The sequence below is a fragment of the Parvibaculum sp. genome (assembly GCF_019635935.1).
Classification (GTDB): Bacteria; Pseudomonadota; Alphaproteobacteria; order Parvibaculales; family Parvibaculaceae; genus Parvibaculum.
Genome location: NZ_JAHBYN010000001.1, coordinates 3231720 through 3588306, shown reverse-complemented (window position 1 = coordinate 3588306; position 356587 = coordinate 3231720). Strand labels below are relative to the sequence as shown.

Annotated in this window: 307 protein-coding genes, 5 tRNA genes and 1 pseudogene (1 of these 313 running past the window's edge); 92 read left to right on the top strand and 221 right to left on the bottom strand. The window is 63.4% G+C overall.

What is annotated here, in order from left to right:
* Positions 1 to 45: 45 nt before the first annotated feature.
* From lpxD to KF719_RS17405, 19 genes are all read right to left on the bottom strand, one after another.
* A complete protein-coding gene (lpxD, locus tag KF719_RS17495) occupies positions 46 to 1107 on the bottom strand; it encodes a UDP-3-O-(3-hydroxymyristoyl)glucosamine N-acyltransferase (protein WP_293510524.1) in 1062 nt (353 codons plus the stop codon).
* Between the two features lie 47 nt (positions 1108 to 1154).
* Positions 1155 to 1736 carry an OmpH family outer membrane protein gene (locus tag KF719_RS17490; protein WP_293510522.1) on the bottom strand — a complete coding sequence of 194 codons (582 nt, stop codon included), beginning with the start codon at positions 1734 to 1736 and terminating at the stop codon, positions 1155 to 1157.
* A gap of 75 nt (positions 1737 to 1811) precedes the next feature.
* Positions 1812 to 4133: an outer membrane protein assembly factor BamA gene (bamA, locus tag KF719_RS17485; RefSeq protein WP_293510520.1), complete on the bottom strand. Its 2322-nt coding sequence runs from the start codon at positions 4131 to 4133 to the stop codon at positions 1812 to 1814.
* An 89-nt stretch (positions 4134 to 4222) separates the two neighbouring features.
* A complete protein-coding gene (gene rseP, locus KF719_RS17480) occupies positions 4223 to 5389 on the bottom strand; it encodes an RIP metalloprotease RseP (RefSeq protein ID WP_293510684.1) in 1167 nt (388 codons plus the stop codon).
* Between the two features lie 136 nt (positions 5390 to 5525).
* Positions 5526 to 6746 (bottom strand): 1-deoxy-D-xylulose-5-phosphate reductoisomerase, encoded by a 1221-nt coding sequence (locus KF719_RS17475; RefSeq protein ID WP_293510518.1) that lies wholly within the window; start codon positions 6744 to 6746, stop codon positions 5526 to 5528.
* Positions 6737 to 7588: a phosphatidate cytidylyltransferase gene (locus KF719_RS17470; RefSeq protein ID WP_293510516.1), complete on the bottom strand. Its 852-nt coding sequence runs from the start codon at positions 7586 to 7588 to the stop codon at positions 6737 to 6739. Before KF719_RS17470 ends, KF719_RS17475 begins: the two co-directional genes overlap by 10 nt.
* Positions 7589 to 7594: 6 nt before the next feature.
* A complete protein-coding gene (locus KF719_RS17465) occupies positions 7595 to 8362 on the bottom strand; it encodes an isoprenyl transferase (protein WP_293510682.1) in 768 nt (255 codons plus the stop codon).
* A gap of 81 nt (positions 8363 to 8443) precedes the next feature.
* Positions 8444 to 9007 (bottom strand): ribosome recycling factor, encoded by a 564-nt coding sequence (gene frr, locus KF719_RS17460; protein ID WP_293510514.1) that lies wholly within the window; start codon positions 9005 to 9007, stop codon positions 8444 to 8446.
* Positions 9008 to 9048: 41 nt separating this feature from the next.
* A complete protein-coding gene (gene pyrH, locus KF719_RS17455) occupies positions 9049 to 9774 on the bottom strand; it encodes a UMP kinase (protein ID WP_293510513.1) in 726 nt (241 codons plus the stop codon).
* Between the two features lie 133 nt (positions 9775 to 9907).
* A complete protein-coding gene (gene tsf / locus KF719_RS17450) occupies positions 9908 to 10834 on the bottom strand; it encodes a translation elongation factor Ts (RefSeq protein WP_293510512.1) in 927 nt (308 codons plus the stop codon).
* A gap of 42 nt (positions 10835 to 10876) precedes the next feature.
* Positions 10877 to 11635, bottom strand: a complete 759-nt coding sequence (rpsB, locus tag KF719_RS17445; protein ID WP_293510511.1) for a 30S ribosomal protein S2 — start codon at positions 11633 to 11635, stop codon at positions 10877 to 10879.
* 245 nt (positions 11636 to 11880) lie between these two features.
* Positions 11881 to 15294, bottom strand: coding sequence for a DNA polymerase III subunit alpha (gene dnaE / locus KF719_RS17440; RefSeq protein WP_293510510.1), 3414 nt, complete (start codon positions 15292 to 15294; stop codon positions 11881 to 11883).
* 89 nt (positions 15295 to 15383) lie between these two features.
* On the bottom strand, positions 15384 to 15521 hold the full coding sequence (locus KF719_RS17435) for a hypothetical protein (RefSeq protein ID WP_293510508.1): 138 nt from the start codon (positions 15519 to 15521) through the stop codon (positions 15384 to 15386).
* A 209-nt stretch (positions 15522 to 15730) separates the two neighbouring features.
* The gene (locus KF719_RS17430) at positions 15731 to 15913 is read right to left on the bottom strand and encodes a hypothetical protein (RefSeq protein ID WP_293510506.1); all 183 of its coding nucleotides are present in this window, start codon (positions 15911 to 15913) and stop codon (positions 15731 to 15733) included.
* 78 nt (positions 15914 to 15991) lie between these two features.
* Positions 15992 to 16702, bottom strand: a complete 711-nt coding sequence (locus KF719_RS17425) for an ABC transporter ATP-binding protein (RefSeq protein WP_293510504.1) — start codon at positions 16700 to 16702, stop codon at positions 15992 to 15994.
* Positions 16695 to 17981, bottom strand: coding sequence for a lipoprotein-releasing ABC transporter permease subunit (locus tag KF719_RS17420; protein WP_293510502.1), 1287 nt, complete (start codon positions 17979 to 17981; stop codon positions 16695 to 16697). Before KF719_RS17420 ends, KF719_RS17425 begins: the two co-directional genes overlap by 8 nt.
* Before the next feature lie 145 nt (positions 17982 to 18126).
* Positions 18127 to 19446 (bottom strand): proline--tRNA ligase, encoded by a 1320-nt coding sequence (gene proS, locus KF719_RS17415; protein ID WP_293510500.1) that lies wholly within the window; start codon positions 19444 to 19446, stop codon positions 18127 to 18129.
* Positions 19447 to 19511: 65 nt separating this feature from the next.
* The gene (locus KF719_RS17410; RefSeq protein ID WP_293510498.1) at positions 19512 to 21212 is read right to left on the bottom strand and encodes a hypothetical protein; all 1701 of its coding nucleotides are present in this window, start codon (positions 21210 to 21212) and stop codon (positions 19512 to 19514) included.
* Between the two features lie 79 nt (positions 21213 to 21291).
* Positions 21292 to 21714: a hypothetical protein gene (locus KF719_RS17405; RefSeq protein ID WP_293510496.1), complete on the bottom strand. Its 423-nt coding sequence runs from the start codon at positions 21712 to 21714 to the stop codon at positions 21292 to 21294.
* 184 nt (positions 21715 to 21898) lie between these two features.
* Here KF719_RS17405 and KF719_RS17400 point away from each other — a divergent pair, with 184 nt between their 5' ends.
* On the top strand, positions 21899 to 23191 hold the full coding sequence (locus tag KF719_RS17400; protein WP_293510494.1) for an NCS2 family permease: 1293 nt from the start codon (positions 21899 to 21901) through the stop codon (positions 23189 to 23191).
* Positions 23192 to 23655: 464 nt separating this feature from the next.
* Here the strand turns inward: KF719_RS17400 and KF719_RS17395 are convergent, their stop codons facing one another.
* From KF719_RS17395 to KF719_RS17300, 20 genes are all read right to left on the bottom strand, one after another.
* Positions 23656 to 23931, bottom strand: a complete 276-nt coding sequence (locus KF719_RS17395) for a DUF1467 family protein (RefSeq protein ID WP_293510492.1) — start codon at positions 23929 to 23931, stop codon at positions 23656 to 23658.
* A gap of 28 nt (positions 23932 to 23959) precedes the next feature.
* Positions 23960 to 24364 (bottom strand): methylmalonyl-CoA epimerase, encoded by a 405-nt coding sequence (mce, locus tag KF719_RS17390; protein ID WP_293510490.1) that lies wholly within the window; start codon positions 24362 to 24364, stop codon positions 23960 to 23962.
* A 70-nt stretch (positions 24365 to 24434) separates the two neighbouring features.
* Positions 24435 to 26123: a ribonuclease J gene (locus KF719_RS17385; RefSeq protein ID WP_293510488.1), complete on the bottom strand. Its 1689-nt coding sequence runs from the start codon at positions 26121 to 26123 to the stop codon at positions 24435 to 24437.
* A 9-nt stretch (positions 26124 to 26132) separates the two neighbouring features.
* Positions 26133 to 26900 carry a biotin--[acetyl-CoA-carboxylase] ligase gene (locus KF719_RS17380; RefSeq protein WP_293510486.1) on the bottom strand — a complete coding sequence of 256 codons (768 nt, stop codon included), beginning with the start codon at positions 26898 to 26900 and terminating at the stop codon, positions 26133 to 26135.
* 6 nt (positions 26901 to 26906) lie between these two features.
* Positions 26907 to 28355, bottom strand: a complete 1449-nt coding sequence (gene nuoN, locus KF719_RS17375) for an NADH-quinone oxidoreductase subunit NuoN (protein ID WP_293510484.1) — start codon at positions 28353 to 28355, stop codon at positions 26907 to 26909.
* 12 nt (positions 28356 to 28367) lie between these two features.
* Entirely contained in the window at positions 28368 to 29912 is a 1545-nt protein-coding gene (locus KF719_RS17370; RefSeq protein WP_293510482.1) for an NADH-quinone oxidoreductase subunit M, read from the bottom strand.
* Entirely contained in the window at positions 29912 to 31843 is a 1932-nt protein-coding gene (gene nuoL / locus KF719_RS17365) for an NADH-quinone oxidoreductase subunit L (RefSeq protein WP_293510480.1), read from the bottom strand. Before nuoL ends, KF719_RS17370 begins: the two co-directional genes overlap by 1 nt.
* A 6-nt stretch (positions 31844 to 31849) precedes the next feature.
* Complete coding sequence (gene nuoK, locus KF719_RS17360) at positions 31850 to 32158, bottom strand: NADH-quinone oxidoreductase subunit NuoK (protein ID WP_293510479.1); 309 nt, start codon at positions 32156 to 32158, stop codon at positions 31850 to 31852.
* 68 nt (positions 32159 to 32226) lie between these two features.
* Complete coding sequence (locus KF719_RS17355) at positions 32227 to 32841, bottom strand: NADH-quinone oxidoreductase subunit J (protein WP_293510476.1); 615 nt, start codon at positions 32839 to 32841, stop codon at positions 32227 to 32229.
* Positions 32842 to 32872: 31 nt separating this feature from the next.
* Positions 32873 to 33364, bottom strand: a complete 492-nt coding sequence (nuoI, locus tag KF719_RS17350; protein ID WP_293510474.1) for an NADH-quinone oxidoreductase subunit NuoI — start codon at positions 33362 to 33364, stop codon at positions 32873 to 32875.
* Positions 33365 to 33402: 38 nt separating this feature from the next.
* Complete coding sequence (gene nuoH, locus KF719_RS17345) at positions 33403 to 34416, bottom strand: NADH-quinone oxidoreductase subunit NuoH (RefSeq protein WP_293510472.1); 1014 nt, start codon at positions 34414 to 34416, stop codon at positions 33403 to 33405.
* Positions 34417 to 34423: 7 nt separating this feature from the next.
* Complete coding sequence (nuoG, locus tag KF719_RS17340; protein WP_293510470.1) at positions 34424 to 36466, bottom strand: NADH-quinone oxidoreductase subunit NuoG; 2043 nt, start codon at positions 36464 to 36466, stop codon at positions 34424 to 34426.
* 4 nt (positions 36467 to 36470) lie between these two features.
* A complete protein-coding gene (gene nuoF, locus KF719_RS17335; protein WP_293510469.1) occupies positions 36471 to 37760 on the bottom strand; it encodes an NADH-quinone oxidoreductase subunit NuoF in 1290 nt (429 codons plus the stop codon).
* Positions 37760 to 38380, bottom strand: coding sequence for an NADH-quinone oxidoreductase subunit NuoE (gene nuoE / locus KF719_RS17330; protein WP_293510467.1), 621 nt, complete (start codon positions 38378 to 38380; stop codon positions 37760 to 37762). The genes nuoF and nuoE overlap by 1 nt, the downstream gene beginning before the upstream one ends.
* Entirely contained in the window at positions 38377 to 39555 is a 1179-nt protein-coding gene (locus KF719_RS17325) for an NADH-quinone oxidoreductase subunit D (RefSeq protein WP_293510465.1), read from the bottom strand. The genes nuoE and KF719_RS17325 overlap by 4 nt, the downstream gene beginning before the upstream one ends.
* A gap of 3 nt (positions 39556 to 39558) precedes the next feature.
* On the bottom strand, positions 39559 to 40161 hold the full coding sequence (locus KF719_RS17320; protein ID WP_293510680.1) for an NADH-quinone oxidoreductase subunit C: 603 nt from the start codon (positions 40159 to 40161) through the stop codon (positions 39559 to 39561).
* 73 nt (positions 40162 to 40234) lie between these two features.
* Positions 40235 to 40786, bottom strand: coding sequence for an NADH-quinone oxidoreductase subunit B (locus KF719_RS17315; protein WP_293510463.1), 552 nt, complete (start codon positions 40784 to 40786; stop codon positions 40235 to 40237).
* Positions 40786 to 41151, bottom strand: a complete 366-nt coding sequence (locus KF719_RS17310; RefSeq protein WP_293510462.1) for an NADH-quinone oxidoreductase subunit A — start codon at positions 41149 to 41151, stop codon at positions 40786 to 40788. Before KF719_RS17310 ends, KF719_RS17315 begins: the two co-directional genes overlap by 1 nt.
* 474 nt (positions 41152 to 41625) lie before the next feature.
* Positions 41626 to 41702, bottom strand: a tRNA-Asp gene (locus tag KF719_RS17305).
* 95 nt (positions 41703 to 41797) lie between these two features.
* A tRNA-Val gene (locus tag KF719_RS17300) sits at positions 41798 to 41873 on the bottom strand.
* Between the two features lie 148 nt (positions 41874 to 42021).
* Between KF719_RS17300 and KF719_RS17295 the strand changes: the two genes are divergently transcribed.
* Positions 42022 to 43314 carry an MFS transporter gene (locus KF719_RS17295; protein ID WP_293510460.1) on the top strand — a complete coding sequence of 431 codons (1293 nt, stop codon included), beginning with the start codon at positions 42022 to 42024 and terminating at the stop codon, positions 43312 to 43314.
* A gap of 57 nt (positions 43315 to 43371) precedes the next feature.
* Here KF719_RS17295 and KF719_RS17290 read toward each other — a convergent pair whose 3' ends face one another.
* From KF719_RS17290 to KF719_RS17245, 10 genes are all read right to left on the bottom strand, one after another.
* Complete coding sequence (locus tag KF719_RS17290; protein ID WP_293510458.1) at positions 43372 to 43647, bottom strand: HU family DNA-binding protein; 276 nt, start codon at positions 43645 to 43647, stop codon at positions 43372 to 43374.
* 193 nt (positions 43648 to 43840) lie between these two features.
* Positions 43841 to 46294, bottom strand: a complete 2454-nt coding sequence (gene lon, locus KF719_RS17285) for an endopeptidase La (RefSeq protein WP_293510456.1) — start codon at positions 46292 to 46294, stop codon at positions 43841 to 43843.
* Positions 46295 to 46548: 254 nt separating this feature from the next.
* Positions 46549 to 47814 (bottom strand): ATP-dependent Clp protease ATP-binding subunit ClpX, encoded by a 1266-nt coding sequence (gene clpX, locus KF719_RS17280; protein ID WP_293510454.1) that lies wholly within the window; start codon positions 47812 to 47814, stop codon positions 46549 to 46551.
* 328 nt (positions 47815 to 48142) lie between these two features.
* Positions 48143 to 48775, bottom strand: coding sequence for an ATP-dependent Clp protease proteolytic subunit (locus tag KF719_RS17275; RefSeq protein ID WP_293510452.1), 633 nt, complete (start codon positions 48773 to 48775; stop codon positions 48143 to 48145).
* Positions 48776 to 48989: 214 nt separating this feature from the next.
* Positions 48990 to 50288 carry a type III PLP-dependent enzyme gene (locus KF719_RS17270; RefSeq protein WP_293510678.1) on the bottom strand — a complete coding sequence of 433 codons (1299 nt, stop codon included), beginning with the start codon at positions 50286 to 50288 and terminating at the stop codon, positions 48990 to 48992.
* A gap of 288 nt (positions 50289 to 50576) precedes the next feature.
* Complete coding sequence (gene tig / locus KF719_RS17265; protein ID WP_293510450.1) at positions 50577 to 52046, bottom strand: trigger factor; 1470 nt, start codon at positions 52044 to 52046, stop codon at positions 50577 to 50579.
* Positions 52047 to 52080: 34 nt separating this feature from the next.
* Positions 52081 to 52165 (bottom strand) — tRNA-Leu (locus KF719_RS17260).
* 109 nt (positions 52166 to 52274) lie between these two features.
* Positions 52275 to 53774, bottom strand: coding sequence for an NAD(P)H-hydrate dehydratase (locus KF719_RS17255; RefSeq protein ID WP_293510448.1), 1500 nt, complete (start codon positions 53772 to 53774; stop codon positions 52275 to 52277).
* Between the two features lie 58 nt (positions 53775 to 53832).
* A complete protein-coding gene (locus KF719_RS17250) occupies positions 53833 to 54186 on the bottom strand; it encodes an antibiotic biosynthesis monooxygenase (protein WP_293510446.1) in 354 nt (117 codons plus the stop codon).
* Between the two features lie 32 nt (positions 54187 to 54218).
* Positions 54219 to 55079, bottom strand: a complete 861-nt coding sequence (locus KF719_RS17245) for an isocitrate lyase/phosphoenolpyruvate mutase family protein (protein WP_293510444.1) — start codon at positions 55077 to 55079, stop codon at positions 54219 to 54221.
* A 107-nt stretch (positions 55080 to 55186) separates the two neighbouring features.
* Between KF719_RS17245 and KF719_RS17240 the strand changes: the two genes are divergently transcribed.
* Positions 55187 to 56086 carry a LysR family transcriptional regulator gene (locus KF719_RS17240; RefSeq protein ID WP_293510442.1) on the top strand — a complete coding sequence of 300 codons (900 nt, stop codon included), beginning with the start codon at positions 55187 to 55189 and terminating at the stop codon, positions 56084 to 56086.
* 3 nt (positions 56087 to 56089) lie between these two features.
* Here the strand turns inward: KF719_RS17240 and KF719_RS17235 are convergent, their stop codons facing one another.
* Complete coding sequence (locus KF719_RS17235) at positions 56090 to 56671, bottom strand: histidine phosphatase family protein (RefSeq protein WP_293510441.1); 582 nt, start codon at positions 56669 to 56671, stop codon at positions 56090 to 56092.
* Positions 56672 to 56807: 136 nt separating this feature from the next.
* Between KF719_RS17235 and KF719_RS17230 the strand changes: the two genes are divergently transcribed.
* Positions 56808 to 57167, top strand: coding sequence for a hypothetical protein (locus tag KF719_RS17230; protein WP_293510439.1), 360 nt, complete (start codon positions 56808 to 56810; stop codon positions 57165 to 57167).
* Between the two features lie 9 nt (positions 57168 to 57176).
* Here KF719_RS17230 and KF719_RS17225 read toward each other — a convergent pair whose 3' ends face one another.
* Together KF719_RS17225 and KF719_RS17220 are read right to left on the bottom strand one after the other, a co-directional pair.
* The gene (locus tag KF719_RS17225; RefSeq protein ID WP_293510438.1) at positions 57177 to 58730 is read right to left on the bottom strand and encodes an acetyl-CoA acetyltransferase; all 1554 of its coding nucleotides are present in this window, start codon (positions 58728 to 58730) and stop codon (positions 57177 to 57179) included.
* A 111-nt stretch (positions 58731 to 58841) separates the two neighbouring features.
* Positions 58842 to 60017: an aminotransferase gene (locus KF719_RS17220; protein ID WP_293510436.1), complete on the bottom strand. Its 1176-nt coding sequence runs from the start codon at positions 60015 to 60017 to the stop codon at positions 58842 to 58844.
* A 325-nt stretch (positions 60018 to 60342) separates the two neighbouring features.
* On the opposite strand from KF719_RS17220, the gene KF719_RS17215 reads away from it, so the two are divergent.
* From KF719_RS17215 to KF719_RS17205, 3 genes are all read left to right on the top strand, one after another.
* Positions 60343 to 60681, top strand: coding sequence for a P-II family nitrogen regulator (locus tag KF719_RS17215; RefSeq protein ID WP_293510435.1), 339 nt, complete (start codon positions 60343 to 60345; stop codon positions 60679 to 60681).
* Positions 60682 to 60813: 132 nt separating this feature from the next.
* Positions 60814 to 62220: a type I glutamate--ammonia ligase gene (gene glnA / locus KF719_RS17210; RefSeq protein ID WP_293510434.1), complete on the top strand. Its 1407-nt coding sequence runs from the start codon at positions 60814 to 60816 to the stop codon at positions 62218 to 62220.
* 600 nt (positions 62221 to 62820) lie between these two features.
* Positions 62821 to 63420, top strand: coding sequence for an AAA family ATPase (locus KF719_RS17205; RefSeq protein WP_293510433.1), 600 nt, complete (start codon positions 62821 to 62823; stop codon positions 63418 to 63420).
* Here KF719_RS17205 and KF719_RS17200 read toward each other — a convergent pair.
* On the bottom strand, positions 63396 to 64163 hold the full coding sequence (locus tag KF719_RS17200) for an MBL fold metallo-hydrolase (protein ID WP_293510432.1): 768 nt from the start codon (positions 64161 to 64163) through the stop codon (positions 63396 to 63398). The two genes, KF719_RS17205 and KF719_RS17200, sit on opposite strands and share 25 nt — an antisense overlap.
* A gap of 17 nt (positions 64164 to 64180) precedes the next feature.
* Positions 64181 to 65482 (bottom strand): NADH:flavin oxidoreductase/NADH oxidase family protein, encoded by a 1302-nt coding sequence (locus KF719_RS17195; protein ID WP_293510431.1) that lies wholly within the window; start codon positions 65480 to 65482, stop codon positions 64181 to 64183.
* Between the two features lie 152 nt (positions 65483 to 65634).
* Here KF719_RS17195 and parE point away from each other — a divergent pair, with 152 nt between their 5' ends.
* Entirely contained in the window at positions 65635 to 67680 is a 2046-nt protein-coding gene (parE, locus tag KF719_RS17190) for a DNA topoisomerase IV subunit B (protein WP_363318021.1), read from the top strand.
* Between the two features lie 6 nt (positions 67681 to 67686).
* On the opposite strand, the gene KF719_RS17185 is transcribed toward parE, so the two are convergent.
* On the bottom strand, positions 67687 to 68805 hold the full coding sequence (locus KF719_RS17185) for a HAMP domain-containing sensor histidine kinase (RefSeq protein WP_293510430.1): 1119 nt from the start codon (positions 68803 to 68805) through the stop codon (positions 67687 to 67689).
* Positions 68806 to 69160: 355 nt separating this feature from the next.
* On the opposite strand from KF719_RS17185, the gene KF719_RS17180 reads away from it, so the two are divergent.
* Entirely contained in the window at positions 69161 to 70753 is a 1593-nt protein-coding gene (locus KF719_RS17180; RefSeq protein WP_293510429.1) for a DEAD/DEAH box helicase, read from the top strand.
* 103 nt (positions 70754 to 70856) lie between these two features.
* On the opposite strand, the gene KF719_RS17175 is transcribed toward KF719_RS17180, so the two are convergent.
* Positions 70857 to 72320, bottom strand: a complete 1464-nt coding sequence (locus KF719_RS17175) for a coniferyl aldehyde dehydrogenase (RefSeq protein ID WP_293510428.1) — start codon at positions 72318 to 72320, stop codon at positions 70857 to 70859.
* A 309-nt stretch (positions 72321 to 72629) separates the two neighbouring features.
* Here KF719_RS17175 and KF719_RS17170 point away from each other — a divergent pair, with 309 nt between their 5' ends.
* The 3 genes from KF719_RS17170 (at position 72630) to KF719_RS17160 (ending at position 75477) form a co-directional block, all read left to right on the top strand.
* Positions 72630 to 73685: a GGDEF domain-containing protein gene (locus tag KF719_RS17170; protein WP_293510427.1), complete on the top strand. Its 1056-nt coding sequence runs from the start codon at positions 72630 to 72632 to the stop codon at positions 73683 to 73685.
* A 164-nt stretch (positions 73686 to 73849) separates the two neighbouring features.
* Positions 73850 to 74641: an enoyl-CoA hydratase-related protein gene (locus KF719_RS17165; RefSeq protein ID WP_293510426.1), complete on the top strand. Its 792-nt coding sequence runs from the start codon at positions 73850 to 73852 to the stop codon at positions 74639 to 74641.
* Between the two features lie 44 nt (positions 74642 to 74685).
* Positions 74686 to 75477, top strand: a complete 792-nt coding sequence (locus tag KF719_RS17160) for an enoyl-CoA hydratase/isomerase (protein ID WP_293510425.1) — start codon at positions 74686 to 74688, stop codon at positions 75475 to 75477.
* A 67-nt stretch (positions 75478 to 75544) separates the two neighbouring features.
* On the opposite strand, the gene KF719_RS17155 is transcribed toward KF719_RS17160, so the two are convergent.
* From KF719_RS17155 to KF719_RS17115, 9 genes are read right to left on the bottom strand one after another with little or no spacing between them, the layout of a single operon-like run.
* Positions 75545 to 75961 carry a TfoX/Sxy family protein gene (locus tag KF719_RS17155; protein ID WP_293510424.1) on the bottom strand — a complete coding sequence of 139 codons (417 nt, stop codon included), beginning with the start codon at positions 75959 to 75961 and terminating at the stop codon, positions 75545 to 75547.
* A 5-nt stretch (positions 75962 to 75966) separates the two neighbouring features.
* The gene (locus KF719_RS17150) at positions 75967 to 76326 is read right to left on the bottom strand and encodes an iron-sulfur cluster assembly accessory protein (RefSeq protein WP_293510422.1); all 360 of its coding nucleotides are present in this window, start codon (positions 76324 to 76326) and stop codon (positions 75967 to 75969) included.
* A gap of 11 nt (positions 76327 to 76337) precedes the next feature.
* Positions 76338 to 76718 carry an SUF system Fe-S cluster assembly protein gene (locus KF719_RS17145; RefSeq protein WP_293510676.1) on the bottom strand — a complete coding sequence of 127 codons (381 nt, stop codon included), beginning with the start codon at positions 76716 to 76718 and terminating at the stop codon, positions 76338 to 76340.
* A gap of 24 nt (positions 76719 to 76742) precedes the next feature.
* The gene (locus KF719_RS17140) at positions 76743 to 77987 is read right to left on the bottom strand and encodes a cysteine desulfurase (protein ID WP_293510420.1); all 1245 of its coding nucleotides are present in this window, start codon (positions 77985 to 77987) and stop codon (positions 76743 to 76745) included.
* Positions 77984 to 79300 (bottom strand): Fe-S cluster assembly protein SufD, encoded by a 1317-nt coding sequence (gene sufD / locus KF719_RS17135; protein WP_293510418.1) that lies wholly within the window; start codon positions 79298 to 79300, stop codon positions 77984 to 77986. The genes KF719_RS17140 and sufD overlap by 4 nt, the downstream gene beginning before the upstream one ends.
* A 7-nt stretch (positions 79301 to 79307) precedes the next feature.
* Entirely contained in the window at positions 79308 to 80057 is a 750-nt protein-coding gene (gene sufC / locus KF719_RS17130) for a Fe-S cluster assembly ATPase SufC (RefSeq protein ID WP_293510416.1), read from the bottom strand.
* Between the two features lie 23 nt (positions 80058 to 80080).
* On the bottom strand, positions 80081 to 81529 hold the full coding sequence (gene sufB / locus KF719_RS17125) for a Fe-S cluster assembly protein SufB (protein ID WP_293510415.1): 1449 nt from the start codon (positions 81527 to 81529) through the stop codon (positions 80081 to 80083).
* Between the two features lies 1 nt (position 81530).
* The gene (locus tag KF719_RS17120) at positions 81531 to 82724 is read right to left on the bottom strand and encodes a cysteine desulfurase family protein (protein ID WP_293510413.1); all 1194 of its coding nucleotides are present in this window, start codon (positions 82722 to 82724) and stop codon (positions 81531 to 81533) included.
* Positions 82725 to 82761: 37 nt separating this feature from the next.
* The gene (locus KF719_RS17115; protein ID WP_293510412.1) at positions 82762 to 83241 is read right to left on the bottom strand and encodes an Rrf2 family transcriptional regulator; all 480 of its coding nucleotides are present in this window, start codon (positions 83239 to 83241) and stop codon (positions 82762 to 82764) included.
* 280 nt (positions 83242 to 83521) lie between these two features.
* Here KF719_RS17115 and KF719_RS17110 point away from each other — a divergent pair, with 280 nt between their 5' ends.
* Positions 83522 to 84178, top strand: coding sequence for an alpha/beta hydrolase (locus tag KF719_RS17110; RefSeq protein WP_293510411.1), 657 nt, complete (start codon positions 83522 to 83524; stop codon positions 84176 to 84178).
* Between the two features lie 2 nt (positions 84179 to 84180).
* Here KF719_RS17110 and KF719_RS17105 read toward each other — a convergent pair whose 3' ends face one another.
* A complete protein-coding gene (locus KF719_RS17105) occupies positions 84181 to 85296 on the bottom strand; it encodes an anhydro-N-acetylmuramic acid kinase (protein WP_293510410.1) in 1116 nt (371 codons plus the stop codon).
* Positions 85297 to 85377: 81 nt separating this feature from the next.
* Between KF719_RS17105 and tyrS the strand changes: the two genes are divergently transcribed.
* Positions 85378 to 86634: a tyrosine--tRNA ligase gene (tyrS, locus tag KF719_RS17100; protein ID WP_293510409.1), complete on the top strand. Its 1257-nt coding sequence runs from the start codon at positions 85378 to 85380 to the stop codon at positions 86632 to 86634.
* A 110-nt stretch (positions 86635 to 86744) separates the two neighbouring features.
* On the opposite strand, the gene KF719_RS17095 is transcribed toward tyrS, so the two are convergent.
* Together KF719_RS17095 and KF719_RS17090 are read right to left on the bottom strand one after the other, a co-directional pair.
* Entirely contained in the window at positions 86745 to 87881 is a 1137-nt protein-coding gene (locus KF719_RS17095) for a ferritin-like domain-containing protein (RefSeq protein ID WP_293510408.1), read from the bottom strand.
* An 89-nt stretch (positions 87882 to 87970) separates the two neighbouring features.
* Positions 87971 to 91480, bottom strand: a complete 3510-nt coding sequence (locus KF719_RS17090) for an AsmA-like C-terminal domain-containing protein (RefSeq protein WP_293510407.1) — start codon at positions 91478 to 91480, stop codon at positions 87971 to 87973.
* Between the two features lie 244 nt (positions 91481 to 91724).
* Here KF719_RS17090 and bcp point away from each other — a divergent pair, with 244 nt between their 5' ends.
* The 5 genes from bcp to KF719_RS17065 all read left to right on the top strand — a co-directional run bounded on the left by bcp (position 91725) and on the right by KF719_RS17065 (position 96562).
* Positions 91725 to 92270, top strand: a complete 546-nt coding sequence (gene bcp / locus KF719_RS17085) for a thioredoxin-dependent thiol peroxidase (RefSeq protein WP_293510406.1) — start codon at positions 91725 to 91727, stop codon at positions 92268 to 92270.
* Between the two features lie 4 nt (positions 92271 to 92274).
* Positions 92275 to 93111 carry a ferritin-like domain-containing protein gene (locus KF719_RS17080; protein WP_293510405.1) on the top strand — a complete coding sequence of 279 codons (837 nt, stop codon included), beginning with the start codon at positions 92275 to 92277 and terminating at the stop codon, positions 93109 to 93111.
* 119 nt (positions 93112 to 93230) lie between these two features.
* Positions 93231 to 94634: a M23 family metallopeptidase gene (locus KF719_RS17075; protein ID WP_293510404.1), complete on the top strand. Its 1404-nt coding sequence runs from the start codon at positions 93231 to 93233 to the stop codon at positions 94632 to 94634.
* 25 nt (positions 94635 to 94659) lie between these two features.
* Positions 94660 to 95196, top strand: coding sequence for a polymer-forming cytoskeletal protein (locus tag KF719_RS17070; protein WP_293510403.1), 537 nt, complete (start codon positions 94660 to 94662; stop codon positions 95194 to 95196).
* Positions 95197 to 95722: 526 nt separating this feature from the next.
* Positions 95723 to 96562: a DUF3883 domain-containing protein gene (locus KF719_RS17065; RefSeq protein WP_293510401.1), complete on the top strand. Its 840-nt coding sequence runs from the start codon at positions 95723 to 95725 to the stop codon at positions 96560 to 96562.
* A 507-nt stretch (positions 96563 to 97069) separates the two neighbouring features.
* Here the strand turns inward: KF719_RS17065 and KF719_RS17060 are convergent.
* The 4 genes from KF719_RS17060 to KF719_RS17045 all read right to left on the bottom strand — a co-directional run bounded on the left by KF719_RS17060 (position 97070) and on the right by KF719_RS17045 (position 103755).
* Positions 97070 to 98257 carry an NAD(P)/FAD-dependent oxidoreductase gene (locus tag KF719_RS17060; RefSeq protein ID WP_293510399.1) on the bottom strand — a complete coding sequence of 396 codons (1188 nt, stop codon included), beginning with the start codon at positions 98255 to 98257 and terminating at the stop codon, positions 97070 to 97072.
* A 5-nt stretch (positions 98258 to 98262) separates the two neighbouring features.
* A protein-coding gene (gene prfB, locus KF719_RS17055) for a peptide chain release factor 2 (protein WP_293510398.1) occupies positions 98263 to 99391 on the bottom strand; the annotation gives its coding sequence in 2 pieces (ribosomal slippage) (positions 98263 to 99321 and positions 99323 to 99391; 1128 coding nt in all).
* 102 nt (positions 99392 to 99493) lie between these two features.
* Positions 99494 to 102232: a penicillin-binding protein 1A gene (locus tag KF719_RS17050; RefSeq protein WP_293510397.1), complete on the bottom strand. Its 2739-nt coding sequence runs from the start codon at positions 102230 to 102232 to the stop codon at positions 99494 to 99496.
* A 107-nt stretch (positions 102233 to 102339) separates the two neighbouring features.
* Positions 102340 to 103755, bottom strand: coding sequence for an N-acetylmuramoyl-L-alanine amidase (locus KF719_RS17045; protein WP_293510396.1), 1416 nt, complete (start codon positions 103753 to 103755; stop codon positions 102340 to 102342).
* Positions 103756 to 104611: 856 nt separating this feature from the next.
* Here KF719_RS17045 and KF719_RS17040 point away from each other — a divergent pair.
* Positions 104612 to 107212 (top strand): ribonuclease E/G, encoded by a 2601-nt coding sequence (locus KF719_RS17040; RefSeq protein WP_293510394.1) that lies wholly within the window; start codon positions 104612 to 104614, stop codon positions 107210 to 107212.
* 72 nt (positions 107213 to 107284) lie between these two features.
* Here KF719_RS17040 and KF719_RS17035 read toward each other — a convergent pair whose 3' ends face one another.
* Complete coding sequence (locus KF719_RS17035) at positions 107285 to 108724, bottom strand: gamma-glutamyltransferase (RefSeq protein ID WP_293510393.1); 1440 nt, start codon at positions 108722 to 108724, stop codon at positions 107285 to 107287.
* Positions 108725 to 108890: 166 nt separating this feature from the next.
* Here KF719_RS17035 and KF719_RS17030 point away from each other — a divergent pair, with 166 nt between their 5' ends.
* A complete protein-coding gene (locus tag KF719_RS17030; RefSeq protein ID WP_293510392.1) occupies positions 108891 to 110234 on the top strand; it encodes a M48 family metalloprotease in 1344 nt (447 codons plus the stop codon).
* Between the two features lie 48 nt (positions 110235 to 110282).
* On the top strand, positions 110283 to 111032 hold the full coding sequence (locus KF719_RS17025; RefSeq protein ID WP_293510391.1) for a DsbA family protein: 750 nt from the start codon (positions 110283 to 110285) through the stop codon (positions 111030 to 111032).
* On the opposite strand, the gene KF719_RS17020 is transcribed toward KF719_RS17025, so the two are convergent.
* Positions 111029 to 111817, bottom strand: a complete 789-nt coding sequence (locus KF719_RS17020) for a thiazole synthase (RefSeq protein WP_363318029.1) — start codon at positions 111815 to 111817, stop codon at positions 111029 to 111031. The genes KF719_RS17025 and KF719_RS17020 overlap by 4 nt on opposite strands.
* 36 nt (positions 111818 to 111853) lie before the next feature.
* On the bottom strand, positions 111854 to 112114 hold the full coding sequence (gene thiS / locus KF719_RS17015; protein ID WP_293510388.1) for a sulfur carrier protein ThiS: 261 nt from the start codon (positions 112112 to 112114) through the stop codon (positions 111854 to 111856).
* 211 nt (positions 112115 to 112325) lie between these two features.
* Between thiS and aroQ the strand changes: the two genes are divergently transcribed.
* From aroQ to aat, 4 genes are read left to right on the top strand one after another with little or no spacing between them, the layout of a single operon-like run.
* Positions 112326 to 112784 (top strand): type II 3-dehydroquinate dehydratase, encoded by a 459-nt coding sequence (gene aroQ / locus KF719_RS17010; RefSeq protein ID WP_293510387.1) that lies wholly within the window; start codon positions 112326 to 112328, stop codon positions 112782 to 112784.
* A gap of 60 nt (positions 112785 to 112844) precedes the next feature.
* Positions 112845 to 113294 (top strand): acetyl-CoA carboxylase biotin carboxyl carrier protein, encoded by a 450-nt coding sequence (gene accB, locus KF719_RS17005; protein ID WP_293510386.1) that lies wholly within the window; start codon positions 112845 to 112847, stop codon positions 113292 to 113294.
* 18 nt (positions 113295 to 113312) lie between these two features.
* Positions 113313 to 114656 carry an acetyl-CoA carboxylase biotin carboxylase subunit gene (gene accC, locus KF719_RS17000; RefSeq protein ID WP_293510384.1) on the top strand — a complete coding sequence of 448 codons (1344 nt, stop codon included), beginning with the start codon at positions 113313 to 113315 and terminating at the stop codon, positions 114654 to 114656.
* A gap of 48 nt (positions 114657 to 114704) precedes the next feature.
* The gene (gene aat / locus KF719_RS16995) at positions 114705 to 115355 is read left to right on the top strand and encodes a leucyl/phenylalanyl-tRNA--protein transferase (protein ID WP_293510383.1); all 651 of its coding nucleotides are present in this window, start codon (positions 114705 to 114707) and stop codon (positions 115353 to 115355) included.
* On the opposite strand, the gene KF719_RS16990 is transcribed toward aat, so the two are convergent.
* The 4 genes from KF719_RS16990 to KF719_RS16975 form a co-directional block, all read right to left on the bottom strand.
* On the bottom strand, positions 115292 to 115705 hold the full coding sequence (locus tag KF719_RS16990) for a DUF2155 domain-containing protein (protein WP_293510382.1): 414 nt from the start codon (positions 115703 to 115705) through the stop codon (positions 115292 to 115294). The genes aat and KF719_RS16990 overlap by 64 nt on opposite strands.
* Before the next feature lie 29 nt (positions 115706 to 115734).
* The gene (mlaD, locus tag KF719_RS16985; protein ID WP_293510381.1) at positions 115735 to 116181 is read right to left on the bottom strand and encodes an outer membrane lipid asymmetry maintenance protein MlaD; all 447 of its coding nucleotides are present in this window, start codon (positions 116179 to 116181) and stop codon (positions 115735 to 115737) included.
* A gap of 36 nt (positions 116182 to 116217) precedes the next feature.
* The gene (locus tag KF719_RS16980) at positions 116218 to 116628 is read right to left on the bottom strand and encodes an NADH:ubiquinone oxidoreductase subunit NDUFA12 (RefSeq protein WP_293510380.1); all 411 of its coding nucleotides are present in this window, start codon (positions 116626 to 116628) and stop codon (positions 116218 to 116220) included.
* Between the two features lie 137 nt (positions 116629 to 116765).
* Positions 116766 to 117290 carry a response regulator gene (locus tag KF719_RS16975; RefSeq protein WP_293510379.1) on the bottom strand — a complete coding sequence of 175 codons (525 nt, stop codon included), beginning with the start codon at positions 117288 to 117290 and terminating at the stop codon, positions 116766 to 116768.
* A 353-nt stretch (positions 117291 to 117643) separates the two neighbouring features.
* Between KF719_RS16975 and KF719_RS16970 the strand changes: the two genes are divergently transcribed.
* Positions 117644 to 121378 carry a vitamin B12-dependent ribonucleotide reductase gene (locus tag KF719_RS16970; RefSeq protein WP_293510378.1) on the top strand — a complete coding sequence of 1245 codons (3735 nt, stop codon included), beginning with the start codon at positions 117644 to 117646 and terminating at the stop codon, positions 121376 to 121378.
* 17 nt (positions 121379 to 121395) lie between these two features.
* A complete protein-coding gene (locus tag KF719_RS16965; protein WP_293510377.1) occupies positions 121396 to 122115 on the top strand; it encodes a hypothetical protein in 720 nt (239 codons plus the stop codon).
* A gap of 529 nt (positions 122116 to 122644) precedes the next feature.
* Here the strand turns inward: KF719_RS16965 and KF719_RS16960 are convergent.
* Positions 122645 to 123631: a hypothetical protein gene (locus tag KF719_RS16960; RefSeq protein WP_293510376.1), complete on the bottom strand. Its 987-nt coding sequence runs from the start codon at positions 123629 to 123631 to the stop codon at positions 122645 to 122647.
* Between the two features lie 145 nt (positions 123632 to 123776).
* Here KF719_RS16960 and KF719_RS16955 point away from each other — a divergent pair, with 145 nt between their 5' ends.
* Positions 123777 to 124295, top strand: a complete 519-nt coding sequence (locus tag KF719_RS16955; RefSeq protein WP_293510374.1) for a fasciclin domain-containing protein — start codon at positions 123777 to 123779, stop codon at positions 124293 to 124295.
* Between the two features lie 9 nt (positions 124296 to 124304).
* On the opposite strand, the gene KF719_RS16950 is transcribed toward KF719_RS16955, so the two are convergent.
* Positions 124305 to 124751 carry a host attachment protein gene (locus tag KF719_RS16950; protein ID WP_293510372.1) on the bottom strand — a complete coding sequence of 149 codons (447 nt, stop codon included), beginning with the start codon at positions 124749 to 124751 and terminating at the stop codon, positions 124305 to 124307.
* Positions 124752 to 124822: 71 nt separating this feature from the next.
* Positions 124823 to 126643, bottom strand: a complete 1821-nt coding sequence (aspS, locus tag KF719_RS16945; protein WP_293510370.1) for an aspartate--tRNA ligase — start codon at positions 126641 to 126643, stop codon at positions 124823 to 124825.
* A gap of 159 nt (positions 126644 to 126802) precedes the next feature.
* On the opposite strand from aspS, the gene rnd reads away from it, so the two are divergent.
* Entirely contained in the window at positions 126803 to 127960 is a 1158-nt protein-coding gene (gene rnd, locus KF719_RS16940) for a ribonuclease D (RefSeq protein WP_293510368.1), read from the top strand.
* 4 nt (positions 127961 to 127964) lie between these two features.
* Here the strand turns inward: rnd and ppx are convergent, their stop codons facing one another.
* The 3 genes from ppx to KF719_RS16925 form a co-directional block, all read right to left on the bottom strand.
* Complete coding sequence (gene ppx / locus KF719_RS16935; RefSeq protein WP_293510367.1) at positions 127965 to 129461, bottom strand: exopolyphosphatase; 1497 nt, start codon at positions 129459 to 129461, stop codon at positions 127965 to 127967.
* 30 nt (positions 129462 to 129491) lie between these two features.
* Entirely contained in the window at positions 129492 to 131651 is a 2160-nt protein-coding gene (locus KF719_RS16930) for an RNA degradosome polyphosphate kinase (RefSeq protein ID WP_293510674.1), read from the bottom strand.
* Positions 131652 to 131774: 123 nt separating this feature from the next.
* Complete coding sequence (locus KF719_RS16925) at positions 131775 to 132365, bottom strand: TetR/AcrR family transcriptional regulator (protein ID WP_293510365.1); 591 nt, start codon at positions 132363 to 132365, stop codon at positions 131775 to 131777.
* Positions 132366 to 132461: 96 nt separating this feature from the next.
* On the opposite strand from KF719_RS16925, the gene KF719_RS16920 reads away from it, so the two are divergent.
* The 3 genes from KF719_RS16920 to KF719_RS16910 are packed head-to-tail and all read left to right on the top strand — an operon-like array spanning position 132462 to position 134851.
* On the top strand, positions 132462 to 132884 hold the full coding sequence (locus tag KF719_RS16920; protein ID WP_293510364.1) for a hypothetical protein: 423 nt from the start codon (positions 132462 to 132464) through the stop codon (positions 132882 to 132884).
* 49 nt (positions 132885 to 132933) lie between these two features.
* Positions 132934 to 134034 carry an LLM class flavin-dependent oxidoreductase gene (locus tag KF719_RS16915; protein WP_293510363.1) on the top strand — a complete coding sequence of 367 codons (1101 nt, stop codon included), beginning with the start codon at positions 132934 to 132936 and terminating at the stop codon, positions 134032 to 134034.
* Between the two features lie 16 nt (positions 134035 to 134050).
* Positions 134051 to 134851 (top strand): glucose 1-dehydrogenase, encoded by an 801-nt coding sequence (locus KF719_RS16910; RefSeq protein WP_293510672.1) that lies wholly within the window; start codon positions 134051 to 134053, stop codon positions 134849 to 134851.
* Here KF719_RS16910 and KF719_RS16905 read toward each other — a convergent pair whose 3' ends face one another.
* Genes KF719_RS16905 through KF719_RS16895 form a run of 3 tightly spaced genes read right to left on the bottom strand, consistent with a single transcriptional unit; the run spans position 134852 to position 137745 of the window.
* On the bottom strand, positions 134852 to 135532 hold the full coding sequence (locus KF719_RS16905) for a DnaA/Hda family protein (protein WP_293510361.1): 681 nt from the start codon (positions 135530 to 135532) through the stop codon (positions 134852 to 134854).
* Positions 135533 to 136606, bottom strand: a complete 1074-nt coding sequence (locus tag KF719_RS16900) for an AI-2E family transporter (protein ID WP_293510359.1) — start codon at positions 136604 to 136606, stop codon at positions 135533 to 135535.
* A 14-nt stretch (positions 136607 to 136620) separates the two neighbouring features.
* A complete protein-coding gene (locus KF719_RS16895) occupies positions 136621 to 137745 on the bottom strand; it encodes a DUF2066 domain-containing protein (protein ID WP_293510357.1) in 1125 nt (374 codons plus the stop codon).
* A 183-nt stretch (positions 137746 to 137928) separates the two neighbouring features.
* Between KF719_RS16895 and purM the strand changes: the two genes are divergently transcribed.
* Both purM and purN read left to right on the top strand, forming a co-directional pair.
* On the top strand, positions 137929 to 139020 hold the full coding sequence (gene purM / locus KF719_RS16890) for a phosphoribosylformylglycinamidine cyclo-ligase (RefSeq protein WP_293510356.1): 1092 nt from the start codon (positions 137929 to 137931) through the stop codon (positions 139018 to 139020).
* Positions 139017 to 139661, top strand: a complete 645-nt coding sequence (gene purN, locus KF719_RS16885; protein WP_293510354.1) for a phosphoribosylglycinamide formyltransferase — start codon at positions 139017 to 139019, stop codon at positions 139659 to 139661. The genes purM and purN overlap by 4 nt, the downstream gene beginning before the upstream one ends.
* Before the next feature lie 60 nt (positions 139662 to 139721).
* Here the strand turns inward: purN and ndk are convergent, their stop codons facing one another.
* Entirely contained in the window at positions 139722 to 140144 is a 423-nt protein-coding gene (gene ndk, locus KF719_RS16880) for a nucleoside-diphosphate kinase (protein WP_293510353.1), read from the bottom strand.
* 116 nt (positions 140145 to 140260) lie between these two features.
* On the opposite strand from ndk, the gene KF719_RS16875 reads away from it, so the two are divergent.
* Positions 140261 to 142180 carry an ABC-F family ATP-binding cassette domain-containing protein gene (locus KF719_RS16875; protein WP_293510351.1) on the top strand — a complete coding sequence of 640 codons (1920 nt, stop codon included), beginning with the start codon at positions 140261 to 140263 and terminating at the stop codon, positions 142178 to 142180.
* Here the strand turns inward: KF719_RS16875 and KF719_RS16870 are convergent.
* From KF719_RS16870 to KF719_RS16855, 4 genes are all read right to left on the bottom strand, one after another.
* A complete protein-coding gene (locus tag KF719_RS16870; RefSeq protein WP_293510350.1) occupies positions 142177 to 143439 on the bottom strand; it encodes an ectonucleotide pyrophosphatase/phosphodiesterase in 1263 nt (420 codons plus the stop codon). The two genes, KF719_RS16875 and KF719_RS16870, sit on opposite strands and share 4 nt — an antisense overlap.
* Before the next feature lie 26 nt (positions 143440 to 143465).
* Positions 143466 to 144389: an MBL fold metallo-hydrolase gene (locus tag KF719_RS16865; protein WP_293510349.1), complete on the bottom strand. Its 924-nt coding sequence runs from the start codon at positions 144387 to 144389 to the stop codon at positions 143466 to 143468.
* A 92-nt stretch (positions 144390 to 144481) separates the two neighbouring features.
* Complete coding sequence (locus KF719_RS16860; protein ID WP_293510347.1) at positions 144482 to 144931, bottom strand: DNA polymerase III subunit chi; 450 nt, start codon at positions 144929 to 144931, stop codon at positions 144482 to 144484.
* 18 nt (positions 144932 to 144949) lie between these two features.
* Complete coding sequence (locus tag KF719_RS16855) at positions 144950 to 146443, bottom strand: leucyl aminopeptidase (RefSeq protein ID WP_293510345.1); 1494 nt, start codon at positions 146441 to 146443, stop codon at positions 144950 to 144952.
* A 266-nt stretch (positions 146444 to 146709) separates the two neighbouring features.
* On the opposite strand from KF719_RS16855, the gene lptF reads away from it, so the two are divergent.
* From lptF to KF719_RS16810, 9 genes are all read left to right on the top strand, one after another.
* A complete protein-coding gene (lptF, locus tag KF719_RS16850; protein WP_293510343.1) occupies positions 146710 to 147867 on the top strand; it encodes an LPS export ABC transporter permease LptF in 1158 nt (385 codons plus the stop codon).
* Positions 147864 to 148958, top strand: coding sequence for an LPS export ABC transporter permease LptG (gene lptG, locus KF719_RS16845; RefSeq protein WP_293510341.1), 1095 nt, complete (start codon positions 147864 to 147866; stop codon positions 148956 to 148958). The genes lptF and lptG overlap by 4 nt, the downstream gene beginning before the upstream one ends.
* A 52-nt stretch (positions 148959 to 149010) precedes the next feature.
* The gene (locus tag KF719_RS16840) at positions 149011 to 151257 is read left to right on the top strand and encodes an LPS-assembly protein LptD (protein WP_293510339.1); all 2247 of its coding nucleotides are present in this window, start codon (positions 149011 to 149013) and stop codon (positions 151255 to 151257) included.
* A gap of 179 nt (positions 151258 to 151436) precedes the next feature.
* Entirely contained in the window at positions 151437 to 152771 is a 1335-nt protein-coding gene (locus KF719_RS16835) for a peptidylprolyl isomerase (protein ID WP_293510338.1), read from the top strand.
* A 34-nt stretch (positions 152772 to 152805) separates the two neighbouring features.
* A complete protein-coding gene (gene pdxA / locus KF719_RS16830) occupies positions 152806 to 153816 on the top strand; it encodes a 4-hydroxythreonine-4-phosphate dehydrogenase PdxA (RefSeq protein WP_293510337.1) in 1011 nt (336 codons plus the stop codon).
* Positions 153813 to 154652 (top strand): 16S rRNA (adenine(1518)-N(6)/adenine(1519)-N(6))-dimethyltransferase RsmA, encoded by an 840-nt coding sequence (rsmA, locus tag KF719_RS16825; protein ID WP_293510336.1) that lies wholly within the window; start codon positions 153813 to 153815, stop codon positions 154650 to 154652. The genes pdxA and rsmA overlap by 4 nt, the downstream gene beginning before the upstream one ends.
* A 100-nt stretch (positions 154653 to 154752) precedes the next feature.
* Positions 154753 to 155802: an alcohol dehydrogenase gene (locus KF719_RS16820; protein ID WP_293510334.1), complete on the top strand. Its 1050-nt coding sequence runs from the start codon at positions 154753 to 154755 to the stop codon at positions 155800 to 155802.
* A 169-nt stretch (positions 155803 to 155971) separates the two neighbouring features.
* Positions 155972 to 157108: a DegT/DnrJ/EryC1/StrS family aminotransferase gene (locus tag KF719_RS16815; RefSeq protein ID WP_293510332.1), complete on the top strand. Its 1137-nt coding sequence runs from the start codon at positions 155972 to 155974 to the stop codon at positions 157106 to 157108.
* Positions 157109 to 157123: 15 nt separating this feature from the next.
* A complete protein-coding gene (locus tag KF719_RS16810; protein ID WP_293510331.1) occupies positions 157124 to 157993 on the top strand; it encodes a glycosyltransferase family 2 protein in 870 nt (289 codons plus the stop codon).
* Here the strand turns inward: KF719_RS16810 and KF719_RS16805 are convergent.
* From KF719_RS16805 to fabD, 16 genes are all read right to left on the bottom strand, one after another.
* A complete protein-coding gene (locus KF719_RS16805) occupies positions 157986 to 159146 on the bottom strand; it encodes a class I SAM-dependent methyltransferase (protein WP_293510329.1) in 1161 nt (386 codons plus the stop codon). The two genes, KF719_RS16810 and KF719_RS16805, sit on opposite strands and share 8 nt — an antisense overlap.
* Positions 159143 to 159988, bottom strand: a complete 846-nt coding sequence (locus tag KF719_RS16800; protein ID WP_293510327.1) for a phytanoyl-CoA dioxygenase family protein — start codon at positions 159986 to 159988, stop codon at positions 159143 to 159145. Before KF719_RS16800 ends, KF719_RS16805 begins: the two co-directional genes overlap by 4 nt.
* The gene (locus tag KF719_RS16795) at positions 159985 to 160698 is read right to left on the bottom strand and encodes a WbqC family protein (protein ID WP_293510325.1); all 714 of its coding nucleotides are present in this window, start codon (positions 160696 to 160698) and stop codon (positions 159985 to 159987) included. Before KF719_RS16795 ends, KF719_RS16800 begins: the two co-directional genes overlap by 4 nt.
* Complete coding sequence (locus KF719_RS16790; protein ID WP_293510324.1) at positions 160695 to 161222, bottom strand: GNAT family protein; 528 nt, start codon at positions 161220 to 161222, stop codon at positions 160695 to 160697. The genes KF719_RS16795 and KF719_RS16790 overlap by 4 nt, the downstream gene beginning before the upstream one ends.
* The gene (locus KF719_RS16785; RefSeq protein ID WP_293510322.1) at positions 161222 to 161971 is read right to left on the bottom strand and encodes a CmcI family methyltransferase; all 750 of its coding nucleotides are present in this window, start codon (positions 161969 to 161971) and stop codon (positions 161222 to 161224) included. Before KF719_RS16785 ends, KF719_RS16790 begins: the two co-directional genes overlap by 1 nt.
* A 65-nt stretch (positions 161972 to 162036) precedes the next feature.
* Positions 162037 to 163263, bottom strand: a complete 1227-nt coding sequence (locus KF719_RS16780) for a class I SAM-dependent methyltransferase (RefSeq protein ID WP_293510320.1) — start codon at positions 163261 to 163263, stop codon at positions 162037 to 162039.
* The gene (gene rfbC / locus KF719_RS16775) at positions 163260 to 163823 is read right to left on the bottom strand and encodes a dTDP-4-dehydrorhamnose 3,5-epimerase (protein WP_293510318.1); all 564 of its coding nucleotides are present in this window, start codon (positions 163821 to 163823) and stop codon (positions 163260 to 163262) included. The genes KF719_RS16780 and rfbC overlap by 4 nt, the downstream gene beginning before the upstream one ends.
* Complete coding sequence (rfbG, locus tag KF719_RS16770) at positions 163820 to 164908, bottom strand: CDP-glucose 4,6-dehydratase (RefSeq protein WP_293510316.1); 1089 nt, start codon at positions 164906 to 164908, stop codon at positions 163820 to 163822. Before rfbG ends, rfbC begins: the two co-directional genes overlap by 4 nt.
* A gap of 2 nt (positions 164909 to 164910) precedes the next feature.
* Positions 164911 to 165690 carry a glucose-1-phosphate cytidylyltransferase gene (gene rfbF, locus KF719_RS16765; protein ID WP_293510314.1) on the bottom strand — a complete coding sequence of 260 codons (780 nt, stop codon included), beginning with the start codon at positions 165688 to 165690 and terminating at the stop codon, positions 164911 to 164913.
* 19 nt (positions 165691 to 165709) lie between these two features.
* Entirely contained in the window at positions 165710 to 166348 is a 639-nt protein-coding gene (gene gmk / locus KF719_RS16760) for a guanylate kinase (RefSeq protein WP_293510312.1), read from the bottom strand.
* Between the two features lie 10 nt (positions 166349 to 166358).
* Complete coding sequence (locus KF719_RS16755; RefSeq protein ID WP_293510310.1) at positions 166359 to 167249, bottom strand: YicC/YloC family endoribonuclease; 891 nt, start codon at positions 167247 to 167249, stop codon at positions 166359 to 166361.
* Between the two features lie 82 nt (positions 167250 to 167331).
* Positions 167332 to 168414, bottom strand: coding sequence for an endolytic transglycosylase MltG (gene mltG, locus KF719_RS16750; protein WP_293510308.1), 1083 nt, complete (start codon positions 168412 to 168414; stop codon positions 167332 to 167334).
* Complete coding sequence (gene fabF, locus KF719_RS16745) at positions 168411 to 169667, bottom strand: beta-ketoacyl-ACP synthase II (protein WP_293510306.1); 1257 nt, start codon at positions 169665 to 169667, stop codon at positions 168411 to 168413. The genes mltG and fabF overlap by 4 nt, the downstream gene beginning before the upstream one ends.
* A gap of 104 nt (positions 169668 to 169771) precedes the next feature.
* Entirely contained in the window at positions 169772 to 170011 is a 240-nt protein-coding gene (locus KF719_RS16740) for an acyl carrier protein (protein WP_293510305.1), read from the bottom strand.
* A 257-nt stretch (positions 170012 to 170268) separates the two neighbouring features.
* A complete protein-coding gene (gene fabG / locus KF719_RS16735) occupies positions 170269 to 171006 on the bottom strand; it encodes a 3-oxoacyl-[acyl-carrier-protein] reductase (RefSeq protein ID WP_293510304.1) in 738 nt (245 codons plus the stop codon).
* A gap of 10 nt (positions 171007 to 171016) precedes the next feature.
* Entirely contained in the window at positions 171017 to 171958 is a 942-nt protein-coding gene (gene fabD / locus KF719_RS16730) for an ACP S-malonyltransferase (RefSeq protein ID WP_293510303.1), read from the bottom strand.
* A gap of 344 nt (positions 171959 to 172302) precedes the next feature.
* On the opposite strand from fabD, the gene rpsF reads away from it, so the two are divergent.
* The 4 genes from rpsF to KF719_RS16710 all read left to right on the top strand — a co-directional run bounded on the left by rpsF (position 172303) and on the right by KF719_RS16710 (position 175087).
* Positions 172303 to 172782: a 30S ribosomal protein S6 gene (gene rpsF, locus KF719_RS16725; protein WP_293510301.1), complete on the top strand. Its 480-nt coding sequence runs from the start codon at positions 172303 to 172305 to the stop codon at positions 172780 to 172782.
* Entirely contained in the window at positions 172779 to 173027 is a 249-nt protein-coding gene (rpsR, locus tag KF719_RS16720) for a 30S ribosomal protein S18 (RefSeq protein ID WP_293510671.1), read from the top strand. Before rpsF ends, rpsR begins: the two co-directional genes overlap by 4 nt.
* 24 nt (positions 173028 to 173051) lie before the next feature.
* The gene (rplI, locus tag KF719_RS16715) at positions 173052 to 173660 is read left to right on the top strand and encodes a 50S ribosomal protein L9 (RefSeq protein WP_293510300.1); all 609 of its coding nucleotides are present in this window, start codon (positions 173052 to 173054) and stop codon (positions 173658 to 173660) included.
* A 176-nt stretch (positions 173661 to 173836) separates the two neighbouring features.
* Positions 173837 to 175087 (top strand): cyclopropane-fatty-acyl-phospholipid synthase family protein, encoded by a 1251-nt coding sequence (locus tag KF719_RS16710; RefSeq protein WP_293510298.1) that lies wholly within the window; start codon positions 173837 to 173839, stop codon positions 175085 to 175087.
* Between the two features lie 4 nt (positions 175088 to 175091).
* Here the strand turns inward: KF719_RS16710 and KF719_RS16705 are convergent, their stop codons facing one another.
* Positions 175092 to 175472 (bottom strand): DoxX family protein, encoded by a 381-nt coding sequence (locus KF719_RS16705; RefSeq protein WP_293510296.1) that lies wholly within the window; start codon positions 175470 to 175472, stop codon positions 175092 to 175094.
* Between the two features lie 337 nt (positions 175473 to 175809).
* Here KF719_RS16705 and KF719_RS16700 point away from each other — a divergent pair, with 337 nt between their 5' ends.
* The 3 genes from KF719_RS16700 to KF719_RS16690 all read left to right on the top strand — a co-directional run bounded on the left by KF719_RS16700 (position 175810) and on the right by KF719_RS16690 (position 179105).
* Positions 175810 to 177303, top strand: a complete 1494-nt coding sequence (locus KF719_RS16700) for a replicative DNA helicase (protein WP_293510294.1) — start codon at positions 175810 to 175812, stop codon at positions 177301 to 177303.
* 96 nt (positions 177304 to 177399) lie between these two features.
* Positions 177400 to 178671, top strand: coding sequence for a hypothetical protein (locus tag KF719_RS16695; RefSeq protein ID WP_293510292.1), 1272 nt, complete (start codon positions 177400 to 177402; stop codon positions 178669 to 178671).
* 143 nt (positions 178672 to 178814) lie between these two features.
* Complete coding sequence (locus tag KF719_RS16690) at positions 178815 to 179105, top strand: transcriptional regulator (RefSeq protein ID WP_293510290.1); 291 nt, start codon at positions 178815 to 178817, stop codon at positions 179103 to 179105.
* A gap of 168 nt (positions 179106 to 179273) precedes the next feature.
* Here KF719_RS16690 and KF719_RS16685 read toward each other — a convergent pair whose 3' ends face one another.
* The 3 genes from KF719_RS16685 to KF719_RS16675 form a co-directional block, all read right to left on the bottom strand.
* A complete protein-coding gene (locus KF719_RS16685) occupies positions 179274 to 180329 on the bottom strand; it encodes a hypothetical protein (RefSeq protein WP_293510288.1) in 1056 nt (351 codons plus the stop codon).
* Between the two features lie 445 nt (positions 180330 to 180774).
* Entirely contained in the window at positions 180775 to 182802 is a 2028-nt protein-coding gene (locus KF719_RS16680; protein WP_293510286.1) for a sensor histidine kinase, read from the bottom strand.
* A gap of 205 nt (positions 182803 to 183007) precedes the next feature.
* Positions 183008 to 185362: a PAS domain S-box protein gene (locus KF719_RS16675; protein ID WP_293510285.1), complete on the bottom strand. Its 2355-nt coding sequence runs from the start codon at positions 185360 to 185362 to the stop codon at positions 183008 to 183010.
* 199 nt (positions 185363 to 185561) lie between these two features.
* Between KF719_RS16675 and alr the strand changes: the two genes are divergently transcribed.
* The 8 genes from alr to KF719_RS16635 all read left to right on the top strand — a co-directional run bounded on the left by alr (position 185562) and on the right by KF719_RS16635 (position 193177).
* On the top strand, positions 185562 to 186761 hold the full coding sequence (gene alr, locus KF719_RS16670) for an alanine racemase (protein WP_293510283.1): 1200 nt from the start codon (positions 185562 to 185564) through the stop codon (positions 186759 to 186761).
* Positions 186758 to 187531 carry an ABC transporter permease gene (locus KF719_RS16665; protein ID WP_293510281.1) on the top strand — a complete coding sequence of 258 codons (774 nt, stop codon included), beginning with the start codon at positions 186758 to 186760 and terminating at the stop codon, positions 187529 to 187531. The genes alr and KF719_RS16665 overlap by 4 nt, the downstream gene beginning before the upstream one ends.
* A 10-nt stretch (positions 187532 to 187541) precedes the next feature.
* Positions 187542 to 188315, top strand: a complete 774-nt coding sequence (locus KF719_RS16660; RefSeq protein WP_293510279.1) for an ABC transporter ATP-binding protein — start codon at positions 187542 to 187544, stop codon at positions 188313 to 188315.
* Between the two features lie 91 nt (positions 188316 to 188406).
* Entirely contained in the window at positions 188407 to 189804 is a 1398-nt protein-coding gene (radA, locus tag KF719_RS16655; RefSeq protein ID WP_293510278.1) for a DNA repair protein RadA, read from the top strand.
* 149 nt (positions 189805 to 189953) lie between these two features.
* Complete coding sequence (locus KF719_RS16650) at positions 189954 to 190595, top strand: CvpA family protein (RefSeq protein WP_293510277.1); 642 nt, start codon at positions 189954 to 189956, stop codon at positions 190593 to 190595.
* Positions 190596 to 190622: 27 nt separating this feature from the next.
* Complete coding sequence (gene purF / locus KF719_RS16645) at positions 190623 to 192146, top strand: amidophosphoribosyltransferase (protein WP_293510276.1); 1524 nt, start codon at positions 190623 to 190625, stop codon at positions 192144 to 192146.
* Positions 192147 to 192157: 11 nt separating this feature from the next.
* Positions 192158 to 192877 carry an SDR family NAD(P)-dependent oxidoreductase gene (locus tag KF719_RS16640; RefSeq protein WP_293510274.1) on the top strand — a complete coding sequence of 240 codons (720 nt, stop codon included), beginning with the start codon at positions 192158 to 192160 and terminating at the stop codon, positions 192875 to 192877.
* A gap of 54 nt (positions 192878 to 192931) precedes the next feature.
* Complete coding sequence (locus KF719_RS16635; protein ID WP_363318020.1) at positions 192932 to 193177, top strand: hypothetical protein; 246 nt, start codon at positions 192932 to 192934, stop codon at positions 193175 to 193177.
* Positions 193178 to 193193: 16 nt separating this feature from the next.
* Here the strand turns inward: KF719_RS16635 and der are convergent, their stop codons facing one another.
* The 8 genes from der to KF719_RS16595 all read right to left on the bottom strand — a co-directional run bounded on the left by der (position 193194) and on the right by KF719_RS16595 (position 200977).
* The gene (gene der / locus KF719_RS16630; RefSeq protein WP_293510271.1) at positions 193194 to 194600 is read right to left on the bottom strand and encodes a ribosome biogenesis GTPase Der; all 1407 of its coding nucleotides are present in this window, start codon (positions 194598 to 194600) and stop codon (positions 193194 to 193196) included.
* A gap of 48 nt (positions 194601 to 194648) precedes the next feature.
* Positions 194649 to 196037 (bottom strand): PQQ-like beta-propeller repeat protein, encoded by a 1389-nt coding sequence (locus KF719_RS16625; RefSeq protein ID WP_293510269.1) that lies wholly within the window; start codon positions 196035 to 196037, stop codon positions 194649 to 194651.
* A 6-nt stretch (positions 196038 to 196043) separates the two neighbouring features.
* Positions 196044 to 196790, bottom strand: a complete 747-nt coding sequence (locus tag KF719_RS16620; RefSeq protein WP_293510267.1) for a tetratricopeptide repeat protein — start codon at positions 196788 to 196790, stop codon at positions 196044 to 196046.
* 145 nt (positions 196791 to 196935) lie between these two features.
* Positions 196936 to 197760 carry a 3-methyl-2-oxobutanoate hydroxymethyltransferase gene (panB, locus tag KF719_RS16615; RefSeq protein WP_293510265.1) on the bottom strand — a complete coding sequence of 275 codons (825 nt, stop codon included), beginning with the start codon at positions 197758 to 197760 and terminating at the stop codon, positions 196936 to 196938.
* 195 nt (positions 197761 to 197955) lie between these two features.
* Entirely contained in the window at positions 197956 to 198723 is a 768-nt protein-coding gene (locus tag KF719_RS16610) for a hypothetical protein (RefSeq protein ID WP_293510263.1), read from the bottom strand.
* Positions 198720 to 199253, bottom strand: a complete 534-nt coding sequence (locus KF719_RS16605) for a tetratricopeptide repeat protein (RefSeq protein ID WP_293510262.1) — start codon at positions 199251 to 199253, stop codon at positions 198720 to 198722. Before KF719_RS16605 ends, KF719_RS16610 begins: the two co-directional genes overlap by 4 nt.
* A gap of 48 nt (positions 199254 to 199301) precedes the next feature.
* Positions 199302 to 199706, bottom strand: coding sequence for a nuclear transport factor 2 family protein (locus KF719_RS16600; protein WP_293510260.1), 405 nt, complete (start codon positions 199704 to 199706; stop codon positions 199302 to 199304).
* Complete coding sequence (locus tag KF719_RS16595) at positions 199703 to 200977, bottom strand: cytochrome P450 (RefSeq protein ID WP_293510258.1); 1275 nt, start codon at positions 200975 to 200977, stop codon at positions 199703 to 199705. Before KF719_RS16595 ends, KF719_RS16600 begins: the two co-directional genes overlap by 4 nt.
* Before the next feature lie 174 nt (positions 200978 to 201151).
* On the opposite strand from KF719_RS16595, the gene KF719_RS16590 reads away from it, so the two are divergent.
* Positions 201152 to 201667 (top strand): winged helix DNA-binding protein, encoded by a 516-nt coding sequence (locus KF719_RS16590; protein ID WP_293510256.1) that lies wholly within the window; start codon positions 201152 to 201154, stop codon positions 201665 to 201667.
* 91 nt (positions 201668 to 201758) lie between these two features.
* Positions 201759 to 202775: an aspartate-semialdehyde dehydrogenase gene (locus KF719_RS16585; RefSeq protein ID WP_293510254.1), complete on the top strand. Its 1017-nt coding sequence runs from the start codon at positions 201759 to 201761 to the stop codon at positions 202773 to 202775.
* 6 nt (positions 202776 to 202781) lie between these two features.
* On the opposite strand, the gene guaA is transcribed toward KF719_RS16585, so the two are convergent.
* From guaA to KF719_RS16555, 6 genes are all read right to left on the bottom strand, one after another.
* On the bottom strand, positions 202782 to 204332 hold the full coding sequence (guaA, locus tag KF719_RS16580) for a glutamine-hydrolyzing GMP synthase (RefSeq protein WP_293510253.1): 1551 nt from the start codon (positions 204330 to 204332) through the stop codon (positions 202782 to 202784).
* A 9-nt stretch (positions 204333 to 204341) separates the two neighbouring features.
* Positions 204342 to 204791, bottom strand: a complete 450-nt coding sequence (locus KF719_RS16575) for a tetratricopeptide repeat protein (protein ID WP_293510252.1) — start codon at positions 204789 to 204791, stop codon at positions 204342 to 204344.
* 119 nt (positions 204792 to 204910) lie between these two features.
* Entirely contained in the window at positions 204911 to 206209 is a 1299-nt protein-coding gene (locus tag KF719_RS16570) for an RsmB/NOP family class I SAM-dependent RNA methyltransferase (protein ID WP_293510250.1), read from the bottom strand.
* Between the two features lie 28 nt (positions 206210 to 206237).
* The gene (gene guaB, locus KF719_RS16565) at positions 206238 to 207698 is read right to left on the bottom strand and encodes an IMP dehydrogenase (protein WP_293510248.1); all 1461 of its coding nucleotides are present in this window, start codon (positions 207696 to 207698) and stop codon (positions 206238 to 206240) included.
* Between the two features lie 104 nt (positions 207699 to 207802).
* Positions 207803 to 208555, bottom strand: coding sequence for an RlmE family RNA methyltransferase (locus tag KF719_RS16560; protein WP_293510246.1), 753 nt, complete (start codon positions 208553 to 208555; stop codon positions 207803 to 207805).
* Position 208556: 1 nt separating this feature from the next.
* Positions 208557 to 209903 carry a Ppx/GppA phosphatase family protein gene (locus tag KF719_RS16555; protein ID WP_293510244.1) on the bottom strand — a complete coding sequence of 449 codons (1347 nt, stop codon included), beginning with the start codon at positions 209901 to 209903 and terminating at the stop codon, positions 208557 to 208559.
* A 254-nt stretch (positions 209904 to 210157) separates the two neighbouring features.
* Between KF719_RS16555 and KF719_RS16550 the strand changes: the two genes are divergently transcribed.
* From KF719_RS16550 to KF719_RS16545, 3 genes and pseudogenes are all read left to right on the top strand, one after another.
* A tRNA-Gln gene (locus KF719_RS16550) sits at positions 210158 to 210231 on the top strand.
* A gap of 107 nt (positions 210232 to 210338) precedes the next feature.
* Positions 210339 to 210503: pseudogene (locus tag KF719_RS18160) on the top strand (DUF6538 domain-containing protein); the annotation flags it as partial.
* A gap of 27 nt (positions 210504 to 210530) precedes the next feature.
* On the top strand, positions 210531 to 212240 hold the full coding sequence (locus KF719_RS16545; protein WP_293510242.1) for a site-specific integrase: 1710 nt from the start codon (positions 210531 to 210533) through the stop codon (positions 212238 to 212240).
* 10 nt (positions 212241 to 212250) lie between these two features.
* Here KF719_RS16545 and KF719_RS16540 read toward each other — a convergent pair whose 3' ends face one another.
* From KF719_RS16540 to KF719_RS16525, 4 genes are all read right to left on the bottom strand, one after another.
* On the bottom strand, positions 212251 to 213372 hold the full coding sequence (locus KF719_RS16540) for a plasmid recombination protein (protein ID WP_293510240.1): 1122 nt from the start codon (positions 213370 to 213372) through the stop codon (positions 212251 to 212253).
* Between the two features lie 209 nt (positions 213373 to 213581).
* Entirely contained in the window at positions 213582 to 214733 is a 1152-nt protein-coding gene (locus KF719_RS16535) for an AAA family ATPase (protein ID WP_293510238.1), read from the bottom strand.
* A 358-nt stretch (positions 214734 to 215091) separates the two neighbouring features.
* Positions 215092 to 217974: a class I SAM-dependent DNA methyltransferase gene (locus tag KF719_RS16530; RefSeq protein WP_293510236.1), complete on the bottom strand. Its 2883-nt coding sequence runs from the start codon at positions 217972 to 217974 to the stop codon at positions 215092 to 215094.
* A gap of 92 nt (positions 217975 to 218066) precedes the next feature.
* Entirely contained in the window at positions 218067 to 218450 is a 384-nt protein-coding gene (locus KF719_RS16525) for a hypothetical protein (protein ID WP_293510234.1), read from the bottom strand.
* Positions 218451 to 218584: 134 nt separating this feature from the next.
* Between KF719_RS16525 and KF719_RS16520 the strand changes: the two genes are divergently transcribed.
* On the top strand, positions 218585 to 219634 hold the full coding sequence (locus tag KF719_RS16520) for an IS1595 family transposase (protein ID WP_293510232.1): 1050 nt from the start codon (positions 218585 to 218587) through the stop codon (positions 219632 to 219634).
* 47 nt (positions 219635 to 219681) lie between these two features.
* Here the strand turns inward: KF719_RS16520 and KF719_RS16515 are convergent, their stop codons facing one another.
* Both KF719_RS16515 and KF719_RS16510 read right to left on the bottom strand, forming a co-directional pair.
* Positions 219682 to 220038 (bottom strand): hypothetical protein, encoded by a 357-nt coding sequence (locus KF719_RS16515; protein ID WP_293510230.1) that lies wholly within the window; start codon positions 220036 to 220038, stop codon positions 219682 to 219684.
* A gap of 257 nt (positions 220039 to 220295) precedes the next feature.
* Positions 220296 to 221300 carry an SDR family NAD(P)-dependent oxidoreductase gene (locus KF719_RS16510; RefSeq protein ID WP_293510228.1) on the bottom strand — a complete coding sequence of 335 codons (1005 nt, stop codon included), beginning with the start codon at positions 221298 to 221300 and terminating at the stop codon, positions 220296 to 220298.
* 206 nt (positions 221301 to 221506) lie between these two features.
* Between KF719_RS16510 and KF719_RS16505 the strand changes: the two genes are divergently transcribed.
* The gene (locus KF719_RS16505; RefSeq protein WP_293510226.1) at positions 221507 to 222499 is read left to right on the top strand and encodes an aldo/keto reductase; all 993 of its coding nucleotides are present in this window, start codon (positions 221507 to 221509) and stop codon (positions 222497 to 222499) included.
* A gap of 4 nt (positions 222500 to 222503) precedes the next feature.
* On the opposite strand, the gene KF719_RS16500 is transcribed toward KF719_RS16505, so the two are convergent.
* From KF719_RS16500 to KF719_RS16485, 4 genes are all read right to left on the bottom strand, one after another.
* Positions 222504 to 224306: an NAD(P)/FAD-dependent oxidoreductase gene (locus KF719_RS16500; RefSeq protein WP_293510224.1), complete on the bottom strand. Its 1803-nt coding sequence runs from the start codon at positions 224304 to 224306 to the stop codon at positions 222504 to 222506.
* A gap of 165 nt (positions 224307 to 224471) precedes the next feature.
* Positions 224472 to 225536, bottom strand: coding sequence for a TRAP transporter substrate-binding protein (locus tag KF719_RS16495; RefSeq protein ID WP_293510222.1), 1065 nt, complete (start codon positions 225534 to 225536; stop codon positions 224472 to 224474).
* Between the two features lie 156 nt (positions 225537 to 225692).
* Positions 225693 to 227015, bottom strand: coding sequence for a TRAP transporter large permease subunit (locus KF719_RS16490; RefSeq protein WP_293510220.1), 1323 nt, complete (start codon positions 227013 to 227015; stop codon positions 225693 to 225695).
* Positions 227012 to 227524, bottom strand: coding sequence for a TRAP transporter small permease subunit (locus tag KF719_RS16485; protein ID WP_293510218.1), 513 nt, complete (start codon positions 227522 to 227524; stop codon positions 227012 to 227014). Before KF719_RS16485 ends, KF719_RS16490 begins: the two co-directional genes overlap by 4 nt.
* 293 nt (positions 227525 to 227817) lie before the next feature.
* On the opposite strand from KF719_RS16485, the gene KF719_RS16480 reads away from it, so the two are divergent.
* Positions 227818 to 228468 (top strand): response regulator transcription factor, encoded by a 651-nt coding sequence (locus KF719_RS16480; RefSeq protein WP_293510216.1) that lies wholly within the window; start codon positions 227818 to 227820, stop codon positions 228466 to 228468.
* A gap of 6 nt (positions 228469 to 228474) precedes the next feature.
* Here the strand turns inward: KF719_RS16480 and KF719_RS16475 are convergent, their stop codons facing one another.
* The gene (locus KF719_RS16475) at positions 228475 to 228921 is read right to left on the bottom strand and encodes a hypothetical protein (protein ID WP_293510214.1); all 447 of its coding nucleotides are present in this window, start codon (positions 228919 to 228921) and stop codon (positions 228475 to 228477) included.
* Positions 228922 to 228991: 70 nt separating this feature from the next.
* Here KF719_RS16475 and KF719_RS16470 point away from each other — a divergent pair, with 70 nt between their 5' ends.
* The gene (locus tag KF719_RS16470) at positions 228992 to 230122 is read left to right on the top strand and encodes a PQQ-dependent sugar dehydrogenase (RefSeq protein WP_293510212.1); all 1131 of its coding nucleotides are present in this window, start codon (positions 228992 to 228994) and stop codon (positions 230120 to 230122) included.
* Between the two features lie 6 nt (positions 230123 to 230128).
* Here KF719_RS16470 and KF719_RS16465 read toward each other — a convergent pair whose 3' ends face one another.
* From KF719_RS16465 to KF719_RS16445, 5 genes are all read right to left on the bottom strand, one after another.
* Positions 230129 to 231505, bottom strand: a complete 1377-nt coding sequence (locus KF719_RS16465) for a DUF1329 domain-containing protein (protein WP_293510210.1) — start codon at positions 231503 to 231505, stop codon at positions 230129 to 230131.
* Between the two features lie 142 nt (positions 231506 to 231647).
* On the bottom strand, positions 231648 to 233408 hold the full coding sequence (locus tag KF719_RS16460) for a DUF1302 family protein (RefSeq protein ID WP_293510208.1): 1761 nt from the start codon (positions 233406 to 233408) through the stop codon (positions 231648 to 231650).
* A gap of 64 nt (positions 233409 to 233472) precedes the next feature.
* On the bottom strand, positions 233473 to 234423 hold the full coding sequence (locus KF719_RS16455) for a hypothetical protein (RefSeq protein ID WP_293510206.1): 951 nt from the start codon (positions 234421 to 234423) through the stop codon (positions 233473 to 233475).
* A gap of 52 nt (positions 234424 to 234475) precedes the next feature.
* Positions 234476 to 235855, bottom strand: a complete 1380-nt coding sequence (locus KF719_RS16450) for a DUF1329 domain-containing protein (protein WP_293510204.1) — start codon at positions 235853 to 235855, stop codon at positions 234476 to 234478.
* Between the two features lie 41 nt (positions 235856 to 235896).
* Positions 235897 to 238395: an MMPL family transporter gene (locus tag KF719_RS16445; RefSeq protein ID WP_293510202.1), complete on the bottom strand. Its 2499-nt coding sequence runs from the start codon at positions 238393 to 238395 to the stop codon at positions 235897 to 235899.
* A gap of 442 nt (positions 238396 to 238837) precedes the next feature.
* Here KF719_RS16445 and KF719_RS16440 point away from each other — a divergent pair, with 442 nt between their 5' ends.
* A complete protein-coding gene (locus KF719_RS16440) occupies positions 238838 to 240811 on the top strand; it encodes an acetoacetate--CoA ligase (protein WP_293510670.1) in 1974 nt (657 codons plus the stop codon).
* Between the two features lie 413 nt (positions 240812 to 241224).
* Here KF719_RS16440 and KF719_RS16435 read toward each other — a convergent pair whose 3' ends face one another.
* From KF719_RS16435 to ptcA, 11 genes are all read right to left on the bottom strand, one after another.
* Entirely contained in the window at positions 241225 to 241974 is a 750-nt protein-coding gene (locus KF719_RS16435; protein ID WP_293510200.1) for a hypothetical protein, read from the bottom strand.
* A complete protein-coding gene (locus tag KF719_RS16430; RefSeq protein ID WP_293510198.1) occupies positions 241974 to 244226 on the bottom strand; it encodes a hydantoinase B/oxoprolinase family protein in 2253 nt (750 codons plus the stop codon). Before KF719_RS16430 ends, KF719_RS16435 begins: the two co-directional genes overlap by 1 nt.
* A 179-nt stretch (positions 244227 to 244405) precedes the next feature.
* A complete protein-coding gene (locus tag KF719_RS16425) occupies positions 244406 to 246541 on the bottom strand; it encodes a hydantoinase/oxoprolinase family protein (protein ID WP_293510196.1) in 2136 nt (711 codons plus the stop codon).
* Positions 246542 to 246557: 16 nt separating this feature from the next.
* Positions 246558 to 246953 (bottom strand): acetone carboxylase subunit gamma, encoded by a 396-nt coding sequence (locus KF719_RS16420; RefSeq protein WP_293510194.1) that lies wholly within the window; start codon positions 246951 to 246953, stop codon positions 246558 to 246560.
* A gap of 116 nt (positions 246954 to 247069) precedes the next feature.
* Positions 247070 to 248971 carry a hydantoinase/oxoprolinase family protein gene (locus tag KF719_RS16415; RefSeq protein ID WP_293510192.1) on the bottom strand — a complete coding sequence of 634 codons (1902 nt, stop codon included), beginning with the start codon at positions 248969 to 248971 and terminating at the stop codon, positions 247070 to 247072.
* 125 nt (positions 248972 to 249096) lie between these two features.
* Positions 249097 to 251853, bottom strand: coding sequence for a LuxR C-terminal-related transcriptional regulator (locus tag KF719_RS16410; protein WP_293510191.1), 2757 nt, complete (start codon positions 251851 to 251853; stop codon positions 249097 to 249099).
* A gap of 91 nt (positions 251854 to 251944) precedes the next feature.
* A complete protein-coding gene (locus KF719_RS16405; protein WP_293510189.1) occupies positions 251945 to 252964 on the bottom strand; it encodes an NADP-dependent oxidoreductase in 1020 nt (339 codons plus the stop codon).
* Between the two features lie 166 nt (positions 252965 to 253130).
* The gene (locus KF719_RS16400; protein WP_293510187.1) at positions 253131 to 253925 is read right to left on the bottom strand and encodes an energy transducer TonB; all 795 of its coding nucleotides are present in this window, start codon (positions 253923 to 253925) and stop codon (positions 253131 to 253133) included.
* A 163-nt stretch (positions 253926 to 254088) separates the two neighbouring features.
* On the bottom strand, positions 254089 to 255000 hold the full coding sequence (locus tag KF719_RS16395) for a carbamate kinase (RefSeq protein WP_293510185.1): 912 nt from the start codon (positions 254998 to 255000) through the stop codon (positions 254089 to 254091).
* Between the two features lie 7 nt (positions 255001 to 255007).
* The gene (locus KF719_RS16390) at positions 255008 to 256405 is read right to left on the bottom strand and encodes an APC family permease (RefSeq protein ID WP_293510183.1); all 1398 of its coding nucleotides are present in this window, start codon (positions 256403 to 256405) and stop codon (positions 255008 to 255010) included.
* Between the two features lie 66 nt (positions 256406 to 256471).
* Positions 256472 to 257482: a putrescine carbamoyltransferase gene (ptcA, locus tag KF719_RS16385; RefSeq protein ID WP_293510181.1), complete on the bottom strand. Its 1011-nt coding sequence runs from the start codon at positions 257480 to 257482 to the stop codon at positions 256472 to 256474.
* Positions 257483 to 257713: 231 nt separating this feature from the next.
* Between ptcA and aguB the strand changes: the two genes are divergently transcribed.
* The gene (gene aguB, locus KF719_RS16380; protein ID WP_293510179.1) at positions 257714 to 258583 is read left to right on the top strand and encodes an N-carbamoylputrescine amidase; all 870 of its coding nucleotides are present in this window, start codon (positions 257714 to 257716) and stop codon (positions 258581 to 258583) included.
* 5 nt (positions 258584 to 258588) lie between these two features.
* Here aguB and KF719_RS16375 read toward each other — a convergent pair whose 3' ends face one another.
* The 4 genes from KF719_RS16375 to KF719_RS16360 form a co-directional block, all read right to left on the bottom strand.
* The gene (locus tag KF719_RS16375) at positions 258589 to 259350 is read right to left on the bottom strand and encodes a glucose 1-dehydrogenase (protein ID WP_293510177.1); all 762 of its coding nucleotides are present in this window, start codon (positions 259348 to 259350) and stop codon (positions 258589 to 258591) included.
* Positions 259350 to 260843, bottom strand: coding sequence for an amidohydrolase family protein (locus KF719_RS16370; protein WP_293510175.1), 1494 nt, complete (start codon positions 260841 to 260843; stop codon positions 259350 to 259352). The genes KF719_RS16375 and KF719_RS16370 overlap by 1 nt, the downstream gene beginning before the upstream one ends.
* A 122-nt stretch (positions 260844 to 260965) precedes the next feature.
* On the bottom strand, positions 260966 to 261607 hold the full coding sequence (locus tag KF719_RS16365) for a response regulator transcription factor (RefSeq protein ID WP_293510173.1): 642 nt from the start codon (positions 261605 to 261607) through the stop codon (positions 260966 to 260968).
* Positions 261604 to 262866 (bottom strand): ATP-binding protein, encoded by a 1263-nt coding sequence (locus tag KF719_RS16360; protein ID WP_293510171.1) that lies wholly within the window; start codon positions 262864 to 262866, stop codon positions 261604 to 261606. Before KF719_RS16360 ends, KF719_RS16365 begins: the two co-directional genes overlap by 4 nt.
* 148 nt (positions 262867 to 263014) lie before the next feature.
* Between KF719_RS16360 and KF719_RS16355 the strand changes: the two genes are divergently transcribed.
* A complete protein-coding gene (locus tag KF719_RS16355; RefSeq protein WP_293510169.1) occupies positions 263015 to 264370 on the top strand; it encodes a DUF1329 domain-containing protein in 1356 nt (451 codons plus the stop codon).
* Positions 264371 to 264376: 6 nt separating this feature from the next.
* Here the strand turns inward: KF719_RS16355 and KF719_RS16350 are convergent, their stop codons facing one another.
* The 5 genes from KF719_RS16350 to KF719_RS16330 all read right to left on the bottom strand — a co-directional run bounded on the left by KF719_RS16350 (position 264377) and on the right by KF719_RS16330 (position 271653).
* Positions 264377 to 266197: a hybrid sensor histidine kinase/response regulator gene (locus KF719_RS16350; RefSeq protein ID WP_293510167.1), complete on the bottom strand. Its 1821-nt coding sequence runs from the start codon at positions 266195 to 266197 to the stop codon at positions 264377 to 264379.
* Between the two features lie 73 nt (positions 266198 to 266270).
* Positions 266271 to 267242, bottom strand: coding sequence for an SUMF1/EgtB/PvdO family nonheme iron enzyme (locus tag KF719_RS16345; protein ID WP_293510165.1), 972 nt, complete (start codon positions 267240 to 267242; stop codon positions 266271 to 266273).
* The gene (locus KF719_RS16340; protein WP_293510163.1) at positions 267217 to 268872 is read right to left on the bottom strand and encodes a sulfatase-like hydrolase/transferase; all 1656 of its coding nucleotides are present in this window, start codon (positions 268870 to 268872) and stop codon (positions 267217 to 267219) included. Before KF719_RS16340 ends, KF719_RS16345 begins: the two co-directional genes overlap by 26 nt.
* 128 nt (positions 268873 to 269000) lie before the next feature.
* On the bottom strand, positions 269001 to 269897 hold the full coding sequence (phaZ, locus tag KF719_RS16335) for a poly(3-hydroxyalkanoate) depolymerase (RefSeq protein WP_293510162.1): 897 nt from the start codon (positions 269895 to 269897) through the stop codon (positions 269001 to 269003).
* A 64-nt stretch (positions 269898 to 269961) separates the two neighbouring features.
* Positions 269962 to 271653, bottom strand: a complete 1692-nt coding sequence (locus tag KF719_RS16330; RefSeq protein WP_293510161.1) for an alpha/beta fold hydrolase — start codon at positions 271651 to 271653, stop codon at positions 269962 to 269964.
* Between the two features lie 255 nt (positions 271654 to 271908).
* Between KF719_RS16330 and KF719_RS16325 the strand changes: the two genes are divergently transcribed.
* The 3 genes from KF719_RS16325 (at position 271909) to KF719_RS16315 (ending at position 275332) form a co-directional block, all read left to right on the top strand.
* Complete coding sequence (locus KF719_RS16325) at positions 271909 to 273012, top strand: hypothetical protein (RefSeq protein ID WP_293510159.1); 1104 nt, start codon at positions 271909 to 271911, stop codon at positions 273010 to 273012.
* Positions 273013 to 273179: 167 nt separating this feature from the next.
* A complete protein-coding gene (locus KF719_RS16320) occupies positions 273180 to 274274 on the top strand; it encodes a DUF2855 family protein (protein WP_293510157.1) in 1095 nt (364 codons plus the stop codon).
* 29 nt (positions 274275 to 274303) lie between these two features.
* Positions 274304 to 275332, top strand: coding sequence for a glutathione S-transferase family protein (locus KF719_RS16315; RefSeq protein WP_293510155.1), 1029 nt, complete (start codon positions 274304 to 274306; stop codon positions 275330 to 275332).
* Here the strand turns inward: KF719_RS16315 and KF719_RS16310 are convergent.
* Positions 275321 to 275905 (bottom strand): TetR/AcrR family transcriptional regulator, encoded by a 585-nt coding sequence (locus tag KF719_RS16310; RefSeq protein WP_293510154.1) that lies wholly within the window; start codon positions 275903 to 275905, stop codon positions 275321 to 275323. The two genes, KF719_RS16315 and KF719_RS16310, sit on opposite strands and share 12 nt — an antisense overlap.
* 329 nt (positions 275906 to 276234) lie before the next feature.
* Here KF719_RS16310 and KF719_RS16305 point away from each other — a divergent pair, with 329 nt between their 5' ends.
* Positions 276235 to 277845, top strand: coding sequence for a DUF6600 domain-containing protein (locus KF719_RS16305; protein WP_293510152.1), 1611 nt, complete (start codon positions 276235 to 276237; stop codon positions 277843 to 277845).
* Here KF719_RS16305 and KF719_RS16300 read toward each other — a convergent pair whose 3' ends face one another.
* From KF719_RS16300 to KF719_RS16275, 6 genes are all read right to left on the bottom strand, one after another.
* Positions 277846 to 279447: an MBL fold metallo-hydrolase gene (locus KF719_RS16300; RefSeq protein ID WP_293510150.1), complete on the bottom strand. Its 1602-nt coding sequence runs from the start codon at positions 279445 to 279447 to the stop codon at positions 277846 to 277848.
* Positions 279447 to 280352: a ribose-phosphate diphosphokinase gene (locus KF719_RS16295; RefSeq protein WP_293510148.1), complete on the bottom strand. Its 906-nt coding sequence runs from the start codon at positions 280350 to 280352 to the stop codon at positions 279447 to 279449. Before KF719_RS16295 ends, KF719_RS16300 begins: the two co-directional genes overlap by 1 nt.
* Entirely contained in the window at positions 280349 to 281860 is a 1512-nt protein-coding gene (locus tag KF719_RS16290; RefSeq protein WP_293510146.1) for a thymidine phosphorylase family protein, read from the bottom strand. The genes KF719_RS16295 and KF719_RS16290 overlap by 4 nt, the downstream gene beginning before the upstream one ends.
* Before the next feature lie 27 nt (positions 281861 to 281887).
* Complete coding sequence (locus KF719_RS16285) at positions 281888 to 283771, bottom strand: amidohydrolase (RefSeq protein ID WP_293510144.1); 1884 nt, start codon at positions 283769 to 283771, stop codon at positions 281888 to 281890.
* A 22-nt stretch (positions 283772 to 283793) separates the two neighbouring features.
* Entirely contained in the window at positions 283794 to 284600 is an 807-nt protein-coding gene (locus KF719_RS16280; RefSeq protein ID WP_293510142.1) for an enoyl-CoA hydratase/isomerase family protein, read from the bottom strand.
* 185 nt (positions 284601 to 284785) lie between these two features.
* A complete protein-coding gene (locus KF719_RS16275) occupies positions 284786 to 285598 on the bottom strand; it encodes an RT0821/Lpp0805 family surface protein (RefSeq protein ID WP_293510141.1) in 813 nt (270 codons plus the stop codon).
* A 199-nt stretch (positions 285599 to 285797) separates the two neighbouring features.
* Here KF719_RS16275 and KF719_RS16270 point away from each other — a divergent pair, with 199 nt between their 5' ends.
* A complete protein-coding gene (locus KF719_RS16270; RefSeq protein WP_293510139.1) occupies positions 285798 to 287036 on the top strand; it encodes a Glu/Leu/Phe/Val dehydrogenase dimerization domain-containing protein in 1239 nt (412 codons plus the stop codon).
* 91 nt (positions 287037 to 287127) lie between these two features.
* Entirely contained in the window at positions 287128 to 287937 is an 810-nt protein-coding gene (locus tag KF719_RS16265; RefSeq protein ID WP_293510137.1) for an undecaprenyl-diphosphate phosphatase, read from the top strand.
* 11 nt (positions 287938 to 287948) lie between these two features.
* On the opposite strand, the gene KF719_RS16260 is transcribed toward KF719_RS16265, so the two are convergent.
* A complete protein-coding gene (locus KF719_RS16260) occupies positions 287949 to 289220 on the bottom strand; it encodes a fatty acid desaturase (protein WP_293510135.1) in 1272 nt (423 codons plus the stop codon).
* A gap of 231 nt (positions 289221 to 289451) precedes the next feature.
* Here KF719_RS16260 and KF719_RS16255 point away from each other — a divergent pair, with 231 nt between their 5' ends.
* Positions 289452 to 290906: a HAMP domain-containing sensor histidine kinase gene (locus tag KF719_RS16255; protein ID WP_293510133.1), complete on the top strand. Its 1455-nt coding sequence runs from the start codon at positions 289452 to 289454 to the stop codon at positions 290904 to 290906.
* Positions 290907 to 290925: 19 nt separating this feature from the next.
* On the opposite strand, the gene KF719_RS16250 is transcribed toward KF719_RS16255, so the two are convergent.
* Positions 290926 to 292377 carry a class I SAM-dependent methyltransferase gene (locus KF719_RS16250; RefSeq protein ID WP_293510132.1) on the bottom strand — a complete coding sequence of 484 codons (1452 nt, stop codon included), beginning with the start codon at positions 292375 to 292377 and terminating at the stop codon, positions 290926 to 290928.
* A gap of 160 nt (positions 292378 to 292537) precedes the next feature.
* Positions 292538 to 294835 carry an MMPL family transporter gene (locus tag KF719_RS16245; protein ID WP_293510130.1) on the bottom strand — a complete coding sequence of 766 codons (2298 nt, stop codon included), beginning with the start codon at positions 294833 to 294835 and terminating at the stop codon, positions 292538 to 292540.
* A 233-nt stretch (positions 294836 to 295068) separates the two neighbouring features.
* Here KF719_RS16245 and KF719_RS16240 point away from each other — a divergent pair, with 233 nt between their 5' ends.
* Positions 295069 to 296382: a methyltransferase domain-containing protein gene (locus tag KF719_RS16240; protein ID WP_293510128.1), complete on the top strand. Its 1314-nt coding sequence runs from the start codon at positions 295069 to 295071 to the stop codon at positions 296380 to 296382.
* A 228-nt stretch (positions 296383 to 296610) separates the two neighbouring features.
* Here the strand turns inward: KF719_RS16240 and pssA are convergent, their stop codons facing one another.
* The 4 genes from pssA to KF719_RS16220 form a co-directional block, all read right to left on the bottom strand.
* Positions 296611 to 297480: a CDP-diacylglycerol--serine O-phosphatidyltransferase gene (gene pssA / locus KF719_RS16235; RefSeq protein ID WP_293510126.1), complete on the bottom strand. Its 870-nt coding sequence runs from the start codon at positions 297478 to 297480 to the stop codon at positions 296611 to 296613.
* A gap of 27 nt (positions 297481 to 297507) precedes the next feature.
* Entirely contained in the window at positions 297508 to 298188 is a 681-nt protein-coding gene (locus KF719_RS16230) for a phosphatidylserine decarboxylase (RefSeq protein WP_293510124.1), read from the bottom strand.
* Between the two features lie 72 nt (positions 298189 to 298260).
* On the bottom strand, positions 298261 to 300150 hold the full coding sequence (locus KF719_RS16225; protein ID WP_293510123.1) for an ABC transporter ATP-binding protein/permease: 1890 nt from the start codon (positions 300148 to 300150) through the stop codon (positions 298261 to 298263).
* 155 nt (positions 300151 to 300305) lie between these two features.
* A complete protein-coding gene (locus KF719_RS16220; protein ID WP_293510121.1) occupies positions 300306 to 301274 on the bottom strand; it encodes an Ig-like domain-containing protein in 969 nt (322 codons plus the stop codon).
* Between the two features lie 141 nt (positions 301275 to 301415).
* Between KF719_RS16220 and KF719_RS16215 the strand changes: the two genes are divergently transcribed.
* The gene (locus KF719_RS16215; RefSeq protein ID WP_293510120.1) at positions 301416 to 301964 is read left to right on the top strand and encodes a TIGR00730 family Rossman fold protein; all 549 of its coding nucleotides are present in this window, start codon (positions 301416 to 301418) and stop codon (positions 301962 to 301964) included.
* Positions 301965 to 302156: 192 nt separating this feature from the next.
* Here the strand turns inward: KF719_RS16215 and rarD are convergent, their stop codons facing one another.
* Positions 302157 to 303092 (bottom strand): EamA family transporter RarD, encoded by a 936-nt coding sequence (gene rarD / locus KF719_RS16210; RefSeq protein ID WP_293510119.1) that lies wholly within the window; start codon positions 303090 to 303092, stop codon positions 302157 to 302159.
* A gap of 296 nt (positions 303093 to 303388) precedes the next feature.
* On the opposite strand from rarD, the gene KF719_RS16205 reads away from it, so the two are divergent.
* On the top strand, positions 303389 to 305089 hold the full coding sequence (locus KF719_RS16205) for an AIPR family protein (protein WP_293510118.1): 1701 nt from the start codon (positions 303389 to 303391) through the stop codon (positions 305087 to 305089).
* Between the two features lie 200 nt (positions 305090 to 305289).
* On the opposite strand, the gene KF719_RS16200 is transcribed toward KF719_RS16205, so the two are convergent.
* The 10 genes from KF719_RS16200 to KF719_RS16155 form a co-directional block, all read right to left on the bottom strand.
* A complete protein-coding gene (locus KF719_RS16200) occupies positions 305290 to 305973 on the bottom strand; it encodes a flavodoxin family protein (RefSeq protein ID WP_293510117.1) in 684 nt (227 codons plus the stop codon).
* A 96-nt stretch (positions 305974 to 306069) separates the two neighbouring features.
* Positions 306070 to 306669, bottom strand: a complete 600-nt coding sequence (locus tag KF719_RS16195) for a TetR/AcrR family transcriptional regulator (RefSeq protein ID WP_293510116.1) — start codon at positions 306667 to 306669, stop codon at positions 306070 to 306072.
* Between the two features lie 120 nt (positions 306670 to 306789).
* Entirely contained in the window at positions 306790 to 307896 is a 1107-nt protein-coding gene (locus tag KF719_RS16190) for a TIGR03032 family protein (RefSeq protein ID WP_293510115.1), read from the bottom strand.
* Between the two features lie 65 nt (positions 307897 to 307961).
* Positions 307962 to 311528 carry an autotransporter outer membrane beta-barrel domain-containing protein gene (locus KF719_RS16185; RefSeq protein ID WP_293510114.1) on the bottom strand — a complete coding sequence of 1189 codons (3567 nt, stop codon included), beginning with the start codon at positions 311526 to 311528 and terminating at the stop codon, positions 307962 to 307964.
* Positions 311529 to 311702: 174 nt separating this feature from the next.
* Positions 311703 to 312056: a helix-turn-helix transcriptional regulator gene (locus KF719_RS16180; protein ID WP_293510112.1), complete on the bottom strand. Its 354-nt coding sequence runs from the start codon at positions 312054 to 312056 to the stop codon at positions 311703 to 311705.
* Positions 312057 to 312090: 34 nt separating this feature from the next.
* Positions 312091 to 312963, bottom strand: a complete 873-nt coding sequence (locus KF719_RS16175; protein WP_293510110.1) for a phytanoyl-CoA dioxygenase family protein — start codon at positions 312961 to 312963, stop codon at positions 312091 to 312093.
* A gap of 2 nt (positions 312964 to 312965) precedes the next feature.
* The gene (locus tag KF719_RS16170) at positions 312966 to 313745 is read right to left on the bottom strand and encodes a TylF/MycF/NovP-related O-methyltransferase (protein ID WP_293510108.1); all 780 of its coding nucleotides are present in this window, start codon (positions 313743 to 313745) and stop codon (positions 312966 to 312968) included.
* Between the two features lie 299 nt (positions 313746 to 314044).
* Entirely contained in the window at positions 314045 to 315676 is a 1632-nt protein-coding gene (gene cimA, locus KF719_RS16165) for a citramalate synthase (RefSeq protein ID WP_293510106.1), read from the bottom strand.
* 207 nt (positions 315677 to 315883) lie between these two features.
* A complete protein-coding gene (gene gltX, locus KF719_RS16160; RefSeq protein ID WP_293510105.1) occupies positions 315884 to 317239 on the bottom strand; it encodes a glutamate--tRNA ligase in 1356 nt (451 codons plus the stop codon).
* Positions 317240 to 317462: 223 nt separating this feature from the next.
* The gene (locus tag KF719_RS16155; protein ID WP_293510104.1) at positions 317463 to 319127 is read right to left on the bottom strand and encodes an NAD+ synthase; all 1665 of its coding nucleotides are present in this window, start codon (positions 319125 to 319127) and stop codon (positions 317463 to 317465) included.
* Positions 319128 to 319301: 174 nt separating this feature from the next.
* On the opposite strand from KF719_RS16155, the gene KF719_RS16150 reads away from it, so the two are divergent.
* The 6 genes from KF719_RS16150 to KF719_RS16125 all read left to right on the top strand — a co-directional run bounded on the left by KF719_RS16150 (position 319302) and on the right by KF719_RS16125 (position 327093).
* On the top strand, positions 319302 to 320300 hold the full coding sequence (locus KF719_RS16150; RefSeq protein WP_293510102.1) for an NADP-dependent oxidoreductase: 999 nt from the start codon (positions 319302 to 319304) through the stop codon (positions 320298 to 320300).
* An 80-nt stretch (positions 320301 to 320380) separates the two neighbouring features.
* Positions 320381 to 321613: an efflux RND transporter periplasmic adaptor subunit gene (locus tag KF719_RS16145; protein WP_293510100.1), complete on the top strand. Its 1233-nt coding sequence runs from the start codon at positions 320381 to 320383 to the stop codon at positions 321611 to 321613.
* Positions 321610 to 323553, top strand: coding sequence for a MacB family efflux pump subunit (locus KF719_RS16140; protein ID WP_293510098.1), 1944 nt, complete (start codon positions 321610 to 321612; stop codon positions 323551 to 323553). Before KF719_RS16145 ends, KF719_RS16140 begins: the two co-directional genes overlap by 4 nt.
* A gap of 9 nt (positions 323554 to 323562) precedes the next feature.
* Entirely contained in the window at positions 323563 to 324909 is a 1347-nt protein-coding gene (locus tag KF719_RS16135; protein WP_293510097.1) for an efflux transporter outer membrane subunit, read from the top strand.
* Positions 324910 to 325034: 125 nt separating this feature from the next.
* Entirely contained in the window at positions 325035 to 326060 is a 1026-nt protein-coding gene (locus tag KF719_RS16130) for an NADP-dependent oxidoreductase (RefSeq protein WP_293510095.1), read from the top strand.
* A 19-nt stretch (positions 326061 to 326079) separates the two neighbouring features.
* Positions 326080 to 327093 (top strand): NADP-dependent oxidoreductase, encoded by a 1014-nt coding sequence (locus tag KF719_RS16125; protein ID WP_293510093.1) that lies wholly within the window; start codon positions 326080 to 326082, stop codon positions 327091 to 327093.
* Here KF719_RS16125 and KF719_RS16120 read toward each other — a convergent pair.
* The 5 genes from KF719_RS16120 to KF719_RS16100 all read right to left on the bottom strand — a co-directional run bounded on the left by KF719_RS16120 (position 327090) and on the right by KF719_RS16100 (position 333008).
* Positions 327090 to 327719, bottom strand: a complete 630-nt coding sequence (locus KF719_RS16120; protein ID WP_293510091.1) for a hypothetical protein — start codon at positions 327717 to 327719, stop codon at positions 327090 to 327092. The two genes, KF719_RS16125 and KF719_RS16120, sit on opposite strands and share 4 nt — an antisense overlap.
* Before the next feature lie 169 nt (positions 327720 to 327888).
* Positions 327889 to 329283, bottom strand: a complete 1395-nt coding sequence (locus KF719_RS16115) for a class II 3-deoxy-7-phosphoheptulonate synthase (RefSeq protein WP_293510089.1) — start codon at positions 329281 to 329283, stop codon at positions 327889 to 327891.
* 154 nt (positions 329284 to 329437) lie between these two features.
* Positions 329438 to 330820, bottom strand: coding sequence for a glutathione-disulfide reductase (gor, locus tag KF719_RS16110; RefSeq protein ID WP_293510087.1), 1383 nt, complete (start codon positions 330818 to 330820; stop codon positions 329438 to 329440).
* Between the two features lie 25 nt (positions 330821 to 330845).
* Positions 330846 to 331544, bottom strand: a complete 699-nt coding sequence (gene rpiA / locus KF719_RS16105; RefSeq protein ID WP_293510086.1) for a ribose-5-phosphate isomerase RpiA — start codon at positions 331542 to 331544, stop codon at positions 330846 to 330848.
* Between the two features lie 3 nt (positions 331545 to 331547).
* A complete protein-coding gene (locus KF719_RS16100; protein WP_293510084.1) occupies positions 331548 to 333008 on the bottom strand; it encodes an NAD-dependent succinate-semialdehyde dehydrogenase in 1461 nt (486 codons plus the stop codon).
* Between the two features lie 97 nt (positions 333009 to 333105).
* On the opposite strand from KF719_RS16100, the gene KF719_RS16095 reads away from it, so the two are divergent.
* Complete coding sequence (locus KF719_RS16095) at positions 333106 to 334248, top strand: M14 family metallopeptidase (protein ID WP_293510082.1); 1143 nt, start codon at positions 333106 to 333108, stop codon at positions 334246 to 334248.
* A gap of 3 nt (positions 334249 to 334251) precedes the next feature.
* Here the strand turns inward: KF719_RS16095 and KF719_RS16090 are convergent, their stop codons facing one another.
* On the bottom strand, positions 334252 to 334743 hold the full coding sequence (locus KF719_RS16090) for a GNAT family N-acetyltransferase (RefSeq protein ID WP_293510080.1): 492 nt from the start codon (positions 334741 to 334743) through the stop codon (positions 334252 to 334254).
* Positions 334744 to 334875: 132 nt separating this feature from the next.
* Here KF719_RS16090 and KF719_RS16085 point away from each other — a divergent pair, with 132 nt between their 5' ends.
* From KF719_RS16085 to KF719_RS16075, 3 genes are all read left to right on the top strand, one after another.
* Positions 334876 to 335562 (top strand): HAD family hydrolase, encoded by a 687-nt coding sequence (locus KF719_RS16085; protein ID WP_293510078.1) that lies wholly within the window; start codon positions 334876 to 334878, stop codon positions 335560 to 335562.
* A 36-nt stretch (positions 335563 to 335598) separates the two neighbouring features.
* Positions 335599 to 335674 (top strand) — tRNA-Val (locus KF719_RS16080).
* A gap of 85 nt (positions 335675 to 335759) precedes the next feature.
* Positions 335760 to 336041, top strand: coding sequence for a hypothetical protein (locus tag KF719_RS16075; protein ID WP_293510076.1), 282 nt, complete (start codon positions 335760 to 335762; stop codon positions 336039 to 336041).
* 476 nt (positions 336042 to 336517) lie between these two features.
* Here the strand turns inward: KF719_RS16075 and KF719_RS16070 are convergent, their stop codons facing one another.
* The 27 genes from KF719_RS16070 to KF719_RS15940 all read right to left on the bottom strand — a co-directional run.
* Positions 336518 to 336889, bottom strand: a complete 372-nt coding sequence (locus KF719_RS16070; RefSeq protein ID WP_293510075.1) for a hypothetical protein — start codon at positions 336887 to 336889, stop codon at positions 336518 to 336520.
* A gap of 1 nt (position 336890) precedes the next feature.
* Positions 336891 to 337424, bottom strand: coding sequence for a DUF5675 family protein (locus tag KF719_RS16065; RefSeq protein WP_293510074.1), 534 nt, complete (start codon positions 337422 to 337424; stop codon positions 336891 to 336893).
* Complete coding sequence (locus KF719_RS16060; RefSeq protein WP_293510072.1) at positions 337421 to 337717, bottom strand: phage holin family protein; 297 nt, start codon at positions 337715 to 337717, stop codon at positions 337421 to 337423. The genes KF719_RS16065 and KF719_RS16060 overlap by 4 nt, the downstream gene beginning before the upstream one ends.
* 32 nt (positions 337718 to 337749) lie before the next feature.
* On the bottom strand, positions 337750 to 337881 hold the full coding sequence (locus KF719_RS16055) for a hypothetical protein (protein WP_293510070.1): 132 nt from the start codon (positions 337879 to 337881) through the stop codon (positions 337750 to 337752).
* A gap of 54 nt (positions 337882 to 337935) precedes the next feature.
* Positions 337936 to 338106: a hypothetical protein gene (locus KF719_RS16050; RefSeq protein WP_293510069.1), complete on the bottom strand. Its 171-nt coding sequence runs from the start codon at positions 338104 to 338106 to the stop codon at positions 337936 to 337938.
* Positions 338103 to 339248 carry a hypothetical protein gene (locus KF719_RS16045; RefSeq protein WP_293510067.1) on the bottom strand — a complete coding sequence of 382 codons (1146 nt, stop codon included), beginning with the start codon at positions 339246 to 339248 and terminating at the stop codon, positions 338103 to 338105. The genes KF719_RS16050 and KF719_RS16045 overlap by 4 nt, the downstream gene beginning before the upstream one ends.
* Positions 339248 to 340024: a hypothetical protein gene (locus KF719_RS16040; RefSeq protein WP_293510066.1), complete on the bottom strand. Its 777-nt coding sequence runs from the start codon at positions 340022 to 340024 to the stop codon at positions 339248 to 339250. Before KF719_RS16040 ends, KF719_RS16045 begins: the two co-directional genes overlap by 1 nt.
* Positions 340024 to 342147, bottom strand: coding sequence for a hypothetical protein (locus KF719_RS16035; protein ID WP_293510065.1), 2124 nt, complete (start codon positions 342145 to 342147; stop codon positions 340024 to 340026). The genes KF719_RS16040 and KF719_RS16035 overlap by 1 nt, the downstream gene beginning before the upstream one ends.
* Positions 342148 to 342150: 3 nt before the next feature.
* Positions 342151 to 342588, bottom strand: a complete 438-nt coding sequence (locus tag KF719_RS16030) for a hypothetical protein (RefSeq protein ID WP_293510063.1) — start codon at positions 342586 to 342588, stop codon at positions 342151 to 342153.
* Between the two features lie 12 nt (positions 342589 to 342600).
* Positions 342601 to 346668 carry a tape measure protein gene (locus tag KF719_RS16025; protein ID WP_293510061.1) on the bottom strand — a complete coding sequence of 1356 codons (4068 nt, stop codon included), beginning with the start codon at positions 346666 to 346668 and terminating at the stop codon, positions 342601 to 342603.
* Between the two features lie 27 nt (positions 346669 to 346695).
* Positions 346696 to 346899, bottom strand: a complete 204-nt coding sequence (locus KF719_RS16020; protein ID WP_293510060.1) for a hypothetical protein — start codon at positions 346897 to 346899, stop codon at positions 346696 to 346698.
* Positions 346900 to 347051: 152 nt separating this feature from the next.
* On the bottom strand, positions 347052 to 347552 hold the full coding sequence (locus KF719_RS16015; protein WP_293510058.1) for a hypothetical protein: 501 nt from the start codon (positions 347550 to 347552) through the stop codon (positions 347052 to 347054).
* A gap of 107 nt (positions 347553 to 347659) precedes the next feature.
* A complete protein-coding gene (locus tag KF719_RS16010; RefSeq protein ID WP_293510056.1) occupies positions 347660 to 347980 on the bottom strand; it encodes a hypothetical protein in 321 nt (106 codons plus the stop codon).
* Positions 347981 to 348021: 41 nt separating this feature from the next.
* Positions 348022 to 349209: a phage tail tube protein gene (locus KF719_RS16005; RefSeq protein WP_293510055.1), complete on the bottom strand. Its 1188-nt coding sequence runs from the start codon at positions 349207 to 349209 to the stop codon at positions 348022 to 348024.
* A gap of 96 nt (positions 349210 to 349305) precedes the next feature.
* Positions 349306 to 349728 (bottom strand): phage tail terminator-like protein, encoded by a 423-nt coding sequence (locus KF719_RS16000; protein WP_293510053.1) that lies wholly within the window; start codon positions 349726 to 349728, stop codon positions 349306 to 349308.
* Positions 349725 to 350132 (bottom strand): HK97 gp10 family phage protein, encoded by a 408-nt coding sequence (locus KF719_RS15995; protein ID WP_293510052.1) that lies wholly within the window; start codon positions 350130 to 350132, stop codon positions 349725 to 349727. The genes KF719_RS16000 and KF719_RS15995 overlap by 4 nt, the downstream gene beginning before the upstream one ends.
* A 2-nt stretch (positions 350133 to 350134) precedes the next feature.
* Complete coding sequence (locus KF719_RS15990; protein ID WP_293510051.1) at positions 350135 to 350512, bottom strand: hypothetical protein; 378 nt, start codon at positions 350510 to 350512, stop codon at positions 350135 to 350137.
* Positions 350513 to 350514: 2 nt separating this feature from the next.
* The gene (locus tag KF719_RS15985; protein WP_293510049.1) at positions 350515 to 351006 is read right to left on the bottom strand and encodes a DnaT-like ssDNA-binding protein; all 492 of its coding nucleotides are present in this window, start codon (positions 351004 to 351006) and stop codon (positions 350515 to 350517) included.
* A 7-nt stretch (positions 351007 to 351013) separates the two neighbouring features.
* Positions 351014 to 351484: a hypothetical protein gene (locus KF719_RS15980; protein ID WP_293510047.1), complete on the bottom strand. Its 471-nt coding sequence runs from the start codon at positions 351482 to 351484 to the stop codon at positions 351014 to 351016.
* A 40-nt stretch (positions 351485 to 351524) separates the two neighbouring features.
* Complete coding sequence (locus tag KF719_RS15975) at positions 351525 to 351818, bottom strand: hypothetical protein (protein WP_293510045.1); 294 nt, start codon at positions 351816 to 351818, stop codon at positions 351525 to 351527.
* A gap of 12 nt (positions 351819 to 351830) precedes the next feature.
* Complete coding sequence (locus KF719_RS15970) at positions 351831 to 352685, bottom strand: hypothetical protein (protein WP_293510043.1); 855 nt, start codon at positions 352683 to 352685, stop codon at positions 351831 to 351833.
* A complete protein-coding gene (locus tag KF719_RS15965; RefSeq protein ID WP_293510041.1) occupies positions 352682 to 352969 on the bottom strand; it encodes a hypothetical protein in 288 nt (95 codons plus the stop codon). Before KF719_RS15965 ends, KF719_RS15970 begins: the two co-directional genes overlap by 4 nt.
* Positions 352970 to 353039: 70 nt before the next feature.
* Complete coding sequence (locus KF719_RS15960; RefSeq protein ID WP_293510039.1) at positions 353040 to 354212, bottom strand: P22 phage major capsid protein family protein; 1173 nt, start codon at positions 354210 to 354212, stop codon at positions 353040 to 353042.
* 92 nt (positions 354213 to 354304) lie between these two features.
* Positions 354305 to 355111 carry a hypothetical protein gene (locus tag KF719_RS15955; RefSeq protein WP_293510037.1) on the bottom strand — a complete coding sequence of 269 codons (807 nt, stop codon included), beginning with the start codon at positions 355109 to 355111 and terminating at the stop codon, positions 354305 to 354307.
* A gap of 91 nt (positions 355112 to 355202) precedes the next feature.
* Positions 355203 to 355475 (bottom strand): hypothetical protein, encoded by a 273-nt coding sequence (locus tag KF719_RS15950; protein ID WP_293510035.1) that lies wholly within the window; start codon positions 355473 to 355475, stop codon positions 355203 to 355205.
* 8 nt (positions 355476 to 355483) lie between these two features.
* A complete protein-coding gene (locus KF719_RS15945) occupies positions 355484 to 356554 on the bottom strand; it encodes a phage minor head protein (protein ID WP_293510034.1) in 1071 nt (356 codons plus the stop codon).
* A gap of 2 nt (positions 356555 to 356556) precedes the next feature.
* Positions 356557 to 356587, bottom strand: the 3' end of a protein-coding gene (locus KF719_RS15940) for a DUF4055 domain-containing protein (RefSeq protein WP_293510032.1). Its footprint extends 1370 nt past the window's final position; only the last 31 of its 1401 coding nucleotides appear in the window; its start codon lies beyond the right edge, outside the window; its stop codon occupies positions 356557 to 356559.

Below are 356587 nucleotides of genomic sequence, written 5' to 3'. Positions count from 1 at the left end.
CCTTCCAATTTCCGTCTCGAATTTTCGCTTCAAATCATCGTCAAGTCACGTCGCACCATCGCCGGACGGTTTGGGTCGCCTTCCGAGTTTCCGCAACTCCACAATTTCGCGACGCCACTCGGAAATGGGACGCGCGGGCGCGCCGCCATATTGTTGACCGGCCGGAACATCGTGCACGACGCCGCCGCGCGCGGCGACCTGCGCGCCGGAGTTGATCGTCAGATGACCGGCGACACCTACTTGTGCCGCCAGCACTACGAAATCTCCCAGCTTCGCACTGCCCGCGATTCCAGTCTGAGCAACAATGATGCAGTGACGCCCGATTTCCACGTTGTGACCGATCTGCACAAGGTTGTCGATCTTGGTTCCCTCTCCGATCACCGTGTCGGGGCCGGCGCCGCGATCCACCGTCGAATTGGCTCCGATTTCCACATCGTCCTGGATGATGACACGGCCGAGCTGAGGCACTTTCTCGTGTCTCGGCAAACCCATTGCGAAGCCGAACCCATCCTGCCCGATGCCGACGCCCGGATGCAGCATGACGCGGTCGCCAATATGAGCATGGCTGATCGTGACGTTAGAACCTATCGAGCAATCCTTGCCGATCGTGCAGGCCTTTCCGATGCTGGCATTTGCACCGATGATCGTCCTGTCGCCGATTTCGGCATGAGCACCGATCGACACACCGGGCTCGACCGTCACGCCCGCACCGAGTTTTGCCGTTGGGTGTACAGCCGCCCTCGGATCGATCCGTGCGGCCTCACCGAACGTGTCCGTTCCCTTCGTTGCATCGGGATAGAACATCTGCGCCGCCAGCGCATACGCCCGATATGGCTGCTCCGACAGGAGCAGTGCAATACGCGCAGGCGCGCGGTCCGCAAAGCGCGGATGAACGATGCACGCACCCGCTTCGGTCGTTTCGAACTGACTTACATACTTGGGATTGTCGAGAAAACTCAGATCGTCGGAGCCAGCCACTTCCAGCGAGGCGACACTCAGCAATTTACGCGCACCATCCACACCCGGCGCAAGCGTCGCGCCAATACGCACGGCGATATCGCCGAGCGTGCACGGGCCGCTATTCGCGAAGAAGCGTTTATCCGCCATGGCCGTCGCATATCGGCGGCCGCATCCCGGCGCGCCTCTCCGTCAGATCAATTGCCGCTCTTCTGTTGCGCCTGAAGCTCGGCGAGCGAAACCGGCTTCACTTCGATTGTCGTCAGCTTCTCGTTGAGGCGTTTCAGAACTTCGGCCGAAATATCGAGATCGGAACCGCCCGCGACAATCACCGACTGGTCGAAGAGAACCGTTCCACCCTTTTCCTTCATGACCTCGGCGAATATCGGACGGAGCGCCGCCTCGACCTTGGCATTCGCCTGCTGGACACCGAGCTGAAGAGCCTGCCCCTTTTCCTGCATCGACTGCTGAAATTCCATTTCGCGTTGCTGCAACGCCTGGAATTTCTTTTGAAGGTCTTCCTGCGAAAGAAGCGCACGCTCATCGCTCAGCTTCTTTGCATCGGCTTGGAGCTTCTCTTCCGCCTTGGCGCTTTCGGCCTGCAGCTTTTTCGCCTGGTCCTGGAACTGAGTGCGGATGCTCTGGCCGACTTTCGACTGTGCAAACACAGACTCGGTGTTGACGATCAGAATAACTGCCGGGCCAGCCGCAAAGGCCGAACCCGCCGTCAACGGCGCCACGGCAAGCGACAGGAGCGCGACAGCCCCAAGGGTACGCATAATTACCGACTTCAACTTCATCTCAAAGCATCCTTGTTGCATCAGTTTCAAACGTGCCGGCCGGTCCGGCATGCCTTAGAACGACGTTCCCGCGCTGAAACGGAACGACTCCCTCTCGTCATACGGTTCGTCCAGAAGCACGTTAGCGAAATCGAGGCGGATCGGACCAAACGGCGATTGCCAGTAGAGACTGAGACCGACCGAAGCGCGCGGCGCGAAGTCATCGACGACACCCGGATAGATCGTCCGGTCGAAATCCGAATAGCCGATGTAGCCGGCGTCGGCGAAAACCGATGTCCGGATACCCAGCGCCTCTGGCAGACCGTTGGGGAAAGACAATTCCGACGTCCCGAAAATGAATGCCTTGGCGCCCACGGCGTCCCTGTTCGGAGAGCCAAGGTCGCGCGGACCGACGCCGGCGCGGGCGAAACCCCGAATTGTGTTGCCGCCTTTGAAGAAATGGTCGTTGAGCTCAACGTCTTGGCCAATCCCATGGACATAACCGCCGTTAATGCGCCAACTCGTGAGGAATCCTTCGGTGAGCTGGTGGTAGTATCGCGCCAGCACTTCCGTCGACACATAGCGAACCGTCCCCCCCAGGCCGGCGAAGTTCTGTGTAAACAGGAAGTCCCAGCCGCCGGTCGGGTCAACGGGATCATTGCGGTTGTCGTAATAGTAGTCATAGCCGACGATCGACCGGTAGTCGCTGCCTTCCGCTGCCTTGACTGCATTCGACGCAAACGGATGAACGTTGAAAATCTCGTCGAAACGGAATTGGTAGCGGGCCAGAAAGCGGCTCTTCTCGGACAACGGGAAGCCAAACCTCAATCCGAAACCCTGCGAACGGGAGTCGAACGACGATTCATTCTGGAAGTTGGTCTCGCTGCCGAAGAGGTCAAAACCGCCGACGAGATCGCGATCCAGGAAATAGGGATCGGTGTAATGAAACTCGATCAACTGGCGGCGCTTCGATATCGACAAGGCGGTGCTCAACTGGAGACCGCGGCCGAGAAAGTTTCGTTCCGACAGCTGGATGCCTGCAACGGCATTGTCGAGCGTTGAAAAGCCGGCGCTCAACGTCAGCGATCCGGTCGACTGTTCCTGAACGTCGACATTCAGGATCGTCTTGTCGGGCGCGGTCCCCGGATCCTGCGTCACAGTTACTCTCGAAAAATACTGCAGGCCGCGGATATTTTTCTCCGAATTGTCGAGCAGCACCTTGTTGAATGCGTCACCCTCCGACATCCGCATCTGGCGGCGCACGACCTTGTCGAGCGTGCGTGAGTTGCCGGTGATGTTGATGCGCTCAACGTAAACGCGTGGACCCTCCGTAATCTGGAATGTCAGATCGATGACGCGCTCGTCCTTGCGGCGGCTGACGCGCGGCCGGACTTCGGCGAAAGCGTAGCCGCTCGTACCGGCGGCGAAGGTCAAGGCGTCGATTGTCTTGTCGATCAGTCCGGCATTGTAGGTGTCGCCGGTTTTGGCCAGCACCAGCGATTCAAGTTCCGCCTGATCGAGCGTGTCGATGGTCGTGGTTACCTTGATGTCGCCGAACTCATAGACCTCGCCTTCATCGACCGTAAAGGTAATGTAGAAGGCCGCATCGTCGCGGCTCAGATCGGCAACCGCCGAAACCACGCGGAAGTCGGCATAGCCGCGCTGCAAATAGTGCCGGCGCAGCAATTCGCGGTCGTAGGTCAGGCGGTCGGGATCGTAGGTGTCCGACGAAGACAGGAACTTCCACCACGCGGATTCGCCGGTCGAGATCACTTCGCGCAGCTTTCCGTCGCTGAACTGCGTGTTGCCGATGAAATTGATCGAGGCAATCTTCGTCTTCGGACCCTCGGTGATTTCAAAGACAAGATCGACGCGGTTCTGCGGAAGCTGAATTACCTTTGGCTCGACGGAAGCGGAAAACCGGCCGCTGCGCCGATAGAGTTCGATCATACGCGAGACGTCGCCCTGCACTTTTGCCCGCGTATAGACGACGCGCGGCTGAAGCTGAACTTCCTTTTGGAGGTCCTCTTCCTTGAGCGCGCTGTTGCCCTCGAAGGCGACCCGATTGACGATCGGGTTTTCGACGACCGACACAACGAGTCGGTTTCCGTCCTGACGCATCGTTATGTCGGCAAACAGACCGGTCTCGAACAATCTCTTGAGTGAGGCGTCGGCGAGCGCCGGGTCATAGGGCATGCCCTCTCGGATGATCATGTAGGACCGCACCGTGTCGGATTCGATGCGCTGGTTTCCCTGCACGGAAATCTGGGTAATTATCGGTCCACCGGGCGCTTCCTGGGCAACCGCAGCACCCGATAGCGTCCAGACCATGACAAGCGCGCCGACGAATATGCCGACATTCGCAATTCCGGCCAAAAATCCGGCTAGTCGCCCCATCCTGTCCCCTGCCTGTCTTGATGCACCGGTCATAAGCCGGCGACACAACCAATTCCACGCTCGTCGTCAGCCGACGAATAGCGAAGCATTCAACTAAAAAGCCCTGTCAGAAACGAAAAGACCTGGAGATGAACCAGATCGTTCCATGTCGCGAAGACCATCAACATCATCACCAGCGCCAGGCCGATGCGAAAGCCGTATTCCTGCGCCTGTTCGCCGAGGGGCCGTCCGCGGACGGCCTCAACCGCATAGTACAGAAGATGCCCGCCATCAAGCAGCGGCACCGGAAAGAGATTGAGCAGTCCGATACTGACCGACAACACGGCAACCATGCTCAAAAGCGCCATAAAGCCGATGGTCGCTACCTGACCCGACACCTGCGCGATCCCCAGAACGCCGCGCAATTGATCGGCGGGCTCGCGACCCGTCACGATGCCGCCGAGATAGCTCAGCGTCCGTTCCGCGACAAACCATGTCTCCTTGGCGCCCAGCCAGAGCGCGCTCACAGGATCGCTGCGGACGATTTCGATATTGCCGGCGCCGCCGTGACGCTGGATGCCGAGCCGCGCTATCCGATGGACATTGCCAAAATTGTCGACGACTTCCTGAACTTCCGGCTTCGCGCGGATCGGAACCTCGATACCACCTCGATCGACACGGAAATCGAGTTCCGACGAGCTCGTCGAAACGATGCGTTGCATCGCTTCAAAACTCGAAACCGGCGTGCCGTCGATAGAGACGATCCGGTCGCCGACGACAAACCCCGCCGCGGCCGCCGGGCTGTCCGGCACGATATCGTCCACGATGGGCGTTGCCACCGTTCGTCCGACAAAGGTGAAAATGCACGCAAAGACAACCGTCGCCAGAATGAAGTTGGCGATCGGCCCGGCCGCCACAATTGCCGCGCGCTGCCGCAGCGGCTTGAAGTGGAAAAGATGCTCCTGATCGGCGGCGGATACCTGCGCAAGGCGTTCGCGATCGGGAACGCTCGCTGCATTTTCGTCGCCGGCGAACTTCACGTAACCGCCAAGTGGAATCCAGCTCACCTTCCAGCGTGTGCCGTGCTTGTCGTTCCAGCCGAGTATCTCGCGACCGAAGCCGATCGAGAAAGTGTCGACCTTCACGCCGCACCACCGCGCCACAAGAAAATGTCCCAGTTCGTGAAAAAAGACGACAACCGTCAACACGAACAAGAAAGGGATGACGTAGCTTCCGAGCGATCCTCCGAAACCACCGATACCTGACAAAAAGTCCATCGCGTTCAAGCTATTGTCCCACTCATACCGATCTCGACCGGCCGTTTTTCCGGCCGCCGGACCGCTCCCCCGACACGCATCGACCGCGGCCTGCCATTGCCGGCGACCTGTGCCCATCCAAGGGGCACAGCCTACGTCAGCGGCCGCTTTTTTGCACCATTTCCTCTGCCCGAATCCGGGTCATTCGGTCAAGTTCGTAAACTTCGGCAAGTCCGGCCGGGGGTGCGCCCAACCCGCTTGATTGCGCCAGTATAGCGTCCGTCAGTGCCACCATATCCGGGAAGGCTATACGGCCGGCCAGGAAAGCGGCGACGGCAACTTCATTGGCGGCGTTGAGCACCGTCGGCGCACTGCCGCCTATCCGAAGCGCTTCCCGCGCCAGAGACAAAGCCGGAAACCGTTTTAAATCAGGCGCTTCGAAGGTTAATTGGCCAATCTGCGCGAGGTCGAGGCGTGCCGCGGGCGCCGCCATTCGTCGCGGCCATGCCAGCGCATAGGCGATCGGCGTACGCATGTCCGGCATGCCGAGCTGCGCCAATACAGACCCATCGATATAGGCCACCATGCTGTGAACGATGGATTCCGGGTGAATGATGACATCGAGCCGGTCCTGACCGACCGGGAACAGGTAGTGAGCCTCGATCAGTTCCAGCCCCTTGTTCATCAGGGTTGCGGAATCGACGGAGATCTTGGCGCCCATGTCCCAACGCGGGTGGGCGACGGCCTGGGCCGGCGTCGCCTTGGCCATCTCCTGCAGGCTCCACGTTCTGAATGGGCCGCCCGATGCTGTCAGCACGATGCTTTCGACGGTGTCCAGCCGGCCAGCGTCGAGCACCTGGAAGATTGCATTGTGTTCGCTGTCCACCGGCAGCAGCGTCGCGCCCGACCGGCGCACTTCATCGAGGAAAAGCGGCCCCGCCGAAACGAGGCATTCCTTGTTGGCAAGGGCCACACAGGCGCCGCGCTTTACCGCCGCGAGAGTTGGGGCGAGGCCGGCTGCGCCAACGATGCCGGCCATCACCCAGTCGGCGGGCCGCGCCGCGGCGTCCACGACCGCTTCGGGGCCCGCAGCAACTTCGATCCCTGTGCCTTTCAATCCTTCCTTCAATTCCGCGAAACATGCCGGGTCGGCCACCACCGCGAGATGCGGCCGATATTCCTTTGCCTGCGCGATCAACGTTGCAACATTGCGATGCGCCGTCAGCGCCACAAGGTTGAAGCGCGACCGGTCGCGCCCGATCAGATCGAGAGTCGAGCAGCCGACAGAACCGGTCGACCCCAGGATGGTGACGCTTTTCACCGCGCCGGCGTCGGCATCGGCAAGACGGTCGTTTGCAGCCTCGGCGATCAGGGCCAAATCAAAACTCCCGCGCCCGGATGGGCGGCATTGTGCAGCAGGGCGAGAAGTGCCGCGCCGGCAGCGACCGCGACGAGGCCGTCCACGCGGTCGAGGATACCGCCGTGCCCCGGGATCAGCGTACCGGAATCCTTGACGCCAGCCCGCCTCTTGAGCGCGGATTCAAAGAAATCGCCTGCCTGTTCAAGTACCGTCATGCCGACGCCGATCAATGCCAGCAGCAGCGGCGATCCGGCGCCGATCCATAGCGACGTAACGACGCCGACCGCTGCGGCTCCGGTCATGCCGCCGATGAGGCCGGCCCAGGTTTTTTTCGGAGAGATGCTCGGCGCAAGCTTTGGCCCGCCAATGAAGCGGCCGGCGAAATACGCGCATATGTCGATGGCCCAGACCGTCGCCAGCAGCCAGATGGTGACGGCGAGCCCCAGTTCGGGGTCGTTGCGCAGCCAGACCAGCGCAACCAGCGGTATGACGAGATAGCAGTAGGCAATTAGGGCCGGCATCATCGCCCGACTGCTCCAGCTTCGGGAGGCCAGGGCAAAGGTCAGCACCGCGCCGGCGGCGGCAAGCGCCGCTCCCGGCAAACCGGCTGTCGCCAGAACGATTGCGGAAAGACCTGCAACCGCCAGCCCGGCTGCATCGCGGGGTCCGACTGCGGCGCCATAGAGGAGCCGCGCCAGTTCCTGCGCCATGACCAGCGCTGCGGCAGCCAGCAGAGCCGCGAAGAACCAACCGCCCATCCACGTGGCGCCCAGCGCAACGGGGGCCAGCACAGCAGCCGACATGACCCTCGTCTTCAGATCGGAAGCGGCTCCCGATGGATGGCCGGCGTTGTCCACCATCGTCGCTTACCCCTCACCGCATGTCGCGTCGTCCGGTCCGGTCGCGCCGAAGCGGCGATTGCGGCGGCGATATTCGTCGACCGCCGCGCGTAGTCCTTCCGGCGTGAAATCCGGCCAAAGCGCGTCGGCGAACACAAGCTCCGAATAGGCGCTCTGCCAAAGCAGAAAGTTCGAGAGCCTCATTTCGCCGCTCGTCCGGATAATGAGATCTGGGTCTGGAATGCCGGCCGTGTCGAGATGCGCGGATACCGTTGCCGGTGTGATGGTGTCGGGATCGAGATGACCCGCCTGCACCTCGCGGGCGATGCGGCGCATCGCCGAGGTAATCTCCGACTGACCGCCATAGTTGAAGGCAATAATCAGCTTCAGACGCGTATTGTTGCGGGTCAGCGCCTCGGCCTCGCCGATCAGCGCGACAATGTCGGCATCCAGATGGTCGCGGTCGCCGATGACCCGGACCTGGACGCCGTTCTGATGCAGTTCGGCCAGATCGCGGCGAATGAAAAGCCGCAGCAGACCCATCAGGTCGCTGACTTCCTCGGCCGGGCGGTTCCAGTTTTCGGAACTGAAGCCGTAGAGCGTCAGGTATTCAATGCCGAGCTCGCCGGCCGCCCGGACGATGACGCGGACGGTTTCGACGCCCTGCCGGTGACCGGCAACACGGGGCATATGCCGTTTCGCCGCCCAGCGTCCGTTGCCATCCATGATAATCGCTACATGCCGCGGCATCGCGCCGGGCGCCGTCTCGCTTACCGTATGGCCGGACTTCAACATCATTCTCTCGGCACTTTTTCCTTGAACGACATATGGTTAACGTACGTTCTTCACCGCATGCAACAAGTGTATCCCAACAGGTTACACCTGCATGATTTCCGCTTCCTTGTGCGCGAGCGCGCCATCGATCTCGGCGATGATCTTGTCGGTCAACTTCTGGACCTTGTCGGACCAAGCCTTGTGGTCGTCTTGTCCCATGTGTGCGTCTTTTTCGAGGCGCTTCAACTCGTCCATCGCATCGCGGCGGACGTTGCGGACCGCGACGCGGGCCTGCTCGGTGTATTTAGCGGCGATCTTGGACAATTCGGCGCGGCGCTCCTGATTGAGCTCCGGGATCGGCAGGCGGATCAGGGTGCCGTCGATATTGGGGTTGAGGCCGAGGCCGGAATTGCGGATCGCCTTCTCGACGGCCAAAACCATTCCCTTGTCCCACACCTGCACCGTCAGCATGCGGGATTCGGGAACGCCGATCGTGCCGACCTGATTGATGGGCATGCTCTGGCCATACGCCTCGACGACGATGGGCTCGAGCAGGCTTGCCGAGGCGCGGCCGGTGCGCAAGCCGCCAAACTCCTGCTTGAGCGCCTGCAATGCGCCGCGCATGCGGCGTTCGACATCATCGAGATCAAAGTCGGTATCAGCCATTTCCTGTCCTTCCGGTCTTTCCTGTCTTCGGTCGGGCGAGTTCAGGCCGCGTCCGAAATGATAGTGCAGCGGCCGGCGCCCGTCAGAACGTTGACGAAGCCGCCCGCGTCGTCGATCGAATAGACGATGATCGGGATGCCGTTTTCGCGGGCGAGCGAGATCGCCGAGGCGTCCATTACTTTCAGGTCGCGCGACAACACGTCCATATAGGTCAGGCGATCATATCTTTCGGCATTGGCGACCTTGTGGGGGTCGGCCGAATAGACGCCGTCGACCTGCGTGCCTTTCAGCAAGGCGTCGCAGCCCATTTCCACTGCGCGAAGGGCCGCCGCCGTGTCGGTCGTGAAGAAAGGATTGCCGGTGCCGGCAGCGAAAATCACGACCCGGCCTTTTTCCATGTGCCGCACGGCGCGGCGGCGAATATAGGGTTCGCATACGGTCATCATCGGAATTGCCGACTGAACGCGCGTCGGTACGCCGATGCTTTCGAGCGATTGCTGCATGGCGAGTGCGTTCATCACGGTCGCCAGCATGCCCATGTAGTCGGCGCTGGCGCGCTCCATGCCCTTGGCCGCACCCGACAGACCGCGAAAGATGTTGCCGCCGCCGATGACCAGGCAAACCTGGATGCCTGCATCCGTCGCCTGCTTGATTTCACCCGCGATGCGGCCGACCGTATCGACATCGATACCGTATTGCCCCTCGCCCATCAGGGCTTCGCCGGAGACCTTGAGCAGGACGCGCGAATAGAGCGGTTGCGGGGACATGGGCTCACTTCCATCAGGTCATGGCAGGGCACCCGAACGGCGCGGTGCCTGTGCCGAATCCGCCGGGATGTCCAACAATAACGCCCCCAACGCACAATGGCGAAGGGGGCGTCAATTCTATCGGCACATCGGCTCAGCCGCGCGCCGCAGCCGCCACTTCGGCCGCAAAGTCCGATTCTTCCTTTTCGATGCCCTCGCCCAGCGCGAAACGGACGAAACCGATGACGCTGACCGGCGCACCGATGCCGGCTTCCGCCGCCTTGACCGCTTTTTCAACGGTGTTGTCGGGGTCGATCACGAAAGCCTGCGAAAGCAGGACGACTTCTTCGTAGAATTTGCGGATGCGGCCCTCGACCATCTTTTCGATGATGTTGTCGGGGCGGCCGCTTTCCTTCGCTTCGGCGATCAGCACATTGCGCTCGCGCTCGACGACGGCCGGGTCGAGTTCGTCGGTCCGGGTCGCAAGCGGATTGGTCGCCGCGATATGCATGGCGATCTGCCGGCCGAGTTCGGCGAGCTTCGCCTTGTCGCCGGTCGACTCGAGGCCCACCAACACGCCGATCTTGCCGAGACCCGGCACGACGGAGCTGTGGACATAGGCCGATACCACGCCATCCGACACGGAGATCGAACCGGCGCGGCGCACGTTCATGTTCTCGCCGATGGTGCCGACCATTTCCGTGACGTAGTCTTTCACGGACTTCGACGCACCCGGATAGTTCGTCGCGGCAAGCTTGTCGACATCGCCACCTGCCGTCAGCGCGACCGACGCAATATCGCTCACCATCTTCTGGAACTGTTCGTTGCGCGCGACGAAGTCGGTTTCGGAATTAACTTCGACGACGGCGCCCTTTGTGCCTTCCGCGACAACGCCGATCAGGCCTTCGGCCGCAACGCGGCCGGCCTTTTTCGCCGCCTTGGCGAGGCCCTTGGTGCGCAGCCAGTCGACGGCCGCTTCCATGTCGCCGCCCGTTTCGTTGAGCGCCGACTTGCAGTCCATCATGCCTGCGCCGGTTTTTTCGCGCAGTTCCTTCACCATGCTCGCGGTGATTTCAGCCATTGTATTTCCTCGGTAATCGTATGAAGCGGGACGGCGAAAGCCTTAGTCGGCGGTCGCCGGCACCTCGACGACAGGTTCGGCTTCGGCTCCGACATCGGCGCCCGACGCGGCATGGCTCTGCGAGATGCCGTCGATGACCGAGCGGGCGACGAGATCGCAATAGAGCGAAATCGCGCGGGCCGCGTCGTCATTGCCCGGAACCGGATAGGCGATGCCATCGGGATTGGAATTGGAGTCGAGGATCGCGACGACCGGAATGCCGAGTTTGCGGGCTTCCTGAATCGCGATCTCTTCCTTGTTGGTGTCGATCACGAAAATCAAGTCAGGGAGGCCGCCCATGTCCTTGATGCCGCCGATGGCGCGTTCGAGCTTGTCGCGCTCGCGGGTCAGGTTCAGCACTTCCTTTTTGGTCAGGCCGCGCGCTTCGCCGGAGAGCATCTCGTCGAGCTGACGCAGGCGCCGGATCGAATTCGAGATGGTTTTCCAATTGGTTAGCATGCCACCGAGCCAGCGGTGGTTGATGTAGTACTGGGCGCACTGACGGGCCGCCGCGGCGACCGGATCGGAAGCCTGACGCTTGGTGCCGACGAAAAGCACGCGGCCACCGCCGGCCACCGCGTCGCGGACCGCGACAAGGGCCTGGTGGAGCAGCGGGACGGTCTGCGCCAAGTCTATGATATGTATGTTGTTTCGGTCGCCGAAGAGGAAGGGTTCCATCTTCGGATTCCAGCGGTGGGTCTGGTGGCCGAAGTGAACGCCGGCTTCCAGCAATTGACGCATAGAGAAATCGGGAAGTGCCATGGCACTTGTGCTCCTTTTCCGGTTGAACCTCCGCGGGGAGTGAACGACAGATGTCGCACCGGACCGACTAACCCTATGTTTTCCTTTACTAAAAGGAAGTGGGAGAGCCGAACCCCGCGTGTGGAATGGCGCCTTGATAGGCGTAAAACGGCTAAAAAGCAAGCGCGGACAGGCCTTTGGCGGGTTATCCACGAATGCCGGATCAGCGGCTGTTACCGATCTGTCAAAAAACTGTCACGCCTCTGTCAAATCTCCTGCACCTCGACCACGCCCGGGATCGATTTGACCGCGCCGCGGATTTGCGGCGTGACGCGGTAGCGTCCCTTGAGACGCAGCTCGACCTCCCTGCCGCCCTCGCTCATCAGGACCAGCGAGACGAGACCCTTGCCGCGCTCGCCGAGACGCGCCTTCAGGGGTTCGAGGGAGGCCGGATCCTCAATGAAGACCTTCAGGCCCTCGCCGGCGTCCTTGACCACCTCGTCGACGGACCGGACTGACTGGGCGCGGAGCTTCACCTCCTCGCCGGCGCGGTCGATCTCGACGCCGATGACGACGGAGCTACCCGGCTCCATCAGGTCGCGCGAACGGGCGAGGACTTCGGAGAAGACGACGACCTCGAACTGGCCGGTGGCGTCCGACAGGCTCAGGAAGGCGAAGGGGTTGCCCTTTTTCGATTTGCGCTCCTGCTTGGCGGTGACGGTGCCGGCGACGAAACCGGCCTGCATGTTTTTGGCGAGGAGGTCGGCGAGGGTCGAGACGCCTGATCGCTTCAATGAGGTGCGGTAGTCGTCGAGAGGGTGGCCGGAGAGGTAGAAGCCGACGGCGTTGAATTCCTCGGTGAGGCGCTGCATCGCCTGCCAGGGCTCAACGGCAGGCAAGGCGGGCGCGGAGGCGGCGGCGCTCTCTTCGCCGAAGAGGCTGACCTGCTGGCTCTCGCGGTCCTGCGCGGAGGCGTTGGCGGTGCCGAGCACCAGATCGACGGCGGCCAGCACCTGCGCGCGGTCGGGATTGAGACAATCGAAGGCGCCGGCGCGGGCCAGATTTTCGAAGGCGCGCTTGTTGACGATGCGCGGATTGATGCGGCGGGCGAAATCGAAGAGGTCGCGGAAGGGGCCGCCCTCGCGGCGGACCTCGACCAGATGCTCCATCGCCTGACGGCCGACATTCTTGATCGCAGCAAGCGCATAGAGGATTTCGCCTTCGGCGACGCCGAACATCGCTTCCGAACGGTTGACGCAGGGCGGACGCACCTTGATGCCGAGACGCTCGGCCTCCTGCTTGAAGGTGCCGAGCTTGTCGGTGTTGCCGAGATCGAGGCTCATCGAGGCGGCGAGGAATTCAACCGGGTGATTGGCTTTCAGCCATGCGGTCTGATAGGCGACGACCGCGTAGCAGGCCGAATGCGATTTGTTGAAGCCGTAGCCGGCGAACTTGTCGACGAGGTCGAAAACGAATTCGGCCTGTTTCGGCGCGACGCCGCGCTCAACCGCGCCGGAAACGAAACGGGCGCGCTGCGCTTCCATCTCGGCCTTGATCTTCTTGCCCATCGCGCGGCGCAGCAGATCGGCTTCGCCCAGCGAATAGCCGGCGAAGACCTGCGCAATCTGCATCACCTGTTCCTGATAGATGATGACGCCGTAAGTGTCCTCCACCACAGGCACGATAGTGTCGTGCAGGAATTCGGGCTTCTCGCGGCCGTGCTTGCAAGCGAGATATTTCGGGATGTTCTCCATCGGTCCCGGCCGGTAGAGCGCGACAAGGGCGATGATGTCCTCGATGTTGGTGGGGCGCGCCTGACGCACCAGATCGCGCATGCCCGAACTTTCAAGCTGGAACACGCCGACCGTTTCGCCGCGCGTCAGCATCTCGAATGTCTTTTCGTCTTCCAACGGAAGATTCAGCAGATCGACGGCGATGTCGCGGCGGGCGAGAAGCTTGACCGCCTGATCGAGCACGGTGAGGGTTTTCAATCCCAGAAAGTCGAACTTCACAAGACCGGCGGGCTCGACCCATTTCATGTTGAACTGCGTGACCGGCATGTCGGACCGCGGATCGCGGTAGAGCGGCACCAGCTCGTCGAGCGGGCGGTCGGCGATGACGACACCGGCGGCGTGGGTCGAGGCATGGCGATAGAGCCCTTCGAGGCGCAGGCCGATTTCGAGCATGCGCGCGACGCCCTCGTCCGACGCCTGCTCCTCGCGCAAGCGCGGCTCGCCGGCGATCGCCTCGGCGAGCGTGACGGGCGCGGCCGGATTGTTGGGCACCAGCTTGCAGAGACGGTCGACCTGACCGTAAGGCAGTTGCAGCACGCGGCCGACGTCGCGCAGCACGGCGCGCGCCTGAAGCTTTCCGAAGGTGATGATCTGGGCGACGCGATCTTCGCCGTAGCGATCCTGCACATAGCGGATCACCTCGTCGCGGCGGTCCTGACAGAAGTCGATGTCGAAGTCCGGCATCGAAACGCGTTCGGGATTGAGGAAGCGCTCGAACAGCAGACCGAAGCGCAAGGGATCGAGGTCGGTGATGGTGAGCGCCCAGGCGACGACCGAACCCGCGCCCGAACCGCGGCCGGGGCCGACCGGGATGCCCTGCCCCTTCGCCCATTTGATGAAGTCGGCAACGATCAGGAAGTAGCCGGGGAAGTCCATCTTGATGAGGACGTCGAGTTCGAAATTCAGACGGGCGTAGTAATCCTCTTTCGGCGCGACGGTTTCGAGCGTCGCGAGACGTTGCGCCAGACCCTCTTCCGCCTGACGGCGCAATTCGTCGGCCTCGCTGACGCCGGCCGAGAATTTCGGCAGGATCGGATCGCGGGTCAACGGACGGACCGCGCAGCGGTGCGCGATTTCGACGGTGTTCTCGATCGCCTCGGGAATGTCGGCGAAGAGCGCGACCATTTCGGCTTGCGTCTTGAAGCGATGCTCGGGCGTCAGGCGGCGGCGGTCGGCCTGCACGACATAGGCGCCCTCGGCAATGCAGATCAGCGCGTCATGCGCCTCGTAATCGGCCTCGGCGACGAAGCAGGCTTCGTTGGTGGCGACCAGCGGCAGGCCATGGGCATAGGCAAGTTCGATCAGCGCCGGTTCCACCTGACGCTCGCGGGGCTGGCCGTGGCGCTGCAGCTCGACATAGAGGCGGTCGCCGAAGGTTTGCTTGAGGCCGAGCAGCAGCCCTTCCGCCGCCGGACGCTGGCCGGCTTCGAGCAGGCGATTGACGACGCCGTCCGGCCCGCCGGTGAGGCAGATCACGCCCGCCTGATGCTCGGCCAGCAGGGCGAGCGGCACATAGGGCGGCTCGCCGGGCTCGGGGCCCAGAAAGGCGCGGCTCGAGAGCTTCATCAGGTTTTGGTAGCCCTGCTCGTCCTTGGCGATGAGGGCGAGCGTGCCGGAGGGCTCGCGGCGCAGGGGGCCGCGGCCCGGCTCGTCGCCTTCGTCCAGCAGGACCGGGAGCGTGCAGCCGATGATCGGCTGGATGCCGGCTTCGGAGAGCGTTTCGGAGAATTCCAGCGCGCCGAAGAGATTGGCCGTGTCGGTGATGGCGACGGCGGGCATGCCGTCTGCCTTGCAGAGCTTCGGCACTTCCTTGACGCGGATCGCGCCCTCCAGCAGCGAATAGGCCGTGTGGAGGCGCAGATGGATGAACCGGGGTGAGTCGGGCATGCCCCATTGTCGGGGCGCCGGGCACGCGAGTCACGCCCCGGGACGGCGGCGGGCCGGGAAAGCTGTGGACAAGCCCGATGAGCACGTCTTCAGCCCGCCAAGGCCTCGGCGATGCCGATCCAGGCGCCGGCGGCCCAGATGAAGGCGGCGACCGAGACGAGCGCCGCCACGTCCTGAAGCCAATCGCCGGCTTCGCTATCCCTCGTCCGGTTCCACAATCCGCGCATCGGCAGCCCTCCATGAGTTCATGTAATGTTCTCGTTTGGAGAGTTGCTGTTTTGTTCTTGTGTGTCAAGGGGTGTGAGGACTTTTCGATGTAACGGGATTGGTTGCGGCGCTCAGCCCCCCACCCGGGAAATCCGCGCGGCGCGCGCATTTCCCGACCTCCCCGCAAGGGGGAGGTGAAAGGTGCTGTCAATCCTCGCGAACCGGCCGTTCAGTCGCGGCGGCGGGGCTGGCGGTAGTAGAACGCCATGCCGGCCAGCAGCAGGGCGGCGGCCGCCCAGCTCCAGGTCGCGATTTCAGGACTGGATGCGAAATATGGCGCCACGCGTTCGAGCAGCGACACGAATGCCGACTGCAAGTCGCTGCTGACGAGTTGTTGCGTTTCCCCCCTCAAGGAATCGCCCTCCCTCTGTGTCTCCCCATCCGAATGGTAGGACCAAAGCCCGAGTAAATGGAAGGGCTTTTTTGGGGTTCAGAGGCTCTGGAAGGCGGTGGCGAGGTTGGCGCCTTCGTGGAGGCGGCCTTCGTGGAGGAGGACGACGCGGTCCATCTGGGCGGCGAGGTCGAGATTGTGGGTGGCGACGAGGGCGGCGACACCCTGGGTGCGGCAGATGTTGAGCAATTCGCCGAAGACCATTTTGGCTGTCTTCGGGTCGAGATTGCCGGTCGGCTCGTCGGCCAGGAGGATGCGCGGGCGGTTGGCAAGCGCGCGGGCGATGGCGACGCGCTGCTGCTCGCCGCCGGAAAGCTCGGCCGGGCGGTGGACGGCGCGGGCGGCGAGGCCCATGCGGGTCAGCAATTCGAGCGCGAAGGCCTCGGCGCGGCGGCGGGGAACGCCGGCGATCATCTGCGGCAGGACGACATTTTCGAGCGCCGAAAACTCGGGCAGCAGATTGTGGAACTGGTAGACGAAGCCGATGTCGCCGCGACGGATCGCGGTACGCTTTGCGTCGGACAGCGCGACCGCCTCGCGACCGGCGACCCAGACCTCGCCCTCGTCCGGCGCTTCGAGCAGCCCGGCGATGTGGAGCAGCGAGGATTTGCCCGAACCCGAGGGGCCGACCAGCGCGACGATCTCGCCGGCGAAAACATCGAGGTCGGCGCCAGCGAAAATGCGCAAGGTCTCCTCGCCCTGCTTGTAGGTGCGGGTGATCGAACGGAGGCTCAGAACGGCGTCACTCATAGCGCAGCGCCTCCACCGGATCGAGCGAGGCGGCGCGCCAGGCGGGATAAAGCGTCGCGGCGAAGGAGAGGAAGAGCGCCATCAGCACGACCGCGCCGACTTCGCTCGGGTCGATCTCGGCCGGCATGCGGCTCAGGAAATAAACTTCCGGCGAGAAAAGCTCGGTGCCGGAAAGTTTCGACAACCATTGGCGCAATGTTTCGATGTTGAGGCAGAAGACCGTGCCGAGCGCGAAGCCCGCCAGCGTGCCGGCGACGCCGATGGAGGCGCCCGAAATGAAGAAGGCGCGCATGACGGCGCCCTTGGTCGCGCCCATGGTGCGCAACACCGCGATGTCGCGGCCCTTGTCCTTCACCAGCATGATGAGGCCGGAGACGATGTTGAGCGCGGCGACGATCAGGATCAGCGTCAAGATCAGGAACATCACATTGCGTTCGACCTGAAGCGCGGAGAAGAAGCTCTGGTTGGTCTGCTGCCATGTCAGCACGTCGCAACAATCGCCGGCAGCGGCGCGCACGGCGGGCGCAACCGCTTGCACACGGTCGGGATTGTCGATGCGGATTTCAAGCGCGCTGACGCCTTCGAAGGTGCGGAAATAATTGCGCGCCTCGTCGAGCGGCATGAAGAGGAAGCTGGCGTCGTATTCCGACATGCCAAGTTCGAAGATCGCGACGATGGGATAGGAGCCGACGCGGGGCGCGGTGCCGAAGGGGGTGATGGCGCCGCGCGGCGACAAGAGCGTGATGTTGTCGCCGACGGTCAGCGCCAGCGACTGCGCGAGGCGCGAGCCGACGACGACGCCGCCTTCGTCGAAACCGTCGAGCGAACCGACAATGACGCTGTCGGCGACGGTTCGCAGGTTCTTGAGGTCGCGTTCGCGCATGCCGCGGACGATGGCGCCGCCGGCATTCTGCGCGCTCGAGACCATGACCTGACCTTCGACCAGCGGCATGACGCCGGTGACGCCCGGGAGCTCGGCGATGTTGGCGGCCATTTCGTCGTAGTTCATCACATGCATGCCGATGCCGCGGACGAACATGTGGCCGTTGAGGCCGAGGATTTTCGACAGCAGTTCGGTGCGGAAGCCGTTCATCACCGACATCACGATGATGAGGGTGGCGACGCCGAGCATGATGCCGGCGAAGGAGAAGCCGGCGATGACCGAGATGAAGCCCTCGCGGCGGCGAGCGCGCAGGTAGCGCATCGCCAGCAGCCATTCGAAGGCGCCGAAGGGGCGGCTTTTACCGGCTTCACGGGCGGGCTGTGCGATGTCGGTCATACCTTGTCCTGTTTCGCCCTTTATTGTTTGGCCTCAAGCGCCGGCGCCGCCATCCGGCGGCTTGGCTTACGCGCCATAAGGCGCGGCGGCCAGTCGGCCTTGCCGTTTTTCGAAAACGAAAAACGGTTGTCTTCATACAGCGCTCTCAGCCCGCGACTTTCGCGAGCGCGGCTTCGGGCGAGAGTTCTTCCTTTTCGCCGGTGGCGCGATATTTCAGCTCGACTGTGCCGGATTTAAGGCCGCGTGGGCCGACGACCAGCTGCCAGGGCAGGCCGATCAGGTCCATGTTGGAGAACTTGGCCCCTGCCCGCTCGTCGGTGTCGTCGTAGAGGACGGAGATGCCGGCCGCCTGAAGCTTGTCGTAGAGCGTCGCGCAGGCAGCGTCGGTTTCGGCGTCGCCGGATTTCAGGTTGACGAGGCCGACGCGGAAGGGGGCGACGGCTTCCGGCCAGACGATGCCGTTGTCGTCGTGGCTCGCCTCGATGATGGCGCCGACAAGGCGTGAGACGCCAATGCCATAGGAGCCCATTTGAAGCGGCGTTTCCTTGCCGTCCGGTCCCTGAACGACGCAGCCCATGGCCTGCGAGTATTTGGTGCCGAAGAAGAAGATGTGGCCGACCTCGATGCCGCGGGCGGAGAGCTGCTTGTCGGCCGGGACTTCGGCGTCGAAGCGGGCGGCGTCGTGTTTTTCGTCGGTGGCGGCGTAGAGCGTGGTGCGGGCGTCGATGACGGGCGTCAGATCGCCCTCGTAATCGAGGTCGTCGCCGGGGACGGGCATGTCCACCAGATCGCGGTGGCAGAAGACGGCGCTCTCGCCGGTTTCGGCAAGGATGATGAATTCGTGACTCATGTCGCCGCCGATGGGGCCGGTGTCGGCGGCCATCGGGATCGCCTTCAGGCCGAGGCGCTCGAAGGTGCGCAGGTAGGCGACGAACATCTTGCGGTAGGCGCGGCGCGCGCCCTCGACGTCGAGATCGAAGGAGTAGCCGTCCTTCATCAGGAATTCGCGGCCGCGCATGACGCCGAAGCGGGGGCGGATCTCGTCGCGGAATTTCCACTGGATGTGGAAGAGGTTGCGCGGCAGGTCGCGATAGGATTTCACGGCGCCCTTGAAGATGTCGGTGATGACTTCCTCGTTGGTGGGACCGTAGAGAATGTCGCGTTCGTGGCGATCCTTGATGCGGAGCATTTCCGGGCCGTAGGCGTCGTAGCGGCCGGACTGACGCCAGAGGTCGGCGGATTGCAGCGTCGGCATCAGGAGTTCGAGCGCGCCGGCGCGGGCCTGCTCGTCGCGGACAATGGCCTCGATGCGGCGCAGGACCGCGAGGCCCAAGGGCAGCCAGGCATAGATGCCGGCGGCGGTCTGGCGAACCATGCCGGCGCGCAGCATCAGCCGGTGCGAGGGGATCTGCGCCTCGGCCGGGTTTTCCTTCAGGGTGGGCAGAAAATAGTTCGAAAGGCGCATGATGACCTGACCGCGGGGCGCAAGCCTTGCGGGAGCCGCCGAGGCTTCGGATTGGGGGTCAAGTTTTAGGGGGTTGCGACCGGATTCGCAATGTCGGGCGCGGCGGCCTGCTGGCGGGCGACGAGGCCCTTGAGATACCCCCTCACATCGACCTCGGGACCGGCCTCGACGCCGCGGCCGGTGCGCGGACCCCAGGGGCCGCGTTCGAGCTCCTCGATCGAATAACCCATTTCGACATCGTAGGTGCGGTCGATCTGGTTGCGCAGGTAGCGCTGGGCCTCGTACCAGCGGGTTTTCAGCGCGCCGTCGTTGCAGGTCGCGAGTTCCTCGCCGGCGGCGCCCCAGCGGCGTTCGATGCACTGGTAGGGATCGAAGGAGAGGTCATAGAGGCGGTTGACGATGTCGTCGATGGTGAGCGTCACCGTGCGGCCGGCGGAGTTTTTGTACTCGATGCGGCAGAGTTCATTTTGTTCGCGGTAGGCGGCGAGGAGATCGCCCGCGAGATCGTCGCCGTCATAGACGAGGCGCGGGGCATCGACCATGTCCATCTTGATGAAGTCGACTGTCTGATCGTACATCTCCTTGAAGGCGGTCTTCAGACGGGCATCGCGTGAGGGCGTCGAGTAAAGCTCCCAGACGCCATGCGTGCCGTAGATGTTGCTGGGCAGGCGATGCGGCGGTTCCGTGTTCTGGATGCCGCGGCCGATCGAGATTTCGACAGCGTGCCTGCGGGCGCGCAGGTCGAAGCAGATCGATTGCATCATGCCGCGCATTTCGGCGACCGGATGATATTCGAGGTCGCCGAGCGACATGCGGGCGCGGAGGTAGGTGTAGAAGTCCATGCTCTCGCCGTTCCAGACCCATTGCGCGGTGCCCCAGGCGTAGGGATTGACGGGCGGGTTGCCGGCATATTGTTCGAGCGAGAAATCCTCAAGATCGGCGTTCATCACCGGCACGATGCGGCCGCCGACCAGCGCGCCATTGGCGGCGCGGGTCGCGCCGGCGACCTCGATGGGGCGGAACTTCTGGAAGATCGAACCGAGCTGCGGGCCGGTGCGCAGGAATTCGCGGCCGAGAAAGGTGCGGCTCAACGAATGGTCCGGGTGGGACGAAAAGATCAGGATGCGGCCGCTCGTCTCGACGCGCCAGACAAGCGAGGCATGACCGTTGACGTCGTAGGCGATGGTGCCGGGGCGGATCGCGGCGCGGTCGAGGCGCGGCGAATAGGTGTCGGTGAACATGACAGGGTCGTCGATCGTCGCGTCGCGGCGGAACATGGCGGTCGAGACATAGTTTACGATGCCGTGAAGGATCGGCACGGCGGCGACGCCGCGGGCGGTGCGCGGCACGGAATCGCGAGCGACGATGTCGTTGCCTTCGAGCGAGTAACGAATATCCGTACCCGGACCGTCATGGGCGCGCATCGCCGACTGCCAGGCGAATGGCAGGCCGTTCTTCCATGCGAAATAGGCGCGCAGCACATAGGGCATGTCGGCGCAGTCGGCGTAAAACCTCGTGCGGGGGTCGGTGTGGCGGTAGGGATTGGCGGGGCTTTTCAGGCACTCGTCGAGCGTCCAGCAATCGGCGGCGCCGAGGCCGGCGATGAAATCCTCCCACGCCTTTTCGTGCGCGTCGCTCCAGCGTTCCTCGGTGATGCGCCACAGGCCGTCATTTGCCGAAGCGGCAGGCGCAAACGCCATCGAGCCGAGCGTCACGAAAACGACACTTAAAGACAGAATGACAGCTTTGCAGCCCTGACCCAGCATTTCGACGCCCTACCCTTTGCCGCTTTTCAGCCTGTGGGCGGGCGCTTCGCCTGTCAACAACAGCCGGAAGGTGCGCCGGTCATTTCACCGGTTTGTGATGCAATCTTGCACAGGCTTCGGCCAAGGCATGGTTAGCGCCGGACACATCATGGCCGTCGATGGTGGTGCGGCCGGTCGTCATGTCGATTGCCATGCGGGCGACGGTCATTTTCGTCGCCGAGTTGAAGGCCGGGTTGCGGCCGATCAGCGGGTCGAGCGTCACATCGAATTCGTAAACGGGGCGCAGACCGTAGGAATAGCCGCCGCCGAGATCGGCCGGTGCGACACGGCTACCATCGGCGGCGACGCCGGGCACATAGTCGGCGCCGCCGGGGAAGTGGACGGCGATGGCGTCGCAATCGGATTGCTCGATATAGGCGATGTCGGTGCCCGCCAGTTCCTCGGCCGTGGCCGGGAGGGCCAGCAGCAGAACCGCGCCCGCGATGATGCTTTGCCTTGTCATGCTTCCATCCTGCCCGGCTTCGCCTTAAAGGAGTGTTGCGGGATTTTGCTGCCGACACAAATGGCGTCCGGGGGCCATACCAAAAGCTGACTTGAAGAGGGGCGCACCGCCGCGACCCCGCCCCGAAATTTGCGGCGCAAATTTCGACCCTCCCCCAAGGGGAGGGTGGGAAAGGAACGAAAGCATGTATTTCGAGCGGCTGTTCGAACTCAAGGCGAACGGAACGAATGTCCGTACAGAGATACTGGCCGGGGGTACGACCTACCTGACCATGGCCTATATCGTCTTCGTCAATCCGGCGATCCTGGCGGCGGCGGGGATGGATTTCGGGGCGGTGTTCGTTGCGACCTGTCTCGCGGCGGCGGCCGGTTCGCTCATCATGGGACTCTATGCCAACTACCCGGTGGCGCTGGCCCCCGGCATGGGGCTCAACGCCTATTTTGCATTCTCCGTGGTGCCGGCCTTTGGCGGCGACTGGCGCCTTGCGCTGGGCGGGGTTTTTCTCTCGGGCGTGCTCTTCTTCCTGCTTTCGATTTCGCCGCTCAGGGAGCGGATGGTCAATGCGATCCCGCGCTCGCTGAAATACGGCATCGGCGCCGGCATCGGGTTGTTCCTGGCGCTGATCGGGCTGAAGAATGCCGGGATCGTGGTTGCCGATCCCGTGACGCTGGTGACGCTGGGCGACATGGCCGCGCCGGGGGCGCTGCTGGCGGCAGGCGGCTTCATGGTTCTGGTGGCGATGCAGGTGCGGCGCGTGCCGGGCGCGATCATGCTGACGGTGCTGGCCGTGACGGCGATTGCCGTTGCGCTCGGGCTGCAACCGCTCAAGGGCGTTGCGTCGTTGCCGCCATCGCTCGCGCCGACATTTCTGCAGATGGATGTTGCCGGCGCCATGCAGGTGGGGTTCGTCACCATCGTTTTCGTTTTCCTGCTGGTCGATCTCCTCGACACGACGGGGACGCTGGTGAGCGTCGGACAGCGCGCCGGGATGCTCGACGCGGATGGCAAGCTGCCGCGCCTGCGCAAGGCGATGCTCGCCGATTCTTCGGCGACGATGATCGGCGCGGCACTCGGCACTTCGACGACCACCAGCTATATCGAGAGCGCGGCCGGCGTCGATGCGGGCGGGCGGACCGGGCTTGTGGCGGTGACGGTGGCGGTGCTCTTCGTCGCCAGCCTCTTCCTCGCGCCGCTTGCCGAGGCCGTGCCGCCCTATGCCACGGCGCCGGCGTTGGTCTTCGTCGCCTGCCTGATGGCGCGCAGCCTTGCCGACATCGAATGGGACGAGATCAGCGAGACCGTGCCGGCCGTCGTGACGGCCATTGCCATTCCGCTGACCTTCTCGATCGCCGACGGGATCGGCCTCGGGCTCGTCACCTATGCGGCGGTGAAGCTTCTGGCGGGACGCATTCGCGACATCAATCCGGCGGTGGCCGTCCTCGCGGCGGCCTTCGCGGTCAAGCTCGCTTTGCAATGAAACGGAAGCTCGAGGGCGTCCGCCGACCGGAAATTTCCCGACTGCATGACTCGGGTTTGCAAAAATTGCTTCCGGCGCAAATAGGCGCGTGACACGTCGCCGCAGGCTGGCTATAGTCCCCGCACAAAAAGGGGAATAAGCGTTCAAGCGCGGCCCAGGTTTAGGGAGGATACGCAGACTTCATCCGCCGGAAACGGGCGGTGGAGGCGCGACAAGAGGGAAAGACTATCGAAGCAAGGCCACGAGAGTGGACCTTGCTTTTTTTTGTTCTGTTCGCTGCGCGAACGGGGGCCACGAGAGTGGACCTTGCTTTTTTTGCCTTGTTCGCTGCGTGGATCGCTTCGTTTTCCGTTCGCTGCGCGAACGGGGGAGAGCGGAAAGATATCCCCAATTGTCAGCGGGGCGCTCGGACCCCACCTATCCATTATCTCCAGAATTGGGCGTGCGGCAGCGATCGGGCCGTTTCAGTACTCGCCTCCGAAATCCGGCATGAAGGGAATGCTGTCATAGGATATCGGCTGGTAGACGATCAGCCAGGCGACGAACAGCCAGACGAGCGTGGAAACCAGGGTCGTAATTCCCGCCTTGCGCAGAACACGCGGCGCGACCGGGGCGCCCGGATCGGTGCCGGGCGCGACGTCGCCATTGCCGGACGGCGCGCGGACGCCCCAGGGCAGGACCGCGAAAAACGTCAGCCACCAGAGGACTAGATAGATCGCCAGACCGGCTGTCCAGGTCATTCGCCCCCCTACCCGTTTTTACGGCCGCTCAAGCCTGTTCCAGCTCGACCAGCGTTCCGTTGAGATCCTTCGGATGCAGGAAGACGACCGGCTTGCCATGGGCGCCGATGCGCGGCTTGCCGGTGCCGGTGATGGTGACGCCTTCGGCGTTCATCTTGTCGCAAGCCGCGTCGATGTCGTCGACCTCGATGCAGATGTGATGGATGCCGCCTTTCGGGTTCTTCGCGAGGAAGCCGGCGATGGGCGAATTTTCACCCAGAGGTTCCAGCAGTTCGATCTTGGTGTTGCCGAGATCGACGAAAACCGTGGTGACGCCGTGGTCGGGCTGCGGCACCGCATCCGACACCTTGGCGTTGAACTTCTTGCGGTAAAGCTCGCCCGCCGCCTTGACGTCGGGGACGGCTATGGCGACGTGATTGAGGGGACCAAGCATCGGATTTTCCTTACCGTTGAATTCGAATAGCCCATGTTTAGGCCGGTTTTCGGACGCGGGCAAGGCGGGGTCAGATGCGCGTGACGACCACGGCGACCTGCGGTTTCTTGCCCCATTCGCGGCGCAGCGCGCCGCGCACGGCGCGGCGGAGAAATTCGGCCACCGTGTCGTCGTCGCCGCGGCGCTTGGCGGGCAGGCGGTCGAGCGCGGTGTCGATGGCGTCGAGCGCGATGTCTTCGAAATCGGTGCCGTTGCCATCTTCCTCGGGCAAGCCCATCAGGCGGACCTGCGGGTCGCCGCGAAGCTGGCCTTTGCCGTCGAGCACCACGCTGACGAAGACCGAGCCGGCAAAAGCCAGGCGGCGGCGCTCCTGCACCGCGCCTTCGTCGGATTCGATCAGCACTTCGCCGTCGAGATAGATGCGGCCGGAGGGCGCTTCGTCGACGATCTCGGCCGGACCGGGCGCGAGGCGGACCATCAGGCCGTTGCGGATGACGACCTGTTGCGGCACCTGAAGCTCGCGGGCCAGCGCCGCGTGCTCGGCGAGGTGGCGGGCCTCGCCGTGAACCGGCACCGAAATTTCGGGCCTGATCCACTGATACATGCGGGCAAGCTCGTCGCGGCAGGGATGGCCCGAGACATGGACGAAGTGATCCTTCTCGGTGATCACACGGATGCCGCGCAGCGCCAGCGTGTTCTGCAGGTCGAAGATCGAGGTTTCGTTGCCGGGGATCACGCGGGATGAAAAGACCACGCAGTCGCCCTTGCCCAGCACGATGTTGGGATGGCCGTCCTCGGCGATGCGGGCAAGCGCGGCGCGCGGCTCGCCCTGACTGCCGGTGCAGATGAAAAGCACTTTTTCGCGCGGCAGATAGCCGGCGTCGTTTTCGCTGACGAAGGGCGGCAGGTCGTTGAGATAGCCGGCGTCGCGCGCGGCGGCGACGACGCGATGCATGGACCGGCCGACCAGCACCGCATGACGGTCGCATGCGGCGGCGGCGCGGGCGATGCTGTCGAGACGGGCGACATTGGAGGCGAAGGTGGTGACGGCCACCCTGCCCTCCATCGGGCGGATCAGTTCGATCAGGCTCGCGGCGACATCGGCCTCCGAGCCCGCGGTGCCGGGCGTGAAGACATTGGTGGAATCGCAGACGATGGCGCGCACGCCCTCGTCGCCGATTTCGGTGAGGCGGACGATGTCGATGTCGTCGCCAAGCACGGGGTCGGGGTCGATCTTCCAGTCGCCGGTGTGCATGACGAGGCCGAGCGGGGTGCGGATGGCGAGCGCATTCGGTTCGAGGATCGAGTGGGTGAGCGTGACCAGCTCGATGTCAAAGGGGCCGAGATCGAAGCGGTGACCGAGGGGGATGATGTGCATGGGCACTTCGCCCTCGAGACCGGCCTCGATCAGCTTGCCGCGCACCATCGCCGCGGTGAAGGGCGTCGCATAGACCGGGCAGCGCAGGCGCGGCCAGAGATGCGCGACGGCGCCGATGTGATCTTCATGCGCATGCGTCAGCACGATGCCGAGCAATTCTTCGCGGCGGTCCTCGATGAAGGCGGGGTCCGGCATGATGAGATCGACGCCGGGCGTGCGCTCGTCTCCGAAGGTGACGCCGAGATCGACGACGATCCATTGGCGGGCGTCTTCCGGTCCGTAGCCGTAGAGATTGAGGTTCATGCCGATTTCGCCCGAACCGCCCAGCGGCAGGAACAGGAGTTCGTCGTCGGATTTCGGCGATGCGGGGGATTTGGTCATGGGTACAAACTAATGCGTCGCGGCCGGAAAGAACACATCGCCGGCGGAGACAAGGCGCAGCGTGCCGTCGGCAAGGCGGAGTTGCAAGGCGCCGTCGGGGGCGAGGCCTTCGAAGGTGCCGGTGAATGTTTCCTGCGCGAGGCGGACGGTGAGGTGCTCGCCAAGGCCGGCGGCGCGTGTGAGCCAGGCTTCGCGGATGGCGGCGAAACCCTGGACACCGCGCCAAACGGCGAGCCAGCGCTCGAAGGCGGCGGCGAGCGCCGACAGCGCCTCATCGGGCGCGACCGGCGGCGCGCCGATGGCCGGAAGCGAGGTTGCCGGGAATTCGACATTGTCGGGGTGGCCCGCGAGGTTGATGCCGATGCCGATGGCGAGCCATGCGACCTCGGCGCCGGCGACGCCGGAGGATTCGAGCAGGATGCCGGCGAGCTTGCGTTTGTCATGCAAGAGGTCGTTCGGCCATTTGAGACGGAGGGCGGCGCGCGCGGGCGGCGGCAGCAGTGCCTCGACCGCATCGAAGACGGCGACGGCGGCGACGAAGGAGAGCTCGCCGGCCTGACGCGGGCCGCAGCGGGGCGTCAGATAGAGCGTGCCCATGAAATTGCCGGGCGGCGAGACCCAGCTTCGGCCGCGCCGGCCGCGACCGGCGGTCTGGCGTTCGGCGACGATCCAGAGCGGGCCCTGCGTGCCCGCCTCGCCGAGGCGGCGGGCTTCCTCGTTGGTGCTGTCGATTTCGGCGAAGCGGCGAAGCGCGACACCTGGCGGAAGCTCGGCCATTGCCGGTCAGGGTATCAGCGCGCCGACCGCAACCTGCGATGCGACGATGAGCGGCGCCGGATAGAGGACGAAGAAAAGCGTGAAGACGCTCGATATGCCGAGCACCGCCGTCAGCTCGCCGGGCATCGGCTGTTCGAACGCCTCGGCCGGTTCGTCGAAATACATGATCTTGACGATGCGCAGGTAGTAGAAGGCGCCGACGACGCTGGCGAGTACGCCGATGACGGCCAGCGGATAGAGCCCCGCCTGGATCGCCGGGGCGAAGACATAGAACTTGCCGAAGAATCCGGCGAGCGGCGGGATGCCGGTCAGCGAGAACATCAGCATGGCGAGCATGGCCGCGACCATCGGCTGGTTGCGCGACAGGCCGGCGAGATCGCCGATGGTTTCGACATAGCCTTCCTTGCGACGCATGGCGAGGATGCAGCAGAAGACACCGGCGTTCATCACGACATAGATGACCATGTAGATCAGGACGCCGCGCACGCCTTCGGGCGTTCCGGCGGCGAGGCCGACCAGCGCGAAACCCATGTGGGATATCGACGAGTAGGCCATCAGGCGCTTGATGTTGGTCTGGCCGATGGCGGCGAAGGCGCCGAGCACCATCGAGGCGATGGAGATGAAGACGACGATCTGCTGCCATTCGGACATCATCGAGGGGAAGGCACCGAAGAGGATGCGCAGCAGCAGCGCCATGGCCGCGACTTTCGGCGCGCCGGCAAAGAAGGCGGTGACGGGCGTCGGCGCGCCTTCATAGACGTCGGGCGTCCACATGTGGAAGGGGACCGCCGAAATCTTGAAGGCGAGGCCAGCCAGCACGAAAACGATGCCGAAGACGACGCCGATGTTGGCGCCGTCGCTCGCGAGCACGGCGGCGATCGCGTCGAACTCGACGCTGCCGGTGAAGCCGTAGATCAGCGAGGCACCGTAGAGCAGCATGCCGGAGGCGAGCGCGCCGAGGACGAAATATTTGAGGCCGGCTTCGGAACCGCGGCCGCTGTCGCGATTGAAGGCGGCGATCACGTAGAGCGCGAGGCTTTGCAGCTCGAGGCCCATGTAGAGCGCGATCAATCCGTTGGCCGACACCATCATGAACATGCCGAGCGTCGCCAGCACGATCAGCACCGGGAACTCGAAGCGGTCCATGCCTTCGTGGCGGACATAGGATAGCGACATCACCATGGCGGCGGCGGCGGCCAGCAGGATCAGCAGCTTCATGAATTTGCCGAAACCGTCGACGATGAACATGCCGCCGAAGGTGTGGATCGTGACGCCGGGTTCGACGACCAGAAAGGCCGCGACCAGCAGGAAGAGGCCCAGCGCGCCATAGCTCGCTTCGCGGGCCGTGCAGTCCTTGCGGAAGACGCCGTACATCAGCAGCGCCATGGCGCCGACGGCCAGCAGGATTTCGGGGAACGCCGGCAAGAGCGGGGGGACGGTCATTGCATTTTCCATTTGCCGCTCTCCCTATCGGCCCGTGAAGAGGGCGGCGATGTGGGACATCGCCCCTGCCCCTTCGGCCAACCGATGCGCTTCTACGGCGGCGTTGTAGTTCGTTACCAGATTTTCGACCGACACCGCCGTCACATCCATGATCGGCGCCGGATAGATGCCGAAGAAGAGCGTGGCGGCAAAGAGCGGGCCGAGCGTCGCGACTTCGCGGCGGTTGAGATCAGCGATCGCTTTCAGCGTGTCCTTCTCGAGCACGCCGAAGACGACGCGCCGATAGAGATAAAGTGCGTAGCCGGCGGCGAGAATGACGCCGGTGGCGGCAATGGCGCCGACCCAGGTGTTGACCTTGAAGGCGCCGACGATGGTGAGGAATTCGCCGACGAAGCCGCTTGTGCCGGGCAGGCCGACATTGGCCATCGTGAAGACCATGAAGGCCACCGCATAAAGCGGCATGCGGTTGACGAGGCCGCCATAGGCCGAAATCTCGCGCGTGTGCATGCGGTCGTAGATGACGCCGACGCAGAGGAAGAGCGCGCCCGAGACCCAGCCGTGGCTCAGCATCTGGAAGATGCCGCCCTGCACGCCCTGCTGGTTGGCGGCGAAGATGCCCATGGTCACAAAGCCCATGTGGGCGACCGAGGAATAGGCGATCAGCTTTTTCATGTCCTCCTGCACCAGCGCGACCAGCGAGGTGTAGACGATGGCGACGAGGCTGAGGCCGAAGACCAGCCAGGCGAGATCGGCGGAGGCGACCGGGAACATCGGCAGCGAGAAACGCAGGAAGCCGTAGCCGCCCATTTTAAGGAGGATGCCGGCCAGGATGACCGAACCCGCCGTCGGCGCCTCGACGTGCGCGTCGGGCAACCATGTGTGGACCGGCCACATCGGCATCTTGACCGCGAAGGAGGCGAAGAAGGCGAGCCACAGCCAGAATTGCATGTCGGCCGGGAAGTCGTGGGCGAGCAGCGCCGGAATGCTGGTGGTGCCGGCCTCCCAGTACATCGCCATGATGGCGAGCAGCATCAGCACCGAGCCTGCCAGCGTGTAGAGGAAGAACTTGAAGCTGGCATAGATGCGCCGCTTGCCGCCCCAGACGCCGATGATCAGGAACATCGGGATCAGCCCGCCTTCGAAGAAGAGATAGAAGAGCACGAGGTCGAGCGCGCAGAAGACGCCGATCATCAGCGTTTCGAGCACGAGGAAGGCGATCATGTATTCCTTGACGCGGGTGTCGATCGACGTCCAGCTCGCCAGGATGCAGGCGGGCATCAGGAATGCCGTCAGGACGACGAAGAGCACCGAAATGCCATCGACGCCCATGTGATAGTCGATCGCACCGCCGAGCCATGCGGCGCGCTGCACGAACTGAAAATCGGCCGTTGTCGGGTCGAACTGCGCCCAGATGTAGAGCGAGAGAACGAAGGTGACGCCGGTGGTCCAGAGCGCCACATAGCGCGCGTTGCGCGCGACCGCGGCCTCGTCGCCGCGCACCGTCAGGATGATCAGGGCGCCGACAAGCGGGAGAAAGGTGACCAGAGAAAGAATGTAGCCGTCGGCCATCACTGCGCTCCCCCGAGCATGAACCAGGTCACCAGGCCGGCGACGCCGAGCAGCATGGCAAAGGCATAGTGGTAGAGATAGCCGCTCTGCAAGCGGACGACGCCACGCGTGATGTCGAGGACACGCGCCGAAATGCCGTCAGGCCCCCAGCCGTCGATGATGCGGCCGTCGCCCTGCTTCCAGAACAGGCGGCCGAGCCAGAACGCCGGGCGGACGAACAGGAAGTCGTAGATTTCGTCGAAGTACCACTTGTTGAGCAGGAAGTTGTAGAGCGGCTCCTGCGTGCGTGCGAGCTGCTTTGGAATGTCGGGCCGCGCGATATAGAAGAGCCAGGCGGTGGCAAAGCCGACAATCATCATCAGCGTCGGCACGAAGGGCACCCAGTCCGGCACGTTGTGGAATTCGTGCATGATGTGGTTTTCCGCGCCGCGATAGATCGCCTCGAGCCAGAACGCCTCGTGGGCATGGCCGATGAAGAGCGGCGCGAAGAGGAAACCGGCGCCGAGCGCGCCGACCGCCAGAATGAACAGCGGCACCAGCATGACCAGCGGCGACTCGTGCACATGGGCGATGGTTTCGTTCGAGGCGCGGGATTCGCCGTGGAAGGTCATGAAGATCAGGCGCCACGAGTAGAAGGACGTCAGCAGCGCCGCCGCGACGGTGAGCGCGAAGGCATACATGTGCGCCGGGTTGTGGGCCGCAAACGCCGCTTCGATGACCGCGTCCTTGGAATAGTAACCGGCGGTGAAGGGGAAACCGGTCAGCGCCAATGTGCCGATGACCATCATCAGCCAGGTGATGGGGATCATCTTGTAGAGACCACCCATCTTGCGCATGTCCTGCTCGTCGCTCATCGCGTGGATGACGGAGCCCGAACCGAGGAACAGGAGCGCCTTGAAGAAGGCGTGGGTGAAGAGGTGGAACATCGCCACTTCGTAGGCGCCGACGCCGATCGCCACGAACATGTAGCCGAGCTGCGAACAGGTCGAATAGGCGATGACGCGCTTGATGTCGTTCTGCACGAGGCCGACGGTGGCGGCGAAGAAGGCGGTGGTCGCGCCGATGACCGTGACGACGGTGAGCGCATAGGGCGAGAATTCGAAGACGGGCGAGAGACGCGCCAGCAGGAAGACGCCCGCCGTGACCATCGTCGCCGCATGGATCAGCGCCGACACAGGCGTCGGGCCTTCCATCGCGTCCGGCAGCCATGTGTGCAGGAAGAACTGCGCCGACTTGCCCATGGCGCCCATGAAGAGCAGCAGGCAGGCCGTGGTGACGACCGGCACATCGTAGCCGAGGAAGGAGAAGGTTTCGTCGGCAAGCTCAGGGATCGCCTTGAAGACCGTGTCGAAATCGACTGAGCCGACAGTGAGGAAAAGTGTCGCGATGCCGAGGATCAGGCCGAAGTCGCCGACGCGGTTGACGACGAAGGCCTTGATGGCGGCGGCGTTGGCGCTCGGTTTCTGGTACCAGAAGCCGATCAGCAGGTAGGAGGCAAGACCGACGCCTTCCCAACCGAAGAAGAGCTGCACGAAATTGTCGGCCGTCACCAGCATCAGCATGGCGAAGGTGAAGAGCGACAGATAGGCAAAGAAGCGCGGCTGGTGCGGATCATGGCTCATGTAGCCGATCGAATAGATGTGCACCAGCGCCGAGACGACGTTGACGACGACGAGCATCACCGCCGTCAGCGTGTCGATGCGCAGGCGCCAGTCCGCCTCGAAACTTCCGGAATCGATGAAGGTCAGCACCTGCACAGTGGTCGTCTCGCCGCCGAGACCGACAGAGACCAAAGCGACGACCGACAACAGCGCCGAGACGACGAGGAGGCTCGAGGTGACGATCTGCGCGCCGCGGACACCGAGCCAGCGGCCGAAGATGCCGGCGATCAGAAAACCGAGAAGCGGCAGAAAGACAATGGCCGAATACATTCTGCCTTACCCCTTCATCACGTTGATGTCTTCGACCGCGATGGAACCGCGGTTGCGGAAATAGACGACCAGAATGGCAAGGCCGATGGCGGCCTCGGCGGCCGCGACCGTCAGGACGAAGAGCGCGAAGACCTGGCCCACCAGATCGCCGAGATGGGCGGAGAAGGCGACCAGATTGATGTTGACCGCGAGCAGCATCAATTCGATCGACATCAGGATGACGATGACGTTCTTCCGGTTGAGGAAGATGCCGAAAATGCCGAGCGTGAACAGGATCGCCGCCACTGTCAGATAATGTCCGAGGCCGATTGCCATTCTCTATCTCTCCTGTCCCGTCGCGCCAGATGCGCGGGGACCAGTCCCCTCTTCTTTCGTTGCGCCCGTCAGAGACCCTGACCGGGCTCGACCTTCTTCATTTCGACGGCCTGATCGCGCGTCCGCCCGACCTGATCCGCGATGACCTGACGTTTCGCATTCGGTTTGTGGCGCAGCGTCAGCACGATGGCGCCGATCATCGCGACCAGCAGGATCAGGCCTGCCGCCTGGAACAGATAGGCATATTGCGTGTAGATGAGTTGGCCGAGCGCCCGCGTGTTGTGGGTGTCGGCAATCGCCGGCGCGGGGGCCGCGGCGACGCCGGCGGCCTCCGGCGAAACGATCCACGCGCCGAGAACGAGCAGCAGCTCAACGAGCAGGATCAGACCGACCAATGCGCCGACGGGCAGATATTGCAGGGAGCCCTGACGCAGATCGCGGAAGTCGACGTCGAGCATCATCACGACGAACAGAAAGAGCACCGCAACCGCGCCGACATAGACGATGACGAGGATCAGGGCCAGGAACTCGGCGCCGAGCAGCACGAACAGCGCGGCCGAGTTGAAGAAGGCGAGGATCAGGAACAACACCGAGTGAACGGGGTTGCGCGCCGCAATCACCATGAAGCCCGCGGCGACGGTTATGCCCGCGAAAAGATAAAACGCGATGGCGGTGGCAATCATTTGGACCCCTCGTCCCCTCGACGATCTTCGTTCAGCGGTAAGGCGCGTCGAGCGCGATGCTCGTCGCGATCTCGCGTTCCCAACGGTCGCCATTGGCCAGCAACCGATCCTTGTCGTACATCAGCTCTTCGCGTGTTTCGGTCGCGAATTCGAAATTCGGTCCTTCGACGATCGCATCGACAGGGCATGCCTCCTGGCAGAGACCGCAATAGATGCATTTCGTCATGTCGATGTCGTAGCGCGTGGTGCGCCGCGTACCGTCGTTGCGGCGCGGGCCCGCCTCGATGGTGATGGCGAGCGCCGGGCAGATTGCCTCGCAGAGCTTGCAGGCGATGCAGCGTTCCTCGCCGTTCGGATAGCGGCGCAGCGCATGTTCGCCGCGAAAGCGGGGCGAGAGCGGGCCTTTTTCGAACGGATAGTTGACGGTCACTTTCGGTTTGAAAAAGTAACGCATCGCGAGCACGAAGCTCGAAACGAACTCCGCGAGAAAGAGCGACCGCGCCGACTGTTCCAGCCAGGCCATTGTTCAGTCCTTTCCCGTATGTGTCATCGTGCCCATCCTCAATGCTGCGGCACGATGTCGAAGCCGACCAGCACGCCGGCCGTCAGCACAACCCAGAACAGCGAGAACGGCAGGAATACTTTCCAGCCGAGACGCATGAGCTGGTCGTAGCGGTAGCGCGGCACGAAGGCCTTGACCATGGCGAACATGAAGAAGACGAACATCACCTTCAGCAGGAACCAGACGATGCCGGGCACCCAGTTGAACGGTGCGATGTCGAAGGGAGGCAGCCAGCCGCCGAGAAACAGGATCGTCGTCATGGCGCACATCAGCAGGATCGACACATATTCGCCGAGCATGAACATCATGTAGGAGGTCGAGGAGTACTCGACCATGAAGCCGGCGACGAGTTCGGATTCCGCTTCCACCAGATCGAAGGGCGGGCGGTTGGTTTCGGCCAGCGCCGAGATGAAGAAGATCGCGAACATCGGCAGATGCGGGATGAAATACCAGACGGTCTTCTGCGCCTCGACGATTTCGGTGAGGTTCAGCGTTCCGGCGGTCAACAAAACCGTGACGATGACGAAGCCGATGGAAACTTCGTAGGAAACCATCTGTGCGGCCGCGCGAAGCGCCGAGAGGAAAGGGTATTTCGAGTTCGACGCCCAACCCGCCATGATGACGCCGTAAACGCCGAGCGAGGAAATGGCGAAGATATAAAGGACGCCGACATTGATGTTGGAGATGACGACGCCGGCGTCGAAAGGAATGACAACCCAGGCGGAGAGCGCCAGCGTGACCGTGACCAGCGGCGCCAGCAGGAAGACGCCCTTGTTGGCGCCTGCCGGGATGATGACTTCCTTGAAGACGAATTTCAGCAAGTCGGCGAAAGATTGCAGCAGGCCAAAGGCGCCGACGACATTGGGGCCGCGGCGAAGCTGCACCGCCGCCCAGATCTTGCGGTCGGCCAGCAGCACATAGGCCGTGACGATCAGAACGGCGACAATCAGCGCCAGCGATTGGCCGACGATGATGGCGAGCGGGATGCCGTATGCGATCAGAAATTCGGTCATGCCGCCCTCACTCCGCCGCCTGGATGCGCGACGGCGCAAGTTCCGCCGAGCAACGCGCCATGACCGCGCTCGCACGCGCAATGGGGTTTGTCAGATAGAAATCCTTCACCGGCGTTTCGAACGGCGCGGCGTCGAGATCGCCCTGCGGCAGGTCGGGCAGCGCGCCTGCCGGCACAACCATGTCGATCTCGGCGAAATGCGGCGCGGCCTCGGCCATCGCGGCGCGCAGGGCCGTCAGATTGTCGTATGGCAAGGTGTGGCCGACGGTGGCCGACAGGGCGCGCAGGATCGTCCAATCCTCGCGGGCGGAGCCGGGCGGGAAGACGGCGCGATTGCCGAGTTGCGCGCGGCCCTCGGTGTTGACCCAGGTTGCGTTTTTCTCGGTGTAGGCGGCGCCCGGCAAAATGACGTCGGCGCGGTGGGCGCCGGCATCGCCATGCGTGCCCTGATAGACGACGAAGGCCGAGCCGAGGCGCGACATGTCGATCTCGTCGGCGGCAAGCAGATGCACGAATTCGATTTCGCGTTTCGAGGCGCCATCGAGGATGCCTTCGACATCGCGGCCGCCCGCGCCCGGCACCAGGCCAAGATCGAGGCCGCCGACGCGCGCCGCCGCCATGTGCAGGACGTTGAAGCCGTTCCAGCCGTCGCGAACCGCGCCGACCGATTTCGCCAGCGCGATGGCGGCCGCGAGCACGGCAGCGCCGTCTTTGCGCGCCAATGCGCCCTGCCCGACCACGATCATCGGGTTCGCGGCGTTTTTCAGAACATCGCCAAAGGCGCCGAGGTCTTTCAGCGATTGCGGGCCGGCGCCGAGATAATCGTAAGCGTAGGAGAGATCGGCGCGGGGACCGACGACGCCGACCTTGAGGCCGCCGCGGCGGGCGCGCTTCAGGATGCGGGCGTTGAGGATCGGCGCTTCCTTGCGCGGATCGGTGCCGATCAGGAGGATTGCATCCGCATCTTCGATGCCGGCGATGGTGGTGTTGAAGATGTAGGAAGCGCGGTTCGCGGCGTCGAGCTTCGCGCCGTCCTGACGGCAATCGATGTTGGGCGAGCCGAGCGCCACATAAAGGTCTTTCAGCGCCTTCATCGATTCGGCGCAGGCGAGATCGCCAGCAATGGCGGCGATGCGATCGCCCTTGACGCCCTTGAGGCACGCGGCAATGGCGGCAAAGGCTTCGTCCCAGCTTGCGGCGCGCAGGCTTCCGCCCTCGCGCACATAAGGCGTGTCGAGGCGCTGCGTCCGCAATCCGTCCCAGACGAAGCGCGTCTTGTCGGAAATCCACTCCTCGTTCACGTCTTCGTTGAGGCGCGGCAGAATGCGCATCACGGCGGGGCCGCGCGCGTCGACGCGGATGTTGGAGCCGACCGCGTCCATCGCATCGATGGATTCCGTCTTGCGCAGTTCCCATGGACGCGCCGTGTAGGCATAGGGGTGGAACGTCAGCGCGCCGACCGGGCAGAGATCGACGACGTTTGCCGACAGTTCCGAAGTGAGCGCGTGTTCGAGATAGGTCGTGATCTCCATGTCCTCGCCGCGGCCGATGGCGCCGAGCTCCGGTACGCCGGCGACTTCCTGCGAGAAGCGGATGCAGCGCGTGCAATGGATGCAGCGGGTCATGATGGTCTTGACCAGCGGGCCCATATATTTGTCTTCGACGGCGCGTTTGTTTTCGGCGAAGCGCGAACCGTCGACGCCATAGGCCATTGCCTGATCCTGCAGGTCGCATTCGCCGCCCTGATCGCAGATCGGGCAATCGAGCGGGTGGTTGATCAGCAGGAATTCCATCACGCCTTCGCGGGCGCGCTTCACCTGTTCGGTGCGTGTGTGGACAACCATGCCCTCGCCCGCCGGCATGGCGCAGGAGGCCACGGGCTTCGGCGATTTTTCGACTTCGACAAGGCACATGCGGCAATTGCCGGCGATCGACAGGCGCTCGTGGTAGCAGAAACGCGGAATCTCGGCGCCCGCTTCCTCACAGGCCTGCAACAGCGTGGCGCCGTTTTCGACCTCGACCTCGATGCCGTCGACGATAAGTTTTGGCATGCCCCTACTCCGCCGCCGCCTGAGCGATACCGCGTTTTGCCGCGATGCGCTCTTCGATGGTGCCCCGGAAATGACGGATCAGGCCCTGAACCGGCCAGGCCGCCGCGTCGCCAAGCGCACAAATGGTGTGACCTTCGACGCGCTTCGACACGTCGAGCAGCATGTCGATCTCCTCGACCGCCGCCTCGCCCGAGACCAGACGCTCCATCACGCGCCACATCCAGCCCGTGCCTTCGCGGCAGGGCGTACACTGGCCGCAGCTCTCATGCTTGTAGAAGGCCGAGAGGCGCGCGATTGCCTTGATGACGTCGGTCGACTTGTCCATGACGATGACGGCCGCGGTGCCGAGGCCGGTCTGCACGGCTTTCAGCGAGTCGAAATCCATCAGGATGTCGTCGCACACCGATTTCGGAATGAGCGGCACCGACGAGCCGCCGGGAATGACCGCCAGCAGATTGTCCCAGCCGCCGCGCACGCCGCCCGCATGTTTCTCCAGCAGTTCCCTTAGCGGGATGCCCATTTCCTCTTCGACATTGCAGGGGTTGTTCACGTGACCCGAGATGCAGAAGAGTTTGGTGCCGGTGTTGTTGGGGCGGCCGAGGCCTGCGAACCAGGTGGCGCCGCGGCGCAGGATGGTCGGCGCGACGGCAATGGACTCGACATTGTTGACGGTGGTCGGCGCGCCATAGAGACCGACATTGGCCGGGAATGGCGGCTTAAGGCGCGGCATGCCTTTCTTGCCTTCGAGGCTTTCGAGCAGCGCGGTTTCCTCGCCGCAGATATAGGCGCCGGCGCCGTGATGGACATAGATGTCGAAATCCCAGCCGGAACCCGCCGCGTTCTTGCCGACAAGACCTGCTTCATAGGCTTCGTCGATGGCGGCCTGCAGCTGCTCGCGCTCGCGGATGAATTCGCCGCGCACATAGATGTAGCAGGCATGGGCGCCCATCGCGAAGCTGGCGATCAGGCAACCCTCGACCAGCTTGTGCGGGTCGTGACGCAGGATGTCGCGATCCTTGCAGGTGCCGGGTTCGGATTCGTCGGCATTCACCACGAGGTAGTGCGGGCGGCCGTCGGACTCCTTCGGCATGAAGGACCATTTGAGGCCGGTCGGGAAGCCGGCGCCGCCGCGGCCGCGCAGACCCGACTTTTTCATCTCGTCGAGAATCCAGTCGCGGCCCTTGGCGATGATTTCGGACGTGCCGTCCCAATCGCCGCGCGCGCGGGCGCCGGCAAGCCGCCAGTCGTGATGGCCGTAGAGATTGGTGAAAATTCGATCCTTGTCCTCGAGCATCACTCGCCCCCGCTCGTTTGCGCGACCGCGGCGGTCAGGCTTGTGAGGCCGCCATGCGGTTCCGACGAATGCCGGGCACTTTGCGGACCGGGCTTCACGTCCTTGCCGGCGCGCAGGTCGGACAGAATGCGTTCGAGCGCCGCCGCATCGAGGTCTTCATAGAAGTCGGCATTGATCTGGACCATCGGCGCGTTGACGCAGGCGCCGAGACATTCGACTTCGAGCCAGGAGAGTTTGCCGTCGGCGCTGACCTTGCCCTCGGGGCCGATATGCTTGCGGCAAACTTCTTTCAGCTCGTCGGCGCCGCGCAACCAGCAGGGCGTCGTGCCGCAGAGCTGCACGTAGTGTTCGCCGACGGGCGAGAGATTGAACATTGTGTAGAAGGTCGCGACTTCGAGCGCGCGGATGTAGTCCATGCCGAGCATTTCGGCGACGTGACGGATTGCCGGTTCCGGCAGCCAGCCGCCATGCTGCTCTTGCGCGCGCCAGAACAACGGGATGATCGCCGAGGCCTGCTTGCCTTCCGGAAATTTCGCGATCTGCGCCTTCGCCCATTCGACATTTTCGGGCGTGAAGGCGAAGCTTGCCGGCTGGTTGGGGTCTAGTCTGCGAACGCTCACCGGTCCACCTCTCCGAACACGATATCGATGGAGCCGAGGATGGCGGCGACGTCCGCCAGCATGTGGCCCTTGCACAGATGATCCATCGCTTGCAGATGGGCATAGCCCGGCGCGCGGATCTTGCATTTGTAAGGTTTGTTGCCGCCGTCGGAGACGAGATAGACGCCGAATTCGCCCTTCGGCGCCTCGACAGCCGCATAGACCTCGCCCTCGGGGACGCGGTAGCCCTCGGTATAAAGCTTGAAGTGATGGATCAGCGCTTCCATCGAGCGCTTCATTTCGGCGCGCGACGGCGGCACGACCTTGCCGTCTTCGGCATGCACCGGACCGCCGGGCATTTTTTCGATGCACTGCTTCATGATGCGCAGCGACTGGCGCATTTCGTCCATGCGGATCAGGTAGCGGTCGTAACAGTCGCCGTTCTTGCCGACCGGGATGTCGAAGTCGAGCTCGGAATAGACTTCGTAGGGCTGCGAACGGCGCAGGTCCCAGGCCATGCCAGAGCCGCGCACCATGACGCCGGAGAAGCCCCAGGCAAGCGCGTCTTCCTGCGACACGACGCCGATGTCGACGTTGCGCTGCATGAAAATCCGGTTGCCGGTCAGCAGGGCTTCAAGATCGTCCAGCGCCTGTTCGCAGGGGTCGCAGAAATTGTAGATGTCCTCGATGAGCTTGGGCGGCAGATCGCGATGCACGCCGCCGACGCGGAAATAATTCGCGTGGAGGCGCGCGCCGGATGCGCGCTCGTAGAAGATCATCATCTTTTCGCGCTGCTCGAAGCCCCAGAGCGGCGGCGTCAGCGCGCCGACATCGAGCGCCTGCGTCGTCACGTTGAGCAGATGGGCGAGGATGCGGCCCATTTCGGAATAGAGGACACGAATGAACTGGCCGCGGCGCGGCACTTCGAGGCCGAGCAGCTTTTCGGCCGCCAGCACGAAGGCATGTTCCTGGTTCATCGGCGCGACATAATCGAGCCGGTCGAAATAGGGCGTCGCCTGCAGATAGGTCTTGTACTCGATCAGCTTTTCGGTGCCGCGATGCAGGAGGCCGATATGCGGGTCGACGCGCTCGACCACTTCGCCGTCGAGCTCCAGCACGAGGCGCAGCACGCCATGCGCGGCGGGATGCTGCGGTCCGAAATTAAGGTGGTAGTTGCGGAGTTCCTGTTCGGCCATCGGTCAGTTCTCCGCCTTCTCGTCGCCCGGCAGCAGATATTCGACGCCTTCCCACGGGCTTGCGAAATCGAAACTGCGGAATTCCTGGACGAGCTTCACCGGCTCGTAGACGACACGCTTCACGTCGTCGTCGTAGCGGACTTCAACATAGCCCGTCAGCGGGAAGTCCTTGCGCAGCGGATAGCCGTTGAAACCGTAATCGGTGAGGATGCGGCGCAGGTCCGGGTGATCGCTGAAGAGAACGCCGTACATGTCGAAGGTTTCGCGCTCGTACCAGTTGGCCGACGGGTAAATGCCGACGACGCTCGGCACCGGCGTTTCCTCGTCGGTCTCGACGATGACGCGGATGCGCTGGTTCTGGTGCATCGACAACAGGTGATAGACGACATCGAAACGGCGCGCGCGCTGCGGGTAGTCGACGGCGGTGATGTCGAGCAGCGTCGCGAAGTGGCAGGCCGGATCGTCGCGCAGAAACTTCAACACGCGCGCAATCGAACCCGCCTGGGCGCGGACCGTCAATTCGCCGTAGGCGACGTTGAATCCGAGCATCGAATCCTCGACGCCGCCGAGAATATGCTCGCCCAGTTCTGTGAGACTTTCGTCCATCGATGCGGTCTCGAAACTCATGGGCAGGTTTTCGCTTCCCGCGCGGAAGGTACTGGCTGCCAGTCGGTGAAAATCAGCGGTCGAGCGTGCCCGTCCGGCGAATTTTCTTTTGAAGGGCGAGGATGCCGTAGAGCAGGGCCTCGGCGGTGGGCGGGCATCCGGGCACATAGATGTCGACCGGCACGATCCGGTCGCAGCCACGCACCACGGAGTAGGAATAGTGATAGTAGCCGCCGCCGTTCGCGCAGGATCCCATCGAGATCACATAGCGGGGCTCCGGCATCTGGTCGTAAACCTTGCGCAGTGCGGGCGCCATCTTGTTGGTCAGCGTGCCGGCGACGATCATCACGTCGGACTGGCGGGGGCTTGCGCGCGGCGCGACACCGAAACGTTCCACATCGTAGCGCGGCATCGAGGTATGCATCATTTCGACGGCGCAGCAGGCAAGGCCGAAGGTCATCCACATCAGCGAGCCGGTGCGCGACCAGTTGACGAGATCGTCGACCGTCGTCAGCACGAAACCCTTGTCGGCGAGCGCGTCGGCGGCCTGCCGGAAGAAGGCGTCGTCCTGCCCGTCACCAGGGATCGCCGTTTGAGCCGGCGCGGCCGCATTGCCGGTTTGCATCACTCCCATTCCAGCGCGCCCTTCTTCCACTCATAAGTGAAGCCGATCGTCAGGACGCCCAGGAACACGATCATCGACCAGAAGCCGAACAGCCCGATATCGCCGAGCGCCACCGCCCAAGGAAACAGGAAGGCCACTTCGAGGTCGAAGATGATGAAGAGGATGGCGACGAGATAGTATTTCACGTCGAACTTCATGCGCGCGTCGTCGAATGCTTCGAAGCCGCATTCATAGGCGGCAAGCTTTTCGGGATCCGGTTTGCTCGGCGCGATGAGGAACGGCGCGACGAGCAACGCAAGACCGATCACGAGCGACAGCCCCATAAAGATCAATATGGGCAGGTACTCGAGAAGCAGGTCTTCCATCGAATTGTCCCCAACAAGAAACCGGCACCTCTCGGTGTCCGGCCGGGCGTCTCATCTGCGCCGCGCAGGCGCGCGGCAGGACGAGCGAATCGTCCACAATCAACTGCCCAATTCGGCGCGCAGTATAGCTCCCGCATAAGCGAAATCAAAGGCTGGCTGACGTTTTGCCGGGGCAAAAGTCTTTGATTTTCCTGCCCTTGCGTCAGGTCGCGCGCAAGCGCCGCCGTGCCCGCCGACAGGCGTTCGCGGCTATCGCGAAAGCGCGATGCGATACGACGCGAACCGGCGTTCGAGGTCCGTCATCGACCCGACATGGACGTCGCCTTTGTCGATCTCGTGGAAGTAGATGCGCCACACGCGCGGCACCCGTCCCCCTGTGCTCCAGAGGAGCTTCGGGCGACACTCCCGCGCCCCAGATCGCCTTCGTGCGTCAGTCCACTTCGCGGCCTGCCACCCGAAGCCGAAGGCGCAGGGTGGCGGGAGTGACGGGGCTCGAACCCGCGACCTCCGGCGTGACAGGCCGGCGCTCTAACCAACTGAGCTACACCCCCAACAGGGCGAAGAAACCGCCTGAAAGGTGGGCGTCTCGTAAGCCAAGCCCCCCGCCCTGTCAAGGCGGCCCCTCAAGCGCGCAGTGCGCAACGCGTGGTGGGCGGTGACGGGCTCGAACCGCCGACCCTCTCGGTGTAAACGAGATGCTCTACCAACTGAGCTAACCGCCCGCGCCCGTGCGCCGAAACGCCCGCTCGGACGTTCCCGCAACTCCTACCGAATGGCCGCCGGCAATGCAATCGGAGCCATTGCAATGCGCGTCCAAACGCCCGATCTTGGGCATTCGCCCTTCGGCTCACCGACAGACCGGGTGTCCTGTTGACTCGTACCCTCGCCCCCGTCTTTTCGCTGCTGATGGCGACCGCCATCCTGCTGGTCGGCAACGGGCTTCTCGGCACGCTGATCCCGATTCGGGCCGGTTATGAGGGCTTCGCGACCATATCCGTCGGCATTATCGGCAGCTTTTATTTTGCCGGTTTTCTGGCCGGCTGTTTCGCGACGCCGCATATCGTGCGCCGCGCCGGGCATATCCGCAGCTTCGCGACCTTTTGCGGATTGGCGGCGGCAGCGCCGCTCATCCACGCGATGTCTTCCGATCCGGCCATGTGGGCGCTGATGCGGGTGCTGACCGGTCTATGCTTCGCCGGTCTCTATATGGTGATCGAAAGCTGGCTCAACGAGCAGTCGACCAACGACACGCGGGGCCGCATCTTTGCAGTCTACCTAGCGGTCAACCTGACGGCCCTTGCCGGGGGCCAGTTGATGCTGAATGCGGCGGACTCGAGCGGCTTCGTGCTCTTTGCGATCTGTTCGATCCTGACTTCGCTGGCGCTGGTGCCGGTGGCGATGACGACATCGGTGCAGCCGATGCCGATCCAGAGCACGACGATCAACATCCGCAATCTCTATGCGCTCTCGCCGGTGGGCCTGATCGGATCGTTCGTGGTCGGCCTCACCAATGCGCCGTTCTGGACGCTTGCGCCGCTTTTCGCGATCGAACGCGGGCTTGGCGAGGGCGGCGTCGCGGCGTTCATGCTGGCGGCAATTGCCGGCGGCGCGGCGGCGCAATGGCCGATCGGGCGCATTTCGGACCGCATGGACCGGCGGCGCGTTATCGTCGTGGTCTGCCTCGGTTCGGCGGCCGGCGAAGTGGCCCTGGTCGCGGCCGGCATCAGCGGCAGCGTCACGGCGATCATGCTTGCGGGCGTGCTGTTCGGCGTTTTTGCGCTGACGCTTTATTCGGTGTGCGTGGCGCATATGAACGATCACGGGCAGAGCGAGAGTTTTGTGTCGATCTCGGGCGGGCTGCTGGTCGTCTATTCGGTGGGCGCGATTGTCGGCCCGACCGCCGCGTCGCTGGGCGTCGGGGCCTTCGGCATCTCGTCGATATTCGTGTTCCCGGCGGTCGTGCACCTGCTCTTTGCCGCCTATACGGCCTACCGGATCGTCTCGGCGCCCGCCCTGACCGAAGAGCAGCGGTCCGACTTCGTGGCCGTGCCGTTCCCGCAGGTTACGCCGCTGCCGACGGAACTCGATCCGCGGGCCGCCGACGAAGAGCCGTCAGCCGAAGAACCGGGGGACGCGGCGGCCGGCGAGCGCGCCTCGCCATGAAAAAGGCCGGCACGCTTCCCTACGCGGCCGGCCCTCAAACTCGCGATTTTTCTCGGGTCAGCTGTTCACAGCGTCCTTGAGACCCTTGCCGGCCTTGAACTTCGGCTGCTTCGAGGCCGGGATCTGAATCGTCTCGCCGGTACGCGGGTTGCGGCCCTCGGTGGCTGCGCGGTTCGACACGTTGAAAGTGCCGAAGCCGACCAGCCGGACCTCTTCGCCCTTTTTCAGCGAGTCCGTGATGATGTCGAACACATAGTCGACGGACTTGGTCGCATCGGCCTTGGATAGACCGGTCCGGTCCGCCACTTCTGCAATGAGATCGTTCTTGTTCACGTCGGGCCCCTTCTGATGCGATGGCGGGGAATCGGGATTCCCTCAAGCGTTAAGAGTCTACTCGTCTGCCAAGAAGGGGGTCAAAGTAAAAACAAAGGAATTCTGCGGAAAATTCGAGGTGCCAAACGCAGAAACGGGAGCCCTGAGGCTCCCGTTTTGCGTTGCACGACCGCCCGATGGGCTGTCGTCGCCTCTAATGTGCCATAACCGGCTCATTGGCATCGGGCCGGCCGCGGCCAGCGGCGGCCTGTTCGGCTGCCCAAGCATCCTCGTCCCATTCGATCGGCTCCGGCATGCGGGTCAGCGCATGCTTCAGCGCTTCGTCGATGGTGTTGACCGGCACGATCTCGAGGGCGTTCTTCACGTTGTCCGGAATCTCGGCGAGATCCTTGGCGTTGTCCTGCGGGATCAGCACCTTCTTGATGCCGCCGCGAAGCGCCGCAAGGAGCTTCTCCTTGAGGCCGCCGATGGGCAGCACCCGTCCGCGGAGCGTCATCTCGCCGGTCATCGCCACGTCCTTGTGGACCGGAATGCCGGTCATCACCGAGACGATGGCTGTGGTCATTGCGACACCGGCCGACGGACCGTCCTTGGGCGTCGCTCCTTCCGGCACGTGGACGTGGATGTCGCGGCGATCGAACAATGGCGGCTCGATGCCGAAACGGGTCGCACGGGAGCGGACGAAGGAGCTCGACGCGGAGATCGACTCCTTCATGACGTCGCGCAGGTTGCCTGTCACCGTCATGCGGCCCTTGCCGGGCATCATCACGCCTTCGATGGTCAGCAGCTCGCCGCCGACTTCCGTCCATGCCAGACCGGTGACGATGCCGACCTGGTCCTCGCCTTCGGCTTCGCCGAAACGGTATTTCGGCACGCCGGCATCGTCGGCGATATTTTCCATCGTCAACTTGACCGACTTCGTTTCCGGATCGGTCAGGATGCGCTTGACGGCCTTGCGCGCCAGGTTGTTCAGCTCGCGCTCAAGATTGCGGACGCCGGCCTCGCGCGTGTAGACGCGGATCAGGTGGCGCAACGCCTCGTCGTCGATCGACCACTCGCCCTTGCGCAGGCCATGACCGTCGATCGCCTTCTGGATCAGGTGGCGGCGGGCGATCTCGACCTTTTCATCCTCGGTGTAGCCGGCGATGCGGATGATCTCCATCCGGTCCATCAGCGGCTCGGGGATGTTGAGCGTGTTCGCCGTCGTCACGAACATGACGTCGGAGAGATCGTAGTCGACCTCCAGATAGTGGTCGGCAAAGGCGTTATTCTGCTCGGGATCGAGAACCTCGAGCAGCGCCGATGACGGATCGCCACGGAAATCCGAACCCATCTTGTCGATCTCGTCGAGCAGGAAGAGCGGATTGGTGTGCTTCACCTTCTTCATCGACTGGATGACCTTGCCGGGCATCGAACCGATATAGGTGCGGCGGTGTCCACGGATTTCCGCCTCGTCGCGCACACCGCCGAGCGACATGCGCACGAAGTCGCGGCCCGTCGAACGGGCGATCGACTTGCCGAGCGAGGTTTTGCCGACGCCGGGCGGGCCGACGAGGCAGAGGATCGGCCCCTTCAGCTTGTTGGCGCGGTTCTGCACCGCCAGGTATTCGACGATGCGTTCCTTGACCTTGTCGAGACCGTAGTGATCGGCGTCGAGAATTTCCTGCGCGTTCGCCAGGTCCTTCTTGACGCGGCTCTTCTGCTTCCACGGCACCGAGAGCAGCCAGTCGAGATAGTTGCGCACGACGGTGGCCTCGGCCGACATCGGGCTCATCTGCTTCAGCTTCTTCAGCTCGGCGACCGCCTTCTCGCGCGCCTCCTTGGAGAGCTTGACCTTCTGGATGCGTTCTTCGAGTTCGCGGATCTCCTCGCGGCCATCGTCGCCATCGCCGAGTTCCTTCTGAATGGCCTTCATCTGCTCGTTCAGATAGTACTCGCGCTGCGTCTTCTCCATCTGGCGCTTGACGCGGCTGCGGATGCGCTTTTCGACCTGCAGCACGCCGATCTCGCCTTCCATCAGCGAATAGACGCGCTCCAGCCGGCCGGCGACCGACGGCATTTCGAGAAGTTCCTGCTTCTCGGGAATCTTGATGTTGATGTGGCTCGCGACCGTGTCGGCCAGCTTGGCCGGGTCCTCGATCTGTCCGATCGAGCCCAGCACCTCCGGCGGCACTTTCTTGTTGAGCTTCACATAGCCTTCGAACTGCGAGACGACGGAGCGCGCCAGACCTTCGATCTGGTCGCCGTCGGTTTCGGTTTCGTCGATCGCCTCGACTTCGGCCTCGAAAAATTCGGGGTTGTCGACGTAGCGCTTGACGCGCGCACGGCGCACGCCCTCGACCAGCACCTTGACGGTGTTGTCGGGCAGCTTGAGGAGTTGCAACACGGTGCCGATGGCGCCGATTTCGTAGATGTCGTCCGTGTTCGGATTATCGTCCGCGGCGTTCTTCTGGGCGACCAGCAAAATCTGCTTGTCGTCCTGCATGACATTTTCGAGCGCCCGCACCGACTTTTCGCGACCGACAAAGAGCGGCACGATCATGTGGGGGAAAACGACAATGTCGCGCAACGGCAGCACCGGCAACACAAGGGCATCGCCGCCGGCGCCTGCCTTCGTATCCTGATTGCGCTTTTCTTTCTCGGTCATGTTACTTCCTGCCTTTACCTGACTCGACTGCCGCCCGCAGCGAAACTCCAGCCTAGCATCCGATTCTGAATGAATGCTGATGGCCGTATGAGGGCCAGAATAGCGGGATTCGCGGGCGCCGCCCGGAATTCGGGCGTTTCCGGTCCCCGGCCTGGATCAGCGCCGGGGGCCTTCGGTTAAAAGGAAAATGGCCCTGAAAGACCGCGCTTTCAAGGCCACTTGCCGATGCATGAAAAATGCAGGTTTTCAGCCCGTCAGGCGCTGGTGCCGACGTCGCCCTGCCGTTCCGCATAGATGTAGAGCGGGCGCGCCTTGCCTTCGACCACCTCGCCACTGATGACGACCTCCTCGACGCCCTCGAGCGTCGGCAGTTCGAACATCGTATCGAGCAGGATCGCTTCGAGGATTGAGCGCAATCCACGCGCGCCGGTCTTGCGGTCGATCGCCTTGCGGGCGATGGAGCGAAGCGCCTCCTCGGAGAAGGTCAGACGCACATTCTCCATCTCGAACAGGCGCTCATACTGCTTCACCAACGCGTTTTTCGGCTGGGTCAGAATGGTGACGAGCGCTTCCTCGTCGAGATCCTCCAGCGTCGCCAGAACCGGCATACGGCCGACGAATTCGGGGATCAGGCCGAACTTCAGCAGATCCTCGGGCTCCAGATCCTTCAGGATCTCGCCGGTGCGACGGTCCTCGACCGACTGAACCTTGGCGCTGAAGCCGATGCCGGCGCCCTTGCCGCGTTGACCGATGATCTTTTCGAGACCCGCGAACGCGCCGCCGCAGATGAAGAGGATGTTGGTCGTGTCGACCTGCAGGAATTCCTGCTGCGGATGCTTGCGCCCGCCCTGCGGCGGCACGGAGGCAACCGTGCCTTCCATGATCTTCAGCAATGCCTGCTGCACGCCTTCGCCCGACACGTCGCGCGTGATCGACGGGTTGTCGGATTTGCGGCTGATCTTGTCGACCTCGTCGATATAGACGATGCCGCGCTGGGCGCGTTCGACATTGTAGTCGGCCGACTGCAGCAGCTTCAGGATGATGTTCTCGACGTCCTCGCCGACATAGCCGGCTTCCGTCAGCGTCGTCGCATCGGCCATCGTGAACGGCACATCGAGGATGCGGGCGAGCGTCTGCGCGAGCAGCGTCTTGCCGCAACCGGTCGGACCGATCAGCAGGATGTTCGACTTCGCAAGCTCGACGTCGTTGTTCTTGGCGGCGTGATTGAGACGCTTGTAGTGGTTGTGGACGGCCACCGACAAGACGCGCTTGGCATGCTGCTGGCCGATCACATAATCGTCCAGCACACCGCAGATTTCCTGCGGCGAGGGAACACCGTCACGCGACTTCACCAGCGAGCTCTTGTTTTCCTCGCGGATGATGTCCATGCAGAGTTCGACGCATTCGTCGCAGATAAAGACGGTCGGTCCCGCAATCAGCTTCCTGACCTCATGCTGGCTCTTGCCGCAGAAGGAACAGTAGAGCGTGTTCTTGGAGTCGCCGCCGCTCACCTTGCTCATAAAAACTCCTTAGTAACCCGCAAGCCGGTTCGGGTCTCGCTCACTACCCCTGCACCAACCGTGCCTGCCTTCCGATACCCGATCAAGTTGCCCGTAATCCTTGTACGCCTTGGCGCGAAATTCGGATGCCTTGCCGGTCATCTTGCGGACATACGAGCATGTTATTCCTTGAGGGATCAACATTTCATTACCCTCCATAACGGCCGGACGCTGCGTTTCCGTCGCGGCAGCACGGCTTTCAAAGGGCCCGATTCTCGTGCATTTGTCGCCGAAATCGGCAGGGCCGCATTGGCGGCCCGAGCGGCCGCCCGCTCGAAAAGCGTTTGATTCAAGCCTTTTTGGCGTCGTCCTGCGGCCCGCGCACCACACCGACATGGTCGATAATGCCGAATTCGAGGGCGCGCTCCGGGCTCATGAAATTGTCGCGTTCCAGCGCATCCTCGACCGCCTTCAGGCTCTGGCCGGTGTGCTTCACATAGATGTTGTTCAGACGTTCGCGAATCGCGATCGTCTCGCGGGCATGAATTTCGATGTCGGTCGCCTGACCCTGGAAACCGCCCGACGGCTGGTGAACCATGATGCGCGCGTTGGGCAGCGCAAAGCGCGAACCCTTTTCGCCCGCCGCCAACAGGAGCGAGCCCATCGACGCCGCCTGCCCCATACACACGGTCGAAATCGGCGGGCGCACATGCTGCATCGTGTCGTAGATCGCCAGACCCGACGTGACGATGCCACCCGGCGAATTGATGTACATCGAGATTTCTTTTTTCGGGTTCTCGGCTTCAAGGAAGAGAAGCTGCGCGGTCACCAGCATCGCCATGCCGTCTTCGACCGGACCGGCGACGAAAATGATGTGCTCCTTCAGCAAGCGCGAGAAAATGTCGTAGGCGCGCTCGCCGCGATTGGTCTGTTCGACCACCATCGGCACGAGGTTCATGTAGGTTTCGATGGGGTCTTTCATTCTCTCTCCTGAGCGTCGGCCCGTTTCCGGCACTGAGATGGTTCGAGGCGCAATGCGGCTCGCCTCCCGCCTCATGCCGGGATAACCCGATTCGGTAAATGGACGGTTCAGAACTCTACCGCAAGAGGAATATAAGATCAGTTACGGCCTATTTCGCCCCCTGCGACATAGGGGGCTTTTGCCGCTACGTCAGGCAGCCATGGCCGCCCATTCCTCAGATGCAGACGCTGGCGAGCGGCGGGAAGCCGTTGAAACCGACCGCCGAATAGGTGGTCGTGTAGGCGCCCGTGGCCAGAATCCAGACCTTGTCGCCGGCGGCCAGCGCCGTCGGCAGCCGGTAATCGGTCTTTTCGTAGAGAATGTCGGCGCTGTCGCAGGTCGGTCCGGCAAGGACGACGGGCGAGGTTTCGCCGCCATTTTCGGCCGCCGCGTCGCGCGAGGTCAACAGGCGATACTTGATCGCCTCGTCCATGGTTTCGGCAAGGCCGTGGAACTTACCGGCATCGAGATAGACCCATCGTCGGGCATCGTCGCCGCCCTTTTCCGAAACGAGGACGACTTCGGCCTGGATGACGCCGGCATCGCCAACGACGCCGCGGCCGGGCTCCACGATCACTTCGGGCTGGTTGTCGCCGAAGTGGCGGTCCAGCGCCTCGCGGATCGCCGCACCATAGGCCGGGATCGAGGGCACGTCGGTACGGTAGCGCGACGGGAAGCCGCCGCCCATGTTGACCATGCGCAGTGTCACGCCACGCGCCTCGAGCGCGCGGAACAGCGAGACCGAGAGTTCGAGCGCCTTGTCATATTGCGTGAGGTCGGTCTGTTGCGAGCCGACATGGAAGGAAATGCCATAGGCGTCGAGGCCAAGCGCCTTGGCGCGCGCCAGCAGATCGACCGCCATCGCCGGCTCGCAGCCGAACTTGCGCGACAGCGGCCACTCGGCGCCTTCGCATTCCATCAGCACACGGCAATAGACTTTCGATCCCGGTGCGACGCGGGCGATCTTTTCGAGCTCGGGCTCGCTGTCGAAAGCGAACATGCGCACGCCTTTTCCATAAGCCTCGGCGATGTCGCGTTCCTTCTTGATCGTGTTGCCGAAGGAGAGACGGTCCGGCGAGACGCCATGCGACAGGCAGAGGTCGATCTCGCCCATGCTGGCGGTGTCGAAGGCCGAGCCGAGACGGGCCAGCCGCGCGACGATCTCGTCGGCCGGGTTGGCCTTCACCGCATAGAAGATGCGCGCCTCGGGGAGCGAGCGCGCCAGCTCCTCGAAGTTGTGGGCGACGATATCGACATCGACGATCAGGCAGGGCGACGGCAATTCGGCTGTCGCGATGTAGCGCGCGATCTTGGGCGGCAGGCCGCCGCGATCCGACGGCAGCTCGGCCGCCTGCGGCACGAGGCGCAGGCGCGGCTTGCGGCCCTTCGCCGTCTTCGTGGACGGAACGGACTTCGCGATTGTCTTTGCGGAGATGCGAGAACGGGCACGGCGGCCCTGCTCGGAGGCGAACATCGTCAACACCCTTTTTCAGACCCGGTACTCAGACCGGCGTGATCCAAAAAGGACGCTTCCGTCGTTGCATAAACCTGCCAGGGGCCAGCGGCACGTGCGTGTGCGTCTTGTGATGCGCGGAGATATAGGTATCGCTGAGTCCGCGCAACAGGTAATTGGGCCGCCGGCAAAGTTTTTTGCTAACAAATTCTTAATGCGCCGGCTGCCAATTGTGGCCGAATTGTGAGAGCGAAATGCGAAAGGCCCGGAGGGTTGCTCCGGGCCTTTGCCGTCAGCGCTTCGAGCGCGTCAGTCTTCCTTCTTTTTCTTCGCCGCCGGCTTCTTGGCGGCGGGCTTTTTGGCGGCGGCCTTCTTTGCCGGCTTCGCATCGCCATGATCGTGGTCGTGATCATGGTCGCAATTCTCGTCGTGGACGTGCTCTTCCGCTTCGGGATCGGCAAAAAGCGTCTCGCGGTCGACGGCCTTGTCCTTCACATCGGCCAGTTCGGCGATGAAGTCGACGACCTTGTCCTCGAAGATCGGGGCGCGCAGTTCCTGCACGGCTTGCGGGTTCTGCTGGTAGAATTGATAAAGCTGGCGCTCCTGGCCGGGGAACTGGCGAGCACGCTCGGCGAGCGCCTGGTTCAGCTCCTGCTCGGTGACGGAGATGTTGTTCTTTTCGCCGACTTCGGCCAGCAGCAGGCCGAGGCGGACGCGGCGCTCGGCGATCTTGCGGTATTCGGCCTTCACCTCTTCCTCGGGTTCGTCGAGATCGGCGGCCGTCTTGCTCTGGTGGCTGAGCTCGTGCTCGAACTGCTTCCAGATCTGCTCGAATTCCTGCTCGACCATCGAGGGCGGCAATTCGAAATCGTGTAGCTCGTCGAGCTTGTCGAGCATGGCGCGCTTCAGGTGCATGCGCGACATGCGCGTGTAGTCGTTCTTGATCTGGTCGGCGAGCGCCTCGCGCAGCTTGGCGAGTTCGTCGAAGCCGAAGCGCTTGGCGAGCTCGTCGTCGATCGACACCTCGGCAGGCGCCTTCACTTCCTTCACCTTCACCTCGAAGACGGCGTCCTTGCCGGCAAGGTGTTCGGCACCGTAATCGGCCGGGAAGGCAACCTTGACGGTCCTGTCCTCGCCAGCCTTGGCGCCGACAAGTTGTTCCTCGAAACCGGGGATGAAGCGGCCGGAGCCAAGTTCGAGACTGGCGTCTTCGGCAGAGCCGCCCTCGAAGGCGACATCGTCGATCTTGCCGACGAAATCGACGGTCAGCAGATCGCCGTTTTCCGCCTTGGCGCCTTCTTCGCGCGCTTCGAAATTCTTCTGGTTTTCGGCGAGCCGCTTCAGCGCCTCGTCGATGTCTGCGTCCTTCACCTCGGCAACGAGGCGTTCGATGGAAACCTTTGAAAAGTCTGCCAGTTCGAAGGCCGGCACGACTTCGAAGCTCATCTTGAAGGTGAGGTCGGCCTTGCCGTCCATCACCTGCTCGATTTCGCCCTCGAGATCGATCGACGGCTGGAAGGCCGGCCGAAGCGCTTCATCGGCCAGCGCCTTCTGGCTCGACTCGCCGACGGTCTCCTGGATGATCTCGCCCATGACCTGCTTGCCGAAGGTCTTGCGCAGATGGCTGACCGGCACCTTGCCGGGGCGGAAGCCCTTGAGGCGAACCTGGTTTTTCATTTCCTCGAGCTTGGCGCCGAGGCGGGCTTCGAGATCCTGCGCGGGAACCTGAATCTTCAATTCGCGCTTCAGACCGTCCGTGTTGGTGACCGTGACCTGCATCTTCCAATCCATTGTATTTAAAGGGGTTTCGGTCTGGTGCGGGCGGAGGGACTCGAACCCCCACGCCTTGCGGCACTGGAACCTAAATCCAGCGCGTCTACCAATTCCGCCACGCCCGCCATGGGCCGACGACGAGGCCCGACAAGAGCCAGCCGCTCCCCAATTTGGCGCTCTCTATATCAAGGGGTTTGGGCGATTGCTAGCAAAAGAGCATAGGCCCTTTCGGCTTCAACCGAATTGCGAGGGCAGGTCACGCAGGACGGCCGGGAGCATTTCAGGGAGGTCTTCGGCGATCAGGCCCGGACCGAAGGCGGCGCCGGCCTCGCCATGAAGCCAGGCCGCCGCCGCCGCGGCTTCAAAGGGCGGCATGCCCTGTGCCAGAAGTCCAAGGACGATGCCGCCGAGCACATCACCCGAACCGGCGGTGGCAAGCTCCGGCCCGGCGTTGATGACGATGGCGGCGCGGCCGTCCGGCGCGGCGATGACGGTGTCCGGTCCCTTGAGCAGCATCACGGCTCCGGCTTCGGCGGCGGCACGGCGGGCGCGGACGAGTTTGCTTTCGCCGGAAGCTGCCAGCGCCGGGAAGAGGCGCGCGAATTCGCCTTCATGCGGCGTGAGCACGACGGGACCGGCGAAGTAGCCCTTGATGGCGACGAAGAGGTCGCGCGGGATTTCGGCAAAGGAGGTCAGCGCGTCGGCGTCGAGCACGATGGCGGCGCCGGACAGCAGCGCCGCCAGCACGTTTTCGCGCGTTTCCGCGCCGACCCCCGCGCCGGGGCCGATCAGAAGCGCGTTCTTGCGCTTGTCCTCGAGAATTTTCGTCAACCCGTCAGCGCCGTCGAAGGGCGCCAGCATGATGGCGGTCAGGTGTGCGGCATTGACGAGCAGCGCCGAGGGCGGCGTCGCGACCGTCACGAGGCCCGCCCCTGCCCGCAAGGCGCCGCGCGCCGCAAGACGCGCCGCGCCGGTATGCGCCGCGCCGCCAGAGACGACGACGGCATGGCCGCGCGTGTATTTGTGACCGTCGATCGCCGGCCGCGGGAAGCTTGCCGCCCAGAGCGGCGGATGGTCGATGAAGGTTTGCGGCGCGATCTCTTCGAGGACGTCGGAAGGAATGCCGATGTCGGCGACTTTCAGCTCGCCGCAGAGAAGTCGGCCCGGAAGCAGCAGGTGGCCGGGTTTCAGGCGGAAGAAGGTGACGGTGAGCGCCGCCTTGAACGCCGCGCCTCGGGGCGCGCCGCTGTCGCCGTCGAGACCGGATGGAACGTCGACCGAGACGACGGGGACGCCCGACTGCGCGACGCGGGCGATCAGTTCGGCGACTACGCCCTCGACGTCGCGGGCGAGGCCGGCACCGAAAATTGCGTCAACGACCAGAGACGCCTTGTCCGCCGCATCGGCGGTGAGCGAAAGGACGGGGCCGGGCCAGCGGGCAGCGGCCTGGGCAGCGTCGCCTTTCAGGTTTTCGCGCGCGCCGAGAAGAAAGAGCGTTACCGGCCAGCCGAGTTCTGCCAGCAACCGCGCCGCGACAAAGCCATCGCCGCCATTGTTGCCGGGACCGCAAAGCACCGCGACCGGGCCTTGCGGAAAACGCGCGGCGACGGCTTCGGCGACCGCACGGCCGGCGTTTTCCATAAGGACCGATCCGGGCCGGCCGCGCGCTATGGTCAGCGCATCGGCGCGTGCCATCTCGGCGGTGGTGAGAAGGACCGAAGACGAATCGTGCATGGCGTCACTATAGCCATGCGATTGCGTCGGGAAAGCGGACGATTACGGCGTCCCCGCCCTACTCCAGATTGAAGCCGTAATCCCGCTCGACGCGGGCGATGCGGGTAATGGTGGGGCCGAACCAGAGGGTCTTTGCCTTGTGCTTCGCGGCCATGTGGTGGGGGTCGTCGCGCCAGCGCTGGATCGCCTCGAGGCTCTCCCAATAAGTGATCGCGACCGAGGCACCGTCCTGGAAGAAGGCTTCGAGGCCGAGAAAGCCGCCGATCTCGCCGGCACGGCCGTAAAGCTCGGTGGCAAGTTTGAAGTAGGCGGCTTCGTCGAAGCCGGGGCCGAGTTCGGTGGTGGTCGTGACGGCATAGTATGGCGGCTTTGGAGTGCGCGCCACGCGGGCGACGCCGGTCGATCGGGTCATGAAACGGCTCTTTCGTGCGAGGGTGAAGGACTTCAGCGTTTACGCGCGGCGGCGAAGAGTGCGTTGAGCTCGGGCTGCGGCATTTGCCCGGCGGCGAAATCGAAGGTGCCGTGTTCGTGCAGTTCGCGCGCGCATTGACGAATGAAGCCCAGGGTCGAGCGCGCGATGGAGCCGCCGAGGCTGATGCGGCGGATGCCGGCTTCGATCATGTCGAAGGCGTTGCCTTCGTTGCTTGTGAGGCCGGCGACAATGTTGATGGGACCGGCGATTTCGCGAACCAGAATTTTCATCGTGGCGATGTCGGCGACGCCCGGCAGAAAGACGCAATCGGCACCCGCCTCGATGAAGCGATTGGCGCGCGCGACCGCAAGATCGAGCGCATCGGGCGTGCCGCGCTGGAAAATGTCGGTGCGCGCCGTCAGTACGAAGGCGCTGTTGCGTCTTGCAATCGCTGTGCGGGCGGCGGCGATGCGCTCGACCGCCAGCGTTTCGTCGTAGAGGACAGGTTCCAGCGGCTTCTTGTCCTCGATATTGCCACCCGCGAGCCCTGCCTCGATCGCCATCGTGATGGTTTCGGCGACTGCTTCCGGGCTGTCGCCGAAACCCGCTTCGAGGTCGCCATTGACCGGCAGAGGCGAGGCTTCGGCAATTTCACGCATGCGGGCAAACATTTCGTCGCGTGCGACGCCGAATGCCGCGTCCGAAACCTGATAGTCCTGCTTGCCGAGCGAAAAGGCGATGCCTGCGCTGGTGGTGCCGATGGCCTTGAAGCCCGCTGCGGCCAGAATGAGCGCGCTCCCGGAGTCCCATGCATTGGGCATGATGAAGCCGGGGCCCTGCCGATGCATTGCCAGAAATGTCTTTGCCTTCGTCTCGCCGCCGCTCGCCGCCATGCCGATCTTCCTCCGGTCCGGGTGGGTGGAAATTGGGGTTTGCTCGCCCATCCGTCCAATTTATAGTTTTGATAAACGACATCTGTTTTTTGCATGGAGACGGCCCGATGGACTCGGACGCGCTGCAGACCTTCGTGACCATTCACCGGGCGGGCGGCTTTTCGCCTGCGGCGGAAGCGTTGCATCGCTCACAACCGGCGATCAGCCGCCGCATCGCGCTGCTGGAAGAGGAACTGGGGGTACCGCTGTTCGAGCGGGTGACAGGCGGGGTGACGTTGAGCCAGGCCGGCCGCGCGCTGCTGCCCTATGCCGAACGCGTGCTTGCGGCGCTGCAAGATGCAGGTGACGCCGTGGCGGACCTGCGCTCCGGCGCGGGCGGACCCATCGCGTTGGCGACCGTCGGCACGCTGGCCAGCACCGGCCTGACACGGGTGTTGAAACGTTTCGCGTCGAAGGCGCCCGGCGTCAGGCTCACGGTCCGGACCGCGACCAGTGCCGAAGTGAGCGAGTTGGTGCGCAGCGGCGCGGCGACGATCGGGCTTCGCTATTTCGACGATCCGGCGCCGCACCTTGACTGTTTCGCGTTGCGGCCCGAGCCGCTCGTCATCGCCTGCGCGCCGTCGCATCCGCGCGCTGGCAAGCGGGTGCGCGCACTCACCGAGCTTCGCGGCGAGCGCTGGCTCGCCCTTCCGCAGACGCGGGGCTTCGGCGAGCCTTCGGCGCAGACGATCTTCGCCGAATTCCGCATTCGCGGCGTCGCGGCGATCGACTGGACCGCCATCGACAGCCTGACAGCGCAGAAACGTCTTGCGGAAGCAGGCTTCGGCATCGCACTTTTGCCCGAAAGCAGCATCGCCGAGGAACGCGCCGCGGGCTCGCTCGCGGTCATTCGCGCAGACGACCTCAAGGTGGCGAACCCGGTGACGGCGATCACACGCAAGGGCGGCTATCTCAGCGCCGCATCGCGAAAGCTGCTGGAAATTCTGAAAGCGGACTTTCGCGGCTGACGTTCAATTGACTTTGGTGTCGCCTTCCCTTCCCTGCTCGATCAGCTTCATCGCGGTGCCGGAGGTTTCGAAGATCGTGACCGAGCAGTTGTCGGGGCGGAAGGCGACGAGGCGGTTGTCGCCGGTGGCCCATCCAGCGGCAACATTGATGGCAATGAAGTGAGAGAAAATCACCGTGTCTTCGGTGCGCTCCGTCAGCGCATCGACAACCGCGCGGCGCCACGCCAGAAGATCGAGTTTGCCGTTGGCGGTGTTTTCCGGCAGCGCGGCGGCCTCCCACGTGCCGGCCATCAGGCGACGCAGCCAGGGGCCGCGATCGGCGACATCTTCAATCGGCGACGGAATTTCGGCGACGCGGGGCTCGATGGCGGGCGCGGCAGCCCAGCTTGCGGCCAGCGGTTCGCTCGTTTCACGGCAGCGGCGCAGCGGCGAGGAGAGGATCGGCAGCCTGCGGCCAACGCGTGTCTCGATTTCGCGGGCGACCGCTTCGGATTGCGCGCGGCCCTTGTCGCTCAGGCCCGGATCGGCGTCGGCATCCCAGCCGGCGGCAGCTTCGCCGTGGCGGATCATGTAGATCAGGGGCATGGGCGGCATCCTTCTGTCCAATATCGATGCAGTGGGAGTACCGCTCCGTGGCGGCGCCGGCAAGGGAAAGCCAATGGTCAGGGGGCGGATGAGGGGGTAGCCTTTTCGTGACGCGACTCACCAGAGGAGGCATCCCATGAGCGAAGCGCCCACGCCGGCCGTGAGGCCCGGCGACGAGTTCGGCACGGCCAAGCTCGTCTATATTCTTTACTTCATCGGTTTCGTCATCGGCATCACCGCGATCGCGGGCGTCGTCGTCGCTTATCTCAAACGGGGCGAGGCGACGGCTGCAGCGGCATCCCATCTCACCTATCTGATCCGCACCTTCTGGATCGGCATTCTGTTCGCTGTCATCGGCGGGATTACGACATTCATCCTTATCGGCGTGCTGATCCTGCTGGCGACGCTGGTGTGGCTGTTGATCCGGTTGATCAAGGGCTTCATGCTGGCGATGGACGGCAAGCCCGTGCCCGATCCCGAGACGTGGTTGTGGTGAGGCTTCGGCTCACTCCGGCGTGAAGATGTTAACGCTGCCGTCGGCGGGGGACACAACCGTGCCGGAGCGGCCGAGCTGGTCGCGGGTCAGCATGTCCTGAAGCGTCGCCGGGTCGTTCGGCGTGTGGGCGACGAAGCGCGCGTCGCTGTCGGCCATGCGGCCGAAGAGGATCGCAAATTCGGCGCCGCCACGGCCATGGACCACGGTGTAGGTCTCGATCTTCGCCTTGCCGTTCGGCTTTTCCTCGACCTTCGGGTGTTTCTCGGCGTCGATCTCCGCCTGATAGGTCGCGGGCTTTTCGCGCTCCCACTTGCCTTCGCGCGGCGTTGTCGAATAGAGGCCGAGGCCGTGCTTCGTCACGTACCAGCCGTTTGAGGTGCAGAGGCCCTTCGTGCCGGGCTGTGCGCGCAGCTTGTCCATCATCGTCGCGATCGAGTGCATGACGTAGTTGTTGCCGGCGCCGCCGAAGTAAGGCAGGCCGCCGGTGACGGTGAGCGGGCGCGGATCGTCTTCGGCGATCCCCAATTCGTCGCGGCCGATCTGCACGGCGGACGGGAAGCATGAGTAGAGATCGAAATAGTCAATCTCGCCGATCTGCCAGCCCGACATCGCGAAGGCCTTCCTGCCCATCATGCGGATCGCGGGCGAGGAATGAAAATTGACGCGCTCGGTCGGATACCAGAGGTCGTTGGCGTCGGCGCAGCCATGCAGGAAGACCCATTTCGACTGCGGGATGCCGAGTTCGCGCGCCTTTTCGACCGACATCATCACAACGGCGGCAGCCTGATCGACCTGCATGATGGCGTTCATATACTTCGTGTAGGGAAAGCCGACATAGCGGTTGTCGTCGGTCGGCGTCGCGATTTCCTCCGCCGTGCGGGCGACGGGGAACCAGGCTTGCGGATGTTTCGCCGCGACTTCGGTGAAGGGCGCCATCAGGCGGCCGACGGCGAGCTGGTGATCCTTCACGCTGCGGCCCTTCGCGCCGCGGATCGCGTTTTCGAACATCGGATAGATGTTGACCGGGAATTGCAGCTTGTGGCGCTTTTCGGTTTCGGTGACGCCGGCTTTTTCGTTGCCGATGTCGATGCGGATGCCGCCGGGATTTTCGTCGTGCCAGGGAAGCTGCTTGCCCTGCCCCAGCGCGCGCATCAGCGTGCCGAAGCATTCCGAACCCGCAACCAGCGCCACATCGGTATCGCCCTGCGCGATCAGCTCGGCGGTGTGGTTGACCAGCATTTGCGGCGTGTTGCCGCCGGTCGGGCCATAACAGGTCTTCGCCGGGTTGGCGCCCAGCATGTTCGCGAGCGTCTTCGCGGCATTGGGATAGCGGCCGAACGGCAGCCTGCCCGAATCCGGGCTGTCGGTGATGAAGCGCACCGTCGTGACGTTGTCGACCGCCGCCCAGAGCTTGTCGCCCAATCCAGTGTCGGTAGCGGCGGCGCGGGCGGCGTCCGCCATCAGATGCATCGGCGAGAGTGCCTTCTCGACATCCTTTTCCTTCTGGACCAGCTGGCCGCAGCCGACCAGCACGGGCATGCGGGGGTCGAGTTTGTCGGACATGCGGAGGGCTCCCTTTAAATTCTTTTAGTTCGTGCCACTAACGATTGGCGGCAGAATAGCTGCTGGCGGCGGCGTGTCCAGCCGCGCCGCGCGCGGCACGGCGACGCTGCGTCAGGCGCCCTGCCCCTTGGTATAAGCCTTCAGCCGCGCGCTGGCCTCGGTCAGGATCGCGTCCTGCTTGCAGAAGCAGAAGCGGGCGAGATGTTGCGGGGCTTTGGCCGGGTCGGCGTAGAAGGCGGAAAGAGGAATCGCCCCGACCTTCGCCTTCATGGTGATGTCGCGGCAAAATTCGTCGTCGGTTCCGTTGAATCCGAGGGATCTGAAATCGGCGGAGATGAAATAAGTTCCGTCCGTGGGCAGAACATCGAGGCCGGCTTCGGCCAGCCCCTTCGCCAGCCGGTCGCGTTTGGCTTCCAGCGAAGCAGCGAGGCCGGCGAAGTAGGCGTCGTCCTTCGCAAGACCGAAGGCGACCGCCGATTGCAGCGCCGGCGGCGTCGTGAAGGTGACGAACTGGTGGGTCTTCGCGACCGTCTGAAGCAGGTGGGCAGGGCCGGTGACGTAGCCGACCTTCCAGCCGGTCAGCGAGAAGGTCTTGCCGGCCGAGCCGATGCGCAAGCAACGCTCGCGCATGCCGGGCAGCGTCATCAGCGGAATGTGACGGTGGCCCGAAAAGACCAGGTGCTCATAGACCTCGTCGCAGACGGCATAGGCGTCGTGGCGGATCAGCAGGGCGGCGATGGCGTCGAGTTCGGCGCGGGTGAAGACCTTGCCGGTCGGGTTCATCGGCGTGTTGAGGACGATCAGCTTGGTCTTCGCGGAGAAGGCCGCCGCGAGGCTCTCCAGCGGCAGCGACCAGTGCGGCGGCTCGAGCGAGACCGGAACGGCCTTCGCACCCGCCGCCTCGATGACGGGCTTGTAGCTGTCATAGGCGGGCTCCAGCACGATGGCCTCGTCGCCGGGATTGAGGAGGCCGATCAGACAGTCAGCCAGCGCCTCGGTGGCGCCGGACGTGACCATGACTTCGGACTGCCAGTCGATGTCGAGGCCGTAGAAGCGTTTGTTTGCGGCGGCAACGGCCTGGCGCAGCGCCGGCAAGCCCATCATCGGCGGATACTGGTTGGGGCCCTCAAGGATCGCCTTCGCCGCGGCCGCGCGCACGTCGTCGGGGCCTTCGTCGTCGGGGAAGCCCTGGCCGAGATTGATGGCGCCGTGCTCCGCCGCCAGCGCCGACATGGTGGCGAAGATCGTCGTGCCCAGGCTCGAAAAAACGCTGTTTGCCGCCTTCATCCGCCCTGCCCCGACCGGTCGTCGCTGAAATGTCGCGGGTGTTTGTCGCGAGACGCGAGCAGACTGTCAATCGCAGCAGAAAACGGCGGGCGGTAGCGAATTTCCCTGCGCGGCAAGCTTTGGTTAAGCTAATGCCTGTTTTTCGTCCATATTGCCTATTTTAAGTGCAATCAAGATGCTCAAAAGCCGGGCAGCGCTGCGTCGTCAAACGCATAACATGTTGCTAGATATATGTTTTTCGACTTTCGCCGGGTTGGCATGAGCCGTGCTATCCCTGAAGGACAAGACGGAGGGCGGCAAGCCCAGGAAGCAAGGAAGTGAGCGAATGAAAAAGATCGAGGCGATCATCAAGCCGTTCAAGCTCGACGAGGTGAAGGAAGCGCTGCAAGAGGTGGGACTGCAGGGCATCACCGTGACCGAGGCCAAAGGCTTCGGCCGGCAGAAGGGGCATACCGAACTTTACCGGGGCGCCGAATATGTCGTCGATTTCCTGCCCAAGGTGAAGATCGAGGTTGTGCTCAACGACGATCTGGTGGCAAAGGCCGTCGAGGCGATCCAGCAGGCGGCGCGTACGGGCCGCATCGGCGACGGCAAGATTTTCATTTCATCCGTCGAGGAAGCCATCCGCATCCGCACCGGCGAAACCGGCGTGGAGGCTATCTAAGGGGACGAATTGACCGACACCTAGCAGACGACCAAGACGCGCCGCGGACCGCAAGGCTCGCGCGCGATTTTCGCAAGAGGGCGCGCGCCCGACGCACGAACCCCTAAAGGACAACAGGGAAAAGAGGATCAAATGGCCGGCAAACCTATTCAGCAGATCATCAAGGAAAAGGACGTCAAGTACATCGACCTGCGCTTCACCGACCCGCGCGGCAAGATGCAGCACGTCACATTCGACATCGGCTTCTGCGACGACGACTTCTGGGCCGAAGGCACGATGTTCGACGGTTCGTCCATTGCCGGCTGGAAGGCGATCAACGAGTCCGACATGGTGCTGCTGCCCGATACGGCAACGGCGACAATCGACCCGTTCTATGCTCAGACGACGCTGGCCGTGTTCTGCGACATCATGGAACCGTCCACCGGCGAGGCCTACAGCCGCGACCCGCGCGGCACGGCGAAGCTGGCCGAGGCCTATCTCAAGTCGACCGGCATCGGCGATACGATCGTGTTCGGACCGGAAGCCGAATTCTTCATCTTCGACGACGTCAAGTTTTCGACTTCGCCCTACAAGACCGGCTTCGAAGTCGATTCGGTCGAGCTGCCGACCAATACCGACACCCACTACGAGACCGGCAATCTCGGCCACCGTCCGCGCACCAAAGGCGGCTATTTCCCGGCTAATCCGATCGACTCGTGCCAGGATCTTCGCGGCGAAATGCTGACGGTCATGGAAGAGATGGGCGTCAAGATCGAAAAGCATCACCATGAAGTCGCCGCCGCGCAGCACGAGCTCGGCACCAAGTTCCAGACGCTCACCACCGCCGCCGACCACATGCAGATCTACAAGTATGTGATCCACAATGTGGCGCAGGCCTTCGGCAAGACGGCGACGTTCATGCCGAAGCCGGTGTTTGGCGACAACGGCTCGGGCATGCATTGCCACCAGTCGATCTGGAAGGATGGCAAGCCGCTCTTCGCCGGCAACAAATATGCCGACCTCAGCCAGGAATGCCTCTGGTATATCGGTGGCATCCTGAAGCATGCCAAGGCGCTCAACGCCTTCACCAACCCGTCGACCAACAGCTACAAGCGGCTGGTACCGGGCTATGAGGCGCCGGTGCTGCTCGCCTATTCGGCGCGCAACCGTTCGGCCTCCTGCCGCATCCCGCACGGCACGTCGCCGAAGTCGAAGCGTATCGAAATCCGTTTCCCCGATCCGACGGCCAACCCGTATCTCGCCTTCGCGGCGATGCTGATGGCCGGTCTCGACGGCATCGAAAACAAGATCGATCCGGGCGGGCCGATGGACAAGAACCTCTACGACCTGCCGCCGGCGGAACTGAAGAACATTCCGACCGTTTCCGGCTCGCTCCGCGAGGCGCTGACGGCGGTCGATTCCGACCGCAAGTTCCTGACCAAGGGCAATGTGTTCTCCGACGAACAGATCGACGCCTATCTGGAACTGAAGTGGGAAGAGTGCATGCGTTACGAAATGACCCCGCATCCGGTCGAGTACGACATGTACTACTCGGTCTGACCCATCGGGTTCGAGCGAACGAAAGGCCGGAGCGAAAGCTCCGGCCTTTTTCGTTTGTAGCGTCGCAGAGTAATCCGTCTACCGATTTTTAGATTCGACAAATCGGTCAGCTTTCCTGACTCAATGAATCGCGCCAGAGACCCTTATTTCCCTTGACCTTTTTGCGGATTGGGGCGTAGCATTTTTATGTCTCACGAAGGAGGTTTTGAAGATGGCTCCACCGACGCAGGCAGAATCCCTGTAAAGAATGGACGACCACGATCCTCTGCCAAGACCCGACGCTGTTCTCATGCGTGACCGGTCGGTAAACCGTTTAGGCCAAGGGAAAAGCGCGGATAAACACTGACGCCAGCGTGACGCTAATTGAGCGCGCGGGCAGAAGGCACGGAGATAAGCCCGGCTTTATAGTGCGGGCGAGTGCGAGTAGCACATCCAAAAGCAACCCCGCGAGGGAACGCCCGACAGGAAAATCCGGGGCTTCCGCTGGAGCGGGGTTGCGCCGTATGGCATCTCCCATCCTCTTCGACCGAATTCACCGCTTCACAATCAACATGCCGTCGTCAATGTCGTGTGCAGCCTGCAAGGTTGCGCCGTTGCGACTTGCCGTTTCGTCACGCAGGGGGACTAAAGCTGAAAATTGAACAACCAAATTTTCACATCGTTACGGGCGGTCCCGGTGCGGGAAAGACGAAGCTGATCGAAGCACTGGCGGGTCGCGGCTTTCGTTGCGTCGAAGAGGCGGGCCGCAGGATCATTCGCGAGCAGACGCAGACCGGCGGCAACGCGACTCATGCAGGCGACCGCCTTGCCTTTCGCGCACTGATGCTTGCGCATGCGATCGACACTTACGAGGCGGAGATGGGCACAGCGCAACCTGTCTTTTTCGACCGCGGTCTGCCCGATCTCATCGGCTACAGCCGGCTGATCGACGCCGAAATACCGCCTCATATCGAGGAAGCGGTGGCGCGCTACCGCTACAACGGAACGGTTTTCATCGCGCCGCCCTGGGCCGAGATTTACGAAAATGACGCCGAGCGCAAACAGGATTTCGCAGAGGCGGTGGCGACACATGACGCTATTCGGATTACCTATCGCGAGGCCGGGTACGTGCTTGTGGAGTTGCCGAGGGACTGTGTCGAGGCGCGTGTGAGCTTTGTGCTGGCGCGGATCGACGTTCAGTCGCCGCGCCGCGCCAGATAGTCGTCGCAGAGTTCGACGAGGCGGGCGCCGTCGAAGCTCGGATCGTGGCCGCCATGAACGATGCGGGGGCTCATGTCGCGCAGGCGGCGGATTGTTTTCACATAGGCGGCGATGTCGGATCCCGGCAATTCATCGAGCAGCGGACCGTCATAGATCGCATCGCCCGAAAAGAGCGTTTGCGTTTTTTCTTCCCACAAGCCAACCGAGCCCGGCGAGTGACCGGGCAAATGCATGACCGAAAAGCGACGGTCGCCGAGATCGACGGCGTCGCCCTCCCCGATCAGTCCGGTGGCGCGCGTCGGCACGATGCCGTAGGAAGCGATGTCGTAGCCTTCATGCGGCAGCGCGTCGATCAGCACTTCGTCGCGACCGAGGCCATAACCGGCAAGCGCCTCGCGGATGTCTTCAGGGAAGGCGGCGGCGGATAGCGCTGCGAATTCGGCGTCGTGCTCCATCAACGGCGCTTCGGCAGGATGCATCAAGCGGTTCTCGAATTCGTGCAGCGAACCGACATGGTCGTAGTGGATATGGGTCGCGACGGCGACCAGCGGCTTGCCGGTGAGGCCGGCGATTTCGGCGGCCAAGGAGCAGACGCCGGTGCCGGTGTCGATCACCAGGTCGCGGTCGCGGCCGCGCACGAACCAGATGTTGCAGCGGATGAAGGGATTGACATGCGGCTCGAAGAGCAGCGTGACGCCATCGTCCATCTGCTGCCGTTCGAACCATCGATCCGCTATTTTCACGCTCGCTCCTTCGCCGCTCAGGGGCGCTGCAAGGCCGCCGCCGTCCGTGCCTCGTTCTTTGCGTAGTTGCGGAAGGCCGAGAAGACACCCATGCGCGGATCGGGCTCCTGACCGGCGCCCATGCGCAGGAGTTGAAGGCAGAACCAGCCCTGCTGGCCCCAGCCGTTCAATGCCTTGACCAGATTGAAGCGGCTGTGGGGACCGAGAATGCCGGGTCCGATGCGCAGCGTTTTTTCGTAGGCCGGCGTTTCCGCTGCCGCGCCCGACAGGAGCTTTGCGGGGATGGCCGTATCGACGCAGAGCGGGCGCGCGATGCCGACCACGTCCATGGTGCCGCTCGCCAGCGCCGCGTTCATGCCGGCGGCGGTGCGAAAGCCGCCCGTCACCATCAACGGCATTTTCACCGCGGCGCGGATGTCCTTGGCGTATTCGAGGAAATAGGCTTCGCGGGCAATGGTGCTTTCGCGGCGCGGCTCGGACTTCTCGGGATGCAACGTCAGGTCGTCGAGGCCGACAAGACGCGGCTGCTCATAAGTGCCGCCGGAGATTTCAAGGAGATCGAGGCCTTCGGCGTCGAGCCAGGCGGCAACCCGGATCGCATCTTCGTGGGAGAAGCCGCCGCGCTGGAAATCGGCGGAATTCAGCTTCACCGAGACCGGAAAGTCAGGGCCGACCGCCTTGCGCACCGCGCGGACGATTTCAAGCAGAAGCCGCGCGCGATTTTCGAGACTGCCGCCCCATTCGTCGGTGCGGCTGTTGACGTCGGGCGAGAGAAACTCCGAAATCAGATAGCCATGCGCGCCATGGATCTGGACGCCGGTGAAGCCGGTGTCGCGGGCGACGGCGGCAACATGAGCGAAGCGGCGGATCGCATCCTCGATTTCGGCGCCGGTCATGGCGCGCGGATCGCCAAACTGCGCGCCCGGCATTTCAAGCGGCTTTGCCGACGGTGCGACCGGCTCCTTGTTGACCGAGGCCGGGGTCTGGCGACCGGCATGGGAAATCTGCATCCAAAGATGCGTGTCGTTTTCCGTGCCCGCCTTCGCGTAGTTGCGCAGCGCCGCGATCGCTTCGTTCGATTGGGGCCCGTCGATCGCCACATTGCCGGGGCGCTCCATGTAGCGGCGGTCGACCTGAACGTTGCCGGTCAAAAGCATCCCTGCCCCGCCCGCGGCCCAACGGCGATAGAGACGGACATGAGCCTCCGTCGCGCGGTTCTGCGCATCGCCCAGCCCCTCGGTCATGGCGCCCTTGGCGATGCGGTTTTTCAATGTGGCGCCGCAAGGCAGCGTCAATGGCGAAGATATGGTGGCGGACATCGTTTTCTCCCGAATTACGCGATGCCCGACTGTCGCATATTCAGGCACACGGGCAAGCTGCTTCGAGGAGCGATAAGGAAGCCGACGGCATGGCGCGCATCGACGCCCCGCCCTACAATCCCGATTGATTCTCTCACATAAAGTTCGAGTGCATGGCCGCCCCCAAGACGCGCAAACCAGCCGATACCGATGATCTCTTTTCCATCGCCGCGAGCCCCAATGCCGCCGCGAAGGCCGGAAAGCCCGCGTCCACGAAGGCGACGAAGGGCGACGGGACCTATTCGGCCAAGGACATCGAGGTGCTGGAGGGGCTCGAGCCCGTGCGCCGGCGGCCGGGCATGTATATCGGCGGCACCGACGAGAAAGCGCTGCATCACCTCTTTGCCGAAGTGCTCGACAACTCGATGGACGAGGCGGTCGCGGGGCACGCCAACTGGATCGAGGTGACGTTCGACGAGGATGGCAGCCTGACGGTGGCCGACAACGGGCGCGGCATCCCCGTCGATCCGCACCCGAAATTCAAGAACAAGTCGGCGCTGGAAGTGATCCTGACGACACTGCATTCGGGCGGCAAGTTCGGCGGCAAGGCCTATGAGACATCGGGCGGATTGCACGGCGTCGGCGTGTCGGTGGTCAATGCGCTGTCGGACCGGTTCGAGGTCGAGGTGGCGCGCGATCAGACGCTTTACACCCAGTCCTATGTGCGCGGCGCGCCGACGGGCAAGCTCGCCGACAAGGGCCGCGTGCACAACCGGCGCGGCACGCGCATCACCTTCCACCCCGATCCCGAGATATTCGGCAAGGGCGCGCGGTTCATTCCCAAGCGTCTCTACAAGATGGCGCGCTCGAAGGCCTATCTCTTCGGTGGGGTCGAGATCCGCTGGACCTGTGCGGCGTCGCTGATCGGCGACGACACGCCGCAAAGCGAGGTTCTGCATTTCCCGGGCGGCCTGGTCGACTACCTCAGGGCATCGCTCAACGGCTACGACACGGTGACGGCCGACGCCTTTACCGGCAAGGTTTCGAAAGCCGGCAGCCATGGTTCGGTCGAATGGGCAATTTCGTGGTTTGGCGGCGGCGACGGATTTCTGCATTCCTATTGCAATACCGTGCCGACGACCGAGGGCGGCACCCATGAGGCGGGCTTGCGCGCGGCGCTGGTCAAAGGCCTCAAGGCCTATGGCGACATGGTGGGCAATCGAAAGGCCGGGCAGATTCAAGCCGACGACGTGCTCGGCACGGCGGGCGCCATGCTTTCGGTTTTCATCCGCGAGCCGGAATTTCAGGGGCAGACCAAGGAAAAGCTGTCGAGCCCCGAAGCGCAGCGGCTGGTCGAGAAAGCCATCGGCGACCATTTCGATCACTGGCTGACCGCAGCGCCGCTGCAAGCCAACAAGCTGCTCGACTGGGTGATCGACCGCGCCGACGAAAGACTGCGGCGACGGCAGGAGAAAGACGTGGCACGCAAGAGTGCGACACGGAAGCTACGGCTGCCGGGCAAGCTCGCCGATTGCAGCCAGTCGGCGGCGGACGGTTCGGAAATTTTCATCGTCGAGGGCGACAGCGCCGGCGGATCGGCCAAGCAGGCGCGCGACCGCGCTTCACAGGCAATTTTGCCGCTCCGGGGCAAAATCCTCAACGTCGCCAGCGCCAGCGGCGCGAAGCTGGCCCAGAATCAGCAGATTTCCGATCTCATTCAAGCGCTCGGCGTGCGCACCGGTTCGCATTACCGCGAGGCCGATCTGCGCTATGACAAGGTCATCATCATGACCGACGCCGATGTCGACGGGGCGCATATTGCTTCGCTGCTGATTACGTTCTTTTATCGCGAACTTCCCGATCTCATCCGGCAGGGCCATCTCTACATGGCCGCGCCGCCGCTCTACAAGCTGACGCAGGGCGGCAAGACGCTTTATGCGCGCGACGACGTACACAAGGACGAACTTCTGGAAAAGGAATTTTCCGGCAAGGGCAAGGTCGAGGTCAGCCGTTTCAAGGGGCTCGGTGAAATGATGCCCGCGCAACTGAAGGAAACGACGATGGCGCGCGGCAAACGCACGCTGTTGCGCGTCGTTGTACCCGCCGACGAAGCGAAGGAAACCGGCATCGCCATCGAACGGCTGATGGGCGGCAAGCCGGAGCTGCGTTTCCAGTTCATTCAGGAGCACGCCGCCTTCGCACGCGATCTCGATATCTAACGAGGGTCAGCTGGCGCGGGCCGTGCGGACCGGCGACGGCGCGTCGATGACGCAGGCATTCGGGAAAACCAGGACGACCGCTGTGCCGGAGCCCTTCTCGCTGCGCACCATCAGCCTGCCACCATGCAGCTCCATCATTGCCTTGGCGAGCGGCAGTCCGAGGCCGGTGCCGACATGCTGGCGCGTCAGGGTGTTGTCGGCCTGTCCGAAGGGTGTCAGTGCCACCTTGACTTCGTCGGGCGACATGCCGATGCCGGTGTCGGCAATTGAAATCACGAAATTTCCATGCGGGCGGTATTCGGCCGAGAGAGTTACCAACCCATCGGCTTCGGTGAATTTGACCGCGTTCGAGAGCACGTTGATGAGCACCTGACGGACCATGCGTTCGACCGCATGAATACGCAGATCGCAATTGTTCGCGTCGACCACCAGGCGCACGCCGCGCGCCTCTGCCATCGGCCGCACCATGCGTTCGGCGCTCCCGATGACCGTGCCGACCTCGAATTCGGTCTCGGACTCCATCGTTGCGTGGCCGGCCTCGATTTTCGCGAGGTCCAGAATTTCGTTTATGATGCCGAGCAGGTGAATGCCGCTCTCATTGACGTCGCGGGCATAGTCACGATAGCGGTCGTTATTCAGCGGCCCGAAGCGCTCGTTGCGCATGATGTCGGAGAAACCGATGATCGCATTCAGGGGCGTGCGAAGCTCGTGGCTCATGTTCGCCAGGAAATGCGATTTCGCTTCGTTGGCGCGCTCGGCATTGTGGAAAGCCCATGCAAGACGCTCTGTCATCTTGCGCAGCATGCGGCGCGACGACTTCATCTCGCGGATAATGAACTGCGAATAGATGATGATCGGCGCGCCGGTGAGAATGGTGACAACGGTGGCCGCTGTGAAGATGCGCCAGGTGAACTCGAGCAGACCGATCTGGCCGAGCACCCAGTTGAGCGAGACGGCGATGATGACAGCGATGCCCGTCAGCAGCGCCGTCGTGACGAAGATCGACATGCGGCCGAGAAGACGGTCGACAACGGACAGCGGACCGCGCCGGGCGCTGCGCGTCGCGGTGCCCCCAACATCCAGATCGCTCAGTGGCGCCGGCTCGGATGTGCGTAGTTCGGTCATACCTGCAAGCGGCCTTTCCGCCATTCCGATGCCCGAGAATGAGGCAAAAGCATTAACTTTCGGGAAATCGCCCCGCCGCATGCGGCCCGGGGTGCGCCGTTTTCGTCACAATGATTCACAATCTGATGCCTAAGCGGCCTCCGGCGCATTGGCCGCACCCCGGCAAACCGCCGTTCTGTTGACAATTGGACGACAGCGCCTATGGTCCGCCCCAGATTCGAAGCGGATCGGCGCGGCCGCTGAATAACGCGCAATTTGCTGCTCACCCTCCCCGATCCGTTCGCGGAGGTCCGTCCACGGGCCCTGAAAGTGGGCCACCACGGGCAGCGCAACATTGGTGTATAGGGCATCCTGAATGACATTTGACGAACTTGGCCTCACGCCTGAGGTCCTGAAAGCCGTAGCCGAAACCGGCTACACCACGCCGACGCCGATCCAGGCCGAGGCCATTCCCCATGTTCTCGCCGGACGCGATGTGCTCGGCCTCGCCCAGACCGGCACAGGCAAGACCGCCTCGTTCACGCTGCCGATGATCGACAAGCTGTCGCGCGGGCGGGCCCGGGCGCGGATGCCGCGCTCGCTCATTCTCGAGCCGACGCGCGAACTGGCCGCGCAGGTCGCCGAGAATTTCGAAAAATACGGCAAGTATCACAAACTTTCGATGGCGCTGCTGATCGGCGGCGTCTCGTTCGGCGACCAGGAAAAGAAGCTTGATCGCGGCGTCGATGTGCTGATCGCGACGCCCGGCCGCCTGCTCGACCATTGCGGCCGTGGCAAGGTGCTGCTGACCGGAGTGCAGATTCTCGTGATCGACGAGGCCGACCGGATGCTCGACATGGGTTTCATCCCCGACATCGAGGAAATCTGCAAGAAGATCCCGTTCACGCGGCAGACGCTCTTCTTTTCGGCGACGATGCCGCCTGAAATCCACCGGCTGACCGAGACGTTCCTGCACAATCCGGCGCGCGTGGAAGTGTCGCGCACCTCCTCGACCAGCGCGACGATCAAGCAGGTTCTGGTCAAGACGACGCGCGACGGCAAGCGTGACCTTCTGCAGAAGATCATCGAGGACGAGAACGTCAAGAACGCCATCATCTTTTGCAACCGCAAGCGCGATGTTTCGACGCTGGAGCGCGCGCTGTCCAAGAGCGGGCTTTCGGCCGGCGCGATCCACGGCGATCTCGATCAGGCGACGCGGACGCGGACGCTGGAAGGTTTCCGCAACGGGACGATCCGCCTGCTGGTCGCAAGCGATGTGGCGGCACGCGGGCTCGATATTCCCGATGTCAGCCATGTATTCAACTACGACGTACCGAGCCACGCCGAAGACTATGTTCACCGCATCGGACGCACGGGTCGCGCGGGCAAGACCGGTACGGCCTACACACTGGCAACGCGCGAAGACGGAAAGTATCTCTCCGCGATTGAGGGCCTGATCGGCAACCCGATCCCCGGTCCCGACAGCGCGGTGCCGCAGCCGGCGCCGGAAGTGCCGGGCGAGACAGCTGCGGCTGAGCAGCCCGCCGAACCGGACAGCGACACCGCCACGGCCGAACCGGCAGGCGAAAAGCGCAGCCGTGGGCGACGCGGCGGACGCGGCCGCAAGGACAAGGACGCGGCGGCGAAAGCCGAGACCGCGACGGCTGATGCGGACGCCATTGCGGAACCGGTCAAATCCGAAGAAGCGCCGGCGCCCGAAGTTCGTGCACAGGAACGCGAGACGCAGGCGCAGGAACACAACCGTCGCGAGCCGAACCGGCACAGCGACGAAAAGCCCGCGCGACGCGAACGCGGCGGGCGCGGCCGCGGACGTGACGACGATGACGGACCGCGCGTCGTCGGGCTCGGCGACCACGTGCCGGCATTTATGTTGCGCGCCGTCAAGCTGCCGAAGAAAAGCAGCAAGGACAGCGACGACGAGATGGAGAGCGAGACCGAGGAAGCCTGACGCGGCACACTTTCTTCTCCAACTTCTCCGACTTCTCCGACAAAAAAGGGCGGCTCCGACGAGCCGCCCTTTCTGTTTCTCGCCTGTCCGCAGCGCGGCCGGGCTATTTCTTGATCTGCGAAGCCAGCATCTTGCGGGTCTTTTCGCCGTATGGCGGCCTGAACATCTCAGCGACCATCTTTGCCTTCGACTGCGTGTAGACGGCCTTGGCATGGCTGAACGTGCGGAAGCCGTCGAGACCGTGATAGGACCCCATGCCGGACGGTCCGACGCCGCCGAACGGCAGGTCTTCCATCGAGACATGCATGATGACGTCGTTGACGGTCACGCCGCCCGATGTCGTGCGGTCGAGCACCGTGCGCTCTTCCGCGGCGTCGTCGCCGAAGTAGTAGAGGCCCAGAGGACGGTCATGGGCATTGACGTAGCCCAGCACCTCGTCGAGATGCTTGTAGGTCTTGACCGGCAACACAGGGCCGAAAATCTCGTCCTGCATCACCTTCATATCGTCGGTCGGATTGAGCACCAGCGTCGGCGGAATTTTGTGGGCCTGCTGCTGACTGAAATCCTCGTTGGCCGGATTAATCTCGACAAGCTTTGCGCCCTTGTTTTTCGCATCGTCGACATAGGAATTGATGCGGTCGTAGTGACGCCGGTTGATGATCGAGGTGTAGTCCGGATTGTCCTTCATGGTCGGGAACATCTTCGTGACCGACTTCGTCGCCGCGGTGACAAATTCGTCGACGCGGTTCTCGGGTACGAAAACGTAGTCAGGCGCGAGACATATCTGGCCGGCATTCAGCGTCTTTCCGGTCATGATCTTCGCGGCGGTCTCGTCCATTTTTGCGGTCTTCGAGACGATGACCGGCGACTTGCCGCCGAGTTCCAGCGTCAACGGCACCAGGTTTTCGGCCGCCGCGCGCATCACGTGGTAGGCGATCGAGGTGGCGCCGGTGAACAGCAGGTGATCGAAGGGCTGGCGGCTGAACGCCTCGCCGACGGCCGGGCCGCCGGTGACGACGGCAACTTCGGTTTCGTCATAGGCCGACCGCAGCATGCGCGCCATCAACTCGGAGGTCGCCGGTGTGAACTCCGACGGCTTGATCATCGCACGGTTGCCGGCCGCGAATACGCCGGCAAGCGGCGTCCAGGTGAGGTTCACCGGAAAGTTCCACGGGCTGATGATGCCGACGGTGCCAAGGGGCTGGTACTCGACCCGGGCTTTCGCGCCGAGCAGACCAAGTGGAAACTGCACCTTGCGCTTTTCGGGCTTCATCCACTGGCGCAGATGTTTCTTGGCGTGTTTCAGGGGGCCGATAGACCCCATCACGTCGGTCAGCAGGGTCTGCTCATGGCTGCGGTGGCCGAAATCGGAGGCAAGAGCCTCGGCGATCTCCTTCTGGTTGTCGACGATCAGGGCGATGGCGCGGTCGATCCAGTCGATGCGGCGCTCGGCACTGGGCGGCCCGTCCTTGATATGCGCCGCTTTCTGACGGTCGAGAATCGCCCGGATCGAGGCGCCGATGGTGGCCGAATCCGCTTCGTGGGTGGTTTGCTCCGCCAAGCTCATTTGAATTCCTCCTGATGCGTCGACCCATTTTGGGCCTTTCCGGGGCCGATCCGGGGGGCGCGGCCCTGTTTGTCGGCATTTAAACCGGGTTCGCCTGAGCACGAGCCCGAAATTTTCCTCAATATACATAAGGAAAGGCTCTTTGAGAGCCCCCCCCGCGCCGTCCGTGCCCCATCGCGCTGCCTCAGTAAAAATCGCGGAAAAATGGCAGTTTTCCGACCCGATTTACGGTGGGGTAACTGAATTCGCCTAGGGTTTCCGGCAGACAGGTGCAGCAGCACAGACGGCAAGCGGGGGACGGTGTTCGCGATGGACGGAGAACAAATCGAATTTGCAGCCGAATGGAGCGCGCAGGCTCTTCGGCACATGGCGGAAAACGGCATTCCGCCCTGCCCCGAAAATTACGCCGTCTGGTTCCGCTATGCGTCCGGCCGCACACCCGAGCTCAACAAGGAAATCGACGCGCGGATCGCCCGGCAGGAGCCGGTGAACATGGATGCCACGGCGGAGCTGCGCGAGCGCTTCATGGACGACGGCAAGCTGACCGACGTGACGTTGAACACCGGCGCAAGGCTCAACACCGAAGTCGACCGCATCCTGAAGATCATCGAGGAGACGGCCGGAAACTCCAGCACCTTTGGACAGTCGGTTCGCAATGCCAGCGAAGCGCTGACCAACCAGTCGACGCCGAACGACGTGGCGCATGCCGTGGAGGCGATCATCGCCGCTTCCCGAAAGATGGAAGAGCGCAGCGCCGAACTGGAAGAAACGCTGCAGGCGACCAAGAGCGAACTCAACGAAATGCAGCAGAGCCTCGAAAAAGCGCATAGCGAGGCGCGTACCGACGGACTGACCGGCGTCAACAACCGGAAGGCCTTCGACGAAGCGCTGGTGCGCGAGATGGCCGCTGCCGGCGCGAATGGAAATCCGCTCTGCCTGGTTATCGGCGATATCGACCATTTCAAGAAATTCAACGACACGTTCGGCCACCGAACCGGCGATCAGGTACTGAAGCTTGTCGCCAACTGCCTCAAAACAGGCGCATTGTCGCAACACTTCGTGGCGCGATACGGCGGAGAAGAATTCGCGGTCATCATGCCGGCGACCGAGATCGAATTGGCGGAGAGTGTCGCCAACAAGATTCGCGAGACCGTGCAGGCGCGCGAGCTGGTGAAACGTTCGACCGGCGAGTCGCTCGGACGGGTCACGATGTCGATGGGCATTTCGCTCTACCGGCCCGGCGAGACCGGCGCCGGCCTGATCGAGCGCGCCGATGGCTGCCTCTACGCGGCCAAGCATGCCGGCCGCAACTGCGTCATCACCGAGATGCACGAGACGACGGTTCCACAAGCCAAGGCGAGCTGACGGCCGCCACCTCCCCGTACCGCTCCGGCCGCCGAGAATCATTGACGCAACGGAACGTTGGTCCGTCCGGAAGACATTCCGCGCGGCCTTCCGTCATGCCCGGCGCATGACTATGCTGCGTCGAAACGGCGAAAATCGCCCAGCAATCCGGGAAGGCGCGTCACATGGAAACCATCACTCTCGAAATCGAAAACGGCATCGCCCTGCTGACGCTGAACCGGCCCGAGGTGCTGAACAGCATCAATACCAAGCTTATTGCGGAGGTTCGGTCGGCCGTGGCGGAAGTCGCGACGAATGACGATGCGCGGGTGCTGGTCATTACCGGTGCCGGGCGCGGCTTTTGCGCAGGCGCCGATCTCGCCGCACAAGGCCAGCGTGAGGAGGGCATGACCATCGGCCAGGGTGTCGCGCATGGCATGACGATCGGTTTCAACCCGATGATGCGCGAAATCTATAACCTGCCGAAGCCGATCGTCGCGGCCGTCAATGGCGTTGCGGCCGGCGGCGGGGCGGGTATTGCGCTCGCCGCCGACATTGTGATCGCTTCACATTCGGCGTCTTTCGTGCAGGTGTTCGGACCGCGGCTTGGGCTCATTCCCGATCTTGGCTGCACCTGGCATCTGCCGCGTCTTGTCGGTCGGGCGCGAGCGCTTGGCCTTGCATTGACCGGCGACAAGCTGCCCGCCGAAACGGCCGCCGAATGGGGCCTGATCTGGAAATGCGTCAAGGACACGGCGTTGATGGAAGAAACCATGTCGCTTGCCGCCAAGCTCGCCAAGGGACCGACCAGTGCCTTTGCCGAAATCCGCAAGGCCATCGATGCCGGGGCGCGCAACGGCTATGCCGAGCAGCTCGACTATGAACGCGATGTACAGGGCATGCTGGGCGACCATCCGAATTTCGCCGAAGGCGTCAAGGCGTTCCTGACCAAGAAGGAACCGGCGTTTAAGGCCTGATCTCATCGCCACAACAGAACGATACTCAAAACAGGGAGACGGATATGGAATTCGAGCGGGTCAAACTCGATGTCGACGGCAATGTGGGCGTGCTGACGCTCAATCACCCCGAGGTGATGAACGCCGTTTCGCCGGAGATGCTGGGCGGACTGATGCGGGCGATGGACGCGGTGGAAGACCCGAAGAACGGGTTGCGGTGTCTGGTGATGACCGGTGAGGGCCGCGGCTTCTGCACGGGCGCCAACCTGCAAGGTCGCGGCGACAATTCGGGTGCGCGGCCCGACGCCGGCTCGGCGCTCGAAACCATGTATCACCCGTTTCTGAGGCGGCTGCGCAACCTGCCGATGCCTTTCGTCACCGCCGTCAATGGCCCGGCGGCCGGCGTCGGCATGAGCTTCGCGCTGATGGGCGATCTCGTTCTTTGCGCGAAGTCTTCGTATTTTCTGCAGGCTTTCCGCCGCATCGGTCTGGTGCCGGATGGCGGATCGACATGGATATTGCCGCGCCTTGTCGGCAAGGCGCGGGCGATGGAGTTGTCGCTGCTCGGCGAGAAGCTGCCGGCCGAAACGGCGCTGCAATGGGGCCTCGTCAACCGGGTGTTCGACGACGAGACGCTGATGGCGGAGGCACGCAAGCTCGCCGCCGATCTCGCCAATGGACCGACCAAAGCGCTCGGCATGATCCGCCAGCTCTATTGGGAGAGCACCGACAATACCTATGAAGAACAGCTCAACCTTGAGCGGCAGCTTCAGCGGACAGCCGGAAATGGCGACGACTTCAAGGAGGGCGTGCGCGCCTTCCTCGAGAAGCGTCCGGCGCAGTTCAAGGGCAACTAGCCGATGATGCAGCTCGCCAGCAGGGCGAGAAACATCACGGCAATGAAGAAGATCATGTGAGGCATTTTTATCTTTCGGGCCGCGCGTCCTGTTTTCCGGGGCGCGCGGCCTTTTTGCTCGGGCTCCGGCTTTTCCCGGGGACGGGCTTTGCCGCCTTGGCCGCCAGTGCGGCGTCGAGGGCCTTGCGCGCCCAGCCGATCAACTCGTCGGGCTCGTCGTAGAGCCGTTCCGGCAACTCGTAATACGACATGGCGATCGCCTTGCCCGAAGGCGGCTCGTAGACGAAGGGGCCGCTGTCTTCCGCTACGTAGTCGGCGCGGTTGCGATCGTCGACTTTGAAGAAGAGGGTCTCGTTGGCAATCAGGCCGAACATCAAATCGTCCAGATAGACGCCGGCGCCGCCGAACATGTTGCGAATGCGGACCGGGCCCAGAGGCTCAAGCTGCTCGGCGACGAACGCCTTGTATTCGGCGCTGACGGCCATGACGGTCAGGCGGTCGCCGGAACGATGGTCACGCTTTCGCCGCAACCACAGGCGTCGGTCTGGTTCGGATTGTTGAAACGGAAGCCGGAGGCGAACTTGTCCTCCTCATAATCCATCTCGGTGCCGAGCAGAAACAGGATCGCCTTGGGGTCGATCAGAATCCGGACGTCGCGATCCTCAACCACCTCGTCGAGCGGGTTGGCGGCTTCGGCATATTCCATCGTGTATTCCATGCCGGCACAGCCGCCATTCTTCACGCCGATGCGGACACCGATATACTTGCCATCCGACGCAGCCATGATCTCCTTCATGCGCGCGGCGGCGGCTTCGGTCAATGAGATCGCTTTGGGCATCTGTCTGGCCATTGTCGGCTCCATCAGAACATGTTCAGCGCGACGCGCGCTTCGTCGGACATGCGGCTTGGATCCCAGGGCGGGTCGAAAGTCATGTTGACCCGCACATCGGCTATTCCTTCGACGGTTCGCACCGCGTCCTCGACCATGATCGGCATGGTCCCGGCCACCGGGCAGCCCGGCGCCGTCAGCGTCATGTCGATGACGACGTCGCGGTCGTCGGAAATATCGACCTTGTAGATCAGGCCGAGTTCGTAGACGTCGACCGGGATTTCAGGATCGTAGACCGTTTTGAGCGCAGCAATGATGTCGTCGGTGATCTGGTCGATCTCCTCCTGCGGGATCGTCGAGGCGCGCGGCGCCTCGTCGGCGCCGGCCGGCACCACATCCGCGTTTTCCATCATGTTCGCGTCTTCGGCCATGATCCGTTATCCAAAGAACTTCTTGCTGTCGATCAATGCGTCGACCAGCCGGTCGACTTCGTCGCGTGTATTGTACATCGCGAAGGAGGCCCGCGTCGTCGCGCCGACGCCGAAGCGTTCCATCGCCGGCTGTGCGCAATGATGACCCGCCCGGACCGCGACGCCTGCCCTGTCGATGACGGTGGCAATGTCATGCGGGTGGGCGTTATCCATCACAAACGAGACGATGCTGCCCTTCGCCTTCGTCGTGCCGACAATGCGCAGACTGTTGATTTCCGAAAGGCGTCGGGTCGCGTAGTCCCTCAAATCCGCCTCGTGGGCCGCAATCCGCTCACGGCCGACACTTTCGATATAGGAAAGCGCCGCGCCAAGACCAATAGCCTGAACGATGGGCGGCGTGCCGGCCTCGAAGCGGTGCGGCGGTGCGGCGTAGGTGACGCCGTCCATGCCGACCTCGCGGATCATCTCGCCGCCGCCGCGATAAGGCCGCATCGTCTTCAGATGCGCCGATTTTCCGTAAAGCAGGCCGATGCCTGTCGGCCCATAAAGCTTGTGGCCGGTGCCGACCAGAAAATCGCAATCGAGATCGCGCAGGTCGGTCGGCAGGTGAACGATGCCCTGGCAGCCATCCACCAACACGGGCACGCCGCGCTCATGTGCCATGCGGATCATCGTCTTCATCGGCGTAATCGTGCCGAGTGCGTTCGACATCTGCGTCACGGCGACGAATTTGGTGCGCGGCGTGAAAAGCCCTTCATAGGCATCGATATCGAGATCGCCCTCGTCCGTCGCCGGTATCCATTTCAATACGGCGCCGTTTCGTTCGCGCAGGAAATGCCAGGGCACGATGTTTGAGTGGTGCTCAAGCACCGACAGGATGATTTCGTCGCCCGGCTCGATGCGCGGCGCCAGATATGACGACGCAACCAGGTTGATCGCGTCGGTGCCGCCCGAGGTGAAAACAATCTCATCGGTCGAGGCAGCATTCAAAAACGCCCGGACCGTTTCGCGCGCCTCCTCGAACTTCTCGGTTGCGGCATTGGCGAGGTAGTGCATGCCGCGATGAACATTCGAATATTCGCTGGCATAGACATGCGCAATCGCGTCGATCACAGACTGCGGCTTCTGTGCCGAAGCGGCGTTGTCGAGATAGACCAGCGGCTTGCCATAGACCTCGCGCGACAGGATCGGGAAGTCGGCGCGGATGCGGGCGACATCGTAAGTCTCGGATTTCAGAACCGGACTGTTCATGCCCTGCCCTCCCCGTCCGCAAACCATCCGGCGGCGAGCACTTTCAACGCCTCACGCGCCGCTTCGTGCGGCACAAGGTCCAGCGCCTCGTCGAGAAACGCCGACACAAGGAGCTGGCGCGCTTCCGCTTCCGGAATACCACGCGAGCGCAGGAAGAAAATCGCGTCGCGCGATAGTTCGCCGACCGTCGATCCATGCGCGCATTGCACATCGTCGGCGTAGATCTCAAGTTCGGGCTTGGCATTCATCGCCGCATCGCGCGACAGCAGCAGCGCATGCGTCATCTGGCGGCCATCGGTCTTTTGAGCGTGGGGCCGCACAATGACTTTGCCTTGGAAAACGCCCTCGGACGCGCCATCCAGCACACCCTTGAACAGCGTATGACTGGTGCAGCCCGGCACGGCATGGTCGATGACGCAGAACTGATCTGCATGCTGTGCCGCCTTCAACGCATAGGCGCCGTTGACATGCGCCTCGGCGCCCTCGCCGGCGAAGAGGACTAAATTCTGCATGCGCGAGACACCGCAGCCAAGTGTCAGCGTGAAGCTCGACAGGTGGGACTTCGCGGCGAGGCGGCTGCGCAGGGTCGCCAGATGAACGGTGCCCGCGGCCTCGTCCTGAATCTTCACATGCGCGAGTCGCGCGTCATCGCCCAGCGCTACGTCGGTGACGATATCGGCGAAGGCGTCGCCCGCACCGATATGACTTTCGAAGACCGTCGCCTCCGCACCTTCTTCCAGCTGGATCAGGTTGCGGGTGTGCGACGCACCGCCATCCGCCGCGAGAAAAAGCAGGTGCAGCGGCTTGTCGAGGCGGACGCCTTTTCGAATGCGCAGGGCCAGGCCGTCGCGCATCAGCGCCGTATTGAGATCGACGATGTCTTCGGACTGGCGCGCATCGTCGAAGCGGCGTTCAACAAGTTCTTTCGCCCATTGCTCATGCAACACGTCGGCCAGCGAATGCAACTCAACACCCTTCGGCAGGCGGACGGCCTGCGAAAGATCGGCCCGATAGCGGCCGTTGACGTAGACGACAACATGGCGATCAATCGCGGCGAAGGCGGACGCCGCGACTGTATCGGGAAGAACGACCGCTCCTTCATGTGCCGGCGCAGGCGCGAATGCCGCCTTCTCCAGCGCCTGCCTCAGATCGGTATATTTCCACTCTTCGAGCCGGCGGTGCGGCAGGCCGGCCTCGACGAAGGATTTCAATGCTGCATCACGTCGGCGCGCCAGCCAGCCGTCGGCGCCGGGCAGCACCGCGCGCTCCCGGTCATATGCTTCTGCGAAACTATGTACGGCCTTGTCGTTCATTCTTTCCTCACGCCGCGTCGGCGTCATAGGCGGCATAGCCCGACTTTTCGAGTTCATGCGCCAGCTCCTTGCCGCCGCTCCGGACGATGCGCCCGCCGGAAAGCACGTGGACCGCATCGGGCACGATGTAGTCGAGCAGGCGCTGATAATGCGTGATAACCAGCATCGCACGCTCCGGACTTCGAAGTGCGTTGACGCCTTCCGCAACCGTCTTCAGCGCGTCGATGTCGAGGCCGGAATCCGTCTCGTCGAGTACGGCGAGTGCGGGTTCCAGCAGCGCCATTTGCAGGATCTCGGCGCGCTTCTTCTCGCCGCCCGAAAAACCGACATTCAGGGCGCGCTTCAACATCTCGTCGGGCACATTGAGCGGCTTTGCCTTTTCGCGCACCAGCTTCAGGAAGCGCACCGCGTCGAGTTCTTCCTCTCCGCGCGCCTTGCGCTGTGCGTTCAGCGCCGCTTTCAGGAAGGTCATGGTCGTGACACCGGGAATTTCGATCGGATACTGGAAGGCGAGAAAGATGCCGGCCGCGGCGCGTTCGTCGACATTCAATTCCGTGAGGTCGCGTCCCTTGAAGCGGATCGAGCCCTCGGTCACTTCATAACCATCGCGGCCGGAAAGCACATAGGACAGCGTCGACTTGCCGGAGCCGTTCGGACCCATGATGGCATGCACCTCACCCGCACGGATATCGAGGTCGATCCCTTTCAGGATTTCCTTGCCGTCGACCGACACATGCAGGTTCTTGATCTCAAGCATATTCACTCTTCCACAATTCAGCGTCAGCCGACGCTGCCTTCCAAACTGATGCCGACAAGCTTCTGGGCCTCGACAGCGAACTCCATCGGCAGTTGCTGCAACACGTCGCGGCAAAATCCGTTGACGATCAGCGCAACCGCCTCTTCCTCGCCAATGCCGCGCTGGCGGCAATAGAACATCTGGTCCTCGCTGATTTTCGAGGTCGTCGCCTCGTGCTCCAGCACCGCACTCGGGTTCTTCGTTTCGATATAGGGAACCGTATGCGCCGAGCAACGGTCGCCGATCAGCAGGCTGTCGCATTGCGTGAAATTGCGCACGTTCTCGGCCTTGCGATGCACGCTGACGAGACCGCGATAGGTGTTGGACGAGCGGCCGGCCGAAATACCCTTCGAAACGATACGGCTCGACGTATTGCGGCCGAGATGGATCATCTTGGTGCCGCTGTCGACCTGCTGGCGTCCGTTCGAAATCGCGATCGAATAGAATTCGCCGCGCGAATTGTCGCCGCGCAGGATGCAGCTCGGATATTTCCAGGTGATGGCGGAGCCCGTCTCGACCTGGGTCCATGATATTTTCGAATTCGCGCCGCGGCAGTCGCCGCGTTTGGTCACGAAATTGTAGATGCCGCCCTTGCCGTCCGCATCGCCCGGATACCAGTTTTGAACGGTCGAGTATTTGATTTCTGCGTCGTCCAACGCGACAAGCTCGACGACCGCCGCATGAAGCTGGTTTTCGTCGCGCTGCGGTGCCGTGCAGCCTTCGAGGTAGCTCACATAGGAGCCCTTGTCGGCGATGATCAACGTGCGCTCGAACTGGCCCGTCTGCTTTTCGTTGATGCGGAAATAGGTCGAAAGCTCCATCGGGCAGCGCACGCCTTCCGGGATATAGACGAAGGAGCCTTCGGAGAAGACCGCCGAATTCAGCGTCGCATAGAAATTGTCCGACGTCGGGACGACCGACCCGAGATATTTCTGCACAAGTTCCGGGTGATCGCGCACGGCCTCCGACATCGGGCAGAAGATCACGCCGACTTCGCGCAGCTTTTCCTTGAAGGTGGTGACGACGGATACGCTGTCGAACACCGCATCGACCGCGACGCCGGCCAGCATTTTCTGTTCGGTCAACGGAATACCGAGCTTCTGGTAGGTTTCGAGAAGCTTCGGGTCGACCTCGTCTAGACTGTTCAGCTTCGCCGATTGCTTGGGCGCCGCGTAATAGTAGGCGTCCTGGAAGTCGATCGGCGGATAGCTGACCTTTGCCCATTTCGGCTCGTCCATCGTCAGCCAGCGGCGAAAGGCGGCAAGGCGCCATTCGAGCAGCCAATCAGGCTCGTTCTTCTTCGCCGAAATGAAACGCACCGTCTCTTCCGTCAGGCCGAGCGGGGCCTTGTCGGATTCGATGTCGGTGGTGAAGCCGTATTTGTACTTCTCGACTTCGCCAACCGTTTCGACGGTTTCTCTCACGGCAGCCATATCAACTCTCCACAGCCGCAAGCCGGGGCGATGGCGCCCCGCTCGCGTAAACATCGGCAACAATCTTCGAGCGATTGCGCTCATAAGTCCGCAACCAGCTCTCGACAAAGCGGTCGATGTCGCCGGCAGCACTCGACCAGCCAAGGCTGACGCGGACGGCGCCCTTTGCCAGCGCCAGATCGACGCCCATCGCGTCCAGCACGCGGGGACGGCCGACCTTGCCCGATGAACATGCGGCACCGGCGCTGACCGCCACACCGTCGAGATCGAGTGCCATCAGCAGCGTCTCGGCGTCGAGACCGGGCGCCGCGACATAGCTCGTGTTGGGCAGGCGCTGTGTGCCCCGTCCGAAGAACACCGCATCGGGCGCGGCGGCCGCAAGGCGCACTTCCATTTCGTCACGCAAGTCTGCCAACGCCGCAAATTCCACGAGCGCGCCGCGCGCCGCGCGCGCAGCCGCGCCGAAACCGGCAATGCCCGAAACATTTTCGCTACCCGCGCGGCGGCGCATTTCCTGCCCGCCGCCCACGGCGTCCGCGGCGAAAGGCAAACCTTCGCGGACAATGAGTGCACCGACGCCCAAAGGCGCACCGAGCTTGTGGCCGCCAAGCGTCATCATGTCGGCACCCAGCGCGGCGAAGTCGAGCGGAACCTTGCCAGCCACCTGAACCGCGTCGCAAAGCAGCAATCCACCGGCTTCATGCGCCAGCGCCGCGGCCTCGGCGACCGGCTGCAGGACGCCGGTTTCGTTGTTGGCGAGCATCAGGGCGACCAGAACCTTCCCGTCCGACGCCGAAAGGAGCGACGCCAGCACGTGCAGGTCGATCCGGCCATCGCCGTCCACCGGCGCGATCTCGACTGGAAGGCCCGAAGCCTCGGCAGATGCCAGCACCGCGTCGTGTTCGACCGCCGACACGATCAGACGCTCGACGCCCTGCGCGACCTTCGCGGCGTGGAACGCGAGGCGCGCCGCCTCGGTGCCGCCGCTCGTGAAAATCACCTCCGCAGGCTTCGCGCCGGTCAATGCCGCCACGTCGCGACGGGCCGCCTCGACAAGCGCGCGCGCCGCCCGGCCCTCGGCATGAACCGAGGACGGGTTGCCCGTGACCTCCAACGCGCGCAAAACCGCCGCGCGCGCTTCGGGGCGCAGCGGCGTCGTCGCGTTGTGATCGAGATAGGCGCGCTTCATCGTCATCGCGTGGCGAGACTCCCGTTCATCGTCGAGGTTGCGATCAGTCGGCGGCGTTGGCGATGCCGGCCGGTTTGCGGCGCGTATCGGTAACAACGACCTGCCGCTCCGCGACCCGTCCGTCGATGACATCGCCGAGCGACACCGAGCTCAGAAAATGCTGAATCTGATGGCTCAGACCTTCCCACAAATCATGGGTGATGCAGCGGCCGGCCGACGGCATGCAGCCCTTCGGCGACCCCAACTCGCAGCGCGTGGCCTTGATCGGCTCGTCGACCGCGAGGATGACGTCGGAGATCCGGATATCACCGGCATCGCGCGACAGCAGATAGCCACCGCCCGGCCCGCGAACGCTTTTCACCAGTTCACCCCGGCGCAACTTGGCGAAAAGCTGCTCCAGATAGGACAAGGAGATCTCCTGACGATCGGCGATTTCGGCCAGCGCCACGGGGCTGCCGTCCGAATGCCGCGCCAGGTCAGCCATGGCCATCACGGCATAGCGACCCTTGGTGGTGAGCTTCACGGCCAACTCCTTCGTTTGGCAGGCAAAGGGCGGTCAAAAGCTTGCACAACCGGCCTTTGCCTGTGTTAAGAACATGCGCCTCGCAGGACCGGCTACCGGCCCGGCGGGGCATTCAGCGCAAGGCTCTATGATTTCCGAGCGCTACAGTCAACTATTTAGCATCTCGCGACGGAATTTCCAGAGGAATCGGAGAATTACGGCGAATATATCTCCCTGAAAACCAGTCGGAGATTGCCCGTTCCGCGCCTCGCCGGCCGCATAGCCCGAGACAGACCCAGACATGCCTGAAGTGATATTCAATGGCCCGGCCGGCCGGATCGAGGGCCGCTACCACCACAGCAAGAAGGCCAATTCGCCGGTCGCGCTGGTGCTGCACCCCCATCCGCAGTTCGGCGGGACGATGAACAACCCCGTGACCTACGCTCTTTATCAGGCGTTCGTGAACCGGGGTTTCTCGGTGCTGCGGTTCAATTTTCGCGGCGTCGGGCGCAGCCAGGGCGCCTTCGATTCCGGTATCGGCGAGTTGTCGGACGCGGCATCGGCGCTTGACTGGCTGCAATCGCAAAACCCCGATGCCGCGCAATGCTGGATCGGCGGGTTTTCCTTCGGCGCATGGATCGCGATGCAGGTTCTGATGCGGCGGCCCGAGATCGAGGGTTTCATCTCGGTCGCGCCGCTGGCCAACATGTATGATTTTTCGTTCCTCGCGCCCTGCCCCTCGTCCGGCATCATCATCAACGGCAGCGCCGACCAGGTGGCGCCACCGGCCGACGTTCTGAAACTCGTCGAAAGGCTGAAGACGCAAAAGGGCATCACCATCGAGCATGCCTCGGTGGACGGTGCCAACCACTTCTTCGAGTCGCATCTCGAACCGCTGGCCAACGCAATCGGGGCCTATCTCGACAAACGGCTCGCGGCGGCGCCGGAGAAAGCCTGACCTCAATCGTGGGCAATACTGCCCGCCCGGTGGATCCTGCCGCCGGGCATCGGCTCCGGTACGCCCGTCGTCGTCGGCAGGCTGAGCGGCAATCCGCGCAGCGAACGCACCGCAAGATAGGCAAAGGCTTCGGCTTCCACATCGTCGCCGCGCCAGCCAAGGTCTTCGGCCGGCAGTACGCCGCCCTGCAGTCTTTTGCTCAGCATCGCCATCAGCACGGGATTGTGCCGCCCGCCACCGCAGACGACGAAGCGCGACGGCACGCCGGGGATATGGGCAAGGCCGCGTGCGATGGCTTCGACGGTGAAGGCCGTCAGCGTCGCCGCGCCGTCGGGCGGCGAGAGATGCCTCACGGCTTCGGGCGAGAAAGAGAAGCGATCGAGCGACTTCGGCGGCGGCGCGTCGAAGAATTCGTGCGCCATCAGGCGTTCCAGCACGTCCATGTCGACATCGCCCCCGGCCGCCAGCGCGCCGTCGCGGTCAACCGGTTCGCCGGTATGCTCATGCGCCCAATCGTCGATCAGCGCATTGCCGGGGCCCGTGTCGAATGCCAGCAGGGCGCCATCCGGGGAAATGTAGGTAACATTTCCGACACCGCCGATATTGATGATGGCAACCGGCTCGACGATGCCCGTGCTGCCGGCAAGCGCCTGATGATAGAGCGGGACCAGCGGCGCGCCGTGTCCGCCGGCCGCAACATCGGCGCTGCGGAAGTCGTTGACCACGTCGATCCCGGTCAGCCGCGCCAGCACATCGCCGAGGCCGATCTGCACCGTCCGGCGGCGTTCTGGCTGATGCAGCACTGTTTGGCCGTGAAAGCCGATCACCGAGATGTCGGCGGGCTTCAGCCCCGCCTCGGCGAGCAGCGCGCGCACCGCCAGCGCATTGGCCAGCGTCAGGTGGCGTTCGGCCTCTGCCACCTCTTCAGGCATCGGCTCGTCGGGTTCCCAACTCTTCGCGGCCTCAAGTGCCAGGCGCAGAAGCAGCCTTTCCTCGGGCTTGTAGGGCACCGCCAGCGAGGCGCCCGCACGCACCGCGCCCTCGCCGTCCGTCTCGATAATGGCAGCATCGATGCCGTCGAGCGACGTGCCGCTCATCAGGCCCAAAGCGCGGATCATGGGTGTTTGTCCGTTTTTCCCTTAGCCAAAGCGTGATACACCAGCCGCGCCTTTCCGCCTATCCGAAACCCCGAGCCGATTATGACAAGCTTCAAGTCCGATTTCCTGCGCGAGCTTTCCGCCCGCGGGTTCATTCACCAGACCTCCGACGATGCGGGCCTCGACGAGCGCGCACTGGAAGGGCTGTTGACGGGCTATATCGGCTTCGATGCAACGGCGCCGAGCCTGCATGCCGGCAGCCTTGTCCAGATCATGCTGCTGCGCTGGCTGCAAAAGGCCGGGCACCGTCCGATCGCCTTGATGGGCGGCGGCACGACGCGGATTGGAGACCCAAGCTTCCGCGACGAGGCGCGACCGTTGCTGACCGACGAAAAGATCGGCGAGAACCTTGCCGGCATCAAAGCGGTGTTCGCGAAGTTCCTGAAATTCGGCAACGGCAAGACCGACGCCGTCATGGTCAACAATCGCGACTGGCTCGACAATCTGAATTATATCGACTTCCTGCGCGATTATGGCCGCCACTTCTCGGTCAACCGGATGCTGTCATTCGACAGCGTCAAAATCCGGCTGGAGCGCGAACAGAACCTTTCTTTCCTCGAATTCAACTACATGATCCTGCAGGCCTACGACTTCGTGGAACTGAACCGGAAATATGGCTGCACGCTGCAAATGGGCGGCTCCGACCAGTGGGGCAATATCGTCAACGGGATCGAACTCGGGCGACGCACTGACGGCGCGCAACTATATGGCCTGACCAGCCCGCTGCTGACGACGTCGTCGGGCGCCAAGATGGGCAAGACGGCGTCCGGCGCGGTCTGGCTCAACGCCGACATGCTGTCGCCCTACGACTACTGGCAGTACTGGCGCAACGCCGAGGACGCCGATGTCGGCCGCTTCCTCAAGCTCTTCACCGAATTGCCGCTGGACGAAATCGCCCGGCTCGAAAAACTCGAAGGGTCGGAGGTCAACGAGGCGAAGAAAATCCTCGCGACCGAAGCGACCGCGATGGCGCATGGCCGGGCGGAAGCCGAAAAGGCAGCCGAAGCCGCGCGCACGGCCTTCGAAGAGGGTGCGATCAGCGCCGATCTGCCAACCGTCGAAATCGAGGTCGACGCACTCAAAGTCGGACACGGGCTGCTCAACGCCCTCGTTCAGGCCGGGCTCGTCGCATCGACCAGCGAAGCCCGCCGCCAGATCAAGGGCGGCGCCGTGCGCGTCAACGATGCGCAGGTCGGCGACGAGAAGATGGTGCTTGCCCGCGAGAACCTGACACCGGAAGGCGTCATCAAGCTCTCGCTGGGCAAGAAAAAGCACGTGCTGCTGAAGCCCAGGGAATAACAAAAAGGCCCTCTCCGGTTTCCCGGAGAGGGCTCTTCCTGAACGCTCCCTAATCTTGTTGTTTTTGTGTGCGTTCCGCGGCTATTTCCTGCCGCTTTTCCGTCGACGCCTTATTCCGCTGCGGTCGCGCCGCCAAGCGCGAAAATTGCCGCATCGCCGCCGGCACCGTTGATTGCCTGAAGGTATTTGATGCCTTCCTCGGCAATGTCGTCGCCGACCATGCGGTCGCCTTCGCCATAGAGTTCGGCCATATCCACATAGGCCGCATACATCGGCGCCGTGCGGCTCGTCACGATGCCCGCTTTCACGAGCGTCTTGATGAGCACACGGAAGATGTTGGTCGCTTCCTGCAATTCGCCTCGCATGTTCTTGTCGGTCAAGGCTTCGGCCAGCGCACCCTGAACCCAGCGCCAGTCGAGGCCGACCTTCTCGTAGATCGCCTTCTTCTGTTCGGGGCCGGTCGAATTGCGCATCAGCGTCATGAAGACTTCGAGCGCCCAGTCCTCGATCATGTCACGCTCGGCCGGCGGGAGGTTCGGCACCGTGCGGTCCGCCCAGATCTTGCCAAACTTGTGATGGAAGGCCTCGTCGGTCATCGTGAGTTGCATCAGCCGCCGCATCACCGGATCGTTGGTCTTGGCATAGAAGGTCGCGAAGGCGCCCATCGCCAGCCCTTCGACGATCATCTGCATACCAACCAGCTTTTTCCAGACGAGCGGCGTCGAGACGATCTCGCAGAGCAGCTTTTCGAGCACCACGCCGCATGCCGTCGGCTTGCCCCAGCGCGCCTGGATGTATTTCGCAAAGCCCGTGACGTGGCGCGCTTCCTCGCGTGTCTGATTGGCGGCATATTCCTGCGCGCCCGGGTCCTTCAGGATGTGGCAAAGGCTAGCCGACAGCGCCAGCGCGCCCTGCTCGCCATGCAGGATCGACGACATGCTCCAGCGGACGTTCTCATTGATCAGATAGATACGCTGCTTTTCGTCGAGTTTGTCCGACACGGCCGTCTTCAACTCCATGCTGAAGTCGGCAGGCATCAGCGCCTCGTTGTCGAGATCCCACGGTTCCGAGAAGTCGATGTATTTGCTGTCGAGCGGATCCCAGAAATGATCGTGTGTCGCCGAGATGATCTTGTCGAAAGCGTTGGATCGCTTGCCGTAGCGGTCGACATCCATCATCGCCGGGAAGTCGTCCGGCGCGACCGCTTCGTAGGCCGCGTCCATCGTCATCTTCTGATTGGTGGACATGGGTCTCCTCCCCGTTGCCGTTCCAATAGCGATGGCGCGACTTTACATATACGGAGTGACACTCCGCAATCTCGAATCGTCGCAAGATGTCAGTTTTGCGGTGCGGGAGAAACATCCGGCTGCGGCGCCGTCGGTGCCGTGTCGTCAGGCAATGCCGGGGAATCCGCCGCGGGCCGCTCTACCGGGGGATCGATTACAGTCGCACCGCCGAATTCGAACATCCGGCGCAAGAAGCCGGGCGCCAGCGCCGAGAGCGGGTTTACGGTGACCGAAGGTTCGGTGGAGGAGCCGCGCACCCGGTATGTCAGGGCGAAAATTCCCTCGCCCTCCCGGCCGACGATCAACGGACCGAGCACCGGAACCTGGCCGAGAAACGAATTGATCGTGTAGGCCGGAACAAGCGTCCCTTCCATGTCGATCCGGTCCGTCGCCCGGTCGATATTCCCCTTTATCGTCAGCCCGATCGCCGGACCCGAGGTCCGGGCGTCATTGACGACAATGCTGCCCTCGGTAATCGCGAAGGGCAGTTCGAGACGATTGAACAGGATACCTTCGCCGTTCAGCGTGTCGCGGATACCGGTCAGCGATCCGACCGTCAATATGTTCGCGAGCACGGGCGCGTTGGCGATCCGGAACGCATCGATTGTCACAACGCCGTTCAGCGGCGACCCTGCGACCGTGTCGTCGTAAACGCCGGTCGCACTCAGCGTGCCGCCTCTCATGCTGTTGGTGAAATCGAGCGCCCGAAAGACGACACCCGCATCGTTCGATGCGACAGCCAGGTGGCGCACGCCGGTATCGTCCGGCCCGATCCTTGCCGTCAGCGGCGCTTCCTGCGGATCGACTGCGGTCACGTTCAGCGACCAGAGGCGGCCGTCGACCTGAACGACATTGGCGCTGACGGCCCGGAACATTGTGTCGTTGTTGCCCGTGGCGCGTGCAATTTCGGCGCGTATCGTGGTCCGGCGCGCAGGGTCGGCTACGGCATCGGGCGACAGCAATGGTGTTTGTTCATCCGCAACTTCCGCCTCTTCGCCATTCTTATCCGAGCCCGAGATGATGTCGGCGAGGATCTGGCGCGCATCGAAACGCGCGCCGGCGATGGTCATCGCAACGGCAGCGTCGTCCGCCGGACCGGCAGCAAAAGAGAAATCATTGTCTGGACCGAGCTTGACGGCGGGGAAATCCGCCTCGGTCAGCCGGCCGTCGGGACCCAGCGTGAAATTGCCATGCGCCTCCATCTCCTCGCCCGTCAGCTTGAAGTCCGCGACGCGGAAGCCGCCGCCGGTCAGGAATGCCAGCCGAAGCTCCGCGGCGGCCGGAATGCCTGGCGTTTTCGACCAGCTCGCGTAGCCGAGCTTGACGACTGCATTCGTCAGATCGGCCTTGACGGTGGCGCGGTTCACTTCCCGTCCGTCGCCGCTGAACGTCGCGTCGAATGCGGCGGGACCATCTAGAAAATCGTCCAGTCCGACACCCACTGCCTTGCGTCCGTCATCGTCCAGTACGCCTGACAATCGGTATGACGAACCGACGCCGCTTTCGCGCACGAAGCTTTCGCGCCACTCCAGGTCGAGCGACGGCGCGCCATTGATGCCGACCGGTCCGCGCGCAACGAGCCCCGCGCGCGAGACGTCGATGTCGAGCGTTCCGGAGGTAATGGAAACATTTTCAAGAATGTTGGGAATGGCGAGATCGGTAGCGCTTGCCGTGCCGCCAAAATCGACATCGGCGATCGTGACGGTCTTCACCAGCGGCAACTCGAGACGGCCCACAACGCGACCGGTGCCGTCGACGCTGCGCGGATCGATACCGAAATTCCGGATCAGATTCAGCGGTTCGTGATCGAGCAGGGCCAGAATATCAGCCGTCGCCCCGTCGACGGTGAACGCAATGTGGCCAGGCGCCCCTTTTCTGTTCAGTTCGTCGGCATCGAAGTGCCCTTCACTGACGGCGAGCCTGCCCCCGTCTTCGAGCTCGATCTGCGCCGACGACACCCAGGCGTCGAACCGGTTGCCGATCACCCGGCCGTTCGCCACCACATTTTCCATTGGCGGCATTTCACCGATATATCTCAGCGTCGCGCCGCTGACCGCAAATTCGACCTGAAGATTTTCGTCGGGAATAGGTATCCGGTCGTCGGCATCGTCGATCATGCCGGCGGGCATGTCGATCTCGAACGATCCGCCGGTGACGTCGCCGCCGGAAAGGTTCAGTCCCACCCAATCGCGGGCGCCCTTGGCGAGCGGCAAGGGCCAGATTGCCTTGAAAGCATCGAGCGGCATCGCGTCGAGGCGACCGGAAAGACGAACCGCCGGCGATCTCTCGGCGTCGCGCACGGTTCCGTTCACAGAAAGGCCCCCACCCGCCGTTCCGATGCTCAGCTCCTCGATTTCCGCGGTCAGTGCGTCGAAGTCGAAATCGCCCTTGAGGCGCGCAGATTCGATGTCGACCGGCCCCTCGAAAAAGCCGGGAATTTCGGTATGGATGTTGCTGGCGGCCAGGTCCACCGTTGCGCCGGCGATATTGAGACCGTCTGCAATGCGATAGTCGAGCCGGCCCGTCAGCACGGCGCTATGCGGACCTGCTTCGAATTTCGCCGCAATGAGTTCGACGCGGCGCCCGACGCCGTCAAACTCGACTTCGGCATGCGCCTTTTCTATCGGTATCGAGGCGTCCCATGGATCCGGCAGATTGATCTCGCCGCGGCCCGCGTCGAGCGTCAGCCGCGCGGCGACCATGTCGCCGTTCGCCTTGATCTGCAGTTCGCCACGGGCTTCGACGGGTGCATCGAAGACGGCGTAGTCGGCGAAGGCCGGCGACATCCGTGCGAAAGCGGCGGGCACGACGTTGGCTGCCCGGGCGTCGATGCGGGCAATGTCGCTGCCAGACGGCAACATGCCGGTCATCTCCACGGTCGTCGTCGTATCGTCGATCGAAATGTTGGCGCGCAATGTGGCGCCAAGACCGCCCTCGCCGCGGAACACGACCAGATTTGCCGATGGCGCGTCAAAGGCGACGCCATTGACCTCGTCGACCAGCCGCAGCGTTCCATCGCGTATGCCGACATGGGTGAGGTAGTCCAGCGGCGTACCGGTCTCGTCGCCCGAAGAGAGTCCTTCGATCAGCCGGGCGACAAATGCCGCCGCTTCCGGATCGACCGGTTGTGCCGGTGTATCGGCGCCGGCCATGGCAAGCGTGATGCCCGTACCGGGCCGGCGCAGCAGCGTGGCGCTGACGCCATGAAAATCGACCGAGGTCGGCGCCAGAACGCCGCGGAACAGCGCCGGCAGGCTGATCTGGAACGCGAGCTGGGGAACGAATGCGATGTCGTTGCCGTCGGCGCCGGTCAAGCGCACTTCCATCAAGCGCAGCGACAGTCGGCGATCATCCGCCGACCAGAGAAGGACCGTATCGCCAATGTCGAGTGCGCCACCCTGGAGTGAGGGACCGGCCGCATCTTCGATCATGCCGCCCAGAAAGGACACGGAGACCGGGCCGGAGGACAGCCGCCATGCAAGCACGGCAAGCAGAACTGCCGTCGCCGCCACGGCAACGCCCACCACTTCCAACGCAATCTTACCGGTCCGGCGGATCAAGAAACGACATCTCTCCCTATGCTTGTCCGCCAATGCAGACAGCAGAAATAAGGCGAAAGCGAGTCGGTCTTCTATCTAGCCGCAGACCGCCGCCAAGTCTCCAAAATTGGCGCTCGAAGCGGCAAAAGATCGCGCGCAAGCTTAACGTGGCTGGTCTGGCGCATGGCAGCGATCCATATTATGCCCACCTCCGGTCCTGCGGGCCGGACAATGCGGCAGACATCACGGACAAAGGCGGCAATTCATGGCCAAAGCGGCGGCAACTCCGAAGACAGGGGCAGCGAATACCAGGGCGGCGAAGGCAAAGGTCGCCTCGAGCAGCGCCAATCTCCCGGCGCCCGGCAGCAAGGCGCCCGCCTTTAACCTTCCCGCCGACGACGGCGGCGCCGTCACGCTGAAGGGCCTCGCCGGCAAGAAAGTCGTCCTCTATTTCTACCCCAAGGACGACACGCCAGGCTGCACGACCGAGGCCATTGCCTTCAGTGCGCTCAAGAAAAAATTCGACGCCGCTGGCGCCGTCGTGCTCGGCGTCTCGAAGGACACGATCGAGAAGCACTGCAAGTTTCGCGACAAGCACGGCCTGACAGTCCGGCTGCTTTCCGACGAGGACGGCAAGATGCTCGATGCCTATGGCGTGTGGGGCGAGAAGAGCCTTTATGGCCGGAAATTCATGGGCATCACACGGACGACCTTTCTGATCGACGGCAAGGGCGTGGTGCGCAAGGTCTGGCCGAAGGTCAAGGTCAACGGCCACGCCGAAGAGGTTCTCGCCGCCGCCAAGGAACTCTGAGCGCGTGGCCGGCACATCGCTCGTCGAAGGTGCGGTCGCGGTTCTCGCCTGCGCCGACGCCGATGAAAAAGCATGTTCGGCGCGACGGGTTGCCGAGGCGTGGCGCGCCTCGTCGCTGACATTGTTGCCGGACGGCGAAAGGACAATCGCAATTCCCGAGCGGCCGGCGCGTCCTGAAGCGCCGGTGCTGCTGGCGCCGCGCGACATGCCGCGGCGAACCTTCAAGGGAACGCGCGGACGCATCGCGCTGCTGCATTCGCTTGCCCATATCGAACTCAACGCCATCGACCTTGCCTTCGATCTCGTCGGACGTTTCGCCGATGCCGGCCTGCCCCGCAAATTCTTCGACGACTGGGTATCGGTCGGCGACGACGAAGCGCGGCACTTCTCGATGCTGCAGGCACGGCTGGCGGCGCTCGGCGCGCGCTATGGCGACCTGCCGGCGCATGACGGGCTGTGGCAGGCCGCGACCGAAACGCGACACGACCTGATGGCGCGGCTCGCCATCGTTCCGCTTGTGCTGGAAGCGCGCGGTCTCGATGTGACGCCGGGAATGATCGAACGGCTGGAAGCGGCAGGCGATGCCGAGAGCGCGGCGATCCTGCGGACCATATATCGGGAGGAACAGGATCACGTGCGGGCCGGCGCGGTCTGGTTTTCCCACCTTTGCGCCGAGCGGCACATCGATCCGCGCGACACCTTCCAGACGCTGGTGCGGCGGCACTTTCGCGGCGCGCTGAAGGCGCCCTTCAACACCGAGGCGCGACGCGCTGCCGGCCTGAAACCCGAGTTCTACGAGGATCTGGTGCAATCTCCGGTCGGCGCGGTCACCGGAAAGTAACGCATGGTGAATTAGAATTAACCATTAACATCAATTGTTAAGCGGCGTATGTTGTATTTCTGTCCCAATTTGGGTGAGATGGGACTGCAAAAAGAGGGGGTCTTGGGGCATTGAGGGGCATGCACCATAGGGCCGGTTGGCCCGATCGAATCCGTGATTTTCTGCGGCATATGTACGTGGAGCGGCAGATTTATATCCGCAGCCACGGTCATGTTCAGTTCATCTCGCTTTCGCCGCTGACGCAGACTTGTTTTGCGGCGATTGCGTTCGCGTTTTTCGGCTGGATTGCCTTTGCTTCGGTCAATGTGGTCTTCAAGGAGCAGATCATCGCTTCGAAGGACCGCCGCTACGTCAAGATGCAGGGCGCCTATGAGGAGCGGATGGCGCAGCTCCAGTCCGCCTATGACGAGCTCAACGGGCAGCTCGTCATCACCGAGGAGCGCTTCCTCGCCACCACCATGCAGCTTGAGGACAAGCACCGCCAGCTCGCGGCGCTGATGAGCCAACGCCAGACCGCCAGTTCGCAGCTCGACACGATGCGCCGCCGCTATGCGGCCACCGCCGGCGGCAAGCCCGCGGGCGAGCGCGGCAACAAGGTGCTGATGCGGGTCGAACGGCAGTCCGAGGGTCCGGCCCTCGCCGACACGACCACCGGCCCCCGGCGGCTCGCCGGAAACGACCGTTTCATCATCGACAACGCCGAAAATGCCGGCGGCACGGTCGACCTGGCCGGGCTTGCCGAGCTGACGGCGCTGGCCGGCCTTGCCGGCGACAACGCCCAGAACGGGACCGTGGCGCAAATCGACACGCGGCTGGCCCAGATCGACCGGGCGCAGCAGACCCTGATGAACAATATCGAGGAAGTCACCGACCGCCGCGTCCGCGAACTGAAATCGATCATCGGCATGACCAAGGTGATCGACCCGGAGGCGCTGATCGAGCGCCGCAGCGAGGCGGGCGGCGAGGCGCAGGGCGGCCCCTTCATCAGCCTTGCCGACCACGAGGCGCTGGCCGGCGGCGAAGGCGACAGCGGCTTCGGCAAGCAGCTTTACAGGGTCAGCCGAAATCTGAGAACAATGGCCGATCTTGAGGATTCCATTGCGAAAATGCCGCTCGCCGAACCGCTGGTCAACTACCGCCGGACCAGCAGCTACGGTACGCGCCGCGACCCCTTTAACGGCCGCATGGCGTTCCATTCGGGCGAGGATCTGGCGGCCCCTTACGGCGAGCGCGTCTATGCGCCGGGGGCCGGCACGGTGACCTTCGCAGGCTGGCGCGGCGGCTATGGCCGCATCATCGAAATCGATCACGGCAATGGCTTCCGGACCCGCTACGGGCATCTCGGCCGCATGGACGTCAAAACTGGCCAGAAAGTTGCATTCCGGGAGATCATCGGCAGAGTAGGGTCTTCTGGCCGCAGCAGCGGGCCCCATCTTCACTATGAGGTCTGGTTCGACGGCATCGTTCGCAACCCCTCCAAGTTCATTGAGGCAGGGCATTATGTTTTCGCGAAGCAAGGATAAAGACACCGACAAGGCAGCCGCGCCCATGGCAGCGCCTGCCCCCGTCCCCGGCAAGCGCCCGGGCACCCGCACCGCACCGTCGATCATCTCCAACGATCTGGTGGTGCATGGCAATCTGACGGCCACCGGCGACATTCAGGTGGACGGCACCGTCGAGGGCGACATCCGCAGCCAGTCGCTGACCATCGGCGAGAAAGCCTCGATCACCGGCGAAATCGTCGCCGAGGACATCGTCATCCGCGGCCGCGTCGTCGGCACCATCAGGGGCCGCCGCGTGCAGCTTTCCTCGACCTGCCATGTCGAGGGCGACATCCTGCACGAAGCGCTGGCGGTCGAAACCGGCGCCTTCTTCGAGGGCAATTGCCGCCATTCCGACGACCCGATCGGCCAGGCGTCTTCCGGCGCCAGCCTGCGCCCCTCGGCGCCGCGCCCCGGCCCGGCGGCCAATACCGGCGGTCCGGCGCTCGGCGACGCCCGCCCCGCACCGCGCCCTGCCCCCGGCGACAGCCCGGTGGTGGTCAATGACGGCGGCGTCGTCGTCAAACGGCCGGCCGCGCAGTAAGACAGAACTACCGTTCTTCGGGGGGAGAACGGCAAAACCGGGGCCGGAGCCTTGCGCGCCGCCCCGGTTTTTCATTGCCTGACGGCACGGACTGTCATCGCTCTGTCACGATCGCGGCGCCGCGCCCGAAAACCGAACGGGCGCAGCGGCTTGCGCCGCTATCCCCGCTTCGGGGTTCCGCTTCTGTCATCGATCTGTCAAAAAACTGTCACGAACGGCTTCGGAGGGATGACCGCCGCGCGGGAGACGGCGCGCGTACGCGGGCGCGGGACGGCGCGGACTGCGGCTTGTGTGCGATCGGACCGCCGGGCGCATCGAGATGTGCGTTCGGACGAGCGCTTGGGCGTGCGCGCCGGCGTGCGCCCACTTATCCCCTGTGTGAGGAAATCTTACAGGTCGCGGGCGGGAGAGGCGCGGGTCTGCCACGCGAAGACGCGAAGAGCGCGAAGAAGGAAGGCCGAGGATTGGCCGGTTTTACCGCGGCGCGCGATCTTCCTAACCTGGCCCATCGACTCATGAGGGGCGGATGGCGGCAGGCGACCGGACAGGCGAGGACTGGAACGCGCAGGAAATCGACCTGATCGTCGCCGACTATTTCGACATGCGCGACCGGGAGCTTCACGGCGAGCCCTATGTGAAGGCGCATCGCAATGCCGAATTGCAGAAGCTCACGGGACGGTCGAAAGGGTCCATCGAGTTCAAGCATCAGAATATCAGTGCAGTTCTGATGTCGCTCGGCGAACCGTGGATCGCCGGCTACAAGCCGATGGTCAATTTTCAGAAGGCGTTGCTCGATGGTGTCGAACGGTTCATCGACCGGCGCACGGAATTTGTATTGCCGGTGCCGACGACGGAAATGGCGCTTGCCGAACAAGGTGCGCTGTTCATCGGTGAAGCACCGCAAAAGATCGAACGGCCGGAGGATACAAACCCTGCCCTCGCCCGTCTCGTGCGCAAATTCGACCCGGCGGCGCGCGACGAGCGCAACCGCGCGCTTGGGCGGCTTGGCGAAGAGCGGGTTTTGAAATCGGAGCAGGTGCGGCTGCGCGGCGAAGGCCGCGACGATCTGGCGCGCAAAGTGCGCTGGGTGGCGCAGGAGGAAGGCGACGGCGCGGGTTACGACATTCTCTCGTTCACCGTGCGCGGCGAGGAACGCTTTCTCGAAGTGAAGACGACGGCCGGACATATGCAGACGCCGTTTTTCATTTCGCGCAATGAAAAGAATTTCGCCGAGGAGCGGCCGGACGGGTTTCGCATTTTCCGGCTCTACGATTTCGCGAAGGAGCCCAAGGCCTTCAAGATCGCGCCGCCGCTGGAGAGCCGACTCATTCTCGATGCGGCGAATTACCGGGCGTCGTTTCGGTAGGCTTCAGTTGCAATTTGCAGCCTCGCCACTCACTCCAGTGTCACCCCGGCACTTGTTGCCGGGGCCCACTCGCCTCTCCATTTGCCGAAGCGCTCAATGGGTTGAGGTTGTCGCGCCCATCGTGCGCGATCGCACTTGCTGAGGGAACCAATGGGTCCCGGGGACAAGCCCCGGGATGACGCCTGTGGGTGGGGGGATGTTCGGATGACGTGGAAACGGCCGCGGTAGGACGCGCAAAGAGTCTTTGCGAAGAGAGACGGCGCTGACGCGCCCTCTGGATTGCCGGATCAAGTCCGGCAAAGACGATGGTGGGGTATGCTCTCACGTCGCCTCTCCCTCGATGTCACCCCGGCGAAAGCCGGGGCCCACTCGCATTGCCTCTTGCTGCAGTGAAAGTGGAGTGAATGGCGCTCGCGCCGCGCGCCATCGTATCTGCAGGGGGAACCAATGGGCCCCGGCTTTCGCCGGGGTGACACATCTGGGTGGGAGGCGCGCGCGGTGTGCGACCTAGACGTTCTGCGCCGCCACATATCCCGACGACCAGGCCCATTGGAAGTTGAAGCCGCCGAGGTGGCCGGTGACGTCGACGGCTTCGCCGATGAAATAAAGTCCGGGGACGGATTTTGCTTCCATTGTTTTGGACGAGAGATGCCGCGTGTCGATGCCGCCGGCGGTGACTTCGGCGGTGCGGTAGCCTTCGGTGCCGGCGGGGGTGAGGCGCCAGCGGTTGGTGCTTTCGCCGAGCGCCCGGAGGCGGGCGTCCGAAATGTCGGCGAGGCGGCCCGTGACTTCGGCGCGCGCGCACCAGCGGTCGGCGAGGCGCTTGGGCAGCGCCCGCGCAAGCGCGGTTTCGACATCCTGTTTGGGGTGCGCGGTGCGGGCTTCCTTCAGGGCGGCGAAAACATCCGTGTGCGGCGCAAGGTTGACTTCGATCTCCTCGCCCGGCCGCCAGTATGACGAGATTTGCAGGATGGCGGGGCCCGACAGCCCCTTATGCGTGAAGAGCAGCGCCTCGGCGAAGCGCGCCTTGCCGCACGCAACGGTGGCATCGACCGCGACGCCGGCGAGGCCGTCGAGTTCGGCTTTCAGGCCCGCGTCGAAGGTGAAGGGGACGAGCGCCGGGCGCGGCTCGACGACGCCGATGCCGAACTGGCGGGCGATGTCGTAAGCGAGGCCTGTGGCGCCGATTTTCGGGATCGAGAGCCCGCCGGTGGCGACGACGAGGCTTGTGCAGGCAAGCGCGCCCTCGCCTGTCGTGACGCGGAAGCCGGTTTCGGTTTTTTCGACGGCGGCGATTTTCGTTTCGAGGCGGATGACGGCGCCGGCGCGCGCGCATTCGGCCAGCAGCATGTCGATGATCTGTTGCGAGGAGCCATCGCAGAACAACTGGCCGAGCGTCTTTTCGTGCCAGGCGATGTTGTGGCGGTTCACCAGCGCGATGAAATCGGCTTGCGTGTAGCGCTTCAGCGCCGAGATGCAGAAGGACGGGTTTTCGGAGAGGAAGTTTTTGGGGGTCGTGTGGAGGTTTGTGAAGTTGCAGCGGCCGCCGCCGGAGATGCGGATTTTTTCGGCCACGGTTTTCGCGTGGTCGAGGACGAGGACCGAACGGCCGCGCGCGCCCGCGGCGCCGGCGCAGAAAAGCCCGGCGCCGCCCGCGCCGAGGATGATGACGTCGTAAAATTCTGGCGACGCCATAGGCGCTACTCGATGTCCTCGACTTCGGCCGTCGTGCCCTTGACGCGGGCGGCGAGTGCTGCGGCCATGAAGGGGTCGAGGTCGCCGCCGAGGACGCGGTCGGGGTCGGAGGTTTCGACGCCGGTGCGCAAGTCCTTCACCATCTGATAGGGCTGCAGCACGTAGGAGCGGATCTGGTGGCCCCAGCCGATGTCGGTCTTGCCGGCGGCTTGCGCCGCGGCGGCTTCCTCGCGCTTCTGCAATTCGGCTTCGTAGAGCCTCGCGCGCAGCATGTCCCATGCGGTGGCGCGGTTCTTGTGTTGCGAGCGTTCGTTCTGGCAGGCGACCACAATGCCGGTCGGAATGTGCGTGATGCGCACCGCGCTGTCGGTGGTGTTGACGTGCTGGCCGCCGGCGCCGGAGGAGCGATAGGTGTCGATGCGGACATCGGCCTCGCTGACGTCGATGTCGATCTTGTCGTCGACAACGGGGTAGACCCAGACCGACGAAAAGCTGGTGTGACGGCGCGCCGCGCTGTCATAGGGCGAGATGCGGACGAGGCGGTGGACGCCCGATTCCGTTTTCAGCCAGCCGAAGGCGTTGTGGCCCTTGACGAGGATGGTCGCCGACTTGATGCCGGCTTCTTCGCCGTCGTGACGCTCGATCAGCTCGACCTTGTAGCCCTTGCGTTCAGCCCAGCGCGTGTACATGCGCAAGAGCATCTGCGCCCAGTCCTGGCTTTCGGTGCCGCCGGCGCCGGCATGGACTTCGAGATAGGTGTCGTTCTGGTCGGCCTCGCCGGCGAGCAGGGTTTCGAGCTCGGCTTCGTCGGTTTGCACCTTCAGCGCCTTCAGCGCCGCCTCGGCTTCCGTCACGATGCCGGCATCGCCTTCGGCCTCGCCCATTTCGATCAGTTCGAGATTGTCGGCAAGGCCCGCCTCGAAGCCGCGCAGCCGCGCGATCGCTTCTTCCAGCCGGGTGCGTTCGCGCATCAGGTTTTGCGCGTTCTCGGGATCGTTCCAGAGATCGGGGTCTTCGGCTTTCGCCGTCAGTTCGTCATAGCGGCGGAGGGCAGCATCCCAGTCAAAGATGCCTCCTCAGCAGCGCGAGCGACTGCTTGATTTCATCGGCGAGATTTTGCGTTTCGGCGCGCATGGATATCTTTCGGGGGATTTTTCCGGTGCCTCGATTGGAGGCGGAAAATAGGGGGGATGGGGGCTTGTGTAAAGGGTCCGGTGGCGACCGGGCCGCCCGGCCTCAGTACAAGCCGCCCGTACCCGAGCCGATGTCGCGGCCGTCCGCGGCATAACCGCCGGGGGGCGGCGGGCGATTGTCCGCAGGCGGATCGTCTCTCTCGTCGGTCCGGGGAGCACCGCCGGGGCGGTCGAGCTCAACGGCTTCGTCGGCGGGCATGCCGGCGAAGGGCGCGGGCGGCAACGCGAAGGGGTCGACGGGGCCGCGCGCCGCGGGACCGTAGGCGCCCGGACCGGCTTCGGTCGAGAAGCCATCCGCACCGCTGCCATCCCTGTCGCTGTCCATGCCGCGCAGAAAGTCGCTCGAAATGTCGCTGTCCATGTCGCCGGCATCGCCGCCGCCGAGAATGCCGCCAGCAATGCCGAGCATCGGCGTCGAGGAGGTGAGGCGCGGCTCGGTGCCTTCGCGGAAGGCTTCGAGGATCGTGCCGCCGCCGTCGCCCGTCGCCAGCGCGCCGGTCTTGAGATCGACCTTGACGAGATTGATGCCCGACGGAATGCGGAACGGGATCGCCGGTTTGTTGCCGATGGCCTTGGTCATGAAGTCGCGGAAGATCGGCGCCGCGGTGCGGCCGCCGGTTTCGGCGCGGCCCATCGGCGCCGGTTCGTCGAAGCCGACAAAGACGCCGACGACGAGGTTGGGCGAATAGCCCATGAACCAGGTGTCGCGCGCTTCGTTCGATGTGCCGGTCTTGCCGGCGAGCGGCACGCCGACCGACCTGACGGCGGTGCCGGTGCCGCGCTGGATCGCGCCTTCGAGCATCGAGGTGATCTGGTAGGCGGTGCGCGGATCCTCGACGCGCTCGCGACCGTCGGGAAGCGCCGGCGGCTCGGGCGCGTCCTCGAAGTCGAGCGTGCAGGCCTGACAGGCGCGGGTGTCGTGCTTGTAGATGGTGCGCCCGTAGCGGTCCTGCACGCGGTCGACCAGCGTCGGCTCGACCTTCATGCCGCCATTCGCCAGCACCGCATAGGCGCCCGCCAGCCGCATCAATGTCGTTTCGCCGGCGCCGAGCGACATCGAGAGCACCGGCATCATGTTGTCGGCGATGCCGTAGCGGCGCGCATAGTCCGAGACGGTTTGCGGACCGGCATATTGCGCGAGGCGCACCGTCATCAGGTTGCGCGAATTTTCGAGGCCGAAGCGCATGGTGGACGGCCCGTGGAACTTGCGCTCGTAGTTTTCGGGCTTCCAGAGGCCGAGGCCGGGGCCCTGGTCGATGACGAAGGGCGCGTCGAGGACGAGGCTGGCGGGCGTGAAGCCCTTGTCGAGCGCCGCGGCATAGACGAAGGGCTTGAAGGAGGAGCCGGGCTGGCGCAGCGCCTGCACCGCGCGGTTGAATTCCGAGAGGCCGAAGCTGAAGCCGCCCTGCATGGCCAGCACGCGGCCGGTATGCGGGTCCATCGCGACGATGGCGCCGTTGACGCCCGGCACCTGTTGCAGCGTGTGGCGGTCTTTCTCTTCGGCATGGGGCGCGACATAGACGATGTCGCCGACTTTCAGCACGTCGGACGGCTTCGTCACCTCGGGGCCGAGATGGATCATGTTGATGTTGGCCCGCGCCCATTTCATGTCTTCGAAATGGATCGTGCTCTTGACGATCTCCTTCGCGAAGCCGCCGCCGGGAAGCCGCGCCGGGCGCAGGCCGACGGTGACGCGGTCGCTTGCGACTTCGAGCACGGTGGCGAGCGTCCAGGGCGCGAGGTCGGAAGGCACGTCCATGCCGCCGAGCGCTTCCTGCCAGTTGGCGCCGGGCTCGAGCGTCGCCACGGGACCGCGCCAGCCATAGCGGCGATCATAGGCGATGAGGCCGTTCTTCAGTGCTTCCGAGGCAAATTCCTGAAGCCGCGTGTCGATGGTGGTGCGGACCGAAAGGCCGCCTTCATAGAGCTTCTGCTCGCCATATTGCGCCAGCAGTTCGCGGCGCACCTGTTCGAGGAAATATTCGGCGTCGCGTGTCTGCACGCCGCGCGTGCGCAGGCTGACATTGAGGTCGGTGCCGCGCGCCTCGGCCGCGTCGTAAGCGGTGATGAAGCGTTCGTCGGCCATGCGCGAGATGACCCAGTTGCGGCGCGCCAGCGCGCGCTCGCGGAAACGGAAGGGGTGATAGTTGCCCGGCGCCTTGGGGAGCGCCGCCAGATAGGCAACCTCGGCGATGGTGAGATCGTCGAGCGGCTTGTCGAAATAGTTCAGCGCCGCGGCGGCGACGCCGTAGCTGCCGGAGCCGAGATAAATCTCGTTGAGGTAGAGTTCGAGGATCTGGTCCTTGGTGAAGGCGCGTTCGAGGCGCAGTGCCAGCAGCGCCTCGCGCAGCTTGCGGTCGAAGGTGACGTCGCTCGAAAGCAGGAAGTTCTTGGCGACCTGCTGAGTAATGGTGGAGGCGCCGACAAGGCGGCGGTCCTGCAGCACGTTGAAGACGTTGTCGATGGTGGCGCGGACGATGCCGGTCGCATCGACGCCGCCATGCGTGTAGAAATTCTTGTCCTCGGCAGCGAGGAAAGCCTTGATCAGTTGCGGCGGGATCGCCGAGATCGGCACATAGAGGCGGCGCTCGCGCGCCAGTTCGCCGATGAGCTGGCCGTCGCCGGCGTGAACGCGCGTCGTCACCGGCGGTTCATAGTTCGCCAGCCGCGTGTAGTCGGGCAAATCCTGATTGAGCCGCCACGCATAATAGCCGCCCGCCATCACGGCGCCGGTCAGCAGTACCAGGATGGTTCCGGCAATGATCGAAAGGACTTTCAGCATCGGGCGCACTGCCCTCCGTCATTCATGCGTTCGTATTGTGGCCGTCAGCTAGAGCCAAAATGTGGCCGTGCCAAGGCAATTCATATTGAGCCGCGACGGGCCCTGCCCTAGAGCGGGCCCTCGGCCATGCGGTCGCCGAAATAACGGTCGATGGCGCGGGTGAAGGTGCCGGCGACGCTGGTGCGCCAGGCAGGCGAGACAAGCTTCTTTTCGTCGTCGGCGTTGGTCAGGAAACCGAGTTCGATCAGCACCGAAGGCACATCCGGCGCCTTCAGCACAACGAAGCCGGCGAAACGGTGCGGCCGCTGCAGCATGGAGGTTTTCTCGCCCGCATAGTCGACGATCGACTTGGCAAAACGGGCCGAATAATTCTTGGTTTCGCGCTGGGCGAGATCGATCAGGATGCCGGTCACTTCCGGGCTCTCGCCCTGGAGATCGAGACCGCCGATCAGGTCGGCGCGGTTTTCCTGACGCGCCAGCGCGGCCGCTTCCTGGTCGGAGGCGGTTTCGGAAAGCGTGTAGACCGAGAGACCGCGCACATCGGGCTTCTGGATCGAGTCCGCGTGGATCGACATGAAGAGATCGGCCTTGTGGTTGCGCGCGATGGCGACACGCTGGCGCAGCGGAATGAAGACGTCGGTTTCGCGCGTCAGATGCACGTCGTAGCGGCCGGTGGCGCGCAGTTGGGAGGCCAGTTCGCGGGCAAAGGCCAGCACGATGTTCTTTTCGTGGACGCCGCTGCGGCCGACGGCGCCCGGATCGACGCCGCCATGACCGGGATCGATGACGATAACGCGGCGGCGGTCGACGCGCTGGGCGGGCGGGCTCATCGGCACGGCGGCGATGGACTGAATCTGCTGCGCGGCGGCAACCGCGGCGGCCTTGTCTTCGGCGGGTGCGCCGGCGCTTTGGGCAAAGGCCGCGCTGTCGGTCGGCGCGAGGTCGAGCACGATGCGGCGGCCAAAGCCGGCCTGCGGGTCGAGCACGAAATTGCGCGCGATGGCGACCGGCTGCGTCATGTCGATGACGACGCGGAAAGTGTCGGCCTGGAAGCGGCCATAGCGGTAGCCGGAGACGAAGCCGCGCGCCTCGGACACGCCCGCATCGTCGAGACGGAAGGGAACGCCCGTCATGTCGATGACGACGCGGTAGGGGTCGGAAAGCGTGAAGACGCGGTAGTCGACGGCGGCATCGCCCGCCAGCTCCATCACGAAACGGGTCTGCTCACCATGATCGCCGACGCGGATGCCGGTGACGGCCGACATGCCTTGCGGTAGCGGCGCGGAGCGGGGGATGGCGGCGGCGGCCGGCGCATCGCTCAGAGCGCCGGTGGTCAACAGGTCGTTTTCGAGATCGCGGGCCAGCAATTCGGCCAGTTCGTCGATGGAAAGGCCCTCGGCCGAAAAATCCTCGGCGACGGCGCGCATCGGCACATGCCAGGCCAGCGCCAGAAAAAGCGCGACCAGGCCGGCCGCCCTCAGGGCTTGCCGGAAAGTCTCCCGATTCTGCCGAATTTTCCCCAATTTACACCCGCCGCAGCGACACCGTGGGACTTGCCGTCGATCCATGCCGTCCGCCACGGTCTGCCGAACGCCACTGGCGGCCGGATCGCCCGGCCGGTCCGTCTGCCTCGCCTGCCCTGGCCCCCGCGCACCGGCGCGAATTAGGGCCTGCGAAGCAACTCAACCCAATATAGCGGCCAGATTACTTCAAAATTGGTTATCGCGCCAAAATTTACGAAGTTTCAATGGATAGAATGGTTAATAACGGCACAATTGGCTTCCAATGGAGGCCGCCGACGCCGCGCTTGCCAAATCAGCGCGGCAACGGGTACAAACGGACCGCGCCGGGCAGGCCTTGTGGCCCTCAACGGTGCCGACACAGGATTTCGGGCAATCCGTCGCGCCACTCCCTTCAAAACGAACGGGACCGGGCGTCGACCGCGTAGGGCCCGGCGTTTTCCAAGACAATTCGTCCCGGACAACGCCAAACAGACGCATCGCCGCAGGCGCTCTCGCGTCAGCAACGCCCGCCCGGCCGAGACGGCCGATCCGCGCGGTGGAAACAAGAACACGCCGGCACCCGGCGGCTCGATGGGTGCACCGAAGGTAGAGATGCACAACGCAGTTCCGCGACTTCACACCCGGCAGACCGGACAGGGCTCTTTCCAGAGCCAGGTTCGCCCGGTTGCGACACCGGCCGCGCGGCGCGTACTCGCCACCCTTTTACATATCCCGTCCGGACCTGCCGCGGCGCGCCTCAACGGCGCCGGCGCGACGGCCTGGACGCATTCAACAAACGGCGCACGCCCGCGCCTGGCCGGCCGCATCGATTTGCGGCGGGACATGCGCGGCGGACAGCGCCCCGGAGATACTCCATATGGCCAAGACCATGCTGATCGACGCGGCCCACCTCGAGGAAACTCGGGTTGTGGTCGTGAGCGGCAATCGCGTTGAAGAATTCGACTTTGAATCGGAAAACAGGAAGCAACTTCGAGGAAATATCTATCTAGCCAAGGTTACGCGCGTCGAACCGTCGCTTCAGGCGGCGTTCGTCGAATATGGCGGCAACCGGCACGGCTTCCTCGCCTTCAGCGAAATTCACCCCGACTACTACCAGATTCCGGTCGCCGACCGCGAAGCGTTGCTGCGCCAGCAGGCCGCCGAAGCGCGCCGCGAGCGCGACGAGGAAGACGCGTATGACGCGCGCACCGCGCCGCCCGCCCCCGGCAACGACGTGCCCGAGGAACCGACCGAGGCCGGCGCCGACGCCGAGGATGAAGCCGACGACGAGGCCGACGACGAGAACGGCGCCGAGGCCGCCGACGCATCCGGCAATGACGACGACGCCGAAGACCAAAGCAAAAAGACGGTCGAACGCGGTGAGACCGAAACCGTGCTCTCCGATGAGACGATCGAATCCGTCGGCGCCGAAGACGCGATGGAAGAAGCCGCGCCGCGCAAGCAGCGCATCAACTACCGCTCCTACAAGATTCAGGAAGTCGTCAAGCGCCGCCAGATCCTGCTCGTGCAGGTCGTCAAGGAAGAGCGCGGCAACAAGGGCGCGGCGCTCACCACTTACCTCTCGCTTGCCGGACGCTATTGCGTGCTGATGCCGAACACGGCGCGGGGCGGCGGCATTTCGCGCAAGATCACCGTGGCGGCCGACCGCAAAAAGCTGAAAGGCATTGCCGAGTCGCTCGACGTGCCGGAAGGCATGGGGCTGATCGTCCGCACCGCGGGCGCCAAGCGCACCAAGGCCGAGATCAAGCGCGACTATGAATATCTGCTCCGGATGTGGGAGAGCGTGCGCGAGCTGACGCTGAAGTCGATTGCCCCTGCCCTCGTCTACGAGGAAGGCAGCCTGATCAAGCGTTCGATCCGCGATCTCTACGACAAGGACATCGACGCCATCCATATCGAGGGCGACGAAGGCTACCGCGAGGCCAAGAGCTTCATGCGGATGCTGATGCCGAGCCATGCGAAGAACGTGCAGCCCTACAAGGAAAAGCAGCCGCTCTTCCAGAAGTATCAGGTGGAGCAGCAGCTCGACGCGATGCTGAACCCGACGGTGACGCTGAAATCAGGCGGCTACATCGTCATCAACCCGACCGAAGCGCTGGTTTCGATCGACGTCAATTCGGGACGCTCCACCAAGGAGCGCAACATCGAGCAGACGGCGCTGAAGACCAATCTCGAAGCGGCGGAAGAAATCACGCGGCAGATGCGGCTCCGGGACCTTGCCGGCCTCCTCGTCATCGATTTCATCGACATGGACGAGAACCGCAACAACCGTGCGGTCGAACGCAAGCTCAAGGACTGCCTGAAAACTGATCGCGCGCGCATCCAGGTCGGGCGCATCAGCCATTTCGGTCTGCTCGAAATGTCGCGCCAGCGCATGCGTTCCGGCGTGCTCGAAGGTTCGACCGTCACCTGCCCGCATTGCGCGGGTACGGGTCTTGTGCGCTCGGTCGAGTCGATGGCGCTGCATGTGTTGCGCGGCGTCGAGGCCGAAGCGGTCAAGGGCCGCGCCGCCGCCTTCACCGTCAAGGTGCCGGCGATCGTCGCGATCTACATGCTCAACCAGAAGCGCGGCAAGGTGCTCGACATCGAGGAGCGCTACGGCGTTTCGGTCTATATCGAGGCCGACGCGACGCTGACCGGTTCCGATCACCGGATCGAACAGGCCGAAGCGCGGGCGCTGACGCGGACGCGGCCGGCGCTGGGCGCGATCAACATCGAAAGCGGCTATGCGGCCGAGGATGACGATGTCGTCGACGCCGTGGACGAAGATGAGGTCGAGGACGAAGCCGAGGAAACGCAGGAGGCCGCGCCGGCGCGCGGATCGTCGGAGGATGGCGAAGGCCAGCGGCGGCGCAAGCGGCGCCGGCGGCGGCGCAAGCCCGGCGAGGAACGCGAGGCGGGAAGCGAGAGCGAAGCGGCGCCGCGCGCGGATGCCGGTGCGGGCGACGACGACGCGGACGAAGGCGACGAAGTTGCGGCCGATGCAGCCGAGGCCGGCGCTTCGCGTCCCGAAGGCGGTGCGGACGAACTCGACGAGAACGGCCAGCGCAAACGCCGGCGGCGCGGACGGCGCGGCGGACGGCGCAATCGCCGGCGCGACGGCGAAGACGGCCAGGAAACGCAAGCTGCGACCGGCTCGGCGATGACGGAAGGCGAAGCCGGAGACGAAGCGGCGGATGGCGGCGATGCCGATGCTGGCGCCAGCGCGGACGCGCCGGTGCTGCTGTCCTATTCGCGGCACGAGGCGGTGGAAGAAGCACCGGCCGAAGAAGCGGTGGATGAGGCGGAGATGCCCGCCGTCGCGGACGCGCCGGACGAAACCCGGGAACCGGAACCGGAGCGCGAATCCGTGGAAGCGGTCGAGGCCGATGGCGATACGCTGGTGGCCGACACGACGACGCTGCAGAAGACGGAACCCGAAGCGCCGACACGTCGCGGCTGGTGGCAGCGCCGCTAGAGACGCAACACCCATAGACAAAGGGCCTGAGGCGCGATCCTCAGGCCCTTTTTCGTTGTGCGGTTTTCCGGCTCAGGAACCGGAGCGGGCGGAGACGGCGCCCATGCCGTCGCTGCGCGGGCCGATGGCAAAGCTGCAGGCGCGGGTGACATTTCCGATCGGACATGAAATCGCATGTGCCGGGGATCGCGCATTGGCGGGCGATGCGGCAAGCGCCTCGGCGGCGGTGCCCGCAAGCGCCAGACGGGCGGCGCTCAGGATCGACGCCGCGCCTTTCGGTTCGCCGGCGCCGGCGCCGCTGAAGAAAATCTGCGTGCCGCTGTTGCTGGTCACGATGACCGGCATCAGGAAGGCCGAGGCGATGCCGTTTGCGGATTGCTGCGCGTTGGGCGCGAAGACGACGCCGGTGCCGGGGGCGGCGCGGCCGGTGCCGAAGGGACCGCTCATCGTGACGGCGCAGGCGACCGCTCCGCCCCGCCCGTCGGCGGTCGCGAAAGCCGTCGATCCAAAATCGCGCGCGGCGTTTTCGGCGCCCAGCGCGGCGGCGGTGCGGCGCGCGGCTTCCGTCAGTTCGGCGGGGCCGGCCTTCTCGATGTCGCGCCAGAGCGCGGCGGCGAAGACGCCGGCGCCCAGCGCCTCGGACGGTGCGGCGACCACGCCGGCGGACGAGGGAAGCATTTGCGCGGGCGCGGTGACCGGCCGGTCGTCGGCCAGATCGTCGAGGCTGAGCGTACCGCCCGCCTCGCGCGCGCCGGCGACAAGCGCCCGGGCGGTCTCACCGGCATAGAAGCCCGTGACACCGCGGCTGCGGATCAGCGTCAATGTGGCGGCAAGTTCGGACTGCGTGACGCGCTGGAGTTCGCGCAAGGGTGCGCCATCCGCGCCCGTGAAGGCCGGGGCGCCCTGAACGGACGCCGCATCGGCAAGGGCGCGGGCGCTGGCGCGCGACAGCGGGAAGCCGGTGCCCGCCAGCCGCTCGGCCGGACCGACAATGGCCGACCAGGGCTGGTTGCCGTGACGCGATTGAAGGAGCGAGAAGCCGCGCACATTGCCCGGAATGGCGACGGCGCCGCCGCCGCGCGGACTACGGGCGAGGAAGGCGAGACTTTCGACCTTCCGTTCCCCGGCATCGCGCACCAGGCAAATGCCGCCGCCGCCGAGGCCGGCCGCCGCCGGATAAGTGACCGAGAGCGCGAAATAGAGCGCCGCCGCCGCATCGGCGGCATTGCCGCCCTGATCGAGCACCTGCTGGGCAATGAGAACGGCCGAAGGCTCGTCGGCGACGACGAAGCCGCCGAAGGACGGATCGCCGCCGGGCTCCTTGTAGGTGATGCGGGCCTGACGCTCGACGCGGGTTTCGACGCCACGACTGACCGCGACCCCGGTTTGCGGTTCGGGCTGGCCGATTTCGGCGCAGGCCGCCAGCGCCACGGACATTGTCAGGCCGGCCAGCAGGCCGCCCCGCAGGCCCGAAAATCCACAGTTCCGCCCCATTCCCATTGTTTCCTTCATTTGCCCGATTCCGACGGAATCCGGCGTCATGGCCGTTTGTCCCGCGTGGGGCGGGACAAGATTGACGGCGTGCCGACCCATACCTACCGTTTAAGCGCGCCGGAACACCACCGTCAACGCGCCCGGACAACCGGAAATGCCAGTGAAGCGTATGAGGGATCGCCCTATGAGATCGAAATCGCCTTTCGGCCCGCTGCTGGCCCTTTGCGCCGCGCTGGCCATCGGTGCCGCAAATACGGCCGCCGCACAAGGTATCGCGATCGTCAGCGATGCCGAAACCGAGAACATGCTGCGGGACTATGCCGACCCGCTTCTGAAGGTTGCGGGGCTCGATCCGGCGGCGGTGAAGATTCACCTCGTCAACGACCGCCGTCTCAATGCCTTCGTCGCCGAAGGCCAGCAGATGTTCTATCACACCGGCCTCATTACCATCGTCGACTCGCCCGGCGAGCTGATCGGCGTGATGGCGCACGAAATCGGTCACATGGCGGGCGGGCATCTGGTGCAGCGGCGCGAGCACATGGCGACGCTTCAGGTGCCGATGATCGCTTCCATGATCCTCGGCGTCGGCGCCATCGCGGCCGGACAGGGCGATGCCGGCATGGCGCTGATCCTGGGCGGGCAGCACCTCGCGCAGCGCGGCTTCTTTGCCTATACGCGCGAACAGGAAGCAAGCGCCGACCAGGCGGGCGCCAGCTACCTGCAACGCGCCGGCCTGTCGGGCCAGGGCATGCTCGACCTGTTCGCATCGATGCGCGACCAGGAAATGCTTTCGGAAGAACGGCAGGACCCGTTCGCGCGTTCGCATCCGATGTCGGCGGCGCGCTACAATGCGCTTGAGGAGCGGGTGAAGGCCTCGCCCTATTTCGAGCGCGAACTGCCGCCGGAAGAAATTCATCGCTTCAAGATGGTGCAGGCGAAGCTGCACGGGTTTCTCGACGAACCGAACATCGTCTTCAACCGCTATCCCGCATCCGACAAGAGCGACTATGCGCGCTATGCGCGTTCGGTCGCCTATCATCGCACCGGCGCGCTTTCCGAAGCGCTGACCGAGATCGACCCGCTGCTCGAGAGCGATCCGAAGAACCCCTATATCCACGAGGTGAAGGGGCAGATTCTCTTCGAGAGCGGCAAGATCGAGGAGGCGGTGACGTCCTATCGCCAGTCTGTGGATCTGAAGCCCGACGACGCGCAGCTTCATCTCGGGCTCGGGCGGGCGCTGCTCGGACGCGACGGCGAGGAAAACGCCCGCGCCGCCATTCCGCATCTCCTCACCGGCACGCGCGGCGCGTCGCAGCCCTTCGGCTACTATCAGCTCTCCATCGCCTATGGCCGCCTCAACCAGATCGGCATGGCGGAACTGGCGACGGCGCAGTATTACAATGCGCTCGGCCGCGTGAAGGAGGCGAAGATGCATGCGGGGCGGGCAGCGAAAAACCTGCCGCAAGGTTCGCCCGAATGGCTGCGGGCGCAGGACATCGCGATCCAGGCCGATCCGCAGCGCGGCTGAGGCGCGCGCCCAACATTCTCCCGTCGACATCCATCACGAAAGAATCCGATGCCTCTTGTCCGCTCCCTGCCCTGTCTCGTTGTTGCGCTCGCCCTGCTGTTTCCGGTGGCGGCATCGGCTGAAACGGCGCGGCTCGGCGCCGCCGACCGCGCGGCCATCGAGGAAATCGTGCGCGACTATATCCGCACCAATCCCGAGATCGTGCTCGAGGCGCTGCACACGCTGGAGGAGCGGCACCAGGCCGAGGCGCAGGCCGAACAGCGTGCCGCCATCGAAGCGCGCCGCGCCGCGATCTATGACGACCCCGACGACTACACCTATGGCAATCCGAAGGGCGACGTCACCATTGTCGAATTCTTCGACTACACCTGCGGCCACTGCAAGCGCAGCTTCCAGCCGCTGATGGATTTCGTCGATGCCGACGGCAATATCCGGCTGATCCTGAAAGAGTTCCCCATTCTCGGGCCGCGCGCGCTCGACGCCGCCAAGGCCGCGCTCGCGGCGCGCAAACAGGGCCGCTACATCGAAATGCACCGGGCGATTTTCGAACATGAAGGACAGCTCACCGAAAAGGCGCTGATGGAGATAGCAGCCAAGGCCGGGCTCAACGGGCCGAAGCTGAAGAAGGACATGGAAGACCCGAAGCTGATGGATATTTTCAGCCGCCACTACGCGCTCGCCGAAGCGCTCGGCATCGAGGGCACGCCGGCCTTCATCATCGGCGGCGAAATGCTGCCCGGCGCTGTCGACAAGGAACGGCTGACGCGGGTGGTCGCAGAAGCGCGCGCGGGGCGCTAAATCAGCCCGCCCATCGGCGATGACGGATCGGCGTAGAGCTTCTTCGGCATACGCCCCGCCAGATAAGCGAGCCGCCCCGCCTCCACCGCGAGTTTCATCGCCCGCGCCATCTTGATCGGGTCTTTCGCTTCGGCGATTGCCGTGTTCATCAGCACGCCGTCGCAGCCGAGTTCCATCGCCACGGCGGCGTCGGACGCCGTGCCGACGCCGGCGTCGACCAGTACCGGGACTTTCGACTGTTCGACGATGAGCCGAATGTTGATCGGGTTCTGGATGCCGAGGCCGGAGCCGATGGGGGCGGCGAGCGGCATGATCGCGCAGCAACCCATCTCTTCCAGTTTCTTCGCCATGATCGGATCGTCGGTGCAATAGACCATCACCTCGAAGCCGTCCTTCAGCAGCGCTTGCGCCGCGCGCAGCGTTTCCACCATGTCGGGATAGAGCGTCTTCTTGTCGCCCAGCACTTCGAGCTTGACGAGGTTCCAGCCGCCCGCTTCCCGAGCGAGACGAAGCGTGCGCACGGCGTCTTCGGCGGTGTAGCAGCCCGCCGTGTTGGGCAGGTAGATGACTTTCTTCGGGTCGATGAAGTCGACGAGCATCGGCTCGTTCGGATTGGTGACGTTGACGCGGCGGACCGCGACCGTGACGATTTCGGCGCCGGCGGCTTCCACCGCCGCGGCATTCTCGGCGAGGTCTTTATATTTGCCGGTGCCGACGATCAGGCGCGATTTCAGCCGGCGTCCGGCGACGATGAAGGGATCGTCGTCCGCGTTCGCCGTTTCGATGCGCTTGGCTGCTTCCGTCACTCGAACCACTCCTGCTTATCCGCCGCCGACAAAATTCACGATCTCCAGGCGGTCGCCGTCCCTCAGCGCCACCTCGCCATAGGCCGAGCGCGGCACGATTTCGAGGTTGCGCTCGACGGCGATCTTGGCGGCGGGCAGGCCCAGCTTGCCGATCAGGCCGAGCACCGTCAGCGGGCCCTCGACCTCCCGCAATTCGCCGTTCACCGTCAGTTTCATGCCGTCGTTAACGCCTTTGCCGTTCGCCCGGATAATGGGTGAGAGGGGAGCCGACTTCAAGGCGGGCGTCCGCCCATCCCCAAGCCTTTTACAGGCCCCGCGCATTGCGTATAAAGAGACGCCGCGATTCGGGGATATGAGAGGTCGCGGCGGGGACCACAATTTCGCCTATTTGCGGCCCTAGAGCCTGAGCCTCGCGCCCCCGGGGTTTACGGAAAGCCGCATCTCCCGCGACGCGTCACAGAAGCCGCCAGAAAGCCCGCCCGACCGCATGGCAAAATCAAGCTCCAGCAAGGCCTCGAAGCCGGTGTTCGTCCTCAACGGGCCGAACCTCAACCTGCTCGGCCAGCGGGAGCCGGAAATCTATGGCTCGACGACGCTGGCCGAAATCGAGAAACAGGTGAAGGCGAAGGCGAAGTCCCTCGGCCTCGCCGTCGATTGCCGGCAGTCGAACCATGAGGGCGAGCTTGTGGACTGGATTCAGGAGGCGCGGGTGAAAGCCAGCGCCGTGATCCTCAACGCCGGCGCCTATTCGCACACTTCGATTGCCATTCACGACGCGCTGGCGACGCTCGACATTCCGGTTGTCGAGGTCCACATCTCCAATGTCTACAAGCGCGAAAGCTTCCGGCATCATTCGACGATCTCGCCGGTCGCCACCGGCGTCATCTGCGGGCTCGGCACCATCGGTTATGCGCTGGCGCTCGAAGCGATCCATTCGAAGATTTAGGGAACAAGCGACGTGGCAACACCCCGCCCCACCGGCAAAAACGGAAGCAAGAAGAACGAGATGAGCAAATCGGGCGTCGATCAGGAACTGATCCGGCAACTGGCCGCTCTCCTCAAGGAGACCGAGCTCAGCGAAATCGAGATCGAGACGGACAATCTGAAGCTGCGCGTGTCGCGGCAGGTGCAACAGGTGTCGGCGCATTTCGCGCCCGCGCCTTCGGTCGCGCCCGCCGCCACCGCATCGGCGGCGCCCGCGCCGGCCGACGCCGCGTCGCATCCCGGCGCCGTCGCCTCGCCGATGGTCGGCACGGCCTATCTCGCGGCCGAGCCCGGCACACCGCCTTTCGTCACCATCGGCTCGACGGTGAAGGAAGGCCAGACGGTCCTCATCATCGAGGCGATGAAGACCATGAACCACATTCCCGCCCCGCGCTCGGGCAAGGTGAGTGCGATCCTCGTGGAAGACGGACAGCCGGTCGAATTCGGCGAACCGCTTCTCGTGATCGAATAAGCGGGCCGGGCGCGCGCGATGTTCGAAAAGGTCCTCATTGCAAACCGCGGCGAGATCGCGCTGCGCATTCACCGTGCCTGCCGCGAAATGGGCATCAAGACGGTTGCCGTGCATTCGACGGCGGATGCCGACGCGATGCATGTGCGGCTCGCCAACGAAAGCGTCTGCATCGGGCCGCCGCAGGCCAGCGAAAGCTACCTCAACATTCCGGCGATCATTTCGGCCTGCGAGATCACCGGCGCCGACGCCGTGCATCCGGGCTACGGGTTCCTGTCCGAGAACGCCAAGTTCGCCGACATATTGAAGGCGCATGGCATCACCTTTATCGGGCCGAGCGGCGACCATATCCGCCTGATGGGCGACAAGATCCAGGCGAAGACCACCGCGCGTTCGCTCGGCATTCCGTGTGTGCCGGGTTCCGACGGCGCCATCACCACCGACGAGCAGGCCTACAAGGTGGCCGAGGAAACCGGATACCCCGTGCTCGTGAAAGCGGCGGCGGGCGGCGGCGGACGCGGCATGAAGGTGGCGCGCTCGCGCGAGGAAATGTCCGGCGCACTCTCGACCGCGCGGTCGGAAGCGAAAGCCGCCTTCGGCGACGACGCGCTCTACATGGAAAAATATCTCGGCCAGCCGCGCCACATCGAAATGCAGATCATCGCCGATGCGCATGGCAATGTCGCGCATCTGGGCGAGCGCGACTGTTCGCTGCAGCGGCGCCACCAGAAGGTGCTGGAGGAATGCCCCTCCCCCGCCCTCAACGCTGAACAGCGCCAGAAGATCGGCGACATCGTGCGCGACGCCATCGGCAAGCTCGGCTATCTCGGCGTCGGCACAATCGAGTTTCTCTATGAGGATGGCGAGTTCTATTTCATCGAAATGAACACGCGCCTGCAGGTCGAGCATCCGATCACCGAGGCCGTCACCGGCATCGACATCGTGCGCGAGCAGATCCGCATCGCGGCCGGGCTCGAAATGAGCTTCACGCAAGACGACGTGACCTTTTCGGGCCACGCCATCGAATGCCGCATCAATGCCGAGGACCCGAAGACCTTCACGCCCTCGCCCGGCACGATCAAGGATTTTCACACGCCGGGCGGGCTCGGTGTGCGCGTCGACAGCGCGGCCTATTCGGGCTACCGCATCCCGCCCTATTACGACAGCCTGATCGGCAAGCTCGTGGTGCATGGGCGCAACCGCAACGAATGCCTGATGCGCCTTCGCCGCACGCTGCACGAATTCGTCATCGACGGCATCAAGACGACGATCCCGCTGTTCCAGGAACTCGTCAACGAGCCGGATTTCATGAACGGCGAATACCACATTCACTGGCTTGAAGATTTTCTCAAGAAGCAATCCTGACGCCGCCGAGCCTTGCGCGCGCGCCGGGGTTGACGCGGACGGACGGCCATGAGCGATATCGACGCCGATGTGCTGTTGCGCGCCTATTCCTACGGCGTGTTCCCGATGGCGGAATCGCGCGACGATCCGGAGCTCTACTGGATCGACCCCGAGAAGCGCGGCATCCTGCCGCTCGACGCCTTCCATGTCCCCAAACGTCTGCGCCGCCGCGTCCGCGCCGGCACTTTCGATATCCGCATCGACACCGCGTTTCGCGAGGTCATGCTCGGTTGCGCCGATGCGGGACCCGATCGCGAGGGCACATGGATCAACGACCGCATCGTTGCGCTTTATTGCGAGCTGCATGAACGCGGCCACGCGCATTCGGTGGAAGCGTGGCGCGAGGGGCGGCTTGCCGGCGGGCTTTACGGGGTTTCGATCGGCGCGGCGTTTTTCGGCGAAAGCATGTTCAGCCGCGAGACCGACGCCAGCAAGGTGGCGCTGGTGCATCTCGTGGCGCGGCTTGTCGCCGGCGGCTACCGGCTGCTCGACACGCAATTCGTGACGGAGCATCTGCAACAGTTCGGCGCTGTCGAGATTTCACGCGACGCTTATCGCGCACGGCTTTTCGAGGCGACGGCGGAACAGGCGGATTTCTATTCGTTGCCCGAAGGCGCGCCGCCGCTCGAATTCCTGCAATCGGTCACCCACAAATCGTAGACCGGGTGTTCGAGCGCGTTGAGGCCGGGGCTTTCGGCGAACATCCAGCCCTTGAAGATCGCATGCGGCTGCACCTCGCCGGTGCCCGGATCGACCTGATGCACTTCGACATAGGCCGAAGTTTGCGGCGGCTCTTCGGGCGGCGCCTTGTCGCAGGCGCGCACCGTCACCTCGAGCGCGCCGTATCGATGCGGCACGCCGGCCGTGACGGCGAAGCTCGTAACGCGGGCGGTGATCTTGTCGAGGCCGCTGAAAACGGCGACCGGATATTTCTCGGCATGGGCCGGCGCCGCGAAAGTCAGCATCGCGGCGATGGCGGCGCAGAGAGCCGGAAATGCAACAAGACGCATCGCGTTTTTCCTGTGGGGCGCTCGAAAGCCTATTCGCCGCCCGCGGAGAAGACGGCCTGACCGATCAGGCTCATCAGATCGACGGCGCCTTGCGTGAACATGATCTCGCCGCCATCGGTCAGGTAGTCGGGGCTGCCGCCGGGCGTCAGCGACACATAGCTGCCGCCGAGCAGACCGTCGCTGGCGATCTTGGCGCTGGTGTCGTCGGGTATCTTGACGTCGCGCGCCAGGTCGAGCGTGACGACCGCCTGATAGGTTTCCGCGTTCAGGCGCTGCGAAACGACGGTGCCGATCTTGATGCCCGAGAGGCGGACATCCGAACCGTTGGCGAGGCCGCCGACGGCACTGAACTGCGCGACGACCTTGTAGCCGGCACTGCTGCGCATGCCCGAACTCGTATAGCCGTAGAACAGGAACAGCGCGGCGACGGCGACGACGATGGTGCCGATCAGGGTTTCGACGAGATTGCTTTGCATGTCAGTCCTCGGTCATCTGGTTCGGTGCGGGCGGCGTCAGCGCGGCGTCTGGCCGGGCCGCCATGCCTCGTAGTCGCCGGTCGTGCCGGCGCGGCGCGCGCCCTTGTGCAGGCTGCCCTGCGGACGCCACGCATGGGTGGTGCCGGTGAGGTTCGGCACATGCGGCTTTTCCCATTCGCGCGGCACATAGCCGTCTTCGGTGGGCGGCAGGTCGACCGTGTGATGCAGCCAGCCATGCCATTCGGGCGGCACGCGCGAGGCTTCGGCCAGGCCGTTATAGATCACCCAGCGGCGCACATTGCCGTCGATGGCCGCGCCGTCCTTGGCCTGATAGTAGCGGTTGCCCTGCGCGTCGCTGCCGATGAGGCGGCCCTTGCGCCAGGTGTAGAGGCGCGTACCCATGGTCTGGCCGTGCCACCAGACGAAAATTTCCGAAAACAAACTCATAAAGACAGATCCCGTTGGTCGCGGCCGGCGGCGGATGCGGCCTTGCGGTCATTCTAGACGCGATTCCGGCATTCAGGGGCCGAAAAACGGGCAGAATATGACATCGGGGGGGAGCCCGGTCCAGTCCGGGCCGGGGCTTATTCGATCGCCCAGGTGGTCTGGCCGACGGCCTTGCCGCGGCGCAGGCCGTTGCGGTCCTGGATGATCATGGGCTGGCGGTAGATGCCGCCCGAGACCTCGAATTCGCGGTCGTCGTTGAGCACCCATTCGATGCGGTGGAGGACACTTGCCGGCGTCACCGGCTTCACCAGCAGATGCGTGGCGCCGATTTCGAAGGCCTCGGCGATCAGCGAGCGCGAGGCGTGGCCTGTCAGCACGATGATGGGCGTGAAGCACATCGGCTCGTTGCCGACGGCGCGGACGCGGGTAATGAACTCGCGGCCGTTCATCGGCTCCATTTCCCAGTCGGAAATGACGAGATCGATGTCGTAGATCTGCAATTCGGTGAGGCCGTCGGTGCCGTCGCGGGCCTGACGCAGATAGGTAATGCCGAACGTATTCAGCATGGTGCGCAACAGCAGCCGCATGCTGCCATTGTCGTCGACCAGCAGGACCCGCAGATCCTTCAGTTCCTTGCCGAATGCCTTGCTGAGCTCACCCACGCGGGATCTCCACCTTTCCTGGGTAAAGAAGTCCCCACATTGATACCCGATTCCGGGTTGCCGCTTTGTTAACCGCCGATTCGGAGGGCCCCTCCCCCAGATGTCGCGTCCGGGAAGGCCTGTCCTGTCTATATCTTGTGACGAGTGCTTGACGGCGCGGGGGCATCGTCCCTAGGATTTCACTTCCCCCAAGGGGGCGAGGCAGGCGACAGGCGGTCACCCGAACAGAGCCACGGCTCGGCGACGAAAGCCAAACGGAATCAACCACTTAACGTGGCGGAACCGGGTGGCGCGGCGCAACGGGAAGCCATGTCTGCCGGGCAGATGGGCAAAGTCGAGAAACCGGGGGTCAGATGCGTATCCAGCGTTGCTTCACAGTCGAGGGCCAGTCGCCCTACGAGGGCATCCCCTTCCGCACGACGGCCAGCGAAATCCGAAATCCCGACGGTACGGTGGTCTTCCGGCTGCAGGACATCGCGGTCCCCGCCGAATGGAGCCAGGTCGCCTGCGACGTGCTGGCGCAGAAATATTTCCGCAAGGCGGGTGTCGCCGCCGTCCTGAAAAAGCTGCCCGAGGAGGGCATTCCCGAATTCCTGTGGCGGCATGTGCCCGACGACGAGGCGCTGGCGGCGCTGCGTCCCGAGGACCGCTTCGGACCCGAGATGGATGCGCGCCAGGTGTTCGACCGGCTGGCCGGCGCCTGGGCCTATTGGGGCTGGAAAGGCGGCTATTTCGACCGCGAGGAAGATGCGCGCGCCTTTTACGACGAGCTGCGCTTCATGCTGGCGGCGCAGATCGCGGCGCCCAATTCCCCGCAATGGTTCAACACCGGGCTGCACTGGGCCTATGGCATCGACGGGCCGGCGCAAGGGCACTGGCGCACCGACCCCGCAACGGGTGTCACGGCGCGCACGGAGAGCGCCTATGAGTTTCCGCAGCCCCATGCCTGCTTCATCCAGAGCGTCGCCGACGATCTCGTCAACGAGAACGGCATCATGGACCTCTGGGTGCGCGAGGCGCGGCTCTTCAAATACGGCTCGGGCACCGGCTCCAACTTCTCGGACCTGCGCGGCGAGGACGAAAAACTCTCGGGCGGCGGCAAGTCGTCCGGCCTGATGAGCTTCCTGAAGATCGGCGACCGGGCGGCCGGCGCGATCAAATCCGGCGGCACGACGCGGCGCGCCGCCAAAATGGTTATCGTCGATGTCGACCATCCCGACATCGAGCAGTTCATCGACTGGAAGGTGACGGAAGAGCAGAAGGTGGCGGCGCTCGTCACCGGCTCGAAAGTCAACCGCAAGCATCTGAACGCGATCATGCGCGCCTGCGTCAATTGCGAGGGCGACGGCGAGGATTGTTTCGATCCGAAGAAGAACATGGCGCTGAAGCGCGAGATCGTTGCGGCGCGCCGCGCCCATGTGCCCGAAAACTATGTGCAGCGCGTGATCCAGTTCGCGAAGCAGGGCTATGACGAAATCGACTTCCGGATTTACGACACCGACTGGGATTCGGAAGCCTATCTCACCGTTTCGGGCCAGAATTCCAACAACACGGTGCGCGTGACCGATGATTTCCTGCGCGCGGTCGAGGACGACACCGAATGGACGCTGACGAGCCGCCTCAACGGCGCGGCCACGAAGGTGCTGCCGGCCCGCGAATTGTGGGAGAAGATCGGCCATGCCGCCTGGGCGAGCGCCGATCCCGGCATCCAGTTCCACACCACGATCAACGACTGGCACACCTGCCCCGCGAGCGGCGACATCCGCGCCAGCAATCCGTGCTCGGAATATATGTTCCTCGACGACACGGCCTGCAACCTCGCCTCGCTGAACCTGATGCAGTTCCGCGAGGCCGATGGCCGCTTCGATGTCGAGGCCTTCGAACATGCGGTCAAGCTCTGGACCATCGTGCTCGAAATCTCGGTGCTGATGGCGCAGTTCCCGAGCCGCGAAATCGCCGAACGCTCCTTCCGCTTCCGCACGCTCGGCCTCGGCTTCGCCAATATCGGCGGACTGTTGATGTCCTGCGGCATTTCTTACGATTCCGACGAAGCGCGTGCGCTGACCGGCGCGATTTCGGCCGTGATGACCGGCGTTTCCTATGCGACCTCGGCGCAGATGGCCAAGGAGCTCGGGCCGTTCGCGGGCTATGCGGAAAACGCCGAGCACATGCTGCGCGTGATGCGCAATCACGCCCGCGCCGCGCATGGGCTGACATCGGCCTATGAAGGCCTCAACGTAACGCCGGTGCCGCTCGATGCGGCCAACTGCCCGCAGGCCGATCTCGTCGATCATGCGCGCGCCGCCTGGGATCTCGCCGTTTCGATGGGCGAGCGCAACGGCTATCGCAACGCGCAGGCGACCGTCATCGCGCCGACCGGCACGATCGGCCTTGTGATGGATTGCGACACGACCGGCATCGAGCCCGATTTCGCGCTGGTGAAATTCAAGAAGCTTGCCGGCGGCGGCTATTTCAAGATCATCAACCGCGCCGTGCCGCAGGCCTTGCGCACGCTCGGCTATGACGATGCGGCAATCGCCGCCATTGTCGATTACGCGGTCGGCCGCGGCACGCTGGCCGATGCGCCCGGCGTCAACCACGAGCGGCTGCGCGCCCGTGGCTTTACGGATGAGAAGATCGAGGCCATCGAGGCGGCGCTCGCCACCGCCTACGACATCCGTTTCGTCTTCAACAAATGGCAGATCGGCGAAGACTTCTGCACCGGGGTGCTCGGCCTCGACGCGGAAGAAACCGACAATCTCGATTTCGACATGCTGGGGGCGCTCGGCTTCACCAAAGCCGAGATCGACGCCGCCAACATCCATGTCTGCGGGACGATGACGCTCGAAGGCGCGCCGGGCCTGAAGCCCGAGCACCTCGCCGTGTTCGACTGCGCCAACCCTTGCGGGCGCACCGGCACGCGGGCGCTGTCGGTCGAGAGCCATATCCGCATGATGGCCGCCGCCCAGCCTTTCATCTCGGGCGCGATCTCGAAGACCATCAACATGCCGAATGCGGCCAGCGTCGAGGACTGCAAGGCGAGCTACATGCTGTCCTGGAAACTGGCGCTGAAGGCCAATGCGCTGTACCGCGACGGCTCGAAACTGTCGCAACCGCTGAGCGCGCAACTGATCGAGGACGAGGACGACGAGGCGGAGGAAAGCGCCGTCGAAACGCTGGTGGCGCAGCCGCCGCAGGAGCGCGCCCGCTTCGTCGCCGAGCGCGGCGTCGCGCAGCTTGTCGAGCAGGTGAAGGCGGCCGAGCAGCGGCGCGACAAGCTGCCCGACCGGCGCAAGGGCTACACGCAGAAGGCGCTGGTCGGCGGCCACAAGGTTTACCTGCGCACCGGCGAATATGACGACGGCAAGATCGGCGAAATCTTCATCGACATGCACAAGGAGGGCGCCGCCTTCCGCAGCCTCATGAACAACTTCGCCATCGCGATTTCGCTCGGGCTGCAATATGGCGTGCCACTGGAGGAATATGTCGAGGCGTTCACGTTCACGCGCTTCGAGCCGGCGGGCCTCGTGCAAGGCAACGACCGGATCAAGAACGCGACCTCGATCCTCGATTATGTGTTCCGCGAACTCGCCGTCTCCTATCTCGGCCGTTCCGATCTCGGCCATGTCGATCCGAAGGAAATGGCCTTCGACGCGATGGGCGACGGCGCCGACGAAGGCAAGGCGCCGGTCCCGGCGTCCGCCGTCGTCAGCCCCGGCTACACGCGCAATGCGCAGATGGGGAACCTCTATCTGGTGCGCGGCGGCGCCGCGGCGGTTGCGCGTGCCGATGTGGCCGAAGCCGTTGCCGCACCCGCGATGCGCGAGCAGACGGTGAAAGCCGAAGTCATGGCCGCTGGCGCATTGATGCGCGCAGGGAACGGCGAGAGCTTTGCCGCCGTCGCCGCCGGTTCGCTCAGCGTTTCGGCATCGTCGGGCGGCGGAAGCAGCGGCATCTCCCGCGCGGCCGAAGCGCGCATGAAAGGCTATGAAGGCGAAGCCTGCGGCGAATGCGGCAACTTCACGATGGTACGGAACGGAACGTGTTTGAAGTGCGATACCTGCGGCGGGACGAGCGGGTGTAGTTAGGGAAAAATAGCTTCTCGATGGATAACGAAGATCAATCCGAAGCCTTCGACGATGAGGGCCCAATCACAACGTATGTTCGTCTTGGTTGGGACTCTGCTTGGAAATCGGTTGCAGAAGGCAAGCCTGCGGACGGACATATACTTTCTGTCGAAAATTTTTTGTCTCGACATCGCGCTCAACCTCAGCAGGGTGATACAGGTGTGTCCGCAGACCTAGACTTTGCAGAGAGTCTGAATCGATTCCATGCGGCACAATACTGGCACCATCTGAAACACCTTGAACACCGCGCAAGTCAGTTTCAACGATATAGCGTTGAGATTTCAGCGCACAATCAGGCTTTAAATTTACATCTGTTTAGATCGTTAACGTTAGCTCATGGCGCAGCCATCGTTGCTACGCTTGCCTATCTAGGCAACACGTCCGACCCCGGGTGTTTCCCATGGATTTTATTCCTTTGTGGCGTCGGATTTTTGTTTTCTCTACTGGCCGCACGACTTTCGTTGCATGCGGGTTACAAAGCACTTCAGATTGTAGCGCCACTTACATTTCCCCTGACGCCCGAAAGTGAAACAGAGAAGAAATCTCAAGACTTAATCGATTTCGGTCGCTCAACACTCAGGTATGAATGGCCGATTTGGGTTTCGGTTGGCCTTCTAATCGGCGCTCTGACTCTTGGGACGCTATTCCTCCTCGGCGACCGTGCATCACTTTCACTCTGTTCGCTCGCATTTCGATGACGCTTACACATGACGGTTTTGGGTTATTGAGTATGTCACTCCGATTGCCGTTGTCGCTTATGCGAACAGCAACGGGTCGAGCCCGGCAAAGACAAGGTGGAAGTACGAAGGACAGAAAGCCCCCCGAAAATAAACTTATCCCCACCCTCTGAACCGCCCCCATATTAGGTTCATCTCGCTCCACCGAAGGGCGCGTCCGGACTGGCCAGATGCGTGGGGAGGGAAAGCTGCAGTCCTGCGGATCGTGGGCACCAGACCACTTCCCCGGGAGGTCGACATTGCGGGAGCCGGGCACTACGACCCGGGGCAGCCGCCGCCGAATAAAAGGCGTAGCGGTTGCTTTGAAAGAGACTCCTATGGTCCAGAAATCGCAGCGCGCGGGGCGGAGAACGAGACCGCCCTTACATGTGCCACATGTCACATGCGAGATACATGTGCGGTTCGAGTTCCAGGTGCCCCGCGCATCCTTCACTTTTGTTGCGTGCCGAAACGCCGGAAGCCTCGCTTCGCGGCGCTCTCGGCGCGCGGCTTACACCGCGTCCTCAAGCGTCCGCGTCGCCAGCACCCGCGCCGCGACGTCCCAGGCGCCGAATTGCCCGATGCGCTCGGCGCCGGAGACTTCCCTGCGGCCCTGCTCGGCCAGTTTCGAGGAGAAGTGCCAGGTGTTGCCGCCGGGATTGGCTTCGAGCGCGTAGAGCCTGCCGGTCGTCCGCTCACGGATAATGTCGAGCCCTTGCAGCGGCACATCGGGCATGGCGGCGGCGGCGCGGCGGGCGAAGGCAAGCACTTCCGGTTCGGCGTCGAGCATGCAACTGAAATGCGGATCGACATTGGAGGCGACCGGGCCTTCCAGCAGTTTCTCGTCGGGCGCGTCGAGCGGCGGGCGCGGATGCCAGGCGCGATAGCGCATCGCATGGATCGGCGCGCCAAAGAGCGTCAGCACGCGGTAGCTTTCGGGATAGTCGCCGGTGTCGATGAATTGCTGCACCAGCAGCGGCGCGGCGCGGGCCGCATGGCCTTCCGGGAAAACGCGGAGGCCGAGTTCGGCGACGCGTTCGGTGCGCATCAGGAACACCGCATCGCCGTTCGACATGGCGCGGATCGCGGTCGGCTTCAGGATAACGTGCCGGCCCCAACGCTCCGGCCGAAGCTTGCACCCAAGCGTGTAGACCGCCGTCGCCGGCACCGCGACGCCCGCCTCGGCGAAGCGGCGCATCTGTTCGAATTTCGGCATATGCGCGCCATGCAGAAAACGCCCGCGCAAGGGGCGGAAGCGGCCCGGCGGCATCATCGAGACGGCGAGCACGGGCTTCTCCCAAAGCGCCGCCGGGAGCGCCGCCGCATCGGCATCGGCATGGACCAGATGCACTGCAATTTCGGGCGCCAGCGCGGTCATCCGCGCCGCGATTTCGTTGAAGTCCTTCGGCGCCTGCGCCAGCGGCCGGTTGACGAGGATCAGATTGTGGGTCGCCGCCGCCACCGTTCCGGGCCTCCGGCCGCCGTTTCGGGACGTCATGATAGACGCCGCAACGCCCGCCAAAGCCCGCTTTTCGTCCGCAATGGAGGCGTCGGCCGCCCCGCGCTTTCATGTCGCATTCCGGTCAAGATTGGCGGGTAGACAATCGGCCTCCGGTTTCCTCCAACCCTTGCGAGAGACCCGAATGAACAAGCTCAGAACTTTCCTCGGCGCGCTGGTGCTGACCGCCTTCGCGGCCGCACCGGCCCATGCCGCCGATGTCTATGAAACGCTGAAGGCCGATCCGCAATTTTCGCTGCTGACGCGGATGATCGAGGCCAACGACCTGAAGTTCCGTTACACGCAAGGCACGATCACCGTGTTCGCGCCGACCGACGCGGCACTGGCCGCGCAACCCGGCGGTGTCGACGACATGCTGTCGGGCGAAAATCCGAGCGTGAAGGAAAATGCCCGCGCGCTGCTGCTCTATCAGATCGTCACCGGCCGCCACACGCCCGAGACGCTGCGGGGCCAAGTGACGGAAGCGACGACGCTGCAACGCGGCAAGGTCCGCATCGACGGCACGCGCGATCCGATCCGCTACGGCGGCGAATTCGGCGCCAATGTCGCGGGCGCGGCGATCACGGCCTCGAACGGCAACATCGTGCCGATCGACGCGCTGCCGATCCCGGTCTTCGACGAGACGACGCCGCCGCCGCTCTAGGCTTTCGCATCAGACGTTGAAGTCGCCGGCAAGCTGTTCCTTGATCTCGCGCGGCGTCAGTTCGGTGTAGTCCTTGGCGCGCTCGCCAATCAGGCGTGCTTTCGTTTCAGGCGCGAGCGCGCCGCGCAGGTCGCCCAGCATTTCGGGCGGCGCAACCACGATCAGCTTGTCGAAGGCGCTTTCGCGCGTCTTTTCGAGCAGCGTGTCGGCGACCATGCGGGCGAAGTCGCGCTTTGCCTGACGGTGCGGATCGGTCGGCGGCTCGTAGGCCGAGCGGCGCGCGCCGACGCTTTCATGGACGCGGCCGGGGCGCTCGGTGCCCTGTTCGCGGGTCGGCGGGTTGGGGACGATCATGTCGGGCAGCGCGGGCGCCGGGTCTTCGTTGCGCTTTTCGCTGGCGAGAAAGCGGGCTTTTTGCCCGTCGGCGACGAGAATCCAGATCCGTGCGGGACGCATGGCCTCCTCCTTTGCAGGTGGACGGCCATCCTAGCAGCAGAAAATGCCGCGCGTCACCGCGACGGAAGCGCTCAGGCGCCCTTCTTTTCGAGGGGCGGCACGACGCGGATGTGCAGTTCCTTCAACTGCTTCGGCTCGACTTCCGACGGCGCCTGCATCAGCAGGTCCTGCGCCTGCTGGTTCATCGGGAACATCGTCACCTCGCGCAGGTTCTCGACGCCGGCCAGCAGCATCACCATGCGGTCGATGCCGGGCGCGAGACCGCCATGCGGCGGCGCGCCATATTTGAAGGCATTCAACATGCCGCCGAATTTCGTTTCGACCACCGATTTGTCGTAACCCGCGATGCCGAAGGCCTTGTACATGACATCCGGCTTGTGATTGCGGATCGCGCCGGAGGAAAGCTCGACGCCGTTGCAGACGATGTCGTACTGGAAAGCCGTGATACCGAGAATTTCCTCGGCATCGCCCTCGCCCAGCGCCAGGAACTGGTCGAGCGGATAGTTCGGCATCGAGAACGGATTGTGCGAGAAATCGATCTTCTTCTCGTCCTCGTTCCATTCGAACATCGGGAAGTCGACGATCCAGCAGAACTTGAAGACGCCTTCTTCGACAAGGCCGAGCTCGGTGCCGATGCGGGTGCGCGCGGCACCGGCAAAGCTCGTGAATTTCGCAGGCTGGCCCGCAACGAAGAACACCGCATCGCCGGCCTTCAGGCCAAGCTGCGTGCGGATCGCTTCGGTGCGTTCCGGGCCGATGTTTTTCGCAACCGGCCCCGCGCCTTCCAGCGCGCCCGCTTCCTCGCGGAAGAAGATGTAGCCGAGGCCCGGCTGGCCTTCGCCTTGCGCCCATGAATTCATGCGGTCGCAGAAAGCGCGGTTGCCGCCACCCGGCGCCGGGATCGCCCAGACCTCGACCTTCGGGTCTTTCTCGATCAGTCCGGCAAAGACCTTGAAGCCCGAGCCGCGGAAATGATCGGTCACACCCTGCATCTCGATCGGATTGCGCAGGTCCGGCTTGTCGGAACCGTATTTGCGCATCGCGTCCGCATAGGGAATGCGCACGAAGGGATAGGGCGAAACCTTGCGGCCGTTCGCAAACTTTTCGAACAATCCGTGCAGTACCGGCTCGATGGCCGAGAACACGTCGTCCTGCTCGACGAAGCTCATCTCGACATCAAGCTGGTAGAACTCGCCGGGCGAGCGGTCGGCGCGGGCGTCCTCGTCGCGGAAGCAGGGCGCGATCTGGAAATAGCGGTCGAAGCCCGCCACCATGATGAGCTGCTTGAACTGCTGCGGCGCCTGCGGCAGCGCATAGAACTTGCCCGGATGCATGCGCGAGGGCACCAGAAAGTCGCGCGCGCCTTCCGGCGACGATGCGGTCAGGATCGGCGTCTGGAACTCGTTGAAGCCCGCTTCCGTCATGCGGCGGCGAATGTCGGCGATGATTTTCGAGCGCAGCAGGATGTTCGTGTGCAGCGTCTCGCGCCTGAGATCGAGAAAGCGATAGGTCAGGCGAATGTCTTCCGGATAGTCCGGCTCGCCGAAGACCGGCAGCGGCAGGTCCTGCGCCTCCGACAGCACCTCCATCGAAGCGACCGCAACCTCGATATCCCCGGTCGGAAGGTTCGAGTTTACAGTTTCGCCGGTGCGGGCGACGACCGCCCCCTCGACCATGATGACGAATTCGGAACGGACCTTCTCGGCCAGCCCGAAGGCCGCCGCCCGGTCGGGATCGAAGACAAGCTGGGTCAGCCCGTCATTGTCGCGCAGATCGATGAACAGCAGCCCGCCATGGTCGCGCTTGCGGTGGACCCAGCCCGAGAGACGGACGGTCTCGCCGACATGCGATTTGCGAAGCTCGCCACAGCGGTGGCTGCGAAAACGGGTCATGGTGTAACGCCTTGAGATTCCTGCACGAATCGACCGGATGTATAAGATCTGCTATCCGGTCGGAGGCGAAAAGCGCATGGATGGGCGGGGCTTGTCAAGGGCGGGGCCAGGGGCACAGGCCCCGCGACAGACCCGCAGAGATCGGTTATAGAGCGGCGCATGGAAATCATTACGACGAACGAGGCCCTGAGGGCTGTTTGCGGCCGGCTCTCCAAGGCGGGCTATGTCACGGTCGATACCGAATTCATGCGGGATTCGACCTTCTGGCCGATCCTCTGCCTGATCCAGCTTGCCGGGCCGGAAGACGAGGTCATTATCGACCCGCTGGCCCCCGATATCGACCTTGCGCCCTTCTACGACCTGATGCGCAACCGGCAGGTCGTGAAGGTCTTTCACGCGGCGCGGCAGGACATCGAAATATTCGCCCATGAGGGCGGCACCATCCCCGATCCGCTGTTCGACACGCAGGTCGCGGCGATGGTTTGCGGCTTTGGCGACTCGGTCGGCTACGAGACGCTGGTCAAGCGGCTGGCCGGCGGCGAGGTCGACAAGTCGTCGCGCTTCACAGACTGGTCGCGCCGGCCGTTGAGCGAGAAGCAGCTCAACTACGCGATCAAGGACGTCACTTATCTCCGCACCATCTACGAAGTCCTGGCCAAGCGCCTGACGCAGACGAAGCGCGCACATTGGGTGGCCGAGGAAATGTCGGTGCTGCAGGACCCCGAGACCTATGCGATGCGGCCGGAGAATGCCTGGAAGCGCGTCAAGGGCCGCTTCCGCGGTACGCGTGGCCTTGCGGTGCTGGTCGAGGTGTCGGCATGGCGCGAACGGCAGGCGCAAGAGCGCGACATGCCGCGCTCGCGCATCATGAAAGACGACGCGCTGGCCGAGATCGCGACGCAGATTCCGCGCGCGCTGTCCGATCTCGACGGGCTTCGCGCCGTTCCGAAGGGCTTTTCCAACAGCCGCTCCGCCGCAAGCCTGATGGAGGCCATCGAACGCGGCCTCGCCATGAAGGAAGAGGACATTCCGGTGGTCGACGGGCCGGAGCCCCTGCCGCCGGGCATCGGACCGCTGGTCGAACTCCTCAAGGTGCTGCTGAAGATCAAATGCGAAGAGCACGACGTGGCGCAGAAGCTCGTCGCCAATGTCGCCGATCTCGAACTGATCGCCGCCCATGCCGAAGCCGATGTGCCGGCGCTGAAGGGCTGGCGCCGCGAACTCTTCGGCGAAGATGCGCTGAAGCTCAAGCGCGGCGAACTGGCTATCGGCGTCAAGGGCAAGCGCATCGTCCTGATCGAGACCGGCAAGCGCTGACGCGCTATCTGCCGATGCGGATGTCGCCCTTTCGGCCGATCGCGCGGGCCAGCGCGCCGAGGCGCTTGGCGACGATTTCGCCGATCAACGGTTCGTGGCGTTTCGGGACGACAAGCGTCAGCGTGTTCTTTCCGGCTTCGAGTTTCGTCTTCGGCAACATGCCCATGGTGGCGCCCGACAGCGTGAAGGCGAGCCGCAGCGCCAACCCGAGCACCAGCGCGCGCTCATGGTCGCGTTCGCCGATCAGGCCGGCGATGTTGCCGAACATCTGGGGTTCGCCCTTGCCCTCGTGACGGTGGTAGCCGACGCGGGCAAGGAACAGGCGGCCCGCATGGTCGACGCCCGAGAAGGGCGCGAGCAGAATTTGCATCATCGCGTGATGAGCGCGGTAGTCGGGATGCACATACCAGCCGATGTCGGCAAGGATGCACCCGGCGCGGCGCAGGCGCGCTTCCGCTTCCGTTTCGCCGAGAACGCCGTCGCCGAAAAGCGGCGCCGTCCATTTGAAGAACTCGCTGCCATGCTGCGGGAAACGCGCAAGGCGTCCCGCAAGGTCGCGGCAGCCTGCGATCAATGGGTCTTTCGCCTGCTCCTTCTTGTTGAGGCGGTCGAACAGGATGCCCTCGCGCAAACCGTAAGCCGAGATCACCACTTCCTTCGCCTTCATGGCGGCGATCACCTTGTCGAGCACCAGCGCGCCGAAGGGCAAGGCCTCGACGCGGCGCTCCGACACATCGGGAATCTGAGCGAGCGATTTCGGCCCGAGCTTCTCGATCAGACGGGCGATGTCGGCGGCGTCGCGCGCCGGGATCGTGTACTGGTGGAGCACATGGATCGGGTAGTCGCGATGCGCCATGTGAATGCGGGCAAGATTTCGCCAGACGCCGCCGACCGCGTAGAAGCGGTTGCCCTGTATGTTCCTGAGCCAGTCATGCTCGCCGAGCGCCCGGTCGACCACGGCTTCGGCTTCGGCAAGACTGCCATGGGCGAGGTCCATCAGGCGCAGGGGGCCGATGGGCAGCGTGGCGCCGGGGCCGGGCTTGCCGCCGGCAACCGGCACCAGTTCGAGGCTGCCGCCGCCGAGATCGCCGACCAGTCCTTCGGCCTCGGGAATGCCCGACAGGACGCCCTGCGCCGACAGGCGCGCCTCATCGGCGCCGGAGAGCAGGTCGATCGGGAAACCGCATATCTTTTCGGCACGGGCGAGAAATTCCGGCCCATCCTCCGCGTCGCGCACGGCGGCCGTCGCGGCCGCGACGAGGGTCGGTACGCCGATCTGTTCGCGCAACGCCATGAAGCGGCGCAGCGCATCGAGCGCACGCTCGATGCCCTTGGGGTCGAGCCGTCCGGTCGAACCGAGCGCCCGGCCGAGACCGGCCATCACCTTCTCGTTGAAAACGAGCACCGGATTGCGCTCGGCGCCCGCATAGACGACGAGGCGCACCGAATTGGAACCGATGTCGACAATGCCGAACCGGCCGCCGGGTTTTCCGCGGCTCAATGCATGACCTCCGCCGTTTGACGCCGGAAGTTAGCGCTCAGCCGTCTTGATGTCGAATTTTGGCGGCAGGTTCTTCTTGAGGGATGTGCCACGCCCGGAAAGGCTCGCATTGTTCATGAAGTAGGCATGGGCGTTGAAAGGCTCCTCGCCCGGCCGCACGGCGATTCGCGCGTAGCGGCCGTCCGGACCCAATGCGTAACTCTGCTGGTTGTCCTTGAGGTTGGCAACCATGATCTGGTCCATGACCTGATCGTGGACGGTGGGGTTGAGGATCGGCACCAGCACCTCGACACGGCGGTCGAGATTGCGCGGCATCCAGTCGGCGGATGCGATGTAGACCTTGGCCTTGTCGTTGGGCAAACCGTAGCCGTTGCCGAAACAGACGATCCGCGAATGTTCGAGGAAGCGTCCGATGATGCTTTTGACGCGGATGTTTTCCGACAGGCCCGGAACGCCGGGACGCAGGCAGCAAATGCCGCGCACCACCAGTTCGATTTTGACGCCGGCCTGACTTGCCTTGTAGAGCGTGTCGATGATCTGCGGGTCGACCAGCGAATTGAGCTTGGCCCAGATGGCGGCCGGTCGGCCGGCGCGGGCATGTTCCATTTCGGCTTCGATGTCGGCCAGCAGCCGCGTGCGCATGCCGATCGGCGAGATCGACAGAAGCTGGAGCTCCTTCGGCTCGGCATAGCCGGTGATGTAGTTGAAGACCTGTGCCGCGTCGTGAGCGAGACGCGGATCGCAGGTGAACATCGAGCAGTCGGTATAGATCTTGGCTGTGACCGGGTGGTAGTTGCCGGTGCCGAAATGCACATAGGAGCGCAACGCCCCACCCTCGCGGCGCGCCACCAGCGAGATCTTGGCGTGGGTCTTCAATTCGATGAATCCGAACACGACCTGCACGCCGGCGCGTTCCAGATTGCGCGCCCAGACGATGTTGGCCGCCTCGTCGAAACGCGCCTTCAGCTCGACCAGCGCCGTCACCGACTTGCCGGCCTCGGCCGCCTCGATCAGCGCCTGCACGATGGGGCTGTCCTTCGAGGTGCGATAGAGCGTCTGCTTGATCGCCACCACGTCGGGGTCGGCAGCAGCCTGGCGGATGAACTGCACCACGACGTCGAACGACTCGTAAGGATGGTGGACGATGATGTCCTTGGAACGAATCGCGGCGAAGCAATCGCCGCCGTGATCGCGGATGCGTTCCGGGAAGCGTGCATTGTAGGGCGTGAATTTGAGGTCGGGGCGGTCGTCGACGATCAACTGGCTCGTCTGCGCAAGTCCGAGCAGGCCGTCCACCGTCACCAGTTCGCGCTCGGTAACGCCGAGTTCGCTGACCACCAGGTTGCGCAGCGAGGGCGGCGTGCGCGCTTCGATCTTCAGGCGAATGACGCTGCCGCGGCGGCGGCGCTTCAGCGCGCTCTCGAAAAAGCGCACCAGGTCTTCGGCTTCTTCCTCGATTTCGATGTCGCTGTCGCGCAGCAGGCGAAACGCCCCCTGCCCGATCACCGTGTAACCGGGAAACAACCGGTCGAGAAAAAGGCCGATCATGTTTTCGAGGCTGATGAAACGGATCGAGTTATCCCCGTCCGACGCCGGCAGCCGTATAAAGCGTTCGACCTGTGTCGGCACGGGCAGCATCGCGTCCATCAGCTTGCCGTCGCCGACACGGCGCAACTGCATGGCAAGCGCGAAACCGAGATTGGGAATGAAAGGAAAAGGATGAGCCGGATCGATGGCGAGCGGCGTCAGGACCGGGAAGACCTGTTCCAGAAAGCGGGTTTCGAGCCAGGAAAATTCTTCCGACGTCACTTCGTCGGGTTCGATGACGGCGATGCCGACTTCGCGCAATTCGCGGCGCAAGCCGTCCCATTGCTTCTGCTGCTCGCGCATCAGCTCGTTGGCCATATCGTTGACGCGATCGAGCTGCTGGGCCGGCGTGCAGCCGTCCTGGCTCAGCGTCTCGACGCCCGCGCTGACCTGGCCGCGCAGGCCGGCGACGCGGACCATGAAGAATTCGTCGAGGTTCGATGCCGAGATCGAGAGAAAGCGGAGCCGTTCCAGAAGCGGGTGGTTGGTGTTCTGCGCTTCCTCGAGCACGCGCATGTTGAAGGCCAGCCAGGAAAGCTCGCGGTTGATGAAGCGCGCCGGATCGTCCATGCCGATCGCCGGCACGGCGGCGGACGCGGGCATCTCAACTGCGGCCTCGGCATTGGGCGGCGTGGTCATCGGGCGGCTTTCATGGTCGGAGGCGTTAAGCCGTTGCTATCGCTCAAGATTATGACAAACCTATGACGGATTCGTTGCAGGCGCCTGTCAATCGGCCTTTGAAAGCGCCCGCCATACCGCCCGGCCGGTCTCGTCCATCAGGCTCCGGCGCTGACGCGCCGGAACGGACAGTTCCAGAATACGCTGAAACGAGCCGTGGATCAGCCCCGCCATCACCTCGAAGGGCAGATCGGCGACCGCGCCGGCCTTCACCCAGGCCCGCAGCACAGCCTCGGAGCGGCGGTCGAGCTCCTCGCGCAGTGCCAGGCTTTCGGCGTCATAAACATGGCCGATCGGATTGCGCTCATTGTAGAGCGCCATGTCGCGGTGTTTTTCGGCAAAGGCGCAGAGCCGCTGCCAATAGAGGCGGAACTGCGTTTCCGGCGGCTCGCCTTCCGGCCAGATGTCGAGCGTCGCCGCCGCCCAGGCGCGCTTGCAGCGGCGGAAAACGGCATTGCCCAGCGCCTCCTTGCTCGGGAAGCGCTGGTAGAGCGTGCCCAGCCCCACACCTGCGCGCGCCGCGACTTCCGGCACCGCAACGCTTGCATAGCCCTCGGCCGCGAAGAGCTCGATGGCGGCGGCGAGGATACGTTCCTCGGGGTCGGGGCGCGGCGGCTTCGACGGGGCTCTTTTCAGCATGTGACTCACAAACGGGGTTGACAGCACGGCGAACCGCAATAATGATCATTATTACAGTAATGATCATTACTGGCAAATCGAGGGGGAGGAACCGAGATGGGCGCCACGCTGCCAAAGCTCGTCGTTGCCGGACTTGTCGTCCTTCACGCCGGCCTTCTGGTCTGGGCCCTGATGGGCTTTGCCGAGTGGTTTCGCCTCGATGTGCCCTGGCCGCCTGTTGCCAATCCGCTGTTTCCGCATGGCGTCCTCCTCGCCCACTGGACATCCGTGCTGCTGACGGCCTCGCTCTTTCTCGGCGGCCTTGCGCTGCGCTGGCCGGCAACGCCCACGGCGACTGCCTGCGGCTATGCGGCGATGGCGACCGTCTGCCTGATCGAAACCACCACCTATCTCGTCCACGACGCGCGCTGGCTGGCAATGGGACTCGAATATGCGGCCTATATCGGCATAGGCTTGTTCCTGTTTCGCTCGGCCTGGGCGCAGGCACATTTCGGCAGCACGGGAGGGCTTGCCGGATAATCCTTGTACGAATTAAATACGGGAAAACGAAACAAAGGGAGGAGACAAAATGAAAACCGGCATGGCGATGATCTTCCAGAACCCGGATGGATGCGGCCGCGACGACCGCGAGGTCTATACCAATGAGCTGGCGCTCGGCGCGATGGCCGAGCCGCTCGGCTTCCAGTCGCTGTGGAGCGTCGAACATCACTTCACCGACTACACGATGTGCCCGAACGTGACGCAGTTCCTGTCCTATTTCGCGGGCCGAACCAAGGATATCGAGCTCGGCTCGGCCGTCATCGTGTTGCCCTGGCACGACCCGATGCGCGTCGCGGAAGAAGTGGCGATGCTCGATCATATGTCGAATGGCCGCATGATCCTCGGCATCGGACGCGGGCTCGGGCGCATCGAGTTCGAGGGCTACCGCCTCGACATGAACAAGAGCCGCGGCGCCTTCGTCGAATACGCGCAGATGTTGCTCGAAGGACTGGAGCGAGGCTATTGCGAGATGGACGGCGAGCACATCAAGCAGCCGCGCCGCGACATCCGCCCGCGCCCGTTCAAATCGTTCCGCGGACGCTCCTATGCGGCGGCTGTCAGCCCCGAATCCGTCGAGATCATGGCGAAGCTCGGCGTCGGCATTCTTGTGATCCCGCAAAAGCCGTGGGAAGAACTGATCCCCGAACTCGACAGCTACCGCGCTAAATATCTGCAATATACCGGCACCGAGGCGCCGCCGACGCTGCAATTCGGCTGGACCTATTGCCACGAGGACGAACAGGCCGCCTATGAAGGTGCGGTCAAATATATCGGCGCCTATTACGACTCGGTGCTGAAGCACTACGAGTTGCGCGCCGACCACATGAAGAACCTCAAGGGCTATGAGTACTACGCCAAGATGCAGCAGGGCATTCGCGAAGTCGGCGAGGATGCGGCGGTCAAGTTTTTCCTCGACCTGCAGATCTGGGGCACGCCCGAGCAGTGCTACCAGAAGATCGCGGAAACCTCGGCGCGGATTCACTCCGATCACTTCACCGGTGTTTTCTCCTATTCGGGGATGCCGTGGGACGATGCCGAACGCAACATGCGGCTCTTCGCGCGCGAGGTGATGCCGGAACTGCAGAAGCTTCCGCCGGTCAAACAGCGCATCAAGGCGGCGGCCGAATAAGGCCCGAGGGAAACGCATCATGGGACGGGTTGCAGGCAAGGTCGCCATCGTCACGGGTGGCGCATCGGGCATCGGCGAGGCTTGCGCGAAAGTGCTGGCGCGCGAGGGTGCGTCGGTCGTCGTCAGCGACATCGACAGGGAAGGCGGCGCGCGCGTCGTAAAGGAAATCGGGGATGCGGGCGGCAAGGCCCGCTTCCTCGAACACGACGTCGCCTCGGAAGCGCGATGGGCGGAAGTGGTGGCCGCCGCCGTCGCCGCCTTCGGCGGGCTTCAAGTTCTCGTCAACAATGCCGGTATCGGCGTCGGCGGCTTGTGCGAAAGTTTCTCGCTGGAAGATTGGCGGCGGCAGACGGCGATCAATCTCGACGGTGTGTTTCTCGGCACCAAGCATGCGATCCCGGCGATGCGCGCGTCGGGCGGCGGCTCCATCGTCATCATGTCGTCGGGCGCCGGGCTCACCGGCGCGCCGGGCATGTCGGGCTATTGCGCAACCAAGGGCGCGGTGCGCCTGTTTGCAAAGGCCGTGGCGCTCGAAATGGCGCAGCTCGGCGACAATATCCGCGTCAACTCGGTGCATCCGGGCGTCATCGACACGCCGATCTGGACCAAGGTGACACCCGAAACACGCGCCGTTTTCGGCGGTGCGGCGCAGGGCAACGCCGTCGATCCGGCAGTGCTCGCCGCGGCGATGGCGCCGCTCGGAAAGGCCGGCATGCCGGAGGACATTGCGATGGGCGTGCTTTTTCTCGCGTCCGACGAATCCCGCTACATGACCGGCGCCGAACTCGTCATCGATGGCGGCGCGACGGCGGGATGATCAGAGCTCCATTTCCCCCTGCCCCGCCAGGACTTCGGCGGCGAGCGGCACCGTAATCGGGCGCTTGCCCGAAAGCGAGGCGCGGTCGATTGCCGCCACCACGTCGTGGGCGGCGGCAACGGAGCGTTCGATGCGCGCGGCAAGATAAGGGATCAGCGATTCGGGCACACGAAGCTGGCGGTCGTCGAACAGTTTGACCAGTACGCCGGCGAGCAGCGCGTCGTCGGGCGCGCCCAGCGCGGCATGCGGCAGCGCCTTCAGGCGCGAAGCAAGATCGGGAAGCCGGATGGCGAGCCGGCCCGGCGCGTCGCGCGCCGTCAGCAGCAGGAAGGCCCCTTCCTGTGCCGTCAGATTGAGCAGATGAAAAAGTGCACGTTCGGCCGCGTCGGACAGCACGCCGAGATCCTCGACGATCAGCGCGCGCGCCGCGACCAGCGCCGGAACATCGGCGCCCTCAAGCGCCGCCGCCTCGATCCGCCGCGCCTTCGCCTTTTCGCGCCAGACCTCGGCCAGATGCGTTTTGCCGCTGCCGGCAGGGCCCGACAGGATCGCAGCCGGGCCGCTCCATGCCGGCCATGAATCGATCAGCGCGACCGCCGCTCCGTTCGACGGCGCGACCAGAAAATCCTCGCGGCCGAAAGCCGGACGATGGCCAAGTTCGAATACGAGTTGCCGCGCCATTCAGCTATCCGGTCCGCCCGACCCCAAATAGAGCTGGCTCGCCCTGTAGCGCGCAATGCCAAAGCGCGTCAGCACACCAAGCGCCGCGGCAACGGGCAATGCCAGCAATGCACCGACGAATCCGAACAAGGCGGCGAAAGCGAAAATCGCGAACATCACCCATACCGGATGCAGGCCGACGCGGTCCCCTACCAGCTTCGGCGAGAGGAAATTTCCTTCGATGAACTGACCGATGGCAAACACGCCCACCACCAGGCCGATCGACACATAGTCGGGCCAGAACTGGAACAGCGCCAGCGCCACGCCAACGACGAAGCCGACAATCGTGCCGAGATAGGGGATGAAGCTGATGATGCCGGCGATGATGCCGACCGCGAGCCCGAAACGGAGCCCGACCAGCGACAGTCCGACCGCATAGATCACGCCGAGCACCAGACAGACAATCACCTGCCCGCGAACGAAGCCCGCGAGCACCGTGTTGATGTCGCGTGCAAGCTGGCGGATGGTCTCGGCGTGATCGCGCGGCAGCAGCGCATCGATGCGTTCCACCATGCGGTCCCAATCGAGCAACAGATAGAAAGCCACCACCGGCGTCACGACAATGAGTGAGATCAGACCGACGAATTGCAAGCCTTGCGAGCCCAGCGACGGCAATAGATCGACCAGCCACTTCACCGAATTGCCGACACTGTCGGTAATCGCCTTTTCGACATCGGGCGCGCGCGCGCCGAGCAATTGCGCCAGCCTCCCGTCGCCCATTTCAAGCATGAACAACTGACCGCGCTGGATCAGGTCCGGCATGATTTCAAGCAACGCCATCGACTGATTGTAGAGGACGGGCAGCAGCAGGATCATCGACACAACGGTCAGCGCCAGGAACGTCACCGTGATCAGCGTCGTCGCCAGCAGCCGCGACAGGCCGAGGCGCTCCAGCCGGTCGGCCAGCGGATCGAGAAGATAGGCGATGGCCATGCCGGCGACGAAGGGCAGGAGAATGCTCTTCAGCAGCCACAGCGAAAGCACAAAGACGCCGATGACGAGCGCCCAGATTGCGAACTGCCGCTGTATGGTCATGCGAGATCCGTGGCTCAGGGGCCGACGCTGAGACGCCAGACGGGCGCCGCCGCTGCAATCGGCGAATAGACGTCGGGATCGGCTTGTGTCGATGTGGCACCGGCAAGCCGCACATTGCGCTGCGAGAGCGACAGCGACAGCATTTCGGCGCTGCCCTTGTAGGATATGCGCAGCTCGGCGCCGTTCGACGAAATGCCCAGCACTTCGAGGCCCTGCACCAGCGGCGCGGTCGTCAGACTGTTGCGAATGCGTTCCCACTCCTCAAGACTGGCGAAGCTCGCCGAGGCGGTCAGGGTGTGAAGCGATGTGTCGCGGACGATGATCTGCCGCTTCCATTGCAGCGCCATCGCATCGAGCATCGTGCGCGCCGCATTGCGCATCAGTTCCGCCTCGTCGGCGCCACTGAAGCTCTGCCGGATGGGCGCGGAAGCCGCGGCGCCGCGTGTGGTGAGCGTCACGTCGAGCCTGCCGCCGCTCAGCACCGCCTCCGCCACGACGACATCGGCAGCGCCATAATTGGCCGCCATCTCGCTGAGTGCGGCTTGTGTGTTTTCGTCGCTCGAAAGCGCAACGTCGGGCGTAACCGAATTTATCTCGGCGATGTCGCCCAACGGCAGGACCAGCGGCGTCATCGCATTGACGAGGTCGAGCGAGGCCCAGGCGCCGCGCCACGGATTGTCGTCGTCCCAGAGAATGCGGCGGTCGTCGCGGCGCAGCACCGGCAGCAGCACGGCGGGCCGGGCCTGCGTTTCGCCAAAAGGTATGTTCGCGCCGCGGAGCATCCGCCGCACGGCTTCGGGCTGAAAGCTGACGATCATTTCGGCGATATAGCGCGTGGCGCTGGTCCGCTCGTTGGCGACCTGGAAGCCGCGCACCGCGCCCTGCGCCGTCGCCTCGTCAACCTCGGGCAGCGCGCCCCAATCCTCAGGCAGGGTCAGTTTTTTCATCACCTCGGCGAGCGCGAGACGCTGGCCCTCGGCCTGCGCGGCGGCACGGGCCGCCGTGGCCGTGTCGGCGGTGCGGTCGACGGCGATGCCGCGCACCGTGAAGATGTCATTGGCAAGCGCAGGTGCGGCAATGCTGGCGAGAATCGCAAGGGCGAGGCCCGGCGCGCGCAAAACTCCGATAGCAGAAATCATCGATAGGCCCTTGATCCGTCACGATATTCGGCGGCGGTGGCGCGCGCCTCGCCGGACACTATATCACCGCCGGGAGCGCGCGAAGGCGGGGCACCGGGATTTTTAGCCTTTCTCTTGCGCCGGAGGACGATTTCGGGTGATTTGTGCGCTCTTTCTCCCATTTGAGTCCCGGAAACCGCAGCGATGGCCCCCACCCCCCCGAAGGACCGCCCCAACCGCTACACCTATGCGGAGGCGGGCGTGGACATCGACGCGGGCAATGAGCTGGTGCGCGCCATCGGGCCGCTGGCGGCCTCGACCCGGCGCACCGGCTCCGACGCGGCGCTGGGGGGCTTCGGCGGGCTCTTCGACCTTGCGGCCTGCGGCTTCAAGGATCCGGTGCTGGTCGCCGCGAATGACGGCGTCGGCACCAAGCTCCGTGTCGCCATCGACGCCAACATCCACGACACGGTCGGCATCGATCTCGTTGCCATGTCGGTCAATGATCTTGTGGTGCAAGGGGCCGAGCCGCTGTTCTTCCTCGACTACTACGCCACCGGCAAGCTGCATGTCGATGTGGCGCGCGAGGTGATCGCCGGCATCGCCGAAGGTTGCCGGCAGGCGGGCTGCGCGCTGATCGGCGGCGAGACGGCCGAGATGCCGGGTATGTATGCCAAGGACGATTACGACCTCGCGGGTTTCGCGGTCGGCGCGGTCGAACGCGACGGCGTGCTGCCGCGCGGCGATGTCGCCGAGGGCGATGTGCTGCTGGGGCTCGCCTCCTCGGGCTTCCACTCCAACGGTTTTTCGCTGGTGCGCCGGGTCGTCGAGGACAACCGCATCTCTTATTCGGCGCCCTTTCCCGGCGGCGGCGGCGCCAGCATCGGCGAAGTGCTGCTGACGCCAACGCGCATCTATGTGAAGAGCGTCTTGAAGGCGATCCGCGAAACCGGCGCGATCAAGGCGCTGGCGCATATCACCGGCGGCGGCTTTGTCGAAAACATTCCGCGCGTTCTGCCGGACGGGCTTGCCGCCGAAATCGACGGCACATCATGGGCGATGCCGCCGGTATTCCGCTGGCTGATGGACCTTGGCGGCATCGACGACACCGAAATGGGCCGCACCTTCAATTGCGGCATCGGCATGATCGTCGTCGTACGCGAGGACCAGTCGCTCGAAGTCGCCGATGCGCTCGCGGAAGCGGGCGAAACCGTGATGCGGATCGGCCGTCTGCGCAAGCAGGGCGCGGACGGCGCGCGCGTCGTCGTCAACGGCGCATTGGGCTCGAAGCGGTGAAGATCGGCGTTCTCATTTCAGGGCGGGGATCCAATCTTGCCGCATTGATCGAGGCGTGCGCCGAACCCGGCTTTCGCGGACAGATCGCGCTTGTCATTTCCAATCGTCCCAAGGCGGAAGGGCTTCAGGTTGCCGCCGCCGCCGGCATTCCGACACTCGTCGTCGACCACCAGGACTTCGCCAGCCGCGAGACATTCGACGCCGAGCTCGACCGGGCGTTGCGCGCGGCGGGCGTCGAGCTGATCTGCAACGCAGGCTTCATGCGCATTCTCTCCGACGGTTTTGTCGAGAAATGGCGCGACCGGCAACTCAACATCCACCCGTCGCTGCTACCCGCCTTCAAGGGGCTGCATGTGCATCAGCGCGCGCTCGACGCCGGTGTCCGCATTACCGGTTGCACCGTGCATTTCGTGCGGCCGGAAATGGACGAGGGCCCGATCGTCGCGCAAGCCGCCGTACCTGTGCTGTCCGGCGACACGCCCGAAACGCTTGCCGCGCGCGTGCTCGAAGCCGAGCACAAGCTCTATCCGCTGGCGCTGAAGCTCGTGGTCGAAGGCCGCGCCCGCGTGGTGGGCGAGCAGGTCGCGCTGCTGGAGGCGGACGGAACGGAAGCGGCGCCGCTGTTCGTGCCGGCGATCTGACGGCAACAAAAAACCCCGCCGTTTGAGGGCGGGGTTTTTCAAATTCAGCGACCAATCAAATCAGCCGACGATTTCTTCGTCCTTGAAGAAGTATTTGATTTCCTCGGCCGCCGTTTCCGGGGCGTCGGAGCCGTGGACCGAGTTGGCCTCGATCGACTCGGCGAAATCCTTGCGGATCGTGCCGGCATCGGCATTGGCCGGGTTGGTCGCGCCCATCACTTCGCGGTTCTTCGCGATGGCGTTTTCGCCTTCCAGCACCTGGACGACGACCGGGCCCGAAATCATGAAGGCGACCAGATCGTTGAAGAAGGGCCGCTCCTTGTGGACCGCGTAGAAGCCTTCGGCCTGCGCTTTCGTCATGTGGATGCGCTTCGAGGCGACGACGCGGAGGCCCGCGCTTTCGAAGCGGTCGATGATCTTGCCGGTGAGATTGCGCCGGGTTGCGTCCGGCTTGATGATCGAGAAGGTCCGTTCGAGGGCCATACCGCTGCTTCCTTCGTGGGGTCTGGTGGATTTGGCGCGGGTTATAGCCGGGCCGGGAGACGGCGGCAACCCGGCGGGTGACGGCGGGCTTTCCCGATGCTAAAAGCCCGGCCATCATGTTGCATATCAACGATCTCACATTCCGGATGGAGGGGCGGCTGCTCCTCGAACGGGTCACCGCGGCGCTGCCGCCGGGGACACGGACGGGCTTTGTCGGCCGCAACGGCACCGGCAAATCGACGCTGCTCAGGATCATCACCGGCGAGCTGACGCCCGAATCGGGGTCGATCTCGTGGCCCAAATCCTGGCGTGTCGGCATGGTGACGCAGGAGGCGCCGTCCGGGCCGATCACCCTGCTCGACACGGTGCTTGCCGCCGACAAGGAACGCACCTCGCTGCTCGCCGAGGCGGAGACCGCGACCGACCCGCATCGGATCGCCGACATTCACACGCGGCTTGCCGACATGGGCGCCCATGCGTCGCCGGCCAAGGCGGCGACAATCCTTGCCGGTCTCGGTTTCGACGAGGCGGCGCAGGCGCGGCCCTGCTCGGATTTTTCCGGCGGCTGGCGGATGCGCGTGGCGCTCGCCGCCGTGCTCTTTTCGGAGCCCGACCTGCTGCTGCTCGACGAACCGACCAACTATCTCGATCTCGAAGGCACGATCTGGCTCGAGGACTATCTGCGCTCTTATCCCTACACCGTGCTGATCGTCAGCCATGACCGCGACCTTCTCAACAATGTCGCCGACGGCATTCTGCATCTCGAACACAAGAAGCTCACCTATTACAGCGGCAATTACGATCGCTTCGACCGCACACGGCGCGAACGGCTGATGCTTCAGATGTCGATGAAGAAGAAGCAGGACGACCAGCGCCGCCACATGGAAAGCTTTATCGAGCGCTTCAAGGCGAAAGCCTCCAAGGCCCGTCAGGCGCAGAGCCGCATGAAGGCGCTCGCCAAGATGGAACCGATCGCCGACATCATGAACGAGCGTGTGCTGCCGTTCCATTTTCCGGTGCCGGAAAAGCCGCTCGCCTCGCCGATCATCCGCCTCGAACACGCATCGGTCGGTTATGAGCCGGGCAAGCCGGTGCTGCGCGGGCTCGATCTGCGCATCGACCAGGACGACCGGATTGCGCTGCTCGGCGCCAACGGCAACGGCAAGTCGACCTTCGCCAAGCTGCTTTGCGACCGCTTGCGTGTCGATGCCGGCCACAAATATGCATCGAAGAAGCTTCGTATCGCCTATTTCGCGCAGCACCAGCTCGACGAACTCAACATGGGCGACACGCCTTACGAGCATTTCCGCGAGCTGATGCCGGATGCGACGATCGCACAGGTGCGCGCCCGCGCCGGCTCCTACGGCTTCGGCGCCGACAAGGCGGATACGCGGGTCGAGAAACTGTCGGGCGGCGAGAAGGCGCGTCTGCTCTTTGCCATCGCCACCTTCCACAAGCCGCACATGATCATTCTCGACGAACCGACCAACCATCTCGACGTCGACAGCCGCGAGGCCCTCGTGATGGCGATCAACGAGTATGACGGCGCTTTCATTCTGATTTCGCATGACCGGCATCTGGTCGAGACCTGCGCCGACCGGTTGTGGCTTGTCGCGGACGGTACGGTTGCGCCCTATGACGGCGATCTCGACGATTATCGGAAGTGGTTGCTCGACCCGGCGCGGCGCGTACGGCCGCTCGTGGCCGAGGACAATGCCGGTGCCGATGCGCCGCCGCCCGCCCCTCGTCCGTCCAACGACAAGCGCGAAGCGCGCCGCCTCGCCGCGCAAAAGCGCGAACAGATGGCGCCGCTCAAGAAAAAGGCACAAGCCGCCGAACAGGAGATTGCGCGCATCCAGAAGATCATCGATGCGCTGGACGCCAGACTTACCGACCCGGCCGTTACAGCCGATCCGGCGGCGGTGAGCGCGGCGTCAAAGGATCGCGCCGAAGCATTGAGAGCGCGGGCACGGGCCGAAGAGCTGTGGCTCGAAGCGAGCACGAGTTACGAAGAGGCGATGGCGGCAGCCGACTAGCGGCCGAGCGCGAGCGCCTTGCCTTGGGCGCCCTTTCCGGGCTTCAGACCGAGCAACGCCATGACGGTCGGATGGACGTCGACAATGTCGATGCGGCCGAACCGCTTGCCTTTCGCGACGCCTGAACCCCAGGCATAGAAGATGCCGTGCATCTGCGTCACTGTGGCGGGATCGTAGCCATGTGCCGCGCGTTGCACGCTCACGGGTGGCGTGAAAATTTCCGGCCACACGGTCGTGACGCCGAGCATATGGGCGTAGTCGGGAAATACTTCCGGTCCCTCGATCCAGTGCGGCGCTTTTGCAACCAGCAAGAGGTCGCCTGTGCGCGGCCCCGTGCCGAGCTTCGCAAAAGCCGGATGCGATCCCCTGCGGTAAACGTCGAAGGCAGAGCCGTATCCCTTCAAGACCCGCTCGACACGGGCAGCATCCTCGTTCTTGTTGAGGTAAATATAGGCGCTTGCCCCGGCTGCGGCGACCCTGCCCTTGATTTCGTGCTTGTTCATGATGCGGGCAATGTTGATCAGCGGCCCGACATCCATCATGCCGTGATCGGTGCCGACGATGAGCGTCGCCTCGCGTTCGCGCGGCAATGCACGGATTGCTTTCATCAGCTTACCGACGATTGCGTCGCTCCGGCGTACGACTGTCAGCGTATTGGCGGATAGTGTGCCCGTCCGATGTGCCGTGCCGTCGGGTCCCGTGAAATAGAGCGCGATCAATCGCGGGCGATCGGCGCCTTTCATCGACAGAAGTTCGATCGCCCGTTCGACAACCTGATCGTCGGTCATGTGCGGTCTCGGCCAGTTCGCATGCGTTGCAAGCTTGCCTCTGGTGCCCGAGCCGCGACCGGCGATCTGCAAGGCCGCCGCCACAACGCCTTGCCGCTCCGCCGCCTCCCACATGGTTTCGCAGCCGGTCCGCCAGTCGGCGTCGTAGCTGTGATCGAAGCGGCCGCGTTTCGGATCGAAAAAGATATTGGAGAGAATGCCGTGGCCCGCGGGCCAGCAGCCGGTGGTGAAACTCACATGATTGGTCAGCGACACGGATGGAAAAACCGGCGCCAGCCGGTGCGACCAGGCGCCCTCGGCCTGCATCCGGTCGAGATTCGGCGTGTCGGTCGACTTCACCATCGCGGGCGCAAAACCGTCGAAAAGCGCAACGACGACCGTTCGATCCGCCGTGCTCGCCGAAGCCGGCCCACCATCAATCGCAACGCAGGCGAGCGCCGCGATCAGCCAGCATTGCGCCTTTCGGAACATTGTATCTCCCCGCCCGGCCGCGCCACCTATTCGACCGAGAAGCCGAGCGTCAGAATACCTGCCTCCAACAGGCCGTCCACGACCCCCGCATCGTGACCCGGTACGATGGCAATGTCAGGTTCCGCCTGGTTCAGCCGGAACAATGCGGCGAGCTGGCCGAAGACCGCGGTCCGATCTTCGTTCAGGTAGAACTGCGTGACCAGTCGGGCGCGTTCGCGCAGCAGTTCGATGTTGCGAAAGTGCCAGGCGACGTCGCCGATCAGGAGTAGCTCCTCGCCGTTCGCCTTCTGCACATAGACCATCTGACTGCCCGGCGTGTGGCCCGGCGCCTTGATCAACGCAACGCCAGGCGCGACCACACGATATTGCTCGTATTCGAGCGGCTGGTAGCCATCGAGTGCACCGTCCGGGAAGCGCGCCGGCACGCTGCGGGCGGGATTTTCGACCTGCTCACGGGTAAGTTTCGTCGAAGGGAGCACCGCTTCCAGATCCGGATGAGCCGTCAGTCCGCCAATGTGATCCATATGCTCATGCGTGATGACGATCAGCGACGCCGATGTCATTGCCGCCTCCATTCGCGCATAGGCATCGGCGTCAAAAGAGACCAGATTTCCCTGCCCCAGCTCTTCGTTCAGCGCCGTATCGACGATGATGCTCGTGTCGGGATATACGAGACGGAAGGAAAAGACCGGCATATCGCGCGAGCCCCAGCCATCGCCCGCAACAATCGCCGTTGCCGGAAACTGAAACGCGCCGACGCGTTCGACCTCGACCGATGCCGGCTTGTCGCCCGGCGTCGCGGCGACCATGCGGCGAATCTCGCCGATATCGAGCGCGAATGCCGCGTCCGAGGGCATGCGGCTTTCGACAATGAGCCAATAATAGGCGCCGCCCGCGACCACGGCGAGCACGCCCAGACTAATCAGTGTGCGGCGCAACCAGACCGGCATGACACTTCCTCCCCATCCCCTGAAACTCGTCGTGGACTATGAGCCCGGCTCGATGGCCGATCAATCGTCGAGAGACTTTCGGCGGTCGAGGCTCAGGCTCTCTTCTCCCACTTTCCGGCATCGTTCTGTTGCCAATAGGTCGCATCGTGACCTTCGGCCTTCAATACCTTCCAGTGTTCGCGCGCCGCGCCAACCGCCAGGTCGTCGCGACCGTCGAACATCAGAACGCAACGCTCATAACCGTCAAGCGGGCCGGGCGCAGCGCCGTCGACCAGGAACAACACCTTGGCGCCATTGGGATTTTCGTCCCCGGTCGTCAGGAAAATCGGCGTTGTCTCGGGGGGGCCATCGTCGCGGCTGCCATGCGGCAGGAAGCTGTCGTCGCTATAGGTCCAGAGTGCATTGTTGAGCGCTTCGAGCCGCTCGGCGCCACCGGCGCGGACCACCGCCTGCCAGCCGCGCTCCAGCGAACGCTCCAGCAATTGCGGCAATACACGCTCCAGCGGCGCGTTCTGCAGATGGTAAAACAGCACCTCTGTCATCGTACTGCCACCGAACTGTCACGCTTCGTAGTGGTCGGCGACCAGGCGGTTGAGCAGGCGCACACCCCAACCCGAACCCCAGCTCTGGTTGATCGCGGTTTTGGGTGAGGCCATCGCCGTGCCGGCGATGTCGAGATGCGCCCAAGTGGTCTTGTTGACGAAGCGTTCGAGAAACTGCGCCGCGGTGATCGAACCGCCATCGCGGCCGCCGGTGTTTTTCATGTCCGCAAACTGCGAATCGATCTGCTTGTCGTAGGCGGCGCCCATCGGCATGCGCCAGACCTTCTCGCTCTCGGCCTCGCCGGCCTCGGACAATTGCTTCGACAGCTTGTCGTTGTTGGAAAAGAGCCCGGCGTACTCCTTGCCGAGGGCGACCATAATCGCGCCTGTCAGCGTCGCGAGATCGACCATGAATTTCGGCTTGAAACGATTTTGCGTGTACCAGAGCGCGTCGGCGAGCACGAGGCGGCCTTCGGCATCGGTGTTGATGATTTCGATGGTCTGCCCCGACATGGAGGTAACGATGTCGCCGGGCCGCTGCGCCTTGCCGTCCGGCATGTTCTCGACGAGACCGATGACGCCGACCGCGTTGACCTTCGCCTTGCGCGCGGCAAGCGCATGCATCAAGCCGGTGACGCAGGCCGCGCCGCCCATGTCGCCTTTCATGTCCTCCATGCCGGCCGGCGGTTTCAGCGAGATACCGCCGGTGTCGAAGCAAACGCCCTTGCCGACAAAGGCCACCGGCTTCTCGCCCGCCTTGCCGCCCGTCCAGCGCATGACGACGAGATGGCTTTCGTGCTGGCTGCCATGTCCGACACCGAGCAGCGCGCCCATGCCGAGTTTCTTCATCTGCGCTTCGCCAAGCACCTCGACCTTTACGCCGAGTTTGGACAGCGCACGGGCGCGCTTTGCGAACTCACCGGGGAACAGAACATTCGGTGGCTCGTTGACGAGCTCGCGCGTCAGGAACATGCCGTCGGCGATCTTCGACAGCGTCGCATAGTCCTTGCGAGCGGATGCGGCAGCGCGCGTCATCACGGTCAGCGATTTGAGGCCGGCCTTTGATTCATCGGTTTTCTTTTTCGTCTTGTACTTGTCGAAGCGGTAGGCGCGCAGCCGGGCGCCGAAAGCTATGCGGGCCGCCGCTTCGCCCGCCGGCAGCTTCGCGGCCGAAATGCCGTCGAGCACGATCGACAGCGACGTTTCCTTCGTCTTTTCGATGCGGCCGATCAATTCGCCGCCCGCCTTCTCCATACCGGCAGCAGACAGGTCGGCCGATTTACCGAGACCGACGAGAAGGATGCGTCCGGCGGCAACGCCGCGTGTGCCGATGACTTCCAGAACCGAACCGGCCTTGCCGGAGAAGCCGGCCGCCTTCATCGCCCGCTTCAGCGCGCCACCGGTCTTGCCGTCAAGATCGGCGGCGGCACCGCGCGGCGACGCGCCTTCGGTCACCAGCACGGCGAGCGCCCCAGGCTTTGCGAGCGAGATGTCGGCAAAGGAAATATTCATCGATGGCCTCTTCTGATTAACTCTAAGTCCGGATTCGGGCCCGCATGTCACCGATTCGGCCGGTCAACGGATCGGAAAAAGCCTCTAACGCCTTTTCCCCCCAGCCGAAATGGGATAACCATTTCTCTCAATAGAACCCGACAAATTGCCGTACATCCTAGCTGAATCGGCGGCAAGGGAAAGCCATCGTCGGCAATCGCGGACGGAAGCCGCCGGGAGCGGTCCCGTCCTTGCGAATATCGGATTTCCGGTCGGGGGCCGGGCTCATGTTGAAGGGTTTGTCACGCTATATATTCGTTCAGGCGCTCGGGCCCTTCGTCGTGGCGACCGTGGTGCTGACCGGCATCATCTGGCTGACGCAGGCGCTGCGCATGCTCGACGTGATGATCACGCAGGGCCAGACGCTTGTCGCCTTCTTTCAATTGACCGCGCTCGCCCTGCCCAGCACGCTCATCATCGTGCTGCCGATTTCGCTCTTTTGCGCGCTGCTCTACACACTGCACAAACTCATCGCCGACAGCGAAATCGTGGTGATGTTTTCGGCTGGCGTCAGCCTCTGGGCGGTCGCCAAGCCGATCCTTGCAATCGCAATGGCCGTGTCGTTCATCGTACTGTCCTTCAGCGTCTATATCGCTCCGGCCGGAATGCGGGAACTCAAGAGCCGAATCTACGACATCCGCACGGATGTCACTTCGTCGATGATTCGCGAAGGCACCTTCACCAATCCGACGACCGGCCTGACGGTCTATGTGAGAGAGCGGGCGCCGGACGGCACCACGCACGGCGTTCTGGTGCATGACAGCCGCAATCCCAACGAACCCATCACCTACATGGCCGAAACGGGAAGCATGGTGCAGGGACCGCGTGGTCCGCTGCTGGTGATGTTCAACGGCAATATCCAGCGCGTGTCGCGCGACGAAGCCAAGGAACGCGGCGCCGCTACGTTGCTTTTTTTCGACAAATACACGTTCGACCTTTCGCCCTATCTGAAGAACCAGCCGGCGCTGGTCTATGAGGGGCGTGAACGTTATTTCAACGAACTTGTAAATCCGTCTGCCGACGACACCTACGGCCAGTCGCACCGGAACAAGCTTCTCGCCGACGCCCATGAGCGGCTGGCCGAGGGGATATTCCCGATGGCATTGGCGCTGATAGCTCTTGCCGCGTTGCTTCCGGCACCGTTCAATCGGCGCGGATATGCAATGCGCATGGCCGCGGCGGCGGGTGCTGCGCTGGTGTTGCGTGTTGCGGGTTTCGCGCTCGCCAACACCTCCAAGAACGATCTCAGTATCGTGCCCCTGGTGTATCTCGTGCCGCTCGCGGCATGCGCCATCTCACTCGCCATTGTCGGCGGCGTTCGCTTCGGTCCGATCCTGCAACGGTTGCCACTGCCGCGACTTCCTGGCAGCGGGGCTCGCTCATGAATATCTCGTGGACACTGTCATACTATCTGGGCCGGCAGTTTCTGCTTGTCGTGCTGCTGACATTCGCCGTCTTTCTTACCCTCATCTTCACGATCGAGCTTGTCGAACTGCTCCGCCGCGGCGCCAACAAACCGGGCGTTACGTTCGGGCTCCTGGCATCAATGGCACTGATGGAACTGCCCAGAGTCGGCGGCAAAACCTTGCCGTTTGCCTTTCTCTTCGGCGGCATGGCGGCGTTTCTGCGGCTGAGCCGCAACAACGAACTGGTTGTGGCGCGGGCAGCCGGCGTGTCGGTCTGGCAATTCATCGCGCCGGCGCTCGTCGTTTCTTTCGTCATCGGCTCGTTCGTCGTGACGGTCTACAACCCGCTTTCCGCGACACTGGCAACGCAGTTTCGGCAGTTCGAAGCGAAATATATCGATCAGCGAACGAACTTCCTCGCCTTGTCGTCGAACGGGTTGTGGCTGCGTCAGGCCGACTCGACCGGCCAATCGGTCGTTCACGCATTGCGCATGAGCGAACAGGGGGTCGAGCTCTTCGACGTCACGATATTTCTCTATGGCAACGCCAATACGTTCCTCGGACGTATCGACGCACGCGAGGCCGTGCTTCGCGACGGCCATTGGGCGCTAAACGATGTGTGGGTATTGCTCACTAACGACCAACCCCGCCACTACGAGACCTATCAGCAGGAAACGTCGCTAACGGCAGAACAGGTTCAGGAGAGCTTCGCGCGTCCCGATACGATTTCGTTCTGGGACCTGCCGAACTTCATCCAGACCGCCGAAGCGGCCGGCTTTTCGGCGCGGCGCTATAAACTCCATTTCCACCAGATTCTGGCCACGCCCGCGCTGCTCTGCACCATGGTGCTGGTCGCGGCGGCGTTCTCGATGCGTACCGCGCGCTCCGGCGGCTTCATACAGGTCGTCCTCGGCGGCATATTTTCGGGCTTTCTGGTCTATTTCCTCAGCGATCTCTCGCTCGCCCTCGGCCTGTCAGGAATACTGCCAACGCTGCTTGCGGCCTGGGCACCATCGGTCGTGGTCATGCTTTTGGGGCTTGCGGTTCTCTTTCACCTCGAAGACGGTTAGATATTGAGCGGGGCCGGGTGCGATTCCGGCCGGCAGGGGGCGAGACGCAGACGTGACACGGGGGCAATGGATGGGGTTTGGCGGCTGCGACCTCTGGAAGGGCGGGCGCGTTGTCGCAATGGCGCTGGCGCTATGCCTGCCGGCCGCCGGTGCCGCGCTGGCGCAGGGCGGCACGCAGGCGCTTGCCGGCGGGCCCGAACGGTCGTTTCAGCAGTCCGGCGAAGTTCTGATGCAGGCCGACGAGTTGACCTACGACCATGACACGCGTGTCGTAACGGCGACGGGGCATGTCGAAATTGCTTTTGGGTCCCGCGTACTTCTCGCCGACCGCGTGACCTACGAAGAGACCACCGGCGTGGTGACCGCTGACGGCAATGTGTCGTTGCTCGATCCGCAAGGCGACGTCGCGTTCGCCGACCGTCTGGTCCTGCGAAATGAAATGAAAGACGGGGTGATCCAGACACTCCGGGTGTTGCTGAGCGACAATTCGCGGCTCGCCGGGCACGACGTCGTACGTACTGGCGGCAACATGACGACGATGCACCGTGCCGTATACAGCCCTTGCGACATTTGCGAGGAAAAAGGTCAGACGACGCCGCTCTGGCAGATCAAGGCATTTCGCGTCATCCACAATCGTGAAGAACAACGCATTATTTATGAGGACGCATATCTGGAATTTTTCGGCATTCCCGTTGCCTATGTTCCCTATTTCTCGCAGCCCGATCCGACCGTGAAGCGGCAATCGGGTTTTCTGCCGCCGAAACTGGCCAGTTCGAGCGATCTCGGCCAGGAAGTGGAAATTCCCTACTACTGGGCTATCGCACCCGACAAGGATGTCACGCTCAGCCCGCGGTTCACGACCAAGGAAGGCGTCATCTATAAAGGCGAATACCGTCAGCGTATCGAGAGCGGGCAATTCAAGATGTTCGGCACCGGCACATGGCCGCATACACAGACGGCCGGAACGCCGGGCGACGCCGATTTTCGCGGCAGCCTGTTCGGTGACGGCGATTTTGTCGTCAATGAGCACTGGCGGTGGGGCTTCCAGACAGAACTTACGACCGACGACACCTATCTGCGCAAATACGACATGTCCTTGGCGACAGACCTCATCAACAATGTCAACGCCACCTATGTCGACGGACGCAACAGCTTTACCGCTGACGCCTATTACTTTCGCGGTCTGCTGGCGGCCGACAGCAACGCGACGACGCCGTGGGTCGCGCCCATTTTGCAGTACAACTATTCGTACCCCGAGCAGGTGGCCGGCGGGCGCGTCGGCTTTGCGGCCAATGCTATGGTGCTCGAGCGCAGCGCCGGCGCGAGTTCGCGGCGCATTTCCGCAGAGGTCGAATGGGACCGGCGCCGCACCAGCGCGGCGGGTATCGTCTATCGGCTATTCGCCAGTCTACGCGGCGACATCTATTCCGTGGAAGATGTACCGAACCCGTCGGTGCCCGGCACCACCTTCGCCAGCACGACGATGGCGCGCGGCCTGCCGACAATCGGCACCGAATGGAGCTATCCGCTGGCCCGTTCCGACAACGGGTTCAGGCAGGTTATCGAACCAATCGTGCAACTCATCTATTCGCCGGATGTCGGCAACACGGTCAAAATTCCCGACGAAGACTCGCTGAGTTTCGAGTTCGACGACACAAACCTCTTCTCGGAAGATCGTTTCGTCGGCCTCGACCGGTGGGAAACGGGTGCGCGTGCAAATGTCGGCGTTCGCTACTCGGTGTTCCTGCCTGGCGGCGGGCAGGCCTCGGCACTTCTCGGACAGAGTTTCCGTGTCCACGACAACACCAGCCTTACGCCCGATACGGGGCTGAGCGATCAATCCTCCGACTATGTCGGCCGGATCAGCGTCGCTCCTTCGGACGATCTTCTCGTAACCTATCGCTTCCGGATCGACGACGAACGCTACAAGATCAGGCGCAATGAGGTGAACCTGATCGGCCAGACCGGCCGCTTGAGCGGCCAGTTCGGGTATGCCTATTTTGCCGCCGACCAGTCGGTGACGTTCATATCGCGCGAGGAAGTTTTCCTCGGCGCGACGGTCAGGCTGGATGAATACTGGAGCCTGTTCGGCCGCACCCGATACGACATCGCCAACGATCGCGCCGTCGCAAGCAGGATCGGTGTCGGCTATGAGGACGAATGCTTCGACTTCGCGCTCAGCTTCAACCAATCCTTCATCCGGGACCGCGACATCGAGCCGGAAAGCTCGGTTACTTTGCAGATTACGCTCAAAACGCTGGGCGCTGCGCGGGTGGCGGGCGCGCCCGGCATCAACTGACGGCCTCGAAGCGGCAGCCATCGCGCAAGCCTCTGAAAACGGACGCTTTTTTGCGGTTCGCAGCCGGAGGCGACAGGTTGATTAGAGGCATGATTCAAGTATTCTGTCGCGCAGCGGATCGGGGAAACCCGCAAACGGATCAAACCAGGAGGGGCCCCCGGGCCCTCAAGAAAGTCACGATGAAGTCAGATATGCTTGCGAGCGCCGGTACGCCCGCCGGGGGCCGTTTGTTCAGGTCGATACGCGGCGTGGCGCTTGCCTGCATCTTCGTGTCGGCTTCCCTGCCCGCCGGCACGGCCATCGCCCAGGACACGAACCAGACGACGGATTCGCAAGCCATTGCGGCGATCGTCAACGACCAGATCATTTCGTCCTACGATCTCGAGCAGCGGGTGAAGCTCGTTATGGTCAGTTCCGGCATTCCCAATACGCCCGAAAACGTTTCGCGTATTCGCGACCAGGTGTTGCGCTCGCTTGTCGACGAATATCTTCAAAGGCAGGAAGCGCGACGGCTGAACATTAACGTTACACAGGAAGAACTGAACACCGCGCTCGGACGGATCGCACAGCGCTCGAACATGACGGTCGAGCAGATCGAAGAGTTTCTCAAGGAAGGCGGCGTGTCGAGATCGGCGCTGGAGGCGCAGATTGCCTCCGACATCGCCTGGAACCGCGTCGTTCAGCAGCAGTTCGGCGGGCTCGTGACCGTCGGGCAAAATGAAATCGATGAGGTGTTGCGGCGGCTGGAAGAAGAAGCCGACCAGCCGCGTTACCTCATTTCCGAAATTCTGATCACGTTCGACAGCCCCGGACATGCCGAGGAAATCGCCGCCGGAACGCAGCGCCTTGTCGAACAGATGCGCGAGGGGGCGCCGTTCGAGGCGGTGGCGCGGCAATTCAGTCAGTCGGCCTCCGCCGCCAATGGCGGCGATATCGGATGGGTACATGCAAGCCAGCTTCCCGACGGTGTCGGCGATGTCGTGGCCAACATGCAGACCGGCATGATCTCGGATCCGATCCGTACGATGAACGGATTTTACATCATAGAGGTCCGCTCCATGCAAACGGGTACAGGCGCAGACCCGATGCGCGACCAGTACTCGCTGATGCAGGTGCTGCTGCCACTGACGCCGGACGCCGAGGCCGCCGCCGTCAACCGGCGCGCGCGCGAGGCGCAGGAGTTTCGTTCGCAGGTGACGTCGTGCGAAATGGGGGCGGAGTTGATCCGCAAGTATCTGAGCGGCACGTCCTCGCCGCCGCAACAGGTGATTGCCGGACAACTGGAGCCGCGTGTCAGGCAGGCAGTCGCGCGCGTGCCGGTGGGCGGCGTAACCGAGCCGATCCGCAGCGAACGCGGCGTCGAGATGCTTGTCGTCTGCGCGCACAGGCCGGCACAGGGCGAAATGCCGACGCGCGAACAGATCGACGACACGCTCTACGAACAGCAATTGTCGATGATGGGACGCCGTCACCTGCGTGACCTGCGCCGCGACGCCGTCGTCGTTTATCGCTGAGGACGGACCGAAGCCCAAAGGGGTGCCGCCAGCCATGACGCGCGTTGCAGCTTCGGGTCGCGTCCAGCCCCTCGCACTGACCATGGGCGAGCCCGCAGGCATCGGCCCCGAGATCACGCTCAAGGTCTGGCTCGGGCGGGACGTGGCGGCGCTGCCCTGTTTTTTCGTCACCGGCGATCCGGCGCTTTATCGGGCGCTCGGCGCGCCCGTCGAGGAAATCGCGACCGCCGACGAGGCCGCCGAGGTTTTTCACCGCGCATTGCCTGTGATGTCCGTGCCGCTGGCGGAGCCGGCCGAGCCGGGCCGGCTCGCGCCCGCCAATGCGCGGGCCGTGCTGGCCGCCATCGACATGGCTTGCGATCTGGCGATGAGTGGCAACGCGGGCGGAATGGTGACCAATCCGATCCACAAGCGTGTGCTCTACGAGGCCGGCCTCGACGTGCCGGGCCATACGGAATATCTGGCGGCGCGCACGGGTGGGTCGCGGGTTGCGATGATGCTTTCCTGTCCGGGCTTGCGCGTCGTGCCGGCGACCGTACACCTGTCGCTCCGGGACGCGGCGGCGGCATTGTCGGTGCCGCTCGTCACCGAACAGGGGACGATCCTGGCGCGGGCGTTGCGCGACGATTTCGGTATTGCGCGGCCGCGCATCGCCGTGGCGGCGCTCAATCCGCATGCCGGCGAAGAGGGGCATCTGGGTCGCGAGGAAATCGACATCATTGCGCCCGCGATCGACGCCATTCGGGCTGCCGTGCCTGACATCGAGATATGGGGTCCGGCGCCTGCCGACACGCTGTTTCATGCGGCCGCTTGGGCGCGCTACGACGCCGTGCTGTGCATGTATCACGATCAGGCGTTGATCCCGCTGAAGACGATCGATTTCGAGCATGGCGTCAACACGACGCTGGGGCTGCCCATCGTGCGGACATCTCCCGATCACGGCACGGCGCTCGACATTGCCGGACGGGGGACGGCGCATCCGGGCAGTCTCGCGGCAGCCATAGGGGCGGCCGGCGAGATGGCGCGCAGCCGGGCGCGTGCATGAGCGGCGCCCTGCCGCCGCTCCGCGAGGTGATCGCCCGTCACGGGCTCGCCGCCCGCAAGGCACTCGGCCAGAACTTCTTGCTCGACCTCAACCTGACCGGGCGCATCGCGCGGGCAGCCGGCGCGCTCGAAGGGCATGACGTCGTCGAAATCGGCCCCGGACCGGGCGGGCTGACGCGGGCGCTGCTCGACAATGGCGCGCGGCGCGTCATCGCCATCGAGCGCGACGCGCGCTGCATTGCAGCGCTGGAGGAGATTGCTGCGGCCTATCCGGGGCGCCTGACCATTGTGGAAGGCGATGCCCTGAAAACGGATATGGCGGCGCTTGCCACACGCCCCGCTCGCATTGTCGCAAACCTGCCCTACAACATCGCGACGCCGCTGCTGGTCGGCTGGCTGCAGACCGACCCCTGGCCGCCCTGGTTTTCGAGCCTGACGCTGATGTTCCAGCGCGAGGTGGCAGAACGGATCGTCGCCGCGCCCGGCGGCAAAGCCTATGGGCGGCTTGCCGTTCTGGCGCAATGGCGGACAAGCCCTCGCATTCTGTTCGATGTCGACCGGCGGGCCTTCACGCCGCCGCCTGCCGTTACGTCATCGGTCGTCGAGCTGGTGCCGCGCGAGACGCCGCTTGCCGCCGCCGATCCGCGGGCGCTCGAGACGGTGGTTGCCGCTGCTTTCGGGCAGCGGCGGAAGATGTTGCGCGCCAGCCTGAAATCGCTCGGGCGCGATCCGGCGGCGATGATCGAGGCCGCAGACGCGTCGCCGACCCAACGCGCCGAGGAACTCACCGTCGAGCAGTTCTGTGCGCTGGCGCGCGCCTATGTGGCGGGGTCATGAACGCCTCCCGAAGGTTGTGACCGCCGCCGCCGCGTGCCACATTGGCGGCCAAACGGGCGGTTCCGATTACCGCCCGCGTCAAATTTCGAGGAGCCCACACATGAAATCCGAAGCCATTGTCGACTACGGGCAGGCGCTGAAAATCGTCGAGAGCGAAACGCCGAAACCGCAAGGCTCGGAAGTGCTGTTGAAGGTGACGCATTGCGGCGTCTGCCACTCGGATGTGCATATCCATGATGGTTATTTCGATATGGGTGGCGGCAACAAGCTCGACGTTCGCGGCGGGCGGCAACTGCCGTTCACGCTCGGACACGAGATCGAAGGCGAGGTGGTGGCCGTCGGGCCGGACGCTCAAGGCGTCGAGATCGGTGCGCATCGCGTTGCCTATCCGTGGATCGGCTGCGGCGAATGCCCCACCTGCAAGCGCGGCGACGAGCACCTCTGCAACAAGCCGCGCAATCTCGGTATTCATGTCGCGGGCGGCTATGCGACCCATGTGATCGTGCCGCATCCGCGCTATCTGATCGACTATACGGGCGTCGCGGATGGGCTGGCCGCCACCTATATGTGCTCGGGGCTAACGGCCTATGGCGCGATGAAGAAGCTCGGCGACATCAGCGCCGAGGAACGCGTGATGGTGGTCGGTCTCGGCGGCGTCGGCATGATGGGGCTGCAATTCGCCAAGGCGATGTTCCCCGCCGCACCGCTCGGCGCCGATGTCGACGACAGCAAGCTGCAGGCAGCCAAGGGATCCGGCGCGCACGAGGTCTACAATCCGAAGGACCCCGAAGCGATCAAGAAGGTACTTGCGGACACGAATGGCGGCGTACCCGCGGCGGTCGACTTTGTCGGATCGGAAGCATCACTCAAATTCGCGACCAGCATCGTGCGCAAGGGCGGACAGGTGGTGATCGTCGGGCTGTTCGGCGGCGGCTTCTCGATGCCGATCCCGATGTTCCCGATGCGCGCCCTGACGATCGGCGGTTCGTATGTCGGATCGCTCGGCGAGACGCATGAAATGATGGATCTGGTGAAGGCCGGGAAGATCGACCCGATCCCGGTCAGCGAACGGCCGCTCGGCCAGGGCTCACAGGCCCTCGACGATTTGCGCAAGGGCAGCGTGATGGGGCGCGTGGTGCTGAAACCGTGACTGCGGCCCGGTTCGGGAAACAGCAAACAACTGGAATATCGTTCGCAGAACAAATGTTCGACAGCTAGAATCGCGACGGCTGTCGAACGGCGCGCCTGCCTCTATAGTGATATTGGCATTTTCTGGATGGACGTTATCGGATGACGGAAAAAACTTTGGGGCACCGGTTGTGATAGTTGCCAAGGAACCGATTGCGGTCGCCGGCCCGTGGGTCACGGAACGGGAAATCCAGTATGTGACCGAGGCAGCGCGCACTGCCTGGTTCAAGGATCACTATGTTTTCAATGCGCGCTTCGAGAAAGCATTCGCTGAATACATCGGTGTGAAGCATGCCGTTTCCCTTCCCCATTGCACGGCGGCAATCCACCTTTCGCTCGCGGCGGGCGGTGTCGGCCCGGGCGATGAAGTGATCGTACCGGACGTCACATGGATCGCGTCGGTTGCGCCTGTGATCTATGTCGGCGCTACGCCGGTATTCGCCGACATCAAGCGCGACACATGGTGCATCGACCCGGCCTCGGTCGAAGCAGCAATTACCGAGCGAACAAAGGCGATTATCGGCGTCGACCTCTACGGATCGATGGCAGACTGGGCCGAACTGCGACGGATCGCCGACGCCCACGGGCTCCTGCTTATCGAGGACGCCGCAGAGTCCCTCGGATCCGAGTATGCCGGGCGCAAAGCCGGGGCACTTGGCGACACCGGCGTCTTTTCATTTCATGGCTCCAAAACCGTGACAACGGGCGAAGGTGGGATGCTCGTCACCAACGACGACCACCTGCATACGCGTGTGATGACGTTGCGCGACCACGGCCGTCCGCCGGGCGACAAGCTGTTCCTGAACGCCGAAGTCGGCTTCAAATACAAGATGAGCGCCTTTCAGGCCGCATTCGGGCTGGCGCAGATCGAGCGCGTTGAAGAGCTGGTCGCGAGGAAGCGCGAGATATTCTCCTGGTACAGGAATGCACTGGAGGGCGTGAACGGCATCACACTGAACGCGGAGCCAATGGGCACCGTCAATTCATACTGGATGGTCACGGTGATTCCCGACCCCACATATGGAATGGACAAATTCGCGTTGATGGAAGCATTCCGTGAGCGGAATATCGATACGCGCCCCTTCTTTTCACCTCTGTCCAGCTTGCCCGCCTTTGCAGACCGACCGGAATCTTCAGCTCATATGCCCGAACATCCTGCGGGGGAGGCAATCGCGAAGTTTGGCGTCAATCTTCCATCGGGATATCACATGACGCCTGAGTTGGTGCAGTTCGTCACCGATGCACTCAGGCAGATATTAAAGGCCTAATCTGGAAGTCCGCAAATGCCGAATGTAACAGTCGCCATTCCTGTCTACAACGGTGAAGCCTACCTTGAGCGTTGCCTCCTGTCGGTTCAAAGTCAGACGGAGGAAGATTTTGCAGCATTGATCTATGACAATGCGTCGAACGACGGCACACGGGAGATTGCGGAATCGTTTTGTCGTACCGACAGGCGATTCACCTACTACCGGCAATCCGAAAACCGGGGACCGACGAACAATTTTGTCGATGCACTGGCCGCCTCGACAACAGAGTTCTTCTTTTGGCTCGCACATGACGATTTTGTATCGCCAAACTACATTGCAGAACTGCACCGCCTGTTCACAGATTACCCACATATCAATCTCGCGGTACCGCGTGTTCTTTCAATCCACGAAGATGGTCGCGAGTATGGAGATACTCCGTGGCCAGACGGGATGCCGGCCGACCGGATAAGCCGGATTGATTGCCTGTTACGCAAAGCACCACCCAGCTGGTTCTACGCCCTCTGGCGCACAGAGACCGTGAGAGACGCTTTTGGTCGCGCTTGGGCACACTATCCGTATGGTTGGGGGTCTGATCATCTGACGATCTATACACAGATCATCCGCGACAAACTGGCCGGCACAAATGCCGCCTGCTTGACCCAGACGATCCAGCACCGGCCTGTGCGTATACGACCGCCCGTCAAGCACATGGTGGAACTGAGGTATTTGTTTAAGCAGTTCTGTCTCGAAGAAGCGATGCATCAGGACTTCACGCCCGGGGAGATGAAGCGTCTGCGCCCAATGATCAATGCTTATGCGAGTCATCGCTGCTATGGCTATCGCAAGATCGCTCGCCGGGCATTGCGGGAGTTCTCCCTCGCGCTTGTAGGAAAGAATCCTAGCTAAGGTAGACGAGCTCGAGATCTCTCCGACTGTCGAAGCCGAGATCTACCATCGCCTTGCGGGCAATTGCCGGATTGAGCGCCACGTAAAGTACGCCGATATCGGCAGACAACTCCTCCGGCGGCACAACGGGAGTGGCCAGATGATCGCGTCCGTGAACATGCGGATTGCGATCGACAAAGCAGACGGCGCCGCCACTATTGCGGATACGCGAAAAGACGAAAGTGCCGTACACGCCTGCCCCGTAGATCGCAACCTTTTTTCCCGCATTCCTTTCCTGCGCATCTGCAATGCACTTTTCTGCCTCGTGCCATGATGTGCAGCATTTTTTGAGTGCCAGGACGTTGGCCTCGATATCTTCTCTCGTCGGCAACGACACCTTCTCTTCGTCACCCTTGAGCACGGCGACGACGACATAAGCGCCCCTCAAGCGTATTGCGTCGAACTTCTCAAGCTTCATACCGGCACGATCAAGCGCCACTGCAACCGAGCTCTTGGTAAAGTGATTCAGATGATCGACGACGATCATATCGCCCGGATTCCCTACCACATCGGGAACGGAAAAGAAGAATCGACCTGAAGGGGAAAGGAGCCTAGCGATATCCGAGAACACCTCTACCGGCTCCCGCACATGCTCGAGAACGAAATGCGCCGTGATCAGATCGAAGTGGCCATTCCACTCCGCAGGCGTGGCGTAAGTCATCTGCTGTTCTACTGGCACCCAGTCTTGCCAGTAGGAACGATAGTCTTCGCTCACGTCAAAAACATGAGGCAGAATGTCGGATCGCCTCTGAAGGAGCCAATACAGCGACTTCGCTTTCGCCGCACCATAGTCCAGAACCACCGCACCCCGGGGGACATCAACGAAGTCGAGGATTAGCCCGGCCTGGTATTGTGTGCGGTAAACAGGTTTGCCGCCCACAATGTCATAGAGTTGGTCTGCGTCCTCGGAGGTCAGTGAAATCTGATACTCCGTGTCGTAAAATTTTTGCACGTCCGGCAAATCAGCAGACTGCATATGCCCACAGGATTGGCAGACATAAACCCGCGTGTCGACTTCAAGGATGCTCGAGAGCGACGTGACGGCAGGCGCTGGATGGTGATAGACAAGGTCGCAATTGTCCGACCCGCAAACGCAGCATTTCATGTTATTCATTCTGACTTTTTGAGGTTCGGTATTATATCCGAAAATTTTACGCCGGCAGCAAATGATCCGCACCACCCGATCCTTATTGCCGTAGGCTCGGCAAAGTTGAAGTATCTGAACTGCATGGACCACCGAGGCCGGTCGGATAAATTCTCCCCGGATTGGTGTAAAGTCAGAAAATCCATCAGCAGCAAATCACCGGGCTTCGAAAGGGGCGCGCATTTCTCATAGGCAGCAAGCCTTCTTTCCTCGTCGTCGAGGCGTAACCCATATGCTCCCTCGCGGGCGTTCTGCCCGCTTTCACTGAAAACCGGTACAATGCCTTCTCTGTGAGAGCCCCGCGCAATCTCGACCGGACCCATTTCCGGCGCGACCGGAAGAAGCGGCGACCAAAAAACGATGCCATCCAAGCTTCTCAACTGCGCGGGGAACTCCTGATGCCAAGGCGCGCGGAACTTACCCTCACGCGGATTGTCGATCCTAATGCCATATCCACCCGCCGCGATGCCCGGGATGGATCCGGCCCTCAAACCTCTAAACAACTCTTCATTGCGGCGATCAACCACAAGCCTCATGAAACCAAGAACCTGCTTGACGGCGTCGTAAATCTCACTCCCGATGCTCCGGTCCTTGGCAATAAGTGTCATGAATCCCGTAGTCATTGCCTCTAACGGCGTGTCGCAAGCAATCTTCAGGCCATGCCGCCTTGCGGACAACTCGACAATTTGCCGGATTCCCTCCTGGATCGGAGCGATCTCATTTTCGATGTCGTAGAATTCCGGGAGAAGAACAAATCCGTCATTCTGAAACGCAAGAACGGCACCTTCGGACAAGCCAGTTTTTGACATCATATCCTCGTTTCCAGAAACTGCCGCCAATCCAAGGTACGAGGGCGCAGCCGAGTGCGCGCAGCTCTACCTTCCGTCGCTATCAGATCGAGTATCGTCACGTATGGCGAAACAAAATTGTCTTCATTTCCCCACGGGGTCTTGCTGTAATCCATATACTCGACCGCAATACTTTCCCGCTCAAACGCCTCATGGTCCATATATCGTGCCGCGCCATGCCCCGTAACATAGGCCGTACCACCTACCGACTTCACCAGGTCGAGCACCCGCTGCCAGGACGTCCCGGACACATTCATCTCGCTCGATCGCTTGGTCTTTTCAGGCGCGACGCCGATAAATGAGGCGGGCAGCATGGCCGACTGAATAAGACAATTGGCGAGCGACGTCTCGCCAGTCGCTTTGTCGAAAAGCTCAAGCGCATCTGCCCTTGCCGCGAGTCCTGACAGGCTTTGGCGAAGCATCTCACGATGCGATGCGATCCATGCATCACCTGCCGGGCGCAGTTCGGCGATGGTTTTCCAAGCGCCTTTGTCCTTCAGCGGAATGGTCATCCACTTCCGATGTCGATTGATGTTCACCTGAATACGGTTCGTGAACGAACCTTTGGAGAACTGCACGTCATCCAACCAGATATAAACATCGGCGAGCATCATCTGCTCGAAGAATCCGGGCCACGGGAAGTACATCGGCTGCGATATGACAACACGGGTCATTCCTTCCGACCTTCCAGAAATATCTCCATGACGAGCACGTCACGCCATTCGTCCCCGTCGAAATAATGCCGCCGCCTCGTTCCTACATCGGAAAACCCAAGCGACTTGTATAACCCAATTGCCGGGAGATTCTGCGCCATGACTTCGAGCTCCACCTTGCGCAGTCCCATCACACTCCGTGCATGCGTCAGAATCAGTTCCACCGCTTGCCGTCCGACCCCGTGGCCGCGCGCAGTACTATCGACCGCAATACCGAGAGACCCGTTGCCTCCCTTCCCATGAACATTCACGATTTGCACATAGCCAAGACATTCGTCTGTCACGCCGTCCGCTATTACGAAGAACGCCCCTCTCGGTTCGGAAAGCCGTCGTTCAAGCCAGCCCTCCAAATCTTCCAACTCGGAAGGGTCTGGGTAAGCTAGAAGAAGGTGTTGCAAATCCACGCTACGCCGTATGCGGCCCAGAACCTCGCAATCGCTTCCCGACGGCGCGCGGAGCCTGACTGTGCGTGGGGAAGAAGACATTATGCAATGCACCTCAGATAGCCGCCCGGCGAAGATGACATGATTAGTTTGCCATTAATCACAGGATCTGGCTCGAAGCGGTCCGTCTCTCTTAGATAGTCATTCAGGGCCGACAGTGGTTCATTCCCTTTGAACCAGAGCTTTGAACGCTTCCTCGGCGCCTTTTCCTCGTCGACGTAGCCGACCAGCGTATCGGCGACAACGAGGTAGCAACCTTTGGTGACCAGAGGTCCATACGCCCGAAGTTCGGAGAGCACGTGATCTCGGGAATGGTCGGAGTCGAGGACGACCATAACCGATGCGCCATCCGGGATGTGCGATCTGACATTCTCAACGACAGCCGGATCGCTCGACGGACCTTCGATCATAGTCACACGTCGGGCCATCGGGTGCCGCTCGATCGTTTCCCTGTTGTGCACACGGATGTCAATATCGACGCCGATCACCTTGCCCTTGCCAATCAACTCCAAGATTGATGCCATAAAAAGAACCGATCCTCCGCGCGCGATTCCCGTTTCCAAAATAACATCAGGTTTTGTATTCCAGATGACCTCCTGCGTCGCCATGACATCGGCGGGCATTTGGATGATTGGTACGCCAAGCCATGTCCAAAGATAACTGTAGTCGTACCTATCGAGACCGAGAACGAGATCGAGGGATTGGCTGAACAAAGCACTATCCTGTCCAAGCGCAACAGACTGAGCGATGCGTTCTTCTTCGAATTTCTTGCGATCATCCTCAACGGACATATCTCGTTACCTTCATGTTCAACGGAGACCCCTTAACGACACTATGTCAGAGCACGAGAAGAATGTCAGGTAACACTCAACTCCGGCACCGCCGTCACAAACTTTGCTCCCCAATCGCGCGCGTAGGCGAGCTGATTCACCACCTCGGCCTTGATGTTCCATGGCAGGATCAGAACAAGATCGGGACGGTCGGCCTTCAGGTGCGCTTCGCCGACAATCGGGATGCGGCTTCCCGGCATGAACTTGCCCTGTTTCGACTGGGCTCGGTCGACGACGTAGGGCACGAGATCGGGGCGGATGCCGGCGAAGTTCATCAGCGTATTGCCCTTCGCCGCCGCGCCATAGGCACCGACCCTGAGCCCTTGGCGCTTTGCGTCGATCAGGAAGGAGACCAGATCGTCCTTCACTTTCTCAGCGCGGGGCTGGAAGCCACTGTAGAAAGCGGCCTCCGTCATGCCGGCATCGACCTCGCGTGCGAGAAGCGCGGCGACGCGTGGTGAGATTTCGTGGGCGCTTGCGTCGGCGCGACCGGCATATACCCGCAAGCTTCCACCATGCGTCGGCAATTCCTCGACATCGAAAACGCGAAGACCGTTTGCCGTGAATATGCGCAGGACGGCAGTCAGCGACAGATACGAATAATGCTCGTGATAGATGGTATCGAACTGATTTTCTTGTACCAGCCGCAACAGATGCGGGAACTCGAAAGTAGCGACGCCGGCAGGGTTGAGCAGCGCCGCGAAGCCGGCGACGAAGTCGTTAATGTCGGGCACATGGGCGAGAACGTTGTTGGCCGCCATCAGATCGGCGCACCTGCCAGCTACCGCGAGTTCGCCGGCCAGCTTGACACCGAAGAAACGTTCGTCGATTTCAATACCCTTGGCGCGCGCCGCTGCCGCTGTGCCCGCGGTCGGCTCAATTCCGTAACACGGGATACCGCGCGCCTTCACATACTGCAGCAGATATCCGTCATTGGCCGCAACCTCGACTACCATGCTTTCCGGTGTTAGATCAAAGCGATCGGCCATTGCCTCGACATAGGCCTTTGCATGCGCGAGCCAGCTTGTCGATGTCGCGCTGAAATAGGCGTAGTCCTCGGAAAAGAACTCTTCGCGCCCTGCGTGGTCTTCAGTCTGCACCAGCCAGCACGCCGTGCAGACGAGTACGCGGAGCGGATACCATGTTTCGGGGCCGTTAAGCGCCGCCCCGGTCAAATAGGAATTCGAAGGCGGCGCCGAACCGAGGTCGATAAACGGCAGTTCAAGCAGCGTTCCGCAATGCCGGCATCTCATTGTCCACTATCCTCGTCCAGGTCATCCAGCAGGGGGAAGCTCCTGTCCCTGTCCGACATTTCGGCGATTTCACGCGGCCACCGGATCGCAAGCGCCGGGTCGTCCGCCCGTACGCCGCCTTCACAGGCAGCAGCATAGGGTGCCGAGTGGAAATACAACATTTCGACATTGTCGGACAGCGCCTGAAAGCCATGCGCGAACCCTGGCGGAATCAACAGGGTCGTATCGTTGGCGTCCGACAGGATTTCTCCGTGCCAGTGGCGGTAGGTCGGCGACGACGGGCGCAGATCGACGGCCACGTCAAACACCTTGCCCTTGAGACAGGTGATGAGCTTCGCCTCTTCATAGGGCGCGGTCTGGAAATGCATACCGCGAACCGTGTCCTTGCGGAGGGTCAGTGTGCGGTTGATCTGGGCGATGTCCCAGATCCAGCCGGCGAAGGCCAGGTCATCCCTGCAGAAGAGGCGCTCGAGCCAGCCGCGCGCATCGCCGACGCGGTTGCGGCGGATGCTCTTGACACCGGAAAGCGGCGTCGACGAAACGACGAAACGATCAGTCATGCGCCGAGGTCCTTCTTGTACCTGTCCTCATAATCGGCGATCTGGGACAGGGTGAAAGTCTGCATGTCGTCGTCATGGTTGAGGGCACGATACCAGTCCGCCAGCCATTCGACGCTGGCCGAGCCAGGCAGCCGGTCGCGCCATCCGAGGATAGTGCGGGCGCGGCCCGAATCGATTTCGAGCGTCGCCATCTCATGCGGACCCTTCGTGTTGGCGGGCTTCCAGTCCGAGGCCACGCCGAGCGCGGCCTGAACGGCCTCAGCCAGCGCGGCGACCGTAACCGCCGGCGCATCGGGTGCCGGCCCGAAGTTCAGAGCGGCGGGAAGCGGCAAATCCTCCGTCAGACCGCGGACAAAGGCGAAATAGCCGCTCAGACAATCGAGCACGTGCTGCCAGGGCCTCGCCGCCGCCGGATTGCGCAACACCAGCGGCTTGCCGGCGTGGAGCGCGCGCCAGATGTCGGGCACCAGCCGGTCTTCGGAAAAGTCGCCGCCACCGATGACGTTGCCACCGCGTGCTGTCGCCACCCGAATGCCTCTTTCGGCAAAGAACGAGCGAGCATAGCTCGATACGACAATTTCGGTTGCCGCTTTCGATGCCGAATAGGGATCGTGGCCGCCAAGGGGATCGTCCTCGACGAAGGAAACGCCTTGTTCGGCGTTTTCGTAGACCTTATCGGTCGTCACGACCAGTATTGTCCGTAACGCCGATGCATCGCGCAGCGCGTCGAGCAGGTGAACGGTGCCCATGACGTTGGCGGCGAACGTCTCGACGGGTTCGGCATAGGAGCGCCGGACAAGCGGCTGGGCCGCCATGTGGATGACGATGTGCGGGTCTACGCCACGGACGGCGGCGCGTAGTGCATCGCGATCGCGCAGGTCGACGATATGGCTCGTCAGATGCTCCTCGACCGAGGCGAGCGCGAACAGATTCGGTTCGGTATCGGGCGCAAGCGCAAGGCCCGTCACCTCAGCGCCGAGACGCGACAACCAGAGCGCTGCCCAAGCGCCCTTGAAACCGGTGTGGCCGGTCAACAGCACGCGCTTGCCGCGCCAGAAGTTTGCGTCGAGACCGTCGATCGGCAAACCTAATCCCTCCAGACCTTCCAGGGCGCTCGGCCGGCCGCCCAGAGTTCCTCCAGATGGTTCTTCTCGCGCAACGTATCCATCGGTTGCCAAAATCCATTGTGCCGGAAGGTCATCAGCTCGCCGTCGCGTGCGAGGCCCATCAACGGGTCGCCCTCGAAGGCGGTCTCATCGGCGGCGATCCGGTCTAGAACCGATGGTTCCAGCGCGAAGAATCCGCCGTTGATCCAGGCGTTGTCACCCGGCGGCTTTTCGATGAAGCGTCGCACCACATCTCCGTCAATTTCCAGCGCGCCGTAGCGGCCGGGCGGCACAACGCTGGTCAGCGTCGCCGCCTTGCCGTGAGATTGATGGAAGGCGAGAAGTTTCGCGACATCGACATCGGCGACGCCATCGCCATAGGTCATGAAAAATGTCTTGCCGGGATCGAGATAGTCGCGCACGCGTTTGACGCGGCCGCCGGTCATCGTGTCGGCACCTGTGTCGACCAGCGTAACGCGCCAAGGCTCACGCGCCTTCTGATGAAATTCAATTTGTCCGGTCGCCGCGTCGATCGTCACATCGGACGAATGCAGCACGTAGTTCGCGAAGTATTCCTTGATCATGTAGCCGCGATAGCCGACGCAGATCACGAAATCGTTGAAACCAAAATGGGTATAGATTTTCATGATGTGCCAAAGGATCGGCCGTCCACCGATTTCGATCATCGGCTTGGGACGCAACTGGCTCTCTTCCGAGATGCGTGTACCGAGACCGCCCGCCAGTATTACAACCTTGGTCATTCGTTCCCCCCGGCGCAGATCAAAGCGCCTCGCGTAGCTGCTTCACGAAATTGGACAGGCCCGTCAGCCGGCGGCGCTTCAACCGCTCGGCGCGCAGGATCGCCTGCAATGCGGCAAAGGCACGGTCCACGTCGTCGTTGACGATGATGTATTCGTATTCCTGATAGTGGCTGATTTCGTCCGACGCCTTTTCCATGCGGGCTGCGACGACGTCCGACGGATCCTGGGCGCGGCGCTCGAGGCGCTTTTCGAGTTCCTGCGCCGAGGGCGGCAGGATGAAAACCTTGACCAGGTCTTCCGGCGCGCTTTCGTCGAGTTGCTGCGTCCCCTGCCAGTCGATGTCGAACAGAACATCGCGGCCTCTGGCCAGCGCATCCTCCACAGGCTTGCGCGGCGTGCCGTAGTAGTTGCCGAAGACCTTGGCGCTCTCAAGAAACTCGCCCTTGTTGCGCATGATGCCGAAATCTTCGGTGCTCAGGAAAAAATAGTCTTTCCCGTTCACCTCGCCCGGCCGCGGCTTGCGCGTGGTGGCGGAAACGGACATGTCGATTTCGGGATCGCTGTCGAGAAGACGGCGCGAGAGCGTTGTCTTGCCGGCGCCGGAGGGCGAGGAAAGAACCAGCATCAGGCCGCGGCGATGAATGTCGATTTCGGTCATTTCGGGCCCATCATTCCACGTTCTGGACCTGTTCGCGAAGCTGGTCGATGGAGGTTTTAAGTTCGAGGCCGATGCGGGTGAGACCGATATCGGCGGCCTTCGAACAAAGCGTGTTGGCTTCGCGGTTGAATTCCTGCGTCAGAAAGTCGAGACGGCGGCCGGCGGGCTCGGCACCTGCAAAAATTTCACGGGCCTGCGCGATGTGGGCGCCGAGCCGATCGATCTCCTCGCGCACGTCGGCCTTGGTGGCCAGCAGCGCCGCTTCCTGCGCCAACCGTTCTTCGGAAAGCGAGGACGAAGCGCCAAGAAGTTCGGCGATCTGTGCGGCGAGACGCGCCCGCATCGCTTCCGCCGTTGCGGCCGGCGAGGCGGCCGCCGCTTGCGTCAGACGTTCGATTTCGTCGACATGAGCGCCAAGCATCGCTTCGAGCTTCGCCCCTTCCTCGGCGCGGGCGCGAGCGAGCGCCGCCGCGGCTTCGCCGAACGACGCGACCACCGCATTTTCGAACGCCTGGCGCACTTCGTCGCTTTCCTCGGCAACATCGGCACTTTCAAGAACGCCCCTCAAGGCCAGAATGCCTTCGGGCTGCGGCGGCTTCATCTCGATGTCGCGACGCAGCTCGGCGATGGCGTCCAGCACGACCCGCAACGCCTCCTTGTTGACGCGCAGCGGCGCCGGCGCAGCGGAGCGGTCGACGGTGAGGCTCGCCTGGCAATTGCCACGCTTGAGGTGCCTTGCAAGTTCGGCCCGCAATTTCGGTTCGATCGCATCAAGCCCCGGCGGCAGGCGGAAGCGGACGTCGAGACCCTTGCCATTGACGCTCCGCAATTCCCAATGCCAGCGTGCAAGGCCCGCTTCGCCCTCGACGCGGGCAAAGCCTGTCATGCTGGTCAGCGGCATCGGGCCTCCTTGCAGGGAATCGTTGGTCGTTGCGGGACCGACTATAGCAGGCGCTGCCCGCAATTCGGCCTGTCGGGCGTCGTCAATTTGCTTCTTTTTCGGCCGTTCCCCGCGCGCTTTCGCGCTCGATTCGGCGCCAGTCCTGAACGCGGCGCAGATGTTCGGCCAGCGTCCGGGAAAAGGCATGGCCGCCGGTACCGTCGGCCACGAAGTAGTATTCGTCCGTTTCGGGAGGGTTCAACACGGCCTCAATCGAGGCCCGGCCCGGATTGGCAATCGGCGTCGGCGGCAGGCCGTCGATCTGGTAGGTGTTGTAGGGCGTCGGCCTGTCGATCTCGCTGCGGCGGATCGGGCGGCCCAGGGCGCCCTGCCCGCCGACCAGGCCGTAGATGATCGTCGGGTCGGATTGCAGACGCATCGGCTTGTTGAGACGGTTGATGAATACCGCCGCGACGCGGGGGCGCTCCGAGGCGACGCCGGTTTCCTTCTCGACGATGGAAGCCAGAATGATCGCCTCTTCCGGCGTTTTCACCGGCAAACCCTCGGCCCGCGCGGGCCAGAGCTCCGTCATCAGATCGCTCGCGGCCTTTTGCATCAGGCCGACCATTTCGGCGCGCGTGGTGCCGCGCGTGAAACTGTAGGTCTCCGGCAGCAACGAACCTTCGGGCGGTGTCGGCGGCAGATCGCCTTCGAGCACCGGATCGGCCGCGACGATCAGCATGACCTGTTCGCTGGTGCGCCCTTCGGGGATTGTGATGCGATGAAGGATCGACCGGCCCTCGCGCAGTATGCCGACAATCGTGGCCATGCTGGCATGCGCCGGGATTTCGTATTCACCGGCCTTCAAAGTGGCGTCGGCGCCGGCGAAGCGAACGCCCGCCAGAAAAATCCGACGATCGGAAATGACGCCGGCCTCGTCGAGCCGGGTGGCGATCATGCGAACACCCATGCCGGTCGACAGCATGACCACGCGCGGTTCGGCATGCGGGCCGGCCGCTTCGAAACGATACTTGCCGTACAGGAAAAGACCGCCGGCCGACAAGGCCGCCAGCGAGGGCAGAACGATGAGCGCAATCAGGAAGTAACGGAAAAGGCGCCGCCGGGCCGGCGACGCCGCATCGGCGGATGCGGCTGGCGTTTCAGGCGTATCGCCCGGCTCCGTCAACCGTCGACCTTCTTCACCACCAGCGAGGCGTTCGTGCCGCCAAAGCCGAAGGAGTTGCTGAGCGCATAGTTGATCTCTTTCTTGCGGGCCTTGAGAGGCACAAGATCGATCTCGGACTCAACGGAGGGGTTTTCGAGGTTGAGCGTCGGCGGAAGGATGCCGTCACGAATGGCGAGCATGCAGAAGATTGCTTCCACCGCGCCGGCCGCACCGAGCAGATGACCGATGGAGGATTTGGTCGACGACATCGACACCGTACTGACGGCGTTGCCGAGCATGCGTGTGACGGCGCCGAGCTCGATTGTGTCGGCCATGGTCGAGGTGCCATGCGCGTTGATGTAGTCGATGTCGGAAGGCGAAATGCCGGCGCGCTTCAGCGCTGCCTGCATCGAACGGAAACCGCCGTCGCCATCCTCGGGCGGCGCCGTGATGTGATAGGCGTCGCCGGAGAGCCCGTAGCCTGCTATCTCGGCATAGATTTTCGCGCCGCGCGCCTTGGCGTGTTCATATTCTTCGAGCACCACGACGCCGGCACCCTCGCCCATCACGAAACCGTCGCGGTCCTTGTCGTAAGGGCGCGAGGCGCGCTCGGGCGTATCGTTGAAGGCGGTCGAGAGGGCGCGGCAGGCGGCAAAACCCGCAATGCCAATGCGGCAGATCGCCGATTCGGCGCCGCCGGCGACCATGACATCCGCGTCGTCGAGCGCGATCAGGCGCGCTGCGTCGCCGATGGCGTGGGCACCTGTCGAGCAGGCGGTGACGACCGAGTGGTTCGGGCCTTTCAGGCCATGCTGGATCGAAACGTAACCGGAAGCGAGATTGATCAGGCGGCCGGTGATGAAGAAGGGGCTGACGCGGCGCGGACCTTTTTCGTTCAGCGTGATCGCCGTTTCGGCGATGCCTTCGAGGCCGCCGATGCCGGAACCGATCATCGTGCCGGTGCGGCATTTATCCTCTTCGGTGGAAGGATGCCAGCCGGCATCGTCGAGCGCCTGGGTGGCGGCCGAAACCGCAAAGACGATGAAATCGTCGACGCGCTTCGATTCCTTCGGGTCCATCCAGTCGTCCTGGAGGAACGCGCCCTCGCCTTCGCGCGGAACCGGCATCGCAATCTTGCAGGGAAGATCGGAGGTCTCGAACTTTTCGATCCTGCGTGCCGCCGACTCGCCCTTGAGCAACCGGTTCCACGTCGTTTCGACGCCGCAACCCAGCGGCGAGACCATGCCCAAACCTGTGACGACGACACGTCTCATATCGATCTCAACTCCACATCAGAGTCCGAAAGTGGCGCGACGCTCGAACGATGCGAGGCCGGGTGCGATTTTACGCGCCCGGCCCACGCACCCGATCTTCAGGATCAGGACTTGGCGTTCGCTTTGACGAATTCGATCGCGTCCTTGACGGTCAGAATCTTTTCCGCCGCATCGTCCGGGATTTCCACGCCGAATTCTTCCTCGAACGCCATCACAAGCTCGACGTTGTCGAGGCTGTCGGCGCCAAGATCATCGATGAAGCTCGCATTCTCGGTGACCTTGTCCGGATCGGCGCCGAGGTGCTCGACCACGATTTTCTTCAAGCGTTCCGCGATATCACTCATTTTAAATCCTCAGATCTTTTGGTTTCGACCGGCCTCGTACATCCTGCTGCTCGCTTCAACGTGTCGAGGACCGGATGTTGCCGAATTCGGCGGAAAGGATGCCCCTCTTCTGGCCCATTTCAAGGCAGGACCGCAAGCCAAATCGAGCGCTTAGGTAACACACTTTTCAACCCTGTACCAGCGAACGAAAACGCCGCACGCCGACACCTATGCCACTGAATTTACTTACTGTTTCCGCACGCCGGCCGCGCGATCCGTCAGATCATCGCCATGCCGCCATTGACGTGCACCGTCTGCCCCGTCACATAAGCCGCCTCTTCGCTCGCCAGGTAGACGGCGGCGGCGGCAATCTCGCCGGCCTCGCCGAGGCGTCCTGCCGGGATCGTCGCCATGATGCGCGCCTGCTGATCTTCGTTGAGCGCGTCGGTCATGGCGCTGCGGATGAAACCGGGCGCAATGCAATTGGCGGTGATGTTGCGGCTCGCGACTTCCTGGGCCAGCGACTTCGTCATGCCGATCATGCCGGCCTTCGACGCGGCGTAGTTGCCCTGGCCGGGATTTCCCATCACGCCGACGACCGATGTGATGCCGATAATGCGGCCCCAGCGGCGCTTCATCATGCCGCGCAGGACGCCGCGCGACAGGCGAAAGGCGGCGGTCAGGTTGACGCGGATGACCTCGTCCCACTCTTCGTCCTTCATGCGCATGAAAAGGTTGTCGCGGGTGAGGCCGGCATTGTTGATCAGAATGTCGAGGCCGCCCATCGCTTCCTCGGCCTGCTTCGCCAGCGCGTCGACCGCCGCGGCATCGGACAGGTTGCAGGGCAGCACATGCGCGCGCGCGCCGAGTTCACCGGCAAGCGCGTCGAGCGCTTCCTTGCGGGTGCCGGAGAGGCCCACCGTCGCCCCTTGTGCATGAAGTGCGCGGGCGATGCTGGAGCCGATGCCGCCCGAGGCACCTGTGACGAGAGCGCTTTTGCCGCTGAGATCGAACATCTTGGGCTCCTTAAAGGGTCTTGAGAACGGCCTCGACATCGGCGGGTGTGCCGACCGACAGGATTTCCGGATCGCTGGCGATGCGTTTCACCATGCCGCTGAGCGCCTTGCCCGCACCGACCTCGACATAGCTCCCGACGCCCTGCGCCTCCATGTAAAGCACAGTTTCGCGCCAACGCACCATACCCGTGACCTGTTCGACCAGAAGCTGACGAATGCTTGCCGGATCGGCGACGCGCGAGGCTGTCACGTTGGCGACCAGCGGCACCGCCGGCATTTTCAATACAACCGCGGCCAGCGCCTCGGCCATTTCATCGGCCGCAGGTTGCATCAGCGCGCAATGGAAAGGCGCGCTCACCGGCAACAGCATGCTGCGCTTGGCGCCTTTGGTTTTTGCAATCTCGATGGCGCGCTCGACGGCGGCCTTCGCACCGGAGACCACGACCTGCCCGCCGCCATTGTCGTTGGCGGCCGCGCAAACCTCGCCCTGCGCCGCTTCGGCGGCGACTTCGGCGGCGGCTTCATATTCAAGGCCCAGCACGGCGGCCATCGCGCCCGCGCCCACCGGCACCGCGCGCTGCATCGCCTGGCCGCGAATTTTCAGCAACCGCGCCGCGTCGGACAACGTGAATGCACCGGCGGCGGCCAGCGCCGAATACTCGCCCAGCGAATGGCCAGCCACGAAAGCCGCCTTGCTCGCGAGATCGAAACCGCCCTCCTTCTCGAGCGTCCGTACGACGGCGAGACTCACCGCCATGATCGCGGGCTGGGCATTTTCGGTCAGGGTCAGGTCGTCCTGCGGACCGTCCCACATCAGCTTGGTGAGGTTCTGGCCGAGCGCATCGTTGACCTCGTCGAAGACCTCACGGGCGCTGGCATATGCCTCGGCCAGTTCGCGGCCCATGCCGACCGTCTGGGATCCCTGCCCTGGAAAGATGAAAGCCCGCGTCATCGACACTCCCCGATCCTGCCGCCCGGCCTTGTTATCTGGCTGTTTTCCGGGCGTTTTTTCGCGTCCGGCGGGCGCCGGACCGAAGCGCCAAGAGATACCGGCTGGCGAGCGTGAGTCAAGCTGCCCCGGCGACCATTTGATCCTTGCCTCGCCTTGGCTTTTCCGTATATTGCGCGGCTTCTGAAGGCCTTGGCTGGAGGCTGAACGGAACACCGCGCCCGATGCGCGGCAGGACGTCGAAGTCCGGGTTCCGGTGTCTCCGCTTCTTTGGTGGTCCTTTCGAGCCTTTCCAGGGGCTCAAAGGGGGCTTTGCGCCGGGGCCGGATACAAAAGGAAAAGGCTCAATGGCTCTTTACGAGCATGTCTTTATTGCGCGGCAGGACGTGTCGCAGCAACAGGTCGAGGGGCTCACGGAGCAGTTCTCGACCATCATCAAGGAAAATGGCGGCCAGATCGGCAAAGCCGAATATTGGGGTCTTCGCAACCTTACCTACAAGGTGAAGAAGAACCGCAAAGGCCACTACACGCTTCTCAACATCGACGCGCCGCATGCGGCGGTCGCCGAAATGGAACGCCAGATGGGCATCAGCGAAGATGTCCTGCGCTTCCTCACCGTGCGTGTCGAAGAACATGAAACCGAACCGTCGGCCGTCATGCAGAATCGCGGCGACCGCGGAGATCGTGGCGACCGCGGAGATCGCGGCGGCCGCTTCGGCGACCGTGAGCGCGGCGACCGCTTCGGCGGCGATCGCGGCAACCGCTTCGGCGACCGCGAGCGTGCGCCCCGCCGCGACCGTGAAGAATCCGAAGGAGGCGAAGCATAATGAGCACTTCAGCCCAGCCCGCGCGCCGGCCTTTTTTCCGCCGCCGCAAGACGTGCCCGTTCTCCGGCGCCGACGCCCCGAAGATCGACTACAAGGACGTGAAGCTTCTGCAGCGCTACATCTCGGAGCGCGGCAAGATCGTTCCGTCGCGTATTACGGCCGTGTCGGCCAAGAAGCAGCGTGAACTCGCCCGTGCCATCAAGCGCGCGCGCTTCCTCGCCCTGCTGCCCTATGTGATCAGCTAAGGTCCGGGAAAAGGAGAAACAACGATGCAAGTCGTACTTCTGGAACGGATCGAAAAGCTCGGTCAAATGGGCGATGTCGTCAAAGTCAAAGACGGCTTCGCGCGCAACTTCCTGCTGCCGCGCAAGAAAGCGCTGCGGGCAACGAAGGAAAACATCACACGTTTCGAGGGCCAGCGTGCGCAACTCGAAGCGCGCAACCTCGAACTGAAAAAGGAAGCCGAGCAGGTTCTGGCGAAGGTCGAGGGACAGTCGTTCATCGTGCTGCGCCAGGCCGGCGAGACCGGCGTACTTTACGGTTCGGTCAGCACACGCGACATCTCGGACGCCATGACGACGGGCGGCTTCTCGACCGCGCGCAACCAGGTGGTGCTCGACAAGCCGATCAAGACGATCGGCCTGCATCCCGTTCGCATCGTGCTGCACCCGGAAGTGTCGGCGACGATCACCATCAACGTCGCGCGCACCGAAGAAGAAGCCAAGCGTCAGGCGGCGGGCGAAGACCTGACCGGCCGGCAGGACGAGGCCGAAGAAGAAGCGGTGGAAGCCGCCGAGTTCTTCGAGTCCGAGGAGCTGGCGCCGAAGGACGGCGAAGACGAGGCGGATGCCGCCGAAGAGACCGAAAACAAGGAATAAAAGTTCGTTCCATAACAGGACCGGATTTTCGAAGGGCGCCCCGCGGGGCGCCCTTTTTCTTTGCCGCACTTGCATGCGACGGCCAATTAACCTTAGATAATTTCCAGAGAAACGGTCGGGCTGGGTGGCAGACCGAAGACCTGAAGTTCAGGCAATCCTCGGTACGGGAGGGTTCGATGCTTTTCAGTTCGCTTCTCAGGCAGATCGTAAAACGGGGTGCGCTGACCGTCGTCAGCGCAGACGGAAAAACAAGAGAGTTCGGCGACGGGCAAGGCCCGCGCGTGACCATGCGCCTGCACGACAAGACGGTCGGGACGGAGCTTGCTTTCAATCCCTATCTCAAGATCGGCGAAGCCTATATGGACGGCCGTCTGACGGTGGACCCGCCGGCGACGATCTATGAATTTCTCGACATCCTGACGGCCAATCTCGGCACGCGCTTTGCCGGGCCGCTGTTTGAAATCTACGGCGCGCTCCGGCGCATGAAGCGGCGCATCGACCAGCGCAACCCGATGGGCCGCGCGCAGAAGAATGTCGCCCATCATTACGATCTCGACGGCGGCATCTACGATCTCTTTCTGGACAGCGACAAGCAGTATTCCTGCGCGTATTTCGCCGACCCGAACATGACGCTGGAGGAAGCGCAGGTTGCGAAGAAGCGCCACATCGCGGCGAAACTTCGCATCGAACCCGGCATGCGCGTGCTCGATATCGGCTGCGGCTGGGGCGGCATGGCGCTGACGCTGGCGGAAGAAGCCGGCGCCGAAGTCGTCGGTGTGACGCTGAGCAAGGAACAGCACATGGTTGCCCGCCGCCGCGCGGCCGAACGCGGGCTTGAGGGCCAGGTCGATTTCCGGCTGCAGGACTACCGCACGCTGACGGAAAGTTTCGACCGCATCGTTTCGGTCGGCATGTTCGAGCATGTCGGCGTCGGACATTACCGCGAGTATTTCGACCGGGTGCGCGAGCTGCTGACGGAGGACGGCGTGGCGCTGATCCACACGATCGGACGGCTCGACGGGCCGGGCTCGACCAATCCGTGGATCGCCAAATATATCTTTCCCGGCGGCTATATCCCGGCGCTGAGCGAAGTTGCGGCGGCGGTTGAACGCAGCGGCATCATTACCACCGATGTCGAAGTGTTGCGGCTCCACTATGCCGAGACGCTGCGCGAATGGCGGCGGCGCTTCATGGAAAAGCGCGATACGGCGGCGCGCATTTACGACGAACGCTTCTGCCGCATGTGGGAATTCTATCTCGCCGGTTCGGAAACCTCGTTCCGCAACGAAGGCATGGCCGTGTTCCAGTTGCAGCTCGCAAAACAAATAGCGGCGCTGCCGCTCACCCGCGACTACATGGTCGAGGATGAGCGGCTGCTCAATGCGGCGGCACAGGAAAGCCAGCGGCGATTGCTCGCCGGCGACTGACGGACTACGCGCCGCGGCGCGCGTCGAGACTGTAGCGGCCGGCGCCGTGGGCGAAGATGTAGAGCATGCCGCCGGCGACTGCGAAGTTCTTGAGGAAGGACGGATCGGACAGGCTCGGGTGGAAGATCACCGCCGCCAGTACACAGAAGATCGCGAAGGCGAGCGCGACGAGGCGCGCCTGATAGCCGATCAGCAGCAGCAGGCCGCCGCCGAGTTCGAGCGCGACCGTGCCCGCATAAACGATTTGCGGCAGCGGAAGGCCCTTGGACTCGATGAAGGCGATGGTGCCGGCGGCGCCCATCGCTTTATTGATCCCTGCAAGGACGAAAAGCACGCTCAGAAAAATGCGGCCCAGAAGGGTCGCGTAGTCGTTGGCGGCGTTCATGGATTCCTCCCCCATTTGGTTGCCTGGCGGCAAGCTTAAGGCCCGGAGAGGCGGGGATAAAGCGGCGTGGCGGGCGCCGAAACACCCTCACTGTCATCGATCTGTCAAAAATCTGTCACAACCGCTTTTTCGTGCGGGATAAAGGCGGGGATAAGTGCCGGATATCCCCGGTCCGCGACTATTCCACAGGGTCCGATGGAGAATTTTCGCGACCCGCCAAGGGCTTGGGAATAGTCATCCGACTTATCCACATGGCTGAACAACAAAGTTGGGGACGACGCGAATCACCCTCTCTTTCGCGTACCATCAATGCGCCTGTTTCGACTAGAACCGGACCATGGAAAACACAAACGCAGCCTATTCACCGGCGGACGACGGCGACGCGCGCGACGCCTATCGCGTGCAGCCGCATAACATCGACGCGGAGCAGGCACTGCTCGGCGCGATTCTCGTCAACAATGAATCCTACGACCGCGTGGCGGGCTTTCTGGAGCCGTCGCATTTCTTCGACGCGCTGCACGGACGCATCTACGAGGCGGCGGCGAAGCTGATCACGCAAGGCCACCTCGCCTCGCCGGTGACGCTGAAAAACTATTTCGAGCGCGATGCGGCGCTCAGCGAAATCGGCGGGCCGCAATATCTGGCACGGCTCGCGGGCGCGGCGACGACGATCATCAACGCGGAGGAATACGGCCGCACGATCTACGACCTCGCGATCCGCCGCGAGCTGATCCAGGTCAGCATCGACATGCATACCCGCGCCTATGACGCGCCGGTGGACGACACGCCGGCGCTGCAAATTCTGGATGCGGAGCAATCGCTCTATCAGCTGGCCGAGCGCGGCAAATACGAAGGCGGCTTCCAGAGCTTCCATGAATCGCTGAACACCGCCATCGAAATGGCGGCCGAAGCCTTCAAGCGCGACGGGGGCCTGTCCGGCATCTCGACGGGATTGCGCGACCTCGACAACCGGCTCGGCGGATTGCAACGCTCCGACCTCGTGATCCTTGCCGGCCGCCCCTCGATGGGCAAGACGGCGCTCGCCACCAACATCGCCTTCCACGCAGCGAAAGCCTACAAGGCCGAGCACCATGCCGACGGCACGGTGACGGCGACGGACGGCGCGATCGTCGGCTTCTTCTCGCTCGAAATGTCGTCGGAACAATTGGCGACGCGGTTGCTCGCCGAACAATCGGGCGTGCCGTCGGAGCGCATCCGGCGCGGCAATATTCACGAGGACGAGTTTCACCAGCTTGTCGACGCGGCGCAGCAGTTGCAGAGCATTCCGCTTTACATCGACGACACGGGCGGGCTGACCATCGCGACGCTGGCGGCGCGCGCCCGGCGGCTGAAGCGGCAGCGCGGCCTCGGGCTTCTGGTCGTCGACTATCTGCAATTGCTGGCGGGCAGCGGCAAGGCGGGCGACAACCGCGTGCAGGAAGTGACGCAGATCACGACAGGCCTCAAGGCGCTCGCCAAGGAACTCGACGTGCCGATCCTGGCGCTGTCGCAGCTTTCGCGCCAGGTCGAGAGCCGCGACGACAAGCGGCCGCAGCTATCGGATCTGCGCGAGTCCGGCTCGATCGAACAGGACGCCGACGTGGTGATGTTCGTCTTCCGCGAGGAATACTACACCTCGCGGCGCGAGCCGACCGAGGGCACGCCCGAACATCTTCAGTGGCAGGAGGAAATGGGCCGCGTGCACGGGCTGGCCGAATGCATTGTCGGCAAACAGCGCCACGGGCCGACGGGAACGGTGAAGCTGCAGTTCCAGGCCGATGTGACGCGGTTCTCGGACCTCGATCAGGTGCATTCGGGGGAGTTTGAGTGAGGGGAGATGGCACCATTGGCCTCCTTGGCTTAGGAATATGACACCAACCTATTTCCGGTAGAGATGCCTGTTTTCTCTCGACGACGCCTCCGCTCGATGGCGGACGATCTTTTAACGCAGATTGCGCCAGCTAAGCTTAACGCGCTTGTCGCACTGTTGGACAACAAGAGACCGAAAGCCGCGCTTGCCGCCGAGGCAGAGCTGTCGCTTCTCTGGGCAATCTCGCGTGTTGCCCACATAGAAGTCGAACCAAAATTGCCAAACAGCTCTCATCGTCCCGATGTGTTCTCCCGCGATCTATTCGTGTCAACAAACTGTGTCGTCGAGATTCGCGCCCTTTCCGACGATAGTTTTTCCGGACAGGAAGCCATGGACCACACTGCAGAGATAGTGGCCAATTACGCTGATCGCTTTCAAAAGCGTGCCAGCGATCACCTCTATTTTGAGTTTGCAGACCGCAGTTACTGGGACACGAAGTTCAGGAGAGAGCGATGCGTTGACCCAAACTTTGAATTAAGTTGCTCAGCGAGACTCCTACTGCGCGATTGGATTCGCACAGCAAGACACTCACCACCTGCACCGCTTCGAATTTCGGAGGGCAAGACGAACGTTTTGATTAGCTGGCGGCCCTCAGTGTCAAAACACGCCCGAACTTTTTGCAGTATGCCGCCCGTGGCCTACGACCTTGAAAAGAATCCGATATACACTGCTTTGAAAAAGAAGAGACGCCAAGTATCGGGCGCATCCCAAGGAACTCTACGGTGTATATTTCTATTTGATGCCGGTTGCAGTTTGCTGAGACACCTAAAACCTACAATGATGGGGACCAATGAAATATCGGGCGCTGAAATAATCCATCATGCGCTTCGCAAATTGAGCGTTGACCTTGTTTGCGTATTTTCTCCGTCGAGTGGCAATCACCTTCCATACAGCTCGTCGCCAAGATGGAAAGTCACATGTTTTGACAAACGAGAGAACATGGACTCAAGGGAATATCATCGCTTAAATGAACTCTCGAGTCGCTTACCCGCGCCTCAGTTCGAGGGGTATCAAGCCCGATCAATTCATGCACAAGGCGGATTCCACCCTCAGAAAAGCTGGTATCTCGGAACAAAGCTCACGACAGGCCTAACTACGATGACAATTTCTCTTTCATCACGCCTCCTGCAAGACTATCTCGCCGGACGCATTGACAAGGATACATATGAACATCACGCGTTTGGCGATATGAAAAATCCTTTTGAAGCAGAGCTATCTGGTGGCCTCACAATTCAAGCGGTCAAATTTGAATCCGGAGGCCTTGACGACGACGATGACCACATCGTTTTTGATCTTGCATTGGATCCGGGTGCCGGACGCATCCAATAGTTTCAGCCGACGCCCCAGTTAAGAGGAAAGTTCTTCCTGCTGGCGGCCTATAGCATGAACGAGAAGGCCGACATTGCGCCCAGCGAGAAGGCGGAGTTCAGGCAAATGATCAACGTGCTGGTTCCGAGTTGCAGGAAGCCGATGTGAGTGAGGTTGGACACGACATCAAGCAGGGCTTGAAAGAGGCCCTCACCTTTTCGCGTGGCAAGGCTGTTGGCGCACGGGTGCATATTCCGGCCGAGATCGACGTCAAGGCGATGCGCGGGCGGCTCGGGATGACGCAGAAGGAATTTTTGGAGACGTTCAAGATTCCCGTCGGCACGCTGCGCGACTGGGAACCGGGCTGCCGCGCGCCCGACCAGCCGAGCCGGATGCTGCTGCGCGTGATCGATCGCGAGCTGCAGGCGGCGAAGCGGGCGTTGAAGGAGGTTTAAGGGGTTTCACGCGGAGACGCGGAGCCGCGGAGAAAGATTTTTGCGAAGAGAGACCGCGCTGATGCGCCTTCTGGATTGCCGGACTCCTTGAGTATTAAGGAGGGCCCGGCAATGACGATGGTGGGGGTGGTGAGGCGCGGTGACGCGCGACGCGCCATGCCGGCCTCTTCAGTAACCCCTCTCGAGATAGGTCTGCCATTCGGCCAGTTCGCGGCGGGCATCTTCCACCGCACTCAGGGTGTAGGCGTTCCGGCTCGCGGCGTCTTCCAGCACAACGGTGCCGGCGCTCAGTCTCATGTTGCTCGTCAATTCGGCGGAGGTCGGCACCCGGCCCGTGAAATGATCCCGCGTATAAAAGAGGTCCGGCACATTGATCCGCCGCGTCTGGCCGTTGGCGAGGCTGCCGCCGCCGACACGGACGATCCGATCCATCTCGGGATCGAAGCGATCGCCCAGACCGATGAAATCGAGATACACAAGATCCCGTGACAGCCGCGACCCATCCTTGCGGTCGAACAGTTCGAACTCGACCCGCACCAGGCCAAGGTCGAGCCCGGTCCGGTTGGTGAGCACGATATCGGCGTCGACATAAAATTCCCTGTAGTCCGGCATGTGATCGGGAAGCCGCGCCGCCAGCCGGTTCTGATGGCCGCTGAAGCGGGTCAAGGCGACGTCCACCTTGGCGAGCATGGCGCGGATTTCCGGCTCGCGGGCGATCTCGGCCTCGAGGCGGCGCACTTCACCCCGGCCGCGCTCGACATTGGCGAGGCGCGCCGCCTCGGCATCGCGCGCATATGCGGCCTCCATCGCCGCGACTTCGGCCCGATGGGCGGCGCGGTGGCGGGCGACCAGGCGCGCGCCGGTGTAGCCGTGCCAGGGCGCGAACCGGGCCAGGTAGTCGGGCCTCTCGCCGCTCGCACGATCGATGCCCTTCCAGCTCAGGTAAGTGAAGATGGTCTGGAATTCCTCCTGTTCCTCCTCCGGCAGCGCGGCGACGATTTGAAAGATGGAGCGCTCGAGGGCCTCGAGCGAACTGGCGTCGATGACGGGACCGCTCGCAAAGATCACACCTGGATGAAGCGCGGGGACCGCATCGGTCGCCACGATCGCGCCGTAGAGCGGCACAAGAAGGGCAGGCACGGCCAGTATCTTCGCCCAAAGCGGCAAGCCGCCCTTGCGTCCTTCGCCGTCGGCGCCGTGCCCCGTCTTTTCCGAACCCGCCATCAGCCCTGCCCTTTCGCGTTTATGACGGGCGCATATTAGGGAAAAGACGCGTGTGTGCAATTTCGCTGTGCCAAGCCTGCGATGGCATGCCGGGCGGCGCGGCGAAGAGAAGAGATTTCACGCGAAGGCGCGAAGAAGAGAAGGGTTTTCACGCGAAGGCGCGAAGGAAGGACTCACGCAGAGGCGGCGTTGCATGACGGTTGTCCCGTGCCTCAATCGGTTCTGGATTGCTTCGCTTCGCTCGCAATGACGATTTGGGGTTTGCCCCCTGCCCCTCCTCCCCTCCGGTGTCATCCCGGCGAACGCCGGGGTGACATTTTTATTTTTGGGATGCCGAGGATAGTCGCAACTCAGAAGCCCCTCACCCTTCCGACGCCTGCGGCGTCTCCCTCCCTCTCCCCAGCGGGGAGAGGGAAAGCGGGGGAGATGCTGTCTTGCAACTGCCTCACCCGGCGGCGGCGGCGAGGTTTGTTTCGAGGCAGCGATCGGGGGGCAAGGTGACGGTGACCGTGGTGCCGAGGCCGGGTTCGCTTTCGATGGCGAAGCGGCCGTCGTGCTGGCCGGTCAGGGACTGCACGATCGAGAGGCCGAGGCCGAGGCCGTCATAGGTGCGGCTGAGATGGCCCTCGACCTGGCCGAAGCGGGAGAGCGCCCTGGGGAGGTCGTCGCGCGCGATGCCGATGCCGGTGTCGGAAACGGCGATGCTGAAACCATCCGCATCGTGGCCGAGCCTCACCGCGACCGTGCCGCCGGGGACGTTGAACTTGATCGCGTTGCCGACAAGATTGGCGACGATCTGCCTGATCTTGCGTTCGTCGGCGCGGACCGGCGGCAGGCCGGCCGGCGCCTCGATGCGGCAGGCGACGCCCGCCCGGTCGGCTTTCAGCCGCATCGTGTCGAGCACCTGACGGGCGACGTTCTCGACGCCGACTTCCTCTTCGTGGAGCGTGTCGGTGCCGGATTCGACGCGGGAAATGTCGAGGATGTCGCTGACGAGATCGAGGAGATGGGTGCCGCTCTCGTTGATGTCCGTCGCGTAGTCCGCATATTTTCCGTTGCCGAGCGGTCCGAACATTTCGTGCTTCATCATTTCGGAAAAGCCGATGATGGCGTTCAGGGGCGTGCGAAGCTCGTGGCTCATGGTGGCGAGGAATTCCGACTTCGCCTGCGATGCCTGTTCGGCGAGGCGCAGCGCGCGGGAGAGTTCCGCCGCGCGCGCCTCGAGAACCGCATTCGCCTCGTGGAGATTCCGGTGCAGCGTGTCGCGTTCGCCTTCGACGCGCCGGTATTTCAGCATGAAGGCGCGGATGTGGAGCGTGGTGACGAAGACGATCAAAAGATTGGAAAGCTCCATCGACGAATGAATGATCTTCATGCTCGAAAGAACTTCGTAGCCGAAGGTTGCAAGGCCGGCGATCAGGACAATCAGCGCGTCCGGCCTCGCTTCCCGTTCCGTCAGCAACGCCTTGAGGATCGTGATCCCGACGACGACGGTGATAACGGCCCAGAGGAGCTGGAAAGGCTCGCGCAGCAGCGTGATCGTTCCGGGCGCCATCAGCGGCGCGGCAAGAAGGGCGAACAGGCAGAAGACGGCGGAGACGGCATAGACCAGCTTGTCGATCCAGATCACCCTGCCCTCGCGGAAGAGGTAGCAGATGAAGGCGTAGTAGGCCGGTGCGATCAGGAAGAGGGAGAGATATTCGAGATCGTATTTCCGCGCCTCCGGAAAGGCGGGCAGATAGTCCCAGATCAGATTGCTGACAAGGAAGACGCGCAGCGCCGAGGCGCCGCAGAGCGCGGCGAAGATCAGATGGCCGTTGAAATAGCTGGAGGAGCGGCCGACGACCAGCGTGGCGACGGCGACAAGGACAAGCACCAGCGCGAGCGCCGTGGGCAAGGCGCTGGCGCGGCGCTGCATCGAATCCATCTGCTGCAGGAAACCGATCTCGGGCACATCGACGATGCCGCCCTGCTTGTGGACGTGGTTGGCCAGTTGCACGACGAGGCGGAATTGCCGCAGATCGTATGGCAGGGCAATGACGGGCGCGGTGGGATTGACGGGAACGAGGCGCTCGGCATGGGCCGGATCGCCATTGCGATGCAGGAGCTGGACATGCGCCGCGCCGCCCGGCTCCGCCGACACCGCATAGATCGAATAGACCGAGCGCGTGGTGCCCATCGCGAGGCCGAGGATCTGCGAGGTCTGAGGGAGGGCAAGGTCGAGGCAATAGGTGGCGGCGCCGTGGCCGGTGGCGACATCGGCGGTGAGCGCCGGACCCCAGACATCGGGAAGCGCGACGGCGCGCGCTTCGAGGCCGTCGAAGGAAAGTCCGCAGCCGGCGGCGAAGCGCGCGGCGGGCACGACGGCGTCGCGATAGACGGTCCAGCCGGCGGCAAGCGAGAGGTTCTTGCCCGAAGCGATGCCGGCGGTGGACGGCGATGCGACGGCTTCGCGCGATGCGGCGGGGCCCATGCCAGCGGCCCACACCGCCGCGCCCATGAGAAGCGCAGCGACGATGTGTATTGCCTGCCGATTCCGGGTCGATTGTCGATACATCGCAAGAGGCTCCGAGGGCCCTGCAAGTATCGGCCAACACTGTTAAGGAGTTGCTTCGGCGGAGGGATGCGGGCGGCGGTGCGCATTAACCATGAGGCGTGCGAATGGCGCGGTTTCGCGCTCAGGCGGCGGCGCCGTGTCGGGCTTGCGCGGGCGGCGGGAAGTAGACGGTGACGGTGGTGCCCTTGCCGAGGCGGCTTTCGACTTCGAGGCGGCCGCCATGGAGTTCGATGAAGGATTTCGACAGCGCCAGGCCGAGGCCGGTGCCTTCATGGGTGCGGGCCAGCGCGCCCTCGGCGCGGACAAAGGGTTCGACGACGCGGGCGATATCGTTCGGCGCGATGCCGATGCCGGTATCGGCGACCGAGAGCGCGATCTCGCCGGCGCGGGTGCGCCGTGCGGTCAGTTCGATGCGGCCGGCATCGGGGGTGAACTTGATCGCGTTCGAGATCAGGTTGAGCAGAATCTGCTTGGCAAGACGCGGATCGGCATGGATCGTGCGGGCGCCCTTCCGGATCGTCACCGAGAAACGCTGCCGCTTCTCGCGGATGCGGCCGCCGACGATCACCTTGCAGGCATCGGCCAGCTGGGCGACCGACAACTCACCGGGCTCGAATTCGATCTTGCCGGCCTCGACGCGCGAGACGTCCATGATGTCGCTCAGCACATCGAGAAGATGGCGGCCGCTTTTCAGGATGTCGGCGACATATTCGCGGTATTTCGGTACGCCGAGGGGGCCGAAGACCTCGCGCTGCATCATTTCGGAAAAGCCCAGGATCGCATTCAGCGGCGTGCGCAACTCATGGCTCATGTTGGCCAGGAATTCCGACTTGGCGCGGTTGGCCAGCACCGCCTCGTCGCGCGCCGCGATGACGGCCAGTTCGGTCAGCTTGCGCTCGGTGATGTCCTGGATGGTGCCGCTGGACACCAGCGGGTTGCCCTGGCCATCGAATTCGGTGGCGCAACGCTCCTCGACCCATTTGACGGCGCCGTCGGCCATGCGCAGGCGGTGGGTGACGATGTAAGGCGTGCGATCGTCCAGCGATCTTGTGTAGGCCGAATTGATGAGGTCGCGGTCGTCGGGATGGACCGCTGCCAGAAAAGTCTCGTAAGTGGGGGCGAAACGCGCCGGGTCGAGGCCAAATATCTCGTAGACTTCGTCGGTCCAGGTCAATTCCCGGCTCAAGAAGTCGAGTTCCCAATGACCGAATTTCGCCATGCGCTGCGCTTCGGTCAGGCGCGCTTCGTTCCGGCGCAGGGTTTCGAGGGCGACGCAATAGTCGGTGACGTCCTGCGCCACGCCGGCCAGCCAGAGCGGCGCGCCATCGTCGCCCATGATGCAGCCGCCATGGGCGCGGACATGCAGGAAACGGCCATCGGCGGCGCGGATGCGAAATTCATGGGTGAAGCTCTCGGCCCGGGTTTCGACCGCCCGCGCCAGCGCGACGTGAAAGCCGGCGCGATCGTCGCGGTGCACATGCCGGAAGAACTGATCCTGGTCCGCGACGCGCTTCTCGGCCTCAATGCCGAACAGCAGGCCGGACTCGACGCTCCAGGACATCCGCCCGGTCGGCAGGTGGATGTCCCAGACCGCCATGCGCGCGGCCTTCTGCGCCTGGCGCAGCCGGCGGTCGCTGGTCTCGCGCGCTTCCTCGGCCGCGACGCGCTCGGTGACGTCGCGCGCGTTGACGACGATGCCGCCGATCGCGGGATGTTCGAGGCAATTGGTGCCGGTCAGATGGAGGGTGCGCGGGGTGCCGTCCCTGTGGCGGAAGCGCGCTTCCAGTTCGGTGCGGCTGCCGGCTTCGGCCAGGATCGAGACAAGGGCGGCCTCGACGCGCGGCCGATCGTCGGGATCGATGAAGTCGAGCGCGTTGCGGCCCGCCAGATCGTCGTCGGCATAGCCGAGAATGTTCTTGGTGAAGGGGCTTTCGAAAAGGATGGTGCCATCCGGACCGACGACCGTTGCGATGTCGGTTCCGAATGCAACCAGCGCGCGCAGCATCGCCTCGCTGCTGCGCAAGCTGTCGTCGCGGCGGCGGCGCTCGGTGACGTCGCGGCCGATGACGAGGAACATGGGGCCGCCGCCGATTTCCTCGACAACGATTTCGAAGAAGCGCTCTTCGCCGGCTTTTGTCCGCACCGGAATTTCGCGCGCGCCCTTGCCGACAAAGACGTGTTCGGATTGCGGGGCATAGTTGGCGATGACGGTTTCGATGTCGCTTCGCTGCTCGTCGACCAGCAACGTGCCCAGCGGCAGGCCGCGCACTTCGTCGGGGGCATAGCCGAGTATCCGTTCCAGTGCCGGATTGGCCGCCTCGATGCGGCCCTCAGCGTCGAAAATCAGGATGACATCGCCGGCCGCCTCGAAGAGGCGCCCGAACATTGAGCGGGCGGCGTCGTTCGACAGCGACAGGGGAAGCGTGGCCGCCCTCCGTGCCTTGCCGCACGCATTGTCCTTGCCGTCGATGTCCATCTCTGAATCGCACTCAACAAAACGCACTCAACCCACACGCCGTCCCGACGCCCGCACCGGCGTCAAGCGGCATTCAGCATTCAGATTAGGCCACCACCGGTAAAGAAATTCTCCGTTTCAGGCAGCGGCGGCGGGTTTCGCCGGCACGGTGTTCGCGTATGATGCCCGCAGCCGGATGAATGAGAGCGCCTTTCCCAACATGGACGTACGAGAAATCAGCAGCGCGACCGAGATTGCCGCGGCGGGCGGCGTGTTGACCGTCGATCTCGGCGCGGTGGCGGCGAACTGGCGCGCGGTCCGGGCGGCGGCGCCGGGCGCCGAAGCGGGGGCGGTCGTCAAGGCGGATGCCTATGGGCTCGGCATGGCGCCGGTGGCGCGGCGGCTCGCCGAAGAGGGCTGCGGGTGCTTTTTCGTCGCCGACGCCCATGAGGGCGCGGCGCTGCGCGCGCTACTGCCGGGCGTCGCCATTTATGTGCTGAACGGGCTCTTTCCCGGCGCGGAGGCGCTCTACCGCGAAGCGGGGCTTGCGCCCTGCCTTGCCTCGATGGCGGAAGTGGCCGAGTGGCGCGATGCGGCGAAGCGCGGCGGCACGCGCCTGCCGGCGGCGCTGCATTTCGACAGCGGGCTCAACCGGCTCGGCATGAGCGCGACCGACGCAGCGGCGCTGGCCGAAGACGCGGCACTCAGCGAGGGGATCGATGTGCGGCTCGTGATGAGCCACCTCGCCTGCGCCGACGACGCCGCGAACCCGCGCAATGCCGAACAGCTCGGGCGCTTCCGCGAGATGCGCGCCATGCTTGCCAACCGCTTTCCGGGCGCGCGGGCGAGCCTTGCCAATTCGCCGGGGGTGTTTCTCGGGCCCGATTATCATTTCGACCTGATGCGGCCGGGCGTCGGGCTTTACGGCGGCAACCCGCTGACGGGCGCGGCCAATCCGTTCCGCCCGGCGGTGACGGTCGAGGCGCGGGTGCTGGCGGTCAGGACGCTCGAGGCCGGCGACGCGGTCGGCTACAGCGCCACATGGGCAGCGGCGGCGCCGGCCCGCATCGCGGTGCTTTCGGCCGGCTATGCCGACGGCTATTTCCGGGCGCTCAGCCGCCGATCGGACGAAAAAACCCAAGAAAAGGGCGGACATGTGCATATTGCGGGGTACACTGTGCCGGTCGCGGGGCGAGTCTCGATGGATATGATGGCGGTCGATGTGAGCGCCGTTCCGGAGGGGTTCATCCAGCGCGGCGACATGGCCGAGCTGATCGGCCCCCATATAAGTGTGGACGATGTGGGCCTCCGGGCCGGGACCATCGGCTACGAGATTCTCACCAGCCTCGGGCGGCGGTACATGCGGCGTTACCTGACCGGCGGCGAAAACTTGAGCGGCAAGCCCGGAGGGCAGGTTTGACTTTCTTTGCGATTATCGGCCGGGTCGTGCTGGCGCTGCTTGCCGAAATCGGCCGGCTGTCGCTTTTCATCTGGCAGTCGGTCTCCCACATTTTCCGCCCGCCCTTCTTCTGGCGGCTGGTCGCGCAGCAGATGATGCGGATCGGCTATTTCTCGCTGCCGGTGGTGGCGCTGACCGCTTTCTTCACGGGCGGCGCGCTGGCCTTGCAGATCTATTACGGCGGCAACGAGTTCAACTCGGAATCGATCGTCGCGACCATCGTCGCGCTCGGCATCACGCGCGAGCTGGGGCCGGTGCTTGGCGGGCTGATGGTGGCGGGGCGCGTGTCGGCGGCGATCGCGGCCGAACTCGGGACGATGCGCGTGACCGAACAGATCGACGCGCTGACGACGCTGTCGACCAACCCCTACAAATATCTCGTCGTGCCGCGCGTCGTCGCGGCCGTGCTGACGCTGCCGCTGCTGGTTTTCGTCGCCGACATTATCGGCATCATGGGCGGCTTCGTGGTCGGCACACAGACGCTCGATTTCAACGCCGGCGTCTATATCAAGAACACGGCCGACTTTCTGAAGTTCGACGATGTGATGTCGGGCCTGATCAAGGCCGGCGTTTTCGGCTTCATCATCGCCACCATGGGCTGCTTCCACGGCTTCAATTCGAAGGGCGGCGCGCAAGGCGTGGGCCGCGCGACGACGAATGCGGTCGTCACCGCCTCCATCCTCATCCTCGCGGCGAACTACGTGATGACGTCGCTGCTGTTTGCGAATTGAGGGGGCGGAAATGAGCGACGCAAAAATCGAACTCAGGAACGTCCACAAGCGCTTCGGCTCGAAAGTGGTGCTGGACGGCATCAACCTTACCGTGCCGAAAGGCCAGTCGCTCGTCGTCATCGGCGGATCGGGCACCGGAAAGTCGGTGATGATCAAATGCGTGCTCGGCATCATCCGGCCGGATCGCGGCGAGATATTCGTCGACGGCAAGAATGTGCTGAAGATGGATAGCGGCCAGCGCGAGGCGGTGCTGCGAAAATTCGGGATGCTGTTTCAGGGCGCGGCGCTGTTCGACAGTCTCGCCGTCTGGGAGAACGTCGCCTTCGGCCTCATTCAGGGCCGTCGCATGAAGCGCAAGGCCGCCAAGGAAATCGCCATCGAGAAGCTGGCGAAAGTCGGGCTCGGGCCGGAAGTCGGCGAGCTCTACCCCGCCGAGCTTTCGGGCGGCATGCAGAAGCGCGTCGGGCTGGCGCGCGCCATCGCCGCCGATCCGGAAATCATCTTCTTCGACGAGCCGACGACCGGCCTCGACCCGATCACCGCCGACGTCATCAACGAGCTGATCGTCGACCGGGTAAAGGATCTCGGCGCGACGACGCTGTCGATCACGCATGACATGTCGAGCGTCAGGAAGATCGCCGACCGGGTGGCGATGATCTACAAGGGCAAGATCATCTGGGAAGGCCCGCGCGACCGGATCGACGACAGCGGCAACGATTATGTCGACCAGTTCATTCACGGGCGCGCCGAAGGGCCGATCGGCATGGATGTGCTGAAGCCCTAGGTGGATTCCCTGTTCGCTGCGGGGCGACGCGCCGCCCATGGATCCCGGCTTTCGCCGGGATGACATTTTGTAATGAGGCCCGGAACATCAGATGGCCAAGGCATCGCGCAATTTCGTTTGCCAGTCCTGCGGCGCGGCCTATCCGCGCTGGTCGGGGCGCTGCGAGGCGTGCGGCGAATGGAACACCATTGTCGAGGAAGCCGGCGCGACGGGCGGCATCGGCGCGGGGCCGGCAAAGGCCGGCGGGCGGAGCAAGGGACGGCGGATCGAGCTTGTCGAGATGAGCGGCGAGACGGCCGACCCGCCGCGCCACATCACCGGCATGGCCGAGTTCGACCGGGTGACGGGCGGCGGGCTGGTGCCGGGATCGGCGGTGCTGATCGGCGGCGATCCGGGGATCGGCAAATCGACGCTGCTGCTGCAGGCGATGGCGGCGCTGGCAGCGAGACCGGGTGAGGCAAGCGGCGGCGCCGTCGTTTATATCTCCGGCGAAGAGGCGATTGCGCAGGTCAGGATGCGGGCGCGGCGGCTGGGGCTCGGCGAGGCGCCGGTGCAGCTCGGCGCCGAGACCAACCTCAAGGATATTCTCGGCACGCTCGAAAGCGGGACGCCGCCCCGTGCGGTGGTGATCGATTCCATTCAGACCATGTGGACCGAAGCGCTGGACAGCGCGCCCGGCACGGTGACGCAGGTGCGCGCCTCGGCGCAGGAGCTGGTGCGCTTCGCGAAACGACACGGGACAGCCGTCATCCTGGTCGGGCATGTGACCAAGGAAGGACAGATCGCCGGGCCGCGCGTCGTCGAGCACATGGTCGATGCGGTGATCTATTTTGAGGGCGAGCGCGGGCACCAGTTCCGCATCCTGCGCGCGGTGAAAAACCGCTTCGGACCCGCCAACGAGATCGGCGTTTTCGAGATGGGCGAAAAGGGGCTGGCCGAAGTGCCGAACCCCTCTGCCCTCTTCCTCGGCGAGCGCGACGGCGAGACCAGCGGCTCGGCGGTTTTCGCCGGGATCGAGGGGACGCGGCCGGTGCTGGTCGAAATCCAGGCGCTGGTGGCCAAGAGTGCGCTCGGCACGCCGCGCCGGGCCGTGGTGGGCTGGGACGGCGGGCGGCTCTCCATGGTGCTGGCGGTGCTGGAGGCGCGCTGCGGGCTGACGCTGGCGGGCCAGGACGTCTATCTGAACGTTGCCGGGGGTTTGCGAATCAACGAGCCGGCGGCCGACCTCGCGGTGGCGGCGGCGCTGATTTCATCCGTTACGGGGCAACCATTGCCGTCCGATTGCGTGATTTTCGGCGAAATCAGCCTTTCGGGCGCGGTGCGGCCGGTCAGCCAGATGGAGGCAAGGCTGAAAGAGGCGGAAAAGCTCGGGTTTTCCAAGGCCATCCTGCCCGCCATGGCGGCCCGGTCGCGGCCCTCGGGCGGCCTCGCGTTCACCGAAATTTCGGACCTTCAGGGCCTAATAGCCCATCTGGCGACTCGATCCTGATCCAATAGCTGGATCAGGATCGGTGTTTTTTGGTTTTGTCGCATTTTCTGCGGCCAACCGGCGGCCACTTGGCCGGAAAATGCTCCGGCGGGCCGCAGAAGCGCGCCCGCGAGATGTGATAGGCTTCTGTCCCAAAACGGGAGAGTGATTTGACGCTGTTCGACCTGATCGTCATCGGGGTTCTGCTGGTTTCGAGTGTGCTGGCGCTGTTGCGCGGCTTCACCAACGAAATGCTGTCGATCGTGGCCTGGGTGGCCGGCGCGCTGGCGGCGCTGTGGCTGTTTCCCTATGTGGCGCCGTTTTTCTCGAAATTCGTCGCCTCGGCCTGGCTCGCCGCGGTGATTGCGGCGCTGGTGATTTTCCTGGCCGGCTACCTGCTGGTGGCGGCGCTGACGGCGCGCTGGTCGGGCGCGCTGATGGATATTCACGACCGGGCCTCGCTGATGGACCGGACGCTCGGGTTCCTGTTCGGGCTGGCGCGGGGCCTGCTGATCGTCACCGTCGCCTATCTCTTCTTCGTCTGGCTGGTGCCCAATCCCGACGACCATCCGGACTGGATCCGCGATGCGCAGTTCAAGCCGACCGTCGAAAGCACGGCAAGCCTGCTGTTTTCGCTGGCGCCGACGACGGAACGCGCACCCGCCGAGACGGCCCCGGCGGCGCGACAACCCGCCCCGGCACCGCGGAGCGAACCGGCCAATTCAGGCGCTGACAATGCAGATGGACCGGGCTATAACCCGTCCGAACGGAGGGGGCTCGATCGGCTTTTCGAGAACACGACCGGGGAGTAGATGCCTAATCCTTTAGGAGTCCGCGCGATGCACGAGCAGACGCAGCTTCGCTTCCCCTTTGTGACCGAGGCCCGAAAACCGACCCCCACCCCGACCTTCCTTACCGACGACGACCTGCAAGACGACCGCCCGCGCGAGGAATGCGGCGTGTTCGGCGTGTTCGGCCATCCCGACGCCGCGGCGCTGACGGCGCTGGGGCTCCACGCGCTCCAGCATCGCGGGCAGGAGGCCGCGGGCATCGTTGCCTATGACGGCGAGCATTTTCATTCCGAGCGGCGGATCGGGCTGGTCGGCGACCATTTCTCGTCGGCCAAGGTCATCGACCGGTTGAAAGGCGACATGGCGATCGGCCATGTGCGCTATTCGACGACCGGCGAGACGGTGCTCCGCAATGTGCAACCGCTGTTCGCGGACCTTTATGGCGGCGGCTTCGCCGTCTGCCACAACGGCAACCTGACCAACGCCATCACGCTCAGGAACGAGCTGGTGCGCAACGGCGCCATCTTTCAGTCGACATCGGATACCGAAACCATCTTGCAACTCGTGGCGCAGAGCCGGAAGCCGCGCGTGATGGAGCGTTTCGTCGATGCGCTGTCGCAGATACAGGGCGCCTATGCGCTGGTCGTGCTGACCAACAAGAAGCTGATCGGGGCGCGCGATCCGCTGGGCATCCGGCCGCTCATTTTGGGGAAACTGGGGGGTGCGCCGATCCTTTGTTCGGAGACGGTGGCGCTCGACATTATCGGGGCCGAGTTCGTGCGCGAAATCGAGCCCGGCGAGATCGTTGTTGCGACCAAGGACGGCATCGAATCGATCCGGCCTTTCCCGCCGCAGCAGGTGCGGCCCTGCGTGTTCGAGTACATCTATTTCGCGCGGCCCGACAGCATTGTCGGCGGCAAGAGCGTCTACAATGTGCGCAAGCGGCTGGGACAGGAACTCGCCACCGAGTCCTATGTCGATGCCGATGTGGTGATCCCGGTGCCGGACTCGGGCGTGCCGGCGGCCATCGGCTTTGCGGCGCAATCCGGCATCCCATTCGAACTCGGCATCATCCGCAACCATTATGTGGGGCGGACCTTCATCGAGCCGACGCAACATATCCGCCAGCTCGGCGTGAAGCTGAAACACAATGCCAATCGCGCCATCGTGGCCGGCAAGCGCATCGTGCTTGTCGACGACAGCGTGGTGCGCGGCACGACGTCGGTGAAGATCGTCAAGATGATGTATGAAGCGGGCGCGCGCGAGGTGCATATGCGCATCGCCAGCCCGCCGATCACGCATCCCGACTTTTACGGCATCGACACGCCGGAACGCGAACAGCTTCTGGCGGCAAATTACGATCTCGAAGAGATGCGCAACTATATCGGGGTCGACAGCCTCGCTTTCATCTCCGTCGACGGGCTCTACCGCGCGATGGGCTTTTCCCATCGCGATCAGGAGCATCCGCAACTGACGGATCATTGTTTCACCGGCGACTATCCGACGCCGCTGCTCGACCGCGATGGCGAGCAGCGAACGACGCAATTGTCGTTGCTCGCCGAAATAGCCTGAGTAACCCGAATATGAGTGGACGTTTGCAGGACCGCCTTGCGGTCATCACCGGCGCATCGCGCGGCATCGGGCGCGCCGTCGCTCTCGGCATGGCGGCGGAAGGCGCGCATGTCGTTCTCGTGTCGCGCACGGTTGGCGGGCTTGAGGAAGTGGACGACGAAATCCGCAAAGTCGGCGGCAAGGCGACATTGGTGCCGCTCGACCTTACCGATTTTCCCGGCATCGACCGGCTGGGCGCGACGATTTTCGAGCGCTGGGGCAAGCTCGACATTCTGGTCGGCAATGCCGGTTCGCTCGGCACGCTGACGCCGCTCAGCCACATGGAGCCGAAGGACTGGGACAAGACGCTCGCCGTCAACGTGACGGCGAATTTCCGGCTGATCCGTTCGATGGAGCCGCTGCTGAAAAGGTCCGATGCGGGGCGCGCGATTTTCGTGACCTCCGGCGCGGCGCAGAAATGCCGGCCCTATTGGGGCGGCTATTCGGTGACCAAGGCCGCGCTCGACGCGATGGTGAAGACCTGGGCCGGCGAACTCGAAAAAACATCCGTGCGCGTCAACCTGCTCTCACCCGGCCCGACGCGCACCGCGATGCGCAAGAAGGCAATGCCGGGCGAAGACCCGACGACGCTGACGCGACCCGCCGATCTCGTGCCGCTGTTTATCGAGATGGCGATGCCGAGCTACACGAAGAACGGCGAGATCGTGCCTTACGAGAAAGTGAAAGCCTGAGCCGTGACGGCGGCGCGCAACATTGATGTTGTGCGCGCGGATGACGGCGATCCCTTGACGTTCGATGTCACAATCCGCGAGGGCAAGAGCGAGAGCCGCCACCGAGTGACGATGGCGCAGGCGGTTTTCGAAAAGCTGACAGGCGGCGCTCATACGCCCGAGGAGTGTATCGACGCCGCGTTCCGCTTTCTGCTCGACCGCGAGCCGAAGGAGAGCATTCTCGGCCGCTTCGACGTGACCATCATCTCCCGCTATTTCCCGGAATTCGAGCAGGAGCTTGCGGGCTATCTCGACAGTTGAGAACGACGGCAGGTCGTTACTTCTTCTTCGCGTAGGGGTTCCTGCCCTTGCGCATGAAGAGGCGGATCGGGATGCCGGGGAGGTCGAAGGTTTCGCGCAGGCCGTTGACCAGGTAGCGGCGATAGGAGGTCGGCACTTCGTCGGCGCGGCTGGAAAATACCGCGAAGGTCGGCGGGCGCGATTTCACCTGCGACATGTATTTGAGATTGACCGGACGGCCCTTGGCGGCCGGCGGCTGGTGGCGCGAGACGGTTTCCTCCAGCCAGCGGTTGAGCTTCGCGGTCGAGACGCGGGCATTCCAGAAGGTGTGGACGCGCTCGATGGCCGGCATCAGCTTGTCGGTGCCGCGGCCGGTCAGCGCCGAAAGCGTGACGATGGGGACGCCACGGATTTGCGGCAGCAGGCGTTCCAGCTCCTCCTTCAACATGCGGAGCGTCGTTTGCGTGTCCGTCACCGTGTCCCATTTGTTGACCGCGATCAGCAGGCCGCGGCCTTCCTGCTCAACGAGATCGGCGATGTGCAGATCCTGACGCTCGAAGGGCTGGCTCGCGTCGAGCACGACGACGACGACTTCGGCAAAGCGGATGGCGCGCAGCGTGTCGGCGACCGAGAGCTTTTCGAGCTTGGCGACGACGCGCGCGCGGCGGCGCATGCCGGCGGTGTCCCAGAGCTTGACGCGGCGGCCGCGCCAGAGCCATTCGATGCCGATACTGTCGCGGGTGATGCCGGCCTCGGGGCCGGTCAGCATGCGGTCCTCGCCGAGAAGCTGGTTCACCAGCGTCGACTTGCCGACATTGGGGCGGCCGACCATCGCAATGCGCAGCGGCGCTTCGAGATCGGGCTCGTAGGGCGCGTCGGGATCGAAACCTTCGGCCTCGTCGTCGGCGAGCGCATCCTCCAGCGCCTGCTCCTCATCGTTCTCGGCGAAGCCGTCGGCAAAGGCGGCCAGTGCGTCGTAGAGGTCGCTCAGGCCCTCGCCATGTTCGGCCGAGAGCGGCAGCGGCGCGCCGAGACCGAGTTCGTAGGCCTCCATGCGGCCCGCCTGCCCTGCGCCGCCCTCGCATTTGTTGGCGGCGAGGATGACCGGCGTCGGCGACTTGCGCAGGATTTGCGCGAAACGCTTGTCGAGCGGGGTGACGCCGGCGCGCGCGTCGATCAGCAGCAGGCAGACATCGGCCTCGGCAATCGCCTGATCGGTCTGACGGCGCATCCGCGCCTCCAGGCTGTCGCCGGTCGCTTCCTCGAGGCCGGCCGTGTCGACGACCTTAAAGCTGAGATCGCCAAGATGCGCGTCGCCCTCGCGCCGGTCGCGCGTGACGCCCGGCGTGTCGTCCACCAATGCGAGCTTCTTGCCCACCAGCCTGTTGAACAGGGTGGACTTGCCGACATTGGGCCGACCGACAATGGCGACCGTGAATGACACGTTAGTCAGCCTCTCTGATGCACGAGGCACTTGCCGCGCGCGGCCGCCCTATCGCAGGGCAACCAGCGTTGCGTTGTTGGTCAGAACATAGACCGTGCCGCCCGCAACGACCGGCGGGATCAACGCGCCGCCGGAAAGCGAAATGGTTTCGCCGATTTCGCCGGTATAGGGCGAGACCGTTATTGCGTCGCGATCCGATGAAACGAGGAACAATCGTTCACCGACCAGTATCGGTCCGCTCCATTCGATGTTGCCCGTGCGCTTTTCGGGATTCTTGTAGCGGGGCAGCGCCGACAGCCAGCGGATGCGGCCGTCGCGGCGCGAGATCGCCAGAAGTTCCTGCGACGTGGTGACGACGAAAATATATTCGCCGGCGACCCAGGGCGTCTGCACGCTGCCGATGTCGCGCGTCCAGACGCGCTCGCCGGTGCGCAGGTCGATCGACACCATGCGGCCCGAATGGCTGACGGCGATGACGCGGTTGCGGTCGATCACCGGGCGGCCGGCGATGTCGTTGAGTTCGCTGAGCGAGGTGACGTTGCCGGTGCGGGTGAGCGAGTCCGACCAGACCGGCGTGCCGTTCTCGACGCGCAGCGCGACAAGCTCGCCGGAGGAATAAGGCGCGATGACGACGGCGCCCGAAACGGCCGGGCTGGTGGAGGTGAGAATACCGGCGCTTTCGACGATGCCGCGATGACGCCACAGGACTTCGCCGCTGTCCTGGGATATGCAGATCATCTGATTGTCGGCGGTGACGGCGAAGATGCGGCCGCCGGTCGCGGTGGGCGCGGCGCGGAACGGATCGCCGATCGCCTGCACCCAGAGTTCGGCGCCGCCGGCGGGATCGAGCGCATGCACGTTGCCGAAGCCCGTCGTCACGAAAATCTTGCCGTCGTCATAGGCGATGCCGCCGCCGCGCGCTTCGGCGGCGTTTTCGTTTTTGGGCACGAGCGACACCGTCCAGACCGTCCGGCCGGATTGGCGCTCCATGGCGCGGACGCTGCCACGCGCGTCGAGCACGTAGATCCGCTCGCCGACGATCACCGGAACCGCGACCAGACGCGCCGCGCCCGACGAACCGGAACCGGCATTGGCCGACCATGCCCGCGCGAAATTGCCGGATGCTTCCAGATGGTGCATCGCGTTGGACGGCGCACCGCCCGGCTGCGGCCAGTCGGCGTTGGCGCGCGCCGGCGGCAGCTCGATGTCCAGGTCGGCAACCGCCGGATCGACCTCGAGAACGGCACCGAGCTCCATCACCGAAAGACGTTCGCCGGGCAGCACCGTCTTGTCATCGGAAGTAAAGATGCCTGTCACGGTGTCGCAACCGGCGATGCCCGCCATCGCAAGACCCAGCACCGCGAGCCGAAACGTCCTGTACCGCGTGACCCGGGAAGAAGCCGCATCCGGACCGGTCAACATGAATTCCGCCGTCATCTCCGATTACTCCGTCTCTTCCTGAGCGTCCGGTCCCTGTTCGTCGACCGCTTCTTCCGCAACCGTTCCGGCGGCTGCCGGCGCTGCTTCTTCCTCGCCGGCGCGCGGCAAATGGGGCGCCGCGAGCGCCTGCAAGATATGGGCGCGGTCGCGAAGGCCCGCCGGCACCGACGGATTGTCGATGATCGCCTGCGCGTTCGTATTCACATCCTGCCAGACGCCCTCTTTCGCGGCCGACAGGGCCAGCAGCTCCAGGGCGTTTCCGCGCCAAGGCGAAGACCCGGTCAGCAGCGGTTGAAGCCGCGCCTTCATGTCGTCGTAGCTTGCCTCGTCGACCAGAATGAAGGCGGCCTTGATGCGGGCCATGCCGCGCACGATCGCCGGCGCGCTGGACTGGATGGCGCGCTCATAGGCCGCCAGTGCCGCCGCGCGATCGCCCGCATCGAGAAGCGCGTCAGCCTCGCGCAGCCGGGCCAGCGTTTCATAGCCGCCCGACGCCTCGGCCGCGAGGCTGCCGAAGAGCGCCGCTGCCTCTTGCGGCTGGGCGCGTTCGGCCTGCCGGACCACTTCGTCGAACTGCGCCGACAGCTCGACCTTCTGCGCGTTCGACCAGGCGCGCCAGCCGATGAAGGCAGCAGCGATCAGCACGATGCCGGCCGCAAAACCGATGAGATAGAGACCGTACTTGTCCCAAAGCTTGCTGAATTGTTCGCGGCGAAGGTCTTCTTCGACTTCGCGAAAGAGATCGGTCAAAACATTACTCCGCGGAGAAAATCAGAGGGCGCGGGAACAGAGCCTCGCGCCCGGCGCCTACCCCCTGCAGGCCGCGTAAAATACCCCGGCAATCCGCCAATGGCAAACCGTCCGCCGCCGCGGCCGAATCGCGCAACAGATTGAGCTATTTTACCTTTTTCATGCCGTAGGTGTTTTCGACGCCGGGGAAGCTGCGGTCGCGGACGGCGCGGGCATAGGCCTCGGCGGCACCGGCGATCTGGGCGCCCAGCGTGGCGAATTCGCGGACGAATTTCGCCGGCTTCGGCGACAGGCCCAGCATGTCTTCCAGCACCAGAATCTGGCCGTCGCAATGGGGCGAAGCGCCGATGCCGATGGTCGGAATGTCGATCTGGCCGGTGATGCGGGCGGCCAGCGGCTCGGCCATACCTTCGAGCACGACCGCAAAGGCCCCCGCCTCGGCGACGGCGGCGGCATCGGCCTCGATGGCGGCCCACTCGCTCTCCTCGCGCCCTTGCGTCTTGAAGCCGCCCATCACCTGGATGTTCTGCGGCGTCAGGCCGATATGGGCCATGACCGGGATGCCGCGCAGGCTGAGATAACGGATCGTTTCGGCGATGCGGGTGCCGCCTTCGAGCTTGACGGCCGTGCAGCCGGTTTCCTTGATGACGCGGCAGGCATTGCGGAAGGCGATTTCGGGGCTTTCCTCATAGGAGCCGAAGGGCATGTCGACTACGACCAAGGCGCGCTCGGTGCCGCGCACGACGGCCGCGCCATGCGCGATCATCATGTCGAGGGTGACGCCCAGCGTCGTCTCCATGCCGTACATGACCATGCCGAGGCTGTCGCCCACCAGCAGGAAGTCGACGTAAGGGTCGATGTAGCGGGCCGTGTGGGCGTGATAGGCGGTCAGCGAGACGATGGGCTCGGCGCCCTTGCGGCCCCGGATTTCCGGCACGGTGATGCGCCTGATCTTCGACTGTACGGACATTCGGATCATCCTTTACGCGTGGCCGCGGATACCGCCCTTACATGGGGCGTCTGCGGGGAATTGCGACGGCGGCCGGATGCCGCTGCGAAAAAGGCTTACAGAACAAGCCCTTAGATGCCTCCCGGCACCTTTCCTGATCCTTCTGAGCGGACCATACAAAGAATGGGGCACCAGTGCAATCGGGCGGCCGGAACCTCACGCGTCGTCGAAATCCGGCGCTTGCGTGCCGGGCGGGCCGACGAGTTCGCGGTAGACGACCGAAAGGACCGCGACATTGACGATGGCAAAGAAGATCGAGATGACCGCGAAGGCGGCGGCGCCGAGGATGGCGAGGGCCGGCATGGCCTGCATCAGGCTTGCAAGCAGGACGACGCACAAGGCGATCGGCAACACGATCAGCGCGAAGACGACGACCATCCGCCAGAAATTGCCGCGTGTGCGCTCCAGCACGAGGCGCGCGTCGACCGGATCGTCCACCGCCGCGGCAGGCAGCAGCAGCGAAAGGCGGACGAAGAAGTAGACCGAAACGAGGATCAGCAACATGCCGATGAAACCGAGCAATGAACCCGTCGTCGATTGCGGTTGCTCTTGCGCGACGGTGGTGCCGGCCATTGCCAGCAGCAGCCCCGGCAGCAACAGCAGGAACAGGAAGAACGAGACCATCAAGAAGCGCGCTTCGCGGCGGCCGAAATGCAGATGAAAACTGCCGGCCGGCGCATCGCCGATCAAAACGAAGCGATGCCATGTGACGGCGATGATCGGCCAGAGGAAAAGCGCAACGATATTGAGCAGCAACGATGTCAGCAGGTCTTCCGCCGGGTCGACAAACATCGAGATCACGGCGGTCGCCAGATAGAGAAGGCCCGGCAACCAGATCAGCCGCAGCATCTCACCCATATGCGTCCAGGCGCCGCCATAGGCCTCGCGAACCGTTCCGAGGATGTCGAGCTTCAATTTCGTCATCGGTTCAGCCCCAGGAATTTCTCCTTGTAGACTTCGTTTTCCGGTTCGAGATTGAGTGCCGCGCGGAAATCCTCGCGGGCGGCATCTGTGTCGCGCTCCGCCAAGCTGATCTCGCCGCGCACATACCAGGCAGCGGCGCGTTCCGGGTCGATTTCAAGCGCCCGGTCGATATCGGCGCGCGCCGCATCGAGCTCGCCCATCTCGCGCAGGGCGTTGGCGCGGTTCTGATAGACCAGTGCGTCGGCAGGCGCGATGCGCAGCGCACGGGTGTAGTCGTTCACGGCCGCGGCCAGATCGCCGACATTCTTGTAGGCGACGCCGCGATTGATGAGGGCGGCGATCAGGTCGGGATCTTCGAGCTCGCCGGAAGAGATCGCGCTGGAGCAATAGGAGATCGCCGCCTTGTAGTCGCCGGTGCTGAACTGGGCGTAGCAGAGATTGCTGTCGGCGATCGCATCCGCGCGCGCTGCCGGCGCGATGGCCACAACAAAGGCCGATATTGCAAAAATCACTCGTGTGGAACCGTACATATTCCATCTCCCTTCGAACTCCGGGAGACAGACTATCCGGTCCGGCCGTCAGGAGAAAGCCGCGACGGCTTCAGCTGTGTTCATAAAATCGCGGAATCGCGCCCATTTTTCGTCCTTCAAGGTAATGACATGGACGAAATCGGAATCGATGGTCCGGCCGGTCAAACGCGCCGTCAGATTGAGGTGTCCCGTGACGATGACCTTGTCGCGCTCGGCGATGAACTCCTCGGCGTCGAATTGATGAATGTCGACCGACGAGAGGACGGTTTCGAAGAAGCGCCGGCATTCGCCGAGGCCGCGATAGGTCCCCGCATAGGGGATCGTGGAAGGTCCATAGAACTCGATCACGATGTCGGGATGGAGATATTCGAGGATGGCCGGAATGTCCTTGGCGCCGAAAGCGGCAAAGAGTGCCTGCGTCGCGGCGATATTGCGTTCGGTTGCGGCGGTCATTCGGCGGCCTCCGGGCGGGCTGGTGTGAAACGAAGCGTCAGGCTGTCGAAGCCATGATTGAGCAGGCTTGCGCGCTGCGGCACCGGCGGCGCATCGCCGAGACGTATGTCGGACATGCGATCCAGCATGGTTTCGACGAGCGCCCGGCCTTCCATGCGCGCCAACGCCGAGCCGAGGCAGTGATGGATACCGACGCCGAAGGTGAGTTGCTTGTTGAGGTTCGGCCGCGTGATGTCGAAGCGGGAAGGATCCGGGAATACTTTCGGATCGTGATTTGCGGCGGCAAAGAAGAGCGCCACCCAATCTCCTTCCGCGATATATTTTCCGCCGATCTCGACATCCTGCGTCGCGACGCGGAACAAACGCTGCGGCGGGCCGCTGTGGCGCAGGCTCTCGTCGATGAAGGCGCCGACGAGCTTGCGGTCGGCGGCAAGTTGCGCGCGCACCCCGGGCATTGCCGCCAGATTGTGAAGCAGGTTGCCGAGCAGGAAGGTCGTCGTTTCGGAACCGGCGACCACCAGCGTGATGCAGAAGCGGATCACCTCGTCGAGGGTCAGCTTTTCGCCGCCGGCGTCCGCCTTCAAGAGCGCGACGATCAGGCTGTCCGGCAAAGTCTCGCCGGCCTTCAGCGCGCGGTCATGTTCGGTGACGATTCCGACGAAATATTCGACCAGTTCGCCGTTGCTCGCCTCGCGTTCGGCCGGCGATAGATCGGCCGAGAGCATGAAGGCGGTCGCCCAGTGACGGAAGCGGTCGACGACGTTTTCGGGAAGCCCGAGCAGCCCGACCATGATGCGCGCTGGAATGCGCGCCGCGAGCGCCTCCATCACCTCGACGTCGCGCTCGCCGAGGTCCGCGACCATGCTGTCGACGATCTCGCGCACCCAGGGGTCCAGCGCCTCGACGCGCGGCCGGGAGAAGGCCAGATTGACGATGCCGCGCAGGCGGTCGTGTTCGGGGTTGTCGTGATTGACCAGCATCAGGGTCGGCGCCGAGGACTGCTCCTGAAGCGGGTCGCGCGACGAGAAGACGCGGTGGTCGCGGGCCGCGGCTGAGACCTGGTCGTAGTCCAGTAGCACCCAGGCCGTGACCGCCTCGTCGGCATCCGGCACCGTGCCCGGCGGGTAGTCCCGATAGCCATAGACCGGGGCGTGGGGCCTGAGTCGGTCGTAGAGTGCATAGGGCGCGGCAATGGTGTCGCCCGTGGGGAGCGCTGCGACCAGCGCCACAAGTTCGTCTCCCGCGGCATCGGCTGTCCGGCTGTTCTGCATTCTTCTCTCCCCTTTCGCGCCCGCTTTCGGCCTTGCCGGCCATTCGTCTTTATAATTCATTTCATAAACTATTTCTTTTGTAAATAGTTTATACCGCAGAAACGGGCGGTGTCCGCGCTAGGATGCACCAAAGGAATCGCGCGCCTTCGGGCCGCGCAGCGAAAGGACAGGCGTGTGGCGGTCAAGAAGGCCAGTAGCGGGAAGGCGGGCGGCGGGGCCGCATCGCAAATACCTCAGGGGGCCCTGCGCTTCCTCGAATATTACTACCCCATCCACTACAAGGCGGGCATCGGCGTGGAGGACGCGCTGCGCGCCGGGCAGCTCAGCCGTCACCAGGTGGCGATGCTGTGGCTGATCCATTCGGAGGGCGAAGGCGGCCGGCAAATGGACCGCAAGGCCATCGAGCGGTCGCTCGAAACCTGGTTCGAGATATCAGGCGCCGCCATCACCAAGGCGCTCCGGGCCATGGCCCTGCCGCCGCTGGAACTGGTGCGGATGGTCGAGAACCCGAAATCGGGGCGGGAGAAAATCGTCATTCTTACGCCCAAGGGCGAGACCCATATGAAGAAGATGATCGCGGGCGGCGAGGCCTATGTGCAGCGGATCATCGACTATATGACAGACGAGGAAATCGAGCAGGGCCTGCATTTCTTCAAGCGGGTTTCGGAGATCGTCGAAAGCTTCCGCTGAGCGCCGGCCTTGTCCGGAGGCGGCGCTGCTGTTATAGGCACGGCGCAAATTCAGAGGGCCGGTGTGCGGCCCTGTCCGGAGCCCGAGACACATGATTTCGAACCCCGTCGTCGCCATTGCGGGCGCGACCGGCGCCGTCGGCGTCGAGATGATCCGCTGCCTTGAGGAACGCAACTTCCCGGTGAAGGAACTGAAGCTGCTGGCTTCGGCGCGATCGGCCGGCAAAACCATGCGCTTCCGCGGCAAGGACATTCTCGTCGAGGAATTGACGGATGCGAGCTTTGCGGGCGTCGATATCGCCTTTTTCTCGGCGGGCGGCGGCATTTCGAAGCGGTTCCTCAAGGCGGTGAAGGATGCCGGCGCGGTGATGATCGACAATTCGTCGGCCTTCCGCATGGACCCCGACGTGCCGCTGGTGATCCCGGAAATCAACCCGGAGGCGGCGCTCGGGCACAAGGGCGTCATCGCCAATCCGAACTGCTCGACCATCATTGCAATCACGCCACTCTGGCCGATCCACAAGGTCAATCGCGTCAAGCGCATTGTCGCCGCGACCTATCAGGCGGCGTCGGGCGCGGGCGCAGCGGCGATGGAAGAACTCGAACAGGCGACGCGCGCTTTCCTGAAGGGCGAGCCGTTCGAGCAGAAGATCATTCCGCACCCCTACCCTTTCAACGTTTTCAGCCACAACTCGAATGTCGACCCGGAGACGGGCTACAACGAGGAAGAGCTGAAGATGGTGAAGGAGACCAAGAAGATTTTCAGCGATCCCGACATTCGCGTGACGGCGACCTGCGTCCGCGTGCCGGTGTTGCGCGCGCATTCCGAAGCGCTCGACTTCGAATGCGAGAAGCCGATTTCGCCGGATCAGGTGCGCGAAATTCTTTCCACCGCGCCGGGCATCAAGATCGTCGACGACGTGGCGGGGAACTATTTCCCGATGCCGAAGGATGCGTCCGGTCAGGACGACATTCTGGTCGGCCGCATCAGGCAGGATATTTCCGATCCGAGCGGACGCTCGATCGCGATGTTCGTCGCCGGCGACCAGCTGCTGAAAGGCGCAGCGCTGAACGCGGTGCAGATCGGCGAGATTCTCGTCAAGCGCTGAGCGCGATCACTCCCACTCAATTGTTCCCGGCGGCTTCGACGTAACGTCGTAGACGACGCGGTTGATGCCGCGGACTTCGTTGATGATGCGCGTCGAGACGTGGCCCAGGAAATCGTGGCTGAACGGGTAGTAGTCGGCCGTCATGCCGTCGATGGAGGTGACGGCGCGCAGCGCGCAGACATAATCATATGTGCGTTCGTCGCCCATGACGCCGACGGTGCGCACCGGCAGCAGCACCGCGAAAGCCTGCCAGATCGTGTCGTAGAGACCGGCCTTGCGGATCTCGTCGAGATAGATCACGTCGGCCTTGCGCAGGATGTCGAGTTTTTCGCGCGTGATCTCGCCCGGCACGCGGATCGCGAGGCCGGGACCGGGGAACGGATGGCGGCCGACAAATTCTTCCGGCAGGCCGAGCTCGCGGCCGAGGATGCGCACCTCGTCCTTGAAGAGTTCGCGCAGGGGCTCGACGAGCTGCATGTTCATGCGTTCAGGCAGGCCGCCGACATTGTGGTGGCTCTTGATCGTGACCGAGGGTCCGCCCGCGAAGGAGACGCTTTCGATGACGTCCGGGTAAAGCGTGCCTTGCGCCAGGAAGTCGGCGCCGCCGACCTTTTTCGCTTCCTCCTCAAAGACGTCGATGAAGGTTGCGCCAATGATCTTGCGTTTTTTCTCGGGGTCGGAGACGCCGTCGAGCTTGCCGAGGAAAAGGTCCGTCGCGTCGCGGTTGACCAGCGGAATGTTGTAGTGGTGGCGGAAGAGGTTGACGACCTGATCGGCCTCGCCGGCACGCATCATGCCGGTGTCGACGAAAACGCATTGAAGCTGATCGCCAATGGCTTCGTGCAGCAACACGGCGACCACGGATGAATCGACGCCGCCCGAGAGGCCGCAAATCACTTTGCCCTTGCCGACCTGGGCGCGGACCTTGGCAATTTCGGTTTCCTTGAAGGCGGCCATCGTCCAGCCGCCCTTGCAGCCGGCGATCTTGTGCGTGAAGTTTTTCAGCATCGCGGCGCCGCGCGGCGTGTGCACGACTTCGGGATGGAACTGCACACCGTAGAAGCGGCGCTCCTCGTCGGCGATGGCGGCGAAGGGCGCGTTGCGGCTGACGGCGATGGTCTTGAAGCCCGACGGGAGCGCGACAACGCGGTCGCCATGGCTCATCCAGACCGGCTCGCTTTCACCCGCCTGCAACAACCCTTCGAAGAGCGGGCTGTCCTCCAACACCTCGATGACGGCGCGGCCGAACTCGCGCTCGTCGGAACTCTCGACCTTGCCGCCGAGCTGGGCGCACATGGTTTGCTCGCCGTAGCAGATGCCGAGAACGGGAACGCCGGCCTTGAAAACCCATTCCGGTGCGCGCGGCGTGCCGATGCCGGTGACACTTGCCGGGCCACCCGACAGGATGACCGCCTTCGGAGCGAAAAGCTTGTCGAGGCCATCGGCCTTGTTGAAGGGTACGATCTCGCAATAGACGCCGCTTTCGCGAACGCGGCGCGCGATGAGCTGCGTAACCTGGCTACCGAAATCGATAATGAGAATACGGTCTTCGTTCATCGTCCAACTTCAAGGTTCGAGGGGCGCGGCGGTTCCGGATGAAAGCAGGCGCGCGAGTTCTTGTGTCTGTACGCAGTTTTCGCAATGGAAACGCAGGATGCGAAGGCGCTGCTCGGCGGCCGCGCGATTGCCCTGCGCGATGTCGAGCTGCGCGAGGCGGTTCAATGCGTCGGGCTCGGTCGGATCGATCTCGAGCGCGATGCCGTAGTATTTGCGGGCAAGGCGCGTGTCGCCTTTCGACTGATGAACGCTGCCGAGATGGGCGTAGGCGCGCGCATTGGCGGGATTGGCCGCGATGGCGCGTTCGAGGAGCCATTGCGCGGCCGGAAGATCGCCGGCCGCCGCCGTTTCAATACCGCGTTCGCCGAGTTCGGCCGAACGGCGCATCGAGGCTTCATCGACTGCATGGGCGACGCATGGCGCCAGCGCCAGCAGCAGCGCAAGGGCCGCCGGGAACACAGATCGGAACGGGGTTCGGAGAGCGGCGGCGGGCATAGGTCCGGGCTTTCGGGGGGTATGTGGTTCGATAGACCATCCTTCCCGAAATCCGTCAAGCCTTCTGCCGCAGCGCAACATCGTCAGCCCTCCCGCCGCAGGATGGCGATGAAAAAGCCGTCGGTTCCGGCACTGCCGGGCGTCAGGCGCAGGTATGCACCGTCGTTTGCATGCGGCGGCGGAGCGATATCGGCGGGCCAGAGCGAGCGCCACGGCATTGCGGCGAAATCCGTATGGGCGGCCTGAAAAGCCTCGACCTGTTTTTCGTTTTCCGACGGCAGCATCGAACAAGTGACATAGACGAGGCGGCCGCCGGGACGGAGCAGCCGGGCGGCGCGCGCCAGCACTTCGGATTGCGCGGCGCGGTAACCGGCGAGCGTTTCGGGATCGATGCGCCAGCGGGCGTCGGGGTTGCGCCGCCAGGCGCCGGTGCCGCTGCAAGGCGCATCGACCAGCACGCAATCCATGCGCGCTTCGAGATCGGCGAGGTCGGCATCCGCTGCGCCGGGCGCAAATCGGCCGAGGGTGCGCGTCTGGATGTTGCGGATGCCGGCGCGCTGGGCACGGGGCATCAGCTTGCCGAGGCGGCGGGCATCGGTGTCGCAGGCGTGGACCTGACCGCGATTGCGCATCATCGCGGCGAGCGCCAATGACTTGCCGCCGCCACCGGCGCAGAGATCGACCACTTGCTCGCCGGGCGTCACGCCCGTCGCCAGACAGGCGAGCTGCGACCCCTCGTCCTGCAACTCGATCACGCCGTCGCGGAAACTTGCGAGGCCCAGAATGTTGGCGCGGCCGGTGAGGCGCAGGCCCCAGGGCGAAAGCGGCGTCGGTTCGGTCTCGACGTTCTCATCCGCGAGCAGCGCCATCGCCCGGTCGCGCGTCGCTTTCAGCGCATTGACGCGGAGATCCGTGGGCGCACGTTCCATCAGCGCAGCCATTTCGGCTTCGAGCGAGTTCCCCAGCGCGGCCTCGAATTCGGGATGCAACCATTCGGGATAGTTGAGCCTGACCCATGGCGGCGCGTCCGGGCCCGGCAGGGCGGCGGCACGGAGCGCGGCGGTTTCGTCGTCGGTCAGCGGCGATGGCGCATGGGGCGTGCCGTCGGCGCGCGCGGCGGCGGCATCCGCGCCCTCCCCTTGCAGCAAAGCAATTGCCGCGAAGGCTAGTAGCTGCGGCGCATCCGAGCCGGTGGCGGCCGCGAGCTGCGCGCGATGACGAAGGACGGAGAAGACGATTTCGCTGACGGCCGCGCGATCCTTCGAACCGGCAAAGCGGCTGGAGCGCGCCCATGCGTCGAAGGCGCGGTCGGCCGGTTGGCGTGTTTCGAAGATGCCGGTCAGAATGCCGATGGCCGATTGCAGGCGTGCGCCGGGCGTCATTTCAGGCTCCCGGTGTCGCGATGCCAGGTCAGCTCACACCGCCGGGATAGTTCGGGGCTTCACGCGTGATCGTTACGTCGTGGACATGGCTTTCGCGCAGGCTCGCCGAGGAGATGCGGACGAATTCGGCGTTCTTCTGGAAATCGGCGATGGTGGCGTTGCCGGTGTAACCCATCGCGGCGCGCAGACCGCCGACAAGCTGGTGGATGACATTGCCGACGGGGCCCTTGTAGGGCACCTGACCTTCGATGCCTTCGGGCACCAGCTTCAGCGAGTCCTTCACGTCCTGCTGGAAATAGCGGTCGGCGGAGCCCACGGCCATCGCGCCGACCGAACCCATGCCGCGATAGGACTTGTAGGAGCGGCCCTGAAACAGGAAGACCTCGCCGGGGCTTTCCTCTGTTCCCGCGAAAAGCGAGCCGAGCATCGCACAATCGGCGCCGGCGGCAATCGCCTTCGCCAGATCGCCCGAAAACTTGATGCCGCCATCGGCGATGACGGGCGTACTGGTTTTCTGCGCGGCTTCGGCGACATCCATGATGGCGGTCAATTGCGGCACGCCGACGCCGGCGACGATGCGGGTGGTGCAGATCGAACCCGGGCCGATGCCGACCTTGACGGCATCGGCGCCGGCGTCGATCAGCGCGCGGGCGGCATCCGCGGTTGCTACATTGCCGGCAATCACCTGCGTTGCGTTGGAAATTTTCTTGATGCGTTCGACCGCTTCCGAAACGCGTGCCGAGTGGCCATGCGCCGTGTCGACGACGATCACGTCGGCACCGGCGGCCATCAGCGCCTCGGAGCGCGCGAAGCCTTCATCGCCAACCGTGGTGGCGGCGGCAACACGGAGGCGGCCCTGCTCGTCCTTCGCCGCATTGGGGTGAAGTTGCGCTTTCTCGATGTCGTTGACGGTGATGAGGCCGATGCAGCGATAGGCCTCGTCGACGACCAGCAGCTTTTCGATGCGGTGCTTGTGCAGCAGGCGCTTGGCGTCGTCCTGGCTGACGCCGTCGGCGACCGTGACAAGATTGTCCTTGGTCATCAGGTTGCGCACCGGCTCTGCAAGATTTGTCGCGAAGCGCACGTCGCGGTTTGTGAGAATGCCGGCGAGCTTGCCCGTCTCCTCGACCACCGGGATGCCGGTGATGCCGTGGCGCTTCATCAGCGCGAAGGCGTCGGCCAATGTCGCGTCCGGACCGATGGTGACCGGGTTCACCACCATGCCGCTTTCGAACTTCTTGACCTGACGCACATGCTCGGCCTGCACGTCGGGGTCCATGTTGCGGTGGAGAACGCCGATGCCGCCGGCCTGCGCCAGCGCAATCGCGAGGCGGGCCTCGGTGACGGTGTCCATGGCGGCGGAGACGATGGGAATACCGAGGGCGATGGAGCGCGTCAGTCGCGTTTTCGTATCGGCCTGGCTCGGGAGAACCGTGGAAGCGGCAGGGAGCAGGAGAACGTCGTCGAACGTCAGCGCTTCACGGATCATACTGCCAGCCTTTACCTTGGCCCCGATGCGGGGACACACCCTATCGTGTGTTGGCGCTGGCTTTTAACATCTATATCGGGGAATGCAAAGGCAGTTTTGGGGCGTCATTCGGCGTCTGCCGAATCGCTTGCGGAACGGCCCTTAAAGCCTTGGGCCAGCACATACATCTCGGCCGAATCGGCGCGGCTCGCCTTGGGTTTCACATGGCGGACGGTCTGAAAATGGCGCTTCAGGAGCACCAGCAATTCATTCTCTGTGCCGCCGCGTAGCACCTTGGCGAGGAAGGTGCCGCCCGGCGCCAGCACCTCGACCGCGAACTGGGCGGCGATCTCGCAGAGCGACATAATGCGCATGTGGTCGGTCTGTTTGTGGCCGGTCGTCGGCGCGGCCATGTCGGACAGCACGACATCGGCCTCGCCCGCCAGCAGCTCCTTCACGCGCGTATCGGCGCCTTCGTCAAGAAAGTCGAGTTGCAGGATGGTGGCGCCCGGCACGGGATCCATTTCGAGATAGTCGAGGCCGATGACACGGCCTTGGCGGTTGCCCGCCGTGCCTTGCGCATTGACGCGGGCGACCGCCACCTGGCTCCAGCCGCCCGGCGCGCAGCCGAGATCGACCACACGACCACCGGGTTTCAGGAATCGATACTTGTCGTCGATTTCAGCAAGCTTGAAGGCGGCGCGCGAGCGATAGCCTTCGCGCTTCGCGGCATGGACATAAGGATCGTTGAGCTGGCGCTGCAGCCAGCGCGTCGAGGAGTTGCTGCGCCGGCGCGCGGTCTTGACGCGCACTTTCAACGTGCGAGCGCCGCTGCCCGCGCCCTTGCCGCCTTTGCCGGTCTTGTCGCCTGCCGCCATGTCAGTTCACCTGCGCCGGCGCTTCGGAAGCGCGATGGGCATTGCGGCGGCGCCTCCGGCGACGGCGGCGGCCGCGGCGCGCATCCGCTTCGATCAGCGACATCAGAATACCCTCGCGCAGGCCGCGATCGGCAACGCGCAGACGTTCGGCCGGCCAGGCGCGCGCAATCGCCTCGAAAATCGCGCAACCGGCCAGCACCAGATCGGCGCGCTCGCCGCCGACGCAGGGATGCGCGGCGCGCTTGCCGTAGTCCATCGCCAGCAGCGACTGCGTGACGCGCTGAACATCGCCGGGCGAAATCCAGACGCCGTCGACGCGCGTGCGGTCGTAGCGTTCGAGGCCGAGATGGACGCCTGCGATGGTCGTGACCGTGCCGGAGGTGCCGAGCAAATGGAAACCGCCCTCGCCCGCTTCCATCGCGCGGATGCGCTCGTGGAACGGCGTCAATTGCTCGCCGACTTCGGCGACCATGCGGTCGTAGAGTTCGGCCGGCACATCGACGCCGCCGTGATGTTCGGCCAGCGTGACGACGCCGCAGGGCAGCGAAATCCAGTCGCCGATCACCGGCCGGCCGCGACGATCGTCGCCCGGCATCCGCACCCAGATCAATTCGGTGGAGCCGCCGCCGATGTCGAAGACCAGCGCCGAGGTGCAGCCCGGATCGAGCAGCGGCGCGCAGCCCGCGACCGCGAGGCGCGCCTCGTCTTCGGTCGAGACGATTTCGAGCGATAGGCCGGTCTGGCTTTTCACGCTCTCGATGAAGGCGTCGCTGTTGGACGCCGTGCGGCAGGCGGCGGTGGCGATGGTCCGGGCGCGGACGACGCCGCGGCGGCGCATCTTGTCGGCGCAGATTTTCAGTGCATCGATGGCGCGGGTCATCGCGGCCTCGCTCAGCGCGCCGGTGCGGGCGAGACCCTCGCCGAGCCGCACGATGCGCGAATAGGCATCGACGACATTGAAACCGTCGCTGCTGCGGCGGGCGATCAGCAGCCGGCAATTGTTGGTGCCGAGATCGAGCGCCGCATAAAGCGTGTCGGCGGGTGCGCGCGACGCGGGCGGCGTGCCGTTGTGCGGCTGTGCGGATGGTTTGGGCGCCCCTGTGCGCTCGCCCTGGCGGCCAGCACGACGGCCGCGCCGGCGGCGGCGCTTTTTCGGAGGAGCGGATTCGCCATTGGATGCGCCGTCGGCACGGCTCTGCGTCGCCTCCGGCTCGGGGGCCGGATCGGCGGTCGCGGCCCCGGAGCCGGCAGCACCCTCCCCGGAAGGCTGGCGCGGCGCGGACAGGCCCTTTTCAGCGGCGGCGGCCCCGTCTGGGCCGCCCGAACCGCCGTCGGTTTCTGGGCGCACGGTTCTCAGACCCGGGAAGCGGCGAGGCATCGCTTTACGCGCACCGCGCTTCCGACCGGATTCCCTGTTCTTTCAGTTGGGTTCAGTCTAGCAGCCTGAGCCCCGCGGTAAAGCCGCGCGCGCCCGGGCCCGGCGCCATCCCCGAGGTTGACGAACAGGGGGGCGGCGACTAGGTTTCGCCCGCGCGACCAAGGCGCATGCCGCTCTCGATTCCCGGCCGAAAACGGCGAAAATCGGAGCTTTGCTCGGCGCTTTGGGGGATCGTCTAACGGTAGGACAGCGGACTCTGACTCCGCCAGTCTAGGTTCGAATCCTAGTCCCCCAGCCAATTTTCCTTAACATGCTGATAACTAACGGCTTCTCGGGCTCCACCGCCGCTGCAACACGCATGTGTAACACCTGCGTGCGGCACACGGCTCGCAGAGAGGCCAGACCGTGCCGTCCAATCACATTCACCTCTATCGTAGAGGTCCGATTTACTACTGGCGTGCGAGGCTTGCGGGTCCGCTTCGGGAGGCCCTCGGCCGGAGCCACCTCGCGTGGTCGCTGCGGACAGCCGAGCCGCGTCAGGCGCGTCAGCGCGCCCGTCGCTTCTCGGTAGCCCTCGACACAACGGGAAAGCTCCTGATGAACGCCCCAGCCAGCTTCCGACCATCTCGCCTTCAGTTGCGCCTCGTGCTCGAACGCATATTTTTCCGTATCATTGACGAGGGCGACCGCCTGCGGGACACAGACCCGGATGGCTTCAACCGATACGCGCCGCCGCCGGGAGGACCCCACACACCTGTCGCCGCCAATCCCGCGCCACATCCCAGTCAATGGACGGACGAGGATTGGGAGGAGTTTATCGAGGAGTCGGCGCGGGCGGCAACGATGCCGGACATCCTCACCGCCGAGTGGCAAAGCTATGCCTATTGGAATCTATCGGAGCCCGCAAAAGCTATTGCGGACAACGCTCTGACTGACGCTGGACTTACTCTCTCGAAGAAATCGGACGAATATACTGCCTTTCTCCGGGATACCACGCGCGTCATCGCTGCGGCATACGCCATTGAGGAGCAGCGATGGAACGGAGATTTCTCACAGAGCGAACTCCTGCCGGGTTTCATCGCGCGCAAATATCGTGACGGAGAGCACGAGCCTGCTGGACGAGCGATTGGAGCAATCAGAAAGCGCGAAGCCGACTTTCTGTCCCGCTCGCTGGAAGATGCCGCGCGAGAATTCATGGCTCTGCGTCGCCAAGGCGGAACGTGCGCGAAAACAGCACGCGATGACCAGACTGCCATCCGCTACTTCCTAGACTTGGTCGGAAACATGGCAATGGGAGAAATCGAGCGACACCACGTGGAAAAATTCCGCCAGGAAATGTCTCGTGTGCCCGTGACTATCGGAAAAGGCATATACAGGAATCTCACGCCTTCGCAGGCGATAAAAGCGGCCGACCGGCTGGAAGAAGAAATCCAACGGGCGCCACGTGATGCGCACACAATCGAGTGGGAAAATAAGAGAATATTGCGAGCTGACGCGCAGAAGAAAACAGACCGCATGCGAATGAAAACGACCAACAAACATCTATCCTTTTTTACTGGCCTGTGGCGGTCTTCGGTCGTTCCTGAATCCTTGCGGGCACATAATCCATTTTCGGGCACCCTCTTCCGCAAGAAACTAATCTCGAACGAGACCGCGCGCCGTGGAACGCGCCGGGCGTTCACGCAAGATGAACTTTATGAGCTATTTCATTCTCCGGCTTGGCAGGGTTACCAGAGCGAAGCCGTGCGCACAGCACCCGGAAAAGCCCTTGTGAAGGACTGGCACTACTGGTGTCCGCTTTTGGCGCTCTACGCTGGCTTGCGTCGAGAAGAACTGGCGGCACTGTCAGCAAGCGATTTTGAAGAAATCGACGATATCTGGGTCGTGAATATCAGACCGAAAAATGGCACACGTGTAAAATCCATGGCGGCCATTCGTCAGGTGCCGATTCACTCGAAACTACTTCAGTTGGGATTTCGGCAGTATGTCCATGCCGCTGGACCAAGGGCTCAAATATTTCAAGGTTTGCGGAGGACCGGCACATATCTGGAGTATGGGGAGCAGTTGGGAAAGTGGTTTCGATATTATCGAAAGCAATTGGGCATCTACTATCCGGGCACCAGCTTTCACAGCTTCCGGCACAATTTCATTCAAGCATTGCGAAACAAGGGAATTGGCACCGACTCAATTGCGCTTCTGGTCGGACATGAAGACCTAGGCGTTACGGCGGCCGTCTATGGTGCCAATGTTTCGATGAGGCAGAAGAAAGAAACAGTCGAACAACTGAACTTCAAGCTTCCGCTCTAGAGAAGAATCACTAGGTGTGCGTCCTTTCGTCGTCAGCACGCTTTCTAGAACGCGCACGGGCGTCTGGCGTGTCCTTGGACCCGAACAAGAACAGGCGGAGTCGTTCCCACGGCTCCGGGTGAACGCCGTGGGGAAGCGGGCAGGACATGAAGAAGGAACGATATTTTTCTTCGCCGCTCACGATAAGACCAACAAAGTGAAAGATGACCTTTGCCGAATGCGCGGCGGCGGCACGAAGGACGCTCTTATCCTTCCGCAGCGTCTCCGCTTCTCGTGAAGCAGTCTCGGCCGCAAGAGTTTTCCTCTCCACCTCTTCTCGCAAGCTTCGATTCTCCACTTCGAGAATGTCCACCCGTTCGCGAGCGCGTGAGTTGAGCGCGACCTCAACTCGCAGCATTTCGAGGTCCGCCAGTTCGTTTTCAACCTTATTCATAAGCTTGGCCCTCCGTTGTGCCTCTTGTTGTTCCGAGAGATACGCGCCTCGCGAGAGGCGACGCCGCCTCGGGCCGTGTCTCAAGTGGCCGTGGAAGATGCCCACCGCCTCATGGAAATCGTTCTGTAATGCGCGCATCGCCTCGCAATATGACCGGTTCGCTTCCTTGTTGCTTTTGCCGGCGCGTTTCGCGAGTTCGCGCGCGCCAATTCCCGGATGAACAGCCTCTAGATTGAGCGACATTGCGTCCGTCAACTCCGGAACAACAAAAAAATGTAGGTGAGGAAATTCCTCGTCGGTGTGCCGTATTACCGACGCAAGCCCGTCACCAAAGCGGCTCCGCAACCATCCCGTTGTGCGCTTCTCCCACGCCGCGAGGTCAACGCGCGTCGTTTCATCGAGTTCTGTCACGCGAATAGGGTAGCTGGTAACACCCGCAATCATCACCGGCGCATCTTTGCGTAACCTGCGGCCCATTGCGTCGCGCGCATCGTTGGCCCTCCTCAACGCCGCACTTTCAACTATCGAGAGTGGCACCCCATAGAGTCTCGTGGGCATCTGCGGTTTCTCTATATGGGGGCACGCATCATCGACCCGGTTTGCTTCCGCAAGCACGTCGGACAGCGCCCATCGCTTCGTCGTTGCCTTTTTGGGCACAGACCGGGCAACCGTGTCGACATGAAGAAATTGTAGCGCCATACCATCCCCTTTCGATGTTGACCTAGGGGTGGAATTTCAAATGACAACTGGCGCTGTAGGTTTATTTGGTGGTGATTAGCAAGTGAGAATACCTAGTGACCGACTATATTTGTTCTGCGCTCCGAAGTAGCGCTCACAAATGTCGGGTCTGCGACGCAATGACGGAAACGGACGGACGCTTCGCCTTAAAGGAAGCGTCCGTCAGTTCGTCACGACACGACGAAGAAACGACCATCGTCCTCACGTATGCGCCCTTTCCTCTGAAGCGATTTTATTGCTTCGTTGCGAGTGGCGGAGCGCCCCGTACCAACGCCAACCATTTCTCCCAAGGCGTGCCACTCCTTGCGGGTGACTCCCTCTGGATTGTCGTCGAGTAGCGAGAGCATTGACTCCTCACTGGGAGTGAGATGGTCGGGACTACGCAAACGACGTGGCGACTTAACTTCGTCCACAACTTCGATGAAGCGCACCGCGAGACTATCGAGCGGTTTTCCGGACTCATCCATTCCGCATTCAACCGGGTCGAGCGATAAGCGGAATGCTTCTTCCGGTCCGTCTTTTTGCTTCTTCACGACGGCGATGATTTCGCCGTCAACCTGCCCCTTCTTGATGTTGACGATGGTTTGAAGGCTTGCCCACAACGCTGAACTTCCCCTCATAACCTCGCCGTCGTCCTTCCGGCTGTGGTGGACAAGGAGGACAGATGTGTCCAGCTCCCGCCTGATAGTGTCCGCACCTTCGACCGCAGTTTTCATGTCGTCTGTTGCGCTTTCGTTGCCGCTCATACAGCGCGCCAGCGTATCCAGGACGATTAGAGACAACGGAACATCGACTTGTTCCGCAAGCGCACGAGCCCTATCCATAAAAGTCTGGACCTGTATCTGGTCGGAAAGGTCCAGCGGCACATACTCGAAGATGATTGCGGAGGGCGGATTGGCGACGCCGTTGGCGACCTCCCACGCAGTCGTGCGGAGAGGAAAACCGCCTTCCCCTTCCGCGACAACATAAAGAACAAGGCCCGCCTGAACTTCGCGCTCCCAGACCGGTCGGCCAGTAGCAATGGCCATCGCCCAGTCCAAGGCGATAAAGCTCTTTCCGAAGCCTGACGGGCCATACAGGGAAGACAGGGTTTTTTCAACCAAAAGCCCCTCGATTAAGTGTTCCGGGAGGGGCTGATTCCTCAAGTCTTCGAGCGTCAGAAAACTTGTCCCAGCACAAGCTACCTGAAGGCGCTGGTTCACATCTTCTGGGATGATTCTTGGGGGTGTCGCGGCGGTGCCATTGCTCTCTGTGTCACCAGAGTCCATTCCCGTCAGCGAGTTCAAGATATCCATGTAGTCGTCGTCTAGCGTGTCGGTCATTCTCTACTCCTGTCTGAAATCAACGGGAAGTGCCCGCTGAAACAGGATTTGATTTCGTCCGGTCGGATTGGGTGAGAATGAAGGGCGCTTTTTCCAAAACTGGTTAGGAAAAGGTTTCCACACACAGCACATCTATCCGAGTGGTCGGTTGTCACGACAGCCGCGACATTGCTGGCGGATAGCATCACAGGAAGGCGTTGAAGATGTATCAACGCTAGGCACCAAGGAACTCGGAGGGGCTTTGGAGGTAGACGGACGGACGCTCCCCCTAAGGGGAAGCGTCCGTCCGTCTACCTCGGAATCTATTTGTTTGAACGTCAGAAAGTTTCACATTGAGGACGACAACGAGCGCTGATTGTCAGACCAGCACCCGTTCCTGATTCAACGCCAAAAGCGCCACCAGCGCATCGTCATCCGAAATATCGACAGGCCAACCATAGGCAGACGCGACGGCGGCATCTAGGTCCCGGTGTGCGTTGTCGAGCCATGTTGGTCGTTCGTTATAGAGATTTGTCAGTGTGCGATTCCTGAGAACTTTTTCCGCATTGTCGTTTTTCGGCAATACGCGCTCTGGATAGCCGGGCACAACTTCCGATACGACATCAACGAGGTCTGGAGGGTTGAGCCAATTACGACGCAACTCATCGAGAGTTTTTGCCGCCGCAGCAATTGCAAGCGCGCGGGGATTCTTGGCAAAGGACGATGAGGGCAAATTTGGAGTCAGTTCATCGGGAAAAGGAAAGGTTTCAAATGTTGTGCTCGGTGTATATCTGGGGCGGTCTTCGAGGCTACTCCCGAGACGAAGCGCCCATATCTCATGAAAACGGCTATGAAGGATGCCGAATGTCGTATCGTCATCGCGCGCCACAACAATTGCCGCCGAGTCCGGAACAACCTTACTGTGGCACCATGAAAACAGTCGGAACTTGGAAACGCGTGCGGTCGCGATGTAGCGAGTTACCCCCGACAAGGCTTGCCACATTCCCGGACGTGGCTCAACGTGCCGCCACCAGTTCAGGCGGTAAAGGTCGCGCCGGTTCTTCTCTCGCTCGGGCTTTACAGCCGCTAAAGCATATCCGAATGGTGCCTCATAGAGCGCCGCAGACGCCTCGTCCATCGACCAGCCAAAATCGATTATCCACTTGTCCGCTGGCCTACGTGTGAGGTCCATCCCATTAATCCATGGCTTCAGCACATCGGAATTGGGCCGACCGTTCGGATTCACCGGCAATACGAGCCACTGACGGGCTTGCTCTCCGGATACGTCAAACGCGCCGCCCTTAGTATCGCCCATAAACGCCACACCTGCGTTCTCCGGCAGTTTGACAGCCGCTGTTAGGTCCGCAGCCGAGGCTGTCAAATCCGCGTTCACACGCAACACGGGTTTTCCATTGAGATGAACCGGCAACCCGCCAGCGGATTTCGCGAAAGCGACAAGCGACACTCTGACGGATGCGCCATCGACGACCCAAGGCTCGTCCGCCGACGCATCGAATATGATGCCTTCCCGCGCAATAGAATCTAAAATACGTCTGTTGGCACCACCACGAATGGAGTTGGTGGCCACTAGGCCCGCGCGTGACAAACGTCCCGCGAACAATTGTTCAAACGCTTTGGTAAACCAGTAGCAAACCAAATCAGCTTCGGCGGGAACTCGTCCTTCATAGGCTCTAAACAACTGTTCGACATAGCTGTCGCCGAGCAATGAACGGAGAAGCTTTCCGCCTAGGAACGGAGGGTTTCCGACGACAACGTCGGCAGTAGGCCAATCAACCTCGGAGCCATCCGGATTTAGAATTGCGTCTCGATTCTGAATCGTGTCGAGGTTCGTCAGAATTGGATTTGTGCGAACGCCAAAACCATTGCGTTTCATCCACTGAATTTCGCCAATCCAAACGCTGACGCGCGCAAGCTCGGCAGCGTAAGGATTTATTTCGATTCCAAGGACGCATTCAGGGCCAATCTCTGGAAACTGACGGTCGAGCCCAAGCGCTTCGCCTTCCACGCTCACACGATGCTCAATATCCTTGAGGGCGAGCAGGGACAAATAAAGGAAATTTCCCGAACCACAAGCAGGGTCAAGGACGCGGAAAGCGCGAAGCCGCTCCAGAAAAGTGCGGAATTTCGATTCCGCAGTTGCCTTCAAGTTATTCCGTTGCCGGGTGAAGACAGCAGCCTTAGCGCCCGCGCGCGTCGTAGCTGCTTTTCGCGCTGCCTCGTCGGCCTTGATAAGTATCTCCTCAATTTCGGGGCGCACAGCGGCCCACTCGGCGAGAAGGGGGCGCACAACAACAGGCTCGATGATGTGGAGAATTTTATCCCGGTCGGTGTAGTGCGCGCCGAGTTGGCTGCGTTTATCAGGGTCAAGGCCACGCTCAAACAATGTGCCCAAAATTGACGGGTCGATTTCTGTCCAAACCAGTTCTGAAGCCGCGAGCACCTGCTTCAAATCTTCCTTGTCGAGCGGCAGCGCATCGTCGTCGTCAAAGAGCCCACCGTTAAACCACTGAACGGACTCGAACCCGACAAGTCCACCGGACTTCATCGCGTCGAATAGCTTCCGTGCCATCGACTCAAATCGGCCGGGGTCGGGAATTGATGCCTCCACCATCCGCTGGAACATTTTATTCGGCAGCAGGTCCGCATCCTCCGCGAACATACAAAAGACAAGCCGGTTGACGAAGTGCGCCACGCGGTGTGGGTCATAGCCTCGTTCCCGCAACCTGCGGGCAAGAACAGCGAACTTCTGGGCGGCGTCTTCAGTCAACGCCTGGCGGGTTTGTCCGGGCTTGAGTTTTTCTGGGTCGGACAAAACCCATTTGAGAACTTGACGTTTTGCCGGGTCAAGCAGGTCGTCAAGCGTCAGCTCGTAGGTCTTGGAAACTGTGTTCGTCCACGCCGTCGTGACGCGGAAACGTGACATATCGGAGACCACGAGGAGAGGAGGATTGCCGAGCGCACCAGAGTATTGCTGGAGTTGCGCAAAGGCAGCATCAAGGTCTTTTCCCTTGCCCTTGTATTCCCAAGCGAAGAAGCCTTGCTTCCATACGTCGGCCCAGCCGCTTGCGCCCGTCGCCTTGCTGGCCCCCTTCTCAAAGGCATAGGTCGCGCCGGAAGGGTCCATCTCGGAGGGGGAAGGCTCTCCTAACACCTTACAAAGGTCTAGAAACTGGCTCTGGGACGCCGCGCGCTCTGTGAGCGTGCTGGCCTTCCATTTCGCAACAAATTCTTCCGGTGTCATTCCCCGCCCCAGTGCCTTGCCGCCGTTAAAGTCGCGACCACAATTGGACGGACACCAAAGTTCTGGTGCCCGTCCATCTTGGCGGTCAGACGCTAGTCATCATCGCTATTTTTTACTTTCCGCGGGTCGAAACCTTCTTTGATTTGGCGCGTTGGCGGCCCGACCGGCTTTTCCAGCGTCGCCGGTTTGGTCTCCTGCTCTGTAGGCTTCTTGTCGTCGTCTGTCATCTCCTGCTCCATGGTTGCCTCACGCTCAACATTGTCGATTCCGAAAAATTCCTTGTCGTTGAACTTGCCCAACAACAGAAGGAGGGCACAGAGAAAAACAAATGGCATTGAATAAAATAAATAAACTTGCCCTTTATGTTTGAGATATGACTTCTCAATATTTCTATTGTAATTGACTGTTGCGCATTTTGTGTAGTTATCCTTTGCGTATTCTTCAAAGTCTTTCTTTGCCAGATATGTCGAGCGCACCTATGAACCAAACGCAGGTGCCATCCGGATAAGCTCTTTCCAATCAATGGATTAGGCGTTTCATCGGGGTCTTTCCGTCCCGGCTCCCAGCAAATCAATATCTTGTAGAGGCATCCGGGGTTAGTCTTGACGGCATGACGAGGCGGTTCGACCCCATAAGCATCCGTTCGCTGACGGACCTGCAGCGGCACATGCGCACCGAGGAGGAGGCGCAGCGGCTCTTCGAGTGGCTGCGCTGGCCGGAGGGCCGCCTATGCCCCTTCTGCGGCTCCGGCGAGCACTGGGCGCTGACGGCGAGACGCGCCGGCCTCTACGAGTGCCGCGGCTGCGGCAGGCAGTTCAGCGCCACAGCCGGAACACCGCTCCATGGAACTAAGCTGCCAATCGCAACATGGATTCAGGCGGCCTTTCTCATCGTCTCGTCGAGCAAGGGCATGAGTTCGCCGGCGCTGGCGCGGCACCTCGGCATCACGCAGCGCAGCGCCTGGAAAATCGGTCATGCCATCCGGCTCCTGATGAACCCGGCCGCTGGCGATGCGAAGCTCTCCGGAATTGTCGAGGCCGACGATATTGCCGACGGCGGCAAGGCGTCTCGCAGAAACCGGGCAAAATACGGCGAGAAAACCGCCAAATTCATCTACAACGCTCCCGGCCGCGGCAGCGGCAAGACGCGGATTCTGGTTGCCGTCGAGCGCGGCGGGCGCGTGCGAACGGCAGAAATGGCGGATGGCAGCGCTTCGACCGTCGGACCTCTGGTGCGCGAGATGGTGGCGCCGGAAGCTCGCCTGATGACCGACGGCGACAGGGCACTGATTGCCGCCGGCAAGGACCAGGCGGCGCACGCCTCCGTCAGTCACAGCCAGAAGGAATATGTGCGCGGCGACGCCCATGTGAACACGGCCGAGGCATTCAACCTCTTTCTCCGCCGCGCCAAGATGGGCGTGTGGCATGTCTGGAGCAACGAGCATCTGCGGCGCTACCTCACCGAGCTCCAGTTCCACTGGGACCATCGCCCAATTCCCAAGGGCAGCGGCAAACGACGGGAGCTTGTTGCCGTCCCTTCCATCGTCCTTATGCGGATTTTGCTCTCGCGCGGCCATGGCCGCGAGCTGCGCCGGACGAAGTCCGGAAGCGTCACCGAACCCTCCAGCCCGCCCGGAAAACCGGCCCCAAAGACCCACTAGATGTAGCGCCCGCTCATCTCATCAGAGCCGCATCACCTGCGTTTGGTTCATAGGTGCCATGTCGAGTTCTCACCTTTGCCGCTTTTCTCGTAAAACCTTACCAATTCATCGTGATAATCTTTTAAAGACTTCGGTTCATCTAGGTATTCGTAATATACACTGTGTATTACGTGCGCAAAATAGTATGAACTAAAAACGATAAGCAATACACTTAGGACAAAAGAACAAAGAAAAAGAACCTCAATAAGTCCAACCGATTCAAGTTCTGATATAAAATTGTCGGCTATATAGAAAAGACCGCCATAAAGAGCTGCAATTACAGTAATAGGTAGATTTGTTCCGTTTACTATTTTATCTTTTCTTTCAAATTCGTGGTAATAAGCTCTTTCAAAAAATTCCAGCATTTGTCGAACCTCTTTGCCGACAGTGTTTAGTGGCAGCAATCCTAAAGGTCCTCGCAACATCGGTAAATCTAGGATGCGTCACCAATGTGTGCTACTTGGATACCCGTCGCCCGGTAAGTTGCTGTTATCTCTAAGGAAAAAGAGAGTCGCGGGGGTCCTAGTCCCCCAGCCAGCGCAACCGGCCTTACACACCAAACGCACCCGGCGGATTCCGCCCGCTTCAGTCTGGCACGACCGCTCTTTCGGGAATGGCCGGCCTAGCGTGTCAGCACCGCCTTGACCAAAGGGCCATAGGGCGAGCCGCCGAGCATTGCCAGTTGTTGCTGCGCCGATACTTCGTTGATGGGTTCCTGCGGGCGCGCGACCGGGTGTACCGGGCGCCGCAAGGGGCGTTCGCCGACCGGCATCGCGATGATTTCGGCGATCGCGCGCGGAACATCCATCGGGTCCGTGTCGCCGCCGCCGCTCGCGACGCCCATGGACGCGGTCATCTGGGGATAGGCGGCGAGCAATTCCTCCGGCGTGCGGGCCTTGAGCGCGGCCGCGAGGGCAACCGAGTTTTCCCAGATCTTCGTCGGGTAGCCGCCGGGCTGGACGATCGTCACTTCGATACCCTGCGTGACCGTCTCATAGGCGAGCTGCTCGCTGAGCGCCTCGAGCGCGAACTTGGTCGGCGAATATTGTGCGAGGCCCGGAACGATGAGGCGGCCAAGCTGGGAGGTGACATTGAAGACCTGTCCGGCGCCGGCGGCGCGCATGGCCGGGAGGACCGCACGGATCATCCGCTGCGGGCCGAACACATTGGTGTCGAAGATCAACCGCGTGGCTTCGATGTCCTGGACTTCGATCGGCCCGGAAAGGGCGATGCCGGCATTGTTGACCAGCACGTCGATCGCGCCGCCCGCCGCCGCGAGCGCTTCGGCAACGCCTGCCTCGACCTGCGCGTCCGAGGTCACGTCGATTTCGATCACCGTGATGTCGAGATCGTCGCTCGCGGCGAGCGCCATCAATTCATCGGCCTCGGGGCGCGGCAGGTTGCGCATCGTTGCAAACACTTTTGCGCCCAGCCGCGCGTAATGCTCGGCGCCGAGACGGCCAAAACCCGACGAACACCCGGTGATGAGGATCGACTTGCCGGTGAGATCCGGTGCGGCTGAATTTTCATCAGCGCGCACATGAACGCCGCCGGCCGCAAAAGCGGTCGCCGCGATTCCGGCGCCCATCATCAGGTGACGGCGGCTGATTTCCAGTTTTTTCGGCATGAGAGGCTCCAATATTTCTGTGTCGTAAAGACACGAGACCGGCCGGTCACGCATCGCATATGCAGGACTGTAGCAGATCGGTCGTCGAACACGACCAGGATCGGCACCTCGCCAGCCGGCTTGCGATGCGAAACAAATGCAGACGATACTTGTGTTCTTCTATCGCCCTGCTCCACAAACCGGACAGCCATCAGCGGAGATGCTCCATGCCCGAGACACGGAAAATCGGCCCCTTCGACGTTTCGGCCATCGGGCTCGGCTGCATGAGCCTTTCGCATGCCTATGGCCCGCCGCCGCCCGAAGCGCAGGCCGAGCGCGTGCTGACGGGCGCGGTGGAGGCCGGCTACACGTTTTTCGATACGGCCGCGGTTTACGGGCTCGGCCATAATGAGCGGCTGGTCGGGCGCGTGCTCAAGCCGTATCGCGACCGGATCGTGCTCGCATCCAAATGCGGCATGACGCGCGGCGAGGAGCGCGATCTCAACGGCTCGCCCGAACGTCTGAAACAAACATGCGACGAAAGCCTGGCGCGGCTCGGCGTCGAGGTCATCGACCTTTACTATCTGCATCGCTGGGACAAGCGTGTGCCGATCGAGGAGAGCGTCGGGGCGCTGGCCGATCTCGTGGCGGTCGGAAAAATCCGCAGCATCGGGTTGTCGGAAGTTGGCGCCACAACGCTGCGCAAGGCACATGCGGTGCATCCGATCGCCGCGCTACAGACCGAATACTCGCCGTGGACGCGCAATCCGGAAATCGCGGTGCTCGACGCCTGCCGCGAACTTGGCGTGACGTTCGTCGCCTTCAGCCCGGTGGCGCGCGGCTTTCTGGCCGGCGGTGCGAGCGAGCCCGAGAAATTCGGCAAGGGCGATTTCCGCAAGGCGATGCCGCGATTCAATGGCGAGGCGCTGGCCGCCAATCTGAAACTACTCGACGCCTTCAGCGCCATCGCGCACGACGCCGGTTGCACGCGGGCGCAACTCTGCCTCGCCTGGCTGCTGCAGAAGGATCCCAACGTCGTGCCGATCCCCGGCACGTCGAACCCCGATCACATGACCGAGAATGCCGGCGCGCTGCATGTTCGCCTCTCGACGGAGACGATGGCGCAGATCGAGGCGACGGTGAACGAACGCACCGTCGCCGGGGCGCGCTATCCCGAGGCCATGCAGGCGACGGTCGACACCGAAGACTGGGCCGCCTGACCCTTTACTGCAACTCCAGCCCCGGCAGGCCGCCCTTGGCGCGCCAGTCTTCCAGTATCTGGATGAAGGCGATGGAGCCGCCGCCATAGAAGCCGTTGCGGATGGCGAGGTCGGAGGGCTTGCCTTCGTTGTTGTAGTAGCCGGGCGTGCATTCCTCGAGGAAGCGGCGATTGAAGACCGACGCCTTGATGACGGCGTCCACCCATTCCTTTTCGGCTTCTTCCGCGACTTCGACAACGCGCGCCTGACGGTCGATGCATTCCTTGACGATGTAGGCGAGATGCTTCGACTGCTCGTTGAGCATGTGCGGGAAATTGGCGGTGAAGCCCGACTGCGAATTCGAGACGATGAAACAATTGGGGAAGCCGCGCGTGTGCATGCCGTGCAGCGTCGAGATTCCGTCCTGCCACTTCTGCGTGAGGGAGAGGCCGTCGCGGCCGTAGATCTCGAAGCCGGCGCGGCGCGTGTAGCTGGTGCCGACTTCGAAGCCCGTCGCGTAGATCAGGCAGTCGACTTCGAACTCCCGGCCGTTGGCGACGATCGAGTGCTCGCCGATGCGTTCGACGCCGCGGCCCTGCGTGTCGATCAGATGCACATTCGGACGGTTGAACGTGTCGAGATATTCGTCATGGAAACACGGGCGCTTGCAGAACTGATTGTACCAGGGCTTCAACGCTTCGGCCTTGGCGGGGTCGGCGACGACGGTTTCGACGCGCTTGCGGATCGATTCCATTTTCTGGAAGTCGGCGAGCTGAACCATCTCGGCCATTTCGACCGGCGAGCGGTCGCCGGTGTTCTTGCGCGCCATCATCAGCAAGTTGCCGATGATGTCGGTCCAGCCGTCATTGACGAGGTCTTCCTCCTGATAGCCGCCGGAGACCAGCGTATTGAAATTGTCCATGCGGTGCTGCTGCCAGCCCGCCGGCAGGCTCTTCGCCCATTCGGGATCGGTCGGCCGGTTGTTGCGCACGTCGATGGATGAAGGCGTGCGCTGGAAGACGTAGAGCTCCTTCGCCCATGCGCCGAGATGCGGCACGCACTGCACCGCCGTCGCGCCGGTGCCGATGATGCCGACGCGTTTGTCCTTCAGGCCGTCGAGACCGCTATTGCAGTCGCCGCCGGTATATTCATAGTCCCAGCGGCTCGTATGGAAGGAATGTCCCTTGAAGCTTTCGATGCCGGGGATGCCGGGCAGCTTTGGCCGGTGGAGCGGGCCGCTCGCCGTCACCACGAAACGCGCGCGGATGGCGTCGCCCCGATTGGTGTGGACGATCCAGCGCGCGGCCTCTTCATCCCATCGCATTTCCTGCACTTCGGTCTGGAAGAGCGCATCGTCATAAAGCTTGAAGTGACGGCCGATGGCGCGGCTGTGTTCGAGGATTTCAGCCGCCTTCGAATATTTTTCGACCGGGATGTAGCCGATCTCTTCGAGCAGCGGCAGATATATGTAGGATTCGATATCGCAGGCCGCGCCCGGATAGCGATTCCAGTACCAGGTGCCGCCGAAGTCACCGCCCTTCTCGATCATGCGGATGCTTTCGACGCCCGCCTCGCGCAACCGTGCGCCGGCGAGCAGACCGCCGAAGCCGCCGCCGACGATCACGACATCGACTTCATCGGTCAGCGGATCGCGCGCGAAGCCCGGCTCGACATAGGGGTCTTCGAGGTAGTGCGCGAACTTGCCCTTGATCTCGACATATTGTTCGTTGGCGTCGGCGCGCAGACGCTTGTCGCGCTCGGCGCGATATTTTTTCTTGAGGGCCGCGGGATCGAATCCCAGTTCGGCGTTGTCTGCTGTGTCAGCCATTCGGCCTGCTCCATCCCATGCGTGTCGCGATTTCTTTGGTCAAATGATAAAATTAATTTACTACGTGTCAAAGGGTTCGGGATTCACGCGGGTTTCGCGACGTCAGATAGCGATCGGGCCCCGCCTTTCGGCGGAGCCCGACCCGTTTCGCGACGACGCAGCCGTCTAGCCGTAGCGGTAGGGTGCGCCGGCCTTGCGCATCGTGTCGGCGTAGTTTTTCAGGATCTGCACGATCTTGGCGTTGCGCGGGCTCTTCTGGGCGATCTCATCCCAGAATTTCAGCGCCTCGTCCTCGACCGTCTTCCATTCCGCTTCGGGAATAGTTGTCAGTTCTAGCTTGCCGCCGGTCGTGCGGTAATGCGCCTCGCCCCACCAGTACCAGTGCTGACGATAATAATGGGAGCTGTCCATGGAGAGCTTGAAGAGCGTCTTCAGATGCTCGGGCAGCGCGTTCCACTTGTCGGTGTTGGCGATATAGGAGCCCGCCCAGGCACCGGAGATGTTGTTGGTGAGATAGTACTTCGTGATGTCGGCCCAGCCCACCGTGTAGGTCTCGGTCGCGCCGCACCAGGCGACACCGTCGAGCTCGCCGGTCTGGATCGCCACTTCGATGTCTTCCCATGGCAGCGTCACCGGCACGACGCCGAAGCGCTGCAGGAAGGTGCCGCCCGTCGGGAAGGTGAAGACGCGAAGGCCCTTCAGATCTTCGAGCGAACGGATCGGCTTGTTGGTGACGAAGTTGCACGGATCCCATGCACCGGCGCTGAGCCAGGTGACGCCCGGCACTTCGGCATAGGCTTCTTCCCAGAGCTCGCGCAGACCGTACCATTCCCACAGCACCGGCACGTCGAGGCCGTAGCGCGAGGCGAAGGGGAAGTAGGCGCCGAAGACCGAAACGTCCACGGGCGAGGCCATGCTGTCGTCATCGCTCTGCGCGGCGTCGATGGTGCCGCGCTGTACGGCGCGGAAAAGTTCGCCCTGCGGCACCAACTGGTCGGCATAGAAGAGTTCGATTTCCATCTCGCCGTTGGCGGCCTTGTTGAACTCGTCGATCGACGGTTTGATGACGTGTTCGGCAAGCGAGGCGCCGGCATAGGTTTGCATGCGCCATTTGATCGGGCTCTGCGCCTTCACGTAAGGCGCGGCCAGTGTTGTTGCGCCGACAGCGGCAACCGATGCCACGCCGGCCTTTTTCAGAAAGTCGCGTTTGTTCAGTTTGCGGTCGTTCATCTCGATTGGTCCCTATCCACTGGAATGTTCCGGGTTGCGCCCCATGGACACCGGGCGCCAATCCGCTCGAATGAAGAAGTCCGTCCGCGGTCTTAACTTCGATCCCCTTTTTTCAGGCTCCGGATGACCGCTCAAATCCGGCGCCGATCGTCCCACTCATCTTCCTGCGTACAAATCAGGCAGCCAAAGGGCCAGCTGAGGAAATGTCATCACGATACCGATTGTGATCAGCATAATGAATACAAACGGTACGATTGACCGGTAGATGTCGACAAGCGTTATCTCCGGGGGCGCCATCGCCCTCATCAAAAAAAGATTATAGCCAAAAGGCGGGGTGATGTAGGCCACCTGGCAAGTCATCACGTAAAGCACGCCGAACCAGATCGGATTGAACCCGAGACTGATGACCAGCGGCACATAGAGCGGCGCGACGATGACCAGCATCGCGGTGTCGTCGAGGAACATGCCGAGAATGATGAAGGAAACCATCATCATAATGAGGATTTCCCACGGGGTGAGATCCCATGTCTCGAGAAACAACGCCGAGATGGCGCGCTTGGCGCCGAGCCCGTCATAGACGGCGCCGAAACACAGGGCCGCGAGAATGATCCACATGAACATGCAGGTGATGCTGAGCGTCTTGCGCATCGTTTCGTCGAGCACATGCCCGGTGAGACGGCGCTTGACGAGCGCGGTGAGGGTCGCCGCCGCCGCGCCGACCGCCGCGCTTTCGACGAGACTCGTCACACCCATCAGGAAGAGACCCATCATCGCGAAAAATATCGCCAGCGGCGCGATGCCGGCGCGCAACAGCAGAAGCTTTTCCTTCAGACCGACATCGAGGTCCTCGGGCGGCAAGGTGGGCGCGAGCGCCGGGTTGCGGCGGCAGCGGATGTAGATGTAGAGCGCGAAGAACGTCGCCATGATCAGTCCGGGCACGACGCCGGCGAGCCAGAGTTGCAACACCGGCTGGCGCGCGATCATCGCATAGAGCACGAGGACGACGCTGGGCGGGATCAGGATGCCGAGCGAACTGCCGGCCTGGATGACGCCGGTCACCATGACCTTGTCGTAGCCACGACGCAGCAATTCCGGCAAGGCGATGCTGGCGCCGATTGCCATGCCGGCGACGCTGAGGCCGTTCATCGCCGAGATCACGACCATCAAACCGATGGTCCCGATGGCGAGGCCGCCGCTGAGCGGACCCATCCAGACATGAAATGCCTTGTAGAGGTCGTTGGCGATGCCGGATTCCGACAGCATGTAGCCCATGAAGATAAAAAGCGGCAGCGTGAGCAGCGGGTACCAGTTGAGGACGATGAAGCTGGCGTTGAACGGCATTTCGGAGGCGCCGTCGCCCCAGAGCAGAAGTGCAGCAGCAGCGGCAACGAATCCGATCGCACCGAAGACACGCTGGCCGGTCAGCAGCAACAGCATCAGCGACGAGAACATCAGCAGCGTGATCAACTCGTAGCTCATTCGAGTTCCTCACCGCGAACGCGCGCAAGGTCCCGGAAGAAGATCGCGACGGCCTGCAGCAGCATCAGAAAGATGCCGAATGTCATGATGATCTTGATGGGCGCCAAAGGCGGGCCCCATGCGGTGTAGTTTTTCTGGTCGTAGGTGAGCGCATAATCGGTGCTCGATATGCCTCCCATCAGCAGAACCACCAGGTAGAAGATCAGGAAGAAGGCCGTGATGGTGTCGGTGAAGGCCTTCTTGCGCGGCGACAACCGGCCATAGAGGAGGTCCATCCGGACATGACCGTCGATCTGCATGGCATAGGCGCCGCCCAGCAGATAGTAGGCGGCCAGCAGGAACTGGCCCATCTCCATCACCCAGACGATGGGCACGTTGTAAAAGGTCCGTGAAAAGGAGGAATAGAGCAGGATGCCGATCATTACGAAGATCAGGTACATCGCCAGGCGCCCGACCACCCGGTTTACCGCTTCGACATACCTGACATAGGCTTTTACCGCTCCAGGCAATGCGATACCCCAAACCGACGCGACGCCCCATCCGGCACGGCCTTGCGGCATAGCCATGTCACAGGCTGCACGGGTTAGCGCAAAGAGGCAAGATTTTCAGGAGACGCGCGGCGACGAAGCAGCGGCCGTCTTTTCAGACCCGGCCCCGTCGTTGCCCCTCGGAAGGCATATATCTTTTGTTATAGGTCAATTCTTGACGGACAGCCGGTCCGCAAGTGATCATTCGACGATTCCGGGGTGGAATCCCAAGGTGACGGCTCAGGGGTGGGACGGCACTCTATTTCAGGGCTTGCATGAAAATTCTGATCGCCGACGACCACGTGCTGTTCCGCGACGGCCTCCGGCTGATCGTCGAGGATACGTTTCCCGGCAGCGGGATATTCGAGGCCACAAACTTCGGCGAAGCGTTGGCACTGATTGACGGTCAATCGGACATCGATCTCGCGCTTGTGGATTTCGGCATGCCGGGCATCGACGGTTTCAACGGTATTTCGACGCTGCGCGCGCGGCTGCCGAGTACGCCGCTGGTGGTTATTTCCGGCCGCGAGGACCGGGAGACAATCCTCGATACGCTGAGGGCGGGCGCTTCGGGATATGTGCCGAAAGGGACGTCGCGGGCGCGCATCGCCCAGATCCTCGAATCGGTGTTCAACGGCGGCATTCATTTTCCGCAGGAAGTCATCGAGGCGATCAACACGATGGGGCGCGCCGAACATACGCGCGAAAGCGTGGTTGCCGCCCTGACGCCGCGCCAGCTCGATGTGCTGGTTCTTGTGGGCAAGGGATATTCCAACAAGGAAATCGCGCTGGCGCTCAAACTGATGGAGGGCACGGTGAAGGTTCATCTCGGCGCGATTTTCCGCGCGCTGGGCGTTCAGAACCGGACGCGCGCGGCGATGATCTGCGTCAAACTCGGTTTTGTCGACAATGCGGGCGCCACCTGAGGGGCGTCAACGAGCCGGCAAGGCCTTGGCAAAGGTCAGACCGCCGATTGCGCCGGCAACCATCTGGGCGAGGAAGCCGAGCGTCGAGCGCGCACCGGCGATGGCTGTGATCTCGAAAACCGAATTCATCACCAGCAGCGTCACGCCAAGCGAGACTGCGCCCGCGACCGTGTAGATCAGGGTACGCTGGATGCCGGCCAGCCGGTAGACCAACGCAGCGGCGGCCATTGCGACGACGAATCCCGAACCGACGATTGCGCCGAAAAGCGGTGCCATGCCGACGATGTCGTGCAGCGTCGTCGACATCCTCTCGCCGAAAGATATATCGACACCGAGGCCGGACAAGCGCGCCAGAACGAACTGCGTATGCGCGACCGCGCCTAGCACCGTGGCGACGACGACCGCCAGAACAAAGGCCAGCACCACCCTCAAGACCCACATTTTCGTCCCCATGATTTCTTTCTGCCCCGATCTCACGCTAGGATTGCACAGAATGAAAGCACAGGGGACGGGAATCGGGCAAATGAGCAAACGAAAACTGATCGGCCTTGCGCTGACGATCTCTCTTTCCGCGGCGTCCCTCGGGGCGGCCCTCGCGCAGGATGAAGCTCCGGAAAACGCTGACTACCGCATCGTGCCGGTGGCCGAGAGCCTCGATCATCCATGGAGCATGACATTTCTGCCCGATGGATCGATGCTCATTGTCGAATTGAGCGGGCAAATCAGATCGATCAAGGACGGCGTGCTGTCGTCCGATCCCGTGGCCGGCGTGCCGCCCGTGTTCTTTCGCAGCCAGGGCGGCCTCTTCGAGGCCATCCTTCATCCCGAATTCGCAACCAACAGTCTTCTTTATCTCTCTTATGCACATGGCACAGCGGACGCCAATGCGCTGCGCGTCGCGCGGGCGCGGTTCGACGGCGCGTCGCTGCACGATCTTGAGGTGATTTTCGAAGTCGAACCGCTGAAGGATACGCCCGTCCATTATGGCGGCAGGCTGCTCTTCCTGCCCGACGGCACGTTGCTGGTGACGACCGGCGACGGTTTCGACTATCGCGAGCACGCCCAGACGCTCGACAACCATCTCGGCAAGATCTTGCGCATCAACGACGACGGCAGCGTTCCGGCGGACAATCCGTTCGTCGGCCGTGAGGGCGCGCTGCCGCAGATATGGAGCTACGGGCACCGCAACGTGCAGGGCATTCTTCGGGACGATGTGTCCGGCCGCGTCTATGCGCACGAACATGGCGCGCAAGGCGGCGATGAAATCAACATCGTCGAACCTGGCAAAAATTACGGCTGGCCGGTCATCACGCACGGCATCGATTATTCCGGTGCGCGCGTTTCACCCTTTGTCGAATATGAGGGGATGGAGCAGCCGCTGCTGCACTGGACGCCGTCGATCGCACCGGCGGGCTTCACGATATATCGCGGCGACAAGTTTCCGCAGTGGCAGGGCGATCTTTTTGCCGGTGCGCTGGCAGGGCAGCATGTCCGCCGGGTTCATCTCGTCGATGGCGAAGTCGCCGGGCAGGAAGAATTGTTCGGCGAACTCGGCCAGCGCATTCGCGAGGTGCGGACCGGCCCCGACGGCTATCTCTATCTCTTGACGGACAAGGAAAACGGCAGCCTGTTGCGTGTGGAACCGGCCGAATAGCAGCCGCTACATTCCAAGGCGGCGGAGCGCATGGGTGGTCAGGTAGCGATCGTAGGCCGACTGGTCGTTGACCATCATCGTGTGACCGCCCCTGATCTGACGCACCTGTTCGAGACGCGTGATGCGGTTGGTCTGGATGTTGTGCGCGTGAACATGCGTCCATGACCAGTATGGATGCTTTCCGTCCATCACAACGGCGTCGCCCTGCCTGTATTGCGAGAATGCACCGTCGAACGATCTGAAGACTTCGCCCTTGCGGTCGTAAGACACCATGACAAACGGCAGCAGCGTTCGCGCGTCGAACCAGACCTGCTTCTTGCCGACCGGCGCCCGAGGGAACATGACCGGTTCGGCCTCGACAACCAGCGCCTCCGGCACAAGCTGGACCTTCGTATCCCAGAAGCTGTCGCCGTGCGGCCCGCCATGGGTCGTGTGCTCCCAATTCGGGTGGCCGGCCTCCCAACCACCCGAGAGCGCCACCAGCGCCGGTCCCTGATGCACAAGACGGTAGTTGCCCCATGTCAGCAGCGGATCGCCAGCCGCCCAGGCATCCGAGAGATAAAGCGTGGAACCCGCAATCAACGGTTCGAAGCGCTGGTTGGTGGGGAAACGCCGGATGCGCTTGAAAGCCGGCAGATAGCCGTAGAGCTCGGGAAACTCATTCTGGTCGTAGGGCCAGATGTTCAGGAACGAAGTGCCCTTCTCTTCGTTTGGAAATGTGAAGGCCACCGACTGGAAGCGCAGCTTGTCCTTGAACTCGGGCCAATACGGCATCGGCTCGACGGCGACCCGGCCAACCGGCGCAAGCTCGGCCCAGACGCTCTCATAGCGATAGTCGACCACGCCGTTCGGCGCGAGGTCAAACTCCTTGGTCGCGTAAACTGATATGTCGTGACGGCCCCAACTCAGTGTCAGGCCGGCGAAAATCTCGATGGCGCTTTTTGGGTTCGGAAACGGATTTCCGCCGATCCACGGCTCGCCCTCCTCCGTCACCACGTTGCCGCGCACGTCGAAGCGCGCCCTGCCGCTGTTGCGCAGGGTCGCTTCCAGATACTCCCAGGGGCTCAGCTCCATCAACTCCGTCGTCGGCGCAACGACGTCGAGGATACGCCCCATCTCCTTGATCTGGCGGTAGCGGATCGGGTCGAGCAGTTCCTTGACCAGATCGACGTTGCCGGCGTCTATCCGGCCGCCGGTCGAGATGGCGCCCTTCGTGTAGGCGTCGATGGACAAGAGTTCATCGGGATAGGCGCGCGAGGCGTCACCGGTCGCGGCCAGAACCGGCCAGAGCGGCGCTGTCACGCCGAGGCTGACGACGCCCGCCGCCAGCCGCTCGATAAACAGGCGGCGGGAATAGTCATGCGTGTAGCGCCGCAAATGCATCCGCTTCTCCACCGTGCGTATTCACACGGAAACGGCATCCGCCCGGATCGCCGGTACGCTTTTGGGGGGACACAGCGCCTCATCCTGAAAAGGCCTGCTATCCTGCGCCGACGCCCCGGGCGGAGCCTTCGATTGACCGGCCTTAGAACTGGTAGGTAATGCGGAATGCCAGTTCGTCGGCCCAGTCGATCGTGCTGATAATGTCGTCGTTGCCGCCGTCGCTCAGGGCGATGTTGGCAAAGACTTCCGCCGTCCACGCCTCGTTCGGCTTCCACTTGAGGCCCGGCTGGATCAGCGCACCGCCCTTGACGTCATAGAGGACCGAGAAGTCGGCCCGCCAGATCAGGTTCGGGAAGGGTTGCTGAAGCGCAAAGGCAACGGCATTGAAGGAGCTGTTGCCGGTCGGCAGGCCTGTTGTCCTGTCGCCCGTCGCGCCCATGCCGCTCAAGTGACGGCCGAACAGATCGCTCTCCGACTTGTGCAGATATTGGAGCACCATGAAGGTTGCCGGAAATTCCTGCGTGAAGCGGTGGTACTTCTCGAAGACCAGCGAGGCGACATATTCGTCTTCCTCGATCAGCGACCGGCTCAGATCGGGGCTGGTGAACTTCTTGTCCGGCGTGTAGGTCAACTCGCTGCGGATCACCAGCTGATCGAAGAACGAATCCGGACCGGCCTTCACGATATAGTTGGCGCCGAGACCGAAGATGCTTTCACGCGGGTAGATGCGCGCGATGTGTCCGCGCAGCGGCCCGAGGCCCTGGAAGAACATATCGAGTTCCGCCGCGACCAATGGCTGGGTCGGCAGTTCGACTGCACCGAGAAAACCGGTCGTTGGCTGGAACTCGCGGACCGCCGTGTTGAAGCCGGTGAGGCCATTGAGCCGTGCCATGCCGGCGTAGGTGAACCACTCGGCAGCGGAGTAGACGCCCGTATTGCTCATGGAGAAGGGTGTGCCACCGAGGATCGGATCGTTCGATGCCGTCCAGTGGAACACGCCGTCCGGATTGCGGCGGTTGACCGCAATCGCCTGAATGGCGACGTCGCCGAATTGCGCCTGCACGCGTGTACCGACATTCATCGCACCCCGCGCGTCCTTGAACCCCTCTTCCTGATGGATCGTGAACTGCGAGGGGATCACGTTGTACGGCGTGTCCGGGTTTGCGAGAATCGATGGATTGAACAATTGCGTGAACGCCTCGATTTCGAGATCGTTCGAAACGCGGTACGAGCCGCGCACGCCCGGCGACGAGACGCGCTCGTCGGCAAACTCCTCGGCAACCAGATCGAGCAGCAGGTGACGGCGCAGATCGAGGCCGTTCGGTACATCGAGAACACGGAAGAACAGCGACTCACCCCAAGCGATCTGCTGATTGCCGAAACGGATCCAGAGCGGACCATCGGAATAGTCGGCATAGAGCGCCGGCATATCTATCATGTAGTTCTTGCCGTTGACCTCGAACAGCGTTCCGCGGTCGCCGCCCCAGAACGGCGTGGCAAAGAACTCGGGATCGCCGTAGTTGTCGAAAATGTCCGGCTGAAAGTAGCCGCGCATACGCGCAAATCCGGTCCAGTTCTGATTGAAGTTCGCCTGAAAGTCGACTTCCAGACGCGTCGCCATCAGATTGAAGTCGTTGTCCGCGCGTGCGATGGGGCGGTTCGTTACCGTCACGGCGCCGCCAAGCAAGGTCGAATCTTGGACTGTCGGACGAAAATTGTAGATGTTGCCCCGCTGATTGAACGGATTTTCCTTGTCCGTCAGCTTGATCGCCGGCTCCTGCCGGATGAAGCCCTGAATATTGAAATCGACCGCGCTTGCTTCCTGGGCGAACGAGATCGCCCCGAGTGCGAGTGCCGTGCCAGCCAGAAGCCGCCCGGCGACCGAGATAGGTTTACGTGACATCTTCTCCCCTCCCTTGGATAATCCGAACCCCGTCGGAGCCAAAATCCTCAAGCCGTCAGACGGCCTATTCCTTTATCTCCAGAATCCGGCCGCTATGGCCGACTGCGAGAGGCGTATCGCGCCCCGCCGGCGACGCAATCGCCTGATACCAGGCGATTTCGACGTCGCCTGTCGTCACCGCCGTCCATGAACGCCCGCCGTCGCGGCTTGCAAAGGCGCCGCGAATGCCGACCGTCAAAGCACGCTCGCCGTTGAACCACACGCCGAGCAGATTGGTTTCTCCCAGCGGCGCCACGCTGCGCCAGCTCGCGCCGCCGTCTTCGGTGCGGACAACAAGGCCGTTTTGACCGATGGCAAGACCCTTGCCCCGGCCGTTGAATGAGAAGTCGAAAATCGAGGCTTCGCCCTTGTGCGCGACGGTCCATGTCGTCCCGCGGTCGCGCGAGCGGATGACAAGTCCGAATTCGCCGCCGATGGTCACGGTGTCGCCGTCGATATGCACCGCATAGAAATGCGGCTCGAGGTAGTCGCCGAGTATGGCCATCCAGTCGAGAACGACCGGCGACCAGCTTTCGCCATCGTTCTGCGAGACGAGGATCGTTCCGAAGGCACCGACGACGACAACCATCCCCTTGCTGCCGACGGCGACGGCAAAGAGACGCTCATCCGTACCGCTCTCGATCGCGGTCCATGCGCGCGACGTGGCGCGAAATATCTGTCCGGACTGTCCGACGGCAAACCTGCGGTCGCCGTTCGAGGCAACACCGAGCAGCGCAAGCTCCGTGTTCGGCCGGGGACCATGCGTCCATGTCTTTCCGCCGTCATCGCTCTCCAGCACCACGCCGCGATTGCCGACGGCGATCCCGCGCGCGCCGTCGAATGCGATGTCGAACAACGCATCATGCGACGTGCCCTGATGACGGATCGCCGGATCGGCGTCCGCTGCCGCCGCCGCGGCAACGATGCCCGGCGCCAGAACGAAAGCGAGAACCGCGAAGAGTTTTCTTTTCAACATGCTTTCTCCGAAAGCGATGTGCGGCGCCGGACCCTCCGGCGCCGCACGGATGCTATGTACCGAAACGCCGGATCGCCTGCGCCGTCAGGTAGCGGTCATAGATGCTCGGCCCGATGTTGTATTCGGGACCGAAACCGCCGGTGATCTGCTTCGCCTGGACGAAGCGGCTCATGCGGTTCGACTGCACGTCGTGGCTGTGCACATGCGTCCAGGACCAGAGCGGGTGTCCGCCGTCCATGAAGGTGGCGTCGCCATCCTTGTACTGGCTGAAGGCCGGCTCGAACGATTTCCAAATCTCGCCGCGCCGGTCGTAGGTCAGGTACGACACGAACATCATGTTGCGCATGTCGATATAGACGCGCTTCTTGCCGACGGGCGCACGCGGATAGCCGGTCGGCTCCGCCTCGACCACCAGCACTTCCGGAATCAGTTCCTTGTAGTCCTCGAAGAAAGTCTGGCCGTTCGGGCCACCATGCACTTCGCGTTCCCAGTTGGCGTTGGTCTTGCCGGTCCAGTTGCCCGACACGGCGCCAAGATGCGGTTTGGTGCCGATGACCTTGTAGTTGCCCCAGGTGAGCATCGGATCGCCCGCCGCCCATGCGTCGGACAGGAAGATCGTGATGCCGGGAACCAGCGGTTCGAAGCGCTGGTTGGTCGGGAAATTGCGGACGCGTTTGAAGGCCGGCAGGTAGCCGAGCAGGTCCGGGAACTTGCGCTGGTCGTAGTACCAGGTGTTGAGGAACGCTGTGCCACGCGCGTCGGTCGGCGATGTGAACCAGACCGCCTGATAACGCAGCTTGTCTTCAGCGCCCGCCTGATAGGGCGAAGGCTTGTTGACAAGCCCAACCGTGTTCTGCTCGGCCCAGACGAAATCGTACTGGTACGACAGGGTACCGTTCGGCGAGATGTCCCAGTCGCGCACCGCATAGACCGACTCGTCGTGCCGGCCCCATGACAGGGTCAGATTGTAGAAGGCCTCCTCGCCCGTCTGGGCATTCGGAAACGGATTGCCGCCGATCCAGGGGCTGCCGTCGTCAGTAACGACGTTGCCATTGGCATCGAAACGCGCGCGGCCGGCGTTGCGGAGCGTCGCTTCGAGATATTCGTGCGGGAAGAGCTTGGTCACATCGCGCGTCGTTTCGACGATGTTGATGCGCCGCCCCATCTCCTTGACCTGACGATAGGCGATCGGATCGAGCAGATCCTTCACCACCTCGACATTGTCGGCGGTGATGACGTCGCCGGGCTTCACCTGTCCCTTGGTGTAAAGCTCGATCGACAGCAGCTCATCGGGATAGGCCTTGTCGATCGTCCCCGACTTCGCGATTTCCGGCCAAAGCGGCGACAGAACGCCGGCGGCCGCAATCCCCTTCAGGGACTTTTCCATGAATACCCGACGCGAGAAATCCCGGTCGTATTTGCGAATTCGCATTTCCATCCTCCTCCCAGTAGGAATGGAACCCGCCGGCCCGATCAGGGGCGGGCGAGAGCCATCTCGTTCAAATCATTCTCCCGGTGTCTGGCCGCCTCCGCTGCATTTGCGCGAGGCGCCGCAGCCTTCGCATCGGCTTCGGCCGACAGGGCCGAAAGGTCGATACCTTCGCTGACGAGCAATTTCTTGGAATCGATGAACCGCGGCCGAATGAGCCACACAAGCAGCGGCACGACGATCAGCGCGATAATCATGTTGATCAGCATCACCATGACCAGCAGCAGCCCCATGTCCGCGAGGAACTTCAGCTCGGACAGGAAGTACCACGGCATAATTCCGATCAGCACGATGGTCGCTGTAAAGAAGATCGCCTTGCCTGTGGTCGTAACCGCCGTCAGGATCGCGGCCGCCATGTCCTTGCGGAGCTGATATTCCTCGTAGATGCGGCTCAGCAGATAGATGCCGTAGTCGATGCCGACGCCGACGCCGATCGCGGCGATGGGCAGCGTGTTGACGTCGAGGCCGATCCCCATTTCGACCATAACCGCGCCGAGCAACAGGTTTGAAAGGTTGACCGGAATCAGCAACAGGATACCGGCCACCACCGACCGATACGCATAGCTGCAGGTAATCAGAATGACGACATTCAGCAGCGCCAGGATGACCCACTGATAGGTGTCGACCGTGTCGTTGATCGACTGCTGCAAGGCAATGGTGCCGCTGCCGAGGCGGATGCGGAAGTCGTCGAACTCGGTGCCGATGATCTCAAGCGCCGCGCGCGCCTGGAAGAGCGCTTCGTCGACGGTCTCCTGCTTGTTGTCCTTGTACCAGAGAGAAACCGTGCCATTGCGCTGTTCGAAGTCGGCAACATGCAGGAAGGCTTTCGGTCCCGTTCCGACCATCAACGCACCCGCCGCCGCGCTGACGGCAGCGTCGCTGTGGTCGAGCGGCGCCCATTTTGGATTGCCGCCGCTGAAGAGACGATTGGCTTCGGGCAGATAGTCGGCGAACGATAGGGACGCTTCCGGCGGGTTGGGCTGGCTTTCGAGCAGGTGCTGCAGTCGATGCATGGTCAGCACCGTTTCGGCCTTGCGCATCACCCGGTCGAGCGTGTCCGGCGATTTCGACTCGAAGACGATTTCGAGCGTGTTGAGCCCCGGGAAATGGGCGTTGATGTTCGCAACCGCGACGTTGAACTCGGAGTCTTCCCAGAGCAGGTTGCTGCCTTCGACCGGATTCCCGATCTTGATGTCGAGCACCTTGCCGAAACTGACGACGGCGAGCGTCGCGACACCGATCGCCGTCAGCACCGACATCTTGCCAATCGACAGGCGGCCGATCAGGCCGAGCAATATCCGGATACCGCGATAGCCGCTCTCTGGATTTCCCGAGCCGACCATCCGGTCGACATTACGCGGCTTCGGCAACAACATGATCAGCAGCGGTGTCAGGAAGACATTGGTCGGAATGAGGATCAGCGCCCAGAAGCCGCAGAACAGCGCAAACCGTTCCATGGCCGGGATCGGCGCGACGCCGATGATGAAGAGGCCGAGGGCGTCGGTCGTGATGCCGAGCACGCCAGGCGCCATCATGACGCTCAGCGACAATTCGGCGGCGCGGCGCCTGTCCTTCACATGGTGAAGTATCTCGTAGTAGCGCTCCGTGAACTGCACGCAGTGACTGAAAGATCGCGCGACGAGCAACAGCGGTACGACCATGATCAGCGGTTCGATCGGTTGGCCGAGCCAGCCGACAAAGCCGAAACCCCAGATGGCGGCGATGATGCTGGTGATCAGCGGCGCGACGACGCCCACGATGTTTCGCATGTAGAAGACAAGCGCCAGCAGCAGCGCAATCGCCGTGATGGCAAAGATGCCGAACATCTGTTGTTGGTAAAAGTAGACCCAGCCCGTCAGAACCGGCTGCCCGGCCATATAGACTTCGTGGTTGTCGTCTCGCGCATTTTTGACGAGATCGTCGAGGTACTCGAAGGTTTCGCCGTAGTCGAGCAACCGCTCGATAAACGTTGCGTTGATGAGCGTCGCGGTCTCATCCTCCGAAACCATAAACGTGCGCACATTGGGCGATTTGAGGACGCGCGAACGGAACTCGGCAATCTCTTCGGCGGTGCGCGGCGGGTGGTCTTCCATCAGCGGGCGCGAGTCGATGCCGTCCGGCGTCGCTTCCGCGTAGCGGGCCTTCTCGGTCGCGACGGAAAGAATCTGGTCGTGGTCGACGCCGGGCGCCAGGTCGACGTCGCGCGTCAATTCCCAAACCTTGGCAAGCGTTTCGGGGTTGTAGATGTCCCCGTCCTTGCGCTTGACCATGATGGTCACGGTCAGCGGATTGCCGAAATTCGGATGGTCCGTATAGGTCTGAACGAAAGGATGATTCTTGGGCAGGAGATCGCTGAAGATCGTCCGCAGTTCGACATTCTTCAGACCCAACGCAAAAAACGCGGTCACCGCGACAATCGCGAACAGCGACAGCCGCCGGTAAGACAGGACGGCGCGGGCCAGACGAACACTCAGACGTTCCACTCGGTACTCCCCCCTTAACCCCCCGGCTTCCACCCCCCGAGGCTGTTAGTTCATCTCATAAATTGTTATTTTTGTAAATTATTTCTTGTTTATCGGCATTCGCGCCGGTCGCGCCTCCAGCCCCCATGGCCGAAAAGCGGCGTATCCGGTCCGTTACATGGATCGTGGGCGACCGGGTCTCTCCACGCCCCGCCCTAAAGAGTGGCAGTCATCCGACCCCCGCGACGGGCGGCGGTTGCGCGCTTTCTTGCCGGTCGAAGCGGGCCGAGCGTCCGTTCGACAATTCCCGATCGGCGGCGGCGCCGGAACTACACGAAGGGGGTGCGGCGGCGACGCAATCGGGGTCGCGGGAGGCCGCCCGAACGGGTGGGGAGCAGCAACGGCACGGCTTCTAGCATTCCGCGATTAACCTCGAAGAGCGGGAGAAAACGCCGTGGCCAATATGGGAGATCTGCTGTGGACGCCGTCGCAGGCTATGGCAGACGGCGCGAACATTACGGCGTTCACTGCGTGGCTCAATGCGCGCGGACATGATTTCCGCAGCTACGAGGAATTGCGGCGCTGGTCGGTCGACGACATCGCGGCGTTCTGGGAAGCGGTGTGGAACTATTTCGAAGTAAGTTCGCCAACGCCTTACGAATGCGTGTTGCGCGATGCTGCGATGCCGGGTGCGACGTGGTTTCCGGGCGCGCGGGTCAATTATATCGAGACGTTGCTGTCGAAGGGCGATGGCGACAAGACGGCAATCTGGGCGGCGGGCGAGGAAGGCGCGGCGCAGAAAATCAGCTGGAGCGAATTGAAGACGCGCGTCTTCAAGCTGGCGACGGCGCTGCGCGAACTTGGTGTCAGGCCCGGCGACCGCGTGGCATCCTATCTGCCGAATGTGCCGGAAGCGGCGGTTGCGTTTTTTGCCAGCGCCAGCATCGGCGCCGTGTGGTCGAGCTGCTCGCCGGATTTCGGCGCGGCAAGCGTCATCGACCGGTTCAGCCAGATCACGCCGAAGGTGCTGTTCGCCACCGACAGCTACCGCTATGGCGGCAAGACCTTCGACCGGCGGGCCGAGGTGCAATCGATGATCGACGCCCTGCCCTCGCTCGAACATGTGGTGCATGTGCCGGGCGCGGCGGGAGATGCGATTTCGTCCGACGCGATTTCCTGGGCATCGCTGATGGCGCGGCCGGCAGTCTCCGATTTCGCTTTCGAGGAAACGGCTTTCGACCATCCGCTGTGGATCGTCTACTCGTCGGGCACGACGGGGCTGCCGAAACCCTTCGTACACGGACATGGCGGGGTGTTGCTGGAAGCATTGAAGTTCACGCATTTCCACCTCAACCTCAAACCCACATCCTGCATGTTCTACTTCACCACCACGGGCTGGGTGATGTGGAACATATTGCTTTCCGGGCTCGTCGCCGGTTCGGCCGTTGTGCTTTACGACGGCAATCCGGTGACGCCGATTGCGGACCGGCTGTGGGCGCTGGCCGCCGAAACCGGCATGACGCTGTTCGGCGCGAGCCCGACCTTCCTCAACGGCCAAATGAAGGAAGGCATACGCCCCAACAAACTTTACGATCTCGGCGCGATGGATAGCATCCTGCTCGGCGGTTCGCCGGTGATGCCGGAGCACATGGAATGGTGCTACGACAACATTCGCTCCGACATCTGGGTGACGTCGCAGAGCGGCGGCACCGACGTTGCCTCGGCGTTTGTCGGCGGGATGCCGACGCTGCCGGGCTATGCCGGTGAGATCCAGACGCGCTGCCTCGGTGTCGATGTGCATGCCTTCGACGACGACGGGAACGAAATTGTCGATGCGGTGGGCGAACTTGTCGTCAGCAAGCCGATGCCTTCCATGCCGCTCTTCTTCTGGAACGACGAGGGCGGACATCGCTATCGCGATTCCTATTTCGACACCTATCCGGGGCACTGGCGGCACGGCGACTATTTCAAGGTCAACAAGCGCGGCGGTTGCTTCATTCTCGGGCGTTCGGATTCGACGCTCAATCGTTATGGCGTCCGGATCGGAACGGCGGAGATATATCGCACCATCGAAGGGCTTGAAGGCGTCGAGGACTCGATCATCGTCAATCTCGACCTGCCGGGCGGAAATTTTTTCATGCCCCTCTTTGTGGTGCTGTCGAAGGGACAGACGCTCGACGATGCGTTGCGTCAGAAAATCAACAAGGCGTTGAAGGAGAAGTATTCGCCGCGTCACGTGCCTGACCGTATTTATCAAATCGAAGCCGTTCCCTACACGCTGACCGGAAAGAAGATGGAAGTCCCGGTACGGAAGATTCTGCTCGGTGCGGCGGCGGAGAAAGCGGCGAGCCGGGATGCGATGTCGAACCCGGATGCCATCGACTATTTTGTCGCCTTCGCACGCACCCAGACCGAGTATCCGACGGCGGCCGACTGACGGGGATAAGTCGCGTTTGTGACAGCCCAAAAGGCGCGACTGTCATCGAACTGTCAAAAAACTGTCACAAACGCATTTTCGTGCGGGATAAGTTGCACTTATCCCCGCCCTTATCCCGCAAAGTTGTCGCTCGGAAAAAAGTTATCCCCGGTTTTGGAGAGCGGCCGCCCCCGCCCCGGAAAATTCCATGAATTTTTCGACCCTCCCCGAAAGGAGAGTGGGAAACAGGTGACGGTCCTAACGCGACGAAAAAAGGGCTGCCCCGGTTTTCGCGGGGCAGCCAAGGATACGGGAGGAGGAGGGATCGCTCCCGAGGAGTATGCCCGTGCGAGCAGCGCAATGTTCCGCAATCGGCGGGGCGGCGAAACTACACGATAGAGTGACGCCGGCACACCGATTGGAGGAACACCGCTTCAGGAAGCGCTTTCGTTCAGTACCCGGATTTTCGCAAGTGCGGTTTCGGGAACGAGAGCGGACGGCACTTCCGTGAAGACCGGAGTATCGTCCCGAAGGGCGACATCGCCCCCCTCCCAAAAGGCGGGGCCGAGAATTTCCCCCGTCGCGGCCGGAGAGGACCCATAGACGCGGTTGAAGCCTGCGACATCGGCCGCGACGCCGGCCATGACGAGGACTGCGGGCAGCTCGTAGTGGCGGGCGATGTTGGTGAGCGGTTCGAAAAATTCCAGCGCGCGCGGGTCGGCTTCGGTGAAGCGGAGGACGCCGATGGAGGGCGCGATCAGCGCGCGCAGCAGATCGGCCAGCGCCATGGCAAGGTCGTCGAGCGCATTGTCGTCGATGTCACCTTCATCCATGAAAGCTTGCGCCAGCGCGCCGGGGCCCGGCAGGGCGAGTGCCAGCGGCCTGCCGGAAAGAGCGCCGGACACCGTTTCGATGCCGCGTTTCAGGTGAGCCCGCAAGGCGGCGTCGGAGAGCAGGTCTTCGATAGCACCGGCGTCGAGCGGGCCCGTACCTTGCGCACGGGCGAAGGCGGCGATGCCGGCGCCGATGTCGATGTCGACAATTTCGAGCGCCAGCAGCGCGGAAAGCTCGCGCAGGAAGAGACCGAGCTCGCCCGGCGCGTCCCAGGGATCGTCACCGCCGCGCAGGACGCGGGCGCCGAAGGCGGCGCCGTCGATCCAGAGGCGCGGCAGGGCGGCCGGCATCAGCGTTTGCCGGATTTTCGGCAATCGGCCAGCTCGGCCTCGAGCTTGTCGATCTTCACCTGCAGGGGATGCGCCATGACGACCGGCGGGACGACCTGGCCTGCCGGATGGAGCTTGTCGGGATCGCCGGCATGGACCATCGTCTTGTCGTCCCACGAGCCGTAATAGGGAACCTTGCCGGAGGGCTTGTCCTTCACCCATTCCTTGCAGAAGGCATCGAAGGGCTTGCTCTTCGCGATGCGTTCGCGGCGGGCTTCGTCGCGCGCCTTTGCGGTCGCGGCCTCGTCCACATGCAAGGTTTCCTTGTTGTAGACGACGCGGTAGATGCGCCAGGCAACATCGTCGGAGATCAGGCCTTCATCCATGTCGCGCATCACATCGGCGGGCGCGCGTTCCAGCGGATCGCCGAAGCCGCCGCCGGTTCCTTGCGCGATCATGTAGAGCTCGCCGCGCTGCGCCAGCGTGTAGCCGAGCGTCATCGGATGGGTGCTGTATTGGGCGTCCGGGAAGGGACGCTCGTTCATCAGCTCCTCGATTGAGTACCGGAAGGAGGCCGGATCGTTCTTCAGAATCTCGAAGACGTTGACACCCCTGATGCGGGCCAGCGGATAGGTCGGGCAGCCATAGCCGCCGAAGAGACCCGGAATGTTGGGGAACTTCGCGCCCATCGCCGTCAGCATGAAGCCGAAGGCGTCGCTGTCGCGCATGGCCAGCACCATCTGATAGCCCATGCCGCCGCGCTGCCTGCCGAAGCCCTGATTGTCCTTCATCATCTTTTTCGAGACGATCTGGATGAAGGGGACTTCCTCCTCGATGAACTCCTGTTCGCCGATGTCCGACATGGTGGCGAAGATCGGCGCGCAGCCATGTTCGCCGTCGCGGTCGGCCAGCGCGCCGCCGCCCATGCCGTTGATGTCGGCGCAGACATTGCCGACCATTTCGCCGTGCTGCGTCAGCCCGCCGAACAGGAAGGTGTTGATCATGTTGAACCAGGGCGCAAGCACACGGGTGTATTTGTGCGGGTTCGAATAGAGGAACTTCATGGTCGCGACCTGTCCGGCGCTCCAGGCGGTGAAGACCGTCATCATCGACTGGGCGCTCGGCGTGCCGAAGCCGGGCTTCAGGACCGAGGGATTGTCGAAGATGAAATTGACTGGCGCCAGCACACCCTGATTGCGCGGGATGTCGGGCCAGATGAAGGTCAGGAACAATTGCGCCAACATGCCCTTGACGGTGATGTCGAGGCTGTTGTTGGAGCGGTTGGTGAATTCGGGGCTGGAGCCTCGATAGTCAAAGGTCAGCTCGTCGCCCTTCTTGGTCAGCTCGAGATTGATCTTGATCTGCACGTTTTCGCGCAAGGTGCCGTCGGTCCACCATGAATGGCGCACGGTGCCGTCCGGCCACTCCTTCAAGCGGCGGCGGACTTCGGCGTCGGTGTCTTCAAGGTTCATGCGCAATGCGGCGACGACAGCCTCGACGCCATATTCGGCAATCGCTTCGTGAATGCGGGTCTCGATGCGGCGGCAGACATACATCTTCACCTTCATGTCCGCATATTGCAGCTTCGGCTCGCGCACGGAGTTTTGCAGGAAGGTGACGAGATCGCGCCGCAGCGTGTAGTTCTCGGCGACCTTGAAGGGCGACATCTTGAGCCCCTCGTCCCAGATCTGCTCGGCAAGCGAGGGCATACCGCCCGGCTCGATGGCGCCGTTTTCGCCTTCGTGGACGGTCGCGCCCGCCCAGGCGACGATCTTTCCTTCGTGGAAGACCGGCATCATCATCGACTGGTCGGTGTTGTGGGCCTGACCGTAGCGGGCATCGTTGACGATGAAGACATCGCCTTCATTGATGCCGACCGTCTTGTCCTTTGACCAGTATTTGCGGATGAACTTGATCGGGTACTGCACCAGGTTGCAGAAGATGACGACGCCGCCGGAACTGGCGAGGCTCAGGTCGCCGCTTTCGGTGTAGACCGCCGAAACGCAGTCGCCCCATTTGGCGCCCGGCGCCGCGCCCATGTTTTCGAGCATCTCGAAGCTCTCGTTGACGCCGGCGAGTATCCGCTCGCGGACGATTTCGAGGCGGACGGGATCGCTTTCCTTTGCGATGCATTCGTCTTCATAAGCGGTGCGCGGCTCGAGCCCGTGATTGTTCATGATCACGGGATCGGGCGCGAGATAGAGATTGGTCTCGCTCAGGAAGGCGTCCACCGCGCCGGATGCGGCGCCGGTGATGTCCATGTCGTCACCCATTTTCGTTCCTCCGGAGCGGTTTGGTTGTTTTGCACGTTTCGTTCACGCTACGACCCTCCCCGAGGGGAGGGTGGTGTCGTATGGCAGCACCCGCAATTACGGAGAGGCCCATGGACCCCGGCTTGCGCCGGGGTGACACTTCTATTTTGTTTCGGGCGCCGTGCATGTCGTGCACTCCCCTACTCCGCGCGCTCGAAGAGGGCGGCGCCGTGGCGGCCTATTTTCAGGCGCCAGCCGGGCTCGACGAGGTAGGTGGTGGAGGGCGAGATGACGACGGCGGGGGCTTCGACGACCGAGCCGAAAGAGAGATCGGCGAGATCGTGGAAGGCCGTCTTCATCGCACCGTCATGGCCGACGAAGTGGCACTCTTTATGATGCGTGGCGGCGGGGGCCGGCGCGAGGTCGGCTTCCTTCGGCAGGATGTCGGCGAATTTCAATGTCGACATCGAGGAATAGGTGGCGACGCGGATCGTGTTGATGCGGATGCCGGCTTCGGGCGCCTGGCTGCCTTCGCCGTAGCGGCGGCCATAATCCTTCGAGAAGGCGGCCAGCACTTCCATCAGATCGTCGGCGGTTTCGAGACGGTTCTTCGAGACGACGACGGCGGTTTGCGCGAGCTGGTTGCCATAGCGCATGTCGAGCTCGAGGCGATGCTTGATGGCGGCGGGCGCCACGCCCTGTCGCATCAGATCGTCCCTGCCCTTCTGTTCCAGTTCCTCGACCAGCGCATTGAAGCTGTCGAAGTCTTCGAAGATTTTCCGCGTGTTGGAATCGTAGAGCGAGAGATAGAGCGAGCGTTCGTGAAAATGGAGCTGGTCCATGTTGCCGGCGCCGATGGCCGAGAAGATCGAGCTGAAGGGCGGCACCATGACGCGCGAAACGCCGAGCACATTGGCGATGCCGCAGGCGTGAAGCGGGCCGTTGCCGCCGTAAGCCAGGATCGTGAAGTGACGGGGCTCGTAGCCGCGGACGCGCAATTCCTGCGCGATGCCGTTGGCCATGTCGTTGTCGATCTTCTGGCGGATCAGCTTGGCCGCGCCGAGGGCATCGGTGTCCATCGGTTCGCCGACTTCCTTTTCGAGCGCGCGGGTGGCGCGGCGTTCGTTCAAGGGGATCGAGCCGTCGGCATAGCGGTCGGCCAGCAGGTAGCCGAGCGCGAGGTCGGCGTCGGTGACGGTGGGGTAGCGGCCGCCGCGATTGTAGCAGGCGGGGCCGGGATCGGAGCCGGCGCTTTCGGGCCCGACCGCGACGGCGCGGCGCAGGCGGTCGAAGCGGGCGATCGAGCCGCCGCCGGCGCCGAGCGTCACCAGATGCACCATCGGGATGTTGACCAGCCAGCGGCCGATGACGGGATTGAAGTCGTAGAACTTGACGCCGCCCTTGACGACGAGGCCGATGTCGAAAGAGGTGCCGCCCATGTCGGTGCAGACGACATTGCCGAGATCGGCTTCGACGGCCAGATGTTCCGACGCATTGATGCCGGCGACGGGGCCGGAGTGGATGGTCTGCAGCGCGTCGGTCGAATTCAACTGCGCCATGCCGCCCGAATTGTGGATGACCAGCATCGGCTTGCGATAGCCGTTGTCGCGCAGGTTCAGCTCCAGCGTCGAGAGGCCGTGATACATCGCGTTGTGCAGGAAGGCGTCGAGGATGGCCGACGAGGTGCGCGCATATTCGCCCTTGCGGCCGCCGACCTGATGCGACAGCACGATGGGCGCGGAGCCGAGAAGCTGTTCGGGGAATTCCTCGCGGATGATTTCCTCGACCAGAAGTTCGTGTTCGGGCTGGACGACCGCATTGACCAGCGAGACGACAAACGCCTGGACGCCGTTGTCGACCAGCTTGCGCACTTGCGCGCGCACGTCCTCGGCATCGACCGGCATCAGGATTTCGCCGGTTTCGGCGACGCGCTCGCGGACGCCGACGATCATCTGGACGGGCACGAGCGGTTCGGGACGCTGCGCCATCGGCAGGTCGCGGCGCTGACGGTCCGGCAGGCCCTCGCCATAGCCGCGACCACGGCTCAAGGGCACCATCGCCTCGAAGCCGGCGGTGACGAGGAGGCCGACGCGGGGGCCGCGGCGCTCAATGAGTGCGTTGGTGCCGAGCGTCGTCGCATAGCGCACGCTGTCGACCTCGCGCATCACTTCTTCGAGCGTCAGGCCCAGTTGCTCATAGGCGATCTTCAGCGAGGCGTTGAAACCGAGCGCCAGGTTCTGATGCGTCGTCAGCGACTTCGCCTCGACATAGCGGTCGTCCCAGACGAGGGAGCAGTCGGTGAAGGTTCCGCCGATGTCGACAGATACGCGGCGCATGGTGCGGTCTCCGGGTTCAGTGCGAATGAGGGGGCGCGACGAATTCCGGCCCGAGGGCGGGCTCGCTCAGCGGTTCGCGCGCGGCCCATTGCGTTTTCAGGGCGTCGATGTCGAGGTCGATGTCGTGGGCCGGCGGGTGGCCGGGCGGCAGATATTCGACTTCGGCGAGGCGGCCGCATTCGGGGCAGCAATATTCGAGGATGCGGCACCAGTCGCCATCGGGCGCGAAGGTGAAGTCGTAGCGTTCGGCATCGAGGATGGGGGCGTGGATTTCCGAGGGCTCGCGGTCGCGGACGAGGAGGCCCTTCTTGTAGTTGTCGCGGGCCGAACCCAGCTCGTGGCCGCAGCCGGCGCATTCCCATGTCTCCTTGTCGAGATCGATGGTGAGGGCCGCCGTGAAAAAGACTTTCATTGCCGTGATCCTTTCTAGAGTAGTTTCTCATTTCTCCGAACTGCGAAACTGCTCCAAGTCTTTGTTTTGTCGCGTTTCCGGACGGCGAACCGGCCTCCACTTCGCCTGGAAACGCTCTAGTGGCTGAGCAACAGATCGCCATTGCCGCTGACGACGAAGCGCCAGCCCGGCTTCACATGGGCGGTGAAGAAGGCTTCCTCGACGAGACAGGGGCCTTCGAACCAGTCGCCCGGCGCCAGATTTTCGAGGCGGAAGAGCGGCAGCGCTTCGGCACCCGGATTTCCGCGCGTGCCTTCCGGCTTTGCCTTGCGCTTTTCGGCGAAGTCCGCGCCGGCCAGGGCGATTTTTTCGATCGGCTTGCGGACGCGCAGCTCCATCCAGGCTTCGGCGTTGACGCCGTCGAGCGCGCCGTTGAGCGCCGAGCGGACATAGCCCGAGCCGTTCTTCTTCAGCAGCGCATAGTCGAGCGTGCATTCCGACAGCGCGAAGCCTTCGGCCAGCATGCCGCGGCGGGCCTGCTCGGTGAGATCGGCGCGGGCGCGGCCGATCGCATCTTCTTCGCCGCTGCGCGAGATCTCGGCCATGTAGCTGTGTTCGATGTCGGAAAAGCCGATGCCATAGGCGCTGAAGACGGCGGCAAATTTCGGGATCAGCGCGGTCGCGAGGCCGGCTTTCTCGGCGACGCCGCAAGCCGACATCGGGCCGGCGCCACCAAAGGCGAGCAGGACGCCGTCCTTGTTTGCGGACGACCATGTGCCGAGCGCGGCGGCGATCTTGCCATGATAGGCGTCGGCCATCGCCTCGACGGCTTCGGGCAAGGCGAGGCCGAGCGGTTCGCCGATATGGGTCATGATGGCGCGTTCGGCGCGCTCGCGGTCGAGCGGCATGCGGCCGCCGAAATAGGACAAGGGATCGAGGATGCCCATGGCGAGGAAGGCGTCGGTCATGGTGGCTTGCGTGCCGCCGCGGGCGAAACAGGCGGGCCCCGGCGCCGAACCGACGCTTTCGGGGCCGACCAGAATTTTGCCGCCCTCGGCGCGCAGGATCGAGCCGCCGCCGGCGCCGATGCTGTCGATCTCGGAAAGCGGGATCGAGACCGGCGCGCCTTCGACTTCGCCGGTGTCGGCGACGCGGACAGCACCTTCCTCGAACATCGCGATGTCGGTGGTGGTGCCGCCGATGTCCATCGAGACGGCGTTCGGGATGCCGTAATGCTTCAACAGCACCTCGGCGCCGACGACGCCGCCCTGCGGGCCCGACGAATAGGTCTTGATGGCAACCGTCTTGGCGACGCGGGTGGAGTTGCCGTCGTTGCGGAAGATTAGCAGCGGCTTGCGGGCGCGGTGTTCGCGCAGCTTGTTTTCGGCGTTGTAAAGGAACGATTCCATCGCCGGATGCAGGAAGGCGTTGATGAGGCTCGCCCAGACGCGCTGCTCGGGGGTGCCGATCTTCGTCAATTCGGTCGAGAAGAGGAGCGGCACGGCGCCGAGCAGGTGGCGCGGGAAGGCGCGGTAGAGGACGCGCTTGGCGGCCTTCTCGCGCTCGGCGGCATCGGCGCCCGACAGCGCGACGACGACACGCGCGGCGCCGGCCGAAACGAGCTTCGAGACCGCCATCACGAGTTCGCCGGGGCCGCTCGTTGCCGCCTCGGCGGCCGACGGCGCGACGATGCGGACACGGTCGGCGACGAAGCTTTCGAAGAGGCCCGGGGCGGCGTTCATCGCGGCGGCGACCAGCTTGTCGTCGTCGGTCAGGAGGCCGATGCGCGGGCCCTTGCGCTGGACGATGGCGTTGGTGCCCTGCGTCGTCGAATAGCGGATGTAGTCGATCGAGCCGACCAGCTTCGGAAGGTCGACCTCGCCGTCGATCTTCTCCGAAAGCGCTTCGAGACATTTGACGAAGCACTCGGTGAGATTGTGCGGCGTGGTCAGCGTCTTGGCATGGATTGTCGAGACGCCATCGGTGGCGCAGACATCCGTCAGCGTGCCGCCATTGTCGATGCTTACAAGAAGCCCCACGCGCCTCTCCCCCTATTGTTTATCGGCATGCCGTCCGGAAGGAACGGCCACCGTTTATGAGAGGAAGGTAGCGCCCGGCCGCACCCCTCTTCCCCACCCGAAAGGATGGAAATGAGGGGGCGAAATTATTCGATCAGACCGAAGTGGCGGGCGACCGAGACGGCCTGCATGCGGTTGCTGATCTGCAGCTTCTCGAAGATGTTGCGCAGGTGCCATTTGACCGTGTTGGTGGAGAGCGAGAGACGGTCGGCCAGCGCCTTGTTGGAGAAACCGTTGGAGACAAGGCGCAGAATCTCGCGTTCGCGCTCGGTCAGCGCCTCGAAGAGATGGGCCGAGGGCGTTTCGTCGTCGAAGGCCTCGTCCTCGACGATGGCCGGCGCATATTCGCCCGCCTCGCCCAGCAGCCGGTCGAGATAGGCCGAGACGCTGTCCTTTTGCGGCAGGTCGGGGAATTTCGGCAGGGCCTGACGCGCCTCCTGCAACAGACGGACGGCCTGCGGGCCTTCATCGAGAACCATGCGGATGAACTGGTCGGGCGCGCCGATCTGCAGGGCCTCGATCAGCGCGCGGCGGGCGGCGTTGACCTGGCCTTCAACGTTCAGCGAGATCGCCAGCAGCAGGTTCAGTTTCATGAAGCGGCGCAGGCGGCGCTGGGCGCGGGCCTTGCGGGCGGCCGGCTGCAACAGGGTGCGGGCATCGGCATGGCGGCCGGCGAGGATCAGCAGGCGCGCTTCGGTGACGGTCTGGGCCTCGGTTTCGCCGGCATGGAAAAGCAGTTCGTCTTCGCCCTCGCCGTCCGCACCGCCCATATTGGAAAAGCGCGTGCGCGCCTTTTCGAGATCACCGGCAAGCGTCGCCTGACGGACGAGTTCGGATTTCGCATAGGTGACGAGGCGACGCAAATTGTGGCGATGGCCGAGATACATCATCCGATCGAGAATTTCTTCGGCCTCGCGTTCCTCGCCGCGCAGCATCGCGATGCGCGCCATGGTGAGAAAGGCGACCGCCAACGGTTCGACGATCGCCTGCTGTTCGAGCAGCAGCAGATGATCGTGAAGCAGCGTTTCGGCTTCGGCGATGCAGTTTTTCTCGTAAAGCGCCTCGGCGAGGAAGGCGGCGATGACCGAGCCGGCGATGACGCTGGCGGAGGCGCATTCCTCATTGTGGATTTGCGCCTGCTTGAGGCTTTTCAACGCTTCGTCGTTGCGGCCCTGCGCCGTCAGCACGATGCCGTAGATCCATTCGCAATAGGACAGGCCGAAGAGATTGTTCGCCTCGTCGTGTAGCGCGCGGGCCTTGGACAGAAGCTCGCGCGCCTCCTCGAACTTGCCGTTGAGATAGAGCCAGTAGGCGCGGGCATTGAGGCCGACGCCGTATTCGAGGCCTTCGCGGCCGGCGAGTTGCGCGAGCGAATCGTCGGCGGCGCGGCCAAGCTCGACCACCTGGTCCTGCGCGGCAAGAACGAAGATGCGCGTGTAGTTATGAACGCCCCAGTCCTCCTGCGATGCCTCTCCTGCCTCGAGCATTTCGCGGCGGAGCGCGACGATGCGGTTGGCCTTGGCGAATTCACGGCGGAAGCCATAGGCGACAATGGCGGCGGTCAGGATGCGTTCGTATTTCTGGATAACGGGAGGCGACAGGCGATCGACATAACGGACAATCAGATCGAGCCGCTCTTCGGTCACGAGACGGCCGATGATGGTGTCGAGAATTCCGGCGGCGGATGCCTCGTCGGAAGCTTCGAGATAGTGGAGGATCGCTTCCTCGGCAAAGCCGTGCACCGCGTACCATTCGGCAATCTTCCTGTGCCGCGCCAGCACTTCGGCTTCCGTCATCTCGCGCCGGAGACGCGTGAGGAGGACCTGACGGAAGACGGCGTGAAAGCGGAACCAGAGATGGTCCATATCGACCGGCGTCAGAAACAGGCCGGAATGTTCGATTTCGTTCAGCAGGGCTTCGCCGCCGGTCCGGCCGGACATATGCTCCAGCAAATCGGCGCAGATGCGCTCGGGCATGCAGGCTTCCAGAAGCGCCGCCTGCATTTCGGCGGAAAGGTTCTCGAAGACGTCGGTGGCGAGAAAATCGATCAGATCGGGCGTGACGCCGGAACCCGGCAGGGCGCGTGTCCGGCCTTTCTGACCGCGCATCGACAGACGGATACATTGAAGCGCCGCCGGCCAGCCATCGGTTGCGGCCTGATACTTGTCGACTTCCTCCCCGGAAATATCGCGAAACTCGCGGAAGAATTCGGCCGTTTCGGCGGCGCGGAAGCGCAAGCCCTCGACATTGACGACGACCGCCTGTTCGCGAAGCTGCAGGCGCGGCAGGTTGATCGACGGAATGACGCGCGTTCCGATGCAGAGCTGGACGCCCGCCGGCAGGACGCGCACGAGCTGCGCGACGACGGCTTCCATGCCCGGATGGGAGGCCTGCTCGAAATTGTCGATGACGATGGTAATTCCGGTCTTCATCGCGCGGACGCAACGCAGGAAATCCTGAATCGAAGCCGACGAGCCTTCGGGCATGGCGACGGGCGGCTCGTCCTCCGGCAGCGCGTTGATGACGGCTTCGCAAAGGAGACGCAGAAAGCGCGAGGGATCGGCGTAGTGCGATTCCAGATGCAGCCAGGCAATGCGGCTGCCCTGCGCCTCGCGATAGGCGCAATATTGACGCAGCAATGTCGTCTTGCCGAAGCCCGCCGGCGCCTGCGCGACGATCAGGCGGACATCGGCATGATTTTTCAGCCGGTCGAGTTGCTGCTTGCGCAAGACAAGGTTGTTCGATGCGGGCTGCCGCGTCAGCGCGTTTGCAAATGTCGTCGCACGCGGCTTGCCGCCGACCGGACGCGCGGCGGCGGAAGCTCTCTCCGATGTTGCGGTCATCGGCACCCCCCTCCTCCAAGGGCGGGAAACCTTGCGGCTTCCGTTGAACCCCGTCTTGAGCGGGGCTTGGTCCGCCAGCAGGCGGCGTTTTTCACGCGGCGTCGGGCGCGATGCGAACCATCAGCTTTCCATTGTTGCCGCCGGTGTAGAGCATTTTCAACGCATCGGACGCGTTCTCGATGCCGTCGACGATGTGCAGGCGGTATTTCAGTTTTCCGCTACGCATCCATTCGATCAGCTTCGCGTGGTATTCGGGAAAATGGGCCGCGTAATCGAGGATCACGAAGCCTTCGATGACGAGGCGTTTCATGATCACGTTGCGGAACATGTAGGGCCCCGGAACGGGCTCGGACGAATTGTAGGTCGAGATCAAACCGCAAATGACGACGCGGCCGCCCTCATTCATCAATGTCAGGCCGGCATCGAGCTGTTCGCCGCCGACATTCTCGAAATGCACGTCGATGCCGTTTGGCGCTTCGCGCTTCAACGCCTCCAGCACATTTTCCTTGCGGTAGTTGATGGCCGCGTCGAAGCCGAGATCCTTCGTCAGCCATTTGCATTTTTCGTCGGAGCCGGCGATGCCGACAGCGCGGCAGCCATGCAGCTTCGCGATCTGACCGACCAGCGCACCGACCGCGCCGGCCGCGGCGGTGACGACAACCGTGTCGCCGGGTTTCGGTTTGCCGATTTCGAGCAGGCCGACATAGGCCGTCGGACCTGCGACGGCGAGAATGCCGAAGGCGTCCGCCAGCGGTACGCCTTCAGGCCGCGGGAAAGGCGACCAGCCCGCGCCGTCGGTGACGAACCAGTCGGACCAGGTGCCGAGACCGGTGATCAATGTGCCTTCGGGGAGGTTCGCGTTGCGCGACTGGACGACTTCGCCAAGGATGAAACCCAGCATGCGCGCGCCGATGGGCAACGGTTCCATGTAGGTTTCCCAGTCGCTGAGCCAGACGCGGTTGGTCGCGTCGAGCGACATGTAGAGGCTGCGGACCAGCACCTCGCCATCGGCAAGGGTGGGCATGGGCTCGGTGCGCATGACCAGCGTGTCGTGCGCGATGACGTCCTTTGGACGCTTGTTGAAATACCAGTGGCGGGCGCTTTGCGGCACCTGATCCTCCCCCGATGGCGCGGGATTTTTCCCACGAAACCAATTGCTTACGGATTTCAGCACCCGATCCTCCCCGATGCCGTCTTGTTGTTGCGGGGATGCTGAACCCGATTGCCCAGCCCATACCCACCCGAAAGGGTGGGTATGAAAGAATGGCACAAAAGGGTCAGGGCGCGACAGGAATGCTGGCGATCAAGGGGACGGCTTCGGCGCGGACTTCCGGCGGGAATGGCGCGAAGGGCAGACTGCGCTCGATGGCTTCGCGGGCGGCGCGGTCGAGCGCGGGGTGGCCTGAAGAGGTCAGCAATTTCAACGAGATAACCTGTCCCGAGCGGTGCAGCACCATCTCGAAGCGGGTGACGCCGCTGCGGCCGCCGGCCTCGGGCGGATAGACCAGATTGGCGCGCACGCGCGCCCACATGGCATTGAGATAGGGGTCGCCGCCGCCGGCGCTGCCGGTGAGCGAGCCGGGCGGTGTGGGCCGGGCCGGAACGACATAGCTCGGCTCGACGGTGCGGGCCCATTCGGGGATGTCTTCGGGGCTTGTTTCCTTTTTCTTTTCAACCGGTTGCGCCTCTTCCGGCTCGGGTTCGGGCTCGGGCTCGGGGGCCTCTTCGGGCGCGGCGGCTTCCTCCTCCGCCTCGGGACCGGGCGGCGCCACGGCTTCGCCGCCGGAGCGCGTAAAACTGCGCTCCTGCAATGGCTTAGCTTCTTCTTCGGGCTCAGGCTGCGGCGCAGGGGGCGGCGGCGGGGGGGCTTGCGCTTCGGGGACCAGTTCGACGCTGATGGCGGGCGGGTCGGCGGGCGGGTTCGGCGCCGGATTCGTCAATAAAAACGGCAGGATAAAGAGGAGGTTCAGCAGCAGCGCCAGCGCGATCGCGATGACGATCTCGCTCCATTGCGCCGGGCGCGGCGGCGGCGGCGGTACGACATGAAATGTGCCGACCGGACTTGTGCTCACTGTGCTTACAACCATTTCCGGTCCGGACTTCCGCGCTTTTTTCACGCCCCACACGCGATACGCGCAGGGGGACAAACGCCCGCGCGAGCATAACAAGACACCGACAGGCATAACATGCCGTTCGGCGCTGTCACCGTTTTGTCAAAAACTGTCACGGGCAAACTCAAGGAGAGACCTTCGTCCCGGCCTTGCCGGCCAGGATGGACGCCGCATCGCCGAGCCGGCCGATGAAGGCCGGATGCCCCGTCTCCAGGGCGAAGCGCCGAACGGCCTCGATCTTAGGCCGCATCGAACCGGCGGCGAAGGATGCAGGGTCGAGATCGCCGGCGGACACCGATTTCAGCAGGCGTTGCGAGGGCTTTCCCCAATCGGCAAAGACGCCTTCGACATCGGTGAGGATCAGGAGACGTTCCACGCCGAGTTCGATGGCGAGCAGGCAGGCGGCGAGATCCTTGTCGATGACGGCCTCGACGCCTTCGGGCGCGCCGGCCGCACCGGCCCGCACCGGAATGCCGCCGCCGCCCGCGCAAATGACCAGGCAACCGATTTCCGTCAGCCTGCGGATCGTTTCGATCTCGACAATGGCGCGCGGCGCGGGCGAGGCGACGACGCGGCGCCAGACTTTTCCATTTGGGCCGTCGGGCGCGACCGACCAGCCGCGTTCGGCGGCCAGCGCCTTGGCCGTCTTTTCGTCGTAGAGGGGGCCGATGGGTTTCGACGGCGCGGCGAAGGCTGGGTCGTCCGGATCGACAAGGGTTTGCGTCAACAGCGTCACGATTTCGCTGCCGGGCAGCACGCGGCGCAGGGCCTCCTCGATCACGTAGCCGATCATGCCTTGCGATTCAGCGCCCAGCACATCGAGCGGATAAGGCGGGGCGTCCTTGTAGGCATCGGCCTCCAGCGCGAGGAGGCCGACCTGCGGGCCATTGCCGTGTACGAGAATGGTGCGATGCTCGCTTGCAATGGCGGCGAGCGCCAGCGCCGCATCGCCCATGTTGCGGCGCTGGGTGCCGATGCCGAGCGTCTCGCCGCGCTTCAGCAGCGCGTTTCCGCCAATCGCGACGAGAACCCGCATGCGCGCCTCAGCCGCCGGCCACGCGCCCGGCGCGGCGGATGAGAACCTCGCCGATCAGCACCGTGATCGCGACACCGACGACGATGGAGGCCGCATAGGTCATGTCGAACTCCTCCGGCGTGTAGATGAAGAAGACGATCGCCTGCACGATGAAGACGATGCAGAGCGCCGCGAGCGCAAGCGCCACGCCGCTGCCGCCCGGCACACGATAGGGGCGCGGCCTGTCGGGGTCGATGCGGCGGAGTTTCAGGAAGGCCATGAACATCGACAGATAGGGCAGCAGGAAGACGATGGACGAGAAGGCAAAGAGCGTCCAGAAAAGGTCTTCGGCGTCGGCCGCCAGCAGGCCGTAGATCACGATGACGACCGTTGTGACGACGCCCGTCACGATGGCCGCGTTGGCCGGCGTTTTGTGTTCGGGGTGAAGGCGCGCGAACATCGAGGGCAGGTTGCCGTCGAGCGCGGCTTCGGCGGCCGAGCGGTTGGCGCCCATCGTCCATGTGACCATGTTGGCGACGAAGGAATAGAGCGCCATCAGGCCGAGCAGGATGACGAGCGTGCCGGCCGCTCCGCCCTCGCCCAGCAGCACGCGCAGCGTGTCGACGATGCCGCTGACGAGGTTGATGTCGTCGAGCGGCAGCGCGATCAGAATGCCGACGGTGGCGAAGAGATAGAAGGCGGCGATCAGGATGCCGGAGACGGCGATGGTGAGCGGCACGTCGCGGGCCGGGTTTTTCATTTCGGCGCTGGCGCCGGACATCAGCTCGAAGCCCATGAAGTTGTAGACAATGACCGGCAGGAAGGCGAGCGTCACGCCCCAGCTCGGCGCCATGCTGGAGAGGGTCAGTTCGTTGGCGACGCCGTGGTTGCCCGCATAGACGAAGCCGCCGATGCCGATGACCAGCATGATCGCGACCTTGAAGACGGCGCCGAGATTGGGCACCCATTTGCCGATGTCGAGGCGAACGACATTGATCCAGACGGTCAGCCAGGTCAGCGCGACGGCAATTGCGATCTGCGTCCAGAGCGCGAGATCGGGCATGAAGAGCGCCGCGAAGATGCCGGCGAAGAGGATGAAGACCGAAGGCTGCCAGAGCGCGACATTGATCCACCAGAGCCATGCCACGCGGCCGCCCCAGCGCGCACCGTAAGCGCGGCGCACCCAGGCGTAGATGCCGCCCTGATCGGGATAGGTGCTCCCAAGTTCGGCGGTGATGAGGCCATAGGGCACGAAGAAGAAGATCATCGTGAAAATCCACCAGAAGACGGCTTGCGGGCCGATGGCCGCGGATGCCGCGAGCTGGTCGACGACGAGGATCGCGCAAACGGTGAAAAGCGTCAGGTCGAGCCCGCGCATCACCTTCTTGTAACCGCGCGGATTGGCGGCAGCGGATGTGTCGGTCATTTGTTTCTCCCGTTCGAGTAAAGCCAGTTACTCACGGCAAGAGACGCGCCGCGCCTTCACGCAAGGTCACATGAAATCGGACAAGAAATCCTCGGCAATACCCCGGTGACGCGCCAGCAGGGCGTCGGAGGGTTTTTTCAGGCGCGGATAGACGAACCACACCAGCAGCGCCTTTTCGGTGTGCAGCCGGTTTTCGGACTGGTCGAGAATGATGGATTGCGGGCCGTCCATGACCTCGTCGGTCGCTTCGACGCCGCGCGAGGCCGGCAGGCAGTGCATGAAGCGCGCGGTGGGCGGCGCTTTCGCCATCAGACCCGCATTGACCTGGAATTTCGGCATGAAGGCCGCTTGCCGGTCGGGAATTTCGCTCTCCTGGCCGATCCACCACCAGAGATCGGTATAGATGAAATCGGCATCGGCGACGGCGGCGGCGGGATCGTCGGAGAAGGAGATCGAAGCACCCGATTCCGCCGCCGCCTCGCGCACGAGATCGCGATGCGCCTGCGATACCTGGTATTTTTCGGGCGCGGCCTGGGTGAACGACATGCCCATGCGGGCGCAGATGAACATCAGCGAGACGCAGACATTGGTGGCGTCGCCAACAAAGACCAGTTTGAGGTCCTCGAGCTTCTTTCCCTTCGGGGCATGCTCCGTCATCGAGAAGACGTCGCAGAGCACCTGTGTCGGGTGGTTGAAATCGGTGAGGCCGTTGATGACCGGCACGGTCGCGTATTTCGCAAGATCGAGAACCGTCTGATGCTTCAGCGTGCGCGCCTCGATGACGTCGACCATGCGCGAGACGACGCGGGCCGTATCGGCGATCGACTCGCGGGCGCCGAGATGGATCTCGCCGGGACGGAGATAAAGCGCGTGACCGCCCAGCTTGGTCATCGCGACCTCGAAGGAGACGCGGGTGCGGGTGGAGGGTTCCTCGAAAATCATGCCGAGCGAGGCGCCGGAAAGGAGCCGGGGACAAGCGCCGTCCTTGTCGGCCCGCTTCAGCATGGCCGTCAACTCCATGATCCGAAGCAATTCGTCCTTCGAAAAATCGAGAACATGAATGAAATGACGCAACATCGGCTGTGGCCCCCTTTACCTGCTCGTCTTTCGGCGGGAATATCGGCGCAAGCCCGGATCGGGTTCGTCAGCTTCAATTAAATGCCTCCGGACGGGCCGGTTCAAGGGCAATGGCAGTGACAAATTGAAGCGAAACGAGCGAATTTTCTTCAATTGCGCCATTGCGGCGCAGACCTGCCCGTTCCGAAGGCGCGCCATTCATCGTAACGACACAAATGCCGGAGTTTCCGCATGACCGAGCTGACCGTCGCCGCCACGCAAATGGCCTGCGGCACCGACCGCGACGAAAATATCGCGCGGGCCGAGAAGCTGGTTCGCGCGGCCGCCGAAAAAGGCGCGCAGGTGATTCTGCTGCAGGAGCTTTTCGAGACGCCTTATTTCTGCAAGGACACCGAACCGGACCTGATGCACCTTGCGACGCCGATCGCCGACAATCCGGCGGTGCATCATTTCCGTGCGCTTGCGGCCGCGTACAAGGTGGTTATTCCGGTGTCGATCTATGAGCGCGCCAACAACGCCCAGTATAATTCGCTGGTGATGATCGATAGCGGCGAAATTCTGGGCGTCTACCGCAAATCGCATATTCCCGACGGGCCGGGCTATCGCGAGAAATATTATTTCAGTCCGGGCGATACCGGATTTCATGTCTGGAACACGCATGTCGGCCGCGTGGGCGCCGCGATCTGCTGGGACCAATGGTTTCCCGAAGCCGCGCGCATCCTGGCCGTGAAGGGCGCCGACGTGATCCTCTATCCAACCGCCATCGGCTCGGAGCCGCATGACGAGACGATCCATTCGCGCGATCACTGGCAACGCACGATGCAGGGACATTCCGCGGCCAATCTGGTGCCGGTGGTCGCGTCGAACCGCGTCGGCCGCGAAGAGGGAAAGAGCTGCGCCATTACCTTTTACGGCTCGTCCTTCATCACCGATGCGACGGGCGCAAAAGTCGCCGAAGCCGACGAAAGGGAGGAGGCGGTTCTCACCTCGACTTTCGATATCGAAAAGAACCGGCGGCAACGCCTCAATTGGGGCGTGTTCCGCGACCGGCGGACCGATCTTTATACGGATATTCTGACGCTGGATGGCGGAAGGCGGTAGGCTCCCTACTGCGCCGCGTAGCCGCCGTCGACGGCCAGCGCGTGGCCGGTGATGAAGCTGGCGGCGGGGGATGCGAGCCAGATCGCCGCTTCCGCCGCTTCGGACGGAACGCCGAGGCGGCCCATCGGCTTCAACGCCAGCAAGGCTTCGCGGAAGCCCGGCACGTCGGTCGCCAGACGATCGACCATCGCGGTTTCGATCATGCCGGGGCAAAGCGCGTTGACGCGGATGCCGGATTTCGCCACGTCGATGGCGACCGATTTCACCAGACCGACAATACCGTGCTTGCTGGCGACATAGGCGGCAAGACCGCCCGCGCCGACAAGACCGGCGACGGAGGCGGTGGCGACGATTGCGCCCTCGCCACGCTCGATCATGGCCGGGAGAACGGCCGACATGGTGCGCCAGGCGCCGGCGAGGTTGATGTCGAGGACGCGGGTGAAATCGTCTTCCTTCGTTTCCCAGGGCGCGCCCATTTTTCCTTCGATGCCCGCATTGGCGAAAGCGATGTGCGGCGATGCGCCGAGCTCGCTCTGCGCGGCCGCGACCAGCGCGTCGATGTCGGCCTGTTTGCGGACATCGGTGAGGCGGAAGATCGCTTTCGCGCCCGCCTTGCGCAGGGCGGCGGCGACGGCCTCGCCCTCCTTCGCCACATCGCCGAGCGCCAGCGATGCGCCTTCGCGCGCCGCCGCTTCGGCGATGGCGCGGCCGATGCCGGCGGCTGCGCCCGTGACCAGCACGACCTTGCCGTCGAAAACGCCCGGCATCAGGTATCTCCCCCGGCGCGGCGGATGAAGCCGTGGAACTCGTTCGACGGTTCGCGGCCGTCGGCGACATATTTTGCCTTGATGGCGGCGAGCGCGTCGGTGCGCCAGGCGGCATCCGGCGCGGCGGCATCTTCCATGCCGTAGAGACCGAGCGAGGTTTGCGAGAAGATGCGGTTCTTCACGTCGCCATCGCCCGCGCCGAGGGCCGCGAAGCCATGCGCCTTGCGCATGTCTTCGGGTATTTCGATGCGGCGCATCGCCTCGATCTGCCATTGCGGCGAGCCGTACCAGACGCTGTCGGTGCCCCAGACGACATGATCGTCGCCCATGCCCTTGACCAGCACACCGAGCAGCGCGGCGGCGAGACGCGGATGCGTGACCGCGCAACTGCCGAAAGTGGTGCCGAGTTCGGCATAGACGTTGGAGACGCCATATTCGGCCGGGATGTCGGCGAGATCGCTCACCCAGTCGATGCGGCCGGTCTTGTCGAACTGCGCCAGCAGCGGGTCGGGCGAGGTCATCAGCGGACGGAAGCCCGAATGGTAGATGATGAAATTGAGGTCCGGCCAGTCCTTCGCCGCCTTGCCGACATCATCGACCATGGCGTGACGCCAATGGGTGATGACGTTTTCGTAGTCTTCGGGCAGCAGGCCCTTGTGGATGCAGACATTGCGGATGCCGGCCTTCACCATGCGCTCATAGGCCGGATACATCAGCTTCTCGTCGTCGAGACGCCAGGGATATTGCGAATTGTCGAAGGGATCGCCCAACGTGTAGCCCTTCCAGCTGTCGGGTTTCAATTCCTCGATGGCGCGGTCGATTTCTTCGAGCCAGCCGGGCTGGCCGGGCGCGATGACGGCGTGGGAAAGCAGGCGGCGCGAGCCCGACGCCTTGTTGACGAAGCTGCGCGCGGAAGCGAGGCCGTCATTGTTCATGATCACATTCGGCCCGTGATCGGCCGGCGCGGCGCTGATGAGGCCGATCTTGGTGTCGCTGTCGAACCAGACTTCCTTGACGAAATTGTCGAACTTGAAGGTGTCGAAGGTGATGTCGCCCATGTCGGCGTTCCACTGTTTGGCGTATTCGCCGAGGTGGAGGATGCCGTCCCATGCATAGTCGTCGCGGATGAAATGGAGCTGCACGTCGAAGATCATCTGGTTTGCGAAATGCGCCGACCTTTCGGCGGCGGCGGCAAGATCGACCGTTTCGGCATGGGCGACCGAGAAGACATCGCCGCCGAAGACGCGGTTCATGGCCATGAAGGAGGCGGCAAGGCCCGCGCCGGACCGCAGGAAAGAGCGGCGCGACAGGCCGAGCCTCGCGCCCTGTTCGTCGGCGGCGGCGAGGATCGCGCTTTCGACGCGCGCCTGATCCGGCGTTTGCGGCATCGGCATGTATTCGCCGTTGGAGACAATGCGGGTCGGCAGCGGGATGCCCGTGGTGTTCCTGTCCGCCGGCGCGACGCGTTTTCTTTGCTTGTCGGTGAGCCACATGGGCCTGTCTCCCTCTACCCTTTTTTCGATTCCGGACAGGGTCGGCCCCGGCGCGGGCGCGCGGTACTACACGGATGAGGGGGCGGCCTTGCGCGATCGGGTGAAGGCTGCGGGCGCGGGGGCTATTCGATCAATTGCTGGCGCAGGGAAATCGCCACCGCATGGGCGCGGTCGGAGGCGCCGAGCTTGTCGTAGAGGCTTTTCAGGTGGGCTTTCACCGTGTCCTCGGTGATCGAGAGATTGGCGGCGATGACCTTGTTGCTCTGGCCTTCGGCCAGGCATTCCAGCACCTGCAATTCGCGCGAGGTGAGCGAGGCCTTCTGGCCGGCCGAGCGCGCCTCCTGGGCGAGACGGCGCAGGAGCGGCTTGGTGACCTCGGCCTGCAGATAGCCGGCGCCGGCATGTACGGCGCGAACGGCGCGGAGCAGGTCGTCCTTGGAGGCGCTTTTCAGCACGTAGCCGCTGGCGCCCGCATTGGTGGTTTCCCAGACATAGGCGGGGTTGTCGTACATGGTGAAGACGATGATGCCGGTCTTGGGCGCGGCGCGGAGGATTTCGCCGATGGCGGCGAGGCCGCTCATGCCGGGCATCTTGAGGTCGAGAATGACGATGTCGGGCCTTGCGGCGGCAACCGCGTCGATGCCGCTGCGCGCATCGCCCGCCTGCCCCACGACCGCGATGTCGCCTTCCGCCTCGAGCATTTCGACCACCGCCTGACGCAGCACATGATGGTCGTCGATCAGATAGACCGAAATCTTCCTCACGTCTTTTCCCCTCCCGGTACGCAAACGACAAGGCGCGCACCCTGCCCCGGCCGGCTCAGGACTTCAAGTGAGCCGCCAAGCGCGCCGGCGCGCTCGCGCATCGTCAGCACGCCGAAATGACCGGGGGCCGGGCTTTGCGGATCGAAGCCCGCGCCATCATCGGCGATTTCGAGGCGCGCGGCGCCGGGGCCGTCGCGGCGGAAGGAGATCGAGACGTTTTTTGCGCCGGCATGTTTGCGGACGTTCAGCAATGCCTCCTGCAGGATGCGGAACAACATGGCGTCGGAACGGCAATGCCAGTTGCGCAAGGCGGGGTCGAGGTCGAGCGAAATCGAGAAGGGTGCGTGTTCGCGCTGGGCGGCCACATATTCCTCGACCGCGACCGAAAAGCCGAGATCGTCGAGCACGGTCGGGTGCATTTCGTTCATCAGGGTACGGACGTCGGAGGACAGCGCGGCCACGGCGGCGCTGAGGCCGCCATCGCGGACGCGGTCCGCGCCCTGGCGCAGCGCGAACAGATGACCGCTCATGCGGTCGTGAATATCGGCGGCGGCGCGGCGGCGCTCTTCCTCCTCGGCCTGGATCAGACGGCGGGCGAGCCCCTTGGCACGGTCGCGGGCAATGCCGAGCGCACGCGCCCTCGATTCCGCGAGGTCGATGTTTTCCTGCGCCCAGCGCGCCAGCATGATGCCCAGCGCCGCCGAGAAACCCAGATAGAAGAGGACAATCAACAAATCGGCGGGGGTGGGCGCCGGACCGGGTGCCGCAACGTAAAGCAGGACCGTCAAAGCAGCCGTCAGCACGAGCAGGCCCAGCGTTTCACGCACGCCGAAGCGAAAGACCGCCGCAAGCAGCGTGAAATAATAGAAGGGAAAGAAGACCGAGGAGAGACCTCCGGTGAAAATGCACATCAGCGTGACCAGCAACGGATCGCCGACCGTGGTGATGCGGGCGCTCGAGAGGATCGGACGATCGCCGGCGACGCGCCAATGGGCAAAGGCCGTATAGGCAAGGCCGCCGGCATAGACGGCCCAGGCCCGGCCAGCATCGGCCATCGCATCGCCGCGCCAGAGAATCAGCGCCCATCCGACAATGCCGATCCAGCGCAGCCAGACGATCTGGTGCTCGGCCTTGCGCAAATGAGCGAGCGCGGTGCGATCCGTTTCCGCTTCGGACGGTGCGGGAGGCGTGTCTGTGGCGGCGCGGTCTGTCATGTGCCTAGTGAGCAGCGATCGGGACGAACGGTCAAGCGGACGCACTCCGCGCTCCGCATTTTACGCCCGGTTCCGATTGCCGGGCACCGGGGCGGCCGGTAGGATTTGGCCTAACTGACCAATTGTCATTGAAGGCAATCGGCACAAAACCCGCCGCAGGAACAGCGACGGCGGGACAGAGGGAGGAAGGAAAATGAAAAGAAACGTGGCTTCACGTCTCGTCCTTACACTGACATTTTCGGCGATGCTGGCGGGGGCCGCGACGGCCGATCCGGCGCGGCTCGGCGCCGACCTGACGCCGATGGGTGCCGAGCGCGCGGGCAACGCGGCCGGCACTATTCCCGAATGGACGGGCGGCATCTCGACTCCGCCGGCGGGTTACGTGGCCGGTCAAAAGCATGTCGATCCTTTCGCGGGCGATGCCGCGATCTACACGGTCGACGCATCGAACATGGACGCGCACGCCGCCAATCTGACCGAGGGCCAGAAGGCGATGATGCGGACACACGCGACCTACAAGCTCAACGTCTATCCGACGCGGCGCGCTTGCGCCTATCCGCAGACGGTCTACGACGCGATGAAGCACAATGCCGCCAATGCGCGGCTGGTCGCCGACGGCAATGGCGTGGAGGGCGCGCGCATCGCCTCGCCCTTCCCCGTTCCGACGGAAGCCAAGCAGGTCATCTGGAATCACATTCTTGGCTATCGCGGCTACAAGAGCACCATGCAGGTGGCGGCGGCGGCACCGACCAGCGGCGGCGCCTATACGGTGGTGCAGAGTTCCGACCGGCGCATCAACGGCTATGCCGATCCGGCGCTTGGCGACATCGCCGATCTCAACAATGTCGAGTCGAAATGGATCCGTATCAACACCGCACCGGCGCAGCAGGCGGGCAGCGCATTCCTGTTTCACAACACGATCAACCAGAAGGTGCAGGAACGCTTTGGCTGGCTTTACAGCCCGCAGAACCGGCGCGTGGTGGCAGCCAGCCGCAGCGCCTATGACAGCCCCATTCCGGGGACCGACAATCTGCGCTTCAGCGACATGCAGTTCATGTACAACGGCGCGCTCGACCTCTATGACTGGACGCTCGAAGGCAAGCGCGAAATCCTGACGCCTTACAACACGTACAAGCTCAGCTCCGGCGATTTCAACTATTCGGAGATACTGCAAAGCGGGCATCTGAACCCCGAAGCCGTGCGCTACGAACTGCATCGGGTTTGGGTGGTCGACGGGCGGTTGAAGGCCGGCGCACGGCACGCCTTTCACCGGCGCACGCTTTATGTCGACGAAGACAGCTGGATGATCGTGCAGACCGATCTCTACGGCGCGGACGGCGCCGTGGCGCGGGCACAGGAAGCCTATGTGCAGAACTATTACGAGGTGCCGTTTTGCGCGATGGACTCGGAGATCGCCTATGACTTCGCCACCGGGCGCTATCATGTGCAGCAATTGAAAGCACAGGAGCCGGCGCCCGACTATCACGCCGATGCGCTGAAAGACGACGAATTCACACCGGCCGCGCTCCGGCGGCTCGTGGTGCGGTAGGCTGCGTCATTCGACGCGCACCATCAGGTTCGCCATGATGGAGCGCAGACGGCCGAGCTGTACCGGCTTGTGCAGCACATGGACGCCGGAAGCTGCGAGTTCGCGCAGCCTTTCCGGCGCCGTGTCGCCGGTGACGATGACCGCCGGCAGGCTGGCGTCGCCGAAATGGGCACGAATTGCGCCGATGGCCTCGACGCCGGTGGTTTGCTCGCGAAGCCGATAGTCGGCAATGACGAAATCCGGCGCGGCGAGACCAACGCTCAGAAGTTCATCCGCCGAGGCGGCCGCCGACGTCTCGCAGCCCCATTGCGCCACGACATCGGCGAGCGCCAGACGGCCGCTCTCGTCGTCGTCGACAATCCAGACCGCACTGCCTGCGATGCCGGCGAGGCTGCGCGACGCGGGCATGGGCGCGGAGGGTTGCGTCACCTCACGCGGGGCGGGCGGCGGCGGGACAATGAAGATGAAACGGGTGCCGCGGCCCGGCACCGAACTGAACTCCATCCGCAGATCAAGCAGCGTCGCCACACGGCTGACGATCGACAGGCCGAGACCGAGGCCCTTGTCGCGGTCGCGCTCGGGGTTGCCGGTCTGGAAAAACTCCTCGAAGACGCGGTCGACATATTCCGGGGCGATGCCCGGACCGGTGTCGGCGACGAGGATGCATACGGCATCGCCGAAACGGCGGCAGCCGACAAGTATTTTCGCGCCCGGTGCGTGACGGATCGCATTGCCGACGAGGTTTCGAAGAATCGTTTCGATCAATGTCGGGTCGCTCTCCAGCCAGTCGCCGCGCCGCAGAAACCGCAGGTCGCAGCCGGCGGCCGAGGCCTGGGCGCCGAATTCCTGACGCAGCGCGTCGAGCAGCGTGTCGGCACGAAATTCGACCATCTGCGGCTTCACCACATCGGCGTCGAGCTTCGAAATGTCGAGCAAGCTGTTCAGCAGTCGTTCCATCGCATCGACGGAGAGTCCGATGCGATCGATGATGGTTCGGGCCCGGGTGCCCGCGGCAACGCTCACCGCCAACGACTCGGCCTGAAGGCGCAGCGCGTGAAGCGGCTGGCGCAGATCGTGGCTGGCGGCAGCGAGAAAGCGTGTCTTTGCGCGCGACGTGGCGTCGAGCTCCTCGCTCTTGCGGCGCAGGCTGTCGAGCAGGTCGACATTTTCGAGGCGCAACCGGAGGCTCGACACCACCGCGAGATGCGTGTTGCGGCCGGTCGCAAACATGGCTGCCATGAACAGCACCAGTGCGGCCGCCATGATCGCCTCTTCCTCGCTGCCGTCGAGGGCGAAGCGCAACATCAGCGGCAGAAGCGAGGTGCACAGCGCCAGAATCTGCGCCGAATAGAAAGGCGCCAGCGTCGTGACGGTGCCGGCGGCGGTGCCGCTCAGCATCATGATGAAAAAGACCTGCCGCGCCGACTCGTTCGGCAATACGAAGGCGCCGCCCGCGCCCCAGCAAAGACCCGTGATGCCGATGATGACATAGAAGACGATCAGCGCACGCACCGGATTTGTGAGCCCGGCATAACCCCGGAGATAGAGCTCGATGGCGGCACTGCGCAGGAGCCCGAGGGCGACCATCACCGCACCCCAGGTCCAGACATCGCGGGTGTTGTCGCCGACATCCATCGAATAGGCGGTCACCGTGGCGACCAGGATGTGGACAAGGACGCCCGTGCGGGCGTGACGAAAGATCAGATCGACACGGTCGGCGAAGGTGCGGAGCACCACGGGATCGGCGATGTCGACGCCGAATACCCGTCCAAGAAACGGATTGAGCTCGACCACCGACGCGGGCGCCGCCTGACTTTCCGGTTCCATTGCCGAATCCCCCCTGCCGAAGACCGTAGCAAAGGCGGGAACGGGTGACGATATGCCGAATGGCAGAGGCAGGTCAGGGGCCCGGCGCAGCGCGGATCGTGCGGAAGCCGAGATGGGTGGTGGCAAGGTCCACCTCCTGCGGCTGGCGCGCCGCCGGGCGGTAACGCATGCAGTAGTTCGGCGCGCAGAGATATGAGCCGCCCTTGATGACATGCGCGTCGCGGCGGCCGTCATAGGGGTCGGCCGTCCATTCCCAGAGGTTGCCGAGCATATCGTGGAGACCGAGTGCGTTGGTCTCGAAACAGCCAACCGGCGCGACGCCGACGAAGCCGTCCTCGGCGGTGTTGACGACCGGGAACAGGCCCTGCCAGGTGTTTGCCTCTTTCGGACGGTCGCGCGCGGGCGGCGCATCCGGATCGGCGGCGCGGGCCGCCCATTCCCACTCGGCTTCGGTGGGGAGCGCCCTGCCCTTCCATTGCGCATAGGCGCGCGCATCCTCGAGCGCGACGGCGGTGACCGGAAAATCGTCGCGGCCCTCGATGGAGGTTTTCGGCCCGCCCGGATGGCGCCAGTTCGCGCCCGGAACGTATTGCCACCATTGCGAGATGTCGCCCATGCCATCGACATTGTTGGGCATCACGAAGACGACCGCGCCGGGCAGCCGCATTTCAGGCGGCAGATGCGGATGCAGCGTCGCATCGACCGGACGCTCGGCGACCGTCACATAGCCGGTGGCGGCGACAAAGGCCGCGAAGTCGCGATTGGTGACTTCGGTGCGGTCCATCCAGAAACCCTCGACCGCGACCTGGCGCAGCGGGCCCTCTTCCGGATAGACGGTGTCGCCCATCGTGAAGGTTCCGGGCGGCACCCAGACGTCACCGCGACCGTTTTCATCCGCGAGGCAGCGCGCGGGCTCAGCGGCGGCAAGCCGCGCCGTCTCCCGGCCGCCGACGGTCCAGACGGCGACGATTGCGGCGACGCCGAGAAGCACTGCTGCCGCAACCGAGAGTGCAATCGTCCTAGTTCGGCCAGAAAACATATTCATCGTCCGGTCCGCGCGGCGCGCCGCCCAGCGGACGGTCAATCATGACGGGACCTTCGAGCAGGGCGGGCCAGATCGGATCGGACTGCTCGCTGTCTATTTCGTTCAGAAGCGCGACCATTTCGGCGAGCTTAGCGGGTTCGGCTTCCGAAAGATCGTTCTTCTCGGTCGGATCGACCGAGAGGTTGAACAGCCAATGGCGCGCCGGCCGTTCGGCGACCTGAAGCTTCCAGCCGTCGCTCAGCAGCGCCTTGTAGTGGCCCGAGCGCCAGAAGAGCGGCCGGTCGGGCCGCGGTGCTTCGCCGAGCGCCAGCGATACGAGATCGACGCCGTCGATGATGCGGTCGGAAGGCGGAACGGCGCCGGCGGCGGCCGCCGCGGTCGTGAAGATGTCGACATGGGCGGCCGGGCCGTCATAGACCGTGCCCGCCGGAATGCGGGCCGGCCATTGCATGAAATAGGGCACGTGAATGCCGCCCTCGAAGAAAGTGATCTTCCAGCCGCGATAGGGCTTGTTGAGATCGGGGAGGCCGACATAGTTGGCGCCGCCATTGTCGCTGGTGAACATGACGATGGTGTTTTCCTCCAGACCGTTCGCGCGCAGGGCTTCCATCACTTTCTGCACGCCGCGATCGAGCGCGACAATCATCGCCGCGTAGACGCGCTCGGTGTGGTTTTCGATATGCGAGAGCGCATCGTAATCCGATTTCAGCGCCTGAAGCGGCGTGTGCGGCGCGTTGTAGGAGAGATACATGAAGAAGGGGCGGTTGCGGTTGGCGTGGATCGCCTTCACCGCCTCATCGGTCAGATAATCCGTCATGTAGTGCGACGGCTCGAAGCGCCGCGAACCGTTGAATTCGACGGCGAAGGGAAGGTTGGCCCAGAGAAACTGATCGATCGGGTCGAAATCCTGCTTCGAGTTGACAACGTTCGGGTCGTTGACCGGCAGGAAGAGCGATGCACCGCGCATGAAACCCAGCGCCTCGTCGAAGCCGCGCTTTTCGGGGCGCGAGGTTTCGGTGCCGCCGATATGCCACTTGCCGAGCATCAGGGTGCGGTAACCGGCCGCCTGCAAGGTTTCGGCGATGGTGATTTCGTCGGCGGGCAGCGTCATCAGATCGGGCTCGGGCACCAGCGGTTCGCGGTCCGCGTAGTAGATGGCGCCTGCGTCGCGGTTGAAACGCGCGATGTTCTTGGCGAAGGCCTTGGGCGCCGGCGTGAATTCGAAGCCGAAGCGGGTGGCGAAGCGGCCGGTCATGATGGCGGCGCGCGAGGGCGCGCAGGTGGCGTTGCCGGCATAGCCGTTGGTGAAGGTGACGCCGTTTTTCGCGATGGCGTCGATATGCGGCGTCGGCACGGTGCCGCCGGCAAGGCCGCCATGCAGCGTCAGTTCGTTGAAGCCCATATCGTCGACGAGGATGACGATGATGTTGGGTGCGCGTTCGGCGGGCGACTGCGCCGCCTCGGCCGGGCCCTCCTCCCAGACGATTTCGACATTGGGGCCGACCGGGTCGCGCCAGGCGTCGATGAGGCCGGGAATGTAAATCCAGTAGCGGCTGAACAGGACGCCCGCGACGATGACGACAACCACCAGACCGGCGAGAACGCCGATGCCGCGCTTTCCGATTTTCATGTCTCGCCCCCCTGCCCCGATCCGCGATCGGAACATTTTTTAATGCTTACCATTAATATAGCCATGCGGGTGGCGGCAGGCAAGCGGGCCCCGAAGGGCCCGCGGCCGTCATTTCAGCGGCAGGCGCCTCAATCGGCCATTTTGACGGTGAAAGGCGCCGCGGATGCCGCGGCCTTAGCGCGACGGGCGGCGAAAGGGCGTTTTTCGACCACCTCGTCGAGGAAATCGCGGATCAGCGGGATCACTTCGCTTGCGCGCGAGACCAGAAACAGGTGGCCGCCGGAGACGATTTCGAGGCGGGCGCCCGGAATGATCTGGGCGAGGAAGCGGCCATTGATCAGCGGCACGATCTGGTCGTTGTCGCCGGAGAGCACCAGCGTCGGCTGCTTGATGAAGGGAAGGAAGGGAACGCTGGTCCAGCCGATGCCGGCCAGCAATTGATAGAAGTAGCCGCGGATCGTCGGCGCGCGCAGGCGGCTCGAATGATCCGGCGCTTCTGCCGTGTCGTCGCCGTAGAGCATTTCGAAATGCTGCATCAGATAGGCGGGGTCCATGTAGCGGCGCGGATGGGCAAGTTTCATCAGCGCCTTCGGATTGCCCGGCACCATCAACATGCCGGCCGATGTCGCACAGAGTATGAGCCGGTGGACGCGCGAGCCGAACTGGAAGGCGAATTGCTGCGCCATTGCGCCGCCCCAGGAGACGCCCATCACATCGACTTCGCCGTGATAGCCGAGTTCATCGAGAATGGCGGCCGCCATGCGCGCGAGGTTCCACGGACGATAGGGAATGCTGGCGGCGGCCGAACCGCCGACGCCGGGCGCATCGAAGGCAATGATGTCGCGATCGGTCAATGCTTCGGCGAGCGGCGCAATCAATTCGATGTTGGCGCCGATGCCGTTGAAGAACAGCAAGGGCCGGCCCTTCGCACTGCCCTTGCCCTTGCTTTCGCCATGCCAGACGGCGGTACGCAGGATGTTCGAACCCGCTCTGACGTCGCGGTAACGGGGCTGCCTGTCTGTCATTACTACTCCGGCTGGAGGGCTCGCGCCCGTTGCCCGCTCCACGGGGCGACTCAACAACGAATGTCTAGCCTAATACATAAGTACCCGGCGCCGCATCCATAGCCTTATATTTGCGGTTACCGAGCTTTTTCGGCGCCGGAACCTTGTCGCCGGAACGCGCGCTCAGCCATTTTTCCCAGCGTTCCCACCATGAACCCATGACTTCGGAGGCACCGGCCGCCCATTCGTCGGCGGTGGCGGGAAGATTATCGTTAACGAAATACTTCGCCTTCGGGTTGCCGGGCGGATTGAGAATCGCCTGAATGTGGCCGCTGTTCGACAACACAAATTCCCGTTTGCCGCCGAGCATCTGCGTGGTGCGGTAGCAGGCCTTCCAGGGCGTGATGTGATCGGTGACGCCGCCGACGATGAAGGCATCGACCGTGACCTTGCCGAGATCGATTGGCGTGCCGAGAATTTCTTCCTTGCCGGGATTGGCGAAGGGCTGCGTTTCGTAGAGCGACAGATAGTCGGAATGAAGCGCCGCTGTGAGATTGGTCGAGTCGTTGTTCCAGAAGAGCACGTCGAATGCCGGCGGCTTCTGTCCGTGGAGATAGTTGTTGACGACGTAGTTCCAGATCAGATCGTTGGGGCGCAGCCAGGCGAAGACGCGCGACAAATCGGACCCCGCCAGCACGCCTTTCTTTGCCGATCTCTGTCGCGCCATCTCGATACCGCGCTTGGTGACCAGCACGCCGACATCGCTGTCCTCCATGCGCGGGTCGAGAACGCAAACCCAGAAGGTGACCGAGTTGATGCGGTCGTCCCCTTTGGCCGCGAGGTGGCTCAAAAGCGTCGCGGTGGTGATGCCGCCCGAGCAGCCGCCCGAGATGTTGAGCTTTTCGCTGTCCGTAATCGAGCAAACGACGCCGATGACGTCCACCAACGCCGCAACATAATCGGCAAGACCCCAGTCGCGATGTTCCGGGCCCGGATTGCGCCAGCTGACGACGAAGACCTGATGGCCCTGATGCACCAGATATTGGGACATGCTCTTCTCGGGCGTCAGATCGAGCACATAATATTTGTTGATCTGCGGCGGCACGAAGAGCAGCGGCACCTTGTGCACGGTGTCGGACTTGGGCGTGTATTGCAGCAGCTCGAGCATTTCCGTGCGATAGACAACCGCGCCTTCGGTGGTGGCCAGATTGCCGCCGACCTTGAAGGGCGTCTTGTCGACTTGCGAGGGCATGCCGTGATTGTTGCGCAGATCGTCGATGGCATTGCGGAAGCCCTGGACCAGCGACGTGCCGCCGGTGTCGAGCGCGAGCTTCACGGCGGAGGGATTGCCGACCAGCGTGTTCGTCGGCGCGACGGCGTCGATCATGATGTCGGCGACCAGCATGGCGCGACCGTGTTCGACCGGATCGAGATCGAGAGAGCGGATGAAGCCGTGGACCTCGCTCTGGAAGGCGAGCCAACCCTGCATCAGCCGGCGATAGACCGGGCTCTTCTGCCACGCCTGATCGACGAAGCGGCGATCCTTGGGCTGGGGGGCAAACTTGTCCCCGCCGGCGACAATGTCGACCATCTCGCGGCCGAAGGAACCGATATGCTGCATGAAGGTGAAGGGCTGGCGCGCCGCGCCCCCCACGATGGAACCGATGGCCGAGAGCACATCCTCGCGGCTGATGCCGACAATCGGGCTCAACACATTCGGCGTTTCGGCCGCTTCCTCACCGATACCCGCACCAATATCGTCGCGACGCTTCGACATGCGTCTTCCTCCCCGTTATTGCGTTTCTTGCCCACCCGCCTTCCCTCCCCGGAAGGCGCTTGCCGGGCGGGCGTTGCCGTTGCGCCCGCACAACAGGCATATATGATGCGCCGCCGAAGAAGGCGCGGCAAGGGCTTCATAAGACTAGTTTTTCCTGCCTTTTTCGGCGGATATCTGCGGGAAATGCCCGTGCTTGCTTGGGAGGCAGTCCGTCGGAGACTTTCGCCGAAATCTCGTTCGGAACCTGGAATCTAGATGCGTCAGAAGCTCTTCATCCACATCGGCCCGCACAAAACCGGCACCTCCTCGGTGCAGCACATGCTCTACGGGCGACAGAAGGACCTGAGAGAGCTTGGCGTCATTTATCCGACTGCGAATTTGGGCAACTGGAACGCACAGCATCGTCTGGCTTTCGCGATAAGAGGCCGGCGTGACAAGGGGCTGCCCGAACCATTGTCACGCGAACACGAACTTTCGGTCGTTCTCGATGAAATCAAGCGCTCGGGCGGCGACACGGCGATCCTGTCCAGCGAAGAGTTTTCTACGGCTAACCCGAAAGCTATCCAATTCCTGCGAGATGGCTTTGGCGACTTTGAGGTTTTCGTCGTTCTCTATGCGCGACGGCAGGACGAAACATATCTTTCGACCTATACAGAGATCGTGAAGAACCCGGCAAATCATTGGAGCGAGACGATCCACGCTCACCTGGAATCGCCGCTTCAAATAAACGCCAATCTCAATATCTACAGATGTGTCTCACGATGGGCGAAGGTATTTGGAAAAGAAGCAATCGTAGTGCGTCTTTACGACCGATCGCTAAACGTTGCCGAGGATTTCCTGCGTTGCGTCGACGAACATCGCCAACGCGGTCCGGTCCTCATTTCGGCTCTGAAGGAAGCGACGAAGGAACTTAAGCGGAACGAGAGTCCGTCGATTGAAGTGACGGAGCTGATGCGTATTTTCAAATCTCAATGCGACGACGAAGACCAATGCCGAGCCGTCTCCGATCTTCTGCAAAAGCATTTTGCGAATGGACGCCCCGCGGCCGAGCTCCTCTCTACCAAAGATCGCCGCGCCATTCTCGATATATTCCGGCGTTCGAATGAGAAACTTTTTCGAGAATATTTCTCTTCCGACAACAAGTTTACACCGGAGACGTTGCTGCAAGGTCCTGACGTCAAGCGCGGAAAGCTGACAAACGCGCAAATGGCAAAAATCATCGTCGACCTGCTGCGCATGCGTGGCGAAGCGGCAGACAACAAACCGTCCGATCGCCTACGTCACGCCACGAAGACCATCGCCCGGCAACTCATTCCGATCCGACGCGACCAGCGACCCCCAATTGACCATGATCGCTAGCCGACATATATTGACATCCTAGTTGCCAATATATGATCTGTCCATGCGACAGCTAATGCCACATGGCCGATCCTGCACAACCATGTGTGCGCGAACGGCGCTAGGTCCGGCGCCATGCAGGTGACATCATGCGCGGCATCGCCAGTTCGACGCCGAAAGGAAAAGCAATGACGGCCACCACACAGGATTTCATCGTCAACCGCGCCGATCTTTCCAAGAGCAAATGGGTGAGCGGGCCGGCGCCCGAGGACATCGCGCTCGACGAGGGTCAGGTGCTGGTCGAGATCGAGAAATTCGCCTTCACCGCCAACAACATCACTTATGCGGTGGCGGGCGACATGCTGAACTACTGGTCGTTCTTTCCGGCCGATGCCGGCTGGGGCCGTATTCCGGTGTGGGGCTATGCGACGGTGGTGCGTTCGCGTTCGAAAGAGATTGCCGAAGGCGAACGGCTTTACGGCTATTTCCCGATGTCATCGCATCTCGTGATGCAGCCGGAAAACGTGACGCCGGGATCGCTGCTCGACCTTTACAAGCAGCGGCGCGAGCTGCATCCGGTCTACAACACCTATACGCGGCTCAAGACCGACAAGGCCTCGCCGCCGGCACTGGACGACCTCAGGCCGATCCTCAATCCGCTTTACACGACGTCGTTCCTGATCGACGACTGGCTGGCCGACAATAATTTCTTCGGCGCGAAGCAGGCGGTGCTTCTGAGCGCGTCGTCGAAAACCGGCTTCGGTCTTGCATTCAACCTGTCGCTGCGGCGGCCGCAGGGGCCGGAAGTCGTCGGGCTGACGTCTGCCGGCAATCTCGCCTTTGTCGAGAGCCTCGGCTGTTACGACCGCGCGCTGACCTACGACAAGATTTCGACGCTCGATGCAAGCAAGCCGGCGCTGGTGGTCGATTTTGCCGGCAATGGCGAGGTGCTGGCCGCCGTTCACAATCATTTCGGCAGCAATCTGGTCGAAAGCACCCAGGTGGGTCTGTCGCATTGGGATGCGCCGCGCGTGTCCGGCGCCTTGCCGGGCGCCAAGCCGCATCTCTTCTTCGCGCCCGATCAGGCGCGCAAGCGGATGGAAGAATGGGGGAAGGCCGGCTTCGATGCGAAGCTCGGCGAAAGCTGGCGCGCATTTGCCGCCAAGGCCCAGACATGGGTCAAGCTCGAACGCGGCAAGGGGCCGGATGCGATCGGCAAGGTCTATTCGGAAATGCTGGCCGGGAAAGTCGATCCGGCCGAAGCGCACATTCTTGCGCTCTAGAAAATAAAGACGGGGACAGGAGACATATCATGACGCTGGAGACACCGCTGCTGCTAAGCGGCGCACCGGGCTCACCCTATACGCGCAAGATGCTCGCGGTGCTGCGCTATCGTCATATTCCCTATCGCTTCCTGCTGACCGGGCACAATGTGCCAGACAGCCTGCCGAAGCCGAAGGTGGCGCTGCTGCCGACTTTTTATCTGAAGGAAGGCAACGGTCCTTACGAAGCAGCGGTCGACTCGACGCCACTGATCCGGCGCTTCGAGAAAGCATTCGACGGACGCAACGTCGTGCCGGCCGATCCGGTCGTCGAATTCATCGACTACCTGCTTGAAGACTATGCCGACGAGTGGCTGACCAAGGCGATGTTTCACTATCGCTGGCACTACCGGGCGGATATCGACCGGGCAGCGGCGATACTGCCGCTGTGGCGCAACATCAGCGCATCGGACGAGACGCTGGCGCAGATGAGCAAGCTCTTTTCCGAACGGCAGATTTCGCGGCTCTATGTCGTCGGCTCGAACGAGACAACCGCGCCGGTAATCGAGGCGAGCTATCAACGCTTTCTCGACGCGATGACGGCGCATCTCAAGAAGCATCCCTTCCTGATGGGCGGGCGGCCCGGTGGCAGCGACTTCGGCGTGTTCGGCCAGTTGACGCAGCTGACGCATTTCGATCCGACGCCGATGGATGAAACGCTCGCGCGGAGCCCGCGGGTTTTCGCCTGGGTCGACATCATGGAAGATCTGTCGGGACTTGAGCCCACGGATGGCGACTGGATGAAACGCGACGCCGTGCCCGATACGATGCGCGGGCTGCTGGCGGAAGTCGGGCGCGTCTATGTGCCGGCGCTGATTGCCAATGCGAAGGCACTGATGGCGGGCGCCGAGAAGGTCGAGACCGAGATCGACGGCAAGCCTTGGGTGCAGCAGCCCTTCCCTTATCAGGGCAAGTGCCTGCAATGGCTGCGCGAGAAGCGCGAGGCGCTGGCACCCGCCGACCGCAAGACGGTGGACGATGTGCTGGCGGGGACCGGCGTCGAGGCGCTATTTCGCTAGCGCTTCAATCACCCGCTCGACGACGCGCCGGGCCTGCGCGACCGAGAGGTTCTGATCCTCGCGCAGGCGGCGCCAGAATTCGAAACTCATTGCCGCGTCGAACGCATCCAGCAATGTGCGATCTTTCGTCAGCGCCGCGGGGAGCGAGGCACGCAGGATCGCGCGGAGGCTCTCGTTCATCCAGTGCCGGTCCTCGCGCAGAAATGGCGATGTGTGGCTGTGCACATCGGCGGCCAGGCGCAGCGGCATGATCTTTTCGAACAGTTTCGCGCGGCGCGCGACAAGCTGCTCCAGGAGGTCCGGCGCATCGGCCGGCGGCAGCTGCTCGGCAAGGAGCGGCGCCAGCTCGGTGCGCATCAAGGCCGCGATTTCGCGGTAGAGGGTTTCCATGTCATCGAAATGACGGAAGACGCTCCGCAGTCCGACATTGGCGCGTGCGGCGACGTCCTCGGCGCGCGGCGCGACCTGACCTTCGCGAACCAGGTCGCGCATGGCCTCGACGATGCGCTGCCGGCTGGCCTCGCTGCGCAGGCGGCGTCCGTCCGGTTTCGGCTTTTCCTTGCTGGGGGACATCGGGACCTTGGTTCGGGAATGCCTTGATATTGCGGAGCGATTCCGGCTGTTCATTCTCCCAAAGGCGGCGCGCAAAAGCCACAAGAAGCGGCGCGGCCGGTGCCAAAAAGCAGTGACAAACCGGCGGAAATGCGGTTAACTGAATATTACGGGGTACGTCAGAGATCGTCCGGGCCGAACCGCCAGTGAGAAGGTGGCGCGGCTTGAGAAAAGCAAAGAGACAAAGCCATCGAGGCTCTCCTTGCCGCCTTCGGGCAGACGGTCATCGTCGATGAGGCCCTGTTTCCATGTATGCCCTTTCCCTCCGCCGGACGCATCCGCGCACCGCGATGACGCTTGCCTTGCTGGCGGCGCTGGCCATGTGGGTGTTCGCCGCGACGCCCGCAAAGGCCGGTTACTATCCCCCGGCGCATTCCGATGCCGCCTATTATTACGATTCGCTTGCGCCCTACGGCACATGGACCCATCACGCGAGCTATGGCGCGGTGTGGTATCCGCGCGGCATGGCGCATGGCTGGCGGCCCTATACGCATGGCCGCTGGGTCTGGGACGACGGCTATGGCTGGACCTGGGCGTCGGGCTTCGCTTGGGGCTGGGCGCCGTTTCACTACGGCAACTGGGTGTGGGACGCGGCCTTCGGATGGATGTGGGTGCCGGGACGCGTGTGGGCGCCGGCCTGGGTAACATGGCGCTACAGCGACAGCTATGTCGGCTGGGCGCCCATCGGCTTCGGCGTGAGCTACTGGTCCTACAATCCGGGCTGGAACTATGGCGGGTGGAGCTATGTCCATCGCCATCATTTCGGTGCGCCGGTCGTCCACCAACACATCATCGTCGTCAACAACTACAAGACAATCTATCAAAACACCCGTCACTGGGCGCCGCCGCGCAACAAATACAATCGCGTCGAACATCGCGGCTTCGATCGCGGATTTGTCGAGCGCGGCAGCCGTTACAAGATCGACCGCGTTCATGCGCAGCCGGGTCACTGGCAGCGCAACGACCATCGGGCCGGAACGCCGCAACGCAACGACTGGCGCGACGGCCGGCAAGCGACCCGGAATGACGGTGCGCGTCAAGCCATGCCCGAGCGGCGGATCGACGGGTATGTGGACGGGCGGCGCGACCCGCAATGGAACGGGCGGCAGGAGAGCCAGCGGCAAACGAGCGACCAACTGCGCCAACGGCAATTGCACGAACAACAACGGCGACAGCAGCAGGCACAACCGCCGCAGCGTCAAAGAGAGACGCAAGAGCGGCGTCCGCCGCCGCAACAGGCGCAGCAGCAACAACGCCAGCAGCAGTTGCAGGAGCAACAACGGCGGATGCAGCAGGCACAACCGCAACAGCGCCAGAGAGAGACGCAGGAGCGGCGTCCGCCGCAACAAGCGCAACAGCAACAACGCCAGCAGCAGCTGCACGAACAGCAACGGCGGATGCAACAGGCCCAACCGCAACAGCGCCAGAGAGAGATGCAGGAGCGGCGTCCGCCGCAACAAGCGCAACAGCAACAACGCCAGCAGCAGATGCAGGAGCAGCAACGGCGGATGCAACAGGCACAACCGCAACAGCGCCAAAGAGAGACGCAAGAGCGGCGTCCGCCGCAACAAGCGCAACAGCAACAACGCCAGCAGCAGATGCAGGAGCAGCAACGGCGGCCGCAGCAGGCACAACCGCAACAGCGCCAGAGAGAGATGCAGGAGCGGCGTCCGCCGCAACAAGCGCAACAGCAACAACGCCAGCAGCAGATGCAGGAGCAGCAACGGCGGCCGCAGCAGGCACAACCGCCGCAGCGCCAAAGAGAGACGCAAGAGCGGCGACTCGCCCAGCAGCAGCCTCGCGCACCGCAGATGCAGCGCCAACCGGAGGGCCGCTACGAACAGCGTACCGAACGCCGCGACGAAGGCGGCGGGCGCGACGGGGGCCGAAGCTGGCGATAGTCAGTCCGGCTTTTCTTCGAGGGCGCGACGAAGCCGCCGGATGACAACCTTGCGGGCGCGGTCGTCGGCCGCGCCCTCGAGTTGCTCGCCTATGTCGAGCCAGAGCTTCGACAGATCGTTGTGCCAGTCCTGACGGCCGACGATTTCCGGCTGAAGGCGGCGGGGCGCGGGCCGGCGCCGCGCTTCGGGCGCTTCGGCGAGGAGATCGAACACTTCGTCGAGATCGGGCGCGAAGATGCGCTCACCATCGAGGCCGAGATCGGCGAGGCGCGCATGGAGACCCGCCAGGCCTTCTTCCTCGCCATGCACCAGGATCGTGCCGCGCATCACCGGTCCGCGATCCGCAACCCAGCGGGCGAGCGCCGGTCCGTCGGCGTGACCGGAATAGACATCGAGTGTGCGGATGCGGGCACGCACCTTGATTTCCTCGCCCTGAATGCGAACGGCCGTCGCACCCGACTGAAGAATGCGCCCGAGCGTGCCCTCCGCCTGATAGCCGATCATGATGACAGTGGTATTTTCGCGCCATAGCCGGTTTTTCAGATGGTGGCGGATGCGGCCGGCGTCGCACATGCCGCTTGCGGCGACGACGATGTGGCTGCCGTCGATCCGCTCGATCATCATGCTCTCGGCGACCGTTTCGGTGGTGCGCACGCGCTGTGCGCGCATGGCGCGGCGGAACTCATCGCCGTTTTCGAGATTGTCGGCGTGATCCAGAAAAACCTCGGTGGCGCGGATGGCAAGCGGCGAATCGAGGAAGATCGGCACGTCCCGTACGCGCTTTTGTTCGACGAGGGCCAGAAGATCGGCCAGCAATTCCTGCGTGCGCTCGACGGCAAAGGTCGGGAAAATCAGCACGCCGTTCTTGTTCAACGCCGCATTGACCTCCGCCGCAAGGAGATCGCGGCGATCCGAAACCGTCATTGGCGCGCGCTCGCGCGACCCGTATGTCGCCTCGCAGATCAGATAGTCGAGATTTTCCGGCGAGTCCGGCGCAGGGTGAAAGCTCTTTACATCCGGGCCAATGTCGCCGGAGAACAGCAACCGCAATTTGCGGGGCGACTTCAGGCCGGTATCGATTTCAACCTCGATCGAAGCCGAGCCGAGAATGTGGCCGGCATTCCAGAAGCGTGCGCGCACGCCCTCCACAGGGTCGATCCATGTGTCGTAGGCGACCGGGCTGAAGGCGCGGAGCGATGCTTCGGCATCGGCGACGGTGTAGATCGGCGTCACTTCCGGGCGGCCGCGTTGCGCGTTGCGGCGGTTGAGCTGTTCGACCTCGAACTCCTGAATGTGACCGGAATCCGGCAGCATGCAGGAAAGAAGATCGATGGTGCCGTGCGTCGCGTAGATTGGGCCCTCGAACCCGTGCTTCACCAGCTTCGGAATCAAGCCCGAGTGATCGATATGCGCGTGGGTCAGCAGCACGAAGTCAATTTCGCCCGGTTCGAACGGAAAGTCCGCATAGTTGAGCGCCTTCAGCGTCTTTGGTCCCTGAAACATGCCGCAATCGACCAGGAAGCGTGTCTTTCCTGCCTGCAGCAAATAGCAGGATCCGGTGACGGTGTGGGCGGCGCCGTGAACGCTGAGGGTGATCGACATTATTTCCGTTTCTCGTTTTCGATTTCGTCTCGCAGCGCCTCGGCCAGAAGGCCCGCCAGCGAAACCGCGTTGGTCGGGTGCGGCACGGAGGTCGACGACCAGATGGCGCGCGCGCCGGCGGCACGGATGCGCGCTTCGACCGCAGCGTCGAAGAGTGCGTGGGTGACGGCCACGACGATGTCGGCGGCGCCGGCCCGCCTCAGGCTCTCGACCGCGACGGTCACCGTGCCGCCGCTCGACACGATGTCGTCGGCGACGAGAACGGCGCGGCCTTCGATTTTCGCCGGGGGAAAGGCGATCCTCACATCGCGATCCCCCAATCGCGTTTTCTCACCGGCGATCGCTTCCGCGCCGAGCACGCCGGCGATGCGCGACACCCACTGGATCGATTCGGCATCGGGGCCGGCGACGAGAGCCGAAGCGGAAAAGCCCTGCTTGCGCGCGAACCCGGCGATGACTTCGGCCGCGGTGAGGTTTTGCGCCTCGCGATCCGGAAAGACCTCGCGAATGTCGGTCACGCGATGCAGATGGGCATCGACGGTGACGATGCGATCGAACAGCGATCCGAGCCAGCCACCTATGGCCTTCAGACTGATCGCTTCGCCTTCGTGGAATACCTTGTCCTGACGCATATAACAAAGGTAAGGCGCGACGAGCACGAGCCGCGCCGCGCCGCCGCGCCGAAGCGCCTCCACGGCAAGCGCCAGTTCGACGAGTTTTTCGTTGGGCCTGTCGAGCGGACAATAGAGAATTGTCGTCGCCGCAGGCGCGGCCACCGTTACGCGGGATTCGCCGTCCGGAAACTTGTGAACGCCGATTTCGCCGAACGCCGCGCCCAGCGCGTCCGCAAGTTCGAGCGCGTGAGCGCGGCCATGCGCGAAAGACTGCAACGCAACGCCGCTCACCTGCCCGCTCCGCCTGAAATCGTTCCGAGGGCGAAGCCGTTCAGTTCCGCCGCCGCTTCGACAACAAAATCGAAATGCGACTGGCCGGCCGAATGGATCCGGTAGAGCGGCTCACCGGCTTCGACGCGGTCGCCGACCCGCTTCAGGAGATCGAGCCCGGCGCCGCGATCGAGCGGTGCGCCGGCCAGACGCGCGAGCTGCGCGATACGGAAGCAGTCGATGGCCGCGACGACGCCATCGGCGGGCGACAGCACATCGGCCTTCAGGGGCCCCAATGGCGGACCGGGTGGCGCATGGCCCTGTGTGTCGATGATACGCCGCATGCGGGCCGCCGCTTCGCCGCTTTCCAGTAATTCGCGGGCGCGCGCATAGCCACCGCCGCCCCTGACAGCCGGATCACCCTCGATGATGTGACCTGCGAGCTGCAGTGACTTCTCGCGCAGATCGGCAGGCGCATCCGGCTCGTTGTCGAGCACGGCCATCACGTCGCGCGCCTCGAGCATCGGCCCAATGCCGCGCCCGACCGGCTGCGCGCCGTCCGTCACCACAACGTCGACATGAAGTCCCACCTGGTCGGCCACGTATTCAAAAAGCTTGCGCAGCCGCATCGCCTCGTGCGCGTCGCGCACCTTGGCGGTCGGGCCGACGGGGATGTCGATGACGAGGTGGGTCGAGCCCGCCGACATCTTCTTCGACATGATGGAGGCCACCATCTGCTCGCGCGTGTCGAGATTGAGGGGACGCTCGACACCGATCAGAATGTCGTCGGCCGGCGAGAGATTGACGTGGCCGCCCCAGACCAGGCAACCATTGCATTCGCCCACCACGGCCCGCATTTCCTCGATCTTGAGATCGACGCGCGCCAGCACCTCCATCGTGTCGGCCGTTCCGGCGGGCGAAGTGATGGCGCGCGACGAGGTTTTCGGGATGGTCAGTCCATGCGCGGCGACAATCGGCACGACGATCATCGAGGTCCGGTTGCCCGGGATACCGCCGATGCAATGCTTGTCGACGATCATCGGCGAGGCCCATGTGAGGCTGTTGCCGGCCGAGGCCATGGCGCGGGTCAGGTCGAGCAACTCGCCCGTCGTCAGGAAGCCGGCGCAGGCGACCAGAAATGCCGCGATTTCCATGTCGGAGTAGCGATAGCCGACGATGTCGCGAATGATGGCGTCGATCTGATGCGCGTTCAGCGTTTCGCCGATGATTTTCGTGCGCACATACTCAAGGCTTTGCGGCCGGCGCGCAGGGGCAATCGTTACCTGTGTGCCTTCGGGCATCCCCAGGCGGCGGAAGGCCGGATCGGCAAGGCCGATCTCTTCCGGCCCGACGAGCGAGGGATCGTGAGAGATGTCGAGGCTCGCGATGATCGACCGTCCGTCATGGACGATTTCCAACCGCTTGAACGCCTGAAAGGCCTCCGGCCGGAGCGCGCCGCAATCCGACGCCAGTATCGCGACGTTCTCGCGCAATGTGTCGAGCGGTATGCGTCTGATCTTGAGTTGCATGACGTTCGGGTATCTCTTCCCCGCCGATCAGGCGGCGTAGATGGTTTCGCCCCGCTTGATCGTTTCGACGATCTGCAAATCACGAAGGCCGGACGGGTCGATCGTCTCGGGGTCTTCCGCCGTGATGACGAGGTCGGCGAGCTTGCCTTCCTCGATGGAGCCTTTGATGTCGTCCTCGAAATGCTGAAAGGCGGCGTCGATGGTGATGCCGCGCAAGGCATCGTAAGCGCTTATGCGCTGGTCTTCGCCCAGCACTTCGCCGCTGCGGGTGCGCCTGTTGGTCGCAGACCAGAGCAGCATGCGGCAGTCGGACGGCGCGACCGGCGAATCATTGTGCAGCGTGTAGCGCATGCCGCGATCGACGGTCGAGCGGACCGGACTGATGCGCGCCGCGCGCGCCGGACCCAGCACCGAGTCCCGGTGCCAATCGCCCCAGTAGAATGTGTGGGTGACAAAATAGGACGGCATGACGCCGAGCTTCGCCATGCGGTCGAGCTGATCTTCCCGCAATGTCTGGGCATGTATGACGGTCGCGCGCCGGTCGCCCGGCCCATATTTCGCCGTTGCCTTTTCGACGGCGGCGATGAACTGGTCGGCGGCCGCGTCGCCGTTGCAATGCGCATAGACCTGCCAGCCGCGCGCGAAGGCGTCGTCGACATAATTGGCCGCCGTCAAATCGTCGACGATCCGGTAGCCGCGATAGTCCGGCTTGAATCCCGGCGGCACAACTTCATAAGGCTCCGAGAGCCAGGCTGTCTTGGCTTGCGGCGAGCCGTCGAGCATCAGCTTGATGCCGCCGATCTTGAAGCCGTTGTAGTCCTTTTGCACTTCGACATCGCCGCGCGCCAAATCGTCGATATGGGTGAAGAAGGGGTAGCCGATCACGTCGATTTTCAGGCGGTCGCGCTCGGCGGCGAGCGTCAGCAGATCGTAGTCGGGGCGCCGTGTCGCGCCGTCCTGCGCGGTGGTGATGCCCCAGGCCGCATATTGATCCTGAACCTTGTCGAGCAGATCGAGCAGTTCGTCCTTCGAAACTTCCGGCAGACGCGGAAGAGCAAGCGAAATCGCGCCCTCTTCGAGAATGCCGTTCGGTTCGTTGGTGCCGGGCCAGCGGCGGATGACGCCGCCGGCCGGGTCCGGCGTGTCGGCCGTGATACCGAGAAGGTTCAGCGCATATGAGTTCACGACGACGACATGCAGCGAGGCATGATAGGCGAGCACTGGCTGCTCGGTGGACACTTCGTCGAGATCGGTCCGGGTGATGGCGCGCTTTTCGGCGAGCAGCGAGTCGTCGTAGTTCGCGCCGAGGATCCAGCCGCCGCGGCCGCCGCCGGTTTTGTCGCGGTATTTCAGCAATTCGCTTTTGATGTCGGCGATGCTGCCGATGGGGCCCGCCGGGATCGGCGCCAGATTCTGGAAGCCCATCAACAACGCCGTCAGCGAGACATGGCCATGGCAGTCGATGAAGCCCGGCAACATGGTCTTGCCGCCGAGATCGACGATGCGGGCGCCGCTTCCGGCGCGCGATACGACTTCGGCCTCGCCGCCGACCGCGAGAATGCGGCCTCCCTTGACGGCAACCGCTTCGGCGACCGGCAGGGTCGAATTCATCGTGCGGATGGTGCCCCCGCGATAGACCGTGACGCCGCCGGCGGCCGCGCGGGCGCGCCGTGTCGATCCGCCGGCGATGGCGGGCGCGGCAAAAGCAAGCGCCGCAGCAGCTTCGGCCAGCGCGTCGCCGCCGGCGCGCGAGACGCCGAGCGCGGTCAGCATGCCGGCCGTCAGCGCCGCACCGGCGCCGAAGAAGCCGCGGCGGCTCAGATGCTCGCGCTTCGGCGGATAGGCACCCCAGACATAGGGCGTGCAACAGGGGCAATTCCCGCGATGGGTCTTCGGATCGTCGTAAGACATCGATACCTCGGATGACGGCGCTTCAGCGCCCGGTGAAATTCGGCGGACGCTTTTCGAGAAAGGCCGCGATGGCCTCGCGGCTGTCTTCGCCGGTGGCGGCGAGCGCGAACTGATCAGCATCCATGAAGGTGACGGCGGCGTTGAGCGCGGTCGCGGCCTGGGTGATGCCGCGCTTGGCCATGCGCACCGACACGGGCGGCAGAGCGGCGACTTTTTCGGCCCAGCGGCGCGCGCATTCGAGCGCCTTGCCGTCGTCGCAGATTTCGTCGGCGAGGCCCCAGCGTTCGGCCTGTTCGGCACCGACGCGCTCGCCGAAGATCGTGAGCTGCTTGGCGCGCGAGGGACCGATCAGGTTCACCATGCGGGGCTGGGTGTGCCAGCTCATGTTCATGCCGAGCGGAATTTCCGGCAGGCGGAAATGTGCGCCGCGCCCGGCGATGCGGAAATCGCAGGCGACCGCAAGCGCAACGCCGCCACCGATGCAGAAGCCTTCGATGGCGGCAATCGTCACCTGGTCGAGCGCTTCCCATGCGTCGCACATGTCGGGACCGGCGCGCAGCATCTCGCGGCGTTCGAGAAGCGAAGCGGATGCCCGACTCGCCATCTCCGGATCCGCGAGGTCGGCGCCGCCGGTGAAGGCCTGTCCGCCGGTGAGGACGATGGCGCTCGTCGTCACGTCGTCGCGCAACAGACGGGCGGTTGCCGCGAGGTCGCGCAACAGGCGCGCCGATAGCGCATTGACGCGGTCGCTCCGGTCGAAGCGGACGGTGGCCACGCGGCCAACACGCTCAATGGTGATGAATTCGCCGACCTTTTCGTCCTGCGCCATGCCGCCCCTCGCCTCGCGCGGCCTCTGCCGGACCGCTTTCTCACCCATGTTGGATGCAATGATGGCGCGGCGGGCGCTCGCTCGCAAAGGGTTTTCCGGTTCGGGCGCGTAAAAAAGAAGACGGGCGGCGCCGAGGAGGGCGCCGCCCGTCCGCGCCCGGCCCACAGGCCAGTCGCGCCCCTCGCTCAGGAGTTCACGATCTCCCACGTGCCATCGGGCTGGCGGCAAGCCGTGCCGTAAGCCTCCTCGGCGCGGCCGCCGATGGTAACGACGGTCTGATACTCGCGGCAGTAGCGGCCGGGATGCGGTTCGTAGGTGCGCATCGGCGTGACCTCATAGCCGTAGCCGGTCTGCGCGTCGCGCCATGAGACTGCGCGGCGGTTCGGCGCATATTCGAGGACGTCGCCGACGCAAGCCCAATTGCTCGCGTCGATCGCATGGCCGAGCGCGCCGCCGAGAACGGCGCCGATCAGCGCACCGCCGATCACAGGGCCGGCGCCCCTGCCCTTATCGGCGCCGATGACGCCGCCGAGAATGGCGCCGATCACGGTGCCGACAGCCTGGCTGTTGCAGGCAGAATGGCGGTAGCCGTAGCTCGTGTGGGGGCCGCCATAGTAGCCGGGATGGCCGTGCATATAGACCGGCTGCGGCACCGTTACGTAGTGATAGGTGTTGCGATAGACGATGGCCGGGCCGGAACGATGCCCGACGGCGCCATATCCATACCAGGGACGGTCGGCATAGACCGGTCCCGAGCGATGCCGCTCGGCAAGTTCCTGCCGGTAGACGTTCTGGCGATGCTGCCGCAAGGTGTCCGGCCGCATGTGCGTTGGATGCCGCGCTGCCTCCGGGCGGTCGTGGCGATGATAAATGTCGCCGCGGTAGCTGCCGCGGTCGTCCCAACGGTCGCCGGGCGCGGCCAGGGCGGTCCCGCCGAGGCCGAGGACGATAAGCGCGGCAACCGCCACGCCTGCCGATGTTCCAGTTTGCCTCACCATGGTGGGCCTCCGTTCCAGGGGCGGAAATCCACTTCCGCCAGCATGGACAGGTTTTCACTTCCTACCTGAACGGCTGCTGAACCGGCCATTAATTGCGCGCCCACAATGCCGCAGGCCGCCGGAGTTGAATTCGCGCGCCATTTCCTTTCGAATTCCCCCTCGACGCCGACACACGCCCGCCCACACCCCCGGAGAGCCGATGACCGACAGCCACGCGAAATCCGCCTATGGACAATCGGTCGCCGACGCCTGCCGCCGTTTGGGCTACAGCAGCACCATCGAAGCGCTGCTGACGCTGGCGGCGCTCGAGATCAAGGTCGAAATTCCGATTATCCGCGACAATGGCGAATTGGCGATCTTCACCGGTTACAGGGTGCAGCATCAAAATGCGCGTGGACCCTGCAAGGGCGGACTGCGCTATCACCCGCAGGTCGATATCGACGATGTGCGCGAACTTGCCTCGCTGATGACGATGAAGACGGCCCTTGCCGGCATTCCACTGGGCGGCGGCAAGGGCGGCATCGCCTGCAACCCCCACGAGATGAGCCAGCGCGAGCTCGAAATGCTGACGCGCAAATTCGTCAAACGCATTCATCGCGAGATCGGGCCCAACTCCGACATCATGGCACCCGATGTGGGCACCAACGCGCAGACGATGGGCTGGATTCACAGCGAGTATTCATCGATCTACGGGCATTCGCCGGCAGCGGTGACCGGAAAGCCGCTGGCGCTTGGCGGTTCGCTGGGCCGCGACAAGGCGACAGGCTTCGGCATCGGCATCGTCGTTGCCGAATATGCGCGGCACCGCAATTCACCCCTTGAGGGCGCGACCGCCGTCATTCAGGGTTTCGGCAATGTGGGGTTTCATGCGGCGCAGGCGCTCACCGCACTTGGCGTGAAAGTCGTCGCGATCTCGGACTCGCGCAGCGCGGTGCGTCGCGATGCCGGCGTCGATCTCGCCGCGCTGTCGGCGCAGAAGCGGTCGCGCGGTTCGCTGAAAGACACCGATGGTCACGATTCCATCGATCCGGAGGCGCTGTTCGAGATCGATTGCGACTATCTGGTACCCGCCGCGCTCGGCGACGCGATCCACATGGGCAACGCGGCGCGTCTCGCCTGCCGCACCGTCGTCGAAGGCGCCAACGCCCCTGTGACGGCCGAGGCGGATGCCGCACTCCGGGAACGCGGCATTGCGATCATCCCGGATATTCTGGCGAATGCCGGCGGGGTGATCGTCAGCTATTTCGAGTGGGTGCAGAACCTGCAGCGGCAGATATGGCCGCTTGAGCAGGTCGATGACGAGCTCACCCGTATTCTCGGCAATGCCGCCCGCGAAGTGTTGGACCATGCGGGCGAGGCCGGTCTCGATCTCCGGTCAGCGGCCTTCGACATCGCCATCCGGCGGGTCAAGGACGCTCTCGACGCAACCGGAATATGAGCGACATCTGCCTGCCATAAGGTTCATGTAACGGTTCGCGTGCTAGGCTCGGGTCGAATCAACGCTCCGCAGCGCAGGAACGACCGCCGACATGCTCGAGAACAGCTTTCTGCAGGCCTTGCTGCTCGGCATCGTCGAAGGGGTAACCGAATTCCTGCCGGTTTCGTCCACCGGCCATCTGGTCGTGGCCGGCGATTTTCTTGGTTTCAGCAGCGTCCCCGGAGAGGTCTTCGAAACATCGATCCAGATTGGTGCGATCCTGGCGATCTGCACCCTGTACCGGGAGCGGCTGAACACGGTCGTCCGCGGCACCTTCTCCGGCGATCCGTCGGCGCATAACTTCGTGAGGGCCATCGTCATCGCCACGTTGCCGATGATTGTCCTCGGCGCGATCTTTTACGATTTCATCGTCGGCGTGTTGTTCTCGCCCTATGTCGTCAGCGCGGCCTTCATTCTTGGCGGTATCGCGATCATCGTGGCCGAACGCCTGAACATCGAGGAACGCGTTTCGTCCATCGAAGCGTTCACACTCGGGACGACACTCAAGATCGGCGCGTTTCAATGTCTGGCGCTGGTGCCCGGCATGTCGCGCGCAGGCGCAACCATCATCGGCTCACTGCTGGTCGGCGTCGAACGCAAGACGGCGGCGGAATTTTCGTTCTTTCTGGCGATTCCGGTGATCATCGGCGCGACAATCTTCGATGTGTGGAGCAACCGCGCCCTTGTCGACGGCACGCACCTCCCCATCCTCGCCACCGGCTTCGTCGCCGCCTTCCTCTCCGCGCTGGTCGTCGTGCGATGGTTCGTGGGCTTTGTCAGCCGCCACGGCTTCTCGATGTTCGGCTGGTACCGGATCGCGTTCGGCAGCCTGCTGCTGGTCTATTACCTGACACGCGGATAAAACGGGCGCCGTTACTCCGCAGGCGGCTCGCCGCCGCTTGCACGGCGGGGCGCCGCGACCATGGAATCGTCCACAGGAAACTTCGTGCGGCCGGTCCGGCCCGGCGCAAGCCGTGGACCGGATGCCGGTTGCAGCGGCCATGCAGCGCGCAGGTCTTTCGGCGTTTCACGGCCATGCGCCGCAAGGTCGATCGGCGCGGCTGTGGGCTTGCCGTTGAAATCGGTCCACTGCTTGCGCTTGTAGTCGAAGAGTTTGCAGCTGCGATAGATGTTCATGTATTCGCCCAGACCGAAGCGATAGCGGACGACATCGTCGCCATAGGCATCGATCAGCAGCGCCTGCGCCTCGGTCAGCTTGTAGCCGGGGATCGACGGCAAGGCGTGATGGGCATGATGCAGCATGACCCATTTGAACAATGGCAGAAAGTCGAACGGCAGATCGACATGCGCGGTGCCGCGAATGTTGCCGCCGTAGAAATTCCATTCGTCGGGATTGTCGAACCACGGCACCTTGGGATGGTTGTGCTGCAGGAAAATCGACAGCGCCATCAGATAGTTCCAGACGGCGAACGGGATGAACCAGCCGAGCAGCATCGTCAGCCAGAGCGCACGCTCGGGCGCCAGCCAGCTTCCCAGAACGCCGATGCCCGCAACGACGCCGCCACCGACAAGGACCACGAAAAGCGTATCGGGCAAATGCCGGCGCCACTCTCCGCGCGCTTCGGGCGATACCGGCAATACCAGCTTCGGAATCCAGAACGCAATCCAGTAGTAGATCAGCGGTCCGAAGATGCTGCGATAGACGCGCTCGAGCCCGCGACGCAAGGGCGAGGACGCGTCGAAATCTTCCTTCGACATCGGCGCCCACACATAGTCGAAGCCCTTGAGATTGGTGTAGCGATGATGGATGCGGTTGTGGACGACGTCCCACAGGCTGCGCGAATGCAGGCAGGGTACAAAAACAATCCGCGTGATCCAGCGGTTCATGGTGCGGCCCGGCACAAACGCCGAATGACCGCTGTCGTGACCGATCAGGAACAAAAGGCCAATCAACGCTCCGTTGGCGACCGCAAAGAGAAGGTTCGCCGCGATCGGCAACGGCGCCACAGCGCCGACCAGCGTGATGAAATAAAGGGCATAATGAATCCCGAGTATCCGCAGGCCGCGGCCCAGCGACTTCTCGCTGACATATGCACGCTCCTCAGGCGTCAGCCAATCGGACGGCACGCCGGCTTTGGACGGCCGGATGCCGCTTCTCGTGCCTTCCGCTGGCAAAACGCTCACCGGGAGCCCCACCCATTCGTTAACGGTCAAGGATTGCCGGAATCCAGATCCGGCACATGGAATCTTAGGTTAAGTACCTCTTAATTGTGAAGCGCAAGTTTTAGTTTCGCCGCCGCAGAACCAAGCATTTAAGACGATTTTAGGGAAGCTCATGCCAGAAAAGGTCGGGACTACATGTTTCTTCGACCCTGGGAGCTTTGCCGGCTAGCGGCAGGCGGTCAGGATCGACCATTGGCATGGATCGACATATTGACCCTCGATGACAGTGCCGCGCTCTCGGTGGATCGACGCGACTTCGCGATGCACTGGCTCACGTTGCGCTTTAGCGATGCGGAACTTGAGAACGATTTCGCGGAGGCCAACTATTCGCGCCAGATATCCGTCACCCGTCTGTCGATGGTGATGGGCGCATTCGTTTTTTCTCTTTTTGGAATTCTCGACGCCTATATCGTTCCCGAAATCGTCTATGAAGCATGGCTGTTGCGCTTCGGCCTTGTTTGCCCGGTTCTGTTCGGGCTCGTCGCGCTTTCCTATGCCGGCCATATCACACACCGGAACTCGGGCTGGCTGTCTTTCGCAATGATCGCGCCCGGCTTCGTCATTGTCGTTATGACGGCCATCGCGGATGCGCCGGGCGCCTATCTCTATTATGCCGGTCTTATTGTCGTGATTGCCTACAGCAATTGCGTATGGCGTCTCAGCTACCTCTACCCGACCATCGTGTCGCTGACGACCGTGCTTGCCTATGAGTGGGTGATATTGTTCGTCAATCCCGTGCCTTTCGAAATATTCGTGAGCAACAATGCCTTCATGGGGTCGGCCGTCGGGATCGCCATGTTCCTGAACTATGTGCAGGAGCGGCAATTGCGGGCGAGCTTCGTGGACAATGAAAAGCTGCGCTTCGAACAGCGCCGCTCGGAAAGGCTGCTGAGCCGCTCGGAAGCCGCAAGCCGCGCCAAGAACGACTTCCTCGCCATCATGAGCCACGAACTGCGCACGCCGCTCAACGCAATCATTGGCTTCTCGGAAATCATCTCCAACCAGATGTTCGGTCCGGTCGGACAAGACCGGTATGTCGATTATGCGGCCGACATCCGGTCCAGCGGCACGCATCTGCTGAGCATCATCAACGACATCCTCGACATTTCGAAAGCCGAGGCCGGCAAGCTGCGGCTGGAAGAAGAACCGATCGATCCGGTCGATTCACTCAACCGGACGATGCGGATGTTCCGCCAGCGCGCTTCGGAACTCGGTGTCGACCTTACCTTCCGTGTGCGGGACGACATACCCTGGATCATCGCCGATCCGCGCCTGTTCAATCAAGTTGCGATCAATCTGGCGTCGAACGCCCTCAAATTCACGCCGAAAGACGGGCAGGTCCGTGTCGAACTCGGGCTCAACAATGCCGGCGATCTTGTCCTCAGCGTCGACGATACCGGCATTGGCATCAAGGCGTCGGACATCGTGCGGATATTCGAACCGTTCGTGCAGGTTGAGGATGCCATGTCGCGCACCCAGCAAGGCACGGGGCTCGGCTTGCCGCTGGTGCGCAAGATCATGAATCTCCATGGCGGCACGGTCGAACTCGAAAGCCGCGTCGGCGAAGGCACGACCGTGAAAGCCACCTTCCCCAAGAGCCGCTTCGTCGCGCCGCAAGCCGAAGAGACCGTCCGGCAGGCGCTTTGAACGCCCGCCGGCGGATACCCTATTCCGGTTTGTCGACCACCATCAGGTAGATGCACTTCGTCGCGTCGACCTCGACCGTGACATTTGCGACGTCGAGCCCCTCGATCAATGCGAGCATATCCGCTTCGGTGCGGTAGACGAGGCTCCAGTCGGTCACGAATTCAAGCGGCCACTCGCAGGACTCGCGGCCTTTCTTGACATTGGCGAGGATGAGTTTCCCGCCCGGTTTTACCTGCGCGTATAGGTCGTGCGTCAACGCACGCGCGCGCCGCGCCGAGAGATAGTCGTAGAGACCGAGACTGTAGATCACGTCCTGCGGCGGCAATGTCTTGAAGAGCGCGCCGGCTTTCAGAAGCTGGGCAAACGATGCCTGCAGACATTGCACCTTGGCGCGGCCCGCATGGCGGACCACCTCCGGATAAGCATGTTCATAAGCGTGGTTCAGTGCCCGGTCGTCCTGGTCGATGAGGGTGAAGTTGACCGGCGACGGCAACCTGTCGATCTTCAGATAGTCATAGACCTCGTAGGCCGAGCCGCAGCCCAGATTGGAAATGTTGAGCGGCGTGTCGCCGGCGGTGGCGGCAATACGCTCCGCCAGCAGCTTCTGGGTCATGCGCAGCCGCGTACCGACGCAAGCGCCGGTTTCGACACCGATGCGGTGCAACAGCTTTTCGTAGGGCGTGTCGCCCACGCGCTGCCATTCATAGACATAGTTCATGATGCGGTAGTCGCCCGGATAGCCGAGCGGCTTCTCGTAGCAGCGTTTCATGACAGCGCCCGGCATGAAGTCGGGCGTCAGCACGCGCTCGGCATAGCGCTTGTGCCGGGCGAGCGTCGCCGGATCGCTCCAGACCGGCGTCAGAATGTCGTTGCCCCGATACCAGAGCTCTTTCCATTGCGGCACCATGCGCTCTTCGCAGGCGATCAGCGCATCGAGCAGCAACTTCTCCCGCGTGCGGCCCGTTGCCGTGAGGCGCGCTTCGAAGGTTTCGAGAATCTGCTTGTAGGACCGGAAAAGATTGATGATCTCGGTGGAGAGCTGCTGGAACTCCGGCAAAATGCCCTCCGACGTGCCAAATGCCGGATCGGCCAGCGCCTGCGTCAGCACCAGATTGTCGTGATCGGTGACGATGGTCGGAATGTCGAGATAGCCGGTGGTGAATTCGAGCGCCACGGTCGTGCGGATTCCATGCGGCTCGACGCGACGAATTCGCCCAGCACCGCCAAAGAGACGCGCATCCCCCAGCCGCAATTCGAACGGCAATTCCGCACCGATCTGATTGTCCCAGCCTTCGGCCCGCGCGCTCTGGACGGCGATGCCGGTCATGCTGAGATTCTTGAGCGTCGCACGCTCATCGTCGATGAAAACGGCTGGAACCGCCTCGCGAAAGAGCTGTTCCGGTTTGAACCGCTCGGCGCGATAAAACATCTTGCGCCCCTGGGCGCCCGTCAGTTGCTCATAGGTCCGCATTACCCACCCACCCGTAAACGCATACACACCGGATTTAAGGAATCATAAGGGCTATCGAATTACAAACACTAACAAGCAGTTAATGGGCGGCTTTAAGTGATTCCATAATCATGAGTCTAGGGAGAATCGCGAATCTAGTATGCCGCGGCAACCGCAACCACTAGCTCCTGCGTCCAGCGGCTCTCAGGCGGCTGTTTTCGACAATCCGCATTACCGGCGGCAGCATCAGCCAATCGATGAAGAGATTGGACATGATGACCAGCGCGGTCATCGCGCCCAGTGCTCGGTTGACCTCGAAGCCGGAGAAAACCAGCGTCCCGAATCCGAGCGTCAATGAGGCGGTGATGACCAGCATCGCGACACCGACGGTCGCGAAGACGTAGTTGATCGACTGTTCGGGATCGAGCCCGCGCTCCCGCGCCTGCCGGTACATCAACAGAAAGTAGATCGTGTCGTCGACCACGAGGCCGATGGTCATGGCGGTGACGACGGAAGCCGCGAGGCCGATGTCCTGATAGAGCAAGCCCCAGAGGCCGAAGCCGACCAGCGAAGGCAGCATGTTGAGAAAGATGCTGAGAAATCCCAGAAAGGCGCTGCGCAGCGCCAGGCCCACAATGACGGCGATCAAAAGAACCGAGATGGCGGTGCTCAACATCATCGATCGGATATTGATGCCGGACAGTTCGGCGAAGAGCACGTTGATGCTGATGCCTTTGCTGTGCATTTCAGGCGGCGCATTGGCCGACAGCCACTCCGCCGCCGCCGCATTGAGAGCCCTGATTTCGCTCGATGTCTTGTGACGCAGAATGGCCGTTACGCGGCTCGACGAGCGGCTGACATTGATCTGGTCATTGAGCGAGGCGCCATAGGGAAGCGACAATTCGTAAAGCAGGAAGTATTGCGCGATGAGTTCGCGGTCGCCCGGTATGTCGCCGCTGGCCGCAGCAGCGCCGGCGTCCATCGCGGCGTGGATGCGCCGCGTGATGTCCGAGACGGCGACAACGCTGACCACACCTTCCTGGGCGCGCAACCAGGTCTCGAAATTCGCGAGACGCCGCTGATACTCGGGCTCGAACACGCCACCCTCCTCGCCGCTCCCGACGTCGAACTCGATGATGTTGAGACCGGTCAACCGCTCCTCGGCAAAATCCGAAGCCTGGCGATAGTCGAAACGCCAGTCGAAATACCGCGCGAAGTCGTCGTCGAGCCGGATATTGCCGATCCAGAACGCGCTTGAAACAACGACCGCGCCGCAGAGAAAGAAGAGCACCTTGTAGTAGCGGTTTACGAAATGGCCGAGCGACACCATGGCGGCTTCCGAGCGCTGCACCGCCGGATGCAGGGGCATCAGCGCCAGCACCGCCGGAAGCCATGTGAAGGTAAAGACGTAGGCAATCACGATGCCGATTGCGACGATGTTGCCCTGCTGCTGCAGCGGCGGCGCATCGGCGAGGTTCATCGCCAGGAAGCCGATCATCGTGGTTGCGTTGGTCAGCGTCACCGGCCAGAGGTTCATCCGCACCGCTTCGGCAATCGCCTCGTTTTTCGCCAGCCCGCGACCAAGCGCGCCGAGCGCCGTGGTGACGATGCGAACGGCAGAGGCCATGTTGATCGTCATAATGATGATCGGACAGGCGACGGTCGCGGTGTTGATTTCCCATCCATACCAGCCGGCAACGCCCATCGCGGTGGCGCTGGAAAGCCCGAGCAGAGAGAGAATGGCGATGCTTGGCAGGATGGCCCGCACGAAAATGAACATGACGATCGCGGTGACGACGAGGCTGATCGGTATCAGCACCATCGCGTCGTTCAGCGCGGCCTCGGTGAACGTGCCCATCAGCATCACATTGCCGGTGAGCTTCACCTCGATGCCGGGGTGATCCGCCTCGAAGGCGGCGACCAGCGCCCGGCTCGCGGCGATGATGGCCCGCACTTCCGCCGAGGCCTCGACCGGCAGGTTGAAATTGACGAGGATGCCGGCCGCGCGTCCGTCCTCGGCCAGAAGCCGGTTGACGATCAAAGGGTCGTCGAGAGCGATCCGTTCGATCTCACGCGCCTCCTCCGGCGTCACGCCCGCCGGATCCGGAACCAGATCGGCAACTGTGAAGCTGTCGGCATCGGACGAGACATGCGGAAAGTTCGTCAGCGCATCGACGCGCGTCGAACTCGGCAACTGCCAGGCGCGCTCGACGAGATCGCCGATGGCGGCCAGAACATCCGGCTCGGTGACCTTGCGGCCGCCAGCCCAGACGACCATCAACACATTGTTGTTCTGGCCGTATCGGGCGTCGAAGGACTGCAACGCCTTGAGGCCCGCGCCGTCGGGGGCGAAGAAGACGCGCGTGTCCGAAGAGATGGTGAATTGTGCGACGCCGGCAACGGCAACGAGAAACAAGCCAAGGCACAACGCAACAATCGTGCGCGGCAACCGCAATACCGGATTCATCACTCTGGCCATGAAACAGCGCCGCCCCACCCCGAAACTCAATCAGCGCGCGGCTAAAATGAGCGATTTCCGCCACAAAGAAAAGCGCGAGTTTAGAGAACGTTAACGTTTGGGCGATAGCCGGAAACGAGGATTTAACGCACCTGGCAATATTATGGCGTTTGAACCGCTGCTCTGCGCCATGCGGAAGGCTGCTTCCGGCGGGCGCGAAACATCGGGAATTGGGGAAAACCGGCGGACTGACCATGAGCGACACAGCGCTCGTCAACCTGGCAACAGTCGGCAGCGATGAGCTGCAGGCGATGCCGGTCGCTGTCTTCACATCCGCTCTGGAATCCATGTCCGGCGATGCAATCGCCCGCTTCCGGCGAATGCGCAAGCTCAGCGCCACGCACCGGCAAGCCCTTGAGAAGTTTCTCGTCGAACATCCGGACAAGCGGCCCGGCCAACAGGACGCATCGGATTCCAAGGGAGACAAGAAGAGCTCGCCCAAAAAAGCCCGCTCGTCCGAGACGGGAATCGTCATGGAGGGCCTGCTGCGGCTTATCGCCTGGTGGGAAGGCATGGATACCGACGACGTCGCACGCGCCAAGGGCGTTGCCCGGCGGAAGAAGAAAAAGAAAACGAAAAAGGTCAAGGCACCCGTAGCAATACAGTCAAAGACCATCGCGCAACCTGCCGCTGCCGCCACCGCGCCTGCCGCCGCGCCGGAGGCGCCGGTTCTCGGCCGCATCGACATCATCCAGAAGCTCTGGGGCGAAGGTTTCAGCCTGCCGGGCGGGCCCGAGTTCGCGGTCAAGCTGGTGCGGCCGCTGGCGTTTGAAAAAGACGGTCTCTATCTCGACCTGGCGCCCGGTCTCGGCGGCGCGATGCGCGCGGTCGCGAAAACATTCGGCGTCACGGTGAAGGGGCTCGAAACGGACGCACAACTTGCGGCCGCGGGGCATGAAATGTCCGTGCAGGCGGGCGTCGCCGCTACCGCGCCTGTTCTCACGCGTCCGGACGGATTTTCGGCCGACGATTTCGCGCCGGAAGGTCAGTATGCGGCGATTTTCATGCGCGAGACCTTGTTTGCCGTCGAAGATCGCGCGGCGATGCTGGCGCTGGTGGGCCGCGCATTGCGCGATGGCGGATCGTTGATGTTCACCGATTTCGTGCTTGCGCGCGACGAGATCGACGACGACATGCTTGTCGTCTGGCAAAACGCCGAGGCAGCGCCGGTGTTTCCGTGGACGGAAGCGAAATACCGGGAAACGCTCGAAGCCCAACATTACAAGATCGACAGAATTGACGACCTGACCGCCGAATATCTGCCGCTTATCCATGCCGGATGGCGGCATTTCCACGATTGCCTGCAAAACGCCAAACTTCCGCCAGAAACGGCCGCCATGTTGATGCGTGAAGGCAATGCGTGGCTGGCCCGTAGCCGGGCGCTCGAAACCGGAATGCTCCGTCTCCTGCATGTTCATGCGCTGCGCCAACCGGCCGGCATCGAGACGGGAACGCCAACCGAAGAAGAGCGCGGGATGGAAACGGAGCTGGTCGATGCCGCAACGTGACGACGAGACGGACGACGACCAAACAGATGGAGCCGCCGGAGCATCGGCGGAGCTGACAATGCGAGACACCGAGGCGTACACCACCCGCGACAACAATCGCGTTGAACCTATCCTCGACGCTTCCGGTACGCTGCGCCGCGATGTACTTCGAAGGCTGGGCGCGGCGCGCGCCGCACATGCCGACGCCGGAGACAGAGTCCGCCCGGCACGCTGAGCGGCAAAGATTTATTAATCCAGTTTCAGATCGCTCGTTTCGGCCGCTTCGGGGTCGTGCGTCGCCGTGCGCGCCTTGTGATGGCGATAGCGCATCACGGCGACCGGAATCGACAGCAGATAAACTGCAGCCAGCGACATGAAGGTCCACCACGGATAGCTGAGGATCACAGCGGCGGTGAAGCCGATCAGAAGCAGGATCGGCAACACCATGTCGCGGCGAATGCGAAGGCCCATGCGTTTGCCGGAAAATGTCGGGATCTGGCTGACCATCAGAAAGGCGACCGCCAGCGCGTGCAGCGCAATCAGAAGCGGCGCTTCCTTGAGCCAGCCGACGCCGATGAACGAAAGATACAATGGCAACATGACGAGGCCGGCGGCGGCCGGCGCCGGAACGCCGACAAAATAGTTGCCGGTCCATGCGGGCTTGTCCGGATCTTCCAGCGCGACATTGAAGCGTGCAAGCCGCAGCGCGCAGCACACCGAGAAACCGAGCACCGCGATCCAGCCGATGCCGCCGATTTCGCCAAGCGACCACAAATAGAGAACGACAACGGGGGCAACGCCGAAATTGACGAAATCGGTCAGCGAGTCGAGTTCGGCGCCGAAGCGGGTCGACCCCTGCAACAGACGCGCGACGCGCCCGTCAAGCGCATCGAACACCGAAGCAACGATGATGGCGACGACGGCCGCCTCGAACCGGCCTTCGATTGCAAAGCGGATCGCTGTGAGGCCGGCGCAGAGCGCCAGCACCGTCAATGCGTTGGGAATGATCGTGCGCACGGGCAGTTGCGCGAACTGACGGGCGCGGCGTGTGCGCAGGCTCTCGCCGGCGCGGAAACCGGCGCCGGGACGCGGCTCGAATGGCGGAAGGGGACCGGCCATTTTCGTTACCTCGCTTTTATCCCGAACTCAGACATGGTGCGGTTCCACCGAAATGGAATCGGCCAGCACGGTCTCGCCGCCGATAGAGGTCTGTCCGACTGCAACCAGCGGAATTGCCCCGACCGGCAAATATACATCAAGGCGGCTGCCGAAACGAATGATGCCGAACCGCTCGCCCGCCGCGAGATCGACGCCTTCGGCGACGTCGCAAACGATGCGGCGCGCGACAAGGCCGGCGATCTGGACCACGACGACCTGCTCGCCGTCGGCGCGCTCGATCAGCAGCGAATTGCGCTCATTGGCATCGCTCGCCTTGTCGAGATCGGCATTGAGAAAGAGGCCGGGCCTGTAGGCGACGCGCTTCACCTTGCCGGCGACCGGCGCCCGGTTCACGTGGCAATTGAAGACGTTCATGAAGATGCTGACGCGGGTGCGCGTCATGTCGCCGAGGCCGAGCTCCTCCGGCGGCGAGGCTTCCGTGATCATGTTAACGACGCCGTCGGCCGGGCTGATGACCAGTCCGTCGCGCGAGGGGGTGACGCGGTCGGGATCGCGGAAGAAGTAGAGGCACCAGAGCGTCAGAACGACGCCGATCCAGCCGAGCGGATTCCAGATCAGGAACAGGACGATCGTCGCCGCGGCGAAGATGATGACCCAGCGGTGGCCTTCCTTGTGGATCGGGGTCAGGATCGAAGTCAGGGCGTCCATGAGCGTCTTTCTGTTTAATCTGGCGGTTTATCCGGGAACACTTACGAAGTGTACTCCGCCCGCCCCTTGAGGTTAAGCGTAACCGGAATCGGCCGTTGTCAGTGGCTCCACCGGATCGGATTCGAGGTCAGCCGCCTGCGGCGCGGCGCTTGCGGGCATCGTTTCGAGCTTTTCACGGGCGGCATCCGCTTCGCGCTGGCGGTTCCACATTGCCGCATAGACGCCGCCTTGCGCGAGGAGCACCTCGTGGCGGCCGCGCTCCATCACCCTGCCCTGTTCCAGCACCAGAATTTCGTCGGCGTCGATAACCGTCGACAGGCGATGGGCGATGATCAGCGTCGTCCGGTTTTCGGAAATGCCTTTCAGGGCCGTCTGTATTTCCTTTTCGGTGTGCGTGTCGAGCGCCGAAGTTGCCTCGTCGAGCAGCAGGATCGGCGGATTTTTGAGGATGGTGCGGGCGATGGCGACGCGCTGCTTCTCGCCGCCCGAGAGCTTCAGGCCACGTTCGCCGACGCGCGTTTCATAGCCTTTCGGGAGGCGCTCGATGAAGCCGGCGATCTGCGCCAGCCGGGCCGCCGCTTCGACCTCGGCGTCGGTCGCATCGGGCCGGCCGTAGCGAATGTTGTAGCGGATGGTGTCGTTGAAGAGCACCGTGTCCTGCGGAACCATGCCAATGGCGGCGCGAAGCGTCGTTTGCGTCACGTCGCGGATGTCCTGACCGTCGATGCGGACGCTACCTTCGGCGATGTCGTAGAAGCGATAGAGAATGCGCGAGATCGTCGATTTGCCCGCGCCCGAAGGGCCGACAATGGCAAGCGTGCGGCCGGCGGGGACGCGAAAGGACACATTGTCGAGGATGCGCCTGTCGGGATCGTAGAAAAATCCGACATTCTCGAACACCAGTTCGCCACCCTTCACCTCCAGCGGACGCGCGTTGGGCGCGTCGCGGATTTCCGGCGGGACCTGCAACAGGTCGAACATGGTTTCCATGTCGATCAATGCCTGACGGATTTCGCGGTAGACGGTGCCGAGCAGGTTGAGCGGCTGGTAGAGCTGGATCAGATAGGCATTGACCATGACGAAGGAGCCGACGGTCAGGATACCGGCGGCGATGCCTTGCGCGGCCATCAGCATCAGCGCCGCGAGGCCGGCCGTGAAGATCAGCGTCTGACCGGTGTTGAGCAGCGAAAGCGATGTCGTCGTCTTGACCGCCGCGTGCTCATAGCCCGCCATCGACCTGTCGAACCGCTTTGCCTCGTGGTCTTCGTTGCCGAAATACTTGACCGTTTCGTAGTTGAGCAGGCTGTCGACCGCCTTGGTGTTGGCCTCGGTGTCGAGATCGTTCATTTCGCGCCGAAACCGCGTGCGCCACTCGGTCACGGCGAAGGTGAAAATCATGTAGACGATGACGGTGGCGGCGGTGACGACCGCGTACCAGATGTCGAAAGCATAAGCGAGGATGATGCAGACGAGGATAAGTTCGATGATCGTCGGCACGATGTTGAACAGCGAAAAGCGCAGCAGGAAGTCGATGCCCTTGGTGCCGCGCTCAATAACCCGCGACAGGCCGCCGGTTCTGCGCTCCAGATGGAAGCGCAGCGAGAGTGCGTGGAGGTGGCGGAAGGTCTCGACCGCGAGCTCGCGCACGGCGTTCTGGCCGACTTTCGCGAAGACGGCGTCGCGAAGCTGGGCGAGCGCCACCATCAGGATGCGGCCGACGCCATAGGCGACGATCAGCGCGACCGGCACGACCACGGCGGCGGCGGCGGCCGTTTCCGGCGAGAGGCGGTCGACGGCTTCCTTGTAGAGGAAGGGCACATAGACGGTGACGATCTTGGCGCCGATGAGCGCGATCATGGCGATGACGACGCGGGTGCGCAGGTCGGACCGGCCGGCGGGCCAGAGGCGCGGCAGCACCGAGGCGAGCGTCCACCAGTGACCGCGGGGGGTCAGGGGCGGCATTCCGCCTTGTGTATTGCGGCTCATGTGCCTGGACATTGTGGCCGAGGGTCTCCGGTTTCGAGGGGCACGGCAAGCGCCGACGCCCCGCCCGGAACCCGGACGGGGCGTCGTTCTCATCCCTAGATAAGCGACTATTTGCGAACCGCAACAGGCATTTAGCGGTCGCCGGCCGGCGTTGCGAAGACCTGACCCGGATAAATCAGGTCCGGATCGCGGATCTGGTCCTTGTTGGCCTCGTAGATGACCGTGTAGCGGAAACCCGAACCGTAGAGCCGGTGGGCGATGTTCCAGAGGTTGTTGCCCGGCTGGATGACGACCTTGCCCTCCTTCAGCGCCGCGAGGACCGCCGAGGGTTCGCCGCGCTCGAAGGGGACCTCGACGCGGCCGACGACGCGGCCTTCCTCGTCGAGCTGGTCGACGCGCAGGGCATACTGTCCGGGCGCGATTTCGACGTCGGGGCGGAGTTCCCAGCGGCCCGTGGGACCGGTGGTCGTCTGGCCGACCGGATCGCCGCCGACATAGACGCGGACCGTGGCGCCGGCGTCGGCGCGGCCGGAGATGATCAGGTTGCCGTCTTCGTCGTAGTCGACCGTTTCGAGGATCAGGCTACCGGCATCGGAGGGAACACCCGGTCCTTGCAGCACAATGCTTGCCTTGCCGGGCTCGCTGCGGACGACGAGGGCGGGTTTGTCGGGCTGGTCGGGGACGACGACGGAGACGACCTGGCGGCTGTCGCGGGTGCTGCCGTCCGGATTGGTGGCGGTGAGGCGGAGCTCGACATTGCCGGGTTTCAGCGGATCGTCGAGGACGGCGACCCATTCGCCGCGGTCGTCGGCGGTGACCTCGGCGACCACTTCGCCATTGGCTTTCACCGCGACGCGGGCGCCCGGAAGGGCGCGGCCGGCGGCGAGCGTCGCACCGTCGCGCTCGACGCGGACGATGTCGAATGTGGGAATGGCGGGGTCGGCGGCCTCGTCGAAAACGTCAACGTCTTCAGGGACTTGCCCCTCGACCGCGACATCGGCGGGCGCCGGTACGCCATCGCCGCGCAGAAAGAACCAATAGCCCGCGGCCAGCAGCGCGAGGGCCACCACCAAGGCACCGAGGATCGCTCCGAGTTTCATTTCCGTGTTCCCTGCCCGTTGGTACGCGTGCCGGAATGGGACGAATTCCGCGCAACGCATAGTCTATCGCGTAACTTGCAAATACGGCACCAATGTGAATGCTCCGCGACGATAAACTCAACAGTGAAAGATGCTTAGCCGATGAAACTCGAACGCCTGTGCGTCTATTGCGGCTCCGGCACCGGACGCGAACCCCAATTCATGGCGGCGGCGGATGCTTTCGGACGTTTGATGGCACGCGCAAATGTACGCCTCGTCTATGGCGGCGGCGGCGTCGGGACGATGGGCGCGGTGGCGCGGGCGGTGCTGGCGGAAGGCGGACAAGTCACTGGAATCATTCCGAAATTCCTGACGGAAGTCGAGGTGCAGCTCAACGATGTGACGGAACTGATCGTCACCGACAGCATGCATGAGCGGAAACAGGCGATGTTCGAGCGCGCCCAAGGCTTCGTGGCGCTGCCCGGCGGCATCGGAACGCTCGAAGAAACGGTCGAGATGCTGACCTGGGCGCAGCTCGGCCGGCACAGCCAACCCATTGTTATTGTGAACCTAAACGGCTTCTGGGATCCGCTGATCGAACTTCTCGACCACATCATCAAGGCCGGTTTCGCGCGCTCCGACATCCGGCGCATCTACTCGGTGGTGGATCGGATCGAGGACGTTATCCCGCGCATCGAAGCGGCTTTGTGACAGCGCCACCCCCCTTCTGTCATCAAACTGTCAAAAAACTGTCACAAACGGGGATATCTTCTCTCCGTGTACGGATGATCCCCGGGGATAAGTGCAACTTATCCCCGGGGATGAAATTTTTTATCCCCGGTTTTGGACTGCCGCGGGTGCGCTGGGCGATTCGCGGGGCGGAATCTGCCGCGGCGGAAAAACTTATCCCCGGTTTTTGAGGTTCGCCACGCGGCGCAATTCGCGCTCGCGGACGAAAGTGTCGAAGCTGAAAAGCGCCAGCGCCACCCAGATGAGGCCAAATGTGACGAGCTGGCCCATGCCGAAGGGCTCGCCATAGAGGAAGACCGCGATCAGGAAGGAGGCGGTGGGCACCATGTATTGCATCAGGCCGAGCGTCGTCAGCCGGATGCGCTGGGCGCCATAGGTGAAGAGGAGGAGCGGCACGGCGGTCATCGGCCCGGTCAGGATCAGCAGAATGTCCGTATAAGGATCGACATTGCCGAAGACGGAGCCGCCATGCGCCGACATCCAGAAGAGCCAGGCGATGCCGAACGGCGCGAGGATGACAACCTCGACGAAGAGACCTTCGAGCGCTCCGGCGCGCACCGTCTTTTTCAGATAGCCATAGGCGGCGAAGCTGACCGCGAGGAAGAGCGACACCCAGGGCACGAAGCCGAGGGCCAACGTGAAATAGAGGACGGCGGCGGCGGCAAGCCCGATGGCGAGCTTCTGCGCGCGCGACAGGCGCTCGCCGAGCAACAACACGCCGGCGAGCACGCTCATCAGCGGGTTGATGAAATAGCCGAGGCTGGTTTCGAGGATGCGATCGGAATTGACGGCCCAGATGAACACCAGCCAGTTGGAGCCGATGATGGCGGCGGTGAGCCCGAGGATCGCCATGGCGCGGCGGTCGCGCAACACCGCCATCAATTGCGCGCGCCGCCCGAAGATGAGGACGCAGACCGCGACCAGCAACAGGCTCCAGAGCGCGCGATGGGCCAGAATTTCCATCGGCACGACATGAGCAAGCTGGCGGTAATAGATGACCGAGAGCCCCCAGAGCAGATAACCGGCGGCGGCGGCCGACGCGCCAAGCGCGGCCTCGCTCGCGGGGGCTGCGGGAGACGCAGGTGTCATGGGACTTGTTCCGAAGGATCGCGGGACGCGCCGCGCGAAAGGAAGCACGAGTCGCGGGCAAGCGGCCAGCGGAAAATTGTATCAATTGTGGCGCCGTACGCAGACCCATCGCTCAGTCTACAACGTGGATCAGAGCAGATTTCTATTTGTATATGTACTTCGCACTATATGCTCATTCTAAGAAGTTCAGTACGCAGCACCTCAAACACAAGCGGCAAGCGATGAACTACACCGATGATTACACCCTTTAACTCCGCCAATTTATGGCAATGCGCCGACTCTAGGGGGGTCGAATCATGGATAAAATAACCCAAGGATTGCTTGCGGAGTTTGCCGAGCAATTCGATCTCACGAGCATCGAGGAATCCGAACGTTTCGAAACGTTCGCCACCTTTCTCACCACGCGAAAGCATTACAGCGAAGCGCCCTTTGACCCGCCCGATCTCGTCGTTGGCAAAGGTGGCGATACAGGAATTGATGGTATCGCCATTATTGTGAACAACAGTCTAATTAGCGATGTCGATTCCATCGAAGACCTTGTCGAACTCAATGGGTATCTGGAAACGACATTCATATTTGTACAGGCGGAACGCTCAGAGGGATTCGACGGCGGTAAGATCGGCACATTCGGCGCCGGTGTGCAGGATTTCTTCGGAAAGGGAAAACTGGAACGAAACGACGACATAAAACGTGCCGTCGAGATAATGGAAGCAATCTACAAGCGAAGCGGAAAATTCTCGAAGGGAAATCCTCTTTGTTACATGTACTACGTAACTACGGGCAAGTGGCAAGCCGACAAGAATCTCGTGGCTCGCGCTTCAGCAGAAGTCGAAGAACTGAAGGCCACAGGACTTTTTAAGGATGTAGAGTTCGTCCCAATTGGCGCGGATCAAATTCAAAAATTATATAATCAGACAAAAAATTCCATTACGCGTGAGTTCGACTTTCCACAGCGAACAGTCGTGCCCGAAATAGCTGGCGTAAAAGAGGCTTACCTTGGACTACTACCGGCAACAACGTTTCTATCGCTCGTGCGCGATGACGAAGGCGACATCATCAAGAGTCTGTTCTATGAGAATGTCCGCGATTGGGAAGGCTACAACGCCATCAACGCCGAAATAAGAGAAACTCTGAAATCCGAGGCGCGCGGTCGATTTCCACTCATGAACAACGGTGTCACCATCATCGCTAAGACTCTGTTCGCGACCGGCAACAAATTCACGATGGGAGACTTTCAGATCGTCAATGGTTGTCAGACGAGCCATGTATTGCACGACAATTGGGATCTTCTGACAGATGAGGTTCGCATTCCCGTTCGTATCATCTCGACCAAAGACGAGGCCGTAACTGAGTCTGTAATCACAGCAACAAATAGGCAAACCGAGGTTAAGCCAGACCAATTCTTTGCATTGAAGGATTTTGCCAAGAGGCTAGAAGAATACTTCAAGCGTTTTGACGCTGATCATCGTTTGTACTATGAGCGTCGCACCCATCAATATGATAGCGAAGAAATTCTTAAATCTCGCATCGTGGGGCATCAAACATTGGTGCGTGCGGTGGGCGCTATGTTTCTAAATGAACCGCACCGGACGACGCGAAACTACAAACTTCTAGCGGAGAAGGTTGGCAAGGATATTTTTCGCGATGGTGACAGGATGGAGCCTTACTATGTCGCAGCTTACGCAGCTTATAGGCTCACACGACTGTTCAGCGCCAAAAAAATTTCATCAAAATTCGTCCCTGGTCGTTATCACATTCTGCTGGCGGCACGACTCATTATGGACGGTGAAGCGCAGTCACTTATGAATTCGGCGGACATGGGGAGGCGCTGCGAGAAGATCATGAAGAAACTTTGGGATGACGCTGATGAAATTCTCAATCAGGCAATAGCCGTTGTTGACAAAGTGGCTGAAGGTAATTGGGACAGAGACCACATTCGAACACAACCGATAACAGACAAAATACTCGCACACTTTGGACTGAGGGCCGGTGGCTGATCGCCGCAACTGTTTGCAGCATGACGCCTCGCCGCCGGTAAATGAGTTACAATCAGTACTCTGATTTCTTCACTTTACAGACACACGAAGGAAAGAAAAGACGTGGATGGCCCGCATAAAGCGGGCCATGACGGTCTCGGCTTGAAGGATTGAGGCGGGGACGGAGGAGCGCGGCTCGGAGCCTGCCCCACCCCTCTCGCTCAATAGACGTCGGCCACTGTGAGGCCGACTTTTTTCAGGGCCGCGGTGGCGGCGGCGTCGACCGCGCGGGGGGTGACGTAGTTGCCTTCGCGGCGCCAGTGGCGGACGACGGAGGCGAACCGTTCGCCGTAGCGTTCGGCGGTGAGGATGTCGCCGGGTGTCGGGAACAGTTCGGGGTCGCTGTCGGGTTCGCTCATCGCCATCGGGCCGAGGAATGCGCCGAGGCGGTTGATGTCGTCGGCGGATGCTTCGGCATGGTTCGCACCCGGATGATCGCCCATCGGCACCCAGAACATGCCCATCTGCGCGGCATAGGTGAGCAGCATCATCAGCGTGACCTGCTTGTCGCCGTTGAAGGAGCCCGAATTGGTGAAGCCGCCCGCCCATTTGTCCTTGAAGGACTGATCGTACCAGAGGCCGAAGGTGCCTTCGAGGAAGGCCTTGAAGACCGCCGAGACGGTGCCGAAATAGGTGACGCTGCCGAACAGGATGCCGTCCACGTCCTTCAACTCCTCGATCATCGCCTTGTCGCGCCAGCGCATGTCGGGGCCGACCTGATCGGCCGAGAGCGAATAAACTTTCACCTCGACGCCCGGCACGGCGCGGCAGCCGCGCGCAATCGCTTCGGCCTGGCGGCCGGTTCTGTTTCCGCCCGAGTGATAGACGATCGCAATGCTGGTCATGGCCGGGGCTCCCGATTTGCCGTTTTACCTGTTCTGTACTCACAAGTATGAAACGAGGCGGGCCGCGTCAAGAGCGAAATTTCGCGCGCGTCGAATTCAGCGGGTGGGCGGTGCAGCGCGATCGAGCGCCGAAAGCGCCTGCTCCATCGCGCGGCGCGTGGCGGCCGGCGCCGGGCGGGCGCGCGACAGGACCAGAAAGCCCTTCTGCGCCGCCATCAGATGATGCGCGGCGGATTTCGGATCGAGGCGGGGCGCGAACTCGCCCGCCTTGACGCCACGCCGGATCGCGGCTTCAAGCAGTTTTTCCTCGCGCGCGTCGAAGGCGTGAATCGCGGCGAGGACGGCGGCATCGAGGCTTGCGGCTTCGAGCGTGGCATTGACCGACAGGCAGCCGGTGGCGCGCGGGCCGGAGCAGGACGGCAGAAAACCAAGGAACCAGTCGCGGATCGCCGCGCGGGGCGATGGCGGCTTTTCCAGCGAAGTCTTCATGTGGGCGAGCAGCATCGCGTGATAGCGGTCGAGCACATGCCGGAACAAGGCCTGCTTGTCGCCGAAGGCCGCATAGAGGCTCGGCTTGTTGACGCCGGTCGCGGCCGTGACATCGTCGAGCGACGTGGCGGTGTAGCCGTTTGCCCAGAAGACCTGCATGGCCTTTGCCAGCACCTCGTCGGCATCGAAACTGCGCGGCCTTGCCATGATTGTCCTGCCCGGTCGGGTTCTGTACCGGCGAGGCTAGAACGGCGGGGCGGCGGGTTCAACCCGCGGATCGGCCGTCGCCTGAAGATACGGACGCGAAGGGGGCGTGAGAGCCGGCGCTTACGGCTTCCCCGAACTGTCGGGGCCGAGGAAGACGAATTTTCGGGCTTCCTCGCCTTGCAGGCCGACCAGCAGCGGGGCTTTGGCGCCGGGGAGGAAGGCGACGTCGTAGAGTTCCTCGACGGAGCCGGTAATGGTGACGGTGTGTTCGATTTCGCCGGTGGCGAGGTTGATGGCGTGGATGCCGCAGACGGGCTCCGCGCCCCGCGTCTTCAGTTCGTCGTCGAGCGGCAGGCCCTCGAAGACCTTGTTGCGCGGTTTCGAGAGACCGACAATCGCGTAGTCGCCGATGAAGCGCAGGCCACGGACGAATCCCGGACACCACGCGACGCGGTTGAAGACGCCGGTGGCGGTGTCGATCCAGCCGAACCAGCCGGTGCCCGCTTCGAGCAGCCAGAGTTTGCCGCGATAGAGACGCGGCGAATGCGGCATGGCGAGGCCTTTGGCGACCGTCTTGCCGGTGCGCATGTCGATGACCTCACCGCCATCGGCGCGGTGCGGGCGCCAGCCGCCGAGCGTGTTCGTCGGCGCGATGATCGTTGCGTAGGCGGGCACGCCGGCATCGAGGCAGAAGCCGTTCAGGTGGCAGCGATCCTCGGCGACGATGCCGTCGATGAAGGGCGGACGCCAGAGCGGGTTGAAGGAGCCCCGCATGTCGAGGCTCGCAACGCAATTGTAGCCGGTGACGACCGCGAGCAGGCGGCCCTTCCTGTCGATGGCGAGATCGTGGATGTCGACGCCGCCGGTGACATGGCACTGGCGCGGCAGAAAGATGCGGTCCCAGCCTTCGTAGAGCTGGCCGGGGAGCAAGCTGTTGGCGAAGCGCCAGACCTGATGACGCATCGCGAGCATCAACCCGTCGTCGGTGGTGGCCATCGCCATCGCCATGTCGAAGGTGCGCTCCGACACGGCATAGCCGCCCTTGCCGCCGACACCGAGCAGGATCAGCTTGCCGGCGGTGTAGGTGGAGAAGGCGATGCCGGTGTCGAGCTTCGCCAGCCAGGGGCGGAAGTGGCTGGAGAAAGTCAGGTGGAAGGGCGCCACCGGCTCCTTGCCGACATCGTCGCCGACGATCATGGGTTTGTTCGGTGTTGGTGCATTCGACATGGAGTTTTCCGACATGGCGCTGCTCCGCGCGCGCTGCGTTGCGCTCCAAAGCGTTCGAAGTCAGCCTACCACGTCAGGCGGGCGCCGATGGTGAAAGCGCCGCCCCTGCCGGCATCGCCGGCGCGGCCATCCCAGGACAAGAAGCCCGATATGCCGTTGCCGATGCCGACATCGAGCGCCGCGCCGCCCGTCAGCACGGTCTGGTCGCGGCTGTCGAGCGTCGCGGTGAAGGGCGCGCCGGTGGAGAGGAAGGCGCCGCCGACCGTCGTGTCGCCCAACTGCATTTCGCGGCCGATGCCGGCGCGAAGCACGGGACGGACCGACCATCTGGCATTGGGGTCGCCGATTTCGACGCCGAGTTCGGCGCCAATGCCCGCCTTCAACGTCTCGGCGGTCTGGCCGCCGACACGGATGGCCGCCGTGCCGCCGCCGGTTTCGCTGTAGCCGTCGCGCTCCAGTCTCTGATATGCGACATGCGCCGTCGGCGTCAGCGTCCAGTTGCCCTCAAGCGGGAAGGCATGACCGGCGACAATGCCGCCACCCGCCGACCAGGCATCCGGGCTCGCGGTTGCCGTCGCCAGGCCGCCGCCGGCGAGAACGGCGCGGTATGCGTCCTGAGTCTGGAATGCGCCGCCGATCGCGCCGGTGACGAAACCATTTCCGACGCTCCACGAACCATAGGCGCCGAGGTGCCAGGCCTCGATGCCGACGGACGAACCGCCGCCGGCGGTTTTTGCCACCGTGTCGAGATAGCCGGCCGCGATGCCGAACGAGGCCGCGCCGGTGCTGTATATGTCGCCACCGAACACGCCGCCATATGTCTTGCTGTCGAAGGCGCCGCCGATGCCATCGGATTTGCGGTGGCCGTCTTCGCCGATGCCGGTCGTCCAGATGCGGCCGGCACCGCCGATGCCGTGTCGCGCCTGACCGTTCAGCGCGTCGAGGAAGGCAAAGCCGGCCTGCGCGCCGGCGACAAGCGCGCCGTTGATGGAGGTCGGCCGCATGGCAAGCAGCGAAACGGCCGTCGGCGTGTAAGTCAGCGCGCCGGCTCCGCCGGTGACCGAACCGAAGGCGCCATTGATCGCATTGCCGGCGATCAGGATCGTCGCGTCGAAACCGTCGATGCCGGCGAGATGGCTGATATGCAGGGTCGAGGCCGGGTCGATGTTCACATCGTTGGTGGCGATCAGCAGGTCGGCGCCGGTGGCGTCCGCCTCCACCAGAAAGGCCGAACCCGCGGCGAAATCGAAATCGCCGAAGACAAAGAGGACGCCGGGCGAGTTGCCGGGGGAAAGTGTGCCGAAGTTGACGACATCGCCGATGACCAGGCCATTGCCCCCGAGCGTGGCGCCCGCCCCCACCGTGACGCCGCCGGGCGCCATCAATGCGAGGTTGACGAGGGTCGTGCCGCTGTTGAGCGTCGCCGTGCCCGGACCGAACGTGTCGTCGAGAACCAGGACATTCGACAGGTTCCAGGTGCCGGTGGCGTTGACCGCGAGGTCGCTGAATCCGGCGACGAGCGTATCGAGTTCGCCCGCACCCTGCAGCACCAGCGCATTGTCGCCCGTCGTGTAAATTCCACCCGTGACCGACGCGCCGGTGTCGAGCGTCAGCGTGTTGTTGTCGCCGTTGATCACGATGCCGGCAAAGGTGCCTGCAACGGCGCCGGCGACACGAATGTTCGAATCGTCGGTATCGTCGAGGTGGATGCCGACCGTGCCCGAAACGGAGGCGTCGCGCCCGAGCGCGATCGTGACGTCCGTCGAGTCGTAAGCGTGGATGCCCGAGCCGCTGCCACCGAGGACGCTGGCGCTGCCGTTCAGGACGACCGTGTTGCCGTCGCCGCCATAGATGTAGACGCCATGAGCATAGACCGACGGGGTGACGTCGACTGTCGCGTTGCCGTTGAGGGTCAGTGTGTTGCCGGTGCCAAACAGCAAAACGCCGGCGGCGGCATAGGCGTTGCTGACACCATTGAGCGTGACCGAGGAGGCGCCGTTCATCACGATGTCGTTGTCGTCGCCCCGGACGCCGATGCCGCTCAGAAAGTCCGTCACATCCGCCGACGGCATGACCGTGACATCAACCGAGGCGAAATCGTTGAGCACGATCGTGTTGCCGTCGCCGAGCGCGTATATGCCGCCGGCGTATTCGACCGTGCTGTCGGTAATGTAGGTCGTGGCGGCCGAGGCGCCGTTAAGCGCTATCGTGGCATCGTCGGTGAGCGCGAGGGCTGCAAAAGCGGCAGTCGCGTCCGATGCGTCGATTTCGAGACCGATCTGTGCGGTGCCGTTGAGCGTCAGCATGCCGCCCGTGCCCCCGAAGCCGGGGCCGACGCCGAGCAGGTCTCCCAGACCCGCGGCCGCGGCAATGAAGCTGGCGGAATCGTAGAGGGCAACGGATACGCCCGACGCGCCGTTCAGCGTCAGCATATTGTCGTCGCCGAACGCCCAGAGGCCCGTTGCGGCAAAGACGCTGGAATCGTCCAGATAGACGCCGATCGCCGATGTGCCGTTGAGCACGATGTTGGCGTCGTTCGAATTGGCGACGACGCCGCCCGCGATATAAAGATTGGAGGCTTCGATATCGACGTCGACACGCGACGCGCCGTTGAGCGTCAAGGTGCCGCCGCCACCCGGATATGCGACATTGCCGAAGCCGATGCCGAGGGCGAGATAACCCGTCGAATCGTAGAAATCGACCGCCACGCGGGAGGCGCCGTTCAGCGTGATCGTGCGCTCGCCCGTGCCGCCGACCAGCATGCCCCCCGTCGCGTAGACGAAGGAGTTGTCGATGTCGGTCCTCACTTCCGAGGTGCCGTTGAGGGTTATGACGGTGTCGGCTCCGATGCTGAAAATGCCGGCGGCATAGTCGGCATCGTCGCCGATGACGCGGCCACCGATCGCGGCGGCGTCGTTCAATGTAATCGTGTTGCCGTCGCCAGAGGTCACGACGCCGAATGCCACGCCATCGGTGAGGCTGTAGAACGACGTGCCCCTGGCGTAGGCGGAATCGTTGAGTGTGACGGCGTTGCCGTCGCCATTGACCGTGATGCCGATCGATATGTCGTGCGAATAGGTGCGGACAAAGGATTGTCCGTTGAGCGTGACGGTGGAGCCCGGCCCGTCGAGCGCGATGCCCACGCCGTAGTCCGACATGCCGACGACGTTAAGACCGGATGTGCCGTTGAGGACGACGCTGCTGCCGGACCCGCCATCAATACCGAGCGCTCCGTCGTTGCCGTAGATGGATATCTGCGAGTCGGCATTCAGGGTGACGGTGAGATCGTCTTCGCCCGCAATGCCCACGACGTCGTTCTCGATCGCATAAATCCGCGCGCTTGATCCTCCGTTGCCATTGAGCGTGACCGTGCCGTCGTTGCCCAACCGGATCGCTTGAATATCGTTGATGTTGAAATCGGCGGTGGGGTCGAGGTTGACGGTCACGCCGGCTGCGCCGGTGATGACGGGATCGACGACGGCGCCCGAACAGGTGACGGTCTCGCCGGCGAGCGGCGCGGACGAGGTGCAGGCCGCATCGGCGGGGTTCGCACCCAGCATCAGGCCGCCCAGCGCGACGAGCGCGGTCGTGCCGAGCGCACGGGCGCGCAACCGCGAATTGATCGCTTTCATCGGTACATCCCCACCCTGGCCGGCAATTGGGCGGCACCCACCGCACCCGGAACTTGCCAACCATGAATCAGCTACCCCAACGCCCGGAACGGGTCAAAAGAAGAAGCGGGCCTGGAAATATTAATTTTCGCCATTATAGCAAGGGAGCCACAGCCCAAGGCGGGCGGGAGCCCCTCAACCCGCCGCATGTTCGCTGCGCCATGTCGCGGGCGGCGCGCCGAAGTTTCGTTTGAAGGCGCGGTTGAAGGCGGCTTCGGATTCGTAGCCAGCTTCGAAGGCGATGCGGGAAACTGGTTCGCCGGTGTCGAGGAGGCGGCGGGCGGCGAAGGTCAGGCGCCATTTGGCGAGGTAGCGCATGGGCGGCTCGCCGACGGGTTCGGTGAAGCGCGATGCGAAGGCCGAGCGCGACATGCCAATTTCCGCAGCGAGCCCTTCCGTCGTCCAGGGGTTGCCGAGGACGGCGGCCGAACGCGCGCCACCGCCGGCGAGGATCGCGGCGATGCAATCCATCAATGTGGTGGCGATCAATCCGGCATATAAAGCGCGACGGTTCAGGCCGAAATCATCCGGGTGCAGCTACATAGAGCGCTGCATGCAAGTCCTCGAACCTGGCTTCGCCCGTCGCGCGATCCATTCCAAACGGGACGCGACCATCGGCGATATCGGATACCCGAAATATGTAGGTTATACGCACCTGATCTTCTGTTTCATTTCTGAGAGAGGTATGCCACGTCAGGCTATCCACGGCGTACATATCGAAAAGGTTTCCATCGCTATCCTGAAAGACCGACGGGTTAAATTCGGGATAGCTATCAGTCGCCACTTCATAGTGGCCATGCTCGCCCGCAAAAGTTCTGGCGACACCGTGCCGATGTGTCCCAGGAAACACGCGGACGCCCCCCGCCTTGGCTCCGAAGTTATTCGTCAGATTCAGCCAAAAGGTCAGCTGTCGGGAACTTTGCAGAAGATAGGGATAGTCCTGATGAACCGGCAGATTGAACCGAAAGTTCTCCTCGCCAGGCGGAAATACATGTAACGTTTCGCCATTGTAAGGTGACACAAGTAACGGTCTATGCGCACCATCGGCGAAAAAGTCACCGATGATCTTTTCGATCTCAGGTGTGAAAAACAGAGCTCGGCCGGACAAAAGCTTCATCGGGCGCGTCCCCAGATCGTAGAGTTTGCCGAGAAGTTTGCGGTTCTCGCGGGCGAGACCGAGGAGTATTCCCTGAAACAAGGGCTCGATTTCGGCGGTCGTGCCCTCGGCAAGCGACTCGCGAAATCGCTCTAGCGCCGGCAGGGTTGCCACCTTGCCGTCGTCGGCAATGACAAGGGTGTATGCACAGAGATCCCGGAACAGTGCTTCAATACAGCGCTCCAGAGATCCTTGAACGGAAACAGGCTCCCAACCGTCGGATGCGAGCGTCGGCCGCATGATCAGAAGCTTTCCTTGACAACATATCCGCCCGGATTGTCGGTGAACGGAAACTTCCGGACAGTAGGCGCAATACCGCGCTCTGCAAAGAACTCGCTTACCGCGGTCGCTTCGCCGGGAAATATGTCAAAGCCGTATTCGTCCAGTAGAAGCACTCCGCCAATGACCAAGCGGTCCCAGAAATGCTCGAGCGCAACGCGGGTGGGTTCATAAAGATCGGCATCGAGATGAAGAATCTTGATCACCATGCCGGGATTCTTCTCTGCGTACTCGGGAACGGTTTTCACAATGTCGCCTTCGATCAATCGAATGCGCGGCTTCTGAGGCGCAAAGCGGTCGTGATCGAACACATTGATGAGGACATCAAGCTCATCGCGATAAGACTCGGATGACCAACCTCCTTCTTGCTTATCATGACGAACGAGCTTCACGCCGTCTTTCTCGTGGAAGCTTGGGAAACCCTTGAAATTGTCGAACCCGATTACATCAAAGCTGCGATCATAGGTTGAGAAAATCTCCGCAAACTGAGCAAATCGTATCAAAGAGTCGCCCCGGAATACGCCCAGCTCAACAATGTGCCCCGGTAGATCCTCGACCATTCGAAAGATTTCATAGTGAGCGAGAAGTTTGGCAATGCCCCGGCGACTCGCAAAACGAAGCACACCCCCGTGAGAGAAAGCGTCTTTGTTTTCTGAGGAACAATGCCCTGACAGCAGGCGGAACAGCGTGTCCTCTACGTAGACATTGTCCGGGCAGGGAGCCGGCTTGGGTAACTTGCTCATAGTGTGCCTCTTGACCTCTCAATGCCGGTGGCCCGGCTGTGCCAACAGTAGACGCGAAAGTGAGAAAATGGAACAACCATGTCGACGCGACGTGTCGGGCTAACAGGTTACCGTCGGAAGCGAGCGGTCATTCAGCGGACAGGAGGTGTCGGGCGTCAGGCTCGCCCCGAGGGGGTCACCACCGGGATCATTAACGACCCTTTTTGTCGAATCGCAAAACGGACTCAGGCAATGAACCGCAGCAAAAAGAAGTTTTTTGTTGGTTCGCTTACCGACACGTCTCAGGTCCCAGCGACCCGTTACACGCCGCGCAAGTTTGCCCTTGCCGGGGCGCCGTCGCGCAGCAGTTTCCAGGTGATCGAGTCCGAGAGCGCCTGGAAGGAAGCATCGACGATGTTGGGCGAGACGCCGACGGTGAACCAGCGGTTGCCCTGCCCGTCCATGCTTTCGATCATCACGCGGGTGACGGCTTCGGTGCCGCTTGTGAGGATGCGGACCTTGAAATCCACCAGCCGCAGATCCTCGATGAAGGGCGAGTATTTGCCGAGGTCCTTGCGGAGCGCCTGATCGAGCGCGTTGACGGGGCCGACGCCCTCGCCGACCGAGATGTATTTCTCGCCGTCGACAACGACCTTCACGGTCGCTTCCGAAACGGTGACCAGATCGCCGATGGCGTTGTAGCGGCGTTCGACCAGCACGCGGAACGACTCCACGTCGAAAAATTCCGGCACCTCGCCGAGGATGCGCCGCGCCAGCAATTCGAACGAGGCTTCGGCGCCGTCATAGGAATAGCCGAGGAATTCGCGCTCCTTCACCTCGTCGAGCAGACGGCCGAGGCGGCGGTCGGCGGGATCGGCGGCGATGCCCGCCTCTTCGAGACGCGCCAGGATGTTCGATTTGCCGGCCTGATCGGAGACCGCGATCTTGCGCTTGTTGCCGACGCTTTCGGGCGGCACATGCTCATAGGTCTTCGGGTCCTTCATGATCGCCGAAACATGGATGCCGGCCTTGGAGGCGAAGGCGCTTTCGCCGACGTAAGGGGCGTAGCGGTTTGGCGCGCGGTTGAGGATTTCATCGAGCGTGCGCGAGACATGAACGAGGCTTTTCAGGCGCTCGGGCGTGACGCCGATCTCGAAACGATCCGCATAAAGAGGTTTCAGCAGCAGGGTCGGGATCAGCGAGACCATGTTGGCGTTGCCGCAGCGCTCGCCGAGGCCGTTCAACGTGCCCTGCACCTGACGCACGCCGGCGCGGATGGCGGCCAGCGAATTCGCGACCGCGTTTTCGGTGTCGTTGTGGGCGTGGATGCCGAGCCTGTCGCCGGGGACGCCGGATGCGATCACTTCGCCGACGATGAGCTCAACCTCGTCGGGCAGCGTGCCGCCATTGGTGTCGCAGAGGACGGCCCAACGGGCGCCGGCGTCGAGCGTGGTGCGGACGCAGGCGAGCGCGAATTCGCGGTTGGCCTTGTAGCCGTCGAAGAAATGTTCGCAGTCGATCATCGGCTCGCGGCCTTTCGCGGCGACGGCCTTGACGCTTTCGTCGATGCTTTCGAGATTTTCGTCGTTGGTGATGCCGAGCGCGACTTTCACATGAAAGTCCCAGCTCTTGGCGACCAGGCAGACGGCGGCGGTGTCGGCGTCGAGCACGGCGGCGAGGCCCGGATCGTTCGACGCCGAGCGGCCGGCGCGTTTGGTCATGCCGAAGGCGGTGAATTTCGCGCGGGAAAGCTTCGGCGGGTCGCCGAAGAAGGCGGTGTCGGTGGGGTTGGCGCCCGGATAGCCGCCTTCGATGTAGTCGAGGCCGAGCTCGTCCAGCAGGGTTGCGATCAGGCGCTTGTCCTCGACGCTGAAATCGACGCCGGTCGTCTGCGCGCCGTCGCGCAGCGTGGTGTCGAAGAGGTAGAGGCGGGTCTTGCTGGTCTTGCTCATGGTTCGGTTCCGCATCGTGGAGGCGCAAATGGCCGGAATCGGGTGACTTCTGCCACCGGCCGGTCCGTGTTCCACAATGTTTGCAGGCGTGTTTGTACGGCGGCGGCGGATAAAAATCAGCCGCTAATAATCAGACCCTGGATGATCGGGAGTGCCGGGTTCATGCCGGTATCCTCGTTGGGTGCCGTTACAAAAACCTTAACGAAATCAATCCGTTAAGCCGCGGAGCCGGGCGTCTGCCCGTTTCCGTCCGATGAGAGGTAGCAGGTTTTTCAGTTCCGGTCCATGCGGGCGGCCGGTGAGCGCGAGGCGGAGCGGCATGAAAAGCGCCTTGCCCTTGGCACCGGTGGCGGCCTTCACGGCATCGGTCCAGAGGGCCCAGGTTGCCTCGTCCCACGGCTCGGGCGGCAGGGCGGCGGCGGCGGCGGCGGCGAAATCGGCGTCCTCGATGACCGGGGCGAGCGGGCCTTCGACGATGCGGGCCCAATCGGCCGCCTCGGCGAAGAGCGCGAGATTGGGGCGCACCGCATTCCAGAAATCCGGCCCAAGATCGCAGCCAAGCGCGGCGAGGCGGGGCTTCGCATCAGCATAGGGCATCAGGTGCAGGATCGCAGCGTTGACGCGGGCGAGGTCGGCGGGGTCGAAGCGGATGTCGGCGCGGCCGAGGCGGGCGATGTCGAATGTTTCGGCCAGCGTGGCGAGCGACAGGCAGGCCTCGACGGGATCGGGCGTGCCGAGGCGGGCGAGCAGCGAATTGAGCGCCATCGGCTCATAGCCCGCCTCGCGCAGCGCCGCGAGCGAGAAACGCGCGGCGTCCTCGCGCTTCGACAGCGGCTTTCCTTCCGGTCCGTTCAGCAGCGAGTAATGCGCATAGGCGGGAGGCTCCGCACCCAGCGCGCGGATCAACTGGATCTGGACGCCGGTGTTGGTGATGTGGTCCGACCCGCGGATGACATGGGTGATCGCGAAGTCGATGTCGTCGACGACGCTCGGCAGCGTGTAGAGGAAGCGGCCGTCCTCGCGGATCAGCACCGGGTCGGACAGCGAGGCGCCATCGACCTCGACATGACCCTGGATCAGATCGTCGAAGGCGGTGTGAACCTGTTCGAGCTTGAAGCGCCAATGGGGCTTGCGGCCTCCGGCTTCGAGCTTCGCGCGGTCTTCGGGGGTGAGGTTCAGCGCGGCGCGGTCGTAGACGGGGGGAAGCCCGCGCGCCATCTGGCGCTTGCGCTTGCGGTCGAGCTCCATCGCGGATTCGTAGGCCGGATAGAGGCGGCCTTCGGCTTTCAGCTTCGCGGCGGCGGCTTCATAGGTGGCGAGGCGTTCGGACTGGCGGGCGAAGATGTCGTGGGAGAGACCGAGCCATGCCATGTCGGCTTCGATGCCGGCGGCGAATTCCGCGGTCGAACGTTCGTCGTCGGTGTCGTCCATCCGCAGCATGAATTTGCCGCCGGACTTCTTCGCAAAGAGCCAGTTGAACAGTGCCGCGCGGGCATTGCCGACATGCAGACGGCCGGTCGGCGACGGCGCGAAGCGGACGGTAACGGTCGAGGGGGCGGTCATCTGCGTACCCGAGGGGTTGCGAGAGACATTGTCCCGACTCTTACCTCCCCCTCGCGGGGAGGTCGAACGGCATCGCCGTTCGGGTGGGGGGCGCGGAGGCAAAAAAGGCTGCACGGCATATGCGGGAGCGCACTTCCCCCCACCCGGGAAATCCGCGTGCCGCGAATTTCCCGACCTCCCCTCAAGGGGGAGGTTAAGTCGCCCGCGCGCGCCACACTCCCGATCACAGGTCCACGTCCCGGAAGCCGTTGACGATCGGGTAGCGGCGGTCGCGGCCGAAATTGCGCGTCGTGACTTTCACGCCCGGCGCGGCCTGGCGGCGCTTGTATTCGGAGATGTAGAGAAGATGCTGGACGCGCTTGACCAGATCGCGGTCGTGGCCGCGCGCGACGATTTCGCGGGCCGACATTTCTTCCTCGATCAGGCAATGGAGAATGTCGTCGAGCACGTCGTAGGGCGGCAGCGAATCCTCGTCCTTCTGGTCGGGGCGCAGTTCGGCCGACGGCGGCCGCGTGATGATGCGTTCGGGGATCACCCTGCCCTTCGGACCGATGCAGCCTTTCGGCATGTTCTCGTTGCGCCACTGCGCGAGACGGAAGACGCGCGACTTGTAGAGATCCTTGATCGGATTGAAGCCGCCGTTCATGTCGCCATAGATCGTCGCGTAGCCGGCCGAGACTTCCGACTTGTTGCCGGTGGTGAGCAGCATCGAACCGAACTTGTTGGATATCGCCATCAGGATGACGCCGCGGGTGCGCGACTGGAGGTTTTCTTCTGTCGTGCCGGACTGCGTGCCCTCGAAAAGTTTTTCGAGCGCCGATGTGAAACCGGCGACCGGGGCTTCGATGGGGACGACGTCGTAGCGGGTGCCGAGAAGCTTCGCGCAAGCCTCGGCGTCGGTCAGGCTTTCCGACGAGGTATAGCGATAAGGCAGCATGACGCAGTGGACGTTTTCGGCGCCCAGCGCATCGACCGCGATGGCGGCGACAAGCGCGCTGTCGATGCCGCCCGAGAGGCCGAGCACGACGCCGGGAAAACGGTTTTTCGTTACATAGTCGCGCAGGCCCTGAACGACGGCGAGATAGAGCGCCTCGTCGCCCTCCTCCACCAATGCTTTTTCGCCAGGCGCGCAGACCCAACCCTTGTCGGTGCGCGACCAATCGGTAATCGCGATTTTTTCTTCCCATGCCGGCATCTGCAGGGCGAGCGAGAAATCGGCGTTGAGGACGAAGCTCGCGCCGTCGAACACAAGTTCGTCCTGACCGCCAAGCTGGTTGACATAGGCCATCGGCAGGCCGCTTTCGCGGATGCGGCTGAGGACGAGCTGCATGCGGGCATCGAACTTGTTGAAGTCGAAGGGCGAGCCGTTGGGAACCAGCAACAGTTCGGCGCCGGATTCCTCCAGACATTCGACGACATCCGGATACCAGATGTCTTCGCAGATGGGGACGCCGACGCGGACGCCGCGAATGTCGAAGGGGCCCGGCATCTGGCCGCCGGCGAAAACGCGCGGTTCGTCGAAGACGGAATAGTTGGGCAGGTGGACCTTGAAGCGGTGGCCCTTGATCTCGCCCTTGTCGAGATGAAGGACCGCGTTGTGGAGCTTGCCGCCTTCGACCCAGGGGGTGCCGATGAGCATGGCCGGGCCGCCATCGGCGGTGTGGCGGGCAAGCTCGGCGGCGGCGGCCATGGCGGCGCGCTGGAAGGCCGGCTTCAGCACCAGATCCTCGGGCGGGTAGCCGCTCAGGAACAGCTCGGAGAAGATGATGAGATCGGCGCCCGCCAGCGCGGCTTCGCGGCGGGCGGCCACGGCCTTTTCGACATTGCCCGCGATGTCGCCGACGACGGGGTTCAGCTGGGCGAGCGCAATGCGGAGCTTGTCGGTCATGGGGGCGCGGAAATCCGGGACTTGAGGCCGATATATGGGGGCCGGGATGGGTGTTTCTAGCGGTTGAGGGACGTACTCACAATAGTACGCCAATGAACGGGCTTTCGGGGTGCGCCGCGCGCGGCGCGGCGGTAGTCTGCCCGCCAACAGGCTATTTCCAAGGGAGGACCATCCATGACCGTCAACCGCCAGATTCTGCTGACCGAAAACCCCAGCGGCAAGCTCGCGACCAGCCATTTCCGGCTGCATGAGGGCACGGTGCCCGTGCCGCAGGACGGCGAGGTGCTGGTGAAGACGCGGCTCATATCGCTGGACGCGGCCAACCGGGCCTGGATGCAGGGCGCGACCTACCGGGCGGCGGTGGAGGCCGGGACGGTGATGGCGGGCGGTTCGGTGTCGGAGGTGATCGAATCGAAGGCGCCGGGCTTTGCCAAGGGCGACCTCGTGTTCGGCGATACGGGCTGGCAGGAATATGCGGCGCTGAAGGCGAAGACCGTCAACAAGCTGCCGAAGCTCGAACCCTTGTCGCATCTCCTCAGCGTTTACGGCATTGCGGGGCTGACGGCCTATTTCGGGCTGCTCGACATCGGCCAGCCGAAGGCGGGCGAAACGGTGGTGGTGTCGGCGGCGGCGGGATCGGTCGGGTCGATTGTCGGGCAGATCGCCAAGATCAAGGGCTGCAACGTCATCGGCATCGCGGGCGGCGCTTCGAAGTGCAAGCTGCTGACCGACGAACTCGGCTTCGACCATGCGATCGACTACAAGGCAGCGCCCGTGGGCAAGGCGCTGAGGGCGGCGGCACCGAAGGGCATCGACGTCTATTTCGACAATGTCGGTGGCGACATTCTGGAGGCCTGCCTTTTCGGCATGAACAATTTCGGCCGCATCGCCTGTTGCGGGGCGGTGTCGCAATATGACGGCGCGGCGCCGGCGCATGGGCCGCGCGGCATTCCGGGTCTCATCGTCGTCAAGCGGCTGACGATGCGCGGCTTCATCGTGATGGATTATCAGGACCGGCACGAAAAGGCGCTCGAAGAGCTGCAGGGCTGGGTCGCCTCGGGCAAGCTGAAGGTCAAGGAAGACATCATGCAGGGGCTCGAAAACACGCCGCAGGCGCTGGTCGGGCTGCTGGCGGGCGACAATGTCGGCAAGCGCATGGTGCGGCTCGACTGAAAACCGCGGATTTCCGCGACGGAATCGCGCGTCCAGCCCGTTTAGTATGCTTGTCAGACAATGAAGCGGACGGACCGGCAATGGGCTACGACGGCGGCGCGGCGGCAACGGGATTGTGGAAGCGGGCGATGGCGGCGCTGGCGCCCGCAACCGCGCGCTGGCGTGCGCTTGGCGCCGGTACGCGACGGACGGCCGTTGCAGCGGCGGCGCTGATCGCGGCGGCAATCCTCTGGTCGTCGCTGAGCGGCGGCGAAACCGAGACCTACCGAACGCAGCCGGTGACGATCGGCGATGTCGAGCAGACGGTGACGGCACTCGGCTCGATCCAACCCAAGAACCAGGTCGATGTCGGCGCGCAGGTTTCCGGCCAGCTCAAGGACGTGCATGTCGAGATCGGCGACGAGGTGAAGGCGGGCGATCTGCTGGCCGAGATCGACGCCAAGATCTATGAGACGGAGGTGCAGGCGGCGCGCGCGCGGCTCAGCGATCTCGAATCGCAGCTTGCCGGGCGCGAGGCCGAGCTTGTGCTGGCGCAACGGCAATATGCGCGCAATCTCGATCTTGCCAAGATCGACGCGGTGAGCCGCAACGAACTCGACACCAGCGAGACGCAGGTGAAGACGCTGAGGGCGTCGATCGGTTCGATCAAGGCGCAGATCGAACAACAGCGTTCGACCGTCGAAGGCGGCGAGACCAGTCTCGGCTATGCGCGCATCCATGCGCCGATCGACGGCACCGTCGTCGCCCAGCCGGCGGTCAAGGGGCAGACACTCAACGCGACTCAGGTGGCGCCGGTCGTGTTGCAGATTGCCGATCTCGAAACGATGACCGTCAAGGCGCAGGTGGCGGAAGCCGATATCGGCAAGCTGCATGCCGGCATGCCGGTCTATTTCACGACACTCGGCCATCCCGACAATCGATGGGAATCCTCGGTCCGGCAGATACTGCCGACGCCCGACGTGCTCAACGACGTCGTGCTCTACAAAGTGCTGATCGATGTCGACAACAGCGACCGGTTGCTGATGAGCGAGATGACGGCGCAGGTCTTCTTCCTGCTGGGCGAGGCGCGCGGCGTGACGACGGTGCCGGTGGCGGCGCTGAGACCCGTTCGCGGCGAAGGCGCAAACGTGCACAACGTCACCGTGGTGACGGCGCGCGGAACGGAAACGCGGCGCGTGGAGACGGGGATCGCCAGCCGGATTTCGGCCGAAGTCCTTTCCGGTCTCGAACCGGGCGAGGAAGTGGTGGTCGGCACCGGCGAGGCGGCGGCGCGCGGCGGCGGTACGCGGCGCTTCGGAGGGCCATTCCTGTGAGCGCGCCGGAACGTGCACCGCTGGTCGCGCTACGCGACGTTTCGCGCGTCTACCGCACAGGCGACACGGAGGTCCGGGCGCTCGATGGTGTGTCGCTGACGATCGGACGCGGCGAATTCGTCGCCATCATGGGACAGTCCGGATCGGGCAAGTCGACGCTGATGAACATTATCGGCTGCCTCGACCGGCCGAGCGCCGGCCGGTACCTCGTCAACGGCGCCGACGTTGCGACGCTTTCCGGCGACGAGCTGGCGGCCTTCCGGCGCGATACGTTCGGCTTCGTTTTCCAGCGCTACAACCTGCTCGCCACGATGACGGCGGCAGAGAATGTCGAGCTGCCGGCGGTTTATGCCGGCAAGTCCCGGCCGGTGCGCGCCGAGCGGGCGCGGCGGCTGATGGCGCGGCTCGGTCTTTCCGACCGAAGCGCGCACCGGCCGAACGAACTTTCCGGCGGGCAGCAACAGCGTGTCTCGATCGCCCGGGCGCTGATGAACGACGCGCAGGCGATCCTCGCCGACGAACCGACCGGCGCGCTGGACAGCCAGAGCGGCGCCGAAGTGTTGCGGCTTCTCGCCGAACTCAATGCCGAGGGTCGAACCGTTATCCTGATCACGCACGATCCGGCGGTCGCCGCACATGCCGACCGGCTGATCCGGCTGGCCGACGGCAAGGTGGTCGAGGATACGGCGAGCGCAGCACCGGCCGCCAGGCGCGGCGCGGCGCCGGCGCATCATGCGATGCCGCTCGTATTCGGCGCCGATGTCAGCGAGGCGGTCAAGATGGCATTCCGGTCGCTGCGGATGAACCTTTTCCGCACGGCGCTGACGCTGCTCGGCGTCGTGATCGGCGTCGGGGCCGTCGTCACGATGCTCGCCATCGGCGACGGCAGCAAGGCCAATGTGATGTCGCAGATCCAGTCGATGGGCACCAACCTGCTGCTGGTGCGCGCCGGCGGGCCGGGTGTGCGCACCGCGGAAGTCACGACGCTCAACATCGAGGATATCGAAGCCATTCTCGCGCTGCCCAATGTGCTGGCGGCGGTGCCCGAGCGCAGCACCGGCGCGACGATGCGGTTCGGCAATCGCGACTACCGAACGCAGATACAGGGAACATGGCCGCAATTTCCGCTGGTCAACGACTGGGATCTCGCGGAGGGCGGGATGTTCAACCAGCAGGACGTCAACGGCTATGCGCCGGTGATCGTGCTCGGACAGACGGTCGCCGAGACCATGTTTCCGGACGGCGAAAGCGCGGTCGGGAAATATGTGCTGGTGCAGAACGTACCATTCGAAGTCGTCGGCGTGTTGCAGCCGAAAGGTGCGGCAATGTTCGGTCGCGACCAGGACGATGTGGCGCTGGTGCCGATCACGACCGGCACGATGCGGCTCTTCGGCCGGCATCACCTCTCGTCGATCAGCGTCAAGGTGACGGATGCCGCCTATATCGACGAGACGCAGGCGGCGATTGAGGAATTGCTGATGGCGCGGCACGGCACGGAGGATTTCCGCGTGCGCAACACCGCTTCGATCCTGGACATGGCGGAAGCCACCTACACGACGCTGACGATCCTGCTCGGATCGGTAGCGGCAATTTCGCTGCTGGTGGGCGGCATCGGCGTGATGAACATCATGCTGGTCAGCGTGACCGAGCGGACGCGCGAGATCGGCATTCGCATGGCGACCGGCGCGCGCAAGCGCGACATCCTGCTGCAATTCAATACCGAGGCGCTGGTCGTGTGCGGCATCGGCGGCGCGGCGGGCATTTTGTTGGGGCTCGGCCTTGCGGGGCTTGCACAATGGTCGGGCATGAACATCGCCTATTCGGCCGGACCGCCGATCCTCGCCTTTACCTGTGCCTTCCTGACGGGATTGCTGTTCGGTTATCTGCCGGCGCGCAAGGCGGCCAATCTCGATCCCGTCGCGGCGCTGGCGACGGAATAGGTGGCGGCGATGAAGGTTCCATTTTCAGTTTCCCTGGCGATCCTGCTGACGGCCTGTTCGATGGTGCCGGATTATGAGCGGCCGGCGGTCGAGATGCCGGCGGCGTGGAGCGTGGCGGAGGCGGAGGGCGCGCGGGCGGCGGACGCCGCGTGGTGGCGGAATTTTGGCGATGCGGAACTCGACGCATTGATGACGGCGGCGCTGGCGGCCAATCTCGATATCGTGTCGGCGCTGGCGCGGATCGAACAATCGCAAGGCGCGTTGCGCGCGAGCGGCGCGTCGCTTCTGCCGAATGTGTCGGGCAGCGGCAGCGGCGCCAGCCGGGCCATCGATGGCGGACCGTCGCGCGAGAGCGCCAGCATCGGCCTCACGGCGAGTTATGCACTCGACCTCTGGGGCCGCTACCGGGCGCAAGCCGACGCCGCGCGCTCGTCGCTCGATGCCACCGTCTTCGACCGCGATGCGACGCTGCTGATGGTGCAGTCGCAGGTGGCGGTCACCTATTTCAACATTCTGAATGCCAAGGACCGCTTGGCGATTGCCGAGGAATCCTTGACGGCCGCGCGCGAGACCTACCGGATCGCCGAAGCGCGTTACAACGCGGGTAGCACCTCGGCGCTCGACATCGCACAGCAGCGCAACAACATCGCCAATATCGAAGCGGGGATTCCGCCGCTTGAGCGCGACGTCGCCGCCAATCAACATGCCCTGGCGATATTGCTGGGGCGGGCACCGCAGGGTTTTGCGGTGGCGGGCGACAGCACCGCGCATCTGGCTTTGCCCGACATCGCCACCGGGCAACCGGCGGCGCTGCTGGAACGGCGGCCCGACATACGCCGCGCCGAAGCGCAACTCATCGCGGCCAATGCCGATATCGGCGCGGCGCGGGCGGCGTTTTTCCCGAGCCTCGATATTTCGGCTTCGGCGACGCGCAGCTTTGCGACCGCTGCGCCGGCCGAGACCGCGACTTCACTTGCCGCCTCGCTGCTGGCGCCGATTTTTTCGGGCGGGTCGCTGGAAGGCAATCTGCAATCGGCCAAGGGACGGCAGGCGGAACTGGCGGCGAATTACCAGAAAGCCGTGCTGACGTCATTCGGGGAAGTCGAGGATGCACTGGCGAGCGCCGATGCCAATGCACGGCGCGAGGCGCTGCTGACTTCGGCGGCGGCCGAGGCACGGCGGGCCTATGATCTTTCCGAAGCGCGCTACCGGGCGGGGGCCAGCGACCTCTTGTCGGTGCTCGACGCACAGCGCGCCTGGCTGTCGGCGCGGGACAGCGCCGCGCAGGCGCGGCTCAACCGCTACAGCTCGGCCGTCGACCTTTTCGTGGCGCTGGGCGGCGGCTGGGAGAGCTGAGCGCCCTCCCCCTGCCCGTCCATTTGCTCACAACGTGTTGTTCAAGGGCGGCGCTTGCGCGGCTTTCACCGCGCGGCAAAGGCCGCTACTGTCCCTCCAACGAAAACTCACTGGAGGACGTCCCCATGCAAAATCTCATCTCGAAGGAAATCCGCCTCAAGGCGCGGCCGGTCGGCACGCCGAAGGAGAGCGATTTCGAACTCGCCAGCGCCGAGGCGCGGCAGCCGGGCGACGGCGAAGTGCTGGTGCGCAACATCTGGATGTCGGTCGATCCTTACATGCGCGGGCGCATGATGGACCGGGAAAGCTATGTGCCGCCGTTCCAGATCGGCAAGGCGCTGGAGGGCGGCGCGATCGGCCAGGTGGTGGCGTCGAACAGCGACAAGCTGAAGGTCGGCACCTATGTCAACCACATGCTGGGCTGGCGCGAATATGCGACGGCGCCGGCGGCGGGCTTTGCACCGGTCGATCCGTCGCTCGGACCGATTGAAGCCTTTCTCGGCACGCTCGGCATGCCGGGGATGACGGCCTGGGCTGGGCTTTTCAAGGTGGCGGAGCTCAAGGACGGCGAGACGGTTTTCGTTTCGGCCGCATCGGGCGCCGTCGGCTCGGTCGTCTGTCAGCTTGCGAAGGCGCATGGCTGCTATGTGGTGGGCTCGGCGGGCTCGGACGAGAAATGCAAATGGCTCGAAGAAGTGGCCGGCATCGACAAGGCGATCAACTACAAGACCTGCGGCGACCTGACGGCCGCCGTCGCAAAGGCCTTTCCGAAGGGCATCGACGTTTATTTCGAAAATGTCGGCGGCGCGCATCTGGAGGCGGCGATCAATGCGATGCGGCCCAACGGACGGCTCGCGATGTGCGGCATGATCGAACAATATAACGATACGACGCCCCGCCCCGGCCCGACCAATCTCATCCAGATCGTCGGCAAGAGCCTGCGCCTGCAGGGCTTCATCGTTTCCAACTATTTCCAGCACCTGCCGGAATTCTTCGCCGAGATGGGGCCGCTGATCAAAGGCGGCAAGATGCACTGGGAAGAGACGGTGGAAGATGGCATCGAGAATGCGCCGAAAGCTTTTCTCAAGCTCTTTTCCGGCGGCAATTTCGGCAAGATGCTGGTGAAGATCGGCCCGGACAAGGCGGTCTGAGAGGCGGAGGCGAACCACCATGCCGACAAAAGCAAAACGCTGGGTGCTGGCTTCGCGGCCGGCGGGCAAACCGAAGCCGGAGAATTTCCGGCTTGAGGATGTGACGCTGCCCGACCCCGGCGAGCACGAATTGCTGATCCGCACCGAGCATCACTCGGTCGATCCGGGGATGCGCGGACGGCTTTCGGGCGACAGCTACACGGCCGCGCTGCCGGTGGGCGAGACCATCGACAGCGCGATGGTGGGCGTGGTGGAAGCTTCGAACAACGAAAAGTTCGCGGTGGGCGACCGCGTGACCGGCGGCTTCGGCTGGGTCAGCCACGCCATCTCCAACGGGCGCGGCATCCAGAAGCTCGATCCGGCGATCTATCACGGCAAGCTCAGGCCGACGGCGGCGATCGGCGTGCTCGGCATTCCGGGGCTCACCTCCTATTTCGGGCTGCTCGATCTCGGGCAACCGAAAGAGGGCGACACGGTGCTGATCTCGTCGGCCGCGGGGCCTGTGGGCGCCACCGCCGGGCAGATCGCGAAGATGAAGGGATGCCGCGTTGTCGGCATCGCGGGATCGAAAGAGAAGTGCGACTACGTGAAGGGGCTCGGCTTCGACGAATGCTTCTCCTATCGCGGCGCCGATTTGCGCGCGGCCATCGCGGCGGCCTGCCCGGACGGTGTCGACATTTATTTCGACAATGTGGGCGGGGAGATGCTGGATGCGGCGATCCTCAACATGAAGGAGCACGGGCGCATCGTCGTGTCCGGTCAGGTCAGCGAATATAACCGCACCGAAAACGAGCTACGCGGCATCCGCAACGTGACGCGCTTCATCACGCATCGGCTGCGGATGGAAGGGCTGGTCGTCTTCGACTATTTCAAGCAGTTCCGCGAGGCTCAAGGTGAGATGGCCGGGTGGATCCATGACGGAAAGCTCGTCTACACGGAAGACGTGTCGGACGGGATCGAGGGATCGGCGGCGGCCTTTATCGGCCTGTTCGAGGGCGAGAATCTGGGGCGGCGGCTGATCAAGGTCAGCTAGAATTCGTACCGCAGACCCAGCGTCAGGAAGTTCGAGGCGTCGGTGACGCCGTTGAAGGCGCCGAACATGCCCGAACGATGCTGCATGCGCGCGACAAGTGCGATGTCGGGCCGCGACGGCAGGGCGAAAGTCGTTTGCAGGTTCAACTGGTTCAGCAGACGCGAACGGCTGCCGTCGGGCTGCGCCTCAAGCTGCGGAAACTCGGTGGTGTAGGACGGGCCCATGCCGATTGCGGCGGTTGTCAACACATAGTCGTTCCAGGGAAAATCGTGCCAGCGCGCATAAGCGGCCGTGCCGATCTCGTGATAGACCTCGCGGCCATAATGGTAGGCATACATCAGCTCGGCTTCGAAGCTCAGCGACGGACCGTACCAGCCGAGAAGGCGCGAAGCGGTCAGACCCAGCACGTGATCGGTCGAACCTTCGACGTCGAAAAAATTCTCGATGATGTTGCTGAAATTGTTTTCGGTGCCTTCGCCCATGAAAATCGTGACGGCGTAAAGCCTGTCATCCGGCGCCGGGGCACGCCAACCGCTCGAATTGCTCGCCTCTGCGACGCCGGGGGTCGAAAGGAACAGCACCGCGGCAGCGAACCCCGCGATTTTTCGACCGTTCATTGAGCTCATCGGCGATTTCCTTTCGATCCGATTTGCCCCCCGACCCCTTGTAGAGCAAACGACGACAAAGAAAAAGGCCCGGACTTGCCGGGCCTTCTACATATTCATCTGTGTACGGGGTTTTGTCCGGTCGCGTTTCCGGACGGCCAACCAGCATCCACTTGGCCTGGAAACGCTCCTACCAGGCACCGAGCGCGGTGGCGGGCTGGGTGCGCGCATTTTCCACGCGTTCCTTCTTCAGCCCTTCGGCGATCAGAAAGGAGAGTTCCAGCGACTGGCTGGCATTGAGGCGCGGGTCGCAATGCGTGTGGTAGCGGTCGCCGAGCTCGGTCTCGGAAATTGCCTGCGCGCCGCCGATGCATTCGGTGACGTTCTGGCCGGTCATTTCGAAATGAACGCCGCCGGCATGCGTGCCCTCGGCGCGGTGGACAGCCATGAAGGCCTGCACCTCGGCGAGGATGCGATCCACCGGCCGCGTCTTGTAGCCCGACGACGCCTTGATCGTGTTGCCGTGCATCGGGTCGCAGGACCAGACGACCTTCTTGCCCTCGCGCTCGATGGTGCGAATGAGCTGCGGCAGGTGCTTCTCGACATTCTCGGCGCCGAAGCGGCAAATCAGCGTCAGCCGGCCCGGCTCGTTCTTCGGGTTGAGGATGTCGGTCAGACGGATCAGTTCCTCGGGATCGAGCGAAGGACCGCATTTCATGCCGATGGGGTTCTTCACGCCGCGCAGGAACTCGACATGGCCGTGATCGGGTTGGCGCGTGCGGTCGCCGATCCAGAGCATGTGGGCCGAGGTGTCGTACCATTCGCCGGTCGTGCTATCGATGCGCGTCATCGCCTGCTCGTAGCCGAGCAGCAGCGCCTCGTGGCTGGTATAGAACTCCGTCGTGTGGAGCTGCGGCTGGGTGGCGCTGTCGATGCCGCAGGCGCGCATGAAGTCGAGCGCCTCGGTGATGCGGTTGGCCAGCTCCTCGTAGCGCGCGCCCTCGGACCCATCGGCGACGAAGCCGAGGTTCCAGCGATGCACGAAATCGAGATCGGCATAGCCGCCCTGCGCGAAAGCGCGAATGAGGTTCAGCGTCGAGGCCGATTGCGAATAGGCACGCAGAAGCCTGTCGGGATCGGGCACGCGGGCCTTCTCGTCGAACTCGATGCCGTTGATGTTGTCGCCGAGATAGGACGGCAGCGTCACGCCGTCGATGGTCTCGGTGGGCGAGGAACGGGGCTTGGCGAACTGGCCCGCAATGCGCCCGACCTTCACAACCGGCGAGGAGGCGGCGAAGGTCAGCACAACCGCCATCTGCAGCAGCACACGGAACGTGTCGCGGATATTGTCGGCGGAGAATTCGGCGAAGCTCTCGGCGCAGTCGCCGCCCTGAAGCAGGAATGCACGGCCCTCGCAGACCTCGGCGAGTTCTGCCTTCAGCTTGCGGGCCTCGCCTGCAAAAACGAGCGGCGGATAGGAGCGCAGGCGCTCTTCGACAGCGGCCAGGGCCGCCGCATCCGGGTAGCTCGGGAGATGCTTTGCGGGCTTGGCACGCCAGCTCTCCGGTTTCCAGGTCTCCGCCATCGTCGTCACTCCGAAACGAAAGAAAGCGCGCGGGCTTCGGGCCAGATGCCCGGCGGCGCCGCACGCTCCTCATATGGAAGGCCGAGTTATAGGCCACAAGGGCTCTAAAGGGAAGCCTAAGCCCTTGATCGCGCTTGAGGACAAGGAAATGCGGTTAATCGGCCGCCTGTTGCGCGGGCGGCTGCCACTTGTCCCGGAGCGTCACCAGCTCCTCCGCCGCCGTGGGGTGGACGGCAATTGTGGCGTCGAACTGGGCCTTGGTGGCGCCCATCGTGACGGCGATGCCGATGGCCTGTATCAGTTCGCCGGAGGCGGGGCCCATCAGATGGACGCCGAGCACCTTGTCCGTCTTCGCATCGACCACGAGCTTCATGAAGCTGCGTTCCTGCGAACCCGAGAGCGTGCTCTTCATGGCGCGGAAGGCGGTCTTGTAGATGTCGATTTCCGGGTCGCGGGCGCGGGCATCGGCTTCGGTGAGGCCGACGGTTCCCAACTCCGGCTGAGAGAAGACCGCTGTCGGGATGATCGAATGATCGACCTTTACATCCCTGCCGCCATAAACGGTGTCGGCGAAGGCGTGGCCCTCGCGGATCGCCACCGGGGTGAGATTGGCACGGTCGGTTACGTCGCCGACGGCATAGATGCCCGGAACGGAGGATTGCGAATAACCGTCGACGACAATCTCGCCCGACTTGCCGAGCTTCACACCGACGGATTCCAGACCGAGGCCCTTTGTGTTCGGCACGCGCCCGGTCGCATACATGACAATGTCCGTCTTCACGACATCGCCATTGGCGAGCGTCAGACAAAGTTCGCCGCCCTTCTTTTCGATGGCGGCGATGTCGGCATTCATCCGCAGATCGACACCCTTTTTCGTCATTTCTTCGGCGAGAAGCGCGCGCAGGTCGTCGTCGAATCCACGCATGAACAGCGGACCGCGATAGAGCTGCGTGGTCGCGGCGCCGAGACCGTTGAAAATGCCGGTGAACTCGACCGCGATATATCCGCCGCCCACGACAACAACGCGCCTGGGCAATTCTTCCAGATGGAACGCCTCGTTCGAGGTGATCGCGTGTTCGATGCCCGGCAGATCGGGCAGGAATGGCGTTGCGCCGACCGCGATCAATATGCGCTCGGCGGTGACCTTCTTGCCGGTTCCGGCAAGAAGGACCGTGTGCGCGTCCGCAAGGGTTGCACGGCTCTCGATGATTTCGACGCCGGCGTTTTGAAGGTTGCGGATATAGATGCCATTCAGGCGGTCGATTTCCTTGTCCTTGTTCGCAACAAGGGTCTTCCAGTCGAAGGAGGTTTCGCCAACCGTCCAGCCGAAGCCCGCCGCCTCCTCGAATTCCTCGGCGAAATGACTTGCGTAGACCAGCAGCTTTTTCGGCACACAGCCCCTGATGACGCAAGTGCCGCCGACGCGATATTCCTCGGCGACGGCGACCTTCGCGCCGTAACTCGCCGCGATGCGCGCCGCGCGCACGCCACCCGAGCCGGCGCCGATGACGAAAAGGTCGTAGTCGTATTTGGGCATGGCTCCGGCTCCGGTCGCTGCTGACCTATTTCTTTTCGATGATATCGGTGCCCGACGGCGTTCCTACAATGGCCAGCGACGCGATGCCGACGAACAATCCATTGTCGACGACGCCCGGAATGCGGTTCAGCGCGGGCGCCAGCGCGTCCGCATCGGGGATCGCTCCGAAAGCGCAGTCATAGATGAAGTTGCCATTGTCGGTGAAATAGGGCTCGCCGTAGTCGTCGGCACGGCGCGACATCTTGCCGGTGCAGCCGAGCGCGCCCGCCACTTCGGCGATCTTGCGCGCGGTGACCGGGGCGCCGAAGGGCACCACCTCAACCGGCAGTGGAAAGGCGCCGAGCGTCTTCACGAGTTTCGACGCATCGGCAATGACGATCATGCGGTCGGACGCCGTCGCGACGATCTTCTCGCGCAGCAGCGCGCCGCCGCCGCCCTTGATGAGCCGCAACTCGATGTCGAGTTCGTCGGCGCCGTCGACGGTGATGTCGAGATGCGGCGTGTCGTCGAGATTGGTCAACGGGATGCCGAGACTTTCGGCGAGCTTGCCGGTGCGTTCCGATGTCGGTACGCCGACAATTTCAAGACCTTCCTTGACGCGCGCGCCGAGTGCGCGGACGAAATGCTCGGCGGTCGAGCCGGTGCCGAGACCGAGCTTCATGCCGGGCTCGATGAAATCCAGCGCGCGGACGGCCGCCGCCTTCTTCTGTTCGTCGGCATTCATGCGTCAGAGCCCCGCCATTGCGACATATTTGATTTCAAGAAATTCCTCGAGACCCCAGGGCCCGCCTTCGCGGCCAAGCCCGGATTCCTTGTAGCCGCCAAAGGGCGCAACTTCGGTCGAGATCAACCCGGCATTGACGCCGACAAGCCCGCATTCGAGCGCCTCGGCGACACGCCAGACACGGCCAATGTCGCGGCTGTAGAAATAGGATGCGAGGCCGAAGGGCGTGTCGTTGGCGAGCGCGATCGCTTCATCCTCGGTGTCGAAGCGGAAGACCGGGGCAAGGGGGCCGAAGGTTTCCTCGCGCGCGGCCTTCATTTTCTGCGTCATCCCCGAAATGACCGTCGGCTCGAAGAAGGAACCGCCTCTCGCGTGGCGCTTGCCGCCGGCGCGGACCGTCGCACCGCCGGCGATCGCGTCCGCCACATGCTCCTCGACCTTCTCGACCGCGGCCATGTCGATCAGCGGGCCCTGCACGACGCCATCATCGAAGCCGGAACCGACTTTCAGTTGCGCGACCTTCGCCGCCAGCTTGTCGACGAATTCGCCATGCACCGCGGATTGAACGAGGAAACGGTTGGTGCAGATGCAGGTCTGGCCGGTGTTGCGGTATTTCGAGGCGACCGCGCCTTCGACCGCCGCGTCGATGTCGGCATCGTCGAAAACGATGAAGGGTGCGTTGCCGCCGAGTTCGAGCGAGACCTTCTTGACGGTGGAGGCCGCCTGCTTCATCAGCTCCTTGCCGATTTCGGTGGAGCCGGTGAAGGTCAGTTTGCGGACGAGCGGGCTCGACGTCATTTCGCCGCCGATGGCGCCGGCCTTTCCGGTGAGAACACTCAGCAATCCGGCGGGCAGACCGGCGCGTTCGGCAAGCTCTGCCAACGCAAAGGCCGAGAGCGGCGTTGCGGTGGCCGGCTTCACCACCATCGCGCAACCGGCGGCGAGCGCCGGCGCGGCCTTGCGCGTGATCATGGCGGCCGGAAAATTCCACGGTGTGATGGCGGCGCAAACGCCGATGGGCTGTTTCAGCACGACGATGCGACGGTCGGACGTCGGCGCCGGCACGATCGAGCCGTAAACGCGTTTGGCTTCCTCCGCATAAAACTCGATGAAAGCGGCGGCATAGGCGATTTCGCCCTTGGCCTCGGCGAGCGGCTTGCCCTGCTCGGCCGTCAGGATCGCGCCGAGATCGTCCTGGTTCTGCATCATCAGATCGAACCAGCGCCGGAGTATGGCCGCGCGCTCTTTCGCCGGACGTGCGGCCCACGCCTTTTGCGCGCGCGCCGCGGCTTCGAGGGCGCTGCGCGTCTCGGCCTCGCCGAGCGAGGGCACCGTCACGATCGTCTCGCCCGTCGCCGGGTCGGTCACGGCGATCTGCGGCGCCTTGTCGCCCACCCATTTTCCGTCGATATAACAACGGCTTTTCAGCAGGGTTTTGTCCTTGAGGCGATCGGCAAGCGTCATAAGAAGTCCTTTGGAATAACCGGCGGCGGTCTGTATCCTGCCCCCTTGTTAGCACTCCGGCCCGGTGCCGGAAAGAGGCCGGAAAAGACCCCAGCGCATGAAGGCTACCGCATTCTTTTCAGAGACTTACGCCGAAGCCCGCGCGCGCTTTCTGACGGCGGCGGATGCGGCGGGCGGGCGCATTGCGACTTATGAGAACATGCCGGCGCGCGGACCCGGCGATACACGGCTTTTCACCGATACCGCGTGGTTCGGACCTGCGGATGCCGGAACGGTGTTGCTCAATACTTGCGGCACACACGGCGCGGAGGGCTATGGCGGATCGGCGGCGCAGCTTGCCTGGATCGGCGATGGCGGGCCCGCGCGGCTGCCACACGGCGTCGCGGTGCTGATGGTGCATGCCGTCAATCCGTTCGGCTTCGCCTGGGGGTTGCGCGGCACCGAGAACAATGTCGATCTCAACCGCAATTTTCTCGATCACAACGCGCCGCATCCCGAAAATCCATTTTACGACGAGTTGCATCCGTTGCTTTGCCCCGAGCGGATCGACGACGCGGCCATCCAGAAAATGCTGGTGGCGGGCGCGCGCTTCATCGAACGGCACGGACAATGGGCGCTCGAAGACGCGATCAGCCGCGGGCAGTACACGCATCCCGACGGCTATCATTTCGGCGGGCTGGCGCCTGAATGGTCGAACCTGACGATGCGGCGCATTGTGCGCGAGGCGCTGCCACGCGCGCATCGCGTCGGCTTCATTGACTGGCATTCGGGGCCGGCGGGCGACGGGGAGCTGATCCATCTTTGTTTTTCGGACCCCAGGGGTTCAGGTTTTTCGCGCGCTGCCTCGTGGTGGGGGCGCGAGGCGCTGGACCCCAAGACCGTCGACACGATGTGGGGGTCGAAGCGGCCGACGCGGCGCGGTATCATGTTCTGGGGGCTTGAGGCGCAACTCGGGCCAAGGGCCGAATTTGCCGGCGCCGTCATCGAATTTCGTTCGGCGCAAACGAAAGGCAATGCGGCGAAGGCAATGCGCGTGCCGATGCTCGAACGCTGGCTGCGCTTCGTGGGCGGCTTCGATGCACCGGAAGCGCCGGGCTATTTCGAGGAAATCCGCGACGATTACGCGCCGCGCCGGCAATCCTGGCAGGAGAACGTCGTCGCCAACGCACTCGCCTGCTACGAGACGACGCTGGCCGGGCTCGGACGATGGGAACGCGAAGGATTGCGCGCAGCGGATTGAGCGTCAGTCCAGCGCGAAGTCGTAGCGCACTTCTGTGATGCGCGGATAGCGGGCGAAGCCGACGGGACGGCGGGCAGCGAGGCGGCCGCCCATGCGTTCGTAGAAATGGCGCGCCTTCGGATTTTCCTCCAGCACCCAGAGATGCGCCGCACGGTGGCCGAGACATCCGATCTCATCGAAGAGATGCGTCAGCAATTCACGGCCGAGCCCGTGCCCGTGGTCCTGCCGCCTCACATAAAGCGTCGTTACCTCGGCATCGCGCATATGACCGAAACCGACGGGTGCGCCCGATTGTTCGGCGATCCAGGCGATACCTTCGCCGAGCGCGCGGCGCCATTCGGCCGTCGAACGGACGACATCGAGCCCGTCGAGGACCGGTTGCGGCAGGATGCCCGGATAGGCCTCGCGCCAGCAGGCGACCTTCAGACGCGCGATCGTCTCCTCGTCGGCGCCAGGCCGGGCCATCCGCATCCGGTATCGGGTCAGCACATTCATGGCGCCATCATGCCGCAAAAACGGCCCCCTGCCGATGGCGAAATGGACCTGTCGCGACCCGTGGCACCGGGAGACTTGCCAGCGCCTAAGGCCCATGCGAGACAGACCGGGCCGCAACTTGCCCGGATGAACATGCCCCGCCCCACCCTGCTTTTCGATCTCGACGGTACGCTGGCCGACACCGCGCTCGATCTCTGCGAGACGATGAACGTCATTCTGGAGATGCATGGGCGCGCGCGCGTGCCGCAGGAGCGGGTGCGGCATCTGGTGGGCGGCGGGGCGCGGCTGCTGCTGGAGCGCGGCTTCCGCGAAACGGGCGCGCCGGCCGACCAGGCGCAACTCGACCGGAGCTTCAACGAATTCATCGACTATTACAGCAAGCATATCGCCGACCACACGAAGCTCTGGCCGGGGGTGCGCGACCAGCTCGACTGGCTTGCCGAGCGGGAAGCGCTGCTTGGCGTCTGCACCAACAAGCCCGAACAGCTGTCGCGGCAATTGCTGGAGATGCTCGGCATCGACCGCTATTTCCCGGTGGTGATCGGCGGCGACACGCTGCCGGTCAAGAAGCCCGATCCCGAACATCTGTTCGAGGCGATCCGCCGGCTCGACGGCGATGCCGGCCATTCGGTGATGGTGGGCGACTCCGACGCCGACGTCGAGGCCGCTAAAAATGCGCGTATTCCCTCGATCTGCGTCAGCTTCGGCTATACGCGGGTGCCGGTGGCCGAACTCGGCGCCGACCTGGTCATCGACCATTTCGACGCGTTTCCGGCAGCGCTGGCGACGCTGTTGCCGGGACATTTCGGCCGGGCTTGACCGGTCAAAGCTGCCGCCCTATAGACGGGCTCTTCCGGACGGTTAGCTCAGTTGGTAGAGCACTGTGTTCACATCGCAGGGGTCACTGGTTCGAGTCCAGTACCGTCCACCATATATATTCCTTATATATCAGTTATTTATCTGTTCCTCGTGATCCGCCGGCGTGATCGTTGCCACAGGAAAGGCCACAGAAACCGATGCCCCGGCCCCACTTCCCGAATGACGCCCCGATCGACACCATCGGCCAGCTCGCCCGCGCCGAGCCGCGCTGGGTCCGGCTTTACTGCGAGACGATCGGCTGTGGCCGCCACACGGCCGTTGCGCTGGTGCCGCTCGTCATCCGCTGGGGCCCGGACGCGCCGCGCCAATGGCTGCTGACGCGCTTCCGATGCGCCAGATGCGGCCGCCGCAACAGCTCGATCCGAGCGCCGTCGAACATGGGCAGCCATGGGCCGGAGCCGTTTCCGGCCGCGCAATAAAAAAGCCCCGCTCCGGTTTCCCGGGCGGGGCCTTAAATGATCCGGAGGGGGTAGGAGCCCGCCGTCTCGGTCTGTTGCCACGTCCCGCTGCAACGAATCGATCGCCTTGCGGGGCTGTGCTGCGGGCCGGGACTCAAACCCGGAATACGCCGGACATAGAACATTGCGACTCGTCAGTGCCGCGTCCCCGACTTCGCCTATTGGCTTTCAGCGTCTATCAATTCCGCCACATGCAGCATCGCCATTATAGCACGCGGCTGAAAAGAAAAAAGCCCCGCACTCCATTTCTGGAGGCGGGGCAAGTTCAGGGAGGAAACGTCCATGAAAGCGCCGGCTAGAGGCGGCGCCATCGGCCTGGACGGGGGCCGATTCAGTCGGGCGTCACCGCCTTGGTCAGCGCCGCGTGTCGCCGCTGGCAGGCGTAATAGGCTTCCGCCACTTCGCCGAGCTTGCGCAGCACGGCCGCGCCCGTGGCGTCAGGGAGCGGCGTCAGGTCTGGGCACGGGGCGGTCAGGTTCGGCGGCAGCAGCGCGCGGTCCGGCAAGAGCGCGGTTTGCGGCGCGCAACCCGTCATCGTCGAAACAGCGATCGCGATAGACAGGCCTTTCAACAATCCGGTCGACCTCGACCGTGATCTCCCGATAGACGATTTCGGCATCGGCGCTCTCCTTTTCGAGTTCGGTCGCGGCGCCATGCGCCTTCTCGGCTTCGGCGTCCTTGCTTTTCTGCGACGCCTCGACCAGTCCCGCGATTTGCGCGTCGCATTTTGCCGCCCGCCAGTCCCATGCGGCCCAGAAGCCGCCGCCGAACAGCGCCAGCCCGATGATGATCGTCGCGACATTCGGCATCTCAGTTCCCTCCCGGCCGCGCCAGCGGCAGCGGTGACTTCTTCGCACCCGTCCCGTCATTGTCGGCAATCCGCAGCCACGCCCCCGGCCCCGCCGCATGCGCGGCGCGCGCCAGCACCGGATAGACCGCCGCATAGGCGTCCTGCGACGCCGACACCGCCAGAGCCCCGTCCGGCCCCGTCATCTTGCCGCGCCCGGTCAGGATGCAGCCCTCGGAATTCGTGTGATAATTCCCCCAGTGAATGAGGATCTCGGAGAAATTCGGCACCGCCATCAGCCGCACCATGCCAAGATGATCGCCGCCGGCCTTCGCCATGATCCGCGCCGCCTGCGCATCGAAGCGCGATGTCCCGATGGGTTTCAGTTCCAGCCGGTAGAGCCCGGCCGGGATGCGCGTCTCGCCCGGCACTTTCGGCGCGGCGCGGAAGCGATCCTCCAGCGTCAGGCACAAGAGCCGGCCGCCGACGGAGAGTTCGCCCCGCGTCGCCAGCCCGTCATGTTCCAGCCGGTCGAGCGCGAAAGTGATCTCGCTCATTCGCCTTTCCTCCGCCCGCTGAGATATTTGTCGAGCAGCGCCTGAAAGCCGTCCGGGCCCAGATAGCTGACGATCAGCACCAGCCCCTGCGCCGCGCGGCCGTCGAGGCCCAGATAGGCCGCAATCGCCATGCCGGCGATGAAGCCCACCAGCACGCCCGGCACCTCGGCCAGCAGTTCGAGCCCGAAAAATCGCCGCTCGCCTTTCTGGCAAAGCCGCACATGCCAGATCATCCGGCCGAGACCCGCGGCGAACAGCGCCGAATCCAGAACCGCCCAGATCCCGGCCGTCACAGTGACAACCGCCTGTTCCCCATGCCGCACGATCATCGGCCGCCCCCGTTCATCAGCATCAATCCGATCAGCAGCAGCGCCAGTATCCCCCAGCGCCACGTATGGTCCTGCACGCAAGGGTGACGCCGCCACGCCGCCCGCGCTCTTTCAATTTGCGATTTCATGGAACCTCCGGCCAATGGCTGTCATCGGTGAAGTCTTCGGGCGGCGCGCCTCGCTCATTCCCCGGCGGTCTCGGCCTCATACGACATGGCGATTGCCTCTTCAGCGCCGTCGCCTTCGCGAAGGGCGAAATTGCCGAGGAATTTTTCGCCCTCGAAAACCGTCCACACATTGCCTTTCAGGCGCGGATCGGTAAAAGGCTGTGCCGTCCGTACAGGTGTCGTCATATGTTTGCTCCCCTGAAAATGAGCACCAGCGTGCGCAACGCATCGGTGCGGTTTTGAAGACCGAGCCGCCCCAGCGACCGGGCGGAAAGCGTGAACAGACCGTCCGCGCCGGTCGTGCCGGTGAGCTCGGTGTCAGTCAACAGCGTCGGTGCCGTGCCGAGCCCGCCGACCGCGCTTTTCACGTCGATGCTCCGGCTACCGGTCGAATGCAGCCGGGCGTAATAGGTCGTCGGCCGGATCGTCGCGGCGGCGCGGGTGATCAAATCGATGTCGCCGACGAAATTCGCGCCGAGATCGACCTCCACGGCCGCGTCGTCGGCGATGGACAGCGAAAATGCGAGAAGCCCGATTGCCGGGTTGCCCGATACGCCATCGCCGTTCGAAGCCAGTGTCTGCCCGAACACACCCTGGATCGTCCGCGCCGCCGACGCGCCGTTTGCACCGGTGCGGGAAACAAACCCGTTGGCATCAGGGTCGTCCATCTTGTCGTTGAGGGCGGCGGTCACGGCCGAGGTGTCGGCCTTGTCGGCCAGTGCTGCCTTGTCGGCGGACGTGTAAACAAGCCCGACCCGCCATGCCTCACCGTCGAACCGCCATCTGTAGCGCGGACCGACGACGAGATCGTTCTCGCCCAGTGCGTCGCCGGCTTCGTCAAGAAGGTCGTCGGCCGAGCCGCCGTTCCATTCCAGCGTCGAGCCGCCCTCCGGCGAGGCGTGATTGACCGTCGCCTCGAAGGTCAGCCCTTCATAGGGCGTGCCGGCGCGGTTCGACTGAAACGTATAGGCGCCCGCCGACCCGCCGGTCGCACGGTTGCTGTCGGCGGTTTCCGCCACGGTGTTGTAGATGTCCTGCGACGCGATCAACTTCACGATCTTGTCGCCCGGCGCGAAGCTGACCCGGCTGCCGGTCGAGGATGAAATGAGTTTTCCGCGCGAGATCGTCGACGGATCGCCGGCCGTCAGCTCGCCCTCGAAAATCTCCCAATCGGTCGGCGCGGCCGGATTGACCTCCACCATCCATGTCCCGGTCTTGCCGTCGAGGATGTCGCCATTGCGAAATCCCGGAACGGTCGAGCCGAGCGTGATCGCGCCGGTCCCCTCCGTCGTCGTCGTCATCTTGATCATGTCGGCGAAAGTTTTCATCACAGCGATTCCTTGATCTCGAAGACTTTTGTGTGGACGCCGAATTGCGGATGCCGCACGGGCGAGGATTCCGTCAGCGTGCCGATGATGGTCTTGCGCGGCTTGTTCTCGGGATCGAGGATCGCCAACACCTGACGGCTGACGCCGGCCAGCCGCGACAGATCCATCATCGCCTCGGCTTCTTCGGCATCGAGCCGTTCAAGCGCGAAGGCCACGCGACGGCGGCGCGGGCCCTCGTCCCACCAGTCGGCGCCGCTGCGCGCGCCCTCCGAGCCGGTCGAGAGGTCTTCCCACCAGTCGGCGGGGTCGTAGGAATAATTGATGCGCGGCGACCAGACCGGCCCGGCCCAGGCAAGCCCGGTGTCGAGCGCCGCCACGCCGGAGGCGCCGTATTGAAAACGCCAGTTGCGAAACGTCACCTCCTCTCCGGGCATGTAGACGTGGTAGCCGTGGCCGGGCGCGAGCCCCAGCGGCACCGCGCCGCTGTCATGCAGCGCGCCGCTGCCGCCGAGCTCGGCGCTTGCATCGAGCAGATGTCTCACGGTGCCGCCCGCCAGCGGCGTGTCGCGCGGAAACCGCAGCGCAAAAACCCCCGCCTCCTCGTCGCCGGGAAGCGTGCCCTGCCCCCAGGCGTTCATGTCGAGGCTGCGCCAGCGCTTGCCGACACGCGGATCGGCAAGGTTCTGCACCGGCATGTTGCCGGCCGCCACCGACGCCGACAGCACGGCCGCCGGATCGCGCACATGATTGATCCAGCTCAGGATCAGATTGCCCATCAGCCCCACACCCTTATGACGATCGTGTCGCGATCGGCGTCGTTGCGAATGCCGAGCACCCGCCAGTTGCGGCGCTGGCCAAGGCCGTGACGGGGCCACGAAAGACTGACGACCTCGCTGAGATCGATCAGGTAGCCCACACGCGGCAAGGTCACGCGGTAGCGGCGCCTCGGTGTGCCGTGCAGCGCCATCCCGTCCGCCGCCACGGCATCGGCGTCCGCCTCATCGATCAGCAGCGACGGCCAGACCGGCGGGTTGAAAGCCTCGGGCTGGGCGGTCAGGATCGCGAGATTCTCGACCGCCTTGCCGGCGACGCGTTGCGGATCGGCGAGCACCTGCCGCCGGTCGTCGGATACATCGCTCGAAATCTCCGAGCCGCGCTGCAACGTCCAGTTGCGCGCGAAGCCGACCGGGTTGCGGTAGCGGATCGGCGGCGAAGGCTCGGGCTCGACATTGATGATGTCGGCCGGGTCGATCCAGTGCTGCGCGCCCTGTGTCTGTGGGGCGGCATGACGAAACGCGCGAACAAACCCGGCCTGGCTCACATCCCAATAGGCGCCGACCGAGCCCAGAACCTCGCCCAGCACTTCCGCGCCGGTCTTGCGCGCCGCATCCTCGGTCGAAAGCCAGACGCCGCAGCGATAGGCTGGCAGGGTGTCGAAGCTCGGCTTGTTGGCGCGCGCCGGATTGATATCGCCGATCGATGTCGCGAGCCGCCAGGCGACGCCCGAAACTGTATCCGTGAAGACGCCGGAAAGACGGTCGCCCTTGACATCGGCCGTGATCGCGCCGGTGGGCGAAGACCCGAGGCGGAAGAGACCGAGCGCCCGGCAGGTGATGAAATGCCCGGCCGCGATGTCGGCGGCAGCCAGCGCCGTGTAATCCGCGACATCGCCCGCGCTGCCGATCGACGTGTCGCGCGTCAGTGCAAGCCCGCGGTCGTAAACCGCACTCACGCCTTCGGCCGACCGGTAGTGCCACTGATAGATCAGCAGGAACGGTTCGATCAACGGCGGGGAGACATTGAAAGGGCAGCCGAGCGCGAGCGGCTTGTGCTTGCCGGTCATTTCCGCCGTGCCGTCCGCCCCGCCGGTGCCGCCATAGGTTTCCTTCTGCAGCACCCGGTCGAGCGGCAGCGCGCGGTCGCGCACCATGATCCGGACGCTCTGCGCCGAGGCCTCGAAGCGGTCGCCGAGCACATTCCCGATCGGGTGGAAATCGCGATACGGCGCCATATAGGGCCCGTAAAGCACCCTGATCTCGCGTCCGTCGATCGTATTGGCGTTGACGACGCCGTCCCAGCCGCCGTCGCGGTTCTCGATCTCGATGAACCCGTATTGACGCGCCGCGCGGCGCGGTTCCTCGGGCTGCAGCGGCACGGCGCGCTCGAGCACCAGCGGCGTCTTGACGCGGGCGTCGTACCAGATGTTCGGCTTCTGGCTGTCGTCCGGCGCGCCGACCCATTCGCGATCCGAAAGCTGGTGCAACGTCTCGCCGAAATCGAGACCCGCGCCTTCGCCGCTTTCGCCCAGCGCCAGTTCGCCCACCGCTCCCGGCGTGCCGCCCGCCGTGATCGTCGCCGCCCCGGCCGGCAGCATCGCCACCTCGACCAGATATTGTCCGGCGCCGTCCGCGCGGCGCACCAGATCGAAAAATCCCGGCGTCACGGTGATGACGTCGACGCTGTTGAGCCGGAGCGCGATCGCGATGCCGTCAAGCGGCACGTCCGTACCGCCGGAGGCGACGACATCGCCGGTCGCCATGTCGATGGCAATGCCGCTCAACGCCACCAGCGCGCCGCCGGTGACCGTGACGCTCGCCGCTTCCACCCCGATCGCAATGCCGTCAAGCGCGACATCGGCGCCGCCCGTCGCGACCGCGCTGCCTGCCGCAACCTCAATGCCGATCCCGTCGAGCCCGACATCGGCGCCGCCCGTCGCGGCGGGCGAAGAGGCGGCGAGTTCGATCGCAATCCCGTCGAGCCCGACATCGGCGCCGCCGGTCGCCACAGCCGGCGTAAGCGCCAGCACGATGACGATGCTGTCGAGCAGCACCGTGACGCCGCCGAAAGCCAGGGTTTCGCCAATGGCTGTTTCGCCAATGGCGCCGGAACCGATGGACATCGGTTAGGCCGGGTCTTGCAGCCGCAACACGGCGTTGGCCGCATCCGGCGCCGGCGGCGCGACGCGGAACGGGCCGCCATCGGACGAGCGGTCAGCCTCGAAGTCGAAGATGCCGACGATGCGATTGGATTTCGAGGCGTTGTAGAGCACCGCATAGCGCGCGGTCAGCGTCGAGCCCTCCCAGACGACATCGTCGAAGTCGATAAACACCGTTCGGAGGTCGCCCTCGCCGCCTTCGACGGCCGGGCCGGTCACCGCGGCCTCCTTGCCGCCGGCGGTATAGCCGGTCCCCGAGACTTCGTTCGATGTCGAATAGACCGTCGACGCGACGCTGAACGACGCCGCGCTGGTGTAGAGCGCCAGCATGAAGGTGTCTTCGTCGAAATCGTGGATGCCCTGCAAGATCTCGATGCGGAAGCTGGTGGGTTCGTATGCCGACATGATCGATCGCTCCTAGGCTGCTATCTGCTCGCGCAGCAGGGTGAATTCGCGCAAAAGCCGTTCGTTGACTTCCTTGAGTTTCTCGAACCCTTCCTCCAGCGCCTTGACGTTCTCGCTGCCGGTTGCGCGAACCGATGCGTCGATACGTTCCATCACGTAGCGATCGGAGGTGAGTTCGCTGCCGAGCGCCGCGAGGTCGCCGCGCACGGTCTGCTCGAATTGCGCCGCCATCGGCGTCGAGGCATAGCGTTCGAAAACGGACGCGAGGAATGTCTGTGCCGAGGATGTCAGCCGTCCGGTATCGACAAGCTCGCCGCCTTCGATCGCCGACAGAGCGGATGCCCGCGCCGCCTCGTATTGACGCTGCGATTCCTCGAACTTCCGCAGCGGCGACAGAGACGACGCATCCGAAAGCGCCTGCCGGTCGAGGAACTGGAGGATGTTCGAACCGGCCGCGATGCTCTCCTGATAGAAGCCGAGACGGAACCGGGCCTCGTTGTCGTTCGCGGCCTGCGCCGAGGCCTTCACCGCCGCGTCGAAATCCGACAGCGACTTGATGATTTCCTTGTCGAGAATTCCCGAGAGGCGGTTGAACTGTTTCGCCGTCAAAATCTGCTGGTCGACCAGTTCCTGCGCCGCCGCGAGTTGCGCGTTGCGTTCGATATTGAGCGTCAGGCGCAGCGCGCCGCGGTCGTTTCCATCGAGCGCCATTTCGCGCAGGCGCAGGCCCTGGTTGAACGACTGCCGCTGAGCCTGACGCTGCGCCTCGATGGCCTCGATCTCCCGGCGGCGCGCCGCGATGGCGGCGTCCGTCGAAACGCCGAGCTCGGCGGCCGTGGCAATCAGCGCGTTCCATTTTTCCCGAACCGCCTCGAACATATCGGACACGGTTTGCGGGGTGCCTTCCTTGACCAGCGCCTTGAGCTGCGTCACGAAATCGAGGCCGCCGATGATTTCCTCGGCGCTGCTGCCACGATCGATAATCGTCTTGTAGTCCTGGTCCTTGATGCCCCACATGCCCTTGGCGAATTCGGCGATCATCCATTGCAGCGCCGCTTCCGGGTCACTGAACTGACGCTGCTGCGCGTTGCCGAAACTTGCGTTCGGACCGCCGACATAAGCCTGAAATCCGTCGCGCTCGCCGGCGACGATATAGGCGCCGGCCCGGCCGGTGCCGCCGGTCAGGTTCTGCAGCGCCTGCGCGGCTTCGAGAAACGCCGCGGCGATTTGCTGGCTGGCATCGATCGTCGCCTGGCTGCGCTCCTTCGGATCGAAGATCGGGTTGCCGAGCGTCCCGCCGCGCGTGTCGATCTGCGTCATTGCGAATTTGTTGGACGGCTTGCCGCCGAAAAGCGAAGAGGCAAGGCTGCCGACAAGGCCGCCGACAATGGCACCGATTGGACCGCCCGCCGCGCCAAGCGTCGCGCCCAGCATGGAGCCGCCGATACCGCCCGCCGCGGAGAGGCCAAGATCGATTGCCATATTTCCGCTTGTGAGTCCAAGCATGCCGCCGAGAAGGCCGCCGATGCCTGCATAGGGCAGGTTGCCGAGCGCGCCGGCGAAGTTGGCGCCGAGCCCCGTCACCATCGAACCGCCCTTCGGCATCGCCATGCTGAGGCCAAGCGCCGCGCCGATGCCGGAATTCGCGATGTCGAGGCCGATGCCGGTCAGGAACGACGACGACAGCCCGCCGCTGAACAGCGAGCCGAGCGAGCCGAGGCCTCCGAACATCCCCCCGCCGCCCTGAACGATATTGGCCGCGACGCCGGGCAGACCGCCCCCGGGACCGGCAATCCCGAAGGCGCCCGCCGCACCTCCTACGACCGACATAACCACCGGCATGATGATCCGGGCTTTCAGAAACTCGGCCGCCATGTTGGCGATGAAGCGCTTGACGCCGGCCATCGCGCCGTCCCACAAGTTCTTGAACGCCGATTGCCCGCCGCGCTCGGCATTGACGAAGCCGTCAACGAGGAATTGCGAAATGTCGCCGGAAATGTCCTCTGCCTTTTTCCGCACGTCGTCCCAGAACCGCGCCTGCTCGTCATAGGCCTTCTGCATGTCCCATTCGCGCATCAGCTCCGGCACACGCTCCAGCGTCAGCGCGTATTCCCGTTCGAGCCGGTTGCGATGCTCCATGCGCTCGATTTCGATCTCGCGCGCGCGGCGAAGGGACGGATCGGAAATCATCGCGGCCTGCGCACGAGCCTGCGCGATGGCCGTCGCCTGCTTTTCAAGGGCGAGAGCCTGGGTCGCCGCAAGGTTCTGTTCTGCTTTGGCCTGTTCAATCAGCGCGTCGGTCAGCGCCTTGACGTTGACGAACTCGTTCTTGAGCGCCGCCATGCGCGCCTGGTGCATGGCCTGCGCGCGAAGGCCGGCTTCGGTCGTCTGCGCATAGCCGGCTGCGATGGCCTTGAGGCCCTTCACCTCGGCCTCGATGGCGACGAGCTGGTCTGCCGCCGCCTTACGCAGGTCCTGCTTCTTTTTCGTCAAGGTCTCGACCGCGGCGGCATTCTGGTTCACCATCTCAGTGAATCCGGCAAATGCTTTTTCCAGTCCCTCGACGGTCGCGCGGGTCTCGGCGATCTCGTTCGCCCTTGACCTCAACGATGCTGTGTATCCACCCGCCGCGCTCGCAAGCGCTCCGGCGATGGGACCTATTCCGGGTAGAGCCCGCAGGATCGTCGCCAGAGAGTTGGCGCGAGTCTCGGCGGCATCGAACAGCACGCCGATCTGCGACAACGACCTTTCGACGGCCGAACTGGTCTCGGTTGCGACCGAGTTGATTGAGCTCGCCGTCGCGTCCACGAGGTCCGACAAATCCTCCCATGCTGCACGCATGTAGTCCCCAGCCGTCGCCGCCTCCTCCGCAACTGGACGAATCTGATCGCGGAAGACGTAGGCCGCGGTCCCCAACGCGGTGAAGGTGATCAGCAGCGCCCCAAGCGGATTTGCAGCGAGGGCGGCCGTCATACCAATCCATGCGGCCTGGATTTGCTTAATCCCGACACCGAGAAGGGCCGCCCGCACGGTCGTCGCGCCGAGCGCCATCTCAAGCGCAACAAGCTGGCCGATATTTGCGGCGATCGCGGCGGCGAGACGCGCACCGAACGCGGCGAGCAACGCCGTGCCGGCCACAACCGCCAACCGGGCGACCAGTTCGAGATTGTCTGCGACCGCGACCAGCGAAATCGCGAAACTCTCCGAAAGGCCGTTGGCCTGATCGTAGACCCCGACCAGTTGCAAGGTTGCGTTGCGGAGCAACATGAAGCCGTCCGCGATGGTCGCGGGCATCGATTCCGCTTCCTCGCGCAGTTTTTCGAGCTGCGTGGTGATGCCGAACAGGTCGCGCGAGGTGATCTTGCCCTCGGCGCCGAGCCGTCGAAGTTGGTTGACGGTCGTGCCCATGCTGTCCGCAAGCGCTTCGGCGACACGGCCGCCCACCTGGATCACGGTGTTGAGGTTTTCGCCCTGCAGCGTGCCGAGTGCCATCGCCTTCGAGAGCGCGTTCTGGACCGATGTCGCCCGTTCGGCTTTTGCACCCGATACCACGAGGGCGTTGTTCAGTGCTTCGGTAAAGTCGAGCTGCTGCTGTGTGGTGTAGCCGAGCTCGCGCAGCGCCGTCGAATTGTTGATGAAGGCGTTCGTCGTGGTCTCGATCGCCGAATATGTGCGCCTGGCCATCACCTGCAGCCGGTCCATCACTTCCGGCGCCATCTGCATGCTTCGAACGGCGATGCCGACACGGGCGTTCAGATCGCTCCAGGTGTCGGCGAAGTTCGCAAGGGTCGCAATGCCGGCGGCGACCGAAAGACCCGCGATCAGCCGTGTCGCAGTACGCCACAGCCGGTCCGAAGCACCTTCGGCGCGCTGCAGGCCGTCCGCCGCCTTTTGCGCCGCCCGGTCCGTTCGAAGCAAAGCCGCTTCTGCGTCAGCACCACCTTTTCGGGAGCCGGTGCCGAGACCAAGCGCGGCGCGCTCCGCCTTGGCAGCAGCCGCCGTCATGCGGTCGAGATGCTTCTCGCTCTCGACCACGCTGCCGCTGACCACCTCCAGTCCAAGCCGGGCTATGTCTTCCATGATCGGTCCCGGTACTGATGAAGGGGTTCACTTCTTCGACAGCGCACTGAGAAAAATGTTGTCGAGGCTTTCGAGAAGCTGAATTTCCCACGGCGCGAGGCGGTTGCCGGTCATGCGCATAAACGCATCGATGTCGGGCCATGAAATCGGCTCGGCACCGTTGAGACCGGCTCCCTTACGGCCGCGAAGGCGGTGATAGGTCGTCCAGATGTAGCGAAGGGCCAGCGGCATCGGCGGGCCGTAGAGCTCCGCCTCGAGCTCTGCGATCCGCTTTGTGTTGCCGCCCCTGACCGCTCGATCGAGAAGGCCCGTCAGGGTTTCCCTCCCGGTGACACCCTTTTCGTCGGTGGCACCGAGAGAAAATTCGTGCTCGGCGAAGTCCTTCAGTTCTTCGGCGAGCCTGTCGTAAAAAGCTTCTCTTCACCCAGAAACTCGAGGGCCTGGTTCAGGAGTGATATCCGCTTGCGGTCGCTGAGTAGCACTCGGGCATTTTCGATGCTGAACGGATAGTCCTCGCCGTTCATCTTGACCGGCGACCACCCGAGCAAACGCTCCAGCACGAAGTTGACGGTGCGGGCGCGCACTTGGTCGGTCGTGATCTCGTCGCCCTTCCACTTCTTGCGGTTTACCTGCGCCATTTCGATCGCCCGCTCGCGATCCAGATTGTCGCGAGACAGGCGTTCCTGCTGCGCGATCGTTTTGGGGTGGGTGTAGCCGGCGAACGTCCAGACCCAATCGGTGCGCCGCTCGCCCGCCATCACGGTCATGTCCACCGTGTCCGGCGCCTCGATGTCCGAGATGTCGAAGTCTTTGACGATTTTTTCGTCGGGCGCCAGATCGGCCACGTCCTTGGGTTCGTTGTTCGTGGTTTCGGTATCGCTCATCTGCGTTTTCCTTCTGTCGGAAAGGGTGACGGGAGACGCCGACACGCCTCCCGCCTGCTGCGCAACACTCGCCGGAGCGAGGAGGTGCCGGTGGCGGCCGGATCGTGTCAGCGTGTCTTGGCGGTGTCGGAAACCGCGATGCGGCCCAGGTCTTCGATGCGGAACGGCATCTGGACCGTCTGACCGGCGGCGCGCGCATCGGTGATCGCCTTGACGAGCAAAGCGGCCACCTCGGGGACGGACAGTTGAAGTTCGGAGACTTTAATGGCAAGCCCCGAAACTGCCTTCGGCTCGGAGACGAGCTCCTGCAGCGGCTCGGGGTTTTCTTCGCTCCCGACTTCCGGCAGAGGTTCGAAGTCCCCAGACGATTTCTCCGCGCTGCCCTCGACCTGCGCCCCTCGTCCGCGCCCGTATGTCTTTCCTGTCATCGGCTTGGCTCCTTGTGTCGATTTCAGTCAGAGGCGACGGATCAGACGGCCGACGTCTGCCACTTCACCATCGTCGGCTCGTAGGCGCCGCCGCGCGGGTCCGAGCCGATCATCAGCTCGAGCGTCTGAGTGCGCGGGCCGTCCTGTCCGAGCTCCGACTTCGCATTCGTCGAGAGCGTCAGATAGGGCACATGGATCGAGACGAACCCGGCAGGTTCCGCCGTGTTCTCGGCAAAGAGCAACCAGAGGCTCAGATCGTCCTCGTCGAGGAAGTTCTGGGTGCGCGCAAAATCCTGCCGAAGCCCGGAGATCGAACCGGTCACCTGCAGGTTGTTGTCGAACACGTCCGGCGTCAGGTTCGAGCCGACCACCGGGAAGCCGGCGGCGCGACGGTCGAGAACGATCGAGGCGGCGCTGAGATCGACCACCTCGGTCGTGCCGAGCATGATCTTCGCCTCGACCGCGGTCAGACCCTGCGAGGTCGTGTAGGCCGGATCGGTGAAGTAGGGGCTGCCGGCGCCCGTGGCCACCGACATGCTGCGGCCCACGAGACCGAACGTCATCATGCCCATGCCGTTCGGCTGCAAGGCCATCTCCAGCCGGCTCATGCGGCACCACTCGAACATTTCCGAGCCGTCGATGTCGATTTCACGCTCCTCGAAGGCAAAGGCCTTGCGGGTCGTGCCCTGCAGAACCTTCTTCGGCCGCGTAATCTCGCAATCGTCGTCCGGCGTCGCGTTCAGCGTCAGCGTCTCGGCCACGGTGATGACGGTGGCCGTCAGGCCGATGATCCGAAGGTTGCGGCTGTTGTTCCCCGCCGTCAGATGGTTGGTCAGGCGGATCACGTCACCGACGCGCAGTCCGTCCGTGATCCACGAGCCGCTCGGGCGGACAATGGTGTTGGCCGTCGTCGTGATCGACGTAAAGTCGCTCTCGTCCAGCTCAAGAGCAGCGGAAAACGTGCCCCAGAACATCGCCGCAACCAGGTCGTCGAACGATCCGACCGAAAGGTCTGCGGCATACTGGCCCTGGACGTCGTGCGAACCGTGACGCCCGCGCGTCGACTGACCGTCGCGGCGGTTTTCGTTCGACTGGATCGGCGTCTTGGTGAGATTGAGACCTCCCGTATTGGCGCGGAAGCCTTTCGCGCCGCCGGCGCTCGGCAGCGTGCCGATCGTATCCTGTTCCTTGTACGCGACCTCGATCTGCCGCGCGGTCTGATATGCCATCTCGATTCTCCATGTGGATTTGGCGGCTCAGCGCATCGCGGCGGGCCGGGTGCCTTGCCCAAGGGCGAAAGGGCTTTCAGCGCATCGCGCTCGTGTTCAGGCGGAATTGACTTGTGCGAACCAGTCGACGCTGACGGGGACATGCCAGCGATCGTTGTCCTTGATCGCCGAACCGGCCCATGAGCGCCGGACGCGGACGGTGACACCGCCATTCGGAGGTAGCCAGAGACCGCGTGGGAAGTGGGCGACGATAGCGCCGGCAACATTATCAGCCGGAATCGCGCCCTCGGCGCCGACCGGCGAGAAAACCGAGATCTGGAAGATGCCCTGCTGCGTGTCGGTCTTGAAGGCCGTCGCCTCGGTGCGGCCGCGCATCAGGGATGCCCGAAGGTACCGGCCACTCGGAGGCGTGAACGCCAGATTGGGCCACGCCACCGGAATCGCCGGTGTGAAAACCAGCGTACCGAGGCGCGTGCAGAGTGCGTCCGTGATCCTGGCTTCGATCGATGTTGCGGTCATAGGCCCTCGCGCAACTGCCGCGCGACTTCATCGGCAATGGTCTGCCAGCGCTGCACCGTGATCCGGACCATGCCTCGTGGCGCTTGATCGGAATGGCCGTACTCGAGCGCGCGGGCATAAGGCAGATTGTTGATCAGGAATATCGACTCGCCCGGCGTGAGCTGCATCGCTTCGGCTTGGGCGCGTGAGACGGTCGCAGTGCCTTCCTTGTCGTCGATCTCAAGCGTGCCGGTCGGGACGTTGCCGATCGCGACCTGCCAGTTTCCCCGAAACCGGCCCGTATCGACCGGCGACATCAGGATCACCTCGGCAAAGGCGCTGAGCGCGATCTTGCGCACCGCCGCCTGCATGCGCGCCTTCGTGGCCGCCGAAAACGCGGAAACGCTCTGCGCGAAGCCCGCCATCGCTATTTCCTGACATAGATCTTGAGCGCGACGGCAGTTCCGGCGGCCGGAAGCTCGTTGATCTGCTTGATGTCGTGCGATACGCCGTCGACCTTCACCTTGTCGGTCATTTTCGGCAGGGTCGGCGGCACGGCACAGGTCACCAGAAGGTCGTTCACCTGCACCGCAGAACCGTCTTCGTAGGTCGCCGAGGAATTGTCGACGAATGGCGTCCCGACCGTTCCGGACAGCGCGATATCGGCATAGGTGCCGGCGCCCGGATTGTGCGCGGGGCCAGACCCCGGCGTGAAGACCGAGAGCGCGAGCGTACCTTGTGCAAACTCCGATCCTGCACCGAGCAGCTCGTCCGCCACTTCGCGCATCTCGTCGTAAAACGACATGCTCAAACCCTCAGAATGTCGACCGTCGCGCTACCTGCCCCGAGCAGCGGCGCGAGAATGTCGTCGACGATGGTGAGCACAGGCCGCTGACCCGACACGCCGCTGTCCTTGTAGGTGACGTCGACCGCACCTTCGACGCGCGCCCGGGTCTTGATCTTGCCCGGGGTCACAGTCGGCGAAAGCGCGCCCGGCGATACCAGTTCCGACAGCGCCAGCTCGTAGCTCGCATTGACGATCTCGACCGGCACTTCATCATCAGGGATCGTCTCTCCCTCGGCGTCGGTCGCGGATTCGCGCGGCCAAGCAAGCGTCTGGGCGCGCCCTCCGGTCCGGCTGCCCGGAAAGCGCCGCCCATATCGGCCGTCGAGAGCGGTCGCGGCGCGCGTCATCGCGGCCGTGCGCAATTCATCCGTCACGCCGGCGGCCGCCCATGCCGTGTTGCCCCGAGCGGCGTGATAGGCCAATGCGCCGGGGAGCGTTCCGTAGATGCTCATAGGCTATTCACCGCCATTTCGCTTCGCGCATCTTCGCGCCGAAAGCCCCGTGGTTGAGCAGAAGGTTCGTGCCGTAGTCGTGGCAGACGATGCGGCCTTCATAGAGGCCGTAGTTGTCGCGCTTGTGGTCGGTCAGCCATTCGGGAAGGCGCTTGGGCTCCTTGCCCGCCGGGATCGGCTGCGTCCGCTTCTGAATCAGCACGTTGCCGCTGTGCCCTATCAGCACGCAAGGGGCGAGCCACTTCGCATACTTCGTGTCTTTGAGCGCGTCCCATGTCTGCCACTCGCGGACGTTCTGAAACGTCATCGCCGTCATCTCGACCTTGATAACGAGCGTCGGATCGGTGGCGTGCTCGTAAACCTGGCGAGAGATACCGTTGCCGATCTGCTGGCCCGTCAGCGTGTGGACGAATTCCTGCCAAACACAGGCGGGCCAGTCCGGTATCGCGGTCCAGTCGTTGCGGCTACGGGCCGTCACGGCGCGATCTTCCCGATGGAGACGATGTTGGTGTCGGCCATCAACCGCCACCGAGGTCGGTATTCTCGGCAATCGTGGTCAGAAGGGCGGTCTGCGCCTTCATCTCGGCGAGAATGCCGCGGAGCAACGCCGGAATGGTCGCGGACGCCGCGTCGGGATTGTCTTCGGCAGAATCGTCCAGCGCGCCGAGCGTATCGACCACGACGTCGCCGGAGAGTATGACGTCGCCGTCCACTCCGACCACCGCAACGGCGCGCGCATGGGTTCCGTCGCCCATATCGACGAACTTCTCGGTGACGCCCGCGACATGCGCGGGGAATTCCACATCGGCCAAGACAGCCTCCTATCAGTCGAATGCGAGCATGGACCAGTCGGGTTCGTCGGCGTCGCCGACATTCAGGTAGAGCGCGCCGTTCGTGATATCGGTGTAGCGCGATCCTCGACCGGCCACGCCGACACCAACGCCGGCGCCACCCTCAAGCGCGGTACTCTCCATCGCGGTCACGACGCCCGAGCCATCGTCTTCGGAGCCGCTGTCGCTCACGTCGATCGCGACCGTCACGAGAGCGGCTGCCGCTTCTTCGGCCTCGATCGCGGCCAGAATATCCGCCGCGGTCGATACGATCTCAGGGGGCTCGCTGTCGTCCGTTTCCAGCGAGACAGTGATCTGCTTGCCGACAACGGCCACCGAGAGCGGAGACTCGGCGGTCTCCGGGTCGACATACGCGATCGCAACTTCGTCGCCGCCAGCGCCGAACTCGACGGCGGTGAATGTCAGCGCGTTGTCGTCGCCGGCGGGGTTGATGCCGATGGTGGCCTGCAGGCTCGCGTCAGGCGCGCCTTCACCGATGATCTCGGCCACGCTCGCGATTGCCTCGGCCGTGTCGACCACCGAGAGGTGCGCGCCGGCGGCGGCCGCAAGCGAGGCCGCGACCGCTTCGGTGAGCGTCGGGAAGTCGACCGGCGCCATGCCGTAGGTCAGCGCGCCGTTCGAGCAAACGATGTCGTGCCGCGTCTGGACGCCGAACGGGCCGATCACGACGGTCTCGTCGTTTGCAATCGGTGTCACGCCCTGCGGCTCGCCGCCCATGCTGTCGGCCAGCCTGACGACGGAACCGCGGCTGAGCGCATCGGCGATGACGGTCAGCGCCGAATAGGGAGGCAGCGAGACCGTCCTGTGATCGGCTTGTGCGACGTTCATTGTCCCTTATCCTTCCTGAGGTCGGCGATGCGGGCCTTGAGACCGGCCGCGTCCCAGCCGGCGAAGAATTTCTTCCCCGCAAGCTCCGCGTACTCCGCGCGAAGGGCCTTGAGTTCCGCGTCCGCATCGGGCTTCTGAGAACCGCCCTTCTTGCCATCGCCGTCGTGGTCGAGCGGATCGACCCACAACTCATGCGCGGCCGGATCGAAGTCGGTTTCGTTCAGGTCGGCAAAGCCGGCGGCGTTGGACGATTTGATCCTGACTGTCGGGCAGGTGTCGCTCATCGGGAGGTCTCCTTGTTTTGAGGAACGGGGCGCTCGCCGGTCAAGGAAAGCGCCCCGTATCGTCTCGGGCCTACGCGCCGATCAGCACGCCGGAATGGCGCGGCGCGATCATCTTGACGCCCCACGCCAGGTTGACTTCGTAGCGCACCTGACGCTTCTGCTTGTAGAGGCAGAATTCGTAGGCGATGCCCGAAACCGGGTCGACGAGGACCATGACGTCGTCGGCCGCGTCGCCCTCTTCCGGCATCGCCGGGGCGCGCGTCGCGAGCTGGATCGCGGAACGGTGAAAGAACATGTTCCGGGTCGTCGCCGCGACGGTGGTGATGACCTTGGCGCCGACCATTGCGACGCGAAGGCCCGGCTCGGCGATGATCAGTGTGCCGGCGCCCGAAGCGACGTTGTCGTCGCCCTGCACCACGAGGTACTTGTTGGTATCGCCGGCGAAGGTGATGATATCGCCCGCGATGATGTTGCCGGTGCCGGCGTTTCCCATCGTGATATGGGTGGCGCCGACCGGGTAGCCGGTCGCGTCGGTTTCCGCCGCGCCATTGTTGGTACCGGCGGCCACGCCGACCTTCACCTGGCCGGAATTGTGGATGTCCCAGCCTTCGACCATGCCGACGACGCCGCGCCGGAGCAGCTCGTCCGTGCCGGCCTCGTTGGCCTTGAACAGAACGTTCTGCTTGCCGCGGATGTTGGCGATGGCCGAGCCGCCAAGGACCATGTGGAGGTCCGATTGCGGTGCGCCGTTGTCGTCGAGAATCTTGCGCGGCTGCGCAAAATCCGAGAAGTCGCCGGCCGTGCCGAACGGCGTCACGTTGTAGGTGCCGTAGGCCCGCGATGCGTGGCTGTGCAGCGCGGCGAGGTCGCTTTCGACCTCGTTGGTCAGCGTTCGCAGCGCCTGAGCGATGCGATCGCGGTTGATGGTGCCGAGGCTCTGCGAAACGCTCTTTGCCTCTTCGCCGGTGATGCCGAAAGGCACGGAACGCGCCTTCGTGATCATCATGTCGACATAGTTGATCGTCTGGTTCGGCGCCGACGACGCGACATTGTCGACTTCGAGATCTTCAGCCGGCATGGCGCCAACCACCGGCGACCGGATCACCTGGTCCTTGGCGGCGCGTTCCGCCGATGCGTCCTTGGCGACGGCCGGGATGAACCCGACCAATTCGCGGGACACAACGTCGAAGGCTTCGTAGATGGTGGGAACGAGACCCGTCAGGGTCGTGACAGTTGCAGCCATGGTGATGGCCCTTTCAAAATGAGGTTAGGGGGAGGTGAAAGAGGCCATCGGCCTTGTTGCTCGGCCCATCGGGTGGAGCAGAACCGGGTCGTTTATCCGTCGACCAGGGTAACCTTTTCTTTGGTCATCGCGGTTGCCTGTGCCGCCGGATCGAGCGCTTCGAACTGCGCGCGTGTCATCGTCTTGCCGGCCGCGCTGGTCTTGCCGCCCTGCCCCTTCGGGCTCGGGCCTTCTGCCTTGGCGAGATAGGGCTTGCCCTTGGTCGAGGCCCAATCCTTGACGAAGGATTTGACGTCGACCTCGCCCATGTCGGTCTCGACGATCGGCTTGCGGTTGCCGCTATCGTCTTTCGCAACCTTCACGGACGGCTTCAAGGTCGCAAGCGCGCCTTCGATCAGGTCCGGGTTGACGCCGCTTTCGAGAAGAGCGTCCTTGAGCTGCGTGTCGACGACTGATTTGTCGATATAGCCGTCGCGCTCGGCGAGCTCCGCGTCCTTCGCCGCAATTGCCTCGGCATGCTGCTTCTGCATGTTCTCGATGCGCTTCTCGAAGACCTCGCGCTGCGACTGGAGATGCGCGTCGCGCTGTTTCTTCTTCTCCGGGTCGTTCGGGTCTTCGACCGCAGCGGCCTTCAGTTCGAGGTATTCCTCGACGTCGAAGTCGTCGGGCAGCTCGGCGAGTTTCGTTTCGGCCTCGGCGAGCTTCTTTTTGTATTCATCGCGCTTTTCGATATTGGCGCGGTTGGCCGTCACGACACCCCGGACTTTCGGGTGATCGTCGATCCCTTCGAGATCGAGGACGAACTTCGTCGTGCTATCCTTCTGCTTCGTCTCGGTGTAGTGCTCGTGAAGTTCCGCCGGGACATCGTCCAGCGTGTCGAGAATAGCTTTGAGGCCCATCGGGCTTCTCCTTTGGTTGAAAGCCCGTCTCGCGGGCATGCGAAGGCAACCCCGGAAGAGGGGGGGGCCTGAAAAATCGGAATGATCGTCGTTAGAAGAGGCGCGTGACCTTGCCGCGCGCGAGGCAGAGGCCGCAGACCAGTGCCTTGGTTCCGCCGGATCGCTTACCGTCCGGTCGTCGGCGCGGTGCGAGAATGACCTCGACAGCCACGCTGGTTTCGATCCCTGTGTCCTTGGCGCATTGCCAGCAGGTGACCTGCTCGTCTTCCGTGAGCGAGCGGCGTCGGCCCGCGCGTGGCTTGCCTGCCTGGCGCCCGCCGTCGACCTTGGTCAGATGCGACCTATCGCGGAAATCGTCCTTCACGGGCGGCACTATGCCGCCAATCCGGCCTTCGCGAAAGCCCCGGCCTCGCGTGCGCGCAGCTCATCGAGGTTCAACTGGTCGCCCTGCCGGCTGGTGAAACTCTCGACATCGAGCCCGCCTTTGCGGAAAAGCTTGCCGCGCGTCGGCCCCAACGCCTCGTCCTGAATGGCCGCGGGCTGCTTTTTCAGCCAAGAATTATAGTTAAGCGTGGCCGGCACCTGGCCGTTCATCGAAGCGCGCGTTCCCGGATCCAGTTCATCGATGTCGAAGCCGAGTTCCTTCCAAGATTTCAGCACGGGCGCTCTGACGCAGCGGCAGAATATATGAAGCGGCGTCTTCGGCCCCTTGCCGATCTCGAATTCCTTCCCGCTGAGGCTTCGGCAGGAAGGACAAGTGCGGGTGTCGAGCGTATCGACCCAGAATTCCGCCTTGATGATGTCGCTGTTCGCTTCGTACAGCGTGTCGCGCGCCGCGCTTGTGGTGTGCGCGACGGCCGTGCGCACCATCGCTTCGGCGCCGCGCCGGCCGATCTCCATGATGCCGTCGCGATAATTCAGTGCCTTCGTGCCCCGGACACGCCGCACGATCTGCGGGATCGTTTCGCCCTGCACGACACCCTGACGGATGGCATCGCGCAGGCGACGAGCCTTGTTGCCGTCGAGCTCCGAAACCCACTCCCGCAACAGACGCCCCTGAAACGGCCGGCTCGTGACGACGGCATCGAGCATCTCGCGCGAAGGCGACACGATGTCCCATTTGATCGGGATCGCGGATTCTAGCAGCGACTTCTGAAACCCTGCCTCGTAGCGCGCGATACTCCGAAGCTCGCTGCGCATCGTCGCGCCCGCGACGACATGCGCCTCGTGGTTGATTTCGCGGATCGTGTCGAGCAACGCAGCAAGGCGCTTTGAGGTGAAGGATCCTTCCAGCGCGGCCGGGCGCGCCAGCATCTTGGCCACGATCTCGTTGTCGGCGCGGTCGAGTATCGGAAGCAGTTTCTGGATCACGCCGGAGGAAAGCCGCCAGACCCCGATCTGGTGCCTGATCTGAAGGTCGGCGATTGTGTCGTTGACCGCCATCGTCAGACGCCCTCAGGCAAGTCGACTGGCGGA

Bases quoted from the DNA above. Each gene is read 5' to 3' on its own strand.
- KF719_RS16920 (WP_293510364.1), top strand. From the start codon at position 132,462: ATGGGCGCCACGCTGCCAAAGCTCGTCGTTGCCGGACTTGTCGTCCTT.
- KF719_RS16290 (WP_293510146.1), bottom strand. From the start codon at position 281,860: ATGCAACTCAAGATCAGACGCATACCGCTCGACACATTGCGCGAGAAC.
- accB (WP_293510386.1), top strand. From the start codon at position 112,845: ATGAGCAAATCGGGCGTCGATCAGGAACTGATCCGGCAACTGGCCGCT.
- KF719_RS17155 (WP_293510424.1), bottom strand. From the start codon at position 75,961: ATGGCCGTCAGCGCCGAATACAAGGCGTTCGTCGCCGAGCAGCTTGAG.
- KF719_RS16505 (WP_293510226.1), top strand. From the start codon at position 221,507: ATGCCCGAGACACGGAAAATCGGCCCCTTCGACGTTTCGGCCATCGGG.
- tyrS (WP_293510409.1), top strand. From the start codon at position 85,378: ATGACAAGCTTCAAGTCCGATTTCCTGCGCGAGCTTTCCGCCCGCGGG.
- KF719_RS16700 (WP_293510294.1), top strand. From the start codon at position 175,810: ATGGAAAACACAAACGCAGCCTATTCACCGGCGGACGACGGCGACGCG.
- KF719_RS16695 (WP_293510292.1), top strand. From the start codon at position 177,400: ATGGCGGACGATCTTTTAACGCAGATTGCGCCAGCTAAGCTTAACGCG.
- sufD (WP_293510418.1), bottom strand. From the start codon at position 79,300: ATGAACGACAAGGCCGTACATAGTTTCGCAGAAGCATATGACCGGGAG.
- bcp (WP_293510406.1), top strand. From the start codon at position 91,725: ATGGCCAAAGCGGCGGCAACTCCGAAGACAGGGGCAGCGAATACCAGG.
- nuoI (WP_293510474.1), bottom strand. From the start codon at position 33,364: ATGGCCTGGCTGGAACAGTCGGCGCGGTCGCTCTTTCTCGCGGAGTTC.
- KF719_RS17060 (WP_293510399.1), bottom strand. From the start codon at position 98,257: ATGGCGTCGCCAGAATTTTACGACGTCATCATCCTCGGCGCGGGCGGC.
- KF719_RS17250 (WP_293510446.1), bottom strand. From the start codon at position 54,186: ATGACCCGATCGACCGGCGTCGCCCGCGTGGCGCGCACTCCAAAGCCG.
- KF719_RS16870 (WP_293510350.1), bottom strand. From the start codon at position 143,439: ATGTTCCGAAAGGCGCAATGCTGGCTGATCGCGGCGCTCGCCTGCGTT.
- KF719_RS16440 (WP_293510670.1), top strand. From the start codon at position 238,838: ATGGGAGATCTGCTGTGGACGCCGTCGCAGGCTATGGCAGACGGCGCG.
- frr (WP_293510514.1), bottom strand. From the start codon at position 9,007: ATGGCTGATACCGACTTTGATCTCGATGATGTCGAACGCCGCATGCGC.
- ndk (WP_293510353.1), bottom strand. From the start codon at position 140,144: ATGGCCCTCGAACGGACCTTCTCGATCATCAAGCCGGACGCAACCCGG.
- aguB (WP_293510179.1), top strand. From the start codon at position 257,714: ATGACCGAGCTGACCGTCGCCGCCACGCAAATGGCCTGCGGCACCGAC.
- KF719_RS16145 (WP_293510100.1), top strand. From the start codon at position 320,381: ATGGGCTACGACGGCGGCGCGGCGGCAACGGGATTGTGGAAGCGGGCG.
- aroQ (WP_293510387.1), top strand. From the start codon at position 112,326: ATGGCAAAATCAAGCTCCAGCAAGGCCTCGAAGCCGGTGTTCGTCCTC.
- KF719_RS16215 (WP_293510120.1), top strand. From the start codon at position 301,416: ATGAAACTCGAACGCCTGTGCGTCTATTGCGGCTCCGGCACCGGACGC.
- KF719_RS16460 (WP_293510208.1), bottom strand. From the start codon at position 233,408: ATGTCACGTAAACCTATCTCGGTCGCCGGGCGGCTTCTGGCTGGCACG.
- KF719_RS16520 (WP_293510232.1), top strand. From the start codon at position 218,585: ATGACGAGGCGGTTCGACCCCATAAGCATCCGTTCGCTGACGGACCTG.
- ptcA (WP_293510181.1), bottom strand. From the start codon at position 257,482: ATGTTGCGTCATTTCATTCATGTTCTCGATTTTTCGAAGGACGAATTG.
- KF719_RS16820 (WP_293510334.1), top strand. From the start codon at position 154,753: ATGAAATCCGAAGCCATTGTCGACTACGGGCAGGCGCTGAAAATCGTC.
- KF719_RS16285 (WP_293510144.1), bottom strand. From the start codon at position 283,771: ATGTCTTACGACGATCCGAAGACCCATCGCGGGAATTGCCCCTGTTGC.
- KF719_RS16030 (WP_293510063.1), bottom strand. From the start codon at position 342,588: ATGTCGGCATACGAACCCACCAGCTTCCGCATCGAGATCTTGCAGGGC.
- KF719_RS16075 (WP_293510076.1), top strand. From the start codon at position 335,760: ATGCCCCGGCCCCACTTCCCGAATGACGCCCCGATCGACACCATCGGC.
- KF719_RS16610 (WP_293510263.1), bottom strand. From the start codon at position 198,723: ATGACGAAATTGAAGCTCGACATCCTCGGAACGGTTCGCGAGGCCTAT.
- KF719_RS16705 (WP_293510296.1), bottom strand. From the start codon at position 175,472: ATGAACGCCGCCAACGACTACGCGACCCTTCTGGGCCGCATTTTTCTG.
- KF719_RS16055 (WP_293510070.1), bottom strand. From the start codon at position 337,881: ATGAAATCGCAAATTGAAAGAGCGCGGGCGGCGTGGCGGCGTCACCCT.
- KF719_RS17245 (WP_293510444.1), bottom strand. From the start codon at position 55,079: ATGGCGGCGAGCGGCGGCGAGACGAAGGCAAAGACATTTCTGGCAATG.
- KF719_RS17355 (WP_293510476.1), bottom strand. From the start codon at position 32,841: ATGATTGCCACCGCCATCGCGTTTTATCTTTTCGCGGGCATAACCGTC.
- KF719_RS16315 (WP_293510155.1), top strand. From the start codon at position 274,304: ATGACGCTGGAGACACCGCTGCTGCTAAGCGGCGCACCGGGCTCACCC.
- guaA (WP_293510253.1), bottom strand. From the start codon at position 204,332: ATGAACGAAGACCGTATTCTCATTATCGATTTCGGTAGCCAGGTTACG.
- KF719_RS17235 (WP_293510441.1), bottom strand. From the start codon at position 56,671: ATGCCCCTGATCTACATGATCCGCCACGGCGAAGCTGCCGCCGGCTGG.
- KF719_RS16265 (WP_293510137.1), top strand. From the start codon at position 287,128: ATGCTCGAGAACAGCTTTCTGCAGGCCTTGCTGCTCGGCATCGTCGAA.
- KF719_RS16860 (WP_293510347.1), bottom strand. From the start codon at position 144,931: ATGACAGAGGTGCTGTTTTACCATCTGCAGAACGCGCCGCTGGAGCGT.
- KF719_RS16540 (WP_293510240.1), bottom strand. From the start codon at position 213,372: ATGGCGCTACAATTTCTTCATGTCGACACGGTTGCCCGGTCTGTGCCC.
- KF719_RS17425 (WP_293510504.1), bottom strand. From the start codon at position 16,702: ATGAGTGACGCCGTTCTGAGCCTCCGTTCGATCACCCGCACCTACAAG.
- KF719_RS16960 (WP_293510376.1), bottom strand. From the start codon at position 123,631: ATGACGTCCCGAAACGGCGGCCGGAGGCCCGGAACGGTGGCGGCGGCG.
- KF719_RS17225 (WP_293510438.1), bottom strand. From the start codon at position 58,730: ATGTCCGACAAACTCGACCCCCGCATGCCCGTGCTGGTCGGCTGCGGC.
- KF719_RS16050 (WP_293510069.1), bottom strand. From the start codon at position 338,106: ATGACGACACCTGTACGGACGGCACAGCCTTTTACCGATCCGCGCCTG.
- KF719_RS16000 (WP_293510053.1), bottom strand. From the start codon at position 349,728: ATGACCGCAACATCGATCGAAGCCAGGATCACGGACGCACTCTGCACG.
- KF719_RS16680 (WP_293510286.1), bottom strand. From the start codon at position 182,802: ATGGGCCCCGCCGCATCGCGCGAAGCCGTCGCATCGCCGTCCACCGCC.
- KF719_RS16660 (WP_293510279.1), top strand. From the start codon at position 187,542: ATGAGCGACGCAAAAATCGAACTCAGGAACGTCCACAAGCGCTTCGGC.
- pyrH (WP_293510513.1), bottom strand. From the start codon at position 9,774: ATGTCCCCGCAACCGCTCTATTCGCGCGTCCTGCTCAAGGTCTCCGGC.
- KF719_RS16955 (WP_293510374.1), top strand. From the start codon at position 123,777: ATGAACAAGCTCAGAACTTTCCTCGGCGCGCTGGTGCTGACCGCCTTC.
- KF719_RS17150 (WP_293510422.1), bottom strand. From the start codon at position 76,326: ATGGCCAGACAGATGCCCAAAGCGATCTCATTGACCGAAGCCGCCGCC.
- KF719_RS17195 (WP_293510431.1), bottom strand. From the start codon at position 65,482: ATGTCCGCCACCATATCTTCGCCATTGACGCTGCCTTGCGGCGCCACA.
- KF719_RS16115 (WP_293510089.1), bottom strand. From the start codon at position 329,283: ATGGCGGAGACCTGGAAACCGGAGAGCTGGCGTGCCAAGCCCGCAAAG.
- KF719_RS17185 (WP_293510430.1), bottom strand. From the start codon at position 68,805: ATGACCGAACTACGCACATCCGAGCCGGCGCCACTGAGCGATCTGGAT.
- sufB (WP_293510415.1), bottom strand. From the start codon at position 81,529: ATGGCTGCCGTGAGAGAAACCGTCGAAACGGTTGGCGAAGTCGAGAAG.
- KF719_RS16035 (WP_293510065.1), bottom strand. From the start codon at position 342,147: ATGTCCATCGGTTCCGGCGCCATTGGCGAAACAGCCATTGGCGAAACC.
- KF719_RS16310 (WP_293510154.1), bottom strand. From the start codon at position 275,905: ATGTCCCCCAGCAAGGAAAAGCCGAAACCGGACGGACGCCGCCTGCGC.
- KF719_RS17065 (WP_293510401.1), top strand. From the start codon at position 95,723: ATGGCGGCAGGCGACCGGACAGGCGAGGACTGGAACGCGCAGGAAATC.
- KF719_RS17405 (WP_293510496.1), bottom strand. From the start codon at position 21,714: ATGACAAGGCAAAGCATCATCGCGGGCGCGGTTCTGCTGCTGGCCCTC.
- KF719_RS17120 (WP_293510413.1), bottom strand. From the start codon at position 82,724: ATGACGATGAAGCGCGCCTATCTCGATCACAACGCGACGACGCCGCTG.
- KF719_RS16350 (WP_293510167.1), bottom strand. From the start codon at position 266,197: ATGGAACCGGAAAGTCAGGCGGCGCCCGCGTCGGTGGTCGAGCTCAAT.
- nuoH (WP_293510472.1), bottom strand. From the start codon at position 34,416: ATGACCGAATTTCTGATCGCATACGGCATCCCGCTCGCCATCATCGTC.
- KF719_RS16755 (WP_293510310.1), bottom strand. From the start codon at position 167,249: ATGCCGCTGACCAGCATGACAGGCTTTGCCCGCGTCGAGGGCGAAGCG.
- KF719_RS16495 (WP_293510222.1), bottom strand. From the start codon at position 225,536: ATGAACGACCGCAAACTGAACAAACGCGACTTTCTGAAAAAGGCCGGC.
- KF719_RS16420 (WP_293510194.1), bottom strand. From the start codon at position 246,953: ATGAAAGTCTTTTTCACGGCGGCCCTCACCATCGATCTCGACAAGGAG.
- KF719_RS16195 (WP_293510116.1), bottom strand. From the start codon at position 306,669: ATGGCAAGGCCGCGCAGTTTCGATGCCGACGAGGTGCTGGCAAAGGCC.
- KF719_RS16245 (WP_293510130.1), bottom strand. From the start codon at position 294,835: ATGGCCAGAGTGATGAATCCGGTATTGCGGTTGCCGCGCACGATTGTT.
- KF719_RS16230 (WP_293510124.1), bottom strand. From the start codon at position 298,188: ATGGACGCCCTGACTTCGATCCTGACCCCGATCCACAAGGAAGGCCAC.
- KF719_RS16025 (WP_293510061.1), bottom strand. From the start codon at position 346,668: ATGGAAGACATAGCCCGGCTTGGACTGGAGGTGGTCAGCGGCAGCGTG.
- KF719_RS17400 (WP_293510494.1), top strand. From the start codon at position 21,899: ATGTATTTCGAGCGGCTGTTCGAACTCAAGGCGAACGGAACGAATGTC.
- KF719_RS16325 (WP_293510159.1), top strand. From the start codon at position 271,909: ATGCGTCAGAAGCTCTTCATCCACATCGGCCCGCACAAAACCGGCACC.
- KF719_RS16965 (WP_293510377.1), top strand. From the start codon at position 121,396: ATGGATAACGAAGATCAATCCGAAGCCTTCGACGATGAGGGCCCAATC.
- KF719_RS16065 (WP_293510074.1), bottom strand. From the start codon at position 337,424: ATGAGCGAGATCACTTTCGCGCTCGACCGGCTGGAACATGACGGGCTG.
- aat (WP_293510383.1), top strand. From the start codon at position 114,705: ATGAGCGATATCGACGCCGATGTGCTGTTGCGCGCCTATTCCTACGGC.
- KF719_RS17025 (WP_293510391.1), top strand. From the start codon at position 110,283: ATGCCTCTTGTCCGCTCCCTGCCCTGTCTCGTTGTTGCGCTCGCCCTG.
- KF719_RS17035 (WP_293510393.1), bottom strand. From the start codon at position 108,724: ATGAAGGAAACAATGGGAATGGGGCGGAACTGTGGATTTTCGGGCCTG.
- KF719_RS16425 (WP_293510196.1), bottom strand. From the start codon at position 246,541: ATGCGCCGCGTATCTGTCGACATCGGCGGAACCTTCACCGACTGCTCC.
- KF719_RS15970 (WP_293510043.1), bottom strand. From the start codon at position 352,685: ATGAACGTCGCACAAGCCGATCACAGGACGGTCTCGCTGCCTCCCTAT.
- KF719_RS17325 (WP_293510465.1), bottom strand. From the start codon at position 39,555: ATGGCCGAACAGGAACTCCGCAACTACCACCTTAATTTCGGACCGCAG.
- KF719_RS16430 (WP_293510198.1), bottom strand. From the start codon at position 244,226: ATGGGTGACGACATGGACATCACCGGCGCCGCATCCGGCGCGGTGGAC.
- KF719_RS16300 (WP_293510150.1), bottom strand. From the start codon at position 279,447: ATGTCGATCACCCTCAGCGTTCACGGCGCCGCCCACACCGTCACCGGA.
- KF719_RS16905 (WP_293510361.1), bottom strand. From the start codon at position 135,532: ATGGCGCGGCAACTCGTATTCGAACTTGGCCATCGTCCGGCTTTCGGC.
- KF719_RS16990 (WP_293510382.1), bottom strand. From the start codon at position 115,705: ATGCGTCTTGTTGCATTTCCGGCTCTCTGCGCCGCCATCGCCGCGATG.
- KF719_RS16900 (WP_293510359.1), bottom strand. From the start codon at position 136,606: ATGACCATACAGCGGCAGTTCGCAATCTGGGCGCTCGTCATCGGCGTC.
- KF719_RS16250 (WP_293510132.1), bottom strand. From the start codon at position 292,377: ATGCGGACCTATGAGCAACTGACGGGCGCCCAGGGGCGCAAGATGTTT.
- KF719_RS16200 (WP_293510117.1), bottom strand. From the start codon at position 305,973: ATGACCAGCATTGCGATCGTCTATCACTCGGGCGGAAACAGAACCGGC.
- fabG (WP_293510304.1), bottom strand. From the start codon at position 171,006: ATGTTCGATCTCAGCGGCAAAAGCGCTCTCGTCACAGGTGCCTCGGGC.
- KF719_RS17470 (WP_293510516.1), bottom strand. From the start codon at position 7,588: ATGGTGGACAACGCCGGCCATCCATCGGGAGCCGCTTCCGATCTGAAG.
- KF719_RS17050 (WP_293510397.1), bottom strand. From the start codon at position 102,232: ATGCTGAAAGTCCTTTCGATCATTGCCGGAACCATCCTGGTACTGCTG.
- KF719_RS16275 (WP_293510141.1), bottom strand. From the start codon at position 285,598: ATGGTGAGGCAAACTGGAACATCGGCAGGCGTGGCGGTTGCCGCGCTT.
- KF719_RS16640 (WP_293510274.1), top strand. From the start codon at position 192,158: ATGAGTGGACGTTTGCAGGACCGCCTTGCGGTCATCACCGGCGCATCG.
- KF719_RS16155 (WP_293510104.1), bottom strand. From the start codon at position 319,127: ATGACCGACAAGCTCCGCATTGCGCTCGCCCAGCTGAACCCCGTCGTC.
- KF719_RS16340 (WP_293510163.1), bottom strand. From the start codon at position 268,872: ATGAAAATCGGAAAGCGCGGCATCGGCGTTCTCGCCGGTCTGGTGGTT.
- KF719_RS16375 (WP_293510177.1), bottom strand. From the start codon at position 259,350: ATGCCGGGCGTTTTCGACGGCAAGGTCGTGCTGGTCACGGGCGCAGCC.
- rsmA (WP_293510336.1), top strand. From the start codon at position 153,813: ATGAGCGGCGCCCTGCCGCCGCTCCGCGAGGTGATCGCCCGTCACGGG.
- KF719_RS16010 (WP_293510056.1), bottom strand. From the start codon at position 347,980: ATGACAGGAAAGACATACGGGCGCGGACGAGGGGCGCAGGTCGAGGGC.
- KF719_RS17275 (WP_293510452.1), bottom strand. From the start codon at position 48,775: ATGAAAGACCCCATCGAAACCTACATGAACCTCGTGCCGATGGTGGTC.
- KF719_RS16480 (WP_293510216.1), top strand. From the start codon at position 227,818: ATGAAAATTCTGATCGCCGACGACCACGTGCTGTTCCGCGACGGCCTC.
- KF719_RS16205 (WP_293510118.1), top strand. From the start codon at position 303,389: ATGGATAAAATAACCCAAGGATTGCTTGCGGAGTTTGCCGAGCAATTC.
- purM (WP_293510356.1), top strand. From the start codon at position 137,929: ATGGCCCCCACCCCCCCGAAGGACCGCCCCAACCGCTACACCTATGCG.
- KF719_RS16305 (WP_293510152.1), top strand. From the start codon at position 276,235: ATGACGCTTGCCTTGCTGGCGGCGCTGGCCATGTGGGTGTTCGCCGCG.
- KF719_RS16390 (WP_293510183.1), bottom strand. From the start codon at position 256,405: ATGACCGACACATCCGCTGCCGCCAATCCGCGCGGTTACAAGAAGGTG.
- rpsB (WP_293510511.1), bottom strand. From the start codon at position 11,635: ATGGCACTTCCCGATTTCTCTATGCGTCAATTGCTGGAAGCCGGCGTT.
- KF719_RS16450 (WP_293510204.1), bottom strand. From the start codon at position 235,855: ATGCGAATTCGCAAATACGACCGGGATTTCTCGCGTCGGGTATTCATG.
- KF719_RS17160 (WP_293510425.1), top strand. From the start codon at position 74,686: ATGGAATTCGAGCGGGTCAAACTCGATGTCGACGGCAATGTGGGCGTG.
- KF719_RS16045 (WP_293510067.1), bottom strand. From the start codon at position 339,248: ATGAAAACTTTCGCCGACATGATCAAGATGACGACGACGACGGAGGGG.
- KF719_RS17270 (WP_293510678.1), bottom strand. From the start codon at position 50,288: ATGTTCGCCTCCGAGCAGGGCCGCCGTGCCCGTTCTCGCATCTCCGCA.
- rfbC (WP_293510318.1), bottom strand. From the start codon at position 163,823: ATGACTGATCGTTTCGTCGTTTCGTCGACGCCGCTTTCCGGTGTCAAG.
- KF719_RS16130 (WP_293510095.1), top strand. From the start codon at position 325,035: ATGCAAAATCTCATCTCGAAGGAAATCCGCCTCAAGGCGCGGCCGGTC.
- KF719_RS16915 (WP_293510363.1), top strand. From the start codon at position 132,934: ATGAAAACCGGCATGGCGATGATCTTCCAGAACCCGGATGGATGCGGC.
- aspS (WP_293510370.1), bottom strand. From the start codon at position 126,643: ATGACCCGTTTTCGCAGCCACCGCTGTGGCGAGCTTCGCAAATCGCAT.
- KF719_RS16600 (WP_293510260.1), bottom strand. From the start codon at position 199,706: ATGACCGCCGCAACCGAACGCAATATCGCCGCGACGCAGGCACTCTTT.
- KF719_RS16470 (WP_293510212.1), top strand. From the start codon at position 228,992: ATGAGCAAACGAAAACTGATCGGCCTTGCGCTGACGATCTCTCTTTCC.
- KF719_RS16810 (WP_293510331.1), top strand. From the start codon at position 157,124: ATGCCGAATGTAACAGTCGCCATTCCTGTCTACAACGGTGAAGCCTAC.
- KF719_RS17140 (WP_293510420.1), bottom strand. From the start codon at position 77,987: ATGAACAGTCCGGTTCTGAAATCCGAGACTTACGATGTCGCCCGCATC.
- rnd (WP_293510368.1), top strand. From the start codon at position 126,803: ATGGAAATCATTACGACGAACGAGGCCCTGAGGGCTGTTTGCGGCCGG.
- gmk (WP_293510312.1), bottom strand. From the start codon at position 166,348: ATGACCGAAATCGACATTCATCGCCGCGGCCTGATGCTGGTTCTTTCC.
- fabF (WP_293510306.1), bottom strand. From the start codon at position 169,667: ATGAGACGTGTCGTCGTCACAGGTTTGGGCATGGTCTCGCCGCTGGGT.
- nuoN (WP_293510484.1), bottom strand. From the start codon at position 28,355: ATGGAAAATGCAATGACCGTCCCCCCGCTCTTGCCGGCGTTCCCCGAA.
- KF719_RS16510 (WP_293510228.1), bottom strand. From the start codon at position 221,300: ATGCCGAAAAAACTGGAAATCAGCCGCCGTCACCTGATGATGGGCGCC.
- KF719_RS16800 (WP_293510327.1), bottom strand. From the start codon at position 159,988: ATGATGTCAAAAACTGGCTTGTCCGAAGGTGCCGTTCTTGCGTTTCAG.
- KF719_RS17230 (WP_293510439.1), top strand. From the start codon at position 56,808: ATGAGCGAAGCGCCCACGCCGGCCGTGAGGCCCGGCGACGAGTTCGGC.
- KF719_RS16585 (WP_293510254.1), top strand. From the start codon at position 201,759: ATGATTTCGAACCCCGTCGTCGCCATTGCGGGCGCGACCGGCGCCGTC.
- KF719_RS16625 (WP_293510269.1), bottom strand. From the start codon at position 196,037: ATGACGGCGGAATTCATGTTGACCGGTCCGGATGCGGCTTCTTCCCGG.
- KF719_RS16950 (WP_293510372.1), bottom strand. From the start codon at position 124,751: ATGCGTCCCGCACGGATCTGGATTCTCGTCGCCGACGGGCAAAAAGCC.
- proS (WP_293510500.1), bottom strand. From the start codon at position 19,446: ATGCGCCTTTCGAACTATTTTCTGCCCACCCTGAAGGAAAACCCGGCC.
- gor (WP_293510087.1), bottom strand. From the start codon at position 330,820: ATGCCCAAATACGACTACGACCTTTTCGTCATCGGCGCCGGCTCGGGT.
- cimA (WP_293510106.1), bottom strand. From the start codon at position 315,676: ATGAGCAAGACCAGCAAGACCCGCCTCTACCTCTTCGACACCACGCTG.
- panB (WP_293510265.1), bottom strand. From the start codon at position 197,760: ATGTCCGTACAGTCGAAGATCAGGCGCATCACCGTGCCGGAAATCCGG.
- mlaD (WP_293510381.1), bottom strand. From the start codon at position 116,181: ATGCAAAGCAATCTCGTCGAAACCCTGATCGGCACCATCGTCGTCGCC.
- KF719_RS16020 (WP_293510060.1), bottom strand. From the start codon at position 346,899: ATGCCGCTGGCCCTTCGCTACATCTGGACGACCTATCACCGCCTTCGC.
- KF719_RS16100 (WP_293510084.1), bottom strand. From the start codon at position 333,008: ATGACGCTTGCCGATCGCCTCAAGGACAAAACCCTGCTGAAAAGCCGT.
- KF719_RS16120 (WP_293510091.1), bottom strand. From the start codon at position 327,719: ATGAGCTCAATGAACGGTCGAAAAATCGCGGGGTTCGCTGCCGCGGTG.
- tig (WP_293510450.1), bottom strand. From the start codon at position 52,046: ATGCAGGTCACGGTCACCAACACGGACGGTCTGAAGCGCGAATTGAAG.
- KF719_RS16515 (WP_293510230.1), bottom strand. From the start codon at position 220,038: ATGCTGGAATTTTTTGAAAGAGCTTATTACCACGAATTTGAAAGAAAA.
- KF719_RS17410 (WP_293510498.1), bottom strand. From the start codon at position 21,212: ATGCTGGGTCAGGGCTGCAAAGCTGTCATTCTGTCTTTAAGTGTCGTT.
- lpxD (WP_293510524.1), bottom strand. From the start codon at position 1,107: ATGGCGGATAAACGCTTCTTCGCGAATAGCGGCCCGTGCACGCTCGGC.
- dnaE (WP_293510510.1), bottom strand. From the start codon at position 15,294: ATGCCCGACTCACCCCGGTTCATCCATCTGCGCCTCCACACGGCCTAT.
- lon (WP_293510456.1), bottom strand. From the start codon at position 46,294: ATGACCGAGAAAGAAAAGCGCAATCAGGATACGAAGGCAGGCGCCGGC.
- KF719_RS16370 (WP_293510175.1), bottom strand. From the start codon at position 260,843: ATGTGGCTCACCGACAAGCAAAGAAAACGCGTCGCGCCGGCGGACAGG.
- KF719_RS17370 (WP_293510482.1), bottom strand. From the start codon at position 29,912: ATGGCCGACGGCTACATTCTTTCTCTGGTCACCTTTCTCCCGCTTGTC.
- KF719_RS17095 (WP_293510408.1), bottom strand. From the start codon at position 87,881: ATGTCCACCAATCAGAAGATGACGATGGACGCGGCCTACGAAGCGGTC.
- nuoF (WP_293510469.1), bottom strand. From the start codon at position 37,760: ATGCTCGAGGACAAGGATCGAATTTTCACCAATCTCTACGGCCATCAC.
- KF719_RS16330 (WP_293510161.1), bottom strand. From the start codon at position 271,653: ATGTCGAAGCGTCGCGACGATATTGGTGCGGGTATCGGTGAGGAAGCG.
- rpiA (WP_293510086.1), bottom strand. From the start codon at position 331,544: ATGAATGCCGACGAACAGAAGAAGGCGGCGGCCGTCCGCGCGCTGGAT.
- KF719_RS16970 (WP_293510378.1), top strand. From the start codon at position 117,644: ATGCGTATCCAGCGTTGCTTCACAGTCGAGGGCCAGTCGCCCTACGAG.
- KF719_RS17110 (WP_293510411.1), top strand. From the start codon at position 83,522: ATGCCTGAAGTGATATTCAATGGCCCGGCCGGCCGGATCGAGGGCCGC.
- KF719_RS16345 (WP_293510165.1), bottom strand. From the start codon at position 267,242: ATGAATATGTTTTCTGGCCGAACTAGGACGATTGCACTCTCGGTTGCG.
- nuoK (WP_293510479.1), bottom strand. From the start codon at position 32,158: ATGGCAATCGGCCTCGGACATTATCTGACAGTGGCGGCGATCCTGTTC.
- KF719_RS17320 (WP_293510680.1), bottom strand. From the start codon at position 40,161: ATGGACGAAAGTCTCACAGAACTGGGCGAGCATATTCTCGGCGGCGTC.
- KF719_RS16090 (WP_293510080.1), bottom strand. From the start codon at position 334,743: ATGAATGTGCTGACCCGATACCGGATGCGGATGGCCCGGCCTGGCGCC.
- KF719_RS15945 (WP_293510034.1), bottom strand. From the start codon at position 356,554: ATGGCGGTCAACGACACAATCGCCGACCTTCAGATCAGGCACCAGATC.
- KF719_RS16795 (WP_293510325.1), bottom strand. From the start codon at position 160,698: ATGACCCGTGTTGTCATATCGCAGCCGATGTACTTCCCGTGGCCCGGA.
- bamA (WP_293510520.1), bottom strand. From the start codon at position 4,133: ATGGGGCGACTAGCCGGATTTTTGGCCGGAATTGCGAATGTCGGCATA.
- KF719_RS16070 (WP_293510075.1), bottom strand. From the start codon at position 336,889: ATGCCGAATGTCGCGACGATCATCATCGGGCTGGCGCTGTTCGGCGGC.
- KF719_RS17145 (WP_293510676.1), bottom strand. From the start codon at position 76,718: ATGATGGAAAACGCGGATGTGGTGCCGGCCGGCGCCGACGAGGCGCCG.
- KF719_RS16785 (WP_293510322.1), bottom strand. From the start codon at position 161,971: ATGTCCGTTGAGGATGATCGCAAGAAATTCGAAGAAGAACGCATCGCT.
- KF719_RS15960 (WP_293510039.1), bottom strand. From the start codon at position 354,212: ATGGCTGCAACTGTCACGACCCTGACGGGTCTCGTTCCCACCATCTAC.
- KF719_RS16095 (WP_293510082.1), top strand. From the start codon at position 333,106: ATGAAGGCTACCGCATTCTTTTCAGAGACTTACGCCGAAGCCCGCGCG.
- KF719_RS16805 (WP_293510329.1), bottom strand. From the start codon at position 159,146: ATGAATAACATGAAATGCTGCGTTTGCGGGTCGGACAATTGCGACCTT.
- KF719_RS16925 (WP_293510365.1), bottom strand. From the start codon at position 132,365: ATGCTGAAAAGAGCCCCGTCGAAGCCGCCGCGCCCCGACCCCGAGGAA.
- KF719_RS17395 (WP_293510492.1), bottom strand. From the start codon at position 23,931: ATGACCTGGACAGCCGGTCTGGCGATCTATCTAGTCCTCTGGTGGCTG.
- tsf (WP_293510512.1), bottom strand. From the start codon at position 10,834: ATGGCTGAAATCACCGCGAGCATGGTGAAGGAACTGCGCGAAAAAACC.
- KF719_RS16710 (WP_293510298.1), top strand. From the start codon at position 173,837: ATGCTTTTCAGTTCGCTTCTCAGGCAGATCGTAAAACGGGGTGCGCTG.
- KF719_RS17435 (WP_293510508.1), bottom strand. From the start codon at position 15,521: ATGCGCGGATTGTGGAACCGGACGAGGGATAGCGAAGCCGGCGATTGG.
- KF719_RS16570 (WP_293510250.1), bottom strand. From the start codon at position 206,209: ATGACGCCCGGCGCACGCCTGCAATCGGCCATCGGCATTCTGACCGGC.
- rarD (WP_293510119.1), bottom strand. From the start codon at position 303,092: ATGACACCTGCGTCTCCCGCAGCCCCCGCGAGCGAGGCCGCGCTTGGC.
- radA (WP_293510278.1), top strand. From the start codon at position 188,407: ATGGCCAAGGCATCGCGCAATTTCGTTTGCCAGTCCTGCGGCGCGGCC.
- KF719_RS15990 (WP_293510051.1), bottom strand. From the start codon at position 350,512: ATGTCGTTTTACGACGAGATGCGCGAAGTGGCGGACGAGCTGCTCGGT.
- KF719_RS16455 (WP_293510206.1), bottom strand. From the start codon at position 234,423: ATGTTGAAAAGAAAACTCTTCGCGGTTCTCGCTTTCGTTCTGGCGCCG.
- KF719_RS16780 (WP_293510320.1), bottom strand. From the start codon at position 163,263: ATGAGATGCCGGCATTGCGGAACGCTGCTTGAACTGCCGTTTATCGAC.
- KF719_RS15995 (WP_293510052.1), bottom strand. From the start codon at position 350,132: ATGGCGGGCTTCGCGCAGAGCGTTTCCGCGTTTTCGGCGGCCACGAAG.
- KF719_RS16435 (WP_293510200.1), bottom strand. From the start codon at position 241,974: ATGCCGGCCGCCCTGCCGCGCCTCTGGATCGACGGCGCCGCCTTCGGC.
- KF719_RS15985 (WP_293510049.1), bottom strand. From the start codon at position 351,006: ATGAGCATCTACGGAACGCTCCCCGGCGCATTGGCCTATCACGCCGCT.
- KF719_RS17385 (WP_293510488.1), bottom strand. From the start codon at position 26,123: ATGACCAAATCCCCCGCATCGCCGAAATCCGACGACGAACTCCTGTTC.
- KF719_RS17380 (WP_293510486.1), bottom strand. From the start codon at position 26,900: ATGGCCGAGCTTCCGCCAGGTGTCGCGCTTCGCCGCTTCGCCGAAATC.
- rseP (WP_293510684.1), bottom strand. From the start codon at position 5,389: ATGGACTTTTTGTCAGGTATCGGTGGTTTCGGAGGATCGCTCGGAAGC.
- KF719_RS16895 (WP_293510357.1), bottom strand. From the start codon at position 137,745: ATGATTTCTGCTATCGGAGTTTTGCGCGCGCCGGGCCTCGCCCTTGCG.
- KF719_RS16535 (WP_293510238.1), bottom strand. From the start codon at position 214,733: ATGACCGACACGCTAGACGACGACTACATGGATATCTTGAACTCGCTG.
- KF719_RS17075 (WP_293510404.1), top strand. From the start codon at position 93,231: ATGCACCATAGGGCCGGTTGGCCCGATCGAATCCGTGATTTTCTGCGG.
- KF719_RS16500 (WP_293510224.1), bottom strand. From the start codon at position 224,306: ATGGCTGACACAGCAGACAACGCCGAACTGGGATTCGATCCCGCGGCC.
- KF719_RS16685 (WP_293510288.1), bottom strand. From the start codon at position 180,329: ATGGCGGGTTCGGAAAAGACGGGGCACGGCGCCGACGGCGAAGGACGC.
- KF719_RS16410 (WP_293510191.1), bottom strand. From the start codon at position 251,853: ATGACCGCAACATCGGAGAGAGCTTCCGCCGCCGCGCGTCCGGTCGGC.
- KF719_RS15965 (WP_293510041.1), bottom strand. From the start codon at position 352,969: ATGAGCGACACCTGCCCGACAGTCAGGATCAAATCGTCCAACGCCGCC.
- lptF (WP_293510343.1), top strand. From the start codon at position 146,710: ATGTTGAAGGGTTTGTCACGCTATATATTCGTTCAGGCGCTCGGGCCC.
- KF719_RS16270 (WP_293510139.1), top strand. From the start codon at position 285,798: ATGACCGACAGCCACGCGAAATCCGCCTATGGACAATCGGTCGCCGAC.
- alr (WP_293510283.1), top strand. From the start codon at position 185,562: ATGGACGTACGAGAAATCAGCAGCGCGACCGAGATTGCCGCGGCGGGC.
- KF719_RS16005 (WP_293510055.1), bottom strand. From the start codon at position 349,209: ATGGCATATCAGACCGCGCGGCAGATCGAGGTCGCGTACAAGGAACAG.
- purF (WP_293510276.1), top strand. From the start codon at position 190,623: ATGCACGAGCAGACGCAGCTTCGCTTCCCCTTTGTGACCGAGGCCCGA.
- KF719_RS17220 (WP_293510436.1), bottom strand. From the start codon at position 60,017: ATGAAGGCGGCAAACAGCGTTTTTTCGAGCCTGGGCACGACGATCTTC.
- KF719_RS17420 (WP_293510502.1), bottom strand. From the start codon at position 17,981: ATGACCGACATCGCACAGCCCGCCCGTGAAGCCGGTAAAAGCCGCCCC.
- rpsF (WP_293510301.1), top strand. From the start codon at position 172,303: ATGGCTCTTTACGAGCATGTCTTTATTGCGCGGCAGGACGTGTCGCAG.
- KF719_RS16865 (WP_293510349.1), bottom strand. From the start codon at position 144,389: ATGCCGGTCTGGTTGCGCCGCACACTGATTAGTCTGGGCGTGCTCGCC.
- KF719_RS16280 (WP_293510142.1), bottom strand. From the start codon at position 284,600: ATGGCGCAGGACGAAAAGGTCGGCGAATTCATCACCATTGAGCGTGTT.
- KF719_RS16835 (WP_293510338.1), top strand. From the start codon at position 151,437: ATGAAGTCAGATATGCTTGCGAGCGCCGGTACGCCCGCCGGGGGCCGT.
- KF719_RS16185 (WP_293510114.1), bottom strand. From the start codon at position 311,528: ATGAAAGCGATCAATTCGCGGTTGCGCGCCCGTGCGCTCGGCACGACC.
- KF719_RS16790 (WP_293510324.1), bottom strand. From the start codon at position 161,222: ATGTCTTCTTCCCCACGCACAGTCAGGCTCCGCGCGCCGTCGGGAAGC.
- nuoG (WP_293510470.1), bottom strand. From the start codon at position 36,466: ATGCCAAAACTTATCGTCGACGGCATCGAGGTCGAGGTCGAAAACGGC.
- lptG (WP_293510341.1), top strand. From the start codon at position 147,864: ATGAATATCTCGTGGACACTGTCATACTATCTGGGCCGGCAGTTTCTG.
- KF719_RS16085 (WP_293510078.1), top strand. From the start codon at position 334,876: ATGCCCCGCCCCACCCTGCTTTTCGATCTCGACGGTACGCTGGCCGAC.
- pdxA (WP_293510337.1), top strand. From the start codon at position 152,806: ATGACGCGCGTTGCAGCTTCGGGTCGCGTCCAGCCCCTCGCACTGACC.
- parE (WP_363318021.1), top strand. From the start codon at position 65,635: ATGGCCGCCCCCAAGACGCGCAAACCAGCCGATACCGATGATCTCTTT.
- KF719_RS16595 (WP_293510258.1), bottom strand. From the start codon at position 200,977: ATGCAGAACAGCCGGACAGCCGATGCCGCGGGAGACGAACTTGTGGCG.
- KF719_RS17240 (WP_293510442.1), top strand. From the start codon at position 55,187: ATGGACTCGGACGCGCTGCAGACCTTCGTGACCATTCACCGGGCGGGC.
- rfbF (WP_293510314.1), bottom strand. From the start codon at position 165,690: ATGACCAAGGTTGTAATACTGGCGGGCGGTCTCGGTACACGCATCTCG.
- KF719_RS16465 (WP_293510210.1), bottom strand. From the start codon at position 231,505: ATGCATTTGCGGCGCTACACGCATGACTATTCCCGCCGCCTGTTTATC.
- KF719_RS17490 (WP_293510522.1), bottom strand. From the start codon at position 1,736: ATGCGTACCCTTGGGGCTGTCGCGCTCCTGTCGCTTGCCGTGGCGCCG.
- accC (WP_293510384.1), top strand. From the start codon at position 113,313: ATGTTCGAAAAGGTCCTCATTGCAAACCGCGGCGAGATCGCGCTGCGC.
- KF719_RS16530 (WP_293510236.1), bottom strand. From the start codon at position 217,974: ATGACACCGGAAGAATTTGTTGCGAAATGGAAGGCCAGCACGCTCACA.
- KF719_RS16320 (WP_293510157.1), top strand. From the start codon at position 273,180: ATGACGGCCACCACACAGGATTTCATCGTCAACCGCGCCGATCTTTCC.
- KF719_RS16930 (WP_293510674.1), bottom strand. From the start codon at position 131,651: ATGCCCGCGTCCGCCGCCGTGCCGGCGATCGGCATGGACGATCCGGCG.
- KF719_RS16125 (WP_293510093.1), top strand. From the start codon at position 326,080: ATGCCGACAAAAGCAAAACGCTGGGTGCTGGCTTCGCGGCCGGCGGGC.
- KF719_RS17215 (WP_293510435.1), top strand. From the start codon at position 60,343: ATGAAAAAGATCGAGGCGATCATCAAGCCGTTCAAGCTCGACGAGGTG.
- KF719_RS16475 (WP_293510214.1), bottom strand. From the start codon at position 228,921: ATGGGGACGAAAATGTGGGTCTTGAGGGTGGTGCTGGCCTTTGTTCTG.
- phaZ (WP_293510162.1), bottom strand. From the start codon at position 269,897: ATGACAGACAGGCAGCCCCGTTACCGCGACGTCAGAGCGGGTTCGAAC.
- KF719_RS16490 (WP_293510220.1), bottom strand. From the start codon at position 227,015: ATGAGCTACGAGTTGATCACGCTGCTGATGTTCTCGTCGCTGATGCTG.
- pssA (WP_293510126.1), bottom strand. From the start codon at position 297,480: ATGGCCGGTCCCCTTCCGCCATTCGAGCCGCGTCCCGGCGCCGGTTTC.
- KF719_RS16605 (WP_293510262.1), bottom strand. From the start codon at position 199,253: ATGTACGGTTCCACACGAGTGATTTTTGCAATATCGGCCTTTGTTGTG.
- KF719_RS17170 (WP_293510427.1), top strand. From the start codon at position 72,630: ATGGACGGAGAACAAATCGAATTTGCAGCCGAATGGAGCGCGCAGGCT.
- KF719_RS16170 (WP_293510108.1), bottom strand. From the start codon at position 313,745: ATGAGCAAGTTACCCAAGCCGGCTCCCTGCCCGGACAATGTCTACGTA.
- KF719_RS16875 (WP_293510351.1), top strand. From the start codon at position 140,261: ATGTTGCATATCAACGATCTCACATTCCGGATGGAGGGGCGGCTGCTC.
- KF719_RS17310 (WP_293510462.1), bottom strand. From the start codon at position 41,151: ATGGAAGACCTGCTTCTCGAGTACCTGCCCATATTGATCTTTATGGGG.
- KF719_RS16040 (WP_293510066.1), bottom strand. From the start codon at position 340,024: ATGGGCAATCTGATCCTGAGCTGGATCAATCATGTGCGCGATCCGGCG.
- glnA (WP_293510434.1), top strand. From the start codon at position 60,814: ATGGCCGGCAAACCTATTCAGCAGATCATCAAGGAAAAGGACGTCAAG.
- KF719_RS17105 (WP_293510410.1), bottom strand. From the start codon at position 85,296: ATGATCCGCGCTTTGGGCCTGATGAGCGGCACGTCGCTCGACGGCATC.
- KF719_RS17180 (WP_293510429.1), top strand. From the start codon at position 69,161: ATGACATTTGACGAACTTGGCCTCACGCCTGAGGTCCTGAAAGCCGTA.
- KF719_RS16240 (WP_293510128.1), top strand. From the start codon at position 295,069: ATGAGCGACACAGCGCTCGTCAACCTGGCAACAGTCGGCAGCGATGAG.
- KF719_RS16980 (WP_293510380.1), bottom strand. From the start codon at position 116,628: ATGAGTTTGTTTTCGGAAATTTTCGTCTGGTGGCACGGCCAGACCATG.
- KF719_RS16675 (WP_293510285.1), bottom strand. From the start codon at position 185,362: ATGGACATCGACGGCAAGGACAATGCGTGCGGCAAGGCACGGAGGGCG.
- guaB (WP_293510248.1), bottom strand. From the start codon at position 207,698: ATGATCCGTGAAGCGCTGACGTTCGACGACGTTCTCCTGCTCCCTGCC.
- KF719_RS16855 (WP_293510345.1), bottom strand. From the start codon at position 146,443: ATGAATATTTCCTTTGCCGACATCTCGCTCGCAAAGCCTGGGGCGCTC.
- KF719_RS15955 (WP_293510037.1), bottom strand. From the start codon at position 355,111: ATGGGCCTCAAAGCTATTCTCGACACGCTGGACGATGTCCCGGCGGAA.
- KF719_RS16175 (WP_293510110.1), bottom strand. From the start codon at position 312,963: ATGCGGCCGACGCTCGCATCCGACGGTTGGGAGCCTGTTTCCGTTCAA.
- KF719_RS16395 (WP_293510185.1), bottom strand. From the start codon at position 255,000: ATGCGGGTTCTCGTCGCGATTGGCGGAAACGCGCTGCTGAAGCGCGGC.
- KF719_RS17255 (WP_293510448.1), bottom strand. From the start codon at position 53,774: ATGCACGATTCGTCTTCGGTCCTTCTCACCACCGCCGAGATGGCACGC.
- KF719_RS16560 (WP_293510246.1), bottom strand. From the start codon at position 208,555: ATGGCGGCAGGCGACAAGACCGGCAAAGGCGGCAAGGGCGCGGGCAGC.
- KF719_RS17315 (WP_293510463.1), bottom strand. From the start codon at position 40,786: ATGCAAACCGGCAATGCGGCCGCGCCGGCTCAAACGGCGATCCCTGGT.
- KF719_RS16740 (WP_293510305.1), bottom strand. From the start codon at position 170,011: ATGAGTGATATCGCGGAACGCTTGAAGAAAATCGTGGTCGAGCACCTC.
- KF719_RS16355 (WP_293510169.1), top strand. From the start codon at position 263,015: ATGAAAAGAAACGTGGCTTCACGTCTCGTCCTTACACTGACATTTTCG.
- rplI (WP_293510300.1), top strand. From the start codon at position 173,052: ATGCAAGTCGTACTTCTGGAACGGATCGAAAAGCTCGGTCAAATGGGC.
- clpX (WP_293510454.1), bottom strand. From the start codon at position 47,814: ATGAGCAAGGTGAGCGGCGGCGACTCCAAGAACACGCTCTACTGTTCC.
- KF719_RS17070 (WP_293510403.1), top strand. From the start codon at position 94,660: ATGGCAGCGCCTGCCCCCGTCCCCGGCAAGCGCCCGGGCACCCGCACC.
- KF719_RS17175 (WP_293510428.1), bottom strand. From the start codon at position 72,320: ATGAGCTTGGCGGAGCAAACCACCCACGAAGCGGATTCGGCCACCATC.
- KF719_RS16135 (WP_293510097.1), top strand. From the start codon at position 323,563: ATGAAGGTTCCATTTTCAGTTTCCCTGGCGATCCTGCTGACGGCCTGT.
- KF719_RS16545 (WP_293510242.1), top strand. From the start codon at position 210,531: ATGAACGCCCCAGCCAGCTTCCGACCATCTCGCCTTCAGTTGCGCCTC.
- KF719_RS16220 (WP_293510121.1), bottom strand. From the start codon at position 301,274: ATGAAACTCGGAGCGATCCTCGGTGCCTTGGTGGTGGCCCTCGCGCTG.
- KF719_RS16015 (WP_293510058.1), bottom strand. From the start codon at position 347,552: ATGAGCGATACCGAAACCACGAACAACGAACCCAAGGACGTGGCCGAT.
- mce (WP_293510490.1), bottom strand. From the start codon at position 24,364: ATGCTTGGTCCCCTCAATCACGTCGCCATAGCCGTCCCCGACGTCAAG.
- KF719_RS17030 (WP_293510392.1), top strand. From the start codon at position 108,891: ATGAGATCGAAATCGCCTTTCGGCCCGCTGCTGGCCCTTTGCGCCGCG.
- nuoL (WP_293510480.1), bottom strand. From the start codon at position 31,843: ATGTATTCGGCCATTGTCTTTCTGCCGCTTCTCGGTTTTCTGATCGCC.
- KF719_RS16150 (WP_293510102.1), top strand. From the start codon at position 319,302: ATGACCGTCAACCGCCAGATTCTGCTGACCGAAAACCCCAGCGGCAAG.
- KF719_RS17040 (WP_293510394.1), top strand. From the start codon at position 104,612: ATGGCCAAGACCATGCTGATCGACGCGGCCCACCTCGAGGAAACTCGG.
- KF719_RS16190 (WP_293510115.1), bottom strand. From the start codon at position 307,896: ATGTCGAATGCACCAACACCGAACAAACCCATGATCGTCGGCGACGAT.
- fabD (WP_293510303.1), bottom strand. From the start codon at position 171,958: ATGACGCGGGCTTTCATCTTTCCAGGGCAGGGATCCCAGACGGTCGGC.
- sufC (WP_293510416.1), bottom strand. From the start codon at position 80,057: ATGCTTGAGATCAAGAACCTGCATGTGTCGGTCGACGGCAAGGAAATC.
- KF719_RS17165 (WP_293510426.1), top strand. From the start codon at position 73,850: ATGGAAACCATCACTCTCGAAATCGAAAACGGCATCGCCCTGCTGACG.
- gltX (WP_293510105.1), bottom strand. From the start codon at position 317,239: ATGACCGCCCCCTCGACCGTTACCGTCCGCTTCGCGCCGTCGCCGACC.
- KF719_RS16225 (WP_293510123.1), bottom strand. From the start codon at position 300,150: ATGCCGCCCCTGACCCCCCGCGGTCACTGGTGGACGCTCGCCTCGGTG.
- KF719_RS17465 (WP_293510682.1), bottom strand. From the start codon at position 8,362: ATGTTGAAGTCCGGCCATACGGTAAGCGAGACGGCGCCCGGCGCGATG.